Source organism: Cellulosimicrobium funkei (assembly GCF_004519295.1).
Taxonomy (GTDB): domain Bacteria; phylum Actinomycetota; class Actinomycetes; order Actinomycetales; family Cellulomonadaceae; genus Cellulosimicrobium; species Cellulosimicrobium funkei.
The window spans coordinates 1-325,068 of sequence record NZ_SOZH01000008.1; the positions used below are offsets into that span (position 1 = coordinate 1).

The window sequence follows — 325,068 nt, forward strand, 5'->3', positions numbered from 1 at the left end:
ACGTCCCAGTCGTCGACCTTCTGGTACTCGTCCGCCGCCATCCACAACGTCCCCGCCGACAGGTCGTTGAGCACGATCACCTGCCGGTTCACCCGGTACTCCAGGCGAGCCTGCGGGTCGATCCCCTCCAGGCGGGTGTCCAGGTCGCGGTCGGTGCCCTCGCAGTCGCGGACCACCTGGCCGGTCGAGGCCCACGCCCCGTACGTGCACGACCCGAGCTGCACGGGCGCCGCCGGGCGGCCCTCAGCCGTGCGGCGGACCGCGTCGCCGCCGGCGAGCGGCTGCGTGACGAGACCGCGCGACGTCGCGACCACCACGTCGTCGGACGCCGCCGAGGGCTGCTGCAACCGCGCCTCCGCGCCGTCCTCGAGCGCCACCGTGCGGCCGCCGGGCAGCACGAGCCGCGACGCGGAGCGGTCCAGCACGACCGGCTCGTCGCCGACCGCCGTCACCTCGACCTCGGCGCCCGTCCCCACGGGCAGCGTGGTGGACGCGGGCTCCCCCGAGACCGCGCCGCGCGCCGTCGTGCGGACCGTCCACAGCGTCCCGGTCGACGGGACCGCGACGAACACCGTGCCGTCCTGCGCGACGACGACGTCCCCGTCACCCTCGACCTCGACCGTCGGGTCCAGCTCCTCGGCGTCGAACGAGGTGGCGCCGTCGAACGGCAGGACCCACAGCAGGCCCTCCTCGCCGTCGAGGATCGCGGTCGTCGCGCCCCCGGAGGCGACCTGCGCCCCGGCCGGCATGCGCACCTGGCCGTCGAGCTTGAGGTGGGCGACGTCCACGGGCGAGGCGGTCCCGGTCCCGGCGTCCTCGAGGAGCACGCGGCCCGCGTCCTGCTGCACGTCGAACGACGCGCTGCCCGCGTTGAGCGTGCCGTCCATCGCCTGGGACTCGTAGTTGAACCGCCCCACCAGGCCGGCCGACGTCTTCGTCACCCACACGCCCGAGTCGTTGAGGTCCACGTCCGCCGTGGCCTCGCCCTCGGTGAACAGCGCGAGTCCCACCAGCGCCGTCGAGAACACCGACACGGTGCTCACGGACGCGACGGTACGGCGGTGCTCACGCAGGCGCGCCAGGAAACCCACAAGTCCTCCGAGGTGCCGGATCGGGAGGCGACCGGTCCCCTTCGCCGGCCCCCTCGATCTCGCACTTGCCAGGCGGCCCCACCGATCGCGCAACCGAGGATAACGGGAGGGCGAGTGAGATCCGACACCCGTCCCATGGGGAGAACTCCCCTCTCGGTCCGCGCGCCCCGGGCCCACCGGCGCGGACCGCCGTCGGGTGTGCCGCTACCGGCCGGGCCGGACGGGTGTCCCGGGCAACCAGCCCGGGCACCGGGACGCCCTCGCGCCCACGACACCCGCGACCGGAAAGTTCACCCTCTCGGCGCGTCAGGCGGCGCGGTCCGCCAGGGCCTCCGCGAAGGACCGCAGCGCGTCGCTCACCGGCCCGGGGGGCAGCGTGTCGAGCTCGTCGACGGCGGAGCGAGCCCACCGGACGGCGAGGGCGCGCGTCTCGGCGAGCACCTCGTGCCGGCGCAGCGCCGCGACGGCCGCCGCGAGCGCGGCGTCGTCGGTCAGGTCGGAGTCGAGCAGCTCGACGAGCGCCGCGTCGTCCTCCGTCGCGGTCCCCTGCGCGATGCGCGCGCGCAGCAGGAGGACCGGCATCGTGGGGACCTTCTCGCGCAGGTCGGTGCCCGGGGTCTTGCCCGACTCGTCGCCGGAGGACGCGAGGTCCAGGACGTCGTCGGCGAGCTGGAAGGCGACCCCCAGCCGCTCGCCGTAGGCCGCGACCGTCTCGACGACGTCGGCCGGGCAGCCGGCGAACATCGCGCCGAGCCGCGCGGACGTCGACAGGAGCGACGCCGTCTTGTCCGCGAGAACCTCCAGGTAGTGCTCGACGGGGTCGTCGCCCTCGCCCGGCCCCGTGGTCTCGTGGAGCTGGCCGAGGCAGAGCCGCTCGAACGTCCGCGCCTGGATGAGCACGGCCTCCGGGCCGAGCGCCGCCACGGTCGACGCGGCGCGCGCGAAGAGCAGGTCGCCGACCATGATCGCGACGGAGTTGCCCCACACCGCGTGCGCGGACGGCGCACCGCGCCGCACGGGCGCGGAGTCCATGACGTCGTCGTGGTAGAGCGACGCGAGGTGCGTGAGCTCGACGACGACGGCCGCCTCCGCGACCTCGGGCCGCGTCCCGTCCCCCAGCTCGGCCGCGAGCAGCGTGAGCAGGGGGCGCAGGCGCTTGCCCCCGGCGTTGACGAGGTGCCGCGACGCCGAGTCCGCGAGCGGGTCGGCGTGCGCGACGGCGGCCCGGAGCCGGGTCTCGACCTCCGCCAGGCGCTCGGTGAGGGCGGCCGCGAGCTCGGGGTCCGAGATCGGGATCGCGGTGGTCGTCACGGGAGCGGTCCGCTCGCGCGGGCCGCGGGACCCGGCGGGCGCGGAGGGGACGGGAGGCACGGAGGTCACGGGACGAACTTAACCGCCTCGGCCGCCAGATCGAGAACCGGGGAGGGGAACACACCGAGGAGGAGCACCCCGATCGCGCACACGGCGATCGCCACGGTCGTCGGTCCGGTCGACCGCACGACGGTCACGCCGGTGCCCTCGGAGGCCTCCGCGCCGCCGTCCGCGCCGTCGCCCACGCCGCCGGACGGCGCCGTGAAGAACATCAGCACGATGAGGCGGACGTAGAAGAACACCGCCACGGCCGAGGCGAGCACGCCGACCACCGCGAGCACCCACGTGGAGCCGCCGCCCTGCCCGTCGGGGCCGGCGATCGCCGCACCGAACGCGGTGAACTTCGCCACGAACCCGGCGGTCAGCGGGATGCCCGCCATGGAGAGCAGGAAGAGCGAGAAGACGCCGGCGAGCCACGGGCTGCGGCGTCCGAGACCCGCCCACTGGGCGAGGTGGGTGGCCTCGCCGAGCACGGCGACGGGCTCCCGGGACGGGCCGTCCGTGACGTTGTCCGCCGCGTCCGAGCCGTCGGCTCCCCCGGCGCCCGCCCCGACGGTCGCGGGCACCCGCTCGCGGACGGGGGCCGTCTCGCGGACGAGCGTGACGACCGCGAAGGCGCCGACCGTCGCGAGGCCGTAGACGAGGAGGTAGAACACCGTCGCCCGCAGCGAGAGCTGGGAGAACCCCAGGACGCCCACGAGGATGAACCCCGCGTGGGCGATCGACGAGTACGCGAGGAGCCGCTTGACGTCGGTCTGGACGGCACCGACGACGGTCCCGACGACCATGGTGAGCAGCGTGACGATCCACAGCGCGACGAACAGGTCCTCGCGCGTGGCCGGCGACGACTGCGCGAGGCCGAGGCTCACGACGTACAGCACGCGCAGGAGCGCGCCGAACGCCGCGGCCTTGGTGCACGCCGCCATGAAGCCGGTGATCGGCGTCGGGGCCCCCTGGTAGACGTCGGGGGTCCACGAGTGGAACGGAGCGGCACCGATCTTGAACAGCAGCCCCGCGAGGATGAGCAGGGCACCGACGACGACCAGCCCGGGCATGCTCGCGAGCGGGCCCTCGGGCGTCGCGAGCGACCGGTACACCTCGACGAGGTCCACCGAGCCGGCGAACCCGTAGACGAGGGCGACGCCGAACACGAACAGCGCGGACGCGAACGCGCCGAGCAGGAAGTACTTGAACGACGCCTCCTGCGACAGCAGGCGGCGACGCCGGGACATCGCGGACAGCACGTACAGCGGGAGCGAGAGCACCTCGAGCGCGACGAACATCACGAGCAGGTTCCCGGTGGCGGGGAAGATCATCATGCCGCCGACGGCGAACAGCACGAGCGGGTAGACCTCGGTCTGCTCGAGCCCCTTGCGCCGCGTGAGGTCCTCGTACGGCGAGCCGGGGACGGCGGCCGCGGACGGCGCGAACGCGTCCTGGCCGGTCGACGTCCGGTCGGCGATCACGAGGATCGCCAGGAACGCGAGCAGCACGACGATGCCCTGGATCGCGAGCCCGAAGGGGTCGATGACCATCGACCCGCCGAGCACCCGCACGCCGTAGGCGGCGCCGTCGGCGCCCTGGACGGCGGGGTCGCGCCACAGCACGACGACGAGCGCGAGCGCCGCGGCGGTCGCGAGCAGGGCCAGGACGACCTGCACCGTGCGCCGGACGCGCGCCGGGACGAACGCCTCGACGAGCACGCCGACGACGCCGGCGCCGAGCACGACGAGGACCGGGGCGAGGTACAGCCAGTCGACCGTGGGGGCCACGAAGGAGTCGTTCACGACTCGCTCCCTTCGTCGGAGCTACGAGTGACGGACGTGCCCTGGCTCGAGGAGGCGACCTGCTCGGTCCCCGCGGCGAGCGGGTCGGAGCGCGGCGGGTCCTCGACGCCCGCGACCGCGAGGTCGGAGAGCGTCACCTCGGCGGGCTCGCGCACGAGGTCGAGCGCGGGCGCCGGGTAGAACCCGAGGACGAGGAGGGCGACGAGCAGCGGCGCGACGACCCACTTCTCGCGCGCGCCCAGGTCGGGGAGCCGGTCGAGCCCCTCGCGCGTGGCGCCCGTGAAGATCCGCTGGTAGGTCAGCAGCACGTAGAGGGCGGCGAGCACGACGCCGAGCACCGCGACGAGCGCGGCCCACGGGCTGCGCGCGAACGTCCCGACGAGGACCATGATCTCGCTGACGAACGTCGACAGGCCGGGCAGCGACAGCGCGGACAGGCCCGCCACGAGGAACGTGCCCGCGAGCACCGGGACGACCTTCTGCAGGCCGCCGTAGTCCGCGATGCGCTGCGAGCGCTCGGGGTGCCGCGCGACGAGGAAGCCCGCCAGGAGGAACAGCGCCCCGGTCGAGATCCCGTGGTTGACCATGTAGAGCGACGAGCCGGACACGCTGAGCGACGTGAACGCGAAGATGCCGAGCACGATGAACCCGAAGTGCGACACCGACGTGTAGGCGATGAGCCGCATGAGGTCGCTCTGCCCGATCGCCATGAGCGCGCCGTACAGGATCGACACGACGGCGAGCACGACGACGACGGGCGCCGCCCACCTGCTCGCGTTCGGGAACAGCGGCAGGCACAGCGTGAGCATCCCGAACGTGCCCACCTTGTCCAGGACGCCGACGAGCAGCGTGGACGTGCCTGCGGGCGCGTGCTGCGCGGCGTCGGGCAGCCAGGTGTGCACGGGGAAGAGCGGCGCCTTGATGGCGAACGCGAGGAAGAAGCCGAGGAACAGCAGCCGCTCGATCGTGACCGGCATCGGGTTCTCCGCGAAGTACCCGACGAGGTTCGTCGTGAGGAACGCGTCCTCGGGCCGCGCGCCCGTGGCCGGGTCGATCGGCACCTGGACGTAGAGCGCGATGACGGCCGCGAGCATGATGAGGCCGCCCGCGAGCGAGAACAGCAGGAACTTCACCGCGGCGTAGCGCCGCCGCGCCCCGACGCCGAACCCGCCGATCATGAAGTAGACCGGGATGAGCATGGCCTCGAACAGCACGTAGAAGAGGAACACGTCGCGCGCGACGAACACCGCGACCATGAACGCCTCGAGCAGCAGCACGAGCGCGAGGTAGTGGCGCAGGCGGCGGACGTCGCCGTCCTGCTCCTTCCACGCGGCGAGCACGACGAGCGGGACCAGCAGCACCGACAGCGCGACGAGCGCGAGCGCGACGCCGTCGGCGCCGACCGCGTAGCTCGCCCCGATCTGCGGGATCCAGCGGTACGTCTCGGCGAGCTGGTGGGTGCCGGCCGCGGACGTGTCGAACGCCGTGAACGCGCCGACGAGCAGGCCGAGCTCGACGAGCGCCGCGCCGAGCGCGATGCCGCGCACGGCACGCAGCGCGCCCGCGCCGACGCCGCGTGTGCGGGCCGCGGCCGTGAACCACACCGCCGCGGCACCCACCAGGGGCCAGGCGATGAGCAGGGACAACCAGGGGACGGAGGTGGTCATGGGTGTCTCCCTCTCAGCTCGCGGAGCCGGTGGTCAGGGCGAGGACGACGGCGACGACGACGACGAGGCCGCCGAGCATCGTCGCGCCGTACGAGCGCACGTAGCCGTTCTGCCACCCGCGGAGCCACTCCCCTACCTTGCCGACGAGGCCCGCCAGGCCCATCCAGCCGCCGTCGACCATCTCCTTGTCGGCATAGACGAGCGAGCGCGTGAGGTACTGGCCGGGACGCATGAACACCGTCTCGTTGACGTCGTCCTGGTACAGGTCGCGGCGGGCCGCGCGCGTGAGCACGGAGCCGCGCGGGGCGCGGACCGGGACGCTCGACATCGCGTACTGGCGCCACGCGAGGGCCGCGCCCGCGAGGACGAGCAGGAGCGTCAGGGCGATGAGCGACCAGACGGGCAGCACGGGCTCGTGGTGCTCGGCGTGCCCCGTGACGGGCTCGAGCCACGTGACGAAGCGCGAGCCCGCGGCGAGGATGCCGCCCAGGGCCACCGACCCGACGGCGAGGACGATCATCGGCCACGTCATGAGGCGCGGGGACTCGTGCGGGTGCTGGACCGGACCGTCCTGCGGGCCGAGGCCGTCCACGGAGCCGCTGCCGTCGTTCCAGCGGCGGCGACCGGAGAACGTCATGAAGAACAGGCGCGACATGTAGAACGCGGTGATGCCCGCGCCGAGCAGCGCCACGCCGCCGAAGACCCACGCCCGCCACGGCTCGCCGTCGACGGGGACGAACGCGGCCTCGATGATCTTGTCCTTGCTCCAGAAGCCCGAGAACGGCGGGATCCCGAGGATCGCGAGCCAGCCCATCATGAAGGTGATCCACGTGACCTTCATGTACCGCGCGAGGCCGCCGAACCGGCGCATGTCGACCTGGTCGTCCATGCCGTGCATCACGGACCCCGCGCCGAGGAACATCCCGGCCTTGAAGAAGCCGTGCGTCACGAGGTGGAAGATCGCGAACGCGTAGCCGATCGGGCCGAGCCCGGCGGCGAGGATCATGTAGCCGATCTGCGACATGGTCGACGCGGCGAGCGCCTTCTTGATGTCGTCCTTCGCGCAGCCGACGATCGCCCCGAAGAGCAGCGTCACCGCACCGACGATCACCACGACGAGCTGCGCCGTCGGCGCGCCCTCGAAGATCGGCGCGGACCGTACGACGAGGTAGACGCCCGCCGTGACCATGGTGGCCGCGTGGATGAGGGCGGAGACCGGCGTCGGGCCGGCCATCGCGTCCCCGAGCCACGCCTGGAGCGGGAACTGCGCCGACTTGCCGCAGGCCGCGAGCAGGAGCGCGAGGCCCGTCGCCGTGAGCAGCGCGGTCGAGGCCTCCGGCACGCGGGCGAACACCGTGCTGAAGTCGAGCGCGCCGAACGTCGCGAACATGAGCATCATCGCGACGATGAGGCCGATGTCGCCCACGCGGTTCATGACGAACGCCTTCTTCGCCGCGACCGCGTACGCCCGGTTGTGGTTCCAGAACCCGATGAGCAGGTACGACGCGAGGCCCACGCCCTCCCAGCCGACGAACAGCAGGAGGAACGAGTCGGCGAGGACGAGGACGAGCATCGCCGCGATGAACAGGTTGAGGTACGCGAAGAACCGACGCCGGTCGCGGTCGTGCGCCATGTAGGCGACCGCGTACACGTGGATGAGCGTCCCGACGAACGTCACGAGGAGCACGAACGTCAGGGACAGCGGGTCGATCCGCAGCCCGACGGCGAGGTCGAGCCCGCCGGACACGATCCAGTCGAACAGCCGGTAGTCCACGACGCGCTCGTCGACCGGGAGGCCGAGCATCGACACGAAGAGGACCAGGCCCACGACGAACGCCGCGGCGGACATCAGCACGCCGAACCAGGCGCCCCAGCGGTCGCTGCGGCGGCCCGCGAGCAGCAGGACGGCCGCCCCGACGAGCGGGAGCAGCACGAGCAGCGGCGCGGCGAGGAACGCGCCCGGGACCGTCTCGGTCGCGGGCACGACGTCGGTCGCGGTCAGCAGTCCGCCCGCCGACGGCAGGGCGGGAAGGAGCATCGTCATCGGTGCCGGCCCCTCAGCTCTTGAGCAGGTTGACGTCGTCGACCGAGGCGGACCGACGGGTGCGGAAGATGGACACGATGATGGCGAGGCCGACGACGACCTCCGCCGCCGCGACCACCATGACGAAGAACGCGAGGACCTGGCCGGTCACGTCGCCGTGCATGCGGGCGAACGTGACGAACGCGAGGTTGGTCGCGTTGAGCATGAGCTCGATGCCCATGAACACGATGATCGCGTTGCGGCGCAGCAGGACCGTCGCGGCGCCGATCGCGAAGAGGATCGCGGCCAGCACGAGGTAGTGGGTGAGCTCCATCAGTCCTCTCCTCCCGGGGTCGCGCCGGGCACGCGGGACCGGCCCGGGTCGTCGGGGCCTCCGACGTCGCCGGCGGGCGGCTCGCCCTCGGGATGCTCGGCCGTCGCCGCCTGCACCACGCGCTCGTTCGCGTCCTGGGCCCGCAGCGCGGGCAGGGCGCGGTGCGGCTCGTGCTCGACGAGCACGTCGCGCTCGGCCTCGAGGATCGTGCCGGCCGAGCGCTCCTGGCCACGGATCCGCAGGATGCGGGACACCGACTCCTCGATGGGCCGCCCCTGCGGGTCGAGGGCCGGCGTGTCCATCGCGTTGTTCTGCGCGTAGACGCCGGGCGCGGCGAGCGGCGTGAGCCGGCCGCCCGAGGGCAGGGCCGCGACCTTCGCGTCCGCCTGCTCGCGCTGGCCGACCTTCGGGGTGAGCCGGCGCCGGTGCGTGAGCACGAGCGCCGAGACCGCGGCAGTGATGAGCAGGATGCCCACGACCTCCATCGCGAACACGTAGTCCGCGAAGAGCACGCGCGCGAGCGCCGTCGGGTTCGTCACCGCGTTCGCGGCCTCGAGGCCGACCGCGGGCGGGAAAGCCGCCTGCGAGACGACGCCGACCAGCACGGCCCCGAGCCCGAGCCCGAGGAGCACGCCGATCCAGCGCTGGCCGCGGATCGTCTCGACGAGCGAGTCCGACGCGTCGACGCCGACGAGCATGAGCACGAAGAGGAACAGCATCATCACGGCGCCCGTGTAGACGACCACCTGGACGACGCCGAGGAACGGCGCCTCCTGCGCGATGTAGAGGATCGCGAGGTCGACCATGACGAACATGACCGCGATGGCGGCGTGCACCGCCTTGCGCGCGAAGAGCAGCGAGAGCGCCGCGAGCACCATGAGGGGGGCGAGGACCCAGAAGAGGACCGCCTCGCCGCCGCCCCCGATCACCGCGCGCCCTTCCGGGCCGACGGACGGGCGGACCGCCCGGACGGCTGCGTGACCCGCCGGACCTCCGGCTCGCGGCCCGCCGGCTCCGGCGGGAGCGTCGGGTCGTCCGGCCGGTGCTCGCGCACCCACTCCACCTGCTCGGCCACCGGTCCGCTCACCTCTCCGCGGTAGTACTCGGTGTCCGACGTCCCGGGCACCATCGGGTGCGGCGCGGAGAGCATGCCCTCGCGCAGCGGCGCGAGGAGGTCCTGCTTCTCCCAGATCATGCCCTCACGCGTCGGGCCGGCGAGCTCGTACTCGTTGGTCATCGTCAGCGCGCGCGTCGGGCACGCCTCGATGCACAGCCCGCAGAAGATGCAGCGCAGGTAGTTGATCTGGTAGACGCGGCCGTACCGCTCGCCGGGCGACATGTGGCCGCCGTCGGGCAGGTCGGCGTTGTCCGCGCCCTCGACGTAGATCGCGTCCGCGGGGCACGCCCAGGCGCACAGCTCGCACCCGATGCACTTCTCGAGCCCGTCGGGGTACCGGTTGAGCTGGTGCCGGCCGTGGTAGCGCGGCTTGGGCGGCACCTTCTGGCGCGGGTACTGCTCCGTCACGGTCGGCCGGAACATCGAGGAGAAGGTCACGCCGAACCCGGCGACGGGCGCGACGAGCTCGCGAAAGCCCTTCGCCTGCGGGCGGCGGACCTCGTACTCGCCCGGCCGGTCCGGCTTCTGGTCGTCAGCCACGGTCGACCTCCTTGTCGTGCGGTGTGTCGCGGGGAGCACCGGCACCCGGTGCGGACGTCCTGGCCGCGCCCGCGTCGTCGGGCACGAGGGCCCGACGACGCGGCGAGGGCGGGAGCGACTGGCCGGGCAGCGGCGGGACGGGGAAGCCGCCGGCGAACGCGTCGAACGGCTCGGGCGCGGCGCCCGCGGCGCGCGGAGCGGCGCCGGGTGGCGCCTTCTTCTCGGGCCAGAACCACGCCGCCGCGACGATCACGACCCCGAGCCCCACGGCGACGCCGACGACGACGCCCAGCTCGACGTCGAGGAACTGGCGGACCGCCTGGACCAGGGCCAGGAGGACCAGCCACGCCAGTGCGGCCGGGATGAGCCGCTTCCACCCGAAAGACATGAACTGGTCGTAGCGCAGGCGCAGCAGCGTGCCGCGCACCCACACGAAGAAGAACATGACGGCCCAGACCTTGACGAGGAACCAGAGGATCGGCCACCAGCCCTCGTTGAACATCCCGTCGTTGATCGCCGAGAGCGGCCACGGCGCGCGCCACCCGCCGAGGAACAGCGTCGTCGCGACCGCGGAGACGTTGAGCATGTTGATGTACTCCGCGAGGAAGAACCACGCGAACTTCATCGACGAGTACTCGGTCATGTACCCCGACACGAGCTCGCCCTCGGCCTCGGGGAGGTCGAACGGCAGGCGGTTCGTCTCACCGACCATGGAGATCACGTAGATGACGAACGCCGGCAGGAGCGGGAGGAACCACCACAGCTGCGTCTGCGAGTCGACGATGCGCGAGGTCGACATCGACCCCGCCATGAGGAAGACGGAGACGAGCGAGAGGCCCATCGCGAGCTCGTAGCTGATGACCTGGGCCGTCGAGCGGACCGACCCGAGCAGCGGGTACGTCGAGCCGGACGACCAGCCGCCGAGCACGATCCCGTACACGCCGAGCGACGCGCACGCGAGGATGTAGAGCGTCGCGACCGGGAAGTCGGTGAGCTGGGCGGGCGTCACGTAGTCCGTGAAGGGGATCTGCACCTCGGGCCCGAACGGGATCACCGCGAACACGAGGAGCGCGCAGAACACGGAGATCATCGGCGCGAGCAGGTAGACGAACTTGTCGGCCGCCTTGACGGTGATGTCCTCCTTGAGCAGGAGCTTCATCGCGTCGGCGAGCGACTGCAGCAGGCCGAACGGGCCGTGCCAGTTCGGGCCGGGCCGCACCTGCATGCGGGCGACGACCTTGCGCTCGAACCAGATCGCGAAGAGCACGCTCGTCAGCAGGAAGACGAGGATGAGGACGGCCTTGACGAGGTACGTCCAGCCGTTGTCCTGCGAGAAGTTCGCCGTGATGCCGGGCACCGCCGGCGTCTCGGTGGCCAGCGCGTGGAGCGCGTGCAGGCCGCTCATGCGCCCTCCCCTCCGTCGGTGGTCCCCGGCTCGAGCCGGACGAGGTCGCTCGGCACCGCGCCGAGCGTGGCGTGCACGGACGACCCCGGCGAGCGCAGCGGCAGCCACACCACGTGGTCGACCATGTCGGTCACCACCACGGGGAGCGTGACCGCGCCCCGGTCGGTGACGACGCGCACGAGCTCGCCGTCGAACACGTCGACCGCGGCGGCCGTGGCCGCCGACAGGCGGGCCACGGGGCGCTTGGCCGTGCCGGCGAGGTACCGCTCGCCGTCCTGGCCGCGCGCGTCGTCGAGCAGGAGGCGCCAGCTCGCGAGGACCGCGGTCCCCGGCGCGACGGCGGGCGGCTCGGTCGCGTCGACCGTGGGCGCCGCGGCGCGCGCGCCGTCCCACGCGCCGTCGCCCACGAGCTGCTCGAGCTCGGCGCGCACGGCCTCGAGCGTCGGCAGGCCGAGCGGGGTGCCGGCGGCGTCCGCGAGCGCGTCGAGCACGCGGTGGTCAGGCATCGCGGTCGAGGCGAGCGCGGCCGGGAACGGGCGCACGCGTCCCTCCCAGCTGACGAACGCCCCGGCCCGCTCCACGGGCGGGGCGACCGGGAGCACGACGTCGGCGTACTCCGTCACCGCCGAGCGCCGCACCTCGAGCGAGACGACGACGTCCGCCGCCTCGAGCGCGCGGCGCGCGTGCGCCGGGTCGGGCAGGTCGTCGAGCTCGAGCCCGCCCACGAGGACGCCCGCGAGCTGGCCGACCGAGAGCGCGTCGAGCATCTCCCCCAGGTCGCGGCCCGGCGCCGTGGGCAGCCCCGCGGGGTGGTCCTCGGTGGTCGCCGCGTCCCACACGGTCGCGACGTCCACGCGGGCCGCGGCGTCGGCGACCGGGCGTCCGCCCGGCAGGAGGTTGGGCAGCGTGCCCGCCTCGACGCCGCCGCGCTCGCCCGCTCGGCGCGGGACCCAGGCGAGGCGTGCGCCCGTCGCGGCGACCGCGCGCAGCAGCGCGCTGTACCCGCCGGGCGTCGTGGCGAGCCGCTCGCCCACGAGGACGACCGCCCCCGGCTGGCGGAGCGCGTCGCTCGCGTCGGCGAGGACGTCGTCGGTGCCGCTCGCCTCGTCGAGCGTGCGGACCCGGTCGCCCGCGGCGATGCCGTCGAGCCACTCCGCCTCGGTGCCCGGGGCGGCGGGGAGCAGCGTGCCGTGCATGCGCTGCACGCCGCGCGACGCGAACGGCGCCACGGAGAACACGCGGACCCGGTGCCGCAGCGCGCCCTTGCGCAGGCGCAGGAACGCGACGCCCGCCTCCTCCTCGGCCTCGAGGCCGACGAGCAGGACCGCGGGGGCCTTCTCGAGGTCGGGGAAGGTCACGCCGAGACCCGTGCCGGCCACGGCGTGCGCGAGGAAGTCCGCCTCCTCCGCGCTGTGCGCGCGGGCCCGGTGGTCGACGTCGTTCGTGCGCAGCCACGTGCGCGCGAGCTTGGCGTACGCGTACGCGTCCTCGACCGTGAGCCGCCCGCCCGGCAGGACGCCGACCCCGCCCGCGTCGCGGGCCCGGGTCAGGGCGTCGGCCGCGACCTCGAGCGCCTCGGCCCACGAGGCCGGGCGCAGCTCGCCGCGCGTGACGGTCCCGTCGGGCGCGACCTCGCGGTCGCGCACGAGCGGGTGCGTGAGGCGGTCCGGCGCGGACTGCCACGTGAAGGCGAAGCGGTCCCGGTCGGTGATCCACTCCTCGTTGACCAGCGGGTCCTGGCCCGCGAGGCGGCGCAGCACGACGCCCCGGCGGTGGTCGACGCGGATCGCCGACCCGGACGAGTCGTGCTCGGCGACCGACGGCGTCGAGACCAGGTCGAACGGGCGCGACCGGAAGCGGTACGCCGCCCCCGTGAGCGCGCCGACCGGGCAGATCTGCACGGTGTTGCCGGAGAAGTACGACGCGAACGGGAGGCCCGACTCGTCCTCCAGGGCCAGGCCCACCGGGCGGTCGCCGGGCGCCTGGCCCGCGGGCGGCGCGAAGTCGAGCACGGCCTCGTCGAAGCGCCCGATCTGCTGCGCGGCGCCACGCTTCTGCAGGTCGATGAACGCGTCGCCCGCGATCTCCTGGGAGAAGCGCGTGCACCGCTGGCACAGGACGCAGCGCTCGCGGTCGAGCAGGATCGTCGTCGAGACGGCGATCGGCTTGGGGAACGTGCGCTTGACGTCGACGAACCGGCTGGTCGCGCGCCCGTTGCTCATCGCCTGGTTCTGCAGGGGGCACTCGCCGCCCTTGTCGCACACCGGGCAGTCGAGCGGGTGGTTGATGAGCAGCAGCTCCATGATCCCGTGCTGCGCCTTGTCGGCGACCGGGCTCGTGCGCTGGGTCTTCACCACCATGCCCGGCGTCGCCTCGAGCGTGCACGACGCCTGCGGCTTCGGCATGGGCCGCACGTTGCCCTCGCGGTCGGGCGCCGCGACCTCGACGAGGCACTGGCGGCACGCCCCGGCGGGCTCGAGCAGCGGGTGGTCGCAGAACCGCGGGATCTGGATCCCGATCTGCTCGGCCGCGCGGATCACGAGCGTGCCCTTGGGCACCGACATCTCGATGTCGTCGATCGTGAACGTCACCTGGTCCGCGGGGGCCGGGGGCTTGGCCGCGCCGCCCGAGGGCGCGACGGCCGAGGAGCCGGTGCCCGGGGCGGGGGTCGTGGTCGTCATCAGTGCACTCCTGCCGTCAGGACGCGGGCCGGGCGGGGCGTGTAGTCGAAGAGCGCCGAGGCCGCCGGGTCGAACGGGCAGCGGTGCTCCGTGATGTGCGCCTCGTACTCGTCGCGGAACAGCGCGATGCTGCTCGTGACGGGCGACGTGGCGCCGTCGCCGAGCGCGCAGAACGCGCGGCCCAGGATGTTGTCGCACGTGTCGAGGAGCAGGTCGAGGTCGGCCTCCGTGCCCTGGCCCGCCTCGATGCGCGCCAGCACCTGCTTCATCCAGTACGTGCCCTCGCGGCACGGCGTGCACTTGCCGCACGACTCGTGCGCGTAGAAGTCGGTCCACCGGCTCACGGCCCGCACGACGCACGTCGTCTCGTCGAAGAGCTGGAGCGCGCGCGTGCCGAGCATCGAGCCCGCCGCGGCGACCGACTCGTAGTCGAGCGGGGTGTCGAGGTGCGCGTCGGTGAACAGCGGCGTCGACGAGCCGCCCGGCGTCCAGAACTTCAGCGCCTTGCCCCCGCGCATCCCGCCCGCGAGGTCGAGCAGCTCGCGCAGCGTCGTGCCGAGCGGGGCCTCGTACTGCCCCGGCCGCGTCACGTGCCCGGAGAGCGAGAACAGGCCGACGCCGGCCGAGCGCTCCGTGCCCATCGAGGTGAACCAGTCCGCGCCGCGCGCGACGATCGACGGCACGCTCGCGATCGACTCGACGTTGTTGACGACCGTCGGGCGCGCGTACAGGCCCGCGACCGCGGGGAACGGCGGCTTGAGCCGCGGCTGCCCGCGGCGGCCCTCGAGCGAGTCGAGCAGCGCCGTCTCCTCGCCGCAGATGTACGCGCCGGCCCCGGCGTGGACGGTGACGTCGAGGTCGAAGCCCGACCCGAGCACGTCCTTGCCGAGGTAGCCCGCCTCGTACGCCTCCTCGACCGCGCGCAGCAGGCGGCGGTACACGTGCAGCACCTCGCCGCGCACGTAGATGAACGCGTGGTCGCACCCGATCGCGTACGACGTGATCGCCACGCCCTCGACGAGCGCCTGCGGGCTCGCGAGCATGAGCGGGATGTCCTTGCACGTGCCCGGCTCGGACTCGTCCGCGTTGACGACGAGGTAGCGCGGGCCGCCGTCGGGCGCGGGCAGGAAGCCCCACTTCATGCCCGTGGGGAACCCCGCGCCGCCGCGGCCGCGCAGGCCCGACGCCTTGACCGTCGCGACGACGTCGCCCGGGTCCTGCCCGAGCGCGGCGCGCAGGCCCGCGTAGCCGCCGCGGTCCAGGTAGGACGCGAGCGTCCAGGACCGGTCCGCGTCCCACGTGTCCGACAGGACCGGGGTCAGCGGGTCCGGCGCCGGGCGGGTCTGGGTGCTCTGCTGCTCGCTCATGCGTCCGCTCCCTTCGACGGGTCGGGCTTCGTGCCGGGCGACTCGGCCTTGCCGCCGGGGTCGACGTCGGCGTCGGTCGTCGGCTTCCGCTCGGCGCTCGACTGCGCCTCGCCGGCGTCGGGCGCACCGCCGGCGGGAGCGCCGCCGTCGGGGGCCGCCTCGGCGTCCGTCTCGTCGGCCGGGGCGGTCCAGCCGTGCTCGCGCGCGAGCCGCAGGCCGGCGAGGGTGGGCTCGCCCGCGCCGACGCCCTCGTCGGCGCGGCCGTCGGGGAAGCCGGCGAGCACGCGGCTCATCTGCTTGAACGTGCACACGCTCGCCGCGCCGCGCGTCGGGGCGACGGGCTCGCCGGCGCGGAGCCGGTCCACGACGTCCGTCGCGCTGCCGGGGGTCTGGTTGTCGAAGAACTCCCAGTTGACCATCATCACGGGCGCGTAGTCGCAGGCCGCGTTGCACTCCACGCGCTCGAGCGTGATCGCGCCGTCCTCGGTGGTCTCGTCGTGCCCGACGCCGAGGTGGTCCGACAGCTCGTCGAAGATCGCGTCGCCGCCCATGATCGCGCAGAGCGTGTTCGTGCAGACGCCCACGGTGTAGGTGCCGTTGGGGTGGCGCTTGTACTGCGTGTAGAACGTCGCGACGGCGGAGACCTCCGCCGCGGTGAGCCCGAGCTGCTCCGCGCAGAACAGGATGCCGTCGCGCGACACGTAGCCGTCCTCGGACTGCACGAGGTGCAGCATCGGCAGCAGCGCGGAGCGGGACTCGGGGTAGCGCGCGACGATCTGCGCGGCGTCGGCGGCGAGCCGCGCCGTCGTCTCCGCGTCGTACCCGGGGCGGGAGCGCCCGGCGGGCGTCCCGTCCGTCGCAGGTCCGGCGTCGATGGTCATCGGTCCACCCCTCCCAGCACGGGGTCCAGGGACGCGACCGCGACCACGACGTCGGCCACCTGGCCGCCCTCGCACATCGCCGCCACGGCCTGGAGGTTGTTGAACGACGGGTCGCGGAAGTGCGCCCGGTAGGGGCGGGTGCCGCCGTCGGACACGAGGTGCACCCCGAGCTCGCCGCGCGGGTGCTCCACGGTCTGCCACGCCTGCCCCACGGGGACCCGGAAGCCCTCGGTGACGAGCTTGAAGTGGTGGATCAGGGCCTCCATCGAGGAGCCCATGATCTCCTTGATGTGCTCGAGCGAGTTGCCCTGGCCGTCGCTCCCGATCGCGAGCTGCGCGGGCCACGCGATCTTGCGGTCGCCGACCATGACGGGCTGCCCCGCCGTCGCCTCGAGGCGGTCCAGGCACTGCGCGACGATGTGCAGCGACTGGTAGCACTCCTCGAGCCGCAGCACGACGCGGTCGTAGCAGTCGGCGCCCGTCGCGGTCGGGACGTCGAAGTCGTACGTCTCGTAGCCGCAGTACGGGTCGGCCTTGCGCACGTCGTACGGGTGGCCCGTCGAGCGCAGCACCGGGCCGGTGACGCCGAGCGCCATGCAGCCCGCGAGGTTGAGGTGCCCGACCCCGACGAGGCGCCCCTTGAAGATGGGGTTGGCGAGCATGAGGTCGCCGAGCTGGCCGAGGTAGCGGCGCACGAGCGGGTCCGCCCGGCGCACCTGCTCGACGAGGTCCGGCGGCACGTCCTGCGCGACGCCGCCCGGGCGGACGTACGCGTGGTTCATGCGCAGCCCCGTGACCGCCTCGAAGATCCGCAGGATCTCCTCGCGCGCGGTGAACGCGATGGTCATGACGGTCGTCGCGCCCATCTCGTTGCCGCCCGTGCCGAGGCACACGAGGTGGGACGCGATGCGGTTGAGCTCCATCATCAGCACGCGGATGACGCTCGCCCGTTCGGGCACGTCGTCCGTGATGCCGAGGAGCTTCTCGACCGCGAGGCAGTACGCCGTCTCCTGGAACAGCGGCGCGAGGTAGTCCATGCGGGTGCAGAACGTGACGCCCTGCGTCCACGTCCGGAACTCCATGTTCTTCTCGATGCCCGTGTGCAGGTAGCCGATGCCGCAGCGCGCCTCGGTGACCGTCTCGCCGTCGATCTCGAGCATGAGGCGCAGCACGCCGTGCGTCGACGGGTGCTGCGGACCCATGTTGACGACGATGCGCTCCTCGCCGAGCGCGGCGGCCGCGACGGCGCTCTCCGCGATCTCGGCCCAGTCGCCGCCGGACGCCTCGAAGCTCGGGACGCCGGGGTCGAAGTCGCCGACGGGCGGACGGGTGGCGTGCGGGGCGCCGCCGGGGGCACCGGTGGTGTGCGTGCTCACGAGTACGACCTCCTCGTGTCGGGCGGGGGCACGGTCGCGCCCTTGTACTCGACGGGGATCCCGCCGAGCGGGTAGTCCTTGCGCTGCGGGTGGCCCGGCCAGTCGTCGGGCATCTCGATGCGCGCGAGCGACGGGTGGCCGTCGAAGACGATGCCGAAGAAGTCCCACGTCTCGCGCTCGTGCCAGTCGTTCGTCGGGTAGACGGACGTCGTGGTCGGCACGTGCGGGTCCGCGTCCGGCACCGACACCTCGAGCCGCAGCCGCCGGCCGTGGGTGATCGAGGTCAGGTGGTAGACGGCGTGCAGCTCGCGGCCGACGTCGTGCGGGAAGTGCACGCCGCTCACGCCCAGGCTCAGCTCGAAGCGCAGGTCCTGGTCGTCGCGCAGCGCCCGGCACACCTCGACGAGGTGGTCGCGGTGCACGTGCAGCGTCAGCTCGGCGTGCGCGCCGGGCGGGTCGACGACGACGCGCTCGACCGCGGCGTCGAACGCGACGCCGGAGGCCTCGAGCACCTCGGCGAGGACATCCACGACCTCGTCGAACCAGCCGCCGTAGGGGCGCGCGCTCGCGCCCGGCATCGCGACGGGCTGCACCAGGCCGCCGTAGCCGGACGTGTCGCCCGAGCCGTGGACGCCGAACATGCCCTCGCGGACCTCGACGACCTCGAGCGTGCGGGGCGCCCCGGCACCGGTCACGAGGTCGGCAGACCGGGGGCCGTTCACCTCCTCCGGCTGCGGCACCGGCGTGCCGGTGCCGCTCTTCTCGTCCGTCACCGCAGCAGCCCCTTCATCTGGAACGTGGGCGTCGCCTCGAGCGCCGCCGCCTCGGCGGCGCGCGCCGCCTCCTTGCGGTTCACGCCGAGCGGCTCGTGCTGGATCTGGTCGTGCAGCGCGAGGATCGCGTTGATGAGCATCTCCGGCCGCGGCGGGCAGCCGGGCAGGTAGATGTCGACCGGGACGACGTGGTCGACGCCCTGCACGATCGCGTAGTTGTTGAACATGCCGCCGCTCGACGCGCACACGCCCATGGACAGGACCCACTTGGGCTCGCTCATCTGGTCGTAGACCTGTCGCACGACCGGCGCCATCTTCTGGCTCACGCGCCCGGCCACGATCATGAGGTCCGCCTGGCGCGGCGACGCGCGGAAGACCTCCATGCCGAAGCGCGACAGGTCGAACCGCGACGCGCCCGCCGCCATCATCTCGATGGCGCAGCACGCGAGGCCGAAGGTCACGGGCCACAGCGACGCCTTGCGCAGGTACCCCGCGAGGTCCTCGATCGTGGTGAGCAAGAAGCCCGAGGGAGCTTCCTCGATCCCCATGGTGTCTCTCCTAGTTCTCTCGCCGGTGCCCGCCGGGGCCCCCGCTGGGTGCCACCGTCAGTCCCACTCGAGGCCGCCGCGGCGCCACTCGTAGACGAACGGGACGGTGATGAGCGCGAGGAACGCGAGCATCGCCACCAGCCCGAACGTCGCGAGCGTCGCGAAGTCGACGGCCCACGGGTAGAGGAAGACGACCTCGATGTCGAAGACGATGAACGTCATCGCGACGAGGTAGTACTTGATCGGGAAGCGCCCGCCGCCGACGGCGTGGGGCGTGGGCTCGATGCCGCACTCGTAGGCGTCGAGCTTGGCGCGGTTGTACCGCTTGGGGCCGATGACCGCGCTCGCGGCGACGCCGCCGAGCGCCAGCACGGCGGCCACGCCCATGAGGACGAGCAGCGGGACGTACGGGTTGGTCATCGTCGACTCCTCGAGTGGGGGCTCGGGACGGGTCTCCCCGGACGACGTCGTCCGGGTCCGCGGTCAGGTGGTGCGAGTGCCGGCGCTGCGCGGTGCGCGGGTGCCGGCCCACCTCGTGGGCTCATGACGATGGCACCACCCTGGTCAGCCCGGCGATGACGCGATCGACCCAGTCACCGCCGCGGGGCTCGTAGCAGTCCGACAGGAGCTTGAGCACGAACCGCATGACGACCGGGCGCGGGAGCCCGTAGCGCGTGCAGATCCGCATGATCTCGGGGTGCTCGATGAGCTTCACGAAGTACCGGCCGAGCGTGTAGTAGCCGCCGAGCTCGCGCCGCATGAGGCGCGGGTACGTCTGCAGCGCGCGCTCGCGACCGCCGTCGGTGAGCCGCGCGCGCGACTGGGCGACGACGTCGGCCGCCGCCCGCCCGGCCTGCATCGCGTAGGCGATGCCCTCGCCGTTGAAGGGGCTGACCATGCCGCCCGAGTCCCCGACGAGCAGCACGCCGCGCGTGTACAGCGGCGTGCGGTTGAAGCCCATGGGCAGCGCCGCGCCGCGCACCGGGGCGAGCCGGTTCTCCTCCGTGAACTCCCACTCGGCGGGCGCGTTGCGCATCCAGGTGGCGAACAGGTCCTTGTAGTCGACGTTCGCCGCGGACTGCCGCGCGGGCGTCGAGCTCACCGAGCCGAGGCCGACGTTCGCCGTGCCGTCGCCGAGCGAGAAGATCCAGCCGTACCCCGGCAGGAGGTTCGACTCGCGGGGCTTGCCCTCCCACAGCTCGAGGTGGGACTCCATCCACGGGTCGTCGTGGCGGGGCGTGCGGAAGTAGGTCCGGACGGCGACGCCGATCGGGCGGTCCTCGCGCCGCGCGAGGCCGAGGGCGAGCGCGAAGCGGGACGAGACGCCGTCGGCCGCGATGACGACGGGCGCCCGGTAGGTGACCTCGTCCCCGGCGCGCCGGCCCTTCTCGTCCACGGGGCGCGCCGTGACGCCGACGACGCGGCCCGTGCGCTCGTCGAGGACGGGGCCGGTGACGGCGGTGCGCTCGAGCAGCTTGGCGCCGGTGCGCTGCGCGTGCTCGGCGAGCGTGCGGTCGAACGAGTGGCGCGCGCGGGCCATGCCGTAGCTGGGGTAGGACGCGAGGTCCGGCCACGCGAGCTCCCACGAGCGGCCGCTCGCGACGACGCGCAGCCCGCGGTTGCGGATCCAGCCGTCCTCGGCGCGCGTGGGGACGCCCATGCGCACGAGCTCGGCGACCGCGCGCGGCGTCAGGCCGTCGCCGCAGATCTTGTCGCGCGGGAACGCCGACTTCTCGAGGAGGAGGACGCTCAGGCCCGCGGCGGCGCAGTAGTGGGCGGCCGCGGAGCCGGCCGGGCCGGCGCCCACGACGATCACGTCGGCGTCGTCGAGCCTCGCGCCCACCGTGCTCACCTCGCCGTCCCGTCGTCTCGGTCCTCGTGCGGTGCTCCACCGTGACCCGGCTCGGGACACGATGCACCCACAGTCCTTGTGAAGTCGGTCACAATGGACACCGCCACTCTAGTCACTCCGGACGGGAGATGTGTAGCAAGGCGACCCTTCCCTGGGAGATCCTGTGACGAAGGTCCTGGCACCCGGCGACGACCGGCCCTGGGGACGAGGACTCGCGGGCAAGGGGGCCGGCGCCGCGATGGCCTAGCCTCCCGCGCGTCAGCGCCCGCCCGGAGCACCGTCGCCCCAGGTCAGGGACGCGCACCCGCGCCGACGCAGCAGCACGCCGCCGGGGTCGACGACGAGGCCCCGCGCAGCACGCGCGGGGCCTCGTCCTGGTGTGGCGTCAGGCCGGGCGCACGCCCCGGTGCAGCGCGACGATCCCGCCGGAGAGGTTGCGGTAGGCGACCTTCTCCCAGCCCGCGCGCAGCAGGAGACGACCCAGGCCCTGCTGGTCCGGCCACGCGGCGATCGACTCGGCGAGGTACTCGTACGACCCGCCCTCGCGCGTCACCGCCGAGGCGATGCGCGGCAGCGCCTGGACCAGGTACTCCTGGTACAGGACGCGGAACGGCGCCCACGTGGGGGTCGAGAACTCGCAGATCACCACGCGCCCGCCCGGCCGCACGACGCGCAGCATCTCGCGCAGCGCCCCCTCGGTGTCGACGACGTTGCGCAGCCCGAACGAGATGGTCACCGCGTCGAACGTGCCGTCCGCGAACGGGAGCCGCGTCGCGTCCCCGGCGACGAACGGGAGGTCCGGGCGGCGCTCCTTGCCGACCTGGAGCATGCCGATGGAGAAGTCGCACGGGACGACGCGCACGCCGTCGTCGGCGAACGGCTCCGAGGACGTGCCCGTTCCGGCCGCCAGGTCCAGGACCTTCTCGCCCGGCAGCGCGCCGACCGCGCGGACCGTCGCCCGGCGCCACGCGCGGTCCTGCCCGAGCGACAGGATGTCGTTGGTCAGGTCGTACCGGGAGGCGATCCCGTCGAACATCGACGCGACCTCGGAGGGCTTCTTGTCCAGGTTGGCACGGGGCATGGCGCCCATGCTTCCACGTCCCCGCGCCCGCGGTCGCACCGCCGCGGCTTACGCTGGGAGGCGATGAGCGCAGAACCGTCGGCCACGGCCGCACAGCCCCACCCGCTGGTCGTGAGGACCACCCGGATCCCCGACCTGCCCGGCGGTCTCGACGCCCTCGTCGACCTCCTGCCGGACACGCGGCCCCTCGCGTGGGTGCGCCGCGGCGACGGGATCGTCGGCTGGGGCGAGGCGCTGCGGCTCGAGACGTGGGGCCCCGGCCGGTTCGCCGACGCCGAGGCCGCGTGGCACGAGACGCTCGCGCGCGCGGTCGTGCGCGACGAGGTGGGCCTGCCCGGCACGGGCCCCGTCGCGTTCGGCTCGTTCGCGTTCGACGACTCCGCGCCGGGCGACGACGCGCACGACCCGGTGCGGGCCGGCGGGGTCCTCGTCGTGCCGCGCGTCGTCGTCGGGCGACGTGACGGCCACGCGTGGCTCACGACGGTCGACACCGCCGGCTCGCTGTCCTCCTCCCCCACGGACGCCCTGCGCCGCACGCCGCGCGAGCCCGTGCGCGCGCCGGGCGAGGTGGCGTGGCACGACGGCGCGCTCGGCGCGGACGACTGGGCCGCCGTCGTCGCGGAGGGCGTCGAGCGCATCCGCTCGGGCGCGCTGGAGAAGGTGGTGCTCGCGCGCGACGTCGTCGCCCACACGAGCGAGCCCGTGGACCCGCGCTGGCTGCTCGCGCGCCTCGCCTCCGCCTACGAGGCGTGCTGGACGTTCTCGGTCGACGGGCTCGTCGGCGCGACCCCCGAGCTGCTCGTCCGCAGCGAGAAGGGCCTCGTGACGTCCCGCGTGCTCGCCGGCACGATCCGGCGCGGCGGCCTGTCCGACGACGAGGCGCTCCTGCGGGCCGCACAGCTCGCCCGGTCGTCGAAGGACCTGGAGGAGCACGAGTACGCCGTCCGGTCCGTCGCGCAGGCGCTCGCCCCCTTCTGCTCGTCCATGAACGTCCCCGACTCCCCGTTCGTGCTGCACCTGCCGAACGTCATGCACCTCGCGTCCGACGTGACGGCCGTCCTCGCGCGCGGCGCGAGCGCGCCCGGGACGTCGGGCGGCGCCGCGGCCGGGCCGACGAGCCTGGCGCTCGCGGCGGCGCTGCACCCCTCCGCGGCGGTGTGCGGCACGCCGACGGTCGTCGCGCGCGACCTCATCCGCGAGATCGAGGGCATGGACCGCGGACGGTACGCCGGCCCGGTCGGGTGGCTGGGCGCCGACGGCGACGGCGAGTGGGGCATCGCGCTGCGCTCGGCCGAGCTGTCGGGCACCGACCCGCGCTCCGTGCGGCTCTTCGCCGGGTGCGGGATCGTCGCGGCGTCCGACCCGGCGGCCGAGGTCGCCGAGTCCGAGGCGAAGCTCGAGCCGATGCGCTACGCGCTCGGCGCCTGACGCGCCGGTCCCGCACGGCCAGCCCCGCACGGCACACGCCCCCGGACGACGACGAGCGGCCGGCACGGAGATCCGTGCCGGCCGCTCGGTGCGGTGGGCCGCCGGGGCGGGGACGTCCCCGACGGCCCACCGTCCCGCCACGGTCAGAGGAGGTGGCGGGACGGGGTGCGGGGCCGGGTCAGCCCTGGCCGCCGAAGAACCAGTCGAACGGGTTCGGGACGTTGCCCGGGTCGGTCGGGTCGCCCTGCTGACCCTGGTCGCCCTGCTGGCCGCCCTGGTCGCCCTGGTCGCCCTGGCCGGGGAGCTGCCCCTGGCCGTCCTGGCCCGGCGTCTGCCCCTGGCCGTCCTGCGACCCCTGGCCGGTGGTCTCGTCGTCCGCCGGGCGCGTCGCGAGGGTGACGTCGAGCTCGAGCGTCTTGCCGTCGCGGACGACGGTGAGCTTCGACTCGGCGCCCGCGGCCCGCTCGCGCACGAACGCCGTGAGCGACTCCGCCCCGCCGACCGGGTGGCCGTCGATGGCGACGATGACGTCGCCCGAGCGGATGCCCGCGTCGGCGGCCGGCGAGCCGTCGGTGACCTCCTGGACCTCGGCGCCGCGGCGCGTGACGCCGTCGGCCGTCGCGGTCGCGTCGGCGAGCGTCACGCCGAGGAACGCGTGCTCCGCGGTGCCGTTGTCGACGAGCTGCTGGCCGATCGTCTTGGCGAGGTTCACCGGGATGGCGAACCCGAGGCCGATCGAGCCGGACTGGCCACCGCCGCTCGACAGCGTCGCGATCGACGACGTGATGCCGATGACACGGCCCTGCGCGTCGAACAGCGGGCCGCCGGAGTTGCCCGGGTTGATCGCGGCGTCGATCTGGATCGCGTTGGTGACGACGGACGTGCCGCCGCCCTCGCCGGACGCGGACACCGGGCGGTCGACGGCCGACACGATGCCGGTCGTGGCCGTGTTCGCGAGGCCGAGCGGGTTGCCGACCGCGAGGACCGACTCGCCGACGGTCACGTCGTCGGAGTCGCCGAGCGTCGCGGGCTGGAGGTCGTCGGGGGCGTCGACGAGCTGCACGACGGCGAGGTCCGTCGCCGGGTCGAGCCCGACGATCTTCGCGTCGAACAGGCGGCCGTCGCTGAGCGTGACCTGGACGGTGTCGTTCTCGGCGCCGGACACGACGTGGTTGTTCGTCACCACGTGGCCCTTGTCGTCGATGATGACGCCGGAGCCCTCGGCCCCGCCCTGCGGGGTCTGGACCTGGATCGCCACGACCGACGGCGCGACGGCCTTGGTCACGGCCTCCCAGTCGGGGTTCTGCGACGACGAGTCGGCGACAGGCGCGGCCGACGTCTCGTGCTGCTGGCCGACGTCGGCGAGCGACGCGGAGTCCTGGTCGGCGCCGAACGCGCCGGTGAGGCCGGCGGTGCCGACGCTCGCGAGGAGCGCCGCGGCGGCCGCGGCGCTGACGACCGGCACCCAGGTGCGGCGGCGCTGCGGGGCGCCGCTCTCCCCGGCGGTGGCCGGGGCCGGCGGTGCGGGCGGCGGGCCGAAGCTGCCGGACGGCGTGTGCGCGCCGGGCGCGCCCTGCGCGGGTCGCGCGTACGGGTTCGCCGGCGGCGTGGCGGGCGTGTGCCCCGCGGGTGCGGTGGCGTGGCCCGTCGGGGCGGGCTGCGGCGTCGTGAGGTGCTGCACGGGGTGCGGCGGGAGCGGCTGCGTCGGGTGGCCGGTCGGGTGCGCCGACGGCTGGGCCGGTGCCTGCTCGCCCGCGGTCGCGGCCGGCAGCGGCTGCGTGGCGTCGGGCGTCGGGACGGGGGTGGGCTCGGTGCCCGGGGTGTTCGTCATGGTGGGCCTCCTTCTTCTGCCCACTACTTCACACCGCCGCGCTTGAACGACGCTTGAACGAACCTGGGAGTCCGCTGCGAGTTTTTCCGCGCCCCTAGCCGCCCGAGGACAGCCCCGCGCGCACCGCCGCCCGGACGTCGTCCGCCAGGACCAGGCCCTCGCGACGGCGGTCCGCGCGCCCGATACGCACCTCGAGGACCTGTACGCCGTGGCTCGGCGCCGCGAGCGCGTGCCGCAACGAGGGGACGTCCTGGACGAGCTGGTGGTCCACCCCGTACCCCGCGCACAGCGGCGCGAGGTGCGCGCCGTGCGGCGTGGCGAACACGCGCTCGAACGTACGGCGCTCTCCCTCGGACGACTCGCCCAGCGCCCCGGGCTCGAGCCCCGCGAAGATCGCGCCGCCGTCGTCGTTCACGACGACGAGCTGGAGGTCCGCGTGCGGCTCGTCGGGTCCGCGCAGCAGCCCGCCGACGTCGTGGAGGAAGGTGAGGTCGCCGAGCAGCGCGCGGGTGCGCCGGTGGCCACGACCCGTCGCGAGGGCCGCGCCGAGCGCCGTCGACACGGTGCCGTCGATGCCCGCGAGGCCGCGGTTGGCGAGCACGCGCGGGCCGGGCCCGTCGAGGCCGAGCACGAGGCCCAGGTCGCGGACCGGGCTCGACGATCCGACCACGAGCAGGTCGTCCGGGGCACCCGCCGCGGCGACCGCGCGCGCGACGCTCGGGCCGTCCGTCCGGGCCCCGTCGGTCGCCGCCTTGATGACGGCCGCCGCCGCGGCCGACGCCGTTCCCCAGCGCTCGGCCCAGCCCGTGGCGGGCGCGGGCTCGAGCCACCCCGCGGGCACCACGGGGAGCACCGTCGAGGCGTTGCGCGCGGCGTCGGGCCAGGGGCGCGAGCCCGGTGCCACGACGGTCACCGCGACGTCCCCGCGCCCGAGCAGCCGCTGCACCGGCCGCGAGAGCGTCGGCCGCCCCAGCACGACGACGTGCTCCACGTCGTCCACGAGCGCGTCGACCCCGAGCACGAGCGGGTGCCCGACGACGAGGTGCCGGCCGCCCGCCGCCCCGGACGACGGCTCGGCGAGCAGCGGCCAGCCGCGCGCCTCGGCGAGATCGCGCGCGACGGGGCCCGCGCCGTCGCCCGCGACGACGACCGTCCGCTCGCCGGGGACCGGCATCTCGATGGGGCCGACGGGGGTTCCGAGCGGCTCCGTGACGTCGCCCGGCGCGACGCCTGTCGGCACGGCCGCGGGGGCGGCCGGCACGACGACGACCGAGCGGACACCGGGAAGGTCCGGGTCGGGCGCGGTGGGCCCACCGAGCGCGACGTCGGGAGGGGTGCCGGGCAGGCCGACGGGCACGAGCGGCTCGCGGTACGCGAGGTCGAGGTGCACCGGGCCGGGGTGCCCCGAGCGCGCGCCCACGGCCTCGGCGAGCGCGCGCGCCGTGACGGCGAGGAGGTCACGGACCTCGCCCGGGCGTCCGTCGGGCGCCGGGACGTCCGCCGCGAACCGCGTCGCGGGGCCGAAGATCCCGGCCTGGTGGGTCGTCTGGTTCGCGCCCGTGCCGCGCAGCTCGTGCGGCCGGTCGGCGGTGAGGAGCACGAGCGGGACCCCCGTGTGGTGCGCCTCGAGGACCGCGGGGTGCAGGTTCGCGACGGCCGTCCCCGACGTCGTGACGACCGCGACGGGCCGGGGCAGCGCGACGCCGCCGCGCACGAGCGGCCCCGCCCCGCGCGAGAGCCCGACGGCGAGGAACCCGGCCGCGCGCTCGTCGACGCGCACGTGCAGCGTGAGGTGGCCGAGGTCGGCCGCCGCCGCGAGCGCGTACGCGAGCGGCGCGCTGCGCGAGCCGGGGGCGAGCACGACGTCCGCGACGCCCTCGAGCGCGAGGCGGTGCACGAGCGCGAACGCGCTGCGCACCGCGGGCGGCTGCGCGTCCAGGCCGTCGAGCAGCGGGTCGAGGGCGGCGCTCATCGCGCACCCCCGGTGGCCACGAGGCCGGCGACGCGCTCGAGGCGCGCGCGCCACCGTCGGTCGGTCTCCGGGTCCGGCGCGGTCGCGGCGAGCGCCTCCGCGCTCGGTGCGGGACGCGTCACGAGCAGGGCCCCGTCGGCGGGCACGAGCGGCGCGGGCACGACGTCGGCGGCGAACAGGTTCACGGTCGCGAGACCGCACGCGTACGGCAGCGCGGGGAGCGCGGCGGCGAGCGCGACGCCCGCGGCGATGCCGACCGACGACTCGAGCGCCGACGACACGACGACGGGCAGCCGCACCTGCTCGGCGAGGTCGAGGCACGCGCGCACGCCGCCGAGCGGCTGCACCTTGAGCACCACGACGTCGGCCGCGTCCGCGCGCACGACGGCGAGCGGGTCCTCGGCGCGCCGGATCGACTCGTCGGCGGCGACGGGCACCGCGGTGTCGCCGCGCTGGCCGCGCCGCACGGCCGCGAGACCGGCCACGTCGGGGCACGGCTGCTCGACGTACTCGAGCCCGCCCGCCGCGCGGTCGAGGTGCGGGAGGCGGCGCAGCGCCTCCTCGGGGTCCCAGGCGCCGTTCGCGTCGACGCGCACCCGACCGCCCGGTCCGAGCACGTCGCGCACGGCCTCGAGGCGCGCGACCTCGGCGTCGAGGGGTTCGAGCGTGCCGTCGGGCCCACGCTGCGCGACCTTGACCTTGGCGGTGCGGCACCCGCCGGACGCGGCGACGAGCTCCCGGGCGCGGTCGGGCTCGACCGCCGGGACGGTCACGTTCACGGGGACCCGGTCGCGGACGGGGGCGGGCCAGCCGTCGTCGGCCGCCTCGTGCGCGGCGTGCAGCCAGGACGCGGACTCGGCGTCGTCGTAGTCCCAGAAGGGCGAGAACTCGCCCCAGCCGGCGTCTCCGCGCAGGAGGACGCCGTCGCGCGCGTCGAGCCCGCGGAACCGGGTGGTGAGTCGGGTGCGGTAGACGACGGCGCGGGAGTCGGGCACCCGCCCAGGCTATGCCACGCGTCGTCGTCGGCCCGCGGCGCGGGCGCGGCCGCGGGCGCAGGCGCGGCGGTCGGCCCTCACGCGTTGACGAGCACCACGACGACGAGCGCGACGATCACGGCGTTGAACGCGAACGCGACGACGGCGTGGGTCGTGACCATCCGGCGCGTGACGGAGTCGAGCACCGTGACGTCGGCGGTCGAGAAGGTCGTGCTCACGCCCGCCGCGAGGTACACGTAGTCGGCGTAGGCGCGCGGTCCCTCGCCGGGGAAAGCGAACCCGAGGCCGTCGCCGGCCGCGACGTCGCGGCGGGCGTAGTGCACGGTGTGGGACACGAGGACCGCGACCCACGACACGACGATGACCGCGACGCCGAGCACGGTCAGCGCGGGGGCCGCGGCCCACGCGACGCCCTGGGCCAGGGCGAACCCGACGATCAGCGCCATGACCGCGAACTGGACGGACCACGCCGTCGACCCGCCGCCGAGGAGCAGCGTGCGGACGCGGCCGCGCCCGTCGGGGTGCGCGCGCAGCAGGGCCCGCTCGAGCTCGGGGCCGCGGCGCCCGGCGAACGCGACGCACGTCAGCGTGCAGGAGAGCCCGGCGAGCACGACCCACACGAGGAGGCCCGCCGCCACGGGGACGGTCCGGTCGTCGAGGCCGAGCGGGCCCTCCGCGAGGAGCACGACGACCGGACCGGTCACGAGCGCGACGACGGTCGAGACGAGGGTCCGGGTGGTCTCGGGGACGAGGCGGTCGCGCAGGGCGGGTCGGGCGGTGGACGGGCGTCGGGTCATGGGCCGCGAGGCTACCCGGCGGCGGCGCGGACTCAGCGCGGTCCGGGTGCCACGAGCTCGCCGACGAGGCGGACCGCGAGCGCGCGCGCGTCACGGCCCTCGCTCAGCGCGCTCACGGCGGCGCCGTCGACGACCGCGACGAGGAGCGACGCCGCGACGTGGCCGAGGCCTCGCACGGCGAGGAGCTGCGCGACGGCGTCGTCCAGCCCCTGCCGGCCCTTCCCGTAGGCCCGGGCGAGCGCCGGGTAGCGGCCCGCGCCGACGAGGTGCTCGTAGAAGCCCCGCAGCTCGCTCTCCCCGCCGGGCGGCAGGACGGCGTCGACGAGGACGCGCGCGTCCTCCCGGGCCCGGTCCCCGCCGCGCGCCGCGCGCTCCGCGGCGCCGTGCGCGTGCTCCGCCCACCCGGTGACGATGAGCTCGCCGGCCGCCCCCATGAGGTCGTCGAGGCCGGTGAAGTAGTAGGTGGTGGCGGCGAGCGGTACGTCGGCGCGCGTCGCGACGGCGCGGTGGGTCACCGCCGCGGGGCCGTCCTGCAGGATGAGGTCCGCGGCGGCGCGGACGATCGCGTCCCGGCGCGCGACACCGCGCGCCTGGCGCCGCGGTCCGGGTCGTCGGTCGGCGGTCTCGGTCGGCGTCGTCCCCACCCGCACACCGTAGGGCACCGGCCGCGCGCTCGTCAGGCCGGCGGGCGTCCCGCGCCCGCCGCCCGCAGCGCGTCGACGACGCGCGCGACGTCGGGCTCGCGCACGCGCGCCGTGCCGACGACCACGCCGTGCTCGGTCGGCTCGGCGCGCTCGACGCCCGTCCCGCTCAGGGGCTCGACGGGGACGTCGGCCGCGCGCAGCCCGTCGACCGCCACGTCCTCGGCCGCCGGGCCGGGGAGCGGGACGACGAGGTGGAGACCGGCCGCGACGCCCCCGACCGTGACGCCGGGCAGGGCCTCGCCGAGCGCGGCGAGCAGCGCGCGACGCCGCCGCTGGTAGACGACCCGGGCCCGGCGCAGGTGCCGCTGGTACGCGCCGGAGCCGAGGAGCGCCGCGAGCGCCGCCTGCTCGGGGACGGACGTGCCGAGGTCGGCGTGGCGCTTGGCCTCGACGAGCGGCCCGACGACGCGCGGCGGCGCGACGACCCAGCCGAGCCGCAGCGCGGGCGACAGGAGCTTGGAGACGGAGCCGAGCAGCACGACCCGCTCGGGGTCCAGGGGCTGCACCGACGCGACGGGCCGACGGTCGTAGCGCAGCTCGGCGTCGTAGTCGTCCTCGAGCACGAGGCGGTCCCCCGCGGCGGCCCACGCGAGCAGCGCACGACGGCGGGCCGGCGCGAGCACGACGCCGAGCGGGAACTGGTGCGCGGGCGTCACGAGCGCGGCGCGCGCGTCCTCGGGGAGCAGGTCGGTCCGGAGCCCGTCGGCGTCGACGGGCACGCCCGCGGGCCGGGTCCCCGCGTCGCGCAGGAGCTCGAGCGCGCCCCGCGACGACGGGTCCTCGACGGCGACCGTGACGGGCTCTGTCCCTGCCCCTGCCCCTGGCCCTGACCCCGGCGCGGGCGCCACCCGGCCCGCGGCGAGCAGCCGCGCGAGCAGCGCGAGCGCCTGGGCGACGCCGCTCACCACGACGACGTCGTGCGCGGTCACGTGCGCGCCACGGCTGCGGCGCAGGTGCTCCGCGAGCGCCTCGCGCAGCGCGGGCAGCCCCTGGGGGTCCGGGTAGCCGAGGTCGGCGTCCGCGAGCCCGCGGACGCCGTCGCGGACCGCGCGCGCCCAGGCCGCCCGGGGGAACAGCGCCGGGTCCGGGGTCCCGACGCTCACGGGCCGGGGGCCCGCCGTGCCGTACCCGGTGCTCCCGGCCCCCGGGCCCCGCGCGGGCGGTGCCCCTCGGAGGGACGGCGCCGCGGGAAGCGCCGCGACGACCACGCCCGACCGCGGCCGGGACACGAGCAGCCCCTCGCCCACGAGCACGTCGACCGCCGTCGTCACCGTGCCGCGCGAGAGCCCGAGCGCGACGGCGGCGTCCCGGCCCGACGGCAGGACCGTTCCCGCCGCGACCCGCCCCTCGACGACGGCCGCGCGCAGGCCGTCCTGCAACCAGCGGCCGACGTCGCGCGCGGGGCGCGGGCCGAGCACGAGCAGCAGGGCCTCGGGCGCGAGCCGGGTCGTCATCTGGCCCAGTGAACCAGGCACGACCTGGCCCTGCACCCTGGTCCACGATGCTCCTACCGTCGAGGCATGACACCCGCACCCGAGCGTCCCGGCAGCCTGCGGACCGGCGACCTGCGCTGCGCCGCGGGCATGGCGATCGTCGGCTCGTCGTTCGTCGCGTCCGCGGCCCTCGCCGGGTTCCCGGTGCTGGGCGGCCAGGCCGCGCGCTACGCCGTCGCCGCGCTCGTCCTGCTCGCCGTCCTCGCCGTGCGCCGGGTCCCCTGGGTGCTCCCCTCGCCCCGCGCGCTCGGGCGCCTGACCGCGCTCGCTGCCACGGGGCTCGTCGGCTTCAGCGTCCTCGTCGTCGAGAGCGCGGGCCGCGCCGACCCGTCGCTCGTCGGGGCCGTCGTGGGCGCCTCGCCCGTCGTCCTCGCGGCCGCGGGCGCGCTGCGGGCCCGACGGCTCGCAGTCCGCACCCTCGCGGCCGCCGTCGTGGTGACCGCCGGGGTCGTGGTCGTCGAGGGCGGCGGCGCGGGCGACCCCGTCGGCGTCGCGCTCGCGCTCGGCGCGCTCGCGTGCGAGGTGTGCTTCTCGCTCCTCGCCGTCCCCCTCCTGCCGACGCTCGGCGCGCTGCGCGTCTCCGCCTACGCGTGCGTCCTCGCCGTGCCGCAGCTCGCCGTGCTCGGGCTCGTGCGGCAGCAGGTGTCGGGGAGCCCGTTCCTCGCGGTGCCCGACGGCGCCGAGCTCGCCGCGCTCGCGTACCTCGCCGTCGTCGTCACGGCCGTCGCGTTCCTCCTCTGGTACTCCGGGCTCGCGACGATCGGGCCCGCGCGCGCCGGGCTGTTCGCGGGCCTGCTGCCCGTGGCAGCGCTCGTCGCGTCGGTCGTGCTCGGGTTCGAGGAGCCGACCGCGCGGTCGGTCGTCGGGACGCTCGTCGTGGGAGCGGGGCTCGTGCTCGGCCTCGCCCCGGCGCGCGCACGCCGCCCGCTCGCCCACCGGCTACCGTGGCGGGCGTGAGCAGCACCGACCCCACCCCCGCCGTGCCCGACGACGCGAGCCGCGCCCCCGCCGGCCGGGAGCACGCGCTCCCCCGCCAGGTCTCCGAGACGTTCGACCCCCGCGCCTGGCGCGAGGTCGACGGCTTCGAGGCGCTCACCGACCTCACCTACCACCGCGGCGTCGAGCGCGACGCCGACGGCGCCGTCGTGCGGGACCTGCCCGTGGTCCGCGTCGCGTTCGACCGGCCCGAGGTGCGCAACGCGTTCCGGCCCCACACCGTGGACGAGCTGTACCGCGTCCTCGACCACGCGCGCATGACGTCCGACGTCGGGACCGTGCTCCTCACGGGCAACGGGCCCTCGCCCAAGGACGGCGGGTGGGCGTTCTGCTCGGGCGGCGACCAGCGCATCCGCGGGCGCTCCGGCTACCAGTACACGACCGCGCCCGACGGCGGCGGGGACGTGCACACGCGCGACGCCGTCGACCCGGGCCGCGCGGGGCGCCTGCACATCCTCGAGGTGCAGCGCCTCATCCGGACGATGCCGAAGGTCGTGGTCGCGGTCGTCAACGGCTGGGCCGCGGGCGGCGGGCACTCGCTGCACGTCGTCGCGGACCTGTCGATCGCGAGCCGCGAGCACGCGCGGTTCAAGCAGACCGACGCGAACGTCGGGTCGTTCGACGGGGGCTACGGCTCGGCGTACCTCGCGCGGCAGGTGGGCCAGAAGCGCGCGCGGGAGATCTTCTTCCTCGCGCGGGAGTACTCCGCGCAGGACGCGTTCGAGTGGGGCGCGGTCAACGAGGTCGCGGACCACGCGGACCTGGAGGCGCTCGCGATCGAGTACGCGCGCGTGATCGCGACGAAGTCGCCGCAGGCGATCCGGATGCTGAAGTTCGCGTTCAACCTCGCGGACGACGGACTCATGGGGCAGCAGGTCTTCGCGGGCGAGGCGACGCGGCTTGCGTACATGACGGACGAGGCCGTCGAGGGGCGCGACGCGTTCCTCGAGCGGCGCGACCCGGACTGGGGACGCTTCGGCTACGCGTTCTGACGGCCGCGGCTCAGGAGCCGCCGACGAGGCTCGTCAGCATCTCGAGGAGGCCGCGGCCGACGAACGCCGCCGCGACGGCGAGGCCGAACAGGAGCCCGACCGAGACGACGACCGGGACGGCCGATCGGGCGGCGCCCGGCTCGTCGTCGCGCGACGTGCGCGGCGCGTACGACGGCGGCAGCGAGGTGGGGGCCGGGCGCTGCGGGGTGCCCTCCGACGGGGTGCGGGGCTGGGACGGGTGGACGGGGTGCGGGACGACGGTTGCCATGACTCCACGGTGCCGCCCGGGACCCCTGCCGCGCGTCGGCCCCGCGGCTCGACCTGCGCGGCGGACGGTCCCCCTCGGGGCGGAGCGGACGTACGCCGTGGGGAGGACGCCGTCCGCCCGACGGCGGAGGGTCAGCCCACCGTCCAGCTCCCGGACCCCGTGGGCACGAGCTCGATCCACGACGTGCCCGGCTCGAGCTCGACGGGTGCCCCGTCGGCGCCGCTGAGCACGAGCGGGGCCTCGACGCCCTCCTTGGACCACGTCACCGCGACCTGCTTGCCACCGCTCGCGACGACGCCCTTGCCCGTCCCGACGAGCTGCGTCTCGGGGACCGCCACCCCCGCCGGGTCCTTGAACCGCGTGTCCACCATCGTCGCGGCGAGCAGCACGACGTTCGTCGCCGACAGCCGCACCTCGTCCGCGGAGGCGGCCGGGCGGTCGCCCTCGCTGCGCACGTAGCGGCCCTCGCCGCCGTCCCACTCCCACACCGCGCGGCTCGCGTGCGTGAGACGCACGTCGAGCCGGGTCGCCGCGTCGCCCGCGACCGTCGCGGTCGCCGTCCCGGGCTCGCGGGCGAACACGAGCTGCGCGGGCGGCGGGGACGTGCGGTCGCCGTCGGCCTGGGCCCAGAACGCCTCCGGGCTGCCGTACACGTTGTGCGGGGCGCGCCGCGCGCGCGTGGTCGTGAAGCCGTCGTCGCCCTCGTCCATGACGACCGACTGGACGCCCGCGGCACCCAAGGCGTCGATGAACGGCTGCTGCCCGCCGGTGTACGCGAGGACGCCGTGCAGCGGCGCGACGATCGCCGGGTCCATGGGCCGCACCGAGCGGACGGGGCCCACGCTCTCGGGCACCTGCGAGTGGTAGACGGCGACGAAGCGCGTGATGCCGCCCTCGACGACCTCCTCCCACACGACGTCGGCCTGCTCGAGCCCCGTCTGCGGGCGCGCCTGGGGCGCGTTCTCGATCTTCACCGCGAGCGCCGGCCGGTCCGCGACCTCGTCGGCCGCGACGCCCGTGAGCGGCCACACGAGGGGGACGTCCGGCGTCGGGGGCACCTCCTTGGTGCCCGACACGTCGGGCTCGACCGTCGTGGTGCTCGGCGCCGTCGGCTCGCCCGCGCACCCGGCGAGCGCGACCACCGCCGCCACCACGACCGCGGCGAGCGCGCTCCCCCGGACTCCTCGTCCCGTCCTCGTCACCCTCGACCTCCCGACGGCCCGGGGCCCCTGCCCGTGCCGGCACCACGACGGACCTGTGTCCTCGGCCACGGTACGACCCGACCTAGGCTGATCCGGTGAACCGCGCCGTCGTCCCCGCCGATCTGGACGCCCTCGTCGCGGCGGTCGGGGCCGCGCTCGACGGCGACGGCCCGCCCGTCGCGCCCGTCCCGCTGCTCCCCCGCCCCCAGGGGTCCGGGCCGACCTCGGGCGACGTGCCCGCGGGCACCGCGCTCGTGCTGCGCACGTCGGGCTCGACGGGCGCGCCCCGGGAGGTGCTGCTCGGCGCCGACGCCCTGCGCGCGTCGGGCGCCGCGACGCACGAGCGGCTGGGCGGCCCGGGGCACTGGCTCCTCACGCTGCCCCCGACGCACGTCGCGGGGGTGCAGGTCGTCGCGCGGGCCCACGCCGCGGGGCGGGGCCTCACGGTCGCGCCCGTGGGCGAGCCCTTCACCCCCGGCGGGTTCGCGGCGCTCGTCGCGCGCGCCCCGCGCGGCGAGCGGCGGTACGTCTCGCTCGTCCCGACCCAGCTCCACCGCCTCGTCGAGGCGGCCGACGCCGGGTCCGCCGACGGCACCGCGGGCCTCGACGCGCTCCGCTCGCTCGACGCCGTGCTCCTCGGCGGTGCCGCGACGCCGCCCGCGCTGCTGCGCCGCGCGCGGTCCGCGGGAGCGCGCGTCGTCACCACGTACGGCATGACGGAGACGTGCGGCGGCTGCGTGTACGACGGCGTCCCCCTCCCGGGCGCGCGCGTCCGGCTGGTCCCGGCGGGCGACGCCGAGGGCGAGGGGGCGGGCGTCGTCGAGCTCTCCGGCCCGTTCCTCGCGCACGGCTACCTCGGGGAGCCCGACGCGACCGCGGCCGCGTTCCGCACGGACGACGACGGCACGCGCTGGTTCCGCACGAGCGACCTCGGGCGGCTCGACGGCCGCGCGGACGCGCTGGTGCTCGTCGTCCTCGGCCGCGCGGACGACGTGATCGTCTCGGGCGGCGTGAACGTCGCCCCGGCGGCTGTCGAGGCCGTGGTCGGCGAGGTCGCGGGCGTCGGGGAGGCGTGCGTCGTCGGGGTGCCGCACCCCGAGTGGGGCCAGGAGGTCGTCGCGGTCGTCACGCTGGCGGGCGCGCAGCGCGACGACGGTGCCGCGTCGGGCACGGCGGGCACGGCGGGCACGGCGGGCGCCGGGGGCGTGACGAGCGCCCCGCCCGAGCTCGTCGCCGCCGTGCGGGGCCGCGTCGCGGATAGGCTGGAGCGGGCGGCCGCACCCCGCCGCGTGCTCGTCGTCCCGGACCTCCCCCGGCGCGGGCCCGGCAAGGTGGACCGCGCCGCGGTGGCCCGGATCGCCGTCGGGCACGGGCGCACCCCGCCCGGCTGAGCAGGCCGGACCACCCCGGGCACGACCGAGCCGCACGACCCGAGACGCACGACCGAGACGCACGACCGAGACGGAGCACCATGGCCAGCACCACCCAGTGGGTCGCGGGCGCACGCCCGCGCACCCTCCCTGCCGCCGCGACGCCCGTCATCGTGGGCTCCGGCGCCGCGGCCCAGGTGGACGGGTTCGCGTTCTGGCCCGCGCTGCTCGCCCTCGGGGTCGCGCTCGCGCTCCAGGTCGGCGTGAACTACGCCAACGACTACTCGGACGGCGTGCGCGGCACCGACCTCGACCGCGTCGGCCCGCTGCGGCTCACCGCGTCCGGGCTCGCGCGGCCCGCGCAGGTGCGCGCCGCGGCGTTCGCCGCGTTCGGCGTCGCGGGCGTCCTGGGGCTCGTCCTCTGCGCGGTCACGGGCCACTGGTGGCTCCTGGCGGTCGGCGCCGTCGCGATCCTCGCCGCCTGGTACTACACCGGCGGGCGCAACCCCTACGGCTACCGCGGCCTCGGCGAGGTCGGGGTGTTCGTGTTCTTCGGCCTCGTCGCGACGCTCGGCACCACGTACACGCAGGCCGGGGTCGTCACGTGGCCGTCCGCGGTCGGCGCGGTCGCCGTCGGGCTGCTCGCGTGCGCGATCCTCATGGTCAACAACATCCGCGACATCCCGACCGACGTCGTCGCGGGCAAGCGCACGCTCGCGGTGCGGCTCGGCGACTTCCGGGCGCGTCGCGCCTACGTCGCGATGATCTGGGTGCCGCTCCTGCTGGCGGTGGTGTGCGCGTTCGCGTCGCCGTGGGCGCTCGGCACGCTCGTGCTCCTGCTGCCCGCCGCGCTCCTCACCGTCCCGGTGGTCGCGGGTGCGCGCGGTCCGCTGCTCGTCCCGGTGCTCGCGGGCACCGGCCTGTTCGAGCTCGGCTACGGCGTCCTGCTGGGGGTCGGGCTGGCGCTCTGAGCGCGGGCCCGCTCGGGGTCGGCGGGCTCTGCCCCGGCGGGGTCTGCGCGGGGGCGGGCCCGGCCGGGCCGGCTCCGGCGCCCCCGGTCGGTCAGCGCGCCGGGGAGGCGCCCGGGCGGCCGGTCGCGTCGGCCTCGGGGCTGGACGTCCTGTCCACCGCGGCGGGGCCCGCGGACCCGGCGGCAGCAGCGGCGCCGTCGACGGCCGCGTCCTCGGCCGCCGCGTCGTCCTCGATCTCCCGGGAGAACCGCTCGCCCGTGCGGGCGCGGTGCTCGGCCCGGGCGGCGAGGTAGCGCGAGGCCGCCTCGCGGGGCTTGCTCAGCGTCAGGTACGACAGCATGAGCGCGACGGCGGCCGCGACGAGCACGAGCAGCCAGCCGCGCAGGCCGGCGAACCAGAGGGCGCCGAGCGCCACCGCGAAGAGGAGCAGACGCAGGACGGAGTAGACGACGACAGGCACGACTCCAGGGTACGGCCCGTAGGCTGGAGCCATGCTCCGCGTCCTGCTCCCGCTGCTCGCCGTCGGTCTCGCCATCTACGCGCTCGTCGACCTCGCCTCGAGCGACGAGGAGGAGCGCGGCGGCATCCCCAAGGGGCTGTGGGTCGTGCTCATCATCCTCCTGCCGCTCCTCGGCCCCATCGCGTGGATCCTCGTCAAGCGCTCGGCGTCGCGGTCCGGCGCGCGCTCCCGCCCCGCCGGCCGCCCCGGTCCCGGCTCGGCCGCCGGGGGCGCGCGGCGTCGTCGCAACGCGCCCGTCGCGCCCGACGACGACCCGGAATTCCTCTGGCGGCTGGAGCAGCAGCAGCGCCGCCAGGCACGCGACGACTCCCCGGCGCCCGCCGACGACGCTCCGGCCACGGACGCGACGCCCGGGGACGAGCGCACCGACGACGGCGACGCGCGCCGCCCCGGCGCGAGCAACCCCTCGGAGGACGGCGACGACGCGACGCGCTGAGGCGTCTGGCGCGACCTGAGGGCTCCCGCCACGACGAGGCTCGCACCACCGGGTCCGCGACACCACGCGCCTCGCACCACCCCGCCCGCAGCAGCACGAAGGCTCGCGCCACCCCGCCCTCGGCATGACACAAGGGGGCCGCCGTCCGGATCGGACGGCGGCCCCCTTCGTCGTGCGGCGCCGTGGTGTGCTGCACGGCGGCCGGTCAGTCGCCCGGGTTGAGGCCCGAGTACGAGTGCTTGCCGTTGAACAGCAGGTTGACGCCGGTGAAGTTGAAGAGCACGCACGCGTAGCCGACGATCACGAAGTACGCCGCACGACGTCCGGACCACCCGCGGGTCGTGCGCGCGTGCAGGTAGGCCGCGTAGACGATCCAGACGACGAAGCTCCAGACCTCCTTGGGGTCCCAGCCCCAGTAGCGTCCCCACGCGTGCTCGGCCCAGATCGCCCCGCCGATGATCGTGAACGTCCACAGCACGAACGCGACCGCGTTGAGCCGGAAGCTCAGCGCCTCGAGCTGGAGCGCGCCCGGCGTGGAGTCGAGCCAGCGCCACCCGCGGGCCCCGAGGAACGCGTTGCCCGAGTCGCGCGAGTCACGCAGCAGCTGGAGCACCGAGGTGACGAACGCGACGGTGAAGATGCCCGTCGCGATGATCGCGACCCCGACGTGGATGACGAGCCAGTAGGACTGGAGCGCCGGCTGCACGCCCGTCGCGACGACGAAGAACGCGTTCTGGGCGAGCACGAGGAACAGGACCGACAGCCCCGTGACGAACGAGCCCAGGAAGCGCACGTCGCGCTTGAGGGAGACGGCGAGGAACGCCGCGAGCGCGACGAACGTGCCCACGAGCGTGAACTCGTACATGTTGGCCCAGGGGGTGCGCCCGGCCGCGATGCCGCGCGTGACGATCGCGACGAGCAGCAGCGCGGTACCGAGCCACGTCAGCGAGACGCCGATGTTCGCGGCCTTGCGCGACGGCGACGCGGCGTCCGCCGGGTCCGCCTCGACGGCGCCCGTCGTGCCGGGCCCGTACGGGGAGGCCGACGAGGCGCCCGCGGCGGCGAGCACCTCGGCGCGGTCCGCGGTGCGCTCGCGCGCGTCGTCGGCCCGGGCGTCGGCCCGTTCGAGGTCCGCGCGGCCCGCGAGGCGCGCGAGGTCGATCGCGAACGCGACGAGCGCGACGGTCAGCGCGGTCGCTGCGGCCCAGACGAGGTCCTGGCTCAGCTCGGCGAGGGTCATCGGTCAGCCTTTCGTGCGCGGTCGCGCGAGGTCGGGTCCTGTGCGGGACGCCCGGTGGGGCGGGTGCCGTCCGCCGGGGCACGCCCCGGCGACGAGGTGAGGTCGCCCTCGTCCGATGGTGCCACGCCCGGGAGCGCGGCGAGAAGCGAGTCGACCTCGCCCTGCAGCCCGGCGTCGTCGCCCCGGGCGAGCCCCGCGACGGCGACGACGGTCCGCTCGCGCGGTGCGTCGTCGTCGCCCGTGCCGGGCACCTCCTCGCGCCACGCCCGAACCCAGACGCGGCGGCGGGGCGTGAAGAGCGAGACGGCGAGGCCCAGCAAGGCGCCGAGCGAGAAGACGAGCACCCAGGTCAGCGACGGGTCGTGCCGCAGGTCGAGGGCCACGTAGCGCGGCAGGGAGTCGAACGTGATGGTGCCGAGCCCGTCGGGGAGGTCGACGGTCTCGCCGGGCGCGACGAGGATCTTCACGCGCTCACCGTCCTCGTCGACCGACGGCGTGAGGTCGTCGGTGTCGAGGCGGTAGACGTTCTGGGGCAGGCCCTCGTCGAGGCCCAGGTCGCCCCGGTACACCTCGAGCACGAGGAGCGGGTTGATGGGCTGCGGGTAGATCGAGGCTGCCGTCTCGCCGTCCTCGCTGATCTCGGCCGTCGGCAGGAAGTACCCGACGAGCCCGATCTGGTCGAGGCCGTCCGACACGTCGGGCACCTTGATGACGCCGCGCGACGTGTACATCGTGTCCTCCGGGAGGAACGGCACGCGGCCCGAGAACGCGGTCTCGCCGTCGGCGTCGCGCACCGTGACCTCGGGCGCGAACCCGTTGCCCTGGAGGTAGATCTTCGCGCCGCCCGCGGTGAGCGGGTGGTTGACCTTGATGGTCTCCTCGTGGCGGGCGCCGTCGGGGTCGCGCACCGTGACGAACGCCGTGAAGTCGCGCGACTGGGCGAACGCGGCGGCGTCGGCCGCGAACTCCGACTCGAACGCGTCGAGCGTCATGGAGAACGGGACGAGCGACGACGGGCGGAACCAGGCCCCGTTCTCGAACGTGTCGTAGTCGACGACCGCGTTCGCGAACCCGCGGCCCTCGGTGACGATCGCCTGGCCGCGGTAGTGCAGGAGCTGGCCGGTCGCGACCGCGACGAGCAGCCCGACGAGCGACAGGTGGAACAGCAGGTTCCCGCTCTCGCGCAGGTACCCGCGCTCCGCGGAGACCGTCCGCGCGGCGGGCCGCGCGGCGGCGCGTCCGCGGGCGGGCGTCGCGTCCTCGGCGCCGGTGTCGACGCGGAAGGTCGGGAGCCAGGCCAGGCGTCCGCGCAGGTGCGTGCTCGCCGCCTCGACGACCTCGTCGGGCGTCGCGTCCGTGACGGCCCGGCCCTGCGCGGGGAACCGGTCGAAGCGGCGGGGCGTGCGGGGCGGTCGGGAGCGGAGCGCCTGCAGGTGCGCCTTGGTGCGCGGCAGGATGCACCCGACGAGCGAGACGAACAGCAGGATGTAGATCGCCGAGAACCACACCGACGCGTAGACGTCGAAGAAGCCGAGCCGGTCGAGCCACTCCCCCGTCGTGGGGTTCTCCTGGAGGTAGCGCAGCACCGCCGCCGGGTCCTGCGGGCGCTGCGGCAGGACCGACCCGGGCACCGCGGCGACCGCGAGCAGCATGAGGAGCATGAGCGCGACGCGCATGCTCGTGAGCTGGCGCCACGTCCAGCGCAGCGCACCGCGCCACCCGAGCGACGGGAGCGCCGGGCCGCCGTCGCCCCCCGCGCCGCCCTTCCCGCCCGACGGCGTCCGCTCCCCCGGGCCGTCGCCCGCGGTGAACGCGTCGTCGATGCCCTCGGGGCGGTAGCCCGTCCGCACAGTCGTGCCGGCCTTCTCGGCCTTCTCGACCTGCTCGACCTGCTCGGCCTGCTCGCTGTTCCCGGGCTCCCCGGTCCGCCGGCTCATCTCACACCACCGTCACGTATCCGCCGATCCAGCCCTGCAGCGACGTCGTCCACGTCGTCCACAGGCCCGTGACCAGCGCCAGACCGATGAGCACCAGCAGCCCGCCGCCGATCCGCATGATCGCGAGACGGTGCCGGCGCAGGAACCCGAGCATGCGCTGCGAGCTCTGCAGCCCCAGCGCGATGAGGAGGAAGGGCACGCCCAGCCCGAGGCAGTACGCGACGCCGAGGATCGCGCCGCGCCCCGCCGACGCCTCGCTGAGCGACAGCGCCTGGACGGCGACGAGCGTCGGGCCGAGGCACGGGGTCCACCCGAGCCCGAACACGATGCCGAGCAGCGGCGCCCCCCACAGCCCGGCCTGCGGGCTCACGTGCAGGCGCCGCTCGCGCTGGAGGAAGGGCAGCGCGCCGAGGAACGCGAAGCCCATGAGGATGACGACCACGCCGAGCACGCGCGTGATGACGTCCTCCCAGCGGACCAGGTGCACGCCGATCGCGCCCGCGGCGAACATGAGCGCCACGAACACGAGCGTGAACCCGGCGACGAACAGCCCGACGCCCGCGAGCACGCGGCCCCGGCTCGGTGCCGCGACCCGGGTGGCCGTCGTCGTGCCCCCGGACGCCTTGCCCCCGTCGCCGGTGGTGGCGGCGGCCATGCCCGAGACGTAGCCGACGTACCCCGGCACCAGCGGCAGCACGCACGGGGACGCGAACGAGACGAGGCCCGCGATGACCGCGACGGGCACCGCGAGCAGCATCGAGCCGCTCCACACGGTCGTCGCGAAGGTGTCGCCGATGCTCGACGCGGCGCCCGCGGGGACCGCGGCGGCGAGGGGCGTGAGGACGGGCACGGTCAGCTCTCGGCGAGGACGTCGTCGACCAGGGCGGTGAGCGTCGAGCCCTCGACGAGCCCGATGACGCGCGCCGCGACGCGGCCCTCGCGGTCGAGCACGACGGTGGACGGCACGGCCTGGAGCGGGACGGTGCCCGAGAGCGCCGCGACGACCTCGCCGGACCGGTCGTCGATCGACGGGTAGGGGACGTCGAACCGGCGCTGGAACGCCTGGGCGGCGCCCGCCTCGTCGGTCGTGTTGATCCCGAGCACCTGCACGCCGTCGTCGGCGCGGTCGTTGGCGAGCGCCACGAGGTCGGGCGCCTCGGCCCGGCACGGCGCGCACGCCGCGTACCAGGTGTTGAGCACGACGACGTCCCCGAGCCACGCGCTCGTGTCGACCTGCTCGCCCTCGTAGTCCGTGCCCGTGAGCGCGACGACGTCGCCGCGCTCGTCGGCGTCCCACGTGCGGACCGACCCGTCGCCCGAGACGAAGCCCTGCCCCACGACGTCGGTCGAGGCGCCGGAGTCCTGGGCGCACGCCGCGAGACCGAGGGTCGCGGCGAGCACGACGGCGCCCGTCAGCGCACGGCGCACGGGTCGCCGACGCGACGGCAGGGCAGCGGCCCGCGCCTCGACGGAGAGGGGGCGCGCGGCACGCGCGCGCGAGTCGGCGGTCACGACGGCATCACGGGACGCACCCTGCCCGCGCTTCCTGAACGGGACCTGAGAGACGTGACCTCCGCCACGCCCGAACCGTGCAGTTCGGGCGCGACGGCCGTGGCGACAGCGCTGGACATGACCGACGTCACGCCCCGGAGACGGTCGCCGCGCCCGGGAGGAGGTCCGCGACCGGCTCGGTGTAGTGCAGGCCGACCAGGCGGTCGTCCTCGAAGTGCAGCGACGTGAGCGACGCGAGCGAGCACTCGCGCTTGCGCGGGTCGTGCCAGAGCCGGCGGTTCTCGAAGCTCAGGCGCGTGAGCCACACGGGGAGCTGGTGGCTGACGAGCAGCGCCTCGTGCCCGGCCGCCTTGTCCCGCGCGTCGGCGACGGCGGCCCGCATGCGCGCGACCTGCTCCACGTACGGCTCGCCCCACGACGGGCGGAACGGGTTCCACAGGTAGGGCCAGTGCTGCGGGTGCCGCAGCGAGCCGTCCCCGACGCCGAAGGTCTTGCCCTCGAAGTGGTTCGCGGCCTCGATGAGCCGCTCGTCCGTGCCCAGCTCGAGGCCGAACGCCTCGGCGGCGGGCGTCGCGGTCTCCTGCGCGCGCTGCAGCGGCGAGGCCACGACGACCGTGAGGTCGGCGCGGGGGCGCGACGTGCCGTCGGGCCCGGGCTCGCCCGCGAGGTGCGCGGCGACGCGGCGGGCCATCTCGTGGCCGCGCTCGGAGAGGTGGTAGCCGGGGATCCGGCCGTAGAGGACGCCGTCGGGGTTGTGGACCTCGCCGTGGCGCAGGAGGTGGACGATGGTGGAGACCATGCCCACCAGTGTCCCGCACTCGGGGCGAGCGCACGCCACCGCGGGCCGGCGCGACGGGCCGGGACGGGTGGTCAGGCGTCGCGGTCGGCCTTGCACGCCTCCGCGACGGCCGCCATCGCCTCGCCCAGCGCCCGGAACTGCTCCGGCGTGAGTACGTCGACCAGGTACCGGCGCACGGCCGCGACGTGGGCGGGCGCCGACGCGACGAGCACGCGGTAGCCCTCGCTCGTCATCGCGCAGTTCACGCCGCGGCGGTCGCCCGAGCTCGCGGAGCGCCGGACCAGGCCGCGCGCCTCCATGCGCGCGACGGTGTGCGTCACGCGGCTGCGCGAGCGGGCGAGCCCGTCCGCGAGCGCCGACATGCGCAGCGTGTGGTCGGGGCTCTCGGAGAGGCGCACGAGCAGCTCGTACTCGTTGAGCGACACCTCGGACCGTTCCTCGTGGTCACGGCCGAGCGCCTCGATGAAGCGCACGGTCCCGTCGAGGTACGCGCGCCACAGGCGCTGCTGCTCCGCGTCGAGCCAGCGCGGCTCGGCGGCGGGGGCGGCGGGGGTGCGGACGGTGCTCGCCGTCGGGGTGTCGACGTCGTTGCGGGTCATGGGTCCTCGGCGGTGCGGGAGGGGCTGGGGGCGTGGGGGGTCGGAACATTGTTCCACCCCACGGGAATAGACGGACCGAGGGGTGCTGTTGATACGCTCGTTCCGAAGTTGAACGTTCAACCACTTGGTCCGCCAGGACCCCGACCACCCGCAGGAGCACCCATGGCCTCGTCGCTGCCCGCCGGCCTCACCGCCGGCACCTACGCCCTCGACGCGTCGCACTCGCAGGCGTCGTTCACCGTCCGCCACGCCGGGATCTCGAAGGTCCGCGGCACCCTCGCGATCACCGACGGCACGATCACCGTCGGCGACGACCTCGAGTCGACGTCCGTGACCGCCCAGCTCGACGCCGCGTCCGTGAGCACGGGCGACGAGAACCGCGACAACCACCTGCGCAGCGCCGACTTCTGGGACGCGGAGAACAAGCCGACGTGGACGTTCACGTCGACGCGCATCACGGGCGACGGCGACGACTACGTCGTGGCCGGCGACCTGACGATCAACGGCGTCACCAAGCCGGTCGAGCTCGAGACGGAGTTCGCGGGCACCGCGACCGACCCGTTCGGCAACCCGCGCGCCGGCTTCGAGGCGACCACCGAGATCTCGCGCAAGGAGTTCGGCCTCACCTGGAACGCCGCGCTCGAGACGGGCGGCGTGCTCGTCGGCGACAAGATCAAGATCGCGCTCGACGTCTCGGCCATCAAGCAGGCCTGACCGTCGTCCCGGGCACGTCCCGGGCGAGACCGGCGCCCTCCGGCAGGGGTGCCGCCCCGAGGGGCCGCGTGCACCGGCACGCGGCCCTTCGTCGTCCCCGGGCCCGGGCGCCGGGGCCGCTCAGCGCTCCTGCGACGCCGCGAGGGCGCGGGCCTGCGAGTGGAACGCGAGGATCTGCAGCTCGCTGCCCACGTCGACGCCGCGCACGTCGACGTCCGCCGGGACCTGGAGCGCGCGCGGCGCGAAGTTGAGGATCTCGCGCACCCCCGCCGCGACCACGCGGTCCGCGACCGCCTGGGCGTGCGCCGCAGGGGTCGCGAGGACGACGATCGACACCTTCTCGCGCTCCACGACCTCCTCGAGCGCGTCGACGTGCTCGACGACGAGGCCCGCGGCCCGCGTCCCGACGACGTCCGGCGACGCGTCGAGGAGCGCCGCCACGTGGAAGCCGCGCTGCTCGTAGCCCGAGTAGTTCGCGAGCGCGTGCCCCAGGTTGCCGATCCCGACGATCGCGATGCGGTGCTCGTCGACGAGGCCCAGGGCCTCGGTGATGTACTGCGCCAGCGAGTCGACGTCGTAGCCCACGCCGCGCGTGCCGAACGACCCGAGGAACGACAGGTCCTTGCGCAGCTGCGCCGGGCCCACGCCGGACAGCTCCGCGAGCTCGACCGACGACGTCGTCCCGACGCCCCGCGCCACGAGGTCCCGCAGCGCGCGCAGGTAGGACGGGAGCCGCGCCACCGTCGCGCTCGGGATCCCCGGCGCCGTCACCTCACCGACTACCTGCTCAGCCACCGTCACTCCGTCGTCCAGGGACCGTCCTCGTCGACGGTCACGCTCCACGGGAGGAATCATCCCAGGTCCGCGCGCGGCGCCGAAATCCGGGCCACCGCACGCGCCAGCCGGCGCGCGTCCACGCGCCAGAACCCCTGCTGCACCCCGCCGACCGTGACGACCGGCACGTACTCGCCGTACTGCTCGCGCAGCGCCGGGTCGGTGCCCGGCGCGTCCAGGTCGACCTCCGCCCACGCGACGCCCGCCTCGGCGCACACGTCCTCGACGACCGTCCGCGCGTCGTCGCACAGGTGACAGCCCGCGCGACCGAACAGCAGGACGGGGGCGGGGGCGTCGGAGGTGCTCACGCCTCCCAGGGTACGAGGCCCCGGCGGCCCGACCGCCTAGAGTGGAGGCATGGCGACGTCTCCCGGCCCGGGCCCCGACCCGACCTCCCGGCCGACGCTCCCCGAGGAGGCGCCCGCGCGCGCCCCCGGGCCGCCGCACCGCACCGCCGCGTTCTTCGACGTCGACAACACGATCATCCGCGGCGCCTCGTCGTTCCACCTCGCGCGCGCCCTGTACCAGCGCGAGTTCTTCTCGACGCTCGACATCGTGCGCTTCGCCGTGCACCAGGCCCGTTACCTCGTGTTCGGCGAGAACAAGCAGCAGATCGACCGCATCCGGTCGCGCGCGCTCGCGCTCATCGCCGGGCGCTCCGTCGCCGAGGTCACCGCGATCGGCGAGGAGGTCTACGACACCGTCCTGTCGCTGCGCATCTACCCCGGCACGCGCCGCCTCCTCGACGAGCACCTCGCGGCCGGCCACCAGGTGTGGCTCGTCTCCGCGACCCCCGTCGAGATCGGCGAGCTCATCGCGCGCCGGCTCGGGACGACGGGCGCGCTCGGCACCGTCGCCGAGCACGAGGACGGCTTCTACACGGGACGGCTGGTCGGCGACATGATGCACGGCCGCGCCAAGGCCGCCGGGGTGCGAGCGCTCGCCGAGCGCGAGGACATCGACCTCGAGGCGTCGTACGCGTACGGCGACTCGCTCAACGACGTCACGATGATGGAGGCCGTGGGGCACCCGTGCCCCATCAACCCCGACGCCCGCCTGCGCCGCCACGCGCAGGACGTCGGCTGGCCCATCCGCGAGTTCCGCGGGCGGCGGCGCCGCGTCGCCCGCAGCAGCGTCCGCACCGCGAGCTGGGCCGGCGCCGCCTGGGCCGCCGCGCTCGTCCTGCGCTCGGTGCGCCGCGCCGTCGACCGGCGCATCGCCCGCCTCTGACCCCGCCCGGGCCACGCCCGGAGACGCGTCGAGCCCGGTCCCTCGGGAGGGGCCGGGCTCGACGACGGGTCGGCGCGTCAGGACGCGCGCGACGTCACTTCTTGTTGCGACGCTGGTGACGCGTCTTGCGAAGCAGCTTGCGGTGCTTCTTCTTGGCCATGCGCTTGCGGCGCTTCTTGATGACGGAGCCCATACGGTCCTCGCAATGCTCGAGCGGCGTGTCGGTCGGCGACCGGTCGACCGGCCGCGGGTGGTCCACGGTTGATCGGGGCCCCGGCGACCACGAGGGCGCCGCAAGCCGACCAACACGAGAGAAATCCGCCCCCTAGCCTACCCGCTCGCGCCCGTGCCCCGGTACGCGACCGGTCGCGGAGCGTCTCAGTCGAAGTGCGCGTCGAGGCCCAGCAGCGGGAAGACGGCCCGGCGCGTGGCCGCGACGGCGCGGTCGACGTCGTCGTCCGGGTCGTACCCGCTGCTCCACCGCCGGACCTCGACCTCGGGCCCGAACGCGAGCGGCGCGTCGAACCCGGCGACCTCCGCGACGCGCTCGCGCCACGCCGCGGGCAGGGGCACGCCCGCGGTGACGGGCCGGTGCACGACCTCCCCCACGACGGCCGACCACACGAGCGGCACGACGCGCGCGATCGCGTACCCGCCCCCGCCGAGCGCGAGCCACCGCCCGTCGGTCAGCTCGTGCGAGAGCCCGTGCATCCAGGTCGTGGCCGTGCGCTGCGCGTCGACGGACACGTCGAGGTCGGACAACGGGTCCTCGCCGTGCGCGTCGCACCCGTGCTGGGTGACGAGCACCTCGGGACGGAACGCGCGCAGCACGGGCGGCACGACGGCGTCGACCGCGCGCAGCCAGCGGGCGCCGTCGGTGCGGCGCGGGAGCGCGACGTTGACCGCCGTCCCCTCGGCGCCGGGGCCCCCGAGGTCGGTCGGGTGGCCCGTCCCCGGGAAGAGCGTCGCGCCGCTCTGGTGGACGGAGACGGTGAGGACGCGCGGGTCGTCCCAGAACGCCTCCTCGACGCCGTCGCCGTGGTGGGCGTCGAGGTCGACGTACGCGACGCGCTCGACGCCGTCGTCGAGCAGGCGCCGGATCGCGACGGCCGCGTCGTTGTAGACGCAGAAGCCCGACGCCGCGCCCGCCTTCGCGTGGTGCATGCCGCCCGCGACGTTCACCGCGTGCCGGGTGCGGCCCGCCGCGATCTCGCCCGCCGCCTCGTACGAGCCCGCGACGATCCGCGCGGCGGCCTCGTGCATCCCACGGAAGACCGGGTCGTCCTCGGTGCCGAGGCCTCGGGCCGGGTCGGGCGTGCCGTGCTCGGACGCCGCGCGCACCGCCGCGACGTACGCGGGCTCGTGCACGAGCTCGAGCACGTCGTCGGGCGCGGGCTCGGGCCGCACGACCCGCAGGTCCGCGTCGTCGTCGAGCAGGCCGAGGGCGCGCACGAGCCCCATCGTCAGGTCGAGCCGGGCCGGCGCCATCGGGTGGCCGGGACCGAAGTCGTAGCCGAGGAGCTCAGGGCTCCACACGACGCAGGCTCCGGGCGCCGCAGCCGCCCCGGTCGGGGCGGGCGACGACGTCGGGTCGGTCGTGGGCATGGCTCACGGTAACGCCCGACGGCGCGCCCCCGCCCCACCGACCGCGCGCCGGACCGCGCGAAGCCGCCGGTCCGGGCCTCCGCCGGGTCTCCGCGAGCCCCCGGTGCGGCGTCCGGGCCCGCGAGCGGGCATGATGTCCCGGCGCCGGAGCGGCGACATGACGGGCCACCGGGCCCGTGGCAGAGTGGCGCGAGTGGTGAGGGAGGCTCCATGCCGACGAGCATGACCGGGCGCCTGTTCAGGGGGCGGGAGATCGTCGACCGCCTCGCCCGGCAGTCCCCCGCCCGCCTCGCCGTCACCGTGTTCGCCGCCGTCATCGCCGTCTTCACCGCGCTGCTCATGGCGCCCTGGGCGACGGCGAGCGGCCGGTCCGCGCCGTTCGTCGACGCGTTCTTCACCGCCACGTCCGCCGTGTGCGTCACCGGTCTCGTCGTGGTCCCCACGGGGACCTACTGGTCGGGGTACGGGCAGGTCGTCATCCTGCTGGGCATCAAGATCGGCGGCCTCGGCGTCATGACGCTCGCGTCGATCCTCGGCATGGCCGTGTCCCGGCGCATCGGCCTCACGCAGAAGCTCCTCACCGCGTCGGAGACGAAGACGACGCGGCTCGGCGAGGTCGGCTCGCTCGTGCGGGTCGTCATCATCACCTCGACGTCGCTCGAGCTCCTCATCGCGCTGCTCCTGCTGCCGCGGTTCGTCGTGCTGGAGGAGACGTTCGGCGAGGCCGCGTGGCACGGCATCTTCTACGGCATCTCCGCCTTCAACAACGCGGGGTTCATCCCGACGGAGCACGGCCTCGCCCCGTACGTCGGCGACTGGATGCTGTGCCTGCCGATCATCCTCGGCGTGTTCATCGGGTCGCTCGGCTTCCCCGTCATCCTCAACGTCATGCGCAACCGCCGCCGCGCCTCCAAGTGGAGCCTGCACACCAAGCTCACCCTCACGACGAGCGCAGCGCTCGTCGTCGTGGGCACGGTGCTCTTCGCGGCCGTCGAGTGGGGGAACCAGCGGACCCTCGGCCCCCTCGACCTCGGCGAGAAGCTGCTCGCGTCGCTCTTCGCGGGCGTCATGCCGCGCTCCGGCGGCTTCTCGACCGTGGACACCGGCGGCATGCACGAGGCGAGCTGGCTCATCACCGACGCGCTGATGTTCGTCGGCGGCGGCTCCGCGTCGACCGCGGGCGGCATCAAGGTCACGACGCTCGCCGTCATGCTCATCGCCATCGTGTCCGAGGCGCGCGGCGACCGGGACATGGAGGCGTTCGGGCGGCGCATCCCGCGCGACACCCTCCGGCTCGCGGTCGCGGTGTCGTTCGTCGGCGCGACGGCGGTGCTCCTGTCGAGCCTGCTCCTGCTGGAGATCACCGGCGAGACGCTCGACGTCATCCTCTTCGAGACCATCTCCGCGTTCGCGACCGTGGGCCTGTCGACCGGCATCACGCCCGACCTGCCCGACGCCGGGAAGTACGTCCTCATCGCGCTCATGTTCGTCGGGCGCACGGGCACCATGACGTTCGCCGCCGCGCTCGCGCTGCGCGACCGCCGCCGCATCGTGCGCTACCCCGAGGAGCGCCCCATCATCGGGTGAGCAGCCCCGCCCGGCGGCGCGACCGCCGTCGGGCCGGACGCGACCGCCGCACGAGACCTGACCGACACCCCACCGCACCAGCGGACCGACGAAAGGCCCCACCGTGACCGACCCGTTCACCCGCGCCGCCGACGGGAAGGACGGCGCGTCCGCGGACCCCGTCGCCCAGCGCATCGTCGAGCGCGGCCGCGCGGAGCGCGCGCGCCGGGACGAGGCGAAGGCCCCGCGCAAGGACGCGGGCGTCCTCGTCATCGGCCTCGGCCGCTTCGGGACGGCGATCGCCGCGACCCTGGACCGCCTCGGCCAGGACGTGCTCGCCGTCGAGCGCGACCCCGACCTCGTCGCCCAGTGGAGCGGGCAGCTCCCGCTCGTCGAGGCCGACGCCTCCAACCCGGTCGCGCTCGAACAGCTCGGCGCGCGCGACTTCCCCGTCGCGGTCGTGGGGGTGGGCACGTCGCTCGAGGCGAGCGTGCTCATCACCGGCAACCTCGTCGACATGGGCACGCCCCAGATCTGGGCCAAGGCGATCTCGGCGGAGCACGGGCGCATCCTCCAGCGCATCGGCGCGCACCACGTCGTGTTCCCCGAGGCCGACGCCGGCTCGCGCGTCGCGCACCTCGTCTCCGGGAAGCTGCTCGACTACATCGAGGTCGAGGACGGGTTCACGATCGTCAAGATGCGGCCGCCCCGCGAGGTGCAGGGGTTCACGCTCGCGCAGTCGAAGGTGCGCGAGCGGTACGGCGTCACCGTGATCGGCGTGAAGTCGCCCGGCGAGGAGTTCCTCTACGCGACCCCCGAGACCCGGATCAGCGCGAACGACCTGCTCATCGTGTCGGGTCACGCCGACCTCCTGGAGCGGTTCGCCGCTCGGCCCTGAGGGTCGGGTCGTATCGGGTCGCGTCGGGTTCACAGCCCGCGGGTCAGGTCCGCGGTGGGGTCGGACCGTGCGCTCGGACTGGCGCACCGTCGCCCTGGTCTTCCGGGCGAATGTCTGAGGAGTGCGCCTTGACGTCCTTCGCGCACGGTCCGACCCCACCGCTCGTCCTGGCCGTCGCCCTGGTCCTCCGGGCGGAGGTCGAAGGAGTGCGCCTTGACGTCCTTCGCGCACGGTCCGACCCCACCGCTCGTCCTGGCCGTCGCCCTCCGTCCCGTGGTCCGGGTCCGGGTCCGGTGGTCGCGCGCAGTCGGTCTGGCGCTGTCGTGCCACGCGGGGCCCGACGTTCCCGCCACGGGAGCCCAGAGCTGTCGTGCCGCGTGGGGCCGCACCGTACGGTCCTCCCGCGCGGTCTCACCGACCTCGGCCGGTCGGGGTCAGGAGGGTGGGCGGTGCAGGACGAAGAGGCCTCGGTGCAGGGGGCGGTCGTGGCGGTCGGCGTCGGTCGCGACGTACTCGTCGAGGACGGCGAGGATGCGGCGGTCGAGCTCGGCGACGTCGTCGTCGGAGAGGTGCAGGTAGAACGCCGCGGACGTGGTGACGGCGTCCGGACCGGCGGCGAGGGCGTCGTCGAGCGCCGCGGCGACGGGGCCGAACCGCGCGCCAGGCGCGGCGTCGCGCAGCGGGTCGTCGAGCCACCACGTGGCACCCGTGGCGCGGTAGGGCCGCTCGAGCGCCCCGCCCGCCCCCGTGCGGACCTCCGCAGGCTCGAGCAGCCCGGCGCGCACGAGGAGCCGGACGTGGTGCAGCGCCGTGCCCGGCGGGACGCCGAGGTGGTCGGCGAGCTCCTTGTTCGTCATCTCGCGCGTGCCGCACTGCCGCACGATGCGCTGGCGCAGCGGGTGCGCGAGCGCCTTCGCCTCGAGGGCGGTGGGCGGACGACGGCCCGAGACGTCGGGGGCGCGCGGCCCGGGGGCGGGCCCGGCGCCGGGGTCCGGGATCGACTGCGGAGTCGGCTCCAGGGTGGGCTCGGGGGTCATGGGCTCATCGTACGGACCTCCGATCGAGAGTGCTCGATCGATTGGGGTTTCTCGATCACTGTGCCATGCTGGACGACATGGCCTCTCGCCCCGGGCGCCGCCACCCCGCCGCCGCACCGCTCGGTGCGCCGTTCCGGCGCCTGTGGGCCGCGTCCACCGTGTCGAACCTCGCCGACGGGGTGCTCAAGGTCGCGCTCCCGCTCGTCGCGGTCCGGTACACCGAGTCGCCGGCGCTGGTCGCGGGGCTGACGTTCGCCCTCACGCTCCCGTGGCTGCTCTTCGCGCTGCCCGCGGGCGCGCTCGCCGACCGCCTGGACCGGCGGCTCGCGATGGTCGGCGCCAACGTGGCGCGCGCGGTCCTCGTGGTCGCGCTCGCGGCCGTCGCTCTCGTGCCCGACGCCGGGGGCATCGCCGTGCTCTACGTCGTCGCCTTCGCCGTCGGCGTCACGGAGACGCTGTACGACACCTCGGCGCAGTCGATCCTCCCGCAGGTCGTGCCGCGCACCGCGCTCCCCCGCGCCAACGGGCGCCTCTACGCGGCGGAGCTCACCGCGAACCAGTTCGTGGGGCCGCCCCTGGGCGGGCTGCTCGTGGCCGCGGGCGCCGCCGTCGCGTTCGGCGTCCCCGGAGCGCTCTGGGCGCTCGCCGTGGTGCTGCTGCTCGGGCTCCCGGGCACGTACCGGACGGTGCGCGCGACCCGCACGACGCTGCGCGCGGACGTCGCCGAGGGCCTGCGGTTCCTGTGGCACGACCGCATCCTGCGCACGCTCGCGATGATGGTCGGCGGCATCAATTTCGCGAGCAACGCCGCGTTCGCGGTCTTCGTGCTCTACGCCGTCGGCCCCGACTCGCCCCTCGGCCTGTCCGAGCCGGCGTACGGCGTGCTCCTCACCGCGACGGCGGTCGGGGCGTTCGCGGGGTCGTTCGTCGCCGAACGCGTCGTCGGGACGATCGGGCGTGCGCGCTCCCTCGCGCTGACGATCCTCGGCACGGTCGCCCTCGTCGGCGTCCCCGCGGTGACGACGAGCGCATGGGTGATCGGCGCCGTCTTCGCGGTCGGCGGTGCCGGGATCGCCGTGTGGAACGTCGTGACGCTGTCGCTGCGCCAGCGCATCACGCCCGACGCCCTGCTGGGCCGGCTCAACGCGTGCTACCGGCTCCTCGCCTGGGGGACGCTGCCCCTCGGCGCCGCCGTGGGCGGCCTGCTCGGCGAGCTCTTCGGCCTGCGCACGGTGTTCGTGGTCATGGCGGTGGTGTCCGGCGCGACGCTCCTGGGGATGCTCGTCGTCGACGACCGGGCGATGGACGCCGCGGAGGCTGCCGCGGACGCACGCGACGCCGACGCGCGTGCGGCCGAGGCCGCGCGGGCTGGCGCCGAGGCGGAGCCGCAGCCGGAGAGCTGACCCTGCGGGCGCGCCGGAGGGGCGCGCCGACGAGGTGCGCCCGGAGAGGTGCGCAGGCTCAGGCCGCGCCGTCCCTGCCTGCCCGACGGCGCAGCGCCGCCCCGGCCAGGACCGCCGCCCCGGCCAGCGCCGCGGCGAGGCCCAGGCCCGCGCCCGTCGTCGCCAGGCCCGGGCGCGAGGAGCCCGGCCCGCCGCCCGCCGCCGCACCACCCGACCCGCCCGCTCTCCCGGGCCCCGCGGACGGCGTCGTCCCGGGCTCGTGCGGCTCGCCGGGGGCGGCGAGCACGAGGAAAGGCTCGGACACCACGTCGGCGCCGCCCGCCGTCGGCACGAGGCGCACGTGGTGCTCGCCCGGCGTCGTGCCGGCGGGGATCGTCGCGACGAAGAGGAACGCCCCGGCGGCGTCCGTCGTGACGGTGCCCAGGAGCACGGGATCGCTCTCGAGCCAGACCTCGTGGACGGAGTGCGGCGCGAGGCCGGTCCCGCGCAGCTCGAGCCTGCCGCCGACGACGAACGGCCCGGAGCCGACGACCGCCACGCGCGGCGCCGTCGGCGCCGCGCGCTCGGTGATCTCGACGCTGACGCGCACGCCGTCGGCGGGGTCCGTGACCGAGATCGCGACCGGGGTGGCGGCCGGGGCGGCGGCCGCTGCAGGGATGGTGGTCGGCGTCGTGGCGCCGGCCGTGCCCGCGGGCACGACGAGCGAGCCGGCGAGCACGAGGGCGGCGAGCAGCCTGCGGGTGGTCGTCGTCACGCGGGGAACCTCTTCGTCCGGCCCGGGGCGGGCACCGCTGGGTCGCCCCCGAACCCGACTGGACGGGCGTCCAGTTCACGGACATCCTGCCATCCTGGACGCTCGAACTGAACACCCGTCCAGTTTGTTCACCCACGCGACGCGCCCTCGTCGACAGGCGGGCACGGCTCGGCCCCCGCCGCTCCGCGGAGCGACGGGGGCCGAGCCCGGACCCGGGCCGTGCCGGCACACCACCCGGGGGTCCGGCACCCCGGCCCGGCCGAAGCCGGACCGGGGGACGGTCAGGCGCAGTCGAGCGCGTCGACCGCCGCCTCGCGCGTGGCCGTCACCTCCCGGCCGTCGAGGGTCGCCACGCCGGTCACCGCGACCGTGCCCGCCGGGACCGCCGTCGTGCGGGCGGCGAACGACTGGTACGCGTTCTTCCCCGGCGCGACGTCGGCGACCGTCTTCTCCCCGTACGGCGTCGTGAGCGTCAGCGTGACGGGGACGTCCTCCCCGTTCGTCGCGCGGACCGCGACGTACGCCTTGCCCGCGAGGCAGCGCGGCGCGACCTCGACCGCGAGGTCGAGCTCGGGCGCCGGCGGCTGCTCGCCGTACGCCGCGAGGAGCGCGGCGTGCTCGGCGGCCGTGATCGGCAGCACGGTGCCGTGGCGCGGGCTGCTCGGCAGGTGCGCGTCGACCGACGTCCACACGCCCGAGTCGAGGTCGGTGGACTCGAGCGGCAGGTAGCCCTGGCCGCCGTGGTAGCTCGGCTGGTCGACGAAGAGGTACCACTTCTCCTCGGTGTTCGACCTGAAGACGGTCGGCCCCTCGCCCGCGGTGAGCATGCCGCCCCACGGGTTGGGCTGGCCGTAGCCGATCTTCTCGGCGACGAGGTCCCACTCGGTCGAGCGCAGGTCCGTCGACTTCTCGAGGCGCGGGATCATGTACGCCTCGTCCTTGGTGAACCGGTAGTACGTGCCGTCGTGCTCGACGATCGACGAGTCGATCATCCCCAGCCCGTTGCCGCGCTTCTCGTCGATCCACACCTGCGGCTCGGAGAACGTCACGAAGTCGCGCGTCGTGGCGTACATCATGCGCTGGTAGGAGTCGGCGATGCGGCGGCCGTCGGTCGACGTCGTCGGGTAGAGCGCCGAGGCCCAGTAGACGATGTACTCGCCGCGCTGCGCGTCCCAGAACGCCTCGGGCGCCCACGTGTTGCCCGCGTACGCGCTCGACACCGTGACCATGCGCTGGTCGGACCAGTGCACGAGGTCGGTCGACTCCCAGATCATCAGCGCGCGCGACCCGCGTTCCTGCGCGTTGCCGAAGTCGTTGCCGCCGTAGATGCGCAGGTCGGTCGCGAGGAGGAAGAACCGGTCGCCCTCGGGCGAGCGGATGATGAACGGGTCGCGCAGGCCCTTCTCGCCGAGCGTCGACGTGAGCACGGGCTCGCCGTCGTTGAGCTCGACCCAGTCGAGCGGGTCGTTCCCGTTGCTCGCGCTGAAGTAGACCGACTCGCCGTCCGCGGTGCTCTCGCCCTCGAAGTACGGGAAGAAGTAGCCCTCGTAGTCGGCCGCGGCGGGCAGCGGGCGGACCGTCGCGTCGTAGGTGTGCGTCGCGGTCGCACCGTCCTTCGTCGCCGTGACGGTGAGCCGCACGACGGCGGCCGGCTCGCCGTGGGCGGGCCGCGTCACCTCGCCCGTGGCCGAGACGGCCGAGGGGTCGGAGCTCTCCCACGTGAGGGCGGAGCCGTTGGCCCCCTCCGCGGGCAGCGTGAGGTTGCCGCGCACGTCGTCGAGGTGCGGCACGACGACGTGGCTCGCGTCCCACGCCACGGCCTCGGCGGGCGCGAGGTGGGCCAGGACCGTGACGTCGATCTGCGCGGTGCGCGCGACCGCGCCGCGCGTGACGAGGGCCGTGAGGGTCACGGTCGCGTCGTCCTCGCCCGCGGCGGGCCGGGTGACCTTCCCCGTGGCGCTGACGACGCCCGCGTCCGACGACGTCCACGTGACGATCGAGCCCTGCGCCCCCGTGGTGGGCAGCACGAGGTCCGCGGTGACGGCGCTCGTGTCGCCGAGGTCGAGCGCGGCGAGGTCGGCGTCCGCGGCGGCCGTGGAGGTCCGGGCCGCGAGCTCGGCCGCCTCGGCCGGGCTCAGCGCACGGTCGTAGAGGCGGAAGTCGCGCACCTGGCCCTTGAGGTAGCGGTCGCCGGAGTAGAGCGAGCGGCCGACGTAGTTCGCGGTCGTCTGCCCGCCGCCGATCTGGCCCGGGTCGGTCGTGACGTTCGTGGCCTGCTTGACCTGCACGCCGTCCTCGTAGAGCGTCGCCGTCGTGCCGGAGAGCGTGTACGTGAGGGTCTTCCAGACGCCGCGCTGGAGGTTCGCGCCCTTGGTGACGGTCTGCTCGGTGGTCCAGCTCCCGGTCGCGATCGACGTGCGGTACGCGTTGCCGGTCGTGAACAGGTAACCGTTGCCGTTCGACCCGCTCGTGTTGCCGAGCCCGTAGACGAAGTACGGCGTGCCCTGGTCCTGGCTCACGAGCACGTCGAGGCTCACGGTGGCGTCCGTGAGGCCCGCGAGCAGGTGGTCGGGCAGGTCGACATAGTCGTCGGTCCCGTCGAGCGTCGTGCCGTCGGCCGTCGCCGTGCCGCCCACCACCGTGGCCGGGCCGAACGTCGAGCCCTCGGCGCGGTTCGCCGTCGTGCCGCCGGTCGTGCTCGCGGCGTCGAGCGGGTACCACGCGACGAGACCGTCGTCGGTGGGGCCGCCGACGTCGGCCGCGGCCGGCGCCGCGACGGCGGCGGCGAGCGTGGAGACGGCGAGCGCCCCCACCAGCCCGGCGGCGAGCGCCGAGCGTGCTCGGTGTATGGAAATCATGTCGTCCTCTCCTCGTCGAGATGCAGGTGTGTCGCGAGGTAGAGCCCCGGTCCCGCGAGGTAGAGGCGTGGTCGTGACCACGCCTCTACCTCGGCTCACCGGGGCTCTACCTCGGGGGGGCGTCAGCCGCAGGGGTGGGCGTCGTAGGCGATGTCGTAGGGCGTGGTGACCGGGGTGCTGTCGAGCACGGCCGTGCCGGTGACCGTCAGGGTGCCCGCCTGGACCGACGTCGCCCTCGTCGCGAACGACTGGTAGGCGTTCGCGCCCGGGGCGACGCCCGCGAACGTCCTCGTGCCGTACGGGGTCGTGAGGGTGACGTCGGCGGGCACGACGCCCGCGTTCGTCGCCCGCACCGCGACGTAGACCTTGCCCGCGAGGCACCGCGGGGTGGCCTCGACGGTCAGCTCGACCCGGGGCGCGGGGGCGACGTCGACCGGGTCCACGCTCTCGAGCGTCGGCACGACCTTCTGGATGAGGCCGTCCTCGCCGAACGTGAGGCGGTCGATCGTCGTCTCGCGGTGGGTCCCGTCGCCGCCGGGGATGGCGAACCGGTGGTACGCGATGTACCAGTCGTCCGTGCCCTCGACGTTGAGGATCGAGCTGTGCCCGGTCCCGAGGATGCCCTGCGAGGCGTCCTTCTCGAGGATCACGCCGCGGTACGTCCACGGGCCGTCGATGCTGTCCGACGTCGCGTAGCCGACGCGGTAGCTCTCCGAGCCCGTGTCGTCGATCGAGTACGTGAGGTGGTAGACGCCGTCGCGGTAGTTGAGGAACAGGCCCTCGCGGAAGTCGGTCAGGCCGGGGATGCGCCGCAGCGTGTCCTGCTTGATCGACGTCATGTCGTCGTCCAGCTCCGCCATGACCGGGCCGTTCGACGGCCCGCCGTTGCCCCACAGCAGCCAGTACTTCCCGGTCTCCGGGTCGCGGAACGCGGCCGGGTCGATGGCCTGGCCGGACGTGACCACCTCGCCGTTGGTGATCATCGCCGTCGGCTGCGCGGTGAACGGTCCCTCGGGGCTGTCGGCCACCGCGACGCCGATCGTCTTGCGGTCGTACGTCGGGTTGTGGCCGGAGAAGTAGAACCAGTACCTCCCGTCCCGCTCGATGATCGTCGGCGCCCACGCGTTGCCGGTCGCCCACGGGACGTTCCCGTTCGCGCCGTCGAGCGTGAGGAACGGCTGCTCCGAGCGCTCCCACGTCACGAGGTCGGTGGACTTCCAGACGTAGAAGTCCTTGCCGCCCCAGCCCGGCGTGCCGTCGGTCGTGGCGTAGAGGTAGAACGTGTCGCCGAACTGCGCGATGTTCGGGTCGGCGTACGTCCCGGGGAGTACCGGGCTGCCCATCTGCTTGGCCTGGACCGTCCACGTGCGCGACGACCCGTCCGGCCCGGTCACGGTGTACTCCACGGGCTGCGTGAGGTCCTGCACCGAGCCGTTCCCGGGCGTGACGGTCGCGCGCGGCGAGACCGTGAGGACCGGCGCGAGCGCGGAGACGTCCGTGCCCGGCACGACGGCGAGCGTCACGGTCGAGCTCGCCCGGTCGACGATCGCGGGGACCTTGAGCGCGTCGAGCTCGGCGCCCGTGACGGCCGTGTGGTCCGCCCCGACCTGGTAGACCTCGTCGGCCGTGAGCGCACGGTCGTAGACCCGGAAGTCGCGCACCGAGCCCTTGAGGTAGCGGTCGCCCGAGTACAGGGAGCGGCCGATGTAGTTGGCGAGCGTCGAGCCGTTCCCGATGTCCTTCGGGTCGATGGTGACGCCGGTCTGGCGGCCCACCTCGACGCCGTCCTCGTAGAGCACGGCCGTCGTGCCGGACAGGGTGTACGTGAGGTGCTTCCACACCCCGCGCTGGAGGTTCGCGTTCTTCGTGACGGTCTGCTCGGTGGTCCAGTTCCCCGTCGCGATCGACGTGCGGTACGCGTTGCCCGTGGTGAACAGGTACCCGTCGCCCGCCGTGCCGCTCGTGTTGCCGAGGCCGTAGACGAAGTACGGCGTCGCCTGGTCCGTCGCGACCTTGACGTCGAGCGCGACCGTGACGTCGGTGAGCCCGGCGAGCAGGTGGTCGGGCAGGTCGACGTAGTCGTCCGTCCCGTCGAGCCGGACGCCCTCCCCGGTGCCGGAGAAGGCCGCGCCGTTGGTCAGCGTCGCCGGGCCGAACGACGACCCGGGCGCGGTGTTCGCCGCCGCCGTGCCGCTCGTCTCGTCGAACGCGTACCGCACCACGAGGCCCGGCACGTCGGCCGTCACCTCGACCGCCACGTACGCGGTGCGCGACCCGTCGGCGGTCGTCGCCGTGACGAGCGCGTGGCCCTCGCCGACACCCGTCACGACGCCGTCGGCCGAGACCGCGGCGACGTCCGCGTCGTCCGACGCCCACGTGATCGCGCGCGCCGTCGCGTTCGCGGGCGTGACGGTCGCGGTGAGCTGCCGCGTGCCGCCGACGCCCACCTCGAGCGACTCGGGGGTGACGCTGAGGCCCTCGACGGGGACGACGTCGTCGGTCACGGTGACGACCGCGCGGGCGCGGACGCTCACCCCGCCGCCGAGCGTGCCCAGCACCTCGAACGAGCCCGCCTGCGCGTACGACGCCGGGTCGACCGCGTCCCACGTGACATCCGCCGAGCCCGTGGAGCCGTCGGCGAAGCGCGCCGTGACGCTCGCGGGCAGCACCGGCGCGGAGCCGGTCTGGACGGTCACGGCGACGTCCTCGACGGACTCGACGAACGCGTCGGGCTGGTACGTGCGCAGCAGGCGGTCGTACTCGGCCTGCGTCACGGGGAGCACCGTGCCGTGGCGCGGTCGCGACGGCATCTCGTAGTCGGTGGACATGGTCCACTCGGCCGCGTCGAGCGAGGTCGACTCGAACGGCACGTAGCCGCGGCCGCCGAACTCGTCGATGAAGAGGTACCACTTCTCCTCGGTGTTCGACTTGAAGATCGTCGGGCCCTCGCCCTGGTTGATCCCGCCGCCGAGCGAGTTCGCCTTGCCGATGCAGTCGGTGATGAAGTCGTAGTCCGTCGAGCGCAGCTCGGCCGCCTTCTCCGCGAGGATGAACTTGGAGCACGGCGTGGACGACGTGTTGTTCCGCTCGTCCTTGGTGAACCGGTAGTACTGGCCGTCGTGCTGCGTCACGGTCGAGTCGATGACCGAGTAGCCCGGGTCGACCCACACCTGCGCCTCGCTGAACGTCACGAAGTCGCGCGTCGTGGCGTACATCATCCGGTTGTAGGTGTTGCCGGTGTGGTCCGGGTCGTCCTCCGCGTAGAGCTTCGAGGCCCAGAACACGACGTACGCGCCGATCGTCTCGTCGTAGTACGCCTCCGGCGCCCACGTGTTGCCCGCGGTGTCGGGCGAGACCTGCACGAGGCGCTGGTCGGTCCAGTTCACGAGGTCCGTGGACTCCCACACCATGATCGACTTCGAGCCGGTGCGCTGGGACGCGTCCCAGTTCCCGTTGCCGTAGATCTTGAGGTCGGTGGCGATCTGGTAGAACTTGTCGCCCTCGGGCGAGCGGATGACGAACGGGTCCCGCAGGCCCTTCTCCCCCAGCTCCGACGTGAGGACGGGCTGGTTGTCGTTGAGGTTCTGGTACTTCAGCGGGTCGTTGCCCTGGCTGAGCCCGAAGTAGACCTGCTCGCCCGTGGCGGTGCCCTCGCCCACGAAGTAGGAGAACAGGTAGCCCGCGAGGTCCTCCTGCTCGGGCAGCGGCGGCACGTGCGCCGCGAGCTCGCGCGTGGCGGTGGCCGCGCCGACCGTCACCGTCGCGGTGAGGGCCACGGTCTCGGCGTCCTCGCCGTGCGCCGGGCGCGTCACCTCGCCCGTCGGGGTGATCGTGCCCGACGACGACTCCCACGTCACGCTCGCGCCGTGCAGCCCCGTGGTGGGCAGCGTGAGGTTGCCGCGCACGTCGTCGAGGTTCGTCACCTCGAGCGCGGCGGCCGCGGCGTCGGCCTTCGCCTGGTGGCCGTCGCCCGGCAGGACCGTGACGTCGAACGTGCGGGTCGCGGTCGCGCCGCGCAACGTCACCGTGGCGGTGAGCGTCGCGGTCGCCGGCTCGTCGCCCGCGGGGCGCGTCACCGCGCCGCTCGCCGAGACGACGCCCGCGTCGGAGCTCGACCACGCGACGGCGGAGCCACCGACGCCCTTCGCGGGGAGCACGAGGTCCGTGCCGACGGCGCTCGTGTCGCCCAGGTCGAGCGCGGCGGCGTCGGCCGTGACGGCGTCCTGCGCGGCGTCCGACGCGAGGTCGGCGACCTCCTGCGCGGTGAGCGCGCGGTCGTAGAGCCGGAAGTCCTTCATGCGCCCCTTGAAGAGGTTGTCGGCGGCGTAGGCCGACTTCCCGAGCGCGTTCGCGGTCGTGGTGCCGCCGCCGATCGCGCCGGGCGTGATCGTCACCGCGGTGTTCTGCCCGACCTGGGTGCCGTCCTCGTACAGCCGCGCCGTGCCGCCCGCGAGCGTGTAGGTGACGGTCTTCCACACGCCCCGCTGGAGGGCGCCCGCGGGGGTCTTGGCCGTGTTCTGCTCGCGGCCCCACGCGAGGTCGGAGATCGTCGCGCGGTAGTTCGCGTTGCCCGTCGAGAACAGGTAGCCGTTCCCGGACTGCGGGGTGCCGACCGCCGGGTTGCCGAGGGTGTAGAAGAAGTAGTTGCCGCTCAGCGACGTGTCGACCCACACGTCCGCGCTCACCGTCACGGCGTCGTAGCCGGCCAGGAGGTCGTCGGGCAGGTCCACGTGGTTCGCGCCGCCGAACGTGAGGCCCTGTCCCGCGCGCCACCCGCCGCCCGTGCCGACGAGCGCGGCGTCGAGGCCGTGGCCCGACGCGTCGTGCGCGACGGTGCCCTCGGTCTCGTCGAGCGGGAGCCAGAGCCGCAGACCGTCCGTGGTCGGCTCGGCCGCGACGGGGACCGGTGCGGGCGCCGCGGGCATAGGGCCGGCGGCCGCCGCGCCCACGGGCGCGAGCGGGGCGACGAGCGCGAGGCCGAGCAGCGCCGCGAGCGAGCGGCGTCGGCGTCGGGCGCGGGGCTCCGCGGGCGTCGGGGGTGGTTCGTGGCGTGAGGTCATCGGTGACTCCTCGTCGTCGTGCCCGGCGTCGGCGCCGGTCGCGGGTCCGCCGTCGGACGCGCGTGTGAACGCTAACATGTGAACGCAAACATGCCTAGGGACCCCGGGACCGACAACGATGTCGAAAAGCGCGTGAGGGCTCCCGGGCGCCCCCGGACGCCGACGGCGGCCCGCACCACCGGGTGGGGTGCGGGCCGTCGTCGGGCAGTGCTGGTCGTCCGGTGTCAGCCGCAGGACAGGTCGCCGTAGGCGGCCTCGTGCGCCGTCTCGACCGTGGCGCCGTCGAGCACCGCGGTGCCCGTGGCGGTCGCGACCCCGGCCGCGAGCGACGCGGACCGTGTGGCGAACGACTGGTACGCGTTCGCCCCCGGTGCCACGTCACGCACGACCCGCGTGCCGAACGGGGTGACGAGCTCGACGTCGGCCGCGACGTCGGCGAGGTTGGTCGCGCGCACCGCCACGTAGGCCTTGCCCGCGAGGCAGCGTGCGGAGGCGGTCACGTCGAGCTCGACGGCCGGGCCCGCGGCGTCGGCCGCGAACTCCCACGTGTCCACCTCGACGAGGTCGACGCCCGCGGGGCCGGCGAACGTGAAGTACACGTCGTGGACGCCGCTCACGCCCTCCAGTGCAGCGGTCACGTCCGCCCACTCGCCCACGAGGGTGTCGAGGTCGAGCGTGCCGACGACGGCACCCTCGCGGTCGTCGAGGCGCACCTCGACGGTGGCGCCCTCGACGAGCGGCTTGACGCGCGCCGTGACGCTCGCGGCACCGTCGCCGAAGTCGACCGACGACAGCGCCGACCAGTCGCCGGCGTCGACGTCGCGGACGACGAGGTTCGGCGCCTGGTCGCCGAACTGTGCCGAGCCGCCGTCGACCTTCGCGGTGGTGAGGCCCTGCTGCCACGCGAACGTCTCCGCCTCGAGCACCTGGAACGGGTCGAGGTCCTTGACCTGGTCCACGCCCGCGTAGTCGCCGACGACCTGCTGGACCGTGCCGTCCGCGTTGAACGTCAGCTCCTGGATGTGCGGGCTGCGGTAGCCCTGCGTGGTGCTGCCGTTGATGCGCTTGTTGAGCGTGGGCGCGTGGTACGTGAAGTAGTACCTGCCGTCCAGCTCGAACACCGACTGGTGGTTGTTGCCGCCCGTGCCCGCGCCGAAGAACTGCGACTGGTTCGGGAACATCACGCCGGCGTACGTCTCCTTGGGGAACGACATCGGGTCGTCGGAGATCATGTAGCCGATCTGCCCGCCGCCCGGGTACCCCGGGAGCGTGGCCTGGTTGCCGCCGAAGTCGTTGCCGCCGAAGTGCGACGAGTACGACAGGTAGTACTTCCCGTCGCGCTCGAAGACCTGCGCCGCCTCGAACGCCACGGGCGCGTCCACGACGGCCGCCGTGCCCTGCGTGGAGACCATGTCGTCGCCGAGCTCGATGACGCGGATGTTCTTCGGGTTGTTGAACCGCTCCGCCGCGGGCATCGACGTCGACGCCGGGCCGCCGCCGAAGTAGAGGTACGCCCCGTCGTCGGTGACGAGCGGCGCCGGGTCGAACTTCCAGGCCACGGCCTCGGCGCCCGGGGTGCGCCCGTCGATGAGCGTGCTGTCGCGCTCGCTCGTCCACGGCCCGAGCGGCGAGGCGCCCGTGATGACGTTCGACGACCCGCCGCCGTTGGCGTAGTAGAGGAAGTACTTGTCGACGCCGTCGACCGTCTTCTTCGCCATGCCCGGCGCCCACGAGTTGTTGGTGAAGGGCGCGACGCCCTGCGGCCCCGCGACCTGGATCTCGCCGTGGTCCGTCCAGTTCACGAGGTCCTCGGACGAGATGAGCGTGATCTGGTTGATGCTGCCGTAGTTGATCTGCGGCGAGACGCCCGTCACCGGGTCGGGCGCGTAGCCCTGGGTGTCGTTCGTCATGTACATGTACACGCGCCCGTCCTCGACGAACCCGAACCCGTCGGCCCCGAACTTGTGGGAGATGAGCGGGTTGTGCTCGCCGGGCAGCTTGCCGAGCACCTCGATCGTCTTCGAGGGTGGTCCGGGCGGGGCCGCGCCGACGACGGAGACGTCGTCGAGCACGAAGTCCATGAGGTGCGTCGCCGGGTCGGCCGACGGGTTGCTCGTCCACGGCGTCTCGAAGAACAGCCGCGCGGTGCCGACGTTCTGGTCGGCCGGGATCGTGAACCGGCCGTCGAACGTCGCCCACTGGCCCTTCGTCGCGGTGACGCTCACCAGGTTCGTGTACGACCCGCCGCCGTAGTGCATCGTGGCGAAGAACTGCTTGGCGGCCGGCGCCGCGGCGGCGTCGTAGCGGATCTTCGCGGTGAGCTCGTACGTCTCGCCCGCGCGGACCTTGCCGCTGAGGTCCTGCATCGGACCGGAGCCGGTCGTCGCGCGCTCGGTGGTCAGGGCCGCGGCCTCGCCCGCGAACGCCTGGTCGGTGGTCGACAGCACGGCCTTGTCGGTCGCGTTGCCGTTGTTGACGAACCAGCCGGTCGTGCCGTCCTCGAAGCCGCCGTTGACGACCAGTTCCTCGTCCGCGGCGTACGACGGCAGCGCGGCGAGCGACGCGGAGAGCAGCGTCACGAGCGCGGCCCCGGCGACGGCGCCGCGCAGGCGACGTCGTCTGCGGTGGTGCGTGTCCATGGATCCTCCTCGATCGATGTGGGTGTCCTGCGCGTCCGCGCGCCTCGCGCGGACGGTCGTGCCCGACGGCGGTCCCCCGCCGTCGTCCTACGTCCTCCCTCCTCTGGCGCCGACCCGGCGCGGCCTGCGCGACCCGCCGGGTCGGGCGCGGGTCAGCGGCCGAACGGCACGGTGCGGGTCGTCGTCGCGGCGTCGGTCGAGCGCGTGACGGTGACGGTGGCCTCGCCGGCCGGCGCCTGCGACCGTCGCGTCGGGAACGCCTGGTAGGCGCTCGCCCCCGGTCGGACGTCGGCGAACGTGCGGCTGCCGTACGGCGTGGTGACCACCACGTCCACCGGGACGTCCTCCTCGTTCACGACGCGCACGGCGACGTAGTCGGTGCCGGCGAGCGCGCGCAGGCTCGCCTCCGCCGCGAACGCGACGTCCGGGGACGTCGTCGGCTCCAGCGACGCGACGGCGAGCGCGAGCGCCCGCGCGGGGGCGTCGGCCTGGTTCTGCGTCGACGGCGCGGTCGTCGACCGCGCCCAGGCGAGGGCCTGCTCGACGGCGGCCCACGACTCGGCCGTGTGGTCCGCCGGGTCGAGCCCTTCCGCCTCGGCGACGACGGCGTCGAGCGCCGTCCGGTCGGCGCCGCCGTCGGCGTCGAGCACGTCGCTGAGGAGGAAGTGGTCGAAGTCGACGTGCCCGCCGGTCCGCTCCTTGGCGTAGGAGAAGAGGCCGAACCGGTAGCCCATGAAGTGGGACAGGCTCCAGTCCATGACGAGCGGGCCCTGGCGCGGCCCGAGCGGCTGCCACGTGCGCCCGTCGAGGCTGTAGGAGTACCGCACCCAGAGCTGGCCGTTCGGCGAGGCGAAGTCCGCGTCCGCCTTGAGGTGCACGTCCGTGCGCTCCCCGAGCGGGACCTGCGACCCGGGGACGAACGACTCGACCGCCTCGCGGTCGATCGTGTCGGTGAACGGCTGGAGCCGCGTGACGAGGCCGAGCATGCGCTCGCCGTCGACCTGCTGGACGCCCGCGTACGCGAAGCTGCGGCCGTAGACGGCCAGGCCGGCGACGTCGCCGTCGAGCATCCCCGACACGTCGAGGCGGGTCTCCGCGGAGGACGTCGGCCCGAAGGTGCGCTGGCCGAGCGTGTTGCGCGCCTCCTCGAGGTAGGTGAGGTCGCGCCCGGGCGCCTTGGTGTACTCCGCCTCGCCGGTCACGACGTGCCCGTTGGTCAGGCGCAGCCAGCCCTCGCGCTCGGTGAGGGACCAGTACCGGTTGTCCGGCGCGTGGTTCCACTGCCAGGCGAGGTCGAGGTCCGAGCCGTTGTACGACACCTCCTCGAGCGTGGGCGTCTCGACGGCCGGCGCGCGGCCGACCACGGACACGTCGTCGAGCAGGTACTCGACGCTCGACGACGGCGGCTGCGGGTTGCCCCACGGCGTCTCGACCGCGAGCTTGAAGGTCCGGACGTCCGCGTCCTGCGGGACGGTGTAGGTGCCCCGCACGGTCGTCCACTCCCCCGGCGTGGCGTTCGCCCACGCGAGCGTGGTGACGCCCGCGCCCCAGTCGCCGACGAGGTTGAAGCGGACCTGCGCCGGCCCGGAGGCGTAGCGGACCCGGGCCGAGACCTCGTACGTCACGCCCGCCTGGATCTTCCCGCCGAGCTGCTGGTTCGGCCCGGAGCCGTTGAGCGTCCGGCCCGCCACGCGCAGCGCGCCCGTGCCCGACGCCGCGCCGCTCGTCTCGCGCGACAGCGTCGCCCCGAACTGCGCGGCCCACGGGGCGGTCCCGGCGTCCTCGAACCCCGGGTTGGCGACGAGCTCGACGCCGAGCAGCGACTCGTCGTACGTGGGCGCGTCGGGGACCTCCCAGACGGTGTCGCTGAACGCGCGGTGCTCGGCGTCGTTCGCGAAGTCGTCGGAGGCGACGATGCTCTTCAGCCGCTCCCGGCGCTCCGTCGCCGGGTCCAGCACGATCGGCTTGGCGAACGTGTCGCCGACACGGACGACGCCGTCGTCGCCGAACGTGGGCCAGCCGTCCTCCCACGTCGCGGGGATGAGCGCGGGGATGCGGCCGAGAGGGTAGGTGTCGCGGAAGAACATCCCCCACCACTCGTAGCCGCCCGCACCGTCGGGCACCTCGACCAGCCCGCCCTGCGCGAAGCCGTCCGAGTTCAGCGCGCTGCGCGCCTCGTACGGGTTCGAGCCGTCGGCGGTCTCGTAGCGGCCCAGCAGGTGCGGCGAGCGGAAGAGCACCTCCTGCCGGTTCTGGCCGCTGGGCCACGTGATGATCGCGACGTAGTACTCGCCGTCGATGTAGTGCACCTGCGCGCCCTCGAACAGCCCGCCGACGAACGGCTCGCCCGCGTAGTCCGCGGCGCGGAAGATGTTCGGGAAGTCCGCCTCGATCGCGGTGAGGTCGTCGTTCAGCCGGACGGCGCTCGTCGCGCCCGAGCCGTAGAAGATGTAGGGCGTCCCCCCGTCGGCCTCGTCGAAGAACAGCGACGGGTCGTGGAACCCCCGGCCGAGCGCGGTGCGCTCCCACGCGCCGTGCTCGACGTCGTCCGTGCGGAAGAGGTACGACCCCCCGAGGTCGTTGGTGTTGAACACCACGTAGAACGTGCCGTCGCGGTAGCGCAGCGAGGACGCCCACTGCCCGTTGCCGTAGCCGTTCTTCCCGTTGCGCAGCGACGACACGTCGCCGACGCCGAGACGGTCGTAGACGTAGCCGACGATCTCCCAGCTCACGAGGTCGTACGACTTCATGATCGGGGCGCCGGGCGCGAGGTGCATCGTCGTGCTGATCATGTAGTAGAGGTCGCGGCCCTCGTCGTTCTCGGCCGCGGGGACGCGCGTGACGCTGATGTCGGGGACGTCGCTGCGCAGGAGCGGGACGTCGTAGGTCCCGTCGCCGCGGTCCGTCGTGGTCAGCCCGGTGAGGGCGGTCGCCGCCGGGGGCGCGTCGTCGGTCGTCGTGGTGGCGTGCGCCGCGGGCAGGCCGGCGCCGAGCGCCAGCACCCCCGCCACGATCGTCGCCGCGGCTCGTCGTCTCCGGTGCCTGCTCATGTCGTTCCTCCTCGTCGAGGTCCTGCTGCTGTCGTGGGTTCATGCGGGGATATCGATGTCGGTACCGATATCGACTGACGCCGCGTCGCCGTGGTGCGGCGTCCTCGCGGCCCGTCGGACCGACCGCGAGGACGCCGGTGCGGCGCGCGGGTCGCTCAGCCGCAGGTGCGCGGCTCGATGTCGACGTCGTGGGTCGTGGTGACCGGGGCGCCGTCGAGCACCGCCGTCGCGGTGACCGTCGCGGTGCCGGCGGGGACCGCCGTCGCGCGCGACGCGAACGACTGGTACGCGCTCGCGCCCGGGGCGACGCCCGTGGACGACCTCTCCCCGTACGGCGTCGCCAGGGTGACGTCCACCGGCGTGGCGCCCGTGTTCGTCGCCCGGACCGCCACGTAGGCCCTGCCGGCGAGGCAGCGCGACGAGACCTCGACGTCGAGCGGGACGACGGCCGTCGCCCCCGGCACGATCTCGACCCGGTAGGTCGTGGCGGTCTCGTGGTCCTGCGCGACGCCGACGACCTCCACGGTCCGAGCGCTCCCGTCCGCCGGGAGCGGCACGACGCGACCCTGCGTGTCGTCGATCAGCACGCCGTCGACGCGGACCAGGCCGCTCGGCACGTGCGGGTCGGCGTCGAGCACGACGCTCGTCGTGCCCGCGGGGACGGTGAGGGTGTAGTCCGTCACCGCCGGGTCGAACGCAGGGGCGAGCGACCCGGTGTCGAACGCGAGCGCCGCGAGCCCGGGCGTCGCGTCGTACGACGCCGCGCGGTCGACCCGGACGCCGAACACGCCTCCGGCCCAGCCGCCCGTCGCCTGGAAGCGGACGGTGACCACGGGGATGCGCTCGCCGTCTTCGTCGAGCACGTACTCCCCCGCGCTGTCGACCTTCCAGCGCGTGCCCTCGCCGATCTCGAGGTACTTCGCCGGGAGCTGCGTCGTGTCGACGTAGAACCCCTGCTCGTCCTTGGTCGGGGCGTTCGCGACCGTGGTGATCGTCTTCAGCTTCTCGTCGTTCACGTACAGGTCGAACACGCGGCCCTGGTCGCCCGAGTAGAGCGTGACGCCCAGGTGGTTCGACGCCGAGGCCGGGTCGACCATGAGGTCGTAGCTGAACCAGCCCGTGCCGTTCGCGTGGCGGAACTGACGGCCGGAGAACGTCCCGACCGACGACCCGCTCTGCTGGAGGTTCTTCGCGTTCTCGAAGTTGTTGTTGTCGAAGCTCGTCAGGCTGTCGACGGTGCGGTCGGCGTCGCGCAGCTCCTGCTTGGCGCGCAGGATGCGCTCCTGCGACGCGGCCGAGTCCGGCTCGTCGAGGTGGAGGTAGAGCCCGTACGTCACGTCCCAGTTGGTGTGGTGGGGCGTGAAGACGAGGTCGCCGCCGTCGGCGGTGTTCCGCAGCTCGAGCTGGACCCGACCCTCGGCGTCGTCCTCGACGCGGACGAGGTTCTCCGCGATCCGCTCCTTCCACTCGTCGGCGCCCATGTTCGCGGCCGTGATCGTCGTCTGGGCGTCGGCGTCGCGCGTGGACGAGCGGACGAGGATGCCCGTGCCCTGCCACGCCGGCTCGGGGACCTCGCCGAGGTTCGCGGAGAGGACGACGGGCCCGTACCGGAAGGCCACGAAGTACGGGTTGTCCGGGGTGTCGACGACGGACGCCGCCATCGGCATCGTGTACCGGACCACGTCGCCCGCGGCGACGGGCAGCACGACGTACCCGCGCGACGCGTGCGGCTCGACGGCGGCGCCGTTCACCTCGACCGCGGGCTCGCCCGCGATCCACGACGGCACGCGCAGGCGCAGCGTCGCGTCCTCGGCGACCGCACCGCCGTCGAGCGCGTCGACGCGGAAGGTCACGGTGTCCTCGTTCGGCAGGTTCGCCTCCTGCGTGAGCCGCAGGTTCTGCTCCACGTGCTCGACCGTCGAGGAGAAGAACATGTTGACCCACACCGAGCCCTGGCCGGTGAAGTAGATCGAGTCGCCGAGCTTGGAGAAGCTCTCCATGCCCGTCCCGGTGCAGCACCAGAACTCGGTGAACGGCAGGTTGTAGACGCGGTGGTAGCCCGACGCCATGGGGTTGAAGTACGTCGTCGTCCCGGTCTCCGGGTTCTGCGACGCGAGGATCGTGTTGATGAACGCGTTCTCGTAGTAGTCCGCGTACCGCACGTCCTTGCTCAGCGTGAAGAGCTCGCGCGCGAGCTTGAGCATGTTGTACTCGTTGCACGTCTCGGCCGTCTCGGCGTTGCGCGCGGTGCCCTGCTCGTCCGCGCGCTCGTGCAGCGACCCGGGCGCGTGGAAGTGCTCCGCCTGGCTGTTCGCGCCGGTGACGTAGGTGTGGTCGCGCACCACGATGTCGAAGAAGTTCTCCGCCGCCGCGAGGTACATCGGCAGCTCGTCCTTCTCGGCGGGCGTGAGCAGGTCGTAGTAGGCGGGGTTCTGCGTGAACACCTGGTAGCGCTTGAGCGCGCCGAGCAGCTTGGGGATCTGCGTGTTGGCGTGCTTGCCCAGCAGCACGTCCTGGCCCGCGGCGAGCTGACGGAAGAACGTCACCTCGTCGAACGCCTCGGCCGCCTCCTTGATCCGGACGTCGCCCGTGAGGTCGAACAGCTCGTACAGCGCCTCGTTCATGCCGCCGTACTCGGTGCGGAGCATGACGTCGGTGCTCGGCAGCTTCGCCACGCGCCCCTGGACGTAGAGCCCGAAGTCGGTCGCGACGGCGAGCGCCTGGTCGCCGACCCGGCCGTCGACGTGCTCGGCGACGTCGAGCAGCCCGGCGAGCACCTTGTGCAGGTTGTACCAGGGCACGATGACGTTCTCGTCCGACGTCCCGGTGCCCTGCACCTGGTCGAGGATCGACTCGCGGAACGCGGAGACGTACCCGGCCGAGCCGGGGTGCGCGGCGGCGTACGCGTCCTGCACGCGCGCGAGCCCGCCCACACCCTCCTCGATCTCGGTGAACAGCGCGTCCTTCGTCGCCTCGTCCTGCGTCGAGGACCACGACATCGCGAGCGCCGAGAGGTAGTGGCCGAACGCGTGGCCGCGGAAGTTCACGGCGTTGCTGCGCTCCCAGCCGCCGTACCCGGCGGCCGTGGTCGGGGTCAGCCCGCCGACCTTGTAGAACTCGTAGAGGAACGTCTCGGAGTCCAGGCTCAGCAGGTACTCGTGCTCCTTCGCGGCAGCGTTCTGGAGGAAGTCGTCGGAGAGCAGCACCGACGGCAGCGCGGTCTCCTCGAGCGGCGTCTCGTCGACGAGCGCGGGCACGACGACCTCGAGGTCGCGCGTCACCGGCTCGCCGTCGAGGTAGCGCACCGTCGCGGTCAGCGTGACGTGCGCGTCGTCCTCCCCGATCGCGGGCCGGACCACGGTCCCGTCGGTCGCGACGACCTCGGGATGCGACGACCGCCACGTCACGGTCGACCCGCGCGAGCCGGTCGCCGGGAGCACGAGCGCGACCGTCGCGCGCTCCGGCAGGGACAGCGTGTCGGCGTCGTCCTGCGCGATCGCGTCGCGGTCCACCGTGCGCCCGCTCTCCTCGTACAGCCCGACGACGTCGCCCAGGTCCGCCACCGCGTCGTACAGGCGGTAGTCGTCCAGCGCGGCCTTGAGGTAGGCGCCGTTGTACTGGGGCCCGTTGAACCCGATCGTCTTCGGCAGCGCCGGGTCGGAGCCCAGGACCCCCGTCGCGTCGCCGGCGACCGCGCTGGCCACCGTCGACGGGACCTGCTCGCCGTTGCGGTAGAACGCGACGGCCTTCGTCGCGTGGTCGTACGTGACGACGACGTGCGTCCACTCGTCCGCGGGGAAGAACGCCGCGCGGTCGGAGCTCGCGACCCGCACCTTGTACGGCTGGCCCGACGCCGGCCCCACCGACAGCGCGAGCGGCACCGTGTCCGACTCGGACGACAGGTACCAGCCGTCGGAGTTGTAGGCCCGCTTGTTCCACGTGATGACGTGCTCCCCGGACAGCTTCCCGCTGGGCTCCACCCAGAACGAGAGGGTCAGGTCCTCGGGCTGGAGCGCCGTCGACGACCCGAGGTCGAGGTACGTGCTGCCGCTCAGGCGCAGGGCCTGCCCCGCCCCGTCGACGCCGTCGACGTAGGAGAAGCCGGTCGGCGCGGAGCCCGTGTGACCGCGCAGGGCCACGGGGTGCGTGAGGGGGCTCGCGTCGGCGACGTCGCCGTCGAACGCGAGGTCGAGGACGGGCGCGGGCAGGGCGTCGGCCGCGACGGCGGACGGTGCCCACGCGGTCACGGCGAGCGCGGCGGCGGCCGCCACGGCCGCCAGCCGGGCCACGCCGCCGGGTCGACGGCGGACGCCGTCGGTCGGTCGGGGGTGCATCGGTGCTCCTCTGGTCGGCGCGGGCGTCGTCGCCCGCGCGTCGAGACGTGCGGTGTCGTGCGGTGTCGTGCGGTGTCGTGCGGTGTCGTGCGGTGTCGTGCGGTGGCGGCCCGCGCGGGGAGCGCGGGCCGCGCCCTCGTGGCCCGCCGGACCGGCCACGAGGGAAGCGTGCTCTCGCGAGGTAGAGCCAGCGGTCGCGAGGTAGAGCCCGGGGGCTTCTACCTCGCGACCTGCGGTTCTACCTCGGCATGGTTCAGCCGCAGTCGAGCGCGTCGTAGGCGACGTCGACGGTCGAGGTGACCTGCTCGCCGTCGAGCGTCGCCGTGCCCGTCACCGTCGCGGTGCCGGCCGGGGCCGACGTCGCGCGCGCCGCGAACGACTGGTACGCGTTCCTGCCGGGCGCCACGTCCGCGAACGCCTTCTGCCCGAACGGCGTCGCGAGCGTCACCGAGACCGGGACGTCCTCGCCGTTCGTCGCGCGCACGGCGACGTACGCCGTGCCCGCCAGGCAGCGCGGCGCGACGTCGACCGCGAGGTCGAGCTCGGGCTCCGTGTCGGACGCGTGCAGCCGGACGAACGTGATCGAGTGCGCGGGGAACTCGTAGGAGAACTCCTCCCCCACGCCCGTGAGCGTCCGCTCCACCGGGACGATCCGCTCCGGGTCGGCCTTGGTGTTGGTGTCCGACGGCGCGCCCACCATCTCCGTGACCGTCGCCTGGTCCGCGATGCCGTCGGAGCCCTCGACGTGCACCTGCGTGCGCGCCGCGGTCGCGGTGGGGTTGACGACCTTGACCACGACGTCGCCCGTCTCGTCGTCGCGCGTGACGACCTGGTAGAGCGACTTGGTCGACGGCTGCTCGTAGGACATCTGGAGCTCGCCGTCGAGGTAGAGCTCGATGGTCGAGCCCTCGACGACGACCTTGACGTGGTACGGCTGACCGGCCTCGATGCTGTGGTTCTCGACGGCCTGCACCTCGTTGGCGCTCCCGCCCGACGCGCGCTGGAGGGCCTGGCGCGTGTTGTTCCACCCGCCGAGGTTCCACCAGTAGTAGTCGTTCGGGCCGCCGGCGGCGAACCCGACGAGGAAGCCCTCCGCGCCCGACGTCTTGCGCGCGTCGAGCTCGAGCGTGTAGCTCGACCAGTCCTTCGCGTACGCGCCGGCGACGATCGACCGGGCGTCGGTGACGTTCGTCGCCGACTGGACGTAGGCGCCGTCCTGCGCCGCCCACGTGCCCGACTGCGGCTCCCACTGCGACGCGCCGGACTCGAAGTCGTCCGCGAAGAGCACGTCGCCGCTCGCGTTGTCGGTGACGCGCACGTTGTCGTACTGCGCGGCCGTGTTCCACGTGGAGAGGAAGACGCCGCCGTCGAGCGTCGCGTCGGCGGGCGCCGGGCCGGAGTGCGTGCTGGGCACGACCTCGTCGCCCGCGTTCGCGGAGAACAGCTGCTGGACGTAGTAGTTCACCGAGCCCCAGGACTCGTCGTTGTCGAACCAGATCGCGTCGGGCGACCACTGGACGTACGACTCGTTCGCGAGCAGCGGCGCGTACGACGCGAGCCGCACGACGTCGGAGTTGCGCTCGAGGCCCGTCATGAAGGCGGCCTCGGACAGCGCGTTGGCGAACGTGTTGCCGCGCGACGCGTACTCGCCGAGGAAGACGTGCGGCCCCTCGCGGTCGTAGGAGTCGTAGCGCTCGTCGTTCTCGAGGAACCACTGCGGGTCGTTGTAGTAGTGCTCGTCGACGAGGTCGACGTCCTGCTCGCGGTTGAACTCCCACAGCTCGTCGAAGCGCTGGCCCGTGTCGTCCGGCCCGGAGTTCGAGATGATCTGGACGTCCGGGTAGGCGGCCGCGATCGCGTCGCGGAACGCCGGGAAGTTGGCCTCGAACGTCTTCGTGTTCTCCTCGTTGCCGAGCCCGACGTACTTCAGGCCGAACGGCTCGGGGTGGCCCAGCTCGGCCCGCACGGCGCCCCACTCGGTCGTCACGTCGCCGTTGGCGAACTCGATCAGGTCGACCGTGTCGTCCACCCACCGCTGGATCTGCGCGGGGTCGGTCATCTCGGGGATGGTGCTGCCGCAGCCGTTGGCGCCGACCGACACCACGGGCAGCGGCGTCGCGCCGAGGTCCTCGGCGAGGAGGAAGTACTCGAGGTACCCGATGCCGTAGGACTGGTTGTAGCCCCAGAAGTTCCAGTTGGTCGCGCGCTCCTCGACCGGGCCGATCGTCTCCTTCCACTGGTACGTGCGGCGACGGTCGGTGAAGCCCGACTCCTCGTACGTGCGGAACGTGCCGACGTTCGTCACGCAGCCGCCGGGGAAGCGCAGGAACTGCGGGTCGAGCGCGTCGATCTTCTCGGCGAGGTCCTTGCGGAGCACGGACTTCCCGTTGACCGGGCCGACCCACGTGTCCTGCGGGAAGAGCGACACCTGGTCGAGCGCGAGCGTGCCCGCCGCGCCGGAGAGCAGCGCGAGCCGCCCGGCGTTCGTCGTGCCCGTCGCGGTGAGCGTGACGTCGTACCTCTTCCACGCGTTCGAGCCGTCGACGGCGACCTGGCCGGTCGCGTACGCCGTGGTCCCGGCGGCGTCCTCGACGCGCACGGTGACGGTCTGCGCCGTCGCCGACCGCGCCCAGACGGAGAAGTCGTAGGACTCCCCCTCCTCGACGAACAGCCCCGTGTTGTACCCGGCGTTGCGCACCCCGGCGCCCGCGCCCGTCGTCGTCAGGTTGAGGTAGTTGCGGTTCGTCGCGTTGAGCCGCCCGGCGTCGTTCACGACCTGGGTCGTCGCCGTCGCGCCGCCGCGGTTCGCGGCGCTCCACGCGGTGAGGCCGGTGAACGACCCGTTGTCCTGGTTGCTGAACTCGAACGACCGGTTGCGCACGAGCTCGGCGTACAGGCCGCCGTCGGCCGCGTAGTTGATGTCCTCGTAGAAGATGCCGTACAGCTCGTCGCTCATCTGGGTGCGCTCGCCCGCGAGGTCCACGGTGATCTCGTGGTCCGCGCTCGTGGCGGGCGTGATCGTGAGCTTCGTGGCCGCGTCGCGCGGACCGAGGACGAGCGCGCCGTCGGAAGCGCGCACCCCGGCGTACCGCTCGGGGTCGGCCGCGCTGCGCAGCCAGACCGTGCCGCCGCCCGCGTCGGTGAGCCGCAGCGCCGTCGCGTCCGCGCCCGCGGGCCCGAGGGAGAGCCGGGACGCGCCGGAGACGACCACGGGCCGGTCGCCGACGGCGAGCGTCACCGGGGACGTGCCCTCGGCGCCGTCGACCGCCGTCGCGGCGAGCGCGACGGTCGTCGCGGGGCGCTCGTCGTCGAGGGCGAGGCCGTCGTCGGTCGCCACGAGGTACCGGGCGTCGCCCGGGCCCGCGAGCGTGAACGTGCCGTCGGGCACCTGGTCCGCGCCCTCGGCGGCCTGGACCGCGACGTAGTCGAACGCCGCGGTGTGCGCCGCGCCGCTCTGCGCGGCGAGCGCGTAGAGGCCGACGTGCGTCGTCGGGAAGTCGACGGTCACGGAGCCCGCGGGCTGCCACGCGGTGCCGTCCCAGAAGCTCGTCGCGATCGTGTCGCCGGTGCGCTGCATGCGCAGCGTCTCCCCGGTGGAGCCCGGGCGGTCGGTGAAGGCCGCCGCGCTGAAGACGCCGCCGGTCTCGACGTCGTTCTCGATCGCGCGGCCCGACGGCGAGAGGTCACCCACGAAGGTCAGGCCCGACCGGACGTAGTTGTCCATGTCCTGCCACGCGACGAGGCCGGCGCCCTGGTAGACGGAGGCGACGGGCACCTCCAGCCGGGTGACGACGGTGAAGTCGCCCGCCGGCACGTCGAGCAGCACGACGTTCTTCGCGCTGTTCGCGTCCTGGTACGTGTCGCCCGGCTGCGAGGTCAGCGTGAGCTTCCCCCCGCCGACGGACAGCGCCTCGGGCACGGGGTTGACGACGGTCCAGTCCGGGCCGAGCGCGGCGCCGTCGAACGTGTCGACCCATGCGCCGTCGGGCAGGTCGGGCTCCGCGGCGGCGGCCGGCAGCGACGTCGCGAGCGCGACCGTGCCGACCATGCCCGCCACGAGGGCGACCGCGACGGACCGGCGGCGCGCCGGTCTGCGCCGGGGCGTGGGGAGGGACGGGTGAACAGACGTTTCCATAGGGCTTCCTCTCATCGTCGAGAGACACGCACCGTTGCGTGTGAGCGTTCACAAGTTCGGCCCGAGCCTAGTGTGAGCGCTCACATTCTACAAGGGCGGCGTCATGACACCGCCGGTCGGGCGTGCGCCCGAACGACCCAGGGGTGCCGGCCCCCGTCCTGCTCCGGTGACCCCGGGCCGTCGGCCCGGGCAGACGGCCGCGGCACCGGCCCCGCGCCGCGGACGTCACGCGGACGTCCGGGGCGGGGGCCGGTGCCGCCGGCTCACCTCCGCCTGATGACGAGGACGCGCTGCAGGATCACGAAGACCAGCAGCAGCACGCCGATGACGATCTTCGTCCACCACGAGCTCAGGGTGCCCTCGAACGTGATGATCGTCTGGATGAGGCCCAGCACGAGCACGCCGAGCACGGACCCGAGCACGAAGCCCGTCCCGCCCGTGAGGAGCGTGCCGCCGATGACGACCGCCGCGATCGCGTCGAGCTCCATGCCGACGCCCGTGAGCGAGTAGCCGGACCGCGAGAACATCGCGAACAGCAGGCCGCCGATGCCGGCGCACGTGCCGCTCACCACGTAGACGAGCACCTTGGTGCGCGCGACGGGCAGGCCCATGAGCATCGCCGACTGCTCGCCGCCGCCGATCGCGTAGACCGTGCGGCCGAACTGCGTGTAGTGCAGCACGTAGAACGCGATCGCCACGACGACGAGCGCGATGATGACCGCGGTCGTCAGGCGCCAGCCGTCGCCGATCTCCTGGCTCCAGCCCGCGAGCGCGACGAACGACTCGTTCGTGATCGGGATGGACTGGAGGCTGATGACGTAGCACAAGCCGCGCGCGAGGAACATCGCGGCCAGCGTCGCGATGAACGGCTGGATGTCGAACACGTGGACCATGAGCCCGACGGCGAGCCCCAGCACGGTGCCGATGAGGACCGCGATGACGAGCACCACCGCGACCGGCCACCCGCTCTGCAGGAGCGACGCCGTCGTGATGCCGGACAGCGCCACCACGGCGCCCACGGAGAGGTCGATGCCGCCTGTGAGGATGACGAAGGTCATCCCGACCGCGAGCACGATGAGGAACGAGTTGTTGATGAACAGGTTCGAGACGACGCGGGCCGAGAGGAAGTTCTCGTACCGGCTCCCGCCCACGACGAGCATGAGCGCGAGCACCGCGAACGTGCCGAGGACCGGGAGGTAGCGCCGGTCGAGGCGCACGCGGCTCGTGAGTCGCTCGGTCATGGTCGGTCGGCCTCCGGGGGCGGCGGTCTCGGCGCCCCGGGGGTCGGGCGGCGAGGTCGGGGCAGGGGTCTGCACGGCGGACATCAGGCGCTCACCTCCGCGGCCGCGGCGGCCGTCGGGGCCGCGCGACGTCGTCGGGCGGCGACCAGGTCGCGCACCTTCGGGGACTGCGCGAGGCAGACCGCGATGACGACGATCGCCTTGAACAGGGGCGTGACGGACGGCGAGATGCCGAGCATGGTCACCGTGAGGGTGAGCGTCTGGATGATGAGGACGCCGACCAGGGTGCCGGAGAGCGAGAACTTCCCGCCCGCGAGCGACGTGCCGCCGATCACGACGGCGAGGATCGCGTCGAGCTCGATGAAGAGCCCGGCGTTGTTGGCGTCGGCCGCCATGGTGCTCGACGAGATCATGAGGCCGGCGAGGCCCGCGAAGAGCGCGCAGACCGCGTAGACGGTCCAGATGATGCTGCGCGCCTTGACGCCCGCGAGGCGGCTCGCCTCGGGGTTGATGCCGACGGACTCGATGAGCATGCCGAGCGCGGTGCGCCGGGTGAGCAGCGCGACGGCCGCGAAGACGATGCCGGCCAGCACGACCGCGACGGGGATCCCGAACCAGAACCCGGACCCGATCGACTTGAACGGTGCGCTGTTGACCGTCGTGATCTGGCCGCCCGTGATGAGCATCGCGACGCCGCGGCCCGCGGTCATGAGCACGAGCGTCGCGATGATGGGCTGGATCCCGAGGACGGAGACGAGGAACCCGTTCCACACGCCGAGGACGAAGGACAGCGCGAGCGCGATCCCCACGGCGACGAGGACGGTCGTCAGGCTGTCCGGCGTGGGCGACGACGCGATGAAGCTCAGCGCGACGGCCCCGGAGATCGCGACCACCGCGCCGACCGACAGGTCGATGCCGCGCGTCGCGATGACGAGGGTCATGCCGAGCGCGACGAGCAGCAGCGGTGCGCCGTTCTTCAGCAGGTTGACGAGCGACCCGAAGAGGTGGCCGTCCTGCAGCCTGATGGACAGGAAGCTCGGCCGGTTGACCGTGTTGACCGCCAGCAGCACGACCAGCGCGACGATCGGCCAGAAGAGCCGGTGCTGGACGGCGCGCTGCCAGGCGGGTGCCGTGGTGCTCATGACTCCTGCCCTCCGCTCGCGATGAGCTCGACGACGTCCTCGACCGTGACGTCCTCGTCGTTGGTGATCTCCGCGACCTTGACGCGGTCGCGCATGACGGCGATGCGGTGGCTGAGCCGCAGCACCTCCTCGAGCTCGGCCGAGATGAACACGACCGACATGCCCTCGCCCGAGAGCTGGGCGACGAGCTTCTGGATCTCGGCCTTCGCCCCGACGTCGATGCCGCGCGTCGGCTCGTCGAGGATGAGCAGCCTGGGCGCCGTCGCGAGCCAGCGCGCGAGGAGCACCTTCTGCTGGTTGCCGCCCGAGAGGTTCTTGATGAGCGCGTCCGGGTTGGCGGGGCGGATCGCGAGCGCGCTGATGTACTTCTCGACGATCTCGTCGACCTGCTTGCGCGGCAGGCGCCGGGCCCACCCGCGCTCGGCCTGGAGACCGAGCACGATGTTCTCGCGGATCGTCAGGTCGCCCACGATGCCCTCGGCCTTGCGGTGCTCCGAGGAGAACGCGATCTTGCGCTGCATCGCGGAGCGCGGCGTACGCAGCCGGGCGAGCGAGCCGCCGACGCGGACCTGGCCGCTGTCCGCGCGGTCCGCGCCCGCGAGCAGCCGGGCGAGCTCGGTGCGGCCCGAGCCGAGGAGGCCCGCGAGCCCGACGACCTCGCCCGGGTAGACGTCGAGGTCGAACGGCTGCACCGAGCCCTTGCGGCCGACGCCGAGCGCCTGGACGAACGGCGTCGCCTCGCGGTCGGCGACCGAGCGCTTGGGCGCCTCCTCGAGCTCCTCGAGCACCTCGAGCGAGGTGCCGATCATCTTGGAGACGAGCTCGAGGCGCGGCAGCTCGGCGGTGACGTACTCGCCGACGAGCCTCCCGTTGCGCAGCACGGTCATGCGGTCGGAGATCTCGTACACCTGCTCGAGGAAGTGCGAGACGAAGAGGATCGCGACGCCCTCGTCGCGCAGGCGCCGCACGACGGCGAAGAGCTGCGCGACCTCGTCCGCGTCGAGGCTGGACGTCGGCTCGTCGAGGATGAGCACCTTGCACTCGACGACGAGCGCGCGGCAGATCGCCACGAGCTGCTGCACGGCGAGGGAGTGGCTCGAGAGCGAGGACGCCGGGTCGATGTCGAGGTTGAGGCGCGCGAGCATCTCCCCCGCCCGACGGCGCGTGGCCCGCCAGTCGATCGCGCCGAGGCGGCGCGGCTCGTGGCCGAGCATGATGTTCTCGGCGACCGAGAGGTTCTCGCAGAGGTTGACCTCCTGGTACACCGGCGAGACGCCGGCGGCCTGGGCCTCGCCCGGGCCGGAGAACGTGTGCTCGGCGCCGTCGACGAGGATGCGACCGGAATCGATCGAGTAGACGCCGGTGAGCGCCTTGATGAGCGTCGACTTGCCGGCGCCGTTCTCGCCCATGAGGGCGTGGACCTCTCCGGGCCGGAGCGTGAGGTCGACTCCGTCGAGCGCCTTGACGCCCGGGAACTCGATCGAGATCCCGGTCATCTCGACGACGGGCCGACCGTCGGGGACGGCGGTAGTCATGGGTGACCTTCCGTGCAGCGGTGGCGGCGGGGCTGCCGGGCCCCGGGGCGCCTCAGGACGCCGGCGGGGTCGGCATGCCGGCGGTGGTGCGTCGGCCGCGCGCCGGGGAGCCGTGCTCTCCCGGCGCGCGACCCGTCCGTGGTGGCGGGGCCGGTCGGCGTCGACCGGCCCCGCCGGGGCGGTGCGGAGCGGGTGCCCGGAGGTCCGGGGCGCCCGCTCGGCGCGCGCGGTGCGCTCAGTACTCGCGCGTCGGGAGCGCCTCGATCGCCTGCTCCTGCGTGAAGGACTCGTCCTTGACGACGATGCGCTTCTCGACCTCCTCGCCCGCGACGACCTTCTTGATGATGTCGGCCAGGTCCGGGCCGAGGAGCGGGTTGCACTCGACGATGAAGTTGATCTTGCCGTCGGCGAGGGCCTGCATGCCGTCCTTGACCGCGTCGACGGTGACGATCTTGATGTCCTCGCCCGGGACGAGACCGGCGGCCTCGATGGCCTCGATGGCGCCGAGGCCCATGTCGTCGTTGTGCGCGTACACGAGGTCGATGTCGTCGTGCGCCTGGAGGAAGCCCTCCATGACCGTCTTGCCCTCGGCACGCGTGAAGTTGCCGGTCTGCGAGTCGATGATCGTCACGTTGGGGTTGTCGGCCGTGGCGTTCTCGAAGCCGGTCTTGCGGTCGATCGCGGGCGCGGCGCCCGTGGTGCCCTGGAGCTCGACGACGTTGATGGGCTCGGTCGCGAGGTTCTCGGAGACCCAGTCGCCGGCCATCTCGCCCTCGAGGACGAAGTCGGAGCCGATGAACGACTCGTAGAGGGTGTCGTCCTCGGAGTCGACCGCGCGGTCGGTGAGGATCACGGGGATGCCGGCCTGCTTGGCCTCCTCGAGCACCGCGTCCCAGCCGGACTCGACGACCGGGGAGAACGCGATGACGTCGACGCCCTGAGCGATGTAGGAGCGGATCGCCTGGATCTGGTTCTCCTGCTTCTGCTGCGCGTCGGAGAACTTGAGGTCGAAGCCGTTCTCGGCCGTGAGCGTGTCCTGGATGGACTTGGTGTTCGCCGCGCGCCAGCCGGACTCGGCGCCGACCTGCGAGAAGCCGACGGAGATCGTGTCGCCGCCACCGCCGCCGTCGCCGCCCGCGTCGTTGCTGCTGCCGTCCGTGCTGCCGCCCCCGCTGCTGCACGCCGCGAGCGCGAGGACCGCCACGCCGGCGAGGACACCCGTCAGACGCGTGCGCGCCTTGGTCGTGCTGAACATGCTCTCCTCCTTGAGATGCGACCTCGGCGCCGTGCCGAGGATCGTCGGGTCGTGCCAGCCCCTCATCGGACTGTTGACTCTTGTTGATACATGTTTGCTTGTGTCAATGTCTAGCGGTGTCAGGGCCGCTCCCGCAAGCCCCCACTCGGCATTCCGCATCACCGTTCGGTAACCATTCCGGTCACCGCTCGGCACTGCGACGTGCTCGAGCTGCGGAGCCAGGCGAGGGGCAGGACCCCGGGCCCGCGGATGTGATCGCTCACAACCTCCCGAGAGACGATGTTAGCGCTCACACGGCTCCAGGGGAAGCCGCCGCCCCGTCACGGTTCGGTCACGGCCGACGGCCGTGACGGGACCGTGCTCGGACGGCTCCCCCGGCCGTCAGAGCCCTTGCGCGAGGCGGTAGTAGACCTGGTTCCACCGCACCTGGTCGCGGAAGCCCCGCCGCGTCGTGCTCTCGTCGATGACCAGGAGCTCCGTGCGCGCGATGTCCGCGAAGACCTCGAACGCGTCGATCCCCGCGGCCGTGGAGAGCACCGTGTGGTGCGCGCCGCCCGCCGTCAGCCAGGCCTCGGCGGACGTCGCGAAGTCCGGCCGCGGCTCCCACACCGCGCGTGCCACCGGCAGGTGCGGCAGCGGCGCGCTCGGCGGGACGACGTCCACGACGTTCGCCGTGAGCCGGAAGCGGTCGCGCATGTCCGCGAGGGACACGACGACACCGACGCCCGGGTCGGCGTCGAACACCATGCGGACCGGGTCCTCCTTGCCGCCGATGCCGAGCGGGTGGATCTCGACGCGGGGCGTCGAGGTCGTGAGCGACGGGCAGATCTCCAGCATGTGCGCGCCGAGGATCTTCTCGCTGCCCGGGGTCAGGTCGTAGGTGTAGTCCTCCATGAGCGACGCGCCGCCGGGCAGCCCCTCGCCCATGACCTTCGCGGCGCGCACGAGCACGGCCGTCTTCCAGTCGCCCTCGGCCCCGAACCCGTAGCCCTTGGCCATGAGGCGCTGGACGGCGATGCCGGGGAGCTGGCGCAGGTCGCCCAGGTCCTCGAAGTTGGTCGTGAACGCCTTGGCGCCGACGGACTCGAGGAACGTCTCGAGCGCGATCTCCTGCCGGGCCGCGTACCGCAGCGAGGCGTGCCGGTCGCCGTCCTTGCGCAGCTCGGGGACCACGTCGTAGAGGTCCTCGTACTCCGCGACGAGCGCGTCGACGTCGGCCTCGGAGACCTCGTCGACCGCGCGCACGAGGTCGTTCACGCCCCACGTGTTCACGCTCACACCGAACCGGAGCTCGGCCTCGGTCTTGTCGCCCTCGGTCACCGCGACGTTGCGCATGTTGTCGCCGAAGCGGGCGAGACGCAGCTCGTGCGTCGCCGCCCAGCCGGCGGCGCCGCGCACCCACGAGCCGACGCGCGCGGTGACGGCCGGGTTCGAGACGTGCCCGACGACCGTCGTGCGCGCCACCCCGAGCCGCGTCGCGACGTACGCGTACTCCCGGTCGCCGTGCGCGGCCTGGTTGAGGTTCATGAAGTCGAAGTCGATCGTGTCCCACGGCAGCTCGACGTTCGCCTGCGTGTGCAGGTGCAGGAGCGGCTTGCGGAGCTGGTCGAGGCCGCCGACCCACATCTTCGCGGGGCTGAACGTGTGCATCCACGTCACGACGCCGAGCACGCGGTCGTCGGCGTTCGCGTCGAGCATCGCGCGGCGGATCGCGCCGGCGTCCTTGAGGACGGGCTTCCAGACGACGGTCGCCGGGACGTCCGGCGACGCGTCGAGGGCGCGCGCGACCTCCTGCGACTGCTCGGCGACCTGCCGCAGCGTCTCCTCTCCGTACAGGTCCTGGCTGCCGGTGAGGAACCAGATCTCGCGGTCCGCGTAGGGCTTGCTCATGTCGGTCCATCTCTCGTGTCGTGGGCGAGGGCCGCACCGCTGCGGTCCCGTCCCGGTGGTCGTGCTGCGTGTCGTGCCGGTGCGCCGCCGGGCCCGGGGGAACCGGGTCGGAGCGGCCCGCCGGTCAGCGCGCGGGCTGCTGCCCGTAGACGTGCTGGTAGCGCGTGTAGAGCGCGTCGACGTCGTCCTGCGGGATGCGCGTGGGCTCGCCGAGCTGGCGGCTGACGTGCACGGTGCGGGCGACCTCCTCGCACATCACGGCCGCCTTGACCGCCGCGCGCGCGTCCTTGCCGATGGTGAACGGCCCGTGGTTGCGCATGAGGACCGCGGGGCTGCGCGACCCGCGCAGCGTCTCCACGATGCCGCGCCCGATCGAGTCGTCGCCGATGAGCGCGAACGGTCCGACGGGGATGTCGCCCCCGAACTCGTCGGCCATCATCGTCAGGACGCACGGCACGGGCTCGCCGCGCGCGGCCCAGGCCGTCGCGTAGGTCGAGTGCGTGTGCACCACGCCGCCCACCTCGGGCAGGTGGCGGTACACGTACGCGTGCGCCGCCGTGTCCGACGACGGCGACCGGTCGCCCTCGACGAGGGCGCCGTCGAGGTCGCACACGACCATCGCGCCGGGGGTGATGTCGTCGTACGCGACGCCCGACGGCTTGATGACGAGCAGGTCGCCCGCGCCGTCGGGCCGTGTGGTGTCCCGGACGCGCTCGGACACGTTGCCCGCGGTCCACACCACGAGCTCCCAGCGGGGCAGCTCGGCGTGCAGCGCGGCGACGCGCTCCTTGGCGGCGTCGACGGCGTCGCGCAGGTGCGCGGGCACCGCCGGGACGGCGGGTCGCGCGGCCGTCGCGTCCGCGGACGGGGTGGGCGTGCTCATGCGGGGTCCTCTCCTCCGGTGCGGGTGGGCAGCGCTGTCACGGCGGCACGCTCGACGGCGAGCCCGGCCGCGTACCGCTCGAGGTACGCGGCGAAGCCGGCGACGTCCGCGGGGTCGGGCTCGACCGTCACGGTCTCGGCCGCCGCGAAGACGTGGTCGCGCAGGTAGTCGCCCAGGTCCGCACCCGGGTCGGCGCCCACGTCGGCGCCCGGCGCGCGCTCCCCGGCACGGGCGCGCGCGAAGGCCGCGAGCACCGCGATGCCCCAGGCTCCGCCCTCGCCCGCGGTGCGCCCCACGCTGACGGGCGCGCCGATCGCCGCCGCGAGGAGCCGCTGCGCGACGCCCGCGGTGCGGAACATCCCGCCGTGGGCGAGCATCCCGTCGATCCGGACGCCCTCCCGCGCGAGCACGCGCATGCCGAGCGCGAGGGTCCCGAACGCGCCGTACACCTGCGTCCGCGCGAAGTTGGCGAGCGTCAGGCGGCTGCCGGGCGTGCGGACGACCAGGGGGCGCCCCTCGTCGAGCCCGGTGATCGGCTCCCCCGCGAGATAGTTGTAGGCGAGCAGCCCGCCGCCGTCGGCGTCGCCGTCGAGCGCGGCGCGGAACAGCGCGCCGAACACGTCGTCCGGGCCCGCGTCGCTGCCGACGGCCGCGGCGAGCTCGCCGAGCAGGCCGGCCCACGCCTCGAGCTCGCTCGCGCCGTTGTTGCAGTGGACCATCGCGACGAGGTCGCCCGCCGGCGTCGTGACGAGGTCGAGCTCGTGGTGCACGGCGGCGAGCGGGCCCTCGAGCACGACCATCGCGAAGATGCTCGTGCCCGCGCTGACGTTGCCCGTGCGCGGCGCGACGGCGTTCGTCGCGACCATGCCCGTGCCCGCGTCGCCCTCGGGCGGGCACAGCAGGACGCCGGGCTCCAGCGAACCGGTGGGGTCGAGCCAGGCCGCGCCCTCGGCGGTCAGGCGCCCGGCGTCCTCGCCCGCGACGAGGACGTCCGGCAGCAGCTCGGCGAGCTTCGGCCCGGCCCGGTGGGTGGCGGCGCGCTCGTCGACGAGCGCGAGGAGCGCGTGGTCGTAGTCGCGCGTCGCCGGGTCGACCGGGAACATGCCGGACGCGTCGCCGACGCCGAGCACGTGGCGGCCCGTGAGCCGCCGGTGCACGTACCCGGCGAGCGTCGTGAGCGACGCGACGCACGCCGCGTGCGGCTCGGCGTCGAGGATCGCCTGGTACCAGTGGGCGACCGACCAGCGCAGCGGGACGTTGTAGCCCAGCAGCTCGGTGAGCTCGGCGGCGGCCGGGCCGGTCGAGGTGTTGCGCCACGTGCGGAACGGGACGAGCAGCTCGCCGTCGGCGTCGAACGCGAGGTAGCCGTGCATCATCGCGGAGACGCCGAGCGCCCCGTACGTCGTGGGTCGCACGCCGTACCGCTCCTCGACGTCGGCCACGAGGCGCGCGTAGCACTCGCGCAGCCCCGCCTCCACGGCGTCGAGCGGGTACGTCCACGTGCCGTCCTCGAACCGGTTCTCCCAGGCGTGGCTCCCGCTCGCGAGCGGCGTGCCGTCGCCGTCCACGAGGCATGCCTTGACCCGCGTCGACCCGAGCTCGATCCCGAGCGCGGTGTCCCCCGCCACGACGGCCGCCCGACGGCGCCCGACCTCGTCCTGCTGCACCATTGCTGCTTCTCCTCGTCGCGGCGTCGCGCCTCGGTCGTTGAGTGTCCTTCGAATGTTAGCGCTCACAACCGGCGAGGCCAACTCCCTCCGCGCTCGTCCGTGCGAGCGAGCGGTCAGTCGCGCGGCGTGCCCGTGCTCTCGCGCACCATGAGCTCGGGCGGGATCGAGACGGGGCGGACCGTCGCGCCCGCCAGCGCGTCGATCATCATCCCCATGCACCGGCGGCCCAGGGACCCGAACGGCTGGCGCACCGTCGTCAGCGGCGGGATGAAGTGCCCGGCGCCCGCGACGTCGTCGAACCCGACCACCGAGACGTCCGCCGGCACCCGCACGCCCTGCTCCCAGAACGCGCGCAGCAGGCCGAGCGCGAGCTGGTCGTTGCCCGCGAACACCGCCGTCGGGCCGTCGCCCGCGCGGATCGCGGCCGCGAGCTCGCGCCCGACGGCGTACCCGCGGTCCGACGACCAGTCGCCCCGCACCGGCTCGGGCACCGGGGCGCCGTGCTCCTCGAGAGCGGCGCGCCAGCCCGTCTCGCGCTCGCGCGCGTCGAACCAGTCGAGCGGCCCGGACAGGTGGAGCACCGTGCGGTGGCCCAGGCCGAGCAGGTGCTCCGTCGCGACGCGCGCTCCCAGGCGCTGGTCCACGGCGATGGACAGGATCGCCCCCGGCGCACCGAGCGCACCGGACGCGGGGCGCACGACGTCGGTCGCCTCGCCGTCCGCGGGGAGGTCGCGCGCGGCGATCATGATGACGGGGACCGGCGCGCGGAACGAGTCGACCGCCGCCGCGACGTCCGTCTGCGGCGCGATGACGACGATGCCCTCGACGCCCTGGTCCATGAAGTGCTCGAGCACGCGGTGCATCGTGTCGGCGTCGTAGCGCCGGATCGTCGCGACGCTCACGAAGTAGCCCTGCTCGCGCGCGGCCTCCTCGACCGCGATGAGGGTCGACGTCGGCCCGTACAGCGCGGAGCCGGTGGTGACCACGCCGATCGTGCCCGAGCGCATCGTCACGAGCGCGCGCGCCGCGCTGTTGCGGCGGTAGCCGAGCGTCGCGATCGCGTCGAGGACGCGGTCGCGGGTCTCGGGCCGCACGCTCGGGTGGTCGTTGAGCACGCGGGACACGGTCTGGTGCGAGACGCCGGCGAGCCGCGCGACGTCCGACATCGCGGGCGGGCGCGTGCGGGGCGACGGCCCGTCGCTCACGACCCGGCCCCCTCGGTCCCCGCGCGCGGTGCCGGGGCGTCCGCGAGCGCCGCCGCGAGCTCGGCCGAGCGGTCGCGCGCGGCCTCGAGCGCGTCGAGGAACGCTGCGCGCACCCCGCCGGCGTCGAGACGGCGCAGCGCCGCGACCGTCGTGCCGCCCGGCGACGACACGCGCTCGCGCGCGATCGCCGGGTGCTCGCCCGTCACGCGCAGCATCGTGGCCGCGCCGTGCACGGTCGCGGTCGCGAGCTCGAGCGCCGTCGCGCGCGTCAGGCCGAGCAGCACGCCCGCCTCGGCGAGCGCGTCGATGACGTAGAAGACGTACGCGGGACCGGAGCCGGAGAGCGCGCCGACGGCGTCCTGGTCCTTCTCCGCGACGCGCACGACGAGGCCCGTCGCGGCGAGCAGCCGTTCGACGAGCGCGACGTCGTCGTCGTCCGCGGCGCTCCCGCCGCTCACGGCGCTCACGCCCGCACCCACGACGGACGGCGTGTTCGGCATGACCCGCACGACCGCGGTGCCCGCGGGCAGCCGCTCCTCGTAGAAGGCGGTCGGCAGGCCGACGACGACGCTCACGACGACCGTGCCCTCGCCCACCGCGTCGTGGACCTCGGAGAGCAGCGCGGCCACGTCCTTCGGCTTCACCGCGACGACGACGACCCCGGCGCCGCGCACGGCCTCGACGTTGTCGCGCGTCGTCCGGACGCCGTGGCGTGCGGCGAGCTCGTCGGCGCGCTCGGGCCTGCGGACGGTCGCGACGACGTCGTCGGGTCGCCACCCGGACGCGAGCGCACCCGCGAGGACGGTCTCGCCCATGACGCCCGTGCCGAGGACGGCGAGCCGGGGCGCGGAGGGGGTGGGCAGGTCGGTCATGGGCGATCAGCTCCCGGGAGTCGGTGAAGGGCATTCTTGCGCACCCGGAGAGTCCGGGCCGCCGCGCGGGCCCCGGTGCTCAGAGCGGGAAGGCGGCGTAGACGTCGGTCACCACGTCGGCGGGCCCCGTGGCCTGGAGGACGGCCGTGTCGTTGCGCCACGTGACGGTGGCCCGGCCGTCGCCCGCGTCGGTCACGGCGTACCGGCCCGCGACCTCCCCGGCGACCTCGACGTCGCCCTCCTCCGTGGGCGTGCCCGCCGCGGCGACGAGGTCGTCCGCCGCGGCCTCCGCCTCCGCGGACGTCGGCCACTGGCCCGCGACGACGGTGACCCGGGTCGCGTCGTCCCCCTCGCCGTCGGCGTACTCGAGCTGGTACGCCTCCAGGGCACGCGCGGCGGTCCACGCGTCCGTCGCCGAGTCGCTGCGGAGCACGAGGTCGAGCACGGTGTCCGGGAGCGCCTGCGCGAACGCGGTCGTGCCGGTGCGTGCCACGGGCTCGAGCGTCGGCGTGGGCGGGTCGGCGGTGACGGTGACCGTCGGCTCGGGCTCCGCCGGGGCGTCCGAGCGGGCGAACCCGGGCCACACCCACGCGAGGAGCGCGAGCACGAGACCGACGACGACCAGGAGGCCGACCAGCACCACGAGCCGTCGGCGCCGGTACACCGCCGCCGACGGAGGGCGGGAGTGCCGCCGGTCGCGCGCGCCCGTCGCGTCGGCGGGACGGCGGGGACCCGACGGGCCGGACGCGCCCGCCGTCGCCCCGGGGCGCGCCGGGGTGGCGGCCCGTCCTGGCGTGCCGCTGCCGGGCGACTGGCTCATCGCGCGCACCTCTCTGCTCCCGGCCGTCCTCGTGGGCCGCCGATCCTCCGGGGCCTGGCCCCGCGGCCCAGCGTAGGACGCGCGCGGGCCCGACCCCCTGCGGTGACGCGGGGTGTCGTCCGGGCGGAGCGGGTTCACCCGGTCGTCGTGCCCGCGCGTCCGCCTCGGGGACCGCCCGCCGGGGGCCGCGCGCCGGAAACCGTGCGCCGTGGACCGCCGGCCGGGGACGTCAGTCGGGGCGTCGCCCGGTGCGCTCCGCGCGCTCGCGGTGCTCCGCCCGGGCCCGCGCGCGCGACGTGGCGATCGACACCAGGACGCCGACGACGACGAGGTCCAGCACGATCTGGACCATCGCCACCATCTTGGCGGCCTCGCCCGTCGGGTGGACGTCGCCGTAGCCGACCGTCCCGAGCGTCACGACGGCGAAGTACAGGGCGTCGGTCCGGTTCTCGATCCCCACGAACTGGTCCGCGAGGAGGTAGTAGACGAGGGCGAAGAACGTCACGACCGGCAGCAGCAGGCCCATGACGGACTGGACCCGCACGCTCGGCGTCTCCCACGCGCGGAGCTGGCGCCGCACCTGGACCACGAGGAGCCCGCACAGCAGCGCCAGCCCGACGCCGAAGGAGACGAGCTGGACCACCTCGGGCGCGTCGTCGTCGGGCAGCGGCACGCCGTAGTAGACCGTGAGGCACGCGGCCGTCGAGGTCACCGTGAGGATCGGCGTCCACCACGGGCTGTCGTGCGGGAGGCCGCGCATGCGCATGGGCCCAGCATCCCGCGCCGACGCCCGCTCGTCGCGGCGTGCGGCGGCGTGCCGGTGTCAGGGGTGCTGGCTAGGTTGGGGCGCGTGACGTCGTCGACCACCGCGGCCCGCTCCGCGGCCGCCAAGCGAGCCCGCCCCGCCTACCGCTGCAGCGAGTGCGGGTGGACCACCGCGAAGTGGGTGGGCCGGTGCGGCGAGTGCCAGGAGTGGGGCACGGTGACGGAGGACGCCCCGGCCGCCTCGGGCCCCCGCACCACGGCCGTGTCCCCCACGCGCTCCCCCGCGCGCCCCATCGGCGAGATCAGCGTCGAGGCCGCGCGCGCCACACCCACCGGCGTGTCCGAGTTCGACCGCGTGCTCGGCGGCGGCATCGTGCCGGGCGCCGTCGTGCTCCTCGCCGGGGAGCCGGGCGTCGGCAAGTCGACGCTCCTGCTCGCCGTGGCGAGCAACGTCGCCGCGGGCGGCTCCGACCTGCCGACGGTCCGGCCCGCCGGAGAGCGCGCGCCTGCGGAGCCCGCGCGCCCCGCGCCCGTCCCGCGGCGCGTCCTGTACGTCACGGGCGAGGAGTCGGCCGGGCAGGTGCGCCTGCGCGCCGAGCGTGTCGGCGCCCTCGCGCCCGGCTTGCTGCTCGCGGCCGAGACGGACCTCGCGACCGTCCTCGGGCACATCGAGGCCACGGAGCCCGACCTGCTGGTCGTGGACTCCGTGCAGACCGTCGCGTCCGCGCAGGTCGAGGGCGCGCCCGGTGGCGTGAGCCAGGTGCGCGAGGTCGCGGCGTCGCTCATCGCCGCGGCGAAGGCCCGCGACCTGCCCGTGATCCTCGTCGGGCACGTCACGAAGGACGGCTCGGTCGCCGGCCCGCGCACGCTCGAGCACCTCGTCGACGTCGTGTGCCAGTTCGAGGGCGACCGGCACTCACGCCTGCGCCTCGTCCGCGCCGTGAAGAACCGCTACGGGCCCACGGACGAGGTCGGCTGCTTCGACCTCACCGAGAACGGGATCGTGGGGCTCGCCGACCCGAGCGGCCTCTTCCTCTCGCACACCGGCGCGGGCGTGCCGGGCACGTGCGTCACCGTGACGCTCGAGGGCCGCCGGCCGCTCGCGCTCGAGATCCAGTCGCTCGTCGTGCCGAGCTCGCTGACGAACCCGCGCCGCACCACGAGCGGCGTCGACTCGAGCCGCCTCGCGATGATCCTCGCCGTCATGCACCGGCACGCGGGCGTGCGGCTCGTCGACCAGGACGTCTACGCGTCGACCGTGGGCGGCGCCAAGGTGACCGAGCCGGCCGCCGACCTCTCGATCGCGCTCGCCGTCCTGTCCGCGCGGGAGGACGAGGCCCTCCCGCAGGGCACCGTCGCGTTCGGCGAGGTCGGCCTCGCCGGGGACATCCGACCGGTCGCCGGCCTCGACCGCAGGCTGGCCGAGGCCGCGCGGCTCGGCTTCACGCGCGCCGTCGTGCCGCGGGGGTCGTTCCCGCGCCCCGTCGAGGGCATGACGATCCACCCGGCGCGGCACCTCGGCGAGGCGGTCGAGCTCGCGCGGAGCTAGGCGGACCACGACCCGGTCCCCGGCGAACCGGGGCCGGTCAGGTGCCCGGCGCGCCGCCGACGGCCGCGGCGGCCCGGCCGAGCCGTACGCGCCGAGACCGGATCGTGACCGCTTTGTGGCGTGGCGCCGGGGTTTTCCGGAGGTGCGGAGGGGCTCGCAGCGTAGGATTCCCCCGTGGCCAACTCCCCCGCGCACCCCGACGAGCTGCTCCGGGAGACCCTCGCCGCCGTGGCACCGGGCACCGAGCTCCGTGACGGTCTCGAGCGCATCCTGCGCGGCCGGACCGGCGCGCTCATCGTGCTGGGCCTGGACAAGGTCGTCGAGGAGATGTGCTCGGGAGGCTTCCAGCTCGACGTCGGGTTCTCCGCGACGCGGCTGCGCGAGCTGTCGAAGATGGACGGCGCCGTCGTGCTCGACCGCGACGCCAACCGCATCCTGCGCGCCGCCGTCCAGCTCCTGCCGGACCCGACGATCGAGACCACCGAGTCCGGGACGCGGCACCGCACCGCCGAGCGCGTGGCCAAGCAGAGCGGCTTCCCCGTCATCTCGGTGAGCCAGTCGATGCGGATCGTCGCGCTGTACGTCGGTGGCCAGCGCCACGTCCTGGAGGACTCCGACACGATCCTGTCGCGCGCCAACCAGGCGCTCGCGACGCTCGAGCGCTACCGCGCGCGCCTCGACGAGGTGTCCGGCACGCTGTCCGCGCTCGAGATCGAGGACCTGGTCACGGTGCGCGACGTCTGCGCCGTCGTGCAGCGTCTCGAGATGGTCGCGCGCATCTCCGAGGAGATCGCCGGCTACGTGATCGAGCTCGGCACCGACGGCCGCCTCCTCGCGCTCCAGCTCGACGAGCTCATCGGCGGCATCGGCTCGGACCGCGAGTTCGTCATCCGGGACTACGTCGACCTGGGCCGCAAGGACCGCTCGCTCGCGGAGGTGCAGAAGGCCCTGGGCGGCCTCGACTCGACGCAGCTCCTCGACCTCGGTCAGATCGGCCGCGTGCTCGACCTGCCGGGCGGCGGCGACGCGCTCGACGCGGCGGTCGCCCCGCACGGGTACCGCCTCCTGTCGAAGGTGCCGCGCCTGCCCGCGACGATCATCGACCGGCTCGTGGCGCACTTCGGCGGCCTGCAGAAGCTGCTCGCCGCGAGCATCGACGACCTCATGACCGTCGACGGCGTCGGCGAGCAGCGGGCCCGCGCGGTCCGCGAGGGCCTGTCCCGGCTCGCGGAGTCGAGCATCCTCGAGCGCTACGTCTGACGCTCCGACCGTCCGCACGACGCACACGGAGGGGACCGTGGACCACGTCGACGAGTGGTCGGCACTGGCCGACGCCTGGGCGCGCTGGTGGGCGCCCGCCGCCGAGCCCGCGCAGCGGGCGATCCTCGACGCCGCGGGCGTCGGGCCGGGCTCCCGCGTGCTCGACGTCGGGTGCGGCACGGGCGAGCTCGTCGCCCTGGCCGTGGCCCGCGGGGCCGAGGCGGCCGGGTGCGACGCCGCCGCCGGGATGGTCGACGCCGCCCGGCGCCGCAGCCCGGGCGCGGACCTGCGCGTCGCGCAGGCGGAGCGACTCCCCTGGCCGGACGACTCCTTCGACCTCGTGACGCTCGTCAACGCGCTCGCCTTCACCGACGTCGCGCGGACGCTCGTCGAGTGCCGCCGCGTCGGCGGGCTGGTCGCCGTCGCGACGTGGGCCGAGGACGCGCTCAACGACCTCACCGTCCTCGAGCGCGCGGTCGCGGGCGAGGACCACGAGCCGAGCGACGAGAGCCGCGAGGAGGGGCACCTCGGCGCGCTCCTCGCGGAGCACGGCTTCACGCCGGTGACGGAGGGCGTCGCGGACGCGCCGATGGTGCTCGCCGACGCGGACGAGGTCGTCGCCGCGATCATGTTCGGCGAGTCGGACGAGCTGCGCGCCGAGCTCCGCCCCGACGTGCTCCGCGCCGCGCGACCGTTCCGTCGTCCCGACGGGTCCTACCTGCTGCGCAACGCCTTCCGCTGGGCCCTCGCCCGCCGCTGACGCCCGCGCCCGGGAGCGTCCGAAAGGCCCCTCCCAGAGGCGGGTCAGCGCCCCGGGCGGGGGCGGCGCCGCCGGTCTACGCGCCGTCGGCCGGAGGATCGGACGGGGCAGGCGGCTCGGCGCCCTCGGCGGGCGCCGTCCCCTCGGCCGGCGGCGCTCCGTCCGCCGGGGCCGTCCCGTCGGCGGGAGCGGTCCCGTCCGCCGGGGCGCCCTCCGGCGGGGTGGTCCCGTCCGCCGGGGCGGTGGGCTCGGCCGGGTCCGGCGTGGGCGCGGGCGGGGCGAGCAGGGTGAAGGTCACGGGCTCGCTCGTCGCGCCGTCGACGCCGGCGATGCTCACCACCGCCGTGTACGTGCCGGGCCCGACCTCGGGCTGGTCGGGCGCGCAGCCCTCGACCGAGCGGTGCCGGTCCCACCGCACGAGCCGCGACGGGTCCTCGTCGCCCGTGCTCATGAGCAGCAGGCGCTCGGTGGACCCGCAGTGGGCCGACGACCACACGAGCTCGTCGCCCGAGTAGACGAGCACCTGGCGGCCCGCGTCGGAGCCGTCGACGAGGCACGGCCGCCCGCCAGAGTGCCGGACGGTCACGTCGAGCTGCACGGCGCGACCGGGCTCGTACTCGGCGGCGTTCGTCGTCACGGCGAGCTCGAGCGACGCCGCCGTGCAGTCGCGGGGCGGCCCCGCGGCCTCGGGCGTGGGGGGCGGGGACTTGCCCTCCTGCGCGCTCGCGTCGCCGCTCAGCAGCGGCCCGACGGCGCGGACGGCCACCTGGCCGAGCAGCACGAGGCCGACGACGAGCGCGACGAGCAGGAGGAGCGCGACGAGCCGACGCCGCACCAGGGCGGCGCGCGTGGGAGCGCCCGGCCCGGTGCTGGGGCGGGTGCTCGGCCTCGGGGTGCGGTCGGTCCGCGGCGTGCTCACGGGTCCTCCGTCGTGCTCGTGCTGGTCGGGACCACGCTAGCCGCGGGGCCGCCCCGCGGGGCCCGTGCCGCGCCGACGGCGGCGCAGGTCGGGGCACAATGTGTCCGGCCCGTGCACCCGCCTGTGCGCCTGCCCTGTCGATCTGCCCGCGCCCCGGCCCGCCGCCCCGACCCTCCCGAGGACCCACCCGTGCCAGCCCCCGCCCCGCGCTCGCCGCGTCCCGACGGCCGCGCCCGCCCGGCGCCGTCGAGCACGACCACGCCCGGTGACCCGCACGCGGGGCTGAGGGACGCCGTCGGGCGCTGGTTCGGCGCGACGGCCCGCGACCTGCCGTGGCGGGCGGCCGACCGCACCGCGTGGGGCGTGCTGGTGAGCGAGGTCATGCTGCAGCAGACGCCGGTCGTGCGGGTCGAGCCGGCGTGGCGGGCGTGGATGGAGCGCTGGCCCGAGCCGGCCGACCTCGCCGCCGCACCGACCGCCGACGTGCTGCGCGCGTGGGGCCGGCTGGGCTACCCGCGGCGCGCGCTGCGCCTGCAGGAGTGCGCCCGGGCGATCGTCGAGCGGCACGACGGCGAGGTGCCCCGCGGCGAGGAGGCGCTGCGCGCGCTGCCGGGGGTCGGCGAGTACACCGCCGCGGCGGTCACCGCGTTCGCGCACGGGCGCCGCGCGGTCGTCGTCGACACGAACGTGCGCCGCGTCCTGGCGCGGGCGGTCGGGGGCGTCGCGCTGCCCGCGCCGTCGTACACGGCCGCGGAGCGCGCGACCGCCGCCGCGGTCGCCCCGCCCGACGAAGACGACGCGGTGCTGTGGGCCGCGGCGTCGATGGAGCTCGGCGCGCTCGTCTGCACGGCGCGCGCGCCCCGGTGCGGCGTCTGCCCCGTCCGCGACGCGTGCGCGTGGCGCCTGGCCGGGCGCCCCGGCGACGAGCACGCGGCCCGACGCCGCACGCAGGCCTGGGCCGGCACCGACCGGCAGGCGCGGGGCCGGGTCATGGCGGCGCTGCGCGACGCGCCGGGCCCGGTGCCGCGCGGAGTCGTGGCCGAGGTGTGGCACGACGCCGCGCAGCTCGACCGGTGCGTCGCGAGCCTCGTCGAGGACGGTCTCGTCGAGCAGGAGGACGGGCCGGGCGGGGTGCTCTACCGGCTCCCCGTCTGACGCGGCGGGCGGGCCGTCAGCCGCGCGCGACGTCCGCGGCCCGGTCGCGGTCGAGGTCGGCGGGGCCGCCGGGGACGGCAGGGCCGTCGAGGTCGAGCAGCATCCGCGTGTTGCCGAGCGTGTTGGGCTTCACGCGCGCGAGGTCGAGGAACTCGGCGACGCCGTCGTCGTGCGAGCGCAGGAGCTCGGCGTACACCTCGGGGGACACGGGCGTCCCCTCGATGGTGCGGAAGCCGTGCGCGCGGAAGAAGTCGACCTCGAACGTCAGGCAGAACACGCGCCGCAGGCCGAGCGCGCGGGCGCGGGCGACGAGCTCGACGACGAGCGCGTGCCCGACGCGGTGCCCGCGCCACGCCGGGTCCACCGCGAGCGTGCGGATCTCCGCGAGGTCGTCCCACATGACGTGCAGCGCCCCGCACCCGACGACGCGCCGCGCGTCCGCGCCGTCCGCCGCGTCCGGGTCCGACACCTCGGCGACGACGAACTCCTGGACCGCCTCGTAGTACCCGACCATCTCCTTGGCCAGGAGGATGCGGTCCTCGGCGTAGGGCTGCACGAGCGCACGCACCGTCCGCACGTCCGCGGGCAGGGCGGGACGGACACGGGCGGCAGAGGTCGTGGGCACCGCGACACTGTACGCGCGCGGAGCACCCGCTGCATAGTCATGCATGAGGACGCATATCTGCGCTCCGCGCTCACGAGCCCCCGACGAGGTGGGCCGCCGTGATCTCGTCGACGACGAGGTCGGTCACCACGCCCGCGCGCAGGGCCGCGCGCAGGGGCGCCACCTTGTTGTCGCCCGCGACGGCGCACACCCGCCGCGGCACGCGCCGCAGCTCCTCGGGGGCCGGCCCCGTCGCGCGCTCGTTGAGCGCGATGTCGCGGTAGGTCCCGTCGGCGCGGAGGAACACGGTGCAGACGTCGCCGACGACGCCCTCGGCGTCGAGGACCGCGATGTCGTCAGGGTCGAGGTACCCCGCGGAGTACACGTGCGACGGCACGCCGCCGGCGACGGCCCCGACGGAGAACAGCGCGATGTCGGCCCGGTGCTGCACGTCGAGCACGCGGCGCACGGACCGCTCGCGCCACATCGCGCGCTTCGTCTCCGCGTAGTCGAAGAACGCGGGCACTGGGAAATGGTGCACGTGGGCGTCGAACGCGCTGCCGAAGCCCGCGATGAGGTCGCCCGCGTAGTGCACGCCCGACGTCCGCGTGTTCGCCGCCCCGTTGAGCTGCACGACGGCGCTCCCCCGGGTCGGCTTGCGGGGCAGGTGCCGGGACACGGCCGAGAGGGTCGTGCCCCACGCGATCCCGAGGATCATGTCGGAGTCGAACCACGTCGACAGCAGGCGCGCGGTCGTCAGCGCGACCTGCTCGAGCCGCTCGACCTGCGGCGCCTGGTCGGGCACGGGGACCACGTAGGCGTCGATCCCCCACGTGCTCGCGAGGTGCTGCCCGAGCCCCGGTCCGCGGCTGCGCGCGGGGCGCAGCGAGATCTCGACCAGGCCCGTGTCGCGCGCCCGCTTGACCAGCCGCGACACGGTGGACCGCGACGTGTGCAGGTGCTTGGCGATCGCTTCCATCTTCATGTCCTGGAGGTAGTACATCGACGCCGCGCGCAGGACGTCCTGCTCCCGATCGACCATCGCGGTCTCCTTCCCGTCACCCCCATTCTGCACGTTCGTGCACCACGGTTGCGCGGGCGTTCGCGGCGTGGTGGTCTGGACCGTGTGCCTCCGCGCCGGAGACCCCGGTGCACGCACGGCGGTTCCCGCTCGCGCACCCTGGTCGGGCGTGGGACCGTCGCTGTGAGCGCACCGTGGGCGCGATCGTCCCGCGGCGTGCCGCAGCACCGAGGGACGAGAGAGGAAGACGGATGGCATCCACGAGACTCACCGCGGACTCCCGGCGGCAGGCGCTCGCCGCGCTCGAGGCCAGCACCAGCGCGGACGCCGAGCTCGACGTCCTCGTGATCGGCGGCGGGGTCACCGGTGCCGGGATCGCGCTCGACGCGGTCACGCGCGGGCTCTCCACCGCGATCGTCGAGGCGCAGGACTGGTCGGCGGGGACGTCGAGCCGGTCGAGCAAGCTCGTGCACGGCGGCCTGCGCTACCTGCAGATGCTCGACTTCCACCTGGTCAAGGAGGCGCTCACGGAGCGCGACCTCCTGCTCAAGGAGATCGCGCCGCACCTCGTGCGCCCCGTCCCCTTCCTGTACCCCCTCGAGCACCGCGTGTGGGAGCGTGCCTACGTCGGCGCGGGCATCGCGCTCTACGACACGCTCGCGAGCGTCGCGCCCGGGCGCCGCGCGATGCCGCTGCACCGGCACCTGTCGCGCAGCCGCATGGAGAAGAAGTTCCCCGACCTCGCGCACGACGCGGCCGTCGGCGCCGTCCAGTACTGGGACGCGTCCGTCGACGACGCCCGCCTCGTCTCGACGCTCGTGCGCACCGCGGCGTCGTACGGCGCGCACGCGGCCTCCCGCACGCAGGTCGTCTCGCTCACCAAGGGCTCGACCGGGGCCGTGAACGGCGCCGTGCTCCAGGACCTCGAGACGGGCCGCGAGATCACCGTCCGGGCTCGCGCCGTCATCAACGCGACCGGCGTCTGGACGGAGGACACCGAGGCGCTCGCCGGCAGCGAGGGCGGGCTGCGGGTCCTCGCGTCCAAGGGCATCCACATCGTCGTGCCGCGCGAGCGCATCAAGGGCCAGGTCGGGCTGATCCTGCAGACCGAGAAGTCGGTCCTGTTCGTCATCCCGTGGTCCCGCTACTGGGTCATCGGCACGACCGACACCCCGTGGGAGCAGGAGCTCCAGCACCCCGTCGCGACCGCGGCCGACATCGACTACGTGCTCGAGCACGCGAACGCCGTGCTCGCCCACCCCCTCACGCGCGACGACATCATCGGCACCTGGGCGGGCCTGCGGCCGCTGCTCCAGCCGGGCACCAAGGAGGGCACCAGCTCCGCGAAGGTCTCGCGCGAGCACACGGTGGCCTCCCCCACCCCGGGCCTCACGGTCATCGCCGGCGGCAAGCTCACCACCTACCGCGTCATGGCGAAGGACGCGGTGGACTTCGCGATCGGCCAGCGCGCGAGCGCCCTGCCGTCGATCACGCACAAGATCCCGCTGCTCGGCGCCGTCGGCCTCGACGCCGTGCGTCGCCAGGCGCGGCCCTGGGCGTCCCGGTACGGCTGGACCCCGGCCATGGTCGACCACCTCCTGCACCGGTACGGGTCGAACCTGCGCGAGCTCGTCGAGCTGTGCGAGGCGCAGCCGGACCTCGCCCGCCCGCTCGAGCACGCGCCGGCGTACCTGCGCGCGGAGATCGCGTACGGCGTCTCCCACGAGGGGGCGCTGCACCTCGAGGACCTGCTGCTGCACCGCACGCGGCTCAACTACGAGGTGCCCGACCGGGGCCTCGCCGCGCTGCCCGAGATCGCGGCCGTCGCCGCCGAGATCCTCGGGTGGGACGACGCGACGCGCGACGCCGAGATCGCGAGCTACACCGCCCGCGCGGAGGCCGAGGCCGCCGCCGAGCAGGAGCCCGACGACGCGTCCGCCGAGCGCACCCGGCTGGAGGCGCCCGACGTCGCGCCGCTCCAGCCGCTCCGCACGACCTGACAGCTGCACATCGCCGCGAGCGAGCCCCGGGGCCGACCGACGGGTCGGCCCCGGGGCCCCGCACACCGACCCCACGGGGCGCACGCCGACGGCGGACCGACCCGAGGACCCGGCGCTCAGGTGCGTCGGGACGGTTGAGACAGAGAAGTCCACCACGAAAGAGAGAGCACGATGGATCAACTCCTCATGAACGCCTTCTGGTCCGAGATACTCGGCACGGCGACACTGATCCTCCTCGGCGCGGGCGTCGTCGCGAACGTCGTCCTCCCGAGGACCAAGGGCTTCAACGGCGGCTGGCTCCTCATCAACTTCGGATGGGGCCTCGCGGTCTTCGCCGGCGTCTACGTGGCCTACAAGTCGGGTGCGCACCTCAACCCGGCCGTGACCATCGGCCTCTTCACCGCCCAGGAGCCGTTCTTCTCCGTGACCGGCCCCGAGGGGCTCGTGACGGCGACCATCGAGCCGACGGTCGGCAACATGTTCCTGTACTTCGGGGCCCAGATGATCGGTGCCTTCGTCGGCGCCGTGCTGGCGTTCCTGGCGTACAAGAAGCACTTCGACGAGGACGCGCCCGGCGCGACCAAGCTCGCGGTGTTCTCCACCGGCCCGGAGATCCGCTCCTACGCGTGGAACTTCGTCACGGAGGTCATCGCGACGTTCGTGCTCGTGTTCTTCGTCGTGGCGTCCGGCAAGACCCCGTCCGGCCTGGGGCCGCTCGCGGTCGCGCTCATCGTGGTCGGTATCGGCGCGAGCCTCGGTGGTCCCACCGGCTACGCCATCAACCCTGCCCGTGACCTCGGTCCCCGCATCGCGCACGCGGTGCTGCCGATCCGGGGCAAGGGCTCGAGCGACTGGGCCTACGCCTGGGTCCCGGTCGCCGGTCCGCTGGTCGGCGGCGTCCTCGCCGGCCTGCTCGGGGCCGCCTGGGTCTGACCAACCCGGACGACCGGACCTCTCCCCCGCGTGACCGGGGAGCCGGGGGCCTCCCCGGTCACGCGACCCGCGCCGTCGGGCGCCGGGCACCTACGCCGCAACCACACCCACACCGACGTGAAGGACTGAACGCACCATGGCCGACTACGTTCTCGCCATCGACCAGGGGACCACGAGCTCCCGGGCCATCGTCTTCAACCACTCCGGGGAGATCTACTCCACCGGGCAGCTCGAGCACGACCAGATCTTCCCGCGCGCGGGGTGGGTCGAGCACAACCCCGAGCAGATCTGGAACAACGTGCGCGAGGTCGTCGGTCTCGCCCTCACCCGAGGCAACCTCACGCACGAGGACATCGCGGCCGTCGGCATCACGAACCAGCGCGAGACGGCCGTCGTCTGGGACAAGACCACGGGCAAGCCCGTCTATAACGCCATCGTCTGGCAGGACACGCGCACCCAGAAGATCGTCGACGAGCTCGGCGGCGACGAGGGCCCCGAGAAGTACAAGTCGATCGTCGGCCTCCCGCTCGCCACCTACTTCTCCGGCCCGAAGATCAAGTGGATCCTCGACAACGTCGAGGGCGCGCGCGAGAAGGCCGAGAAGGGCGACCTGCTGTTCGGCAACACCGACACGTGGGTGCTGTGGAACATGACGGGCGGCACCGAGGGCGGCGTGCACGTCACCGACGTGACGAACGCGTCGCGCACGATGCTCATGGACCTCGACACGCTCTCCTGGCGCGAGGACATCGCCGCGGACATGGGCATCCCGCTGTCGATGCTCCCCGAGATCCGGTCGTCGTCCGAGGTGTACGGTCACGGCCGGCCCCGCGGCCTCGTCCCCGGCGTCCCGATCGCCGGCATCCTCGGCGACCAGCAGGCGGCGACGTTCGGCCAGGCGTGCTTCGAGGTCGGCCAGGCCAAGAACACGTACGGCACCGGCAACTTCCTGCTGCTCAACACGGGCACGGAGAAGGTCATGAGCAAGAACGGCCTGCTCACGACCGTCTGCTACAAGATCGGCGACGCACCCGCGGTGTACGCGCTCGAGGGCTCGATCGCCGTGACCGGCTCGCTCGTGCAGTGGCTGCGCGACAACCTGGGCATGTTCGAGGACGCGCCCGACGTCGAGTGGCTCGCGGGCAAGGTCCAGGACAACGGCGGCGCCTACTTCGTGCCGGCGTTCTCCGGCCTGTTCGCGCCCTACTGGCGGCCCGACGCGCGCGGCGCGCTCGTGGGCCTCACGCGGTACGTCAACCGCAACCACATCGCGCGCGCCGCGCTCGAGGCGACGGCGTTCCAGAGCCGCGAGGTCGTCGACGCGATGAACGCCGACTCGGGCGTCGACCTCACCGAGCTGCGCGTCGACGGCGGCATGGTCGCCAACGAGCTCCTCATGCAGTTCCAGGCCGACCAGCTCGGCGTCGACGTCGTGCGCCCCAAGGTCGCCGAGACGACGGCGCTCGGCGCCGCCTACGCCGCGGGCATCGCCGTCGGCTTCTGGAAGGGCGAGCAGGACGTCATCGACAACTGGGTCGAGGACAAGCGCTGGAGCCCGTCGATGGAGTCCGGCGAGCGCGAGCGCCTGTACCGGAACTGGAAGAAGGCCGTGACGAAGACCATGGAGTGGGTCGACGAGGACGTGGAGCAGTAGCCCGTCCCGGGACCACCTGCCGAGGGGGTGGGGTGCACGGCGCCGCGGCGTCGCGCACCCCGCCCCCTCGTCGTGCTCCCACGGGGCGAGTCGCGCGCGTCGTGCCTAGCGTCGAGATGCCGCGCCCCGCGGCCCGACGACGGGAGACGACATGACCGGCACGCACCACGAGCAGCCCCACGCGAGCTCCGACGAGGTCGCCACGGTCCGCGAGCTCATCAAGGACGAGAAGATCGCCATGCTGACCACCGTCGCGACCGACGGGAGCCTGGTCAGCCGGCCGATGGGCGTCCAGGCCGTCGACTTCGACGGCGACCTGTGGTTCTTCGCCGCCGCCGACTCGCACAAGGTCGCCGAGATCGCGCGGGACTCGGCGGCGAACGCGGCCTTCTCGGGCTCGACGTCCTGGGTCTCGGTGTCCGGGCGCGCCGCGGTCGTCCGCGACCGCGACAAGATCCGCGAGCTGTGGAACACGGTCGCCGACGCCTGGTTCCCCGACGGCCCGGACACGCCCGGCGTGGTGCTCGTCCGGCTGCACGCCCACTCCGCGGAGTACTGGGACTCCCCTGGCGGCCGCGTCGCGACGCTGTTCAGCCTGGTCAAGGCGAAGGTCACCGGCTCGCGCTACGACGGCGGGGAGAACGAGACCGTCGAGCTGTGACGCGCACCGCCGTCCGCCGCGGCCGCCGCGCGCGGCGCGGCTAGGGTGGCCGGGTGAGCGTCGCCCGCGAGACCGCGTACACCCTGCCCGGCATCCACGTCACCGACCGCGAGCTCGAGGTGCCGCTCGTGTGGGACGACGACACGGACCCTCGCCGCCTCACGCTGTTCGTGCGCGAGCTCGTCGACCCGGTCCGGCGTCACGACGACCTGCCGCTGCTCGTGTTCCTCCAGGGCGGCCCGGGCGGCAAGGGGCCCCGGCCCACCGGGCCGGACGGCTGGGTCGGCACCGCGCTCGCGACGCACCGGGTGGTGCTGCTCGACCAGCGCGGCACCGGCCGGTCCTCGGCCGTGCGCGGGGCGGCGCTCGCCGCGCGCGGCCCGGGGGCCGCCCAGGCGGAGTACCTCTCCCACTTCCGGGCGGACGCGATCGTCGCCGACGCCGAGCACGTGCGCCGGACGGTGTACGGCGGGCGGCGGTGGACGTCGCTCGGCCAGTCCTACGGCGGCTTCCTCACGATGACGTACCTGTCGCGGGCGCCCGAGGCGCTCACCGCCTGCTACGTCACGGGCGGGCTGCCCGGCCTGACCGCGGACGCGCGCGAGGTGTACCGCCGCACCCAGCCGCGCGTCGTCGCGAAGAACGCCGCCTACCGGGAGCGGTACCCGGACGACGCGGCCCGCCTCGCGCGCGTCGCGGACCTGCTCGCGTCCGACGACGTGCGCCTGCCCGACGGCGACCGGCTCACCGTGCGCCGGCTCCAGTCGCTCGGCACGGACCTCGGGATGAAGCCCGGCCCGGAGCGCATCCACTGGCTCGTGGACGAGGCGTTCGACGCGGACGCGCCGGACACCCTCACGGACACGTTCCTCGCGGAGGTCGCGGCGGCGACGTCGTTCCGCACCAACCCGCTGTACGCCGTGCTCCACGAGTCGATCTACGCGCAGTCGGGCACGGGCCCGACGGCGTGGGCCGCCGAGGCGGTCCGCGCCGAGGAGCCGGCCCTCGACCCGGCGGCACGACCGCTGCTCCTCACCGGCGAGATGATCTACCCCTGGATGCTCGAGGAGATCGCCGCGCTCCGGCCGTTCCGCGCGGCGGCGGAGGCGCTCGCCGCGCGCGAGGAGTGGCCCGACCTGTACGACCTCGACGTCCTCGCGCGCAACGAGGTGCCGGTCGAGGCGGCGGTGTACGTCGACGACATGTTCGTCGACGCCGGGCTCTCGCTCGAGACGGCGGCACGCGTGGGCAACGTCCGCACGTGGGTGACGAACGAGTTCGAGCACGACGGCCTGCGCACGGGCGACGTCCTCGCGCGCCTGGTCGAGCGGCTCGGCGCCCGCGGCGGCCCGCGCACCTGAGGCGTGCCGCGCCCGGCCCGCTGGACGGGCTGCGGCGCCCGGCTCCCAGACCCCGGCTGGGCGGAGTCAGGCCGTCTGGTCGCGGCGCGCGCGCAGCACCCACGCCCCGGACACGAGCGCCCCGCCCAGCACCAGCGTGAGCAGGTCGAACCCGGCGTCACCGCGCGGCGGTGCCGGTGGCACCGCGGCGGGCGCCCCGCCCGCGGCCGCGACGACGGCGCGCGACGGGTCCGCCGTGCCGACCACCGGCGCCAGGTCGAGCGCGGGCCCGTCCGCCGTCGTCGGCGCGGACGCGTCCGGTGTGGCCGCGGGCACCGGGGCGGCCGGAGCAGGCGACGCGGGCGTGGCGGCGGGCACCTCGGGGACGGCCGGCCCGTCGAGCACGAGCTCCCACGACGTCTCGCCGACGAGGACGTAGCCGTCGAGCGCGCGCGCCGTCACGGTCACCGTGCCCCGGGCGGGATGGCGGCCCGGGGCGAGGACCCGCTCGTCGAGGACGAACTCCACGCCGTCGGCCCGCGGCACCTCGACCGCGGCCGCCGCGCCCGGGCGCGCGGCGACGACCACGGGCGCCGGCGCCCGGACCTCGGTGAGACCGGAGAACACGAGCTCGACGGCGCGCGACCCGTCCGACCCCGGCAGCACCGGCTCCGCCGCGCCCCCCGCCGCGAGCCGCAGGCCCGCGGCCGGGGAGAGCGTCAGGACGACGCGCGCCACGTGGTCGAGGTACCCCTCGACGGCGTGCGTGCTGCCGGGCGGGAGCACCGCGCCGGTCGCGTCGCGGACGACGAGGCCCTCGGCGTCGGGCACGGTGTACGTGTCCGCCCTACCCGGGCCGTCCTGCGCGGCGGGGAGCACCGCCGTGACGACGGGGAGCAGCTCCGTGACCGCCTCGGCGGCGGACCGCCCGTCCGGGAGCTGCAGCACGTGGCCGTCCTCCGCCACGGCCGTCGCCCGCAGGACGCCGCCGTCCCGCGGCGCCTCGACGGTCCGGTACCCGTCGACCACGACCACGGTGCACGTCATCGGCTCGCCGCCCAGGGACCAGCGCACGCCCTCGACCACCGGCACGAGGTAGACCGCGTCCCCGGCCGCCGCGCGGACGAGGACCGGCGGCAGCACGACCACGCGGGGCGCGGGCCCGCCGTCGGGCACGGTGGGGTCGGGGCCGGGGGGCGTCTCGCCCTCCTCCGGGGCCGCCGGGTCGGGAGCGGGGACGGAGGGAGACGCGCCCTCCTCCGGAGCGGCCGACCCGGGCGCGGGAGGCTCCGGTCCGTCCGGCACGGGAGCGCCGGGCACGGCAGGCACGACCGGCCCGACGCCCACGGTGCCGGCGCCCGCGCCGGAGCCGGAGTCCGTGCCCGCGCCGGGGTGCGTGCCGGATGCCGCGTCGGGGCCCGTGCCGTCGGCCGCAGCGGTGGACGTCGCCGCACCCGCGGCACCGGGCCGGCCGTCCTCGGCGACCCGCGCGAGGGTCTCCGTCGCCACGGGCGCGACGCCCGGGTCTGCCGTGGCACTGGCGACCGGGGCGGCGTGGGCCGTCGTGGACGCGCCGACCAGGACGGCGCACACCAGCACCGCAGCGAGCGCGGTCCGTGGGCGAGCCCGGTGCACAGACATGGGCGTGCGGCTCCTCTCCGGTCGCGTCCGCGGGTGGACACGCCCGAGGCCCCTATGCACGCGAGGGGCCGCGCTGTCCGCATCGTCCCCGGGCGTCCCGTTTCGTCCGGGGTGGCGGGAGCCGCGGGCGACCTGGTTCGAGCGCTTCACCCGCCTTCCCCGAGAACCGGCGCACCTCCTCGCCTAGGGTGAGAGCGGATCACGGCGCGGTGCCGGCTCTCGGGGCGGAGCCGTGGCCGGACGCGGTTCGCCGCCGTCCGTCCGCCCGCCCGTGGAGCGGGGGAAGCACGGAGGCAGCATGTCGGTGACGGACACGACGACGTTCCGTCTGTACGGGGCGCCACGCCCCCCGCACACCGAGCTCGTCCGCGAGCGCCTGCTCGACCGGCTCGAGGTGGACGCCGCTCTCCGCGTGGTCCGCGGCCCCGCAGGTGCGGGCAAGACCTCCCTCCTCGCCGAGTGGTCTCGACGCCGGGCCACGCCGGGTCTCTGGCTGTCCGTCATCCCGGAGATGTCCCGGACGGACCTCTGGCGCGCGGTCGCGCGACGCGCCGCGCGCGCCGGGCTCGTGGCGTTCGAGGCCGCGCTGGGTCCCGCGGAGCTCGCCCCCGACGACGTGCCCGGCCGGCTGGCCGACGCGTTCCTCGCGGTGCCCGGGGAGGTCGTGGTCGTCATCGACGACTACCAGGACGTCACGGACGCCGCGGTCCACGACGACGTCCTCGCCCTGCTGCGCCTGTGCCCGAACCTCTCCGTGGCCGTGGCCACGAGCACGGTCTCCCCCCTGGAGGCCGCATCGGTCGGGCTCGAGCTCGACCGGACCGTCATCACGGCGGACCAGCTGCCGCTGACCCGGGACGAGACGGCCCGCATGCTGCGCCAGGCGGGCGTGGACCTCGACCCCGCGGAGGCGCACGTCCTCACCGGCGGCCAGCCGCTCTACCTGCGGGTCGCGATGCTCGCCGCGGAGATGGCCGGCTCCCACGGGACCCCGGCGCACGTCCAGGTCGCCGACGAGCTGCTGCGCGCCGCGCTCGAGAAGCAGCTCGAGGGCGCCGAGCGCCCTCGGCTCGAGCAGGTCCTGCGGCGGTGCGCGGTCGCGGACGTCCTCACCGCCGACCTCGCCGTGGCGCTGACGCGGGAGCCCGCGGCACCGCAGCTGCTGTGGATGCTCGAGGAGCGCGGGCTGGGTGCGTGGGAGCGACGTCCCGCGGGCCGGGTCTTCGTCCTGTTCCCGGTGGTGCGGACGTTCGTGGCGGAGCGCGTCCGCGAGGAGCACCCGGACGAGTGGGGGCTCGCCCAGCTCGCCGCCGCACGCTGGTACCTGACGAACGGCTATCCCGTCGAGGCGCTGCGGCACGCGGTCGGCGCGGGCGACCTCGGGCTCGCGTCCTCGGCCGTCTCGCGGTACTGGGGCGAGCTGCTCGAGCCGCAGGCGCTGGCCCGCCTCGACGTCCTCAAGGGCCTCCCGCAGACGGACCTGCGGCGCTGGCCGCTGCTCGCCGGGGCCCTCGCGATCCACCACGACAGCGTCCCCGGGGAGCGCACCGAGGCGATCGAGACGTACCAGCTGACGCTGGCCGCCCTGCGCCCCCGGGCGAGGGCGACCTCGACGACGGAACGCGTCGTCCTGGACGTGCTCGAGAGCGTCGCGCTGCGTTCCACGAACGCGACGCAGCGCGCGCTCGAGCCGGCGCGCCGGGCTCGGCAGACGCTCGACGAGCTGGGCGTGGACGAGCGCCGGGAGCTCGTGCGCGAGCTGCCCCGGCTCCGCGCCGAGGTCGCGATGTCGTTCGCGCGGGCGGGCGCGGACGACGAGGCGCTCGCCACGCTCGAGGACCTCGGCGGCTCCCCCGCCGTCGACCCGCGCACGCTCTACGGCCTGTCGCTGCGTGCGCTCGTGCTCGCGCTCCGCGGGGACCTGCCGGAGGCCGTGCGCGACCTCGAGGTCATCGAGGCGTCGCCCCACGCCGAGGTCCGCGCGGGGCGCGACGACCACCTGTACCGCATCGCCCGCGCGATCGTGTGCCTCGAGCGCTTCGACGCCCGCGGCGCCCAGGCCCACCTCGACGTGCTGCGACCGCACCTCGCGACGCTCGAGACCCGCCCGGTCGTCGCCACGGTCCAGGCGTACGTCGACCTCGTGTCCTTCGAGCCGGCCCTGGGCATCGAGCGGCTGCGCCGCTACATCGAGTCCGAGCGCGGCCGCCGCCGCATCTCCGCGCGCGACATCGACCACCTCGACTACGTGAGCGGCCTGCTCGGGCTCGCGCGCGGCCAGGTCGGCGCGGTGCACTCCTGGCTCAAGGTCGCCCCGGCGACGTCGTCGCTCACCTGGCTGCTGCGGGCCCACGTCGCCCTGCTCACCGGCCGGTGGAGCACCGCGCGGGACGTGCTCGTCGCGCACACGCCGCCGCGGACCGCCGCGCCACGCCTGCGGGCCGCGCACGCCGTCCTGCTCGCCGCCGCCCTCACGCACGCCGAGGAGGAGACGCAGGCGCGCGACGCCCTGGACAAGCTCGCCGGCGTCGCCGAGGACCGACGGCTGCGGTTCGCCCTCGCGCTCCCCGCCCGGCACGACCTCCTCACGCTGGTCGAGCTCGCGGCACGGAGCAAGGACCAGACGGCGCAGCGCCTCATCGGGGACGCGGAACCCGTGCCGGAGCTCTTCGCCGCGACGGTCGACCTCCCCCAGCCCCTGTCCGACCGCGAGGTCGTCGTCCTCGACACCCTCATGCGGCACGCGACCGCGGTCGACGTCTCCCGGAGCCTCACCGTGTCCGTGAACACGGTGAAGAGCCAGCTCCGCTCGATCTACCGGAAGCTCGGGGTGCGTCGGCGCGAGGACGCCCTCGCCCGCGGGATCGAGCTGGGGCTGCTCCCGGCCCAGCGTCCCCTGCCCGCGAGCGGCACGGACAGGCGCTGAGGCCCAGGCCGGTCAGACGAGGTCGTCGACGATCTTGGCGGACGCGCGCATCTCGGCGCGCGCGAGGTCGTCGTCGATCTCGCGCCCCGCGGCGATGAGCGCCGCGCGCGGCAGCCACGAGAAGACCACGAGGACGGGGTAGCTGTCCTCGCCCACGTACACGCGGCGGCGCCAGGCGGCCCACGCCACGGCGCGCGTGAGCGTGCGCACCGGGTCCTCGAGCTCGTTCGCCGCGTGCGCGGCGTTCTCCCACCCGTGCTGCGCCTCGCTCATGACCCGCGCCCCGCCGTGCCCGAGCGGCCGGGCGAGCGCCGCGAGGCCGATGTCCTCGGCGATCACGACGGCCTCCGACGGGACCAGGTCCAGGCCGTCCCGGTACGTGCCGAACGTCGCGGGGTCCAGGTGGCGCCACGGGTCGTCGTCGGGCAACGAGTCCAGGAGGTCGGTGAGGGCGCCGGCGAGGAGCGTCACGGCGCGCAGCGGGTGCGCCTTCGCCTGCGCGCGCATCGCGGCCATGGTGGCGAGCCGGTCGTCGGGGTCGATGAGCGGCTCCACGAGGCCCACGGCCCAGATGGCCCAGGTCGTGTCGTCCCACGGCGCACCGGCGCCGTCCTCCTCCGGGGTCACCGCGACACCACCCCGCCCGGGGCGTCGGCGGCCCGGCACGGCGACGCCGTCGAAGCGCAGGACGCTGCGTGCACCCGGTCCACCTCCTGATCTCGTCCTGCCCTGTCCAGCCGGCGAGCCCGTCGCCGAGGACAGCATCCCACCGTGGCGACGTCCGCGAAACACCCGCGGCGGGCGAAGCGTGCGGAGATCACCCGCTGCCCGGGGCACCTGAGGGTGAAGTCCGGTGTGAAAGACGGTGTCCCGCGCGCCAGGAGCCCCTCCGGGTCCGCATGCTTGGACCGTGACCGACCGGACCCTGCTCGACCCGCGCCCGCAGCGGGCGCGCGACGCGCGTCCCGTGCGCGCCGTCGACGAGGGCCCGCAGGAGGACGACGACCCCGGGGCGCTCCGGGACGAGGTCGCCCGCGTCGTCGCGATCGAGGACGACGACCGCTACCGCGCCGAGGTCTCGGCGCTCCTCGCCGCCCACGCGACGCAGTGGCGCCGGATCGCGGCGCGCCTGTGCCGCACCAACTCGGTGCCCGCGGCTCAGCACCTCGACGACGTCGCGGCGATCGTCGTGGAGACCGCCTGGGAGATGCTCGAGCGGTCCCGGCGCGACCCGGCTTACCTGCGCAGCATGCGCTCGTTCCTCGCCATCGTCGTCTACACGGCACGACCCCGCGTCCGTTCGTTCCTCGACCACGCGACCGCGCCGGCGTCGGGCATGGTGGCCGCGCAGCGTCGCCGTCGCGAGCTCGCGCGCACGCGGTCGGAGCTCGCCGCGCTGCGCGGCGCGGCACCCTCGGTCGAGGAGGCCGTCCGCGCGACGAACGAGCGCCTCGGCGCCCACCGGGCAGACGTCGTCCGGCAGGGCATGGTCGTGACGGAGGCCGACGAGCTCGTGCTGCGCGGCGCGCTGTCGTTCGACGAGGCCCTCGACTCCGCGCGCACGACGGACGCGCACGCGGACTGCGTGCTGCACGCGGTCGAGGTCCCGGCGCTCGTCCGCTCCGTCGTCGACGCGGCGCACGCGGAGGACCCGGTCCGCGGACGGGTCGCGGCGCTCTGGATGTCCGAGGCCTACGGGGGCGGCGGCCCGCTCCCGGGCCACGACACGGTCGTGTGGATCGCCCGGACGCTGGGTCTGCCCCGGCACCGGACCGTCGCCCACATCGACCGGGTCCGGGTGCTGGCGGCGCAGCACCTCCGGGACGTCGGCATCGTCCTCGACGCCGTGGACAGCGTGTGAGCGCGAGCGTCGCTCCACGACCCGCACCTGCCGGGAGGCCCGCGGCGTACCGCGGCGAGCAGGAGAACCGCACCGTGGCGAGCACGGGGACCAGGGGGCGGCCGCAGGCGGGCGCAGGAGCACAGGGGGCAGCAGGACATGTCTGACGAGGGACCCGGGTCTCGACGCTCGGTCGTCGAGGACGCACGCGTCGTCGCCGCGACGGTGCCGGAGGGCGAGCGCGAGCGCGCGGTGGACGGCCTGGTCGCCGCGCACGCCGTCGGGCTCGCGCGCGACGCCCGGCGGCACGTGCGCGCCGCGGGGGTCTCGGGGACGGACCAGGTCGCCGCGCTGCGGGCGGTGACCGACGCGCAGCGCGCCGTGCTCGACGACCTCGTCGCCGGTCGCCGTCCGCCCGAGGGCCGCGCCTGGTCGCCCACGGTGCGCTTCGAGGCACTGCGCGCGGTGCGCGCGCTGGCCGCGGAGGGCGCGGTCGCCGTCCCGCCGTACCGCCACCGCCTCGCGGCCGACCGCGCGGCCCTGCTGCTGCTCCGCGAGACCGCCGCCGTCGTGGACCGTCCCGCGCCGCGAGAGGTCGTCCGCGCGGGTGCCGTGGCGGTGGGGCTCCCGCCCACGCCGCACCCGCTGGACGAGGCCACCGCCACGCGCGTGCTCCCGACGGTCCGGCCTGCAGCGTCGGTCTCGTCGGCGCACACCCTCGCACGCCAGGAGCGCCGCCGTGCGCCCAGGGTGCGGGGACGCGCGCGCACCAGCGGCCCGGGTCGTCCCGTGCGCTGGGGCGCCGCCGCGGTGCTCTCGGCCGCGACGCTCGCGTTCGGGGTCGTCGTCGCGCCCGCGCAGGACGAGGTCGGTGGTGGCCCGGGCGTCTCGGCACGGCCCGAGCAGGTGCTCCTGGGCACGACCCCGGGGACCGGCTCGACCGCGTGGGCGCCGCTCGACGGCGCCGGCGCCGCGTCCGTCCGCCTCGACCTGTCCTCCCCGGTGCTGACGGGCCTGGCGCCGTCGCCGGCACCCGCGGTCGAGCTCGTCGACGAGCCGGCGGACGAGCCGGTCGGTCCGCGGGTGGGCGACGCCGTCGAGGTGCCCGCCGCCGAGCCCGGCAGCGGGCCCGTGGTCGAGCCGCTGCCCGTGGTCGTGCCGGCCCCGCCGGGCCCGGCCGTCCCGCAGACGCCCGCGCCAGCACCCGCACCGGCCTCGGGAGCGGCGCCGGCACCGGCGGCCACGCCCCAGCCCGCGCCGCCGGCTGCAGCGAAGCCGTCGCCGAAGCCGACGCCGAAGCCCGCGCCGGCCGCTCGGCCCGCTCCGACGCCCGTGCCCGCGCGACCCGGGCCGCCCGTCACGCGTCCGGCTCTCCCGAAGCCCGACCGTCCCGCACCGCGGTCGGACGACGCACGCGGCTCGTCCCTGTCAGGGACGGCGACGCCGCAGCCGCAGACGTACGACGACCGGCGCCCCGACAAGGACTCGGGCCGGCAGGACCGGGGCCACGGCGGCGGCCGCGAGGGACGCGGGTAGCGCCCGGCGGGCCTCCCGACGGGACGGGCACCCCCGACGGCGGCTCTCCGCCGCCGCGGGCCCCGCACGTCCCGTGCGGTGCGTCAGGAGCGCGCGTCCAGCCCCAGCAGCGCGCGGGCGCGCGCCTCGCCCCCGGGCGCCCCGAGCGCGGCGGCCCGGTTGTCCGCGGCGACCTGGTCGACGATCTCGGCCCGGTGGACCCGCACCTCGCGGGGCGCGTCGATCCCGACGCGCACCCCGTCCCGGCCCACCGACACGACCGTGACCACGACGTCCTCGCCGACGAGGATCCGTTCTCCCACCTTGCGTCCCAGCACCAGCATCGCCACGTCCTCCTGACGTCCCGCGTGTCATCCTGACCGTTCGGAGGACCTATGCGGGTGCGGCGCGGGTCAGCCTGCGGGCCGCAGCTCGGGGAGCCCGAGCGCGAGCACGGAGTCGGGCGTCGCCGTCAGCTCGCGCCCGACCACGACCATGGCGCGGACCAGCACGAGCCGCTGCACCTCGGCGACCCAGCGCTCGGTGTCCGCGGGCTTGCGCGAGGCGTCGACCACGACCGCGACCTGCTCGGCGCCCAGCTCGTCGAGGACCCGCGCCACGCCGACCGCGTCCACGCGCACCCCGACGGCCACGACCGTGGCGCGGGCCGCACGAACCCCGCGGGCGCGCGCCTCGGTCGCCGCGCGGCGGTCGTCGACGCGCACCGTGTCGTCGTCGGTCGCGCTGCCCGCGCAGGCCGTGAGCAGGCCCTCCCGCTGCGCCAGCGCGCGGGCCGCCGGGACGACGTCCGCGGCCAGCCCGACGAGCGCCACGAGGTCGCCCGGCGCCGCGCGCGGCAGCGGCGACACGGGCGCGGGCGGGGCGGTGACGGCCGCGGGCGGCGGCTCCGCCGTCTCGGCCACGAGCTCGTCGAGCAGCGCCGCGAAGTCGTCGCCGCGGGTCGAGACCTCGACCGCGGCCGACGGCGCCGGGCGCAGCGCGTCGCCCTCGTCGGCGTCGTCGAGCAGCGCCGCGATGCCCGCCCGGCGGGCGGCGGGGAACCGGACCGGCCCGACGGCGGTCCGGGGCGGCGCGTCGCCCACCTCGACGACCGCCTCGTAGTGCTGCCGCCCGAAGAGCCCCTTGAAGCCGCCCGTGATGACCCGCTCGGCGGAGACGATCCGCGCGTCCGGGCCGTGCAGGCGCCGCGCCTGGGCGAGCACGGCGTCGAGGGACTCACCCTCGAGCCGCAATCGCCGGGGCATCGTTCACCACCCCGACCGTCTCGATGAGCGCGTTGCCCGCCGTCACCTCGGTGTACGACAGCACGGCGAGGTCGGGCACCTGCGTCGCGACGAGGCGCCGGACCGCCGCGCGCAGCGACGGCGCGCACACGAGGACGACGTCCTCGCCGGTGGCCCGGGCCTCCTGCACCCGCTCGCCCACGGACGAACGGAACGCGTCGAGGCGCGCCGGGTCCACGACGATCGCGGTGCCCTGGTCGCCGCCGGGCTGGCGGCCCGCGAGCATCGCCTGCTCTAGGGCGGGCGCGATCGTCACGACCCGGATCGTGCCGGCGACCGTGTGCCGGGCCGGGATCGCCGGTCCGAGCGCGGCGCGCGCCGCCTCGACGAGGTGCTCGGGGTCGGTCGAGCGCTTCGCGGCGAGCGCGAGCGCCTCGTAGATCCGGGGCAGGTCGTTGACGGCCACCTGCTCCTCGAGCAGCCCCTGCAGGACGCGCTGGACCTCCGCGAGCGACAGCAGAGCCGGCGTGAGCTCGTCGACGGCCGACGGGTTGGTCCGCTTGACCTCGTCGGTGAGCACGCGCACGTCCTCGCGGGACAGCAGCCGCGCCGCGTTCGCGGCGATGAGGGCGGACAGGTGCGTGACGAGAACGGAGACCCGGTCGATGACCGTGGCGCCCGCCATCTCGGCGCTGTGCCGCATCTCCACCGGGACCCACTTGCCGTCCATGCCGAACACCGGGTCGACCGTCGCCAGCCCGGGCAGCGCGGCGAGGTCGTCGCCGAGCGCGAGGACCTTGCCGGCCGGCGCCTGGCCGCGACCGGCCTCGACGCCGGCGATCCGCACCGCGTAGGTCGACGCCGGGAGCTCCAGGGAGTCGCGCGTGCGGACGGGGGGCACGACGACCCCGAGGTCGGTCGCGATCTTGCGCCGCAGGGCGCGGACCCGTCCGAGCAGGTCGTCGTGCGCGCCGGTGACCAGGTCGACGAGGTCGGGCGCGAGCAGGATCTCGAGCGCGTGCACGCGCATCTGCTCGAGGAGGTCCTCGGTGCCGTCGCTGCGCGTGCCCTCCTTCTCGATCTGCTCGGCCGCGGCGCGCGCCACCTCGGCCCGCCGCTGGCTCGCCTTGATCTGCTGGGCCGCGATGATCAGGCCCACCCCGAGCACGAGGAACGGCAGCTTCGGCATGCCCTCGATGAGGGCCATGGCGAACGCCGCGACGCCCGCGATGGCGAGCGCCTGCCGGGACTGGACGAGCTGGCTCGACGCCTGCGAGCCGACGTCGCCCTCGCCCGAGTTCGAGCGCGTGACGATCATGCCCGTGGCGACCGCCATGAGCAGCGCGGGGACCTGGGTGACCAGCCCGTCGCCCACCGTGAGGATGGAGTACGTGTCGACGGCCTCCATGGCCGGCATGCCGTGCATGACGACGCCGATCACGATGCCGCCGAGCAGGTTGATGAGCGTGATGACGATGCCCGCGATGGCGTCGCCCTTGACGAACTTCGACGCGCCGTCCATCGCCCCGTAGAAGTCGGACTCCGCGGAGATCTCGGCGCGGCGGGCCCGCGCGTCCTGCTCGCTGATGAGCCCCGCGTTGAGGTCGGCGTCGATCGCCATCTGCTTGCCGGGCATCGCGTCGAGCGTGAAGCGCGCGCCGACCTCGGCCACGCGCTCGGCGCCCTTGGTGATCACGAGGAACTGGATGACGACGAGGATGAGGAACACGACCATGCCGATGACGAGGTTCCCGTCGACCACGATGTGGCCGAACGCGCCGATGACCTCGCCCGCGTAGCCGTCCCCGAGCACGAGCCGCGTCGAGGCGACGTTGAGGCCCAGCCGGAACAGCGTCGCGACGAGCAGCAGCGACGGGAACACCGAGAAGTCGAGCGGCTTCTTGACGAACATCGACGTCAGCAGGATCACGAGCGACAGCAGGATGTTGACGATGATGAGCACGTCGAGCAGGGCCGCGGGGATCGGCACGACGAGCAGCAGGACGATGCCGACGACGCCGAGCGGCACGGCGATCATGGCGAGGGATCGGTTCTTCACGCGGAACGCTGGTCCTTCCGGGTCCGGGGCGTCGGCGGCTGCTGACGCGACGTCCTATGCAGGTCGTGGCCGCCGCAGCGCGCGCCGACGGCTCGGCCGGGCGGGGTCACGCGGCCCGCGCGTCGTCGGCGGGCCACTCGCCCGGCGCGATCGCCGGGCGGGCCATGCGGTGCGGGACGGACGAGGCCGCCGCGCCGCGGCGCGTGAGCGCCATGACGAACGCGAGGACGCGCGCGACGGCCATGTAGAGCTCGACGGGCACCTCCTGCCCGACGTCGCACGCCCGGTGCAGGGCGCGCGCGAGCGGGACGTCGCGGACCATCGGCACCCGCGACTCCTCGGCCTTCTCGCGGATGCGGGCGGCGACGTGGTCGGCACCCTTCGCGACGACGCGCGGCGCGGAGCGCCCGGGCTCGTAGCGCAGCGCGACGGCGACGTGGGTCGGGTTGACGACGACGACGTCCGCGTCGGCCACAGCGGCGATCATGCGGTTGCGCGTCATCGAGCGCGCCATCGACCGGCGCTGCGACTTCACGAGCGGGTCGCCGTCGGTGCTCTTGTTCTCGTCCTTGAGCTCCTTCTTGGTCATGCGCGTCTTCTTGCGGTTGCGTCGTGCCACGACGAGCACGTCGAACAGCGCGAGCGTGAGGCCCGCCGCCGTCGCCCAGACCAGGAGCGAGCGCACGCCGGAGCCCGCCGCCTCGAGCAGCGACGCGATCGGCAGGCCGCCCGCGGCCAGGAGGACCGGCATGAGGGACTGGACGACCGCGTAGAGCACGACGCCGACGACCGTCGTCTTGAGCAGGGCCTTGGCGCCGTTCCACAGCGCCTGCGCCCCGAACATCCGCTTGAGCCCGCTCATCGGGTTGAACTGGTCGGCCTCGGGCCTCAGCCGCTTCAGGTGCAGGCCGCCCTGCGCGACCGACGCGAGCAGCACGGCGACGGCGATCGGCCCGAGGAGCGGCAGCATGGTCGGCACCACGGAACCGAGCGCGTCCTGCGCGAGCTGGAGCGCGACCGCGGGCTCGGGGTTCTCGATCACGGTGCGCAGCGACAGCACCTGGTCGGTCGCGGCCCGTGCCGCGGCGCTCACGGTCAGCGGGATCACCGCACCGGCGATCCCGACCCCGACCCAGGCCGTGAGGTCCTGCGACTTGCCGAGCTGGCCCTTGGACCGGACCTCCTTCATCTTCCGGTCGGAGGCCTGCTCGGTCTTCTCCTCGGTGGAGTCGGCCATCAGCCCACGCCGCCCATGCGCTCGACGGCCTCGGCCGTGAGCACCGAGACGACATGCGGGAGCGCGACGAGCACCGTCCCGACGAGCGCGAGCGTGAGGAAGATCTTCAGCGGGAAGCCCATCGCGAACGCGTTGAGCGCGGGGGCGACCCGGTTGACCAGGCCGAGCCCGGCGTCGGCCAGGAAGAGCACGACGACGATCGGGCCGGCGATCTGCAGCCCCGCCACGAACGAGCCGGTGAGGGCCTCGACGAACGACGCCGCGGGGACGCCGGCCAGGCCGCCCACCGGGACGGCCTCGTACGAGCGGGCGAGGCCGAGCACCATCAGCTGGTACGCGTCGGAGACGAACATGAGCACGACCGCGAGGAGCGCGAAGAGTCGCGTGAACTGCGACCCGTTGACGTTCGTCTGGGGGTCGTACGCCATGCCGAGCGAGAACCCGCCGAACAGGTCGAGGTGGGCGCCGGCGGCGGTGATCGCCGAGAAGACGACCATGACGAGCGTCCCGAGCATCGCGCCCGTGACCGCCTCGGCGACGAGGTGCGCGAGGAACGTCGCGGTCCCGGTCGCCTCGTACCCGGGGGCGGCACGACCGGAGACCACGAGCCCGAGCGACACCGCGAGGATCGCGCGCACCTGGCGCGGGATGGCGTGGTGCGAGAACGGCGGCGCGATGGTCATGAACGCGGCCATGCGCACGCCCGCGAGCATCGTCGCCTGGAGCCACGCGAGGTCGATCTCGAGCTGCACGGGACGTCAGCCCCCGTTCAGCAGCGACGGGATGAGGTCGAACATCTCGTGCGTGAACGTCACCATCTCGCCGATCATCCAGTTGCCGCACACGACGAGCGCGACGGCGACCGCGAGCGCCTTGGGGACGAACGAGAGCGTGATCTCCTGGATCTGCGTGACGGACTGCACGATCGAGATGGCGAGGCCCACGACGAGCGACGTGACGAGCACGGGGGCCGCGAGCTTGGCGGCGAGGACGAGCGCCTGCGTGGCGACGTCGAGGACGGCGGCGGTCTCCACGGTCAACCCATCCCGTACGAGCCGATGAGCGACGTCGTGATGAGACCCCACCCGTCGACGAGGACGAAGAGCAGCAGCTTGAACGGCAGCGAGATCATCGTGGGCGGCAGCATCATCATGCCCATGCTCATGAGGGCTGCGGCGACGACGAGGTCGATGACGAGGAACGGCACGAAGACGACGAACCCGATGATGAACGCGGCGCGGAGCTCCGAGATGACGAACGCGGGGACGAGCGTCGTGAGGGGGACGTCGACGGGGGTCGCCGGGTTCTCGAGGTCGGCGGCGCGCGTCATGAGCGCGAGGTCCTCCTCGCGCGTGTGGGCGAGCATGAACTCGCGCAGCGGCACGGCGCCCGCGTCGAGCGCCTGGCTGAAGGTCGTGGTGCCGTCGAGGTAGGGCTGGACCGCGGCGTCGTTGATCTCGCCGAACACCGGCCACATGACGAACAGCGAGAGGAACAGCGCGAGCCCGGCGAGGACCATGTTGGGCGGCACCGTGGCGGTGCCCAGCGCGTTCCGGGTCAGGGCGAGGACGACGAAGATCTTGGTGAACGACGTCATCATGAGCAGCAGCGTCGGCGCGAGCGACAGCAGCGTGATGCCGACCAGCGTCACGAGGGACGACGACGGCTCGCCGTTCGGCCCGTTGATCTCCACCGAGAGCGTGGACCCCGCGTCCTGCGGGTCGACCGGCTGGGTGGGCGGGGCCGGGTCGGTCGGGTCGACGACCGCGGCGCCCGCGTGGGGCGCGAGCAGGACGGTCGCGACGGCGACGAGGAGCAGGACCGCCCCGACGAGCACCGCGAGGCGCAGCGCGCGGCGCGACGGGAGGGCGCGTGTCACCGGGCACCTCCTCGCACGACCCGCACGGCCTTGCGCCACGTGTCGGGCGCGAGGAAGGTGCGCAGGGCGCTCGTCGGCGCGGGCGGCGCGACGACGACGGCGGTCGTGAGGGCCCCGGCCCGAGGCCCCGAGACGGCCGGGGGCACGTCGGCGGGAACCGAGCCGGGCTCGCCGTTCCACGCCGAGGCGTCCCCGTTCGCGGCCGGCTGCGCGAGCCACAGCTCCGCCGCGGTGACGGCGTCGTCGAACGACGGCTCGTCCGAGGTCGGGGCACCGGGCGTCGCGTCCGCGGCGGTGACCGTGGTGACCGCGGTGGGCGGGACGTCGGACGGCACGGATAACGGGCCGTCGATGACGGTCACGGACGACTCCGTCACGCCGAGGAGGTACCGGCGGCCCCCGGCCTCGAGCAGGACCGCGGCGCTCTTCTGCGACAGCCCCTGGCGCGCGACCACGGTCAGCTGCTCCTGGCGCCCGCGCGGCGCGGAGCGCGAGGTCTTGCTCGCGACGCGGTACGAGACCCACAGGAGCCCGAGCACGACCGCCAGCGAGAAGGCGACGCGCAGCACGGTGGTGACGTCCATGCCGGTCAGTCGTCCGCGTCGAGGATCTTGGTGATGCGCACCCCGTAGTCGCCGCCGTCGACGACCACGACCTCGCCCTTGGCGATCGTGCGGCCGTTGAGCTGCACGTCCGCCGGCGCCCCGGCGGACCGGTCGAGCTCGACGACGGCGCCCGGCTCGAGGCTGAGCACGTCCCGCACCGGCATCCGGGTGCGGCCCACGATGACGGAGAGGCGCATCTCGACGTTGGAGATGCGGGCGAGCCGGGCACCGGTCACGGCCTCGTCGGGCAGGCTCCGCAGCGCGCGGCGCGTGCGCACGACGAACCAGCCCGCCGTCGGGCCGTCGTCCGTGAAGAGCTCGAACACGACGGACTCCGGGTCCTCGAAGAGCGCGGTCGCGTCGGCGACGCGCACCTCCCCGAGCACGCCGACGCCGGTGGTCGACCCCGCGGCCTCCAGGGCGGGGCGCAGGACGTCGGTGACGTCGAGCGCCGCCTCCTGGGAGGCGTCGGCGAGCGTGTCCTGGTCGATGAGGGCGAGCGCGAGGTCGGTGCCGGAGTCCCCCACGTACGAGGCGACGACCGCCCGTGCGGCCTGCGGGCCGACGGGGGCGCCGCCGCGCAGGGCCGCGCGCAGCGGGGTGCTGGTCGGGACGAGCTCGACGAGCGCGTGGGCGGCGGCGGACGCGGCCTCGACGACGGACTGCTCGACCGGGGTGGCGGTGCTCATGGGTCAGTTCTCCTCGGTGGTGACGATGCGGCAGGCGAGGCGGGAGCCGGACGAGCCGACGGCGCCGCGGGCCAGGACGTGGCCGTCGACGATGACGTCGAGCGGGCGGGACTGGGCGTGGGGGACGTGCACGACGTCGCCGACGGCGAGGTCCAGCACCTCGGTCGGCGTCATGGACGCGCCGGTGAGCTCGACGGTGACGTCGACGAGCGAGCGCGCGACGTGCTGGCGCGTGCGCCGGGTCGCGTCGGCGGGGTCGTCCGCCGGGTTGGCCTCGCCGAGGTGCGGGAGCAGCGCGACCGACGGCACGGCGAGGGTCGCCCGGCACGCGCGCTCGCCGACGCGGAGGTCGAGCTCGGCGACGATCATGAGCTCGGCGGTGGGGGCGGCCTGGGCGAACTGCGAGTTGTGCTGGATCGACGAGATCCGCAGGGGGTTCTCGAGCAGCCGGCCCATCGAGTGGCGCAGGTCGCGCAGCGTCTCGGTGAGCAGCGACGTCACGAGCGTGCGCTCGACGTCGGTGAACTTGCGGTCGACGACCGGGATGGACGGCCCGGCGCCGAGCATGTGGGCGATCCACGTGAGGGCGTCCGTGTGCGGGAACTGCAGGACGGCGCGCGGGCCGATCCCCTCGAGCTCGCACACGACGAACGTCGTCGTCACGGGCAGCTCGGCGACGTAGTCGTCGTAGGTGCGCATCGCGACCGCGGCGAGGTTGACCTGGCTCACGACCCGCACGCGGGCCGTGAGCTGCGTGCCCCACTGGCGCGCGAAGCTCTCGAACGCCATCTCGAGGATGCGGTGGTGCTCGCGGACGAGCGTCGTCGGGCGGCGGAAGTCGTAGACCTCGACCTTGCGGCTCGGTGCGGGCTGCTGGACCCGCTCGGGTGTCGTCGTGCTCACGACCGCTCCTATGCGGGCGCGCACGACGCGAGCCTGCGCGACGTCGCGCAGGCTCGACGGGCCGCGTCACTCCCCCGGAGCGCCCGCCTCCCCCGCCGTCTCGGCGGCCCGCGCGAGAGCCCGCGCGTCCGCCTCCGCGGCCGGGACGTCCGCCGCGCTGAGCTGCCCCGACAGCACCTGCGGGATGAGCGCGCGCACGGCCTCCGGCGCGGACGAGAGCACCATGATGTCGACGCGGCGGTTCGTCGCGAGCGCCTCGGGGCTCGTGCCCTCGGCGAGCGGACGCGCCGACCCGAAGCCCACCGCGGCGATCCGGTGCTCGGCGAGACCGTCCTGCTCGACGAGGTGGCGCAGCACGGCGGTGGCGCGCGACGACGACAGCTCCCAGTTCGACGGGAAGACCGACGTCACGGTCGAGGTGTAGTCCGCGTTGCCCTCGATGCGGATCTCGTGCGCGGTCGGCGCGAGCGCCGGGCCCACGACGTCGAGCACCGCCCGCGCCTCCTGCGTGAGGTCCGCGCTCCCGGGCGAGAAGAACGTGTCCGCGGACACGAGCCGCACGGTCAGCCCGCGCTCGTCGATGTCGAACCGGACCGTGTCGGACCGCCCGTGCGCGGCGAGGTCGCGGGCCATCGCGTCGCGCAGCGCCGAGAGATCCGACACCTCGTCGAGCGCGCGCTCGAGGTCCGTCTCGACGTCGACCGGCTCCTCCGCCGGGTTCTCCACGACCTCCTCGACGACCGCGGCGTCCTCGACGTTGCCGAAGCCCTCCGCGAGCGAGGACTTCAGCTCCTGGTACTTGCCCTGGTCGACCGAGCTGATGGCGAACAGGACGATGAACAGGCACATGAGCACGGTCACCATGTCCATGTACGACACCATCCAGCGGCCGGAGCCGCCCGTGTCGTGCCCGCCACCGCCGCCCCCGCCGCCGTGGCCGCCCCTGCGACGCCGCGCCATCAGGCGGCCTTGTCCTCGGGCAACGACCACTCGGGGACCATCGTCTTGAGCCGCTCGTCGATGACCCGGGCGCGCGAGCCCGCCTGGATCGACATGTAGCCCTCGAGGAGGACGTGGAGCCGCTCGATCTCGAGGTCGGACAGGCGCTTGAGCTTCGCGCCGATGGGCAGCCAGATGAAGTTGGCGGAGAGGATGCCCCACAGGGTCGCGATGAACGCCGCGGCGATCATGTGCCCGAGCTTCTCGGGCTCGGACAGGTTCTCCAGCACGTGGGTCAGCGAGACGACGGTGCCGACGATGCCGATCGTGGGGGCGTAGCCGCCGATCGCGTTGAAGAAGTCGTACGCGACGGCGTCCTCGCGGGCCTTGGTCTCGATCCGCTCCTCGAGCAGGGTGCGCAGCTGCTCGGCGTCCGAGCCGTCGGCGAGCGACTGCAGCGCGCTGCGCTGGAACGGGTCGTCCGTCTTCTGGGACTCTGCCTCGAGGGCGAGCAGGCCGCCGTCGTTCTGGACGATCTCCGCGGCCCGGACGACCTCCTCGATGGCCTCCGCGGGACGCGGCGCCTTGCCCGTGAACGCGCGCGGCAGCGTCTTGAAGGCCCGGACCGAGTCCTTGAGCGTCCCCGACGCGACGGCGGCGAAGATGCTCGCCCCGAACACGAGGATGATCGGTGCCGGGAGCAGGATCGAGGTGATCTGCGACCCCTCGAGGTACACCATCGCGATGAGCGAGCCGAACGCGACGAGGATGCCGATGATGGTTGCGGGGTCCATGGCCTACTTCGTCCTCGTGTCGGGCAGGGGTGCGAGGGCGACCGGGCGGTCGCCGGGGGCGGGGGCGTCGTCGGGCGCGGACCGGACGACCTCGAGCGGTGCGCGCTCGGCGGGGGCGGGCAGGGAGCGCGCGAGCGCGAGCACGCGCGCCTTGTGCTCCTCGACGAGGCGGATCACGACCTCCATGGGCTCGGTCACGATGTAGCGCGAGCCGTCGATGAGCGTCACGCGCGTGTCCGGGTTGGTCTCGACGCGGGCCACCAGGTCCGCGTTGATCGCGATGCGCTCGGAGCTGAAGCGCGTGAGGACGATCACGGCTCTCCCTTCGGGTGGGACGGGTCCGGGTCAGGTGCGGACGGGTTCGGGACGGAGGTGCGGGTCTGGGGTCGGTGCGGGGTCCGGTCCGGGGTTCGGTGGGGTGCCTCCCGGTCGGGCCGGGAGGCACCCAACCGCCCCCGGGTCAGCGCTTGAGGTTGACGAGCTCGGTGAGCACCTCGTCGGACGTCGTGATCACGCGCGAGTTCGCCTGGAACCCGCGCTGCGACACGATGAGGTTGGTGAACTCCTGCGAGAGGTCGACGTTCGACATCTCGAGAGCGCCCGCGGTGATCGAGCCGAGGCCCGGGTCGCCCGCGGCGCCGACCAGCAGGTCGCCCGAGTACTGCGTCGCCGCGAAGAGCGAGTCGCCCGCCTTCTCGAGCCCGCCGGCGTTGGTGAACGTCGCGAGCGCGACCTGGCCGAGGACCTCGGTCCGGCCGTTCGAGTAGCGGCCGACGATCGAGCCGTCGCCGGAGACCGAGTACGACGTGAGCGACCCGGCGGCCCCGCCGTCCTTGCTCGCCACGGCGACGTTCGACAGCCCCGCGTACGAGGTGAGCGCGTCGAGACCGACCGTCACCCCGCCGACGGCGAGGGACCCGCCGCCGGTCAGGGCACCACCCGTGAACGTGAGGGCCTGCGGGCCCGCGAGCGTCGCGCCGGTCGCGCCGTCGCGGGCGCTCACGGACCAGCCGCCGGCGGCGGCCGTGAAGACGAGCGAGAGCTTGCTCGCCCGGCCCGCCGCGTCGAAGACCTCGACGTCGCGCACGAGCTCGGTGCCGTCCGCGGCGTCCGAGGGCAGGTTGCCCCCGAACGTCACGCCCGTGGTCGCGCGGGGCGGGATCACGTCCCCGACGGGGATCGTGAGGTTGCCGAGCGGGCTGCTCGTGTTCACCACGCCGTCGGTGGCGGTCCAGCCCTGGACGAGGTCGCCGCTCGCGTTGACGAGCCGGCCCGCGCCGTCGAACGTGAACCCGCCGTTGCGCGTGTAGTACGCCTGGCCGCCCCGCTCGACGACGAAGAACCCGTCGCCGTCGATCATGAGGTCGGTCGGGACGCCCGTCGTCTGCGCGGCGCCCTGGGTGAACTGCGTCGTGATGGCGGCCGTCGTGACGCCGAGGCCGATCTGCGCGGGGTTCGCGCCGCCGACCTGCTGGTCGGGCGCGACACCCGCCGCGACGAGCTGGGACAGCGTGTCCTGGAACTGGGTGCGCGAGGACTTGAAGCCCGTCGTGTTGACGTTCGCGATGTTGTTGCCCGTGACGTCCAGCATGTTCTGGTGGGCGCGCAGGCCGGAGATTCCGGTGTTGAGGGAGCGGAGCACGAGAGTCCTTTCGGGTCAGGCGGCGGAGCTGCCGTGGTCGTCGGTGGCGCCGTCCGTGGCTGCCGGGGTCCCGGTGGCATCCGTGCTGACCGAGGAGGTGACGGCGGAGACGTGGTCGAGGTCGACCGTCACCCCGCCGATCGTCACGGTGGGTACCGCGTCGCGGTACGACACCGCGGTGGCGGTGCCCGTGTGCTCGACGCCGTCGGCGTCGAGGTAGGAGACCTTGTTGCCCAGGAGGTCGGCGGCCGACTGGCGCATCTGGAGCGCGAACGACTCCTCGACGAGCCCGCTCATCCGCGTGAGCGCCTCCATCATGGCGAGCGACGTCGTCTGCGAGACGATCTCGCCGGTGTCCATGGAGCTGGACGGGTCCTGGTTGCGCAGCTGGGTCACGAGGAGCCCGAGGAAGAGCTCGCTGTCGTACTCCTGCTTGGGCGCGCGCACGCTCTTCGTGGCATACATCGATGCCGGCGCCGGCGCGCTCACGGGTTCGACGGGCACGTGGTTCCTCTCCTCAGACGAGGACGTCGAGGCGCCGGGCGGCGCCGTACGTCCTGCCGACCACTGTCGGCTCGGTCTCGGGCTCGGTGGCCCCTCGGTGCGGGCGGGCCGGGCCGCGGTCGTGCGCGCCGGGCTCCTGCGGGTCGCGACGCGCGCCGGACCCGTCCGCGGTGGCGCCGCGGCCGTCCCGACCGTCCCGACTATCGACAGCCGCGCCCGGTGCTCCCGCGTCCGCGACGGTGACCGACGACGCCCCGCCCGCGATGCCCGCGAGGTCGCGCCGCAGGTCGGCGACGATGGCGCGCAGCGCCTCGCGGCCCGTGTCGTGCGGCGCGTAGAGCTCGATGCGCAGGTCACCGCCCGCGACGTGCGCGCGGACCGTCACGGGCCCGAGGTTCTCGGGCGTCACGGAGAGCGTGAGCACGTGGTCGCCGTCGCCCGCCTCGGCGAGCCGGACGACGGGCCCGGCGACCTGGGCGTGCAGCGGCTGTGCCGGGTGCGACGCGGCCGCCGGGGCGGTCACCGCGGGCGCGCCGACGGCGGCCGGTGCGGCAGGGGCCGCGACGGGGGCGGCGGCGAGGAGCTCCGCGGCGGCCCGCGGCGCGGCGTCCGGCGCGAGGGTCGTGCCCTCCGGGCCGGTCGGGACCGGTGACGTCACGCCGTCCGCCTCCCCCGGTGCAGGGGCGACGGCGACGCCCCCCGAGCTGGTCGGCGCACCCGGCGCGGCGGGGACCGGCGCACCCGGCGTGGCGGGGACCGGACCCGGCGGCGGGGTCGTGGTCGTCCCGGCCCCGGGCCCGGCGCTCGCCAGGGGTCCGGCCGTCGCGACGGCCTCTCCGGCACCACCGCTCGCCCGCGTCGCGGCGGGCACCGTCACCGGGCCGTCCGCCGTCGCCGTCGCGTCGGACGACCACGGTGCACCGGTCGGCGTCCGAGCCTCGCCCGGCCCGGCCGCCGCCGCGGTGCCGACCGCCGAGGCGGTGCCGGCCGCCGAGGCTGCGCCGGGTGCGCCCGGGCGGTCGCCCGTGGCCGGGGCAGCCGTGGACGCGTCCGGGGCGCCCGCGGCGTCGGCCGACGACGCGGCGCGCGTCGGACCGTGCTCGTCGCCGGGCGCCGCGTCGTCCGCGACGGCGGCAGCTGCCGCGCCGTCCGGCGTGGCGGTGCCGGCGAGCGCGCCGTCGAGACCGACGGGCGCCGCGTCGGGGAGCACCGGCAGGCCCGGCAGGCCGACGGGCACGGGCGGCACGGCGGGCCGACCGTCCGCGGCGGTGGCGCCGTCCGCCGAGGAGTCGGCGCCGGGGGCCCCGGTGGCCGCGGGCCCGTCGGTCGAGGACCCGTCGGTCGAGAGCCCGGCGGTCGGGGTGCTGCCGGTCGAGGACTCGGCGGTGGTCGCGCCGTCGTCGACGGCCCGGTCGGCAGGGGTGCCCCCGCGAGCGCGCGCGGGCTCCGGGCGGCCGCGGGCCGCCTCGCCGAGCGCGGCGTCGAAGCTGCGGCCGAACGCGTCGGCCGAGGCTCCGGACGCCGCCCGGGGCCGCGCCGTCGTGGCCGGTGCCGGAGCCGCGACCAGGGCGTTCGTGGTCAGGGTCATTGTGGTCCTCCTCAGCCGATCACGCGGCGGATGGTCGTCACGGAGGCGTCGCTGACGTCCGTGATCTCGACGGTGCGGCCGGGCTTGGGCGCGTGGATCATCTGCCCGTCGCCCAGGTAGATGCCGATGTGCTTGCCCCCGCGCTGCACCACGAGGTCGCCGGGTCGCGCCTCGGCGAGCGAGCCGACCTCGGTCCCCTGGCGCATCTGGTCGCGCGCGACGCGCGGCAGGTCGACGCCGTGCGCGGAGTACACGAGCTGGACGAGGCCCGAGCAGTCGAGGCCGCCCTCGCCGAGGCTCTCGCCGCCCCACACGTACGGCACGCCGAGGTACTGGCGCGCCGTCTCGACGACCGACCGTCCCGCCGCGCCGTCGGTCGCGCCGTCCGGCGCGGTCGCCGGGCCGGCGGGCGCAGCGGGGGCGGCCGGCGCGACGGCTGCCGCCGCCGCGGCGCCCGGCGACGCACCCGCCCCGAACAGCGCGCTGCGCGCGAGCTCGTCGGCGCCGGTCGCCCCGGACAGCGTGCCGAGCAGGCGCCCGACCACGTCCGAGCCGGTGCCCGCCGCGCCCGTCGTCGGCAGCGCCGAGAGCGCCGAGAGCGCCGACGCGAAGTCGGTCGCGCTCGTGGACGACGACGACGCCGCCGTCGACCGGCCGGGGGCGGCCACGACGTCGTGCAGCGCCACGATCTCCGTGCGGATCTCGCCCACGCGGGCGAGCGCCTGGGTCATGCTCACGTCGTCGACCCCCCGGCCGTCGTGCGCCGCGCGGCCGAGGCGATCTCGTCGAGCGCGGCCTGGTCGGCGCGCCCTTCCACGCGGGCCGTCTCGGCGTCGTGCCGCTCCTCGAGCTTCTCGAGGCCCAGCGCGGCGGCACGGGCGCGCGCGAGCTCCGCGCGCGCCTCGTCCACGGCGTGCGCGCACACGCGCTCCTCGGACTCGAGCACGGAGAACAGCGCGCTCGCCGCGGCGCGCGAGGCCGCGAGCCCGGACAGCGCCGCGCTCGTCGTCGGGCGCTCGGGCGAGGCGTCGAGGTAGGCGGCGAGACCGCCCGCCTCCTCCACGGTGCGCGCGAGGTCCGCGTGCGCTCCCGCGAGCGCCGCCTTGGCGCCGTCCTCCTCGAGGCGGCGCAGGCGTAGCACGCCCGCGAGCCGGAACTTCCCCGCCATCAGTCCTCCCCTCCGGCCAGCACCTGGGTGAGCCGCGTGAGGCGCGCCCACGACTCCTCGGCCGGCGTCCTGTCGGTCATGACCTGCTGCAGGAAGGCGTCGATCGCCCCCTGGTGCTCGAGGCTCGCGTCGACGAGGGGGTCGGTGCCCTTCTTGTACGCCCCGATGTCGAGGATGTCCTGCGCCTTGCGGCGCGCCGCGAGGACCCGGCGCAGCGTGAGCGCGACCGACCTCTGCTCGAGCGTGGTCACGCGCGACGCGACGCGCGAGACCGACGCGAGCGCGTCGACCGCCGGGTAGTGGCCCGAGACGGCGATGGACCGGTCGAGCACCACGTGCCCGTCGAGGATCGAGCGCGCCTGGTCGGCGATCGGCTCGTTGTGGTCGTCGCCGTCGACGAGGACGGTGTAGATCCCGGTGACGGAGCCCGTCGCCGCGGTGCCCGCGCGCTCGAGCAGGTTCCCCATGAGGGAGAACGTCGACGGCGGGTAGCCGCGCGTCGCGGGGGGCTCCCCCACGGACAGCCCGATCTCGCGCTGCGCCATGGACACGCGCGTGAGGGAGTCCATCATGAGGACGACGTGCGACCCGGCCTCCCGGAACGACTCGGCGATCCGGGTCGCCGTGAAGGCTGCGCGCCGCCGCATCATCGCGGGCTCGTCGGACGTCGCGACGACGACGACCGACCGGGCCAGGCCCTCGGGGCCGAGGTCGTCCTCGAGGAACTCGCGCACCTCGCGCCCGCGCTCGCCGACGAGCGCGATGACCGACACCTCGGCGTCGGTCCCGCGCGCGACCATCGACAGCAGCGAGGACTTGCCGACGCCGGAGCCGGCGAACAGCCCGATGCGCTGGCCCCGGCCGAGCGTGGTGAGCGTGTCGAGGACCCGTACGCCGGTCTGGAGCGGCGTGTCGATGCGCGCCCGCTCCATCGCGGCGGGCGCGTCCGCGTCCACGGGCACGCGGGGCGCGCGCCCGAGCGGGCCGCGCCCGTCCACGGGGCGGCCGAGCGCGTCGACCACGCGGCCGAACAGGCCGCGCCCGGTCGGGACGAGGACCCCGGTGCCGCGCGTGCGCACCGGGTCGCCCGCGCGGACACCGGAGAGCCGGCCGAGCGGCATGCAGCGTGCCCTGCCCTCGGCGGTCGCGACGACCTCCGCGTCGAGGGGGTGCGGGCCGTCGCCGACGTGGACGAGGTCGCCGATGCCGCAGCTCAGGCCCGCGACCTCGAGGCTCAGCCCGACGGCCGACGTCACGACGCCGACCCGCTCGGGCCGCGCCACCGCGACGAGGGACTCCAGCGCGGGCGGGCGGGAGTGCGGGCGGGTCGCGCCCGCCGTGGTGCGCGTGCCCGGCACGGCGGAGCCGACCGGGGCCGTCACGACGACCCTCCGGCCGCGCCGGGCCCGGCGTCGGGCGTGAGGTCGGGCCCGACGTCGAGCAGCGCCAGCTCGGCCCGCGCCCGGTCGACGGCGGCGCGCACGCGCGCGTCGAGGAAGCCGTGCTCGAGCTCCGCGACGGCGTCGCCGCGGTCGAGCGACGCGTCCGCGACGAGGCGGACGTCGTCGACCCCGGCCTCGGTCAGCAGGCGCACGTCGTCGGGGTGCAGCCGGACGGCGACGACCGCGCCGTCGGCGACGGCCGTCGCGCGCGCGAGGGCCGCGCGGGCGGCACCCGGTCGGTCGGTGAGCTCGTACCCGAGGACGGACCCCGCGAGGTCGAGCGCGCCCCGGACCGTGGCGTCCTGCGCCGCGGCGACGACGGGGACCGTCCGCTCGCCGAGCGCCCGGGCGGCCTCACGCAGGACGGCGACCGCGCGCGCGGTCCGCTCGTCGCGCTCGGCGGTGCGCCGCGCGTGGTCCGCCTCGAGCGCGGCGCGCAGGCGCTCCGCCTCGTCGCGGGCCGCGCGGGCCCCGGCCGCGTAGCCGGCGGCGTACCCGCGGGCCGACGCCGCCGCCTCGACCTCCGCGACGCGGTCGCTGCGCAGGACCGGCACGACCCGCGGCACGAAGGAGGCGTCAGTAGACAAGCTCGTCCCCGTCCGTGCGGTGGATCGTGATCTTCTCGTCGGCCTCGAGGTTGCGGACGACGCGGACGATCTCCGCGCGCGCCTCCTCGACCTGGCTGATGCGCACCCCGCCCAGCCCGGCGACCTCCTCCTCCAGCAGCGCCCGGTTGCGCTCGGAGATGTTCTTCGTGATCGTCTCGACGACCTTGGCGGTCGTGCCCTTCATCGCGAGCGCGAGCACCGACATCTCGACGCCGCGCAGGATGATCTGCACGTCGCGCGCCTCGAACGAGGCGATGTCCTCGAAGGTCAGCATGCGCGAGCGGACCTCCTCGGCGAGCTGCGGGTCGCGGGCCTCGAGCCCTTCGAGGACCGCCTTCTCCGTGGCGCCGTCGGAGCGGTTGATGATGTCGACGAGCGGCTGGACGCCGCCGAGGATCTCGACCGGCTGACGCGGGGTGATGCTCGCGCCCATGCGGGTGCGGAACTGCTCCGACACGATCTTCACCGCGTCCGGCGACGCGGTGCCCATGGTCGCGAGCGCCTGCGCGACGTCCGTGCGGTAGTCGTCGGCCAGCTTGGCGAGCACCGCGGACGCGACGCCCGAGCTGAGGTGCGCGAGGACGAGGGCGACGGTCTGCGGGTGCTCGCCGTCGAGCAGGGACACGATCTGTCCCGGCTCGGTGCCGTCGAGGTACTCGAACGCCTTGCCCTGCATGCTCGCGACGAGGCGCTCGACCACGTCGGCCGCCCGGTCGGCGCCCATCGACGCCTCGAGCAGCCCGACGGCGAAGTCCTTGCCCCCGCGCGGGCGCGGCGTGCCGGACAGCGCCATGTCGTAGAACTCGTCGAGGGCCGCGACCGCCAGCTCCTCGTCCACCACCTGGGTGCGCATGATCTCGGCCGCGACCTCGGAGGCCTCCTCCTCGGAGAGCAGCGACAGGACCGTCGCCGCCCGCTCCTGGCTGAGCTGCATGAGCACCAGGGCGACCTTCTGCACCCCGCTCATCGCGGCGACCTTGCGCGCGGCCTCGGTCGCGGCCTCCGCGGCGGCGGGGTCGAGGGCGGCCGCCAGACCGGCGGCGCCGGTGCCCGGGGGCGCCGTCTCGGGCGGTGCCGTCGTGACGCTCATCGATGCGCCCCCGCCCGGTCCTCGGCGAGCAGCACCCGCAGGTACTCGGCCGTCTTGTCGGGGTCGGTCGCCGCGAGCGCGTCGATCTCGGCCCGACGCTGGTCGAGGCTCGTGAACCGCGGGGTCGGCGGCTGGATCTCCGGCCGCTCGGGCACGGGCTCGAGCTCGCCCTGACCGCCGCCGGACGGGAGCGCCGGGCGGTCGTCCTCGCGGTCGAGCTCGTGCAGGGTCGTCATACGGAGGTCCTCGAGGTCGACCGTCTCGCGCCGCTCGCGGCGACGACGGGCGCGCCGCACGGCCACGAGCACGATCACCAGGGCGATGAGCACCCCGGCGACGACCGCCGCGGTGCGCAGCATCTGCGCCCGGCTCTCGGCGGCGGCCGCCTCCTCCGCCGCGGCGAGCGCGGCCTGGGCCGACTCCGCGGCGCCCGTGTCGAACGGCAGCACCGCGACCTCGACGGTGTCCCCGCGCTCGGCGTCGATGCCGGCGGCGGCGGAGACCATCGCGGTGATCGCGGCCGTGTCCATGCCCCGCGCCACCTCGGCGTCGAGCGCGACCGACACGGCCTGCCGGGTCAGCGCGCCGGCGGGCGTCGTCGTGGTCTCGGTGACCTTGTCGATCGCGTTGTTGCGCGTGGCGTCCTCCGACGTGTAGCTGCTGTCCCCGCCGGCGCCGCCCGGGACGGCGATGTTGTCCGGTCCCAGCACCCCGGCGACGCCACCGCCCGCGCCGGTGTACTCCTCGGTCGTCGTGGACTCGTTGAGGACGGGCCCGCCCTCCGGCGTGCGGAACGTCTCCTCGAGACGCTCGGAGCTCGCCACGTCCATCTGCGCGGTCACCGCGACGGTCGAGTTCCCGGCCCCGACGACGCGGTCGAGCATCGCCTGCACCTGCCCGGACACCTTCTCCTCGTACTGCCCGGCCTGCTCGCCCGACGAGCGCGCCCCGACGCCGACCTCGGAGAGCACCTCTCCCTGCGCGTCGACGACCGCGACGTCGGTGGGTGCCATGCCGTCGATCGACGCCGAGACGAGGTGGACCATCGCCTCGACCTGCTCGGTCGTGAGCTTCTGGCCGCGGGCGGGAGCGACGAACACCGACGCGGTCGGGGTGCCCTGCTCGGCCGCGAAGACCGTCTTCTCGGGGATCGCGAGCTGGACGGTCGCCGTCTCGACGCCGTCCATCGCGGAGAGGGTGCGGGCGAGCTCGCCCTCGAGCGCGCGCTTGTACGTCACGTCCTGCTGGAACTCGCTCGACGTCACGCCCATCTCGTCGAGCAGCGAGTAGCCGCCCGTCGACTCGTCGGCGGGCAGGCCGGCCGTCGCGGCCGCGAGCCGCTGCTCGTAGACCCGCTCCTCGGGCACGAGCACCGTGCCGCCGCCGTCGGTCAGCTCGTAGGGCACGCCCTGCGAGCGGAGCTGGTCGACGATCGCGGCGGCGTCCGCGCTCGACATGCCGGAGAACAGGGGCGTGTAGCTGGGGCGCGACGCCCACGACACGAGCGCGACGATCCCGACCACGAGGATCGCGAGGGCGAGCAGCGCGAGCGTGCGCTGGGCGATGGTGAAGTCGCGGACGGCGCCGAACGCGCGGCCGAACGTCGACCTGATCTTCTCGGGCATCGTCAGGCCTGCATCCTCATGATCTCGTTGAACGCGTCGACCGCCTTGTTGCGCACGGCGGCGACGAGCTCGAGGGTCGTCTGGGCACGGGTGGAGGCGATGGTCGCCTGGTGGACGCTCTCGAGGTCGCCCGTGACGGCGGCGATCGCCAGCTCGTTCGCGGCGCCCTGGAGCTGCTGCGTGCTGTCGACCGCGCCGCCCAGCACGTCGGCGAAGGCGCTCGCGCCCGCGGCACCGGTCGACCCGGTCGCGGCGGCAGCGGTCGCGGAGAGGCTCTCGACGCCGGTGAGGTACCCGGTGCCGGTCGTGGCCTCGACGGAGGGGATGGACATGAGGATCACTTCCCGATCTGGAGTGCTGCTTCGTAGGCCGTCTTCGCGCGGTCGATCACGGCAGCGTTCGCCTGGTAGCCGCGCTGGGCGAGGATGAGGCTGCCCATCTGCTCGGACATGTCGATGTCCGGGTAGCGCACGTAGCCGTCCTCGTCCGCGAGCGGGTGGTCCGGCTCGTACGTGAGCCGGCCCTCCGCGCTCCCCCACGCCGCCCCGGCGACGTACGCGCCCGGGTTCTTCTCGCCGCCCTCGGTGGCGAGGACGTAGCGGGCGCGGAACGCGGCGTCGTCGGTCGACGTGACGGTGTTGACGTTCGCGAGGTTGTCCGCGACGGCGTCGAGCCACTTGCGGTGCAGGGTGAGGCCGGTGCCGGCGATGCCGAGAGCGTCGTAGGTCATGTCAGGCCGTCCGCATCGCCGCGCGCAGGGCGGCGGCCTCGCCGCCGACGGCCTGGGTCGCGAACTGGTAGCGCAGGACGGTGTCGACGTTCGAGACGGTCTCGGTGTCGAGGTTGACGTTCGAGCCGTCGAGCCGGGTCGGCTCGAGCGAGCGGTCGACGGTGAAGGCGGTGCGCCGGGCGTCGCCGTCGGCGACGGAGGCCGCCAGCGCCTCCTCGAACTGCACGCGCTTCGCGGTGTAGCCCGGGGTGTTGATGTTGGCGACGTTCTCGGCGATGGCGCTCTGCCGGGCGGACAGCCCGTCCAGCGCGCTCTGGATCGCTACGGAGGTGACGGAGTCGAACACGGTCGCGGATTCCCCACGTCGTCGGTGTCGGCCGTCCGATGGCCTGCGGGGGGAGCGGTCCGTGCTCACCCTGAGCCGACGACGGCCGAGGGGCCGCCGTCGTGCGTCGTGCGCGCGCAGCGGGGACGCGTGCTGCGCGGTCGGTCGTGTGCTCACCCGACCCCTATGCAGGGTCGCGACGCGTGAGCCGTGCTCGCCCGGGAGCGCCGCCGGGCCGGAGGTGTCGCGAGGGTCAGGCGCTCACGTCGAGGTACGCCGCCGCGGTCGAGTCGTGCGCGCGGGGCACGCACGTCAGGGCACGGGAGTGCCGCCGGTTCTCCACGATGGCGGCGTGCAGGCGGTCCACCACGTCGGCCTGGCGGACCAGGACCTCGAGCGCGCGGTCCACGAGCTCGGCCGGGAGCCGCCCCAGCCCGGTCGGAGGGGTCCACGCGGCCAGGTGGGCGACGGCCGTCTCGCCGGCGTGCTCGCCCGCGACCGACGCCATCGCGTCGAGCTCGTCGAGGGCACGGGTCCAGGCCGTGACCGTGCCTGCGCGGTCAGGCGACACCGGTCGCTCCGCCGCCGTGCGCCGCGGCGCTCCCGTGCCCGGCGGGCAGCACCTCCGCGGCCTGGCGCCACGTCTCCTGGAGCGGCACGACGATCTCGAGGACCTCGTGCGTCCGCCCGATGTCGCGGTGGACGTTCGCGGCGACCAAGGCTTCGTGGACGTAGACGTAGAGGGCCATGAGGTCCTCGGCACCGTCCCAGACCGTGGTGTCGAGCGAGCCCATGAGCTCGGCCACGATCGCCTGGGCGTGCAGGAGCTGCTCGGACGCGGCGGCCCACCGCTCCTCGCCCTGCGCGGCCTCGGCCCGGCGCAGGTCGAGCACGAGACGGTCGTAGAGCAGCGTCAGCAGGCGCGCGGGGGACGCGGTGAGGATGGCGTCGCGCCCGTAGGCGCTCCGGGCGAGGTGGGTCACGGCGGTTCCTTCGCGGGAGGTGCGGCTCAGCGCTTCGAGGACGAGGAGGGCATGAGGGTCGCGAGCTGGCCCGTCAGCCACTGCTGCTGCGAGTCGAGCTTGGCGAGCTGGACCTCCATGACGGTGTACTGCGCGGTGAGGCGCTTGAAGCGCTGCTCGAGCCGCTGGTCCCACCGGGCGATCTGGTCGTCCAGGCGGGTGGCCTGGGTCTCGCGGTTCTTGACGGACGTCGTGAGGAGGCCGTCGTACTTGTCGGAGAGCATCTCGGAGGCCTTCTGGACGCGCGTCGCGACCTGCGTGAACGTGCTCATCGTCGTGTCGGGGTCGGCGGCGAGGGCCGCCGAGAGCTTCTCGGCGTCGAACGTGACCTCGCCGTAGCGCGTGATCTCGATGCCGATCGACGACAGCGACGCCCCGTCCACCGGGTCCGTGACGGCGCCGAGCAGCGACTGGCGCGCGTTGCGCACGATGGACTCGCCGGCGAGCGTCGCGCCGGAGGTCGAGCCGTCGGACCCGATGGTCACCTTGGTCTGCGTCCCGATGCGCGCGAGGATCGCGCTCACGGCGTCGACGAGGCTGCGGACCTTGTTCGCGCGCGCCTCGGGGTCCTCGGCGACGGTGACGGTGACGGGGTCGGCGGACGCCTTCGAGACGGTGACGTCGATGCCGGGAAGGAGGTCGGTGAACGTGCTCGACGCCGAGGTGACGGTCTGCTCGGCGGCGGTGCCGGCCCACAGGCGCACCACGGAGTCGGCGGCCGCCGTGACGGTGGCCGCGCCGGGAGCGGCGAGCAGGTTCGTCGCGGTGCCGGCGTCCACCTCGGCGGCGGTCCCGGCGTGGAACGAGAACGCGCCCGCGGCGCCCGTCGCGGCGCCCGTGAGCTGGAGGCGGTAGAGCTTCTCCCCCGTCGCGGCGTCGGTACCCGCACCGACCTTGACCGCGGTGACGCCCGCGTCGGCGCGGTTGATCGCCGCGACGACGTCGTCGAGCGACGTGGAGGCCGCGGTCAGCTCGGTGTGCTCGCCCGCGGCGTCCGTGAGGGTGAAGCGCGTGGTGGGAGCCGTCGTGAGGGTCGCGGTGACCGACTTCTGCGCGGTGGCGACGGCGTCGACGACGACGTCGATGCTCCCCGGGGAGGCGCCGGCGCGGGCGGTGACCGAGACCGCGTCGGACGAGCCCTTCGCGGTGAAGAGCGCGAGCGCGTCGCCGGCGGTGAGCTCCTTGGCGAGCTTCGCGAGCGCGGCCACGCGCGTGTTGAGGTCCTGGAGCGCGGAGATCTCGGAGCGCTCGGCCTTGACCTTGGCCTGGAGCTGCTGCTGCGGGATCGACTCGACGGCGATGAGCTGCTTGACGAGGTCTGCCGTGTTGAGACCGCTCGACAGCCCGGTGAAGGAGATGCCCACGCGGATCACCTCCAGGTGTGGGACGGGGACGTGCTGGGGACGTGGTGCGGAGAAGACCCGGCGGACGGCGCGGAGGGCGGTCCGTGCCGCCCGCCGGGTGGCCGTCAGGGTCAGCCGAGGAGCTGGAGGACTCCCGAGCTGGCCTGGTTCGCCTGGGCCAGCATCGCGGTGCCGGCCTGGGACAGGATGTTGGTGCGCGAGTAGTTCATCATCTCCTTGGCCATGTCGACGTCGCGGATGCGCGACTCGGCGGAGGTCAGGTTCTCCGTCGCGACGTTGATGTTGGAGATCGCGTACTCCAGGCGGTTCTGCGTCGCACCCAGGCCGGAGCGAGCCGTCGACACAGCCTTGAGCGCCGTGTCGATCGTCTCGATCGCCGCCTGCGCGCCGGCGGCGGTCGCGACGTTGAGCGACGTCCCACCGTTGGTGGCGTCGTAGACGCCGGCCTCGATGATGCCCTGCAGGTCGTTGGTGGTGAGGTCGATCGAGATGGTGTTCCCGCCGCCCGCGCCCTCGGCGCCGACCTGGACCGTGAGGTCCGTCGACGTCGACTTGAGCAGGTCGATCCCGTTGAAGTTCGTCGAGTCGACGATCCGGTCGAGCTCGTCCGCGAGCTCGCCCAGCTCCGAGCTGATGGCGGTGCGCGCGTCGGCGTTGTTCGTGTCGTTCGCCGCCTGCACCGACAGGTCGCGCATGCGCTGCAGGATCGACTGCGCCTCACCCAGCGCACCTTCCGCCGTCTGCACGACGCTGATGCCGTCCTGCGCGTTGCGCGCCGCGACGCTGTAACCGTTCACCTGGGCCTTGAGACCCTCGGCGATCGACAGACCCGCGGCGTCGTCCGCCGCACGGTTGATCCGCAGACCCGAGGACAGCTTCTCCAGCGACTTGCTCTGGCTGTTCTGGGTGCTCGTGAGGTTCCGGTACGTGTTGAGTGCCGAGACGTTCGTGTTGACGCTGAAGCCCATGATGAGTCCTCCGTGAGACGGGCGAGTGGATGATCCCCCAGCCCATCCATGGGCCGGTCACCCAGCACTCTCGGCAGCCACCGCCCCCTCGTGGTCAGTGACCTGTGTCACTTTTCGGGAGCCTCGGGGGCTCAGCCCAGGAGCTGCAGCACCGACGACGGCGCCTGGTTGGCCTGCGCGAGCATCGCCGTCCCCGCCTGCGCCAGCACGTTCAGGCGGGCGCCGTCGCGCAGCTCCTGGGCGAGGTCGGCGTCCCGGATCCGCGACTCCGCCGCGCGCAGGTTCTCCCCCGTGCTGCCCGCGACGCGCGCCGCGTGGTCGAGCCGGTTGATCGTCGCGCCCATGCGCGAGCGCTCCTCCGAGACGCGCGAGATCGCGCGGTCGATCGCCTCGACCGCCGCACGCGAGGTCATGTGCGCGAGCTCGGGGTACCCCGCGCCGGTCAGGCTCACGCGCAGGTCGCCGTCGCCCGCGACGAGCACCGACGACACCGCCCACGTCACGCGCGGGAGCTGGACGGCGATCGTCGAGGCGGCGTCCCCCTCGGCACCGACCTGGAAGGTCACCGTCGGCTCGCTCGCGAGGAGGAGCTGGTCGGCGAAGGCCGACTCGTTGTGGGTCCGGCTCACCTCGCGCGCGAGCGCCGACAGCTCGTCCTCCATCGCGGCGCGCGCGTCCGGCCCGTTCGTGTCGTTCGCGGCCTGGAGCGCGAGCTCGCGCATGCGCTGGAGCATGCTCTGGATGCCGCCGAGCGCGCCGTCCGCCGTTTCGAGCATGGCGACCGCGTCCGCCGCGTTGCGCTGCGCGACGGCGCTCCCGTTCGCCTGGGCCCGCAGGCCCTCCGCCGTCGTCAGGCCCGCGGAGTCGTCCGCGGCGGTGGTGATCCGCAGGCCGGACGCGAGCCGCTCCGCCGACGCCCCCTGCTCGCGCTGCGTCGTCGCGAGGCGGCGGTACGTCGTCGTCGCCGCCACGTTCGTCACGATCGAGAGACCCATGCGTGCGCTCCTGTCCCGCGCGGCCCCGGGCGGGCCGGCTCGTCCGGTACCGGCCCGTCACCTCGACCGGCCTGCTCCTGGGGACTGTCGGACGCCGCGGCCCGACGGTGGCCGACGTCGACCGACGCCGGTCGACGCCGTCGCGGCCCGGGTCACGACGCCGCGGGCACCGCCCACGCGGAGCGCTGCGTGGCACCGCCCGCGACGCGCTCGCCCATCGCGGCGAGGTACTCCCGCCGGCGGGCCGTGAGCGGCGCGGCCGGGCCCTTCGCCTCGCGGCCCGAGTAGTGGGCCTCGAGCCCCTCGCGGAGCAGGCGGACCGCCTCGATGCGCGCGTGCGAGACGGTCGAGTGGCTGATCCCCAGCTCGGCGGCGAGCTCGCCGACGCTGCGCCCCGCGAAGTACACCTGCTCGACGACGTGCCGCAGCTGGTCCGGCAGCGCGGCCACCGCCTCGCGCACCACGTGCCGTTCCTCGACGGACAGGACCTGCTCCTCCGGGGTCGGCGCCTCGAGCGCGACGTGGTCGTAGGTGGTGTCCTCCATCGCCACGATCGAGCGGCCGGCGTCGTCCCGGGCCGCGCGCACGTCCGCGACCGCGACGCCCATCGCCTCGGCGACCTGCGCGTCGGTCGGCTCGCGGCCGAGGGACGCGGTGAGCGACGCCGTCACGGCCGTCAGCGCCTTGATGCGGCGGCGCGCCGAGCGCGGGGCCCAGTCCTGCGAGCGCAGCTCGTCGGCGAGCGCCCCCACGATGCGGCGCCGCGCGTACGCGCCGAACGGCACGCCGCGCGTCGGGTCGAAGCTCGTGGCCGCCGTGGTGAGGGCGACCGCGCCGACCGACGCGAGGTCCTCGCGCGAGAGGTGGTCGGCCCGCGCGCACAGGTCGGAGACGAGGAAGCCGACGAGGGCAAGGTTGTCGACGACGAGAGCGTTGCGCTCGGAGAGGTTCACGCCGAAGCACCTTTCTGCTGGGGCGGGCCCGGTACGGCACCGGGAGACGCGGGTGAGGCACGCGGTGGCACCGCGTCCTGACCTCTCCCATGCAGCGGGCGCGGGGATCAGCCGCCACATGCGCGCCGCGCGTGCCGACAGTGGGTCTCGAGCGGGCGCTGCCCGCCGTCCCGACCGACCACCGCGCACACAAGGGAGAGCCACGTTGGGCCCTCAGGAGCTGTCGACCCTGCTGTGGCGAGAGCGCGAGCTGCTCGAGATGCTGCTGTTCAAGCTCGAGGAGGAGCAGCTGCTCCTCACCGCCGGCCGCACCCGCTGGCTCGCCCACGCGAACCGCGAGGTCGAGACCGTGATGGAGAAGGTGCGCGAGGCGACCCTCGTGCGCACCGTCGCGTCCGAGACCGTCGCGGCCGAGTGGGGCCTGGCGCCCGACGCCACGCTGCGGGAGATCGCCGCGGCCGCCCCGGCCGCGGGGCCCTGGCGCGAGATCTTCGAGGGCCACCTCACGGGCCTCACGGAGCTGACGGTGCGGATCAAGACCGTCCGCGACACGAACACGCAGTTCGTCAACCACGCGTCGCGCTCGACGCAGGAGACGCTCGCGACGCTCGGCGGCGAGCCCCGCACCTACGACGCCACCGGCGCCACCACGGACCGGTCCGACGTCGCCCGCCTCTTCGACACGGTGCTGTAAGGAGTCCCGCCCATGAGCTCGTTCTCCATCCTCAACACCGCCTTCCGGGGCATGAGCGCCGCCCAGGCGGGCATCGACGTCACCGGTCAGAACGTGGCCAACGTCAACACGCCGGGCTACACGCGCCAGCGCGTGCAGCAGTCGGCCACGGCCCCGCTCACCGAGATGGGCCTGGGGCGGCTCTCGCAGTCCGCGCGGTCCGGCCAGGGCGTGTCGATCGACGGCGTCGCCCGGCTCGGGAACCTCTTCCTCGAGTCGCGCGTGCGCCAGACGGCGTCCGCCGACGGGTACGCGGGCGTGCGCGCCGCCGCGTTCACGGCCGTCGAGGACATCCATGGCGAGCCCTCGGACACCGGGCTGTCCGCCGCGCTGCAGTCGTTCTGGGGCGCCTGGCAGGACGCCGCGAACTCGCCGGGCAAGGACGCCCAGGCCTGGGTCGTGGTCGAGGAGGCCGGCGCCGTCGTCGACCGGATCGTCGACGGCCGGGCCCGCGTGGAGACCGCGTGGGGCCAGGCCCGGACGAGCGCCGGCTCGCTCGTGGCCGAGATCAACACGGTCGCGGACAAGATCGCCGCGCTCAACACGCGCATCCTCGACGCCTCCGGCCAGAACGGCTCCGCCAACGAGCTCGTCGACCAGCGCAACCAGCTCGCCGCCGACCTGGCGCGCCTCGCGGGCGCCCAGACGAGCACGAACCCCGACGGCACCGTCAACGTGCTCCTGGGCGGGAACCTCCTCGTCGACGGCAACCACGTGAACGAGGTCCGGCTCGTCGGGGCCTCGACGCTCGACGGGGCGGCTGCCGACGCGGTGCGGCTCGAGTGGTCGCACCGTCCGGGTGCGGCCGTCGGGCTCGAGGGCGGCGAGCTCGCGGGGCACCTGTCGGCACTCGCGCCGGTGTCCTCCGGCGGGGTGTACGCCCAGGCCGCGGCGGGCTACGACGCGCTCGCGTCGGCGCTCGTCACGCAGGTCAACGCGCTGCACACGACGGGCCTGACGCCGTCGGGCACCCCGGGCGGAGCGTTCTTCGCGATCGAGCCGGGCAGGTCCGCGGGCGCCGGCCTGCGGGTCGCGGTGACCGCGCCCGGCCAGGTCGCGACCGCCGCCGTCGGCGCGGGAAGCCTCGACGGGTCGGTCGCCGACCGCATCGCCGCGCTCGGAAGCGCCGCCGGCGGGCCCGACGCGGTGTGGTCGACGCACGTCACGCAGCTCGCCGTGAAGTCGAGCTCGGCCGGCTACGACGCGAAGCTCGCCACCACGGCGTCCACGGCGGCGTTCAGCGACCTGCTCTCGCACTCCGCGGTCTCCCTCGACGAGGAGACCGTGAACCTCATGCAGTACCAGCACGCCTACCAGGGCGCGGCCCGCGTGCTCACCGCCGTCGACGAGATGCTCGACCAGCTCATCAACCGCACCGGCCGCGTCGGGCTGTAGCCCGCGACCAGGTCCGCAAGGGGAGAACCGTGCGCATCACCAACCAGATGCAGGCCTCGTACGTCACGAGGAGCCTGCAGTCCAACCTCGCGAGGATCGCCGAGCTCCAGGAGCAGGGCACCTCGGGGCGCAAGATCACGCGTGCCTCGAGCGACCCGTCGTCCGCGGCGGACGCCCTCGCGATCCGCGGCCGGCTCGCGGCCGAGCAGCAGTACGACCGGAACATCGCGAACGGCGAGGGCTGGCTCGCGACGCTCGACTCGACGCTCGGCACCGTGACCGACATCGTCCAGCGCGTGCGCGACCTCGTCCTCCAGGGCGCGTCGGACACGACGTCGGCGGAGGGCCGGGAGGCCGTCGCCGCCGAGCTCGTGGAGCTGCGCGACGAGCTGCTGCGCCAGTCGAACTCCACGTACCTCGGGCGCACCGTCTTCGCCGGGACCTCGGACGAGGGCGTCGCCTTCCGCGACGACTACTCGTTCACGGGCGGCGGCGCACCCGTCGAGCGTCGCATCGGCGTCGACTCGACGGTCCGCGTCGACGTGGACGGCGCGGCCGTCTTCGGCACAGGGTCCGGCTCCGTGTTCGCGCTGCTGGACTCCGTGGCGGCCGACCTGCGGGCCGGCAACGGGAGCGGGGGGCACCTCGCCGCCGTCGACGCTCGGCTCGACGCGGTGCTCACCCAGCACACGACGGTCGGTGCCCGGCAGAACCAGCTCGAGCGCGCCGCCGACACCAACCTCGGCAACCGCACCTCGCTCGAGACGCGCCGCGGCGCCATCGAGGACGCCGACCTCGCCGAGCTCGCGATCGACCTGCAGCTCAAGCAGGTCGCCTACCAGGCGACCCTGAGCATCGGCGCCACCCTCCTGCAGCCCTCACTCCTGGACTACCTCCGCTGATGACCACGCTCACCTTCGTCACCCCGCCCCCCGGCCTCGCGGCCCGACGCTTCGAGCTCCTCACCGAGCAGGGCGACGGCGTCTACACGCTGTCCGCGCTCGACACCCCCGGCGTCGAGATGCTCGTCCTCGACCCCGGCCGCTGGGTGCCCGGGTACTCCCCCGCGATCCCGTCGTCCGACCTCGCGCGCATCGGCGCCGAGGAGACCGACCCGCTCGTCCTCGTCGTCGCGAGCGTGCGCGCGGGACGCGTGCACGCGAACCTCCTGGCGCCCGTGCTCGTGCACCCCGAGACGGGCGCCGCGGTCCAGTCCGTCCTCGAGGGGCAGGGGCTCGACCTGCGGCGGACCCTCGTCACGGCCTGACCTCGCGGACGGCCCGTCCCCACGCGACCACAGCCACCCCGGCGCCGCTCACGGCACCGGGGTGGCTGTCCGTCGTCGTCCCGCGCCGTGCCGGGGCGCGAACCGGGGGACGACGAGAGGCCGGGCCCGGGGCGTGCGCCCCTGGCCCGGCCTCCGTGCGGGTCGGTCCCGGTCGTCGTCAGGCGAGGACGACCGTCAGCGCCCCGCCGCCGTAGCCGGCGATCTCGATCTCCGCGTCGAGGCGGCGACCGGTGCTGCGCAGGAACGTCACGGGTGCGCCCGGGAGCGGCCCGCGCGTCGAGTCGAACACCTCGGCGAGCTTGAGGTGCGGCGCGCCCTCGGCGTTGAAGAGGGCGGCCGTGACGTTGAGGACCTCGGACAGGTTCTCGAGCAGGACGTCGCTCAGCGCGCCGTCGGCCGCCGCGTCCTGGGCGGGGCCGGGCGGCACGAGGCCGATCGAGGCGCCGAGGTGGGCGCCGAGCGGGACGTCGACGGCGACGACCGCCTCGACCTGCGCCCGGTGGCTGACGTAGGTCGCGGCGATGACACCCGGCCTCGTCTCGGGCGTCAGGAGCGCGCTCGCGCGCACGGCCGTGCAGCCGCGGCCGACCAGCCCCGCGTACAGGTCGCGGATCTCCTTGAGCTCGGGCAGGGGGGTCGTGGTCACAGGGGGCTCCTCCGGGGGACGGACGTCGGGGTCAACGGACGTGCGGGCGCAGGACGTCCTCGAACGTGTCCGCGTCGAACGGCTTGGCGATGAGGAACAGGGCGCCCTCGGCGTCCGCGAGCTCGCGCATCTGCGGCGAGCCCTCCGACGTGACGAACCCGAACGGCACGCTCGACCCCGCGGTGCGCAGCGCGCGCAGGACGTCGATGCCGTTCATCTCCGGCATGTTCCAGTCGGACAGCACGAGGTCCGGCTGCTCCGCCAGGATAAGGGCGAGCGCCTCGGCACCGTCCCCGGCCTGCAGGATCTCCCAGTCCTTGAACCCCGCCTGGCGCAGGGTCCGGACGACGATCTGCCGCATCACGCGGCTGTCGTCCGCGACGACGACTCTCACAGCTGTTCTCCGTCCTTCGAGGTCCACAACGAGATGACGAGGGGTTCGCCGCGCCACAGCAGCGCCTGCGCGTGGTCGGCCGCTCGCGCGACCGCCGGGCCCGTGGTGTCGACCACGGGCAGGGTGAGCGAGGAGCCGCCGTCGAGCATGCCCTTGAGGTTCCCGCCGACGACGTTGGCGACCTCGCCGAGCGCGTCGCGCACGTCGTCGAGGCCCACGGTCTCGTCGTCGTCCAGCTGGAGGAGCGCGCGCGCGATGCGGTCCGCGGTCGGGCGGGCGGTCACGACGAGCGTGCGCCACGAGGTCGGGCCGACGATGTCGACCCACGCGTGCACGGGGTCGGGGATCGGCGCCCCGAGGGCGTCGACCGGCTCGAGCAGGCCCGGCTCGCCGTCGACCATGGCGGCGAAGAGGTCCTGGGCGATGGGCAGGACGCTCTGGGTGAGCGTGTCCCGGGTGTCGATCATGCGAGCTCCTTGGTCGGCAGGAGCCCGAGCATGTCGAGCTTGCCCATGAGTGCGTCCGGCGTGAACGGCTTGATGAGGTACTCGTGGGCACCGGCGGCGAGCGCGCGCACGATGCGCGACTGCTCGGACTCCGTGGTGATCATCATGAGCGTGAGGTCGCGCCACTCGCGGCGCGCGCGGACGGCCTGCACGAACTGCAGCCCGTCCATCACCGGCATGTTCCAGTCGACGCACGCGAGGTCGAAGCGCTCGCCCGCCTCGAGCAGGTCGAGCGCCTGGCGTCCGTCACCCGCCTCGGCGGTCTCGAAGCCGAGATCCCTCAGCGTCGTGGCGACGATGCGGCGCATCACGCGGGCGTCGTCGATGATCAGCGCTCTCATGCGCTGCCTCCTCGGAGTCGGTAGATGGAGCCCTGCGTGACGTCGACCCGTTCCCACGCGGGATCGACGCCGACGGTGGTCTCGGCGGCCCCCAGCAGGAGGAAGCCGCCCGGCCGCACCCGGCTGCGGAGCCGGGCGAGGATCGACTGCTTGGTCGGCATGTCGAAGTAGATGAGCACGTTGCGCAGGAAGACGATGTCGAACATCCGCGGCCCGGGCGGTGCCGTGAGCAGGTTGTGCTGCTGGAACGTGAGGTTCTCCCGCAGCGCCGGGTCGACCTCCCACTCGGCGCCCACGCGCCGGAAGTTGCGCACGAGCATGGGCGCGGGCAGGCCGCGGTTGATCTCGAGCTGGCTGTAGCGGCCCGTCCGGGCCCGCTCGACGACCTGCGCGTTGATGTCCGTCGCGAGGATCCGGTAGCTCCGCACCCGCTCCTCGCGCAGGACCATCGCGATGCTGTACGGCTCCTGGCCGGTCGAGCACGCCGCGGACCAGATGCTGAGGTCCGCGCCCGCGAGCTCCGGCAGGATCGCCCGGCGCAGGGCGGTGAACGGCGAGGTGTCGCGGAACCAGGACGTCTCGTTGGTCGTCATGGCCTCGACGACGCGCACGGTCTCCGTCGGGGATCCGCCCCGCAGGTAGCGGCGGACGTAGCTGTCGACGGCGTCGGGACCCTGCAGGCCCTTCTCGCGCGCGAGCGGCCCGAGCCGGGCCTCGACGAGGTACTCCTTGCCCGGCGCGAGCTGGATCGCGCTGTGCTTGCGGACCAGGTCGCTCACGTAGGCGAACGACTGGGTCGAGACGGTCATGCGTGCGCTCCTTCGGCCGCACCGACGATGGCGCGGGCGACCTGGTCGAGGGGAAGGACCGCGTGGGCGTGCCCCGCGGTCGTGACGGCACCCGGCATGCCCCAGACGACCGAGCTCTGCTCGTCCTGGGCGAGCACGTGGCCGCCGGCGCGGGCGATCTCCCCCGCACCGTCGCGGCCGTCGGAGCCCATCCCCGTGAGGACGACGGCGAGCAGGTCGCCGCCGAGCGTGCGGACCGCGGAGCGGAAGAGGACGTCGACGGCGGGGCGCGTGAAGTTGACGGGCGGCCCGTCCGTGACGAGGGTCGTCAGGCCCGTGCTTTGGCGGCCGAGCTCGAGGTGCCGGCCGCCGGGCGCCAGGTAGGCGTGCCCGGGACGGAGCACCTCGCCGCCGGCGGCCTCGACCACGGTCGTGGGTCCGGCGCGGTCCAGGCGCTCGGCGAGCTGCCGCGTGAACACCGGCGGCATGTGCTGGACCACGAGCATCGGGACGGGCAGCGGCGTGGTCAGGGACGACAGGACGGTCCGCAGCGCCTCCGGCCCGCCCGTGGAGGAGCCGACGACGACCGCGCGCACCGGTCGGGCCGGGGCGGGGCGCCGGACCACGGCCGTCGTCCCGCTCGCCCGCGCCGCCGGGGCGGCGGGCGCGCGCGGGACGAGCGCCTTGATCTTCGGCGTGAGCTCCAGGCCGACGCGCTCGAGCGCGGTCTGGACCGACCCGCTCCCGCTCGGCTTGGTGACGTAGTCCGTGGCTCCGGCCGTGAGGGCGTCGAGCGTCGCGGACGCCCCGCGCTCGGTGAGCGTCGAGAACATCACGACGGGCATGCGCCGGCCGGCCGCGCGGAGCGCCCGGACCGTCTCGATGCCGTCCATGACGGGCATCTCGATGTCGAGCGTGACGACGTCGGGGTCGAGCTGCTCGACCTTCGCGAGGGCGAGGCGGCCGTCGGCCGCCGTGCCGACGACGGTGATCTCGGGGTCCCGGTCGAGCGTCTGCGCGACGAGGCGACGGATCACGACGGAGTCGTCGACGACGAGCACGCGGATCACGGTCGTCCTCCTCGGGCGCGGCGCGCGCGGGCCGCGCGGGGTGTGGGCGTCATGGTCGGCGGTCTCAGAGCCGGAACCGGGAGACCTGGGCGTCGAGCTGCTCCGAGACGTGGGCGAGCTCGACGACGGCGACGTTGAGCTGCTCCATCGACCGGGCGCTCTCCCGCGCGCCGGCGGCGATGCCGGTGATGTTGCCCGCGATCTCGCTCGACCCCGTCGCCGCCTCCTGCACCCCCCGCGACATCTCGTTCGTCGTCGCCGTCTGCTCCTCCACCGCCGACGCGATCGTCAGCTGGTAGTCGTTGATCCGCCCGATGATGTCCGCGATCTCCCCGATCGCCTCCACCGCACCCACCGTGTCCCCCTGGATCGCCTCCACCCGACGCGCGATGTCCTCCGTCGCCTTCGCCGTCTCCTGCGCCAGCTCCTTCACCTCGCTGGCCACCACCGCGAACCCCTTGCCCGCCTCACCCGCACGAGCCGCCTCGATCGTCGCGTTCAACGCCAACAGGTTCGTCTGCTCCGCGATCGACGTGATCACCTTGATCACGTCACCGATCTCCTGCGACGACGTCCCCAGCTTCTGCACCGTCTCGTTCGTCGCCGCAGCACGCTCCGTGGCCTTGTTCGCCACCTTCGCCGCCTCGTTCGAGTTCTGCGCGATCTCCCGGATCGAAGCCCCCATCTCCTCCGCACCCGCAGCCACCGTCTGCACGTTCTGCGACACCTGCTCCGCCGCCGACGCCACCACACCCGACTGCGCCGCCGTCTCGTCCGACGACGCCGAGAACTGCGCACCCGCCGCAGACAGCTGCTCCGTCGCCGCAGCCACCGCCTCCGACGTCCCCGCCACCTCCGCGATGATCCCCCGCAAGTTCTCCTGCGCACTCGTCAACGCCGCAGCCATCTGCCCCAGCTCGTCACGACCCACCACCTCGGCCCGCACGGTGAGGTCGCCGTCGCCCAGCGCGGTCAGGCTCCTCGACACGGCCCGGATCCGCAGGGCGATCCCGCGCGCCACGACGTAGGACAGCGCGGTCGCCGCGAGGGCGCCGAGCACCGCGACGAGGATCGTGGCGAGCAGCGCCCGCGCCGCGAGCGTGTCCGTCTCCTCGGCGAGCACCGCCGCCTCCTCGCCCTGCGACGCCGTCTCGACCTGCATCGCGTCCATGACGCCCGTGGTGAGGGGGCGGACGGTGCCGTCGAAGTACGCGGCGAAGCCCGCGGTGTCGCCCGCGTCCGCGAGCGGGAAGAGCTCGCCCTCGGCCGCCGCGTAGTACGCGTCCAGGGCGGCGACGAGCGCGTCGACGTCGGTCTGGCTCACCGCGTTCGGGCGGTACGCCTCGATCTGGGCGTCCAGGTCGACCTTGCGCTCCACCAGCTCGTCGAGGAGGCTCGCCCGGGTCTCCGCGTCCGCGATCCCGTACTGGATGACGCGGGCGCGGTCGCCCTGGAAGGCGCGCTGGATCTCCGTGAGCTGCTGCAGCGGCGTGACGTTGCTGCGGTACATCTCGTCGGCGTCCGAGCGCAGCTGGCGCATCGAGACGAGCGCGACGGCCGTGATGACGGCGGTCACCACCACCATCACGAGGACCGACGTGAGGATCTTGACGAGGACGGGGCGGTCCCCCACAGGCGTCGGGGCGCGTCCTGCTGCTGGTTCGTGGTCATCGTGGTCGTCTCTCTGCGTGGGTGCGTGGGTGCGTGGGTGTCAGGGGGTCAGCAGGTCAGTAGGTGAACCGGGAGGCGCGGCCGCGCAGCTCGGCGGCCATGCGCGCGAGCTCGGCGATCGACCCGTTCATCTGCTCGACGGCCTGGGCCGTCGACGAGGCGCCGGCGGCGATGCCGGTGATGTTGCCCGCGATCTCGCTCGACCCCGTCGCCGCCTCCTGCACCCCCCGCGACATCTCGTTCGTCGTCGCCGTCTGCTCCTCCACCGCCGACGCGATCGTCAGCTGGTAGTCGTTGATCCGCCCGATGATGTCCGCGATCTCCCCGATCGCCTCCACCGCACCCACCGTGTCCCCCTGGATCGCCTCCACCCGACGCGCGATGTCCTCCGTCGCCTTCGCCGTCTCCTGCGCCAGCTCCTTCACCTCGCTGGCCACCACCGCGAACCCCTTGCCCGCCTCACCCGCACGAGCCGCCTCGATCGTCGCGTTCAACGCCAACAGGTTCGTCTGCTCCGCGATCGACGTGATCACCTTGATCACGTCACCGATCTCCTGCGACGACGTCCCCAGCTTCTGCACCGTCTCGTTCGTCGCCGCAGCACGCTCCGTGGCCTTGTTCGCCACCTTCGCCGCCTCGTTCGAGTTCTGCGCGATCTCCCGGATCGAAGCCCCCATCTCCTCCGCACCCGCAGCCACCGTCTGCACGTTCTGCGACACCTGCTCCGCCGCCGACGCCACCACACCCGACTGCGCCGCCGTCTCGTCCGACGACGCCGAGAACTGCGCACCCGCCGCAGACAGCTGCTCCGTCGCCGCAGCCACCGCCTCCGACGTCCCCGCCACCTCCGCGATGATCCCCCGCAAGTTCTCCTGCGCACTCGTCAACGCCGCAGCCATCTGCCCCAGCTCGTCACGGGCCTCCACCTGCGCCGGCACGGTGAGGTCGCCCGAGGCGAGCGCGCCGAGCGCGTGCTGGACCGTGCCGGCGGAGCGCCGGATGCCGTTCGCGACGCGCACGCCCACGACGACCGCGAGCAGGAGCCCGACGGCGGCGACGACGATCATGAGGAGGAAGGCCCGCGTGGCCTTCGCCGCGGCGTCGTCCGCGACGGTGTCGAGGTAGGCGTACACCGCGTCGCCGGACGCCGCCAGCGAGGTCCGGTAGGACTCGATGATCTCGTCGTTGGCCGCCTGGATCTCGGGCGTCACCGCCTTGGCCTCCACGGCCGGCATGAGCGTCGCGTCGCGGTAGGCGAGCCACTCGGCCCAGCTCGCCTTGAACGCGTTCCAGTTCGGCTCGTCCACCCCGTCGGCGGCCAGCACCGCGTCGATCACGCCGATCTGCTCCTCGACGAGGGCGTCCGTGGTGGCCATCTGCTCCACGGTCTGCTCGCGGGCCTCGCCCTGGACGATGTCGTACTGGTAGGTGAGCCGCCACGCCTCCTGGGTGCCGTGGTCCACCTCCGCGTTGCTGCGCAGGAGCGAGCTCGCGACGCCCGCGACCGACGCCGTGTCGTCGGACGTCGACCGCAGGCTCTGCAGGGCGAACCCCACGACGAGGACGAGCACGACGGCGAGCACGCCGAGCGCGGTGAGGATCTTCGTGCGGACGGAGAAGTCGGCGAAGCGACGCCGGCGCGCGGCGGGCCGCGGGGTCTCGAGCGTGGACATGAGGAGCTCCTGGGGACGTGGGTGCGAGAAGAAGAGGAAGGGGGCGAGCCGGTCGGGCTCAGGACGCCGCGGCGTCGACGTCGAGCGCGAGCAGCAGCCGGTCGGAGAGCTTGTACGCGCCGCGGATCACGGCGCGCAGCTCCTCGGGGAGCGTCTGGGGCGGCGTCTCGAACTGGTCGGCGTCGACCTCGAGCACGTCGCCGATCGTGTCGACGAGCAGGCTCACGGTCTCGTCGCCGACGAAGACGACGACCATCATCTGGTCCGCGTCGTGGGCCGTCATGCCGAGGCGACGCCGCAGGTCGACGGAGAGCACGACCTGCCCGCGGAGGTTGACGAGGCCCCCGACGTCGTCGGGCGCGAGCGGAACGCGTGTCCGGGCGCGGCCCGGCAGCACCTCCTGGACGCGGTCGACGGGGATCCCGCAGAGCCGGTCGGCCAGCGTGAACGTCACGAGCTGCTGCGTGGTCATCGGGCACCTGCCAGCGACAGGTCGTTCTCGGCCGTCGCGTCGTCGAAGGGGTCGAGGTCGTCGTAGAAGCCGGGGTCCGCCGCCTGGACGGCGCTGCGGACGTCGAGCAGCTCCGTCACGCGGTCCTTGAGGACGGTCGACCCGGTGAGCCCGTGGCCGTCGATGTCGCTGCGCCGGCGCGCGTCGTCCTCGACGATGTCGAAGATCTCCGTGACCGCCATCGCGATGCTGCGCCCCGCGCGGGTGTACACGACGATGTCGAGCTCGTCCGCGGGCGGGCCGCCCGCCGCGCCCAGGAGCTGGTCGAGCCGGACGAGCGGCAGCAGCGCGCCGCGGTACTGGAGCACCTCGCGCGAGCCGACCTGCTCGATCGTGGCGGCGCGGATCCGTTCGAGCCGCGTCACCGCGGAGAGCGGGATCGCCACGCGACGGTCGCCCGCCCCGACGACGAGCATCTGCTCGACGGTCGTGGCGCTCTCCGTCGTGTCCTGCGCGTACGCGCGGGCCATGTCCGCGGCGTCCGACGTGAGCACCTTGCGGGCGATCGCCTGGAGGTCGAGGATGAGCGCCACCCCGCCGTCGCCGAGCACCGTCGCCCCGGAGTACATGCCGATCTGCTTGAGCCGGTTCGCGAGCGCCTTGACGACGATCTCCTCCATGTTGAGGACGCGGTCGACGATCACGCCGAAGCGCTGGTCGTCGGCCTCGACGACCGCGATGACGCGGCCCTCGGACTCCGGGTCGAGCCCGAGCACCTCGGAGAGCGACAGCAGCGGGAGCAGCGTGCCCCGCAGCCGGAAGACGGGGGCGGTGCCGACGTGCTCGATCTCGCCGTGCTGGTCGCCGAGGGCGACGAGCTCGAGGAGGCTGACCTGCGGGATCGCGTAGACCGCGCCGCAGCACATCACCGTGAGCGCGGGCATGATCGCGAGCGTCAGCGGGATCCGCATGCGCCACGTCGTCCCGGTCCCGACCGTCGACTCGACGTCGACCGAGCCGCCGATGGCCTCGATGTTCGTGCGGACGACGTCCATCCCGACGCCGCGCCCGGACACGTTCGTGACCTTCGCCGCCGTCGAGAAGCCGGGCAGGAACAGCAGGTCGAGCAGCTCGGACGGGGCCATCGCGGCGACGTCGCCCGCCGTCCGCAGCCCCTTGGCCACGGCGGTGCGGCCGACCTTCTCGGGGTCGATGCCCGCGCCGTCGTCCGTGATCTCCACGACGACCTGGCCGTTCGAGTGGTACGCGCGCAGCGTCACGAGCCCCTGGGGCCGCTTGCCGGCGCGGCGCCGGTCCTCGGGCGCCTCGATCCCGTGGTCGACGGCGTTGCGCACCAGGTGCGTCAGCGGGTCCTTGACCGCCTCGAGCAGGGAGCGGTCGAGCTCGGTGTCGCCGCCCGTCATCTCGATCCGGACGTCGCGACCCAGCATCTTCGCGAGGTCGCGCACGACGCGCGGCATCTTGGACCACACGTGCTCGATCGGCTGCATGCGCGTCTTCATGACGCCCTCCTGCAGCTCGGACGCGATGAGGCTGAGGCGCTGCGCGGACCGCTTGGTCTCCTGGTCCTCGCCCGCGCCGGCGATCCGGTCGATCTGGTTGCGCACCAGCACGAGCTCCCCGACCTGCCGCATGAGCGTGTCCAGGAGGTCGACGTCCACCCGGATCGAGCCGTCCGCGGCGTTGCGGGTGTGCGGCTCGGGCTCGGGTGCCGGCTCGGGCGCGGGCGCCGGTCCGACGGCGGGTGCGGGCTCCGGCTCGGCGGCGAGCACCGGGGCGGTCCGGGGCGTGGGAGCCGGCTCGGGTGCCGTGCCCGCCGCGGGCGTGGGCTCCGGCTCCGCCTCCGACTCGGGTGCAGGCTCGGGGTCGGTCTCGGGCGCGGTGCCGGCCGCGGCGTCGGGCGAGGCACCGCCCGCGACGGCGGGCGCGACGTCCGGCTCCGGCGCCGCCGTGCCGTCCTGGACCGCGACGATGCGCGCGACCATCGGGTCGACTTCGAGGTCGTCCCCGGCACCGGACTCGACCTTCGCGAGGATGGCACGCAGCGTGTCGACGAGCGCGAGCAGCACGTCCGCCGTCGGCTGGTCCATCGCCCGCTCGCCGTCGCGCAGCTCGGACAGGAGCGACTCGCCCACGTGGGACACGCGCTCGAGGTTGGCGAACCCCAGGAAGCCGCTCGTGCCCTTGATGGTGTGCACGGTGCGGAAGATGCTGCTCAGCAGCGCGCGCGACGACGGGTCGCTCTCGAGCGCCACGAGGTCCTGGTCGAGCTGGTCGAGGTTCTCGTAGGACTCGACCAGGAACTCGTGGACGATCTCGTCCATCTCGTCCACGTCCGTACCTCCCCGCCATGTCTGGCGTGTGTCTGTCTCGTCGCCGGTGTCCGGCGTGCGGCCCGGGTACCCCCGCGGGTGCCCGGGTGGCCGACCCGTTCGCACGGGCGGTCACGGCGTACTCTCGGTACGCGCTGCCGCCTCGTGGGGTGCGGGTCGTCCGGGGTCGTGTCAGGCGGTGGCCTTCTGCGCGGCGCGGTTCACGAGTCCCGCGGCCTCCGGGCGCGTCATGCCCTGCAGGACGAGCTCCTCGACCAGCGAGGCGATGAGCTCGTGGACGTCGCGCGGGTTGAGCGGCGAGCCGGACCGGCGCCGGGCAAGCTCCTTGTTCAGCGGGGCGCAGCGTTCGGCGATGGTCGTGCGCGGGCGTGCCGGGACGGCGGCCATGGGGTCTCCTCTCGGTGCCTCGCGGGCGAGGCGCGTCGGTGGTCGTGAGGTCCTATGCGACGAGCGAGCGCTTCTGGCCACCCGTGCGGGCCGCGGCCACCAGGTCCGCCAGCGCGCGGCGCACGGCGAGCGGCGTCGCGCCCAGCGGGGCGCCGGGCAGGGCCGCGGCCGTCGTCAGGGCGGCGAGGTAGCGCGCCGCGTCGCGCGTCGTCTCGCCGGTCCCGCGGTCGGGGTCCCACGCGGAGCGCGCCTCGTGCTCGTGCTCGAGGAAGACGGTGGTGAGCTCGGCGACCCAGCCCGCGTCCACGCCGCAGCCCGCGACGGCCTGCTTGACGGCGACGCGGGTGCGGGAGACGGCGGGCCGGCCGGGGCGCGCGCGGTCGGCGAGCGCGTCGCGGACGAGCAGGTCCGCGATCCGCGCGCCGTACTCGTGGTCGGCGAGGGTCGAGAGCCGGTCGCGGTCGAACGCGGCCCAGAGGCGGCCGAGCAGGACCGCGCGGCGCTCGTCGGTGGTGGCGAGCAGCCCGACGACGGACCGCCGCGCGAGGTCCTCGTCCTCCTCGACCCACCCGAGCATCCGGGCGCGCACGTCCGGGTCGAGCGGGCGGTCGAGCTCGGGCAGGTCGAACGCCTCGCGGATCGCGCCCGCGTCGATCTGCGTGCGGAGCACGCCGCGCTGCCGCGCGGCCGCGCTCACGTGCGTCTCGTAGAGCTGCTCGAGCTGCGCGGAGCGCCCCGCATCGACGACGTCGGCCGCGGGGTCGGGGACGACCGGCAGCTCGTGCAGGAGGCCCGCGAGCCGGCCCTCGTCGTCGAGCGTGCCCTCCAGCAGGTCGGTCGACACGATCTGCCCCACCCGGCGCGCGCTGCGCACGGTGCGCAGGAGCGTGCGGTGCATGAGCGTGTAGTCGCCGAGCGCCTGGCGGATGGAGCCGGCCGCGCTCGCGCCGTCGGCGAACACCTCGAGGTCGAAGAACTTGGTGCCGTTGCGTCCCGTCGAGTCGCCGGTCGCGCCGTCGGCGCTCGGGAGGTCGAGGAGCTTGCGGGTGTAGAAGTCGACGGCCGCCTCGACCATGTCGTCGTGCAGGAACCGCGCGACGTCGTGCCGGTGGCAGTACCGCAGCGTCTCGGACGGGATGATCCCGGTCCGGAAGACGGCCTCGAAGACCGCCATGCGGGCCTCCCGCTCGGGGAGCGCGCCGGCGCGCACGCGCAGCGCGAGGTCGGTGGTGAGGCGGTCGAGCTCGTCGCTCGCGCGGTCGTGGGTGCGGGGGGCGGGGACGTCGGTGGCGACGGTCGAGGTGTGCATGGCGAGGGTGTGTGCGGCGCCCGCGCGAAAATCGGCCGCTCGCAGCCCCACGGCGCTGTGATGTCCGTCACACCATGGCGGGCGGCGTTCGAGGTGGCGCGCGCAGGTTGGCGCGCGCCCCCGCCGCATAGGCGTGGAGACCACCACGACGAGAGGACCCCTGTGGAGCACAGACGCCGGACGTTCGACGCCGGACCGGGAGCGGGCCTCCTGCTCCCCTCGTCCGCGATCGAGACGGTGGCCCGCCTGCACCGCTGGCAGGCGTTCGCCGGCCTGGCCGACGGCGAGGTGCTGCTCTCGCCCCTGTCCGCGTCACCGCTCCCCCTGCCGTGGACCGTGCCCGCGGGCCGACGGCGGTGGACCACCGTGCGCCCCGAGGCGATGTGGCACCCGCTCCTGTGGCTGCCCGAGCGCCTGAGCACGCCGCGGGTCCTGCGCGACCCGGTGACGGGCGAGACGTGGGGCGAGACGTACGACGAGTGGGCGCTGCGCGTCGTGCTGGAGCTCACCGAGGCGGGCCCGGTGACGCTCGACGGGCAGGAGTGGGTCCTGCTGCACGACCCGGCGCACGACCGGTTCGTGCGCCCCGCCGGGCCGGAGGACCACGACCTCGTCCCGCTGTTCGACGTGACGACCGGGACGTGGCTCGACGTGCTGTCGACCGTCGGGCTCGACGTCGACGACCGGGCGGACGTCGCCCGGGTCGAGGCGTGGCTCGCCGGCGGGGACGACGCCGCGCTCGACGCGGTGGACCTCGACCGGCACCTGCACGCCGAGGGGCGCGACCCGGCGTGGTCGCTCGACCGGGTGCACCGGCCCCTCGCCGGGCCGGGCGAGTCCCGGACCTACGTCGAGGACCTGCGCGACGCGTCGTCGGCCCTCGTGGCGCGCGAGCTCGGCGAGCGCGCCGCCCGCCTGGGGCGCGGCCGGGCGACCGCGCGCGAGCTCGGCCGGCAGGTCGGCACGCTCGCGCGCATCGCGTCGACGCTGCTCTCGCCGCGCGAGCTCGTCGCCGAGGACCTCGGGCTCGCGCTGTCGCTCGTCACCGCGAGCGCCGAGCGGGCGACGACGAGGCGGGCCGCGCTCGACGCCGTCGCGGACCTGCGCATGGTGCTCGGCCCGGTCGCGCAGGCGGCCGCCGTCGGGCTCGACCGCGTCGCGCTGCGGTCGGAGATCGAGACGGCGCAGGTGCACCGGCAGGTCGCGGCACTCTCGGGCCGGCCGGTCGCCTGAGGCGCGCTCGCCGGTGCCCGGTCAGGCGTCCCGCGGGGCGTGCTTGGCGAGGAACGCGTAGACCTCCGTCGCGTCGACGCCGGGGAACGCGCCGCTCGGGAGCGCGGAGAGCACGTGCTGGTGCATGCGCGCGCTGGGCCACGACGCGTCCTCCCAGCGCGCGGCCGCGTCCGCGGCCGGGCGGCGGCAGCACGACTCGTCCGGGCACGACGACTGCCGCCGCACCGTCGTGTCCCGGCCGCGGAACCACTTCGCCGACGCGAACGGCACCCCGACGGCGATGGAGAACTGGCCGGACGTCGTCGTGCCGGTCTGCGTGGAGCACCAGAACGTGCCCGCGGGCGTGTCCGTGTACTGGTACGACTCCTGCGCGCGGTCGCGGCGCGTGAAGGCCTCGCGGGCAGCCCACTTGCGGCAGACCATCTGGCCCTCGATCGAGCCCGTGACGTCGGCGGGCAGGGGAAGGCCGTCGTTCTCGTAGCCCCGGAACAGCGCGCCGTCGTCGCCGACGCGCAGGAAGTGCAGCGGGATGCCGAGGTGCACGGTCGCGAGGTTCGTGAAGCGTTGCGCGGCGGCCTCGTGGGTGACGCCGAAAGCGTCGCGCAGGTCCTCCACGGCGAGGTCCTTCTCGCGCTTGCGGCGCTCCAGGAAGTCGACGGCCGCGCTCTGCGGGATGAGGCAGCACGCGGCGAAGTACGTGATCTCGACGCGCTGGCGCAGGAACTCCGCGTACGAGCGCGGCCGCTCGTGCCCGAGCACGCGGTGCGCTATGGCCTGGAGCGCGAGCGAGCGCAGCCCGTGGCCGCCGGGGATCGACGCGGGCGGCAGGTAGATGCGCCCGTTCTCCAGGTCGGTGACGGTGCGCGTCGAGTGCGGCAGGTCGTCGACGTGCCAGATGGTGAAGCCGAGCTGCTCGGCCATGCGCGCGACGGTGCGGTGGGTGAGCGCGCCGACCGTGTAGCCGGCCTTGCGCGTCATCTCCTCGGCGAGCGCCTCGATCTCCGGGTAGTAGTTGTCGCGCGCCTGTCGCTCGAGGCGGAGCTCGGTGTTGGCGCGGCGCGCCTCCTCGGGGGTCGCGACGGCCTCGGTCGCGCGGCGCTGGAGCTCGGCGTGCAGGCCGACGAGGTTCTCGAGCACCGGCAGGGGCAGCTTCTGGCTCGCCTTCACGGCGGGCAGCCCGAGGCCCGCGAACAGCGGGCCGCGCTGGGCGCGGTCGAGCGCGATCTCCAGCGCGGCGCGGCGCGACGGCGGCTCGTCCGTGAGCAGGTCCGTGACCGGGACGTCGAGCGCCTGGGCGAGCTGCTGGAGGAGCGACAGCCGCGGCTCGCGGCGCCCGTTCTCGATCATCGACAGCAGGCTGGGCGCGGTGCCCACGGCCTCCCCGAGCGCGTCGAGGGTGAGGCCGCGCGCCGTGCGGAAGTGCCGCACGCGCCGACCGAGCGTGATGAGGTCCGCCTGGGCCGTGGGCTGAGCCTCGGGACGGTCCCCGGGGCGGCTGGACGACGTCGTGCTGGCCATGGCTTGACAGTACGTCAAGATCAACGAATCTTCACAGCATTCTGAGGCGAAATCTACGCCGGTTCCGCGTGAGGCTGGAGGTACAGCACCGCCCACCCGCCGAGCGAGGAGAACCCATGACCACCGCCGCAGGCCCCCGCCAGACCCGCCGCACCCGCCAGGCCGCGCTGCTCGACGACGTCGAGACCGACCTCGCCGGGCTGTCGACGGACCGGTCGCCGGGGCAGCGAGGCGGCACGGCCGACCCTCGTCCGCGCGACGCGCGCGCCTGGGTGCGGGAGATCGCGACCCTCACCGAGCCGGACGCGATCGTCTGGTGCGACGGCTCCGCGGCGGAGAAGCAGCGCCTGACCGACCTCCTCGTCGACGCCGGGACGCTCCTGCCCCTCGACCCGGAGCTGCGCCCCGGGAGCTACCTCGCGCGCTCCGACCCGAGCGACGTCGCGCGCGTCGAGTCGCGCACGTTCATCTGCTCGCGCGAGGAGGTCGACGCCGGCCCGACCAACAACTGGCGCGAGCCGGAGGCCATGCGCGCCGAGCTCCGCGACGTGTTCGAGGGCTCGATGCGCGGCCGCACGATGTACGTCGTGCCGTTCTCGATGGGCCCGGTGGGCGGCCCCATCTCCCAGGTCGGCATCCAGGTCACCGACTCGCCGTACGTCGTCGTCAGCATGGGGATCATGACGCGCGTCGGGACGGCCGTCATGGACCTCATCGACGCCGGTGCCGCGTTCGTGCCCGCCGTGCACTCGGTGGGCGCGCCCCTCGTCGACGACACCGGGGCGGTCTCCGAGGACGTGCCGTGGCCGTGCAACGACACGAAGTACATCGTCCACTTCCCGGAGACGCGCGAGATCTGGTCGTACGGCTCCGGGTACGGCGGCAACGCCCTCCTCGGCAAGAAGTGCTTCGCGCTGCGCATCGCGTCCGCGATGGCGCGCGACGAGGGCTGGCTCGCCGAGCACATGCTGCTCATCCGCGCGACGTCGCCCGAGGGCCGGGCCTACCACCTCGCCGCGGCCTTCCCGTCCGCGTGCGGCAAGACCAACCTCGCGATGCTGCGACCGACGATCCCCGGCTGGACCGTCGAGACCATCGGCGACGACATCGCGTGGTTGCGCCCCGGCCCCGACGGCCGCCTGCGCGCGATCAACCCCGAGGCCGGCTTCTTCGGCGTCGCGCCCGGCACCGGCGTCGAGACCAACCCCGCGGCCGTCGAGACGTTCGCGCGCGACACGATCTTCACGAACGTCGCGCTCACCGACGACGGCGACGTCTGGTGGGAGGGCCTGACCCCCGAGCCGCCCGCGCACCTGATCGACTGGACCGGCCAGGACTGGACGCCCGACGCCGGCCGCCCCGCCGCGCACCCGAACTCGCGGTTCACCGTCTCCGCGGCGCAGTGCCCGACGATCGCCGACTCCTGGGAGGACCCCGACGGCGTCCCGATCGACGCGATCATCTTCGGCGGACGCCGCGCGACCAACGTCCCGCTCGTCGCGCAGGCGTACGGCTGGGAGCACGGCGTCTTCATGGGTGCCACCATCTCCTCCGAGCAGACCGCCGCCGCCGAGGGCACCGTCGGCGCGCTGCGCCGCGACCCGTTCGCGATGCTGCCCTTCTGCGGCTACAACATGGCCGACCACTGGGCGCACTGGCTCCGCGTCGGCGCCTCCCTCGACCCCGAGAAGCGCCCCAAGATCTTCCAGGTCAACTGGTTCCGCAAGGACGCCGACGGCCGGTTCCTCTGGCCCGGGTTCGGCGAGAACGCGCGCGTGGTCGCGTGGATCGCGGCACAGGTCGACCGCTCGCGCGGCGTCCGCACCGACAGCGGCGCCGTGAAGAGCCCCGTCGGCCTGCTCCCCGCGCCCGGCGCGCTCGAGCTCGGCGGCCTCGACCTGGACGACGCCGACCTCGACGCCCTGTTCGACGTCTCGCCCGAGCAGTGGCTCGCCGAGGCCGAGCTGACCGCCGAGTTCTTCGACACCTTCGGCAACCGCGTGCCCGACGAGCTCTGGGCGCAGCTCGCGCGGCTGCGGGACCGGCTGGGCGCGTGACCGCGTGCGCCCGGGCCGGGCGCGGCTAGTGTCGGTCGCATGGTCGAACGACGCCCCTGGCAGTCCGAGGCCGACCTGCTGGACAGGGCGGACGCCGCCCACCCGACGGCCTGGTTCGAGCAGCTCTGGGCGTCCGCGGCGAGCGGCACCGTAACGACACCGTGGGACCACGACGACCCGCACCCCGCGCTGGCGGAGCGGGTCGTCGCCCCGCCGCACGGCGAGCGCCGCACTGCCGTCGTCGTGGGGTGCGGGCTCGGCGCCGACGCAGAGCACCTGTCCCGGCTCGGCTACGTCACGACCGCGTTCGACGTCGCGCCGTCCGCGGTCGCCGCCGCGCGCGACCGCCACCCCGGGTCGGCGGTGACATACGGCGTCGGCGACCTGCTCGACCTGCCCGCTGCGTGGCGCCGAGCCTTCGACCTGGTCGTCGAGGTCTACACGGTCCAGGCCGTGCACCGGGTCGTCCGCGCCGAGCTCACCGCCGGCGTGTGCTCCCTCGTCGCGCCGGGCGGCACGCTCCTCGTGATCCAGGCCGTCGCTGACGAGCCTGACGACGCCGGGCCGCCCTGGCCCCTCACCCGAGCCGAGATCGACGCGTTCGGCCAGGACGGGCTCGTCGCCGTCTCGGTCGAGCGGCTGGACCTGCCCGCGCCGGGCGGGCGCGGCCTGTGGCGCACGGAGCTCCGCCGGGCAGATCAGTAGGCGGTGCCCATGAGCTCGCGGACCTCGGCGAGGGTGCGCTCAGCGGTCGCGTTCGCGCGGGCGTTGCCCTCGCGCAGCACGTCGAGCGGGTCGGGCCCGTCCCCCGCGGCGAGAGCACGACGGCGGGCCCGCAGGGGACGCAGGTGCTCGACGAGCGCCTCGGTCACCACCTGCTTGAGGCGGCCCGCCCCGGCGGCACCGACCTCGTCGGCGAGCGCCTCGGGCGTCGTCCCGGCGGCGAACGCACCCAGGGTGAGGAGGTTCGCGACCTCGGGTCGGCGCTCGGGCTCGTACGTGACGTGCCGCTCGGAGTCGGTGCGATGGCGGCGGACGAAGCGCGCGGTGGCGTCCTCGTCGTCGCGCAGCTCGAGCGCGTTGCCCGCGGACTTGCTCATCTTGCGCCCGTCGGTGCCGAGCACGGTGGGCGCGGGGGCGAGCAGGACGTCGGGCTCGGGGAAGTACGGCTGCGCGGCGGCGTAGCGCTGGTTGAAGCGTCGCGCGACGGTGCGCGTGAGCTCGACGTGCGGGAGCTGGTCCTGCCCGCCGGGCACGAGGTTGCCGTGGCAGAACAGGATGTCGGCGGCCTGGTGCAGCGGGTAGGTGAACAGCAGGCCGCTCATGGGGCGGCCCTGCCTTGCGGCGGCCGCGACGGCCTCGGCCTTGACGGTCGGGTTCCGCTCGATCTCGGCGGTCGTGACGAGGCTGAGGAACGGCAGCAGGAGCTGGTTGAGCGCGGGGACGGCGGAGTGCGCGAAGACCGTCGTGCGGGCGGGGTCGATCCCGGCCGCGAGGTAGTCGAGGACGACCTCGCGCACGGTGGCGCGCAGGTCTCCGGCGTCGTCGCGGTCGGTGATGACCTGGTAGTCGGCGACGACGAGCACGACCTCGACGCCGTCGTCCTGCAGCCGGACGCGGTTCGCGAGGGTGCCGAGGTAGTGCCCGAGGTGCAGTGCGCCCGTCGGGCGGTCGCCGGTGAGGACGCGGAAGCCGGACGGGTCGGTCGCGAGCCGGGCCTCGATCTGCGCGGACCGCTCGCGGGCCGCCGCGACGGACGCGGTCGACGCGGACAGCCCGGACGTCGTCGCGGACGAGAGGGCCGACGGCGCGGGGTCGAGGGTCGTGGTCATGGTGCTCTCCTTCGGTGGGGAGCCACGCACCACGCCCGGTCGAGGACCGGACCGGCCCGGACATGACGACGTCCCGGCTGCGGCGCGCAGCTCGGGACGTGGGCAGGACTGGTCACGGCTGCGGAGGCAGCCACCACCAGCTCTGCGGGATCATGCGTCCACCCTACGCCCGCCGCGCGGGCCGACGGCCCTCGGCGAGAATGGTCGGATGCCTGAGATCTCCGTCGAGAACGTCACCGGTCCCGTCGCCTACCACGCGGAGGGTCCGGTGTGGTGGCCGGGCTGGGGCGGCCTGCGGTACGTGGACATGCTCGCGGGCGACCTCCTCACGCTCCGGCCCGACGGCGGCGTCGACCGCCTCCACGTGGGCGACCACGCGGCCGTGGTGCGGCCGCGGACCGGGGGCGGGTTCGTCGTCGGGCTCGCGCGGTCGGTCGCGGTGGCGGACGGCGACGGCGCCCCCGTCCGCACGCTCGCGACGCTCGTCGACGACCCGACGGTCCGCCTCAACGAGGGGGCGGCGGCGCCCGACGGCGCGTTCTACGTGGGCGGCCAGGCCGAGGGCGAGCGGCCGAGCGCGCTGTACCGGGTGGAGTCGGACGGGTCGTCGCGCGTCGCGCTCGACGGCGTCGAGGTGTCGAACGGGCTCGGGTTCTCGCCCGACGGGTCGCGGGCCTACTACGTCGACTCCGCGACGCGGCGGATCGACGTGCTCGACGTCGTGCCCGCCGCGGAGGACTCGCGCGGTCTCGTGCGGCGTCGCGCGTTCGTGGAGATCGACCCCGACGACGGCATGCCGGACGGCCTCACGGTCGACGCGGAGGGCGGCGTCTGGGTGGCGCTGTGGGGCGGCGGCGCGGTCCGGCGCTACTCCCCCGACGGCGTGCTCGACGCCGTCGTCCCGCTCCCGGTGTCGCAGGTGAGCGCGTGCACGTTCGGGGGGGACGACCTCGACCGGCTTTTCGTCACGACGTCGCGCCAGGGGCTGGACGACCCCGACGCGGACGAGGCCGCGTCGGGGTCGCTGTTCGTGGCGGACCCGGGGGTCCGGGGGCTCCCGGCCCTGCCGTTCGCGGGCTGAGCGTCCCCGCGGTCGTCAGCGGACGGCGTCGCGCACGCGCTGCTCGGCGCGGCCCAGGCCGTCGATCTCGAGGGTGACGACGTCGCCCGCGCGCAGGTAGGGGAAGCGCCCGGACAGGGCGACGCCCTGCGGGGTGCCGGTGTTGATGAGGTCGCCCGGCTCGAGGACCATGTACTGGGACAGGTGGTGCACGAGGTACGCGACGTCGAAGATCATGTCGGCCGTCGTCGAGTCCTGGCGGGGCTCGCCGTTGACCCAGGACCGGAGCCCGAGGTTCTGGACGTCCACCTCGTCGGCGGGGACGAGCCACGGGCCGAGCGGGTTGAACGTCTCGCAGCTCTTGCCCTTCGACCACTGACCGCCGGAGACCTTCATCTGGTAGTCGCGCTCGGAGACGTCGTGGGACAGGACGTAGCCCGCGACGTGGTCGAGCGCCTCCTCCGGGGACGACAGGTAGCGCGCCCGGCGGCCGATCACGACGCCGAGCTCGACCTCCCAGTCGACCGTCGTCGCCCCGGGCGGCACGAGCACGTCGTCGTGCGGGCCGACGACCGTGTTCGAGTGCTTCCAGAAGACGATCGGGACGTCGGGCGGCGTCGAGCCGGACTCGGCGGCGTGCTCCGCGTAGTTCATCCCGATGCAGACGACGGCCGTCGGCCGGGCGACGGGCGCACCGACGCGCAGCTCGTCCGCGCCGTCGAGCACGGGCAGCGCGCCCGCGGCGAGCGCCGCGCGGACCCGGCCGACGCCGTCGGCCGCGAGGAACGCGCCGTCGATGTCGCGGGTGAGCGGGTCGAGGGAGTACACGACCCCGTCCTCGCGGACGGCGGGACGCTCCTGGCCGAGGGGGCCGAGTCGGACGAGCTGCACGGGTGGGTCTCCTAGGTCGGGGGCGGGTGGCGCGGGCGCGGTGCACGTCCTCAGGCGAGGGCGCGCGCGTGGTCCGGGTTGACGATCGACGGCACGGGGCGGCCCGCGAGGAAGTCGACGGCGTTGCGCGCGGTGTGCACGGGAAGGTCCTGCATGGCCTCGGGCGAGAACCACGCGGCGTGCGGGGTGAGCAGCACGTTGTCCAGCGTGCGCAGGCGCGAGTCGGCGGGCAGCGGCTCGGTCGCGTAGACGTCGAGCGCGGCCGAGCCCACGTGGCCGGACGCGAGCGCGTCGGCGAGCGCGTCCTCGTCGATGAGCGGCCCGCGGCACGTGTTGACGACCCGCACGCCCGGCTTCGCGGCGGCGAGCGTGCGGGCGTCGAGCAGGTGGCGCGTCGACTCGGTGAGCGGCGCGTGCAGCGTGATGACGTCGGCGCGCGCGACGGCCTCGTCGATCCCCACGGCCTCGTGCCCGTCGGACGCCACGGCCTGCGGGTCGACGAACGGGTCGTGCACGACCACGCGGTAGCCGAGCGCGCGGGCGGAGCGCGCGACCTCGGAGCCGATCCGCCCGTACCCGATGACGGCGACGACGGTGCTGGACAGGCGCGCGGCGTGCTGCGCCGTCGGGGCCCACGTGCCCGCGCGCAGCGCGCGGTCGTAGGCGACGAGGCCGCGGTCGAGCGTGAGGATCATCGCGACCGTGTGGCTCGCGACCTCCTCGATGCAGTAGGTCGGGGTGTTCGCGACGGCGACGCCGCGCTCGGTCGCGGCCGCGACGTCGACCATGTCGTAGCCGATGCCCATGCGCGAGACCATGCGCACCCCGCCCGGCCCGGCGACGGCGTCGAGCACGCGGGCCGTGATCGGGGCCCACTGCACGACGAGCGCGGAGGGCGCGGACCCGCTCGCGGCGGCCTCCTCGACGGCGGCGATCACCTCGTCCTCGGTGCGCGCGGCGGCGCGCACGGCCCGCAGCCCGGCGGCGGTCAGGGTGTCCTCGCACGCGGTCCCGGGCAGGTCGCAGTCGGTGATGACGACGGTGTCGGCTGTCATGCGAGGAATGCTATAGCAAATAGCACCCTCGACCAACCCTCGGGCCGGTCGGATGCTATAGCGTGGGCTCATGACCCTTGCCCCGGACGGCGCGCGCCGCCGCCTCGCCCTCGTCACCGGCGCCAGCTCCGGCATCGGCGCCGCCACCGCCCTCCAGCTCGCGCGCGACGGGCACGACGTCTGGCTCACGTACACCGGCGGCGAGGCCGGCGCGCGCGCCACCGCCGCCCGCTGCGAGGAGGAGGGCGCCGCGACGCGCGTCTCGCGCCTCGACCTGCGCGACACCGCGTCCGTCGAGGCGCTCGTCGCCGAGGTCACCGACGCCTGGGGACGCCTCGACGTGCTCGTCAACAACGGCGGCGTGTGCCCCTACCGCACGCTCGACGACATCGAGCTCGACGAGTGGGACCTCGTCATGGAGACGAACGCGCGCGGCACGTTCGTGCTGTCGCGCGCCGCGCTCCCCCTGCTGCGCGCAGACCGTCCGTCACCCGCCGGGGCCACGGTCACGCCCGACGAGCGGACCGCGCGCGACCGCGCGATCGTCAACCTCTCGTCCATCGCGGGCGAGCAGGGCGCGCTCAAGACCGGCGTGCACTACGCCGCGAGCAAGGCCGCGATCCTCGCGATCACGCGTTCGTTCGCGCGCATCCTCGCGAGCGAGGGCATCCGCGTGAACGCCGTGACGCCCGGCCCGGTGACGAGCGCCATCACCGACCAGCTCGCCCCCGACGCGCGCGCCGGGCTCACCGCGTCCATCCCCCTCGGGGACTTCGGCACGCCCGACGACGTCGCCTGGGTCGTCGCGTCCCTCGCCTCCCCGCGCGCCGGGTTCGTCACCGGCGCGACGTACGACGTCAACGGCGGCGTCCGGATCGACTGACCGCCGGTCCGCCGCACCACTCGCCCACCCCCTGCACGAGGAGGCACCCATGAGCACGTCCCCGTCCGCCGTCGTCACCGCCCAGGTCGACGCGTTCAACGCCCGCGACCTCGACGGCTTCTGCGCGACGTACGCGCCCGACGCCGTCGTGAGCGGCGTGACCCCCGAGCCGATCGTCGGCCGCGACGCCCTGCGCGCGTTCTACGCGAGCCGGTTCGAGGACACCGCGCTGCACTGCGTCATCGACGCGTCCGTGACGTTCGGCGACCGCTGGCTCGTCGCGCGCGAGCTCGTCACGACGTCGAACGGCACCGGCGAGACCGTCGCGACGTTCGAGGTCCGCGACGGCCTCATCACCCGCGCGAGCATGGTCAAGGGCTGACGCCCTGGCCGCGTCCTCCCCCTCGCACGGGCGTAGCCGCCCAACGGCTCCGTGGGTCCTCCGCTCGGTCGCCGCCGCGAAGACGGGACGAGAGGCGAGAAATGGCCCCTGTCGCCAGCCTGCCAGGGGCCACAACTCACTTCTCGCGTCGACGATGCGGGGGCTCGTCGGGTTCCTGTACCCCAGGTCAGGTAAGGCCGTAGCGCGCGTCGAGGTCGGGGTCGTGAGGCGGGTTGCCGAACGACGCGGTCCAGGCGCCGTCGGCGGCGATCGACTGGCCGGAGACGTAGCCCGCCTCGTCGGACAGCAGGAACGCGACGAGCGCGGCGATCTCCGCGGACTCGGCGATGCGCCCGAGCGGCGGGCCCTCGGCGAGCGCGCGCTCCTCGGCGGCCGGGTCGGCCGCGCGGGCGATCTGCGCGTCGAGGTGCGGGGTGCGCACCCCGCCCGGCGCGACGGTGTTGGCGCGGATGCTGTACCGCCCGTACGTCACGGCGACGGAGCGCGCGAGCGCGTCGATGCCGCCCTTGGTCAGCTCGTAGGCGGCGTGGTCGGCGAACGCCGCGCGGCCGTGGATCGAGCCGATGTTGACGATCGACCCGCCGCTCACCTGGTCGGTGAACGCCTCGACGGCGGCGGCGCAGCCCCACAGGTAGCCGAGACCGTTGATCTCGACGACGTCGCGCGCGTCCTGCTCGACCTGCGCCGCCCGCTCCGGGTCGGCGAGCGCGTGCAGCGGCGTGCGGACGGTGATGCCCGCGTTGTTCACCCATCCGGCGAGCGGCGCGAGGTCGCGCGCGGTCCGCGCGGCCTCGCGGTGGGCCTCGCGGTCGCGCGAGTCCCCCAGCACGACGGCGGCGCACACCCCCTCCTCGACCGTCCCCGAGCCCGGGGTGCGCTCCAGCCCGACGACGGTCCACCCGTCGGCGGTGAGGCGCGCGGCCACGGCGCGGCCGATGCCCTTGCCGCTGCCGGTGACGACGACGCTGCGGTGCTCGCTCGCGGGTCCGTCCGTGGTTCCGGTCACGGGGTCGCCTCCAGGTCGAAGCGGTCGGGGTCGAGCGTGAAGCCCAGGCCGGGCGCGTCGGGCGGGGTGGCGTGGCCGCCGTCGAACACGGGACCGCTACGCACGAGCAGCGGCGCGGGGTCGTAGGGGTTGCCCGCGGGCGAGCGGTCGAACGTCTCGACGCCGATGCCCGCCGCTCCGCCCAGGTGCACGCTCACCTCCGGGTACACGTGGCTGGACACGACCTTCCCCCGCGCCGCCCACGCGCGCACGAGCGGGTCCGCGGCCGTGATGCCGCCGATCGCGACGACGTCGACGCGCGGCACGTCGAGCGCGCCCAGTGCGTCGAGCCGCGCGAAGACCTCGGGGTCGGTGACCTCGTCGCCCACGGAGAGCGGCAGCCCGGACGCGTCGCGGACGCGCGCCGCGCCGGCCGCGTCCTCGGGCAGCAGCGGGTCCTCGAGCCACGCGAGCGCGGGCGCGCTCTCCCCCGCCGCACCCGTGGCGCCCCACGCGTCGAGATCCGCGAGCGCCTCGTCGGCGTCGCGCCAGCCGAAGCCCACGTCGACGACGACGCCGCTGCGGCCTGCGACGGTCGGGCGACCGGTGACGTGGGGCAGCTCGGCGCGCAGGATCGCGAGCAGGTCGCGCATGAGCAGGCGGTCGGGCGAGCGCGAGATCTTCAGGAGCGGCCACCCGGCGCGCGCGTGCGCGAGCACCTCGTCCGCGACGTCGCGCGCGGTGCGGCCGGGCGTCGGGTAGGCGGCGACGAGGATCGCGGGGCGTGGCGCTGCGACGGCCGCCCCGGATGAGACGTCGCGGGGACTCCCGGCGACGGCACGTGCCGGAACGTCCCGGTCGTCGCCGCCGACACCCGGCTCCGCGGACCCCGCGAGGTGCGGGCCGTCGTCGAGCAGGGACCACACGGGACGACCGGCGAGGCGGCCCGCGAGGTCCCACAGCGCGACGTCGACCAGGCCGATCGCGCGCCGCACGAGGCCCACGCGGCCGACGATCGCGGACCCGCGCAGGGCCGCGTCCCAGGCGGCGCCGACGCTCTGACGTGCTGCGACGCCGTCGGACGCGACGACCTCCCGGCCCACCACGTGCGGGGCGACGAGCCGGTCCACGAGCTCGGCCATGGGTGCCTCGCGCGTGAGCGCGTACGACTCCCCGGCGACGGTGCGGCCGTCGTCCGTCTCGGCGACGACGCGCACGCCGACGTACTCGCGGCGCTCGACCGTCATCGCGCCGAGGCGCAGCGGCTGCGGCAGCGGGACGACCGTCGTCGCGGTGCGGACGGCGACGACGCGCGCGGCGGACCCCACGCTCACTCCGGCTTCTTGGCGAGCGGCACGCCGTAGTCGACGAGGAACCCGCCGTCGACGTACACGGTCTGCCCGACCATGTACGCGGCCTGGTCGGACACGAGCCAGCTCACCGCGTTGCCGATCTCCTCCGGCTGGGCGAGCCGGCGCGCGGGGATGCGCGCGAGGATCGTCTCCTCCGAGAGCGTGCCCTGCGCGACGCCCTGGCGGAACACGCCCGTGTCGATGTATCCGGGCGCGACGGCGTTGACCCGCACGCCGCGCGCGGCCCACTCGGCGCCCGCGGTCGCGGTGAGCCCGATGACGGCGGCCTTGGTCGTGGAGTACGGGGCCCGGCCCGCGGAGCCGCGGGCCGAGACGGACGAGATGTTGACGACGGCGCCCCGGCCCGCCGCGAGCATGTGGCGACCCGCGGCCTGGAGGCACGCGAAGACGCCGTGCAGGTTGACGTCCACGACGGCCGACCACTCGTCCCACGTGAGGTCCTCGAGCGCGCGGTGGCGCTGGATGCCCGCGTTGTTGACGAGCGCGTCGATCCCGCCGAACGCCGCGGCGAGGCCGTCGAACGCGGCGCGCACGGCGGCGTGGTCGGTGACGTCGAGCGGGGCCCACACGAGCCCGGGCGCGTCGGGGACGGCGCCGAGGTCGAGCGCGGGGAGGTCGTGCTGCACGACGTCCGCGCACACGACCCGGAACCCGTCGGTCGCGAGGCGCTCGGCGACGGCACGGCCGATGCCGGCCGCTCCCCCGGTGACGACGGCGAGCGGGACGCGCGGGGCGTCGAGGGCGGGGGTGGTCACTGGTCCTCCTCGGGGACGGGACGGGTCGGGGACGCGGGTGTCGGTGCGGCAGGTGGCGGTGCGGCGGGTGCCACGACGCCTGGCGGCCAGGCGGCGGTGTCGGCGAGCACGTCGTCGACGACGGCGCACGCGTGCCGCTCCAGGCGTTCGAGCGAGCCCGGCGCGAGCGGCGACTGCCACGCCTGGTAGGCGCCGACGTCGTACGCCTCGAGGGTGGGCAGGTAGACGAAGCCGGGCCCGTTGGTGAGGTTCGCGACGACGACCGGCCGCGTCCCGGCATGGGCGCGCACCGTGCGCTGGAGGCGCGAGTACGCCTCGCCCGGGTGCGCGACGAGCAGCGCCTCGCCGACGCGCCACACCCACGTGGGGTGCTGGACGGTCGGGCCGGTGACGTAGCCGTCGCGCAGGTTCCGCGCGCGGCGCAGGCGCTCCTCGCGCGAACGCGGGTCGATGTCGGCCCACTCGGCCTCGAGCTCGTCCCACGTCGGGAGGTCGCGCAGGTCGAGCGTGACGGGCTCCGCCACGGCGGCGAGCGTCCGTGCGTCGGGCCGGGCACCGGTGCCGGTGCCGGGGCCGGTCCCGATGCCCGGGAGCGCGGCCGACGGCGCGGGCTCCCAGACCGCGAGCGGCGCGCCGGACTCGACGACGTGGGTCAGCTCCAGCTCCGTGCCCGGCGGCGGGAGCTCGGCGAGCGCCGCGAGCACGGCATGGCCGAGCGACGTGCCGTGCCGGTCCGCGACGGCGGTGTCGCCCGTGTACTGCTCGCGCGGCGCAAGCTCGCCCGACGCGCCCTGCAGGAACGCGACGGGAGCGCCCGTCTCGCGCTCGACGAGGTCACGCATCGCGCCCACGTAGTCGGGCGAGACGAGCCGGTTCTGCCAGGCGAGCGTCGTGGGGTGGCACGCGTAGTTGACGATCGTCGCGAGGGTGACGTCCTGGCCTGCGGACGCGGCGCCGTCGGGCCGCGTCTCCCCGGCAGGCGCCGGGCGTGCGGTGAGGCGCCCGACGACGACCGTGTCGTCCGCAGCGTCGGTGCCGGGCGAGCGCGGGGTGCCGGCGTCGGGGTTGAAGCCGACGAGCGGCCGGGGCGGCGCGCTCTCCGCAGCGGCTCCCGCGGTCGTGCCCGCGTGCCCGCCCGCGCAGCCGTCGAGCAGCGCCTCGCGGTTGGACGCGAGGCCGCAGCGGCCGGTCGTCCACTCGAGGGTCGCGGGCCGGAGGGCCCTGATCGCCTCCACGGCGGCGTCGGCCGCTGCGCGCGCGAGGTCGTGCAGGTACGCGACGCCACGGTCGCCACCTGCGAGGTCGGCGTCGCCCGAGCACAGGACGGGCCCGGCGTGCGTGTGCGAGAGCGAGACGAGCAGGCGCTCGACGGGCAGCCCGGTCGCGTCGAGGACGGTCGCGCGCAAGGTCGCCTCGTCGTCGACCCGCCGCCACCACGTGCCGTCGATCGTGACGAGGACGTGGGGCTCGGCGGCCCCGGGGTCGGGGCGCTCCTCCGCGAGCGCCACGGCGGTCAGCGTCATCGCGCGGTGGGCGCCCTCGGAGACGTCCCAGTCCGCCGGGCCCCAGTTGCGGGCCCGGATGCCGGGGGCGGGCGTCACGTCGCGGACGGCGACGCCAGCCAGGCCGACGAACGCGGGGACGGGGGCCCGCGTGTGCAGGGCGACCATCGCACCTCCTCTGGGCTCGGGAGTGCCGATGCTATAGCATGTAGTCCGGTCGGGACGCCCCCGGGACGGCACCGTGGCCGCTATCCTTCAGCGGCGCCCCACCCTCGACGATCCGAGCCCGCCGCCCCCACGACACCACGGAGAAACCATGGCGCTCAAGAGCGTGCCGGACCAGAACGTCGCCGACCGCGTCACGGTCGAGCTGCGCGAGGCGATCTTCAGCGGCGACCTCGCGCCGGGCGAGCGGCTTGTCGAGCGCAAGCTCGCCGAACGCCTCGGCACGAGCCACATCCCGGTGCGCGAGGCACTGACGCGGCTGACCCAGGAAGGCCTCGTCGAGCGGCTCCCCCACCGCGGCGCACGCGTCGCCGCGCTCACGAGCCGCGACCTCGAGGAGATCTCGAGCCTGCGCACCCTGCTGGAGCAGTTCGCCGTCGTGCGGGTCCAGGACGCCTGGGACCCGGCGAAGGAGGCGAAGCTGCGCAAGACGGTCCAGCAGATGGTCCAGGCGGCGGAGAAGGGCAGCAACGCCCGCGTCTTCGAGCTCGACCGACGCTTCCACGAGCAGCTCTGGGAGATGGCCGACCACCGCATGCTCATGACGCTCAACGCGCAGCTCCGCAGCCGCATCACCGGCTTCCTGCGCGCCGCGAACGCCGCGCTCGAGCCCGAGGCGCGCGTCGCGCACGCGCGCACGCACGACCTCATCGTCGACGCCATCGCGGGCGGCGACCCGGACACGGCCCAGCGCGTCATGGCCGAGCACATCGGCGAGGCCGCCGCGCGCCTCGCGAGCCACACGGACGACGACGCCGAGCCCGCTGCGGCGAACGGCTGACCGCCGCAGCGTCCGCGCAGCGGCTCACGCGAACCCCGGCCGCCTAGGGTCGCGGGATGGACATCGTGCGCACCGCCGAAGCGTTCGCCGCCTGGGCGCGGACGCATCCCCAGGACTTCGGCGAGTGGGAGACGGACTACCTGGAGTGGCCTGCGGTGTACGACTGCGCCCGGGCCCTCCTCGCCGACCGACCCTTCCAGGAGTGGAACGATGCGGAGAAGCAGTCCTTCCTCTACCTGCTCGCTCGTGACAACGGGGTCGAGGACCTCGCCGATCTGCTCGCGGAGCACCCGAAGACCCTGGCCCACGTGGCGGAGCACGTCTGCGCCACCCCGTCGTCGGCCGAAGTTCACGCACGGTGGCAGGTCGCGGCATACCTCCCGGCGATCGGGACCGAGGCCATCCCCCTGCTCGTGACACTCGTCGCCGACGAGGACGAGTACGTCCGCCGTCGCGCGCTGCTGTCGCTCGGAGCGCTCCGTGCACCGGTCGCGGAACGGTGCGCCGTCGCAGCCTGGGAGTCCGGCCTCGAGTACCAGCGGATCGCCGCGCTGCACGTCCTGCACGAGGTGGGTTCACCCCGGTTCTCGACGTACGCGAGGCTCGCCGCGGGCGACTCACGCCCGTACGTCCGACGGGCAGCCCAGCGGCTCGGCTGATGTCGGGCGAGCAGCAGCCCGGATGGCGGCACCGCCGCCATCCGGGGCGTTCGTGCGCGCCCAGCCCGGCCCGCACGGTCCGTCGCGTCGCACGCCGACGGTCGTCCCGCGACCCTACTTTTGCTATAGCATCCCGTCAACACCGGCCCGAACCCTGGACTGCCATGCACCTGCGCACCGCCACGCCCGACGACGTCCCCTCGCTCTACGCGCTGTGGGGCCGCGCGTTCGACGCGCCGCTCATGGTGCCGGTCTACGAGACGGACGACGGCCGGCTCGACCGCACGCACGTCGCCGTCGAACCGGACGACGGCCGCGTTGTGGGCTCGGTGTACTGGACCCCGCGCGAGCTCGGCGGGCCCGACGGCAGCGCCCTGCGGGCGGGCGGGGTCGCGAACGTCGCGACCGCCCCCGAGGCGCGAGGCCGGGGCCTCGTCCGCGCGCTGCTCGCGCGGGCCGTCGAGCAGATGGAGCAGGACGGCGCGGACGTCGCGCTCCTGTTCACCGGCACCCCGGACGTCTACCGGTCGAGCAGCTTCGAGACGTTCGACGTGCCGCTCCTGCGCGGGGCGCCGCGTCCGGTCGACGAGCCGGACCCCGGGCACGACGACCTCGACGACCTCGACGACGACGGGCTCCCGACGGGTGCCGCGCCGTCGGACCTCGTGGGCGACGCCCCCGTGCGGACCCGCACCGATCGCCTGCCCGACGTCCCGTGGCCCGCGTGGTCGGTCGCGCTGCGGTGGGAGCAGCTCGCCGCGCTGCACGACGCGTTCGACACCGTGGCGGACGGGCCGCGCCCCCTCGCCGTCCGACGCACCGCCGAGCACTGGGAGCGGCGCATCCCGCTCTGGTACTCCGGCGCCGAGGTGCTCACCGCACGGGCGGCCGACGGGAAGGTCGTGGGCTACCTCGCCCTCGAGCCCGAGCCGGACGTGCTGAAGGTCCGCGAGCTCGGCGTCGACCCGGCGTCGGTCCGCGCGCACGACGTCGTCGACGCCCTCGCGCGCATCACGCTCCACCGCGCGCACCTGCACGGCTCCCCCGCCGTCGAGGTGCGCCTCCCCGCGCACGCCCTGACCGACCGCTTCGCCGCCGCGGTGCTCGACGCGCCTGTCGCCGCGACCGACACGACCGGCATGCTCCGGCCCGTCCGCGCGGCGGCCGACGTCGTCGCGCACCTCCGCGACGCCGCCGCGGCCGGGGTGGGCTTCCACTGGCCCGGCGACTACCTCTGACCGACTGACCCACCCCTCGAGGTAGAGCCCCAGTTCGCCGAGGTAGAGCCGCAGGTCAACGAGGTAGAGCAGCAGTTCGCCGAGGTAGAGCCATGGTGGGCCGAAACGGAGAACCCCGCTCTGGCGCCCGACGGCGCGTGCTCAGGACGGTGGGATCGGTCCAGGTCGTCGCTGTCCACGCATGCGACATTTCCGTGTCGCAGCATGGCACCGCTACGTCGATCAGGCGGTCCGGGCGCGTCCAGGTCGCCTCACGCCCGCGTTTCGCCTGCTCGACCCGCCGGGACGGCCTGGTCGACGAGGCGCCGGGCCGCCACAGGGGAGCCCCCAAGGCCCGGCGGTCGCCGAGTGGCGGGCGGACATGGAGGTGAAGAGGCGATCGAGCCGGGCCTCCCGGACCACGACCCCCAGACCGACCGACGGCGCGCCGACCCAAGCCCGCGCGCGCCGCGGGTCACACCGCGGCTCTACCTCGCGCAACCACGGCTCTACCTCGCGCGACCGGAGTTCTACCTCGCGCAACCACGGCTCTACCTCGCGCGACCACGGCTCTACCTCGGCGCGGCCTGCGTGCCGAGCTCCGCCTCGGTTCAGTTGCTATGGCAATCGTTCTTGCTCGACAACCGCTCTGACCTGCGCCGACGCCCTTCGACCTGCCCTTGACGATGCCATAGCATCCCGCTACTCTCCGAGAGTCCGGTTCACCGTCGCAACGACGCGCACGAACCCGCTGATCCCCGACCCAGCACCGGAACCGCACGACCCCCGCAGCACCGCTCCCCCGGAACACCCCGCAGCCCCGGGCCGCCGGAGCCACCGCGTCGCCCGCCCGCACGGCGTCCTCCCGACGTCACGAAGGGTGCCCCCGTTGTCCACTCCCCGATCCCAGACCCGCCCCGCGTCCGACGACCTCGGCGCGACCGACCCCACGACCGCCGAGGCGGCGTCGTCGCCCTCGCGCCGCCACCTGCTGCGCGTCGCCGGCATGGCCTCGCTCGCCGCGGGCGCCGTCGCGCTCGGCGCCGGCAGCGCGCACGCGGCGCCCCTCGCCGGCACGCTCCCCGCGAGCAAGAACGACAAGCCCGACGACGAGGTCCTCGTCGCCGCCACCGTCGCGCAGCTCACCGGCTGGAAGGCCAAGAAGCTCGACGACGGCGCCGTCGCCCAGCTCCTCGGCCACGCGACCCCGGGCGACGGCGCCGCCCGACTCCTGCGCTACGACGCGCGGTCCACCGCGGCCCCGAACGGCGGCACCGTCCTCGCCCCCAGCGACGCCGGTGCCACCGGCCGCTGGCACACCGTCCACACCGGCACCGCGGACTTCCGCTGGTTCGGACTCTTCGGCCCCGAGAACCCCGCCGACGACGCCCTCGACGCCCTCGTGAACGACCCCAGCATCACCCGCATCGAGGCCCGCACCGACCTCAACTTCACCCGACGCCACACCTACACCCGCTCGAACCTCGAGCTCGACTTCGGCGGGCGCACGGTCACGACGGAGGGCATCGAGCGCAACGCCCACGACAACCCGTTCGGCGCGGTCCTGTTCTTCCAGGGTCGCGTGACCGACGAGACGCAGCAGCGCACGCTCGCCACGACGCTCCCCGACCTCACGGACGTCTTCGAGGTCGCGGACGCGGGCGCGTTCGCCGTCGGGCAGTGGTGGGCGCTGCGCTCGGACGAGCGCCCGGGCGGCGGCGGCGACGAGCGCGAGCTCCAGCGCCTCGTCCAGGTCACGCAGGTGCTCGACGCGACGCACGTGCGCGTCGACTACAAGAACGGCTGGGAGCTGCCCGCCGGGCGCGTGCTCACCTGGACGCGCGTCGAGCCCGTCGAGCAGGTGCACGTGCGCGCGATGACGTTCCACGGGTCCGGGCCCTTCGACGGCCCGGCGAACGGCGAGCTGCCCGACGACCGCGAGATGACCGGCTCGCACCCCGTCGCGTTCGAGTACGCGGTGCGCTGCGACGTCTCGGACGTGCACGGCCACCGCACGTGGTGGCCGGTGATCATGCGGCGCTGGAACACCCACTTCGTCACGGAGCGGTGCTCGGTCGCCAACCCGCCGACGGTGTTCTACGGCGGCGCCGGCTACCTCACGCAGCAGATCTACTGCCTGTACGGGCGGGTCTCCGACTGCACGAGCCACAACGCGCGGCACCTCAACGACCTCACGGCGTCGGCGTACTGCCTCGTGGAGAACTGCCACGGCGACGGGGACGACCAGGGCGGCAACCCCTTCACGACCCACGGCCAGTACGAGCACGACCTCGTGTTCGTCGGCAACAGCGGGCTCATGGACATCGCCAACTCGGGCGGCCAGTGGGGCACGGCGGCCAAGCGCATCACGGTCAAGCACCACACGTGCTCGTGGTTCGTCGCGGGCACCAAGATCACGGACCTCACGCTCGAGGACGTGCACGTCGTCGCACGGTCGACCTTCGACCCGCAGGCGACGCTCACGATCAACGCCGACGGCGCACAGGTGCGCGGCTGCACGGCCGGCTTCTTCGCCGTCGGGCAGCGGTCGTCGCTGTCGCGGCGCCCGACGGTCGTCGAGGACTGCGCGTTCGCGCTGCCCGCGGGGTCGGTGCTGCACCAGACGCCGGTGACGAACCCCGTGCACTTCGTGCGCACGCGCATCACCGGCGTGGACGGCACGATCCTGCGCGGCGCCGGTCCCGTGACGTTCACCGACTGCGAGCTCGTCGGCGGCACGGACGAGGCCCCGGCCGCGCCGGTCGACCTCGGCTCGGCGGACGTCACCGTCACGGGCGGGTCGTGGCAGGGCGTGGGCGTGCGGCTCAGCGGCGCGCGCGACCAGCGGCTCGTGCTCGACGGCGTCCGGGCCGCGGGCACGACGACGGCCGGGGCCCTCGTCTCGCGCGGCACCGGCGCGGGGGCCGTGGACGTCACGCTCCGCGGCGCCGACCTGCGGGCCGCCGACGGCACGGCGCACGTCGCGCTGCGCTCCGGCGACCGCTACGCCGCGACCGGGTCGCGGTTCACGGGCGGTCGCCTCGACCTGCCCGACGGCGTGCGCGTCCTCCATGCCCGCAACGTCGAGACCGGCGTCGACCGCGCGGGCCTGCCGACCGCGGGCGACGGCGTGCTCGTCGACGCGAACCTCACCGTGTGACCCGCCCGGGCGACGCCCGGGCACCCTGCTCCCGCCTCCCCACCGACACCCGCGCCGTCGCGCCGGGCCGACGAAAGGACACCCCCATGACCCTCGAGACCACGACCGAGCCGACGCCGGCCGCGCCGGGCGAGGCCGCCCAGCCGCCCTCGCGGCGCAACCTGCTGCGCGTCGCCGGCATCGCCTCCCTCGCCGCGGGCGCCGTCGCCCTCGGCAGCGGCAGCGCCCACGCGGCGCCCCTCGTCGGCGCGCCGCTCGCGGCGAAGAAGGACGACAAGCCCGACGCCGAGGTCCTCGTCGCCGCCACGGTCGCCGAGCTCACGGGCTGGAAGGCCAAGAAGCTCGACGACGGCACCGTCGCCCAGCTCCTCGGCCACGCGACCGCCGGCGACGGCGCCGCCCGGCTCCTGCGCTACGACGCGAGGTCCACCGCCGCCGCCAACGGCGGCACCGTCCTCGCCCCGACCGACGCAGGAGCCAAGGGCCGCTGGCACACCCTGCACACCGGCACCGGAGACTTCCGCTGGTTCGGCCTCTTCGGCCCCGAGAACCCCGCCGACGACGCGCTCGACGCCCTCGTGAACGACCCGAGCGTCACGCGCATCGAGGCGCACACGGACCTCAACTTCACGCGGCGCCACACGTTCACGCGCTCGAACCTCGAGCTGGACTTCGGCAACCACCTCATGACGACCGAGGGCATCGAGGACGCCGGGCAGGACGACCCCTTCGCGGCCGTGCTGTTCTTCCGCGGGAAGGTCACGGAGGACGTCCGGAAGAACACCCTCACGGCGACGATGCCGGAGCTGCGCGACGACTACGAGGTCGCGGACTCCTCGCAGTTCGAGGTGGGCCAGTGGTACGCGGTCGAGGTCAACGCGCTCGCCGGCCGGTGGGAGCGCGAGCTCCAGCGCCTCGTCCAGATCACGCAGATCGTCGACGCCACCCACGTGCGCGTCAACTACAAGGCGGGCTGGTCGCTCGCGAAGGGCCGCACGCTCACGTGGACGCGGGTGGAGCCCGTCGAGCAGGTGCACGTGCGCAACCTCGCCTTCCGCGGCCGGCCCGACGGCGACCAGTACACGGGCTCGCACCCGATCGCCTACGAGTACGCGGTGCGCTGCGACGTGGAGAACGTGCACGGCGTCGCGACGTTCTGGCCGCTCGTCATGCGCCGCTGGAGCACGTTCTTCCGCACGGCGGGCTGCTCGCTGACCAACCCGGCGTCGGTCACGTGGGGCGGCGCGGGCTACCTGACGCAGCAGATCTACTGCAACTACGGGCACGTCGTGGACTGCCACACGACCAACGCGCGGCACCTCAACGACTGGACCGCGTCGTCGTACGGGCTCGTGGAGAACTGCCACGGCGACGGCGACGACCAGGGCCCGTTCGTCACGCACGGCCAGTACGAGCACGACCTCACCTACGTGGGGAACTCGGGCCTCATGACGTTCGCCAACTCGGGCGCGGCCTGGGGCGGCGCGGCCAAGCGCATCACGGTGACGCGGCACGTGTGCTCGTGGTTCGTCGCGCGCGTCAAGGTCACCGACCTCACGCTCGAGGACGTGCAGGTCATCCGCAAGGACGGCCTCGCGGGCTCGGGGATGCTGTGGGTCAACGCCGACGGCGTGCAGCTCCGTGGCTGCCAGGCCGACGACACCCTGATCATCTCCCAGGCGTCGGCGCTGTCGAAGCGGCCCAACGTCATCGAGGGGTCGCGCTTCGCGGTCCTGCCGGACACCGCGATCACCCAGGCGAACGTCACGAACCCGGTGCACCTCGTGCGCACGACCCTGAACGGGCTGAAGAACGCGTCGTTCGCCGGGAAGGGCGCCGTCGTGCTGGACACGTGCACGCTCGAGGCGGCCGAGGGCGAGGGCACGGTGACGGTGAGCGGCGACCTCACGGTGCGCGGCGGCGTCGTGCGCAGCGTCGCCCTCGTCGCGGCGGGCGCGGCCGAGCAGACCGTCCGGCTCGACGGCGGCCCCCGGCTCGAGGGCACGCCGGCGGGCGGGAGCTTCCTGCGCAGGGCCAAGGCGGACGAGCCGGTCACCTGGGCGCTGGACGGCGTCCGGAGCACCGCGCCGTCGGGCGACACTGGGCACGTGAACCTCGACGCCGGCATCAACACGTGGTCCGCCACGGGCTCGACCTTCGCGGGCGGCACCCTGGCGCTCGCACCGTCCGCCCTGGGCGGCGACTCGTTCGTCCTCCACAGCGGCAACGTCGAGCAGGGCGTCACCCGCACGGCGTTCCCCGACGACGGCGACCGCGTCGTCACGACGGGCAACCTCGTCGTCTGACGCGCCCGCACCCACGCCGCTCTCCCCGCCGGGCGCACCCCGGCGCGGGAGCAGCGCGCGAGGTGGGACGACGAAGGGCCGGGGGTGGTGAGTGCGGGTCGTGGCGGGCCTGGCGGGAGCGCCGCGAGGAACGAGCAGCGCGGATGGTAGACCCGCACTCACCACCCCCGGCCCCGGCCCACGACGACCACTGCGCCGGCACCCCGGGCCGCGGCACGAAAGGTCACAACTCCGCATCGCGTCGTGCGCGAGTTAACACGAGCGCCGATCTGGCGTAACATCGGCATGGCAGGCTTGCTATAGCAAATAGCAAACGAGGCCTGTCAGGGCCGGGAGACCCCCGCCCCGCAGGACCATCGCAACGGAGCAAGGACCGCACACGTGACCCCCACCCCCCAGCCTGTCACCGTCGCCCTCGTCGGCGCCGGGAACCGCGGACAGACGTACGCGCGCTGGATCGCCGAGCACCCGGAGCGCGCCCGTCTGGTCGCCGTCGCCGACCCTCGGGCGCACCAGCGCGGGCTCGTCGTCGACCAGGCCGTCGCGGCCCAGACCGGCGGCCCCGCCGACCCGGCCGTCACGCCGGCCGCCACCACCGCCGCCGCGCTCGCCGCCGACACGTCCGCGCCCGCCGTCGGCCTGGGCGCGGCACTCCCGCAGGTCGCGGAGTTCGCCGGCTGGCAGGACCTCGTCGCCGCGGGCGACGCCGACCGGGCCGCGGGGGGCACGGGCCGGGTCGCGGACATGGTGATCGTCGCGACGCAGGACCGGGAGCACCGCGACCCCGTCGTCGCGCTCGCGCCGCAGGGGTACGCGATCCTCGTCGAGAAGCCGCTCGCGCCGAGCCCGGAGGAGTGCCGGGACGTCGTCGACGCGGTCGAGGCGTCGGGCGTGCTCTTCGGCGTCTGCCACGTGATGCGCTACATGCCGTACACGGACCTCGTGAAGTCCGTCGTCGACTCGGGCGTCCTGGGCGAGATCGTCAACGTCCAGCACCTCGAGCCCGTCGGCTGGTGGCACGACGCCCACTCCTACGTGCGCGGCCCCTGGCGCTCCGAGAAGACGTCGAGCCCGATGCTCCTCGCGAAGTCGAGCCACGACCTCGACTGGATCCGCTACGTCACGGGCAAGCGGATCACGACGGTCGCGAGCTTCGGCTCCCTGAAGCACTTCCGGCCCGAGGAGCGGCCCGCGGGCGCGGCGGACCGCTGCCTGGACTGCCCGCTCGAGCCGACGTGCCCGTACTCGGCCCCGCGCCTGTACCTGTCGACGCTGCGCGAGAAGGGCCCGATCTGGCCGGTCTCCGTCATCACGGACGCGACCGACGAGGCGGGCGTCGTCGAGGCGCTGCGCACGACCGACTACGGCCGCTGCGTCTACGCCTCGGACAACGACGTCGTCGACCACCAGGTCGTCGCCATGGAGCTCGAGGGCGGCGGCGCGGCGACGTTCACCATGACCGCGTTCTCCGAGCAGGACCACCGCAAGACCCAGATCTTCGGCACCCACGGGTGCCTCGACGGCGACGGGGAGAAGGTCCGCGTGACCGACTTCCGCGACGGCAGCGTCACCGTGCACGACGGCGGCCACCACGGCGCCACGAACGCCGCCGACGACCACGGCGGCGGCGACTCGGGGGTGATGGACGCGTTCGTGCGCGCCGTCGCGACGGGGGACCCGAGCCACGTCCGGTCGGGCGCCGTCGAGTCCCTGCAGAGCCACCTCGCCGTGTTCGCGGCCGAGGAGTCGCGCCACCGGCGCACCGTCGTCGACGTCCCGGCGCGCTGACGCGCCGGGCCCGACGACCGCACCACCACAGCACCACACCGCCCAGCAGCACCCCCACCCCCACCCGCCCACCCGGGCGGGACCTCACCAAGGAGACACGTCGATGACCCTGCGCACGACGAAGCGCCTCTGGACCGCCGCGCTCGCGGTCGGCACGCTCGGCGCGCTGAGCGCCTGCGCCGGCGGTGCCGGCGCCGGCAGCTCCACCCCCACGCCCGAGGACGGCGCCGCGTCCGGCTCCGTCACCATGTGGACGTACCCCGTCATCGCCGACGAGGCCGCCCACAAGGCCTTCTGGGACGAGCAGGTCGCCGCGTTCCAGGAAGAGAACCCCGACGTCGACGTCAAGGTCGAGATCTACCCGTGGGCCGGCCGCGACGAGACGCTCGCGACCGCGATCGCGGGCAACAAGGGCCCCGACGTCGTCTACCTCATCCCGGACCAGATCCCGAAGTACGGCAAGTCCCTCGCCGCCGTGGACAACTACGTCACGGACCAGGTCGGCGACCTGCGCGAGAACGCGTCGAAGGCCGTCACGGTCGACGGCGCGATGCTCGGCTCGCCGCTGATCATGAACAGCAAGCCCCTCGTGTGCAACGCCGCGGCGTTCGAGGCCGTCGGCGAGGCGGGGAACTACCCGGAGACGTGGGACGACCTCATGGCGCTCGCGCCGACGTTCCAGGCCGCCGGCTACGACGTCACCAACTACTGGGGCTCGGTCGACGCGACGCTCAACGAGTCCTTCTACCCGCTGCTGTGGCAGGCGGGCGGGTCCGTCTTCTCCGAGGACGGCTCGTCGGTCGCGTTCGACTCCCCCGAGGGCGTCGAGGCGCTGCAGTTCGCGGTCGACCTCGCCGAGGGCGGGTACATCGAGAAGGACCTGCTGACGACCATCCCCGCGTTCGAGCAGACGAACACCGCCAAGGGCAAGATCGCGTGCACCTGGCAGCAGGGCCCCGCGGACGTCGCGGGCTTCTGGGGCGAGGAGAACGTCGTCGTCCTTCCGCCGCTCAAGGAGGCGGAGGCGGTCGCGTTCGGCACCGTCGGCTCGCTGTCCGTGCTCAAGACGGCCGACAGCCTCGACGCCGCGGGCAAGTGGGCCGCGTTCGCGACCTCGCCCGAGGTGAGCGCCGAGTACGCCCAGGCCGCCGGCTGGTTCTCGCCGTACGAGAGCGAGTCGGGCCTCTACGCCGACGACCCGGTGCTGTCCGCGCTCGAGGAGACGCTCCAGTACACGACGGCCGGCGAGGTCAACGAGAAGTCCCGTGAGGTCATGGGCGTGCTCGCCCCGGAGCTCCAGGCCGCGCTCATCGGCGAGAAGACGCCCGAGCAGGCCCTGAAGGACGCGGCCGCGGCGGCGAACCCGCTGCTCGGCTGACCGACGCCGCGGCGCGGGCAGCCGTCCCCCTGCTGCCCGCGCCGCGGTACCTCGCGGTACGAGAGGAGAACCCATGACCGCGACCGCCCCCACCTCGGACGGGCTGACCGCCGACGGGCCCGAGCGGCGCCCGACGCCGTCGAGGCCCTCGCGCGGCACGACCCGCCGCGTCCTGGAGCGCCGTGAGGCGAGGATCGGCCTGCTGTTCGCCCTCCCCGCGTTCCTGCTGTTCCTGCTGTTCCGCTTCGGTCCGGCGATCGCCGGCGTCGCGCTGAGCTTCTTCGACTACACCATCGGCGTCGGTGCCGAGTGGACGGGCGTCGAGAACTTCCGGCGCATGGTCGACGACCCGATCTTCTGGTCGGCGCTGCGCGTCACGGTCGTGCTGAGCGTGCTCATCGTCCCCGTGTCGCTCGCGATCTCGACGTTCATGGCGCTCATGGTGCGCCGCTCGTTCCGCGGCTCCGGCTTCTACCGCTCGGTGTTCTTCCTGCCCGTGGTCACGAGCCTCGTGCTCGCCGCGACCGTGTTCACGTGGGTGTTCTCCACGAACGGCCCGTGGTCGAAGCTCATGGGGGCGCTCGGGTTCTCGACCGACTCCTGGCTGGGCGACACGCTGCTCGTGCTGCCCGCGCTCGCGATGGTCGCGATCTGGTCGCGCTTCGGCTACGGGATGCTCATCCTCCTCGCGCGCATGCAGGACCTGCCGCGCGAGCTCGAGGAGGCCGCCGCGATCGACGGCGCCGGGCCGTGGAAGCGGTTCTGGCACATCATCGCGCCGCAGCTCAAGCCGACCCTCTTCTTCCTCGCCGTCATCGAGACGACGGCGTCGTTCCAGATCTTCGACCTCGTCTACGTGATGACGGCGGGCGGGCCCGCACGGGCGAGCTACAACCTCGTCTTCTACATCTACGACCAGGGCTTCAAGTACTTCGACCTCGGCTACGCGAGCGCGCTCGGCGTCGCGCTGTTCGTCGTCACGCTGGTCGTCGCCCTGATCCAGCGCTACGCCATCGGGAGGGACAAGTGACCGCCGTCGACCCCACCACCACCGGGCGGGTGCTCGAGGGCGCCGCGATGCCCGTGCGCCCCACCGCGACCCGCCGCCGGCGCGGCCGCAAGGGCGCGAGCGACCTGTCGCTGCGCGGCAAGGTGCTGCGCTACGTCGTGCTCTCGCTCGCCGCCGTCCTGACGATCTTCCCGTTCTACGCGATGGTCGTGCTGTCGCTGAAGCCGGCCGCCGCGATCGACTTCCCCGCGTCGCTCCTGCCGACGAACCTCACGACCGAGGCCTACGGGCGCGTGCTCGGCGCGGGCAACATCGGCACCTGGCTCGTCAACACGCTCGTGTACTCCGTCGTCTCCGTGGTCGCGGTGCTGCTGCTCGCGTCGATGGCCGGCTACGCGTTCGCGAAGAAGAAGTTCCCCGGGCGCGAGGCGATGTTCTGGTCGTTCCTCGCGATGGTCATGGTCCCGTACCACGTGACGCTCATCCCGACGTTCATCCTCATCGCGCAGGCGGGCGGGCTCGACACGTACTGGGGCCTGATCCTGCCGACGCTCGCGAACGCGCAGGCCGTGTTCCTCATGCGGCAGTTCATCCTCGACCTGCCCGACGAGCTGTTCGAGGCCGCGAAGCTCGACGGCGCCTCGGAGTGGCGCATCTTCCTGCGCATCGTGCTGCCGCTGTGCAAGCCGATCCTCGCGACGCTCGGCACGTTCGTCTTCCTGTGGCACTGGAACGACTTCCTGTGGCCGCTCATCATCGGCCAGGGCACCGACCACTGGACGCTGACCGTCGGCATCGCCTCGCTCCAGCAGCAGGACGTGCCGCTCAACATGGTGCTCGCGGGCGCCACCATCTCGTTCGTTCCGATCTTCGCCTCGTACCTCGTGGCCCAGCGCTTCTTCGTCGAGGGCGTCACCTCGTCCGGCATCAAGGGATGACTCACCACATGACCACGCAGACCAGCACCAGCGCCCTCAAGGCCCCGACGTCCGTCGCGGAGCTCGAGGAGCTGCTCACGACGCCGTCGCCCGACCTCGTGGAGGACCTGGCCGCCCGCTCGGGCGACCTCGTCATCCTCGGCGCGGGCGGCAAGATGGGCCCGAGCCTCACCGTCCTCGCCCGCCGGGCGCTCGACGCGGCCGGGCGCACGGGCGACGCCGTGCACGCCGTCTCGCGGTGGTCCGACCCCGAGCAGGCCGACCGTCTGCGCGACGCCGGGGTGAACGTCGTCGCGGCCGACCTGCTCGCGCCCGACGCGGACCTCGCCGCGCTGCCCGACGGCGCCGACGTCGTCTACATGGTGGGCGCCAAGTTCGGCACGTCGTCCGCGCCGTCGCTCGCGTGGGCCGCGAACGCGGCCCTCGTGCACGACGTCGCGCGCCGCTACGCCGACTCGACCATCGCCGCGTTCTCCACCGGGAACGTCTACCCGCTCGTGCCCGTCGAGTCGGGCGGGTGCTCCGAGGAGCACCCTGTCGGGCCGGTCGGCGAGTACGCGATGAGCTGCCTCGGCCGCGAGCGCGTGCTCCAGCACGCCGCGCTCTCGCGCGGCACGAAGGTCGTGACGATCCGCCTCAACTACGCCGTCGACCTGCGCTACGGCGTCCTGTTCGACGTCGCGTCGCCGATCCTCGCGGGCGAGCCCGTCGACCTCACCACCGGGCACGTCAACGTCGTGTGGCAGGGGTATGCGAACGAGGTCGCGCTGCGCTCGCTCGCGCTCGCGTCGTCGCCCGCGACGGCGATCAACCTCACCGGACCGGAGACGGCGTCGGTGCGGCGCCTCGCGGAGCTCCTCGGCCGCGGCCTCGACCGCGAGGTGTCGTTCACGGGCGAGCCCGCCCCGACGGCGCTGCTCAACGACGCGACGCGCTGCCACGAGCTGTTCGGCTACCCGCAGGTGCCGCTGCGCACGCTCGTGGACTGGCAGGCGCAGTGGCTCGCGGCCGGGCTGCCGACGAGCGGCAAGCCGACGAAGTTCGCCGTGCGCGACGGGGCGTTCTGATGACGGCCCCCACCACCCCCGCCGCGGCGTCGGCCACCCCGCGCCTCGCCGACGACGTCGCCGCGCTCCTGCGGGCGGGGACAGTCATCCCGGCGCAGCCCCTCGCGCTCGACGCGGACCGCCGCCTCGACGAGCGCCGCCAGCGCGCGCTCACGCGGTACTACCACGCGGCGGGCGCGGGCGGCGTCGCCGTCGGCGTCCACACGACGCAGTTCGAGATCCGCGAGCACGGGCTCCTGCGGCCCGTGCTCGAGCTCGCGGCCGAGGTGTCGCGCGCGACGGTCGCGGGCGACGCGCCCGCGGGCTCGCTGCACACCGGGCCCCGCCCGCTCGTCCAGGTCGCGGGCGCGGCCGGCGACGTGCGGCAGGCCGTCGCGGAGGCGGAGCTCGCGGCGTCGCTCGGTTACGACGCGGTGCTGCTCGCGCCGCGCGTGCCCGGTCTCGCCGGCTCGCGCGAGGAGGTTGAGCGCGTGCTGCTCGACCGCGCCCGCGCCGTCGGCGAGGTGCTGCCCGTCATCGGGTTCTACCTCCAGGAGGCGATCGGCGGCCCGCGCCTGTCCGTCGGCTTCTGGCGCGAGTACGCGTCGATCGAGGCGGTCGTCGCGATCAAGGCCGCGCCGTTCCACCGCTACCGAACGATCGACGTGCTGCGCGGCGTCGCCGCGTCGGGTCGCGGCGACGAGATCGCGCTGTACACGGGCAACGACGACGCGATCGTCGCCGACCTCACGCAGCGCCTCGACGTCCCGGTGACCGACGCCGAGGGCCGCGCCTCGACCTTCACGGCGCGGTTCGTGGGCGGCCTGCTCGGGCAGTGGGCGGTCTGGACCCGGGGGGCGGTCGAGACGCTGGCCCTCGCGCACGCCGCGCACGGCATCGGCCCCGACGGCGGGGCCACCGTGCCCGACGCCGCCGCCCTCGCGACCCTCACCGCGCGCGCGGCCGGCCTCACCGACGCGAACGCGGCCGTCTTCGACGCGGCGCACGACTTCGCGGGCGTCATCGCGGGCGTGCACGAGGTGCTGCGCCGCCAGGGCCTGCTCGACGGCATCTGGTGCCTCGACCCGGAGGAGACCCTCTCCCCCGGGCAGGCCGACGAGCTGACCCGCGTGACGGCGTCGTACCCGTGGCTCGCCGCCGCGGACGATGCGCTCGTCGCGGAGCACCTCGAGGACTGGCTGCGGTGACCGGCGCGCCCGACCCGGGGACCGCCGCGGGGCCCGGCCCGGGTGCCGGGGCCGCGCGCGCGGTCGTCGCGGTCGCGCCGTGGCTGCGCACCGAGCTGTTCGCCCCCGACGTCTGGGAGCGCCTGGCGGGCGCGGGACCGTTCGACGTCGTCGACGACCCGCGCGCGCTCGGCGCCGCGCTCGACCGGCTGAGCCCCGCGGCGCGCGAGCGCGTCGACGCGCTCGTCGTCTCCTGGGGCACGCCGCCCCTGGACGCGGACCTCCTGGACCGGCTCCCCGGCCTGCGGCTCGTCGCGCACACGGGCGCCTCCGTCAAGCCGTTCGTCACGCCCGCGCTGTGGGAGCGCGGGGTCCGCGTGACGCAGGCGGGCCAGGCGATGGCACGCCCGGTGGCCGAGGTCTCGGTGACGTTCGCGCTCGCGCTGCTCCACCAGGTCCCCGCGTTCCACAACGCCCTGCACGACGGCGTCCCGTGGGCCGACGCGGAGGCCGCACCCCCGCGGTACGAGATCGCGGGCACGCGCGTCGGCGTCGTCGGAGCGTCGCGCACCGGGCGCGCGGCGATCGCGATGCTGCGCGCGCTCGGCGCGGAGGTCGTGGTCGCCGACCCGACCCTCTCCCCCGCCGACGCCGCCGCGCTCGGCGCGACCCTCGTCGGGCTCGACGAGCTGCTCGCGACGAGCCGCGTCACGATGCTGCACGCACCCGTGCTGCCCGAGACCCACCACCTGCTCGGCGCGCGCGAGCTCGCGCTCCTGCCCGACCACGCCGGGCTCGTCAACACCGCACGGTCGTGGCTCACGGACGAGGACGCCCTCGTCCGTGAGCTGGCGAGCGGCCGGATCAGCGCCGCGCTCGACGTCTACGACGCCGAGCCGCTGCCCGAGGACCACCCGCTGCGCCGCCTGCGGAACGTGCTCCTCACGCCGCACCACGCCGCCGCGACCGTGCAGGGCCGGCTCACGCAGGGCGCGATCGTCGTCGACGAGCTCGCCCGCTTCCGCGCGGGCGAGCCGCTCGCGCACGAGGTGCGCGCGGCCGACCTCGACCGCATGGGCTGAGCGTCCCGCGCCGCGCCACGACCGGGGCCGACGTCGAGGTGTACCGCGCCCCGCTCGGACCGCTGCGAGAATCGGGGGCGTGAGCGAGACCCCCGACCCCCGCACCGACTGGCGGCCGCACGTCGCCGACCCGGCCGCCCGACCGCCGTCGACCCTGCCCCACGTGGTGTTCTTCGAGCCGCGCATCCCGGGGAACACGGGCAACGCGATCCGCCTCGCCGCGGTGACCGGGGCGCGCCTGCACCTGGTCGAGCCGCTCGGGTTCGACCTGGACGAGCCCAGGCTGCGCCGCGCGGGCCTGGACTACCACGACCTCGCGAGCGTCGAGGTGCACGCGGACTTCGACGCCGCGCTCGCGACCCTCCCGGGCCGGGTCTTCGCGTTCACGACGCGCGCGACGACGTCGTTCACCGACGTGACGTACCGGCCGGACGACGTCCTGCTGTTCGGCCCGGAGCCCACCGGCCTGCCCGACGACGTGCTGGCCCACGAGCGGATCACGGACCAGCTGAAGATCCCCATGCTGCCTGGGCGCCGCTCGCTCAACCTCACCAACGCGGCGTCGATCGCCGTCTACGAGGCGTGGCGCCAGACGGGCTTCGCCGGCGGTTCCTGACCGCGACACCCGACCGGCCCACCCGCCCGGCACCCCGTGAGTGCATGAAACAGTCGCGCCCGAAGGCCTCGGACGCGACTGTTTCATGCACTCAGCGGGGGCGGGGTCAGACGAGGTCGCGCACCGCCGCGTACTGCTCGCGGATCGCCGGGACCGGGTCGGCCTCGACCACCGTGGCCGACGACGCGGCCCAGGTGGGCGGGGCGACGTCCGCCCCGGAGCCGCCCGCCTCGTGCGCGGCGAGGACCCACGCCGCCTGGCGCGCGGCGCCGTCGGCCACGTACTCGCCGGGCTCGGGGACCGTGACGGGCAGGCCGAGGACCTGCGGCGCGATGCGCCGGACCGCCTCGGACTGCGCGCCGCCGCCGATGAGCTGCACGCGCTCGACCCGGACGCCGAGCGCCCGCAGCGCGTCGAGCCCGTCCGCGAGGCCGCACAGCATGCCCTCGACGTACGCGCGCGCGAGGTGCTCCGGCGTCGACGTGCCGAGCCGGATGCCGTGCAGCGTGCCCGACGCGTCGGGACGGTTGGGCATGCGCTCGCCCTCCAGGTACGGCACGAGCACGAGCCCGTCCGCGCCGGGGGGCGCCTGGAGCGCGAGCCGCGACAGCCCCGCATGGTCGACGCCGAGGACGGCGCGCGCCGCGTCGAGCACCCGGCTCGCGTTGAGCGTCACCGCGAGCAGCAGGTACCGGCCCGTCGCGTCGGAGAACCCGTTGACGAGGCCGGAGCCGTCCGCCGTGCGGTCGTCGGTCACGGCCGACACGACGCCCGACGTCCCGATCGACACCGCGACGTCGCCCGCGACCATGCCGAGGCCGAGCGCCGCACCGGCGTTGTCGCCCGCGCCGGGGCCGAGCAGCGTGCCGCCCTCGACCGCGCTCCCGGCGACCGAGGGGTGCGCGACGCCCGCCGTCGCCGACGGCCCGACGACGCGCGGCAGCACGACGTCGGTCCGTCCGAGCGCGAGCTCCAGCAGGTAGAGGCGGTACGCGCCCCGGCCGTCGGGGCCGTCGTCCCTCGTCGCGTCGTAGTAGCCCGTGCCTGACGCGTCGGACGCGTCGGTGACGAGCGCGCCGAGGTCCGGGCCGAGCGGCGCGGACTCGTCGCCCGCGGGGCCGTACCCCGCGATGCGCCACGTGAGCCAGTCGTGCGGCAGCGCGACGGCGGCGACGCGCGCCGCGTTCTCCGGCTCGGCGTCGCGCAGCCAGCGCAGCTTCGTCACCGTGAGCGACGCGACCGGCACGGACCCGATCGCGTCGGCCCACGCCTGGGCGCCCGCCTCGGTCGCGGACTCGACCCGGTCGTGGGCGTCGGGGACGCCCTCGGCGAGGCGGGCCTCGCCGAGCTCCCGGATCAGGTCGCGCGCGGCCGGGGCCGAGCGCGTGTCGTTCCACAGGAGCGCGTCGCGCACGACGTTCCCGTCCGCGTCGAGCGCGACGAGACCGTGCTGCTGGCCGCCGACGGCGAGCGCCGCGACGTCGGCGAGCCCGCCCGCCGCGGACGCGGCCTCGCGGAACGCGTCCCACCACGCGTCGGGGTGGACCTCGGTGCCGTCGGGGTGCTTGGCCGACCCGGTGCGCACGAGGGCGCCCGTCGCGGCGTCGCGCACGACGATCTTGCAGGACTGCGTGGACGTGTCGACGCCGGCGACGAGCACGCGCTCGCCGCCGGCGTCGGACGTCCTGGCGTCGGCGGCCACCTCAGCCGATGAGGTGCTCGAGCGCGAGCTGGTTGAGGCGCACGAAGCCGAAGTCGCGGTTCGCCGCGGCGTCGACGTCGAACTCCTCGTACGCGCCGCGGTCCGCGAGCAGGTCGGCGACGGACTCGCCCTCGCCCAGCGTGGGCTGGCCGAGCTCGAACACGCCCGAGTGCGCGAACGCCTCCTGGACACGGCTGTCGGCGCGGTACGCCGCGGCCTTGCGCGCGAGCAGGCGGTAGGTCTCCATGTTGGCGCGCGCGGAGTCCCACACGCCGACCTCGTTCTCGGTGCGCGACGGCTTGTAGTCGAAGTGACGCGGGCCCGTGTACGTGGGGCCGCCGTTCGGGAAGCCGTTCTCGAGCAGGTCGACCGTGAAGAACGCGGAGAGCAGGTCGCCGTGGCCGAACACGAGGTCCTGGTCGAACTTGATCGAGCGCTGGCCGTTGAGGTCGATGTGGAAGAGCTTGCCCGCCCACAGCGCCTGCGCGAGGCCGTGCGTGTAGTTGAGGCCCGCCATCTGCTCGTGGCCCGTCTCCGGGTTGAGGCCCACGATGTCGCCGTTGTCGAGCTTCGCGATGAGGCCGAGCGCGTGGCCGATGGTCGGCAGGAAGATGTCGCCGCGGGGCTCGTTCGGCTTGGGCTCGAGCGCGATCTTGAGGTCGTAGCCCTTCTCCTTGATGTACGCCGCGGTGAGGTCGAGACCCTCGGCGTAGCGCTCGTGCGCGGAGTGCAGGTCCTTGGCGCCGTCGTACTCGGTGCCCTCGCGGCCGCCCCACATGACGAACGTCTTGGCGCCGAGCTCGGCGGTGAGGTCGACGTTGCGCAGCACCTTGCGCAGCGCGTAGCGGCGCACGCCGCGGTCGTTCGAGGTGAGGCCGCCGTCCTTGAAGACGGGGTGGCTGAACAGGTTGGTCGTCACCATCTCGATGACGAGGCCCGTGTCCTCGGCAGCCTGGCGCACCGCGTCGAGGCGCTTGGTGCGCTCGGCGTCGTCCGCGCCGAAGGGGACGACGTCGTCGTCGTGGAACGTGAAGCCCCACGCGCCGAGGTCGGCCAGACGACGCACCGACTCGGCCGGGTCGAGCGCCGGGCGGCTCGCGCTGCCGAACTGGTCCTGCGCGGTCCAGCCCACGGTCCACAGACCGAAGGAGAAGTTGATGTCCTGGGTGGTCTCGTCGGCCACGGTGGTCTCCTCGTCGAGAGGGCCGGAGCGACGTCGGTCGACCCCGGCCTATTTATGTCGTACGGCTGAACTTATCCGTCCGGGTCGGTAAGGTCAAGACCGTGAACCGCAGCGTCGCGACCCGGACGGGTCCCCCAGCAGCCCGCCAGGCCACGCTGCGCGAGCACAACCTCGCGCTGGTCGCGCGGGCCGTGTTCGAGGCGTCGCACCCGTGCTCGCGCGCCGACATCGCCGGCGCGAGCGGGCTCACGCGCGCCACCGTCTCGACGCTCGTCGACCGCCTCGTCGCCGCCGGCATCGTGGCCGAGCTGCCGCCCGCCACCCCGCAGCGCGCCGGGCGGCCCGCCGTGCCGCTCGCCCCCGCGCCGCGCACCCTCGTGGGTCTGGGGCTCGAGGTGAACGTCGACTACCTCGGCGGGCGCGTGCTCGACCTCACCGGCGCCGTCGTCGCCGAGCAGGTCGACCCCGACGACCTCCACGACAGCGACCCCACCGAGGTGCTGGCCCGCCTCGGGCGCATCGCGCACGACCTCCTCGCCCAGGTGCGCGCCGACGGCATGACCGTCGCGGGCGCGCGTCTCGCCCTGCCCGGCCTCGTCGACCCGCGCGCCGGCCGGCTCGAGGTCGCACCGAACCTCGGCTGGTCCCACCTCGACCCCGTCCGCCTCCTCGGGCTCGGCCCCGACGTCGCCGTCGAGATCGGGAACGAGGCCAAGCTCGCCGCGCTCGCCCAGGCGAGCCACGGCGTCGTGCCCGACGACGCGACCGGGCCCGCGCCCTCGACGTACCTCTACGTGTCGGGCGACGTGGGCATCGGGTCCGCGATCGTCGTCGACCGCCGCCTGTTCCACGGCCGCCACGGCTGGACGGGCGAGGTGGGGCACGTCGTCGTCGACCCGCACGGCCCCCGGTGCCGCTGCGGCGCGACGGGCTGCCTGGAGCAGTACGCGGGCAAGGACGCGCTCCTGCGCGGCGCGGGCCTGCCCGTCGACGCGCCCACCGGGGCGCTCGTCGCCGCCCTCGACGCCGGCGAGCCGGACGCGCTCGCCGCGGTCGAGCGCGCCGGGACCGCGCTCGGCAGCGCGCTCGCCGACTACGTCAACCTCGTCGACATCGACACCGTCCTGCTCGGCGGCATCTACCCCGCGCTCCTGCCCTACCTGCGCCCCGCCGCCGAGGCCGAGCTCCGGACCCGCGTCCTCGCCGCCCCCTGGACCGACGTCGTGCTGCTGCCCGCGCCCGTCGGCGACCACGCCGCGCTCACGGGCGGCGCGCGCGAGGTGCTGCGCGGGGTCGTCGAGGACCCGAGCGCCTGGGTCGCCGACGACTGACCAGGTGATCCTGGCGGGCCGAGCAGGTGGTTCGCGCGCGTCCCGCGACCAGGACGAGCCCGGACCACCTGCTCGGCGGCCGGGACGCGCCGAACCCGGGACCTAGCTCGGGGGCGGGGCGGTGCTCGCTCGCTCGACGAGGCGGGTCGGGACGAGGCGGGTGCCGGCCTCGTGGACGCCCTCGCGGACCTGCCGGAGCACCTGCGCGACGAGCCGGCGCCCGACCTCGGCGAAGTCCTGGTGGACGGTCGTGAGCGGGGGCAGGAACTCGCTGGACTCGGGCAGGTCGTCGAACCCGACGACGCTCACGTCCTGCGGGACCCGTCGGCCGGAGTCGTGCAGGGCCCGGACGAGCCCGAGGGCCATCTGGTCGTTGGCGACGAACACGGCGGTGAGGTCGTCGCGGCGCGCGAGGCGCAGCCCGGCCTCGTACCCGGACGACGGCGACCAGTCGCCCCGCTCGATCGGCGGGACCTCGCGGCCCGCGGCCTCGAGCGTGGCCCGCCACGCGGAGGTGCGGCGCTCGGCCGCGAACGAGAGCGCGGGCCCCGCGAGGTGGTGCACGGTCCGGTGCCCGAGGTCGAGCAGGTGCCGCACGGCCTGGCGGGTGCCGTCGGCCTGGTCCGTGTCGACGACGGCGTAGCTCTCGCCCGCGTCGGAGTCGGCGACGACGACCTGGACGCCGGGCGGCAGGCTGACCTGCGCGACGTCGAGGAGGTGCACCTCCATGAGCAGGATGATCGCGTCGACCGCGAGCTCGCCGAGGCGCGTGAAGGCGCCGTGGACGCCGTCCTGGGTGGGCGCCGCGACGGGGATGACCGTGATGGCGTAGCCCTCGGCGGCGGCCGAGGTCGCGATGGCCTCGAGCGTGCGGACGTTGCCCGTGGTCGCGAGCGAGAAGAGGATGACGCCGATCGTGCGGAACGACCCGCTCTTCAGCGCGCGGGCCGCGCTGTTGGGCCGGTAGCCGAGCTCGGTCATCGCCTCGAGCACGCGCGAGCGCGTGCTCTCGACGACGCCCGGGTGCCCGTTGGAGACGCGGGAGACGGTCTGCGCGGAGACCCCGGCGACGCGCGCGACGTCGGCCATCGAGACGCGCCGTGCCGTGCGGACGGCAGCTCCCCCGGTGCGCGTCAGGGCGGGGGTCTCGTCGTCGAGCCCGTCGGTCATGGCGTCCTCGTCCTCGTGGTGTCGGCACAGTACCCGTGCCGGACCGGTGTCGTGGCCGGTCAGCACCCACAGTAGGCGATGTTTGCGTAAACACCGAACCTCGTGCCATGCTCATGTTTACGCAAACAACGGCGACGACGGACGTCGCCGTCCCCCGATGACGAGGACCACAGCATGACGACGACGTCCCCACCCGTGGCAGCGCTCCGGCCACCGGTCGGCGCTCCTTCGTCCCTCCCGGCGCGGCGCCGACGGCGCTCGTGGACCGGCTGGGGCTTCGTGGGGCCGTTCATGGCGGTCTTCGCGCTCGTGTTCCTCGCACCGATCGCGTACTCGATCTACCTCAGCCTGTTCCGCACCCAGATGGTGGGCGGCACGCAGTTCGTCGGGTTCGAGAACTACTCCCGCGCGTTCTCGGACCCGCAGTTCTGGTCGGGCGTGTCTCGCGTCGGGCTGTTCCTCGTGGTCCAGGTCCCGATCATGCTCGGCATCGCCCTGCTCGTCGCGCTCGCGATCGACTCCGGTCGCCTGTACGGGCGGAACTTCTTCCGGATCTCGATCTTCCTCCCCTACGCCGTCCCGGCCGTCGTCGCGACGCTCATGTGGGGCTTCATGTACGGGACGCGGTTCGGGCTCGTCGCGAACATCAACGACGCGCTCGGCACGACGATCCCCAACCCGCTCTCTCCCGACTGGGTGCTGCTGTCGATCGGCAACATCGTGACCTGGGAGTTCGTGGGCTACAACATGCTCATCTTCTACTCGGCGCTGCGCGTCGTGCCGACCTCGCTCTACGAGGCGGCGGAGCTCGACGGCGCGTCCCAGTGGCAGGTCGTCCGGGCGATCAAGATCCCCGCGATCCGGGGCTCGCTCGTCATCGCGACGATCTTCTCGATCATCGGCTCGTTCCAGCTCTTCAACGAGCCGAGCATCCTGCAGAGCCTCGCGCCGAACGCGATCACGACGTACTTCACCCCGAACCTGTACGCGTACTCGCTGTCGTTCTCCGGCCAGCAGTACAACTACTCGGCGACCGTCGCCATCATCATGGGCGTCCTCACGATGATCGTGGCCTACGTCGTCCAGCTGCGCGGCATGCGCAAGGAGGCCTGACGATGACCGCCACGACCCCCTCGACCCCGGCGGTCCCCGCCGCGTCCCGCACGACGACGAGCGCCACGACCCGCAAGCCCGTGCGCCTGCGCTCGCGCGCCCCGCACGGCGTCACCCGCCCCCGCCGCAGCGTCCTGCTGACGGTCCTCACGGGGATCGTCCTGCTCTACGCGCTCGTGCCGCTGTTCTGGCTCGTCGTCAACGCGTCCAAGACGCAGTCGAGCCTGTTCTCCTCGTTCGGCCTGTGGTTCAGCGGCGACTTCGCGCTCTTCGACAACATCGCCCGGACGCTCACCTACGACGGCGGCATCTTCGGTCGCTGGTTCGCGAACACGCTGCTGTACGTGGTGGTCGGGGCCGGCGGTGCGACGTTCCTCGCGGTGCTCGGCGGGTACGCGCTCGCGAAGTTCGACTTCCCCGGCAAGCGCGGCGTGTTCGCGACGGTCATCGGCGCGGTCGCGGTGCCGGGCACGGCCCTGGCCGTCCCGACGTTCCTCATGTTCAGCCAGATGGGGCTGACGAACACGCCGTGGGCCGTCATCATCCCGTCGCTCATCTCGCCGTTCGGCCTCTACCTCATGTGGGTGTTCGCCGCCGAGTCGATCCCGACGGAGCTGCTCGAGGCCGCGCGCGTGGACGGTTCGAGCGAGGCGCGCACGTTCTTCCAGGTGTCGCTGCCGCTGCTCGCGCCCGGGATCGTCACGGTCCTGCTCTTCACGATGGTCGCGACGTGGAACAACTACTTCCTGCCGCTGATCATGCTCAAGGACCCCGACTGGTACCCGCTGACGCTCGGCCTCAACGCGTGGAACGCGCAGGCCGCGACCGCCGGCGGCGAGGCGATCTTCGACCTCGTGATCACCGGCTCGCTCCTCACGATCCTGCCGCTCGTCGCGGCCTTCCTCCTGCTCCAGCGCTACTGGCAGTCCGGCCTCGCGGCCGGGTCCGTCAAGGAGTGACGCCCGCGCCGCCGCACGGGCCGGCCCACCACCCCCGCACCCACCCCGCCCGATCCGTCTGACGACGAAGTGAGAGGAACCCTCATGTCCATCCGCACCACCCGCGCCCTGCGCGCCGTCGCCGCCACCGGCGTCGTCGCGCTGGCCCTGGCCGCCTGCAGCTCGGGCGGCGGCAACGACTCCGGCGGGGACGCCGGCTCGGCCGACGACGTCGCCGCGGCCCTCGAGGAGGGTGGCAGCCTCACGGTGTGGGCCTGGGAGCCCACGCTCGAGCAGGTCGTCAGCGACTTCGAGGCCGAGTACCCGAACGTCGACGTCGAGCTCGTCAACGCGGGCACCGGCAACGACCAGTACACCGCCCTCCAGAACGCGATCGCCGCCGGCAAGGGCGTGCCCGACGTCGCGCAGGTCGAGTACTACGCGCTCCCGCAGTTCGCGCTGTCGGACGCCGTCGCCGACCTGTCGTCGTTCGGTGCCGACGAGCTCGACGGGACCTTCACCCCCGGGCCGTGGAACGCCGTCCAGCAGGGCGCGGGCATCTACGGCCTGCCCATGGACTCCGGCCCCATGGCCCTCTTCTACAACGAGGAGGTCTTCACGCAGCACGGCATCGAGGTGCCGACGACGTGGGACGGCTTCGTCGAGGCCGCGCGCGCCCTGCACGCGGCCGACCCGAACGTGTACATCACCAACGACACGGGCGACGCCGGGTTCACGACCTCGCTCATCTGGCAGGCCGGCGGCCAGCCGTTCCAGGTCGACGGCACGGACGTGACGATCGACCTCGCGGACGAGGGCAGCACGCAGTTCGCGCAGACCTGGCAGACGCTCATCGACGAGGACCTCCTCGCGCCCGTCAGCTCGTGGAGCGACGAGTGGTACCAGGGCCTCGGCAACGGCACGATCGCGACGCTCGCGATCGGCGCGTGGATGCCCGCGAACCTCGAGTCGGGCGTGCCCGACGGCGCGGGCAAGTGGCGCGTCGCCCCGCTCCCCCAGTGGGAGGAGGGCGCGTCCGCGAGCGCCGAGAACGGCGGCTCCGCGCTGTCCGTCCCGGCCGCGAGCTCGAACCAGGCGCTCGCCTACGGATTCCTCGAGTACGCGAACGCGGGCGACGGCGTGCAGACGCGCGTGGACGGCGGCGCGTTCCCGGCCACGACGGCCGAGCTGGAGTCCGACGAGTTCCAGGGCTTCGAGTCCGAGTACTTCGGCGGCCAGAAGATCAACGAGGTCCTCGCGCAGTCGGCGTCCGACGTCGTCGAGGGCTGGTCGTACCTGCCGTTCCAGGTCTACGCGAACTCGATCTTCAACGACACCGTGGGCCAGGCCTACGTCTCGGGCACGACCCTCGCCGACGGCCTGAAGGCCTGGCAGGACGCGTCCGCGAAGTACGGCACCGAGCAGGGGTTCACCGTCACCGAGTGACCCGGCCCCGCCGGGCGCCCGCCGGGGCGCCCGGCCCTGCCCCGTCGGCCGCGTGGTCGCGCCTCCCGGCGCGACCACGCGGCACCCCGCCGACGGCCCACCCCGCCGTCGACCGCTCTGCGAGCACCTGAGGAGCCTGCATGTCTTCCCCCACCCCGTTCCGCTGGCTGCGCCGTCCCGGGCCGCACACGCCGCCGGGCGAGCCCGGCGCGTACACGCCGTCGGGCCTGTCCTACGGCGCGGACTACAACCCGGACCAGTGGCCGCGCGAGGTCTGGGACGAGGACGTGCGCCTCATGCGCGAGGCGGGCGTGACGGTGGTCTCGCTCGCGATCTTCTCGTGGGCCCGCATCCAGCCGACCGAGGACACGTGGGACTTTGCGTGGCTGGACGACGCCATGGACCTGCTCCACGCGCACGGCATCACGGTCGACCTCGCGACGGCGACGGCCTCGCCGCCGCCGTGGCTGACGACGAAGCACCCGGAGGTCCTGCCGCAGACGCGCACGGGCGAGACCCTGTGGCCGGGCGCGCGGCAGCAGTGGCGCCCGACGTCGCCGGTCTTCCGGGAGCACGCGCTGCGCCTCGTCGAGCGCATGGCCGAGCGGTACGGCGACCACCCGGCGCTCGTCGCGTGGCACGTGTCGAACGAGCTCGGCTGCCACAACGTCTACGACTTCTCCGACGACGCGGCCGCGGCCTTCCGCACGTGGCTGCGCGACCGCTACACGACGCTCGACGCGCTCAACGCCGCGTGGGGCACCGCGTTCTGGTCGCAGCGCTACAGCGCGTGGGAGCAGGTCCTCCCGCCGCGACTCGCCGCGTCGCACCCGAACCCGACCCAGCAGCTCGACTTCAAGCGCTTCTCGTCCGACGCGCTCCGCCAGTACCTGCGCGCCGAGGCGGAGATCCTGCGCCGCGTCACGCCGGACGTGCCCGTGACGACGAACTTCATGGTCATGGGCGAGACGAAGGGCATGGACTACGCCGCGTGGGCGGACGAGCTCGACTTCGTCTCCAACGACCACTACGTGCTGCCCGGCCCGCAGGCGCTCGACGAGCTGTCGTTCTCCGCGAACCTCACGGGCGGCATCGCCCGGCACCGCCCGTGGTTCCTCATGGAGCACTCGACGAGCGCGGTGAACTGGCAGCCCGTCAACGTCGCGAAGAAGCCGGGCGAGCTCGCGCGCGACTCGCTCACCCACGTCGCCCACGGCGCCGACGCGGTCTGCTACTTCCAGTGGCGCCAGTCCGCGGCCGGCGCGGAGAAGTACCACTCGGGCATGGTCCCGCACGCGGGCGAGCGCTCGCGCCTGTTCCGCGACGTCGTCGCGCTCGGCGCGACGCTGCGCGACCTCGCGCCCGTCGCGGGCAGCACGCAGAAGCCCGCGCGCGCCGCGATCGTCTTCGACTGGGACTCGTGGTGGACGAGCGAGCTCGACTCCCACCCCACCGACCGGCTGCGCTACCGCCAGGAGGCGCTCGACTGGTACTCGGCGTTCCTCGCGCTCGGCGTCCGCGCGGACGTCGTGCCGTCCGCGACGGACCTCGCGACGTACGACGTCGTCGTGGCGCCGGTGCTGCACGTCGTCCCGGCCGGCCTGCGCGACCGCCTCACGGCGTTCGTCGAGGCGGGCGGCCACCTCGTCACGACCTACTTCTCGGGCGTCGTCGACCAGGACGACCACGCGTGGCTCGGCGGCTACCCGGGCGCGCTGCGCGACCTGCTCGGCATCCGGGTCGAGGAGTTCGCCCCGCTGCTGGACGGCGAGAGCGCGACGGTCGAGCTCGCGGGCGAGCAGCTCGAGGGCACGGTGTGGACCGAGCCGGTGGACGTCGTCGACCCGGACGTCGAGGTGCTGGGCTGGTACAAGACCGGCGAGCAGGCCGGCCGCGCCGCCGTGACGCGCCGGACGGTCCGCACCGGGGACGGTGCGGGCGCCCGCGAGGGCTCCGCCGCCTACGTCTCCACGCGCTTCGGCCGCCAGGGCCTCGTCCCCGTCCTCGCCCGCCTGCTCGACGACGCGGGCGTGCGCAGCGAGCTGCCCGCCGCCGTGCGCGGCGACGTCGAGCTCGCGGTGCGCACCGACGGCACGGACGACTTCTGGTTCCTCGTCAACCGCACGGCGCGCCCGGTCGAGGTGCCCGACGTCGCGGGCGACGTCCTCGCCGGGCGCCGCCTCACGGCGTCGGGCACGAGGGCCGTCACGACGGATGGCACGGCGGAAGGCACGGCGGAAGGCACGGCGGAGGCCACGGTGGAGGGCACGGCGAGAGGCGCGCTGCTGCTCGAGCCGCGCGGCGTCGCCGTCGTCCGCCGCCCGGCCGCGCCGACTCCGCCGAGGAACAACCCCGCCACCGCGAGGTAGAGCCCCGGTTCCACGAGGTAGAGCCGTGGTCCCGCGAGGTAGAGGCCTGGTACCGCCCAGGTGGAGGCCGTGGTCGCCGTCGTCGAGACCACGCCTCTACCTCGGCAGACCGGGGCTCTACCTCGGCGGACCAGGGCTCTACCTCGGCACGACAGACCCCCGCGGGAACGACCCGCACCCGGTGCACCCCGCCGGTTCGCAGCGACGCGAAGGAGGTGGCTCAGGGATGAGCCCGACCGAGACCGACACGACCACGCGGGGTGGACCACCCGGTCCTCGCCGCACGGGCCCGGGCGGTGCGGCCGCCCGCCGGACGGGGGCCCGCGTCGTCGCGGGCCTCGGTGCCGGGGCGCTCGTCGCCGGCTGCGCGCTCGCGGCCCTGCCCGCGCAGGCCTCGCCCGCGGGCGCGGTCGCCGCGACCGGCACGACGGCGGCCCCCGCCGACGTCGCGGGCGTCACCGTGACGCCCGACCCGTCGTACGCGGGCGCGCCGTTCGAGGGCTGGGGCACGAGCCTCGTGTGGTTCGCCAACGCCACGGGCGGCTACCCGGACGAGATCCGCGACCGGCTCGCGGACATGGTGTTCGGCGACGAGGGCCTCAACCTCAACATCGCGCGCTACAACGTCGGCGGCGGGAACGCTCCCGACGTGCCGGACTACCTGCGCGCCGGCGGCGCCGTCGACGGCTGGTGGAAGGCGCCCGAGGGCACGACGCGCACCGACGTGGACTGGTGGGACCCCGAGAACCCGGACCACTGGGACGAGGACGCCGACGCGACGCAGCGCTGGTGGGTCGACCGCATCAAGGACGACGTCACGCACTGGGAGACGTTCAGCAACTCCCCGCCGTGGTTCATGACCGTGAGCGGGTACGTCTCGGGCGGGTTCAGCTCGACCGCGGACCAGCTCAAGACGGACAGCATCGACGACTTCGCGGCCTACCTGGTCGGCGTGACCGAGCGCCTCGAGGACGCGCACGGCATCGAGGTCGACACGATCGACCCGTTCAACGAGCCCAACACCAACTACTGGGGCACGCAGCTCGGCGCCGACGGCAACCCCACCGGCGGCCGCCAGGAGGGCGCCCACATGGGCCCCGCGCTCCAGGCGAAGGTCGTCCCGGCGCTCGCCGCGGCGCTCGAGGGCTCCTCGACCGACGCCGTGGTCTCGGCGATGGACGAGACCAACCCCGGCACGTTCGCGACCAACTGGAACGCGTACCCGCAGGCGGTCCGCGACCAGGTGTCGCAGCTCAACGTCCACACCTACGGCACGGGCCAGCGCACGACGGTCCGCGACATCGCCAAGGGCGAGGACAAGCCGCTGTGGATGAGCGAGGTCGGCGGGAACTGGAGCTCGACGGGCCAGGACTTCGAGACCATGGAGTCCGGCCTCGGCAGCGCGCAGCACATCGTCGACGACCTGCGCGAGCTCGAGCCGAGCGCGTGGGTGTTCTGGCAGCCGGTCGAGGACTACGCCAACATGGCGCCCGGCGGCGAGAGCGCGAACGGCATGAACTGGGGCGAGATCCAGATCCCGTTCGACTGCACCGCCGAGGACACGCTCGAGACGTGCCCGATCTACACGAACACGAAGTACTGGGCGACCCAGAACTTCACGCACTACATCGAGCCGGGCGACTCGCTGATCCGCTCGGACGACGCCAGCAGCACGGCCGCGGTGTCGGCCGACGGCACGTCCGCGACGGTCGTGCACGTCAACGCCACGAAGGCCGAGCGCGCCGTGACGCTCGACCTGTCGAAGTTCGGTGCGGTCGGGTCCGATGCGACCGTCACCCCCGTGGTCACGAGCACGGCCGGCTACCTCGTCGAGGGCGAGCCGGTGGCCGTCGAGACGGGTGCGGACGGTCCGAGCGCGACGCTCGTCGTGCCGGCCGAGTCCGTGACGACGTTCGTCGTCGACGGCGTCTCCGGCGTCGCGGACGACGCCGCGCTCGTGCAGGGCGGGCACGCCTACCGTCTCGACGGCGTGCAGGCGGACCGCTCTCTCGCGCCGTCGGCGTCGGGCACGGGCGTCGTGATCCGCACCGACGCGCCGGTCGCGGAGCAGGCGTGGGAGCTCACGGCGCTCGGCGCGCCCGAGGGCTCCGGCACGCACCGCACGCGCTACGCCGTGACGAACGCGGCGACGGGCCGCCAGCTCGCCGTCGCGGCCGACACGTCCGCCGTCCTCCAGGACGCGCCCGCCGACGTCGGGGACACCCCGCTCGCCGCGCAGTGGATCCTCTCGACGACCGGCGACGGCACCTTCACGCTCGTCAACGCGTCCTCGAAGACCCTCCTCGAGGTCGGCGGCCAGGCGACGGCGGACGGCTCGCCGGTGGGCACGTACCTCGCGAACTCCGGCGTGAACCAGCGCTGGCGCGTGGTCGACGAGACGGTCCTCGGCACCGAGCCCGTCCAGGCGTTCACGACGCCGGGCACCGCGCCCGAGCTCCCCGCGACCGTCACGCCCGTCTACCGCGACGGGGCGCGCGGCGCGCTCCCCGTGACGTGGGACGTGTCGGACGACGACGCGTGGGCCGAGCCCGGCACCGTCGAGGTGACGGGCACCGTGGCCACGCCGACCGGCGGCGAGGTCGCCGCGACGGCGACCGTCGTCGTCGACGAGCTCACGTCCACGCTCCCCGCGCGCGCCAAGGCGTACGCGGGCGGCACCCCGGCCCTGCCCGCGACCGTCACGGCGGTCGCCGCGGGCGGCGCGGAGGTGCAGCGCCCGGTGGTCTGGGACGACGCCCCCGCGGGCGCGTACGACGCCGTCGGGGTCGTCGAGCTCACCGGCACGGCCGACGCCGGGGCGGGCGACACGCTCCCGGCCACCGTCCGCGTCCAGGTGACCGAGGCGGCGTCCGCCAACGGCGCGCTCGCCGCGGGCACGACCGCGAGCGCGACGTTCACGGAGCCGGGCTACGCCGTCGGCGGCGTCGTGAACGGCAACCTCACCGACAAGGCGTGGTCGAACTGGGTGTCGGGCACCAAGCGGACGTCCGACACGCTCACCGTCACGCTCCCCGCCGACCGGGACGTCACGGGCGTCGTGACGCGGTTCTGGAAGGACGGGTCCAGCGCGAGCTGGGCGCAGTCCGTCCGGCTCCAGGCCCTCGTGGGCGGCACGTGGACCGACGTCGGCGCGCCCGTCACGGTGGACGCCTCGCCCGACGGCCCCGCGCCGGCGGTCGAGATCCCCGCGGACGTGCGGACGTCGTCCGTGCGCGTCGTCCTCACGGCCCGGGCGAACACCCACCTGGTGGTCTCCGAGATCGAGGTGCTCGCCAAGGTGCCCGGTACTGGGACCGACGCCGCGGCGTCGGGCATCACCGTGGCCGGCGAGCCCCTCGCCGGGTTCGACCCGGCCGTCACGGCGTACGACGTGCCCGTCGCGGGCGGGGTGCCCGCCGTCGAGGCGGTCGCGCACGACCCCTGGGCGACGGTCGCGGTCGAGGCCGCCGACGCCGTCCCCGGCACGACGACGGTGCGCGTGACGGCCGAGGACGGCACGGAGCGGGAGTACGCCCTGCGCTGGACGGCCGACGCCGGCGCGGCGCCGGTGACGGTCACCGCCGAGACGCGGTGCCTGGCCGGCAAGGTGTACGTCGCGGTCCGCGCCACGAACGACGGCGACGCGCCGCTCGACGTGACCCTCGCGACGCCGTACGGGACGCGCACGGTCGCCGCGGTGGCGCCGGGCGCGAGCGCCTACCAGTCGTTCGCGTCGCGCGCGGCGTCCGTCCCGGGCGGGACGGCCGTCGTGACGGTCGACGGGTTCGCACCGCTCGAGGTCGCGTTCGACGCGCGCTCCTGCTGAGCCGTCCGGCCGCACGGCGGGCCGGGACGGCGTCCTCCGCGACGCCGTCCCGGCCCGCCGTGCGGCCCTCGTCGTGGCTCCCTCGCGCCGCCCTCCGCGGCGCGGGAGAGGCACGTCACCCGATGATCGCGGCCACGCCGCGACACTGCCTCGCGTGCGTCGGCGGAGCCGCGTACCGTATCCCGGGTGCCCGGTACAGTGCCGGGACCGAGGAGGAGCCCACCACCGTGACCCCCACCACGAGCGGAGACGTCCTGACGACGGCCGGCGGCACGCGCTGGACCATGCGCGGCGAGATCGACGCCGCGGTCCAGGCCCGGCGCGAGGACGAGCTGCTGCGGCTCGCGCAGTCGGCCGACGGGCGCATCCACATCGACCTCGGCGCGGTCACCTTCATGGACTCGGGCGGCCTGCGCCTGCTCTACCACGCCGCCACGGCCGGCTCGGGGGCACCCGTGCTGGAGCGCGTCCCGCGCCGCGTCCGCGACCTGCTCGAGCTCAGCGGCGTCGCCGAGCTGTTCGAGCTCACCGACGACGCCGGACCTGCCGAGGACGAGGCGTGACCTTCGCCCACGCGGCGGTACCGCCCGGCTTCGTCGAGATCGGCGCCTGGCCGCTGCGCACGCTGGCGGACCTCGCCACCCTGCGGGAGGGCCTGCACCGCATGCTCACCGGCGCCCCGCTGCCCGCGGACCGCGCGCTCGAGGCCACGCCCGAGCGCGTCGTCCTCGTCGCGAGCGAGCTCGCGACGAACGCGCTGCGGCACGGCCTCCCCCCGACGCAGGTACGCCTGCTCAGCGACGGGCGCGAGCTCGTCATCGACGTCGTGGACCACTCGCCGGACGTCCCCGTCATCGCGGGCCGGCGCTCGCCGGGCGCGGGCGGGTTCGGCCTCGTGCTCGCGCAGCGCGCCTCGACGGCCGTCGGCTGGTTCCGCGCCGGCACCGGCGAGAAGCACGTCTGGGCGCGCTTCGACGTCCCCGTCTTCCGTGGCGGGGCCGGCGTGCGCAGCGCGCTCCTCCCGATCGGCTGACACCCCGGCCGCACCGCTTCCCCGCCGCGACGCTCGATCCCCCGCACGCTCGCGTCCCGGCGCGCGCCTCAGGCGTCGCGCCGCACCAGGAGCAGGGTCGCGTCGTCCGCGGAGCGCGGGTCGCGCGCGGCGGCCACGACGCCGTCGACGTCGACCGTCCCCGGCTCCGCCGCGAAGAACGCCGCGAGCCGCCGCAGGCCGTCGAGGATCGACTCCTCGCGCCGCTCCACGAGCCCGTCGCTGTACAGCACGAGCGCGCCGCCGGGCGGCACCTGGACGTGCTGCGCGGGCGGCACGCGGTCCACGAGGCCGAGCGGCGGCACGATCGCGCTCTCCGTCCAGCTCGTGGTCCCGTCGGGCGCGACGACGAGCAGCGGCGGGTGCCCCAGGGACACGTGCTCGACGACGCCGGTCACCGGGTCCAGCACCGCGACGGCGATCGTCGCGACCTCGCCCGGGAGCGTCCAGCGCGCGACCTCCCCCAGCAGCGTCACCGCCTCGACCGCGGAGCCCGTGCTCACGAGCGCGGCCCGCAGCGTCGTCCCGAGCTGGCCCATCGTCGCCGCGGCCTGGAGCCCGTGGCCCGTCACGTCGCCCACGACGAGCGCGAGGCGCCCGGACGGCAGCACGAGCGCGTCGTACCAGTCGCCGCCCACGAGACCCGTGCCAGCCGACTCGTAGCGCGACTGCAGCGTCCACCCCGGGACGTCGGGCAGGAGCGCGGGCAGGAGGCTCCGCTGGAGCTCCTCCGTCGCCCGCACCGCCTTGCGGCCGCGCAGGTAGAGGGCCTCGACGAGGTGGCCACGCAGCGACGTCGCGACGTCCGTCTGGTCCGACGTCCAGGGCACGCTGTGCCCGCGCACGACCTCGCGCCACCGCTCGAACGACTTGCGCGGGCTGAGCCGCACCGAGTCGTCCTCGCCGCGCGCGATCTCCTTGTTGTACGGGTCGCCGCCCCAGTCCACGTGCCGCAGGACCTCGTCGCGCACCCACAGCACGACCTGGCCCTCGGGCAGCACGATCCCGAGGACGCCCGCGACGTCGGGCACGAGCGCCGCGACGTCGGGCGCGTCCCGGTGCAGGGCGTCGGACATGACCAGGTCCTCGCCGTGCCCGAGGACCCACGCGACGAGCGCGCGGCACCCGTCCTCGTCGGGCACGTTGCCGACCGCGATGAGGCCGCCCTCCGCGACGACGACCGCGCCGTCGGCCCGCACGAGGCGGCGCAGCCACCCCGAGCGCGTCAGGGCGATGCCGATGGGGACGCTCTCGTCGCGGCTGTCCGCGGCCAGGTGGGCGAGGACGCCCTCCGCGCGCCGCACCTCGGTCTCGCGCTCGTCCTCCGCCTGGGAGACGAGCCGGACGGAGAGCGCGGACCCGAGGAACTCCGCGGCGGTGCGGACCTCGAAGGGCGGCTCGTGCGGGCCGGAGTAGTGGTGGCACGCGACGAGCCCCCACAGCCGGCCGTCGCGCAGGAGCGAGATCGACATCGACGCCCGCACGCCCATGTTGCGCAGGTACTCGAGGTGGATCGGCGAGACGCTGCGCAGCGTCGAGTACGTGAGGTCGAGCGGCGCGCCCGTCGTGGGGAGCAGCGTCGGGACGATCGGCTGGGGCGCGTAGTCCACGTCCGCGATGAGCCGGATCCAGTTCTTCTCGTACAGCGCGCGCGCCTGCGGCGGGATGTCCGACGCCGGGTAGTGCAGCCCGAGGAACGCGTTGAGGTCGTCCCGGCGCGCCTCGGCCACGACCTCCCCGTTGTAGGCCGCGTCGAAGCGGTAGATCATCACGCGGTCGAAGCCCGTGAGCTCGCGCACGTGCCGGGCCGCGTCGTCGTACAGCTCGTCGAGCGTCGCGGCGCGCTCGAGGTCGCGCAACGCCTGCCGGACGGCGAGGTAGGTGTTGGGGAACGTCAGCGGGCGCGCGCCCGACGCGGTCTCGATCTCCACGACGAGCACCGGCTCGGAGCCCGGGCCCTCCTCCGGCAGCGGGGGCCGGTGGAGCACGGCGTCGACGTCGAGCGGCCTGCCGTCCCAGCGGTCGAGGTGCAGGGTCACGGGGTTGCGCGACGCAAGATCGGTCCCGTTCGCCGCGTGCGCGAGCAGATCGCGCGCGGGCTCCTCGCCGAGCACGTCGGCGAGCGGCCGGCCCGCGAGCTCCTCCGCGGGGACGCCGAGGTGCCGTTCCACGTTCGCCGACGCCTGGAGCAGCACGCCGTCCGCCTCGCGGACCACCAGCAGGACCCCGCGCGGCTGGATCATGCCGGGGACGTGGATGGGTTCGCGGGCACAGTTGTCGAGGTCCACCGCCTCGCCGGGCGCGAGGAGCTCCGGCTCGTCGACCGTCCTGGTCACGATCCTCCGTCCGGGCATCACGTCCCGCGGACGGTTGCCGTACTACGGTCGGCGGACCACCTTGGCTCGAGGATCCGGAGACGCGTGCCTCAGGCTACCGCGCCCCACCGACCGTTCGTGCGCCGCGTCCGTGGAGGTCGGCGGGCGAGCCCCGTGAGCGACGCCACGGAACTCCGCGGTAGCGTCGTTCGTCGGACGAGCGGGAGCCCGGACCGCCCGCCCGGACCCCGACGACCAGAAGGTGACCCATGAGCACGACGACGACCCCCCTCCTGCGCGCCAGCGGCCTCGCGGCCGGTTACGGAGGCCCCGACGTCGTGCACGGCATCGACCTCGACGTGACGCCCGGCACCGCGCCGGTCGGGATCGTCGGGGAGTCGGGCGCCGGGAAGTCGACGATCGTGCGCGCGCTCGTCGGCCTCGTGCGCCCCACGGCGGGGCACGTCACCTACGCCGAGCGGACGGTGGGCAAGCTCTCCCGCCGGGACAAGAAGCAGTTCACGGCCGACGTCCGCCGCGTCTCCCAGGACGGCCTCGCCGGCATCGGCATCGACCCCCGCTGGACGGTGGACCGCACGCTGTCCGCGGCGCTCAAGGACGCGCGGCGTGCCGGCCGCCCGAGCGGACGCTCCGTCGAGGACCTGCTCGGCGACGTCGCGCTCGAGCCCCGCTACGCGCCGCGGACCGTGCAGTCGCTCTCGGGCGGCGAGAAGCAGCGAGTCGCGCTCGCCGTCGCGCTCGCGACGCGCCCCCGGGCGCTCCTCCTCGACGAGCCGCTCACCGCCGTCGACCCCGCGATGCGCGGCGACGTCGTGCGCCGCCTCGCCGACGCGACGACCGCCCTCGGCACCGCCGTGCTGCTGGTCTCGCACGACCTCGAGCTCGTCGAGCGGATGTGCCCCACCGTGCACGTGCTCGCCGACGGGACGTTCGTCGCGTCGGGGTCGCTGCGCGACGTGTTCGCGGGCACCGCCCCGGGCGCCGACCACCCGGCCGTCCGCGGACTCGCCGAGGCCGCCCCGCTCGCCGTCCAGCGCTTCCGCTGACGTCCGGGAGAACTCGTCGGCGGGCCGTGTCGAAAACCGGGGTGCGCCGTCCGACGTCCTGGTGAACCCGTCTCCACGACACTACGGTCGAGGAGGCACTCACCGAGGAGGAACGTCATGCGAGTCGTGGTCATGATCCAGGGCAGCGGGGCCGATGAGGACAAGATCGCCCCGACGCAGGAGATGCTCGCGCAGATGGGCGAGTACAACGAGCAGCTCGTCCAGGCCGGCATCATGCTCGACGGGCAGGGCCTGCAGCCGACGTCCCGGGGCGCGCGGGTCGTGTTCCGCGGCGGCGAGACCTCGGTCGTCGACGGGCCGTTCACCGAGTCCAAGGAGATCGTCGCCGGGTACTGGATCTGGCAGGTCTCCTCGCTCGAGGAGGCGGTCGAGTGGGCGCGGAAGTGCCCGAGCGACCCGAGCGCGGGCCTCGAGGAGGTGCTCGAGATCCGCCCGATCTTCGAGGCCGAGGACTTCGGCGCCGAGTACACGCCCGAGCAGCGCGAGAAGGACGAGCGCCTCGCCGAGCAGATCCGCGCGCAGCACGGCGCCTGACGCCGGACGCGCACGACGAGGCCGGGCCCGGGCATGACCGACGTCTCCCGCACCGTCGAGGCCGTGTGGCGCATCGAGTCGCCGCGGCTCGTGGCCGGTCTCGCCCGCACGCTGCGCGACGTCGGCCTCGCCGAGGAGGTCGCGCAGGAGGCGTTCGTCGCGGCGCTCGAGCAGTGGCCCGCGCGGGGCGTGCCGGACAACCCCGGCGCGTGGCTCACGACCGTCGCGCGCCGTCGGGCCGTCGACCTGGTCCGCCGCGAGCGCACGCGCGACGAGAAGTACGCGCGGCTCGCGGCGGAGCTCGCCGTGCCCGGCGGGAGGGGAGGCCCGACGGCGCACCCCGCCGACGGCCGCGCCGTCCTCGTCGGGTCCGTCCCGGCTCCCGACGCGGTCGTCGAGGACCCGGTGGGCGACGACCTGCTCGCGCTCGTCCTCGTCGCGTGCCACCCCGTGCTGCCGCGCGAGTCCCGCGTGGCGCTCACGCTGCGCCTCGTCGGAGGCCTCAGCACCGACGAGATCGCGCGCGCCTTCCTCGTGCCGTCCGCGACCGTCGGGCAGCGCATCTCCCGGGCGAAGCGGACTCTCGCCGAGGCGAACGTCCCGTTCGCGGTTCCCCAGGCCGACGAGCTCGCCGCGCGCGTTCCGGCCGCGCTGGAGGTCGTGTATCTCGTCTTCACCGAGGGCTACGCCGCGACGTCGGGCGACACGTGGGTGCGGCGCGAGCTCGCCGACGACGCGATGCGCCTCGGGCGTGTGCTCGCCGGGCTTCTCCCGGCCGAGCCCGAGGTGCACGGGCTCGTCGCGCTCATGGAGCTCCAGGCGTCCCGGTTCGCCGCGCGCACCGGGACGGACGGCGAGCCGGTGCTCCTCGAGCACCAGGACCGCTCGCGCTGGGACCGGCTCCTCGTGCGCCACGGGCTCGCCGCCCTCGACCGCGCGCTCGCGCTCGGCACGCAGACTGGCAGGGCGCTCGGCCCCTACTCGCTCCAGGCCGCGATCGCGGCGTGCCACGCGCGTGCCCGGACCTGGGCGGAGACCGACTGGGACGCGATCGTCGCGCTCTACGACGCGCTGGCGTCCGTCGCGCCCTCGCCGGTCGTCGAGCTCAACCGCGCCGTGGCCGTCGGGTTCGCGGACGGCCCCGCGGCCGCGCTCTTGGTGCTCGACGGCGTTGCGGACGACCCGCGGCTCGCGCGCCACCACCTCTACGGGGCCGTGCGCGGCGACCTGCTCACCCGTCTGGGTCGGCACGCCGAGGCGGCTGACGTGCTCGAGCGCGCCGCGGCCCTCGCCCCGACCCGCCACGAGCGCCGGCTCCTGCTCGAGCGCGCCGCCGCCGCGTCGTCGTCCGCGGACGCGCACCCCGCCTGACCCGACCACCTGCGAGGTAGAGCCCTGGTAGCGACCAGGGCTCTACCTCGCGCGACCAGGGCTCTACCTCGCGAGGACGGACTCGATGGTGGCCGTCTCCTCCGGGGTGAGCGGGGGTGCCGAGAGGGCCGCGACGTTGTTCTCGAGCTGGCGGACGCTGCTCGCCCCGACGAGGGCGGAGGTGACGCGGTCGTCGCGCAGCACCCAGGAGAGGGCGAGCTGCGCGAGGGTCTGGCCGCGGGCACCCGCGATCTCGTTGAGCGCCCGGGCGCGCTCCAGGTACGTCTCGTCGAGGTTCTTCTCCGACAGGAACGGCGAGTCCGGGCGGGCCGCGCGCGACCCCTCGGGCGCCGACCCGGAGAGGTACCGGTCCGTGAGCAGACCCTGCTGCAGCGGCGAGAACACGATGGTGCCGACGCCGAGGTCGCCCACGACGTCGAGCAGTGACTCGGTCTGCACGCCGTCGTACGCGTCCTCGTGCGCCGGGTCCTCGACGTGGCGGTTGAGCATCGAGTAGCTCGGCTGGTGGATGAGCAGCGGGGTGCCGAGGTCGGCCAGGATCGCCGCGGCCTCGCGCGTGCGCGCCGGCGAGTAGTTGGACACGCCCACGTAGAGCGCCTTGCCCTGCTGGACGGCGTCGTGCAGCGCGCGCATGGACTCCTCGAGCGGCGTGCTCGGGTCCGGCCGGTGGTGGTAGAAGACGTCGACGTAGTCGAGACCCATCCGGCGGAGCGACTGGTCGAGCGAGGAGAGCAGGTACTTGCGCGAGCCGCCGTCGCCGTAGGGGCCGGGCCACATGTCGTAGCCGGCCTTCGACGAGATGACGAGCTCGTCGCGGTACGCACCGAGGTCCTGCGCGAGGTGCCGGCCGAAGTTCTCCTCCGCCGAGCCGTAGGGCGGGCCGTAGTTGTTCGCCAGGTCGAAGTGCGTGATCCCGAGGTCGAACGCGCGGCGCAGCACCGCGCGCTGCGTCTCGAACGGGTTCACGTCACCGAAGTTGTGCCACAGACCGAGCGAGATCGCGGGCAGGTCGAGGCCGCTGCGCCCCGTCCGCCGGTAGGTCATGGTGTCGTAGCGGGCGTCGGCGGCGAGGTAGCGCGGGGCGAGAGGCATGGGCCCATTCTGGCGTGCGCCGGCCGCGACGCCCAGCCCGGTCCACGACCGCGCCGCCCGGGCCCGGTCCCCGTGCCGGCGACGGGGCGCCTTCCTAGAGTGGCCGGGTGAGCGTCGTGTACACGGTGGGGCACTCCACGCGTCCGGTCGAGGAGCTCCTCGCGCTCCTCCGGGCGAACGGCATCCGCCGCCTGGTCGACGTCCGGACCGTCCCGCGGTCGCGGCACAACCCCCAGTTCGGCCAGGACGCGCTCGCGCCCGTCCTGCGGTCCCACGGGATCACGTACCGCTGGGTGCGCGCGCTCGGCGGCCTGCGGCACGCCCGTCCCGACAGCCCGAACGGCGCGTGGCGCAACCTGTCGTTCCGCGGGTACGCGGACCACATGCAGACGCCGGAGTTCGGCGCCGCGGTCGACGACCTCGTGCGGCGCAGCGCCCACGACGACCTCGTGCTCATGTGCGCGGAGGCCGTCCCGTGGCGCTGCCACCGGTCGCTCGTCGGGGACGCGCTCGTCGTCCGCGGCGTCGAGGTGCGCGACATCGTCTCCGACGCCGCGCCACGGCCCCACACCCTGACGTCCTTCGCCCGCGTCGAGGGCACGCGCGTCTGGTACCCGCCGGAGCCGGACCACACGGCGGGCTGACGCAGCGGGCTCGTCGTCCCGCGTCAGCGGGTCGGGGTCTCCACGACCTGGCCCGCCCACGCGAACCCGCCGCCGAAGCCGAAGAGCAGGGCCGGGACGCCCGCGGGGATCTTGCCCGCGTGCCACCACTTGGACAGCCCGAGCGGGATGGACGCCGCGGACGTGTTGCCGGACTCGACGATGTCCGTGACGACGACCTTCGACTCCATCCCGAGCGCCTTCGCGAGCGGCTCGATGATGCGCAGGTTGGCCTGGTGCGCGACGAGCACCTCGATGTCGTCGAGCGAGACGCCGGAGCGCTCCACGACGGTGCGCGCACGCTCGGCGGCGCGCGTGATGGCCCACTTGAAGACGGCGCGGCCGTCCTGGGCGAACTTCTCCTGGGGCGCCTCGATGAGCACGGCCGGGGTGAGGTCAGGCTCGGAGCCCCAGGTCACCGGGCCGACGCCGGGCTCGTCCGTCGCGCGCAGCACGGCCGCGCCCGCGCCGTCCGCGGTGAGGATGCACGTGCTGCGGTCGGTCCAGTCGGTGAACGCGGTGAGCTTCTCCGCGCCGACCACGACGGCCGTGCGCGCCGAGCCGCCGCGGATCGCCTGGTCGGCGAGGCCGACGGAGTGGGCGAAGCCGGAGCACGCGACGTTCACGTCGAGCACCGCCGGCCCGACGACGCCCCGCAGGTCGAGCTCGGACGCCTCCTCGGGCGTCGACTGCCCGGGCATGACGCCGGTGCGCAGGTGGTACGCGACGCGGCCCGCCGTGTTGGGCGAGCGGTCCGTCGCGGTCGCCGTGGCGACGACGACGAGGTCGACCTCGGCCGGGTCGACGCCCGCGTCGTCGAGCGCGTGGCGTGCCGCCGCGGTCGCCATGTCGGCGACGGTCGTGTCGTCGTCCGCGACGTGCCGCGTGACGATGCCCGTCCGCGAGCGGATCCACTCGTCGTTGGTCTCGACGAGCTGCGCGATGTCGTCGTTCGTCAGCGTCTTCTCGGGCTGGAAGTGACCGAGGCCGACGATGCGCGACCCGGCCGCGCCGGTGGCGGGAGTGAGCATGAGGACGATCATGTCACGCGGCCGCTCGTCGTCAGAACGCTCCGGGCGGGGCTCCGGGAGGTCGTGCGCCACACCCGTGACGTACCGTCGGGAGGTCCGCCGTCGTGCCACCGAAGGAGCCGTCGTGTCCCGTCCGCCGCTGCCCTCCCGTCTTGTCGAGATGCTCCGCCGCCCGAACGCCGCCGTCATGGCGACGGTGCGCTCCGACGGCGCGCCCGTCACCGCCGCGACCTGGTACGTCTGGGAGGACGACGGCCGCGTGCTCGTCAACCTCGACGAGTCCCGCGTGCGGCTCAAGCACCTGCGCAACGACCCCCGGGTCTCGCTCACCGTGCTCGACGAGAACTGGTACACGCACGTGACGCTCATCGGTCGCGTCGTCGAGCTGCGCGCCGACGAGGGCCTGGCCGACATCGACCGCATCTCGCGCCACTACACCGGCCACGAGTACGCGAACCGCACCGACCCGCGCGTCAGCGCCTGGGTCGAGGTCGAGCGCTGGTACGGCTGGGGCGAGGCGAAGGCCGGCGACGACGCGTAGCGCCGTCGGCCGCCCGCCGTCCGTCCCCGAGGCCGCACTGCGACGCCCCGCGAGGGACGGTCGCGAGAAAGGTGTCGATCTCGGCGACCGGGCTTCGTCGTCCTCCCGTACGGCCGCCCGGGCCGTGCGGGAGGAGGAGGCACGATGACGACGTTCCTGGAGACGATCCTCGCGGCGGACCGCGAGCACCCGCCGGACCGTGCGCGGTACCGTGACGGGCGCAGCGTCGGGGACGGGACGTCCGTCGCCGACGGGGCGCTCTCCGGGCCGACGGCGCTCCGCCGGCCCGCGGCGACGAGGGCGGAGGACCTCTGATGCGCTACCTCATGCTCGTGCTCGGCACCCCGGACGACCCGGGGCTGCGCCCCGAGGAGGCCGAGGCCGCGGCCCCGATCGAGGAGTGGGTGGGGCGGCACTACGGCAGCGGCGCCGCGGTGGTCGGCGACCGGCTGCGCCCCCCGGAGGACGCCGTGGGCGTGCGGGTCCGGGGCGGCAAGGTGCTGGTCACGGACGGGCCGTTCTCCGAGACGAAGGAGTCGATCGCGGGCTTCGACGTCCTCGAGGCACCCGACCTGGACACCGCGATCGCCATCGCGTCCGAGCACCCCATGGCGTACGGCGGCGCGATCGAGCTGCACCCCGCGTGGCCGCTGGACCTCGACGGGTCCTGACCTGCCGGCCGCGACGGACCCCGTCGAGGACGCGTTCCGCACCGAGTGGGGACGCGTCCTCGGCGCCGTCGCGCGCAGCACGGGCGACCTCGACCTGGCCGAGGAGTCCGCGCAGGAGGCGTTCGCCGCGGCGCTGCGGACGTGGGGCCGCGACGGCGTGCCCGAGCGTCCCGGCGCGTGGCTGACGACGACCGCGCGCCGCCACGCGATCGACGTCCTGCGCCGTCGTCGGGTCGAGGCGGAGCGGGTCGCGGCCGCGGGCCGCCTGGGCGAGCGCGTCGATCCGGGTCCCCGGGGCGGGGGCCGAGCCGCGGACCCGGTGCTCGACCAGGTCGCGCGCGGCCTCGACGACGACGCCTGGGACGCCGACGACCCGGACGGCGACCTCGTGCGCCTGCTCTTCACGTGCTGCCACCCGGCGCTGCCCGCCGAGGCGCGGGTCGCGCTCACCCTCCGGTCGCTGACCGGCATGACGACCGCCCAGGTCGCGCGCGCGTTCCTCGTCCCCGAGGCGACGATGGCGCAGCGCCTGGTCCGGGCCAAGCGTCGCATCCGCGCGACCGGCATGACCTTCCGCGTGCCGCCGTCCGCGCTGCGGGCCGAGCGCGTCGAGGGCGTCCTCGCGGTGCTGTACGTCCTGTTCACCGAGGGGTACGACGCCTGGGCGGAGCCCGCCGACGCCGTCGAGGGCTCGGCCGAGCGGCGCGCGCTCGCCGACGTCGCCGTCCGGCTCGCGCGGCTCACCGCTCGCCTGCTCGACGACGAGCCCGAGGCCCGCGGGCTGCTCGCCCTGCTGCTGCTCCAGCACGCGCGCCGCGACGAGCGCGTGGGCCCCGACGGCGTCACGCGGACCCTGGCCGAGCAGGACCGCGCGCGCTGGCGGCACGACGAGATCGCCGAGGGGCTGGCCGCGCTGGACGCGGCGCTCGCCGTCGGGCGGCCCGGGCCGTACCAGGTGCAGGCCGCCGTCGCGGCGCTCCACGACGAGGCGACCGACGCGGCCGCGACCGACTGGCCGCAGATCCTCGGTCTCTACGACGTGCTGCTCGACCTCACCGGCTCGCCCGTCGTCGCGCTCAACCGCGCGGTCGCGGTCGCGGAGGTGCACGGCGCGGACGCGGGGCTGGCCGCTGTCGACGCCGTCGCGGACGAGCAGGCGCTCGCGGGCTACCACCTGCTGCCCGCCGTCCGCGCCGAGCTGCTCGTCCGGGCCGGACGGCCCGCGGACTCCGCCGTCGACCTGCGCCGCGCGCTGGAGCTCGTCGACCGCGAGGGCGACCGCCGGCTCCTGGAGCGCCGCCTGTCCGACCTGCCCCGCGCCAGATCGACCTAGCCGTCGCGAGACCCTCGCGGGACGCGCGCGCGACGGTCCGCTCAGAGGCCCGTCTCGGCGTAGAAGCCCTCGATGTGGGCGCGGACCTCGCGCGCCGCGCGCTCGCCGTCACCGTCGACCACCGCTCCCAGGACGGCGCGGTGCTCGGCGCGCAGGCGCACCGCGGTCCGCTCCCAGGACGGCAGCCCCGCGCTGCCCGCCGCGACGTACGACTCGATCGCGCCGCGCAGCCCGGTCATGACGGCCTCGACGAGCGGGTTGCCCGCGAGCCGGACGAGCAGCACGTGGAACGACGCGTCCAGCTCACGGAACTCCTCGGCCGCGAGCGCCGGGTCGTCCATGCGGTCGAGCAGCGCGCGCGCCGCGGCGAGCACCCCGGCGACCTCCGGCGTGCCGGTTCCCGGCTCGACCCTCCGCTCACCGGCGTCCCGTCCGGCGACGACCCACTCGGCCGCCGCGCGGACGGCCCAGGTCTCGAGCAGCACGCGCGTCTCGACGACGTCGCGCACCGCGAGCGTCCCGGACGCGACGTGCAGGCGCACGGCCGCGCCCAGCCCGGCGGCGGGCCGGTCGACGACGGTGGCGCCGGCGTCGGGCCCGGAGCCCACGGCGGTGCGCACGATGCCCATGGCCTCGAGCACGCGGAGCGCCTCGCGCACCGAGGGCCGCGAGACGCCGAGCTCCTCGGCGAGCGCGCGCTCGGCCGGGAGGCGCTCACCGAGCGCCCAGCGGCCCGCGGCGAGGTCCGCCTCGATGCGGGCGAGGACGCGTTCGTGGGTGCGCACCCGCTCAGGGTAGGCGACCCCGGCACGCTGCGGTCAGACCACGCCGCCCTCGTGGTCTACAGTGGACGGCCTGTGGTCAGACCACAGCCGCGGCGCCTCACCGCGGCGGTCTCGGCAGGCGGCACCGACGCGGCCCGGCGAGACTGGACCCGACTCGCCTCCCCCGGAGCCCTGATGCGCATAGCCCTCACCGCGACCTGCATCGGCGACGTGATGTTCCCCCAGGCACCGCGCGCCACCGCCCTCCTCCTCGAGCGCCTCGGCCACGAGGTGTTCTTCCCCGAGCGCCAGGCCTGCTGCGGCCAGATGCACGTCAACACGGGGTATCTCGACGAGGCGGTCCCCGTGGTGCGCAACCACGTCGAGGCGTTCTCCCCCGTGCTCGACGGCGAGTGGGACGCGATCGTCGTCCCGTCCGGGTCGTGCACCGGGTCCGTGCGCCACCAGCAGGGCATGGTCTGCCGGCGCGCCGGACTCGACGACCTCGCGCGCACCGCCGACGCCGTCGCCGCGAAGACGTACGAGCTGTCCGAGCTGCTCGTCGACGTGCTCGGCGTGACCGACGTCGGCGCCTACTTCCCCCACCGGGTCACCTACCACCCGACGTGCCACTCGTTGCGCATGCTCCACGTCGGCGACAAGCCGCTGCGCCTCCTGCGCGCGGTCGAGGGCATCGACCTCGTCGAGCTGCCCGCCGCGGAGGAGTGCTGCGGGTTCGGCGGCACCTTCGCGCTGAAGAACGCCGAGACGTCGACGGCGATGCTCGCCGACAAGATGACGCACGTGAAGTCGACGGGCGCCGAGGTCCTCACCGCGGGCGACGCGTCGTGCCTCATGCACATCGGCGGCGGGCTGTCGCGCATCCGCGCGGGCGTCCGCACGCTGCACCTCGCGGAGATCCTCGCGTCCACGAAGGACACGCCCGCCCCCGCCGGGGTCGGCCCGTCGACGCGCGGGGGTGCCCGGTGAGCCGCACGTTCCTCGGCCTGCCCGTCCGGCGCGGCGCACGCACCCTGCCCGACGACGTCGCCCACCCGGGCGGGCACGGCACCTCGGCGGGTGCGGGGGCGGCGTCGGACGCGTTCGGCGACGTGCCGCACCCGGACGCCCCGCTGCGCTGGGGCGGGTCGTTCCCCGACGCGGCGCGTGAGGCGCTCCAGAACACGCAGCTGCGGCGCAACCTCGCGCACGCGACGTCGACCATCCGCGCCAAGCGCGCCGCCGTCGTCGGCGAGGTGCCGGACTGGGAGGCGCTGCGCGACGCGGGCTCCGCGATCAAGACCGACGTCATGGCGCGCCTGCCCGAGCTCCTCGAGGAGCTGGAGCGCAACGTCGTGGCGCGCGGCGGCGTCGTGCACTGGGCGCGCGACGCGGACGAGGCCAACCGGATCGTCGCGGACCTCGTCAAGGCGAAGGGGGTCGACGAGGTCGTCAAGGTGAAGTCCATGGCGACGCAGGAGACCGGGCTCAACGAGGCGCTCGCCGCCGAGGGGATCGCGGCGTACGAGACGGACCTCGCGGAGCTCATCGTGCAGCTCGCCGACGACATGCCGTCGCACATCCTCGTGCCCGCGATCCACCGCAACCGCGCGGAGATCCGCGAGATCTTCCTCGCCCGCATGGGCGACGCCCCGCCGGACCTGTCGGACGTCCCGCGCGAGCTCGCGATGGCCGCGCGCGCCCACCTGCGCCGCAAGTTCCTCTCGGCGAAGGTCGCGATCAGCGGCGCGAACTTCGGCGTCGCGGACACGGGGACGCTGACCGTCGTCGAGTCCGAGGGCAACGGCCGCATGTGCCTCACGCTCCCCGAGACCCTCATCACGGTCATGGGGATCGAGAAGGTCGTGCCCACGTACACCGACCTGGAGGTGTTCCTCCAGCTCCTGCCGCGGTCGTCCACGGGCGAGCGCATGAACCCCTACACGTCCCTGTGGACGGGCGTCACGCCCGGCGACGGCCCGCAGGAGTTCCACCTCGTGCTGCTCGACAACGGGCGGACCGACGTCCTCGCCGACGAGGTCGGGCGGGCCGCGCTGCACTGCATCCGCTGCTCCGCGTGCCTCAACGTGTGCCCGGTGTACGAGCGGGTGGGCGGCCACGCGTACGGGTCGGTGTACCCCGGCCCGATCGGCGCGATCCTCACGCCGCAGCTCACGAAGTCCTCCGGCGGCCTCTCCGGCCACCACGACCCCAACGCGTCGCTCCCCTACGCCTCGACGCTGTGCGGCGCGTGCTACGAGGTGTGCCCCGTGAAGATCGACATCCCGTCGATCCTCGTCGAGCTCCGGGCGCGCGAGGTCGACGCCGACCGCGGCCGCCCCACGGGGTGGGGCGCCGCGATGAAGGCGGCCTCGTTCGTCATGTCCGACGCGCGCCGGTTCGAGCTCGCGGAGAAGGCGGCGGGGGTCGGGCGCCTGGTCGCCGGTCCGAAGGGCCGGATCTCGACCCTCCCCCCGCCCGCGTCCGGGTGGACCCGCTCGCGCGACCTCCCGGCGCCCGCGAAGCAGACCTTCCGCGACTGGTGGCGCGACCGCCCGGCCGACGAGCCCCGCACCGAGGGAGGTGAGGACCGGTGAGCGCGCGCGACGACGTCCTCGCCCGCGTGCGCACCGCGCTCGGCCGGTCGACGGCGGCGGGCGGCCCCGCGGCGTCGGGCAGCGTGCCGCGCGCCTATCGCGAGCACGGCGAGCTCGCCCCGGGCTCGCCCGAGGTCGTGGACGTGCTCGTCGACCGGCTCGTCGACTACCGGGCGCACGTGCACCGCGCCGAGACGTCGGCGGACGTGGCCACGGTCGTCGGCGACCTGCTCGCCGACGCGACGTCCGTCGTCGTGCCGGCCGGTCTCGACGAGGCGTGGCTCGCGGGCCTGGGCGCCGGGACCGCCGTCGTGCGGGACGCGCGCGACGACCCGCGCACGCCCGACGAGCTCGACCGCACGGACGCCGTCGTCACCGCGGCGCGCGTCGCGGTGGGCGACACCGGGACGATCGTGCTCGACGGCGAGCCCGACCAGGGCCGCCGGGCGATCACGCTCGTGCCCGACCTGCACGTGTGCGTCGTGCGCACGGACCAGGTGGTGCAGACCGTGCCCGAGGCCGTGCGCCTGCTCGCCGCGCACCCCGGGCGCCCGCAGACCTGGATCAGCGGCCCGAGCGCGACGAGCGACATCGAGCTCTCCCGCGTCGAGGGCGTGCACGGCCCTCGCACCCTCCACGTCGTCCTCGCCCCACCGAGGTAGAGGCCCGGTCCGCCGAGGTAGAGCCCTGGTCGTGACCAGGGCTCTACCTCGCGCGACCGGGGCTCTACCCCGCGGGGAGTCCTGCCCGACGACGGTGGCGCACCTCCGCGAGGACCGTCGCCAGGCGGACGGGGAAGTCGTCGGGCGTGCCGGGCGGCAGCGCGTCCACCGGGAACCACGCGACGTCCTCGCTCTCGTCGCTGACGACCGTGCGCGCGTCCGGGTCCGCGAACGCGACGAACCCGACGTCCCAGTGCGTCCGGCAGGTGCCGAACGCCGCGGCCAGGTCGTGCCGGTGCACGTCCACCGGGGCGGACGGCGCGGCACCGGCCCCGACCACGGACTCCGCACCCGGCTCGGGGTCCGCGTCGAGCGGGACGCCCGGCTCGGGGTCCGGGTCGAACGGGACGAGGTCCTCGATGCCGCTCTCCTCGCGCGCCTCGCGGTAGGCCGCACCGGCGAGCGTCGTGTCCTCCGGCTCGGTGTGGCCGCCCACCTGGACCCAGAACCGGCCCTTGCGGTGGAAGCACAACAGCACGCGGTCGAGACCGGTACTGAGCACGAAGCAGCTCGCCGTGAGGTGCTGCGGACCGCCGTCGCGCCGCACCGCCTCGGCGCGCGGGCCGGCGTCGCCGCGGACGAACGCGCGGTACTCCGCCGCGAGCGCCTCCTGACGGGGATCCACGGGCTCCCAGCGGTCGAGGCGGTCGAGGGCGTCGCGGGCGAGCAGGGCGGCGGGGTCCGGAGGGGTCACCGGGGAAGGCTACGCGCCGCACCCGACGCCCCGCCTCGGGGCTCGCGCCGGACGCTGCGACAATGGTGTCCCGTGAGCGACCCTCAGCACGATGTCGACGGCGGCCCCACCGACGCCGCCACCCGGACCGACCCGGTGCCGACCGGACCCGCCGGGGACCCGGCGCTGTTCGACCTCCCGCCCGGGTCGCGCGAGGTCCCGACGCGGATCGTGCTGCTCACCGGGGCGTCGGGCTCGGGCAAGACGTCGCTCACCCGCCGGCTCGGGCTCCCGGTCGTCGCGCTCGACGACTTCTACCTCGACCACGACCACCCCGACCTGCCGCAGCGGTTCGGCATCGTGGACTGGGACGACCCCCGCTCGTGGGACGCCGAGGGCGCGGTCGCGGCGCTCGTCGACCTCGCGCGCACGCGCCACGCCGACGTGCCGGTCTACGACATCCCGACGTCGCGCCGCACCGGCACGACCCACGTCGACGTCACGGGCTCGCGCGTCGTCCTGGCGGAGGGCATCTTCGCGGCGGAGATCGTCGCGGCCTGTCGCGCGCAGGACGTGCTGGCCGACGCGATCTGCCTCTACCGACCGCGCCTCGTGACGTTCTGGTTCCGCCTCCTGCGCGACCTCGCCGAGATGCGCAAGCCGCCGCTCACCCTGTTCCGGCGCGGGTGGGCGCTGCTGCGCGCCGAGCCCGCGCTCGTGCGGCACTGGGAGTCGCTCGGCTGCCGCGCGCTCACGCCCGCGCAGGCCGAGAAGGAGATCCGCGCACTGCTGCGGCCCGCCTCGGCGTAGGCGTCACCCCGGCGGGGCGGCGACCTCGATCGTCGCGACCGACGGTCCGCCGCACTCCGAGTCGGCACCGTCCGCGCTCTCCCACGTCGGGTCGATCTCGCGCTCGACGACGACGTCGCCCGAGGTGACCTCGACGACACGGACGACGACCGTGCCGACCGGACCGTTCAGCGCGGACCCGGTCCACTCGCCGACGGACGGCGCGTCCTGCGCCTCTCCGCTCGGCTCGGGCGAGGTCTCGACGGCCTGGGGCGGGACCGGGTCGACCGGATCGACCGGGATCGTCGTGGGGGCCGGCTCCGGGCCGGGCCGGAGCGTACCGTCGCGCACGAGCGCGCAGGGGTCGACGCCGACGCAGGCCACCGTGACGCCGTACGCGTCGCGGTCCGGCCAGGAGTCGTCGAGCCGGACCTCCAGGCGAGCCGAGTACCCGACCGCCGGGCACGCGGTGACCAGACCTCCCGGACCGCTGCACGCCGGGAGCACGGCGACGAGCAGCGCACCGGCCAGGCCGTGCGCGCGCCGTCGCGCTCGTGCGGTGCTCACCGACGTCCCCTCTCGCGGGCCCGCCCGCCCGTCGGGCCCTCGTCCACTCTGTGTCACGGACGGCCCGCGCCTTGCACCACGGCGCACGTCCCCCCTCGACGAGCCTGCCGAGACGTGAGAAGTGGCCCCTGACCCGCGCGTCGCGGGGGCCACTTCTCACGTCTCGGCGGGGAGCGTCCCGACGACGATCGTCGCGCCAATGTCGTCGTCCCGGACGACGCGCGCGACCAGCCCGGCGCGGCCGAGCACCGCGACGGCGCCCGCTGCCTGACGCTCGCCGGACTCGGTGAGCAGGTGCCCGCCGGGGGCGAGCCAGGCGGGCGCCTCGGCCGCGACGCGGCGCAGCACGTCCAGCCCGTCGCCGCCGCCGTCGAGGGCGACGTGCGCTTCGTGGTCGCGCGCCTCGCGCGGCAGCAGCGGGATCTCGCCCGACGGCACGTACGGCACGTTGGCGAGGAGGAGGTCGACCCGCCCGCGCAGACCGGCGGGCAGAGGGTCGAAGAGGTCGCCCGCGGACGCGGTCCCGCCGACGGCCGCGACGTTCCGCGCCGCGCACGCGACCGCGGCCGGGTCCACGTCGCTCGCGTGCAGCGCGACGGTCTCGTCGCCGCCGAGGCCCACCGCGGTCGCGAGCCCCAGTGCCCCGGCGCCGCAGCACAGGTCGACGACGACCGTCCGGCCGTCCGGGCCACCCTCCGGACGACCGCCGGGGCCGCTGCCCGGGCCGCCGTCGGACAGCCACGCCGGGCGCCTGGCCCGCCGCCCGAGCGCGACCGCCTCGTCGACGAGCAGCGTGGTGCGCTGGCGCGGCACGAACACCCCGGGGTCGACGGCGACCCGCAGCCGGTGGAAGTCGACGTACCCGAGGACGTGCTCGAGCGGCTCGCCCGCGACCCGGCGCGCGACGAGCTCCTCGAGGTGCGCGGCGTCGTCGGCCCGCTCGGCGAGGAGCGCGGCCTCGTCCTCCGCGAAGACGCACCCGGCGGCACGCAGGCGGGCGGTGAGGTCGTCGAGCCGGCTCTGGTCCACGCTCCGGACGGTACTCCGGGTATCGCCGCCCGGGGACCGCCGACCGATCCCGGCGACCGATCCCGGCGACGCTGACCGTCAGTCGCGCAGGAGCGGGAGGAGCCGGGTGCCCTGGCGCTCGATCTCGCGCAGGTACGGGGTGTCGGACAGGACGAAGTGCGTGACGCCGAGGTCCTGGTAGCGCCGCAGCGACTTCGCGACGTCGCCCGCCGAGCCGACGAGCCACGTCGTGCCCGCTCCCCCGCCGCCGAACCAGCCCGGGGCGGTCCACAGGTTGTCGTCGAGCACCTCGCCCCGCTCGGCCAGGTCGAGCAGGCGCTGCTGCCCGACAGCCGTGCTCCGCCCCCGGTCGCGGGCCGACCACGCCTCGCGCTCCGGCGACCGGGCCGCGAGCTGCGCGACCTTCGCCTCGGCGTCGGCCCACGCCTCCTCGGTCGTGTCCCGCACGAACGTCGTGACGCGCAGCCCGAACTCGAGCGGTGCGTGCTCACGGCCGAGCTCGGCGCTCAGCCGCCTCAGCCGGTCGATGCGCTCGGCGATCCCGTCGAGCGGCTCGCCCCAGAAGAGCTGTACGTCGGCCTCGGTCGCCGCGACGCGCTCCGCCGCCTCCGAGGCGCCGCCGAAGTAGATCCGCGGGTGGGCGCGGTCGCCGCGGACGACGGGCCGCGGCCCCAGCGACGAGCGCGTCACCGAGAAGTGCTGGCCCGCGTACGTGACCTCCTCCTGCGTCCACAGCCTGCGGACGATCTGCAGGAACTCGCGCGTGCGGGCGTAGCGGTGCGCCGGGTCGGCCTCGCCGTCGCCGTACGCCTCCTGCCCGTCGGTGCCGGACACGATGTTGACGCGCAGCCGGCCCCCGCTGAGGTGGTCGAGGGTCGCGGCGGCGGACGCGAAGTGCGCGGGCCGCCAGAACCCGGGCCGGATCGCGACGAGCGGCTCGAACGTCGTGGTGCGGGCGGCGAGCGCCGTCGCGACCGTGAACGTGTCGGGACGCCCCCAGCTCGTCCCGAGCAGCGCGCCCGCGAACCCGTGGCGTTCCAGGGCGTGCGCGTGGCTCGTCAGGGTGTCGAGGCTGTTGTGGTCCTCGGTGGTGTCGTCGCCGCGGTGCCCCGGCCGCACCTGGTTCGGGATGTACCAGAGGTGCTCCGCGCTCATGCGAAGGCCCCCTCGACGACTCGTGCCCCGCCGTCGGACGACGTCCCGGCGGGGGCCGCGTCCGTGTAGCGGTTGGCGGGCCGTTCGAGCCCGTAGTGCTCGCGCAGCGTCCGGCCCTCGTACTCGGTGCGGAACAGGCCGCGCTCGCGCAGCACGGGCAGCACGTGCTCGACGAACTGCTCGAGCCCCGACGGCAGCACCGCAGGCATGATGTTGAACCCGTCGGCGGCCTCGGCGTCGTACCAGTCCTGGAGCGCGTCGGCGACCTGCTCGGGCGTGCCGGCGAACGTGCGGTGGCCCCGCCCGCCGCCGAGGCGCCCGATGAGCTGGCGCACCGTGAGCCGCTCGCGGCGCGCGAGCTCGACGATCAGCGTGTACCGGCTCTTGGCCCCCTCGATCTCGTCCTCGGTGGGCAGGCCGTCGGGCAGCTCGCGGTCGAGCGGCAGGTCCTCGGGCGCGAGGCGCAGCGTCTTCGCGAGCTGGGCGCGCGCGTACTCGGGGACGATGAGCTCGTCGAGCTCGCGCTCCCGCGCGAGCGCCGCCGCCTCCGTGGACCCGATGACGGGGACGATGCCGGGCAGGATCTTCACCGTGCCCGGGTCCCGCCCGACGGCGACCGCCCGGGCCTTGAGGTCGGAGTAGAACGCCTGGGCGTCGGCGAGCGTCTGGTGCGCGGTGAACACGGCCTCGGCGTAGCGCGCGGCGAGGTCCTTGCCGTCCTCGGACGACCCGGCCTGCACGATGAGCGGGCGCGCCTGCGGCGAGCGCGGCGTCGTGAGCGCGCCGTGCACGGAGAAGTGGGTGCCGACGTGCGCGGGCCCGTGGATCTTGGCCGGGTCCGCCCAGACGCCCGCGGCCTTGTCGGCGAGCACGGCGTCGTCCTCCCACGAGTCCCAGAGCCGGAACGCGACGTCGAGGAACTCGGCCGCGCGCTCGTACCGCACGGCGTGCGCCGGCTGGTCGTCGAGGCCGAAGTTCCGCGCGATCTCCGGCCCGGCCGTCGTGACGACGTTCCACCCGGCGCGGCCGCCCGAGACGTGGTCGATCGACGCGAAGCGCCGCGCGAGGTTGTAGGGCGAGTTGTACGTCGTCGACGCCGTCGCGATGAGGCCGATGTGCTCGGTCACGGTCGCGATCGCCGTCAGGACGATGAGCGGGTCGAGCGAGCCCGCCGGGCGGCGCCCGACGTCGGACCGCAGCCCGGGGCCGTCCGCGAAGAAGATCGAGTCGAGCTTCCCCGCCTCCGCGACCTGCGCGAGGCGCTGCAGGTGCGCGATGTTCGTCGAGGTCCACGACGGGTCGCTCTCGGGCAGGCGCCACGACGCCTCGTGGTGGCCCGTGCTCATGAGGAACGCGTTGAGGTGCAGGCGGCCGGGGCGGTGGCCCGAGGAGGCGTGGCGGGTCATGCGGCGGTGTCCTTCCGGTCGGGGGTGGTCGGGGCGTCGCGGACGACGCCGAGCGCGTCGAGCAGCTCGGTGCGGAGCCGGGCGAAGCGGGGGTCGGCGGGGTCGCGGGCCTCGGTGGGGCCGTAGCTCCGGTCGACGCGGCGCTCGGCCGCGATCCGCCCCTCGTCGAGCACGACGACGCGGTCCGCGAGCACGATCGCCTCGTCCACGTCGTGCGTGACGAGCAGGACCGCGGGGCGGTGCCGCGCGCACAGGTCGCGCAGCAGGGCGTGCATCCGGATGCGCGTCAGGGCGTCGAGCGCGCCGAACGGCTCGTCGGCGAGCAGGAGCCGCGGCGAGCGCACGAGCGAACGGGCGAGCGACACGCGCTGCTGCTCGCCGCCCGAGAGCTCGTTCGGCCACGCGCGCTCGCGCCCGGCCAGGCCGACCTCCGCGAGGCTCGCGCGGCCGGCGTCCCGCGCGGCGCTCCGCCCGCGCGCCCCGGCGTCGAGACCGAGCACCACGTTGTCCAGCACGCGCGCCCACGGGAGGAGCCGCGAGTCCTGGAAGACGACGGACACCTGGTCCGGCACGACGACCTCGCCCGAGCCCGCGACCCCGTGGTCGAGCGCGGCGAGCGCGCGCAGGAGCGTGCTCTTGCCCGAGCCGGACCGGCCCAGGATCGCGACGAACTCGCCGTCGTCCACGGTGAGGTCGAGGTGGTCGAGGATGCGCTGCTCCCCGTACGACCGGACGAGCGAGCGGACCCGCACGGCCGCGCCCGGCGCCGTCGGGCGGGCCTCCTGCGCGGTCAGTCCTCCAGCGTGCGCCGCCACGAGAGCACCCTCCTCTGCAGGAGGCGGACGGCGAGGTCCGCGGAGTAGCCCAGCACGCCGTAGACCACGAGGCCGACGAGGATGATCTCCGTCTGCCCGTACGTCCGGGCGAGCTCCATCATGTAGCCGATCCCGGCCGTCGCGTTGACCTGCTCGACGACGACGAGCGCGAGCATCGACCCCGTGACCGCGAACCGCAGGCCGAGGAAGAAACCGGGCAGCGCGCCGGGCAGGATGACGCGCCGCACGAACTGCCACCGCGAGAGCTGCACCGTCTCGGCGAGCTCGACGTAGCGGCTGTCGATCGCGCGCAGACCGTTGTGCGTGTGCAGGTAGATGGGGATGAACACGCCGAGCGCGATGGTGATGACCTTCATCTCCTCGCCGATGCCGAACCACAGGATGAGCAGCGGCAGGAGCGCGAGGTTGGGGATCGCGCGCTTGACCTGGATCGGGCCGTCGAGCACCGCGTCGCCCACCCGGCTCAGCCCGGCGGCCAGCGCGAGCACGACTCCCGCGACGATGCCGGCCGCGAGCCCGAGCGCGGCGCGCGTCAGGGAGACGCCGAGGTGCGCCCCGAGCTTGCCGTTCGCGACGAGCTCTGCGCCCGTCGAGACGACCGTCCACGGCGCGGACAGCACGCGCGGGTCGACGAGCCCCGTCGCGGACCCCACCGACCAGACGACCGCGAGGAGCGTGACCCCGACGAGCGCCGCGAGCGGGACCGGCCGGCCGAGCCCGAGGCGCGTGCCGCGCGGTCGCACGTCCGCCGGGGTCGACGGCGCGGCGTCGGCCCGCGGGACCGCGACGTCGACCCGGTCGACGACCGCGGCGCTCACTGCGCGCCCCCGTCCCGCGCGGCAGCCGCCGCCTCGCCCGCGACCGGGCCGAAGCGCACGTCGAACAGGTCCGCCGCGTCGAGCGGCTGCTCGTCGAGCTCCGCCGCGAGCAGGTCGACCGTCGCCTGCGTGCGCTCGATGCCGTCGGTGAGGTCGGACGGGACGTCCGGGACTGGCGCGTGGTCGACGAGGTACTGCGCGTCCTCCTCGCTGAGCCCCTGGTCCTCGATGTAGTAGCCCTGCTTCCACTCCTCGGGGTGCTCCGCGACCCAGATCTTCGCGGCCGCCCACGCGGCGACGTACTCGCGCAGCGCCGCCGCCCTGGCCGGGTCGCGCACGACCTCGGTCGGGCCGTAGAGGTGCGACGCGTCGTCGCGCAGGTGGTGCTGGACCGACGTCGCGCCGTCGGCCTCGTACGTCGCGAGGTACCGGAAGAGCTGCGTGCCGCCGAGCGGCGCGACGTCGACCTCGCCCGCCGCGAGGGCCGTCGAGTAGACGTCGCCCGTGCTCGGGAGCTCGACGAGCTCGACGTCGTCCTGCGTGAGCCCGGCCTCCTCCAGCGCCTTGAGGACGATCGCGCCCTGCGCCTGGCCCGGGCTGAACGCGATGCGGTGACCGCGGAAGTCCTCGAGCGAGTCGAGCTCGACCCCCGGTGCCCCCGCGAACTCGTAGACCGGCGCGTCCTCCCAGTTCTCCCGGTAGACGGACGCGTAGACCTGCACGTCCAGACCCGTCCACGTCGCGTGGATCGGCGGGATCTCCGCGACGGCGCCGACGTCGAGCGACCCGGCCCGGAACGCCTCCGTCGTCGCCGGGCCGCCCGAGATGTTGGCCCACTTGATCTCGAACGAGAAGTCGCTGTCCAGGTCGTCGCCCGCGAGCTCGAACGCCTTCTGCGTGGTCGGGTCGCCGACCCGCAGGACGGTGCCCTCCGGCACCTCGGTGGGCAGCTCGGCGTCCGGGGCGAGCGTGCCGCCGTCGGTCGGGTCACCGCCCCCGGACGCCTCGGCGGTGCTGCACGCACCGGCGGCGAGGAGCGCGACGAGACCGAGCGTGACGGCCGTCGCCCTCCGGCGGCCGGGCGGTGCGGACGGACGGAGCGGGGAAGCAGGCATGACGGGTCCTCTCAGGGAGAGCGCACGGGAGGCACGAGGCGCGCGGGTGCCGTGCGCAGGGGTGGTGGGACGGCCCGACGGCGGCCCGGGACGGCCGTCGGTCAGTGCGTCGGGGTGCTCAGCGGCACGCGGTCGGACGACACGCGGCCCGACGGCGCAGGCGCGCACGCAGGGCACGACGACACGCGAGTCCGGGCACGTGCCCGGCGTCGGTGGCGGGGAGGGCGACGAGGCCCCCCGGTGTCGTCGGCATGCGGGCGACTGTGCCAGCGTGCGCAGACCCCGCAAAGGGCCGTCGCCCCCCGTCCCACGACAAGAGCAGACGTAACGCCGTGCAACGGCGCCTCGCCCGCCGACCAGGCGGTCCGTGTCGGCCGAGCAGGCGATGGTGGTGCGTCGGTCGTCCCGGACGCGCCACGACCACCTGCTCGGCGGGCGAGGGGCGCCGGGACGACGACGGGCCCCGACCCTCCCGGAGGAGGATCGGGGCCCGTGTGTCAGGCGTTCAGGAGTGCGTCACTCCGCGCCGGCCTGCAGCTCGCCCGTCGGGGGCAGGTCGCGGACCGAGACGCCGGTGGGGGCGTCGAGCGCCGCGGCCGCGCCCACGCTCACCGGGCCGCGGTCGTGCTCGCCCTTCGAGACACCCCGGAAGGTGAACTCTCCGAGCAGGCCCTCGCCCTCGGCGTCGACCAGGACGATCTCGCCGGCCTTGAGCTCGCCGAACAGGATCTTCTCCGAGAGCACGTCCTCGATGTCGCGCTGGATCGCGCGGCGCAGCGGACGAGCACCCAGGACCGGGTCGTAGCCCTTCTCGGCGAGGAGCTGCTTCGCGGGCTGCGTGAGCTCGATGCCCATGTCCTTGTCCCGCAGGCGGGCGTCGAGACGGGCGATCATCAGGTCGACGATCTGGATGATCTCGGCCTGCGAGAGCTGCGGGAAGACCACCACGTCGTCGACGCGGTTGAGGAACTCCGGCCGGAAGTGCTGCTTGAGCTCGTCGTTGACCTTCGCCTTCATGCGCTCGTAGGACGTGACCAGGTCGCCGCCGGCGTTGAAGCCGGTCTGGACGCCCTTGGCGATGTCCCGCGTGCCGAGGTTGGTCGTCATGATGATGACGGTGTTCTTGAAGTCCACGACGCGGCCCTGCGAGTCGGTCAGGCGACCGTCCTCGAGGATCTGCAGGAGCGAGTTGAAGATGTCCGCGTGGGCCTTCTCCACCTCGTCGAACAGGACGACCGAGAACGGCTTGCGCCGCACCTTCTCGGTGAGCTGGCCACCCTCGTCGTACCCGACGTAGCCGGGGGGCGAGCCGAACAGCCGCGAGACGGTGTGCTTCTCGGAGAACTCCGACATGTCGAGCTGGATGAGCGCGTCCTCGTCCCCGAAGAGGAACTCGGCGAGCGCCTTGGCCAGCTCCGTCTTCCCGACGCCCGTGGGGCCGGCGAAGATGAACGACCCACCGGGGCGCTTCGGGTCCTTGAGGCCAGCACGCGTCCGGCGGATGGCCTGCGACAGCGCCTTGATCGCGGCCTCCTGGCCGACGACGCGCTTGTGCAGCTCGTCCTCCATGTTGAGCAGGCGGCTGGACTCCTCCTCGGTGAGCTTGAAGACCGGGATGCCCGTGGCCATGGCCAGGACCTCGGCGATCAGCTCCTCGTCCACCTCCGCGACGGTGTCCAGGTCACCGGACTTCCACGCCTTCTCCTTGTCGGCGCGCTTCGCGGTGAGCTGCTTCTCCTTGTCGCGCAGACCGGCGGCCTTCTCGAAGTCCTGCGCGTCGATCGCGGACTCCTTCTCGCGGCGCGCCTCGGCGATCTCCTCGTCGAGCTCCTTGAGCTCCGGCGGGGCCGTCATGCGGCGGATGCGCAGGCGCGCGCCCGCCTCGTCGATGAGGTCGATCGCCTTGTCCGGGAGGAACCGGTCGTTGATGTACCGGTCCGCGAGCGTGGCCGCGGAGACGAGCGCGGAGTCCGTGATGGACACGCGGTGGTGCGCCTCGTAGCGGTCGCGCAGGCCCTTGAGGATCTCGATGGCGTGCGGGAGCGACGGCTCGGCGACCTGGATGGGCTGGAAGCGGCGCTCCAGGGCCGGGTCCTTCTCGACGTGCTTGCGGTACTCGTCGAGCGTCGTCGCGCCGATGGTCTGCAGCTCGCCGCGCGCGAGCATCGGCTTGAGGATGCTGGCGGCGTCGATCGCGCCCTCGGCGGCACCCGCCCCGACGAGGGTGTGGATCTCGTCGATGAACAGGATGATGTCGCCGCGCGTGCGGATCTCCTTGAGGACCTTCTTCAGGCGCTCCTCGAAGTCACCGCGGTAGCGCGAGCCGGCCACGAGCGCGCCGAGGTCGAGCGTGTAGAGCTGCTTGTCCTTGAGCGTCTCGGGGACGTCCCCGCGGACGATGTCCTGGGCGAGGCCCTCGACGACGGCCGTCTTGCCGACGCCGGGCTCGCCGATGAGGACGGGGTTGTTCTTGGTGCGGCGGCTCAGCACCTGCATGACGCGCTCGATCTCGAGGCTGCGCCCGATGACCGGGTCGAGCTTGCCCTCGCGCGCGGCCTGGGTGAGGTTGCGCCCGAACTGGTCGAGCACGGCCGAGCCGGACGGCTGGCCCTCGGTGGGACCGCCGGCGGCGACCGGCTCCTTGCCCTGGTAGCCGGACAGGAGCTGGATGACCTGCTGGCGCACCTTGTTGAGGTCGGCGCCCATCTTCGTCAGGACCTGGGCGGCGACGCCCTCGCCCTCGCGGATGAGGCCGAGCAGGATGTGCTCGGTGCCGATGTAGTTGTGGCCGAGCTGGAGCGCCTCGCGCAGCGACAGCTCGAGCACCTTCTTGGCGCGCGGCGTGAACGGGATGTGCCCGCTCGGGGCCTGCTGGCCCTCGCCGATGATCTCGGTCACCTGGGTGCGGACGCCGTCGAGGGAGATCCCGAGGGACTCCAGCGCCTTGGCCGCGACACCCTCGCCCTCGTGGATGAGGCCGAGGAGGATGTGCTCGGTGCCGATGTAGTTGTGGTTGAGCATCCGCGCCTCTTCCTGGGCGAGGACGACGACCCGACGGGCTCGGTCTGTGAATCTCTCGAACATGTGCTGCTCCTCGTGAGCGGCGTACACCTGCCCGCCGGACGACGGGTACAAGCCTGACCGCATTGACTCTATGCGGTTCGAACGAGCCGCACCCCCTCCGTATGCCGTTGTTCGCCAGGGGCGTGAAAGAGGGGTCGCGCCGTGACCTGCCGGGCGGTCGCGGGTGCACGACGGCGGAGATCACCCGGCCCGACACGCGCCGGGGGCGTTGACCGCGGCCCGCGCCACGGGCAGGCTCGGGAGTGCGCCCCGCACGACGTCCAGAAGGGTGGCGAGAGCGATGCACCAACCGGACCAGCCGCCGGAGGACACCCCCGCACCGGACGCGGACGAGCGAGAGGCACGCCCCGCGGGCTCGGCCGCGTCGTGGGAGCAGGTGGTCGCGCGGTTCCACGGCGCTGTCGCGGAGGTCGACGACCCGCTCACCTGGGGCCTCGACCTCGACGAGGAGACGCTCACGGGCGCCGGCCACGGGGCGCACGACCCGGCTGAGGAGCGCTTCCTGCGCTCCTACGTGTCGTTCACGGGCGAGACGCTCGACGTCGAGACGCTGCGGGTGCGGGCCGCGCACGACGAGCAGGCCGAGGACATCGCCCGCACCGCGCTCAGCGGGGCGCTCGCCGCGCCCCTGCACTCGGACACCCCCGGCGACGACGACTTCCTCGACTCCTACCAGGAGTACCGCGCCGCGATGCGCGCGATCGTCGAGGAGGTGGACGTCGCGCCCGTCGTGCGCACCACGTTCCGGGTCGACGGCGAGACCCGCCCCTGCCTGTACGTCACCGTGCGGGAGCACGCCGCGGCGTACGTGCCGGTCGGGGACCGGGCGCTGGTGGTCTCGGGCCCGGCGGACCTGCTCGCGCGGGTCGACGTGGTCACCCGCCCCCTGCGCAACATCCTCCAGGACGAGCCCGACCCGCGGTTCTGACCGGCTCCACGCGCCCCGCCGCGGGACTCTCGTCCACCACCTCGGGACGCCCGTCCCGGGCGCCTCGCGTCCCCGCGGCCTAGGGTCGAGTCAGCACCGGCGCCGCCGACGGCGTCGGGGACAGCACGCCGACGGCGCACGCGGTCGGCCGACCGGGCGGAGGTGGCGAGATGCGCGGCGTGATCGTCGGTGTCGACGGGTCGGAGGAGTCGGGCGGCGCGCTCGACTGGGCGCTGCGCGAGGCGGCGGACCGGGCGGTGCCCCTGACGGCGGTGCTCGCGTTCGAGTCGCGGCAGGGGCAGGGCGACGGCCCCGACGCGGCGGCCGAGGAGAAGCGGGCGCTCGCTCAGGAGTGGCTCGACGCCGCGCGCGCCCGCACGGGGATCGGCCCGGACGCGGTGACCGCGACGGCCGTCGCCGAGCGCGGCAGCCCCGCGGCCGTCCTGCTCGCCCTCGCCCAGCCACGCGTCGCGCAGGCCGCCCAGGACGACGTGCGGCCCGACGCCGCCGACGGCGACGACGCCGACCTGCTCGTCCTCGGCCGCTGCGGCCGGGGCCGCCTCGGTCGGATGGTCCTCGGGTCGGTGCCGACCGCCGTCGTGCAGCACGCGACCGTCCCCGTGACCGTGGTGCGCGGGACGCCCGACGTGCGCCACGACCACGCGCGGCCCGTCGTCGTCGGGGTCGACGGGTCGTCGACGTCGGTCCAGGCGCTGCGGCACGGCGCCGACGTCGCGCGGCGCACGGGCGCGACGCTCGAGGCCCTGTTCTGCTGGCAGATCGTCTCGCTCGCGCCCCTGCCCGACTCGTGGGGATGGACGCCGCCCATCGACGACTACGAGAAGTTCGCCGCCCAGAAGCTCGACGCCGCGCTCGAGGCGGCGGGGGTCGCCCTGCCCGACGACCGCCTCGTGCGCAGCGTGCAGCACGTGCACGCCGCGAAGGGGGTCATCGAGGCGTCGTCGCGCGCGGAGCGGCTCGTGCTCGGCAACCGCGGCGTCGGCGGGTTCGACCGGCTGCTCCTGGGCTCGGTGAGCCGGCACGCGGTCGAGTACGCGCACTGCCCGGTCACGGTCGTGCGGCCCGCGGACGCGACGCACCCCTCGGGCACCCACGACAACTGAGGCCTTGCCCGACGCGCGGGCGGCAGCGACGCCCGCCGCGCGGCATGATGGAGCTCCCCGACAGGCCGGAGCCCCGATGACGAACGTCGACCTCCTCACGGAAGCCCACCTCACGACCGCCCGCACCGCGGCGAACGGTCGCAGCGCCGAGGTCGTGCTGCACGACGGCCCGCTGCGCCAGACGATCCTCGCGCTGCGCGCGGGCGTCGAGCTCGGGGAGCACAACTCCCCGCCCGCGGCGTCGATCCAGGTGCTGCGCGGCCGGGTCCGGGTCACGGCCCTCGGCGAGGGCGACGTGGAGCTGGGCGAGGGCGAGCTGCGCGTGCTCACGCACGAGCGGCACGCGGTGAGCGCGATCGAGGACGCGGCGTTCCTCCTGACGACCGTGACGAGCGTCCCGGCCACCTGAGCCCCGGCCCTCCCTGCCCCCGCCCCTCTCTCCGCGAGCACGCGACCCGCGACCGGATCGCGTCGAGAGGGGTCGCGGACCCCGTGCTCGGCGGGTAGGGCCTGCCCGGCCGCGGCGCCCGGGCTCGATGCACCGCGAGCTGCTCCTGCGAACCGCCCGCACGGCTGCCAGGGTGGTGCGGATGAGAGCCTCGACAACGACGACCGTCCTCGCCGCGAGCGCCCTGGTCCTCGCGGCCTGCACCACGGCCCCCGGCGACGAACCGAGCACCCCGGAGCCGTCGGCCCCGGCCCCCTCGACCTCTGCCGCGACCCCGGCACCCGGCGATCCCGCCGCGGCGCTCCCGACGGACGCGCCCGCCGACGTCCTCCTCCCCGCGGGGGCGTGGGGCGGCGAGGGAGGACGCGAGGAGGCGGAGGGGGTCGCGGACTGGCACCTCCCGGAGGCGTGCGCGGACGGCGGCCCCGCGGACGCCACGGCGATGCGCACCGCGACCGAGGGCGACGGCGCGGCCGAGGGCACCGTGGGGGTCCACCAGGTCGCGGTGTTCGCCGACGCCGACGCCGCGACCGCGGAGGCCGCGCGGCTCGCGGACCTGCTCGCCGCGTGCGCGGCGCAGGACGGCGCGGAGGGCTCGACGTACACGGCCGAGCCGCTCGACGTCGGCGCCCAGGGCAGCGGCCTGGCCACCGACTACTACGGGTCGGGCGGGAGCGGGGACCTGGAGACGGCGCTCGGCACCTACCTGGCGACCACGCGGCGCGGTGCCGCGGTCACCCTCGTCGCGCTCGACGGCGGGGAGAGCACCGTGGGCGCGGCCCGCGAGACGGTCGCGGAGCAGGCCGGTGCCGCGTGGGAGCTGCTGTGCCGCTACGAGCAGGCGGGCTGCTGACGGACGGCCCTTCCGCCCGGGAGACTCACTCCCGGGACGTCGCGCCCCGGGTCGCCGTGGCGGGCGCTCAGACCCGGACGGCCCAGGCGGCGAGGGCCAGCGCCGTGACGTCCTCCGCGACGGCGCCGGGCCAGTCGGGCCGCTCGCCGACGGCGAGGCGTCGCCACGCCGCACCGCCCCACGTCCCGACGGCCCCGCCCGCGGCTCCCGCGACGGCGGCGAGGACCAGCCCGACCGGACCGGTCCGGTGCCGGGCGACGAGCACCCCGCCGACGGCGCCGCTCGCGACGCGGACGACGGGGCCGGGCGGCGCGAGCCGGCTCGGCGTCTGCGGCAGCTTGTCGCCGACCAGCTCGCCGACGACGCCCAGGAGCGCCGCACCGCGCGCGAGCGGCCCGGGTCCGTGACCCGACCGGCCCGACCCGCCGGGCCGCACGAGGCCGGCCAGCACCGGCGCCGCGACCCCGAGGCTGCTGCGCGCGCCCGCGGCGACGCCGAGCGCGAGGGCCCGGGCGAGCACCGCCGTCGTGCCGCGCGGCGCGGCTGCGTCCTGGGACGTCATGGGGTCCTCCTGCGGTGGGGTGGTGGCCCGGTCGACCGGGTCCCCCCGAACGTAGCCGCTCGCGGGGCGGCCCACCCGGCGGCGACGCGTCCCGCTCGCCGGGTCCCGCGCCCGGTCCCGGGCCCACCCTGAGCGACGTCGCGGTCGGCGAGCAGGCGCTGCGCCTCGCGGTCGCCCGGGCGACGACGCACCCCGGCGCGTGGTGGTCCGGTGCCCTGTCGTGCTGCGAGAGCCCACCCCGTGCCCCTGACGCCGCCCCTCGCGGACGGGTCGAGCAAGAACGGTTGACGGATCGGCCCCACGGGGGCATGATCGGGAGGAAGTGATACCCCCTAGGGGTATCAGCGGCCGAGAGGAGACACGGTGGACCACCGCACGGAGCACGGCCCCGGGCGTCGGACCGGCGCGGACGGCGAGCACGGGCACCACGAGGCGCACACGCACACCGAGGCGCACGGGCACCCCGGCGCGGCGGCGACCGCCGCCGTCGACCACGCGACGCACGACCCGGCGGCGCACCGCGGCCACGACACAGGGCACGAGGACCACCACGCGGGTCACGGCACCGCGGGCCACGGCACGTCCGGGCACGAGGGCCACGGCATGGCCGGGCACGAGGGCGGCACGGCCGGGCACGAGGGCCACGGCACGGCCGGGCATGAGGGTCACGACATGGCGGGTCACGGGGGTCACGGGGGGCACGGCGACCACGTCGGGCAGTTCCGCCGGCTGTTCTGGATCATGCTCGTCCTCGCGGTCCCCACGGTCGCGCTGAACGCCATGTTCGCGATGCTCCTGGGCTACGACCTGCCCGACGCCGCGTGGGTGCCCTGGGTCTCCCCCGTCCTGGGCACGGTGATCTACGCCTGGGGCGGGCGCCCGTTCCTCACCGGTGCGGTGAGCGAGCTGCGGAGCCGCAAGCCCGGGATGATGACGCTCATCTCGCTCGCCATCACGGTCGCGTTCGTGTCGTCGCTGGGAGCGAGCCTGGGCCTGCTCGCGCACGAGCTCGACGTCTGGTGGGAGCTCGCGCTCCTCGTCGTCATCATGCTGCTCGGTCACTGGCTCGAGATGCGCTCGCTCGCGCAGACGGCGTCCGCGCTCGACTCGCTCGCCGCGCTGCTCCCGGACGAGGCGGAGCGGGTCGCCGAGGACGGGACCGTGACGACCGTCGCGCCGACGGACCTGCGCGTGGGCGACCTGGTCGTCGTCCGGCCGGGAGGGCGCGTGCCCGCGGACGGCGAGGTCGCTTCCGGCTCGGCGGACGTCGACGAGTCGATGATCACCGGCGAGTCGCGCCCCGTGCGCCGCACCGTCGGGGACGCCGTCGTCGCGGGGACCGTCGCGACGGACGACGCGCTGCGCGTGCGGATCACGGCCGTCGGCGAGGACACCGCGCTCGCGGGCATCCAGCGGCTCGTCGCAGACGCGCAGGCGTCGTCGACGAAGACCCAGCGCCTCGCGGACCGTGCCGCCGGGTGGCTGTTCTGGTACGCGCTCGGGGCCGCTGCCCTGACGATCGGCCTGTGGCTCGTCTTCGGCACGCCCGAGCAGGCGCTGATCCGGGCGATCACCGTCCTCGTCATCGCGTGCCCCCACGCGCTGGGTCTCGCGATCCCGCTCGTCGTCTCGCTCTCGACGGAGCGCGCCGCGAAGGCGGGCGTCCTCGTCAAGGACCGTCTGGCGCTCGAGCGCATGCGCACCGTGGACACCGTCCTGTTCGACAAGACCGGGACGCTCACCGCGGGCGAGCCGGTCGTCGTGCACCTCGCGACCGCGGGCGGCACGTCCGAGGCCGCGCTGCTCGCGCTCGCCGCAGCGGCCGAGGCGGACAGCCAGCACCCGCTCGCCCGCGCGATCGTGCGGGCGGCCGAGGAGCGGGGCGACGACGTCCCCCGCGCCACCGACTTCCGGTCGCTCACGGCCGTCGGCGTCGAGGCGACCGTCCCGACCCCCGACGGCGCGCGCCGCGTCGCGGTCGGCGGCCCCGCCCTCCTGCGCGAGCGCGGGCTCGACCCCCTGCCCGACGCCGCGGCGTGGGCCGAGGACGGGTCGACCGTCCTGCACGTGGTCGTCTCGGACGAGGCCGGCACCCGCACCGGCACCGCGTCGGACGCGCGGTCCGGCGAGGTCGTGGGCGCGTTCGCCCTGGCGGACGCGATCCGTCCCGAGTCGCGCGAGGCCGTCGACGCGCTGCACCGGCGCGGCATCCGGGTCGTCATGATCACCGGCGACGCCGAGCCCGTCGCCCGCGCGGTCGGGCGCGAGCTCGGCATCGACCAGGTCTTCGCGGGCGTGCGCCCCGAGGACAAGGACGCGAAGGTCGCCGAGCTGCAGCACGGCGGGCGCGTCGTCGCGATGGTCGGCGACGGCGTCAACGACGCCCCGGCGCTCGCCCAGGCGGACGTCGGCATCGCGATCGGCGCGGGCACCGACGTCGCGATCGCGTCCGCCGGGGTGATCCTCGCGAGCTCCGACCCGCGGGCGGTGCTGTCGATCATCGAGCTGTCGCACGCGTCGTACCGCAAGATGCAGCAGAACCTGTGGTGGGCCGCGGGCTACAACATCGCGGCCGTGCCCCTCGCCGCGGGCGTGCTCGCGCCCGTCGGGTTCGTCATGCCGATGGCGGTCGGCGCGATCCTCATGTCCGCGTCGACGGTCATCGTCGCGCTCAACGCGCAGCTCCTGCGCCGCACCGACCTCGACCCGGCCCGGCTCGCGTCGCGGTGACCGGGGCCGCGAGACCCCCTCGACCACGAGGTTGCTGTCGTCCTGCCGCGCAGGGCGACAGCAACCTCGTGGTCGGCCGCGCGGAAGGTCGTGCTCGACCGTGAGGAACCCCGTGCGCGCTGCGAGACTGGGCCGGTGACCACGCCGCACCCCGACGACCGGCCCGTCGCCGGCGTCCTCCTCACGCCCGGCGCCGGCGCGAGCCGCGACCACCGCGCGCTCGTCGCGATCGACGAGGCGCTGGCCGCCCTCGACCCGCCCGTGCCGGTGCGCCGCGTCGACTTCCCCTACCGGATCGCCGGCAAGCGGATGCCCGACCGGCCGCCCGTCGCGATCGCGCACGTCCGCGCCGAGGCGGAGGCGTTCGCCGCCGAGCTCGGCACCACGACGGACCACCTCCTGCTCGGTGGCCGCTCGTACGGCGGCCGCATGTGCTCGATGGCCGTCGCCGAGGGGCTCCCCGCCGCCGGGCTGGCCCTCGTCAGCTACCCGCTGCACCCGCCGGGCAAGCCCGAGCGCCTGCGGACCGAGCACTTCCCGGACCTCCACGTGCCGGTCCTCCTCGTCTCCGGGCGCACCGACCCGTTCGCGACGCCGGACGAGCTCGCCGAGCACACCGCCGCGATCCCCGGGCCCGTCACGCGCGTCGAGCTGCCCGGCGCCCACGACCTCAAGGGGCAGGACGCGGCCGTGTGCGAGGCCGTCGTCCGGTGGCTCGCGACGCTCGAGGCCTGACCCGCCGCAGGGCGCCGCCCCGACGTTCCGACCCGCCCGCACGACTGCGTACGATGTGCCGCGGACAGCTCCCGAACGACCCGGAGGTGTTGATGCGCGCCGCTGGCCGCCTGCTCGCCCTCGCACCGCTGGCGCTGCTCGTGGTGGCCGTCGCCGCCGCACCCGCGACCGCCGTCGGCCGGGACGGCGAGAGCGGGCTCGAGGTGAGCGTCGACGGCGTCTCGTTCGACCCGGAGCGGCTCTGGTCCGAGTGGGGCGCCGTCTCCTACGCCGTGAGCGCGCCGGACGGGAGCCGCGAGCGGTACTACTCCGACTCCTACGGCCCGCGCGACTCCGCGGACGGGTTCCTGGCCTTCTCGGTGCCGTCGCGCACGTTCCCCGACGGCTACTGCGTCACGTGGGCCCAGGTGTCCGGCCTGCGGGCACAGCACGCGCGGTGGAACGGGGACGATCCCGTCTGCACGACGGCGCAGGCCGAGCCCTCCCCCACGACGGCGCCCCCGGCGCCGACCCCCGACGCCCCCGCAACCTCGGCCCCGACGGCCGAGGCGCCGCCGGCCGCGGCGGTCGTGGAGGCGCCCGTCGAGACGCCGGACGCGCCGGAGCCCGACGTCACGGAGGAGCCGACCGTCGAGCCGACGGAGGAACCGACCACGGCCGCCCCCGTCGAGCCGACGCCGACCGCCGCGCCCACGACCGCGGGCCCCGAGCCCGCGCGCGTCCCGCTCGCGTCCGTCGACCGCACGGCGCCGCCCCCGCCCGCAGGCGAGACCTTCCCGACCTTCGCCGCGGTAGGCATCGGCGGGCTCGTCGCCGCCGCGGCCGGCGGCGTGATCCTGCTCGTGCGCCGCGTGGGCTGAGGCCTCAGCGGCGGGCGGTGCCCGCCGTCGTCCAGCCGGACCGGCGCTCCCCGCTGGCCCGCGAGCACCGGGAGCGCGCGGCGCTGCTCAGCCGCTCAGGCCGCTGTCCTGCGGTCCGGGTCTCGCGACTGCGCACGGACCTCGGCGTGCGGGACCGGCCGGGCGAAGAGCCCGAGCACGGCGACGATCCCTCCGGCGGCCGCCGTCGTGGCCGCACAACCCAGGAGAAGGGTCACGTGCACGCGCGGCACGCCGTCTTCCGCCAGCGGGTTGTCGGAGATGACGCCCACGGTGTAGCCGGTGACGACGCCGGCGACCACCAGCACGAGGCCGAGGCCCATCAGGGTGACTGCGACGCTGCGGGACATCTCGCTCCTCGGGGTCGGGTCGTGCGGCCGACGTGCATCGTGCGGCCCGTGCGCCGTCCGGCCGCCACGAGTCGGTGCTCGAGTGTCGCACCGCTCCGCGCCGCCCCCTGAGCACGACGAAGGCCCGGAACCGTGGGTTCCGGGCCTTCGTCACCGAGCCGCCTAAGGGAATCGAACCCTTGACCTATTCATTACGAGTGAATCGCTCTGCCGACTGAGCTAAGGCGGCGTGCTACGTCCCGGTCCGCTCGGCGAACCGGTGGCAACGAGCGCCTACTGTACCCAACGACCGGGCCAGATTCCAAAGCGGGCCCGAGGGTCGCCGTCGGGCGCCCTCCGCGTCAGCAGCGGAGCCCGTCCTCGGGGACTGTCCCGTCCACGAGGTAGGCGTCCACGGCGTCGCTCAGGCAGTCGTTCGCGCGCCCGTACGCGGTGTGCCCCTCGCCCTCCCAGCTGACCAGGACGGCGGAGTCGAGCGTGTCGGCGAGGCCCTCGGCCCACACGTACGGGGTGGCCGGGTCGTTGGTCGTGCCGATGACGAGGATCGGCGCGGCGCCCTCCGCGGCGAGGTCGAACTCCTGGTCGACGACGGGGTACGCCCAGCCCTCGCACGTGAGCCCGCCGAACGCGAAGAAGTAGCCCATCGTCGGGGCCTCCTCCTCGAGCCGCTCGAGCTGGGCCTGCATCGCGGCCGGGTCGTCGTCCTGGCGCCCGTCGAGACAGTTCACGGCCCGGAACGCCTCGGCCGAGTTCGACGAGTACGTGCCGTCGGCGTTCCGGTCGTTGTAGAAGTCGGCGAGGTAGAGCAGGCCGTTGCCGGTGCCCTCCTCGAACGCCTCGGTGAGCGCCTGCGTGAGCACGGGCCAGCTCTGGTCGTTGTACAGCGTGACGGCGACGCCGTAGAAACCGAGGGTCTGCGTGACGCTGCGACCCGAGTCCGTCGGGAGCGGGTTCGCCTTCGCGGCGTCGAGGAGCGAGCGGATCTGGCGCATCCCCGCGTCCGTGTCGCCCTTCAGGGGGCACCCGGCTCCGGCCTGGCAGTCCTCGACGTACGCGCGCAGGGCGTTCTCGAAGCCGACGGCCTGCTGCTCGGAGATCTCGTCCGGGTCGAGCGAGGTGTCGATCGCCCCGTCGAGCACCATGCGGCCGACCTTGTCCGGGAACAGCCCGGCGTACGTGGCCCCGAGCTGCGTGCCGTAGGAGTAGCCGAGGTACGCGAGCTTCTCGTCGCCGAGGACGGCGCGCAGCATGTCCATGTCGCGCGCGGCGCTCTGGGTGTCGACCTGGCCGAGCAGCTCGCCCGTCTTCTCGGCGCACGCGTCGGCCCAGGCGCGACGGTCCTCCGCGAGCGCCTCGAGCCCCGCCTCGTCCGTGTCGAAGTCGCGCGACAGGGACTCGTCCTTCGCGGCGTCGTCGAGGCACACGACGGGCGAGGACTGCCCGACGCCGCGGGGGTCGAAGCCCACGAGGTCGTAGGCCGCGGTGACGCTCTCGCCGACGGTCGGCGCGAGCGACGCGACGAAGTCGACGCCCGACGCGCCGGGCCCGCCGGGGTTGGTGAGGAGCGAGCCGATGCGCTCGCCGGTCGCGGGCTGGCGCTTGACCGCGAGCTCGATCTCGCCCGCCGCCGGGTCCTGCCACGAGAGGGGGGCGCGCGCCGTCGTGCACTCCCAGCCGGCTCCGCAGTCCTCCCACGCGAGGGTCTGCCCGTAGAACTCCTCGAAGCCCTCCGGTCCCGTCTCGCCCGTGCCGGTCGACGACGCGGTCGGGACGTCCTCGACCGGGGTCTGCTGCTTCGGGGGCGCCGAGCACGCGCCCGCGACGAGAGCCAGCACGAGGGTCGCGGCGCAGGCCAGGGCGCGGCGAGCGGGGCGGGAGGAGGGGGACGTCGTCACCCGGACACGGTAGCCGCTCGCCCGTCGCGCGGGAGACGGCCCACCGGCGGCGGCCCGTCCTTTCACGCGCTCTTCACCGCGGGGGTCGTCACCCCGCGGTCCAGGCGAACTCGCCGGCCGCGCCCTCGGCCGGCGGCGGCACGACGACGGTCCCGCGGTCCCCGAGCACGACGCTCACGTCGGCGCTCGTGTCCACGTCGTCGGGCACCGCGACGACGGACGTCGCGGGGACGTAGTCCATGGTGCACGCGGTGTCGGCGGGGATGTCGACGAACGACACGACGACGTCGCTCCCCTCGACCGCGGCGTCGTCCTCGGCGAGCAGCGGGCACGAGCTGGACCCGAACGTCACGACGAGCAGGAGGCCCGGCTCGGCGCTCCACGCGGCGCCGGTGCCGCCCTCGGTCGGCGCGTCCGCGCCGGGCGGCAGGCCCTTGCCGTGCGCGCCCGCGACGACGTCCATCGTCGCGGCGTCGGGCAGGCCCTGCTGCTCGTCGGTGGCGCCGTCGGTCGGCTCCGTGGAGGGGTCCGTCGAGGGGTCGCCGTCGGGCTCCGTGGTCTCCTCGGTGGCGTTCGTGCCGTCACCGCCCCCGTCGGTTCCGGACGCGCACGCCCCGAGCAGGGCGACCGTGGCCGTGAGCGCGAGCGCCGCGGTGAGGCGCGCGGTGCGGGCGGCGGGACGACGGGCGGGGACCATGGGGACTCCTCGGTCGGCGACGGGTGCGCGACCATCGTGGTCCGCGCCGGGACCTCGCGCGCGCCGAACCGCCGACGCGCCGCGGGATCGTGACCCGACGGTGACCCGGGGTGGGAGCATCCCCGCACGGACGCACCGCACCCGACCCGCGGCACCGAGCGGCCCCCGCTGCGCTGGGGCCTGCGCACCGACCTCCTGCGGCACGGCGACGGCGGCGACTCGAGCCGGGTCGGCTACGTGGAGCTGTTCTTCGACCTGGTGTTCGTCTTCGCGGTCACCCAGCTCTCGCACGGGCTCATCGCGCACCCCGGCGTCGAGGCGCTCGGGCACACGCTCCTGCTCGGCGTCGCCGTCTGGTGGGTGTGGGTCGACACGATGTGGGTGACGAACTGGCTCGACCCCGAGCGCCTGCCGGTGCGAGGCCTGCTCGTGGTGCTCATGCTGCTGGGCCTCGTCCTCGCGAGCGCGATCCCGGAGGCGTTCGGCGACAAGGGCCTGCTGTTCGCCGTCATGCTCGTCGCGATGCAGGTGGGGCGCAGCCTCTTCACGATGGTCGCGATGGGCCGCGTCTGGCCCGAGAACGCGGTGAACTTCGTCCGCATCACGACGTGGCTCGCGGCGTCGGGCGCGCTGTGGGTCGCGGGCGGTCTCGTCGAGGAGCACCGCCTGCTGCTGTGGGCGGTCGCGGCCGCGATCGACGTCGCCGGGCCGCGCGCGATGTTCTGGCTCCCGGGGCTCGGGGCGTCGCGCGCGAGCACGTGGGTGGTCCGCGGGGAGCACATGGCCGAACGGGTCAGCCTGTTCGTCATCATCTGCCTGGGCGAGTCGATCATCGTCACGGGCGCCGCGTTCGCCGAGCTCCCCCTCGACCTCACGACCGTCTCCGCGTTCTGCTCCGCGTTCGCGAGCACCGTGCTCATGTGGCTGCTGTTCTTCGACCGGTCCGAGCGGCGTGCCACCGAGTACTTCACGTCGCGCGCCGAGCGCGGGATGGTCGCCCAGACGGCGTACACGTACGTCCCGTTCGTCATCGTCGCCGGGATCGTGCTCACCGCCGTCGCCGACGAGCTCGTGCTCCTGCACCCGCTCGGGCACGACGGCGGTCACGCCGACGCCTGGACCGCCGGCCTCGTGTGCGGGGCGGCGGCGACGTACCTCGTGGGGAACGCGCTGTTCCGGCGCGCGACGGGCGGGCGCTGGTCGCTCCCGCACGTGCTGGGCGCCGTCGCGGTCGGCGTGCTCTTCGCCGTCCACGCGTGGCTCTCGCCGCTCGCGCTCAACTGGGTGACGGACGGCGTCCTGCTGGCGGTCATCGTGGGCGACGTCGTCCGCGCGCGGCGGGCCCCGATCCCACCGTCGGGCGCGCCGTCGGACGGGCCGTCGGACGGGCCGGGCGCGCCCGCGGGGCCTCCGCCCGGGACACCGGCCGGGACGTCGTGAGCCGCGGAACCGCGCGCCTCGCCGGGCGCGATCGTCGCGACGTCGCTACGTTCGCCCTGATGGCGCGGGGCAGCAGGCCGTCGCGTCGCGGGACCCGTCGAGAAAGGGCGTGACCGTGGACTTCTGGGACTTCTTCTGGCTCCTCGTGTGGAGCTTCTTCTTCATCGCGTACCTCATCGTGCTCTTCCAGATCATCGCGGACCTGTTCCGTGACCGGGAGCTCTCCGGGTGGTGGAAGGCAGTCTGGATCATCTTCCTCATCTTCCTGCCCGTGCTGACGTCGCTCGTCTACCTCATCGCGCGGGGGCGCGGCATGGCGGAGCGACAGGCCGCGGCCGTCGTCCAGGCGAAGCACGACACGGACGCCTACATCCGCCAGGTCGCGACGACGTCGCCGGCCGAGCAGATCTCCCACGCCAAGTCGCTCCTCGACTCGGGCGCCATCACCCCCGAGGAGTTCGCACAGCTCAAGGCGAAGGCGCTCGCCTGACCGTCCCCTCCCTCCCCCGGGCCGGGCGTACCCGCGTGCGGGTGCGCCCGGCCCGTCCCACGATCGAGACATGACCCGCTTCGGCTACACCCTCATGACCGAGCAGTCCGGCCCTCGTGCGCTCGTGGAGCACGCGGTCGACGCGGAGCGCGTCGGCTTCGACTTCGAGGTGATGAGCGACCACTACTTCCCCTGGCTCGACGCCCAGGGCCACGCCCCGTACGCGTGGTCCGTGCTCGGGGCGGTCGCCCAGGCGACCGAGCGCGTCGGCCTCATGACGTACGTGACCTGCCCCCTCCTGCGCTACCACCCCGCGGTCGTGGCGCAGAAGGCCGCGACCGTGGCGCTCCTGTCCGACGACCGCTTCACCCTCGGGCTCGGCGCCGGCGAGAACCTCAACGAGCACGTGGCAGGCGAGCGCTGGCCCGCCGTCGGCGAGCGGCACGACATGCTCGAGGAGGCGGTGGAGATCATCCGCTCGCTGCTCGACGGCGAGCGCCTCACGTTCGACGGCGTCCACTACCGCGTCGACTCCGCCAAGCTCTGGGACCTGCCCGACGAGACGGTCGAGATCGGCGTGGCGGTCTCCGGCCCGCAGTCGATCGAGCGGTTCGCCCCGCTGGCCGACCACCTCGTCACGACCGAGCCCGAGGCCGGCGTCGTGCAGCGGTGGTCCTCGGTCCGCGAGCGCGCCGAGCTCGCGCCGTCGCGCGTCGTGGGTCAGATGCCGATCTGCTGGGACCCGGACGAGGAGACCGCCGTGGCGCGCGCGCACGAGCAGTTCCGGTGGTTCGGCGGCGGTTGGCGCGTCAACGCGGACCTGCCGACGACCGAGGCGTTCGAGGCGGCGACGGCGTTCGTGCGGCCCGAGGACGTGGCCGCGTCCATCCCGTGCGGCCCCGACCTGGATGCGGTCGTCGAGGCGGCGTCCGCGTGGTGGGAGGCGGGGTTCACCGACCTCGCGCTCGTCCAGGTGGGCGAGGTCGGGCAGCGCGAGTTCCTCGAGACCGCGGCCGGGCCGCTCCTGGAGAAGCTCCGCGCGGCGGCGCCGTCGAGCTAGCGGCCGTCAGCCCTGGGGCCGCAGCGCGACGACCATCGCCTCCACGGCGAGCAGCGGCGCGACGTTGCCCTCGAGCCGCTCGCGCGCGACGCCGATCGCGTCCATGCGCCGCACCGTCTGCTCGGGCGTCGAGTCCTGCGCGAGCGCGCTCACCGTCTCGGCGAGCTCGGTGTTGACGAGCTCGACCTGCGCCCCGAGCTGGACCACGAGCACGTCGCGGTACAGCGAGAGCAGGTCGACCATCGCGCGGTCGAGCACGTCGCGCTGGTGGCGCGTCGCACGCCGCTTCTGGTCGGCCTCGAGGTCGCGGAGCTGGGAGCGCAGCCGCGGCGGGAGCGTCTCGCCGTCCGCGACGCCGAGCGCACGCAGGAGCTCGGCCTTCTCCGCGGCGTCGCGCTCCTCCGTCGCCGCCTTCGCCTCGGCCTGCGCGAGGTCCACGAGCTCTCCCGCCGCGAGCACGGCGTCGCCCACCCCGCGGACCCGCCGGGCGAGCGACAGCACGGACGTGCGGCGCTCGCGCGCGCCCGCGTCCCGCGCGAGGCGCCGGGCGAGGCCGATGTGGCTCTGGGCCGCGCGCGCCGCGACGAGTGCGACGTGCTCGTCGACGCCGTCGCGCTGCACGAGCAGGCCCGCGACGGCCTCGACCGGCGGCACCCGCAGCACGACCCCGCGGCACCGCGAGCGGATCGTCACGAGCACGTCCTGCGGGCTCGGGGCGCAGAGGATCCACACCGTGTGCGGGGCGGGCTCCTCGATCGCCTTGAGGAGGACGTTCGTGGTGCGCTCCGCCATGCGGTCGGCGTCCTCGACGACGATGACCCGGCGCCGGCCCTGCGACGGGCTGCGGCTCGCGACCGTCACCAGGTCGCGCACGTCGTCGATCTTGATGGTCACGAGCTCGGTCGCGACGAGCGTCACGTCCGGGTGCGTCCCGGCGAGCGTCGTGCGGCACGCCTGGCAGCGCCCGCAGCCGCCCTGCTCGCACTGGAGCGCGGCCGCGAACGCGCGCGCGGCGTTCGAGCGGCCGGACCCGGGCGGGCCGGTGAGCAGCCACGCGTGGGTCATCGCGGCGGGGTCGGTGGCCGCGGCACGGAGCGTCGCGACGGCCTGCTCCTGCCCGACGACGTCGTCCCAGACGCTCATGCGCGCGCGTCCCCGGCAGGCCGCGCCGGGGCGCCCGGGAGGAGGTCCGTGCCCGGCGCGTAGCCGATCGCGCTGTCCGTGTCGTCGAAGCCGTCGTCGGGCAGCGCGGCGACCGTGTCCTCGGCCTCCTCGACGACGGGCGTGAGCTCGAGCCGCGCGGCGACGTCGACCCGGATCTGCGCCTGGAGGTCGTCGACCGAGCCCGCGGCGTCGAGGACGACCCAGCGGTCCGGGTCCGACGCCGCGCGCGTGAGGAACGCCTCGCGCGTGCGGCGGTGGAACTCCGCCCCCGCGCGCTCGAGGCGGTCGTGCTGGCGGCGGATGCGACCGGCGGCGACCGCCGGGTCGAGGTCGAGCAGGATCGTCACGTCGGGCAGGAGGTCCTGCACGGCCCAGCGGGAGATGAGCTCGACCTCGTCCGCACCGAGCTCGCGCCCGCCCGCCTGGTAGGCGACCGACGAGTCGAGGTAGCGGTCCGTGACGACGATCGCGCCGCGCTCGAGCGCGGGGCGCACGAGGCTCGCGACGTGGTGCGCGCGGTCCGCGGCGTAGATGAGCGCCTCCGTGCGGGGGTCCATGTCCTGCCCGTGGAGCACCGCGGCGCGCAGCTCCTTGCCGAGCTCCGTGCCGCCCGGCTCGCGCGTCAGCACGACCTCGCGCCCCGTGAGCTCGCCGAGCCACTGCCCGAGCAGGCGCGCCTGCGTCGACTTGCCGACGCCGTCGCCGCCCTCGAAGGAGATGAAGTACCCGGGTGCGCTCACGGCGACCACCCTAGTCGCGACGTCGGACACGGGCCGGTCCCCCGGCCGCCGGTCGTGCGGGACAGCCGCGGGCGCCGGGCGCGCGGGATAGCCTCGGGCCATGCCCGATCCCGTGACCGCCCCCGCGACGGACCCTGCGCCCGCTCCTCTGCCCACCCCCGGCGTCGCGTTCGCCGGCCGGACGTTCGACGCCGTGCTGTTCGACATGGACGGCACCCTCATCGACTCGGTCCCGGCGGTGGACCGGAACTGGCGTCGCTGGGCCGCGGAGCACGGGCTGCCCGACGCCGAGGACTTCCAGATCCAGCACGGCACCCCCGCGCGCACGCTCATCGCGACGCTCCTGCCGGCCGACCAGGTCGAGCCCGCGTACGACCGCATCCACGAGCTGGAGCTCGAGGACAACGAGGGCGTGACGATCCTGCCGGGGACGCGCGACGCGCTCGCCACCCTGCCCCCGGAGCGGCAGGCGATCGTCACGTCGTGCACCCGCCCCCTCGCGGCGGCGCGCATGGCCGCGTCGGGCCTCGTCGCGCCGTCGGTGGTCGTCACCGCGGACGACGTCGCCCACGGCAAGCCCGACCCGGACCCGTTCCTCCTCGGCGCGGAGCGCCTGGGCGTGGACCCGGCGCGGTGCCTCGTCGTCGAGGACGCCCCGGCCGGGGTCGCGTCGGCCCGCGCCGCAGGGTGCGCCGTGCTCGTCGTGACGGGCACGCACACGGCCGACGAGCTGGCGTCCGCCTCCCCTGCACCCGACGCGCTGGCGGCGGGTCTGGCGGCGGTGCGCTTCGCCGCAGGCCCGGAGGGCATCCGGATCACGGACGCCTGACCACCCCGCCGACCCTGCGGTCGTCTCCCGTCCTCCTCCCCTGACGGGCCAAGCCCCCATGCTCGGCGGGCTGCAGCGGGCTGATCCTCAGTAGACGGACGCTCGCTGGGCGGCCGCGACGACCTTCGACGCGGCGGCGTGGATCTCCGCCAGCTCGTCGAGGGTGAGGCCCGTGGCGGCGACGATCGCGGGCGGGATGCGCTCCGCGTCACGACGCCGCGCCCGTCCCTCGGGCGTGAGCGTCACGCGGACCTGGCGGCCGTCGTCGGGCGAGCGAGAACGGCGCACGTAGCCGAGGCTCTCGAGCCGCTTGAGGAGCGGCGAGAGCGTCCCGGCGTCGAGGTGCAGCCGCGCCGCGAGGTCGCCGACGGTCGACGTCGTGCCTGCCGCGTCGTCCTGCCACAGCGCGAGCAGCACGAGGTACTGCGGGTGGGTGATGCCCAGGGGCTCGAGCAGCGGCCGGTACAGGGCGACCATGCCGCGCGCGCCCGCCGAGAGCGCGAAGCAGACCTGCGCCTCGAGCGCGAGCGGGTCCGCGAACAGCGTCGCCGCGCCCGGTGCGGACGCCCCGCCGTTCTCCTCGCTCGTCATGGCGCCATGCTACCGAGGATCGCGCTATTCTTGGTACGCCAATCATTGGTGCACCAACCATCAGCGGACGAGCACCAGCCACCGGCCCCCGGGCCGGCGACGCGACACCAGCGGAGGACACCGTGGCGCGCAAGAACGACAAGCGCACGCTCGGCATGCGCATCACCGAGGGCTTCCTGCCGATCTTCGGCCCGGCACAGCTGGGGCGACAGGAGGCCGACGGCCGCGGCGTGTCCGACGCCGAGCGCGAGCGCGACCAGGAGCTGCGCACCCGCTTCGAGCGGGTCACCGGCCCCGACGGCCGCAGCTACGTCGTCGAGCACACCGACTGACGCGACGCCCGCCCGCGGGCGTCACTCCCCGGGGTAGACGACCCCGACCTGGCGACGCACCTCGTCGAGCATGCGCATGACCTCGAGCGTCGAGTCCCACGACATGCGCGGGCTCTGCGTCTCGCCCGCGGCGACGCGGCGCGCGACCTCGGCGGCCTGGTACTGCTTGCCCTCGCCGGAGAAGCCGTCGTAGTACCAGGACGCGCCGTCGTGCCGCACGACCCGGAACGACGTCGGCGCGTAGAACGTGCCCTCGACCTCGATGCGGCCCGCCGTGCCCGAGATCACCGCCGTGTTCGCGGTGCGCGACCACAGCGTGGTCGAGAGCGTCGCCTGCGTGTCGCCGTAGCCGAGCACGATGCTCACCTGCCCGTCCACGCCCGTCTCCGTGAGTGCACCGACGGCCGTCACGGTCGACGGCGCGCCCAGGAGGTCGTGCGCGAACGACACCGGGTAGACGCCCAGGTCGAGCAGCGCGCCGCCCGCCAGCTCCGGCGCGTAGAGCCGGTGCTCGGGGTCGAACGGGAACCACTGGCCGTGGTCCGCGCTGAGGTTCACGACGTCACCGATCTCGCCGCGCGCGATCACGCCGCGCAGCGCGGCGACGTGCGGCAGGAACCGCGTCCACATGGCCTCCATGACGAACACGCCCGCCTCGCGCGCGGCGTCGAGCACCTCGACCGCCTCGGCCTCGTTGCGCGTGAACGCCTTCTCGACGAGGACGTGCTTGCCCGCGCGGATCGCGAGCAGGGCGTGCTCGTGGTGGTGCGAGTGCGGCGTCGCGACGTACACGACGTCCACCTGCGGGTCCTCGACGAGCTCGTCGTAGCCGTGGTGCGTCGTCGGGACGCCGTGCGCGGTCGCGAAGCGCTCGGCGCGCACGCGGTCGCGCGAGCCCACCGAGGCGACGCGACCCTGGGTGTGCAGGCGCACCGCCTCCGCGAACGACGACGCGATGCCGCCCGCGCCGAGGATGCCCCAGCGGATCGGGGGCGCGCTGCGCGGGTCGGGGACCGTGCCCGTCACCTCGGCGGACAGGTCGGGGAACGGGTGGACGCCGGTGGCGGCCGGGGTCTCGTCGGGGTGCGCGGCGGGCTGCGGGGCGACGGTGCTCATGCGGCCCACGCTATCGCCCTGCGCGGGCCTCGCCGCCGCTCGTCCACAGGCCGCGCGTCGGGCCCGCGAGCAGCCCTCCCCCGCACGGGTGGTGCGCGCCGCCGCGCGGCACGTCACGATGGGGGCATGACGACCCCCGCGCCCAGGACCGGCACGCCGACCGACGCCGGACCCGAGCCCGAGGCACGGGCGAGCGCGCGCGACCTCGTCAAGGTCTACGGATCCGGCCCGACGGCCGTCCGCGCGCTCGACGGCGTCGACGTCGACTTCGCGCGCGGCCGGCTCACAGCGATCATGGGGCCGTCCGGGTCCGGCAAGTCGACGCTCATGCACTGCCTCGCCGGGCTGGACTCCCCGACCTCCGGCAGCGTGGTGATCGACGGGCAGGAGATCAGCCGGATGTCGCAGCGGCGGCTCACGGCTCTGCGCCGCACGCGCGTCGGGTTCGTCTTCCAGGCGTACAACCTCGTCCCGACGCTCACGGCCGCGGAGAACATCACGCTCCCGCTCGACATCGCGCGCACCCGCGTGGACCGCGACTGGTTCGACGAGGTGACGACCGCCGTCGGGCTCACCGACCGCCTGCACCACCGCCCCTCCGAGCTGTCCGGTGGGCAGCAGCAGCGCGTGGCGTGCGCGCGGGCGCTCGTGTCGCGGCCCTCGATCGTGTTCGCCGACGAGCCGACCGGCAACCTCGACTCGCGCTCCGCGGGCGAGGTGCTCACGTTCCTGCGCCGCTCCGTCGACGAGCTCGACCAGACGGTCGTCATGGTCACGCACGACCCGCGCGCGGCGTCGTACGCGCACCGCGTCGTCTTCCTCGCGGACGGTCGCCTCGCGGGCGAGCTGCACGACCCCACGCAGCAGGACATCCTCGACGCGCTCGCGCTCGCCGCGGACGACGGCGCATGATCCGCGTCGCGCTGCGGGGCGTGCGCGCGCACGTCGTGCGGTTCGTCCTGTCGGTGCTCGCCGTGACGCTCGGTGTCGCGTTCGTCGTCGGCACGTTCGCGTTCCGCGGCATGCTCTCCTCCACGTTCGACGACATCATCGCGACGACGCTCACGGCCGACGTCTACGTGCGCGGCGCGCAGGAGGTCGAGAGCGACACGTCCGGGCCCGGTGGCGGCGGCGCCGCCGGCGGGGGCGGGTTCGCGGGCGACCGCACGCTCGTCCCGGCCGACCTCGCGACGGAGGTCGAGGGGGTCGACGGCGTCGAGCGGGCCGTGGCGGACGTGTCCGGCCCCGTCGTGCTCGTCGCGGCCGACGGCACCGCCGTCGTGACCACGGGCCCGCCGAGCACGGCGTTCTCCGTCGACCCGGAGGACCCGAGCCTCACGCTGCTCGACGGCGCGTGGCCCGGCGCGGGCGAGATCGTCCTGGAGCAGAGCGCGGCCGAGACCGCTGACCTCGCCACGGGCGACGAGACCACGGTCGTGCTCGGCGGGGAGCCGCGCCCCGTGACCGTGTCCGGCGTGTTCGGCATCGAGGCCGCCGCCGCGGGTGCGGTCCTCGTCGGGATCGACGGCGACACGGCGCGCGAGGTCTACGCGCCCGACGGGCTGGTGCCCCAGATCGCGGTCTGGGCGGACGCGAGCGGACCGGTGGACGAGGACGCCCTCGCGGACCGCGTCGCGTCGGTCCTCCCGTCCGGCGCGGAGGCCGTCACGGGCGAGCAGGCGCGCGCCGAGGCGAGCGAGGCGGTCGAGGAGGTGCTCGGGTTCGTCGAGACCTTCCTGCTCGTGTTCGCCGCCATCGCGCTGTTCGTCGGCGCGTTCATCATCGCCAACACGTTCGCGATGTCGGTGCGCGAGCGTCTGCGCGAGCTCGCGCTCCTGCGCGCGCTCGGCGCGTCGCCGGGCCAGGTGTTCGCGTCGGTCCTCGTCCAGGCGCTCGTCGTCGGGCTCGTGGGTGGTGGGCTCGGCGTGCTCGCCGGGGCCGGGCTGGTGCGGGTCATCCGGTGGGGGCTCGCGCTCGCCGGCTTCGAGTTCTCCGGCCGGGTCCCGCTCGGGACCTCGCAGGTCGTGGCCGCCGTCGCGCTCGGGGCGGTCGTCAGCGTCCTCGCGGCCGTGCTGCCCGCGCGGCGGGCCGCCGCGATCCCGCCCGTGCAGGCGATGCGCGACGACGTCGCGCCCGACCGCGGCACCGGGCTGCGGGCGGTGGGCGGGGTGGTCGTCGTCGCGGCGGGCGCCGGTGTGCTGTGGCTCGCCGCGTACCTGGGGTCCTCCGTCGTGGACGCGCCGACCGGCTGGGCCTGGGTCGACGACCTGAGCCCCCGCCTGCTCCTCGGCGTCGGGGCCGGGCTCGTGCTCGTGGGCGTGCTCGTCGGGTCGCCGGCCGTCGCGCGCGGCGTGCTCGCGGTGCTCGCGTGGCCTCTCGTCGTCGCGCTGCGCCCGCTCGGCCGCCTCGCGCGCGGCAACGTCACGCGCAACCCCCGCCGCACCGCGAGCACCGCGGGAGCCCTGCTCATCGGCATGGCGCTCGTGTCGGTCACGGGCGTCATCGCCGCCTCGACCCAGGCGTCGGTGCGGAGCATCGTCGAGAACGAGGTGCGGGCCGACCTGGTGGTCGACTCCGCGACGCTCGTCGTGCCCGAGGGCGCGGTCGAGGCCGTCACCGCGACGCCGGGCGCCGCGGTCGTGGACACGGTGCGGCTCGGGTCGGCGTCGGTCGCCACGGTCGGCGGCACGGACGACGGACCGCGCGGGACCGACGTCGCGGGCGTGCCCGCCGGGTTCTTCGACACCGCGCTCGAACCCGTGACGCTCGCCGGGGACCCGACGGCCACGCTCGAGGACGGGGACGTCGTCGTGCACCGGCGCACCGCGCGCGAGCGCGGCTGGGAGGTGGGCGACACGCTGCGGCTCGGCGAGGGCGACTCCGCCGTCGAGGCGCGCGTGGGCGCGGTGATCGACAGCCAGCTCGTGGGGACCGGCGTCCTGGTGCGCGACGACGTGTTCGACGCCGTCGTGCCGGCCGCCCAGGCGAGCGTGCGGATCGTCTACGTGTCGGCGGCCGCCGGCGCGAGCCCCGCCGACGTGAAGGAGCTGCGCACCGCCCTGACGTCGGCGGTCGAGCCGTTCCTCGTCGTGACGGTGCTCGACCGGGAGCAGACCGCGTCCGCGTTCGCCGACCAGGTGAACCAGGTGCTCGTCATCCTCTACGCCCTGCTCGCGCTGTCGATCGTCATCGCGCTGCTCGGCATCGTCAACACGCTCGCGCTGTCGATCATCGAGCGCACGCGCGAGATCGGGCTGCTGCGCGCCGTCGGGCTGGGACGCCTCCAGCTCGCGGGGGTCATCGCGATCGAGTCGGTGCTCACCGCCGTCTACGGGACGGTGCTCGGCGTCGCGACGGGCATCGGTATCGGCGCCGCCCTGCCGGGCGTGCTCGCCGACGAGGGGCTGAGCACGCTCGCCGTGCCGTGGGGCCAGGTGCTCGCGATCCTCGGCGTCGCCGTCGTCATCGGGCTCGTCGCGAGCGTCTGGCCCGCGATCCGCGCCGCCCGCCTCCCGGTCCTCGACGCGGTGACCGTCGACTGACACCCCGTCTCCCGCTGAGTGCGTGAACTCGTCGCGTCCCGGAGGCCCCGGCGCGACTGTTTCACGCACTCACGGGACCGGGAGGGGGGCCGGGGCCGGGGTGCGGTAGCGGCGCAGCGGGGCGTTGCTCCACGCGACGAGCCCGACGACGGCGCTCGCCACCAGCCCGCCCGCCACCAGCGCGACGGGCGCGGACGTCAGCGACGCGAGCACTCCCCCGCGGAAGTTCCCGACCTCGGGGCCGGCGACGCCCACGACGTGCTCGACCGAGGACACGCGGCCGCGGAACTCGTCGGGTGTCTCGAGCTGCACCAGCGCGCCGCGCGTCACGACCGACACCGTGTCCGCCGCACCGGCGACCGCCAGGCACGCGAGGGCGAGCCACAGCGGCCCCGCGAGCCCGAACCCGGCGAGCGCGACGCCCCACGTCGCCGCCGCGGCGAGCTGCAGCGCGCCCGAGCGCGTCGCCCGCGTCACGGCCCCGGAGAGCAGGCCCGCGCCGATCCCTCCCACCGCGACCGCCGAGAGGAACAGGCCGAGGGTGCGGGGGTCGCCGTCGAACCGGATGTCGTTGACGAGCGGGAACAGCGAGATCGGCATGGCGAGCACGGTCGCCGCGACGTCCGTCGCGAACGCGCCGCGCAGCGTCGGCTTGCGCCACACGATCGACCACCCGCCCGCGGCCGCCCGACGGCGCGGCGCGGGCCCGGGCGGCGCGGCGGCCGGGCCCGTCGTGGCCGAGGGACCGACGGGGAGCGGGGGCAGGGGCGGGAGGCGCACGAGCCCGAGCAGTGCGACGACGGCCGCCACCGCCTGGAGGCCGTAGGCCGCGGGCAGGTCCCAGCGCGCCAGGACCAGGCCGGCGAGCGCGGGCCCGACCAGCATGGCCACCTGGAACGCGAGGTTCTGCAGCGCGAGACCCGCGGCGACCTGGTCGGGCGGCAGCAGCCGGGGCGGCACCGTCCGGCGCGCCGGCGAGCCGAGCGCGTTGCACGCCGCGCCGGCGGCGACGAGCCCGAGCAGGAGCCACACCGACCGGTTCCCCGCGAGCGCCTGCGCGGCGAGACCAGCAGCGGAGAGCACCTGCCCGACCGCGGCGAGGCGCATGAGGGTGCGCCGGTCGTGGACGTCGGCGAGGTGCCCGCCCACCAGGCCGAGCGTCAGGAGCGGGACCGCCGTGGCGAGGCCGATCGTGCCGGTCCACAGCGGGCTGCGGGTGAGCTCCCAGACCTGGAGCAGCACCGCGACGTTCGCGATCTGGAACCCGAGGCCGCCCACGGCGGACCCGGCCCACAGGTCGCGGTACGCGCGGCTCGCGCGCAGCGGCCGCAGGTCGAGGACGTGGTCGCGCACCTCAGCGCTCCCGCGGCGCCGGGTGGCCGGCCGCGTCGAGGCGCTCGACGAGCCGCTCGCGCAGCGAGCGACGGGCGAGCACGCGCTCCAGCTCGACGACGACCGCGCTCAGGGCGTGCGGCAGCTCGTCGTCGATCTCGGCGACGGACTCCTCGGTCGCCCGCCACTCCGCCTCGAGGAGCGGGACGAGCTCGCGCGACCGCGCCGTGAGCGCGACGCGGCGCGTGCGGGCGTCCGCGCCCGGCGCGGTCTCGACGAGGCCCTCGCGCCGCATCGCGGTGACCGTCTGGCTCATCGCCGAGTGCGTGCGGCCGAGCGAGGCGGCGAGCTCCCGGATGGTCAGGGGGCCGGTGTGCGCGAGCCGGATGAGCGGGTAGACGAACCGCGGGCGCACCCCCACGATCCCGCGGTCCGCGTAGACGGTCTCGATCTCGTCGTCGAGGCGCCGGAGCACGGCGTGCAGGGAGTCCCACCGGCCGGGGACCGTGGTCGGGTCCGGAGAATTCATAGCACTGTTATAACAGCACTCATGCGATCGTCGGTTGCCTGCCCGGGGATGACTAGGTTGCCTCCCTAACTAGATAGCCGTACTGTCTAGCCCATGACGTTCGACGAGCGGCTCGACCGCGAACTCCTGCGCGGCGTGCTGCCGCTGTGCGTGCTCGCGGTCGTCGCGACCCACGGCCCCACCTACGGCTACGCGATCACGCGGTCGCTCGCCGAGGCAGGCCTCGGCACCGTCAAGGGCGGCACGCTCTACCCGCTGCTGCAGCGGCTGGAGGACGACGGCCTCGTCACGACCTCCTGGCACCAGGGCGAGCGCGGCCCGAGCCGTCGGTACTACGCCGTCACGGACCAGGGTCGCGTCGCGCTCGCCGACGCGACCTCCCGCTGGGACGCCGTGACGACGGCGGCGACCACCCTCGTCGCGGGCGCGTCCGGCGCACCCGCGCCGGACGGCGCGATCCCGGCAGACGCGCCCCCTCCCGACCCCACCCCGACAAGGACCCCCCGATGAGCGACACGACCCGCTACACGATCGAGCGCCGCCACGCGCCGCACGTCGACCCGCGCTGGGCGGAGGCGCTCCTGCTGGAGCTGCGGCTCCAGGGCGTCGCCGGAGCGCGCATCGGCGCGGTGCTCGCCGAGGTGGACGCGCACGTCGTCGACTCCGGCGAGACCGCGCAGGAGGCGTTCGGCGACCCTGTGGCGTACGCGCGCTCGCTCGACCTGCCCGAGGACCCCGCGCAGTCGAGCTCCTCGATCGGGCGGACGGTCGCCGCCTCCGCCGTGCAGACGGTCGGGATGCTCGGCGTGCTGTGGTCGCTGCGGCCCGCGCTCGACGGCGGCGCCCTCGTCGTCCCGGCCGGGATGCTGCTCGTGCTCGTCGCCGCGCTCGCGGGCTTCGTCGGGCTGTGGCGCGCCGGCGACCGCGTGCTGCGCGCCGCGCTCGCCCACCCCGTGCTGACCGTCCTCGGGAACATGGTCGTGACGGCTGCCCTCGTGGCCGTCGCGGTCACGCTGCGCGCCCCGGTCGCGAACCTCCCCGCGGTCCCGGTCCTGGTCGCGGCCGCCGTCGCGCTCGTCGTGGGGACCGTCTGGGGCCTGCGCGAGCAGGGCTCGGGCGACCCCGTCGTCGACCCGCTCGACGACGCACCGCACGCCCGCACCGACCGCACCGGGCGCTGGGGCGTGCTGCTCCTGCCCGCGGTGACGGTGGTGCTCGGGACGATCACGGTGCTCGTCCGCTGAGCCCGGAGGGGACCTAGGTCACGCGAACCGGCGTCCCGGTGGTGGTCCCCGGGGACGCGTGACACGGTGGGGATGGCCGGCGGGCACCGGCCTCGCACGGCTGCGGCGCGCCCGACGGCGACCCACCGACTCCACAGGAGGCCACGATGTCCGAGGTTCCCGTCCGCACGCTCATCAGCCCGCTGCGCTACGTCCAGGCCCGCGGTGCGCTCACGCGGCTCGGCGAGTTCGTCCGACCGATCGGCACGAAGCCGCTGCTCGTCGCCGACGACGTCGTGTGGGGCATCGTCCAGGACACCGTCGCGGTGTCCTTCCAGGAGCAGGACCTCCCCCGCCACCGCACCGGGTTCGGCACCTACGCCACCGCCGCGGAGGTCGACCGGCTCGCGCGCGAGATCGACGAGCTCGGCGCCGACGTGGTCGTCGGCATCGGCGGCGGCTCGACCATCGACGCGGTGAAGGCCGCGGGCCACCTGCGCGGCATCCGCTGGGTGTCCGTGCCGACCGTCGCGTCCACCGACGCCCCGTGCTCCGCCCTGTCCGTGATCTACACCGAGGACGGCGCGTTCGAGGAGTACCGGTTCTTCCCGCACAACCCGGACCTCGTGCTCGTCGACACGGGCCTCGTCGCGAACGCGCCCGTCAAGTTCCTCGTCGCCGGCGTCGGCGACGCGCTCGCGACGTGGATCGAGGCGCGCGCCGTCGCCGAGGCGAACGCGTCGACCATGGCCGGCGGCCTCCCCCTCGTCACGGGCACGGCGCTCGCGCAGCTCTCGTGGGACATCCTCTGGGAGAACGCGCTGCCCGCGATCGACGCGGTGAAGAACCACCTCGTGACGCCCGCGGTCGAGAAGGTCGTCGAGGCGAACACGCTGCTGTCCGGGCTGGGCTTCGAGTCCGGCGGCCTCGCCGCGGCGCACGCGATCCACAACGGCCTCACCGCCGCGCCCCAGACGCACGGCCTCACGCACGGCCAGAAGGTGAACATCGGCTCCGTGACGCAGCTCGTCCTGGAGGGCGCGCCGACCGAGGAGATCGAGGAGTTCGTGCGCTTCACCACGCGCGTCGGCCTGCCGAACACGCTCACCGAGATCGGCCTGACCGCCGACGACGTGCACGACCTCACGCGCGTCGCGGAGGCCGCCACCGCGGAGGGCGAGACGATCCACGCCATGCCGTTCCCCGTGCGCGTGCCGGAGCTCGTCGACGCCCTGCGCTCCATCGAGGGCTTCTCCCGCCGCGTCCGCGCCGAGGCGGGCCTCCCCGAGCCGGTCAAGCACACCGCGCACTGACCGTTCCCACCGCCCCGGGCCCCGCCGTCGCCGGAGGGGGCCGGCCCGGGATGGGCCGACCAGGCGGTCCCACCCCCTCGAGCAGGTCGACCTGGCGCGTCCGGCAGCCCGGACGCGCCACGATCACCTGGTCGGCCGACGGCTGACGGGGCTGACCGCGGCTACTTCTTGGCGGCCGTCTTCTTGGCAGGGGCCTTCTTCGCGGCCGGCTTGCGGGCCGTGGTGCGCTTCTTCGCCGGGCCCTGCGCGCGCTTCTCCGCGAGGAGCTCGATCGCCTGCTCGGGCGTGATCGACTCGGGCGTGACGTCGCGGGGCAGGGTGCGGTTCGTCTCGCCGTCGGTGACGTACGCGCCGAACCGGCCGTCCTTGACGACGATCGGCTTGCCGCTGTTCGGGTCGTCACCGAGCTCGCGCAGCGGCGGCGTCGCGGCACGCTGGCCGCGCCCGCGCTTGGGCTGCTTGTACAGCTCGAGCGCCTCGTCGAGGGTGACGGTGAACATCGACTCCTCGTCGGGCAGCGACCGCGAGTCGGTGCCCTTCTTGAGGTACGGGCCGTAGCGGCCGTTCTGCGCGGTGATCTCCTCGCCGGACTCCGGGTCCGTCCCCACGACGCGCGGCAGCGACAGCAGGCGCAGCGCGTCGTCGATCGTGATCGTGTCGAGCGACTGCGTCTTGAGCAGCGACGCCGTGCGCGGCTTGGGCTGCGCGGCCTTCGCCTTCTTCTGCGCGGCGGCCGAGAGGCTCGTGTCGATCGGAGGCAGGTCGAGCACCTCGGTGACGTACGGGCCGTAGCGGCCCGCCTTCGCGATGATCTCGTGACCGGACACCGGGTCGGTGCCGAGCACCTTGCCGTCGTCGGCGCCCGCGGCGAGCAGCTCGCGCGCCTTGGCGACCGTCAGCTCGTCGGGGGCGACGTCGTCGGGCACGGACGCGCGCGGCGGGTTCTCGCCCTCCTTGACGGGGACGGAGAGGTCCTCCACGTAGGGCCCGTAGCGCCCGACGCGGAGCTGGATGCCCTCGCCGATCGGCACCGAGTTGATGCCGCGCGCGTCGATGTCGCCGAGGTTCGCGACGAGGTCGCGCAGGCCCTCGGCGTCCTCGCCCTTCGCGGCATCGCCGAAGTAGAACTCGGTGAGCCACGCGACGCGGTCACGGCGACCGGCGGCGATCTCGTCGAGGTCGGCCTCCATGCGCGCGGTGAAGTCGTAGTCGACGAGCCGGTCGAAGTGCTCCTCGAGCAGCCGCACGACGGCGAACGCGAGCCAGCTCGGCACGAGCGCCTGCCCGCGCGAGAGCACGTACCCGCGGTCCTGGATCGTCGAGATCGTCGAGGCGTACGTCGACGGCCGCCCGATCCCGAGCTCCTCGAGCGCCTTGACGAGGCTGGCCTCGGTGTACCGGGGCGGCGCGGACGTGGAGTGCCCGTCGGCGGTGAGGTCGTCGGCGCGCAGGGCGTCGCCCTCGCTCATCTGCGGCAGGCGCGCCTCGTCACCGCCCTTGGCCCCGACGACGGGCGCGTCCTCGGCGTAGCGGTCGACGTCCGAGCTCTCCTCGTACGCGGCGAGGAAGCCGCGGAACGTGATGACGGTGCCCGACGCGGCGAACACCGCGTCGCGGCCCGCGACGTCGCCCGCGGCGGCCGAGAGGGTCGCGCCGAGGCGGACGGACGCCGTCGACCCCTTCGCGTCCGCCATCTGCGACGCGACGGTGCGCTTCCACACGAGCTCGTAGAGCTTGAACTGGTCGTCGCTCAGCTCGCGCTTGACCTGCGCGGGCGTGCGGAACGAGTCGCCCGCGGGGCGGATCGCCTCGTGCGCCTCCTGCGCGCCCTGGTTCTTCGCGGCGTAGACGCGCGGCTTCTCCGGGACGAACTCGGGGCCGTACAGCTCGGCCGCCTGGCGGCGGGCCGCCGTCGTGGCCTCGGCCGACAGCGACGGCGAGTCCGTACGCATGTAGGTGATGTAGCCGTTCTCGTACAGCGACTGCGCGGTGCGCATGGCCTGGCGCGACGACATGCGCAGCTTGCGGCTCGCCTCCTGCTGGAGGGTCGACGTCGTGAACGGCGCCGCGGGACGGCGCGTGTACGGCTTGGTCTCGAGCGAGCGCACCGCGAACGCCGCGTCCGCGAGGCCGGTCACGACGGCGCGCGCCGTCGTCTCGTCGAGGTGCGCGACGCCGTCGCGCGCCGCCGCAGGCTTGAGCTGCCCGCGGTCGTCGAAGTCGCGGCCCGAGGCGACGCGCGCGTCGCCGAGCTGCACCAGCCGGGCGCCGAACGCCTTGCCCGCGTCCGGTGCCGACGCGTCCGCGTGCTCGAAGGTGCCCGTGACGTCCCAGTACTCGGCGGGGACGAACGCCATGCGCTCGCGCTCGCGCTCGACGACGAGGCGCGTCGCGACCGACTGCACGCGGCCGGCCGAGAGCCCCTGGGCGATCTTGCGCCACAGCACGGGCGAGACCTCGTAGCCGTAGAGGCGGTCGAGGATGCGGCGCGTCTCCTGCGCGTCGACGAGGTGCTCGTCGAGGTCGCGCGTGTTCTGCAGCGCCCGCTGGATGGCCTCGCGCGTGATCTCGTGGAAGACCATGCGCTTGACCGGGACCTTGGGCTTGAGCGCCTCGAGGAGGTGCCACGCGATGGCCTCGCCCTCGCGGTCCTCATCGGTCGCGAGGTAGAGCTCGTCGGCGTCCTTGAGCGCGCGCTTGAGCTCGGCGACCTTCTTCTTCTTGTCCGCATAGACCTCGTAGTACGGGTCGAAGCCGTGGTCGACGTCGACCGCGAACTTCCCGTACGGGCCCTTCTTCATGTCCGCGGGCAGCTCGGACGGCTGCGGCAGGTCGCGGATGTGCCCGACGCTCGCCTCGACCTCGTAGTCGTCGCCGAGGTAGCCCTGGATCTTGCGAGCCTTGGCGGGCGACTCGACGATCACGAGCTTGCGTGGCATCCGATCCTGCTTTCGTCCGTGCGTACGTGTCCGTGGCGGGCGCTCCCTGCCCGACGGCGGCGGGCCCCGCCGGGGCCCCGGCGACCCGGACGACCGTCCGGTCGCCCGCCGTGGCAGCCTACGACGTTACTCCCGTCGCGCCAGCCGCACGCACCCTACCCCCGAACGGGACGCGGGTCGGGGCGGGCTGTGGACTGCCGGACGAGGAGCAGGACCGCGAACGCCGCAGCCGTCACCGCCAGCACGCCCGCGACGCCGCCCGCGTAGGCCGTCATCTCCTGCGCCGCCGTCGTGCCCCACGTCGCGGGCGTCGCGCGCAGCGCGAGCAGCGCCCCGACGCCCGCCGCGGCCGCGCCGAGCAGGAGGAGCACAGCCGTGACGGTGGAGCCGGGCGTGGGCCCGGCGCCCGGGTCGAGCGACGACCTCGGCGTGAAGACGCACACGAGCGCGGCCCACGCGAGGACGACGAGGACGGCGGCGACGACGTCGCTCGGGCGGTGCCACTGGCCGACCAGGGTCGAGACCCCGGTGGCCGCGGTGTACGCGCCGCCGAGGACGGCGACGAGCGCCCGGGCGCCGCGCGGCACGACGAGCAGCAGCGCGGCGGCGACCGACCCCGCGACGGTGGTGTGGCCGCTGGGCAGCGAGTTCTCCCAGTGCCAGCCACCGATGAGCTCCTCGCGGCCGAGGAGGGAGTGCTTGACGAGCTGCGTCGTGACGTTCGCACCGACGACGAGGAACGCGACCTGGACCGCGAGGCCCCAGCGACGGCGCAGGAGCGCGATGCCCATCGCGGCGCCCAGGCCGCCCACGACGAACGCGACCGAGACCGTGTCGAGAACCGGTTCGGCGACCGCCCAGAGCTCTCCCTGGCCGGTCACGGCGCCGTCGAACGCGGCCCGCTCGAGCATCTGCCCGGCGAACGTGTCGACGAAGAACCGCCACACGAGCCACGCCCCCGCGACCGCGAGCAGCGCGACGACGGCCGCGACCACGCGCGAGCCGGTGCTCGGCCCGTCAGGACCTGGGACGGCGTGCGCGTGCGGCGCCCGGCGCGGCGCCGGGGCGGAGGGACCGCCCGCGGCGGCCTGCGGGACGGGCGGGTACGGGGTCCCGGCGGAGGGCGCTGCGGCGGGGCCCGCGGGGGGCACTGCGGCGGGCGGCGGCGCGGCCGCCGGTCCGGGCGTGGGCGGCATCGGCTGCGTCGCCGGGAGCGGCCGCGTACCCGCCCCGCCGCTGGTCCGCAGCGGCCGGGTCGGGGCGTGGTCGGAAGGCATCCCACCACCGTAGAGGACGCGTGTGCGCATTCGGGGAAGACGGCGGGAAGAGCTGCGGGCGCTGCCCCGGACCGGTCCGGGGCAGCGCCCGCCCGTCCGGGCCGAGTGGCCCGGGCACGGCGTCACGGGCCGCCAGTAGGGTGACGGCATGACCGACGCCTCCTCCGCGCCGAGCGACTCCGCGTCCTCCCGGAGCCCGCGGCCCCGGCGCCCGCGCCCCGGGACCGCCGAGCGGAGGGAGGAGATCCTGCGCGCGGCGATGCGCGTCTTCGGGTCGCGGGGCTACCACCAGGGGTCGCTCGCCGAGGTCGCCGAGCAGGTGGGCATCACGCACGCCGGCGTGCTGCACCACTTCGGGTCCAAGGAGCGCCTGCTCACCGAGGTCCTCGCGTCCCGCGACCGCGACGGCGTCGCGCACCTCGAGGGGCAGCACATGCCGGGCGGGCTGGACCTGTTCCGGCACCTCGTCGCGACCGCCGCGGCGAACGCCGAGCGCCCCGGGATCGTGCAGACCTACACGGTCCTCGCGGGCGAGGCCGTCACGGACGACCATCCCGCCCGCGCGTGGGTCACCGCGCGCTTCGCCGGGCTGCGCGCCGACGTCGCCGGCGCGCTCCGCGAGGTCGTCGAGGAGCGGCGGGCCGCGGGCGACGAGACGGCGGCCGTGCCGGACGACCGCGCGCTCGACCTCGCCGCGTCGACGATCATCGCCGCGATGGACGGCCTCCAGACGCAGTGGCTGCTCGAACCCGACGCCGTCGACCTCGCGGAGGCGACCGCGTTCGCGATCGAGGCCGTCCTCGCCGCGACCCTGGCGGGCGCCCGCCGCCCCCGCCCGCTCGCCTGACGCGCTACGTCGCCACGCTCTCCGGCACGGGATCGGGCACCGGCTCGGCCGCGGGCTCGGCACCGCCGTCCGACGGCGCGGCGTCGCCCTCCCGGCGGCCCTCGCGGTACGCGGCGATGGACAGCGTCCGCAGGCGCGACGACCGGCCGGTGGGGTTGTCGACGAACCCGACGGCCGAGATGTAGGGCTCGATGACGTGGATCTTCTGCAGCGGCGTGACGATGAGCAGCTGCAGCCCGAGGCGGCGGAACAGCTCGAGCGCGAAGCGCGTCGACTCGTCCGACCCCCGCCCGAACGCCTCGTCGATGACGACGAACCGGAACGCCGTCGACCGCACCGCGCCCCAGTCGAGCTTGAACTGGTAGGCGAGCGACGCCGCGAGCACGGTGTACGCGAGCTTCTCCTTCTGGCCGCCGGACTTGCCGCCGGAGTCGGAGTAGTGCTCGTGCTCGGAGTCGTCGGCGCGGGACCGCTCGGACGCGGAGAGCACGAACCAGTTGCGCACGTCGGTCACGCGGCGGCGCCACGCCTCGTCGAGGTCCGTCATGCCCTCGCGGCCGCGGAACCGCTCGACGAGCGCCTTGACCCGCAGGAACCGGTCCTCCGAGTACGACAGCGCGCCGTCGGCGAGCGACCCGTCGCCCTCGGCGAGCGCGCGGTCGTCCTCGGCGAGGATCCCGTCGCCGTCGGTGCACGCGCGCAGGTCCTGCTGGAACTCGCGCACCTCGAGGTTGGGCGTGCGCGACATCTCCAGACGGATGTACCGGCCCGGGTTGTAGTCGATCGCGCGGAGCGAGTCGTTGATCGTGTCGATCCGGTCGCGGATGACGTCGGCCTGCTTGGCGAGCTCGGCCGCGAAGCCCGCGATGTCGCGGATCGCGTTCGTGTTGAGGTACGCCTTGAAGTCGGCCTCGAACCGCGGGAGGTCGTCGCGCACGAGCCGGTCGTGGATCTCGCGGTAGCCGTCGGCCGACCGCACGTCCGCGTCGAGCTCCGCCGTCTCGACCGGGTACGCCGACCGGAACGAGGCCATCTGCCCCGCGATCCGCGTCCCGAGGTCCGCGCGCTCGCGCTGCGCCTGCTCGGCCTCGGCCGTGAGCCGCGAGCGCACCGCGTTCTCGACCGCGTCGAGGTCGGCCGCGCGCGTCGGGCCGTCGGCGGCGCCGCCCGGGCCCACCGTGCCGAACCCGGCGAGCTCGCGGTCGAACTCCGCGGCGAGGGCCGCCGTCGTCTCCTCGTCGAGCGTCTCGCCCGCGCCGTCGAGCACGGCGCGCGCCCGCTCCCGCGCCGTCCGCGCCTCGTCGAGCGCGTGCCGGTCGGCGCCGAGCGTCGCGACGACGCGGTCGCGCTCCGCCTCGAGCTCCGCCTGGCGGCGCGCGTTGTCGTCGAGGAGCGCCGCGAGGCGGCCGAGCTCGTCGCTCGCCTGCTCGAGCCGCCGCTTCTCCTCGGCGAGCTCGGCGATGCGCGCCGTCTCGGCCCCGCGGTCGAGCTCGTCCCAGTCGCGGTAGACGTCGAGCCGCCCGAGCGCGGCGGAACGGGCCTGGAGCGCCTCGCGCGTGGCGGCCGCCTCGTCCCGACGCCGTGCGAGCGCGTCGCGACGCGCCGTGACCTCGGCGGCCTGCTCGAGCAGCGCGTCGATCTTCGCCTGGGTCGACCAGCCCAGCACGTAGCCCCGGCGGTCGTCGACCGCGCGCGTGTCGTTCTTCTCGTGGTGGTCGGGCGAGTGCTTGACCTGGCCGGCCCGCGTGATCGCGCGCGGGAGCCGGCGGAACGCGTCGAGGTCCGGCGCGCACGCGTGGTCGGCGCGGCGCTCGAGCTCGGCCTCGACCCACGTCGTGAGGGTCGGCGCGTCGTCGAGACGCCGCACGTCGAGCAGGTCGGCGAGGAGCGGGACGCCGTCCTCGCGCGGCGCCGGCCGGGCGGCGGGGACGCGCTCGGGCACCCGGTGGTAGACGAGCCGCAGCCCGAGGTGCTCACGGTCGACCCACGCGGACACCGCGTCGTAGTGCACCGCCGGCACGAGGAGCGAGAGCGCGAAGCCGCGCAGCACGCGCTCGGCCGCACCCTCCCAGTCGGCGTGCTCGGGGCGGACGGCGAGCAGCTCGCCCACGAAGGGGACGTCGCCCGGCGCGAGCCCGACGCCGTCGCACAGCCGGTCCCGGACCTCCAGGTGGGTGCGCGGCAGGTTGGACCGGCGGTCGGCGAGGCTCGCGAGCTCGGCCTTGACGTCGGCGGTCTCCTGCTCGACGGCGCGCACCTGCGCCGCGACCTCGCTCGCCTGCTCCTCGGCCCGGGCGAGGTCGTCGCGCACGCGCACGGCGGCGTCGTCGGCCGCGCGGCGGAGCGCCGCGAACGCGTCGGCATCGACGAGCGCGGCGGCCACCGCGCCCGCCGTGGCGCCCTGTCCCGGCCCCGCCGGGCCGGAGTCCCCCGCCGCGGCGTCGGCGCCGTCCGGGGCGCCGAGCGTCAGGCCGGCCGCCGCCGCGTAGCCGGCGAGCTGGGCGACGCGGCGCTCGCGCGCGGCGCGCTCGACCTCGCGGCGCGCGACCTCGCCCTCGATCGCGGCGAGCCGGTCGCCGCCGTGGCCCGCGCGCTCGAGCTCGAGCCGCTGGCGCTCGGCGCCGAGCAGCCCCAGCTCGTCGACGACGCGGCGACGGCGGGCCTCGCCGTCGGCCACGCGCTCGTCGAGGGCGGCGGTGAGACCGTCGAGGTCCGCCACGCGACGCGACGCGGTGAACGCGCGCAGGGCGTCGCGGCGCGCGACGAGCGCCTCGGCCCGCTCCCCGAGCGCGTCGTGCGCGTCGCAGTCCGCGAGCAGGGGCGCGAGCCGCTCGATCTGGGCGGTGGCCCGCACGACGGCGTCGTGGGCGCTCGTCAGGTCGTCGAAGTGCGCGACGAGCCGGTCCGTCCAGCGGTCGGCGTCGAACGGCTCGAGCATGTGCTCGCGCACGAACTCGCCGAGGTCGCCGACCGACTTCATCGACACCGTCTGGTGGAACAGGTCCATCGCCTGCTCCGACGGGATGCCGAGCAGGCGGCGGAAGTCCCGCCCGTAGTCGGGGAAGTGGTCGCGCACCTGCGCGCCGGACTCGCGCAGGCGGCGGCGCAGCGCCGTGACGTCGCCGCCGAAGCCCGCGAAGTCCTCGGTGATCGTCAGCGGGCGGTCCGCCGTCACGAAGAAGCGGTCCGGCTGGCCCGCCTGGCCCGGGGCGAGCCAGAACACCTGCGCGAGCGTGACCTCCTGGTCGAACCCGCGGTTCGAGAACCGCCCCAGCACGACCGAGTACGTGCCGCGCTCGCGCAGGCCCACGTGGCGCGTCGTGCCCGTCGCCTCGTCGCGCTCGGACTTGTAGTGCCCCGCGACGTACGAGCGCAGCGACCGCTCGCGCGCGCCCGCCCCGGCGGCCTTGTTGTACGAGATCCGGTGCGACGGCACGAGCAGCGTCGTCACCGCGTCGACGATGGTCGACTTGCCCGAGCCGATGTCGCCGGTCAGCAGGGCGTTACGACCGTCGAGGTCGAACGCCCACACGCGCTGGTCGAACGTGCCCCAGTTGAGCACCTCGAGCCGTTCGAGCCGGAACCCGGCGCGCGCGTCGAGGTCGGCCGCCGGGTCGTGCAGCTCGACCGCGCTGAACAGGCCCTCCATCACGCCACCGTCCTCGTCGTCGTCGTCGCCGTGCCCGTCGCCAGGCCTGTCCCCGCGCCCGCCGCCCCCGTGCGCGTCCCCGCCCCCGGGACGGCGCCCTCGGCGGCGAGCTCCAGGTACTGCGCGAGGCGCGCGTCGAAGTCCGCGAGCCACTGCGCGTCGACGAACGCCTTGAGGATGCGGCGCACCTCGTACCGCCGGGTCTCGGCGTCGGCCGGGTCGCCGGAGTCTCCCGGCGGGGCGGCGTCAGGCCCGTCCGGGTCCGGGCGCCCCGCCGGGCGCAGGAAGCCGAGCTCCACGACGCGCCGCACGAGCGCGTCCACCCGGTCCACGAGCCGCGCCTCGTTCGCCGCGGCGCCCGCGTCCTGGGTGAGGAAGACCCGCAGCAGGTCGACGATCTCCGAGCGCGTGAGCACGAGGCGCGTCTCGCCGCCCTCCGAGTCCGCCTGCGCGAGCCGCTTGCGCAGCAGGGCGAGCAGCAGGCTGACGTCGAACGGCAGCTCGCGGCGCGGGATCAGCCGCGGCACGCGCTCGTCGCGCTCGTGCTCGGGCTGGGAGCGCAGGTAGGCGTAGCCGTCGCCCTCGTCGACGACGACCTGCAGCCCGAGCATCGCGACGGCGTCGCGCACCTGCGCCTCGCGGGCGAGCAGGTCGCGCCACAGCGCCTCGCCGGACTCGCGGTAGACGACGCCCTTGAGCAGCGACGTCACGACGACGGACAGCTCCGGGTCGCGCGCGGTGCGAGTCGTGCTCACGGGGTCTCCTCCGGGCTCGGGTCGGGGGCGGCGTCGGGTCGTGCGTCGAGCACGGCGGGGTGCGGGGCGGGGGGCCCGCCGGGCGGGGAGCCGCTCGTCCGCCGCGCGTACGTGACGCGGGGCAGGCGCGCGACGCGCACCACCGGCTCGGGTGCGCCGTCCTCGGCGACGGGCCCCGCCGGGGCCTCGCCCTCCCAGCGCACCTCGTCGCTGCGCTCGTCGTCGTGCACGACGACGAACCGCGGGTCCTCGAGCGACAGGTACGTCACGAGCTCGGCCAGCCCGTGCTCGAGCGGCGCGTCGGCGAGCAGGTCCGCGAGCGCGACCTCCCCCGGGCCGCCGGGCCGCGAGAGCGTCGCGCGGACCGTGCGCGCGAGGCGCTCCGGGTCGACGTGCACCTGGTCGTACAGCGCGTCGACCTCGAAGTCGTCGTCGCCGACCTCGACGTGGTCGGAGTCCAGGCGGGCCGTGGGCCGCGGCGTGAAGAGCGGCCGCTCCGTCGGCAGCACGACCTCGGGGGCGACGGCGTCGACCGGCATCCCCGGCGGGGCGCCGGCGCGGCCTGCCGCGCGGGCGACGTCGCGCGCGGCGAGCGCCTTCGCCTCGACGCCGCGCAGGATGTCCATGACCCGCCGGTTCTCGAGCCAGACCTGGTCGTCGAGGAAGCGGCGGAGCTGCTCGGAGAGGGTCCGCACGGTCGCCTGGGTGCGCTCGCCGGCGTCGAGCCAGTCGTAGTGGACGCGGCGCAGGCGGCGGTGCTCCTGCTCCCGGGCCGCGGCCTGCGCGGCGGCGTCCACGACCGGGCCGGGCGTCCCGGGGGCCGGCCGGACGACGTCGGGCGCGATCGCGTCGAGGGACTGCACGCGCTCGACGAGCGCGGCGAACTCCTCCTGGCGACGCCGGTCGAGGAGGAAGTCGTAGAACGCGTGGAACGACCGCCCCTGGTCCGACTCCGCGATGGCCGTGCGCGACCGCACGACCTCCTCGAGCAGCTCGCCCTTCGCGCCGTCCCAGCCCGTGATGCGCTCGCGCAGCTCCCGGTCGAGGGAGCGGAAGTTCGCCTCGACCTCGCGGAAGTCGGAGAGCAGGTCGGCCGCCGTCTGGGTGAGCTGCTGGTAGCGGTCGCGCTGCGCCGCCGCGTCGAGGACGGCGACGCGCCCCGCGCGGACCTGGGCGATCTCGTCGTCGATCGCGGCACGGCGCTCCTCGAGCTCGCGCAGGCGCTCCGCCGGGTCCGTCTGCGTGCCGACGGCGAGCTGGCGCAGCAGCTCGAAGACGGTGTTGAGCCGCGACTCGGTGCCGACGAACCCGCGCCCGCGCAGCGACGCGACCCAGCGCACGGCCTGCTCGACGGCGGGCGTCGCGTCGTAGTGCGGCTCCGCCGAGCCGGGCGGGTACCAGGCGCGCAGCCAGCCCTGGTCCGGGTGCGTCCAGTGGTCCACGTACGCCTGCGGGGCGCGCGGGTACCGCGGCTCCGTGCCGGAGGCGCGCGCGGCCCGGCCGTCGACGGCCCACAGGTGGTCGTCGAGGCGCGCGACGAGCTCGCTCTCCGGGATGGCGCGCACGTTGTCCTCGACGAACAGCGTGCCGAGGAACGAGAGCACGAGCGGCGCCGTGTCCGCGCGCAGGAGCCGCCACGCCGCGCTCGACCGTCGCAGGGAGTCGACGTCGTCGTGCTGCACGCAGGTCCTCTCGGGCGGGGCGGGTCGGTGCCCGGCGCGGCGGCCAGGGCGCGCCACGCGAGGGGGCGCCCCCAGATCTTAGGGCGGACCGCCCGCACCGCCCCCACGACCCACCGCGAGGCTGCCCTCCCGACGGGCTCGGCGGGCGTCCGACCGGTCGCCCGGGACCGCCCGAGAAGCGCCCCGGATCCGGGACCATGGTCCCTGTCGGCCCCGCGGCGCACGTTCGTACGCTGGGTGCGGCGCCGGGCCGGCAGCGCGCCCACCCTGCCGGCCGGCGCCACCTTCTGCCCCGCCCGCCGGACCTCTCCGGCGGGGCCCCGCGGACCCGAGGACCGCCCGTGACCGGAACGACCACCGCGCTCGCGGACGACGCCCGCTCGCCCGGCCCGACGGCGTCGGGCCCGACGCCGGACGCGGGCTTCGACCCCTTCGCCCGGCCCACCGGCTGGACCCACTCCCGCGGCGTGCTGTTCGGCGAGATGCTGCTGTTCGGGCTGCTGAGCCTCACCGCGGCGTTCGTGCTGTCGTACGACGCGGTCCTCCTCGCCGGGGACCCCGGCGCGGTGCTGTCGTGCGACGTCAACACCGTGCTGTCGTGCGGGACGGTCGCGCAGTCGTGGCAGGCGCAGGTGTTCGGCTTCCCCAACGCGTTCCTCGGGCTGATCGCGGAGCCGATCGTCATCACGACGGCGGTCGCGGCGCTCGGCGGGACCCGCTTCCCCCGGTGGTTCCTCTTCGCCGCGCAGTGCGTGTACCTGCTCGGGGTCGTGTTCGCGTACTGGCTCTTCTACCAGTCGATGTTCGTCATCGGGGCGCTGTGCCCGTGGTGCCTGCTCATCACGGTCTCCACGACGCTCGTGTTCGCGTCGCTCCTGCACTGGAACGTCCTGGAGGACAACCTCTACCTGCCGCGCGGCGTCCAGGCGCGCCTGCTCGGGTTCGTGCGGTCGGGCGCGTACGGCTACCTCGTCGCGGCGTGGCTCGTGGGCCTCGCCGCCCTCGTGCTGCTCAAGTACGGCCCGGCGCTGCTGGCCTGACGGCCCCACGCGGCCGAGCACGAGGCTGCTCCCGGGAAGCGGACGGGAACGACGGCGACCTCGTGCTCGGCGCGCGGCGGGCGGGTCAGGGCGTCGTCGCCCCCAGCGTGTAGGCGCCCGAGCCGGAGTACGCCTGGACGACGAACCGGTAGTAGCCCGCGGCCCCCGAGTAGGAGACGGACTCGTTCGCGCCCGGAGAGGTCGACTGCGCGACCGTCGCCCATGTCGACCCGTTCCAGCGCTGGAGGTAGAGGTCGAAGTCGGCACCGCTCGGACCGCTCACGCACGCGCGGTGCGTCCCGGCGGCCCCGGCCGTGTAGTACGACCCGTCGGGCTGGACCGCCGTCGTGCCCGCGGCGAGCGACCCGGAGTACGTGCGGGCGTAGCCGCTGCAGCCCGTCGGCGGCTGCGGCGTGCCTCCCCCGCCGTCGCTCGTGAGGAGCGTCAGGCCGTATGCCGAGAGGATCTCGCCCACCGGCTGGAAGTACGTCGTCCCGCCGGAGCTGCAGTTCCCGGACCCGCCGGACGTCACGCCCTGCGCCTGGTTGCCCGCGAGGAGCGAGCCGCCCGAGTCGCCGGGCTCGGCGCACACCGTCGTGCGGATGAGGCCCGTGACGGTCCCCTGCGGGTAGGTGACGGACGCGTTGTACGCCTGGACGGTGCCGCAGTGCCAGCCGGTGGTCGAGCCCGAGCGGCAGACGGAGGCCCCGACCGGCGCCTGCGTCGCGCCCGCGACCGCGACGCGGCCCCCGGCGTAGTTGTTCACCGCGCCGACAGGCGTGTTGCCCGCGTCGACCTGGACCCACGCGTAGTCGTTGCCCGGGAAGCTCGACCCGCGGAACGTGCCCGCCGGCCCGGACGTGCGCGCACCGGTCGAGCCGCAGTGCCCGGCGGTGACGAACCCGCCCTGGACCGCGAACCCGACGGAGCACCGGCTGCCGCCGCCGATCGTGTACGCGTTGCCGCCCACGACGTCGATCAGCGGCCGCGGGGACTCCGTCGTCTCCTCGTACGTGACCGCGTCGGCGGGCACGCCCGCGGCGGCGACCTGGGCGGCGACGTCGGCCTGGCCGCCCTCGCGCACCGAGACGACGACGCGGTTGCGCGTCACGTCGACGTACCAGCCCGGCAGCGCCGCCGGGTCGTCGGCGAGCGCGCCGTCGAGCGTCGCGCGCCAGGTCTCGAGTTCGGCGAGCGTGTGGTCGACGTCGACCGCGGTGGCGCCCTCGGCGCGCACCGTGCGCGCGTCGGCGGCGTCGGTGACGCCGACGTAGAGGACGTTCGCGGCGTCGTCGACCCACGCGCCCGCGTAGTCGGCGCCGAGGCGCTGCTCGAGCGCGGCCTCGGTGCCCGCCGCGTCGGACTGGAAAGCGAGGCGCGTCCGTGCGTCCCGCGCGCTGAGGCCCAGGTCGCGCTCCAGCGCGCGCTCCAGGCCGGGGGCCGTCTTGGGGACCGCGCGCACCGTCGCGCGCTGGTCGTCTGGTGCGGGCGTGGCGGCGACGGCGTGCGTCGCGGCCCCGCCCGCCAGGAGCGTCGCCGCGGCGGTGACCGCGGCGAGCCTCCTGCGGAGTGGTCGTGTCATGTCGTCCATTCCCTTCGCCGGGCCCGGGTGGCCCGGTCGAGGCCACGCTAGGGACGCGTCCAGGGCGCGCCCAGATCACGATCAGGTCATACGCGGGCGCTATGTGCGGGCTCGCCCCTACGCGGTCTCCACCGGGTGCTCGGCGCGCCACCGCCGGTAGCGGGGCGAGCGCTGCACGGCGTCGCGGTGCGCGCCCGTCGCGGCCCGCAGGACCGCGTCGACCGGGAGGCGGTCGACGGCGTCGCGCCGCCACCCCACGTGGTGCGTCCAGCGCAGCGGGGCGCCCTCGAGCGCGACGGTCCGCACGCCGGGGGCGTCGAGGAGCACGGGCTGGACGAGCGCGACGGCGTGCCCGCCGCGCACCTGGTCGATGCACGACGTGCGGTCCGACTCCCCCATCGCGCGCGGCGTGAAGCCCGCCCGCGCGCACGCCCCCACGAAGCAGCGCTCGAAGCACCCGCTCCCGGGGGCCGTGAGCCACAGCGCGTCGGCGAGCTCGCCCAGCCCGACGGCGTCGCGCCCGGCGACGGGGTGGTACTCGTCGACGAGCACGAACACCGGGTCGGTGGACACCGCCGTCCACACCAGGCCCCCGGCGGCGGGCGGGGACGCGTCGCCGCACATCCCGACGAGCGCGACGTCGAGCGTGCCGCTCGCGAGCCGGTCCGCGGTCTCCTCGACGGACCACGACGTCGCCGTCGTGACGAGCAGGTCGTCGACCCCCAGCGCTCCGGGCAGCGCGGTGTGCAGCCGGCTCGCGAACAGGCCGCCGATCGCGGAGCTCACCGTCCCCACGTGCACGCGGCCGACCGTGCCGTGCTCGCTCGTGAGCCGCCGGGCGTCGTCGACCAGCGCGGACATGGCGGGCAGCACGACGCGCGCGTGCCGCAGCACGAGCTCGCCGAGCTCCGTGGGGCGCGCGCCCTGCCGGTCGCGCGTGAAGACGCACCCGCCGAGCGTACGGTCGATCCGGTTGAGCTGGGCGGTGAGGGCGGGCTGCGCGAGGCCCAGCGACGCCGCCGCCTTGGTCACGCTGCCCGTCTCGGCCACCGTCACGATCATGCGCAGGTGCCGCACCTCGAGGTCCATGCCGCCCCAACGTATCGGTGCGGCCGGGGCGTGTCGCGCGCGTCAGCCCACGGGTGCGAGGAAGCCGTCGCGCACGAGCCCGCGCACGTCGGGCAGGAGCTCGCCCGCGAGGTCCTCGGCGCCGACCTCGAACAGCGCGGCGATCGCTCCCACGAGCTGGCCGACCGTCAGCTCGCCGTCGCTCGCGCCGACGAGCGCGGCGAGCCCCGTCGTCGCCCGCACGGCGCGGCCCAGACCGTCGCCCTGGCGCAGCAGGACGACCGTGGGGTCCGGCGCGCCGGGCGTGTGGAACCGCTCCTCCGTGACGTCGGGCGCGACGGCGAGCCGCTCGCCCGCGAGGGCCGCGTCGTCGCGCGCCGCGAGCCAGTCGTGCGCCGCGAGCGACGCCGCGAGGTGCGCGCCGAGCGGCTGGCGCACCGACCCGGTGTGCTCCTCGAGCCGCCGCAGCGTCGGGCGGGCGCCCGCGAGCGGACGGCGCAGCGTGACGATGCCGAAGCCGACGGCCTCCACGTCGCGCGCGGCGAAGTCGTCGAGCCACGCGCCGTACGCAGCCGCCCACGCCGCGGGCTCGCGCTCGGGGGTCGTGCCGCCGTCGCGGATCCAGGTCTCGGCGTACTCCGCGGGGTCGAGCACCTCGCGCTGGACCACCCAGCCGTCGAGGCCGGCCTCGTCGAGCCACGCGCCGACGCGCTCGTCCCACGGCACGCCCCGGCGGTGCTCCCAGTTGCCGAGGAGCTGTGCCACGCCGCCGGGCTCGAGCACGGCCCCGACCCCGGTCACGAGGTCGCGCACGAGGTCGTCGCCCGACCGGCCGCCGTCGCGGTACTCGTAGTCCGGGAGCGCGCCACCGGCGGCGCGCGGCGTGATGACGAACGGGGGGTTCGACACGACGAGGTCGAACCGCTCGCCCGCGACCGGCTCCAGCATCGAGCCCTCGCGCAGCTCGACCCGCCCGGCCGGTGCGGCGCCTCCGGGCCCGGCCGCCCGGGAGTCCCCGGAGTCCTCGTCGAACGCGGCGTTGAAGGCGGCGTTGAAGGCGGCGTTGAACGCGGCGAAGCCGAGCGCCCGGCGCGAGATGTCCGTGCCGACGACAGCGCGCGCGTGCCGCGCGGCGTGCAGGGCCTGGATGCCGCAGCCCGTGCCGAGATCCAGCACGCGCCCGACCGGCGTCCGGACCGTCACCTGGGCGAGCGTCAGGGACGCGCCGCCCGCGCCGAGCACGTGGTCCGGGGCGAGCCGGCGGCCCGTCGCGAGCTCGCCCAGGTCCGACGACAGCCACCACGTGACGGGGCCCGCGGCGTCGGTCGCCGCGTACGGCCGCAGGTCGACGAGCGCGCGCACCGCGTCGTCGTCGCCCGCGCCCGCCGCCTCGACGAGACCCAGCCGCCGTGCGCCGTCGACCCCCGTCCGCCCGAGCGCCGCGTCGAGGGCGCGCCGGGGCACGTCGTCGCCGAGGAGGAAGAGGGCGGCGAGAGCGGCCGTGGGGTCGGCCTCCTCCCGACCGCGGTCGCGCAGCGCGCGCCGCGCCGGGACGGCCTGCTCGCGGTGCAGCGCGGCGGACGCGACGGGACCGAGCACGCGCTCGACGCCGTCGACCGTGAAGTCCGCCGCCGCGAGGTCCTCGCGCAGCGTCGCCGCGGCGGCCGCGAGGTCGGCGGGGGCGAGGCCGGCGCCGGGCGGGACGGGGCCGGGCCCGTCCGCGACGGTGCGCGACGACGGGCTCGGGGTGCTGGAGGCGGGAGGCATGGCTCCATCCTCACCGATCCGCGCGCGGCTGCCGAGGGCCCGCGCCGCCCCGGACGCGACGGACCCCCGGCTCGCCGAGGCGTGCCGAGGGTCCGTGGGGGAGGTCGTCGTCAGCAGTTCTGCGTGCCGTAGACCGCGACGTTCTGCGCCGAGGTCTGGAAGGTCTCGTCCGTCATGAGCGACGTGATCGAGGAGATGTCCGCGTTCGCCGGGTCGGCGACCGCGGTCTCGAGCGTGTCCGTGAGCTGGCGGAAGACGCCCGTGACGTTGTCCCAGTCGGTGCTGATCTCGGCCGGGGCCTCGGCGGCCTCGAGCGACGCCGTGAACGTCTCGAACTGCGTCACGGCGGCGGCCGGGTCGCTCGTGTCGATCGAGCTCAGGGTCGTCTGGGCGTCGAGCAGGGCGTCGTAGGCGGTGCAGAAGTCGCCCGACGCCTCGGTGTCGGCGGACTCCTCCTCGGTGGGCTCCTCGGACGGGGTGGTCTCCTCCTCGGCCGACGTGCTGGTCTCCTCCGCCGGCGTGGTCTCGGAGTCGGTGCTCGCGTCGTCGCCGGAGCCACCGCAGGCGGCCAGGCCGAGCACGAGGAGGGCGCTCGTCGCGAGGGCGGTCGTGGTCTTGGTGATCGTCAGTCGGGTGCGCATGACGACCATGGTTTCCCACGGACGCGCGTCGCGCGCCCTCAAATCCTCGAAGTGGGGACCGCTCCCCATGTGGCCATCGCCACGGGGTGAAGTTCCGGCGGGTGCCGGTCAGCGCGCGCAGCCGGCCCGGAAGTACTCGGTGACGGCCCGGGACGACGACGTGAGCGCCGCCGTGTCGATCCGGCGCCCCACGCGGTCGATCGCCCGCGACAGCTCGCCCGTGTCCCGCGTGCCGGTGGCCTCGACCTCGTCCGCGATCATCGTGAGGTAGGTCGTGACGACGGCCCAGTCGCGCGCGACCGCCACGGGCGGGGTGGCCCCGGCGAGCGTGTCGCGGGCGGTGGTGAACCCCTCGACGAGGGCCTCGGGGTGGTCGACCGTGAGGTTGACCTGCGCCTTGGCCGCCGCGCCCCACGCGACCTCCGCCTCCCGGCACGCCGGGTCGACGGCGCCCGCCCCCGGGTCCGTGCCGTCGTCGGGCGCGGTGGGGTCCGACGTGTCGGGGTCCGTGCCGTCGGCGGGTGCCGCGCCGTCGTCCGCGCCGTCCCCGGCACCCGGGGACGACGCCGCGGGGGCGGCGGGCGGGGGCGGTGCGGCGGCGGGTGCTGCGCCCGGGAGGGCAACGACGTCGAACGCCCCGCTCGCGACGACGGCGAGGCACAGCCCGGCGACGACGGCGAGGACCGCGGCGTGGGCCACGGCGCGCACCGGTGATTGCATGGCCCCTATGATGACGCCTCCCGCGGGCGCGAAGAACCCCGCGGGCCTGGTCGGCCGGCGGGGTCCTCGGGGTCGCCGCGGCGTCAGCCCATCGTGTTGACGATGAGGCCGATGTGGGTGAAGAAGTTCATCGCGCCGAACAGCAGGAACGCGACGCCGGACAGGCCCCAGGCCCACCCGATGACGACCCGCACGACGCGCCGCCCGGAGCGGACCGCGAACGGGAAGAGGATCGCGCCGACGCCCACGAGCGCGATGAGCCCGGACATGAAGATCGCCTCGACGAGCGGGTAGGCGGCGAACGCGCCGGAGATCGGCTCCTCCGGCGGCGCGGCGAAGAGCTGGTACGTCACGCCGGCGATCGCGATGGCGACGAGACCGAGGCCCATGCCGAGCACGAACACCGACACGGGGCGCGCGACGGCCTGCAGGTGCTCGGTGGCGTCGGCCCGCTCGAGCGCGGCGCGGCCGCGCGTCCAGAGGTAGAACGCGGCGGCGAGGAGCAGCACGCCGAACGCGAGGCTCGTCTCGCCGAAGATGATGTTGTCGAACGGGAAGCCGCCCGCGGCGAGCGGCCACGTGAGCGTCATGTGCAGCCCGGTCGCCGTGAGGATCGTGCCCAGCACGCCGAACGCGAGCGACCAGCCCTCCACGACGATCTTCCCGGGCGCCCGCAGCAGCTCGCGGCCGAGCATGACCAGCAGGATCAGCCCGGCGCCGACGGCGACGGACATCACGGTGTTGTAGGTGGGCATCTGTGCCCAGTCGATGACGAGCCCCTCGGCGGCGACCATCCTTCTCCACTCCTCGTTCGTTCCACGGGCCGCGCTCGCGGTCCGAGGGCGATAACCATACGCACGTATAGGTTATTCCTCACTACGATGGCCGCGTGGACGACGCTGCGGGTGCCCGGGACCGGTCGGCGACGAGCGGCGCGCGGGGCGCGCGCACCACGGTGCAGGGGCGCAGCGCGGAGCGGCAGCGCGCGATGGTCGACGCCGCCGCGCACCTGCTCATCGACCAGGGCTTCGCCGCCGTGACCCACCGGCAGGTCGCCCGCGCCGCGGGCGTGCCGCAGGGGTCGGCGTCGTACTACTTCCCGACGAGCGCCTCGCTCGTCGCCGCCGCCGTCGAGGCCGCGGAGGACGTGCGCGCGACGGCCGCGCAGGAGCACGCCGACGCCCTCGCCCACCGGCGCCGCTCGAGCACCGCGACGGCGCGCGAGCTCATCGAGACGCTGTACGCCCCGCACGTGGACGACTCGGTGGTCGACGTGCGCCTCGACCCCATGCTCACGGCCATGCGGGACCCGGCGCTGCGGCCGATCATGCGCGCGTCGCGCCCGCGCCTGCTGGCGGCCGCGCGGACGGTGCTCGACGCGTCGGGCCACGGGCACGTGACGGACACCGACCTCGTCGCGCACGTCGTGGACGCGGCGCTGCTCTCGGGGGCCGCCGCGGAGGACGGCCACGTGCTCGACCACGCGACGCGGACCGTCGCCCGCTTCCTCGACCACTGGCACTGACGGCGCAAACTTACTGACCAGTTACTTGGTTTCCGGTAGAGTGACGGCGCCCGGTCCGCCGACGCCGTGCCCGCACCCGCGGCGCCGCCGGGTGCCGTCGCCGCCGCCGTGGAAGGACCGTCCGTGAGCACCCTGCCCTACCTCGACCCCGCCGTGCCCGTGGCCGACCGCGTCGAGGACCTCCTCGCCCGCATGACGCTGCCCGAGAAGGTCGGCCAGATGCTCCAGCTCGACGCGCGCGACGGCGTCGGCCCCGCGGTGCTCGAGAAGCACGCGGGCTCGCTGCTGCACACCTCGCCGGAGAACGTCCTCACCGCGCACGAGCTCACCGGGCAGACGCGGCTGCGCATCCCCCTGCTGCTCGCCGAGGACTGCATCCACGGCCACTCGTTCTGGGTCGGCGCGACGATCTTCCCCACGCAGCTCGGCATGGCCGCGACGTGGGACCCCGCGCTCGTGGAGCAGGTCGCGCGCGCGACCGCGGTCGAGGTCGCCGCGACCGGCGTCCACTGGACCTTCTCCCCCGTGCTCTGCATCGCGCGCGACCTGCGCTGGGGCCGCGTCGACGAGACGTTCGGCGAGGACCCGTTCCTCATCGGCGAGCTCGCGTCCGCGATGGTCCGCGGCTACCAGGGCGACGGGCTGTCCGACCCGACGGGCGTCCTCGCCACGGCGAAGCACTTCGCGGGCTACTCCGAGACGCAGGGCGGCCGCGACGCGAGCGAGGCCGACATCTCGCAGCGCAAGCTCCGGTCCTGGTTCCTGCCCCCGTTCGAGCGGGTCGCGCGCGAGGGCTGCGCCACGTTCATGCTCGGCTACCAGTCCATGGACGGCGTGCCCGTCACCGTGAACGGCTGGCTGCTCGACGACGTCCTGCGCGGCGAGTGGGGCTACACCGGCACGCTCGTCACGGACTGGGACAACGTGGGCCGCATGGTCTGGGAGCAGCACATCCAGCCCGACTACGTGCACGCGTCCGCCGCGGCCGTGCGCGCCGGCAACGACATGGTCATGACGACGCCGCGCTTCTTCGAGGGCGCGCTCGAGGCGGTGGACCGCGGCCTCGTCGAGGAGGCGGCGATCGACGCCGCCGTCCGGCGCATCCTCACGCTCAAGTTCCGCCTCGGCCTGTTCGAGGACCCGCGTCGCCCGGACGTCGCGCGCCAGCAGGCGGTCATCGCGTCGGCCGAGCACGCCGCGGTGAACCTCGAGGTCGCGCGCCGCTCCCTCGTGCTCCTCGCCAACGACGGCACCCTCCCGTTCGCGGGCGGGCTCGACCACGACGCCGGGACGCCCGACGGCCGGGCCCTCGCCCCGGCCGGGGCGCCCGCCCGGAGGATCGCCGTCGTCGGCCCGAACGCGGACGACGACCACACGCAGCTCGGCGACTGGGCGGGCGCGTCGGGCCAGGCCGACTGGCTGCCCGACGGCCACCCGCGCGAGATGACGACGACCGTGCTCGACGGCTTCCGCGCGCTCGCCCCGGAGGGCTGGGCCGTGACCCACGCGCGCGGCGCCGACATCCTCACGCTCGCGCCCGACCCCGAGGGCGAGCTGTTCCCCGACGGGCAGCCGCGGCCGCAGGTCGTCGTCCCGGCCGCGCCCGACGACGCGCTGATCGCCGAGGCCGTCGCCGCCGCGCGCGACGCCGACCTCGCCGTCGCCGTGGTGGGCGACCGCATCGAGCTCGTGGGCGAGGGGCGCTCGACCGCGACGCTCGAGCTCGTCGGCGGCCAGGTCGCGCTGCTCGACGCCCTCGTCGCCACCGGCACCCCCGTGGTCGTGGTCGTCGTCGCGTCGAAGCCGCTCGTGCTGCCGCCGTCGGCGCACGCGGCGGCGGCGGTCGTCTGGGCGGCCAACCCCGGGATGCGCGGCGGCCAGGCCGTCGCCGAGCTCGTGCTCGGGCTGATCGAGCCCGAGGGCCGGCTCCCGATCTCGTTCGCACGCCACGCCGGCCAGCAGCCCACCTACTACAACGTGGTGCGCGGCCAGCACGGCGTCCGCTACGCCGACCTCACGCAGAGCCCCGCGTTCGCGCTCGGCGAGGGCCTGAGCTACACCACCGTCGAGTACGCCGACCTGCGGGTGCTCGGCACCGAGCACGGGCCCGACGACGTCGTGCGCGCCGAGGTCACGCTGACGAACACCGGCTCGCGCCCGGTGCGCGAGACCGTCCAGGTCTACGTGAGCGACACCGTCACGTCGGTGACGTGGGCCGAGAAGGAGCTCAAGGCCTACCGCAAGGTGGACCTCGCGCCGGGCGAGTCGGCGACCGTCGGCCTCGAGGTGCCCGTGGCGGACTGCACGCTCGTCGACGCGCGCGGGCGCCGCGTCGTCGAGCCGGGCGCGTTCGAGCTGCGCGTCGGGCCGTCGTCGCGCGAGGACGCGCTCCTGCGCGCGTCGTTCACCGTCGCGGGCTAGTCCCGCGCACGACGGAGGGCACCCGGGTCGACCCGGGCGCCCTCCGTCGTCTGCGGCGGCCGGGCCTCAGGCGCCCGTCGCGACGCGCTCCCGCTCGACGGCGGACTCCTCGCGGTCGACGCGCGCCGCACGCAGCCGCGACATGATCACCGCGCCGAACGCGATGGCGGCCGCGACGACCGCGATCGCGATGCGCAGGACGTGGTTGGCGTCCTCGGGCACGCTCATGAGCACGACCGCGGGCGCGATGAGCACCGACACGAGGTTCATCACCTTGATGAGCGGGTTGATCGCCGGGCCGGCGGTGTCCTTGAACGGGTCGCCGACCGTGTCGCCGATGACGGTCGCGGCGTGCGCCTCCGAGCCCTTGCCCCCGTACGCGCCGTCCTCGACGATCTTCTTCGCGTTGTCCCACGCCCCGCCCGAGTTGGCGAGGAACACGGCCATGAGCACGCCCGCGCCGATCGCGCCCGCGAGGAAGCCGGCCAGCGGCCCGACGCCCAGGCCGAAGCCGACGGCGATGGGCGCGAACGCCGCGAGCAGGCCGGGGGTCGCGAGCTCGCGCAGCGAGTCGCGCGTGCAGATGTCGACGACCCGGCCGTACTCGGGGCGCTCCTGGAACGTCATGATCCCGGGGTGCTCGCGGAACTGGCGGCGCACCTCGAACACGATCGCCCCCGCCGCGCGCGTCACCGCGTCGATCGCGAGACCCGAGAAGAGGAAGACCGTCGCGGCACCGAGGATCACGCCCACGAGCGTGATGGGCGAGATGATCTGGTAGTCGAGCATCGCCGTGACGAGACCGCTCCCGACGCCCTGCACGTCCGCGAGCGCGTGGCTCACGGCGTCGGCGTACGACCCGAACAGGGCGGTCGCCGCGAGGACGGCCGTCGTGATCGCGATGCCCTTGGTGATCGCCTTCGTCGTGTTGCCCACCGCGTCGAGGTCCGTGAGGATCTGCGCGGCCTCCGCGTCGCCGTCGCCCGACTCGCCGACCGACATCTCGTAGATCCCCTGGGCGTTGTCGGAGACGGGACCGAACGTGTCCATCGCGACGATGACGCCGACCGTCGTCAGCAGCCCGCACCCGGCGAGGGCGACGAGGAACAGCGCGAGCCACACCGACCCGCCTGCGAGGAGGAACAGGCCGCAGATCGCCGCGGCGATCACGCCCGCCGTGTACACGGCCGACTCGAACCCGACCCCGATGCCCGACAGCACGACCGTCGCCGCGCCCGTGCGCGAGGTGGCCGCCACGTGCAGGGTGGGCTTCGACGTCGTGCCGGTGAAGTAGCCCGTGATCCACAGGATGATGCCCGCGAGGACGATCCCGATGACGACGGCGAGGCTCGCGACGACGCGCGGGTCGGCCGCGATCCCGGACAGGTCGCCGAGGTCGGCCGTGCCGTCGAGCGCGGCGAACGACGACGGCAGGTAGACGAACGCGGCGACGGCGGCGAGCACCGCGCCGATGAGCGCCGAGAGGTAGAACCCGCGGTAGATGGCCCTGAGGCCGTTCTCCTGACCGCGCACGCGCGTGATGAACACGCCGAGCACCGCGACGAGCGCGCCCAGGGCCGTCACGACGAGCGGGAACACGAGGCCCTCCTCGCCCATCGCCGCCTTGCCGAGGATGAGCGCCGCCACGAGCGTCACCGCGTACGACTCGAACAGGTCGGCCGCCATGCCCGCGCAGTCGCCGACGTTGTCGCCCACGTTGTCCGCGATGGTCGCGGCGTTGCGCGGGTCGTCCTCGGGGATGCCCTGCTCGACCTTGCCGACGAGGTCCGCGCCGACGTCCGCCGCCTTGGTGAAGATGCCGCCGCCGACGCGCATGAACATCGCGAGCAGCGCGGCGCCGAACCCGAAGCCCTCGAGCACCGCCGGGGCGTCGCCCTTGTAGACGAGCACGACGCCCGCGGCGCCGAGCAGGCCGAGGCCGACGACCGACATGCCGACGACGCCGCCCGTCCGGAACGCGATGCGCGCGCCCTCCGAGCGTCCGCCCGGCCGGGTCGCGGCCGACGCGACGCGCACGTTCGCGCGCACCGCGAGCCACATCCCGAGGTAGCCGATCGCGGCCGAGAACCCGGCGCCCACGAGGAACGCGACCGAGCGCCCCACGCGGATGCCGCCGTCGGCCGGCAGCAGGAACAGGAGTCCGAAGACGATCGCCGCGAACAGCGCGAGCGTGCGGAACTGGCGGCTCAGGTACGCGCCGGCGCCCTCCTGCACCGCCTGGGCGATGTCCTGCATCTTCGCCGTGCCCTCGTCCGCGGCGAGGACCTGTCTGCGCAGCACGACCGCGAAGGCGAGGGCCACAAGGGCGATCGCCGCGATGACCGCGACGATGGTGAGACTTTCCGTACCGAGCGTGAGCATCCGTCCTCCTTGACGAACCGCGCGACCGTCGCGCCGGTCCCCTGCCGGAGCGATGGGGGTGAGTCTACGCACGTGTGTCGTACGTCACGACCACTCGTGCAGGACGTCACGAGCGCGTCTTTCGCCCGACTCCGGCGAGCGGTCGGGTGAAAGTCAGGATGTGGCCCCAACCGAACTCTCGCGGCGGGCGTTGAGAGGGGCGACGGTGTTCACGACAGGCAGGAGGCATGCGCGATGGCGCGTTGGGAAACGGTGCTGGACGAGATCGTCCGCACCCGGCGGAGGGCGCTCGTGGGGTACGCCTTCCTGCTCACGGGGCACGCCGCAGAGGCGGAGGACCTCGTCCAGGAAGCTCTGTTCCGGACCTTTCGCCGCGGGCGGGCGGCGACGGACTTCCAGCTCGCCGAGAGCTACGTCCGCCGGACGATCCTCACGGCATACGTCGACGGGACCCGCCGTCGCAAGCGGTGGGACGGCGTGCGCCACCTCCTCGGCCCGCGCCCCGAGGTGGACGGGCCGGCCCTTCCCGAGGTGCGCCTCGACATCCTGGAGGCGCTGACCACGCTCTCGCCGCGGGAGCGCGCGTGCGTCGTCCTGCGGTACTTCAGCGACCTGCCCGTCCGCGACGTCGCCGCGCAGCTCGGGATCACCGAAGGGACCGCCAAGCGGTACCTCAGCGACGCGACCACCAAGCTCGCGGCCCGGCTCGGGCCGGTCCGAGCGACCGACGACGACGACCTGACCGTGAAGAACCTGCGAGGTGCGCGATGAACCGGCCCATCACCGACGAGCCCTTCGACCTCGAGCGGGCGCTGCGCTTCGCCGCGGACGCGGTGCAGCCCACGACCGACGACGCGGTCGCCGGTCAGCGCCTGCACAGCGCGGTACGGCGTGTCCGCCGCCGCCGCGCCGGGCTCGTCGTCGGCACCGCCGCCGTGTTGACGGTCGCCGTCGTGGGCGTCGGCGCGAGCGCCCTGCTCGACGACGATCCGCGCCCCGTCATGCCCGCTCCGGCGCCGAGCCCGGAGCCCACGCCGAGCCCGACACCCACGCACCGGGCCACGTTCCCCTCGCCCGTCACGACCGACGCGCTCCAGTGCGGCGCGCCCGCACCGGCGGCGACGGGCACGGACCTGCTCGCGACGGCGTCGGTCGCCCCGGCCGCGGTCTCCGTGACGTCCCCCGACCTCGTCGAGGTCACGGCCCGCGTCTCCGTCGACGCCAGCGCGCGGGTCAGCGCCCTGGACCCGGCCGGGCTCGTCGGGTACGTCGTCGTCCAGGACGGGCTCATCGCGTCGTCCCTGACGCCCTCGAACCTGGACGGGGCGCCGCAGGTCGATCTCGCCGAGGGCGACGTGCTCGACCTCGCCGCGTCGATCGACTCGTTCGCCTCCTGCGACCCCACCGGCGTCACGGATCACTCGCCGTCGCTCCCGCCGGGCGACTACGAGCTCGCGGTGGTCGTCCCCTGGCTCGTGTCGTCGTACGCTCTCGAGCACGACGGTGCCTGGGGCGAGCCCGTCACCTCCCCCGGCGGCGAACCGCTGTTTGACGGCTGGCTCGTGTCCGCGACAGTGCCGTTCACGGTCGCGCCCGATCCGTACATGGAGGCACCGCCGGCCACCGACCCGGTGCCCGGCGCGTTCCCCGGCCCGACGACGACGTTCCCCGCAGCGCTGTCGTACGAGGACCTCCGGTGCGGCATGCCCGCGCCGGCCCCGACGGGCGACGAGCTCCTCGCACGGCTCGAGACCGCGGAGGCTCTCTCGGTGGTGACCGGGACCGAAAGCACCCTGCCCGTGCGGCTCGCCGGGCTGCCCACGGCGCGCAGCGAGACGGTCGACTTCCGCTGGGTCCGCGCGTACGTCGTCTCTCGGGACGGCGTGATCGTCAGCTCGACCGCACCGGCGACCGACTCCGAGGCGTACACGGTCCTCGAGCCGGGCGCGACCGAGCAGCTTGATCATGTTGTCGGGGCTACGGTGGCCTGCGAGTGGGGACTGCCCTCGGGGAACTCGCTCCCGCCCGGCGAATACACAGTGCAGGCGGTGCACCCCTGGATCGTCACGTCGTACGCCCTCCAGCAGCTCGACGGCTCCTGGGGCGCCGAGACCACGGATGGCAGCCCCCACAAGGGCTGGCTCGTGTCCGCGCCGGTCCGGCTCACGATCTCCTGACCGCTCAGAGCACTGGGGAGAACCGCGCTCCGTCGACCGCTCGCGGTCGCCCCCCAACGGTTCCGGTCCGGCGGACGTCATGATCGGGCAGACGGGTCGAGGACGGCGAGGGAGCACGGGCGTGGCACGGTGGGACGACGAGCTGGGCGACCTGGTGGCCCGGCGTGGTCGTGCGCTGAACGGCTACGCCTACCTGTTGTGCGGCGACGCGCAGCAGGCGGAGGACCTCGTTCAGGATGCGCTCGTCAAGGTGTTCTCGCAGCTGCGCAGACCATTGAAGGGGCGGCCCGGCGCCGTCCGGACCGTCGACCTCGACGCGGACCCGCCGGGGCGGCCGGAGATCGTCAGCACCGAAGGGTACGTGCGCAGCGCGATCCTCACGCTCTACCTCGACGGCTACCGGCGACGACGGAGGTGGACGGGCGTGCGGCACCTCGTCGCGACGGACGACGCCGCGCGTGGTCCCGAGGCCCCGGCCACCGCGCGTGCTGACGTCGCCGCGGCTCTCGCCGGGCTGACACCACGACAGCGCGCGTGCGTCGTCCTGCGGTTTTTCGAGGACCTGACCGTGCCGCAGGTCGCGGCCGCCCTCGGCAGCGCCGAGGGCACCGTCAAGCGTCACCTGCACGACGCCATGGCGGCGATGCACGGCGCGCTGCACGACGACCGCGCCAACGCCCGACCCGCATCACCACCCCGCTGAGAGGCGAGCACGATGATCACGCACCACGCGCGCGACGACCGGGAGTCGCCCCCGCCCCCGGGAGACGGGGAGGCTCTCGCGCGCGCCTTGCGCACGATCGCCGATGACGCACCCGCAGCTTCGGCGGACGTCCCGGTCCGGCTCGACGCCGTCCGCTCCCGCGTGCGGCGGCGACGCTCGGCGAAGAGGACGGCGCTCGGCGCCGCGGCGTTCGGTGTCGTGGCCCTGCTCGCCCTCGGCGCGACGCAGCTCCCCGCGTGGGACACGCGCGGGCCGCTGCCTGCGGAGCCCCCGACGCCGGTCGCCGCCGCGTGCGGCACGACCGTGGACCTCGACCCCCTGCCGGAGGCTGGGCCCGACAATCCCCCGTTCATCCCCGCCTACGCCGTGGCCCTCGACGGAGACACCCAGGTCGCCGCCGGGTCCCGCTGGAACGGCATGCTCCGCGTCACGAGCGGGTCCAGCCGCCCCGGCGACACGGTGCGGCTCGTCGACGTGGACCTCGTCGCCGCACGAGGGCTGGAGGTCGTCGGCGTTCCCGGCGAAGCGGTCGTCCCGTCCCAGGAGTCCGCCGAGGCGAACGGCACCTCCGGTCCCCGGGTCGGCGTGCACTTCGTCTCGTGCGAGTCCGGCGGCCCCCTCGCACCGGGCGCGTACGACGTGTACGCCCGGGCGACGCTCCTGCCCGGGACGGGCGAGATTCCCGTCCTCGCGGGGCCCGTCACGATCGAGGTGGCAGACCGTCGGGCGACGCTCGACGCCGTCGGCGGCCGGTCGCCCTGGCTTGCAGAGACACCCGCTTCGCGCGGGGATGTCGGCTGACGACCCGACGTCGCTCGCCGACACGACACTCACGGACACGGGAGACGAGAGGTTGTCGTCATCGCGGCGAGCGTCGGGCCGGCGGCGTCGGTGTGCGACGGGTCGATCACTCGCGGCGGTGACCCGCCCGACCGGCGCCCGTTACGGCGCGGTCGTGCCGAGCGCGAGGCGCGCGACGGCGTCGGGCCGGGTGAGCGGGTAGAGGTGGCCTTCCCCCGCGAGCCCGACCCGCGGGACCCCGAGCCGGTCCGACAGCTCGCGCTGCGCGCGCAGGAACCGGGCGCTCGCCCGCAGCCCGGTGACGAGCAGCGGCTCGGCACCCGCGGGCAGACGGCGGCCGCCGTCGAGCAGGTCGCGCACGCGCGGCGCCTGCTCCCAGCTCGCGAACCACTGGTGGGCGAGCAGAGTCCACGCCTCGCGCGAGCCGTAGCGGGCGTGCGCGACGTCGTGCGGGAGGCGGTCCGGGGCGCGCGTGACGACCCGGACGCCCACGCGGCGCAGGTTCGCGCCCGTCACGGCGAGCCCGGTCGCGAGCACGCCCGCCGCCGCGGTGCCGGCCCGGGCCGTGACCCGTCCCGTGTGCAGGGCCGGGAGATGGGCCTCCCACGGGCTCGTCGGGTCGAGGAGCACGAGCCGGCGGACCTCGTCCGGGTGCCGCAGCGCCCACTCGATCGCGGTGAGTCCGCCGACGGAGTGCCCCACGAGGTCCACGGGCCGCGACCCGTCGACGCCCAGGCCCTCCCGCACCACGTCGACCGGTCCCGTCACGGGCACGCGCCACGCGTCGAGGACGCGGACGTCGTCGGTGCCGGACGCGGTGCCGAGGGCGCGCGCGAGCGGGGCGAAGTCCTCGGGCGTGAGCGCCAGGCCCGGCAGGACGACCCAGGTCATGCGGACTCCCTCTCTCGCGGTGCGCGACCACCCTACGGAGCGCTCCTGGGCGTGCGTAGGGTGGAGCCTGTGTCGACGCCCAGCACCCCCGTGACCGACCCGACCCTCCACGACCGCGCCCTCGCCCACGCGCACGACCTCGCGACGTTCGTCGAGGCGTCCCCGTCGTCGTACCACGCGGCGCACGAGGTCGCGCGCCGGCTCGAGGCCGTCGGCTTCGAGCGCCTGGACGAGACCGCGGCCTGGCCGTCGGTGACCGAGGGCGACGGGCCCGCGGGCGGGCGGTACGTCGTCGTGCGCGACGGCGCGGTGATCGCCTGGGCCGTGCCCGCGGGCGCGACGGCGACCACGCCGTTCGCGATCCTCGGCGCCCACACCGACTCGCCCTGCTTCAAGCTCAAGCCGCGCCCGAGCGTCGGCCGCGAGGGCTGGTGGCAGGCGGGCGTGGAGATCTACGGCGGCCCGCTGCTCAACTCGTGGCTCGACCGCGAGCTCGAGCTCGCCGGTCGCCTCGTCACGGCCGACGGCGAGGAGCACCTCGTGCGCACGGGCCCCCTGCTGCGCATCCCGCAGCTCGCGATCCACCTCGACCGCGCCGCGAACGACGGGCTCACGCTCGACAAGCAGCAGCACACGCAGCCCGTGTGGGGCCTCGCGTCGGCGTCGGGTCCGGCCGGGTCCGACGTCGCGGGCGCGCCGCACGGGACGAGCGGCGGGGACGTGCTCGCCGAGCTCGCGCACCACGCGGGCGTGCGGGCGAGCGAGGTCGCCGGGTACGACGTCGTGGTCGCCGACACCCAGTCGCCCCGCGTGTTCGGCGCGCACGACGCGTTCCTCGCGTCCGGGCGGCTCGACAACCTGCTGTCGGTGCACGCCGGTCTCGTCGCGCTGCTCGAGGTCGCGGGCACGCCCGACCGGCCCGTCGAGGGCGCTGCGATCCCCGTGCTCGCCGCGTTCGACCACGAGGAGATCGGGTCGGAGTCGCGCTCCGGCGCGTCCGGCCCGTTCCTCGCGGACGTGCTCGCCCGGGTCGCGGCCGGCCTCGGCGCGACGGACGAGGAGCGGCACCGCCAGCTCGCGGGGTCGCTGTGCGTGTCCAGCGACGTCGGCCACTCGGTGCACCCCAACTACCCGGAGCGGCACGACCCCGCGAACCGTCCCCTCGCCGGCGGCGGGCCGATCCTCAAGATCAACGCGAACCAGCGCTACACGACCGACGCGCACGGCGCCGCGGCGTGGGCGCGCGCCTGCGCCCGGGCCGGGGTGCCGAGCCAGGAGTTCGTCTCGAAGAACACCGTGCCCTGCGGTTCGACCATCGGGCCGCTCACCGCGACCCGCCTCGGCATCCGCACGGTCGACGTCGGGGTCCCCATCCTCTCGATGCACTCCGCGCGCGAGCTCACCGCCGTCGTGGACCCGTGGTACCTCTCGCGTGCGGTGCTCAAGATCTTCCAAGGCTGAGTCTCCCGCCCACCCCACCGGCCGAGCAGGCGGTTCTGGTTCGTCCTGGGCGCGGGACGGACCAAGACCGCCTGGTCGGGCAGCCGCGATCGCCTGGTCGCGCCCGTCAGGGGCGCTCGGCGCGGGCGCGGACGCCGCGCAGCATCTTCTGCGTCATGAGGAAGCTCACCGGCTGCACCGCCTCGACGACCGCGCGGCCCGCGGCGCCCAGCGGCAGATACCGCTCGCGGACGAGCAGGCGCGACCGCGGGGTGCCGTCCGACCCCGGCGGCAGCGGTCGCACGACGAACGCCCACGAGAACCGGAACGGCATGGTGTCCGGCTGCCCTGGCCCCGGCGCGCCGAGCAGCACGAGGTGAGAGCCCGGCTCGAGCGCCGCGACCCGGAGGACGGCCTCGTCGGCCAGGTGGACGTCGTCGCCCACGGCGAGGCCCTGCCAGCGCTCCTCGATCGCCTCCGCGCTGCGGATGCCCAGGCCGACCAGGTTCTCGAGCGCGTCGTAGGAGTAGAAGCCGCCGCGCCCCTGACCGAGCTGGACGAGCCACGGCCAGACGTCGGCCGGCGGCGCGCCGACCGTCACGGCCCGCGTCGCGACGACGGCGCGCGCGTCGGGGACGAGGTCGTCGCCGGGGAGCACGCACTCGTGCTCGCCCTCCCAGGTGCCCCACGTCTGGGTCAGGCGCCGGGTGAGCAGGAGCGCCCCGGCGGCGAGCGCCGTCGTCGTCAGGACCCGGACCCCACGCCACGCTGCCATGCGTCGATCGTCGGCCGTGCGCCCCTCCCCGCGCGAGGGCCGGAGGTCCCGAGCACGGCCCTCGGCCGAACCGTGGGCCCGAGGTGGGACACTCGGAGACGTGCTGCACGCCCCCACCACCTCCCCGCGACCGACGAGCGCGACGCTGCTCGACGTGCTGCGCGCGGGCGGACGGCGCGACGAGCGGCTGCGGCACGTGCGCGAGCTGCCCGCGCGCCCCGGCACCCAGGGCGAGTGGCCCGCGTGGGCCGACGCGTCGCTCGTCGCCGGGTACCGCGCGCTCGGCGTGGAGCGCCCCTGGGAGCACCAGGTCGAGGCGGCCGACGCCGCGTGGTCGGGCCGGCACGTCGCGCTCGCGACCTCCACGGGCTCGGGCAAGTCGCTCGCGTTCTGGCTCCCGGCGCTCACGGCCGTCCGCGCCGACGCCGCGGCGCGCGTCCTCGACCCCGGCCGCATCGAGTCGGTCGCCCGGCGCGGCGCCGTGCTCTACCTCTCGCCCACGAAGGCGCTCGCGGCCGACCAGCTCTCCGGGCTCCAGCGCCTCCTCGACGCCGCCGGGACGCGCGACGTGCGGGTCGCGACGTGCGACGGCGACACCGGGCAGGACGAGCGCCGGTGGGTGCGCGAGCACGCCGACGTCGTGCTCACCAACCCGGACTTCCTGCACTTCGCGCTCCTGCCGCACCACCGCGGCTGGACGCGGCTGCTGCGGGACCTGCGGTACGTCGTCGTGGACGAGGGGCACGCCTACCGGGGGGTGTTCGGCGCGCACGTCTCCCTCGTCCTGCGGCGCCTGCGCCGGCTCGCGGCGCACTACGCGCGCGAGGGCGACCCGCCTCCGGCGTTCGTCGTCGCGTCGGCGACGACCGCCGACCCGGCGACGAGCGCGGCACGGCTCGTCGGCGTCGAGCCCGACGACGTCGTGACCGTCGCGCGCGACACCTCGCCCGCGGGGCGCAAGACGTTCGCCCTGTGGGAGCCGCCCGTCGTCGTGGGCTTCGAGGCGTCCGCGGACGCCGGGCCCGCGGAGGGTCACGACGACGACCCCGCGGTCGCGACGCCCGCCGAGGGGCCCGAGCACCCGCGCCGCAGCGCCACGGCCGAGACGGCCGACCTGCTCGCCGACCTCGTCATCGCGGGCGCCCGCACGCTCGCGTTCACGCGCTCGCGCCGCGGCGCGGAGTCCGTCGCGGTCCAGACGCAGGACAGCGTGCGCGTCGTCGACCCCCGCCTCGTGCGCCGCGTCGCCGCCTACCGGGGCGGGTACCTGCCCGAGGAACGGCGCGAGCTCGAGGACGCGGTGCGCACCGGCGACGTGCTGGGCCTCGCGACGACCAACGCCCTCGAGCTGGGCGTCGACATCTCGGGGCTCGACGCCGTGCTCATCGCGGGCTGGCCCGGCACCCGCATGTCGGTGTGGCAGCAGGCGGGCCGCGCCGGGAGGGCGGGCGCCGACGGCCTCGTCGCGTTCGTCGCGCGCGAGGACCCGCTCGACACGTTCCTCGTGCACCACCCCGAGGCGGTGTTCGACGCGCCGCTCGAGGCGACCGTGTTCGACCCCGCGAACCCCTACGTCCTCGCGCCGCACCTGTGCGCGGCGGCAGCCGAGGTGCCGCTGCGGTCGGAGGACCTCGCCGCGTTCGGCGCGCCCGACGTGGTGCGCGGCCTGCTCGACGTGCTCGTCGCGCGCGGAGCCCTGCGACGCCGGGCCTCCGGCTGGTACTGGACCCACGCGCAGCCCGCGTCGGGCATGACCGACCTGCGCGGGTCCGGCGGCGCGCCCGTCCGGGTCGCCGAGGCGCGCACCGGCCGGCTGCTCGGGACGGTCGACGCCGCCTCCGCGGACGGCTCGGTGCACGACGGCGCGGTGTACGTCCACCAGGGCCGCACCTACGTCGTCGAGCACCTCGACCTCGCGGACCACGTCGCGCTCGTGCGTCGGCAGGACGTCGACCACGGCACGTGGTCCCGGTCGACCACGTCCATCACGATCGTCGACGAGCCCACGGACGGGGACGTCGCGACGGGCCGCGAGGTCGTCGAGCGCAGCTGGGGCCCGGTCGGCTGGGGCTACGGCCCGGTCGACGTGTGCTCCCAGGTGGTGAGCTTCCAGCGACGCCGCCTCCTCGACATGCAGGTCCTCGGCACGGAGACCCTCGACCTTCCCGAGCGCACGCTGCCGACGATGGCCGTCTGGTGGACCGTCCCCGCCTCCGTGATCGAGGAGGCGGGCGTCGACGCCGACGAGCTGCCCGGTGCGCTGCACGCCGCCGAGCACGCGTCGATCGGCCTGCTCCCCCTCCTCGCGACGTGCGACCGCTGGGACCTCGGCGGCGTGTCGACCGCGCTGCACGCCGACACCGGCGAGGCCACCGTGTTCGTCCACGACGCCTATCCCGGCGGGGCCGGCTTCGCCGAGCGCGGGTTCGAGCTCGGCGCGACCTGGCTCCGCGCGACGCGCGACGCCATCGCCCGCTGCCCGTGCCACGACGGCTGCCCGGCGTGCGTGCAGTCGCCCAAGTGCGGGTCGTACAACGCCCCGCTCGAGAAGGCCGCCGCCGTCCGGCTGCTCGATGCCGTGCTGGCGCACGCCCCGGCCACGGCAGCTGAAGCCGACGCCGACACTGCGGGACGGACCGCAGGTCTCCCGCGATAGGGCACGGCACCTCCGCAAGGTCGAGGCCTGGTGCCGTCCGGTCGCTCCCGCCGCGCGAAGGGCCGATCTCCCCAGGTCACGCTCCGCTCGCACGACCCGGCGGACCGCTGACCGTGCCGGTCGCGGACCCTCGTCGCGCCCTCGCCGGCCCGTGTCAGGAGCGCCGGCCTCTCGCGTGTGCCGAGCCGGAGCAGACGGTGGCGACCGTTCATCGCGCGCTCGCCGGGCCGGCCCGTGCGGCGGCGGTCGCGCGGCCGAGCGTGGCGCCGAGGAACGTCACGCCGGCTCTCGACTCGACGTCCACCCGGACGACCCCGGCGCCCTGCTCCGTGCACGCGACGACCACGGCCCGGTTGCGCGCCGCGGCCTCGCGCGCCCGGCCGCAGGGTTCCCACCCGTCGCGGACTGCCGTCGCCGCCGCGAGCGCCGCGAGGTCGGCTCCGGTCTGAGCGGTGCCACGCGCCGCCTGCGCCTGCGCGAGCCCGGCGAGCGCGAGAGCCAGCACGAGGACCGCCGCGACGACCCCGAGCACGAGCACCGTGCCTGCTCCGTGCTCGACGTCGAGATGGTCAGCCGCCGCCGGCCTCGCACCCGGTCGTCCGTCGGTCCCGGTCCCGGTCCCGGTCTCGGTCCCGGTCTCGGTCCCGGTCCCGGTCCCGGTCGCGGTCGCGGTCGCGGTCTCGGTCTCGGTCTCGGTGCGCCGTCCCCGCGGAGGCCGCGCCGCGGTCACGGCTCGGCCCACGCGACGGCCACGCCGCTCGCGCGCAACGGCGACCCGGCGAGCCACCCGCCCACGACGGGCGTCGTGACGTGCACCTCGACCCACGGGTCGCCGCGCTGCACGCCGACCGTCGCGCCGGCTCCGGCGACCCGGAGCGCGGTCGCGCGCACGGTCGCGTCGTCCTCACCGATGGCCACCGCGCGGGCGGCAGCCCTCGCCGCGTCGGCAGAGCGCATCTGGGCGCCCGCCGCCGCGGCGAGGGTGAGGACCACGACGAGCACCAGGACGACCGCCGGCAGGGCGACCGCGAGCTCGGCCGTGACCGCACCACGCTCTCCGCCCTGACGGACCCGGCCCCTCAGCCGGCGGTTCTCCGCCCCGGCGTCCCGTCGCACGGGCTCAGCCCAGCGAGAGCGCGCTGCGCACGATGCCGAGCAGCATCTCGCGCACCTCGCCGCTCTTCAGCACGACGATGAGCAGTCCGGCGAAGCCCGCCGCCGCGACCGTCGCGATGGCGTACTCGGCCGTCGCGAGTCCCGCCTCACCGTCCTGCCCCGTGCTCGTCCCCGTCAGGCGCGCGAGCGCGCGTCGCGGCTGTCGTGTCATCTCCGGCTCCCCTCGTGTGGCCCGCGTCGTGCGGGCGGTCGGGGAGACCCTGCCGGGACCTGCACCCCTGCCGCACTCCACCGCGGGGCGTCGGTGGACGGGGCCCTCAAGACGACGACCTGTGCATGGCAACGCGCGCTCCGCCCGCGTCGACGGGTCGAGCCACCAGCACTCCGTCGCACGATCAGCACCCGGTCGACAGGTCGAGCCACCGGCACCCCGTCGCACGATCAGCACCCGGTCGACAGGTCGAGCCACCGGCACCCCGTCGCACGATCAGCACCCGGTCGACAGGTCGAGCCACCGGCAACCCGTCGCACGATCAGCACCCCGTCGACAGGTCGCGCGAGCAGCACCCCCGTCGACAGGTCGCGCGAGCAGCACCCCCGTCGACGGGTCGCGCGAGCAGCACCCCCGTCGACGGGTCGAGAGACCAACCCCGGCCAACCGGGGCGCGGTCAGCCCCAGGTGAGCGGGTCGAGCTCGAGGTGGAAGCGGAGCCTGCCCGGGTCGACCGGGGACCCGTAGCGCGGCGCGAGCGACTCTTCCAGGGCACGCGCGTGCTCCGGCCAGGTGTCCTGGGCGTTCGCCAGGAGGAGGGAGAGGTCGGCGTGCCGGTCGGCGACCCCGAGCCGCCCGACGTCGACGAACCCGCGGAGCTCCAGCGTCTCGGGGTCGAGCAGGACGTTGGGCAGGCACAGGTCGCCGTGGCAGACCACGAGGTCCGTGGCCTGCTGCTCCCGCCGCCACGGGAGCTCGGCGGTGAGCTCGGCGAGAAGGTCGGCGGGATCCCGGGACTCCTGCTCCGGGCGTAGGAACTCCGGGTGGACGCGGCCGCCGTCGACCACGTCGCGGGCGAGGGCGACCATGGCGTCGAGGCTCCGGTCGAACGGGCAGTCGACCACGGGGAGGTCGTGGAGGGTCCGCGCCGCCGCGAGGACGCTCGTCCAGGCGCGGTCGACCTGGTCGGGGCGGACTGTGTCAGCGGGCACGCCCGGCACCGTGCGCGTCACGAGGACGGCCTGCTCCCCCGTGTCCTCCCACACCAGAACCTCGGGGACGACGATCCCGCGCTCAGCCGCCCAGAGCGCGCGGTCCCGCTCGTCCGCCAGGTCGGCCGCCTGGTCCGGGCCCACGACCTTGGCGTGCCGTGCGCCGTCCGCGCTGACGAGCACGCGGGCCGAGGACTCGCCGCTCCCGACGTCCCGCCAGGCGTCGTCCCGGAGCGCAGCAGGCACATCGGAGACAGGGGACGGGTCCATGCGGCCACCGTAGCGACCCGACTCGACACCGACACCGGCCCCGGCCCCGGCCCCGGCCCCGGCCCCGGCCCCGGCCCCGGCCCCGGCCCCGGCCCGAAAGTAACACCGACGCCCGCCTCTGCCTCCGGACCTCCGACACCTATCCGGAGAGCAGACCCGCCCCGAGGGAGACGAGGACCGGCAGCAGTCCGACGAGCACGAACGCGGGGAGGAAGCAGGCACCGAGCGGGAGCACGAGGTGCACGGCGAGCCGCGCCGCGGCAGCCTTGGCCGCTCCGGTCCGGTCCTGGCGCGACGCCCCGGCCGCCGCCCGCAGCGACGACGCCGGAGCAGCGCCGTGCAGCCACGCGGGCCGCAACGCGCGCTGCACGACCCCGAGCCGCGGCGGTGCACCCGCCCAGGCACCATCCCACGACGCCCCGAGGAGGAGCGCCGCGCCGGCGGCGCGCAACCCCGCACCGTCGCGGCCCCCGACGCACGACCCGACGACGTCGATCGCTCGCGGGATCGCCGCACCCGACCCGACGGCGGCCGCGAGCAGCTCGAGGAGCACCCCGGTCTCGATGCCGGGTTCGCCGTCGTCGCCCCGGCGCCGTCGGCCGCCCGGGCCGTCGGCGGGATCGCCCGGCGCGAGCACTGCCCGCCCGACGGCGACGGCGCGCCGTCCGGCCTCGGTGCGCGCGGACCACCACGGCGCCGCGCCCACCAGGACGCAGAGCGCCACGAGGACGAGGGTCACCGGCGCACTCCTTCCCGGGCAGGCCGCTCCGCGCGCCGCGCGGTCACCGGTCGTCCCCCGCGGTGCGCGCCCGCTCGACGAGCCGCGCGGACCATGTGCGGCCCGCGACGAGCAGCAGGACCCCGACGAGCACGCCCGCCGTCCCGAGGCCGCCGTCGGTCGCCGTGCCGAGCGGGTCGGCACCCAGCACGTAGCCGAGCAGGACCCCGACGACCGGGAGCCAGAGCAGCACGCGGGCGGTCGCGCGCGGTCCGGCGAGCGCCGCCTCCCGCTCGGCCCGCGCCTCGGCGTCCGCGGCCACGGACGCGGCGACCTCGTCGAGCACGGTCGCGAGCGGCGCACCGAGCTCCGCGGCCAGCCGGCACGCCGCGACGAGGGCACGCGCCGTCGCCGGACCGCCGACGTGCGGCGCGAGGTCCGCGACCCGCGGGACACCCCCGCCGTCGACCCGGACCCCGACCGCACGACCCCACGCGACACCCGGCGCGGCTCCGGACCGCAGGAGCGCCCCGACCTGCGTCACGACGACGCGCACGAGCTCGGGCACCGCTTGCGGTCGGGCCGGGCGGCGCAGGACGGACCACCGCACGCCGCGCGACGCCGACCGACCGACGACCCTGCGCGCCGACCGACCGCCCCGGGCCGTGGCGCACCAGACCGCGGCACCGACGAGGAGACCCACGAGGACCGTCACGCGCGCACTCCCCCGCCGCGCACCGTCCGGGCCGCACCGGCGCGGAGACTCCCGGCACGTCGTCGCGTCATGCGGACCACCGCCCCACGAGCTCGTCCCACGCCGGTCCCGCGACCGGCCCCGCCGCGCCCGTCGACCCGCCGCCCGGCGACCCGTCCCCCGTCGACCCGCCGCCCGGCGACCCGCCTACCGTCGACCCGCCGCAGGGCGACCCAGCGCCCGGCGGCACGACGGTCCCGTCCCACGACCCCGCGACGTCCACGCGCAGCGCGCCGCGCTCGTCCTGCCGCACGACGCCGAGCTGCGCGAGGACGCGCCGGGTCGTGCCCGCCGTGCGGACGCGGCGCAGGTGCAGCACGACATCGAGGCCGCCCGCGGCCTGCGCGGCGACGGCGGCCCGGTCCATCCCCGCGAGCGCCGCGAGCGCCTCCAGCCGGGCGGGGACGCCCTCGACGTCGTTGGCGTGGATCGTCGCGAGGCCGCCGTCGTGGCCCGTGTTGAGTGCCATGAGCACCTCGCGGACCTCCGGCCCGCGGCACTCGCCGAGCACGATGCGGTCGGGCCGCATGCGTAGCGCGGCGCGCACGAGGTCGGCGAGGTCCACGCCGCCCGCGCCCTCGACGTTGGGCCGCCTCGCGGTGAGCGGGACGACGTGGGGGTGGTCCGGGTCGAGCTCGCGCGCCTCCTCGACGCAGACGACCCGCTCGTCGGGCGGGACGAGCGCGAGGAGGGCCGCGAGGAGCGTCGTCTTGCCGGTGCCGGTGCCGCCGGAGACGAGGACGTTCGCGCGCCGCGCGACGAGGCCGCGCAGCACCGGCTCCCACGCGTGCGGGACCGTCCCGCCCGCGACGAGGTCGTCGAGCCGGAACGTCCGGGTCCGCAGGACGCGCAGCGAGACGACCGCCCCCGTCGCGCACACGGGGGCGACGACGGCGTGCAACCGGGTCCCGTCCGGGAGGCGGGCGTCGACGACGGGTGACGCGTCGTCGAGCCGCTGCCCGCCCGCCGCGGCGAGGCGCACCGCGAGCGCCCGCACCGCCTCGGGGCCGCCGAGCGCGACCTCGACCCGTTCGAGGCCGGCGCCGCGGTCGACCCACACGTCGTCGGGCCCGTTGACGAGCACGTCCGTCACGCCGGGCTCGTCGAGGTACCGCTGGAGCGGCCCGGCCCCGAAGATCTCCGCGTGGGCCGTCCGGGTCAGCTCGCGCAGCGCGGTCGTGCCGAGCACCCGGCCCGACGCCCGCAGCGCGTCCGCGACGGCCGCGTCGCCGAGCACCTCGGTGGCGCCGCCCGGCTCGTCGCCCGACCGCACGAGGCGGTCCCGGACCCCGTCGAGCAGGGCGACCCGGCCGCGCTCGGCACGCGGTGGCGCCTCCCCGCGGCGCTGCGCCCCGTCCGCGACACCTCCGTCCCGACCACGCCCGCCGCGCGGCGCACGCGCCTCCCGCGCGCTCACCGGGCAGGCCCGAGGTAGCGCGCGGCGAGCTCGCGACCGGCCCGGACGACCGGCCCGCGCCCGACGCACGGCCCGTGCCCCCGCTCGACCGCGCCGGCGAGCGCACGGTCCCACCCGGCGGTGGCGGCGACGTCGAGCCCGACGGCGGCGGCCACCTCGGGCGGCGAGAGCCGACCGGGTGCGGGGCCGCGCGCGACGAGGGCGGCCCGGCCCGGCAGACGGTCGCGCACCGCAGCGGCGCCCGCGACCCCGGCGACGTCGAGCGGGGTCACGAGGAGCACCTCGTCGCACGCCTCGAGCAGCGACGCCCCGGCCGCACCCGCCCCGAGGGCCGCACGGTCGGCGTCGAGCACGAGCACCCCGGACCTCGCCGCCGTGGCCCCGGCGAGCGCGGCGACGACGTCGGCGAGCGCCGCCTGCTCCGGGCCTCCGCCGCGCTCGGTGCTGACGACCGGCACGGTGCCCCAGCGGGGCAGGCGCGCAAGGAGGTCGTCGCCGTCGAGCCGGCCCCGCGCGTCGGCGAGGTCCGGCCAGCGCACGCCCGGGTCCTGCTCGACACCGAGCAGGACGTCGAGGCCCCCGCCCACGAGGGAGAGGTCGACCAGGCACGTCGGCGCGCGCCGCCGCGCGACCGCCCGGGCCAACGACGCGGCGACGACGCTCGCCCCCGCCCCGCCGCGCGCACCGACCACCGCCACGACCGCTCCGTCCATCGCGCTCCCCCGCCCTCCGTCGACCGGGGACCACCGTGCCCTCTGGGCGAGGGCCGCCGTCGGCCCCCGACCCGCCCTGGGGACGAGCCGGTCGGCGAGCGCTCCTGGGGACGGCCACGTTCCGCCGCTAGGCTCGCGACCGTGACCCCGCTCCCGGACCCGACGGACCCGCCGCGCGCCGGCCGGGTCGCCGCGTTCTTCGACCTGGACAAGACGATCATCGCGACGTCGTCGGCCGCGGCGTTCTCGCGGCCGTTCTTCGCGGGCGGGCTCATCAACCGCGGGGACGTGCTGCGCAGCGCGTACGCGCACTTCCTGTTCATGGTGGGCGGGGCCGACGCGGACCAGACGGAGCGCATGCGCGCGCACCTGTCGAACCTCGTGACCGGCTGGGACGTCGCGACCGTCTCTCGCATCGTCGAGGAGACGCTCCACGAGCACATCGACCCGGTCGTGTACGCGGAGGCGGTCGAGCTCATCGAGTCGCACCACGAGCACGGGCACGACGTCGTCATCGTCTCCGCCTCGGGGAGCGAGGTGGTGGAGCCCATCGCCGCGGTGCTCGGGGCCGACCACGCCATCTCGTCCCGGATGGCCGTCGAGGGCGGTCGCTACACCGGCGCGATCGACTTCTACGCGTACGGCGAGAACAAGGCCGTCGCGCTGCGCGAGCTCGCGGAGCGCGAGGGCTACGACCTCGCGGCGAGCTACGCGTACTCGGACTCCGTGACGGACGCGCCGATGCTGAGCGCCGTCGGCCACGCGTTCGTCGTCAACCCCGACCGGACGCTGCGTCGTCTCGCCGCCGAGCACGGGTGGGGCGCGCTGACGTTCTCGCGGCCCGTCGCCCTGCGCTCGCAGCTCGCGGCGCCGACGCCGGTGCTCGCCGCCGCGGGCCTCGTCGGGCTCGGCGTCGTCGGGTGGCTCGTGTGGCGGGCCTGGCGCCGACGCTCGCGCGGCTGACCCTCTTCAGCGTCGCCGCCCGCGCGGCTGACCCGCCCGTCCGGCCCCCGCGGACGACCGCCGAAGGGCCCGATCCGGACCTCCCGGACCAACCGCACCGGCGTGTTCGAACCCCGCTAGAACACGGTGTGGAAGAACCCCCGGAGCGCTTGCGCCCGCCGCCCCGGCGGGCTGTGATGGAAGGACAACAGCACCGCGGCGGTACCCACGCGCAGGGCAGTCCACCGAAGGACGCGCTGACCGGAGCGGACCAGGCCACGACGGCCCCCGACCCGTTGCAGCGACTTGGAGCGAGCGCGCCTGTTCACCGCCGCCGCTGGCGACCACGGCGTCCGCGAGGGCGCCGTCGTCGTGTCCGGGCTCACGCGCCCCGTTCCCGCGTCGCGGCCCGCCGGCCGGGCGATACTGGGGCCCATGACGTCAGCGCCGAGTGTCTCCTCCTCCATCACCGCCCGCCTCCAGGTCGAGGCCCGCCCCACCGCCGTGAGCGAGCTGACGACGGCGATCGAGCACACCGGGGGCATCGTCACCGCCCTGGACGTGACGGCGTCGGGCCACGAACGCATCACCGTCGACGTCACGGTCGCGACGCGCGGCGAGGAGCACGCCGGGCAGATCGTCGAGGCGCTGCGCGCGCTCCCGGGCGTCGTCGTGGACCGCGTCTCCGACCGCACGTTCCTGCTGCACCTGGGCGGCAAGCTGAAGATCGAGTCCAAGGTGCCGATCCGCAACCGCGACGACCTGTCGATGATCTACACGCCCGGCGTCGCGCGCGTGTGCGAGGCCATCGCCGCCAAGCCCGACGACGCCCGCCGCCTGACGATCAAGCGCAACACCATCGCGGTGGTCACCGACGGGTCGGCCGTGCTCGGGCTGGGCGACATCGGCCCCCTCGCGTCGCTGCCCGTCATGGAGGGCAAGGCGGCCCTGTTCAAGCGGTTCGCCGACATCGACGCGTTCCCCATCGCGCTCGACACGACCGACGTCGACGAGATCGTGCGGACGGTCAAGGCGATCGCGCCCGTGTTCGCGGGCATCAACCTCGAGGACATCTCGGCCCCCCGGTGCTTCGAGATCGAGGCACGGCTGCGGGCCGAGCTCGACATCCCCGTGTTCCACGACGACCAGCACGGCACCGCCATCGTGGCGCTCGCCGCGCTGACCAACGCGCTCAAGGTCGTGGGCAAGCAGCTGCCCGACGTGCGCATCGTCCTCTCGGGCGCGGGCGCGGCCGGGACCGCGGTGCTCAAGCTGCTCCTCGCGGCGGGCGCGCACGACGTCGTCGTCGCGGACATCGAGGGCGTCGTGCACCCGGGCCGCCCCGGCCTGTCCCCGTCCCTCGCGTGGACCGCGGTCAACACGAACCCGCGGCGCGTCACCGGCACGCTGCGCGAGGCCGTCGTCGACGCGGACGTGTTCATCGGCGTCTCCGCGCCGGACGTCCTCACCGGCGACGACGTCGCGCGCATGGCCCCCGACGCCATCGTGTTCGCGATGGCGAACCCGCGGCCCGAGGTCGACCCGGTCGAGGCGGCGGAGCACGCGGCCATCGTCGGCACCGGGCGCTCCGACTTCGCGAACCAGATCAACAACGTGCTCGCGTTCCCGGGCGTGTTCCGCGGCCTGCTGGACGCGCGGTCGCACCGGATCACCGACGCCATGCTGCTCGCCGCCGCGCGCGCGCTCGCGTCCGCGATCCACGAGGACCAGCTCAACCCGACCTACATCATCCCGAGCGTGTTCAACCCGGAGGTGACGACGCTCGTCGCCGCGGCGGTCGAGCGCGCCGCGCGCGAGGACGGCGTCGCCGAGCCTCCCGCCCTGACCGGCGGCCTCCCGCGCGTCGCGACCACGACGTCCGCCCCGACCACCGCCCCGGAGGCCTGAGCGTGCAGCGCGTCACGACCCGCAACGCGGCGTTCCAGCAGTGGGAGGCCCTGCTCACCAACCGCACGAAGCGGCACCGGGCGGGCGAGATGGTCGTCCAGGGGGTCCGGCCCATCACGCTCGCCGTCGAGTCCGGGTGGACCGTGCGGACGTGGCTCGTCGACGCCGACCGGTCGCTGTCGTCGTGGGCCCACACGATGCTCGATCGCATCCGCGCGCAGCGGTTCGCCGTGTCGTCCGCGCTCCTGCGCGAGCTCGGCGGCAAGGAGGACGAGACGCCCGAGCTCCTCGCCGTCGTCGCGACGCCGCCCGACGACCTCGGCCGGATCGGCGGCGGCACCGTGGGCGCCGACTTCCTCGGCGTCGTGCTGGACCGGCCCACGAGCCCGGGCAACGTGGGGACCGTCGCGCGGTCGCTCGACGCGTTCGGCGGGAGCGGGCTCGTCGTCGCCGGGCACGCGGCCGACCCGTACGACCCGCGCGCCGTGCGCGCGAGCACCGGCTCGATCTTCTCCGTCCCGACCGTCCGCGTCCCCGCGGGGCGCGACGTCCTCGACTGGGTCGCCGCGCAGCGCTCCTCCGGGGTCCCGCTGACCCTGGTCGGGACCGACGAGCACGGCGACGTCGAGCTCGCCGACCACGACCTCACGGGCCCGACGCTCGTCGTCACGGGCAACGAGACCACCGGGCTCAGCGCGGGCTGGCGCGAGGCGTGCGACGTCATGGTGAGCATCCCCATGCTCGGCTCGGCGAGCTCGCTCAACGCCGCGAGCGCGACGACGGTCGTGCTGTACGAGGCCGTGCGCCAGCGCCGGGCGCGCTGACGGCACGCACGGCGGCGGTCGGCGCACGCCCGACGGCGGGTGCGGCGTCCCGGGGGGCGCCGCACCCGCCGTCGTCCCCGCGTCAGGACGAGCGCGGCGCCGTGCTGCCCGGGGCCCGGGTGATGTGGTGCACCGCCTGCGTGCGCAGGCCGGCCCCGTTGAACTCCTGGTAGATCTCCTTCGCCTCCTGCAGCGCCTGCTTGACCTGGTTCTTGTCGAGGTGAGCCGCGGTCAGCTGGTTCTGGTAGAGGTACAGGAACGTGTTGAAGTCGATCTTCGTCAGGTCCACCGTGGACTTGACCGCGACGAACGCGCTGATGCGCTCCATCTTCTCGTAGATGCCGCGGGCCGAGACGTTGAGGTACCACGCCTTGAGGTCGACCCGGACGATGGACAGGCCCTCGGTCACGACGTAGTACTCCTCCATCGTGCCGGTCGACGCCGACGCGCCGCCGAGGAACACGGTGAGGGCCTCGGAGATGAGGCCGCCCACCCCGTCGATGATGCTGTCCGCCGTCCCCGAGACGAACGACTTGAGCGACGACTTCACGGTGTCGGCGAGGTGCTCCGTCGACGTGGACGTGAAGGCGTGCACCTCCTTCTTGGACGCGAGGATGGACGTGATGGGCACGGTCGAGTTCGTGCCTCCCGCCCCGCGGAGCGACTCCTGGATCTTCGCCTCGAACAGCTCGGCCTTCGTCTCGCCGAGCCGGGCGAGCGACTCCACGACCTCGCGCTGCGTCTGCGCGAGCTCGTCGCTGTTGTCGAACTGCTTGACGATGTCTCTCACGAGCGACATGACTTCCTCCGATGACGTGTGGTGCGGTGTCGGAGCGCGGCGACCGCCCCGCCCCCGTGGCGCGAGGTCAGAAGACGACCTGCGTGCCCTGCAGGTCGACCTGCCTGCTCAGCGCGTCCGGCCGCGGGTAGCGGGCGTCCGCCGGGACGGGCCGGTTGTAGCCGTAGACCCAGACGCCCTCGAGCGCCCGCTCCTCCTCGAGCGCGAGGGCGAGCCCCGCCGAGAAGTTGGAGACGTTCTCGGCGCACGCGTGCACGAGCACCGGGCCGACCGGCCCGGGCGCCCGGGCGAGGAGCCGGGCGACCTGCCGCCGGTTCCACCCCCAGTCGTCGGCGCCGTTCCCCTCGTCGCCGATCTCCTCGTCGTTGCCGTGCGCGGACAGGCAGACCGGGCCCCGCGCCGTCGCGAGCGCCGCGACGAGCGCCCGTTCCGCCGCGGCCCGTGAGCCCTTCGGAAGCAGGACGACCTCGCCCCACGCGTCCGCCCCGGAACCGTGCTCCTCGACGGCCTCGCGGATGTCGTCGTCCTGTGTGCAGACCACCAGCATGTCGTGCCCCCTCTCGTGCGTCGGCGGGGCTGCGTCGCCCCGCCGTCGGCCCGGTGCCTTCGTCCGGGTCCGTCGCCAGGATCCGCCGGGCGCCGACCGCCCCCCATCGTCAGTTCTGACTATCTGCGGACGGGACGGCCGCCCCGTGCGCGGGCCAGGGCGGCGGAGGCCGCGAGCTGCGACGAGACGCCGAGCTTGCCGAGGATCGAGCGGACGTGGGCGCGCACGGTCGCGACCGACAGCACGAGCGCGGCGGCGATCTCGGCCACCGACCGACCGCCCGCGAGGTGCTCCAGCACCTCGGTCTCCCGGCCCGTGAGCGTCGCCACCGCCCGGCGGTCGCGTACGACCCCCACGAGCTGGTCCACCAGCAGCGCGTCGCCCGCGCGCACGTCCCCCGCGAGCATGCGGGCGACCGTCCGCACCTGGTCGCCGAACGGCCGCTCCGCGGCGACGACCAGGGCGCCAGCGCGCGCTGCGACGAGCAGCCGGTCCGCCGCCACCGCGCCGCCCACGACCACGACCGGGCCCGGGCGCCGCAGGACCGCGAGCAGCGGGGGGCCGGGGAGGGACCCGGCGTCGTCGGCCACGAGCACGAGCCCGCGGCGGCCGCCGGACCCCGGCCGGAGGGCGTCCTCGGGGACCGTGCGCGCCCCGCAGCGGCCGACGGCGCGCAGCCCGGCGGCCACGGCGACGGCGAGCACGCGGTCCCGGGACGCGACGTCGACACCGTCGTCCCGGCGTGCGGGCGCGGCAGGGCGCGACCGCGCGCCTCGCACCGCCGCGTACGCCAACCCGCCCCCTGTGCCTCGCCGTGAGGCCGCACGCTCCGCGAGGAACGTGAGCCCATGGTGGGGCACCACCCCCCGCGCGGCAACAGCGCGCCGGGGTGCCCGGCGGGCCGCCCGACAGCGCGCTCCCCCGCCGTCCGGGGCGCTCGCCCGCTCCTTTGCGAGCACTCTCGCCGAATCCCGGACGGATGTGACCGCGCTCACCGCAGGAGGTCTACACTCGCCAGGTCGGGGCCCCGGTCGTGCGGCCGTCCGCCCCGTCGTACCGTCGTACCGTCACGCCGCCCCCGGGCGGTTGCCGCGGTCGGCGGGACCGCACCAGAGTCGATGCGCACCGGAGGTCAGCGTGCCAGAGAACGAGCCCGAGGCCGCAGCAGCGGCCACCACGTCCAGCCTGGAGAACCTCCTCCACGAGACCCGGAGCTTCCCCCCGAGCCCCGAGTTCGCCGCGCAGGCGAACGCGCAGCCCGAGCTGTACGAGGAGGCGCGGGCCGACCGGCTCGCGTTCTGGGCGCGGCAGGCGAACGACCTCGTCACGTGGCAGACCCCGTTCACCGAGACCCTCGACTGGTCGCAGGCGCCCGTCGCGCGCTGGTTCGCCGACGGCACGCTCAACGCCGCGTACAACGCGGTGGACCGCCACGTCGAGGCGGGTCTGGGCGACCGGGTCGCGATCCACTTCGAGGGCGAGCCGGGCGACACGCGCACCGTCACGTACGCCGAGCTGCAGCGCGACGTCTCGCGCGCGGCCAACGCGCTCGCGGCCCTCGGCGTCGAGACCGGCGACCGCGTCGTCATCTACCTGCCGATGGTCGTCGAGGCCGTCGTGGCGATGCTCGCGTGCGCGCGCATCGGCGCCCCGCACTCGGTCGTGTTCGGCGGGTTCTCCGCCGACGCGCTGCGCAGCCGCATCGCCGACGCCGAGGCGAAGCTCGTCATCACGGCCGACGGCGGCTACCGCCGCGGCGCGGCCTCCGCGCTCAAGCCCGCGGTCGACGAGGCGCTCGCGCCGAAGGAGGGCGCCGAGCCGACGACGGTCGAGCACGTGCTCGTCGTGCGCCGCACCGGCCAGGACACCGCGTGGACCGAGGGCCGCGACGTGTGGTGGCACGACGCGCTCGAGGCCGCCGACACGACGCACACCCCGGTGTGGGTCGAGGCGGAGCACCCGCTGTTCATCCTCTACACGTCGGGCACCACGGGGAAGCCCAAGGGCATCCTCCACACCACGGGCGGCTACCTCACGCAGGCCGCGTACACGCACCGCAACGTGTTCGACCTCAAGGCCGACACCGACGTCTACTGGTGCACCGCCGACATCGGCTGGGTCACGGGCCACTCGTACGTCGTCTACGGCCCGCTGCTCAACGGCGCGACGCAGGTCATCTACGAGGGCACCCCGGACTCCCCGCACCAGGGCCGCTGGTGGGAGATCGTCGAGAAGTACCGGGTCTCGATCCTCTACACCGCGCCGACGGCGATCCGCGCGTGCATGAAGTGGGGCGAGGAGATCCCCGCGAAGTTCGACCTGTCGTCGCTGCGCGTGCTGGGGTCGGTGGGCGAGCCCATCAACCCCGAGGCGTGGATGTGGTACCGCCGCGTCATCGGCGGCGACCGCACGCCCATCGTCGACACGTGGTGGCAGACGGAGACGGGGGCGATCATGATCTCGCCGCTGCCGGGCGTCACGGCGGCCAAGCCGGGCTCCGCCCAGGTGCCGCTGCCGGGCATCGTGGCGGACGTCGTCGACGACGAGGCGCGCTCCGTGCCGAACGGCGGCGGCGGGTACCTCGTGCTGTCCGAGCCGTGGCCGTCGATGCTGCGCGGCATCTGGGGCGACCTCGAGCGCTTCAAGGACACGTACTGGTCGCGCTTCCCGGGCATCTACTTCGCGGGCGACGGCGCCAAGAAGGACGAGGACGGCGACATCTGGCTGCTCGGCCGGGTCGACGACGTCATGAACGTCTCGGGCCACCGCCTGTCCACCACGGAGATCGAGTCGGCGCTCGTCTCGCACGAGATCGTCGCGGAGGCCGCGGTCGTCGGCGCGAGCGACGACCTCACGGGCCAGGCCGTCGTCGCGTTCGTCATCCTGCGCGGCGAGCACGCCGGCCGGGCGTCCGACGCCGACGGCGCGGCGGCCGTGCAGACCGAGCTGCGCAACCACGTCGCGAAGGAGATCGGCCCGATCGCCAAGCCGAAGCGCATCCTCGTCGTGCCCGAGCTCCCGAAGACGCGGTCCGGCAAGATCATGCGCCGCCTCCTGCGGGACGTCGCGGAGAACCGGACGGTGGGCGACGCCACGACCCTCGCGGACTCGTCCGTGATGGAGCTCATCTCGGCGGGCCTGCAGAAGCCGTCGTCGTCGGACGACTGACGCGCCGCTCGCCGACCACGGGGTCGGTGCCGTCGTCCGCGCGATGACGGCACCGGCCCCGTTCTCGTGCGCCGACCGCCCGGCCGCTGCGCACGGCGATATGCCCGTGCCCGGAATCCCCGCGACGGCGTAGCGTCGAGGCGTGCCCCGCGTCCCCGCGGCCGACGGCCGCGCCCTCCTCGTCGAGCAGCTCGACCTGCGCAGCGACTGCTCCCGCTGCACGGGCCTGTGCTGCGTGGGCCTGCACCTCGTGCGGTCCGCCGACTTCGCGATCGACAAGCCCGCCGGCACGCCCTGCCCGAACCTGCGCACGGACTTCGGCTGCGGCATCCACGCCCGGCTGCCCGAGTCCGGCTTCCCCGGCTGCGTCGCCTACGACTGCCTGGGCGCGGGCCAGCGCGTGACGGCCGCCGTCCGGGCGGCGCACGACGGCGCGACCTGGCGCGACGACCCCGCCGCCGCGCGCGACGCGTTCGCCGCCCTGCCCGTCGTCACGCAGCTCCAGGAGCTGCTCTGGTACCTCGCGGAGGTGCTCGCGCTCCGCGCGGCCGCCGCCGTGCACGACGACGCCCGGCAGGCGCTCGACCGCACCGCACCCCTGGCCGACCTCGCCGCGGCGGACCTGCTCGCGCTCGACGTGGGCGCCGTCCGTCGCGCCGTCGGCCCGCTGGTCGACCGGGCGAGCGCGCTCGTGCGCGACGCGGCGCGCGACGGTCGACAGGCACGCGACGGGCGGCACCGGGACGGCCGCCGCGGCGCCGCGTCGCCGCACGGCACCGCCCGGTCCGACGCCCCGACGGCACTCCGGGCTCCGAGCGCGGGGGTGCGTCGTCGGCTGCGGCCGGGGGCGGACCTCGTCGGCGCGGACCTCCGCGGGCTGGACCTCACGGCGTCGGACCTGCGGGGCGCGCTGCTCCTCGGTGCCGACCTGCGCGGGGCCCGGCTCGACGCCGTCGACCTGCTCGGCGCCGACCTGCGGGGCGCCGACGCCCGCGGCACCGACATCTCCCGGGCGCTGTTCCTCACCCCGGCGCAGGTCGGCGCCGTCCGCCGGGACGAGCGCACGGCGCTCCCGGCCGTGCTCGCCTGACGCATCCCGCGGCCGCGCACCCGCGAGATCGGCACCGGGAGACCGGATCGGCAGTCGCGACCGCCGATCCCACCTCAGGGTGCCGATCTCGGCGGCGGTCGTCAGCGGAGCGCGGCCCGCCGCGCGAGCGGGGCCGCCACGACCGCGCACACGACGACGAGCGCCGCCGCTCCCCACGCGAGCGCGCCGTAGGACGAGAACCCGATGATCGCCCCGGCGAGGATGCCGCCGACGGCGCCGCCCGTGTTCATCGCGAGGTCCGACAGGCCCTGCACGGCGGTGCGCGACGGCCCGGGCGTCGCGTCGACGAGCAGCGCCGACCCGGCGACGAGCCCGCACGACCACCCGAGCCCCAGCAGCACCAGGCCGACCGTGAGGCGCGCGGAGTCCTCGCCCGGCGCGCCCGCCACGACGACCGCCGCCGCGAGGAGCAGCGCGCCCCCGGCGTACAGCACGCGCGCATGCCCGAGCCGGTCCGCGAGCCACCCGACGACGGGGCTCAGCGCGTACATGCCCGCGATGTGGGCGCTGATCACGAGCCCCACGACCTGGAGCGTCGCGCCGCCGTGGTTCATGTGGACCGGGGTCATGGACATGAGGCCGACCATGACGAGGTGGCTCAGCACGATCGCGCCGAGCGCGAGGCGCGCCGTCGGGCTGGCCGCGACGACGGCCCAGCCGGCGCGCAGGCCGTCGCGCCACGACGCCGGGCCCGGCGCACCGCCCGCACCCGGCGCACCCCCGTCGCCACCCGCCGCACCGGAGCCCGCCGCGCCGGGACCCTCCGCGACAGACCCCGCCGCGCCCGCCCCCGACGGTGCGCGCGACGCGAGCAGCGGGTCCGGGCGCAGCCACACCGCGACGACGGTCGCCGCGAGGGCGAACGCGAGCGTCGCGAGCACGAACGGGGCCGCGCTCGGGGCGGTGCTCCCCGCAGTGCTCCCGTGCTCGGCGTGCGCGTCCCCGAGGCGCAGGGCGGGCCCGGCGACCCGGTCGGCGACGCCCGCGAGCGTCGGCCCGACGACGGACCCGACGGTCGTCGCCCAGACCACGACGGACAGGTCGCGGGCCCGGCGCTGCGGCGTCGCGAGGTCCGTCGCGGCGAAGCGGGAGGCGAGACCGGCAGCCGTGCCGGAGCCGAACAGCAGCATCGCCACGACGAGCAGCGGCCACGAGCCCAGCAGGACGGCGACCGTCGCGAGCACCGCGCCGCCCGTCGCGAGGCCGAAGCCGAGCAGGAGCGACGGCCGCCGGCCGCGCCGGCCCGCGACCTGGGCGAGCGGCAGCGCGACGAGCGCCGCGCCGACGACGCCCGAGGTCGAGGTGAGCCCCGCGATCGCGTCGGACCCGGACAGCGCCGACGCCACGAGGGGTGCGACGGCGATGCCGCTCGCGACCCCGACACCGGACAGCACCTGGGTCGCGGCGAGGGTCGTCAGGGTGCGGCGCTGCGTCGGGAGGGCGGGCGCGTCGACGGCGGTCGGGGCGGGCCCGCGGGCGGGGTGCGGGTCAGGGGGCGGGGAGGACTCGGTGCTCACGGGTGCACGCTAGGGCTCCGCGGCGGGCGCTGACGAGCCCTCACACCGCCACCGGTCGCCGAGATCCTGCCGCAGGGCTGCGACCGGGCTGTCGGCCGAGCGCCCGCAGCACGCCGCGCGCCGCCTCGCGTCCCGCCCGGTTGGCCCCGATCGTCGAGGCGCTCGGCCCGTAGCCGACGAGCTGGACGCGCGGGTCGCTCGCCGCCGTCGTGCCGTCGAGCACGATCCCGCCGCCGGGCGCGCGCAGGCCGAGGGGCGCGAGGTGGTCGAGCGCGGCCCGGAACCCGGTGGCCCAGAGGAGGACGTCGGCGGGCTGGTGCAGGAGCCCGTCGTCGTTCGCGCCGGGTGCCCACTCGACGCCGGTCGCCGTGACGCGTTCGAACATCGGCCGACGCCGCAGCACCCCGCTCGCGATCCCCGCGCGGTAGCGGGGCGTGAGCGGCAGGCCCGTGACCGAGACGACGCTCCCGGGCGGCAGCCCCGCGGCCGTGCGCTCCGCGACGCGCGCGACGGCGGCCCGGCCCAGCTCGGGCGAGAACTCCTCCTCGACCCACACGGGCTCGCGGCGCGTCACCCACGTCGTGCCCGACGCGTGCGGCGCGATCTGGAGCAGGAGCTGCGTCGCGGACGCCCCGCCGCCGACGACCACCACGTGCTGCCCCGCGAAGTCCTCGGCGGCGCGGAAGTCGTGCGTGTGGAGCTGGCGCCCGCGGAACGTCTCCATCCCGGGGTAGCGCGGCCAGAACGGGCGGGTCCACGTGCCGGTCGCGTTGACGAGCGTGCGCGTGCAGACGACGACGTCGCGCGCGTCCGGCCCGGCGCCGACCGTGGCGCGGACCAGCAGGAGCGCGGGGTCGTCGCGCACGTCGTGCACCGTGACGGGCCGCACCACGCGCAGGTCGTTCTCCCGCTCGTACGCGGCGTAGTAGCGCGGGACGGCGACGTTGGCGCGCTCGCCGGGGTCGCCGGCCGGGAGCGGGACGCCCGGGAGGTCGTGCACCGCGTGCGTCTCGGCCATGGTCAGCGAGTCCCAGCGGTCCTGCCACGCGCCGCCCGGGCCGCGACCGCCGTCGAGCACGAGCGGGTCGAGCCCGGCGCGCCGCAGGTGGTAAGCCGCCGACAGCCCGGCCTGGCCCGCACCGACGACCACGACGTCGTGCACGGCCCCGCCCGGGCCGAGCAGGTCCGCGCCCGCCGTGCCCGGTGCCGCCGTCTCTCGCCCGTGGGTCCGCTCGCTCACGCCGACCACAACGACCCGCCCCGACAGAACCTTCCCCGGCCCGAGGTGAGGTGCCGAACACGGGGTTGCCGTCGTCATCGCACTCTTCACGACGACAACCCCGTGGTCGACGGCGGGCAACCCCGTGCTCGGCTTCGCGCCGCCGCGCGTGCGGCCCGCGCTCAGGGGAGGTCCGGGACCCGCCCGAGCGTGCGGATCGGCCGGACGGCGAGGAGCGCCACCACCGTGAGCGTCCCCACGACCGCGCCCACCAGGAGCACCCGGTCCGTCCCGAACGCGGCGACGGCGGGACCGGCCAGCGCGGCCCCGATCGGGTACATCCCGACCGACCCCGCGACCTCGTAGGCGTGGACCCGGTTGAGCACGTCGCCCGGCACCTGCGTCTGGACGCTCGTCGCCCACATGACGCCCCACACCCCGACCCCGACGCCCACGAGCACCTGCGCGACGGCGAGCGCCCAGACGGGCCAGCCCAGCACGAGGCCGAGCGGGTAGAGCGGGTAGGCCACGAGCGCCACGGCGCCCGCGGCGAGCGGCCGCCGCGGCCGGTAGCGGATCGCGAGCAGCCCGCCGACCACGGTCCCGACCCCGAGCGCGCTGTTGAGCACGCCGAACGCGGTCGCCCCGTGCGTCGGCACGACGACGCTCGCCGCCAGGGGGAGCTGCGGCCCCCAGGCGAGCACCGCGTAGACCATCCAGATGACGACGACGCCCCACAGCCACGTGCGGGAGCGGAACTCGTGCCACCCGACCGCCAGGCTGCGCCACAGGCCCGCGCCCGCCGGGGGCGCCGGCACGACGCCGAGCCGGAGCGCGAGCAGGCACAGCGCGCTCGTCGCGTAGGCGACGGCGGAGAGGATCATCACCCCGCCGGTCGACCCGAACCCGACGAGGACGCCCGCGAGCGCCGGGCCGCCGAGCCCGGTGATCGCCTCGGAGGTCCGCAGGACGCCGTTGGCCCCCTGGACGTCGCGCGCGACGAGCGGCACGGTCGACGCGGCGCCGGGCTGGAACAGCGCGTTGGCCGTGCCGGCGACCGCGAGGAGGGCGTAGAGGTGCCAGAGGTGGTCGATCCCCCGCACGAACAGCACCGCGAGGAGCACGTGCGCGGCGAGGTTCGCGAGGTCGGCGACGATCATCATCCGGCGGGCGGTGAACCGGTCGGCGAGCACGCCGCCGAAGAGCACGAGCCCCGCGAACGGCGCGACGAGGAACGCCATCGCGTACCCCGCGACCGCGAGCCCGTAGCCCGACGCGAGCAGCCCGGCCGAGACCGCGACCGGGAGCATCGCCCAGCTGAGCAGCCCCGCGCTGCGCGCGGTGAAGTAGTACCGGAAGTCCCGCGACCAGACGGCCGGCTCCGTCGGTTCCCCGACCGGCCGGGCCGGGACCGTCACCGGGACGGGGACCCGCCCTGCTGCGGCCTCCGCCGCCTCCTCGACCGCGCACGCGCCCATGCCGCCCTGCCTCTCCGCCCCTCGCTGCCGTCCGACCGGCCGGAGGTCGGCGGGGCGGGCAGGCCGACGCGGCCCCCCGGGTCCCGCGCCTCACGGCCGCTCGCTCACGGACGTGACAACCGTCACTCGGTTCCGAACCTTCCCGCCACGAGGACGGCGTCCCGCGGGCGCCGGCGGCGCGCGTTCGGTCGTGCGCGGGCGCCGGGGGCAAGATGGACCGGTGGAGACCGCGATCCTCTGGCACACCGGGCCGCTCATCGACGACGTCGAGATCGCGCAGGTCCACGACCTCGCTGCGGCGGCGGAGCGGAAGGACGGCGTGGCGCCCCTCTCGGAGCAGCCGCTGCTCAACCTGCGCGAGGCGACCGACGACGTCGTGCACCTCCTCACGTGGCGCGGGGGCGAGCTCGCGGGCTACGCCCAGGTGGACAAGCGCGGCGACGCGCCGAGCGCGGAGCTCGTCGTGCGCCCGGCGCACCGCGGCCACGGCCTCGGGTTCCACCTCCTGGGCAGCGCCGCGGACCGCGCCGTCGAGCCGCGCCCTTCCGAGCGCACCACGGACGAACGCGCCACGGACGCGCCCTCCCCCGTGAGGGACGTCCCGCCGCTGCGCGTGTGGGCCCACGGCGACCTGCCTGCGGCGCAGGCCCTCGCCGCGCGGGCGGGGTACGGCGTCGTGCGCGAGCTGCTCGTGCTCGAGCGCCCGCTGGGCGGCCCGGCGGAGCACCCGCGCCCCGCCGTCCCGGCGGGTCTGCGGCTGCGCGCCTTCGTGCCCGGGGACGACGACGCGGCGTGGGTCCGGGCGAACGCGCTCGCGTTCGCGCACCACCCGGAGCAGGGGCGGCTCACGGTCGACGACCTGCGCGCGCGGATGCGCGAGGACTGGTTCGACGCCGCCGGTCTCCTGCTCCTCGAGCGCGACCCGGCGCCCGGCGACGGTGCGCCCGAGCTCGTCGGGTTCGTCTGGACCAAGATCCCGACGGGCCAGCCGGACGCCGCGCGCGAGGGCGAGATCTACGTCGTCGGGGTGGTCCCGTCCGCCCAGGGCGAGGGGCTCGGGCGGCTGCTGACCGCCGTCGGGCTCGCGCACCTCGCGGCGCGCGGGGCACGCACGGCGGTGCTGTACGTGGACGGCGACAACGTGCCGGCGGTGCGGACCTACGAGCGGGCGGGGTTCGTGCGGCGCGCCGTGCACGTGCAGTACGCCCGACCTGCCCGCTGAGCCGCGCACCGGCCGAACGGTGACCCGCGTCACGCACCGTTCATCAACTGGTGCCACCATGAACCCATGACCGACACGTCCACGCAGCGCACCCTCGACCCGGACCTCGCCGCACACATCGCGGAGCACATCGCCGAGGAACCCGAGATCGAACCGGTCGGTGCGGAGCTCGACCTCGGTCCGCTGCCCGACGACCGGTTCGCCGACCGCGAGCTCAGCTGGCTCGCGTTCAACCAGCGCGTGCTCGAGCTCGCGGAGGACCCGAGCCAGCCGCTCCTGGAGCGCGTGCGGTTCCTCGCGATCTTCGCGTCGAACCTGGACGAGTTCTTCATGGTCCGCGTCGCCGGCCTCAAGCGCCGCATGGCGACGGGCATCGCGGTCACGGCCGCCTCCGGGCTGTCGCCGCGCCAGGTGCTCGACGCGATCAGCGAGCGCGCGCACGAGCTCATGGCGCGGCACGCGCGGGTCTTCGCCGACGACGTCCAGCCGGCGCTCGCCGCCGAGGGCATCACGCTCGTCCACTGGGACGAGCTGGAGACGCGCGAGCAGGAGCGCCTGCACAAGTTCTTCCGCAAGCAGATCTTCCCCGTGCTCACGCCGCTCGCCGTCGACCCGGCGCACCCGTTCCCGTACATCTCGGGGCTCTCGCTCAACCTCGCGGTCGTGGTGGCGAACCCGACGACCGGCAAGGAGCACTTCGCGCGCGTCAAGGTGCCGCCGCTGCTGCCGCGGTTCATCGCCGTGGACGCGCGAGGACGCCCGAGCGCGCCGACGTCGCAGACGGCGTCGCCCGACCGCGGGCCGACGTCGTTCGTGCCGATCGAGGAGGTCATCGCGCAGCACCTCGACCACCTCTTCCCCGGCATGGAGGTGCGCGAGCACCACCTGTTCCGCGTCACGCGCAACGAGGACGTCGAGGTCGAGGAGGACGACGCGGAGAACCTGCTCCAGGCGATGGAGAAGGAGCTGTTGCGCCGCCGGTTCGGCCCGCCCGTGCGCCTCGAGCTCACGCCGGGCATCAGCCCGCGCATCCGCGCGCTGCTCGTGCGCGAGCTCGGCGTCGTCGAGGAGGAGGTGTACGAGATCCCGCTGCCGCTCGACCTCACGGGCCTCAACCTCATCGCCGACCTCGACCGTGCCGACCTGCACTTCCCGCCGTTCGTCCCGACGACGCACCGCCTCCTCGCCGAGGTGGAGAGCTCGTCCCCGACGGACGTGTTCGCCGCGATCCGCGAGCGCGACGTCCTGCTGCACCACCCGTACGACTCGTTCTCGACGTCGGTGCAGACGTTCCTCGAGCAGGCGGCGGCCGACCCGGCGGTGCTCGCGATCAAGCAGACGCTGTACCGGACGTCGGGCGACTCGCCGATCGTCGACGCGCTCATCGACGCGGCCGAGGCGGGCAAGCAGGTGCTCGCGCTCGTCGAGATCAAGGCCCGGTTCGACGAGCAGGCCAACATCTCGTGGGCGCGCAAGCTCGAGCAGGCGGGCGTGCACGTCGTGTACGGGATCGTCGGGCTCAAGACGCACTGCAAGCTCTCGCTCGTCGTGCGCCAGGAGTCGGACGGCCTGCGCCGCTACTGCCACGTCGGCACGGGGAACTACCACCCGAAGACGGCGCGCCTCTACACCGACCACGGCCTGCTCACGTGCGACCCCGACGTCGGGCAGGACCTCACGCGCCTGTTCAACCAGCTCTCCGGGTACGCGCCGCAGTCGCGGTTCCACCGCCTGCTCGTCGCGCCCCGCACCGTCCGCTCCGGCCTCGTCGAGCGGATCGACCGCGAGGCGGTCGCCGCGCGCGAGGGCCACGAGGCGTGGGTCAAGATCAAGGTCAACTCCGTCGTCGACGAGACGACGCTCGACGCGCTCTACCGGGCGTCGCAGGCCGGCGTGAAGGTCGACCTCGTGGTGCGCGGCATCTGCGCCGTCCGCCCGGGCGTGCCCGGGCTGAGCGAGAACATCCGCGTGCGCTCGATCCTCGGGCGCTTCCTCGAGCACTCGCGCATCTACGCGTTCGCCAACTCCGCCGGCCCCGCCATCGGCGAGGGGCCGGAGAGCGGCCCGGAGGTGTTCATCGGGTCGGCCGACCTCATGCACCGCAACCTCGACCGCCGCGTCGAGGCCCTCGTGCGCATCACCGACCCCGACCAGGTCATGGAGCTGCTCGACCTGCTCGACGCGTCGATGTCCGAGCGCACCGCGTCGTGGCACCTCGACGCCGACGGCACGTGGCACCGCCCCGACACCGCGCCCGACGGCTCGCCGCTCGTCGACCTCCAGGCCAGCCTCGTCCAGCGACAGCGCCGCCGGCTCGTCGGGAGGCGGTAGCGGATGGGAGTGCCGTCCTCCGCGCTCCACGGCGGCGTGCCGCTCGTGGACACGCTCGGCCCGACGCACGTGTCGCACGCGCCCGTCATCGAGTCGGCCGGTGCCCTCGTGTGGCGCGTGCGCGACGACGAGCTGCAGGTGCGCCTCGTCCACCGGCCGCGCTACGACGACTGGTCGTGGCCCAAGGGCAAGCTCGACCCGGGCGAGACGTTCCAGGCGGCCGCGGCGCGCGAGGTCGCCGAGGAGACGGGCAAGCCGGTCGTGCTGGGCGTCCCGCTCCCGGGGCTGCAGTACCTCACGCCCGAGGGCCGCGTGAAGCGCGTGCACTACTGGGCCGCCCGCCGGGCGTCGAGCCGGTCCGACGCCGGCGCGCTCGCCGCGCGTGCCCCCGTCCCACCGGTGTCGCCCCAGGAGATCGATCGCGCCGCGTGGCTCTCCACGGACGACGCCGCGCGGCGCCTCACGCGGCAGGCCGACCGGGCGCCGCTCGAGGCGCTCGTGCGCGAGCGCGACGAGGGCCGGCTCGCGACGCACGTCGTCGTCATCGCGCGCCACGGCAAGGCCGTGGCGCGGTCGGCGTGGCACGGCGACGAGCAGGACCGCCCGCTCACGCCCGCGGGCCACGCCCAAGGGGTCGCGCTCGTGCCGGTGCTCGCGGCCTACGGCGTCGAGACGATCGTCACGAGCCGGTGGGACCGCTGCGCCCAGACGATCGCGCCGTACGCGACCGCCTCCGGGCTCGCCACGGTCAGCATCGACCACCTCACCGAGGCGCAGCACGAGCGCTCGCCCGCGCGCGTCGCGCGGACGGTCCGGGAGCTGCTCGAGGCCGAGCGGTCGTCGGTGCTGTGCACGCACCGGCCCGTGCTGCCCACGGTGCTCGACGTCCTCGGCCAGCACTCGCGGCGGCCGGTCGCGAACGCCCTGCCCGCGCACGACCCGTTCCTCGAGCCCGGCGAGATGATCGTGGCCCACGTGGCACGCACGCCCAAGGGCCCGCGCGTCGTCGCGGCAGAGAAGGTCGCCCCGCCGCTGCACTGAGACCCGCGCGCCGGCGTCCCCCAGCGGGCGACGTCCGGTCGCACGACGACGCCCCGCCGGCGGCCGCGAGGCCTCCGACGGGGCGCCGTCGTCGTGCGGGGGGACCGGCGTCCCCGGTGCCCTGGGGTCAGAGCAGGATCGGGCTGAGGATCCAGTAGACGACGGCCGCGACGAGCGCGGCGGCGGGGATCGTCAGCACCCACGCGGCGCCGATGTTCTTGGCGACGCCCCAGCGCACCGCGGACAGGCGCTTGGTCGCGCCGACACCCATGATCGCCGAGGTGATGGTGTGGGTCGTCGAGACGGGCGCGTGGAAGATGAACGCGTTGGCGTAGAGCACGACGGCGGACACCGACTCGGCGACGAAGCCGCGCGCCGGGTCGAGCTCGATGATCTTGCGGCCGAGCGTGCGCATGATGCGCCAGCCGCCCGCGTAGGTGCCGAGCGAGATCGCCGTCGCGGCCGACAGCTTGACCCACAGCGGGATCGTGTTGTCGTCCTGGAACCCGCCCGCCACGAGGGCGAGCACGATGACGCCCATCGTCTTCTGCGCGTCCTGCAGACCGTGGCCCAGCGCCATCGCGGCGGCGGAGGCCGTCTGCGCGATCCGGAACCGGCGGAACGCCCGGGCGGGCGCCGCGTTCCGGAACACCCACAGCAGCAGGACCATGAGCGCGAACGCGAGGCCGAAGCCGATCAGCGGCGAGAAGATCATGGGGAGCACGACCTTGTCGAGGATCGCGTCCCAGTGCACCGTGATCCCGGACGCGAGGCCGACGCCCGCGAGGCCGCCGATGATCGCGTGCGTCGACGACGACGGCAGGCCCAGCCACCACGTGATGAGGTTCCACGTGATCGCGCCGACCAGCCCGCACAGGACGATGACGAGACCCTGGTGGGGTGGCACGTCGCCGACGGCGACGATGTCCTCCGCGATGGTCTGCGCCACGGCCGTGCCGAGCAGCGCGCCGATGAGGTTGAACACCGCCGCCATGAGGAGCGCCGCGCGCGGTGTGAGGGCCCGGGTCGACACCGAGGTCGCGATGGCGTTCGCGGCGTCGTGGAACCCGTTCGTGTAGTCGAACGCCAGGGCGAAGGCCACGACGACGACGACGAGCACTGCCTCCACGGGGCTCAGGACTCCTTGAGGGCGATGGTCTCGACCGTGTTGGCGACCTTCTCGAAGGCGTCGGCCGCCTGCTCGAGGACCTCCACGATCTCCTTGAGCTTCATGAGGAGGACCGGGTCGGACACGTCGTCGAAGAGCTCGGCGAGCAGCTTGCGGTGGACCTTGTCCGCCTGGTTCTCCAGGCGGTTGACCTCGACCCAGTACTCGGGGAGGTCGTCCATCGAGCGCAGGCGCGGCATCGCCTCGGCCGTGAGCTCCGACGCCCGCTGGAGCACCTGGACCTGCTCGGACACGCGGGCCGGGAGCTCGTCGACCTTGTAGAGGACGATGAGGTCGGCCGCCTCCTCCATGTAGTCCATGCAGTCGTCGAGCGCCGACGCGAGGGCGTAGATGTCGTCCCGGTCGAACGGCGTGACGAACGTCTGGTTGAGGCGTCGCATGATCGAGTGCGTCGCGTCGTCCGCGAGGTGCTCGGTCTCGCTCAGCTGCTTCGCGAGCTGCTTGCGCGTGGGGCGGTCCGCCCCCAGCAGCTCCGCGAGGAGCGTGGACCCTGTGACCAGGTGCTGCGCCGAGGCGGCGAGGAGGTCGAAGAACGAGGTGTCGCGCGGTGTCAGGCGCAGGCGCACGGGGGGCTCCGGAAGGGACGCGGGGTAGGGGTCTGAGCTGGCGTCGGCCGCGGGGGCCGCTCGACCGCCGGGAGGACCGGACGGCCGGGGTGGTCACGATCTCTGGTCGGATGATCTCTCGGTGAACGCACGTCGAACTCTCGTCAAATGTAGCCGACGCGCGGAGCGATGCTGGAATCGTCGGGCCCAAGGTCCCGGATGCTCAGGACGCCCACAGCCTGCGCCCGGCCTCGTCGCCGGTGCGACCACCGCGCCCGCGCACCGCACGAGAGGCGGTGCGCGGTGGGCGCGAGGGGGAAGTTAGTGACGCCGGACCGGGAGCGCCTCTCGGCGCGTGGCCGCTCGTAGCGGCTGAGTGTGGAGCCCGGGGCTACCGCGGCCCGGCGTCGAGATCCATCGTACGTGCCGCACCCCGCTCGGGGTACCCGTGTTCGCGCTCCGCGAGACCGCCTTCGCCCGCCGTGCGGGCGTGCCGTCGATCCCGCACCCTCGCGCCCGCGGGGTCCGGACGGGCCCGACCAGGTGGTCCCGGTCGGTCGAGCAGGCGGTCCGGGCGCGTCAGGTGGCACGGACGCGCCAGGTTCGCCTGCTCGGCGACGACCGGGGCCTCCGCGGCGGGGAGGGACGCGCGCTCAGTCGAGGCGGTCGGCGCGCCAGAGCTCGGCGGCGTGCTCGAGCTCCTGGGCGGTCCGCAGCAGCGAGCCCGCGCCCCGGGTCGTGCGCAGGGCGCCGTCGGGGTCGGCGACCTCGCGCGCGTCGGCGTCGAACGCGGCGCCGGTGGCGAGGATGCGGCAGAACGACCCGGCGCGCTCGAGCGCGACCGCGAGGTCGCCCGTGAAGACGCCGGACAGCACCGCGTCGGCGAGGTCGCGCACGTCCTGCGGCCCCGGCGGCCGGGGCACGCCCGCGATGGCCTCGTGGACGGGCGCCGCGTCCACGCCGAGCCGGTAGCGGAGGGTGACGGTCTGCGGGTCGCGGCGCACCCACTCGCGCAGCACGTAGAGCCGCCAGAGTGCCCCCGGCAGGGAGTTGGGGGCGGCGTCGGACCACAGGCCGGCCACGACGTCGAGGCCCTCGGTCTCGACGAGGTGGACGAGCCGCTCGACGACCTCCGGGTCCTCGGTGTCGCGGGCGCGGTGCACGATCGCGTGCGCGGTGGTGTGCGCGACCCGGTCGCGGAGCGCGGGGTCGAGCTCGCCGGGCAGCTCGTCGGCGTCGCGCGGGTCGAGCATGGCGGGGCGGCGAGGTCGCTGCGTGCGGTCGGACCGACCGGGGTCGGGCCGGGCTCCGGGGGTGGGGACGTCGTCTGGCACCCGCCCAGTCTCCACCCGGGCCCGCGACGCGCGCAGCCTCCGGGGGGTGCTCGGGGCCGGACCTCGTTCGCCGCGCCACGGTCAGCACCCCGCCCTACAGTGACGACAGAGGGACGACAGGAGCTGCCACCGGCTCCGGGACGGAGCGGAGGGCGAGATGTCGAGCAGCGGCGCAGCAGGTCAGAGGACCGTGAGCGAGCGGAGCGCCCACCGGAAGGCGATCGGCCTCGCCGTCGCGGCCGCGGTCGGCGGCTTCCTCTTCGGGTTCGACAGCTCGGTCATCAACGGCGCCGTCGCGGCGATCGAGGGCCAGTTCGACCTCGACTCCGCGGTGACGGGCCTCGTCGTCGCGATCGCTCTCCTCGGGTGCGCGCTCGGCGCGTGGTCGGGCGGCCGCCTCGCCGACCGGTGGGGCCGCACGCGCGTCATGGTGTTCGGCGCCGTCCTGTTCTTCGTCTCCTCGATCCTCTCGGCGATCGCGTGGTCGGCCTTCGACCTGGCGATCTGGCGGTTCATGGCGGGTGTCGGCATCGGTATCGCGTCGGTCATCGCGCCCGCGTACATCGCGGAGATCGCGCCGGCCCGGCTGCGCGGCCGCATGGGCTCGCTCCAGCAGCTCGCCATCACGATCGGCATCTTCGCCGCGCTGCTCTCCGACCAGCTCCTCGCGGAGACGGCGGGCGGGGCGTCCAACGAGCTGTGGCTCGGGTGGGAGGCGTGGCGCTGGATGTTCCTCGTCTGCGTCGTCCCCGCGGCGGTCTACGGCATCCTCGCCCTGCGCATCCCCGAGTCGCCCCGATACCTGGTGGCGAAGGGCCGGGACGACGAGGCGCGCGCCGTGCTCGAGTCCGTGCTCGGCCCGGACGAGGACGTCGACGACCGCATCGCGCAGATCCACCGCTCGATCGCCGTCGACGAGAAGAACGCGCAGGAGGGCACGCTCAAGGGCTCGGCGCTGGGCCTCAAGCCGATCGTGTGGGTCGGCATCCTGCTCTCGGTGTTCCAGCAGTTCGTCGGGATCAACGTGATCTTCTACTACTCGACGACGCTGTGGCAGGCCGTCGGCTTCGACGAGAGCCAGTCGTTCCTCGTCTCGACGATCACGTCCGTGACGAACGTCGCGGTGACGTTCATCGCGATCGCGCTCGTCGACAAGGTGGGGCGACGCCCGATCCTGCTCATCGGCTCCGCCGGGATGACGCTCTCGCTCGGGATCATGGCGCTCGCCTTCACGCAGGCCAGCGGGAGCGGGGACAACATCAGCCTGCCAGACCCGTGGGGCCCGATCGCCCTCGTGGCCGCGAACGCGTTCGTCGTGTTCTTCGGGGCGTCGTGGGGCCCGCTCGTCTGGGTCCTCCTGGGCGAGATGTTCCCGAACCGGATCCGGGCCGCCGCCCTGGGCGTGGCGGCCATGGCGCAGTGGCTGGCGAACTTCGCCATCACCCTGACGTTCCCGCCGATGCTCGCCGCCTTCGGCGCCTCGATCCCCTACCTGATGTACGCGATCTTCGCGGCGCTCTCGTTCGTCTTCGTCCTGAGCAAGGTGCCGGAGACGAAGGGTGTCGAGCTGGAGGACATGGGCGACCAGGCCAAGAGCCGCTCCGGGCGCTGATCCCCCCTCCGGGTCCGCGCCGAGCCCGGGTCCTCCCACGCCGCTGCGACGGCGGGGACGGGCCCGGGCTCCGTCGTTCCCGCCACCGGCTCTGCCGGGCCGGGAATTCCTTGCCCCACACAATGGTTGCTGAAAGCAACTTCGCGGAGTATGCTTGCCTGCAGCAACCAAGGAGTGCCTGTGCCTGTGACCGCCCTTCCCGCGACCGACGTCGCGAACCCCGGACTCACCCCCGACCCGTCCCCCGCGGCGGGTCTCGTCCGCGCGCTCGACGACCTCGCGCGCGCCCAGCGGGAGTCCGCCGTCCGGATCGCCCGCGACCTCGACATGCCGCGGGCGTCGTTCGGCCTGCTCCGGATGCTCCAGCACTGCGGGCCCGTCCAGCTCGGGGACGTCGCGGCGAAGCTCCGGGTCGACCTCTCCGTCGCGAGCCGACAGGTGAGCCACCTGGTCGACGCGGGCCTCGTGCGCCGCACGGTGGACGACGACGACCGGCGGGCCCGGACCGTCGAGCTCACCGAGGCGGGCCGCGCACTCCTGGTGCGGGCGTACGAGCACATCGACGTCCTCGCCGCGACGACGTTCGCGGACTGGGGCGACGAGGAGATCGTCGAGGCCACGCGCCACATCGAGCGCGTCGCCGCGGCGGTCGTCGCGGTCCACGACTCCCCCCGCACCACCGGGTGACCGACGGCGCCCGGCGGCCCTGCGCCGTCGGGCACGCGCCCCGACCACCGGCCGCACCGCGGACCGGCCTCCGACCACCTGACACCGCCCCCCGACGCGTGCGCCCCGCCCCGGCCTCGTGAGCAAGGAACCCAACGCCTGATGACCACCACCCCCGCAGAACGCACCGCACCGCCCGGCAGCGCCGGCGCCCCCGCACCGATGACCCGCCGCGAGGTCATGGAGTCCCTCTCCGGGATCCTCCTCGGCATGTTCGTGGCGATCCTCGCGAGCTCGATCGTCTCGAGCTCGCTCCCGAAGATCGTCAACGACCTCGACGGCTCGCAGTCGTCGTACACGTGGGTCGTCACCTCGACCCTCCTCGCCATGACGATCTCGACCCCCATCTGGGGCAAGCTCGCCGACCTCACCAACCGCAAGGTCCTCATCCAGATCGCGCTCGTCGTCGCGGTCGTGTCCTCCGCGCTCGCGGGGCTCTCGCAGAACGTCGGCACCCTCATCGCGCTGCGCGCGTTCCAGGGCATCGGCGCTGGTGGCCTCATGGCGCTCGCCACGGTGCTCATCACCGACATCATCTCGCCGCGCGAGCGCGGCAAGTTCATGGGCCTCATGGGCGGCATCATGGCCGTCAGCCAGATCGGCGGGCCGCTCCTCGGCGGCGTCCTCACCGACGCCGTGAGCTGGCGCCTCAACTTCTTCGTCGGCCTGCCGTTCGCCATCGCCGCGATCGTCGTCCTCCAGCGCACGCTGCACCTGCCGAAGGTCGCGCGCCGCGTCGTCCGGATCGACTACTGGGGCGCGATCCTCATCAGCGCCGGCGTGTCCTCGCTCCTGCTGTGGGTGACGTTCGCCGGGCAGAACTTCGAGTGGCTCTCGTGGCAGACCTTCGCGATGGTCGGCGGCGCGGTCGTCGCGCTCGTCGGTGCCGTGCTCGTCGAGCGCGTCACGCCCGAGCCGCTCATCCCGCTGCACCTGTTCAAGAACCGCACGTTCGTCCTCGCGGTCGTCGCGTCCGTCGCGGTCGGCGTCGCGATGTTCGGGACCGCCGTGTTCCTCAGCCAGTACATGCAGGTCGCGCGCGGCAAGACGCCGACCGAGTCCGGCCTCCTCACGATCCCGATGATCGTCGGCACGTTCGTCGCGTCGACCCTGTTCGGCCAGCTCATCACGCGCTACGGCCGCTACAAGGCCTTCATGGTCACCGGTGGCGCGGTCCTCGTCGCGTCGCTCTTCGCGCTGTCGACGATCGACTACCACACGAGCTTCACGCTGATCAGCGTCTACCTGTTCTTCCTCGGCGTGAGCATGGGCATGCTCATGCAGAACCTCGTGCTCGCCGTGCAGAACACGCTCGCCGTGGAGGAGATGGGCGCCGGGACCTCGACCGTCGCGTTCTTCCGCAGCCTCGGCGGCGCGATCGGAGTGTCCGTGCTCGGCGCGGTGCTCGCGAACAAGGTCACGACGTCGATCCAGGACGGCCTCACGCAGCTCGGCGTCCCGGCCGGCTCGATGGGCGGCGGCAACGCCGTGCCCGACGTCTCGACCCTGCCCGCGCCGATCAAGGACCTCGTGGAGAAGTCCTACGGCGACGGGATCGCCGAGATCTTCCTCGTCGCGGTACCCCTCGCGCTCGTCGCGCTCATCGCCGTGTCGTTCCTCAAGGAGGTGCCGCTCGGCACCAAGACCGGCCTCCAGGAGCGCCTCGAGAAGGAGGCAGCCCTGCTCGGCGCGGACGCCCCGATCGACGCCACCCCTGGTCGTGTGACGCTCGCCGAGGAGACGGAGTCCACGCTGCTCGGTGCCTACGAGCCCGCGGGCGTGGTCGACGACGAGGCGACCGCGCGCCGGTCGCGCTGACGTCGGCGCCCCGCCGCGCGGGGGCACCGCTGCCGCACCCCGCGGGGGTGGTCCCGACCTTCCGGGACCACCCCCGCGGTCGTGCGCGGGGCGCTCCCGTCGCCCCGCGCGGGTGAGGTTCGCGGGAGGAAGGTGACCGGGCCGTCCCGTTCGCGCCATGATGGCCCTGTGCCCCCCGAGACCGCTCCGGCCCGCCCTGCTCCCGACACCGCACGCGTCGACGACGACGCGTACGTCGACCTCGAACGCGAGCTGCGGATCCTGCTGCGCCGCGCGGGCGCGGTCGCGACGGGCATGGCGCGCCGCATCCACCCCGACCTCGAGGCGAGCGCCTATCCGCTGCTCGCGCACATCGCCGACCATCCCGGCGTCCGGGGCTCGGAGCTCGCGGCGCAGTTCGGCGTGGGGCGCGCGACGATCTCGCGACAGCTCAGCCGCCTGCACGACCTCGGCCTCGTCGCGCGCGAGGTCGACCCCGACGACTCGCGCGGGCAGCTCATCACCCTGACGTCCGACGGCGAGGCCCGGCTCCACGCCGCGCACAGCGGGCGGGTCACGTCGATCACCGAGGCGCTCGACGGCTGGGACCGGCGCGACGTCGCGACGCTCGCGACGCTCCTGCACCGGTACTCGGAGGACGTCGTGCGCTGGGCCGCCAACCGGTGACCCTGGCCCCCGGCGCAGCATGACCGTGCCCGACGGCGCCCGCCCGCCCCACCTCGCCCCGCGCGGTCGCGGGGCGGCCCGGGTCCGACGACGGCCCGTCGTCGCGCTCGTCCTCGCGCTGATCGTGGTGGCGGGCCTCGTCGTCGCGACGCGCGTCCCCGACCCGTGGGGCGACGTCGGCGGCGACGTGCTCTACGCCGTCGCGACCTACGCCCTCGTGGTCCTCGCGGCGCCGCGCGTGCGCCCGCTCGTCGCGGGCTCCGTCGCGCTGGGGTGGTGCTGGGCGGTCGAGGCGCTCCAGGCGACGGGCGTCGCCGCCGCCGTGAACGACGCGGTCCCGCCCGCGGCGTGGCTGCTGGGCAGCACGTTCGCGGTGCGGGACCTGGTCTGCTATCTGGTGGGCGTGGCGCTCGCGTACGCGGTGGACGCGAGCGTCGGCGCCCGGACGGCTACTCCGCGCCGGCCTCGAACGTCAGGCTGACCGAGTTCATGCAGAACCGGTCGCCCGTCGGGGTCTGGGGCGCGTCGTCGAACACGTGGCCCAGGTGCGAGCCGCAGCGCGCGCAGCGCACCTCGGTGCGCACCATGCCGTGGCTGCGGTCGGTGAGCAGCTCGACGCGGTCGCCCGCGAGCGGGCTGAAGAAGCTCGGCCACCCGCAGTGCGAGTCGAACTTCGTGTCGGAGCGGAAGAGCTCGTTCCCGCACGCGCGACACGCGTAGACGCCGACGCGCTTCTCGTCGAGCAGCTCGCCCGTCCACGCGCGCTCGGTCCCGGCCTGCCGCAGCACGGCGTACTCCTGCGGGGACAGCTCGGCGCGCCACTCGTCGTCGGTCTTCACGACCTCGTAGGGCTGGTTCTCGTGGGTCTGGCTGGTCATGGTCCACCTCCGACGGTCCCAACCACGCCGACCGCTCCCGTGTTCCCGCCCCGCCCCACCCGCTGCGTGCAGGAAAAAGTCGCGGCCGAAACGGTTCGACCGCGACTCTCTCCTGCCTCAGCGTGGGGGCGTCAGCGCGGGCTGGAGGTCGAGTAGACGGTGCTCGACCCGCCGGCGGGGCGCTGCGCGCGGCCACGGCCGCCGCGACGGCGGCCGCCGCCCTGGCCTGCCGCGCCGTTCCCGGTGCCCGAGGTGCCGCGGCCGTCCCGGGCGCCGCCCTCGGGGCGACCCGCACCCGTCGGGCGCTGCGCCGGGCGCTGACCGCCCTGGCCGCGGGACGCCGTCGTGCCCTGGCCCGCGGGCTGCGCGGCCGGGCGTGCGCCGCCCTGGCCGCCACGGCCACGGCGCGACGCGCGCGACCCGCCGTTGGACGAGCCCGTGCCGCGCTTCGCCTGCGTCTGCGGCGGCGTGATGTCGGACGGACGCACGTACTCCGCGACCTCGCCGACGAGCCCCTTGATCGTCGCGTCGCCCGGGGCGACCGGCTGCGGCTGGGCCGTGATCTTCGCCTTGCGCGTGAGGTCGCGCACATCGCCGCGCTGCTCCGGGAGCATGACGGTGACGACGACGCCCTCCGACCCGGCGCGGGCGGTGCGGCCCGAGCGGTGCAGGTACGCCTTGTGCTCCGCCGGCGGGTCGACGTGCACGACGAGCTCCACGTCGTCGACGTGGATGCCGCGCGCGGCGATGTCCGTGGCGACGAGCACCTTGACCGCGCCCGACGAGAACGCCTCGAGGTTGCGCTCGCGCGCGCCCTGGCCGAGGTTGCCGTGCAGGTCGACGGCGGGCACGCCCGCCGCGGTGAGCTGCTTCGCGAGCTTCTTCGCCTGGTGCTTGGTGCGCATGAACAGCACGCGACGACCCGTGCCCGAGGCGAGCTCGTGCACGATCTGCTTCTTCGCGTCCGCGTCGCGCACCGCGAGGATGTGGTGCGTCATCTGCGGGGGCGCGGCCGCGGCGTCGTCCACCGAGTGGCGCACCGGGTTGCTGAGGTAGCGCTTGACCAGCTGGTCGACGCCGTTGTCCAGCGTCGCGGAGAACAGCATGCGCTGCCCCTGCTTCGGCGTCTTGTCCATGATGCGCTTCACGCCGGGCAGGAACCCGAGGTCGGCCATGTGGTCGGCCTCGTCGAGCACGGTGATCTCGATGCCGTCGAGCGTGAGCAGGCGCTGGTTGAGGAGGTCCTCCAGGCGGCCCGGGCACGCGATGACGATGTCGGCGCCCTTGTCGAGCGCGGCGACCTGGCGCGACTGCGCGACGCCGCCGAAGATCGTCGTCGTCACGAGCCCGAGCGCCTTGGCGACGGGCTCCATCGTGGCGTTGATCTGGTTGGCGAGCTCGCGCGTCGGGCACAGCACGAGCGCACGGGGCCGGCGCGGGTGGCGCGCCGACTTCGCCCACGACAGGCGGGCGACGGTCGGCAGCGAGAACGCGAGCGTCTTGCCGGAGCCGGTGCGGCCGCGGCCGAGGACGTCACGGCCCTTCAGCGAGTCGGGCAGCGTGGCGGTCTGGATGGGGAACGGGGAGTCGATGCCCTGGCGCGAGAGCTCGCGCACGACAGGGGTGGGCAGGCCGAAGTCGGCAAAGGAAGTCACAGGTGATGGGCCTCTCGGGGCTCAAGGTCGGGGTCCGCCGCACGCAATCCGGGGGGGGATCTCCACGACGCCGGGCGCGCGGGATCGCGCTGCCCTCGAACGTCCAGTGTCTCATGCCCGACGACGGGCGGCCGGGTGAGGTGCGTCTCGGCATCCTCAGGCACAGGGCCCTGTGGTGGAATGTCGCGCGTGCACGCCCTGGCGAACGCCCTCACCGTCCTGCCCGCCCTCCCCCGGGGCGGGGTCGCGGGAGCGCCCGACGACGCCTCCACCACGGGCGGTGACGTCGCCGCGTCCGTGGGGGACGTCGTCGGGCAGGTGTGGGAGGCCGCGACGACGCCCGTCCCTCCCCCGGCGGCCGCCGTGGTCGTCGCGATGGGCGTCCTCGCGCTCGTCGTCGTGCTCGTCACGCCCGTGTGGCGCGTGGCCCGGCACGTCGTGACCATCGCGCACGAGGCGTCGCACGCGATCGCGGCCCTGCTGACGGGCCGTCGGCTCGCGGGCATCCGCCTGCACTCCGACACGTCGGGGCTCACCGTGTCGTCCGGGCGCCCGCGCGGGTTCGGCATGGTCCTCACCGCATTCATGGGGTACGTCGGCCCCGGCCTCATCGGCCTGGGCGCCGCCGCGCTGCTCCGCCAGGGGTACGCCGTCGGGCTGCTGTGGCTGCTCGTCGTGCTGCTCGCCCTCATGCTGCTGCAGATCCGCAACTGGTTCGGGCTCTGGTCCGTGCTCGTCACCGGCGCCGCGCTCGTCGGGGTGTCCTGGTGGGCGACGCCGCCCGTGCAGAGCGCCGTCGCCTACGCCGTGACGTGGTTCCTGCTGCTGGGCGCCGTGCGGCCGGTGCTGGAGCTGCAGTCCGAGCGGTCGCGCGGCCGGGCGAGCACCTCCGACGCCGACATCCTCGCGCGCCTCACCCGCCTGCCCGGCCTGTTCTGGGTCGGGGTGTTCCTCGTCGTGACGGTCGGCGCCGCCGTGCTCGGCGGGTCGTGGATCGTCGGGCCCGCCGCCTGACCCTCGCGTACCGGTCGCACCCCGGTCGAGCGGGCCTCGCACGCCGGTCGAGACACGACGACGGGCCGCCCGCCGGAGCGAGCGGCCCGTCGTGGGACCGAGGACGCGCCTGGAGGAGGAGGACGCGTCGTCGAGATGGTCCGGCGCGAGCGCCGGGAACGTCCCGTCAGCCCTGCGGCGTCAGGACGAACGCCGGTCCCTGCGCGTTCGGGTCCGTGTCGAGCGTGAGGTTCGCGAGGGTCGGTGCCGTGGCGGACTCCACGAACACCTTCGCCTCGCCGTTCTCCACGACCGTGTCGTCGGGCTGCGGGGCGGGGACGAGCGCGAGCTCGAAGCTGCCCGCCTGGTCCGCCGACTCGGCGATCCGCAGACCGCCTCCCTCGGGGACGCCGGCCTGGGTCTGCAGGTCGTGGACAGCGGAACGGGCGTTGTCGGTCAGGGTAAGCACGAGAGCTCCTCTCGTCGCCGGGCGGAACCTGCGGGACACGTCCGTGCGGCCCACGCCTGGCCGGCGTGACCTGCCGTCGGTGCACCCTCCCGCGGGCTCCTCGGTCTTCTCCACCGAAACAAGAACCGCCGACCGTCGCAAGCGAAACGCCCGGTTCTCACCAAATTTCTCACGGAGCAAGACCGCGGGTGACACGTCGTGGAGCGCCGCATAGGGTGCGCGCCCGCCGGGGGTCGCGGTCTGAGATCGGCACCCGCTACCGGGGTCGGCACGTACTGCCGCGTTCGGCACGTACTGCCGCGTTCGGCACGTTCTGCCGCGTTCGGCAGTCGCACGTGCCGATCTGCGTCGGGACTGCGGGACTGCTGCAGGATCCGTTGACACGGGTTTGGTGGTGATCATGCCGCAAGCGCGGCGTTCTGGGCGGTGAAGGCG

278 protein-coding genes, 1 tRNA gene and 1 pseudogene are annotated in these 325,068 nt (G+C 74.9%); 107 read left to right on the forward strand and 173 right to left on the reverse strand.

What is annotated here, in order from left to right; translation table 11 throughout:
* From E1O70_RS13645 to E1O70_RS13730, 18 genes and pseudogenes are all read right to left on the reverse strand, one after another.
* A pseudogene (locus tag E1O70_RS13645) lies at positions 1–1,043 on the reverse strand (Ig-like domain-containing protein); the annotation flags it as partial.
* 354 nt (positions 1,044–1,397) lie between these two features.
* The gene (locus E1O70_RS13650) at positions 1,398–2,402 is read right to left on the reverse strand and encodes a polyprenyl synthetase family protein (protein ID WP_034652106.1); all 1,005 of its coding nucleotides are present in this window, start codon (positions 2,400–2,402) and stop codon (positions 1,398–1,400) included.
* A 65-nt stretch (positions 2,403–2,467) separates the two neighbouring features.
* On the reverse strand, positions 2,468–4,249 hold the full coding sequence (gene nuoN / locus E1O70_RS13655; RefSeq protein WP_061269244.1) for an NADH-quinone oxidoreductase subunit NuoN: 1,782 nt from the start codon (positions 4,247–4,249) through the stop codon (positions 2,468–2,470).
* Positions 4,246–5,916 (reverse strand): NADH-quinone oxidoreductase subunit M, encoded by a 1,671-nt coding sequence (locus E1O70_RS13660; RefSeq protein ID WP_061269245.1) that lies wholly within the window; start codon positions 5,914–5,916, stop codon positions 4,246–4,248. Before E1O70_RS13660 ends, nuoN begins: the two co-directional genes overlap by 4 nt.
* A gap of 13 nt (positions 5,917–5,929) precedes the next feature.
* Positions 5,930–7,960 (reverse strand): NADH-quinone oxidoreductase subunit L, encoded by a 2,031-nt coding sequence (nuoL, locus tag E1O70_RS13665; protein ID WP_082774816.1) that lies wholly within the window; start codon positions 7,958–7,960, stop codon positions 5,930–5,932.
* A gap of 13 nt (positions 7,961–7,973) precedes the next feature.
* The gene (gene nuoK / locus E1O70_RS13670) at positions 7,974–8,273 is read right to left on the reverse strand and encodes an NADH-quinone oxidoreductase subunit NuoK (protein ID WP_061269246.1); all 300 of its coding nucleotides are present in this window, start codon (positions 8,271–8,273) and stop codon (positions 7,974–7,976) included.
* Positions 8,273–9,151, reverse strand: a complete 879-nt coding sequence (locus E1O70_RS13675; RefSeq protein ID WP_082774818.1) for an NADH-quinone oxidoreductase subunit J — start codon at positions 9,149–9,151, stop codon at positions 8,273–8,275. Before E1O70_RS13675 ends, nuoK begins: the two co-directional genes overlap by 1 nt.
* A gap of 47 nt (positions 9,152–9,198) precedes the next feature.
* Positions 9,199–9,930, reverse strand: a complete 732-nt coding sequence (gene nuoI, locus E1O70_RS13680) for an NADH-quinone oxidoreductase subunit NuoI (protein ID WP_061269247.1) — start codon at positions 9,928–9,930, stop codon at positions 9,199–9,201.
* Positions 9,923–11,335 (reverse strand): NADH-quinone oxidoreductase subunit NuoH, encoded by a 1,413-nt coding sequence (gene nuoH, locus E1O70_RS13685; protein ID WP_061269248.1) that lies wholly within the window; start codon positions 11,333–11,335, stop codon positions 9,923–9,925. Before nuoH ends, nuoI begins: the two co-directional genes overlap by 8 nt.
* Complete coding sequence (locus E1O70_RS13690) at positions 11,332–14,016, reverse strand: NADH-quinone oxidoreductase subunit G (RefSeq protein ID WP_061269249.1); 2,685 nt, start codon at positions 14,014–14,016, stop codon at positions 11,332–11,334. The genes nuoH and E1O70_RS13690 overlap by 4 nt, the downstream gene beginning before the upstream one ends.
* Positions 14,016–15,383 carry an NADH-quinone oxidoreductase subunit NuoF gene (gene nuoF / locus E1O70_RS13695; protein ID WP_061269250.1) on the reverse strand — a complete coding sequence of 456 codons (1,368 nt, stop codon included), beginning with the start codon at positions 15,381–15,383 and terminating at the stop codon, positions 14,016–14,018. Before nuoF ends, E1O70_RS13690 begins: the two co-directional genes overlap by 1 nt.
* Positions 15,380–16,264, reverse strand: coding sequence for an NADH-quinone oxidoreductase subunit NuoE (gene nuoE / locus E1O70_RS13700; RefSeq protein ID WP_061269251.1), 885 nt, complete (start codon positions 16,262–16,264; stop codon positions 15,380–15,382). The genes nuoF and nuoE overlap by 4 nt, the downstream gene beginning before the upstream one ends.
* The gene (locus tag E1O70_RS13705; protein WP_021481792.1) at positions 16,261–17,640 is read right to left on the reverse strand and encodes an NADH-quinone oxidoreductase subunit D; all 1,380 of its coding nucleotides are present in this window, start codon (positions 17,638–17,640) and stop codon (positions 16,261–16,263) included. Before E1O70_RS13705 ends, nuoE begins: the two co-directional genes overlap by 4 nt.
* Positions 17,637–18,362: an NADH-quinone oxidoreductase subunit C gene (locus tag E1O70_RS13710; RefSeq protein ID WP_044144182.1), complete on the reverse strand. Its 726-nt coding sequence runs from the start codon at positions 18,360–18,362 to the stop codon at positions 17,637–17,639. Before E1O70_RS13710 ends, E1O70_RS13705 begins: the two co-directional genes overlap by 4 nt.
* Positions 18,363–18,409: 47 nt before the next feature.
* Positions 18,410–18,961 (reverse strand): NuoB/complex I 20 kDa subunit family protein, encoded by a 552-nt coding sequence (locus E1O70_RS13715; RefSeq protein ID WP_021481794.1) that lies wholly within the window; start codon positions 18,959–18,961, stop codon positions 18,410–18,412.
* A 57-nt stretch (positions 18,962–19,018) separates the two neighbouring features.
* Positions 19,019–19,381 (reverse strand): NADH-quinone oxidoreductase subunit A, encoded by a 363-nt coding sequence (locus tag E1O70_RS13720; protein WP_021481795.1) that lies wholly within the window; start codon positions 19,379–19,381, stop codon positions 19,019–19,021.
* A gap of 121 nt (positions 19,382–19,502) precedes the next feature.
* Positions 19,503–20,813, reverse strand: coding sequence for a geranylgeranyl reductase family protein (locus tag E1O70_RS13725; RefSeq protein ID WP_061269252.1), 1,311 nt, complete (start codon positions 20,811–20,813; stop codon positions 19,503–19,505).
* Between the two features lie 385 nt (positions 20,814–21,198).
* A complete protein-coding gene (locus E1O70_RS13730) occupies positions 21,199–21,894 on the reverse strand; it encodes a demethylmenaquinone methyltransferase (protein ID WP_043653744.1) in 696 nt (231 codons plus the stop codon).
* Positions 21,895–21,957: 63 nt separating this feature from the next.
* Here E1O70_RS13730 and E1O70_RS13735 point away from each other — a divergent pair, with 63 nt between their 5' ends.
* On the forward strand, positions 21,958–23,322 hold the full coding sequence (locus E1O70_RS13735; RefSeq protein WP_061269253.1) for an isochorismate synthase: 1,365 nt from the start codon (positions 21,958–21,960) through the stop codon (positions 23,320–23,322).
* A 178-nt stretch (positions 23,323–23,500) separates the two neighbouring features.
* Here the strand turns inward: E1O70_RS13735 and E1O70_RS13740 are convergent, their stop codons facing one another.
* The 6 genes from E1O70_RS13740 to pdxR form a co-directional block, all read right to left on the reverse strand.
* Positions 23,501–25,153: a trypsin-like peptidase domain-containing protein gene (locus E1O70_RS13740; RefSeq protein ID WP_128957551.1), complete on the reverse strand. Its 1,653-nt coding sequence runs from the start codon at positions 25,151–25,153 to the stop codon at positions 23,501–23,503.
* 94 nt (positions 25,154–25,247) lie between these two features.
* On the reverse strand, positions 25,248–27,125 hold the full coding sequence (menD, locus tag E1O70_RS13745; protein WP_061269137.1) for a 2-succinyl-5-enolpyruvyl-6-hydroxy-3-cyclohexene-1-carboxylic-acid synthase: 1,878 nt from the start codon (positions 27,123–27,125) through the stop codon (positions 25,248–25,250).
* Positions 27,122–28,120, reverse strand: a complete 999-nt coding sequence (locus E1O70_RS13750) for an o-succinylbenzoate synthase (protein ID WP_061269138.1) — start codon at positions 28,118–28,120, stop codon at positions 27,122–27,124. Before E1O70_RS13750 ends, menD begins: the two co-directional genes overlap by 4 nt.
* Positions 28,121–28,197: 77 nt before the next feature.
* Positions 28,198–28,917 carry a DUF1345 domain-containing protein gene (locus E1O70_RS13755; RefSeq protein ID WP_061269139.1) on the reverse strand — a complete coding sequence of 240 codons (720 nt, stop codon included), beginning with the start codon at positions 28,915–28,917 and terminating at the stop codon, positions 28,198–28,200.
* A gap of 32 nt (positions 28,918–28,949) precedes the next feature.
* Positions 28,950–29,561, reverse strand: a complete 612-nt coding sequence (locus E1O70_RS13760) for a TetR/AcrR family transcriptional regulator (RefSeq protein WP_061269140.1) — start codon at positions 29,559–29,561, stop codon at positions 28,950–28,952.
* 32 nt (positions 29,562–29,593) lie between these two features.
* Positions 29,594–31,075 carry a MocR-like pyridoxine biosynthesis transcription factor PdxR gene (pdxR, locus tag E1O70_RS13765; protein ID WP_061269141.1) on the reverse strand — a complete coding sequence of 494 codons (1,482 nt, stop codon included), beginning with the start codon at positions 31,073–31,075 and terminating at the stop codon, positions 29,594–29,596.
* A gap of 66 nt (positions 31,076–31,141) precedes the next feature.
* Between pdxR and E1O70_RS13770 the strand changes: the two genes are divergently transcribed.
* Both E1O70_RS13770 and E1O70_RS13775 read left to right on the forward strand, forming a co-directional pair.
* Positions 31,142–32,071 carry a DMT family transporter gene (locus tag E1O70_RS13770; protein ID WP_082774789.1) on the forward strand — a complete coding sequence of 310 codons (930 nt, stop codon included), beginning with the start codon at positions 31,142–31,144 and terminating at the stop codon, positions 32,069–32,071.
* A 23-nt stretch (positions 32,072–32,094) separates the two neighbouring features.
* On the forward strand, positions 32,095–33,102 hold the full coding sequence (locus tag E1O70_RS13775; RefSeq protein ID WP_061269147.1) for a 1,4-dihydroxy-2-naphthoyl-CoA synthase: 1,008 nt from the start codon (positions 32,095–32,097) through the stop codon (positions 33,100–33,102).
* Between the two features lie 10 nt (positions 33,103–33,112).
* Here E1O70_RS13775 and E1O70_RS13780 read toward each other — a convergent pair whose 3' ends face one another.
* Positions 33,113–33,370, reverse strand: coding sequence for a hypothetical protein (locus E1O70_RS13780; protein WP_034655574.1), 258 nt, complete (start codon positions 33,368–33,370; stop codon positions 33,113–33,115).
* A gap of 131 nt (positions 33,371–33,501) precedes the next feature.
* Positions 33,502–34,572 (reverse strand): DUF3048 domain-containing protein, encoded by a 1,071-nt coding sequence (locus E1O70_RS13785; protein WP_240696708.1) that lies wholly within the window; start codon positions 34,570–34,572, stop codon positions 33,502–33,504.
* A gap of 95 nt (positions 34,573–34,667) precedes the next feature.
* Between E1O70_RS13785 and E1O70_RS13790 the strand changes: the two genes are divergently transcribed.
* A complete protein-coding gene (locus E1O70_RS13790; protein WP_061269143.1) occupies positions 34,668–35,963 on the forward strand; it encodes an AMP-binding protein in 1,296 nt (431 codons plus the stop codon).
* A gap of 80 nt (positions 35,964–36,043) precedes the next feature.
* Positions 36,044–36,913, forward strand: coding sequence for a 1,4-dihydroxy-2-naphthoate polyprenyltransferase (locus tag E1O70_RS13795; protein ID WP_043660717.1), 870 nt, complete (start codon positions 36,044–36,046; stop codon positions 36,911–36,913).
* Between the two features lie 91 nt (positions 36,914–37,004).
* Here E1O70_RS13795 and E1O70_RS13800 read toward each other — a convergent pair whose 3' ends face one another.
* Entirely contained in the window at positions 37,005–37,373 is a 369-nt protein-coding gene (locus E1O70_RS13800; protein ID WP_082774791.1) for a DUF4229 domain-containing protein, read from the reverse strand.
* A 31-nt stretch (positions 37,374–37,404) separates the two neighbouring features.
* On the opposite strand from E1O70_RS13800, the gene E1O70_RS13805 reads away from it, so the two are divergent.
* Positions 37,405–37,869, forward strand: a complete 465-nt coding sequence (locus E1O70_RS13805; RefSeq protein ID WP_082774792.1) for a PLDc N-terminal domain-containing protein — start codon at positions 37,405–37,407, stop codon at positions 37,867–37,869.
* Positions 37,870–38,074: 205 nt separating this feature from the next.
* On the opposite strand, the gene ccsB is transcribed toward E1O70_RS13805, so the two are convergent.
* The 6 genes from ccsB to E1O70_RS13835 all read right to left on the reverse strand — a co-directional run bounded on the left by ccsB (position 38,075) and on the right by E1O70_RS13835 (position 43,956).
* Complete coding sequence (gene ccsB, locus E1O70_RS13810; protein ID WP_061269144.1) at positions 38,075–39,109, reverse strand: c-type cytochrome biogenesis protein CcsB; 1,035 nt, start codon at positions 39,107–39,109, stop codon at positions 38,075–38,077.
* A complete protein-coding gene (resB, locus tag E1O70_RS13815; RefSeq protein WP_082774793.1) occupies positions 39,106–41,046 on the reverse strand; it encodes a cytochrome c biogenesis protein ResB in 1,941 nt (646 codons plus the stop codon). The genes ccsB and resB overlap by 4 nt, the downstream gene beginning before the upstream one ends.
* Position 41,047: 1 nt before the next feature.
* Entirely contained in the window at positions 41,048–41,842 is a 795-nt protein-coding gene (locus E1O70_RS13820) for a cytochrome c biogenesis CcdA family protein (protein ID WP_061269149.1), read from the reverse strand.
* 56 nt (positions 41,843–41,898) lie between these two features.
* Positions 41,899–42,474, reverse strand: a complete 576-nt coding sequence (locus E1O70_RS13825; protein ID WP_061269150.1) for a TlpA family protein disulfide reductase — start codon at positions 42,472–42,474, stop codon at positions 41,899–41,901.
* Between the two features lie 211 nt (positions 42,475–42,685).
* A complete protein-coding gene (locus E1O70_RS13830; protein WP_043655743.1) occupies positions 42,686–43,357 on the reverse strand; it encodes a histidine phosphatase family protein in 672 nt (223 codons plus the stop codon).
* Between the two features lie 71 nt (positions 43,358–43,428).
* The gene (locus E1O70_RS13835) at positions 43,429–43,956 is read right to left on the reverse strand and encodes a MarR family winged helix-turn-helix transcriptional regulator (protein ID WP_082774794.1); all 528 of its coding nucleotides are present in this window, start codon (positions 43,954–43,956) and stop codon (positions 43,429–43,431) included.
* A 162-nt stretch (positions 43,957–44,118) separates the two neighbouring features.
* Here E1O70_RS13835 and E1O70_RS13840 point away from each other — a divergent pair, with 162 nt between their 5' ends.
* Complete coding sequence (locus E1O70_RS13840; RefSeq protein ID WP_009862579.1) at positions 44,119–44,670, forward strand: YceI family protein; 552 nt, start codon at positions 44,119–44,121, stop codon at positions 44,668–44,670.
* Positions 44,671–44,790: 120 nt separating this feature from the next.
* Here the strand turns inward: E1O70_RS13840 and E1O70_RS13845 are convergent, their stop codons facing one another.
* The gene (locus tag E1O70_RS13845) at positions 44,791–45,465 is read right to left on the reverse strand and encodes a redox-sensing transcriptional repressor Rex (RefSeq protein ID WP_021482510.1); all 675 of its coding nucleotides are present in this window, start codon (positions 45,463–45,465) and stop codon (positions 44,791–44,793) included.
* Positions 45,466–45,521: 56 nt separating this feature from the next.
* Positions 45,522–45,812: a glutaredoxin family protein gene (locus E1O70_RS13850; RefSeq protein ID WP_043655753.1), complete on the reverse strand. Its 291-nt coding sequence runs from the start codon at positions 45,810–45,812 to the stop codon at positions 45,522–45,524.
* Between the two features lie 49 nt (positions 45,813–45,861).
* Here E1O70_RS13850 and E1O70_RS13855 point away from each other — a divergent pair, with 49 nt between their 5' ends.
* Complete coding sequence (locus E1O70_RS13855) at positions 45,862–46,734, forward strand: HAD family hydrolase (protein WP_076403236.1); 873 nt, start codon at positions 45,862–45,864, stop codon at positions 46,732–46,734.
* Between the two features lie 94 nt (positions 46,735–46,828).
* Here the strand turns inward: E1O70_RS13855 and E1O70_RS13860 are convergent, their stop codons facing one another.
* On the reverse strand, positions 46,829–46,927 hold the full coding sequence (locus tag E1O70_RS13860; protein WP_003792170.1) for a 30S ribosomal protein bS22: 99 nt from the start codon (positions 46,925–46,927) through the stop codon (positions 46,829–46,831).
* 185 nt (positions 46,928–47,112) lie between these two features.
* Positions 47,113–48,339, reverse strand: a complete 1,227-nt coding sequence (locus E1O70_RS13865) for an acetoin utilization protein AcuC (protein WP_061269145.1) — start codon at positions 48,337–48,339, stop codon at positions 47,113–47,115.
* A gap of 210 nt (positions 48,340–48,549) precedes the next feature.
* Here E1O70_RS13865 and E1O70_RS13870 point away from each other — a divergent pair, with 210 nt between their 5' ends.
* Positions 48,550–49,926, forward strand: a complete 1,377-nt coding sequence (locus tag E1O70_RS13870) for a TrkH family potassium uptake protein (protein ID WP_021483424.1) — start codon at positions 48,550–48,552, stop codon at positions 49,924–49,926.
* Between the two features lie 172 nt (positions 49,927–50,098).
* Positions 50,099–50,803, forward strand: coding sequence for a potassium channel family protein (locus tag E1O70_RS13875; RefSeq protein WP_061269154.1), 705 nt, complete (start codon positions 50,099–50,101; stop codon positions 50,801–50,803).
* Positions 50,804–51,237: 434 nt separating this feature from the next.
* Here the strand turns inward: E1O70_RS13875 and E1O70_RS13880 are convergent, their stop codons facing one another.
* Positions 51,238–51,840, reverse strand: coding sequence for an ArsR/SmtB family transcription factor (locus E1O70_RS13880; protein WP_174526036.1), 603 nt, complete (start codon positions 51,838–51,840; stop codon positions 51,238–51,240).
* 77 nt (positions 51,841–51,917) lie between these two features.
* Between E1O70_RS13880 and E1O70_RS13885 the strand changes: the two genes are divergently transcribed.
* Complete coding sequence (locus E1O70_RS13885; protein ID WP_061269157.1) at positions 51,918–53,243, forward strand: MFS transporter; 1,326 nt, start codon at positions 51,918–51,920, stop codon at positions 53,241–53,243.
* Between the two features lie 58 nt (positions 53,244–53,301).
* Here the strand turns inward: E1O70_RS13885 and E1O70_RS13890 are convergent, their stop codons facing one another.
* The 18 genes from E1O70_RS13890 to E1O70_RS13980 all read right to left on the reverse strand — a co-directional run bounded on the left by E1O70_RS13890 (position 53,302) and on the right by E1O70_RS13980 (position 89,352).
* On the reverse strand, positions 53,302–53,997 hold the full coding sequence (locus E1O70_RS13890; protein ID WP_061269155.1) for a hypothetical protein: 696 nt from the start codon (positions 53,995–53,997) through the stop codon (positions 53,302–53,304).
* 281 nt (positions 53,998–54,278) lie between these two features.
* Positions 54,279–56,855: an immunoglobulin-like domain-containing protein gene (locus E1O70_RS13895; RefSeq protein WP_128957552.1), complete on the reverse strand. Its 2,577-nt coding sequence runs from the start codon at positions 56,853–56,855 to the stop codon at positions 54,279–54,281.
* A gap of 122 nt (positions 56,856–56,977) precedes the next feature.
* Positions 56,978–61,915 (reverse strand): family 43 glycosylhydrolase, encoded by a 4,938-nt coding sequence (locus E1O70_RS20460; RefSeq protein WP_061269181.1) that lies wholly within the window; start codon positions 61,913–61,915, stop codon positions 56,978–56,980.
* 224 nt (positions 61,916–62,139) lie between these two features.
* Entirely contained in the window at positions 62,140–64,554 is a 2,415-nt protein-coding gene (locus tag E1O70_RS13910; RefSeq protein ID WP_061269180.1) for a family 43 glycosylhydrolase, read from the reverse strand.
* A gap of 152 nt (positions 64,555–64,706) precedes the next feature.
* Positions 64,707–67,604, reverse strand: coding sequence for a beta-xylosidase family glycoside hydrolase (locus E1O70_RS13915; protein ID WP_061269179.1), 2,898 nt, complete (start codon positions 67,602–67,604; stop codon positions 64,707–64,709).
* A gap of 155 nt (positions 67,605–67,759) precedes the next feature.
* Complete coding sequence (locus tag E1O70_RS13920; protein WP_061269178.1) at positions 67,760–71,938, reverse strand: beta-L-arabinofuranosidase domain-containing protein; 4,179 nt, start codon at positions 71,936–71,938, stop codon at positions 67,760–67,762.
* 253 nt (positions 71,939–72,191) lie between these two features.
* Positions 72,192–76,073, reverse strand: a complete 3,882-nt coding sequence (locus tag E1O70_RS13925) for an alpha-L-arabinofuranosidase C-terminal domain-containing protein (protein WP_167505714.1) — start codon at positions 76,071–76,073, stop codon at positions 72,192–72,194.
* A 263-nt stretch (positions 76,074–76,336) separates the two neighbouring features.
* Positions 76,337–77,314, reverse strand: a complete 978-nt coding sequence (yjfF, locus tag E1O70_RS13930; protein ID WP_061269183.1) for a galactofuranose ABC transporter, permease protein YjfF — start codon at positions 77,312–77,314, stop codon at positions 76,337–76,339.
* A gap of 83 nt (positions 77,315–77,397) precedes the next feature.
* Complete coding sequence (locus E1O70_RS13935; RefSeq protein ID WP_043655183.1) at positions 77,398–78,456, reverse strand: ABC transporter permease; 1,059 nt, start codon at positions 78,454–78,456, stop codon at positions 77,398–77,400.
* Positions 78,453–79,991 (reverse strand): sugar ABC transporter ATP-binding protein, encoded by a 1,539-nt coding sequence (locus tag E1O70_RS13940; protein ID WP_061269177.1) that lies wholly within the window; start codon positions 79,989–79,991, stop codon positions 78,453–78,455. Before E1O70_RS13940 ends, E1O70_RS13935 begins: the two co-directional genes overlap by 4 nt.
* A gap of 235 nt (positions 79,992–80,226) precedes the next feature.
* A complete protein-coding gene (locus tag E1O70_RS13945; protein WP_031315144.1) occupies positions 80,227–81,246 on the reverse strand; it encodes an ABC transporter substrate-binding protein in 1,020 nt (339 codons plus the stop codon).
* A 381-nt stretch (positions 81,247–81,627) separates the two neighbouring features.
* On the reverse strand, positions 81,628–83,136 hold the full coding sequence (araA, locus tag E1O70_RS13950) for an L-arabinose isomerase (RefSeq protein ID WP_061266723.1): 1,509 nt from the start codon (positions 83,134–83,136) through the stop codon (positions 81,628–81,630).
* Positions 83,137–83,260: 124 nt separating this feature from the next.
* On the reverse strand, positions 83,261–84,019 hold the full coding sequence (locus E1O70_RS13955; protein WP_061266722.1) for an L-ribulose-5-phosphate 4-epimerase: 759 nt from the start codon (positions 84,017–84,019) through the stop codon (positions 83,261–83,263).
* On the reverse strand, positions 84,016–85,689 hold the full coding sequence (locus tag E1O70_RS13960; protein ID WP_061266721.1) for a xylulokinase: 1,674 nt from the start codon (positions 85,687–85,689) through the stop codon (positions 84,016–84,018). Before E1O70_RS13960 ends, E1O70_RS13955 begins: the two co-directional genes overlap by 4 nt.
* Before the next feature lie 113 nt (positions 85,690–85,802).
* Positions 85,803–86,855, reverse strand: a complete 1,053-nt coding sequence (locus E1O70_RS13965; protein ID WP_061266725.1) for a LacI family DNA-binding transcriptional regulator — start codon at positions 86,853–86,855, stop codon at positions 85,803–85,805.
* 35 nt (positions 86,856–86,890) lie between these two features.
* Positions 86,891–87,766, reverse strand: a complete 876-nt coding sequence (gene proC / locus E1O70_RS13970) for a pyrroline-5-carboxylate reductase (RefSeq protein ID WP_061266720.1) — start codon at positions 87,764–87,766, stop codon at positions 86,891–86,893.
* A 79-nt stretch (positions 87,767–87,845) separates the two neighbouring features.
* A complete protein-coding gene (locus E1O70_RS13975) occupies positions 87,846–88,586 on the reverse strand; it encodes a hypothetical protein (RefSeq protein ID WP_128957554.1) in 741 nt (246 codons plus the stop codon).
* 229 nt (positions 88,587–88,815) lie between these two features.
* Positions 88,816–89,352, reverse strand: a complete 537-nt coding sequence (locus E1O70_RS13980; protein ID WP_061266718.1) for a potassium channel family protein — start codon at positions 89,350–89,352, stop codon at positions 88,816–88,818.
* An 84-nt stretch (positions 89,353–89,436) separates the two neighbouring features.
* On the opposite strand from E1O70_RS13980, the gene E1O70_RS13985 reads away from it, so the two are divergent.
* The 3 genes from E1O70_RS13985 (at position 89,437) to E1O70_RS13995 (ending at position 92,920) form a co-directional block, all read left to right on the forward strand.
* On the forward strand, positions 89,437–90,900 hold the full coding sequence (locus tag E1O70_RS13985) for a DNA repair protein RadA (protein WP_061266717.1): 1,464 nt from the start codon (positions 89,437–89,439) through the stop codon (positions 90,898–90,900).
* Between the two features lie 174 nt (positions 90,901–91,074).
* A complete protein-coding gene (gene disA / locus E1O70_RS13990; protein WP_034654928.1) occupies positions 91,075–92,160 on the forward strand; it encodes a DNA integrity scanning diadenylate cyclase DisA in 1,086 nt (361 codons plus the stop codon).
* Positions 92,161–92,197: 37 nt separating this feature from the next.
* Complete coding sequence (locus E1O70_RS13995; RefSeq protein WP_061266716.1) at positions 92,198–92,920, forward strand: class I SAM-dependent methyltransferase; 723 nt, start codon at positions 92,198–92,200, stop codon at positions 92,918–92,920.
* Positions 92,921–92,996: 76 nt separating this feature from the next.
* Here E1O70_RS13995 and E1O70_RS14000 read toward each other — a convergent pair whose 3' ends face one another.
* Complete coding sequence (locus E1O70_RS14000) at positions 92,997–93,839, reverse strand: hypothetical protein (protein ID WP_061266715.1); 843 nt, start codon at positions 93,837–93,839, stop codon at positions 92,997–92,999.
* Between the two features lie 189 nt (positions 93,840–94,028).
* Here E1O70_RS14000 and E1O70_RS14005 point away from each other — a divergent pair, with 189 nt between their 5' ends.
* The gene (locus E1O70_RS14005) at positions 94,029–94,994 is read left to right on the forward strand and encodes an HhH-GPD family protein (RefSeq protein WP_370670899.1); all 966 of its coding nucleotides are present in this window, start codon (positions 94,029–94,031) and stop codon (positions 94,992–94,994) included.
* Positions 94,995–95,010: 16 nt separating this feature from the next.
* On the opposite strand, the gene E1O70_RS14010 is transcribed toward E1O70_RS14005, so the two are convergent.
* Both E1O70_RS14010 and E1O70_RS14015 read right to left on the reverse strand, forming a co-directional pair.
* Entirely contained in the window at positions 95,011–95,664 is a 654-nt protein-coding gene (locus E1O70_RS14010; protein ID WP_082774201.1) for an amino-acid N-acetyltransferase, read from the reverse strand.
* Positions 95,665–95,689: 25 nt separating this feature from the next.
* Complete coding sequence (locus tag E1O70_RS14015) at positions 95,690–96,640, reverse strand: sugar-binding transcriptional regulator (RefSeq protein WP_034655252.1); 951 nt, start codon at positions 96,638–96,640, stop codon at positions 95,690–95,692.
* 230 nt (positions 96,641–96,870) lie between these two features.
* Between E1O70_RS14015 and E1O70_RS14020 the strand changes: the two genes are divergently transcribed.
* The 5 genes from E1O70_RS14020 (at position 96,871) to E1O70_RS14040 (ending at position 103,228) form a co-directional block, all read left to right on the forward strand.
* Positions 96,871–98,619 carry a glycerol-3-phosphate dehydrogenase/oxidase gene (locus tag E1O70_RS14020; protein ID WP_061266713.1) on the forward strand — a complete coding sequence of 583 codons (1,749 nt, stop codon included), beginning with the start codon at positions 96,871–96,873 and terminating at the stop codon, positions 98,617–98,619.
* Between the two features lie 186 nt (positions 98,620–98,805).
* Positions 98,806–99,552: an MIP/aquaporin family protein gene (locus E1O70_RS14025; protein ID WP_240696709.1), complete on the forward strand. Its 747-nt coding sequence runs from the start codon at positions 98,806–98,808 to the stop codon at positions 99,550–99,552.
* Between the two features lie 136 nt (positions 99,553–99,688).
* Positions 99,689–101,206, forward strand: a complete 1,518-nt coding sequence (gene glpK, locus E1O70_RS14030) for a glycerol kinase GlpK (protein WP_061266711.1) — start codon at positions 99,689–99,691, stop codon at positions 101,204–101,206.
* A 151-nt stretch (positions 101,207–101,357) separates the two neighbouring features.
* Positions 101,358–101,867 carry a pyridoxamine 5'-phosphate oxidase family protein gene (locus E1O70_RS14035; RefSeq protein WP_043658359.1) on the forward strand — a complete coding sequence of 170 codons (510 nt, stop codon included), beginning with the start codon at positions 101,358–101,360 and terminating at the stop codon, positions 101,865–101,867.
* A gap of 53 nt (positions 101,868–101,920) precedes the next feature.
* Positions 101,921–103,228: an alpha/beta fold hydrolase gene (locus tag E1O70_RS14040; protein ID WP_061266710.1), complete on the forward strand. Its 1,308-nt coding sequence runs from the start codon at positions 101,921–101,923 to the stop codon at positions 103,226–103,228.
* Positions 103,229–103,294: 66 nt separating this feature from the next.
* Here the strand turns inward: E1O70_RS14040 and E1O70_RS14045 are convergent, their stop codons facing one another.
* Entirely contained in the window at positions 103,295–104,848 is a 1,554-nt protein-coding gene (locus E1O70_RS14045; protein ID WP_128957555.1) for a hypothetical protein, read from the reverse strand.
* Positions 104,849–105,146: 298 nt separating this feature from the next.
* On the opposite strand from E1O70_RS14045, the gene E1O70_RS14050 reads away from it, so the two are divergent.
* The gene (locus tag E1O70_RS14050) at positions 105,147–107,774 is read left to right on the forward strand and encodes a LuxR C-terminal-related transcriptional regulator (protein ID WP_061266708.1); all 2,628 of its coding nucleotides are present in this window, start codon (positions 105,147–105,149) and stop codon (positions 107,772–107,774) included.
* A 12-nt stretch (positions 107,775–107,786) separates the two neighbouring features.
* Here the strand turns inward: E1O70_RS14050 and E1O70_RS14055 are convergent, their stop codons facing one another.
* Positions 107,787–108,401, reverse strand: coding sequence for a hypothetical protein (locus tag E1O70_RS14055; RefSeq protein ID WP_021483189.1), 615 nt, complete (start codon positions 108,399–108,401; stop codon positions 107,787–107,789).
* Positions 108,402–108,684: 283 nt separating this feature from the next.
* Between E1O70_RS14055 and E1O70_RS14060 the strand changes: the two genes are divergently transcribed.
* Together E1O70_RS14060 and E1O70_RS14065 are read left to right on the forward strand one after the other, a co-directional pair.
* Positions 108,685–109,635 (forward strand): hypothetical protein, encoded by a 951-nt coding sequence (locus E1O70_RS14060; RefSeq protein ID WP_061266707.1) that lies wholly within the window; start codon positions 108,685–108,687, stop codon positions 109,633–109,635.
* 138 nt (positions 109,636–109,773) lie between these two features.
* Positions 109,774–111,150 (forward strand): hypothetical protein, encoded by a 1,377-nt coding sequence (locus E1O70_RS14065; RefSeq protein ID WP_061266706.1) that lies wholly within the window; start codon positions 109,774–109,776, stop codon positions 111,148–111,150.
* A gap of 83 nt (positions 111,151–111,233) precedes the next feature.
* Here the strand turns inward: E1O70_RS14065 and csrA are convergent, their stop codons facing one another.
* The 31 genes from csrA to E1O70_RS14220 all read right to left on the reverse strand — a co-directional run bounded on the left by csrA (position 111,234) and on the right by E1O70_RS14220 (position 137,502).
* Positions 111,234–111,473: a carbon storage regulator CsrA gene (gene csrA / locus E1O70_RS14070; protein ID WP_061266705.1), complete on the reverse strand. Its 240-nt coding sequence runs from the start codon at positions 111,471–111,473 to the stop codon at positions 111,234–111,236.
* Positions 111,474–111,542: 69 nt separating this feature from the next.
* Positions 111,543–112,394, reverse strand: coding sequence for a hypothetical protein (locus E1O70_RS14075; RefSeq protein ID WP_128957556.1), 852 nt, complete (start codon positions 112,392–112,394; stop codon positions 111,543–111,545).
* Positions 112,366–114,411: a flagellar biosynthesis protein FlhA gene (locus E1O70_RS14080; protein ID WP_061266703.1), complete on the reverse strand. Its 2,046-nt coding sequence runs from the start codon at positions 114,409–114,411 to the stop codon at positions 112,366–112,368. The genes E1O70_RS14075 and E1O70_RS14080 overlap by 29 nt, the downstream gene beginning before the upstream one ends.
* Positions 114,412–114,538: 127 nt before the next feature.
* Positions 114,539–115,669 (reverse strand): EscU/YscU/HrcU family type III secretion system export apparatus switch protein, encoded by a 1,131-nt coding sequence (locus E1O70_RS14085; protein ID WP_061266702.1) that lies wholly within the window; start codon positions 115,667–115,669, stop codon positions 114,539–114,541.
* Positions 115,669–116,421 (reverse strand): flagellar biosynthetic protein FliR, encoded by a 753-nt coding sequence (locus tag E1O70_RS14090; RefSeq protein WP_043657044.1) that lies wholly within the window; start codon positions 116,419–116,421, stop codon positions 115,669–115,671. The genes E1O70_RS14085 and E1O70_RS14090 overlap by 1 nt, the downstream gene beginning before the upstream one ends.
* A gap of 6 nt (positions 116,422–116,427) precedes the next feature.
* Positions 116,428–116,703, reverse strand: a complete 276-nt coding sequence (fliQ, locus tag E1O70_RS14095) for a flagellar biosynthesis protein FliQ (RefSeq protein WP_021482560.1) — start codon at positions 116,701–116,703, stop codon at positions 116,428–116,430.
* Positions 116,704–116,705: 2 nt separating this feature from the next.
* The gene (gene fliP, locus E1O70_RS14100) at positions 116,706–117,548 is read right to left on the reverse strand and encodes a flagellar type III secretion system pore protein FliP (protein WP_061266701.1); all 843 of its coding nucleotides are present in this window, start codon (positions 117,546–117,548) and stop codon (positions 116,706–116,708) included.
* Positions 117,545–118,132, reverse strand: coding sequence for a FliO/MopB family protein (locus E1O70_RS14105; RefSeq protein WP_061266700.1), 588 nt, complete (start codon positions 118,130–118,132; stop codon positions 117,545–117,547). The genes fliP and E1O70_RS14105 overlap by 4 nt, the downstream gene beginning before the upstream one ends.
* Positions 118,133–118,137: 5 nt before the next feature.
* Positions 118,138–118,842 (reverse strand): flagellar motor switch protein FliN, encoded by a 705-nt coding sequence (gene fliN, locus E1O70_RS14110; RefSeq protein ID WP_061266699.1) that lies wholly within the window; start codon positions 118,840–118,842, stop codon positions 118,138–118,140.
* 3 nt (positions 118,843–118,845) lie between these two features.
* Positions 118,846–119,745: a flagellar motor switch protein FliM gene (locus tag E1O70_RS14115; protein WP_061266698.1), complete on the reverse strand. Its 900-nt coding sequence runs from the start codon at positions 119,743–119,745 to the stop codon at positions 118,846–118,848.
* Between the two features lie 66 nt (positions 119,746–119,811).
* Positions 119,812–120,705 carry an OmpA/MotB family protein gene (locus tag E1O70_RS14120; protein WP_081895843.1) on the reverse strand — a complete coding sequence of 298 codons (894 nt, stop codon included), beginning with the start codon at positions 120,703–120,705 and terminating at the stop codon, positions 119,812–119,814.
* Positions 120,705–121,478: a motility protein A gene (locus E1O70_RS14125; protein WP_021483317.1), complete on the reverse strand. Its 774-nt coding sequence runs from the start codon at positions 121,476–121,478 to the stop codon at positions 120,705–120,707. Before E1O70_RS14125 ends, E1O70_RS14120 begins: the two co-directional genes overlap by 1 nt.
* Positions 121,479–121,481: 3 nt before the next feature.
* Positions 121,482–121,793 carry a flagellar FlbD family protein gene (locus tag E1O70_RS14130; RefSeq protein WP_034652796.1) on the reverse strand — a complete coding sequence of 104 codons (312 nt, stop codon included), beginning with the start codon at positions 121,791–121,793 and terminating at the stop codon, positions 121,482–121,484.
* A gap of 145 nt (positions 121,794–121,938) precedes the next feature.
* Positions 121,939–123,120 carry a flagellar hook protein FlgE gene (locus E1O70_RS14135; protein ID WP_061266697.1) on the reverse strand — a complete coding sequence of 394 codons (1,182 nt, stop codon included), beginning with the start codon at positions 123,118–123,120 and terminating at the stop codon, positions 121,939–121,941.
* A 15-nt stretch (positions 123,121–123,135) separates the two neighbouring features.
* Positions 123,136–123,624: a flagellar hook capping FlgD N-terminal domain-containing protein gene (locus E1O70_RS14140; RefSeq protein WP_061266696.1), complete on the reverse strand. Its 489-nt coding sequence runs from the start codon at positions 123,622–123,624 to the stop codon at positions 123,136–123,138.
* A gap of 13 nt (positions 123,625–123,637) precedes the next feature.
* A complete protein-coding gene (locus E1O70_RS14145; protein WP_128957557.1) occupies positions 123,638–125,212 on the reverse strand; it encodes a flagellar hook-length control protein FliK in 1,575 nt (524 codons plus the stop codon).
* 11 nt (positions 125,213–125,223) lie between these two features.
* On the reverse strand, positions 125,224–125,943 hold the full coding sequence (locus tag E1O70_RS14150; RefSeq protein ID WP_061266693.1) for a C40 family peptidase: 720 nt from the start codon (positions 125,941–125,943) through the stop codon (positions 125,224–125,226).
* Between the two features lie 2 nt (positions 125,944–125,945).
* Positions 125,946–126,380 (reverse strand): flagellar export protein FliJ, encoded by a 435-nt coding sequence (locus E1O70_RS14155; protein WP_061266692.1) that lies wholly within the window; start codon positions 126,378–126,380, stop codon positions 125,946–125,948.
* On the reverse strand, positions 126,380–127,681 hold the full coding sequence (locus E1O70_RS14160; RefSeq protein ID WP_205688661.1) for a FliI/YscN family ATPase: 1,302 nt from the start codon (positions 127,679–127,681) through the stop codon (positions 126,380–126,382). Before E1O70_RS14160 ends, E1O70_RS14155 begins: the two co-directional genes overlap by 1 nt.
* 77 nt (positions 127,682–127,758) lie before the next feature.
* Positions 127,759–128,409 (reverse strand): FliH/SctL family protein, encoded by a 651-nt coding sequence (locus E1O70_RS14165; RefSeq protein WP_082774196.1) that lies wholly within the window; start codon positions 128,407–128,409, stop codon positions 127,759–127,761.
* Positions 128,399–129,520: a flagellar motor switch protein FliG gene (gene fliG / locus E1O70_RS14170; protein WP_082774195.1), complete on the reverse strand. Its 1,122-nt coding sequence runs from the start codon at positions 129,518–129,520 to the stop codon at positions 128,399–128,401. Before fliG ends, E1O70_RS14165 begins: the two co-directional genes overlap by 11 nt.
* Complete coding sequence (gene fliF, locus E1O70_RS14175) at positions 129,517–131,145, reverse strand: flagellar basal-body MS-ring/collar protein FliF (protein WP_061266690.1); 1,629 nt, start codon at positions 131,143–131,145, stop codon at positions 129,517–129,519. The genes fliG and fliF overlap by 4 nt, the downstream gene beginning before the upstream one ends.
* Positions 131,146–131,147: 2 nt before the next feature.
* The gene (fliE, locus tag E1O70_RS14180) at positions 131,148–131,477 is read right to left on the reverse strand and encodes a flagellar hook-basal body complex protein FliE (protein ID WP_061266694.1); all 330 of its coding nucleotides are present in this window, start codon (positions 131,475–131,477) and stop codon (positions 131,148–131,150) included.
* A 5-nt stretch (positions 131,478–131,482) separates the two neighbouring features.
* Positions 131,483–131,875, reverse strand: a complete 393-nt coding sequence (locus E1O70_RS14185; protein ID WP_021482578.1) for a flagellar basal body rod protein FlgC — start codon at positions 131,873–131,875, stop codon at positions 131,483–131,485.
* A 1-nt stretch (position 131,876) separates the two neighbouring features.
* Positions 131,877–132,221 carry a flagellar basal body rod protein FlgB gene (locus E1O70_RS14190; protein ID WP_021482579.1) on the reverse strand — a complete coding sequence of 115 codons (345 nt, stop codon included), beginning with the start codon at positions 132,219–132,221 and terminating at the stop codon, positions 131,877–131,879.
* Between the two features lie 232 nt (positions 132,222–132,453).
* Positions 132,454–132,771, reverse strand: coding sequence for a hypothetical protein (locus E1O70_RS14195; protein ID WP_061266689.1), 318 nt, complete (start codon positions 132,769–132,771; stop codon positions 132,454–132,456).
* On the reverse strand, positions 132,761–133,183 hold the full coding sequence (fliS, locus tag E1O70_RS14200; protein ID WP_021483132.1) for a flagellar export chaperone FliS: 423 nt from the start codon (positions 133,181–133,183) through the stop codon (positions 132,761–132,763). Before fliS ends, E1O70_RS14195 begins: the two co-directional genes overlap by 11 nt.
* A 26-nt stretch (positions 133,184–133,209) precedes the next feature.
* Entirely contained in the window at positions 133,210–134,586 is a 1,377-nt protein-coding gene (fliD, locus tag E1O70_RS14205) for a flagellar filament capping protein FliD (RefSeq protein ID WP_061266688.1), read from the reverse strand.
* Between the two features lie 110 nt (positions 134,587–134,696).
* The gene (locus E1O70_RS14210) at positions 134,697–135,554 is read right to left on the reverse strand and encodes a flagellin N-terminal helical domain-containing protein (protein WP_061266687.1); all 858 of its coding nucleotides are present in this window, start codon (positions 135,552–135,554) and stop codon (positions 134,697–134,699) included.
* Between the two features lie 131 nt (positions 135,555–135,685).
* A complete protein-coding gene (locus tag E1O70_RS14215) occupies positions 135,686–136,549 on the reverse strand; it encodes a flagellin N-terminal helical domain-containing protein (RefSeq protein WP_061266686.1) in 864 nt (287 codons plus the stop codon).
* Positions 136,550–136,701: 152 nt separating this feature from the next.
* Positions 136,702–137,502 carry a sigma-70 family RNA polymerase sigma factor gene (locus E1O70_RS14220; protein ID WP_061266685.1) on the reverse strand — a complete coding sequence of 267 codons (801 nt, stop codon included), beginning with the start codon at positions 137,500–137,502 and terminating at the stop codon, positions 136,702–136,704.
* A 205-nt stretch (positions 137,503–137,707) separates the two neighbouring features.
* Here E1O70_RS14220 and E1O70_RS14225 point away from each other — a divergent pair, with 205 nt between their 5' ends.
* Genes E1O70_RS14225 through E1O70_RS14240 form a run of 4 tightly spaced genes read left to right on the forward strand, consistent with a single transcriptional unit; the run spans position 137,708 to position 140,897 of the window.
* Positions 137,708–138,196 (forward strand): flagellar protein FlgN, encoded by a 489-nt coding sequence (locus E1O70_RS14225; protein WP_021483253.1) that lies wholly within the window; start codon positions 137,708–137,710, stop codon positions 138,194–138,196.
* Positions 138,197–138,208: 12 nt separating this feature from the next.
* On the forward strand, positions 138,209–139,630 hold the full coding sequence (flgK, locus tag E1O70_RS14230; protein WP_061266684.1) for a flagellar hook-associated protein FlgK: 1,422 nt from the start codon (positions 138,209–138,211) through the stop codon (positions 139,628–139,630).
* A gap of 29 nt (positions 139,631–139,659) precedes the next feature.
* On the forward strand, positions 139,660–140,532 hold the full coding sequence (gene flgL, locus E1O70_RS14235; protein WP_061266683.1) for a flagellar hook-associated protein FlgL: 873 nt from the start codon (positions 139,660–139,662) through the stop codon (positions 140,530–140,532).
* Positions 140,532–140,897, forward strand: a complete 366-nt coding sequence (locus E1O70_RS14240; protein WP_061266682.1) for a flagellar assembly protein FliW — start codon at positions 140,532–140,534, stop codon at positions 140,895–140,897. Before flgL ends, E1O70_RS14240 begins: the two co-directional genes overlap by 1 nt.
* A 178-nt stretch (positions 140,898–141,075) precedes the next feature.
* Here the strand turns inward: E1O70_RS14240 and E1O70_RS14245 are convergent, their stop codons facing one another.
* From E1O70_RS14245 to E1O70_RS14300, 12 genes are all read right to left on the reverse strand, one after another.
* Positions 141,076–141,564 carry a hypothetical protein gene (locus E1O70_RS14245; protein WP_061266681.1) on the reverse strand — a complete coding sequence of 163 codons (489 nt, stop codon included), beginning with the start codon at positions 141,562–141,564 and terminating at the stop codon, positions 141,076–141,078.
* A 31-nt stretch (positions 141,565–141,595) separates the two neighbouring features.
* Positions 141,596–141,958 carry a response regulator gene (locus tag E1O70_RS14250; RefSeq protein ID WP_061266680.1) on the reverse strand — a complete coding sequence of 121 codons (363 nt, stop codon included), beginning with the start codon at positions 141,956–141,958 and terminating at the stop codon, positions 141,596–141,598.
* Entirely contained in the window at positions 141,955–142,425 is a 471-nt protein-coding gene (locus E1O70_RS14255; protein ID WP_021482436.1) for a chemotaxis protein CheX, read from the reverse strand. The genes E1O70_RS14250 and E1O70_RS14255 overlap by 4 nt, the downstream gene beginning before the upstream one ends.
* Entirely contained in the window at positions 142,422–142,805 is a 384-nt protein-coding gene (locus E1O70_RS14260; RefSeq protein ID WP_021482437.1) for a response regulator, read from the reverse strand. Before E1O70_RS14260 ends, E1O70_RS14255 begins: the two co-directional genes overlap by 4 nt.
* Entirely contained in the window at positions 142,802–143,614 is an 813-nt protein-coding gene (locus E1O70_RS14265) for a CheR family methyltransferase (RefSeq protein ID WP_043658116.1), read from the reverse strand. Before E1O70_RS14265 ends, E1O70_RS14260 begins: the two co-directional genes overlap by 4 nt.
* Positions 143,611–144,663, reverse strand: coding sequence for a protein-glutamate methylesterase/protein-glutamine glutaminase (locus E1O70_RS14270; RefSeq protein WP_061266679.1), 1,053 nt, complete (start codon positions 144,661–144,663; stop codon positions 143,611–143,613). The genes E1O70_RS14265 and E1O70_RS14270 overlap by 4 nt, the downstream gene beginning before the upstream one ends.
* A 64-nt stretch (positions 144,664–144,727) precedes the next feature.
* Positions 144,728–146,296: a methyl-accepting chemotaxis protein gene (locus E1O70_RS20600; RefSeq protein WP_276321420.1), complete on the reverse strand. Its 1,569-nt coding sequence runs from the start codon at positions 146,294–146,296 to the stop codon at positions 144,728–144,730.
* A 94-nt stretch (positions 146,297–146,390) separates the two neighbouring features.
* The gene (locus E1O70_RS14280) at positions 146,391–148,007 is read right to left on the reverse strand and encodes a methyl-accepting chemotaxis protein (protein WP_061266654.1); all 1,617 of its coding nucleotides are present in this window, start codon (positions 148,005–148,007) and stop codon (positions 146,391–146,393) included.
* Between the two features lie 58 nt (positions 148,008–148,065).
* Positions 148,066–148,479, reverse strand: coding sequence for a chemotaxis protein CheW (locus tag E1O70_RS14285; RefSeq protein ID WP_061266653.1), 414 nt, complete (start codon positions 148,477–148,479; stop codon positions 148,066–148,068).
* Complete coding sequence (locus E1O70_RS14290; protein WP_174526014.1) at positions 148,476–150,803, reverse strand: chemotaxis protein CheW; 2,328 nt, start codon at positions 150,801–150,803, stop codon at positions 148,476–148,478. The genes E1O70_RS14285 and E1O70_RS14290 overlap by 4 nt, the downstream gene beginning before the upstream one ends.
* Before the next feature lie 180 nt (positions 150,804–150,983).
* Positions 150,984–151,199, reverse strand: coding sequence for a hypothetical protein (locus tag E1O70_RS14295; RefSeq protein ID WP_043653789.1), 216 nt, complete (start codon positions 151,197–151,199; stop codon positions 150,984–150,986).
* 52 nt (positions 151,200–151,251) lie between these two features.
* On the reverse strand, positions 151,252–152,508 hold the full coding sequence (locus E1O70_RS14300; RefSeq protein ID WP_061266651.1) for a hypothetical protein: 1,257 nt from the start codon (positions 152,506–152,508) through the stop codon (positions 151,252–151,254).
* 162 nt (positions 152,509–152,670) lie between these two features.
* Between E1O70_RS14300 and E1O70_RS14305 the strand changes: the two genes are divergently transcribed.
* Positions 152,671–153,741: a hypothetical protein gene (locus E1O70_RS14305; protein ID WP_061266650.1), complete on the forward strand. Its 1,071-nt coding sequence runs from the start codon at positions 152,671–152,673 to the stop codon at positions 153,739–153,741.
* A gap of 21 nt (positions 153,742–153,762) precedes the next feature.
* Here the strand turns inward: E1O70_RS14305 and E1O70_RS14310 are convergent, their stop codons facing one another.
* Positions 153,763–155,259: an XRE family transcriptional regulator gene (locus E1O70_RS14310; protein WP_082774183.1), complete on the reverse strand. Its 1,497-nt coding sequence runs from the start codon at positions 155,257–155,259 to the stop codon at positions 153,763–153,765.
* Positions 155,260–155,375: 116 nt separating this feature from the next.
* On the opposite strand from E1O70_RS14310, the gene E1O70_RS14315 reads away from it, so the two are divergent.
* Both E1O70_RS14315 and E1O70_RS14320 read left to right on the forward strand, forming a co-directional pair.
* A complete protein-coding gene (locus E1O70_RS14315; protein ID WP_082774182.1) occupies positions 155,376–157,316 on the forward strand; it encodes a phosphoenolpyruvate carboxykinase (GTP) in 1,941 nt (646 codons plus the stop codon).
* 39 nt (positions 157,317–157,355) lie between these two features.
* Positions 157,356–158,021: a class I SAM-dependent methyltransferase gene (locus tag E1O70_RS14320; protein WP_082774181.1), complete on the forward strand. Its 666-nt coding sequence runs from the start codon at positions 157,356–157,358 to the stop codon at positions 158,019–158,021.
* Here the strand turns inward: E1O70_RS14320 and trpS are convergent.
* Positions 158,015–159,148, reverse strand: coding sequence for a tryptophan--tRNA ligase (trpS, locus tag E1O70_RS14325; protein ID WP_061266649.1), 1,134 nt, complete (start codon positions 159,146–159,148; stop codon positions 158,015–158,017). The genes E1O70_RS14320 and trpS overlap by 7 nt on opposite strands.
* A 208-nt stretch (positions 159,149–159,356) precedes the next feature.
* Between trpS and E1O70_RS14330 the strand changes: the two genes are divergently transcribed.
* The gene (locus E1O70_RS14330) at positions 159,357–160,229 is read left to right on the forward strand and encodes an SMP-30/gluconolactonase/LRE family protein (protein WP_306303287.1); all 873 of its coding nucleotides are present in this window, start codon (positions 159,357–159,359) and stop codon (positions 160,227–160,229) included.
* A gap of 15 nt (positions 160,230–160,244) precedes the next feature.
* On the opposite strand, the gene E1O70_RS14335 is transcribed toward E1O70_RS14330, so the two are convergent.
* Positions 160,245–161,099, reverse strand: a complete 855-nt coding sequence (locus E1O70_RS14335) for a fumarylacetoacetate hydrolase family protein (protein WP_043653780.1) — start codon at positions 161,097–161,099, stop codon at positions 160,245–160,247.
* A 50-nt stretch (positions 161,100–161,149) separates the two neighbouring features.
* Complete coding sequence (locus E1O70_RS14340; RefSeq protein WP_061266648.1) at positions 161,150–162,154, reverse strand: C-terminal binding protein; 1,005 nt, start codon at positions 162,152–162,154, stop codon at positions 161,150–161,152.
* Positions 162,155–162,224: 70 nt separating this feature from the next.
* On the opposite strand from E1O70_RS14340, the gene E1O70_RS14345 reads away from it, so the two are divergent.
* Entirely contained in the window at positions 162,225–163,037 is an 813-nt protein-coding gene (locus E1O70_RS14345; protein WP_061266647.1) for an SDR family NAD(P)-dependent oxidoreductase, read from the forward strand.
* Between the two features lie 49 nt (positions 163,038–163,086).
* On the forward strand, positions 163,087–163,419 hold the full coding sequence (locus E1O70_RS14350; protein WP_061266646.1) for a nuclear transport factor 2 family protein: 333 nt from the start codon (positions 163,087–163,089) through the stop codon (positions 163,417–163,419).
* A gap of 187 nt (positions 163,420–163,606) precedes the next feature.
* Here the strand turns inward: E1O70_RS14350 and E1O70_RS14355 are convergent, their stop codons facing one another.
* The 4 genes from E1O70_RS14355 to E1O70_RS14370 are packed head-to-tail and all read right to left on the reverse strand — an operon-like array spanning position 163,607 to position 168,223.
* Positions 163,607–164,446: an SDR family NAD(P)-dependent oxidoreductase gene (locus tag E1O70_RS14355; protein WP_061266645.1), complete on the reverse strand. Its 840-nt coding sequence runs from the start codon at positions 164,444–164,446 to the stop codon at positions 163,607–163,609.
* Positions 164,443–165,759 (reverse strand): enolase C-terminal domain-like protein, encoded by a 1,317-nt coding sequence (locus tag E1O70_RS14360; protein WP_240696710.1) that lies wholly within the window; start codon positions 165,757–165,759, stop codon positions 164,443–164,445. Before E1O70_RS14360 ends, E1O70_RS14355 begins: the two co-directional genes overlap by 4 nt.
* A complete protein-coding gene (locus tag E1O70_RS14365; RefSeq protein WP_061266643.1) occupies positions 165,756–166,553 on the reverse strand; it encodes an SDR family NAD(P)-dependent oxidoreductase in 798 nt (265 codons plus the stop codon). The genes E1O70_RS14360 and E1O70_RS14365 overlap by 4 nt, the downstream gene beginning before the upstream one ends.
* Positions 166,550–168,223: a hypothetical protein gene (locus E1O70_RS14370; RefSeq protein WP_061266642.1), complete on the reverse strand. Its 1,674-nt coding sequence runs from the start codon at positions 168,221–168,223 to the stop codon at positions 166,550–166,552. Before E1O70_RS14370 ends, E1O70_RS14365 begins: the two co-directional genes overlap by 4 nt.
* A 148-nt stretch (positions 168,224–168,371) precedes the next feature.
* Between E1O70_RS14370 and E1O70_RS14375 the strand changes: the two genes are divergently transcribed.
* The 13 genes from E1O70_RS14375 (at position 168,372) to E1O70_RS14435 (ending at position 185,447) form a co-directional block, all read left to right on the forward strand.
* On the forward strand, positions 168,372–169,061 hold the full coding sequence (locus E1O70_RS14375; protein WP_061266641.1) for a GntR family transcriptional regulator: 690 nt from the start codon (positions 168,372–168,374) through the stop codon (positions 169,059–169,061).
* Between the two features lie 56 nt (positions 169,062–169,117).
* Complete coding sequence (locus E1O70_RS14380; protein ID WP_061266640.1) at positions 169,118–169,720, forward strand: HEAT repeat domain-containing protein; 603 nt, start codon at positions 169,118–169,120, stop codon at positions 169,718–169,720.
* A gap of 164 nt (positions 169,721–169,884) precedes the next feature.
* Positions 169,885–170,958, forward strand: a complete 1,074-nt coding sequence (locus E1O70_RS14385; RefSeq protein WP_061266639.1) for a GNAT family N-acetyltransferase — start codon at positions 169,885–169,887, stop codon at positions 170,956–170,958.
* Between the two features lie 868 nt (positions 170,959–171,826).
* Positions 171,827–174,097, forward strand: coding sequence for a peptidase C14 (locus E1O70_RS14390; protein WP_205688658.1), 2,271 nt, complete (start codon positions 171,827–171,829; stop codon positions 174,095–174,097).
* 86 nt (positions 174,098–174,183) lie between these two features.
* A complete protein-coding gene (locus E1O70_RS14395; protein WP_174526011.1) occupies positions 174,184–176,403 on the forward strand; it encodes a peptidase C14 in 2,220 nt (739 codons plus the stop codon).
* 381 nt (positions 176,404–176,784) lie between these two features.
* Positions 176,785–178,191, forward strand: a complete 1,407-nt coding sequence (locus tag E1O70_RS14400; protein WP_061266638.1) for a Gfo/Idh/MocA family protein — start codon at positions 176,785–176,787, stop codon at positions 178,189–178,191.
* Positions 178,192–178,294: 103 nt separating this feature from the next.
* Entirely contained in the window at positions 178,295–179,569 is a 1,275-nt protein-coding gene (locus E1O70_RS14405; protein WP_034655723.1) for an ABC transporter substrate-binding protein, read from the forward strand.
* A gap of 73 nt (positions 179,570–179,642) precedes the next feature.
* Positions 179,643–180,599 carry a carbohydrate ABC transporter permease gene (locus E1O70_RS14410; RefSeq protein ID WP_082774179.1) on the forward strand — a complete coding sequence of 319 codons (957 nt, stop codon included), beginning with the start codon at positions 179,643–179,645 and terminating at the stop codon, positions 180,597–180,599.
* Entirely contained in the window at positions 180,596–181,516 is a 921-nt protein-coding gene (locus tag E1O70_RS14415) for a carbohydrate ABC transporter permease (protein ID WP_240696712.1), read from the forward strand. Before E1O70_RS14410 ends, E1O70_RS14415 begins: the two co-directional genes overlap by 4 nt.
* Positions 181,517–181,524: 8 nt before the next feature.
* Complete coding sequence (locus E1O70_RS14420) at positions 181,525–182,583, forward strand: NAD-dependent epimerase/dehydratase family protein (protein WP_061266637.1); 1,059 nt, start codon at positions 181,525–181,527, stop codon at positions 182,581–182,583.
* The gene (locus E1O70_RS14425) at positions 182,583–183,770 is read left to right on the forward strand and encodes a dihydrodipicolinate synthase family protein (protein ID WP_043654292.1); all 1,188 of its coding nucleotides are present in this window, start codon (positions 182,583–182,585) and stop codon (positions 183,768–183,770) included. The genes E1O70_RS14420 and E1O70_RS14425 overlap by 1 nt, the downstream gene beginning before the upstream one ends.
* Entirely contained in the window at positions 183,767–184,831 is a 1,065-nt protein-coding gene (locus tag E1O70_RS14430; RefSeq protein ID WP_061266636.1) for a hydroxyacid dehydrogenase, read from the forward strand. Before E1O70_RS14425 ends, E1O70_RS14430 begins: the two co-directional genes overlap by 4 nt.
* 154 nt (positions 184,832–184,985) lie before the next feature.
* Positions 184,986–185,447: a tRNA (cytidine(34)-2'-O)-methyltransferase gene (locus tag E1O70_RS14435; RefSeq protein ID WP_061266671.1), complete on the forward strand. Its 462-nt coding sequence runs from the start codon at positions 184,986–184,988 to the stop codon at positions 185,445–185,447.
* Positions 185,448–185,553: 106 nt separating this feature from the next.
* On the opposite strand, the gene E1O70_RS14440 is transcribed toward E1O70_RS14435, so the two are convergent.
* The gene (locus E1O70_RS14440; RefSeq protein ID WP_240696713.1) at positions 185,554–187,149 is read right to left on the reverse strand and encodes a xylulokinase; all 1,596 of its coding nucleotides are present in this window, start codon (positions 187,147–187,149) and stop codon (positions 185,554–185,556) included.
* A 1-nt stretch (position 187,150) separates the two neighbouring features.
* Positions 187,151–188,332: a xylose isomerase gene (xylA, locus tag E1O70_RS14445; protein WP_021483358.1), complete on the reverse strand. Its 1,182-nt coding sequence runs from the start codon at positions 188,330–188,332 to the stop codon at positions 187,151–187,153.
* Positions 188,333–188,433: 101 nt separating this feature from the next.
* On the opposite strand from xylA, the gene E1O70_RS14450 reads away from it, so the two are divergent.
* Positions 188,434–189,663, forward strand: coding sequence for an ROK family transcriptional regulator (locus E1O70_RS14450; RefSeq protein WP_061266635.1), 1,230 nt, complete (start codon positions 188,434–188,436; stop codon positions 189,661–189,663).
* 102 nt (positions 189,664–189,765) lie between these two features.
* Here E1O70_RS14450 and E1O70_RS14455 read toward each other — a convergent pair whose 3' ends face one another.
* A complete protein-coding gene (locus tag E1O70_RS14455; RefSeq protein WP_061266634.1) occupies positions 189,766–190,833 on the reverse strand; it encodes a LacI family DNA-binding transcriptional regulator in 1,068 nt (355 codons plus the stop codon).
* Between the two features lie 174 nt (positions 190,834–191,007).
* Between E1O70_RS14455 and E1O70_RS14460 the strand changes: the two genes are divergently transcribed.
* The 7 genes from E1O70_RS14460 to E1O70_RS14490 all read left to right on the forward strand — a co-directional run bounded on the left by E1O70_RS14460 (position 191,008) and on the right by E1O70_RS14490 (position 201,558).
* Positions 191,008–191,946: a carbohydrate ABC transporter permease gene (locus E1O70_RS14460; RefSeq protein ID WP_061266633.1), complete on the forward strand. Its 939-nt coding sequence runs from the start codon at positions 191,008–191,010 to the stop codon at positions 191,944–191,946.
* 2 nt (positions 191,947–191,948) lie between these two features.
* Positions 191,949–192,905 (forward strand): carbohydrate ABC transporter permease, encoded by a 957-nt coding sequence (locus E1O70_RS14465; protein ID WP_076403360.1) that lies wholly within the window; start codon positions 191,949–191,951, stop codon positions 192,903–192,905.
* Between the two features lie 84 nt (positions 192,906–192,989).
* Entirely contained in the window at positions 192,990–194,330 is a 1,341-nt protein-coding gene (locus E1O70_RS14470) for an ABC transporter substrate-binding protein (RefSeq protein ID WP_061266632.1), read from the forward strand.
* 140 nt (positions 194,331–194,470) lie between these two features.
* Entirely contained in the window at positions 194,471–196,699 is a 2,229-nt protein-coding gene (locus tag E1O70_RS14475; protein ID WP_061266631.1) for a beta-galactosidase, read from the forward strand.
* 226 nt (positions 196,700–196,925) lie between these two features.
* Positions 196,926–200,525 carry an Ig-like domain-containing protein gene (locus tag E1O70_RS14480; protein ID WP_082774178.1) on the forward strand — a complete coding sequence of 1,200 codons (3,600 nt, stop codon included), beginning with the start codon at positions 196,926–196,928 and terminating at the stop codon, positions 200,523–200,525.
* A 227-nt stretch (positions 200,526–200,752) separates the two neighbouring features.
* Positions 200,753–201,088: an STAS domain-containing protein gene (locus E1O70_RS14485; RefSeq protein WP_228485224.1), complete on the forward strand. Its 336-nt coding sequence runs from the start codon at positions 200,753–200,755 to the stop codon at positions 201,086–201,088.
* Complete coding sequence (locus tag E1O70_RS14490) at positions 201,085–201,558, forward strand: ATP-binding protein (RefSeq protein ID WP_061266630.1); 474 nt, start codon at positions 201,085–201,087, stop codon at positions 201,556–201,558. Before E1O70_RS14485 ends, E1O70_RS14490 begins: the two co-directional genes overlap by 4 nt.
* A 68-nt stretch (positions 201,559–201,626) precedes the next feature.
* On the opposite strand, the gene E1O70_RS14495 is transcribed toward E1O70_RS14490, so the two are convergent.
* Positions 201,627–203,912 carry a SpoIIE family protein phosphatase gene (locus E1O70_RS14495; protein ID WP_240696714.1) on the reverse strand — a complete coding sequence of 762 codons (2,286 nt, stop codon included), beginning with the start codon at positions 203,910–203,912 and terminating at the stop codon, positions 201,627–201,629.
* A gap of 248 nt (positions 203,913–204,160) precedes the next feature.
* On the opposite strand from E1O70_RS14495, the gene E1O70_RS14500 reads away from it, so the two are divergent.
* From E1O70_RS14500 to E1O70_RS14510, 3 genes are all read left to right on the forward strand, one after another.
* A complete protein-coding gene (locus E1O70_RS14500) occupies positions 204,161–204,958 on the forward strand; it encodes an ABC transporter ATP-binding protein (protein WP_034656282.1) in 798 nt (265 codons plus the stop codon).
* Between the two features lie 117 nt (positions 204,959–205,075).
* Positions 205,076–205,513, forward strand: coding sequence for a YciI family protein (locus E1O70_RS14505; RefSeq protein WP_061266628.1), 438 nt, complete (start codon positions 205,076–205,078; stop codon positions 205,511–205,513).
* Positions 205,514–205,546: 33 nt separating this feature from the next.
* Positions 205,547–206,884 (forward strand): RNA polymerase sigma factor, encoded by a 1,338-nt coding sequence (locus tag E1O70_RS14510; RefSeq protein WP_061266627.1) that lies wholly within the window; start codon positions 205,547–205,549, stop codon positions 206,882–206,884.
* A 63-nt stretch (positions 206,885–206,947) separates the two neighbouring features.
* On the opposite strand, the gene mgrA is transcribed toward E1O70_RS14510, so the two are convergent.
* Positions 206,948–207,997, reverse strand: a complete 1,050-nt coding sequence (gene mgrA / locus E1O70_RS14515; protein ID WP_061266626.1) for an L-glyceraldehyde 3-phosphate reductase — start codon at positions 207,995–207,997, stop codon at positions 206,948–206,950.
* 107 nt (positions 207,998–208,104) lie between these two features.
* Here mgrA and E1O70_RS14520 point away from each other — a divergent pair, with 107 nt between their 5' ends.
* Positions 208,105–208,641 (forward strand): DUF488 domain-containing protein, encoded by a 537-nt coding sequence (locus E1O70_RS14520; RefSeq protein ID WP_034656293.1) that lies wholly within the window; start codon positions 208,105–208,107, stop codon positions 208,639–208,641.
* 23 nt (positions 208,642–208,664) lie between these two features.
* On the opposite strand, the gene E1O70_RS14525 is transcribed toward E1O70_RS14520, so the two are convergent.
* Entirely contained in the window at positions 208,665–209,690 is a 1,026-nt protein-coding gene (locus E1O70_RS14525; protein ID WP_061266668.1) for a 3-oxoacyl-[acyl-carrier-protein] synthase III C-terminal domain-containing protein, read from the reverse strand.
* A gap of 124 nt (positions 209,691–209,814) precedes the next feature.
* Here E1O70_RS14525 and E1O70_RS14530 point away from each other — a divergent pair, with 124 nt between their 5' ends.
* From E1O70_RS14530 to E1O70_RS14540, 4 genes are all read left to right on the forward strand, one after another.
* Positions 209,815–210,231: a TIGR03618 family F420-dependent PPOX class oxidoreductase gene (locus tag E1O70_RS14530; RefSeq protein WP_061266625.1), complete on the forward strand. Its 417-nt coding sequence runs from the start codon at positions 209,815–209,817 to the stop codon at positions 210,229–210,231.
* A gap of 144 nt (positions 210,232–210,375) precedes the next feature.
* Positions 210,376–210,546, forward strand: coding sequence for a hypothetical protein (locus E1O70_RS19935; protein WP_157464288.1), 171 nt, complete (start codon positions 210,376–210,378; stop codon positions 210,544–210,546).
* A complete protein-coding gene (locus E1O70_RS14535) occupies positions 210,546–210,902 on the forward strand; it encodes a YciI family protein (protein ID WP_061266624.1) in 357 nt (118 codons plus the stop codon). The genes E1O70_RS19935 and E1O70_RS14535 overlap by 1 nt, the downstream gene beginning before the upstream one ends.
* Position 210,903: 1 nt before the next feature.
* Positions 210,904–212,235 (forward strand): RNA polymerase sigma factor, encoded by a 1,332-nt coding sequence (locus E1O70_RS14540; protein ID WP_061266623.1) that lies wholly within the window; start codon positions 210,904–210,906, stop codon positions 212,233–212,235.
* A gap of 41 nt (positions 212,236–212,276) precedes the next feature.
* On the opposite strand, the gene E1O70_RS14545 is transcribed toward E1O70_RS14540, so the two are convergent.
* Positions 212,277–213,020, reverse strand: a complete 744-nt coding sequence (locus tag E1O70_RS14545) for a FadR/GntR family transcriptional regulator (RefSeq protein ID WP_061266622.1) — start codon at positions 213,018–213,020, stop codon at positions 212,277–212,279.
* 174 nt (positions 213,021–213,194) lie between these two features.
* Here E1O70_RS14545 and E1O70_RS14550 point away from each other — a divergent pair, with 174 nt between their 5' ends.
* From E1O70_RS14550 to E1O70_RS14560, 3 genes are read left to right on the forward strand one after another with little or no spacing between them, the layout of a single operon-like run.
* On the forward strand, positions 213,195–213,989 hold the full coding sequence (locus E1O70_RS14550; protein ID WP_061266621.1) for a (Fe-S)-binding protein: 795 nt from the start codon (positions 213,195–213,197) through the stop codon (positions 213,987–213,989).
* Positions 213,986–215,596 (forward strand): LutB/LldF family L-lactate oxidation iron-sulfur protein, encoded by a 1,611-nt coding sequence (locus E1O70_RS14555; RefSeq protein ID WP_174526010.1) that lies wholly within the window; start codon positions 213,986–213,988, stop codon positions 215,594–215,596. Before E1O70_RS14550 ends, E1O70_RS14555 begins: the two co-directional genes overlap by 4 nt.
* Entirely contained in the window at positions 215,593–216,258 is a 666-nt protein-coding gene (locus E1O70_RS14560; RefSeq protein ID WP_061266620.1) for a LutC/YkgG family protein, read from the forward strand. Before E1O70_RS14555 ends, E1O70_RS14560 begins: the two co-directional genes overlap by 4 nt.
* Before the next feature lie 64 nt (positions 216,259–216,322).
* Here the strand turns inward: E1O70_RS14560 and E1O70_RS14565 are convergent, their stop codons facing one another.
* A complete protein-coding gene (locus tag E1O70_RS14565) occupies positions 216,323–217,012 on the reverse strand; it encodes an NUDIX hydrolase (RefSeq protein WP_061266619.1) in 690 nt (229 codons plus the stop codon).
* Positions 217,013–217,084: 72 nt separating this feature from the next.
* Between E1O70_RS14565 and E1O70_RS14570 the strand changes: the two genes are divergently transcribed.
* The gene (locus tag E1O70_RS14570) at positions 217,085–217,801 is read left to right on the forward strand and encodes a uridine kinase family protein (RefSeq protein ID WP_306303286.1); all 717 of its coding nucleotides are present in this window, start codon (positions 217,085–217,087) and stop codon (positions 217,799–217,801) included.
* A gap of 3 nt (positions 217,802–217,804) precedes the next feature.
* Here E1O70_RS14570 and E1O70_RS19940 read toward each other — a convergent pair whose 3' ends face one another.
* From E1O70_RS19940 to E1O70_RS14605, 8 genes are all read right to left on the reverse strand, one after another.
* Positions 217,805–218,347, reverse strand: a complete 543-nt coding sequence (locus E1O70_RS19940; protein WP_061266618.1) for a hypothetical protein — start codon at positions 218,345–218,347, stop codon at positions 217,805–217,807.
* A gap of 156 nt (positions 218,348–218,503) precedes the next feature.
* Positions 218,504–219,376, reverse strand: a complete 873-nt coding sequence (locus E1O70_RS19945) for a methyltransferase (RefSeq protein ID WP_061266617.1) — start codon at positions 219,374–219,376, stop codon at positions 218,504–218,506.
* 78 nt (positions 219,377–219,454) lie between these two features.
* The gene (locus E1O70_RS14580; protein WP_061266616.1) at positions 219,455–220,531 is read right to left on the reverse strand and encodes an LLM class flavin-dependent oxidoreductase; all 1,077 of its coding nucleotides are present in this window, start codon (positions 220,529–220,531) and stop codon (positions 219,455–219,457) included.
* Positions 220,528–221,937 carry an LLM class flavin-dependent oxidoreductase gene (locus tag E1O70_RS14585; RefSeq protein WP_061266615.1) on the reverse strand — a complete coding sequence of 470 codons (1,410 nt, stop codon included), beginning with the start codon at positions 221,935–221,937 and terminating at the stop codon, positions 220,528–220,530. The genes E1O70_RS14580 and E1O70_RS14585 overlap by 4 nt, the downstream gene beginning before the upstream one ends.
* Positions 221,934–222,752, reverse strand: a complete 819-nt coding sequence (locus E1O70_RS14590; RefSeq protein WP_061266614.1) for an ABC transporter ATP-binding protein — start codon at positions 222,750–222,752, stop codon at positions 221,934–221,936. Before E1O70_RS14590 ends, E1O70_RS14585 begins: the two co-directional genes overlap by 4 nt.
* Positions 222,728–223,591, reverse strand: a complete 864-nt coding sequence (locus E1O70_RS14595) for an ABC transporter permease (RefSeq protein ID WP_061266613.1) — start codon at positions 223,589–223,591, stop codon at positions 222,728–222,730. The genes E1O70_RS14590 and E1O70_RS14595 overlap by 25 nt, the downstream gene beginning before the upstream one ends.
* Positions 223,588–224,706 (reverse strand): ABC transporter substrate-binding protein, encoded by a 1,119-nt coding sequence (locus tag E1O70_RS20145; protein WP_061266612.1) that lies wholly within the window; start codon positions 224,704–224,706, stop codon positions 223,588–223,590. Before E1O70_RS20145 ends, E1O70_RS14595 begins: the two co-directional genes overlap by 4 nt.
* Positions 224,707–225,222: 516 nt before the next feature.
* Positions 225,223–227,790, reverse strand: a complete 2,568-nt coding sequence (locus tag E1O70_RS14605; RefSeq protein ID WP_031315080.1) for an ATP-dependent Clp protease ATP-binding subunit — start codon at positions 227,788–227,790, stop codon at positions 225,223–225,225.
* Between the two features lie 280 nt (positions 227,791–228,070).
* Between E1O70_RS14605 and E1O70_RS14610 the strand changes: the two genes are divergently transcribed.
* From E1O70_RS14610 to E1O70_RS14625, 4 genes are all read left to right on the forward strand, one after another.
* Positions 228,071–228,718 (forward strand): hypothetical protein, encoded by a 648-nt coding sequence (locus E1O70_RS14610; RefSeq protein WP_206154073.1) that lies wholly within the window; start codon positions 228,071–228,073, stop codon positions 228,716–228,718.
* A 170-nt stretch (positions 228,719–228,888) separates the two neighbouring features.
* Complete coding sequence (locus E1O70_RS14615; RefSeq protein ID WP_061266611.1) at positions 228,889–229,842, forward strand: universal stress protein; 954 nt, start codon at positions 228,889–228,891, stop codon at positions 229,840–229,842.
* 76 nt (positions 229,843–229,918) lie between these two features.
* A complete protein-coding gene (locus E1O70_RS14620) occupies positions 229,919–230,251 on the forward strand; it encodes a cupin domain-containing protein (RefSeq protein ID WP_061266610.1) in 333 nt (110 codons plus the stop codon).
* Positions 230,252–230,432: 181 nt separating this feature from the next.
* Positions 230,433–231,143, forward strand: coding sequence for a hypothetical protein (locus E1O70_RS14625; protein WP_061266609.1), 711 nt, complete (start codon positions 230,433–230,435; stop codon positions 231,141–231,143).
* 67 nt (positions 231,144–231,210) lie between these two features.
* Here the strand turns inward: E1O70_RS14625 and E1O70_RS14630 are convergent, their stop codons facing one another.
* Positions 231,211–231,705 (reverse strand): hypothetical protein, encoded by a 495-nt coding sequence (locus E1O70_RS14630; protein WP_061266608.1) that lies wholly within the window; start codon positions 231,703–231,705, stop codon positions 231,211–231,213.
* Positions 231,706–232,308: 603 nt separating this feature from the next.
* Between E1O70_RS14630 and E1O70_RS14635 the strand changes: the two genes are divergently transcribed.
* The 3 genes from E1O70_RS14635 to E1O70_RS14645 all read left to right on the forward strand — a co-directional run bounded on the left by E1O70_RS14635 (position 232,309) and on the right by E1O70_RS14645 (position 236,030).
* On the forward strand, positions 232,309–234,435 hold the full coding sequence (locus tag E1O70_RS14635) for a heavy metal translocating P-type ATPase (RefSeq protein WP_061266665.1): 2,127 nt from the start codon (positions 232,309–232,311) through the stop codon (positions 234,433–234,435).
* A 135-nt stretch (positions 234,436–234,570) separates the two neighbouring features.
* Positions 234,571–235,170 (forward strand): alpha/beta hydrolase family protein, encoded by a 600-nt coding sequence (locus E1O70_RS14640; protein WP_061266607.1) that lies wholly within the window; start codon positions 234,571–234,573, stop codon positions 235,168–235,170.
* A gap of 92 nt (positions 235,171–235,262) precedes the next feature.
* Positions 235,263–236,030 carry a hypothetical protein gene (locus tag E1O70_RS14645; protein ID WP_061266606.1) on the forward strand — a complete coding sequence of 256 codons (768 nt, stop codon included), beginning with the start codon at positions 235,263–235,265 and terminating at the stop codon, positions 236,028–236,030.
* Positions 236,031–236,125: 95 nt separating this feature from the next.
* On the opposite strand, the gene E1O70_RS14650 is transcribed toward E1O70_RS14645, so the two are convergent.
* The 4 genes from E1O70_RS14650 to E1O70_RS14665 form a co-directional block, all read right to left on the reverse strand.
* Positions 236,126–236,398 carry a hypothetical protein gene (locus tag E1O70_RS14650; protein WP_061266605.1) on the reverse strand — a complete coding sequence of 91 codons (273 nt, stop codon included), beginning with the start codon at positions 236,396–236,398 and terminating at the stop codon, positions 236,126–236,128.
* 156 nt (positions 236,399–236,554) lie between these two features.
* Positions 236,555–236,627 (reverse strand) — tRNA-Thr (locus E1O70_RS14655).
* Between the two features lie 112 nt (positions 236,628–236,739).
* Complete coding sequence (locus E1O70_RS14660; protein ID WP_061266604.1) at positions 236,740–238,293, reverse strand: alpha/beta hydrolase; 1,554 nt, start codon at positions 238,291–238,293, stop codon at positions 236,740–236,742.
* 88 nt (positions 238,294–238,381) lie between these two features.
* Complete coding sequence (locus E1O70_RS14665; protein ID WP_061266603.1) at positions 238,382–238,990, reverse strand: hypothetical protein; 609 nt, start codon at positions 238,988–238,990, stop codon at positions 238,382–238,384.
* Between the two features lie 237 nt (positions 238,991–239,227).
* On the opposite strand from E1O70_RS14665, the gene E1O70_RS14670 reads away from it, so the two are divergent.
* The 3 genes from E1O70_RS14670 (at position 239,228) to E1O70_RS14680 (ending at position 241,980) form a co-directional block, all read left to right on the forward strand.
* Positions 239,228–240,430 carry a low temperature requirement protein A gene (locus E1O70_RS14670; RefSeq protein ID WP_205688659.1) on the forward strand — a complete coding sequence of 401 codons (1,203 nt, stop codon included), beginning with the start codon at positions 239,228–239,230 and terminating at the stop codon, positions 240,428–240,430.
* Between the two features lie 109 nt (positions 240,431–240,539).
* Entirely contained in the window at positions 240,540–240,920 is a 381-nt protein-coding gene (locus E1O70_RS14675; protein ID WP_051027601.1) for an SHOCT domain-containing protein, read from the forward strand.
* A 70-nt stretch (positions 240,921–240,990) separates the two neighbouring features.
* A complete protein-coding gene (locus E1O70_RS14680) occupies positions 240,991–241,980 on the forward strand; it encodes a TIGR03557 family F420-dependent LLM class oxidoreductase (RefSeq protein WP_021483001.1) in 990 nt (329 codons plus the stop codon).
* Between the two features lie 6 nt (positions 241,981–241,986).
* Here E1O70_RS14680 and E1O70_RS14685 read toward each other — a convergent pair whose 3' ends face one another.
* Together E1O70_RS14685 and tmk are read right to left on the reverse strand one after the other, a co-directional pair.
* Entirely contained in the window at positions 241,987–243,123 is a 1,137-nt protein-coding gene (locus E1O70_RS14685; RefSeq protein ID WP_061266602.1) for a DNA polymerase III subunit delta', read from the reverse strand.
* On the reverse strand, positions 243,120–243,884 hold the full coding sequence (gene tmk / locus E1O70_RS14690; protein WP_083385458.1) for a dTMP kinase: 765 nt from the start codon (positions 243,882–243,884) through the stop codon (positions 243,120–243,122). Before tmk ends, E1O70_RS14685 begins: the two co-directional genes overlap by 4 nt.
* 100 nt (positions 243,885–243,984) lie before the next feature.
* Between tmk and E1O70_RS14695 the strand changes: the two genes are divergently transcribed.
* Positions 243,985–244,713 carry an HAD-IA family hydrolase gene (locus E1O70_RS14695; protein WP_128957559.1) on the forward strand — a complete coding sequence of 243 codons (729 nt, stop codon included), beginning with the start codon at positions 243,985–243,987 and terminating at the stop codon, positions 244,711–244,713.
* 87 nt (positions 244,714–244,800) lie between these two features.
* Here the strand turns inward: E1O70_RS14695 and E1O70_RS14700 are convergent, their stop codons facing one another.
* Complete coding sequence (locus tag E1O70_RS14700) at positions 244,801–245,304, reverse strand: MarR family winged helix-turn-helix transcriptional regulator (RefSeq protein WP_051027593.1); 504 nt, start codon at positions 245,302–245,304, stop codon at positions 244,801–244,803.
* Positions 245,305–245,426: 122 nt separating this feature from the next.
* On the opposite strand from E1O70_RS14700, the gene E1O70_RS14705 reads away from it, so the two are divergent.
* Positions 245,427–245,636, forward strand: a complete 210-nt coding sequence (locus tag E1O70_RS14705; RefSeq protein ID WP_021482922.1) for a hypothetical protein — start codon at positions 245,427–245,429, stop codon at positions 245,634–245,636.
* A gap of 21 nt (positions 245,637–245,657) precedes the next feature.
* On the opposite strand, the gene E1O70_RS14710 is transcribed toward E1O70_RS14705, so the two are convergent.
* Positions 245,658–246,752: a Gfo/Idh/MocA family protein gene (locus tag E1O70_RS14710; RefSeq protein WP_082774187.1), complete on the reverse strand. Its 1,095-nt coding sequence runs from the start codon at positions 246,750–246,752 to the stop codon at positions 245,658–245,660.
* 126 nt (positions 246,753–246,878) lie between these two features.
* On the opposite strand from E1O70_RS14710, the gene E1O70_RS14715 reads away from it, so the two are divergent.
* Together E1O70_RS14715 and E1O70_RS14720 are read left to right on the forward strand one after the other, a co-directional pair.
* The gene (locus E1O70_RS14715; protein ID WP_061266601.1) at positions 246,879–247,664 is read left to right on the forward strand and encodes an ABC transporter ATP-binding protein; all 786 of its coding nucleotides are present in this window, start codon (positions 246,879–246,881) and stop codon (positions 247,662–247,664) included.
* Positions 247,661–250,294: an ABC transporter permease gene (locus E1O70_RS14720; protein ID WP_061266600.1), complete on the forward strand. Its 2,634-nt coding sequence runs from the start codon at positions 247,661–247,663 to the stop codon at positions 250,292–250,294. Before E1O70_RS14715 ends, E1O70_RS14720 begins: the two co-directional genes overlap by 4 nt.
* A 69-nt stretch (positions 250,295–250,363) precedes the next feature.
* Here E1O70_RS14720 and E1O70_RS14725 read toward each other — a convergent pair whose 3' ends face one another.
* Both E1O70_RS14725 and E1O70_RS14730 read right to left on the reverse strand, forming a co-directional pair.
* The gene (locus E1O70_RS14725) at positions 250,364–251,647 is read right to left on the reverse strand and encodes an MFS transporter (protein ID WP_061266599.1); all 1,284 of its coding nucleotides are present in this window, start codon (positions 251,645–251,647) and stop codon (positions 250,364–250,366) included.
* 1 nt (position 251,648) lies between these two features.
* Positions 251,649–252,155, reverse strand: a complete 507-nt coding sequence (locus tag E1O70_RS14730) for a MarR family winged helix-turn-helix transcriptional regulator (protein ID WP_061266598.1) — start codon at positions 252,153–252,155, stop codon at positions 251,649–251,651.
* A gap of 93 nt (positions 252,156–252,248) precedes the next feature.
* Between E1O70_RS14730 and E1O70_RS14735 the strand changes: the two genes are divergently transcribed.
* The 3 genes from E1O70_RS14735 to E1O70_RS14745 all read left to right on the forward strand — a co-directional run bounded on the left by E1O70_RS14735 (position 252,249) and on the right by E1O70_RS14745 (position 254,691).
* The gene (locus E1O70_RS14735) at positions 252,249–252,665 is read left to right on the forward strand and encodes a PadR family transcriptional regulator (RefSeq protein WP_082774175.1); all 417 of its coding nucleotides are present in this window, start codon (positions 252,249–252,251) and stop codon (positions 252,663–252,665) included.
* On the forward strand, positions 252,662–253,399 hold the full coding sequence (locus E1O70_RS14740; protein WP_061266597.1) for a hypothetical protein: 738 nt from the start codon (positions 252,662–252,664) through the stop codon (positions 253,397–253,399). Before E1O70_RS14735 ends, E1O70_RS14740 begins: the two co-directional genes overlap by 4 nt.
* A 146-nt stretch (positions 253,400–253,545) precedes the next feature.
* On the forward strand, positions 253,546–254,691 hold the full coding sequence (locus E1O70_RS14745) for a glycerol dehydrogenase (RefSeq protein ID WP_061266596.1): 1,146 nt from the start codon (positions 253,546–253,548) through the stop codon (positions 254,689–254,691).
* 161 nt (positions 254,692–254,852) lie between these two features.
* Here the strand turns inward: E1O70_RS14745 and topA are convergent, their stop codons facing one another.
* Positions 254,853–257,630, reverse strand: a complete 2,778-nt coding sequence (topA, locus tag E1O70_RS14750; protein ID WP_061266595.1) for a type I DNA topoisomerase — start codon at positions 257,628–257,630, stop codon at positions 254,853–254,855.
* Positions 257,631–257,785: 155 nt separating this feature from the next.
* Complete coding sequence (locus E1O70_RS14755; RefSeq protein WP_240696715.1) at positions 257,786–258,907, reverse strand: phosphatase PAP2 family protein; 1,122 nt, start codon at positions 258,905–258,907, stop codon at positions 257,786–257,788.
* A 148-nt stretch (positions 258,908–259,055) separates the two neighbouring features.
* Between E1O70_RS14755 and E1O70_RS14760 the strand changes: the two genes are divergently transcribed.
* Positions 259,056–259,754, forward strand: a complete 699-nt coding sequence (locus tag E1O70_RS14760) for a TetR/AcrR family transcriptional regulator (protein ID WP_061266593.1) — start codon at positions 259,056–259,058, stop codon at positions 259,752–259,754.
* A 4-nt stretch (positions 259,755–259,758) separates the two neighbouring features.
* Here E1O70_RS14760 and E1O70_RS14765 read toward each other — a convergent pair whose 3' ends face one another.
* Genes E1O70_RS14765 through E1O70_RS14775 form a run of 3 tightly spaced genes read right to left on the reverse strand, consistent with a single transcriptional unit; the run spans position 259,759 to position 265,840 of the window.
* Positions 259,759–263,403 carry an ATP-binding protein gene (locus tag E1O70_RS14765; RefSeq protein WP_082774173.1) on the reverse strand — a complete coding sequence of 1,215 codons (3,645 nt, stop codon included), beginning with the start codon at positions 263,401–263,403 and terminating at the stop codon, positions 259,759–259,761.
* Positions 263,403–264,158: a DUF4194 domain-containing protein gene (locus tag E1O70_RS14770; RefSeq protein ID WP_205688660.1), complete on the reverse strand. Its 756-nt coding sequence runs from the start codon at positions 264,156–264,158 to the stop codon at positions 263,403–263,405. Before E1O70_RS14770 ends, E1O70_RS14765 begins: the two co-directional genes overlap by 1 nt.
* Entirely contained in the window at positions 264,155–265,840 is a 1,686-nt protein-coding gene (locus E1O70_RS14775) for a DUF3375 domain-containing protein (RefSeq protein ID WP_061266592.1), read from the reverse strand. The genes E1O70_RS14770 and E1O70_RS14775 overlap by 4 nt, the downstream gene beginning before the upstream one ends.
* Positions 265,841–266,181: 341 nt before the next feature.
* On the opposite strand from E1O70_RS14775, the gene E1O70_RS14780 reads away from it, so the two are divergent.
* Positions 266,182–266,880, forward strand: a complete 699-nt coding sequence (locus E1O70_RS14780) for a vitamin K epoxide reductase family protein (protein WP_240696716.1) — start codon at positions 266,182–266,184, stop codon at positions 266,878–266,880.
* Between the two features lie 85 nt (positions 266,881–266,965).
* Here the strand turns inward: E1O70_RS14780 and E1O70_RS14785 are convergent, their stop codons facing one another.
* From E1O70_RS14785 to E1O70_RS14810, 6 genes are all read right to left on the reverse strand, one after another.
* Entirely contained in the window at positions 266,966–268,462 is a 1,497-nt protein-coding gene (locus tag E1O70_RS14785) for a S1 family peptidase (RefSeq protein WP_061266661.1), read from the reverse strand.
* A 117-nt stretch (positions 268,463–268,579) separates the two neighbouring features.
* A complete protein-coding gene (locus E1O70_RS14790) occupies positions 268,580–269,551 on the reverse strand; it encodes a LysR family transcriptional regulator (RefSeq protein ID WP_061266591.1) in 972 nt (323 codons plus the stop codon).
* A 42-nt stretch (positions 269,552–269,593) separates the two neighbouring features.
* Positions 269,594–271,297, reverse strand: coding sequence for a DUF7059 domain-containing protein (locus E1O70_RS14795; protein WP_082774172.1), 1,704 nt, complete (start codon positions 271,295–271,297; stop codon positions 269,594–269,596).
* A 110-nt stretch (positions 271,298–271,407) separates the two neighbouring features.
* Positions 271,408–271,938 (reverse strand): hypothetical protein, encoded by a 531-nt coding sequence (locus tag E1O70_RS14800; protein WP_128957560.1) that lies wholly within the window; start codon positions 271,936–271,938, stop codon positions 271,408–271,410.
* A 108-nt stretch (positions 271,939–272,046) separates the two neighbouring features.
* The gene (locus tag E1O70_RS14805) at positions 272,047–272,658 is read right to left on the reverse strand and encodes a hypothetical protein (protein ID WP_128957561.1); all 612 of its coding nucleotides are present in this window, start codon (positions 272,656–272,658) and stop codon (positions 272,047–272,049) included.
* 83 nt (positions 272,659–272,741) lie between these two features.
* Complete coding sequence (locus E1O70_RS14810) at positions 272,742–273,452, reverse strand: DUF981 family protein (protein ID WP_021482095.1); 711 nt, start codon at positions 273,450–273,452, stop codon at positions 272,742–272,744.
* A gap of 95 nt (positions 273,453–273,547) precedes the next feature.
* Here E1O70_RS14810 and E1O70_RS14815 point away from each other — a divergent pair, with 95 nt between their 5' ends.
* Entirely contained in the window at positions 273,548–274,183 is a 636-nt protein-coding gene (locus tag E1O70_RS14815; protein WP_061266588.1) for a TetR/AcrR family transcriptional regulator, read from the forward strand.
* 123 nt (positions 274,184–274,306) lie between these two features.
* Positions 274,307–276,604, forward strand: coding sequence for an exo-beta-d-1,3/1,6-glucosidase (locus E1O70_RS14820; RefSeq protein WP_240696717.1), 2,298 nt, complete (start codon positions 274,307–274,309; stop codon positions 276,602–276,604).
* Between the two features lie 66 nt (positions 276,605–276,670).
* Here E1O70_RS14820 and E1O70_RS14825 read toward each other — a convergent pair whose 3' ends face one another.
* A complete protein-coding gene (locus tag E1O70_RS14825) occupies positions 276,671–278,986 on the reverse strand; it encodes a sodium-translocating pyrophosphatase (protein ID WP_061266587.1) in 2,316 nt (771 codons plus the stop codon).
* A 234-nt stretch (positions 278,987–279,220) separates the two neighbouring features.
* Here E1O70_RS14825 and E1O70_RS14830 point away from each other — a divergent pair, with 234 nt between their 5' ends.
* From E1O70_RS14830 to E1O70_RS14845, 4 genes are all read left to right on the forward strand, one after another.
* Positions 279,221–279,757, forward strand: coding sequence for a sigma-70 family RNA polymerase sigma factor (locus E1O70_RS14830; RefSeq protein WP_061266586.1), 537 nt, complete (start codon positions 279,221–279,223; stop codon positions 279,755–279,757).
* Positions 279,754–281,163, forward strand: coding sequence for a hypothetical protein (locus tag E1O70_RS14835; protein ID WP_061266585.1), 1,410 nt, complete (start codon positions 279,754–279,756; stop codon positions 281,161–281,163). Before E1O70_RS14830 ends, E1O70_RS14835 begins: the two co-directional genes overlap by 4 nt.
* A gap of 121 nt (positions 281,164–281,284) precedes the next feature.
* Positions 281,285–281,866 carry an RNA polymerase sigma factor gene (locus E1O70_RS14840; RefSeq protein ID WP_061266584.1) on the forward strand — a complete coding sequence of 194 codons (582 nt, stop codon included), beginning with the start codon at positions 281,285–281,287 and terminating at the stop codon, positions 281,864–281,866.
* A gap of 12 nt (positions 281,867–281,878) precedes the next feature.
* On the forward strand, positions 281,879–282,688 hold the full coding sequence (locus E1O70_RS14845; protein WP_061266583.1) for a hypothetical protein: 810 nt from the start codon (positions 281,879–281,881) through the stop codon (positions 282,686–282,688).
* A gap of 141 nt (positions 282,689–282,829) precedes the next feature.
* On the opposite strand, the gene E1O70_RS20150 is transcribed toward E1O70_RS14845, so the two are convergent.
* Entirely contained in the window at positions 282,830–283,579 is a 750-nt protein-coding gene (locus tag E1O70_RS20150; RefSeq protein ID WP_061266582.1) for an alpha/beta fold hydrolase, read from the reverse strand.
* Positions 283,580–283,648: 69 nt separating this feature from the next.
* On the opposite strand from E1O70_RS20150, the gene E1O70_RS14855 reads away from it, so the two are divergent.
* The gene (locus E1O70_RS14855; protein ID WP_370670898.1) at positions 283,649–285,040 is read left to right on the forward strand and encodes a M18 family aminopeptidase; all 1,392 of its coding nucleotides are present in this window, start codon (positions 283,649–283,651) and stop codon (positions 285,038–285,040) included.
* A gap of 106 nt (positions 285,041–285,146) precedes the next feature.
* Here the strand turns inward: E1O70_RS14855 and E1O70_RS14860 are convergent, their stop codons facing one another.
* Positions 285,147–285,794 carry a hypothetical protein gene (locus tag E1O70_RS14860; protein WP_061266581.1) on the reverse strand — a complete coding sequence of 216 codons (648 nt, stop codon included), beginning with the start codon at positions 285,792–285,794 and terminating at the stop codon, positions 285,147–285,149.
* A 100-nt stretch (positions 285,795–285,894) separates the two neighbouring features.
* Between E1O70_RS14860 and E1O70_RS14865 the strand changes: the two genes are divergently transcribed.
* Positions 285,895–288,450 (forward strand): DEAD/DEAH box helicase, encoded by a 2,556-nt coding sequence (locus E1O70_RS14865; RefSeq protein ID WP_240696718.1) that lies wholly within the window; start codon positions 285,895–285,897, stop codon positions 288,448–288,450.
* A gap of 208 nt (positions 288,451–288,658) precedes the next feature.
* On the opposite strand, the gene E1O70_RS20605 is transcribed toward E1O70_RS14865, so the two are convergent.
* The 8 genes from E1O70_RS20605 to E1O70_RS14915 form a co-directional block, all read right to left on the reverse strand.
* Positions 288,659–289,276 (reverse strand): Rv3654c family TadE-like protein, encoded by a 618-nt coding sequence (locus E1O70_RS20605; protein ID WP_338077836.1) that lies wholly within the window; start codon positions 289,274–289,276, stop codon positions 288,659–288,661.
* Entirely contained in the window at positions 289,177–289,566 is a 390-nt protein-coding gene (locus tag E1O70_RS14880; protein WP_240696719.1) for a TadE family type IV pilus minor pilin, read from the reverse strand. Before E1O70_RS14880 ends, E1O70_RS20605 begins: the two co-directional genes overlap by 100 nt.
* A 4-nt stretch (positions 289,567–289,570) precedes the next feature.
* Positions 289,571–289,777 (reverse strand): DUF4244 domain-containing protein, encoded by a 207-nt coding sequence (locus E1O70_RS14885; RefSeq protein WP_021483237.1) that lies wholly within the window; start codon positions 289,775–289,777, stop codon positions 289,571–289,573.
* 458 nt (positions 289,778–290,235) lie between these two features.
* Positions 290,236–291,039 (reverse strand): aminoglycoside 3'-phosphotransferase, encoded by an 804-nt coding sequence (locus E1O70_RS14890; protein WP_061266573.1) that lies wholly within the window; start codon positions 291,037–291,039, stop codon positions 290,236–290,238.
* A gap of 139 nt (positions 291,040–291,178) precedes the next feature.
* A complete protein-coding gene (locus tag E1O70_RS14900) occupies positions 291,179–291,778 on the reverse strand; it encodes a hypothetical protein (protein WP_061266572.1) in 600 nt (199 codons plus the stop codon).
* A gap of 43 nt (positions 291,779–291,821) precedes the next feature.
* The gene (locus E1O70_RS14905; protein ID WP_061266571.1) at positions 291,822–292,472 is read right to left on the reverse strand and encodes a hypothetical protein; all 651 of its coding nucleotides are present in this window, start codon (positions 292,470–292,472) and stop codon (positions 291,822–291,824) included.
* Between the two features lie 67 nt (positions 292,473–292,539).
* Positions 292,540–293,811 carry a TadA family conjugal transfer-associated ATPase gene (locus E1O70_RS14910; RefSeq protein ID WP_082774169.1) on the reverse strand — a complete coding sequence of 424 codons (1,272 nt, stop codon included), beginning with the start codon at positions 293,809–293,811 and terminating at the stop codon, positions 292,540–292,542.
* A gap of 113 nt (positions 293,812–293,924) precedes the next feature.
* Positions 293,925–294,641: a CpaE-like family protein gene (locus E1O70_RS14915; RefSeq protein WP_061266570.1), complete on the reverse strand. Its 717-nt coding sequence runs from the start codon at positions 294,639–294,641 to the stop codon at positions 293,925–293,927.
* A 141-nt stretch (positions 294,642–294,782) separates the two neighbouring features.
* Here E1O70_RS14915 and E1O70_RS14920 point away from each other — a divergent pair, with 141 nt between their 5' ends.
* The 3 genes from E1O70_RS14920 to E1O70_RS14930 all read left to right on the forward strand — a co-directional run bounded on the left by E1O70_RS14920 (position 294,783) and on the right by E1O70_RS14930 (position 298,315).
* Positions 294,783–295,604 (forward strand): HAD family hydrolase, encoded by an 822-nt coding sequence (locus E1O70_RS14920; RefSeq protein ID WP_061266569.1) that lies wholly within the window; start codon positions 294,783–294,785, stop codon positions 295,602–295,604.
* Positions 295,605–296,018: 414 nt separating this feature from the next.
* On the forward strand, positions 296,019–297,491 hold the full coding sequence (locus tag E1O70_RS14925) for an NAD-dependent malic enzyme (RefSeq protein ID WP_082774168.1): 1,473 nt from the start codon (positions 296,019–296,021) through the stop codon (positions 297,489–297,491).
* Between the two features lie 2 nt (positions 297,492–297,493).
* Positions 297,494–298,315: an RNA methyltransferase gene (locus E1O70_RS14930; RefSeq protein WP_306303285.1), complete on the forward strand. Its 822-nt coding sequence runs from the start codon at positions 297,494–297,496 to the stop codon at positions 298,313–298,315.
* An 82-nt stretch (positions 298,316–298,397) separates the two neighbouring features.
* On the opposite strand, the gene E1O70_RS14935 is transcribed toward E1O70_RS14930, so the two are convergent.
* The 3 genes from E1O70_RS14935 to E1O70_RS14945 all read right to left on the reverse strand — a co-directional run bounded on the left by E1O70_RS14935 (position 298,398) and on the right by E1O70_RS14945 (position 300,365).
* Positions 298,398–299,114 (reverse strand): hypothetical protein, encoded by a 717-nt coding sequence (locus E1O70_RS14935; RefSeq protein WP_021483279.1) that lies wholly within the window; start codon positions 299,112–299,114, stop codon positions 298,398–298,400.
* A gap of 67 nt (positions 299,115–299,181) precedes the next feature.
* On the reverse strand, positions 299,182–299,661 hold the full coding sequence (locus E1O70_RS14940) for a hypothetical protein (RefSeq protein ID WP_021483280.1): 480 nt from the start codon (positions 299,659–299,661) through the stop codon (positions 299,182–299,184).
* A gap of 119 nt (positions 299,662–299,780) precedes the next feature.
* Entirely contained in the window at positions 299,781–300,365 is a 585-nt protein-coding gene (locus E1O70_RS14945) for a response regulator transcription factor (RefSeq protein ID WP_157464287.1), read from the reverse strand.
* A gap of 433 nt (positions 300,366–300,798) precedes the next feature.
* Between E1O70_RS14945 and acs the strand changes: the two genes are divergently transcribed.
* Both acs and E1O70_RS14955 read left to right on the forward strand, forming a co-directional pair.
* Positions 300,799–302,829, forward strand: a complete 2,031-nt coding sequence (acs, locus tag E1O70_RS14950) for an acetate--CoA ligase (protein ID WP_021482659.1) — start codon at positions 300,799–300,801, stop codon at positions 302,827–302,829.
* 142 nt (positions 302,830–302,971) lie between these two features.
* A complete protein-coding gene (locus tag E1O70_RS14955) occupies positions 302,972–303,919 on the forward strand; it encodes a pentapeptide repeat-containing protein (RefSeq protein ID WP_061266566.1) in 948 nt (315 codons plus the stop codon).
* Positions 303,920–304,020: 101 nt separating this feature from the next.
* On the opposite strand, the gene E1O70_RS14960 is transcribed toward E1O70_RS14955, so the two are convergent.
* From E1O70_RS14960 to E1O70_RS14970, 3 genes are all read right to left on the reverse strand, one after another.
* The gene (locus E1O70_RS14960; RefSeq protein ID WP_082774165.1) at positions 304,021–305,457 is read right to left on the reverse strand and encodes an MFS transporter; all 1,437 of its coding nucleotides are present in this window, start codon (positions 305,455–305,457) and stop codon (positions 304,021–304,023) included.
* 40 nt (positions 305,458–305,497) lie between these two features.
* A complete protein-coding gene (locus tag E1O70_RS14965; RefSeq protein ID WP_306303284.1) occupies positions 305,498–306,697 on the reverse strand; it encodes an FAD-dependent oxidoreductase in 1,200 nt (399 codons plus the stop codon).
* A gap of 161 nt (positions 306,698–306,858) precedes the next feature.
* On the reverse strand, positions 306,859–308,154 hold the full coding sequence (locus E1O70_RS14970; RefSeq protein WP_082774163.1) for an MFS transporter: 1,296 nt from the start codon (positions 308,152–308,154) through the stop codon (positions 306,859–306,861).
* 220 nt (positions 308,155–308,374) lie between these two features.
* Between E1O70_RS14970 and mshD the strand changes: the two genes are divergently transcribed.
* From mshD to E1O70_RS14985, 3 genes are all read left to right on the forward strand, one after another.
* Positions 308,375–309,376 carry a mycothiol synthase gene (gene mshD, locus E1O70_RS14975; protein WP_061266565.1) on the forward strand — a complete coding sequence of 334 codons (1,002 nt, stop codon included), beginning with the start codon at positions 308,375–308,377 and terminating at the stop codon, positions 309,374–309,376.
* 66 nt (positions 309,377–309,442) lie between these two features.
* Positions 309,443–311,707, forward strand: a complete 2,265-nt coding sequence (locus E1O70_RS14980) for an RNA degradosome polyphosphate kinase (protein WP_061266564.1) — start codon at positions 309,443–309,445, stop codon at positions 311,705–311,707.
* Positions 311,708–311,710: 3 nt separating this feature from the next.
* Positions 311,711–312,748: an NUDIX hydrolase gene (locus E1O70_RS14985; RefSeq protein WP_082774162.1), complete on the forward strand. Its 1,038-nt coding sequence runs from the start codon at positions 311,711–311,713 to the stop codon at positions 312,746–312,748.
* 127 nt (positions 312,749–312,875) lie between these two features.
* Here E1O70_RS14985 and E1O70_RS14990 read toward each other — a convergent pair whose 3' ends face one another.
* From E1O70_RS14990 to E1O70_RS15000, 3 genes are all read right to left on the reverse strand, one after another.
* Positions 312,876–313,877 (reverse strand): inorganic phosphate transporter, encoded by a 1,002-nt coding sequence (locus tag E1O70_RS14990; protein WP_021482998.1) that lies wholly within the window; start codon positions 313,875–313,877, stop codon positions 312,876–312,878.
* A 5-nt stretch (positions 313,878–313,882) separates the two neighbouring features.
* The gene (locus tag E1O70_RS14995) at positions 313,883–314,503 is read right to left on the reverse strand and encodes a DUF47 domain-containing protein (RefSeq protein WP_021482999.1); all 621 of its coding nucleotides are present in this window, start codon (positions 314,501–314,503) and stop codon (positions 313,883–313,885) included.
* A 632-nt stretch (positions 314,504–315,135) separates the two neighbouring features.
* Complete coding sequence (locus tag E1O70_RS15000) at positions 315,136–315,735, reverse strand: hypothetical protein (protein ID WP_043655142.1); 600 nt, start codon at positions 315,733–315,735, stop codon at positions 315,136–315,138.
* A 238-nt stretch (positions 315,736–315,973) separates the two neighbouring features.
* Between E1O70_RS15000 and E1O70_RS15005 the strand changes: the two genes are divergently transcribed.
* From E1O70_RS15005 to E1O70_RS15025, 5 genes are all read left to right on the forward strand, one after another.
* Positions 315,974–317,428 (forward strand): sugar porter family MFS transporter, encoded by a 1,455-nt coding sequence (locus E1O70_RS15005; protein WP_021482816.1) that lies wholly within the window; start codon positions 315,974–315,976, stop codon positions 317,426–317,428.
* A gap of 186 nt (positions 317,429–317,614) precedes the next feature.
* Complete coding sequence (locus E1O70_RS20160; RefSeq protein ID WP_061266563.1) at positions 317,615–318,115, forward strand: MarR family winged helix-turn-helix transcriptional regulator; 501 nt, start codon at positions 317,615–317,617, stop codon at positions 318,113–318,115.
* 141 nt (positions 318,116–318,256) lie between these two features.
* Positions 318,257–319,972, forward strand: coding sequence for an MDR family MFS transporter (locus tag E1O70_RS15015; RefSeq protein ID WP_082774160.1), 1,716 nt, complete (start codon positions 318,257–318,259; stop codon positions 319,970–319,972).
* 168 nt (positions 319,973–320,140) lie between these two features.
* Complete coding sequence (locus E1O70_RS15020) at positions 320,141–320,638, forward strand: MarR family winged helix-turn-helix transcriptional regulator (RefSeq protein ID WP_061266562.1); 498 nt, start codon at positions 320,141–320,143, stop codon at positions 320,636–320,638.
* Positions 320,639–320,657: 19 nt separating this feature from the next.
* Entirely contained in the window at positions 320,658–321,119 is a 462-nt protein-coding gene (locus E1O70_RS15025; RefSeq protein ID WP_082774159.1) for a ribosomal maturation YjgA family protein, read from the forward strand.
* On the opposite strand, the gene msrB is transcribed toward E1O70_RS15025, so the two are convergent.
* Both msrB and E1O70_RS15035 read right to left on the reverse strand, forming a co-directional pair.
* Positions 321,088–321,516, reverse strand: a complete 429-nt coding sequence (gene msrB / locus E1O70_RS15030) for a peptide-methionine (R)-S-oxide reductase MsrB (RefSeq protein WP_034652513.1) — start codon at positions 321,514–321,516, stop codon at positions 321,088–321,090. The two genes, E1O70_RS15025 and msrB, sit on opposite strands and share 32 nt — an antisense overlap.
* A gap of 131 nt (positions 321,517–321,647) precedes the next feature.
* Complete coding sequence (locus E1O70_RS15035) at positions 321,648–323,171, reverse strand: DEAD/DEAH box helicase (protein WP_061266561.1); 1,524 nt, start codon at positions 323,169–323,171, stop codon at positions 321,648–321,650.
* A 297-nt stretch (positions 323,172–323,468) separates the two neighbouring features.
* Between E1O70_RS15035 and E1O70_RS15040 the strand changes: the two genes are divergently transcribed.
* Positions 323,469–324,185, forward strand: a complete 717-nt coding sequence (locus E1O70_RS15040) for a M50 family metallopeptidase (protein WP_061266574.1) — start codon at positions 323,469–323,471, stop codon at positions 324,183–324,185.
* 166 nt (positions 324,186–324,351) lie between these two features.
* On the opposite strand, the gene E1O70_RS15045 is transcribed toward E1O70_RS15040, so the two are convergent.
* A complete protein-coding gene (locus E1O70_RS15045; protein ID WP_061266560.1) occupies positions 324,352–324,633 on the reverse strand; it encodes a HesB/IscA family protein in 282 nt (93 codons plus the stop codon).
* Positions 324,634–325,068 lie beyond the last annotated feature (435 nt).

Bases quoted from the DNA above. Each gene is read 5' to 3' on its own strand.
- E1O70_RS13660 (WP_061269245.1), bottom strand. From the start codon at position 5,916: ATGACCACCTCCGTCCCCTGGTTGTCCCTGCTCATCGCCTGGCCCCTG.
- nuoL (WP_082774816.1), bottom strand. From the start codon at position 7,960: ATGACGATGCTCCTTCCCGCCCTGCCGTCGGCGGGCGGACTGCTGACC.
- nuoK (WP_061269246.1), bottom strand. From the start codon at position 8,273: ATGGAGCTCACCCACTACCTCGTGCTGGCCGCGATCCTCTTCGCGATC.
- E1O70_RS13675 (WP_082774818.1), bottom strand. From the start codon at position 9,151: ATGGTGCTCGCGGCGCTCTCGCTGCTCTTCGCGCGCAAGGCGGTGCAC.
- nuoH (WP_061269248.1), bottom strand. From the start codon at position 11,335: ATGAGCGGCCTGCACGCGCTCCACGCGCTGGCCACCGAGACGCCGGCG.
- E1O70_RS13690 (WP_061269249.1), bottom strand. From the start codon at position 14,016: ATGACGACCACGACCCCCGCCCCGGGCACCGGCTCCTCGGCCGTCGCG.
- nuoF (WP_061269250.1), bottom strand. From the start codon at position 15,383: ATGAGCGAGCAGCAGAGCACCCAGACCCGCCCGGCGCCGGACCCGCTG.
- nuoE (WP_061269251.1), bottom strand. From the start codon at position 16,264: ATGACCATCGACGCCGGACCTGCGACGGACGGGACGCCCGCCGGGCGC.
- E1O70_RS13715 (WP_021481794.1), bottom strand. From the start codon at position 18,961: ATGGGGATCGAGGAAGCTCCCTCGGGCTTCTTGCTCACCACGATCGAG.
- E1O70_RS13720 (WP_021481795.1), bottom strand. From the start codon at position 19,381: ATGACCAACCCGTACGTCCCGCTGCTCGTCCTCATGGGCGTGGCCGCC.
- E1O70_RS13730 (WP_043653744.1), bottom strand. From the start codon at position 21,894: ATGCCCCGTGCCAACCTGGACAAGAAGCCCTCCGAGGTCGCGTCGATG.
- E1O70_RS13735 (WP_061269253.1), top strand. From the start codon at position 21,958: ATGAGCGCAGAACCGTCGGCCACGGCCGCACAGCCCCACCCGCTGGTC.
- E1O70_RS13740 (WP_128957551.1), bottom strand. From the start codon at position 25,153: ATGACGAACACCCCGGGCACCGAGCCCACCCCCGTCCCGACGCCCGAC.
- menD (WP_061269137.1), bottom strand. From the start codon at position 27,125: ATGAGCGCCGCCCTCGACCCGCTGCTCGACGGCCTGGACGCGCAGCCG.
- E1O70_RS13755 (WP_061269139.1), bottom strand. From the start codon at position 28,917: ATGACCCGACGCCCGTCCACCGCCCGACCCGCCCTGCGCGACCGCCTC.
- pdxR (WP_061269141.1), bottom strand. From the start codon at position 31,075: ATGACGACCCGGCTCGCGCCCGAGGCCCTGCTGCTCGTGCTCGGCCCG.
- E1O70_RS13770 (WP_082774789.1), top strand. From the start codon at position 31,142: ATGACACCCGCACCCGAGCGTCCCGGCAGCCTGCGGACCGGCGACCTG.
- E1O70_RS13780 (WP_034655574.1), bottom strand. From the start codon at position 33,370: ATGGCAACCGTCGTCCCGCACCCCGTCCACCCGTCCCAGCCCCGCACC.
- E1O70_RS13795 (WP_043660717.1), top strand. From the start codon at position 36,044: ATGGCCAGCACCACCCAGTGGGTCGCGGGCGCACGCCCGCGCACCCTC.
- E1O70_RS13805 (WP_082774792.1), top strand. From the start codon at position 37,405: ATGCTCCGCGTCCTGCTCCCGCTGCTCGCCGTCGGTCTCGCCATCTAC.
- ccsB (WP_061269144.1), bottom strand. From the start codon at position 39,109: ATGACCCTCGCCGAGCTGAGCCAGGACCTCGTCTGGGCCGCAGCGACC.
- resB (WP_082774793.1), bottom strand. From the start codon at position 41,046: ATGAGCCGGCGGACCGGGGAGCCCGGGAACAGCGAGCAGGCCGAGCAG.
- E1O70_RS13830 (WP_043655743.1), bottom strand. From the start codon at position 43,357: ATGGTCTCCACCATCGTCCACCTCCTGCGCCACGGCGAGGTCCACAAC.
- E1O70_RS13835 (WP_082774794.1), bottom strand. From the start codon at position 43,956: ATGACCCGCAACGACGTCGACACCCCGACGGCGAGCACCGTCCGCACC.
- E1O70_RS13840 (WP_009862579.1), top strand. From the start codon at position 44,119: ATGGCCTCGTCGCTGCCCGCCGGCCTCACCGCCGGCACCTACGCCCTC.
- E1O70_RS13855 (WP_076403236.1), top strand. From the start codon at position 45,862: ATGGCGACGTCTCCCGGCCCGGGCCCCGACCCGACCTCCCGGCCGACG.
- E1O70_RS13860 (WP_003792170.1), bottom strand. From the start codon at position 46,927: ATGGGCTCCGTCATCAAGAAGCGCCGCAAGCGCATGGCCAAGAAGAAG.
- E1O70_RS13865 (WP_061269145.1), bottom strand. From the start codon at position 48,339: ATGCCCACGACCGACCCGACGTCGTCGCCCGCCCCGACCGGGGCGGCT.
- E1O70_RS13870 (WP_021483424.1), top strand. From the start codon at position 48,550: ATGCCGACGAGCATGACCGGGCGCCTGTTCAGGGGGCGGGAGATCGTC.
- E1O70_RS13880 (WP_174526036.1), bottom strand. From the start codon at position 51,840: ATGACCCCCGAGCCCACCCTGGAGCCGACTCCGCAGTCGATCCCGGAC.
- E1O70_RS13885 (WP_061269157.1), top strand. From the start codon at position 51,918: ATGGCCTCTCGCCCCGGGCGCCGCCACCCCGCCGCCGCACCGCTCGGT.
- E1O70_RS13895 (WP_128957552.1), bottom strand. From the start codon at position 56,855: ATGATTTCCATACACCGAGCACGCTCGGCGCTCGCCGCCGGGCTGGTG.
- E1O70_RS20460 (WP_061269181.1), bottom strand. From the start codon at position 61,915: ATGACCTCACGCCACGAACCACCCCCGACGCCCGCGGAGCCCCGCGCC.
- E1O70_RS13910 (WP_061269180.1), bottom strand. From the start codon at position 64,554: ATGGACACGCACCACCGCAGACGACGTCGCCTGCGCGGCGCCGTCGCC.
- E1O70_RS13915 (WP_061269179.1), bottom strand. From the start codon at position 67,604: ATGAGCAGGCACCGGAGACGACGAGCCGCGGCGACGATCGTGGCGGGG.
- E1O70_RS13920 (WP_061269178.1), bottom strand. From the start codon at position 71,938: ATGCACCCCCGACCGACCGACGGCGTCCGCCGTCGACCCGGCGGCGTG.
- E1O70_RS13925 (WP_167505714.1), bottom strand. From the start codon at position 76,073: ATGGAAACGTCTGTTCACCCGTCCCTCCCCACGCCCCGGCGCAGACCG.
- yjfF (WP_061269183.1), bottom strand. From the start codon at position 77,314: ATGACCGAGCGACTCACGAGCCGCGTGCGCCTCGACCGGCGCTACCTC.
- E1O70_RS13935 (WP_043655183.1), bottom strand. From the start codon at position 78,456: ATGAGCACCACGGCACCCGCCTGGCAGCGCGCCGTCCAGCACCGGCTC.
- E1O70_RS13940 (WP_061269177.1), bottom strand. From the start codon at position 79,991: ATGACTACCGCCGTCCCCGACGGTCGGCCCGTCGTCGAGATGACCGGG.
- E1O70_RS13945 (WP_031315144.1), bottom strand. From the start codon at position 81,246: ATGTTCAGCACGACCAAGGCGCGCACGCGTCTGACGGGTGTCCTCGCC.
- araA (WP_061266723.1), bottom strand. From the start codon at position 83,136: ATGAGCAAGCCCTACGCGGACCGCGAGATCTGGTTCCTCACCGGCAGC.
- E1O70_RS13955 (WP_061266722.1), bottom strand. From the start codon at position 84,019: ATGAGCACGCCCACCCCGTCCGCGGACGCGACGGCCGCGCGACCCGCC.
- E1O70_RS13960 (WP_061266721.1), bottom strand. From the start codon at position 85,689: ATGGTGCAGCAGGACGAGGTCGGGCGCCGTCGGGCGGCCGTCGTGGCG.
- E1O70_RS13965 (WP_061266725.1), bottom strand. From the start codon at position 86,855: ATGTCGGACGTCGCGCGGCTCGCCGGCGTCTCGCACCAGACCGTGTCC.
- proC (WP_061266720.1), bottom strand. From the start codon at position 87,766: ATGACCGACCTGCCCACCCCCTCCGCGCCCCGGCTCGCCGTCCTCGGC.
- E1O70_RS13975 (WP_128957554.1), bottom strand. From the start codon at position 88,586: ATGAGCCAGTCGCCCGGCAGCGGCACGCCAGGACGGGCCGCCACCCCG.
- E1O70_RS13980 (WP_061266718.1), bottom strand. From the start codon at position 89,352: ATGCGCATGCGCGGCCTCCCGCACGACAGCCCGTGGTGGACGCCGATC.
- E1O70_RS14010 (WP_082774201.1), bottom strand. From the start codon at position 95,664: ATGCATGACTATGCAGCGGGTGCTCCGCGCGCGTACAGTGTCGCGGTG.
- E1O70_RS14015 (WP_034655252.1), bottom strand. From the start codon at position 96,640: ATGGTCGATCGGGAGCAGGACGTCCTGCGCGCGGCGTCGATGTACTAC.
- E1O70_RS14020 (WP_061266713.1), top strand. From the start codon at position 96,871: ATGGCATCCACGAGACTCACCGCGGACTCCCGGCGGCAGGCGCTCGCC.
- E1O70_RS14025 (WP_240696709.1), top strand. From the start codon at position 98,806: ATGAACGCCTTCTGGTCCGAGATACTCGGCACGGCGACACTGATCCTC.
- glpK (WP_061266711.1), top strand. From the start codon at position 99,689: ATGGCCGACTACGTTCTCGCCATCGACCAGGGGACCACGAGCTCCCGG.
- E1O70_RS14035 (WP_043658359.1), top strand. From the start codon at position 101,358: ATGACCGGCACGCACCACGAGCAGCCCCACGCGAGCTCCGACGAGGTC.
- E1O70_RS14045 (WP_128957555.1), bottom strand. From the start codon at position 104,848: ATGTCTGTGCACCGGGCTCGCCCACGGACCGCGCTCGCTGCGGTGCTG.
- E1O70_RS14050 (WP_061266708.1), top strand. From the start codon at position 105,147: ATGTCGGTGACGGACACGACGACGTTCCGTCTGTACGGGGCGCCACGC.
- E1O70_RS14065 (WP_061266706.1), top strand. From the start codon at position 109,774: ATGTCTGACGAGGGACCCGGGTCTCGACGCTCGGTCGTCGAGGACGCA.
- csrA (WP_061266705.1), bottom strand. From the start codon at position 111,473: ATGCTGGTGCTGGGACGCAAGGTGGGAGAACGGATCCTCGTCGGCGAG.
- E1O70_RS14075 (WP_128957556.1), bottom strand. From the start codon at position 112,394: ATGCCCCGGCGATTGCGGCTCGAGGGTGAGTCCCTCGACGCCGTGCTC.
- E1O70_RS14080 (WP_061266703.1), bottom strand. From the start codon at position 114,411: ATGATCGCCGTGCCGCTCGGCGTCGTCGGCATCGTCCTGCTGCTCGTC.
- E1O70_RS14085 (WP_061266702.1), bottom strand. From the start codon at position 115,669: ATGGCCGACTCCACCGAGGAGAAGACCGAGCAGGCCTCCGACCGGAAG.
- E1O70_RS14105 (WP_061266700.1), bottom strand. From the start codon at position 118,132: ATGGACGTCACCACCGTGCTGCGCGTCGCCTTCTCGCTGGCGGTCGTG.
- fliN (WP_061266699.1), bottom strand. From the start codon at position 118,842: ATGAGCACCGCCACCCCGGTCGAGCAGTCCGTCGTCGAGGCCGCGTCC.
- E1O70_RS14120 (WP_081895843.1), bottom strand. From the start codon at position 120,705: ATGGCGCGGCGTCGCAGGGGCGGCCACGGCGGCGGGGGCGGCGGTGGC.
- E1O70_RS14125 (WP_021483317.1), bottom strand. From the start codon at position 121,478: ATGGACCCCGCAACCATCATCGGCATCCTCGTCGCGTTCGGCTCGCTC.
- E1O70_RS14145 (WP_128957557.1), bottom strand. From the start codon at position 125,212: ATGACCCTGACCACGAACGCCCTGGTCGCGGCTCCGGCACCGGCCACG.
- E1O70_RS14150 (WP_061266693.1), bottom strand. From the start codon at position 125,943: ATGACCCAGGCGCTCGCCCGCGTGGGCGAGATCCGCACGGAGATCGTG.
- E1O70_RS14155 (WP_061266692.1), bottom strand. From the start codon at position 126,380: ATGGCGGGGAAGTTCCGGCTCGCGGGCGTGCTACGCCTGCGCCGCCTC.
- fliG (WP_082774195.1), bottom strand. From the start codon at position 129,520: ATGAGCGTCACGACGGCACCGCCCGAGACGGCGCCCCCGGGCACCGGC.
- fliF (WP_061266690.1), bottom strand. From the start codon at position 131,145: ATGCCCGAGAAGATCAGGTCGACGTTCGGCCGCGCGTTCGGCGCCGTC.
- fliE (WP_061266694.1), bottom strand. From the start codon at position 131,477: ATGTCCATCCCCTCCGTCGAGGCCACGACCGGCACCGGGTACCTCACC.
- E1O70_RS14185 (WP_021482578.1), bottom strand. From the start codon at position 131,875: ATGACCTACGACGCTCTCGGCATCGCCGGCACCGGCCTCACCCTGCAC.
- E1O70_RS14210 (WP_061266687.1), bottom strand. From the start codon at position 135,554: ATGGGCTTCAGCGTCAACACGAACGTCTCGGCACTCAACACGTACCGG.
- E1O70_RS14215 (WP_061266686.1), bottom strand. From the start codon at position 136,549: ATGGGTCTCTCGATCGTGACGAACGTGGCGGCGACGACGACGTACCGC.
- flgK (WP_061266684.1), top strand. From the start codon at position 138,209: ATGAGCTCGTTCTCCATCCTCAACACCGCCTTCCGGGGCATGAGCGCC.
- E1O70_RS14240 (WP_061266682.1), top strand. From the start codon at position 140,532: ATGACCACGCTCACCTTCGTCACCCCGCCCCCCGGCCTCGCGGCCCGA.
- E1O70_RS14255 (WP_021482436.1), bottom strand. From the start codon at position 142,425: ATGATCGACACCCGGGACACGCTCACCCAGAGCGTCCTGCCCATCGCC.
- E1O70_RS14260 (WP_021482437.1), bottom strand. From the start codon at position 142,805: ATGAGAGCGCTGATCATCGACGACGCCCGCGTGATGCGCCGCATCGTC.
- E1O70_RS14265 (WP_043658116.1), bottom strand. From the start codon at position 143,614: ATGACCGTCTCGACCCAGTCGTTCGCCTACGTGAGCGACCTGGTCCGC.
- E1O70_RS14280 (WP_061266654.1), bottom strand. From the start codon at position 148,007: ATGTCCACGCTCGAGACCCCGCGGCCCGCCGCGCGCCGGCGTCGCTTC.
- E1O70_RS14285 (WP_061266653.1), bottom strand. From the start codon at position 148,479: ATGACCACGCAGCAGCTCGTGACGTTCACGCTGGCCGACCGGCTCTGC.
- E1O70_RS14290 (WP_174526014.1), bottom strand. From the start codon at position 150,803: ATGGACGAGATCGTCCACGAGTTCCTGGTCGAGTCCTACGAGAACCTC.
- E1O70_RS14295 (WP_043653789.1), bottom strand. From the start codon at position 151,199: ATGGCCGCCGTCCCGGCACGCCCGCGCACGACCATCGCCGAACGCTGC.
- E1O70_RS14300 (WP_061266651.1), bottom strand. From the start codon at position 152,508: ATGCACACCTCGACCGTCGCCACCGACGTCCCCGCCCCCCGCACCCAC.
- E1O70_RS14310 (WP_082774183.1), bottom strand. From the start codon at position 155,259: ATGGCCAGCACGACGTCGTCCAGCCGCCCCGGGGACCGTCCCGAGGCT.
- E1O70_RS14315 (WP_082774182.1), top strand. From the start codon at position 155,376: ATGACCACCGCCGCAGGCCCCCGCCAGACCCGCCGCACCCGCCAGGCC.
- E1O70_RS14320 (WP_082774181.1), top strand. From the start codon at position 157,356: ATGGTCGAACGACGCCCCTGGCAGTCCGAGGCCGACCTGCTGGACAGG.
- trpS (WP_061266649.1), bottom strand. From the start codon at position 159,148: ATGACCACGACCCTCGACCCCGCGCCGTCGGCCCTCTCGTCCGCGACG.
- E1O70_RS14330 (WP_306303287.1), top strand. From the start codon at position 159,357: ATGCCTGAGATCTCCGTCGAGAACGTCACCGGTCCCGTCGCCTACCAC.
- E1O70_RS14340 (WP_061266648.1), bottom strand. From the start codon at position 162,154: ATGACAGCCGACACCGTCGTCATCACCGACTGCGACCTGCCCGGGACC.
- E1O70_RS14345 (WP_061266647.1), top strand. From the start codon at position 162,225: ATGACCCTTGCCCCGGACGGCGCGCGCCGCCGCCTCGCCCTCGTCACC.
- E1O70_RS14350 (WP_061266646.1), top strand. From the start codon at position 163,087: ATGAGCACGTCCCCGTCCGCCGTCGTCACCGCCCAGGTCGACGCGTTC.
- E1O70_RS14370 (WP_061266642.1), bottom strand. From the start codon at position 168,223: ATGGTCGCCCTGCACACGCGGGCCCCCGTCCCCGCGTTCGTCGGCCTG.
- E1O70_RS14375 (WP_061266641.1), top strand. From the start codon at position 168,372: ATGGCGCTCAAGAGCGTGCCGGACCAGAACGTCGCCGACCGCGTCACG.
- E1O70_RS14380 (WP_061266640.1), top strand. From the start codon at position 169,118: ATGGACATCGTGCGCACCGCCGAAGCGTTCGCCGCCTGGGCGCGGACG.
- E1O70_RS14385 (WP_061266639.1), top strand. From the start codon at position 169,885: ATGCACCTGCGCACCGCCACGCCCGACGACGTCCCCTCGCTCTACGCG.
- E1O70_RS14395 (WP_174526011.1), top strand. From the start codon at position 174,184: ATGACCCTCGAGACCACGACCGAGCCGACGCCGGCCGCGCCGGGCGAG.
- E1O70_RS14405 (WP_034655723.1), top strand. From the start codon at position 178,295: ATGACCCTGCGCACGACGAAGCGCCTCTGGACCGCCGCGCTCGCGGTC.
- E1O70_RS14410 (WP_082774179.1), top strand. From the start codon at position 179,643: ATGACCGCGACCGCCCCCACCTCGGACGGGCTGACCGCCGACGGGCCC.
- E1O70_RS14420 (WP_061266637.1), top strand. From the start codon at position 181,525: ATGACCACGCAGACCAGCACCAGCGCCCTCAAGGCCCCGACGTCCGTC.
- E1O70_RS14425 (WP_043654292.1), top strand. From the start codon at position 182,583: ATGACGGCCCCCACCACCCCCGCCGCGGCGTCGGCCACCCCGCGCCTC.
- E1O70_RS14455 (WP_061266634.1), bottom strand. From the start codon at position 190,833: ATGACCGACGGGCTCGACGACGAGACCCCCGCCCTGACGCGCACCGGG.
- E1O70_RS14460 (WP_061266633.1), top strand. From the start codon at position 191,008: ATGACGACGACGTCCCCACCCGTGGCAGCGCTCCGGCCACCGGTCGGC.
- E1O70_RS14465 (WP_076403360.1), top strand. From the start codon at position 191,949: ATGACCGCCACGACCCCCTCGACCCCGGCGGTCCCCGCCGCGTCCCGC.
- E1O70_RS14470 (WP_061266632.1), top strand. From the start codon at position 192,990: ATGTCCATCCGCACCACCCGCGCCCTGCGCGCCGTCGCCGCCACCGGC.
- E1O70_RS14475 (WP_061266631.1), top strand. From the start codon at position 194,471: ATGTCTTCCCCCACCCCGTTCCGCTGGCTGCGCCGTCCCGGGCCGCAC.
- E1O70_RS14480 (WP_082774178.1), top strand. From the start codon at position 196,926: ATGAGCCCGACCGAGACCGACACGACCACGCGGGGTGGACCACCCGGT.
- E1O70_RS14500 (WP_034656282.1), top strand. From the start codon at position 204,161: ATGAGCACGACGACGACCCCCCTCCTGCGCGCCAGCGGCCTCGCGGCC.
- E1O70_RS14505 (WP_061266628.1), top strand. From the start codon at position 205,076: ATGCGAGTCGTGGTCATGATCCAGGGCAGCGGGGCCGATGAGGACAAG.
- E1O70_RS14510 (WP_061266627.1), top strand. From the start codon at position 205,547: ATGACCGACGTCTCCCGCACCGTCGAGGCCGTGTGGCGCATCGAGTCG.
- mgrA (WP_061266626.1), bottom strand. From the start codon at position 207,997: ATGCCTCTCGCCCCGCGCTACCTCGCCGCCGACGCCCGCTACGACACC.
- E1O70_RS14525 (WP_061266668.1), bottom strand. From the start codon at position 209,690: ATGCTCACTCCCGCCACCGGCGCGGCCGGGTCGCGCATCGTCGGCCTC.
- E1O70_RS19935 (WP_157464288.1), top strand. From the start codon at position 210,376: ATGACGACGTTCCTGGAGACGATCCTCGCGGCGGACCGCGAGCACCCG.
- E1O70_RS14535 (WP_061266624.1), top strand. From the start codon at position 210,546: ATGCGCTACCTCATGCTCGTGCTCGGCACCCCGGACGACCCGGGGCTG.
- E1O70_RS14550 (WP_061266621.1), top strand. From the start codon at position 213,195: ATGCGCATAGCCCTCACCGCGACCTGCATCGGCGACGTGATGTTCCCC.
- E1O70_RS14580 (WP_061266616.1), bottom strand. From the start codon at position 220,531: ATGAGCGCGGAGCACCTCTGGTACATCCCGAACCAGGTGCGGCCGGGG.
- E1O70_RS14585 (WP_061266615.1), bottom strand. From the start codon at position 221,937: ATGACCCGCCACGCCTCCTCGGGCCACCGCCCCGGCCGCCTGCACCTC.
- E1O70_RS20145 (WP_061266612.1), bottom strand. From the start codon at position 224,706: ATGCCTGCTTCCCCGCTCCGTCCGTCCGCACCGCCCGGCCGCCGGAGG.
- E1O70_RS14605 (WP_031315080.1), bottom strand. From the start codon at position 227,790: ATGTTCGAGAGATTCACAGACCGAGCCCGTCGGGTCGTCGTCCTCGCC.
- E1O70_RS14610 (WP_206154073.1), top strand. From the start codon at position 228,071: ATGCACCAACCGGACCAGCCGCCGGAGGACACCCCCGCACCGGACGCG.
- E1O70_RS14615 (WP_061266611.1), top strand. From the start codon at position 228,889: ATGCGCGGCGTGATCGTCGGTGTCGACGGGTCGGAGGAGTCGGGCGGC.
- E1O70_RS14620 (WP_061266610.1), top strand. From the start codon at position 229,919: ATGACGAACGTCGACCTCCTCACGGAAGCCCACCTCACGACCGCCCGC.
- E1O70_RS14625 (WP_061266609.1), top strand. From the start codon at position 230,433: ATGAGAGCCTCGACAACGACGACCGTCCTCGCCGCGAGCGCCCTGGTC.
- E1O70_RS14630 (WP_061266608.1), bottom strand. From the start codon at position 231,705: ATGACGTCCCAGGACGCAGCCGCGCCGCGCGGCACGACGGCGGTGCTC.
- E1O70_RS14635 (WP_061266665.1), top strand. From the start codon at position 232,309: ATGGCCGGGCACGAGGGCGGCACGGCCGGGCACGAGGGCCACGGCACG.
- E1O70_RS14645 (WP_061266606.1), top strand. From the start codon at position 235,263: ATGCGCGCCGCTGGCCGCCTGCTCGCCCTCGCACCGCTGGCGCTGCTC.
- E1O70_RS14650 (WP_061266605.1), bottom strand. From the start codon at position 236,398: ATGTCCCGCAGCGTCGCAGTCACCCTGATGGGCCTCGGCCTCGTGCTG.
- E1O70_RS14665 (WP_061266603.1), bottom strand. From the start codon at position 238,990: ATGGTCCCCGCCCGTCGTCCCGCCGCCCGCACCGCGCGCCTCACCGCG.
- E1O70_RS14680 (WP_021483001.1), top strand. From the start codon at position 240,991: ATGACCCGCTTCGGCTACACCCTCATGACCGAGCAGTCCGGCCCTCGT.
- E1O70_RS14685 (WP_061266602.1), bottom strand. From the start codon at position 243,123: ATGAGCGTCTGGGACGACGTCGTCGGGCAGGAGCAGGCCGTCGCGACG.
- E1O70_RS14695 (WP_128957559.1), top strand. From the start codon at position 243,985: ATGCCCGATCCCGTGACCGCCCCCGCGACGGACCCTGCGCCCGCTCCT.
- E1O70_RS14700 (WP_051027593.1), bottom strand. From the start codon at position 245,304: ATGACGAGCGAGGAGAACGGCGGGGCGTCCGCACCGGGCGCGGCGACG.
- E1O70_RS14710 (WP_082774187.1), bottom strand. From the start codon at position 246,752: ATGAGCACCGTCGCCCCGCAGCCCGCCGCGCACCCCGACGAGACCCCG.
- E1O70_RS14715 (WP_061266601.1), top strand. From the start codon at position 246,879: ATGACGACCCCCGCGCCCAGGACCGGCACGCCGACCGACGCCGGACCC.
- E1O70_RS14720 (WP_061266600.1), top strand. From the start codon at position 247,661: ATGATCCGCGTCGCGCTGCGGGGCGTGCGCGCGCACGTCGTGCGGTTC.
- E1O70_RS14730 (WP_061266598.1), bottom strand. From the start codon at position 252,155: ATGAATTCTCCGGACCCGACCACGGTCCCCGGCCGGTGGGACTCCCTG.
- E1O70_RS14735 (WP_082774175.1), top strand. From the start codon at position 252,249: ATGACGTTCGACGAGCGGCTCGACCGCGAACTCCTGCGCGGCGTGCTG.
- E1O70_RS14740 (WP_061266597.1), top strand. From the start codon at position 252,662: ATGAGCGACACGACCCGCTACACGATCGAGCGCCGCCACGCGCCGCAC.
- E1O70_RS14745 (WP_061266596.1), top strand. From the start codon at position 253,546: ATGTCCGAGGTTCCCGTCCGCACGCTCATCAGCCCGCTGCGCTACGTC.
- topA (WP_061266595.1), bottom strand. From the start codon at position 257,630: ATGCCACGCAAGCTCGTGATCGTCGAGTCGCCCGCCAAGGCTCGCAAG.
- E1O70_RS14755 (WP_240696715.1), bottom strand. From the start codon at position 258,907: ATGCCTTCCGACCACGCCCCGACCCGGCCGCTGCGGACCAGCGGCGGG.
- E1O70_RS14760 (WP_061266593.1), top strand. From the start codon at position 259,056: ATGACCGACGCCTCCTCCGCGCCGAGCGACTCCGCGTCCTCCCGGAGC.
- E1O70_RS14765 (WP_082774173.1), bottom strand. From the start codon at position 263,403: ATGGAGGGCCTGTTCAGCGCGGTCGAGCTGCACGACCCGGCGGCCGAC.
- E1O70_RS14785 (WP_061266661.1), bottom strand. From the start codon at position 268,462: ATGACACGACCACTCCGCAGGAGGCTCGCCGCGGTCACCGCCGCGGCG.
- E1O70_RS14790 (WP_061266591.1), bottom strand. From the start codon at position 269,551: ATGGACCTCGAGGTGCGGCACCTGCGCATGATCGTGACGGTGGCCGAG.
- E1O70_RS14795 (WP_082774172.1), bottom strand. From the start codon at position 271,297: ATGCCTCCCGCCTCCAGCACCCCGAGCCCGTCGTCGCGCACCGTCGCG.
- E1O70_RS14800 (WP_128957560.1), bottom strand. From the start codon at position 271,938: ATGCGCACCCGACTGACGATCACCAAGACCACGACCGCCCTCGCGACG.
- E1O70_RS14805 (WP_128957561.1), bottom strand. From the start codon at position 272,658: ATGCAATCACCGGTGCGCGCCGTGGCCCACGCCGCGGTCCTCGCCGTC.
- E1O70_RS14810 (WP_021482095.1), bottom strand. From the start codon at position 273,452: ATGGTCGCCGCCGAGGGGCTCGTCATCGACTGGGCACAGATGCCCACC.
- E1O70_RS14825 (WP_061266587.1), bottom strand. From the start codon at position 278,986: ATGCTCACGCTCGGTACGGAAAGTCTCACCATCGTCGCGGTCATCGCG.
- E1O70_RS14830 (WP_061266586.1), top strand. From the start codon at position 279,221: ATGGCGCGTTGGGAAACGGTGCTGGACGAGATCGTCCGCACCCGGCGG.
- E1O70_RS14835 (WP_061266585.1), top strand. From the start codon at position 279,754: ATGAACCGGCCCATCACCGACGAGCCCTTCGACCTCGAGCGGGCGCTG.
- E1O70_RS14845 (WP_061266583.1), top strand. From the start codon at position 281,879: ATGATCACGCACCACGCGCGCGACGACCGGGAGTCGCCCCCGCCCCCG.
- E1O70_RS20150 (WP_061266582.1), bottom strand. From the start codon at position 283,579: ATGACCTGGGTCGTCCTGCCGGGCCTGGCGCTCACGCCCGAGGACTTC.
- E1O70_RS14860 (WP_061266581.1), bottom strand. From the start codon at position 285,794: ATGGCAGCGTGGCGTGGGGTCCGGGTCCTGACGACGACGGCGCTCGCC.
- E1O70_RS14885 (WP_021483237.1), bottom strand. From the start codon at position 289,777: ATGACACGACAGCCGCGACGCGCGCTCGCGCGCCTGACGGGGACGAGC.
- E1O70_RS14890 (WP_061266573.1), bottom strand. From the start codon at position 291,039: ATGGACCCGTCCCCTGTCTCCGATGTGCCTGCTGCGCTCCGGGACGAC.
- E1O70_RS14915 (WP_061266570.1), bottom strand. From the start codon at position 294,641: ATGGACGGAGCGGTCGTGGCGGTGGTCGGTGCGCGCGGCGGGGCGGGG.
- E1O70_RS14925 (WP_082774168.1), top strand. From the start codon at position 296,019: ATGACGTCAGCGCCGAGTGTCTCCTCCTCCATCACCGCCCGCCTCCAG.
- E1O70_RS14935 (WP_021483279.1), bottom strand. From the start codon at position 299,114: ATGTCGCTCGTGAGAGACATCGTCAAGCAGTTCGACAACAGCGACGAG.
- E1O70_RS14940 (WP_021483280.1), bottom strand. From the start codon at position 299,661: ATGCTGGTGGTCTGCACACAGGACGACGACATCCGCGAGGCCGTCGAG.
- E1O70_RS14970 (WP_082774163.1), bottom strand. From the start codon at position 308,154: ATGGGCGCGTGCGCGGTCGAGGAGGCGGCGGAGGCCGCAGCAGGGCGG.
- E1O70_RS14980 (WP_061266564.1), top strand. From the start codon at position 309,443: ATGACCGACACGTCCACGCAGCGCACCCTCGACCCGGACCTCGCCGCA.
- E1O70_RS14985 (WP_082774162.1), top strand. From the start codon at position 311,711: ATGGGAGTGCCGTCCTCCGCGCTCCACGGCGGCGTGCCGCTCGTGGAC.
- E1O70_RS15000 (WP_043655142.1), bottom strand. From the start codon at position 315,735: ATGCTCGACCCGCGCGACGCCGACGAGCTGCCCGGCGAGCTCGACCCC.
- E1O70_RS15005 (WP_021482816.1), top strand. From the start codon at position 315,974: ATGTCGAGCAGCGGCGCAGCAGGTCAGAGGACCGTGAGCGAGCGGAGC.
- E1O70_RS15015 (WP_082774160.1), top strand. From the start codon at position 318,257: ATGACCACCACCCCCGCAGAACGCACCGCACCGCCCGGCAGCGCCGGC.
- E1O70_RS15025 (WP_082774159.1), top strand. From the start codon at position 320,658: ATGACCGTGCCCGACGGCGCCCGCCCGCCCCACCTCGCCCCGCGCGGT.
- msrB (WP_034652513.1), bottom strand. From the start codon at position 321,516: ATGACCAGCCAGACCCACGAGAACCAGCCCTACGAGGTCGTGAAGACC.